Origin of the sequence: Marinagarivorans cellulosilyticus (assembly GCF_021655555.1) — a bacterium.
Classification (GTDB): domain Bacteria; phylum Pseudomonadota; class Gammaproteobacteria; order Pseudomonadales; family Cellvibrionaceae; genus Marinagarivorans; species Marinagarivorans cellulosilyticus.
Genome location: NZ_AP023086.1, coordinates 4,603,786 through 5,065,158, shown reverse-complemented (window position 1 = coordinate 5,065,158; position 461,373 = coordinate 4,603,786). Strand labels below are relative to the sequence as shown.

The following is a 461,373-nucleotide window of genomic DNA, read 5'->3' as shown; positions in this document are numbered from 1 at the left end:
GTAGCCTTGAGCGCGGCAACAAGTGTGCTGAACTGTGCATCATTTTCGAGTATTTCTAAAACCGTGTAATTCACCGCTTGTGATTGATAGGCTCTTTGTAATGCTTGGTCTTTGTCTTCGCCGCCACAGCCTAAAAGCCCCAAGGTCAGTAAACAGAGCAGAAAATACTTGAAGTGAATTGGAATAGTCATTGCAACTAGCCTTATAAATAATGATTTAAAAGTCTGTTGCAGTTACGTCGACATTGAATATTTAGATGTATGAATGTCAGAAAAGTGTGAGGCAGGTCGTTTTATAATGCGGTTTGAATGGTTATACCGGCCTGGCTGAGCGCCAGAGCTGTTGTTGCGGGGTAGGACGTTGTGAAAATGGGCACTTTAATAAATGCATTTTAAAGTGCGTCACTTAAGGTGCGGTACCTAAACTTCGGTAACTGTCATGCCAGAAATTAATAGCTTCCCGCTTTTTGCTTTGATCAGTGATATCTCTACAAAGCTTTTTGTTTCTATTATTTCATCGTCTAACGACATATTTTCGCTTGCATCATAAGATGCAAATGCTCTATTCAAGCCTTTTTCTGTCGTAATAGTCAAATTGCTAATTGTATAAGTGTGACCGCTGGCTTTCGCGGCAACGCTTTCAATTAAGGCTTTGTATTTTTCCTTTGAGAACTTTAATGAAATATTGGTTTTGACACCTTTAATGGATGTTTCTCGCGTCATATTGGCAACCACTATTATGTCGTCGGTATAGTGGTCCATCATCGCGTCGACGTTACCGGTAAGGTACAGCTCTTTAATTTCCGAAAAAAGCTTTAGTACCGTGCTTTTTTTAATCGTGTTTTTATCTTCTTGGCAGCCCGCAAGGAAAAAGAGAATCAATGCGCTTAAGGTAACTCTAAAAAACATACTCACTACTACTTTGGTGTGGTTGTGCAATTGATACACTGGATGGTGAAGCCTAATTCGGGGAGATCACCAGCTAATCGCCATTCATAGGATTGGCCAGCATCAAGCTATTGAACCCCTGTTGGCTATTAAAACCGGATTATCGGCACTGCAGGGTGATAGCGTGCATTCGCGGCTATTGGTTAATGAAAGGCGGGCTTTATGTCATAAAATGAGCTTTTAGTCTATTCATCTTCCCAATTGTGTAGAACATTCGTTGCGCTAATAGCAAAAGTGGCGACTCTGTGAACTGGCATGGTAAAACGAGTAAAACCCACACCTATAAACGCAACTTATGCTATCGTTTTGCGGTTGCTTACTCTCATTTTTTGAGGAGCTGTTCATTTTTGGTGCGGCATCGTATGCGCTGTTGGTTTTACTTTAAGTGATTTTTTGCATGATTACTCGTTATTCTTGGGCTGTATTAGTGATGTGTTTTTTGCTTACCTCTTGTGTGGGCGATGCGCCAGATAACTCCCCTTATAGCGATATCTTTTTTGTTAATAATACCCATCAAACACTAAATGTTCAGGTACAACAAAGTGGTGATGCATTATTGCAGCAAAGCCAACAATATACCGTGCAGGAAAAAAGCATTCCACCTTATAGTACGCAGCTTATTCTTCGCATTAATCGCCAAGATTACTCCGTAGCGGGGCAAGAGTTCTTGTTTTCGACACACGTCGAAGGCGAGCATATTAATGTTGAATTGCAGCAAAAAATTATATCTTTACAGACTGGCTCCTCGTTAAGTTTTAGCGCTTTGGTTGATAGTGCTCCGCTACCTTTACAAACCGATCAAAACATTTATCGCATCGAACTTAAACAAGCTAATGGATTAACGGCTGAGCTTGCTTTTAAAGCTAAAAACAAAGGCCTTTACGAGGATATTCATTACGTTTATACCCAGGCTTATTCGCCAGCAAAGCTGGATCCATCAGCAGATAAGCTTTCGGTGCTTAGTTATAATATATGGGCCCTTCCTTTTATATCTGACGAAATTAAAGTGCGTTTGCAGGCTATGCCGCCGTATTTACAGCAATACGATGTTTTATTATTGCAGGAGGCTTTTTCCAACGAATACGAAAATTTGGTCAATACATTAGAGGAGGAGTTCGGTTATACCTATGTTTCCAACATGTTGAATAGCCCAAACCCTAATCTATTTAATGGCGGTGTCATTTTGTTAAGCCGTTACCCTATTGTGCGGCAGGCACAGGCATATTTTCCAGATTGTGCCGGTAACGATTGCCTAGCAGACAAAGGCATTAATTACATGGAGGTGATAAAAAATGGCCGCTCTTACCATATTTTTTCTGCTCATACGGCTTCTTTTGATAGTGATATTGCACGCTTATATCGGCAGAATCAGTTCCAGCAAATGCGTGATTTTACCGAAGCTATGGAAATACCTAAAAACGAGACGGTAATTTATGGTGGTGATTTTAATGTCAATAAATGGCTATTCCCTGAGGATTACCAGCAAATGCTAGCAACCTTAGAGGCCGCCGAGCCAGAATATACTGGGTATTCTAAAGCTACTTTTGACCCGTTTATTAATGTGCATGGCTCTGCATTTGGGTCTGGCGGGGACCATATTGAATACCTCGATTATGTGTTAGTCAGTGAGCAGTATGGTGCATCAAGTTCGTTAGTTAATAATGTGCGCATTCCGCGCAGTACCTCACCTGCGCTATGGAATTTATGGGATTTATCGGATCACTTTCCCGTAGAAGCTTTTATTGAATGATGCAAAAAAAGCCCGTTATATTTAGCCTACTGATAATCACCGCTTGTGCGGGTATTGTTTTTTTCTATACGATTCAAAAGAAAAATATTAGCCCAGTCGCGATTACTTCGGCCCCAGTGGTAGAGCATATGCCGGCCCTAAACGTACCAGCATTCGCAAGTTCCAGTGTAGAGACACCTATTGATAATTTATTAGTAGATATTCATCATATTCCAAATACCAAGATTATTGCTTTTATCGAAGCTTTTTGGAAAAAGTGCCAGATAAAGAATAATTGCCAAGAGCAGCTAAGGCGAATAGAGCCCCAGCTGGAGTCCGAGCGTTACCGCCTAATAAAAGAGTACCCCGCAAAGCGGCAAGCGTTTAATGAAACCCTAGAATACGAGCTGTATGCTTTAGGCCAACCCTTAGAGCAAAAAATTGCGGTGGTGAAATCGGTTTATGACAGTGTTTGGGGTGATTTAGCGAAGGAGATTTTTTTTGAAGAGCTGGCCTTTTACGATAAAAGTTTACAGCTCGATTCGCTAAGGCGTGAAAGCCAGGGACTATCTGTTGCTGGCAAACTTCAAGTTTTCGATGCCTGGCTTGAAGAGCAGCCGGAAAACAATAGCGTAGATGCTTATGGCGCGGCTAAACGTTTTTTTAGCCAAGAGCTGCAATCGAATTCGACTTTAGCAATAAATCTTGCAGAGAAATATTTGGCTGCAGCACCTGCGCAAAAAGAAAAACAGCGTTTAGTTCGCCGCCAGGCGCAGCAAGCGCAGGCGCTAAATTATCAAAGCGCTTTGCAAGCATTTCGACAGACATTAGACATTGAGCGCAACACCAGCTTAAGCCACCTTAGCGATACTGATTGGCTGGAATATCAAGAGCGCAGAATGAAAGAATTCAAAATCAATTTCTTTCAGTAAAAATAAGTTATCTATCTTTTCTTGATTGTATAAATCGCCACGTTTGCTGCGTTGAGCCAGCAAGGAAAGTGAAACCCAGGTAAATACAAAAAGCCAATATCCAAAATTGCACAATCGACCACATGCTTAACTTAACTTCAATAGTGGCGTTGTAAGGATTCCCTGGCTCGTAGTGAATAGTGACAGGAGCGCCGGTTTTATAGCGTGAACGCTCTTTGTAAGCACTCATGTTATCTCGCCAGCTTAGGCTTTGGCCCCTGTAGGGCTCATCGAGGTTATAGCTTTTCCCGTCTACTTCATAGCGAAAGAGTAGCTCGGCTTTATACGGGCGATTAGTGCTGGGTATAGGGTGTTCGAGTACTCTTGAATGCACGACAACCCCTTCGACTGTTGGCCAGCTTTTAGCTTTAATTTGGCCTTCAAACCCCATCATTGCCAGCCCAGGGTGGAAGAATAAACCAAGACCCACGGCAAAAAATACAATAGCAGATATATAGCCTGTCACTGGAAAGTCTGGGTAGTGGCTATGGTCAAACATCGATTCCATGTCTTCGACATCAAATAGATTTGGGCTTTTCACGTTTTCGGGGTCACGCTCGAACGCAAGCTTCTTTCTCTGTGCGCATAAATCCCAAGTACCAACAATAAATGCGCTGCACAGTAGTAACCCTAAAACAATCATGTAGATGTGCAGGCCATAATACATAACGCTTAAAATGATTATTATGCCGATTGGCATAAGGGAAATGTAAATCGCTAGTAGAAGATAAAATTTATTCTTTTCCTGTACTAATTTTTTCTCCACTGGAGTTATCATCGGGTATATATTCCGTACATTGAATAGCCTACAAGGACAGCGCTAAATTAGATAATAGAGGGGGATAAAGATAGAAAATTTCTTATATCTTTGGAATAGAAAACGTTAGTAGAACATTTTGCTATTGGTTCGTCGAGAGTGAAACTGACGGTTTGCTCTATACGCTGGCAAGCGGGCGGTTGATTGCATTAGATGTAGCAATAGATAACAGCGAGATAGGTTGTGAATTAATCGATATTACTAATATCGCTAGAATTAAGCCTAAGCCTTCACCCATTTTAAGTCTACGGGTGAAGGCTACTACTTTTACTGAGCAGAACTTTATTTACTGTTTAATAAAGGCCGATGTGAAGTCCAGCATTGTTGGGCGTTCGCTGGGGGTTTCTGCGTCTTCTCCTCCGGTAAACAGTTGATCACCGTCAATGTAAAAAATATTGTACGAGTATTCGTCGAAAGGTGCGCCATTCGCTTCTGTTAAGTGAACATCCAGTTCTTGCACGGTGATGCCGTCACCGGATGTAAAGCTCGCGCCAATAGAGAAAGTCCCTTGGGCTGTAGGATTTGGCGCTAATGGCATAGGGTTTGTGCAGTCAGAATCTGTGTAAACATGAATATTTGTTGAAACGTTACCGTTGTCGAAGGTTACTTCAACGGTGTCATAAAACGTATCAGGGTCAGATGAGTCTTCCGCAAAGCAGTCTTTAAACCAAACACCATCAAGAGCGGTGCTTATATTGTTGGCGTTGTTTGGAGTGCTTGAGTTATTAGCTGAAGAATCACTATCAGCAGATGTCAGTGATGAGCTACTAGTACTGGCCAGGCTACTATTGGAATACATAGAGGATGAACTCGCCAGGGAATCATCAGTTGAACGGTTATCTGAGCCGCATGCACTTAATGCGAGTAAAATGCTTGATATTGAGAGGGTATTAATTGTCTTGTTCATGTCATTTCCGTTGTCTTTCCTTTGGGTAAATCGTGTCCGAAGATTGGAGGCTATGCACCTCAATTTAACGGTGTCAAAATTTGCTGCTGAGGCGGCGAGAATATAAATGTAAATTAACGACACGTCTATGCACAAACTTGGCTTGTAAGTATAAATTGTTTGATGCTGAATTCTTGGAGCATGAGTATCGTTTAAGACTTATTTTGAGCAGCCAAATACCCCCGCCAGCCGCCAAAATGCGTAACCTCCTGCGCCCCTTCAATCCCATACCCCTCACAAATAAACCCACACACCGATTCGCCGTTTTCCAGCTCCACCTTGCCAATCCCTAAGGGCGCCGGAATGCCTGCGACGAAGCTGCCAAATTCTTGTATGGGCATAGTCCATACTTCAACTTCAATGGCGGCGCCTTTGTCTTTGTCCACAATTAACCCCGGCCTAAAAGGTGGGCCGCCGGCTAGGGCGAACATGCGATAGTGGGGGGCGGTTTGGGTTTTGGCTTTTAGGGTGGCGCCGCGTTCGGTCAGTTGCCAGTTAAGCGGTAAGCCCTGCAGGTGTGCGCCACACACTAAAACATCAATGGTATTAGGGTTAGCGGTTGGCGCTGTGTTACTGGGCTTGGTGGGGTACGGCAGGGTGCCTTTATTCAGTGGGAATAAGGCTTGAATGTGATTGGCAATACTGAGCAGTGCGCGGTCACTAAAAGCTTGCCCCACTAAGGTAATGCCGAAGGGCAAACCGGCGGGGGTGAATTGGGTGGGCACGGCGATGGAGGCTAAGTCGGCCAAGTTCATAAAGTTGGTGTAGTAGCCCAGCTCGCTATTGCGTTTAATCGGTTTGTCGAGCATTTCTTCTATTGTAAATAACCGCCCTGCCGTTGGCGTAAGCAAACAATCCACGCTGGCTATTTGTGCTTGGCAGGCACGCTTTAACCCGTTGAGGCGGTATTCGGCAGTGAATAAATCGGTGGCACGCGGGGCACCGCCGGGGGCAATAATTTCGCGCACTACGGGGAATATGGCTTCGGGGTTATCGTCGATTAAGGGTTGAGTGGCTAAGTAACGCTCGGCGACCCAAGGGCCTTCGTAAAGCAGCTTTGCGGCTTCGGCAAAGGGGGCGTAATCGATCTCGACAAGGTTCACGCCTTCGCTGGCTAAAGCCTCGAGGGTCTCGGCATAGGCTTGTTGGTAATCGTCGTCGCCAAAAAACTGCAGCTGGCTTTGCGGAATAATGCCGATTGTTAGTGGCCCTGCGCGTTTACCGTAGTGGCGGGCTTGGTTACCAAAGGGGTTGGCGCTGCTGTAATCGTCGCTGGGGTCAAAGCCTTCGGCGGCGGCTAAAGCTTGGTTGGCATCGTCGGTATTAAAGGCAAAAATACTGATGCAATCTAGGCTGCGGCACGCGGGCACTAAGCCGCTAGCGCTAAGCAAGCCTCGGCTGGGTTTTAAGCCAATTAAGTTATTGAAGCACGCGGGCACGCGGCCAGAGCCGGCAGTGTCGGTGCCCAAGCTAAAGCTGCATAACCCTAAAGCGAGCGCGACCGCCGAGCCCGAGCTAGAACCACCACTAATGTAGCCAGGGTTAAAGGCGTTATGGCAAGGGCCGATGGTTGAGCGGGTGCCGTTCAGGCCGGTGGCGAATTGGTCCAGTGCGGTTTTACCCACGGGAATAGCGCCGGCGTCAATTAACTGCTGTACAACCTGAGCAGAGGCCTCTGGCGTATAGGCAAACGCCTCGCAACCGGCGGTGGTGGGAATGCCGGCAAGGTCTATATTGTCTTTAATTGCAAAGGGAATGCCCCACAGCGGGTGGGTGGCGGGGTCTTTTTGCGCTAGCGCGTCTAACCACGGTGCTTGCTCGGCTTTGCTCAGTAGGTGCAGCCAAATGTTGTAATCGCTATAGCTATTGGCCCGCTGGCGAATATCGGCCATCACCTGCTCGGGGGTTAATTCGGTATTGGCGTAGGCATTTTTCAGGGCGTCAAAACCCATATCTAGTGTCATTGCTGGTCCTCAATAATTACCAATGCTTGGCCGGCATTCACGCGGCTACCGTTGCTGGGGAGTACTTCTAAAACGACTCCGGCTGTGGGGGCATAAATGGGGATTTCCATTTTCATGGATTCCAAAATCACCAGCGTTTGGCCGGCTTCTACTGTTTGACCCTTTTCTACTTCAAGCTGCCAAACGCTGCCGGATACCGAGCTATCGACCACGATCGCGTCTTCTGGCCATGTAATGTCGTTATCTGTGCTGTCGGCTTCGGGGGCGTCGAAATTGAATTGGCCGGTGGCGTGCCAGTTGCTTAGCTCGTCGGCAAAGGCTTGCTGGCGCATGTGCTTAAAGCCCTCGATGCTGTCGGCTTGGTCGGCCAAAAAGGTGTCGTAATCGGCCAGGGAAAACTCGGCTTCTTCGATGGTGATGGGGTAGCGGCCTTGTGGGAAGTCGCGGCGAATTTTGCTGAGTTCTTCGTTGCTTACTTCGTAAAAACGAATCTGGTCAAAAAAGCGTAATAGCCACGGCTGGCTGAACTCGTGGGTTTGGCGGTAGCGGTTCCACATTTGCAGCGTGCGGCCCACAAACTGATACCCACCGGGGCCTTCCATGCCGTAAACACACATGTATGAGCCACCAATACCCACCGAGTTTTCGGCCGTCCACGTGCGGGCGGGGTTGTATTTGGTTGTGACTAAACGGTGGCGTGGGTCGATAGGGGTGGCAACCGGCGCACCCAGGTAAACATCGCCTAAGCCCATCACCAAATAGCTGGCATCAAAGACAATCTTCTTCACATCATCGATGCTATCTAGCCCATTAATACGGCGAATAAATTCAAGGTTACTGGGGCACCAGGGTGCGTTGGCTCGTACCGATTGGCTGTATTTATTGATGGCCAATTGGCAGGCTTCGTCATCCCAACTGAGCGGAATATTAACGATGCGCGAGGGCACGGCAAGGTTAGCCAACTGCTGGCTTAGCTCGGCCTCGGCTTGCTCTAGGTAATCCAGCAGGCGCGTTATATTCAGTTGTTGGCTGTTGTAGTGAATTTGCAGCGAGCGAATGCCGGGCGTGAGTTCGCGCATACCGGGTAATGGATTTTTTTGCAGCCATTGCATCAAGGCGTGGGCGCGAAAGCGCAGGCGAATATCGAGTACTTGTTCGCCGTACTCCACAAGTAAGAAGTGGTCGCCAGCGGCGCGATAAACAATGCAGTCGCCAAAGCGCTCGGCGGCCAGCGTTTTGAGTATGGGCGAGCCGATGTCTGTAGTGATTAGAGGGGGCTGCTCGCTAGGTGTTTGCAACGTTTGCAGGCTTAACGTTTGCTCGGCTTCTAGCTGCACGGCACTTTTGAGTGTGGTAGGCACAAAGGTAATTTTATCGCCGGCGCGCAGTTGGCCTAGCTTCCATAGATCGGCGGTTATCACTGTTGCAGGGCAAACAAAACCGCCCAGCGATGGGCCATCGGGGCCGAGGATTACCGGCATATCTCCGGTAAAGTCGATGCTGCCAAAGGCGTAAGCGTTGTCGTGAATATTGGAGGGGTGCAAGCCGGCTTCGCCACCATCCTTGCGCGCCCATTGGGGTTTGGGGCCAATTAAGCGCACACCGGTGCGGCTAGAGTTGTAGTGCACCTCCCATTGGGTCGCAAAAAAGGTTTGAATGTCGTCGTCGGTAAAAAAGTCGGGCGCGCCGTGTGGGCCGTAGATCACGTGAATGTGATGGTGGTGCCCCAGTTGTGGTTGCAGGGTTGCCGGTATTGCTTCTTGCGCTGGTTGCGCGCCTTCTACCGGTTGCTGTAAATGCAGTACATCGCCTGTGCGTAAGGCGCGCCCGTTATGGCCACCAAATTGCCCTAACGTGAAGGTAGAGCGCGAGCCTAAATAGGCTGGGCAATCAAAGCCTCCAGCAACGGCAAGGTAGGCCCGTGCGCCAGCTTCTTTGATGCGCCCTAATACCAAGGTTTGGCCGGCGGCTACGGTAATGGGGGTGTAAGGAGCAACGGGGGTGTTATCCAATTGCGCATCAATCGCGGCGCCGGCCAGGGCGATGGTGGTGGCTTGGCTGAAGACTAAGCTCGGCCCTTGTAGGGTAATTTCTAGCGCGGCGGCATCGGCAGGGTTGCCCAGCGCGCGGTTGGCTAGCCTAAAGCTGTAGTTATCAAACGGGCCAGAAGGCGGTACGCCCACATCCCAGTAGCCTTGCCGGGCGGGGTAATCTTGCAGTGTTGTTTGGGTGCCGCCACTCAGTACATCGACCCGCAGCGGGGTAAAGTGAAAGTCGTTAAGGTAGCGGGTATGTACTTGGCCTTGTTGCAATACTGGGTCGGCAACCAATGCGCGCAAATAGCCTAAGTTGGTTTCGGTGCCGTAAATATCGCAATCGGCTAAGGTGTTAGCCAGTGCGTTTAAGGCTTGTGCGCGGTCGGGCTGGTGCACAATGACTTTGGCCAGCATGGGGTCGAAGTAGGGTGGTACTTCAATGCCGGATTCCACCCAGGAGTCTATGCGGATGCCGTCACCTTCAGGCCATTTAACATACGAGAGCAAACCGGGGCTGGGTTGAAAATCGCGGTATGGGTCTTCGGCGTAAACGCGCACTTGAATGGCGTGGCCTTTGGGGGTTAGCTGGGGTTTGATGGCGGTAAGATCAGGGCTTTTACCTGCGGCCAGTTCTATCATCCATTTTACAAGGTCAACACCGTAGACTTCTTCAGTAACGCCGTGCTCTACCTGTAAGCGAGTATTTACTTCTAAAAAGTAAAACTGTTCGCTTTCCATGTCGTAAATGAATTCTACAGTTCCAGCGTTGCGATAGTTAATCGAGGCTAATAGGGTTTCGGCGGTTTGGTGTAGTTGCTGGCGCACGCTATCGCGCAGGTTGGGCGCGGGGCATTCTTCTACCACTTTTTGGTTGCGCCTTTGGCTAGAACAATCGCGCTCGCCTAAGGCCAGCGCTTGGCCTGCACCGTCGGCAAATATTTGTACTTCAATGTGGCGTGCTTTGGCAATAAACTTTTCTAAAAATACGCTATCGTCGGCGAAGTTGTTGGCACCTAGCCGTTTTACCGAATCAAAGCTGGCGCGTAGGGTGGCTTCGTTATGGCACAGTTGCATACCAATACCACCACCACCGGCGGTGCTTTTTAGCATTACGGGGTAGCCAATATTGTTGGCGGCTAGGCAGGCGGATTCTAAATCGTTGAGTAAATCGGAGCCGGGCAGTAGCGGCACACCGGCTTTTTCGGCCAGTTCGCGGGCGCGGTGTTTTAATCCAAAGGCCAACATTTGCTCGGGGGTGGGGCCAATAAAGGCAATGCCTTCCGCCTCGCAGCGGCGCACAAAGTCGGCGTTTTCGCTCAAAAAGCCATAGCCCGGGTGAATAGCTTGCGCGCCGGTTTGCTTAGCGATGGCCAATATTTTATCGATGTTAAGGTAGGTTTCGGCAGCGGCGCCTTCGCCTAGGGGTATGGCGATATCGGCGTGCTTGACGTGCAGGCTGTCGGCATCGGATTCGGCATATACCGCAACAGCCGTAATCTTCATGGCTTTAAGTGTGCGAATGATGCGGGTGGCAATGGCCCCGCGGTTGGCGATTAACACTGTGTTAAACATGTTCAAACCTTCGCTGGGTCGTCCCAGTTGGCGCGCTATTGAAGGTGGCCGTCCACCGCGCGGGGTTGTTCATTTTATTGTGATCAATATTGTTGAGTCAGTTTGCAAGTGTGCTGGACATTGGAGCTGAGCAATGCGGCCTGTAATTTCAGGCACGCTGTGAATACATCCATGTACGCTCTATGTCGGCATCCATGCCTCCAACGTCCTGAAATCACAAGCCGCGTTACTCTATTGAGTTTTTGCTTGCTCAAGCATCCCAAGCCAACCATTCAATCGCAGTAGGGTTGTAGCCGTTGCAGGGGTTGTTCAGTTGAGGGCAGTTGGAGACCAGCATCACAATATCCATTTTGGCTTGCAGCTCTACGTATTTGCCGGGGGCCGAAATGCCATCTTCAAACGTTAAGCCGCCCTCGGGCGTAACGGGCACGTTCATAAAAAAATTAATGTTGTGGCTGATATCGCGCTTGGCTATGCCGTATTCGGGGTGCTCGGCGATGGCTAACATCCAGCTATCGCGGCAGGCGTGCATGCAGCGTTTTTCGAGGTCGTAACGCACGGTGTTTGATTCCGTCGCGCAGGCGCCGCCGATGGTGTCGTGGCGGCCGCAGGTATCGGCCACAATTTCTAGCATCACGTTGTTATCGTTAGAGCGCAGTTGGCTGCCGGCGGTAAGGTATAAATTGCCTTGCTCGCGCAGGGTATCGGTAGCGCTGTAGCGTTCGCTGGGGTTGTTGGCGTTGTAGAACAAGGTATCGGCTGCTTGGTTGCCTTCTAAATCCACGATGCGCACCACTTGCCCAGCTTTAATTAAGTTAAGGCTGTAATCGCCAGCGGCGACGGTTTTGCGTTCGATGGCGTTTTCGGGTTGAAGCTTGCTGGCGATAATCATCGTGACGCCCCCATGCTTAAGCTATCTATGCCCAAGTGATAGAGCGCGTTATTAGCAAAACCGCGTTGGTTTTCGGCGCAGGCATTTTTGCACTCGTCATCTTTAGTGACCGGCGCGGCGGTACTTAATGCAATGCCGATTTCGTGGCGCGGGTAATGGCTTGCCGTGTTTAGTGGGTGAGGGCAGCTGTGAAGTAGTACGAGGGTGTCCATTTCAAAGCGCAGGGTAATTTGGCTGCCGACGGGGCTATTGCCTTCGGCAAGCCGTAAATCACCCTGTTCGTTGCTGGTGACTTTGCTAAAAAAGTTAATGTTGGCGGCCATGTCGGCGCGGCCTAGGCCGTACTTGGCTAGTTCTACCAAAAAGGCATCGTTACCGTTTTGATGCCATTGGTTGCGGTCGTTTTGATAGTCGCGCGCGCCCCACTTTTCGCTAATGTGGCTGGCGTGACTGTTGCCGCATACGGTTTCGTGCCAGCCAACTGTATCGCCAGTAATCGAGGCGAAAATGCGCCCCATATCGGAATATAAGCAATGGCCTTGTGTCAGCTTAAAGGTGTGCTGGCACTTTAACGTGTCGGGGGCGTTGTAACGTTCTAGCAGGTTTTCGGGGTTGTAAAACAGCATACCGAGGTTGCCGTTGCCGGATATGTCGGTGAGTGTCATTTGCAAACCGCGCCGCACGCGCAGCGACCAATGGCCGCCGCTTTGCAGCGTTGTAGTGTAAGGCGTCATGCAGAGGTCTCCGTTGGGGGTTCTTGTTCGTCTTGCCCCACTTTGTCGTTAATTTCTTGGTAAAGATCAGAGGCCATTTCGCCAACCGATAAATCGTAGGTAATGGTGGCGCCGTAGGCGTTGGGGGCTTGTTCGTCGATGCGCAGTTTGTCGAATACCCATAGCCGCGTGCCGAGGTAAAACCCTTCTTTCAGGTCGTGCGTCACCATAAACACGGTGAGTTTGTATTCGCGCCACAGCTTAAGTACTAGCTTGTGCATATCGGCGCGAATACCGGGGTCGAGTGCGCCGAAGGGTTCGTCCAATAACAATATGCGCGGTTTGGCGATAAGCGCTTGGGCTATGGCGAGGCGTTGTTTCATCCCACCAGAAAGTTCGTGCGGGTAGCGCTTAAGGGCGTGGCTTAAGCCAACTTCCTCTAGCATGGTGGTGGCTTCGGCGCGGGCGGCCTTGGCTTCTTTGCCGAATAGGTAGCCGGTGAGCGAGCGCTTTAAAAAGCCTTTGGCGGCAATGACATTATCCAGCACTGTCATGTGTGGGAATACAGAATATTGTTGGAACACAATACCGCGGTCGGCGCCGGGTTCGCTGGGAATGGGTTTGCCATCTAATAATAGGCTGCCCTTACTAATGGATTCGGTACCGAGTAGCATTTTTAAAAAGGTACTTTTACCGCAGCCTGACGTGCCCACTAAGGTTACAAATTCGCCTTCTTGTACGGTGATATTAATGCCTTCTAAAATCACCGCGTCGCCGTAACTTTTCCAAATATTCTTGGCTTCAATCATCACTTATACCTCTTTATGCCAAGGGAACAGTCGGTCGTTAAGTTTGGCTAGCGCAATATCAAATAAAAACGCGAGCAAGGTAATCCAAGCGACGTAGGGCAATATCACATCCATCGACATATAACGCCGAACCAAAAAGATGCGATAACCCAAACCATCGGTAGCAGCGATGGCCTCGGCGGCAATTAAAAACAGCCAGCCAGCCCCCAGCGATAAACGCACCGAATCAATCAATTTCGGCATCACCTGCGGCAGTAAGACACGCACTAAAATTTGGCTGGTATTGGCACCCAAGGTTTGCGCTTTAACTAATTGTTCGTGAGGAATTTCGCGCGTGCGCCGCTCCATATCGCGGGCAATAAACGGCGTAATGCCAATGGCGATTAAGGCCACCTTAGACACTTCGCCAAGGCCAAATACAATAAATAAGATAGGCAGCAAAGCTAACGGCGGCACCAGCGATATCACCGTTAATAATGGCGAAAAACTCGCGCCAATTACTGGCAGCGCACCGGTTAGCACGCCCATTGTTAAACCCAATAATGCGGCGATAGCAACGCCCATACCTAGGCGCGTTAAGCTGCTTAATGTATCGCTCCAAAAAGGGTAATCGCCACTGCGCTTGCTGGGCTCAAACGCTAAGCGGTGCATGGAGTCGGCCATTTGGCTAAAGGCCGGCAGCAATTTGTCGTCAGGGTTTTCGGCCAAGCGCAGTTCAGAATTAATTAAATAAACTGCGAGCAGCAAAACAAATGGAAGCAAGCCCAGCAAAAAACCGTTGCCGCGTTTTGGGGAGTAATTAATAAGTTTTTTCACGGGTAAATCCTACATCGCCGTTTAAAACGGTGCCCCGCACAATGCGTGTGGGGCGGCGTGGTTTACAAGGTGCCGTCAGCAGCCATTTGCATGTACGTAGGATCAAAGCGGAATTTCACATTGCTCTTACTGCCGTAAGTGCCTGCAGGCATTTCAATACCAATAAAGCCAGCATCCGGTGCGCCATCGCCTAGCAACCCCAGGGCCTCCTAGCAATAATTAGACAGACAGTAGAATTTTTGCCCTATAGTCATCATCAATAGCGGAGGCCATGACTCGGTGTTTTAATCTGCGCTTACTCGTATCGTTAACCTTTAGCAAATTCATGCAAAACCTTTTTATAACAGCCATTGCCGCCGCTCCAGATGCGAGCCTACATTCATCCTCTTTGAAGGTAACATCGAGTTGCCAGTGTAAATTATTTTCAACTCCCCAGTGACTTCGAACTGCATCGGCGCCGCGTTGCGCGTCAACCGCCAAAGAGCTTAAATACCAAGAAACTTCTGATGACTCTTTTTCGCCTTTTATTGTATTGCGTTCGACACGAATCAGTGAATTAGCATCACACCATTTTCTCGCTGAATTAACCCAGCCGCTAATTTCTACATGATGCGTTTTTCTTTGCTCAATTCGACCATGACCTTTATCGACTTCTTCATAGGTATCATGGGTTGTGTTGGCAAAGTCTTCGCGTCTTAATTTGTGGTAATACGCTTCTATCTCAGCACGTAACGCCTTTTGGTTGTCTTTTAGTTGAAGTACATAATCGCCTCCCCCACTGCGAATTTTATCGGCTATTTTTACTTGGCAGCCCATTGCATCCGTTGTAACAATGGCACCGTTAATATCGATTAGATCAAGCACCAAAGGAATCGTTTGTATTTCATTTGATTTGTCTTTAGTTTTTAGCGCCGTCAACGTTACCCCTTGTTTTTTTGACCAAGCACTTACCATGTGAATGGTATCTAGAGCGCTATGCCTTGTACCTCTCATAGTCTTGCCGTCAATCGAAATAATATCCCCTTCACCTGCCTCTTGAATGAATGCTTCGAAGCCTTTTATTAACTCCTCTGTATTTATTGAGCAAATGAAAAAACGTAGCGTTTCAACACAAGGTATTGAGTCTAAAGTGACAAAACGCTGGAGCCATTCATGCTTTAGCTTGGCAAATTCAACCATAGCTTCTGGGGTGTCATATCCACTGATGGTTGAGGAAAATATGATCAGCAGGAGGCTCGATAACGCGTATTTCTTGTTTTTATCTTGTCTCGGATCAGTAATATGAGCCGTACATTCGTCTAAGGTCACTCAATTCTCGCTAAAGGTTATAAAAACGAGCAAATCTTAGACAATGCGGTTGATTATTACTAGGGGGCCCTGCTAGCAACCCGTGATCGAACGAAAATTCTGCCACGCTTTTCATGGTATTAAGTAAGGCTTTGCTGTTAGTTAACTCCAGTGCTTGCTCGGGGGTGTAAAACATTTTGGTGCTGGCAAGCTGCGCATCGTAACCGGCTAAGTCGGTGCCAGAAGCTTGTGCCATGTAGGTGCGCGCAGCAATACCACTTTTATCGTCGGCGGCCATTAAGCCCATAATTTCGTACCAAGCACCGACTAAAGCTTTACCCAATTTAGGGTTGGCTTTTAGCGTTTTGGTATTCACCACTAATAAGTCAATAATTTCACCGGGAATTTGTGACGAATCGAAAACCTTAGTGCTTTTAGGCATGCTGGTTATTTCGCTGAGTAGTGGGTTCCAGGTGGATACAGCCGTGACATCTTTGGTGCCGTAAACCGCTACCATATCGGCATCGGAGGTGTTCATCACTTTAATGTCTGCTTCACTCATACCTACAGTATCTAATGCGCGGGCGAGCAAGTAATGGGACACGCTAAGTTCTACCAAATTGACCGTTTGGCCTTTTATTTCCTTAAGTTTGGTTTTACCTTTTAACACGACACCATCGTTGCCGTTGGAAAAGTCGCCAACAACCAGTGCCGTGCTATCCACGCCGCCAGCTGCAGGAATAGTTAGCGCATCCATATTGGTCATGGTGCAGGCATCAAAACCGCCGGTGGTGTATTGGTTAATGGATTCGACGTAGTCATTAATTTGCACCACATCAATTTCGATGTCGTATTTATCGGCCCACTTTTTAACAATGCCAGTCTCGGCGCCATAGGCCCACGGCATCCAGCCTACATAGATGGACCAGCAGATTTTAAATTTATCGGCAGCAAAGGTATTACTCGAAAAAAGTAGAACAAAAAGCAGGAGGGATAATCGTTTCATGGTGGACACCTTTCAGTTTTAGTTTACACTTGGACATGGAGTACCCTGGCAATATCGCCATCTGGTTCTCCCGGGCTTTTATCCCGCCGTGTAACCTTAAACTTCAAGGTTGAGTGCTCTCGGACCAGCGCTGCCATAGCAGCCGGAACCCTAGCGCTCTATTGATTCAAATTGTTGTATTCGACTTTGAGATACAAGGGTACGAATAACAGAACTAAAGCAGTATGCGTACCAGATTCTACTGAATTGCATTAATGCCTTAATAAACAGAAGTTTAATGAACCCCATTACAGAAGGCTAGCGAAATATCACTTTGCTTTACGTTCACAAAGGGTGCAAGGCTTAGGCTATTTATTGATGCCTGCACTATTGTGCTGCTTTTATTTTTTAACCGAGGTGCTTCGGTAGTAGCGGCTTAGCGCACTCCCCACTTTAGCTGGGTGTAACTGGATGTGCGCTATTGCTGTACTTTTTTGGGCTTAGAATTTGTTTAACAGCGCCTTGCCGTCTTCCTTAAGTTCTTCGGCTTTATCTGTTGTATCTTCATAGCCCTCTTGTGTTGCATCGGCTACATCACTTGCGGCCTCTTTTGCGCTTTCGATGCCCGCTTCGGTTTTATTTTTAATATCGCTAGCAACTTTTTTTGTTTTATCTATGCCTTCATCAAGGCTTTCTTTTGCTGCTTCGACAACCTCGGTTGAGCTCTCTTTAATGTTATCTAAAGTTTGCTGTGTTGTTTCGCTCACGTTATCTAACATTCTATTATCTTCTGGTGCTTCTTGTTTGGAGCAGCCGGTACAGATGGTAAATACAGCCGCGATGCTGAGCGAAAGGACAGAATTTTTAACAGTAATATTCATGTTGTGTAATACCTATATTTTAGAAATTAATTTAGCAGCGCACGAATGTGCGCAATGTATGGCACCATAGTGGCACGCTACTGTTGGCTTATTCAATTCTAGAGCATCATATTTAACGTGATTTTACAGTTGCCATTACCGTAGCCGAATATTATCCAAATACAGCTCGCCAGCATCTTTGGGCGCTGGTTTGTAGTAAATGAGTGTTTTAGCGGCTGTTAAATCAACGTTTTTTGCCACAACCTCTAAAGAAATACATACGGTGTTTGCGCCGGGTTTTAGCGCTGCCGTGCTGTCGAATTTGTCGCTTTTATGGGGGAAGTTGGCATCGTGAATATGGATGCCTATTTGGCTGTCGAATAAATAGGGCCAATAGAGTTCTGCGCATAGCTCTTTATAGCCTGCCCAGCTGGCAAAAGCATTTTGTATACCTATGCCAGGATAAGGCGCTGCAGGGTAGTTTAAGAGGCCAAATTCAGAGTTGTTGTTAGGCCACAGTGAATTTTTTGGCATATGGGGTTTGAGTGTTTTGAAGCGCCCTTGGTTAAACCCCAGCGCCCATGGGCAAGGGCCATCAAAGTTACACACTATAGGGAGCTGCTTGTGGAGCAGGTGCGAATGGTAGCTGACCCACAATGGATTAATAAAGGCAAACATCATTAATGCGCAGGCAATGGCGGCTAACGATGCTCGCTTTTGCTGCCAGGCGCAGTACAGTAGTGAGCCAACACCAATGCCGATGCTATCCAAAAAAACATCATACACGCTGGCAGATCGGCCGATAAACGACTGCAGCACCTCAATGCCCACACCGCCGCTTAGTAGTGCGGCCCACAAAAGCTGCCAGCTGCGAGTTGTAATTATGTGTTGGCCGGGCAGCTTATAAAATGCCGCAAAACCTATACACAGCAGTAAAAAAAGCACCGAATGGGCGGTATCGTTTAAAGCTTGCCACGTTGGCGAGTAAGCCGGTAATTTAACCAGTAAGGGAAGCAGAAGCATCGCCAGTAGGCCTAGCAAATACCATGTTTTAGTTCGCACTAGGGTATTCCATTAATTACTTGCTCGAGCGGATAGCGGGGTGCTTATTTGGGTGTGAACCATTACCATAGCCTGCCTTACGTATTGTGCCACTGCCAGCTGTAATTATGACAATAGCCATTCACCACTCCCAAGCCAAAAGTTTTGTTAACCGCGCGTTGGCGTGGTATGCCGTAAATGGCCGCAAGCATTTGCCTTGGCAGCAGGATATATCGCCTTACAAAGTTTGGTTGTCTGAAATAATGTTACAGCAAACGCAGGTTGATACGGTTATCCCTTATTTCGAGCGCTTTATTGGCCACTACCCGAATGTGCAAGCGCTAGCGGCGGCACCTATTGATCACGTATTGCACTTGTGGACTGGCTTGGGCTACTACGCACGGGCGCGCAATTTACACAAAGCCGCTAATGCCGTTTGCCAAAACTTTGCAGGCGAATTCCCCAGCACTGTGGATGAGCTAACAACACTGCCGGGCATTGGTCGCTCTACAGCTGGTGCCATAGTCAGCTTGGCTTTCCAAAAGCCGGCGGCTATTTTGGATGGTAATGTGAAGCGTGTGCTGGCGCGACATTACGCGATTGAAGGCTGGCCGGGGCAAACGGCCACTGCGAATGCATTATGGGCCATAGCCGAAGCGCTGGCGCCAAAAAAGGCGAGCAAGCAAGATAACCGCGCATACACTCAAGTGATGATGGATTTAGGTGCAACCATTTGCACCCGCAGCAAACCTAAATGTACCCAATGCCCACTAGCGACAAGCTGCCAAGCTTATAAAGACAATAGCTGGGCCAGTTACCCTGGTAAAAAGCCCAAAAAGACACTGCCTGTAAAGCATACCTATATGTTGCTGTTGCAAAGCGATAACCTCACGCTACTAGAGGAGCGCCCAAGTTCAGGTATTTGGGGGGGGCTTTGGAGTTTGCCGGAATTCGATGATATCGACACATTGCCCAAACGCATTAAGCAGCGCTGGCCGAAGGCGAAGCTGCAGGGGGCGGCCGTAGTTCACCCCACTGTGCGCCACACCTTTAGCCATTATCATCTGGATATTACCCCTGTTGCACAAAGCCTAAAGCCGCTAAACCTTGTTCAAGAGGCCGCGGCTACTTACACTGCGCCGCTAGAGCAACGCGCCGAGCTTTGGTATAACCCAAGCCAACCGGCCAGTGTTGGCCTTGCCGCACCAGTGAAGAAATTATTGGGTAAGATAAAGGCGTAATTTGTGCCTGTAAAATAGATAAGTGCCCGTTTTAACCAGTGGCAATAATACGAGTGGATAACTCTGTGACGAATACCATTAACTCTACAAAGCCCCTAGCGCCTCCGCTTAATCGTGGGGATAAGAACCTAAATCCAGCAGGCATCTCTTTATTTTCGCTGCTAAAGGAAGATTACAACACTCACGAGCGCAGCCTTATAGAGTTGGGTTTGTGGGCAATTTGGACTCACCGATTTGGCAATTGGCGAATGGGGATTCGTAGTCGAATTTTGCGTATTCCCTTTTCAATTCTTTATAAAGTTTGCTACCACTGGATCAATTGGTTTTGGGGTATAAAGCTAGACTACACGGTAAAAGTTGGGCGCCGTGTGCGTATATGGCACCATGGCGGCATGATTTTAGGGGCTCGCGAGATTGGTAACGATGTTCACTTGCGCCAAAACACCACCATTGGCCTTGCTGATCGCAAAGATCTAAACGCTAAGCCGATCATTGGTAACGCGGTAGAAATAGGTACCGGCGCCGTTATTGTCGGCAATATTACCATTGGCGATGGCGCGATGATTGGGGCAAATGCTGTTGTTACAAAAGATGTTGCACCCTATACCGTAGTAGGGGGCGTACCGGCTAAAGTTATCAAGACCTTGCAGCCGCCCCAGTCTTCTGAATCCGCCGATCAGCACACTCAAAACTAAAGAGTACTCATGACGAACTCAGCCGTAGAATCCGCCATTATTACAGTGACTTACAATTGCGAAGACTTTATCGAAGACTTCCTCGCCTCTGTGAAAGATCAGCTAACGCCAAAGTCACAGGCACATTTAATTATTGTTGATAATTTATCGAGTGATAATACTGTTGGGGCGGTCAAAAAATACATAGAAGATAACAGCTTATCGGCGCAAATTACCCTGTTGCCGCAAACTAAAAATTTAGGTTTTGGCGCTGGGTGTAATGCGGGTGTTGCAGCGGCGAAAAGCCTTAACCCTAAATACTATTGGTTCCTCAACCCAGATACCCTAGTTTTCCCTGAAACGCGGCCTAAGCTTGTTGAATTCCTAGAGCAGAACAGCCGTGCAGGTTTTGTGTGTAGTCAGCTGGAGGATAAATCTGGAAACCCTAGGTCCAGTGGTTTTCGCTTTCCGAGCGCCGTTAGTGAGCTGTGTGCCAGTTTGCGCTTAGGGGTTGTGGATCGCATATTCGCGAATGGAAAAATTGCTATACCCGTCCAAACCGAGCCGCACCAAGCCGATTGGCTGACAGGCGCATCTTTTCTGGTCACGGCGCAGGCATTTGACCGGCTAAATGGTTTTGATGAAACCTTTTTCCTCTACTTCGAGGAGGTGGACTTGTGTTTTCGAGCCAACCAAAACAACATCGAACGTTGGGTTAACCCCGCTAGTAAAATTTATCATATTGCCGGTGCATCTACCGGTATTAGTAGTGGCAAAAAAGCCATTAAGCGTCGACCGCAGTACTGGTTTAATTCAAGGCGGCACTACTACATCAAAAATCATGGCTACCTTTATTTTGCGCTGACAGACCTTATCACTGTTATCGGCCTTTCTATTTTCAAACTAAGGGCTGCCATACAGCGCAAAGAAAGCAACGATCCACCGCACCTGCTGTTGGATTACGCGCGTAACAGCTTGTTTCTTAGCCCCAAAGGCAAACAGTAGTCATATCAGGCGGCAACAGCTTGCTCGCCGCCTTGTCAGCCCCTTATTTGGTATTTCACATGACCCGCACCGTATTCTGCAAAAAGTACCAGCAAGACCTTCCAGGCCTAGATTTGGCCCCGCTACCGGGCGCCAAAGGGCAAGATATCTACGATAATGTATCGGCCCAAGCTTGGCAGGAGTGGCTAGCCCACCAAACGCGGTTAATCAACGAAAAGCACCTAAGCTTGTTCGACGCCAGCAGCCGCAAATACCTTGGCGAGCAAATGGAAAAGTTCTTTACTGGCGCAGAGTTAGATGTCATCGAGGGCTATGTGCCGGAATCTAAGTCGACGGTTACAGATACTCCTAAAAGTAATTAAAAACCCTAAAAAGTTGCTTGACTCCACTAAGAGATACAGGTTTAATACGCGCCTCTTTCGGGGCAACCCCGAAACGCCCGGTTAGCTCAGTCGGTAGAGCAGGGGATTGAAAATCCCCGTGTCCGTGGTTCGATTCCGCGACCGGGCACCATTATTCTAAAAGCCCCAACAGAAGTGTTGGGGCTTTTTTTGTGCCTTTCGTTATCAGCCCATGTAAGCCTTCGCGCAATCCTTAATAACCCAAGAGCGCAACTGAAATAGTTTTTACTTTTGGCTTTAAAGTAAGCTTATGCATCAATAACTTTTAAGGATATATCAAGTGCGTCGTCATACAGTTGTTTTTTTATGCTTTTTATTGTTTTCCTCTTTCGGCTTTTCCGGTGAAGAGGCGGCCGAGAATGCTCGAGTCCTTTTTAAACCGCCGAGTTTTTTAGCTGGTGCAGCATTCGCCAAGGTCGAGAGTGAGTGCTCAATGTTAGAAGAGCTTCAGGCTTCACTCGTTAGCTCTGCAAACGATTTTGGTCTTGAGATTGAGTTTTTAGGTGAAAAAGCAAACACTACTACTGGTCGATTTGTACAGGTTGATCTTGTTGAAGTTAACGGGAATGTGTGGCGGTTTGGTGCGCTTAGGCCGCACTCAAATGCGAAGTACCGAGTTTCTATCTTTGATAATGGTCAATTGGTTCGTTCGGATGAGCGTGCTCTTAATTCGTCGGTTGCAATAGGCACATGTGCACGACTTGAAAAAATATCTAAAGCTTTCGGTCGTCCAATCATGAAATGGGTATTTCTGAATATCAGGGGGGATGATGTAGCTTTCTCCTCTTCAGCAATACTTGAAAGTAATGATGCAATGGCGATAAGAGAAGTTGCGAGAAAGCTCTACAATAATGCTGATTTCAACGAGTCTTTACTGGATGCTGCTGCGCAAAAGATATGGTCTGAAAAAAATACTAAAGATAAGTTGATGACCGATGCTTTAGCGTGGTTATGTAAATATATAGGTGCCAGTAAAAACCCACGCTATCGTTCTTTTCTTGAATCTCTCGAAGCAAGTCTAAAGCGTGGAAAGTTAAAAAAATATGCTAAGTCTGCTTTGAAAAATTTACCTGATGTAACCCCTAGTGTGGAGCCATATGTTGTGAACAACGAAGTGGCTGAAAAGCCAAAGCAGGATTAAGCGCGCTAAACTTATCCATAATAAAGTTATTGGGGCCATAGTTTGGGGCGCGCCCCTCAAAGCGGCTTGCCTTATCCCCCTCAGCTCCTATGAGATAATCCATCTCATAGGCAATATATTCGAATGTAAGAGGTAAAAAACTATAAAATTGCAATTCTTTAGCGGCTTTTAGCTTAGAGGGTAAGCCACGTATCAAAATATATAGGCTAAAAGTCAGTCGTAGAGAGTAGCTCTTATTTACCTAGGCTCTATCTCACTCAAATGCTTACCTACTGCCAACCAAGCAGAAAACAATCCTAAAAATGTGCTCGCGGCCAATAGCGAAAAATTATCCATAAACGTTAAACCTTTTAACACAAAGCCACTTTGATAAGCGGCGGCTAGGCTGGCGACGGAGCCGGCGAGGGATTGATGGCCGAGGGATACTAGTAGCACCGCTAATGTGCCGCCAAAAAAACCGTACCAAGCACCGGTATATAAAAACGGCCGGCGTACAAAGCCGTTAGTGCCGCCTACTAATTTCACAATAATTATTTCGTCGCGGCGGTTTTCGATGGCTAGGCGAATACTGTTGCCTAACGCTAATAAAACCCCCAAACCTAACAAACTGGCAAGAATGGTGACGATTTTTTTGCCCAGTACCATAATTTCGCGCAAGCGGCGTACCCAGTCCATATCCATATCAACGGATTCGACCAAGCTATTTTTGCGAATGGAATCGCCCAGTGCGGCCAATAAAGCGGGCGAGCTGGCGGCGGCCGTGGGGGTTACGACTAATGTTGGTGGTAGCGGGTTTTGTTCTAGCATATCAAGTGCATTACCAAAGCCGGCCATATCTTGGAAGCCGGCCAGTGCTTCGGCTGGTGAAATATATTCAACGCTTTTAATATCGGTGCGCTGCGTCAATTCTTTTTCTAAGCCTTTAATGGCAGCTTCGCGAGCACGCAAATGTAAGTAAACCGAAATTTTAGGGTTGGCATCCCAGCTGTCGCCCAAGGTTTGTACATTGTTAATGGCAATAAATAACGTTGTGGGTAGGGCCAGGGCAATGGCTACCACGAGCGATGTCATAATGGTTTGTAATGGCATGCCGAGCAGGCGCATTAAGCTTGTTTTAGCAGAAATTACATGATGTTGCCGCCACGATTTAAATTTTTGCCCTGCTGAATTTTGGCTGTGTACGGCACCGCGCGAAGGTGCGGCCTCGGGTTTTAGTGTGGCCGATTTATGGTTGGCATTTTTAGTTGCGCTGGGTTTTATTTTACGGCTCACCACACGACTCCATCATGAATTAATTGCCCACCTTCAAGCGTAAGCACGCGGCGATGCATGCGTTTAATTAATTCCACATCGTGGCTTGCAATCATCACGGTTACGCCGACTTCGCTAAACTGGCGAAACAGCTCCATAATTTCGGCGCTTAGTTCGGGGTCCAAATTACCTGTTGGCTCATCGGCCAATAACAGTGGGGGTTTATTCACTACGGCGCGGGCAATGCCTACGCGCTGTTGTTCGCCGCCAGAAAGCGAAACAGGGTAAGCGGTTTCTTTATTTAATAAGCCCACTTTGTCGAGCGATGCCCTTACGCGGCGCGCTACTTCGCGGTGGTGAATGCCGCAAATTTGCAGCGGTAAAGCGACGTTATCAAACACCGTACGATCAAATAATAATTGATGGTTTTGGAAAACGACGCCAACCTGCCGGCGGTGGTAAGGAATGTGGCTTTTGCCTAAGCGCCCCAGGTTACGCCCGCCGATCATCACCTGCCCGCTGGTCGGTTTTTCCATCAACATGATTAGCTTCATCAGGGTGCTTTTACCGGCCCCTGAGTGCCCGGTTAAAAAAACAATTTCTTGTTCTTCTACCGTAAAGCTAACTTTATTGAGCGCCTCTTGCCCTGTGGCGTAGCGCTTACAAACATCGTGAAATTCGATCATACGGAGCGGTGTTCCTTACGGTGTTTACTCTCAAGCAGCAAAAACAGCTACCCCATTAAGCATCGCCCCCAGGGCGATTAAATAGGGCATCGACAAAGGCTTTTGCCCTAAAGGGTTGTAAGTCTTCGATGGCTTCGCCTACACCAATAAAGCGTACTGGTAGGCCAAATTTTTGGCTGAGCGCAAAAATAACGCCGCCCTTAGCGGTGCCGTCTAATTTTGTGAGTGCTAGGCCGGTAACGCCTGCCACCTTTTGAAAGTGCTCGGCTTGGCTCACCGCGTTTTGGCCTGTGCCGGCATCCAGTACGAGTAAAACTTCGTGTGGTGCGGTAGCATCGCTTTTGCCGATAACGCGTTTCACTTTTGCAAGCTCATCCATTAAATGGCCTTTATTGTGAAGGCGCCCAGCGGTATCGCAAATTACAACGTCCAGTTGCTTGGCAGAGGCAGAGGCTACCGCGTCGTATATAACGCTCGCGCTATCGGCGCCGGTATGTTGCGCGACTACGTGAATATCGTTGCGCTCGCCCCACACTTGGAGTTGTTCCACCGCAGCGGCGCGAAAGGTATCGCCGGCCGCTAGCATTACGCTTTTGCCTTCTTGGCGCAGTTGATAGGCCAGCTTGCCGATGGTTGTTGTTTTGCCTACACCATTAACACCGACCACTAAAATCACGTAAGGCTTTTTGGCAGTATCGATCACCAGCGGTTGTTCTACGGGCTTAACCATATCGAGCAGCTTGGCTTGCAGGGCTTCGTATAGGGCTTCGGAGTCGGCCAGCTGATTGCGCTCGACGCTATCGGTGAGTTGGTCAATAATTTCGGTGGTAGCATCAACACCTACATCGGCGACTAGCAGTTGGGTTTCTAGTTCTTCGAGCAGCTCATCATCAATAACCTTTTTACCAAGTAATAGGTTGCCCAAGCCTTCGGCGAATTGGCTGCTGGTACGCGATAGCCCGCTTTTAAAGCGAGCAAACCAGCCTTTAGGTTTGGGTTTGTCTACCGACTGGGCTAGGTTGGCGGGCTTTTCGGGTTCGGCTGTTGCGTTTTCTGGCTCTGTTGACTCGTCTAATGGGGCTTCTTCGGCGGCGCTGCGATTAAAAAAGCCAAAAATGCCTTTTTTCTCGCCGGTGTCTTCTTCTTTGGCGGTATCGGGTTTGTCTTGGTTTTTGTTGCGATTAAAAAACATGGGCTATTAACTTCGAAAGCTGTGTTCAATAGAAAGGGGGCTAACACGCAATCAGGCAAAATCGCTCAAAAGGGCGGTGTCTGCTCAGGCGGTGCGAGCGCGTAAAATTTGGGCGTAATCGTACCACCTCCACCCCAGAATTAAGAGGCTCCCACGCACTTGCTGGCTAAAAAAATCATTCCTGGTGAAAAAAACAGCCAGCCGCTCAAAACTCCTCCTTTTGCTGCTGCATAATCGCTTTGCGTTTGTTAAATGCTGGGCTTCACTGCCTAATGCGGGCAGATGCTTATATACTGCACGGCTTTCCTTGGTTTCATCATTCATCCATACAAGAGTACTTTGTGACCTCGCGCAACCGACCTAAAGCCCACAAGCCGCAAGCCAACAGCCAAGTGGGCGCTACCAACGTTAAAATAATTGCTGGGCAATGGCGTGGCCGTGTATTGCGTTTCCCAGAAGTTGACGGCTTAAGGCCAACCGGTAACCGCATTCGCGAAACGGCGTTTAACTGGCTGATGCCGGTAGTACACGGCAGCCGCTGCCTAGATGCCTTTAGTGGCAGCGGTGCACTGGGGTTCGAGGCGCTATCGCGCGGGGCCGCCAGCGCGGTAATGTTGGAACCCAACCGCACGGCTAATCAGCATTTGCAGGACAATGCCAGTTTGCTGGGGGCCAGCCAGTGCAAAATTTTTGGCACTAAGGCCGAACAATGGCTGGCAATACCGGCTACCGAGCAATTTGATATTGTGTTTATCGACCCTCCATTTGCGCTTGATTTATGGCCCGATGTGCTGAATAAGCTTGAAGAAAATGGTTGGCTAAGTGCGGATGCTTGGATTTATATCGAAACACCTAAAGGTTATGCCCTTGGTACACCGGGCAGCTGGCAGCTACACCGCAGCAAGCAGGCGGGGCAAGTCACATTTGCGCTTTATCGGCGCGGCAATGCAATGCCTGCGAGCTAACAAAGCCTGACTCCCTTGCCTACAACCGTTACAATCCACTTTTTCGGCCGAGCCCTTCGCGCCACCCATCATTAATGGAGCACATCATGGCACAAGGCCGCCCCTCAATTGTTGTTTACCCCGGCACCTTCGACCCTATTACTAACGGCCATATCGACTTGGTGGGCCGCGCCAGTAAATTGTTTGATAAAGTGGTTATAGCCGTTGCGGCTAGCCCGCGCAAAAAGCCCTTATTCACCATGGACGAGCGGGTAGATTTGTGTCGACAAGTGCTGACTAAATACAACAATATTGAAGTGTGTGGTTTTGACTGCCTATTAACACAAGTGGTTAAAGAGCATGGTGCTTGTGGCGTGGTGCGTGGCATTCGCGCGGTATCGGATTTCGAATACGAATTCCAACTCGCCAACATGAACCGCGCCCTAGAACCAGAAATGGAAAGCCTATTTCTAACACCGGCGGAGCACCTATCGTTTATTTCTTCATCGCTAGTAAAAGAAATTGCCTCTTTAGATGGCGATGTGCATAAGTTTGTCGTGCCTGCAGTGGAAGAGGCGTTGCGAGGTAAGTTTAAAAAGTAAAGGCTTGCTGAGAAGTTGGGGTGACGGGCTTTTGTAATTATGCCGCTTAAGTTGTGTGCTGTCTTTTGTATTCAAAGCGATAGTGTGGGCAGTTTTCGCCCGGCATATTAAGCGCCGGGCGAAAGGTTTTATTTAATCAAGATACAAACCAATTAAAGCTCCGCTCCACTCGCGCTCTTTTGCGTTTTCTACGGTGTCTGGTTTTGATTTTGCTGCTTCTAAGAATGCTTTGCTTTGTGCGGTACCGAAGTCTCCAATAGCTTTTAGCGCCATTGCACGGTCTTGCCAAAGTTTACCATCGATTACGATGCCTTTAAGGTAATCAAATTGATCTACAGCTTTCAGAACACCCAGCGAAGAAATTGCAGCTAATCTTACGTATTCGTCTTCGCTTTTGCTGAACTCAACGAGTGCAGGAATGGCTGTTTTATTATTGCCAAAACCTAATGCATAAACTTTTTCGTAATTTGCATTTTGATCGCTGGCTGATTTTATACTGTTAACTAGAGTGGTTACATCGGCATCAGTAATTTTGTGCTGATATAAGTGTTGATTAATTTTGGCAGAAAACTCTTTGACTAAAAGTGATAAAGGTTCGTTGAGTGTGGGCTCAATGATTTCGTCAAAACTCCATACGGGCACTTTGCCGCGCTTAATAAAAACCACAATGCGCTCAGATCCATTATCTGTTTTTAAATCTGCACTGAGGTGCGTCATGGTAACAAAAGGGGAATAAGCGCTAGAGCGGTGATTTTTCATAAATAGTTTGTTAATGCTAACAGCCATTTTCTCGCGGTTATCGTCAAATTTAATACCGCGGCTTTCAAGCTCTGCATAGGTAAATTTTTCTAGGTAGCTCACTGGGTCAATGGGAGTGTCTTCAAACAGTAACCCAGCTTTAAGAATACCGGAACTAAAAATTTTATCTGATTCTGCGCGCTTATCTTCTAAAGCTATACCGGCTTCTTTGCCTTCGTTAAAACTCATATATTGAATTTCAGACGCAGCAGGTGCTGACACTTTATACGTAGAGGGTGCGCAGCACTGTTAGTGCAGCAACACCAAGGCTTGTGAGTAAGAGAGTTCGAATTTGATTTTTTAGTGTATACATTGAGGTTCCTAATTATTAACGATTCGTCCGTACGTGATGCAATTTAAAATAATCACGCGGGCGAATCTTGCACTTCCGAGTTGAATTTGTCACTGCAAAACTCTTTTATTGTTGAGTGTTGCTCATTTTTGATGCATGGGCTTTGGGTACAGGGCGAATATTTACTGCCCCACTAAATCCAAATAAATCGCTTCTACCATTAAGCAGTGGTTAATTAAATCTTGCTGGCTGCCGCCTTCGCTAATGTAGTTCAAACCGTAGGGCCAGAAGTGGGTGCCGTCAGAGTTGATGACGTCTGTATTGTCGCCGGTAATTTCTCGTATTTTGGCAGTGGCGTTTTGGCCTTGGAATATGCCGTCGACAACCAAGTTTCTAAAGGTATTTGAACCACCTGCACCAAAAGTGTGGGCGATTTCATGCATGGCAGTAACCGGGTGCATTGATGCGCGTGAGCCAAAGCGAATATTGCCATTAGTACTGCCATCGGCGGTTTGCACGCTAGGGTTATATTGCACGCTGAGGTGGCGGCTTAAATTGCTATAGCAATTGTAATTTTTAACCGCTTCGTCCATTGCCGCAGTAATTAAGTTGTAGGCTTCTTGTTGGTCTGCGCTGGGGTTGGCCTCGCGGCTTAGTGTATAACTAACGTTACCGGCGGCAATGCAGCCTTCAGCAACCGGGGGTCGTTCGACTGTAGGGGATAATTTAATATTATCGATTTGAATGGTGACGTTTTGCTCTTGGTTAAACCAATCGGGCTGAATCACAAAGGCATGGTTAACTTGGGTAATATCTAAGCCGGTGGCGCGCAATTGGCTAACAGGGTAGCGGTGTGTTTGCCATTCGAAAGACGCGCTATTGGCAATGGGCATTTCGGCGCTGCTACACGGGTGGATGCATTCCATTTTTACAATAAAGCCCGCGGCATTACTGGGTTGTTCGTGGTACACCATGCGCATATCGAATGTGAGCTCACCATTGGCGTAATCAGTTAAATCAGCGCCTTGGGTAGCGGCTATGCCGGGCATTGCTAAACCGAACCAACCTCTAACCGCTTTTGTATTGTCTGGGTCGTTAGCGTTCCAGCTAATTTCTATTGCTTGGTTGTGTTCGGCATCGCCTGTATCCACGGATTGCCATTGCACGTGGTAATCGCCTTGGCCATCTTGGTGGAAAAACGGGCCAGTGGCGGGGCCAGATTCATAAGACACCCAAGCGCCAAAACCCGGCGCTGTGCACTCTTCAAATATCATGTCTTCGCTGATGTTGGCATTGCAGGGCTGAACGCTAATGCTGACTGTATCAACTAGCCCATTAACTGTTGCCTCAAGGGTGAGGGTTTCGGTGGTAGTTATATCTGGGGTGATTAATACGGCTTGTACTCCATTTTGCTGCAGCCAGCTTACACTGGGGCCAGCTACTTGATGCCATTGCACCTCGCTATCTTCATTGGTTTGGGCGGTTAACCGCACAAGCTGGCTATTGCTCGCTGTGATATCAGCGCCAGCGTTTAGAAATGCACTGGGCGCGCTTGAGCTTTGTACTTGTTGGCTGCTTATGCTTGATACCACTGCGCTAGAGGAGCTAGCGGCCATGCTGCTGGACCGTGGTGTATCGCTGCCGGTGCAGGCGGTTAATAGTAGTACGGAGCAGCAAAGCGAAAACAAGGCGGGACGGCGAAAAGGTAGCATGGGGAAGACTCTAAGCAGTTTTCTCTTAGCATACAGGGAGGCTTGCGGTTGGGGGTGTGGGCTTGCAGCAAGAAGTGCGGACAAATTCGCGATTTAGACTAATAGCGCTTGCGGGTTCGGACTCTCATAACTACTGACCCCGCCAGCACATGCCGCTACAATAGCGCCTTTCTCCACTTCCTACGGACTTCTCAATGCTGAATAAAACGCCGCTGGCAGAGCTGCACCCTACGATGGGTGGCAAAATGGTTGATTTTGGGGGCTGGTGGATGCCGGTCAACTATGGATCGCAAATCGAAGAGCACAACGCTGTGCGTACTGATGCCGGCATGTTTGATGTATCACACATGACGGTGGTTGATGTACACGGCGAGCAGGCGCAGGAGTTTTTACGTTACTTATTGGCGAATGATGTCGCGAAGTTAACCGAGCAAGGCAAGGCGCTGTATACCGGTATGCTCAATGAAACCGGCGGCGTGATCGATGATTTAATTGTGTACCTGATGCCCTTGGGCTATCGCTTAGTGGTTAACTGCGCTACCCGTGAAAAAGACCTAGCATGGATTAATCAGCAAGCGCAAAAATACGCTGTGCAAGTGATCGAGCGCCCAGAGCTAGCAATGGTGGCCGTACAAGGGCCGCAAGCGCGGCAAAAAGTGAGTGAAGTGCTGGCGCCAGATGCCGAGGCTTTGCAAGCTTTGGGCGTTTTTTACGGGGTTGCATTAAGTGGCGAGCGCAGCGAATGGTTTGCCGCGCGTACAGGTTATACCGGCGAAGATGGCTTCGAGATTATGGTTCCTGCCGATCAAGTCTGCGATTTTTGGCAGCAGTTAGCCGATGTCGGGGTAAAACCTTGTGGTTTGGGCGCGCGTGATACTTTGCGGTTAGAGGCAGGCATGAACCTTTACGGCCACGAAATGAACGACGATACCTCGCCGCTGGTTGCCAATATGGGCTGGACCATTGCGTGGGAGCCAAGCAGCCGCGACTTTGTTGGCCGCAACGTTATAGAGCAGGAAAAAGCCGAGGGTATAAAATTCAAGCTAGTGGGCTTAGTAATGCGCAGCCGAGGTGTATTGCGCGATGGTTACGAAGTGGTTGTACCGCATTCGGACATAACAGGTGTTATTACCAGCGGAACATTCTCGCCTAGCTTGGGTGTCTCTATTGCTATTGCGCGGGTGCCTGTGGGGGAGCTTACAGCGGCCGAAGTGCTTATCCGCGGTAAAAGCGTACCGGTGGAAGTTGTTAAGCCGAATTTTGTTCGCCACGGTAAAGCATTGGTGTAATGCGTGTTGCGCTGGGCCACTGGTTTAAGCCCGCACTAACACATACAATGTCGCCCAATAATTTTGATCAATTGTGAGGATAACCCCATGAGCGAAGTTCGCGCGGAATTGAAATACCTAGAGAGCCATGAGTGGGCTCGCGTAGAAGCAGACGGCACTGTAACCGTTGGCATTACAGATCACGCGCAAGCCGCGCTGGGCGATGTTGTGTTTGTTGAGGTGCCTGAAGTGGGCGCTGAAGTTACCGCAGGCTCTGAGGCGGGCGTTGTTGAATCTGTGAAGGCCGCAAGCGATATTTATTCACCCATCAGTGGTGAAGTGATTGCTGTTAACGCCGCTTTAGAAGATGCCCCGGAAACTGTTAATGGCTCGCCTTATGACGACGGCTGGTTTTTTAAGGTGCAGCCCACCGAATTAGAAGAGCTAGACAACGCGTTGGATGCCGAAGCTTACCAAGAGGCTATTGGCGAGTAAGACCTGCTTTTTAGCCAGAACCTTTCTACCAGAACCTTTCTAAAAGGAGCGCCCATTGGGCGCTCCTTTTTTTATGCCTGCAGGTTCAAAGGTTTTTTACATTTTGTAAGCTTTACAAAATGCCTGCTGTTTTATTGTAGCTATTGCCGCGCGATTTAATGCTTATACGGTTTTTAGGGCTTTTTAGCCGGTGGCACGGGAAATGCACCAACGCTATGGATAATACGGAATAAATTAATTCAAAGGCATAGCGGTAATACGCATGAATAAACTTTCCCAGCACGACAGCGATAAAGTCATCCTTATAGCGTTAGGGTTAGCCATGCTATTGGCCGTGGTATTGTTAACGGAATGGGTAATGGCTGGCGATAGCTTAGCATTAGATAAAATGCTGTTGTTGGCGATGCGCGATGCTAACGATTTATCGTCCCCGATTGGACCTGTGTGGTTAGAAGAGTGCGCGCGTGATATTACGGCGCTAGGTGGTGTGCCGCTTTTAAGTGTGTTAACGCTTTTTGTATTGTCATATTTATGGATGGGCGGCGATTACCGTGCTATGGCGTTTATTGCGTTAGTGGCTATTGGTGGTTTGTTATTAAGTTTTGGTTTAAAGCATATTATTGCGCGCCCGCGTCCCGATTTAGTATCGCACGGTACACAAGTTTATTCCCTGAGTTTCCCCAGCGCTCACGCCATGATGTCGGCAGCTATTTATTATGCTGTGGCGCTATTGGCCAGAGCCTCTATTGCACTAAAGCGACGCCGTATTAATGCGGTGTTGTCCTTAAGTATCGTTATTATTTTAATTGGATTTAGCCGTGTTTATTTGGGCGTGCATTGGCCTACCGATGTATTGGCTGGTTGGATTCTTGGTGTGCTGTGGGTTCAGGTATCGTTATTGGCTGTAAAGGGCGCCTCTAAAAATGCACTTTTTCCGCGATAGCTGCGTCAGCTCCGTCCTCGAGTCCTCATTTACATTAAGTAAATTGCGGCTCTCTGGGCGGTGCTTCCTTGCTCTCACAAAAAAATTACTATTTTTAGCGAAGCCCTAAAGTATTTGTCGACGCGCGAATTTTTTCATGGAGGAGTGATTGGTGCTCGACCGGTTTGGTTAATAAAAGGTAAGTCATGATAAAAGCAATTGCGAAAAAACACTGGGAAAAGCTTGCTAAATTAGGCTACGGGTCGCGCGGGTTAATGTACTTAATGATTGGTGGCTTGGCATTGATGGCCGCGTTGGGTTTAGGTGGGAAAACGACAAATAGCAAAGGCGCTATAGAAATATTATTGTCGCAACCTTTTGGCCAAATTTATTTGGCTGTATTAATTATAGGTTTAATGGGGTATGTCGGTTGGCGTGCATTTCAAGCTATTGCCGATACGGATAACCACGGAATGAATGTTAAAGCCTTGGCTATTCGAGCGGGGCTATTGGCAAGTGCAATCTCCCATACATTATTGACGATTTGGGCAATTAAGTTAATTTTAGGCGCATCGTCAAACGATAACAACAATCTAGGAGAATGGCTAAGCTCTGAGGAAAGCTTAGTTTTTTTGGCTGGGGTCGGCGTTATTTTATTAGCGGTTGGCACGGCGCATATTTTTAAAGGCTGGAAGGCACGCTTTGATAAGTACATGGATGTGCCCACTGCCCAGCGCATTTGGGTTATCCCTTTGTGCCGTATCGGCTTGCTCGCGAGAGGGGCCGCGTGGATTATTTTAGGCGTGTTATTTTTGCAATCTGCCTTGGCAACACAAAAAAACAATATGAAGGGTATAGACGACGTATTTACATTGCTTTCGCAAAACTATGCCGGCGCATGGCTTTTAAGTGCAATGGCGGTTGGTTTGTGCGCTTTTGGTTGTTATAGCGTATTGGAAGGCTTTTACCGACGAATACATGCTTAATGGTTTTAAATGTATGAGTAACGAATTTAAACACATTCTATTAATTATTAACCCTGCTAGCCGCAGTGGTAACTCGGCGGATATAGCACGTGGTGTTTCGCGCTTAGAGCAAGCCGGTATCAAGGTCACTGAAGTTGTTTCTGTCAGTATGGAAAAAAGCTGTGAAGCTATTTTTTTATACCATACGTCCGTAGATCTAATCATTTTAGCGGGGGGCGATGGTACGGTAAGTTCGGTCGCTAAATGTTTGCTCGAGACTAAATCGGCTTTTGCGATATTGCCTTTGGGTACGGCCAATGATTTGGCGCGCTCGCTGGATATCCCGACAGATATCGATGCGGCTTTTGAAACAATACTAACAGGCCGTTTGAAAGCTATTGATTTAGGTTGGGTAAATGGCAGTTATTTTTTTAATGTCGCCAATATTGGTTTAGGGGTTGATGTTACCCACGAATTAACCCCAGAAGTCAAAAAGAGTTGGGGCGTTTTGGGGTACTTAAAAGCACTTTTTTGTTCAGTTGTAAAAGCAAAGCACTTTCGGTTAAAACTTAAAGTTGATGGCAAAGAGCATAAAATAAAATCGATTCACCTTGGGGTAGGTAATGGCCGCTTTTATGGTGGTGGTAATATTGTTGACGAAGATTGCATGATTGATAATGGCGCGCTGAGTGTGTACAGCTTAAAACCGCAAAGCCTTCTCGATTTACTTTTACATGCGCCCTTACTTCGTTATGGCCAGCACGCCTCTAACCCGCAAACATTTATTTGTCGCGGTAAACGCATTGAGGTGGCAACGCATGGCGCTAAGGAAATACATGCCGATGGTGAATTTGTATCTTACACGCCAGCAACCTTTAAGGTGGTGCCTCAGGCACTATCGGTAATGGTGCCCTCATAAGTCAAGGGGAGGAGGTGACATGAATATTATTCGTAGTGATGCCGATGTTATTTTACATGATGTTTTTGTTGCGCTAGAGGAAAGCGTTGATCAATATTCCGATAGCGCTGAGTTTTTACGTGAGCATGAAGTTGCGAAAATATTTAAAGAATTATCGCTCGAGCGAGTGGCTTTGTTGAAAGCTCTGGCGGAAGCTATTCGTCGTACTGGCAACTTGCCGCCAGCGGCGGACGATGACAAAGAATCATTTCGCTTGGCTTTGCAGCATGTTTTCGCAAACCTTTCGGAAAATGCGGTGGCACAGGTGCTAGAGCAATGCCTACAGCAAGAGCGCGAATTAAAAGCCACTTACAAGCAGCTTTTAACCATTGAAAACGCGCAAAGTGACTCGCGACTTTTTAAGGCAATTTATAAGAGTCACCGCTTTGCACGCTTGTATTTAAGTTTGCTGTGCGAACAATACCGTAAAGTTGAGGTTTAACATTTACTGCTTTGGTTCTATCTATTGTTTTTAACTATGCCTTTAAGTGCTTACCAAGTAAAGCGTAAGCCAATAAGCGGAATGGATTCGCCTGCCTCAATTACATCCTTACCTGTGCGTTCATTAAATTCTGAAGAGCTTGGGTTTTCTGCGCCTAATGCATTAATCACGTCTAAAAAGGCAATCACGTTAAGGCGGCCGAATGCGCGTTGATAATCCACCCGAAAATTCAGTGCATTAAAACTATCGTAGCGTTCGGTATTCGTCGCTGTAATTTCTTTACTGTAGCGGTAGGGGTTGCCGTCGCCGAGTACATTTTCGTGAATAATAAAACTATCGGTAGCTTTACCAGAGGCCCATTTCCATCTTCCTGATAATTTCCAGCGACTATTAATTTCCCACACGCCACCGATACTAGCAGCATGTGGCCGGCTAAAATCGGCATCGTAGAAGTCGGCATCTGCTTGGTCTTTTACTTGTGCATGGTTATAAGAATAGGTAAAGCTGGCGGACCAACCTTTAGAAAAGTGTCGGCTAATGGCTGTATCTACACCGTAAGACTCGCCTTGGCCGGTATTGGCGAGAGTTTGATTCACGCCATCTTGTGTCGTAATAAGCTTGGACAAGTCTTGGTAATAGGTTTCGATAAAAACATCCATGTTTTCGTTAAGGTTGTATTGCAGGCCCAAGCTAACTTGGTCGACAATTTCGTTTTCTAAATGGCTATTGCTAGCATCGCTGGCGCGGTCGCTAAAGCGCGGTGCTTGGTAGTAGCGGCCAGCCGTCATGGTAACCCGTGTTTTCGCACCGGCGTGCCAAGTGCTGGCAAGGCGCGGTGACCATAAGTTTTGGTCTGAAAAGTTATCTTTGTCGAAGCGGGCTCCGGCTCGCCAGTCGACACTCCCCCAGCGCCATTCTTGGTCGGCGTAAAGTGCATATTGTGTTGCTTTGTTTTGGTAGAGGTTGTCGACGGCTTCTGGCGTTAATTCGATGTATTGCTGGTTTGGGTCTGGGCGATAGTCATTTTGATCGAAGCTGTAGCGTATCCAGTTATCGTCCAGCGACAAGCCAAAATCGAGGTCAAGCTGGCTAACGCGGGCACCAGTGGTGAGGCGCCCTAGGGCGTTGTCGGTAGCAAAATCGAGGCGAAAACCAAGTTCGGTTTCGTCACGGTGAGACGTAATGATATTGGCGCGCTGTGGAATCTCGCTAGCGGCAGTGCCTTCGGGTACAAGGTCGGGATAAGCCTCGCCGGAGGTCGAGTTTTCGGCGTAGTTGCGGTAGTAAACTTGGCTAGTCAGTTCAGCAGTGCTGCCCACTAGGCGTGACCAAGTGGCAGCCAGCAGTGTGTTATTGGATTCGCTATCGACAATTTCGACATCTTCGTAATTACCTGGGTCATCTTCGTCTGAGGCTAATACGTTATCGATATCGCGCTGATATTCCTCTGGTGCGTGGATGATTAAAAAATTAAGGCTATCGTCATCGCCGAGCTGGGAATGCGTTTTGACAATAATATCGGTTAGCTTGGGGGTGCCGACATCCTCCATGCCGATGGTTTCAAACAAGCGGCCAAAGTTGAGTTGCCGTGCTGAAAACAAGATCGAGCTGCCATCTATTCCCATTGGCCCGTCGTACCCTACCTCTACCCCTGCAAGGTCTAGGCGAGTGGTGTACGAGGCGGTTTCGGGGTTACCTTGGGCAACTTCCAGTTCAAGTAATGAGCCAGCGCGGCCGCCGTATGCCGAGCTCCAGCCTCCGGGCTGGAATTTAGCGCTGTTAATAATATTAGGGGCAAAAATAGAATAGCGACCACCGCCTTCTATCTCCTCTTGCTCGCCAAAGCTATCGCTAAAATGCACAACATTGGCGAAGGGAATGCCGTCAACGGTAATGAGGTTATCGCGCGGGCCATTGCCGCGCACGCTATAGCTGGAATATTCGCCATCAGAGAATAACCCCGGTAGGCCGTCGAGTGCGCGCAGTACATCGCTACCACTGCCGGCTGCGCTGCGCAGGGCTTCGCGATTCATTTGGCTAGTACCGGCCGACTTAAGGTTGTCGCCGATAATGGCAGTACCCACTACAAGTACTTCTTCGATGCTATTTTTGTTGGCGATTAAGGGCAGCGTGATAGGTGTCGTTTTATTGTGGGTAATACGCACGATCGGCAAGCGCAAGGTTTGATAGCGCGGATCTTGTACTTCTAAAGAGTAAAGGCCCGCAGGCAAGCCTTCAAAGGCAGCTTCGCCGAGCGTGTTGGCAATAGCTATTTGCGGTTGGCCTTCGCGGGGGGCGAGGGTGACTTGGCTATTCTCGATTGGACGCTGAGTGGTGGCATCGCGCAGCTTTAGCAGCAATTTACCCGTTGCGGCCAAACTGGGGGGCGCGGCTAATGCGAGTAAAACCATCGCAAAGAAGTGAGTGCACACTGCGCATTTTAATCGTGTAAAACGGAATAACATGGTGATGTCCTCAACCTATTAATAAAAGGGAATGTTGATGTGGGCGGACTATACGTATTGCTTGGCGAGGATGAATCCTCGATTGTATTAACCCGCTAGATTTTGTATCAAAGGCCTTCATGCCGCGTTGTGGTAGGCCCTTGGCGGCTGGTGCCGTTGATGAAAATTAAGTGCTGTTTATGCAATGGCACTTGGTTTGTTGGGTAAAAAGCGAATAATGGGGCGCACATTTCACAGACGAGGAAAGGACAGTGCTGATTAATGGAACCGTGTTAGGCGTTGCTCCGATTCGCACCAGCTTACTGCTAACGTGCGGGTTATTGGCTGGGCTTTTTACTGTGATGAAGCCGGAAATCTCGGCGGGCTTAAATTGGGCGATGCGCTTCATATTTTGGGGGTTGCATATTGGGGTTGGCTTAGGCGCGATTTTACTGGCGAGTTATTTATTACGCGGTTGGTCCAAAACAGTATTGCCCGTTTTTTGGGGGGTGACATTAACCGGGGTTAACGGCGCGATAATTTCGGCGCCTTTGTATTTAGCGCTGGATGCACTGTTTCCTGCGGTGGCGGATGACGGTTGGTTGGATCAGTGGGCAGCTACAGGCTGGTGGCAAGGAGTATTGGTGGAGTTTATTGAGGTGCTGCCGGTGTTATTGTTGAGCTGGTATGCCGTGAATATTCCCTTATTCTTTAACAAGCCAAGGCTGCTAAATGGCGATGTGCCGCCAGATGACCCGAATGACCCAACAAGCGAGGAAAACGAGGAAAGCGAAAAAGCCGAGCAGCGCCGACAAGTGATTGAGGATTTATATAGCCGCCTGCCTGAAGTTATTGGCAGTGATGTGGTGGCGATATCCTCGGACTTACATTATCTGAATGTGCATACGTTGCTTGGCAAAGCATTAATTTTAGGCAGCCTAAAACATTATGTGGAGGCATTTGCGGAACAGGGCATATTGGTACACCGCTCCCACTGGGTAGCTAAAGCGCATGTAGAAAAAATCCACATAGCTGGTGATACGGCAACTTGTTTGATGGCGACTGGTTTACAGGTACCTATTAGCCGCAGTAAGCGTAAAGAGGTAAAAGAGTGTTTCGGTAGCGCGGCGCGGCAGCTAAAGCAAGAAAGACCTCTAAGTTTAGTGCGGCCCTAAGTGCGGCTTAGGTTTAGGACTGTGTTCCCAAGCCTAGCTCTTGGATATGTTCGATCATGCCTTCGTAGTCATAATCGGATAAGCCAATATGAATCAAAATGGCTTCTTTTACTTGGTCCCACTCATAATCGATGCTGCAGCCGCCGAGCGTTTTATGAAGGCCGCTAATGTGCTCTGCCATTTTTAAAATAGAAAGTAGGGTTTTAAGTTGGCTATTGCTAGAGTTTTCCATGAACTGCTGGGTGACGTGGTGATGCTCGTGGATGGCTTCCGATATATAAGGTGGTAAGTTCCAGCTTCGGCTCACGTAATAGCCGACAACCGCATGGTTTGTGTTGATGAGCTCGTTTTCGGTGTCGGTAATTAAGGTGTCTTCACGGTGATAGGCTTCTTGCAGCACGGTGGGGTAGTTATCGAATTTGCTGGCGAGCAAAGGGATGCCGCAGTTGTGGACTAACCCGAGCGTGTAGGCTTCGTCGGGGCTGTTGTAGCCGACTTGTTTGGCAACAACGGCGGCTGTCATGGCGACTTCCATGGCGGTATCCCAAAAAGCACCCAGCGCGATGATTTCTTCATCGGATAGCGCGCCTTTAATGGATTGCGCATTCACCAAGTTGACCACGCTGTTGATTCCCATCAGCGATACCGCTTGAGTTATTGAGGTGATCTTATTTGTGAGCTTAAAAAAAGGTGAGTTGACGGTTTTAAGTATTGCGCCCGAAAGTCCGACGTCTTGGCTGATCAGCGCAGCAATAGATTCGGCGGTGCATTTGGGTGAGCACTGCTCCATCTGCAAGTCGACCATAACCTGAGGCTGCGGCGGTATCGCAATACCTTGCAAAATGTGTTTAATTTGCTCTGGAGTCAGTTCTTGGCTCATGAAAAATCATCAACATCAGTATAGGGCGTAAAGGGAAACGCTAAGTCGCGCGAGTCCTTTTAAGAGTAGCTCACGGATTCCAACACGTAGTGAAATAGTGGCGCCGGATTACGGTTGTGGACGATTTTCGATGGTTTTTTTAAGTGCCAAAGCCATAGTAGCGAGCTTGGCTTCTATATCGCTGTCCGCTGGGCGCGGCAGGTTTTCGCCGGCTTGGTCTGCATTGGCGTATTGCGCACTCAGAACTTGTTGTAATTGCAAAATGGGTTCTGCGAGGTAGTTGATATCTAGTAGAGCAAGCCAGTGCGCCAATTGTTGCAATTGTGTTTGCCAGCGCTTGTTTCTGCGCTCTAGGTTCCAGGAGGGCTCGTTGTGAGTACCGTCGTTATAGGGGGCGCTTTTTAGCTCGAGCAATTGTTGGGTAAGCAAGTCGAGGGCGGCTTTTACATGTTGACTGTGTTGCTCCTCAATGCTGGCTTGGCTAATAGCATTAATGGCCGAGTTGCGGTCGCGGCGTGCCCAAGCGGCGTGTAGTTGGGTTAAATCTTCAACTAAGAGTTGTGCCTGTAGTTGAATGAGTTGGCGCCGCCGGTTATTGGCAAGCTCGTGGGTAGAGCTGTAGCCCATTCGCAGCTCGCTTTCGTTAAGCGATTGCGATTGCGTGAAATCGGAGCCAACCCTATTGTCGCCCGCTCCCCACAAAATCAAGCCGAGAGGGTATATGCCCAGGCTAGCATCCTGAACGTGGGTTAAGCCGTGTTGATGGCGTAAGTTTTCGGCATTAATAGCGGTATCAATATCGTAAATTAGCCCGGTTTTTCCATGTTGCTCGTTTTCATCGAGGTAGCCCAGTTGAGCGGGCCACACAGAAATAAAGTCGAATGCTTGGTTGATTTCTCGCCATTGCGCGTTGTGCGTCGCTCTACCGAGGGGGCCGATTAAAGCGAGTGCCTCTATGGCGTCGGCGGCCAATAGCCATTGCTGTTGCGAGGCTAGCAAATGCTCAGCGTCGGGCTCTTTGAGGAGTTGCTGTAGCTGTTGTTCCAGTGCTTGGGCTTGGCTAATTGCGTTGCTAATTTGTAATTGCTGGTTTTGCCAGAGCGTAATGGTTTGATTATGCGGTGCAACTAACGGTAAAGGTTGTGATGGTGAAGGGGTATCGGTTGTAGCGGAAGATACCGCAGGGCCGTCGCTGCCGCAGCCGATCAGGGCGCCGCCACACAGTGCTGCAAGCATTAACATTCTAAAGCGTCGGAGCAATGGCATAACAATCCTTGAGGGCGGCGGAGCTGAAGCTGTTTAGCGCAGGCTAATTATTGGCATGGCGTGTTTTTGTGCGTACTCGCTTAAGCGAGGGCAGGGGTCGACCGCAACAGGGTAAGTTACTAACTTTAGCAAAGGTAAGTCGTTTGCGGAGTCGCTGTAAAAATAACTGTCGGCTAATGATTCATTATGTTCACTCAACCATAGGTTTAAGCAACTAATTTTGCCCTCCTGAAAACACGGTGTGCCGGTATGCTTACCGGTATAGCGCCCGTCGATGACTTCTGGCTCGGTAGCGATTAAATGGCTAACCCCTAGGCGGCGAGCAATGGGGCCTGTCACAAAACGGTTTGTTGCAGTGATAATTACAATGGTGTGGCCTTCGCGGCGGTGTTTATTGAGCAGCTCTACACCCTTTGTCAGGATCATGGGTTCGACAATATCGGTCATAAACTCAGCTTGCAGTGCAAAGCGTTTGGCGGCCGAAAGAGTTGTTAATGGGCTAAGAGCGAACTTAATATAAGCGCTAATGTCCAGAGTACCCCGTTGATAATCGAGGTAAAACTGATCGTTGGCACGTTTAAAGTGTTCGCTGTCAACAACGTTTTTTTGGCACAGAAACTCTCCGAAAGCGTGGTCGCTGTCACCTTTTAATAGGGTGTTGTCGAGGTCGAACAGGGCAAGGGTCAAGAGGGCTCCTTAATATTAAGTATCTAGTTGTGTGCTGAACAATAAATGCATTGTTGCAACATTATGCAATAAAGCTGAATATAAGCTGAATCGCAAATTGCTGTATTCAGCTATATTGTGAAACAATAGCTCGATGATTATAACAACACCGTAAGGGGATCGCGTGATTGACGCCGAAGGCTTTCGCCCAAATGTGGGCATAATGCTAATGAATACCCAAGGCAAGCTGCTTTGGGCGCGGCGTATTGGTGGCCAGAATGCATGGCAATTCCCGCAAGGTGGTATTAAGTCGGATGAAACCCCTGAGCAGGCTTTATACCGTGAGCTTAAAGAAGAAGTAGGTTTAAGCCCTGAGCAAGTATCGGTAGTGGATGTTACTAGAGGTTGGTTGCGATACCGCTTGCCTAAGCGGTTTGTGCGACAACAGCAGCCGGTTTGTATTGGCCAAAAACAAAAGTGGTTTTTGCTGGAGTACAACGGTGCTGATAATGCCATAGATTTAAGCGGTGATGGCAATCCCGAGTTTGATACTTGGGAATGGGTGAGTTATTGGTACCCATTGAACCGCGTGGTCAACTTTAAGCGTGATGTATACCGCCGCGCTATGCGTGAGCTAGCGCCTGCCCACGCTAATTATGAAGAAGCTAGTTGGCGTGAGAGGCACGGTTAATGCTCACATCCCTGCGGAGTATTGTGCAAGAAGTTAATTCTGCGAGAGATTTACCCGCGGTATTGAGCATTATCGTCCAGCGTGTGAAAAAGACAATGGCGACGGAGGTGTGTTCTATCTACCTGCGTAACCGGCATGATAAGTATGTGCTTATGGCAACCGAGGGGCTAAACCCTGAAGCGGTTGGGCATGTTATTTTATCGCGCGGCCACGGTTTGGTTGGGCTTGTCGCTTCGCGCGAAGAGCCGGTTAACCTCGATCAAGCCGAAACTCATCCCAAATACGAATACTTTCCCGAAACCGGCGAAGAGCGCTATAGCGCCTTTTTAGGTGTGCCGATTATCCATCACCGCAAAGTGATGGGAGTATTGGTAGTACAGCAAATTAAAGGGCGCACCTTTGATGAAGGCGAAGAAGCCTTCTTGGTGACTATGTCGGCTCAGTTGGCTGGCGTTATTGCTCACGCCGAAGCTACCGGTGCGTTGGTGGATATCCATTCCGACCGCCTACCCACGGAAGCAAAATTCTCCGGCATTGCCGGCGCCCCTGGTGTTGCCATTGGTCGTGCGGTGGTGACTTCGCCACCGGCGGACTTGCGTGCCGTGCCTTATCGTAAGTGTGAAGACCCAGCCTTTGAGGTGACTTTCTTTCTTGAGTCCCTTACGCGGGTACGCGAAAACGTGCGCAAACTGGGTGATGAGCTGGGTAACCGAGTTAACAAAGAAGAGCGCCAGTTATTTGATGCATATGTTGGCATGCTCGATGATGCCTCTATGGGGGGGGAGGTGATGGAGCGCATTCGCGAGGGGGTGAGTGCTCAGTACGCTTGGAGTGAGGTAATCTTAGAGCACATCACTAACTTCCAAAGCATGAGTGACCCCTACCTGCGAGAGCGCGCCAGCGACGTACAAGATTTGGGTTGCCGCGTTTTAGCCGAGCTGCAACAAAGCAATCAAGAAGAGCGCGTTTTCCCCGAAAATACCATCCTAATCGGCGAAGAGCTTACGGCATCTATGCTGGCAGAAGTACCTGAAGGGCGCTTGGCCGGCATTGTTTCTGTGCGCGGCTCTAGCAACTCCCACGTGGCGATATTGGCGCGCTCTATCGGTATACCCACAGTGATGGGGGCGGTTGACCTACCGTTCACCAAGCTTGATGGCCGCGAAATGATTGTCGATGGTTATCACGGCAGCGTTTTTAGTGATCCATCGCGAAACCTGATGCATCACTATCAAGATATCGTCGACGAAGATTTACAAGTCGTGCGAATGCTCGAAAGCCTAAAGGATGAGGTTTGCGAGACGACGGACGGGCACAAACTCGAACTGTGGGTGAATACGGGCCTTGTAGCTGATGCCATGCTGTCTTTGGAGCGTGGTGCAGAGGGGGTGGGGCTGTACCGTACCGAAATCCCGTTTATGTTGCGCGACCGCTTCCCCTCAGAGGAGGAGCAGCGCCAAGTTTACCGCGAGCAACTCGAGGCGTTTTTCCCGCATCCCGTAACCATGCGCACGCTTGATATTGGTGGCGATAAGGCTTTGCCTTACTTTCCCATCGAGGAAGAAAACCCGTTTTTAGGCTGGCGCGGTATTCGCGTGACGCTGGATCATCCAGAAATTTTCTTGGTGCAAGTGCGCGCGATGTTAAAAGCCAGCGAAGGGCTGAATAACCTTCGCATATTATTGCCCATGATTTCCGCAATCCCCGAGTTAGAAATTGCACAAATGTTGATTGTGCGCGCCTACGAAGAGCTTATGGAAGAGGGTTATCTCATCGACATGCCGCCGATTGGCGTGATGATTGAAGTGCCTTCTGCTGTTTATCAGGCAAAAGAGTTAGCGGCTCGTAGCGACTTTTTATCGGTTGGGAGTAACGACTTAACGCAGTACATTTTAGCGGTCGATCGCAACAACACTCGGGTAGCGGATTTGTACCGTTCGCTGCACCCTGCGGTATTGCGGGCGCTAAAAGATGTTGTTGATGCCTCCCATAGCGAAGGCAAGCCGGTCAGTATTTGTGGCGAGCTGGCCGGAGATCCGACGGCAGCCTTGCTGTTAATGGCAATGGGTTTTGATGTGCTTTCGATGAGTGCAACCAACTTGCTGAAAGTGAAGTCGGTGATTCGCAGTATTAGCTTAACCGATGCGCGTGAACTGATGACCACGGTCTTGGCGCTTCCGGATACCGAGTCGGTCTACGCGACTATGGAAGCGGCTTTCAAGGAAGCCGGTTTAAGCCGGATGCTCAAGCCTGCGATTCCTGTTGAGCGCTGAGGGGCGTTCTTAACTCGCGCTTAACTCACTTTTTTCTCAATGTCTTATCCTCTATGATGCCTCATCTTTGTGCGCCTTCTGCAGGTACGATTTTGCACATTCTCGATTAAAACTCGATCCTATAGGGATGCTATATGCTCACTTATCCAGAATTTGATCCAGTAGCCTTTACGGTTTTTGAATCGCTTACTGTTTTTGGTAATACGTTTGGTCCATTGCAGGTGCATTGGTATGGATTGATGTATTTATTTGGTTTTGCTGCTTGCTGGGCCTTGGGGATGTACCGTTCGCGCAAACCGCATTACGTTGTGCACGCCCGTCAAATGGATGATCTTCTGTTTTACGTGGCTATGGGGGTGGTACTGGGCGCTCGCGTTGGTTATGTCATTTTTTACCAGTTTTCTGAATTTATGGCGGACCCAGCGATGATTTTCCGCGTTTGGGATGGCGGCATGTCGTTCCATGGCGGCTTGCTGGGGGTGATCACAGCCACCTTGATGTATTGCCGTAAAGTGAATCAAAACTTTTTCGATGTTATCGACTTCTTCGCGCCTTTTGTGCCAATCGCGCTAGGCCTTGGCCGTTTGGGTAACTTTATTGGTGGAGAGCTTTATGGCCGGGCAACCGATTTGCCTTGGGCTATGGTCTTCCCCAAAGACCCAGAGCAACTGGCTCGGCACCCATCACAGCTTTATCAGATGTTTTTTGAGGGCGCGGTGTTGTTTGCTATTTTGTTTTGGTTCTCAAGAAAGCCTCGTCCGCGCGCGGCTGTCAGTGCGCTCTTTGTACTTTTATACGGCTGCGTACGTTTTGGTGTGGAGTTTGTTCGCCAGCCCGATGCGCATATTACTTTTTTACTGTTTGGCTGGATGACGCGAGGCCAAATACTGTGCATCCCGATGTTGTTGATTGGTGGTGGCGTGTTTATTTGGGCGATGAAGCGACAAAAGTACGGTCCAGGCAAAGAATTAGATAGCGAGCAAGCCTCGGCAGAGAAGGGTTAAGTCATGCAGCAGTATTTAGAGCTAATGCGCCATGTGCGTGATACTGGCGTTGTAAAGTCGGATAGAACCGGTACTGGGACGAAAAGCGTATTTGGCTACCAAATGCGTTTTGACTTGGCTAAAGGTTTCCCGTTGGTAACGACTAAGAAGTGTCATTTAAGGTCGATTATTCATGAATTACTGTGGTTTTTACGCGGCGATACCAATATTGCCTACCTGAAAGAAAATGGCGTGCGAATTTGGGATGAGTGGGCAGATGAGTCTGGCAACTTGGGGCCGGTTTATGGTGCCCAGTGGCGCAGCTGGCCTACGATTGATGGTGGTGCGATAGATCAAATTGCACAGGTCATAGAGCAAATAAAAACAAAGCCTGACTCAAGGCGTTTAATTGTATCCGCTTGGAACCCGACTTTTTTACCGGACGAGGGCCAAAAGCCGAGCGAGAATGCAGCTGAAGGCAAGATGGCCTTGCCGCCTTGCCATACGCTGTTTCAGTTCTATGTACTAGATGGCAAGTTATCGTGCCAGCTGTACCAACGCAGTGCGGATATTCTATTGGGCGTACCTTTTAATATCGCCTCTTACGCTTTGTTAACAATGATGGTAGCGCAGGTAACAAACTTGGTTGTTGGTGATTTTGTCCACACATTCGGTGATGCGCACTTGTATTTAAATCATCTAGAGCAAGTGGATTTACAGTTAAGTCGGGAACCTTTTGCCTTGCCTAACATGAAAATAAATCCCGATGTGCGTGATATTTTTGCTTTTAAGTTTGAAGATTTTGAGCTTCAAAATTACGAGTGCCACCCTGCTATATCTGCCCCTATTGCGGTGTAAAAAAGAGAGACTGTATGGTTCCTATTGCATTGATGGTGGCGATGGCTAGCAATCGCTGCATTGGCCAGAATAATGCCTTACCTTGGCATTTACCTGAAGACTTAAAACACTTTAAAAAGACCACTACGGCTAAGCCCATTATTATGGGGCGAAAAACATTTGAATCCATTGGTCGGCCGCTGCCTGGGCGTAAAAATATTGTCGTAACACGTAGCAACAGTTGGGGTGCTGAGGGCGTTGCGGTGGCAACAGATTTAAACGCTGCTATCGAAATTGCTCAAGATGCCGCTAGCACTATGGCGGCACAAGAGATTGTTTGCATTGGCGGCGCACAAATTTATCAAGCAATGCTGCCTCTTGTATCGCGTATGTATTTAACGCGTGTTGATGCTGTACTTGAGGGCGATGCTTTTTTTCCGCCCTATAACGAAAACGATTGGATGTGTACTTCTAAAACGAAATATAAATCTGATGAACGTAATCCGTATGACTATACTTTCGAATGCTGGGATAAAAAATAAGTTGTCAGTGCGTGCATTGCGGCGGTTTTGGATATTTAAACTTCTGGGTTGTTACCAAAGTGTTACCCTTGGCTTTTAAAGTGTTACGAAAGGTTAACCTATTGCTTGTGCAGGCGAGACAAGCCATAAACCCGTTGAATAAAGCTCTTACCTCCTTTTAAAATGCCCGACGCTTAGTTGTTGCCAAGTCGACTTCACGATTTTCAGCTCAGTGGAAATTTGCCTGTCTTGTTCTTAAAAAGTAAGCAGGCGAACTCTGTAGCAACATTTCAAATCATGCATGCGCCCGATTGGGGGGAATATGAAAAAGCAGCGAATGAAAGCTGTGGCCCTGTCCACAGTGATTTCAGCCGGAGCGCTTCTGGCTGGCGCCGCACAGGCAGATCAAACCTTAAATAGTATTTTGTCAGTAGGACAATCAAAAGTTGATGCCGCTCGTGCATCACAAGTCCGCATTAACAAATTACAAGATCAAACCAGCGACCTGATTGTTCAGTTTAAGCAAGAGAACAAACAAATTGAGGGTTTACGTGTTTATAACAAGCAAATGGAAAAGCAACTCGAAGCGCAGCGTGCTGCACTTGCCGAGTTAGACGACGCCATTGCCAACGTTACTGTGATTCAGCGCGAAGTACCGCCGCTGATTATTCGCATGCTAGATGCGATGGAGCAGTTTGTTGAGCTAGACGCACCCTACAAAAAAGAATTACGTCTAGAACGCATCGCGAAGCAGCGTGCGAATTTAGATAGCGCAAAAATCACTGTTGCTGAGAAATTCCGCCAAGTGGTTGAGCTTTACAACATTGAAGCTGAATACGCGCGTAAAGTGGATAGCTACCCCGATAGTGTGACCATTGAAGGTCAAGAGCTCGACGGCACTATCTTAGCGATTGGTCGCGTTTCCTTGATGTTCCAAACAGCTGACCGTTCGGTGACTGCTGCATGGGACCGTGGTTTGAATAAGTGGGTTACATTATCTGCTGATGAGTATGCCGGCACCGTATACAACGGTATTCGCATGGCTCAGAAGAAAGCATCTAACGGTATCCTTGCCTTGCCTGTTCATGCTCCGGAGGCTGCACAATGAAATCGCTTTACAAACACATAGTGGCCGCTGTGGCCGGTGGTGCTTTTTGTGCAATGAGCACTGTGTCTTTTGCTCAAGACGACAAAGCCACCTCGCTTGATCAACTTTTGCAAATGATGAAAAACAGCAAGGTAGCTGAGACGCGTGAGCACAAGCAGCGCGAATCAGAATTCTTGTCGCAAAAGAACAATCGCTCAAACTTACTAGCGCAAGCTAAAGCAACCCGCGTTGCTGAAGAAAAGCGTTCAGCTGAATTAGAAGCGAAATATGCAGAACAAGACCTCGATATTAAAGCTAAGCGTGAGCAGCTTGATGAGAGCTTGGGTGCGCTTAAAGAGCTTTTCGGTCACTTAAGTTCTGCTGCAGACGATTACCGCGCCGGTTTGGGTAACTCGTTGGTGAGCGTTCAATTCCCCGGTCGCGAGCAGTTTGCGCTTGATTTGATCGAGAAGATGAACAGCGAAACCAAATTGCCAACAGTTGCTGAAATCGAGAAGCTTTTCTACGAAATTCAGTTCGAAACGGTACAAGCGGGTAAAGTTGTTAAATTCACAACAACCGTAGCTGACGCTGGCGGTGCCGCTGGCCAACGCGAAGTTGTACGAATTGGTAACTATGGTGTTTTGTCTAACGGAGAGTACCTATTCTTCGAAAAAGGCGGCATTACCGTTCCTCCTCGTCAGCCTAGTGAATTAGCCGACCCTGTTGCTGTTCAGTCTGCAAGTGGTGGTTTAGTCGCTGCATCTGTAGACCCTACTTTGCCTTTAGGTGGTCAAATCATGCAAATCATGATCGACCGTCCTGACCTTAAGCAGCGTATTGAGCAAGGCGGATTAGTTGGTAAGATCATCCTATTTGGTCTTGGCGGCATTGGCTTTTTGTTAAGTATCTGGAAGCTCATTTCTTTAACCTTAACTGGCGCTAAAGTTAGCGGGCAGCTGAAGGCTAAGAAAGCGAAGACGAATAACCCATTGGGTCGTGTTCTGAAGATTGCTGAAGATAACCCAGGTATCGATGGCGAGTCTCTAGAGCTTAAACTTGAAGAAGCTGTGCTTAAAGAGCGTCCTAGCATTGAAAGCGGCTTAAACATGGTGAAGATTATCTCCATGGTTGCACCGTTGATGGGACTGTTGGGTACTGTTGTAGGTATGATTCAAACCTTCCAGGCTATTACTGATTTTGGTGCTGGCGATCCTAAGCTAATGGCTGGCGGTATTTCTGGTGCCTTGGTAACAACGGTATTAGGCCTTGTGGTTGCAATTCCTACGGTATTCTTCCACACCATTTTGAGTGGTAAAGCTAAGCGCATCATTCATACCCTCGAAGAGCAAAGTGCTGGCTTAATCGCTGAAAAATCAGAGCGCTAAGAGGACGCCATAATGAATGACGTAATAGCAGCATTATCTACCGTCGAGACATTCGTTGATTCGGGTGGTCCAATCTTGATGGTAATTGCGGCAGTTACTTGTGTCATGTGGACGTTAATCTTTGAGCGTTTATGGTTTTACAAAGCGACGCTTCGTAATACTGTAAACGGTACCGTTAAGCGCTGGGATGCGCGGGCCGAGAGAAAATCTTGGAACGCGCATCAAATCCGTATCGCGATGATTTCGCGTGTAACTGAGCAAATTCGACTCAACCTTGATGTTATTGGCACTTTGGTTGCGTTGTGTCCTTTGTTCGGTTTGTTAGGTACGGTAGTGGGTATGATCGAAGTATTTAATGTTCTTGCGACCTCCGGCGGTGCGGATGCTAAATCCATGGCCGGCGGGGTAAAACAAGCAACTATTCCCACTATGGCTGGTATGGTGGCGGCGATTTCTGGTGTATTTGGCAGTACCATTGTTAACCAAATAGCCAACCGCGAAAGCCAGCTGCTTGAAGATCACATGACAATGGATCATTGATCCCGACTGTATTGATCTGAGCCCTGATAGCGGCCGAGGTAACTCGGCCGGTTTAGTAGGCCGATATAAAAGAGAGTAGCCATGAGCAGACAAAATTCCGCTACCGATGAAGAAGCCGGCGCAATTGACTTAACGCCAATGCTCGACGTGGTTTTTATCATGTTGATCTTCTTTATCGTGACGGCAACCTTTATCAAAGAACCGGGTGTTGAAGTAGAGCGCCCAGATGCCACAACATCCGATTACAAGAATTCAAAAATCCTTATTGCCGTCGATAACGACGATAAAATCTGGATCGATAAGAATGAAATTGATGAGGCTTTGGTAAAAGATCAGATCGAATTATTGATTGCTGAAAACCCCAAGAGCCCTGTTGTGATTCAAGCTGATAGTAAATCAACTATTAAAATGCTCAACATCGTGGCGCAAAAGGCCCGCGAAGTCGGCGTGGCTGATATCTCTATAGCAACTAATAAGCAATAAGGACTAAGCCCATGAGTATGGTGAGATTCATATTTTCAGGTGCGTTAGCGGCGGTAGTTACTGCTGCGCTAGTCCTGTTGATGCACGTATTGATTCAAACAAATATCAAAGCGCCTGGTGAAGTAAAAAAGTATAAGGTGCCTGATATTGTGATGCCTGAGCGCGAAATCACAACGGAATACGATACCAGTAAGCCTGAGCGTCCTGATGAAGTTGACGAGCCGCCACCCGAAATGCCAGAAATGGAATTCGACGCGCCAGAAACTTCTAACGAAGGGATCAGTATTAATGGGCCGAAAATTGATAAGCCTAAAGTTGCAGGCCCTGGTGGTTTTGGCGGTGATGGCGAGATGATTCCAATTACTAAAATTGCTGCGCAATATCCGTCTCGTGCTTTGAGCCGAGGTAAAGAGGGTTATTGTACGATTGAATATACCGTGACAGAAATTGGTACTACGGCGGACCACGTTGCTGTTGATTGCCCTGAAAGTATATTCGTGCGTTCATCTATCAAGGCGGCTAGCAAATTTAAATATAAGCCACGCGTTGTAGACGGTAAGGCAATCCGAGTGCCCGGTGTCCAAAACCGTTTCATTTTTGAAATGCAAAAGTAGGGCTAGGTAATTAGGTGAATACTATGCGTTTGAAAAAAAATTTAACCCGCTCGTTATTGTGCAGCACATTGTCTGCTGCATTATTGACCGGCGGTATGACCGTTGTGTCGTCTGTGAGTTTTGCGGAGTCTTTCCCCGGTTGTGGGACTGAGCCTGTAAAGCCTCGTCGTTTACCGGCATTGGGTCAAAAGCTGTTTAAAAAGCTTGCACCTGTGGATGAAATGATTAGTCCAGAGGAAGATCCCAAAACTGGGGTTACACCGGAACCAAACTTCAAAGAAGGCTGGAATCGCTTACAGAAGATTGTAAATCGTTGTGACGACTGTAACCCGTACGAACAAGCTCAATTATATAATCGTGCGGCTTACGTTAATTACTCGTTAGAAAATGTAAAAGGTGCTATCTCTTATTACGAAAAGGTTGCAGCCTTATCACCAGGCATTCCACTGTCGCTTGAGCAGCAAAGCTTGTTTACGACTGCGCAATTAAAGGCTTCGCTCGAAGACTATAAAGGCGCTATGGCGACGTTTAAAAAGTGGGAAAAAACCTGCCCTACCGTTGTGCCTACAGACTATTACTACATGCTGGCGCAAATTTATTATCAAATGGGCGATAAGAAGTCAGCATTAAGCTTTGCTAATAAAGCGGTAAAAAATGTTGAGGCTAAAGGGCAGACTCCAAAAGAAACTTGGTATCGCTTACAAATGGCGCTTTATGTAGATAAAGAAGATTTTAAAACAGCAACAACTGTCGCTGAAAAAATTGCCGTTAATTACCCTAAGCCTAAAAACATCTCTCAGTTGGCAGGCCTTTACGGCTTGACAGGAAAAGAGAAAGAGCAGCGCGGTTTACTGGATGCTTTAAATGTTTTAGGTGCGCTTGAGAAAGAGTCGCAGGTTCGAAACTTAGCATCTTTGTATCAATCTGGGGAAGCTCCTTACCTTGCGGCCAAAGTGCTTAAAACGCATTTGAAAAAAGGCACTTTGCCACGAAATGCTAAAAATCTAGAGTACTTAGGTGCTGCGCTTCGTCAATCGCAAGAGATTAAAGAGTCTATTCCTGTGATGGAGGAGGCTGCTAAAAAGGCTTCTGATGGCAAGTTATACGCTCAATTATCAGCGATTTATCTTGATGCGGAAGAGTACAAAAAGTCTATAGCTGCAGCTAACCAAGCTCTCAAAAAGGGTAAGCTTAAATATCCTGGCGAGCCACACTTTTACAAAGGCAACGCCGAGATGCAGCTTAAGCGCTTTGGTTCAGCCATTGAAAGCTTGAGGAAAGCGCGTAAAGATGAGCGCTTTGGTAAGTATGCTAGTGATCTATTGCGTTATGTAGAGTCTGAGAAAGCACGCGAAGATGGTTTGAAAAAAGCCGCTCGCGAAGCTGAAGAAGAAGCCCAGGCGCTAGATGTGCTCCCTGAAGATGCCGCTTAGTCTATAAAGTATTAAACAAAAACCCAGTAGTTATCTGCTGGGTTTTTTTTTGCATACTATAAAGCTACCGCAGGGCAAGCTAGAGCTTCTTTGATTGGGCTCGTCTGCTAGGTTGCAAGAGCGTGTGAGATGACGGTAACTTTTGAAGGAATGTATAGGGCTGTCGATAAACACTAACAAAAGCATAGCTACTGGGGATATGTGAAATTATGTCGAGGTACTCTAAGTGCCAGCTTCAATATCCAAAATTTGCCATTTGTAGCCAAGCTCTATTAATTGGGCCATATTCTGAACGTTGGCTTTTTTGAAAAGGTTCTCTCGGTGCTTTTCTGCCGTGCGCGGAGATATGCTGAGCTGCTCGGCAATTTGTTTGGTGTTGGCACCTTGTACGAGTAAACGAAATAGCTGAAACTCGCGCTCGGTAAAATGGGACTGCTCGGGAGGTAGTTTATCTTTGATATGCTGCGATATCGCACGCTGCCCATTACTCACCAAGCTTAAGGCGTCTGATAGCTCTTCGGGTGTGATCTCTTTGTGTAGCACGCCGTCGGCTTTGCTCTGTACGAGTTGGTTTAGCACTATGCCAGATTGCGTACCGGTTAAATAAATTAGCTTTAAACTAGGGGTTCTCTGCTTGAGGCGCTGCCCAATGGCAAGCGCATCACCATTGGGCATATGGTAATCCATTAAAACGATATCTGGTTTTAACGCATCCACGTCGGCTTTGACTGAGCTTAGCGAATCGCAGGCTTTTACAACTTGGCAATTCAATGAGTGCTCCAAAAGCATGGATAACGAGCTGCGAAATAGAGCGTGGTCGTCAACTAGCAATATGCGTGTTAAGTAAGTTTTCGTCATCGCTTCTGCTCACTGAATAAGATGTGGTTACAATACTGCATTCTATAGGCAACTGTTATGTTATGGCATATATGAAATCGACATTGCAATGTTGTTTCTTGCTGGCACTGTGCGGCTTGTGCCCGTTGATATCTTGGGCGCAGGTATGGCCGGAAAACGCGATTAATCTAGTGGCCAATAGCGATGGCCGGCCTGTGGTTGCGGACGTTAAGTATTGGCCGGATCCTGATGGGCTTAACCCTGAGCAAGTTATTGAGCGGGGGCGCTTTCGAACGGTGGGTAGTGATAAGTTTTCGTTTTATGCAAAAAAACATTGGTATTCACTGCGCCTTTCAAACCCAAGTGATTCTGCGGTGCATTATTTCTTGGCGACCGGCTTGCCTAGTACTCCCTTATTAAAAGCCTATTGGGTTGATGGTGGCACGGTTGTTGAGCATTTTTCCTCGTTGGCTAGCGACCCATTTGCGGCTCGCCCCTTGGTGTACCCTCTATTATTTATTCCTGTTAAATTACCGGCTTATAGCTCAAAAAAGTTACTCATTGAACATCAAAGTTTAGCGAACTACCCGTTGGCCCTTAGGGTGGTGAGTGCTGAAGTTCTGCAGGAAAAGATGTCCTTTTTTACTCTAGTTCGGGGTATTGTTTTTGGGGCGCTATTTGTATTTTTTATCTTGTTTGTTGCTCAAGCGTGCTCTACACCCAGTTCGGCATTGATTTATTATTGTTGCTATATTGCAGGCCTTATTTTGTTGGTCGGTCAAGTCTTTGGTTATAACTTTACTTATCTGTGGCCTACTTCTGGTAACTTTAATCAGCTATTTACACCGTTAATTACAGGTATTACGTACAGTTTTTATTACCTGTTTAGCGCGCATCTATTCAATTTGCGTGAACAATTTAATACTTTGTATCGTGTGACAATTTTGTTAGCGGTTTTGGCATTTTTACTTGCCGTAGCGAATGTGGCGCTGGATGTTTTTTGGTTGCTAGCTGCGCTTGCGTTGCTGGGGTTGCCGGTACCTATTGTTATTGCCGTGTGGGCGCGTCGCAAACAATTGACGTCGGCAAATCTTTTTTTGGCCGGCTCCATTTTACACTGCAGTTTGAGCTATTTATTAGCGCTAGAGTGTTTAGGTGTTCACTTGGGCTATAGCTATTATTTGTTTAGCCTTTTAAGTGCAGGGCAAATCCTGGATCTCGGCTTGTTTTCAACCGCGTTATTACGGCAGGCAAGTCACTTACGAAAGGCACTGTATGACCAGCTAGAACAGCGTGTCAGTGATGCAGAAACACTAGCGTCAGCAGAAAAAGAGCGCGCTATGATGTTGGCTAGTAGGCAGGCAGAAGCGCTGAGTTTGGCCACTGCGACACACGATCTAAACCAACCGCTAGCGGCTATTCGCTTTGCTTTAGCGCTTGTCGATGATCAAAAAAATACCGGTGCAAAAGAGCATATAGTTAAAACTCTTAATTACACCGAAGAACTGCTAAAAAGCATGACTAAGCACGGCAAGGATGACTATGAGCATGCTCGCCAACAAGTGGCAGCGCAGCAGGTTTTTGTCCAGGTGCAAAAGCGTCAAAGCGAGCTATTTAAGCAAAAGGGGTTGGCGTTTCGCATTCATATGGGCGTTGCAGAGTTTGAGTGTATGCCCGTAATCTTGCAGCGTATTGTCGATAATTTACTTGTCAATGCGGCGCGTTATACCAGCCGTGGTGGTGTGTTGCTGAGCGTTAGGCGCAGGGCTGGCGCCGTTCTTGTACAGGTTTGGGATACCGGGAGCGGGATGACGCCTGCGCAGGTCGAGCGCTTTAAGCAGCCTTTCACACAAGAGAACTCGCAGTCGTTACAGGGCTTTGGATTAGGGCTTTTTATTGTAAAAACCTTGGCAGAGAAGGCCGGCTATAGTTTAAGTATTCGTTCTGAGTTGGGGCGGGGCAGTTGTGTTAGCGTACTGCTGCCGCAGCATGCAGCAAAAAGTTCCCACTTATAGTCATTGAGAATAAATAGTAGAGTTGCTTCACATTTTCGCTGTGTGACCTATCACAGCTTTGGGAGTGTTTTTCGAGGTTTGTAGAGAGTTTGATGCGCAGCAACTTTTTGACGCTTTCTTTTCGATAGCATAAGGTCATTGATTGATGAGGTGCTTTATGTTTAATCGCGGTGTTTTGGTGAGTTCAGGAAAATTGCTTTTTTTAGCTGGCTGGGGCCTTGCTTTAGGTGCTTGTATGAACGATGCAAATGCACAAGAGCTAGCATTAGCCGTGATTGATTTTATGTAATACGAAAAACTATTCTTTCACGTGCGAAAGTACTTTTGCGGTGCTGGCCATCAAAAGGTAATTTACAGACGTGGAATGTTGATAATGACGACCAAAAAGGAGGCTTTATGCCTCCTTTTTGCCTTTTTTGGCTAGCAATTGTTCACCGCTCCGTCATAGTCTATTAAACCCCAAACCCAACTTTACTTATTTTGATTTAGCTTCACTTCGCAAGGTGGTGCCCTAGCTGAGGAACGACTACCTTAAAGGTTTGATCGACTTATCACGTTACAGGCTTGGTGTATGGCTTTAGTGTCCCCATCACGTATTCGTACAGCGGCAATTGTTCTAACTGTTGCGGCAATGGCGTTACATTATGTTTTGCCGCCTAAACATATCGTTATTCACCCCGCTAACGATAATGCAATGACGATATACAGTGATGCACAGTGGGGGGGCGAATCGTCGGTTGAGTGGTTGGATGAGGAGCGCACGCGCTGGCTTTGTAGTCTTAAGCGTAGCCCTGCGCACCCTGTTTGCGGTTTGTCGGTGCATTGGAACGATACGCAGCGCAAATTCATCAATGCATACGGTTTTTCCAACGTTAAAGTGAAGCTTCGCTATAAGGGGCCTGGCAATACGTTGCGCCTTTATATGCGCAATTTTGACGGTCAGCACGGCCTTAAAGAAGATCGTGATACGCACAAATTCATGTATGTGAACATTCCAACCAATGACTTTGGCGATTTTTCGGCGCCCTATACAACTGAAGTTGCGCTATCGGAGTTTCAAGTTGCCGATTGGTGGCGTGATGAATATAAGGTTGATAGGAATAATGCTAAGCCACAATTTGATCATATTACTTCCTTTGGCGTGGATTTTCCGTTTCCCCAAGTTATGGGAGAGCACACCTTAGAGCTTGAACGTGTAGAGCTTATCGGTGTGTGGATAAAAGCAGAAGCCTTATACCTTGGTATTATTCTAGCGTGGTTAAGCGTTCTATTTACTGAAACAACGTGGCGAATGTACCGTTGGCGTAAAGTAGCGAAAGAAAACCTACGGCAAGTAAAAGATCTAACAAACTATGCGCAGCAGCTCCAAGAAAAGTCTGAAAAATACCGTGAGCTTTCGCATATCGATAGCTTAACGGAGGTGTATAACCGCTATGGTTTTATGCAAACGTTAAAAAGCCTATTTGGTAAAGGCGCACTTAATGGTTGTTTATTAATTATTGATATTGACCATTTTAAACGGGTTAACGATGAGTTTGGCCACGTTACAGGGGATAAAGTATTAAGGGAGGTTGCTAGTTTATTTGCAAAGAATATTCGTAAAGGTGATATTTTTGCACGCTGGGGCGGTGAAGAGTTTGTCTTGCTTGTGACAAGTTATAACCTAGAGCAGGCAAAGTCCTTGGCGCAAAAGCTGCGTTTGCTAGTGCAAAATCACGATTTTAATTCGGACGCCGCTGTAGCAATAACGGTGAGCATTGGGCTAACTTCGTTCAGTAAAATCGATTCTTTAAATAGTGCTTTTATTCGTGCCGACGAGGCCCTGTACTCTGCTAAGACGCAAGGGCGTAATCAAGTTGTGGCTTATTGAATATTGAATGGCGGCTCAATAGGCGGTTTCTGCTTTTTCTTTTTTTTATCTTTATTCGCCCTTGCTTCCATTGCTAAGTCGTGTGCGCGATTGCTTTCTTCGTGGCGAGATAAAATGGCTTGCTTTTGTGCATCAGAGGGATGAAGATTTTTGGGGAGTTCCGAGCCGCAGTACATGCAGCGTGTCGACAGACTTTGCAAAACATTTTGTTGGCAGTTTGGGCATTGAGGTTTTGTATCGCTCATAAGTTAATCCCTGAATTCTTCTAGTCTATTAGTCGTGTTCTACCGACAAAAGAATGCAACGGCTCAGTCTTTTCGTTACGGTAAATGAATTATAAGACTTTTTTAAAGGGATAATCTAGGGCTGCGACGAGCAGTAAAAATTAGGGCATAGAATACCGGTACTGGGTACTGGCGCGTGTTAATGTCGGGAGTGCAACACAATGGCGCCGTTTTCATCCCGCTCTACCCGTGTGATACCCGGGTATTTTGCTTCTAACTCGCGCAGCTGCGCGCGATGCCGAGTCATGCTGCCGCTACTTACTCGGGCTTGGTCCGCTAGGCGCTGGGTTTCGCACTGCTGCTCGGCATGGCTGAGTGCTTTTTTGACCAGCAAGCGAAAATCTTCGTTAACCCAAGGTTTGCATACGAATTGATAGATGTGGGCTTGGTTTATAGCCTCTAGGAGTGTGGAGCTATCGCTAAAACCACTGAGTATAATGCCCACACATTGCGGCTGTGCCTCGTTAATTTGTGTGAGTAGTTCAACGCCGTTCATGCAGGGCATGCGCTGGTCGGTAATGACTAAATCGTAAGCTTGATGGCGAGCGCTTTTAAGGGCTTCTTGCGGTGATTGAAAGCAAGTAATCATGTATTCATCAAAAGCCAAGCAGCGCTCAGCAGATTTAAGAATAGATTCTTCGTCATCCACTAACATTATCCGCCTAACGGGTTGACTGTCATAGCATTCGAGGCCGTTTGTTTGTTGCTCGAATTTGAAGCCAGATAAACTCATACATCATGCTCGTTAGCTAATTGGAAATAGGGTTATTGCTGGATTAACGAAAAATGGCTCCCGTTATGATTTAGTGCGCGTTAATGCGTGCGTTGTAAAAAACAATAACTGTCACAAACTATCAATTATTTGTCGGTAATCGTCAATATTATTAAAAGCTTCTTTTATACCGATGTTTTATTGAAAGTAATTCTTGCCTTCTAAATGGTACTTAAAATACCTTTATCGTGGCATTAATGGTTTTTTAAATCGTTTTCGATCTGGCTTTACACTTTGTTATATGAATAGTTCATGTAACATTTACTGACGTTATTCCTGCCTTCACGTACACTGCTTTTTCAGTAATGCTACCGATTTTATTTTACAGAATTTTTTGGTTAAGTATTTGCAGTGCTTATTCTGAATGATAATTCTATCTTGGGTAGCTGTAAGAGTTGCCCACTCTAATAGTGATAATGACAATGATGAATTCATTAAAGGATAAATTGCGTTGTAATTGCACCGCTTTAATTTCGTCTGCAATAGCAGCGTTTTTTTTGGTGTCGTGCGGTAGTGGTGGCGGTGATGATTCTCCTGCTGCAGTAGTAAGCTCTTCGCCTGCGACACTATCCTCTGTTGTGCCGGAATCTTCCTCGGTGACTTCAATGCTTAGTAGCTCTGCTGCTTTTTCTACTTCAAGTGATGTCGCTTCTAGCCTTGTGGCAAGTTCTTCTTCGGTATTATTTTCGTCATCGTCATCGTCATCGTCATCGTCAATGGTGTCATCTAGCGCTACATCGTCTTCGAGTATGCCTGCTGAAAATCTTGCCTTAGAGCAGTACCAAAATACGGTTGAAGGCCCTGTAGTACAAGCGCGCTGTGTTTTGTGCCATGTGAATGGCGGCGCTTCTGGCAATACGCGCTTGGTTTTTACGGCAGGTGATGGGCAAGCGGCAACGAATTATTCGGTTTTACAGAATTTTGTAGCGACCGTAGATGATGGCGATGCCTTGGTATTAAGTAAAACGCAAGGTGGTGCTTTGCATCAAGGTGGCGCTGTTTTTGGAACTACGACTACCGAGTTTATGGCGTTAGAATCTGTTTTACAGCTGCTGACCGGGAACTCCGAAAATAACACTAAAGTCGCTATGTTTGATCAGGTCGAAAATGCTCCGCCAGCCGATACGCTGCGCCGTGCGGCTTTAATTCTAGCTGGCCGTTTACCCACCGCTCAAGAACTGGCAGCCACACAAACAGAAACACAGCTAAAGGCTAGCTTGCGAGGGTTGATGGCTGGGGAGGGGTTTCATCAATTTTTAATACGCGGCGCCAACGACCGCTTATTAACTGATGCTTTTAATCAAGAATTAAACCTCGATGTGATCGAGCCCAATGCAAGCTTTTACCCTACCTTAGCGGCTAAATTTGTGACGGCCAATCAGCAAGGCGAGCGCGAAGATTTTTATGGCAATTATTATCGCCAGCTGCGTTACGGTGTTGCGCAAGCCCCCTTGGAGCTAATTGCTTATGTGGTAGAAAATGACAGGCCCTATACCGAAGTACTTACGGCCGATTACACTCTCGCTAATTCGGCGTTGGCGCAAGTGTATAACGCCGATTGGGATAACCTATTTACCGCCGATGATGACTTTTCCATTTTTAAGGTTGTGCAAAATCGCGGGCAGGTTTTACACGATGGCGAGTTTTCTTCAGAATTTATTGAGGGCGTCGGTTCTGTTATTGATAGTCATGGTGCTTTCGTCGAGTATCCGCACGCCGGTGTTTTGAATGAGCCAGCCTTTTTAAACCGCTACCCCACTACGGATACAAACCGCAATCGTGCCCGTGCCCGCTGGACGTTCTATCACTTTTTAGGGGTGGACATCGAAAAATCCGCCGCCCGCACCAACGACCCAGAAGCCCTTGCCGATACCAACAATCCAACCATGAATAATGCCAACTGCACGGTGTGCCATATTGCAATGGACCCAGTGGCAGGCGCTTTTCAAAATTACGGTGATGAAGGCCTGTACCGCAATAGTTGGGGCGGTTTAGATGCATTGCCGCGGGTTTACAAAGATGGCGATTTGTACGAGCGTGGTGATACTTGGTTTAGAGATGTACGCGCGCCTGGCTTTGGCGTGTTGGCTGCACCGAGTGATGGGGTATACAGCCGCGCTAATAGCCTGCAGTGGCTGGCGCAGCAAATCGTAGCGGATGAGCGTTTCGCCGAAGCGGCCATTAAGTTTTGGTGGCCAGCGGTGATGGCCGAGGAGTTAATCGAAGCGCCAGAAGCCCTAGAAGATGCCAACTACGCCGAGCAGTTAGCTGCTTTTGATGCGCAAAATACCTTTATTCAAACCCTAGCAGATGATTTTCGTGTGGGCATTAATGGCGGCGCGGCTTACAACCTAAAAGACATGCTAGTAGAAATGCTAATGAGCCCATGGTTCCGGGCGCAGCAAAGTACAGCACCGCTAGAGCAAAACCAGCGAGTAATGCTGGCTGGCGTTGGTACTGGCCGCTTGCTAACACCAGAAGAACTAGAGGCAAAAACATCGGCATTGCTAGGTTATGCTTGGGGTGAATCCGAGGCGCCTTGGCTGCTGGATAACCACTACACCCAGTTATTAGACCGCTATTTAATTTACTACGGCGGTATGGATTCGTTCGGTATTACCTCGCGCGCGCGCGAGTTAAATACCTTGATGTCTAACGTGGCGCTAACGCAAGCGGTTTCTGTAGCTTGCGGTGCTGTGGTGTTGGACTTTAATCGCACGCCGGCCCCGTCGTTGTTTTCCATGGTGGATCGTTACGTCACACCGGTAAGCCATGGTTCCGCTTTGGCGGCGGTAACGGGCACTGCTACAGCGGCCAGCAGTGAACATATGCTTAGCGTCGGTATTCCGGCTGGCGAGCAACGCTTGAATTTACGTTTTGCTAATCCGCATTGGGATGGTGATTTGCAAGAGGGTACCAATCTCATTATCACCAGTGTGCAAATCCGCAATAGCAGTGGGGCGGTGGTGCTAGATCTCGCTGGCGATGCACTGAGCGCCGTTGATGGCGTAATTTTTACCACCAACGATCAAGGCAATCCTACCGGTGGCCGGTTTTACGATAATGCCGCGGCAGCCTACACCGGCACCATTTTATGGAGTGGCGGTGTTTCAATACCCGTGGTACTCCCAGCGGATGATAATTACACCGTGAGCGTTGCTGCGTGGCGCCGCAATGTGCCGGGTTACCCCGTGAATATGGTGGTGTCTGTCGATGCGTTAGCGCCCTATAGCCAGAGTGCAGGCGAGCAATTACTGCGTGAGCAATTAGTGCGCTTGCACCAATTGTTCTTAGGTCAAGCATTAAGCACCGATAGTCTAGAAATCGAGGCAAGTTACCAATTGTTGGTCGATACTTGGCAGTGGCGACAGGCCAATATGCCAGAGCGCGCTTACGACTGGGAAACGGAGGGTTGTGATATTCCCATTCCCAATTGGTGGCAGCAGGATTGGACCAGCGAACTCGCCGATACGCGTTACATGCAGGGCACGTGGATATCGATGCTCATTTATTTCATGACCGATTACCACTATTTGCACGAGTAAGAGGAAGGACCATGGCTATTAAGCGTAGAGATTTTCTTGCGAGCATCAATAAAATTGCAGCAACTACAGCCCTAGGCAGCTTGCCAACTGGGCGCTTATTCGCCGCGCCAGAGGATTACAGCGGCCGGCTGTTTGTAACGGTACAAGCCGAAGGCGCGTGGGATGTTGCCAGCTTTTGCGACCCTAAAGCCAACCCCGCGGGCGAAGACATTATTAATACTTGGGCGCAAACGGCAGAAATTCAAAGTGCTGGTAACTTGCGCTATGCCCCGGTGGCAGGCAATGCAGCGTTTTTCGAAAAGCATTATCAAAAAATGTTGGTTATCAACGGGATCGACTCCCAAACTAATTCGCATTCAACAGGTGTATTGCACAACTGGAGTGGCCGCAATTCTGCGGGGTTTCCTTCGTTAACGGCTTTGTTTGCTGCAACCCATGCGCCGGCGTTGCCGTTATCTTATTTAAATTATGGTGGTTATGCCGAAACGGCCCGGTTAATTCGCTATACCCGTTTGAACGATGTGCGCGCATTGCTCAGTGTGCTTACGCCCAATGTGTTGCCATGGGACCGTGAGCAAACGTTTCAGCATCCAGACATGCTAGCGATGGTCAAAGAGCACCAGCAAGCGCGCTTAGAAAGGTTGCGTAGCAACCCTAACAACCTTCCGCGCACGCAATATGCAATGGATGTCTATTACAGCGCTCGCCAAAACGCCGGTGGGCTAGAAGACTTTGCGGCGGTTATTCCGCCGGATGACCAACTGCAAAGCAACCGTTTTATGCAGCAAATGCAAATCACCACCTTGGCGTTTAAGTCGGGTGTGGCTTGCAGTGCTGATGTTGTTTTGGGCGGCTTCGATACCCACGCCGATCACGACCGCGACCAAATGCCACTGCTTGCCGAGCTAACCGCCGGTATTGATTACCTTTGGGATTATGCCGAAGAACAAGGCATTGCCGATCGCTTAACGGTATTAATTGCCAGCGATTTTGCCCGCACACCTTGGTACAACAGTAGTGCCGGCAAAGACCATTGGTCAGTAGGCAGCGCAATAGTGATGGAAAAAAATGCCAGCTGGGGCAATCGTTTAGTAGCTGGCACCGACGAAATGCAACACGCTTTGAAGGTCGATACAGGCAGTTTGCAGGCAAGTGACAGCGGCAGTGTGATTTACCCTAAGCACATCCACCAAGCCATGCGCGATCATTTAGGCATTAGTAGCTCGGCAATAGACGATGCCTACCCACTAAGTGTCGCAGAGCGCTTTAACTTTTTTAGTTAAGCTCTATTGCTTGCCGCTGCTGAACTTACGTAAAGCTGGCAGTTGTCGCTAGAGGCAAAAGGCGATACCTTGCCGGCCTTATTGTGGGGCCGTGAAAGTTTATGAAAGCTGTTGTTATTCTGCAAAATATCGAAAAAAACACCAACTTGGGCCAGCTTATTCGAACCTGTAACGCCCTAGGCGTTGCAGATGTTTGCGTGGTTGGGCGCAAAAAGTATTCTTCTTACGGCAATCAAAATACCCACAGCACTACAAAAATACGTCATTTCTTTGATTTTCCTGCTGCCCATCACTTTTACAAAAGCAGCGGTTACAAGATTGCAGCTGTTGAAATTAGCGAGGCTTCGCAGTCGATAAATACAGTGCGCTTTTCATGTAATACTGCATTTATTTTAGGCAACGAGGGGCAGGGCATTCCGGTAGCGGTGTTGGCCCTTAGCGACTATTGTGTTTATATTCCGCAATACGGTAACGGCGCTTCGGTTAATGTTAACGTTGCTTGCGGGGTAGTGCTCAATACCTTTATGGCGCAAAGTGATAACACGCCCAACACAATAGAGCGCAATAAATTTTTGGCCAGTACTGTATAATTTGCCGCCTTGTTTCGGTGCTGTTTAGCAGCTACCGACTTTGTTACCCTTCAGAGATTTTTGCTGTGTCTTCTTTTGCGAGCCTTGCGCTTAAACCCGAGCTATTAAGTAATCTAGAAAGCTTAAACTACACCGAAATGACGCCCATTCAGGCGCAAAGCCTACCGGCAATATTAGCCGGCGACGATGTTATTGGTGAAGGTAAAACAGGCTCCGGTAAAACGGCGGCCTTTGGCCTTGGCATATTGCAACACTTAGAGGTAAAGCGCTTTCGCATTCAAACGCTAATACTGTGCCCCACGCGCGAGCTGGCCGAGCAAGTCGCTGCCGAGGTGCGCAAATTAGCCCGCGCTATTCACAATATTAAAGTGCTGTGTATTTGTGGCGGCATGCCGTTTGGGCCACAAATTGGCTCCTTAGAACATGGTGCGCATATTATTGTAGGCACGCCAGGGCGTATAGAAGAGCACCTGCGCAAAGGTTCGTTGGTTTTAAATAATGTGAAAAACATTGTGCTCGACGAAGCCGACCGCATGTTGGATATGGGGTTTCAAGAAACGCTAGATACCATATTGGGCTTTGCGCCAAAGCAGCGGCAAACATTACTGTTTAGCGCGACCTTCCCAAAAGAAATTGAAAGCATCGCCAAACGCGTGATGCGCTCGCCAACGCGTATTCGGGTAGAGTCCCAACACACTAGCGAAACAATCACACAGCACTTTTATAAAATCGACGAATTAGACGGCAATGGCGAGCAGCAGCGGCTGCAAGCGATACAGCGTTTACTGTGCGATGCCCGCCCTACAAGCGCGGTAATTTTTTGCAATACCAAGCGCGAAACACAAGCGGTCGCAGACGATTTAAATGCATTGGGTTTTAGTGCAACGGCATTGCACGGCGATTTAGAGCAGCGCGAGCGCGATCAAGCCTTAGTTCGTTTTTCGAATAAAAGTGTTTCTATTTTAGTGGCAACCGATGTTGCAGCGCGAGGGTTGGATATAGAAGCCCTAGATGCTGTTATTAATTACCAAATAGCACGCGATAGCGAAGTGCATACCCATCGCATTGGTCGCACGGGGCGGGCTGGGCAAAAAGGTGTTGCCAGCACACTGTTTAGCGGCAAAGAAAACTTCAAAATCGAGCGTTTAAAAGAAGCGCATAATTTAACGGTAGATATTCAACCGCTACCGCCGGCCAAAGTTTTGGCTGCCGGCACTTATAAGCCCGCAATGAAGACCTTGCAAATTGATGGTGGAAAAAAACAAAAAGTGCGCGCCGGTGATATTTTGGGTGCCCTAACAGGAAAAGACGGCATAGATGGCAAGCAAGTGGGGAAAATTCAAATTATGGATAATTGGGCATTTGTTGCGGTCAGTGCAAAAGTGGCAAAAGATGCATTGAGTAAAATTGCCAACGGTAAATTAAAGGGGCGAACATTTCGAGTGCGCTTATTATAGTTTTTACCTTTACGTTTATAAAAAAGGCCTGTTAAGAACAGGCCTTTTTTATGCATTAATTATTTCTTAAAAAACGTTTCATTTTACGAATTAAGCGGTGCTTATGTGTGTGGTGAATAAAGTGATCACCTTTGTGAATTTTTACATATTTTGCATTGGGTGTGCAGTCGTTATTAGGTAGGTTATAAGCATCTGCAGAGCCAAAACGGTCATTGTCGCCATAAAATACCAAAGCGGGTTGGTGAGCGGTTAAAGAAAAGGTAGGTGCTGGGTTACAGGTTGCCAAAGTTGTTAGTGGCCAATCGAGTGCTTTGTAGTGGTTGTAAATAGCATCAATGCTGGCGCCGTTGTCTTCTAACCAAGTGTCTTCTAGCAATAAACCGGTTGTCCAGTCGAGTGAAGACTTAGCCTTTTCGGTATAAACGTAGTGCTTAAAATGCTCTAGGTTGTTGGCCAATGTGCCTTCACGTGTCCAAGGTGCTACGCCTTCGCGTGCCTGTGGTATGTAAGCGTCGATTAATGCTTTTTGCTCTTCAGATTCATGATAAGCGCGGGCATACATCAATGGGTGAGGGTTAGCGATAACCACTAACTTTTCAACATTATTTGGGAAGGCAATCGCTGCCCGCCATGCTGTCGCGCCGCCCCAGTCGTGGCCTACAACAGTAAATGTTTCATAACCAAATGCGTTGGCTACGGCAAGTGCGTCGGTAGCTAAATTAGTGACTGTATAAGCTTCTACTTCTGTTGGGATGCTCGACGGTGCGTAACCGCGCGAGGTGTAAGCAACGGTGTAGTAATCGTCGCTAAAAGCTTCCATGTAATCTTTCCACACTTCGGCGCGTTCTGGTGCCCCGTGAATAAAAAGCATCAGCGGCTTTTTACCCTGCTTGCCTTGTGCAATGTAGTGTAGCGATTGGCCGTTTTCCAAGCCGACAAAGCCTTCTTCAAACTTAGCGGCGAAAGCTGATGTTGCCATAGCCATTGTGGCTATGGCGCCCATAATCCACGTATTAATCAATTTCATAGTCCTAGTGACTCCCATGTTTTTAAATTCCGGTAGGTTCTGCCCGTTTAGGCATTGCGAGTAATTTTTGGTATTAAGGACAATGCCAAAAACGGCCGGAAGTTAACACATTTAGTGGGTGTCTATAAGTGGCTAAAATCGGAAATAGTTGTAAGATTTTGGTATATTTTTTAGCGATTAGCACTAAAGGCTAGGGGGGTAAAAAAATAAGTAATAATAAGGTGAGCCTAAAACACCCTCCAGCAGACTAAAGTAGGAGGGTGTAATGAATGCATTGCTTGTGGCGTTTCGATTCTGGTATTTACTCAATCGGTTTAATGTTAAATACCCCAGTCCATAATATTTGACCATTGCCCCAATCTTCGGTGAAGGTTCCGCTGGTTAAGGTTTCAAAGGTGTATACAATTTCGTAAACATTGTTAAATGTAGTGTTAAACCCCGTATCGCGAATAACATTTAATGAAAGCTTTTCGGCCGTATAGGTGCCGACCGTATTGGGGGTATTAATTTGAGAGCCGTCGGTACTGAACATTGTGGCGGTATTATAAATGTGGGTGGCAATACCTTCGGTAGGGTACGAGCCTGCAGGCTGGTCAGATACGCTGGTTAAAAATTCGATATCAGCACTCAAGCCCTCAAGTGACGCCGGTGCAAAGCCGGTATAAGGCTCGGCGGTTACAATAAAGCTACCTTCGTAGGTAATTTCACTATCGTTATAATTCTGTACCCAAGTGCCAGTATTAGCTGTAATAAATGTGTATTGCGTAGTAACTACAACATTACTTTCGCCTAATAAGGTGATTTCGTCTTGCGCGGTATTTTCACTGTTAACACTGTAATGGTAGGTAGCTGCATAAGCTGGATTCCAAGGTAAGATGCCTTCGTTTACCAGGGTACCGTTATCGCCATAACGCACAACAAACATGCCAGATGTTGCATGAGAGCCTGTTTGCGCCAGTGACTGAACATCGTCGATTGTCAAATGCATCACCCTATCTGCAAGTGATTGTGGCATTACCTCTACGCCTGCCGAGGAGCTAGCAGCGCTACTTATCGCCTCGCTTGACGGGCTTGTCGAAGATGATGTTGCGGTGATATCGGCACTGCTCGATGACGTGGTACCGGTGCGTTCAGTATTATTACTATCGCTACCGCAGCCAGTTAATACAACGATTGATGGCGCTGCCAACAAGACGGACATTAATTTTTTACTAAACATAATAGCTCCCCAGGTATATCGGTAAATGTAGTTTTATTGTCGGTACTTATATTTGCGATACTTATATTTCCGGTGCTTAAATAATTGTTACTAATGTTGGACGAATGAAGAATTCAAATCGAACCCATTGTAAAAATTAAAATAGAGGTTCGATCTTGGTCGTTCTATTATTGCTAAGTAATTAATGCATGCCGAGGCAGCGTGTCAATGTCATTAACTTAAGGCAAGTAAGCGGTAGGCGGTGACTTTTCAGGACCCTCACGCGCTGGGAGCGCGTGCGGAGCGCCCATGGATTGGCTTGAGCGAGTCCAGAAAAATTGTCGGCTGCCGCTAAGTTAATGGCGTTGGGCAGTGTGTAGGTGGGGGAGTGGGTAATTAATGTCCAAAAAAACCAACAGAAGGAATATTCTAATAAACGCTGAATATTCCTTCTGTTGGTTGTAACTTTAGTGCGGTTTAGTCGTTTTTAATGATTTTGATCTATAAGAGGTCTATTTAGTTGAGTGTCGTTGTCCAATTATTTGTTATAGCGGTAGTTTGTAAGAGCTAATTACTTTTACATCGCCATTAGATTCTGCTGTGTAAATCGCATCGCCATTGTTGCTAACTGCAATATTCATAACGCCAGTAAAGTCTGCATCCGCGAGTTTACCATCTGTGCTTATATTGCTAGGTGTCCCCGCGAAGACTTCGAAATTACCAGAGCCATCTATTTTGAAAATTTGGTTGAAGTTGGAGCTAGGCGCATAAATAAAGCCGCCGTGAAATACTATGTGGTTGGTGTTCGAGGTTGTGCCAGCGCTATTCGTTAGGGTAGTTAAAGTACTGGGTTCATCATTGACTATTTTAGTGATAGTACCTCTGTTCCAGTTAGAGACATAAACAGCACCATTGGAATCGTGGGTGATTCCGGCAATGCAAGAATTGGTTGATTCATTAATAACAATGCTTTTTAGCTGATTGCCGTCTTTGTCGTACTTAACAACATTGTTGCCTGTGAAGTTTATTCCGCACATGGCCACGTAGTAACCATCATCTGTAATGGTTACGCTGTTAGGGTAGTTTGCGTTAGACACCCAATTTTCGACGGTTCCATTGGTGCTTTTTTTGTAAATAGAGCGGTCTCCCCAGTTGGCGATGAAGAGATTGTCATTAGAATCAAAATCCATCCCAAGCCCGCTATATCCGCCTAATGATTCTGACATTTGTTCGCCAGAAAGCGATAGCCGGGTTAATGTATTGCCGCCCAATAGTATGTCTCCGGCGGGTGTTACGCCCATGCCATCAACGGCGCGCCCAACGTTATTCAGGGTTGAAACATAGGAATATTTTTCATCGCTAGGGCTGAGAGAGATATATTCTCCATTATTCTTGGCAACGTATAATTTCTTCGAGTCTGTTGTAATTGCAATTGCGCCGCCAAGGTTATCCAAAGAGCCGCTAGGTAATTCAAGTAGCGATGGTATTATTTCTTCGATTTCGTCATTGATTGTATTGGTGCGGTAGATCCTTCTGGGTGAACCCGCTGTGACATAGACATAGTCCGAAGCATAAGCTAATTGATTAATGCCGTTGTTGACGACACTTGGAATTCTTCCAATAGTGCTAAGCGTATCTTGATTATCAATTTTGTAGATAATACCTGTGTTCCAGCTGCCCGCGTAAAGATTGTCATGCTGGTCAAAAGTAAGGCCAATTACACCATTAGTTTCCGTTTTTGTGGTGACGACTTGTTGCATGCCAGAGTCTTCTGAATACTTTACGATGGATGCATGCGAACTATCATTAAATTGAGAAATATAGATCTCACCAAGGCTATTTATTGCCAACCCTGCAGGGTTGGCAATATTACTGATTAAGACGTGCGTGTCACCTGTATTGCTATACTTAATTATCTGATTGCCTACAAAATCGGCGACGTAAAGGTCCCCGGTAGGATTATAGGCAAAGCCAACAATACCTTCTGAACTATCGAGATCAATTGCCGTTTGTTCAGCACCAGTTTGATAAAGGTAATTTAATCCACCTGAAGATACAATATCGCCACTGGGCGAGATAATGATGTGGTCTGCCCTAGGTTGCCCTGTATCGCCTAAATTCTCGGTTTTACGCCAATACGATAATGCCACATCTTGAGGGTAAAATTCGACGTAATCGATTCCTATTGGCTCCGTTCCCATGTTGCTAACAGTAACCTTGTCGTTTAAGCCTATCGTAATATTAGTTTCTAGAATCGTAGGCGTTATTGATTCGCCAATAGCTAATTCTTTTATTTTGATATCGTTAATAGCAATGCTGATTTCGCCGATGCTATTGCTAGTATAGGAAATCCTTATAGATTTTGATGTTGGTACATTATTAATTTCTATTCCATTATTTTCCCCTGCATCGACAATAGCAATTTTAGAGGCTGACGCCATTTTATCTATTGCAAATGAGGAGCTGCCGAGTAAATCAGAAAACTCTGCTTCGTACCTTGTGCCAATAAGATCTTGAGTTTCATCCGGCTCTGATGAATTTGAAAGGCTAGATCGGCTGGATGCAGAGAGCGTATCAGTGGTTGTTTGCGTGGGCGTTGTTGAATTTGAACTTCCACAGCCACTAATGAGTAATACTGCTGTGGAGAGTAAATATATTGAAGCTTGTCTGAATATCATAAAGTTTTCACTATAGTTGTTAAAGGTGTTTTGTTTAACGTGTATTTCTATAGCGATAAGACGAATGTAATATCTATTTCGAACCGAATTAAAATTCTAAATTAGCATAAATGACGATGGTGCGCGGTGAGGCATAGCTTGATGAAAACCCACTTGGACCGTAGTAGCCTTCGCGTATATATGTTCTTTTGTCGTTGTTGGTAATATTTCGTGCAGATAGCATAAATGAGAGTGGGCCGCGCATAGGTGTCCACTCTATATTTGCGTTTAAATTTACTTGCCCGTCTTGTTTGGATAATGACCTAATTGTGAATTCTTCATGCTCTGGTTGAGTGATGGTTGCATTTTCTCTGTTATAGATGTCTAAATAATAATCATCGTACGCGCTAATTTCTAACGTACTTTCAAAGCGATGCTGTAAATACTCAAATGCATGAATGTGGCGCAAGGTGGCAGTCCATTTGGGCGCATACGGTAGTTGGTTGCCGTCTAGTTGTTTTACGCCTGCGGAGGCTTTATCTGGGTCATTACTTGGCGGATTCCAGTCGTTATTATCTGGGAATATTGAGTCAACTCGTTCAACCGAGCCAATTCTTGTATATAGATAAGCCGCGGACAAATCGAGTTGGCTATTGTCAGATATCATATATGTATTTTGCCATTCAAGGCCGCGGGTAACTGCCGAAATCTCGTCATCATCCCCCCATGGTACAAGCATATTTTTGTGAATATTATTAAACGCGGTTAGTTGGAATGTGAAGGTTTTGCTAAGTAGATCTCCAATTAGGCTTGCTTCAAAATTTTGGCTGCTTTGCCAAGCGTCGCTAATTTGGTGGTCGCTTTCTGGTCTTGCGCCTTTGCTGTAACTCACGTTACTACTAAGCGTAGGTGATAGCGCTAGGTCTATGCCCATTCTATAGCTAATAGGCTTACTTTTTACTTTTATGCCATCAAAAGTAAATGCGCTACAAGGGTTGCCATCAATATTGATAATCTCATCATTTACGTCAATATTGTAAAGCGCTGATGTGTAGTATGGGTTATTGATAGATAGGCTATTCTTTTTGGGGCTGTACAGGTTTTGGTTGCAAAAACCGACTCTTCCCGGGGAAGCACTAATGGTATTAGTTGTAGCGCGTAATTCTGCGAATAATTGAGTCGCGCTCGAAATGTTGCGGCCTAGCAGCATATAGGCATCATATATATCGTTGTCTTTATAGGAGTTGATTAACACAAAACCCGTAGCATTTGCTGGTTGGTTGGGCGGTTGTTGATAGGTGTCGTTACTTGTAATGCTGAAGTGATGGGTAGTTTCAGCTCGAAAGCCTATTAACCAATAGTTTTTTGTTGCACTAGATGCCGGATAAATTTCTAAATTGTGACTGCGTTTAACGGATTCGTATTTTTCTGTTCGAAATTCTTGAAAGGTATCGCCCCTGCCAAAGTCTACATCGAGTGTATAGTGGCGTGAAAACTGTGATTGGTTGTAGCTGTATGAAAACGCAGTTTTGGTATTATTGTACTGAATGTTTATCCCGCTTATTGTGAGCGAGCTGTTATTATCCACATCGGAATCTGTTACGACGGCACGCTCATATTTTTCAATATAAAAGGGATCTAAAAATGCGGTTGGGTCACTGGTATTTTTATGCTTATCGTAAAACGCAGATATAGTCGTAGTATTTGTTGGGTTTAGGCGTGCAGACAAACGCAAGGCGTGTCGTTTAAGGTTGTCTTGGTCTTCGTTATTGGCCGCTTTAATAAAATCGAAGCTATTACGATTTTCTAACGGATAATTCGAAATGTTTCTCGTGTATCCATCGTGTGCATCGTAGGCGCCCGCCAAACGTAACGCGAATGAATCACCATAGGGGATATTGCTTATAAACTGTGCGGAACGAGTATTGTAAGTGCCAGCGCCATATTGAAATGTAGTGGAAGGTATACTGTACTGTGCTTTTTTTGAGATTACGTTGATATTGCCAGCAGCGGAGCCACGCCCTTGGCCAGAAATGTTCGGTGTAGGTTGAATCTCTATTTCATCTAGATCTAACAGAAAAAGTGTGTCGGTTTCGCCTGGCGAAAGATAGGCGCCGTTATAGTGTAGCGTTACCGGCGTGGTAGTTTCCTCTATAGTACCAAAGCTTTTTATGCCGCGGATGCCTAGGTTGGTCATCCCCTCTCCATCGGAAACCGGTGTAAAGTTGGGTGTAATTGCGCCAATCTTTCCCAATGAATTTAATTGGTACTTCTCCAGCATTTTATTATCAAATGTTGTAGCAGCCTTGGTGGGCGTAGATGGCTTTGATGCAAAGGGAAATCCATACACAAAAACTTCATCAATATGGCGTATGGGGGAAGTTATTGTCGGTGTATCACGTGGTGGCTCTGGTGTTGTGATTTTTTCACGTATTACATAGCCGCCATTGTTTTGGGGGATTGCTATAAGTCTATTGTTGCTAAGCATTTGAAGTAAAGCATCGTCTACCTCAAAGTCACCGATAATACTTTTGGATTCTAAATGTTTAATTTTTTCGGGGCGGGCAATAATTATAATATTAGTACGTAAAGAGAATGCAATTAAGGCTTGATCCAGCGATTGCTTTGGGATATTAAAATACAGTGTATTCTCTTTGGCTATAGCGTCAAAGTCTGTAAGTAATGTAAATGCTAAAAGTAATACAATGCTTATTGTTTTTTTCACGGTATATATTTCTTAGGTCTTGCTTTCATGCTTTTCCAAGATAACAATTCGACCATTAGGCTCTAAGTACACATTAATCGGAAGCAGTTGTTCTAGCATTGTTACCATTTCATTAATTTGGTCTGCTCTAAATGTTGCTGTCACTCGCAGCTTGGCCAAGGAGCTATCGCCTAGAATAATTGCTCCGTTATGAAATCGCCGCGCATCACTCATTACCTCGTCCAATGTGGCATCCACATACACTAGTCGCCCTTCGCGCCAGCTAGCAATATTTTTTAACTCTACTTCATTTATTACGAATTTTTTAGCGGGTGATTTTGAACTGATTGAAACGCTTTGGCCGGCTATAATTCTTGTGCTTTTTGCTGAGAATGTATGGGCTTTTACGATACCTTCTGCAACGGTTACTGTGGCTTTATCGCCTTGTTTTTTTACGTCAAAGGCTGTGCCAACAACGGAAATATTAAGTGGGCCAGATATCACCTCAAAGGGGACTTTTCTATTATATTGATCAATAATGGTATTAACGTCAAAGTAAGCTTGGCCGGAATAAAGTGTAACCACACGACGCTTGCCATCAAAAGCATATTGTATGTGTGTTTTTCCACTTAGCTCGATATGGCTTCCGTCAGGTAGCGTTATGCGACTAGTTTCAGATATAGCGGTTTGGTAGTGAACCACATTCTTATTCGGCGCCTGAATGGTAGCAACAGCAAATATTCCGCCGCATGCTGCAGCTGCCCCTAAGAAAAGCGCCATTCTGCGGGAAAGAAAGTGTTTTCTTTTTTGGGGGGCTAAGTTGGGCGTTTCCAGCGGTATTAATGGCGCGGTGCGGGCCTCTTGCTCTGGTAGGCTATGCCATAGTGTAATTAGCTCTTGATAGGCTTTGCGATGGGATTCTTTAACAGAGCACCATTTTTCGAAGGCAAGTATTTCTGCTTTAGAGGGGCTGGCGAGGTATATCAGTGCAAACCAATCACTCGCTTGCTCATTAATATTTTCCCGATGTTGCGATAACTCATCCATTTAATACTCCTCCAATGGTTGATTATCCATGGCGTGTTTAATATCGAGCAGTGCGCGCGAAATATGTTTGCGTACTGCAGCTTCAGAAATGCCAGCACCCTTAGCGATATCAACATTACTCATGTGTTCGAAGCGGCTTAATTGCAAAAAGTGCCTGCGTTTTTCGGGCATAGCTTGCATCGCTTTTTGCATTGTGTGCAGTGCTTGGCGTGCTGTGTGAATGCGCGCGGGGTCGTTAAGCTGGTCGTCGTCACTATCTTCGGCGGCGCTGGTGTGGTTGCATGGGTGTGCGCTGTGTTGTTGCCGGCGCAATAGGTCTAGCGCTTGGTTGCTGGCCATTTTGAATAAATAGGCTCTGGGGTTGCCAATAGCTTGATCACGCGCAATGGATGTATATTTGGCAAAGGCTTGCTGCACGATATCCTCTGCTTGAACGCGCTCTAGGGCGAACTTTAGGCTCACATGGCGCAGAAGCTCTTCCTTGTGCTCAAGGTAGAGTTGGCTCAGTTTGTGGTTTGATATTTCCATTCGCGCGCTTCTTGGTGGTGTGGGTGGCTTGCCGCCTACCTGTGTCCCTATATAACGTATGAACTCGTAAGATCGAACCTTTAGGGTGCATCATACCGTGTATATATCAATATTGAGGTGCTGCAAGAGGCACTTATGCAATTTAGATATTAGTGAATGCTAATTTAGGTATTGCTAATTTATTTACATTAGCTAATACTAATGTAAACGGAAAGAGGAAGCCCTATGGCAGACGAAGACATATCACTCGAGCAACTTGCCGTGCATGCAGGCGAGGCGGTAACGCTGTTAAAAGAGTTAGCAAATACCCATCGCTTAATGATTTGTTGCAGCTTGGTTGCGGGTGAGCTTTCGGTAATGGAAATTAACGAGCGCTTGCCCTTAAGCCAATCGGCACTGTCGCAGCATTTAGCGCGTTTGCGTACGGCAAATATTGTAGTTACCCGTAAAGCATCGCAAACAGTGTTTTACCGCCTAGCCGATGAAAAAGTACTGCAAATTATATCTACCCTAAAAAACATTTATTGCCCCTAATCGAGGTACATATGACACATACAAAAACATCAGCCAGTGAGTTTTCAAAAATAGCGCACAGTGCAACAGTAGTAGATTTACGCACAGCCGCAGAAGTACAAACAGAATACCTAGATAATTGTTTGTGCTTGCCAGTACAAGAGCTTAGCGATGCAAAATTTAATGCAATGCTCGATGATAAAGGCCATAAGAATGAGCCGGTTTATTTGTTGTGCCAAAGCGGTAAACGTGCCGAAATTGCCGTTGAAAAATTACAAGGCAAGACAGGCCGGCCGCTAGTAATTATAGAGGGCGGTTTAAATGCGCTAAAAGCCAGCGGTCTAGCGGTTAAAAGTGGTTCCGGTAAAGCAATCAGTTTAGAGCGGCAAGTTCGGATAGCCGCAGGCGCGTTGGTTGTTGTCGGTGTTATTTTGGGTACTTGGATTACGCCATATGGTTATGGCATCTCGGCCTTTGTAGGCGCGGGGTTAATGTTTGCAGGCATTACCGATACTTGCGGCATGGCAATGTGTTTGGCGCGCATGCCTTGGAATAAAGCACGCGCCTAAAAAATCGGAGTACAGTAATGGCACCCTTTATAGGATTAGTGATTGGTATTGTTTTGGGCTTAACCGGCGCCGGTGGTTCTGTACTGGCAGTGCCGATGCTAATGCTATTCGTGGGTATTAGCGCTACCGATGCCATGGGCTTAGCACTTGGCGCTGTGGCAGCTAGTGCGGCATATGGTGTGATTTTACAGCGCAAAAATGTGCTTTGGTTGCCCGCCTTAGCGCTTGCAGTTGGCGGCATGGTAATGGCGCCACTGGGTAAAGTTGTCGCGTTAATGCTAGATGAGCTTTATTTATTATTGGCGTTTAGCGCTTTAGCGATTTTTATTGCGGTAAAAATGTGGCGTCAAGCTACGCTTTCTCCCGAATATACGCGTTTTGTGCGTGCAGGCCAAGCAGTAGAAGAAAGCTCGCCATTACTATGCCGCTTAAGTGCTACTGGGCAGTTCCAGTTAAAGCCGCGCTGTATTTCTGGTTTATTGGTGGCGGGGTTGGGCATTGGTTTCGCGTCGGGGCTATTAGGTGTTGGCGGTGGATTTTTAATTATCCCAGTATTGTTATTCTTAAGTTCCATATCAATGAGACGTGCTGTAGCGAGTTCTTTATTTGCCATCGCACTTATTAGCAGCTCAGGCTTTATTAGCCATCTACTTTTAAAGGGGTTACCGGCGCAGCTGCCGTTAATTCCTGTTTTGTCAGCTAGCCTTGTGGGCATGTTATTTAGCCAGTGGCTTAGTCGCTATATTGCTGGGCCAGCTTTGCAAAAAACATTTGCTACTGTGCTGGTTGTCGTTTCATTGTTTACTGTTATACAAGCATTGTATTAAGCATTATGCGGTATTGCAGTGGTAAAAAAGGCGGCGTTACTATCGTCTAAAAAATTTCAGAATTAGAAGTGTCCGTTGTATTTTTATAGGAGTCTAAAGCATGTTATTTCGTCAGTTATTTGATCACGCGAGCTATACTTACACCTACTTATTAGCGGATGAATCTTCTGCGCAAGCTGTACTTATAGACCCTGTCGTTGAAAAAACAGATGACTATTTGCGTCTAATTTCAGAATTGGGTTTAAATTTAAAGGCTGTTTTAGATACCCACACCCATGCAGATCACGTATCTGCCATGGGCGCGCTTAGAGAAAAAACGCAATGTTTAACCTTGTTGGGCGAGCAATCCCGTAGCGAATGTGTAAGCCAAATGTTCCACGATGGAGAAGTAGTCAATATCGGGCAGCTAAAAATTACCGCGATACATACGCCAGGGCATACAGATGATTCCTATAGCTTTGTGGTAAAAGACGGCGGCAAAACTTTATTGTTTACCGGCGATACACTATTAATACGCGGCTCCGGCCGCACCGACTTCCAACAAGGCGATGCATTACAGCAATACCACAGCATTTTTAATAAGCTGCTGGCCTACGGGGATGATGCAATTATTTACCCTGGCCACGACTATAAAGGTTGGGCCACAAGCACGGTAGGCGAAGAAAAGCGCAATAACCCTCGATTACAAGTAACTAATGCGCAGCAGTACGCCGATATTATGAATAACCTTAACTTGCCAAACCCTAAGCTAATGGATGTTGCAGTGCCGGCGAATCAGCGGTGTGGGAAATTGGTTTAGCCTAGGCCTCAAGTTGTGTTTAAGGCTTCTAAGGTGGCAGCGGGGACTATAACCAAGTTACCAAAATAGTACAAAGTAGCCGCGCGCTGTAGTCCTCAAAATTACAGCCGAGCATAATGAGCTGCATCACTGCTGATCGTAAGCCTTTGAACAATTTTGTGATACGAGTATGCTCGGCCGATATTTTTTTACTTACTGTCCTTATAGAAATGCGCAATTCGCATTTTCTTTAATGCCGGCTCAATTTCAGGGTCATACCCGCTTACGCCTCGCTGCTCGAGCAAACTGTACCAAGGCAACTCTTTAGTGCTGGCCTCTAGGCGACCAACCAGCTCATCGACTGAGCCAATGATTTTCCCTGGGTTGCCGACAACGATCGAATCGGGTGGAACTGTCTTTGCGACAACAGCGCCAGCACCGATGATAGCATTGGGGCCTATCGTTACCCCTGGTAATATAATTGCACCATGCCCGATATAGACATTATCACGAATATCGATCTTGCCAACGCGGTCTAGTATTTTGTTGTAGGCACGGTTAAGGCAGCTAATTGAGCCATCGTGCCCAAATATACTGCAATTAGATAGTTGAACATTATTGCCAATCCTAACGTATTGGGTGTCTGTGATATTTGTGTAGGTCTTGATTGAACAGTCTGTTCCAATGCTATAGTAGTTGCCCCATTTTCGCAGATAATTTGCATATTCAAACCCATTCGGCTTGCAAACCTTCAAGTACAAGCCTTTAAACTTTCCAGTTTTCCATGCAATTTTTTTAACGATGAGAGAGAGTATGGACATAAGTAGACCCGTTGATGGTGTGAATGTATTTATCTGCGCTTAGTATTGCATAATCCCAGCGACGTTACATATAGTTACCGTGTTTCAGTAGTCCGAGTTTGATTGTATTGTTCATTGCAGTAATCAGTTTGATGTTTGTCAGCTAGGGGGGCTTACTTATCGTGATAATGCGTGCATTTGTCCGATGGCATAGTTCACCACAACCGAGTGTACTGAGTTAAAGTGCTCTGTAATAGCTATAATGCGGGTAGCCCTAGCCGGGCGAGGGTTGTGTGGTGCTGCGAGTGAGTTGTATTCAAGTATTGCGAAAACGCACTAAAAATTTTCACGATCCTGAAATTAAACCATTCTCCTATACGGGGTCATGAATAAATATAGTAGCTGCCCGCTCTAATTTTCTCCAGTTCTTAGCCTTTACGTCCGCCACGCTATCATATGAATACATTTAATGGGTTTTTAAGTAATTGCCATTTTTATTCATAAAATGTGCTGCGTAAAGAGTAGTCTTGATTATTAAGGGGTTAAATATTGGGTTATGCTAACGCTTGCTGCGAACCATTCACGACGCAGTAGGTCACACCGCGACAACTTTTGATTATCGTATAGAAAGGATACTTATGGCCCGCCCAATCAATCGCCGCGTACTGGCAACGGTATGTGTTTTTATGACCCTCGGCGTAATTATTGTCACATCTGTTTTAATGTTCTTTAAGGGCTACAGCAATAAGGTTGCATTGGTGCACACCGTAGTGGGCTTCTCCTTTTTAGCGTTAGCGGTTTGGCATTTGTTTAATAATTTCAAAGCTATCAAAAGCTACTTGTCGCCAAGCTCATTCTTATCTTCGTCAAAGTACGGTTACTCCCCTGTGGTCGCGTTAGCCTTTAGCATTGGCTTGTTGGTATTCTCGATTATTGAAATTCAACCGTTTAAGCGGTTTCACCAGTGGGGGCTTTCAATGAGGCTGTCTGATCAAAGCGAGGCATCCCAAGCGAGCACCTTAAGCTACGACATTATTGATAATTCGACTCCTGGGATGGGGCGTGAAATAAAAATAGATTTCAAAAAGGGGAGTAACTTCCATTGGCCTCAATACGCCATATGGGTGGAAAAGCCTGACGGATCATTTGTTCAGCCCTTATACGTAACCCGCAGCGTGGGTGATAATACCTTTAAAAATACCGTTGCTCTAGCAGACTCAACAACGGTTTTTAAGTCTAACCCCTTTAGCCAAGATGACTTCAAGTTTGAAAGCACTTTTACTGAAAGTTATGATGAAAATGCTAAAAACAATCGATATCGCCCTGAATCGTTGCCGGTTTTTCTACATAAAACAAATCGTAAAAATTTATCTAATTCGGCAGTTAATGGGGAGCAAGTGCAATCACTAGATGGTTATACTGGGGCTACACTGTTTAATAATTATATTGTCTCTCAAAATATTAAAGACACCAAATCACAACGCTATACAATTTTTCTAGAGATCAATCAATCTTTTGATTACAACAAATACTATGCCAGCGATAGCTTTCCCGATGACCCCGTTTACTCGGGTAATGGTTTTAGCGCGCAACCATCTCTTATTTATTCTGTAGAAATAGATTTTTCATCCGCTACTAAAATTTACCCAATGTCACTGGCCGGGCATGGTCATCATTCTGGAAAGACTGGTGAGATTTATTCGGATGTAGGCAATCTAACCACAGCGTTAAATATCGTTGATCGCATTATTGTGGATATCCGTTAGTGGTATGTGATGTCACTTTTCGATGGGAATAAATAATATTCATTGGAAGGTCGTCGATAAGTGAATGCCCTGCAGTGGCCGTGCTGGGCATTCATGGCGCTATTGACTGTGCACAATTAACCAAAGTAATCGGGCTGGTTACCTTCTTTCCATTTTATATTGCAGCCCATCGAGGGGACTTGATTCTCGGGCACGGGCTTACCTTCGGCAATTAAATCCAGTGCTTCACATAAATCTTTTCCTGTGGCGGGTGTTTTATCTGAATCGTAATTGCCCGACGAAATGCGGTGTGGGCGGGTATCGTCGAACTGGCCGCGATAGGCGAGTTTTTTGTCGGCATCGAATACGTAAATGTCGGGTGTACATGCTGCGCTGTAGGCCTTAGCCACCGTTTGGTCTTCATCCCATAAATAAGGAAAACTGTAGCCTTGTTTTTCTTTTTCTACTTTCATCATGTCGAATGAATCGGCGGGGTAGCCTTCGGTGTCGTTGCTGCTAATGGCGACAAAAGCAATGCCTTTGGTTTGATATTCTTTAGCGATTTTTGCCAGTGCGGGGGCAATATGAATTACATAGGGGCAGTGGTTGCAGATGAAGAAAACGGCTAAGCCCTTTGCATCAGAAAAATCATTTAAGCTGACGGAGCCACCATCGGTTGATGGTAGTGTAAAGTCGGGAGCAGCGCTTTGTAACGCCATCATGGTAGATTCAGTTAATGCCATGGGTAAACCTATTTTATGGATTAATGGTGAGTTGATTGTATTAATTAATGGCTAATACGTTGCAGTACATCCCGCATAATATCGAGGCGTGCATTAATATCTTGCGGGGTGTTAATTGTTTCTACAGCGCTAAGTCTGGGTAGTAAGCCGCTATTATTCGCAACTTGAATCGCAAGCCCCGGCCTTGCGTTTAATTCTAAAAGCAGGGGGCCTTTTACTTTATCTAAAACAATATCAACGCCCAAATAGCCAAGCCCCGTCATATCGTAGCAGGCGCAGGCTAGGTGCAACATATCTTGCCATTGCGGAACGACTAAGTCGATTAAGGGCTGCTGGGTATCTGGGTGAATTGTTACCGGTTTACCGTGTTGTACAGCATTGACTGCGCGTCCACTAAGTATGTCAATACCAACGCCTACGGCACCTTGATGCAGGTTGGCTTTGCCTTTGGATTCGTTACACGATAAGCGCATCATGGCCATTACGGGGAAGCCGCGAAAAATAATAATGCGCAAATCAGGTACACCCTGGTGAGTAAATGCCTGAAAAATAGGGTCGACTTGTATTAATTCTTCAACAATGGCGACATCGTTCTTGCCGCCAAGGGAAAATATGCCGGCTAAAATATTAGATAAATGGCGTTCTATTTCTGGGTTGCTTAAGGCTTTGCCGTTAGTGCGCTGCCAGCTACCATCGTCGCCGCGCAATACAACCAGAATGCCTTTTCCACCGGAGCCTTGTGCAGGCTTAATGCAAAAGCCTTGAGCGCCCTCGATCGTTTTAAATATATGCGTAATGTCGTGTTGCTCGCTAACTACGCTCAGTAATTCGGGCACGTTAACGTTGTGTGCAATGGCGAGCTTTTTAGTTTTTAGTTTGTCGTCGACTAAGGGGTACAGCGAACGCTTATTGTGCCGGCTAATAAAGCGAATGTTTCGGCAGTTCATGCCCATAATCCCTTTTTGCTTTAGGGATTTATAGGTGCGGTAAAGCGGCAGTGGGTTAAACATTAGCCCCCCGTAAAACTGCGGAAGCGCTTAAGTTCTAATAAGCGATAGCCGGTATAACTACCACACAACAATACAAGGGCCATAAAAATAAACTGAAGGCCTAAAAAGTGAAAGGTTAAATGCTGAACCCAATCGTTGCTCATTATAAGGTAGCCCAAAATGGCGACAAATAGCGAACCGCCACCTTGGCGCAATACTTCTTTGGCGCCTTCTTCTTCCCATAAAATGGACATGCGCTCTATTGTCCAAGAAAGGATGATCATGGGGAACAGGGTAAGCTTTAAACCTTCAGATAAACCAAAGCGGAAAGATAATACAGAAAATAGCGCCATAATGAGTACGACAGAAATAATCACCAAAGCAATGCGGGCGACCAATAAAAGATTGTGCCGGGATAAGTACGAGCGGATTAGCAAGCCAACCCCTACAATCAGCAAAAAGCCGATAAGCCCAGTGACTAAACTGGTTTGCATAAAGGCCAGGGCGATTAATACAGGCATAAAGGTGCCGCTGGTTTTAAGGCCGATAAGTATGCGCATAAATACTACTAACAATACGCCCATTGGCACTAATAATATGCCTTTGAATAGCGATTGCTCACTTAGCGGTAGGCTGTGGATAGAGGTATTTAATAACCCAGCTTGGTTCTCTGGCTCTTGTAGGCGGGCAATAATCGGCACTTGTTTTTTGAGCATAGAAAAGCCAATGGTTGCACCGTGGCCACCAATAAGCTCAATAACGGCGTCGTCGTTTTGCTCCCAAATAAGCCATTCTATTTGCTCGGGATTGTATTTTCCGGTTGGGTCGAAGTAGGCAATATCGTTGCCATCAAAAACTTGAATCCATGTGCGCAAGGGTTGTTTTCTGCCGCCATCTTTTAAAACTAATACGTCGATTTCGCGGGCGGGCACATCAGCTAGCATTAGTAGTTCTACAATGCGGTCGCTAGCCGTTGATTTTTGCAGCAGCAGCTGCGCTTGTTCGTTGGGTGTTTTAAAGGTTTTTATTAGCTCGCGCGCAAGCGAAAAATTATCAATAGAGGTTTGGTGTGCCGCGGTGAGTATCGCAGTCGCGGTAGTGGCAACAGAGCCTAAAAATCGGGTTTTTTCTATTTCTGGCTTAACGGGGGCTTTAGCGTTTGGGTTATCGGCAACTTTAAGCTCGGTCAGGTAATACAGGGTTTGTTTGCCGCGGGCTTCACGTATGGACCACTCGGCGCGGCGGGTTTGCCCGTCTTCAACAAAGCGCAAGCCAAAACCGGGGCTGGCGGTGCGCTCTTTAACGCGAATGTATTTGGCGCGGTCGCTAGGTAGGGTAAAGGAGGCTTGAATAGGGCCAGCATCGGCTTCGAATTCAATGGTGGCCTCTACGGCCCATATGGTTTGTGTTGCACCGGGTAAAAAAGGAATGCCCGATACCCAGTGCCTAAAGCCAATTAATGCGCAACCAATAATCATTAGAAGCACGACGATATAGGGCAGCTGGGTATTGAGGCGTGCCATGTATTATTCCTTGGCTTTTTTTAAGCGTTTATGAACAAAAACCTGGCTTACATCCACTACAGCAACGTCTTGCATAAATGTGCGCCCCAGTAAAATGGGATACAGCATATTGCCGCGATCGGTTAAGGTAAATTCGGCGTCATCTTCATGGCTGCCAATGCGAACACGCAACTTAATGACGGGGCGTTTTTCTAGCCCCTCGGCAGAGGCTTGCTTGATTTTTACAGTGCGTACAACGGGCACTTCGAACGCCTTAGCTGCTTTACCATTAGTGAGGTTTACGGCTTTATTGCGTGTCTTTTTATGGCTAAAAAGGTTAAAGCGTACCCACTGTTTGCCGTCGCGCTCAAAATATTGAATATCGCTGGCGTGTATTGACGACGACTTGGCGCCAGTATCAATGCGCGCTTTTAAATAGCTTTGTAGCTTGGCAACCCAAACCCACTCTACACGCCCTAACGTCATTTTTTGTGGTGCAGGTACGTCGTTATTGCTTGCTTTGGTTTTTTTGCTTTTTACTGCGGGTTTGTCGGTTTTGGGGATGTTTTGCTGTGGTGTTTTTACGCGCTCTAGAAGCTCGGCCATTTGCATTTGGTTAACTTCGAGTAAATCATTAATACTTTCTTGCTGCTGCTGTAACTGTTCTATACCGGCATAATGGAAGTCCAGCATGGCTTGGTGCTGAGCTAATTGCATGGCTTGCCAGTCCAACTGTTCTTTGTGGTTGTCTTGGTGTTGCTGGTTGGCGCAACCAGCACTGATACAGAATAATGCGAGCAGCGCGGCTGCGTTCAGTTTACCGTTTAATAACATGTTGGCTCTCCTGCAAAAGCGGATGTGGGTGTCCCTTCTCCGTGTTTCTCTTCTCTATATTCTCTGTGAAACAGTCGCTTTGTTTGGGTTGTGTAGTCAGGTGGATTGAAGTCTACGAGTATATCGGATGTCATATCAATCCTGATGCGCGTATAAAGTGCATTTTTAGCGATACCCTACCCTATTGCTGTTTATCATGGTGCTATGGCAATTAGTAGGCGTTGTACAACCCAAGCAATAGCCCGACGAATGGGCCTTAGTTTACGGCGGTGCAGTAGAGAGTAAAGCGGTAATATTTTGGCCTGCAGGCCGGCGCTAAAAGCTTGAGTAGCGATAGGGTTGCGACGGTTTACTTGGGGCAGCTGTAGTTTATGGTTCATGCGAAGGAAATCCTAGGCAGCACACTGTGTTTGGGGGCTACCAGCGCACAATGCGCCCTTCGTCATATACCGCCCCAGAGCGCGCGCGATTTACCTGCACAAAAATATTGGTTTTGGGCATGCGCGAGGCAAAGCTAATGGCTTCTACTGCGGCGTTGATAATTTTTTCTACGCGATCGAGTGCGTAGAAATCTGGCAGCATTATTTCGGCAATAATAGGGTGGGAGTCTTGTGGTTGATATTGTGCTTTAACGCCGGCATAGGCGTAGTGCCCGCCGGGTAATAGCTGCCATGCAACAGAAACATGCTTCAGAGGGATTTCAGTACTGCGGGCAAAGTGCTCGCACACCTGCACTGGCCAAGCAGCGCTATCTTGGTTCTCAAAGGGCAGTGATGTAACTTTGATGATAGGCATAAATACGCTAGCTTGTTGAGGCTGGTCTAAAACCAGATAGTAAAAACCCGCCAAGTAGGCGGGTTTTTAATGTTGGCGCATCCGGAGGGATTCGAACCCCCGACCAAGTGGTTCGAAGCCACCTACTCTATCCAGCTGAGCTACGGATGCAGAAATCTGAGGCAGGATTCTACTGTGCTAATTGTAATTCGTCTACATGGCATCGCAGTTTAACTGCGAACGCGCGCGTAACCGTGGCCGGCATTGGTGATTAAACCTTTTAGCTCCATGGTCAGGAGCGTTGCCATGAGTTCTCCGGCTGGTACTTGTGTGCGTTCGGCAAGGGTATCAAACGGTACAGGGTCGAAGCCCAGCTGTTCGAGTATAAGTACTTCGCTAGCGCTTTCAGCACCCTCTAGCGCGAGCGATGCTTGCTGCGGCGCTTTCGCCACGCCCACTTCCGAGCGCTTAAACGCTAAAATGCCTTGCAGCTCTTCTGTGATGTCTTCCGCGCTTTCTACCAGTTTGGCGCCGTCTTTGATGAGTGCATGGCAGCCACGGCTAAGCGGGTTTTGAATGGAGCCTGGAATAGCAAATACCTCGCGGTTTTGCTGTAGCGCATAGCGCGCAGTAATGAGTGATCCACTTTTAATGGCGGCTTCTACTACTAATACCCCGCACGATAAGCCGCTAATAATACGGTTGCGCTGGGGGAAGTTGCTGGGCAGTGCGCGAGTGCCAAGCGGGAATTCACTAATAACAGCGCCGCCACTGGAGGCAATTTGCTCGGCTGTATGCACGTGGCGTGCGGGGTAAATGTGATCAATGCCTGTGCCCAGTACCGCGAGGGTTTTGCCACCGGCTTTTAAGGCGCCTTGGTGGGCGGCAATATCAACTCCTAACGCTAAACCACTGGTGATGGTAAAACCCGCAGCGGCCAGCCCTTGGCCAAAGTTTTGCGCATTGTTGCGCCCGCCTGCGGTGGGGCTACGGCTGCCGACGATAGCAATTTGTGGCAGGTTGAGTAGGGTAGGGTCGCCCCACACGTACAATAATGGCGGCGCGCGCTTGGTTTCTTTGAGTAATAGCGGGTAATCGTCGCTGTCGATATCTACGATGTGAATATGCCGCTGTTCAAGCCAGTTTTGGTTGGCGCGAATTTGGCGAAGTGCGGGGTGATCTTCACCGCTACTTTGAATCTCGAGCAGCCAGTTTACGGCATCGCTGTGCAATATTTTGCGCAGGTCTTGCGCCGGTGCGGCGAAAGCGTTGGTTAGGTTTGGGTAGTGCTCCAGCAGCCGCCAATGGGCAGCTACGCCTGTGTGCGGTAATTGCTGTAGTAACATCCGTTGTTCTGTGGGGGTTAGGTGCATGCTTCCGTGTGCTCCATACAAAAACAGCGGCAAAAGCCGCTGTTTAAAGCTGCTATAACGCAGCTATGTTTTTAAATGTGGCTTAACTTAGGGGTTTTTAACCTTATCCTTAGTCGAAAGCGGACGCTCTGCTTCCAATACCAAACCCAAGCTTAATTTTTCGAAGGTGCGAAATACCATTAACAGGCCAGCGCGTTCGTCAGGTAGTTGCACCATATCGCCTTTAATGCGGTCGCGAATTTCGCCGCCACGCTTGTAAATTGCCATGACGTTACCAATTTTGATGCCTTCGCGCTGGCCGCGGTTAAGCACCACCACGCTCATTTTGCCCACTTGGTTTACGCCGCCTTCTACCGCAATAATTTCGCCATCAACATCAACGTCGGGTGCCGATGGGTAAAAAGTAGATTCAATCGTGCGCTCTTCGTCTTCTAGCAAGCGGTCGCCAATGCGAACTTCTTGGGTAGAGCGGGTAAGGGCTAAAGTCGCTACGCTTTCGTCGAGTGCGCGCATGCGGCCAGAGCCGATATCGGTAGCCTCAACGCCTAACACTTCACCGGTTTGTGGGTCTTTATAGATTTGACCTTTGCGGTAAATGCCGTAAGCGGCAATGCTGGCGTCGAAATCGCCACGGGCGTAAACGCGATCGCCTTCACCGGTAAGTAAGCGCTTGTTCTCGCCAGATACCACATAAGGTGCGGCTTCAAGCTGGCCATCGTCGACAACGCGGCTGCGCGACAAAAAGTTATTGATGCGGTCGAGCGGAATTGAAGCAATTGCTTCGCGCTCGTCAATAACACGCATTTGCGGCGATAATTTCACAACGCGATCAATCACGATGCGCGGTTTACCGTCGAGGTAAATGAGGCGAACAATATCACCAGGGTAAATTAGGTGGGGGTTTTCAATTTGGGGGTTAACGTGCCAAATCTCCGGCCACATCCAAGGTGTATTCAAGAAGGTATTGGAAATATCCCAAAGGGTATCGCCCTTGACTACCACGTGTTGGTCTGGGTAATCGGCGCGTAATTGGACTTCGTCAGCATTGACCTGAGTCGCTAGTACGATAGCGCCAAGTAATCCCAAGATGCGTTTTTTCATATTATTGTTCCCGTCAGTGTCGGCCCTTGGACGTTTTAACCGTTATAATAGTCTACTGCTTAGGGGTTGACAGCCTGGTGTTACAGGCCCACATTGCCCACAAACTATCCTGTGCGCGCTATGTTAACAGCGCGCTTTACCTTTTTACTAGAGGTTTGTCACAAAGGCCAATGGCACAGTTAGAGATACTTACATTCCCCGATCCGCGTCTGCGCACAATTGCAGCCCCTGTTCAAACCGTTGATGATCGTGTACGTCAAATTGTAGACGATATGTTCGAAACCATGTACGCCGCGCCGGGTGTTGGTTTGGCGGCAACGCAGGTAGATATCCACGAGCAAATTATTGTTATTGATGTTTCCGAAAAGCAAAATGAGCCCCTCGTTTTTATTAATCCTAGCATTGAAGTGCTCGATGGTGAAAAAGAAAACTACGATGAAGGCTGTTTAAGTGTGCCCGGTTTCTACGAAAGTGTCGAGAGGCCGCTCCACGTGCGGGTTACAGCGCTGGATAAAACCGGTAAAGAATTCACTTTAACCCCCGATGGGCTGCTTGGCGTGTGCATTCAACACGAGATGGATCACCTCAACGGTAAGCTTTTTGTGGATTACCTTTCTAGCCTCAAGCGCAACCGCATTAAGGGTAAGCTGCAAAAGCAAGCTAAGCGCGCCTAATTTTACACAGAGGTTCCACTATTACTTTTCGAGACGACGTTATGTCTGCCGATAAACCGTTACGTATTATTTTTGCGGGTACGCCAGACTTTGCCGCCCTGCATTTACAACAATTATTAACCAGCCGCCACACCCTAGTGGCAGTGTATACCCAGCCCGACCGCCCAGCAGGGCGAGGCAAAAAGCTGCAAGCAAGCCCCGTAAAACAGGTGGCAACAGCGGCGGATATTCCTGTTTTTCAGCCGCAAAGCTTAAAGTCGGAAGAGCAACAGCAAATACTGGCTGACCACAATGCCGATGTCATGATTGTTGTGGCTTATGGTTTGCTGCTGCCGCAAGCGGTGCTTGATGCCCCGCGCTATGGCTGTTTGAACGTGCATGGCTCGATTTTACCTCGCTGGCGCGGCGCGGCACCTATTCAACGTGCCATTGAAGCCGGCGATGCCGAAACGGGTATTACGATTATGCAAATGGATATTGGCCTAGATACTGGCGATATGCTGCACAAAGTGTTTTGCCCCATTGCTGCAGACGAAACTGCCGGCAGTTTGCACGATAAATTAGCTGCGCTAGGCCCCAATGCATTGCTGGCAACGCTAGACCAGCTATGTGAGGGCAAGCTGCAGCCCGAAGTACAAGATAACGCGCTAGCCAATTATGCCCACAAGCTGAGTAAAGAAGAGGGCGCGATTGATTGGCAGCAAAGCACGGCGACTATTTTGCGCAAAATACGCGCCTATAACCCGTTCCCTGTGGCTTATACCTTACTGGCTGGCGAGCGCGTGCGCATTTTCTCGGCCGCCCAAAGTAGCAAAACCTCTAGCGCAAGTGCCGGGCAAATTATTAGCCATGCTGAACATAAATTACACATTGCCACTACCGATGGCGCTATTGCCGTAAGCTTGCTGCAAATGCCGGGTAAAAAGGCTATGCCAGCGCGTGATTTACTTAATGGCATGGCCGATAAACTGGCCGTTGGCTTGCAATTTGAAGGGGCGCCGGCCGCTTGAATATGCCCCCTAATAAGCCCATTGCAAAAAAGCCGATGGATACGCGCATAGCCGCTGCAAAAGTGTTGGCGGCTGTCTTGCGAAAGGGGCAATCGCTCACGGCTGCGTTGAATCAATATAGCCCAGAGGTTGTCGAGCGGGATCAAGGTTTACTGCAAGAGCTATGTTTTGGTGTGGCGCGTTACGCACCGCGGTACGAAATAGTCGCCCAGCACCTGTTAAGCACACCCATCAAGGCGAAAGAAGCCGAAATTACCGCGCTGTTGTATTTGGGCTTTTACCAGTTAGAACATACCCGCATACCGGACCACGCCGCGATTAACTCGGTGGTTGAGGCGACTAAAGCCCTCAAGAAAAATTGGGCTACGGGGTTACTCAACGGTGTGTTGCGGCGTTTTAATCGCGAACGGGTAGAGCCCGCCGAATCCGCGGCTCCTGCGCCTTACAGCAAGGAAGACCAGTACATCTACGCGCATCCACAGTGGTTAATTAATATGCTGCGCAAGGCCTGGCCAGAAAGTTGGCCGGCTATTCTTACCGGCAATAATCAGCATCCACCGCTTACCTTGCGCATTAACCAGCAGCATATTAACCGTGCCGATTACGCCGCGCAGTTTGATCTACCACACCATTTGAATGCGCACAGCCAGCAGGCCCTGACGTTAACCAAAGCCGCGGATGTTACAAGCTTTCCCGGTTACAACGAAGGTTGGTTTGCGGTGCAGGACGAAGCCGCCCAGCTGTGTGCAAACCTATTAGATTTAGCGCCAGCGCAGCGCGTGCTAGATGCCTGCTGCGCGCCGGGCGGCAAAACCTGCCATATTCTTGAGCACCAGCCCGCACTAGCAGAGCTAGTAGCCCTTGATGTTGATGGCCAACGCATGGAGCGGGTAGGCCAAAATTTAGCCCGTTTGGGGTTGCATGCGACACTTAAGGTTGCCGATGCGGGCGATACCAGCGCATGGTGGGACGGCACACAATTCGACCGCATATTATTGGATGCACCGTGCTCGGCTACTGGTGTTATTCGCCGCCATCCCGACATCAAGTTACTGCGCCGAGCAGACGATATTGCTAAGCTGGCCGAATTACAGCAACAATTACTGGCCGCGCTATGGCCCACGCTGGCACCGGGTGGGCGTTTACTGTATGCCACTTGCTCGGTATTGCCGCGCGAGAACGAAAAAAGTGTGCAAAAGTTTTTAGCCGCAACCCCCGATGCGCAGCATATTTCTATTACGGATGTGGCTTGGGGTGCCGAACGGCCGGTAGGTCGCCAATTGTTTCCGCAAGAAAACGGGCACGATGGCTTCTACTATTGTATTTTAAGTAAATCAAACGCTGCATAAGCTACGAATGCGTCGACCACGCAGGTTAATTGCGTGACTAAACTGGGCAACAATAAACGCCATGAGCGATAACTCCCAATGAAGATTATCATTTTGGGTGCGGGGCAAGTTGGGGGCACGCTGGCTTCTAACCTTGCTAGCGAAGCCAACGACATTACCATTGTCGATAAAAACGAAAACTACCTGCGCGACTTGCGCGACCACCTCGATATAGGCGTTGTGGTTGGCCATGCCTCTCACCCTGAGGTATTGCAGCGGGCGGGGATTGAAGATGCCGACCTATTAATTGCCGTCACCAGTGATGACGAAATTAACATGGTCGCTTGCCAAATTGCCCATAGCCTTTTTCATACGCCCACCAAAATTGCCCGCGTGCGTTCGCAAGAATATGTTCAGTACCCCGGCTTATTTTGTAACGAGGCCATGCCGGTGGATGTCATTATTTCGCCGGAACAAATTGTATCGCAGCATATTATTCGCCTTGTCGAGCAGCCTGGCGCTTTGCAGGTATTGGATTTTGCTCAAGGTAAAGTGCAGTTAGTGGCGGTGCGGGCGTATTACGGAGGGCCGCTAGTGGGGCAAGAGTTACGCTTTTTACGTAAACACATGCCGAATGTAGATACCCGCGTGGCGGCCATTTACCGCCGTAACCGCGCGATTACTCCTACCGGCTCGACGGTGATAGAAGCCGATGACGAAGTCTTTTTTATTGCCGCACGCGCCGATATACGCGCAGTAATGAGCGAGCTACGAAGGCTAGACCGCCCCTACAAGCGCTTAGTAATTGCTGGCGGTGGTAATATTGGCTTTAGTTTGGCTAAAAACTTAGAGCAGCGCTATTCCATAAAAATTATTGAATACAATCACGAGCGTGCCAAATTCTTATCGGCCGAGCTCAACAAAACCATTGTGCTCGAAGGCAGCGCCTCTGATCGCAATTTATTGGTGGAAGAAAACATAGAGGACTGTGATGTTTTCTTGGCTGTCACCAATTCCGACGAAGCCAACATTATGTCTTCTATGCTGGCTAAACGTTTAGGTGCCGGCAAGGTGCTCACGCTTATTGCCAATGCGGCTTATGTGGATTTAGTACAAGGCGGCGAAATAGACATTGCCATTTCGCCACAGCAAGCCACCATCGGTAGTTTGCTTACGCATGTGCGCCGTGGCGATATTGTGAATGTCCACTCTTTACGGCGCGGCGCGGCCGAGGCTATCGAGGTTATCGCCCATGGCGATAATAAAAGCTCTAAAGTGGTGGGGCGTGCGGTAGAGGATATCGACCTGCCCGAAGGTGCAACCATTGGCGCCATTGTGCGCGAAACGCAAACCGACGACGGTAAAATGAAGCACGATGTCGTTATTGCCCATGACAATACCGTCATTGAGTCTGGCGACCACGTGATTGTATTTTTGGTGGATAAACGCTTTACCCCCGACATTGAACGCTTGTTCCAAGTAGGATTTACTTTCTTTTAACCCTGCAGTTTTTTCGTAAGGGGTTACACCGAATAAGGTAAAGGCGAATGCGCTTTTCGATTATTGCAAAAGTTTTAGGTGTATTGCTGATGTTATTCAGCCTTACGCTGGTGCCACCTACGCTGGTATCGCTGTGGTATCACGACAAAAGCCATCTAAGTTTTTTGATGGCTTTTTTCATTACTTTAATTACTGGCTTGGTATTATGGTTTCCTACTTTCAATATCAAACAAGAATTGCGTACCCGCGATGGCTTTTTAGTAACGGCTTTATTCTGGGCCGTGCTAGCGCTGTTTGGTGCGCTACCCTTTATTTTTTCTGCTGCATCTAGCCTTAGTATTACCGATGCCGTATTCGAGGCGTTATCGGGCTTAACAACCACCGGCGCCACGGTAATAGTAGGTTTAGATTATTTACCGCAATCTATTTTGTATTATCGGCAGCAATTACAGTGGTTAGGCGGCATTGGTATTATTGTTATTGCCGTAGCCATTTTGCCAATGCTTGGTATTGGTGGCATGCAGCTTTATCGTGCAGAAACACCAGGCCCAGTTAAAGATAACAAGCTAACCCCCCGCATTACCGAAACCGCCAAAGCGCTTTTTGTTATTTACCTTACGCTTACCGTAACTTGCGCACTAGCGTATTGGGCAGCGGGTATGAGTTTGTTCGATGCAATTGGCCACGCATATGCAACTGTGGCCATTGGTGGCTTTTCCACGCACGATGCCAGTATTGGTTTTTTTAATAGCGAAGCCATTTATATTATTGCTATTATTTTTATGATTTTATCGGGTATTAACTTTGCCCTGCACTTTACTGTGTGGCGGGACCGCTCCATTAAAAGTTATTGGCGCGACCCCGAATGCCGTTTTTACCTCACCATGATTTTGCTCGGCCTAAGTATTACCATTGGGTATTTGTATTACACCAATACTTATAATCTTTCGAGTAGCTTTTTGGTGGGTAGCTTTGAGTTGGTTTCTATCCTTACCACAACAGGCTTTGGCGTAGCAGACTTTACCGTGTGGCCGACATTCCTCCCCTACCTCATTTTTATGTTTGCCTTTATGGGCGGTTGCGCAAGCTCCGCCGGTGGCGGCATGAAGATGATCCGCATTATGCTTATTTTTAAGCAGGGCATTCGCGAAATTAATCGTTTAATACACCCTAACGCCATTATCCCTATTAAAGTGGGTAGCAAAACGGTGTCCGATCGCGTAGTGGAAGCCGTATGGGGATTCTTTGCGGTGTACGTAATTTGTTATGTCGCGATGATGCTTATTTTATTGGGCACCGGCCTAGACGTGACCACAGCTTTTACCGCCGTTGGCGCTTGCATTAATAATTTAGGCCCGGGCCTTGGTGATGTAGCAGCCAATTACAGTTCGGTAAATACGCCGGCTAAGTGGGTATTATGTTTTGCGATGTTGCTGGGGCGGCTTGAGGTATTTACCTTACTGGTTCTTTTCTCGCCGATGTTCTGGCGCCGCTAATAATGGTGCTTCTCTAAAGCGGCCCTAACAGTCAAGACCAATTTCACTAAGTGGAAGAATATCATCAAGCTTCAGGCTTTTCTTCGTGGTCACTCAAGGTGTCGACAAGATGGAGTCGGAGCACGTAGCCAATCATCTCCTGCACGGGATCGAATCCCAAGCAAATGTCGTGGTCTACGTGACTGAGCTTGATAATACTTCATCCTGATTAACCCATTTTCCAAACTTAACGGTTGGGCACCGCCGTTAAAAAGAGTCAATCATTATGGGAATGCGATAAATGTTTTTTCGTTTTTTCAAAGCTTCCACATCAATATCGCCAATTTACGAGCGATTGCCACTTTTGCTTTCGCGGGCCCCTTTCTTTCTTCTAGGGATTTCCCTCAAGGCTTAAGCGCGCAATCTCGCCCGAGTGTTAAAAGTACGTGTGCACCCTCGACAAGGTGCCACCGCAATAAAACATCACCTTAATTCCATGCGAGCGCAGCGCCCCTTGAATGGACGGCCGAATCATCTTGCTGGTTTTTAGTATCGTTTGCCTTGCTCCCAATATACTTCGTAGCTCCCGCTAAAGCTTTGGCATTTCGTCGATCCGTCTTTTTCATGCTGTTCATTAAATTCTTTGCCGCACTGCTCTCCCCATCACTCCATCACACTAAAAACGACCTCATCCATCTGACCAGCACCATCAATAACACTCACCTTATGCCTTCCATTTTCTAAACCTGATAATGTAAAGCTATCCCCCTCGCCTCGCCACTGGCCATCTAAAAACCAATGCAGCTTGCCATTAAACCCCGTAGTTGTGGCTGTAATTTCTGGCAGGCTTGTGCCGTTATAACTTGGCGTTAAAGTACTGTTAGGATTAATACCGTTAATTTTTAATTTTTGTAGTGCCAATGTTTGTTGGCACTGTCTTGCCCATGGGGGTAATACATTGGTGCGGCGCCATTTTTGCGGTAGCCATAGTTCTAGTGAGCTGGGCCATACAGCAAAGGTTTTTATGCTGTGTACTGGTTGCGCGCACTGGGCGTTGGTTTGTTCGCCGTTAGCATTTAATTGGGCTTTAATTAAATTGCCAGCCCAGTAGCTGTCTAGTGGGTCGGCTAGGGTGTTGGCGGGGGCTTGTTGGTTTATTAACCAAGCGCTTTTTTCGCGCATGCACCAGTTGGGGTCTTGTAATAATTTTAATGTACCTAAAGGCCAGCAAATAGTATTGCGGGTGACGTTTTTGGGTTTAGGGGGAAGGGTTAATTGCTGCGCAGGTAATAATGTGAGTACGCGGCGCAATAATGGTACGGCATTTTGGCGACCGTAATTATCGGTTAATGGCGTGCCATCTGGCCGGCCTACCCAAATGCCAAAGGTTAAATCTTTAGTGCTAGCCAGTACCCATGCGTCTCTAAAGCCATAACTGGTGCCGGTTTTAAAGGGTATTTCAAGGGTATTGGTTGCAATGGCTCGTCTTGTTTCAAAATGTGAAAGCGAAGCGCCCGCCATAATATTGGCCGTAATCCACGCCGCTTCGGGTGATAATATTCTGCGCGCTTGATTGGGGCTTTTATTATTTTTAGTACTGTGGGGTGATGGCGATGCCGCTAAATAGCTGATGGGCTGCGTTAAACCTGCACGGCCAAAAATGGCAAACGCTTGTGTTAAATCCTCTAGGCTAGTGCTTGCGCCGCCTAAAATTAGCGATAAATTTGCCGCTTGGTTATTAACGGTATGTAGCTTAATACCTGCGGAGCGTAAATGGGCATAAAATGCATTTGGCCCTAGCGCATCCAATACTTGCACCGCAGGCACATTTAATGAACGTTGTAAGGCAGCGCGCACCGATACAGGCCCGCTAAAACCTTGATTAAAATTTTGGGGTTTGTATTGGCCAAATTCGCTGGGTACATCTAATAACAGTGATTGTTCGTGAATTAAGCCTTGGTCCAAGGCTATGCCATATAAAAATGGCTTTAAAGTGGAGCCTGGCGAGCGAATTGCGCTAACCATATCGACATGCCCAAAACGAGCGTTATTATTAAAGTCGGCGCTACCCACATAAGCCTGCACCGTTAGATTCTGATTATTTAATACCAGTACAGCAGCCGATGTGCCCTCTGGAAAGGTGTGAATATACTGCTTTACAGTGCGCTCTAAATTGCGTTGCAGTTGTCGGTTAACGGTTGTTTTTATTGTTTGTTGTGTGGGGTATTGCTGAATTAAACGGCGCGCTAATAACGGGGCCATTTTGGGGTGTGAATTAAATTGCGCGATAACCGGTTCGGCAAAAGCCTCTTGAATAAGTTTATTGGGCCATACCTTAAATGCGGCTAACCGGTTTAATACTTTGTTGCGGGCTTTTTCGGCGCGCATTGGGTGGCGGTCTGGCCGCAGGCGCGATGGGGCTTGTGGCAATACGGCCAACATTGCGGCTTCGGCGTGGGTTAACTGCAACGCGGATTTACCAAAATAGGTAAAGCTGGCCGCTTGTACGCCTTCTAGGGTGCCGCCAAAAGGCGCGTAATTTAAATATAATTCTAGAATTTGGTTTTTATCGAATTGCCATTCTAATTGCAAAGCGCGGAACATTTGCCAGCACTTACCGAATAAACTGCGCGAATGCGGCTCCAGTATACGGGCGACTTGCATAGTAATGGTAGAACCACCAGACACCACATCGCCGGTCATTAACCATTGGCCCAAAGCGCGAATTAATGACAAAGGGTTTACCCCTGGGTGTTGGTAAAACCAGCGGTCTTCATAATTAATTAATGCTTGTAAATACAGTGGCGAAACCGCTTGTTGGGTTACCGGGTAGCGCCATACCCCGTTGCCATCGGCAAATACCCGCAAAGGCTCGCCGTGTTGGTCGGTAACCACACGGGCAAAATCGCTTTGGGTATTGGGCATAGGCAGCGGCAATAGCTGGTTGCATAACAAAAACACACCAAACGCTATTGGCCCTGCTGCTATAAAAGCCAGCAGGCACTTTGTTTTTTTAGTTAACGCGTTTAGTCGCATTTATACAATCGCTTTTTTATTTCGCTAATACGTCTACTTGCCCTTCGCTTTTACCCACTGCGCGTAACCACGGGCGGTACATGTCCTCGATTAATGTTGGCGGCACGGTATAGCGGCCTGGGGTAACAGCGCGTGCTAGGTAAAATATTTGGCTGACTTTACGCGATAGGTGAATAGCGGCCACGTAGCGATCGTCGCGGTATTCCTCGTGCACGATGCTTGAGCCCTCCAACCATTGCGCCACTGTTTTCCCTTGAACTTGGATGTCTTGCATTTTTACCGCAGAGGCTAGGTTTTGATTTTCTAGCTCGAAGCCCGCTGGCAGTAAATCCACCACTAGAGCATCGGGGATGCGCAGCTTAGCGGTGCTGATGTCTAAACGCACAAGGATTAAATCGCCGCTGGTAACCTGGTTAATGTTAATCGGCTCGCCTTGAAGATTGTAAAAAACGCGGGTTACGTTAATGCCATCGCTTACCGGTGCGGGTGCCTCCGTGGGGTAGCCGGAATATTGCAAGCTTACAAATAATGGCTGCGCGTTGGAGTTATCGATATTCAGCGTTGCGGGCACTTGTTCGCCCTGCCACATTTGGCTAAAACCTTGGCTAAGAGTTTGCGGTGCGGCGGTTTGGCCATTGGTGCTTAGCCCTAACTGCCATGCTGGCAGGGCGTTGGCCTCTAGGCTGTGACCTAAATTAAACAGTGCCCAACGGTCTTGGGTGGATAACCAACGCGAATCTAATAGTTGATCGCGCAATGGCATTAGGCCTTGCAGGGGGTTGTTAACCAACTTGCTTTGTAAGGCTAGAGTGCTTACCCACGCTAAGTCGCGCACTGGGGTGCCGTAGTCGCCGGCATAACCTTGTGGCCTCGGGCTATTGCTTAGCGCTGCTGCCCAGGCCTCTTTGGCGCGGCGCACATCGCCGGTTAGCTCTAGGGCTAAAGCCAGTTGGGCTAGGGGCAGCGGTGTTTTGGCTTGTTTGGCATAGCCATCGTATAGGGTGCGCAGCTCGCTTAAAGTAACTTGCTGTTTGCGCGCTAGCACCAATGCGGCGTAGGCGCGGTAAGCTAGGTGATAGTGATCTGGCCAGCTGCTATAGCGTTGCGATTCCGACCACAGCTTGCCCTGGGTGGTTACATAAGCGCGCAACCGCTGTAAGGCGCGGTTAAGTAAGGCATCGTCTACGGTGTAGCCTTGTTCTTTGGCGCTTAGCAGGGCGTGGGTAGCGTAGGCGGTTAGCCAATGCTCTTCGTTGGATTGGTTATTCCATAAGCCAAAGCTGCCATCGCCGCGCTCCATGCCGGCAATGCGACCCAAGGCGGCTTTAATAGCCGCCGGCCGTTGGGTGATTAAACTTTGTTGCCGCACAGAGCCACTATTGCCGATGTAACGCTCCAGCTCGGCTTGCGTGCTAACCAGTAATGGCCATAGCCGGCTAGTGGTTTGTTCTAAGCAGCCATAGGGGTATTGCATTAATTGGTTAAGGTGTTCGGCCAAGTTAAGTGGTGGCTGTGGCGATACCGTTACGCGCATTTGTTGTTGCGGTATTTCAAACGGGGGCTTGCTGTAGCGTGGGGCCGTAAAATGGCTATTGGCATTGATAACTTCGTCGGTTTGAATGGCAATGGCTGGGTAGGCTGGGCGCAGGCCAATGCTCCAACTTCGGTTAAGCTCTAGCGCGGGCTGGCCTGCGGTTTGATTGGCTGGGTCTTGTGTAATGGCAATGTTTACCTCGCCGCTACCACTGCTTTGCTTGGCCTGAATCGGTAATTGCAGGGTGTGTTTTTGCTGCGGTTGCAACGTAATGTTTGCAAGTACTTGCTTACTGCCTAGCTCTTTATTCGATTGCACCTTAATAGCAATTGTTTGCCGTATGTCGGTAAGGTTTTGCACATCGAAGGTGGCGTTGGCTTGGTCGTTAAGGGCCAAAAAGCGCGGCGTGCTTACCTCGGCAATTAAGGGCGCGGCGACTTTCATTTTGGCTTCTAGGTGGCCAAAGCGATTGTTGCTCCAAGCTACGGCCATTAAGCGAAGCTCGCCATTAAAGTAGGGTAAATCGAGGGTAATCTCTGCCCTGCCGTTGGCATCTAATTGGGTTTTTCCGGAATACAGTTGCACGACTTGTACGTCTGTTTGTGGGGCTTCGCCGCCGCGCGCGAGTTGGTCGTCGGCATCACCACCAAAGCGTTGGCGGGCGCGTACATCGCTTAGTTGTTCGATAAACGAGGCCCAGGTATCGCGCAGCTCGGTGCCGTAAGCGCGCGGTTCAAAAAACCATTCAAACGGCTTTGGCGTTTTAAAATCGCTAAGGCTGAGCACGCCGCTATCTACCGCGGATAAAGTCAGGTGTACGGGGCCATCATTGGTGTTTAGCGCTGTGTGGTTGGCTATTTGCACAATGGCGCTTACTTGGGTTGCAGGCAATGCTTTGGCCGGGGCTTGCAGGCTTAATTGCAGCTGTTGCGCGTGGCGGGCAAGTGGTAGGTGGATAAGCCCTAATGCACGCTTTGGCATTGCTTGGTTTTGGTTATTATTTTGGCCGGCGCGCAGCAGGTTTACGCTGGCGTAAATATCGTGCCGGTGCCAGTCGGGCGCAACCGGAATGGCAACCGCGTTAGCGCCAGCGCTTACCTGCACGGTTTTGTGCCACAGCAATTGGTTTGCCTCTACGGTGACTAGCGCGGTGCCAGCATAGGGTGCTTCAAAACTGAGGTTGGCTTGGCCGTTAGCGGGGTAAGCATTGGCATCCCAACTTAGCTCGATTTTATCGGGCCGGCCGGTTTCGCCTTTGGTGGGTTTATCCCAGCTCCAGCCGGCATAAAAGCGGTAACTGGCGAGTAAGTCTTGGTGTTTGTTGCGTACTTCCATGCGGTAGTGGCCGTATTCTACCGGTACCGCAATAGGGGTTCGCTCGTTAGCCGGTAGGTTTACCACGCGGTTAAAAACCGGTGTTGCTTGAGTATTTTGGTTGCTGTGCCAGCCGTTGTTCCACTCCCAGTAGTATTGCTGGTTTTCCCGTATTACCAGTACATCGACTTCTTGGGCTGCACTTTGCTGGCCATTTTTATCGACTTGAATTAATTCGACAATAGCCTGTGCATTAGGCGCTGCAACTTGGGTGGCCCAAGTGGGGCGAATGCCAATAAGTTGCTCCCTTGGCCACACATACTGCGTAATGGCGCGGCTAACGGGGCGGCCGCCGCTTTCAAAAAGGCTAACGCGGGTAACCAGTTTTAATGGCTGGGTGGCGCCTTGCCATTCTTTGGGTAATGTAAGGTTAGCGTGGCCATTGGCGTCCAGCGCTGCGGTGGCCAGTTCGGTGGTGCCATTAAAGCCGCGGTAGTCCTCGGCGCCAAAAACAAAGCCGTCCCATTGTTCAAACAACGTGCGGGCGGCACTGGTTTGTACACTGGTTTCTATGCGGTTGCCGGCGGCGGGCGCGCCGTACAGGTAATCGCCTTGAATGGCGATGGTAATGTCGCTTTGCTGGCTAAGGTGTTTACCCGCAGGGGATTGCAGCTGTAGCTTCATGCGTTCGGGCAAAAAGTCCTCTACGTTAAAGGCGTAGTTAAAAATATCGCCGTTACCTAATTTGGCCCGAAATTGCCATTCGCCACGCACAGCATCCTTGGGCAGTGGCAAGCTGTGGCTGTAAAACGCTTGGGCATCGCCTGCCCATTGCACGCTTTGGTATACGCGGCCATCGGGCATTACAAAGCTACCATTAATGGTTGGGTTACCCGCTAGGCGGGCGTCGTTGTCGCGCAATAAGCCGTTGATATGTACGGTTTCGCCGGGCCGGTATAAATTGCGTGGCGAATACAAAAATAGCTCCAGCGGTTTTTGCGCACGCGCAGGCAAGCGGTATTCGGATAAATCCATCGCAGGGGTTTGCAGTTTTAATACACTAAAGTGGTCGCCCTTTTGGGCAATGGCAAAGAGGGGGGCGTTATTGGTGTGGCGGTTAAGGCTGCCAAACGTTGCCAGCCCATCATCAGTGGTGGTGCCTTCGGCCAGTTGTTTAGCTTGCCGGTCAAATACGGTAATGGTTACGCCTGCCGCCGGCTTGGTGGTAATGGCGTGGTGGGTAAATGCCACCATTTGCTGCTCAAACTGGCGCACTTGTAAGCCAATATCGCCCAAGGTGAACCATGTGGTTTGATACTGGTAATCGTACTTGCCGGCTTCGCGCATAACGGCAAAATAAACGCCAGGTTCTTTTAATGGCTTAAGTTGTGTAAGGGGGATAACACTTTTTAGCCGTTTGTTTTTGGCAAAGTTTAAATCAAAGCGCGCGCTGTAGGCCAAGCTGCCATAGTCTTTAATGGATTGTAATTCGTATACGCCATTGCCCATTTCACGTGCTAAAAAGGCCCCTAATTGGCTTGGGCGAATTTTAAAAAAGTCGATATCGACGGCTTCAACATTCACAGCTTCTACGGTTAAACCTTCGGCCAAACTCGGCGATAACTGGGTGCCATAACTGGCAAATTTCACGCTTTGCTGTTTGTTGCGGGTGGTTAGGCTTTTGTTAAACGCCGCCTGTAACTGCCGGCCCGTAATGCTGGTAATGCCGGTATTAACGGCCACCTTGTAATGGGTATTAGGAGTAATAAAAGGGAAGTAAACGGTGGTGAAGGTATCACCCAAAATCCAATCGCCTGGCGGTGGATTTTTACCTGGCTGGGCAATAGTTAGCGCATTGCGCCATTGGCTGGTTGGGTCCAGCGGAGAAGAAAAGGTAATAGCTATTGCCGGGGCGTTATCAAAACTTAGCTCTGCAATGCTTAGCACTTTAAAAGGCGTAACAGCATAATTTTGCTGTAACTGAGCGCGTTGCTCGGCACTGAGTGTTGGGGTGGTGCTAGACCCATTGGGGGTTTTGGGCTGCTGGCCAGTGGCCGCGTCTTTGCAGGCCGCAAAGCTTAAACACAGCAGCGCTATGCCCAATACTTTAACAGGCCAAAGATTCAAAACACGCATAACGTCTTCCTATTCCAATAGGTTAAACAAAGCCATAAGGTTAACGCGAAAATTAAGTGGAAGGGTGATCAATTGTGGCGAATTAGGGCGAGGGCTGGGCCTATTAGTCGACGGGAAAACTGTCGTTAGGCGAGCGACAGGTGGTAGAATTTACTATTAGTTTTTTATCCAAGGAATGATAGTAATGCCTTTATCTATTAGCCGCTTGCCTATCCTTAGGGCAACAGTCGCGGCGCTACTGACCCCGATATTCTCTATAACTTGTCTCAATGCCCAGGCTGCAATCGTCGACCAAGCGGTAGTCGATAATGTCGCTTACCTGTTGTTTTCAGCCCCAAACAAAATCGAGCGCTTTGATCTTGCCACAGCCCAACCGCTTACCGCTGTAGCACTTACCAAAGAGCCAAGCGCAATGATTGTGGACGGTTCTACGGCTTATGTTGCCTATCAGCGCGAGCTACGAACGGTTGACCTTGCTACAGGGGAATCTACCTTTGTGCGCAATTTTAGTTACGCAATTAGTGACCTACACGTTATTGAAGGGGTGCTGTATGTACGTACTACTTCTGGCTATGACGGAGAGTATGTTGCGTTATCGCTGCCAGATTTCACTGTGATTGACCAAATCGCGCCCTCCTATGCCAGTGGCTCTTTTACTCCGGGGGATAAGGCTTTTTTCTATCGTGATTCCGGCCTTTCGCCTTCAGATATCAATAAGCAAACGCTATTAGAAGATGGCTCTTTTGGTGGCGTATTGGAAAGCCCCTATCATGGCGACTATCCCGCGGGGTCTAAAATCTGGGTAAGCCCGGACCAAAATCGCGTATTTGAGAATGCCGGTATTGCGTATTTCACCGAAGACCTCACCTATGCCGGCAGTTTAGGCGGTAGTTTTGAGGCCATGACGTTTGTTAATGGCAACCCCGTTGTTGCACGCGCGACACAGCTGCAATTGTATTCCAGCTATTTGCTGGATGCTGGCGAGCAAAGCTTGTCACGAATACCTAACTTCCTGGCCAGTTATGAACAAACCGTTTTTGCCTTTGCCTTTAGCGATAGCAGCTACGAGGTAGAAAGTGTGGATGTTTCTAGCTTTGAATTACCGGCCCCAGGCACCCCCCTAGATGGCGATAGCGTTGCATACGGCGCCGATTTTCTTTCTACAGACGGCAACGATGTGATCTATTCCACCGATGCCTCACTACTGACGATATTTCGGTGGTCCACGGTCGAGGGCAAGCACTTGGTCAGCTGGCCACTGAGTAACCCGCCCAGCAAGGTGTGGTATTCCAACAGTCATCAACGGCTTTATTTGGGCTACAGCAATGGCAAAATTACCTATTTTGATACCACGGTTGAAAACGCGGTCGAAACACATTTCACGACATTATCTTCGCCAGTACTGGGGTTAACCGACGTAGGGGATTACCTTTTTACGGCGGATAACTCGGGCGCGCGGGGTAGCTTTTTCACCTTTGATGCAGCTGGCACATTGGTGAGTAGCGTCGACTGGAAAAGCCAATCTGGTTATTACATCTGGAGCCAAGCGCTTGGCCGGCTGTTCCACTCAGATTTTAGTGATATAGGCTGGACAGAAATTGATGCTCAAACAGGCGTGATTCAAGATGACGGACTCACCTTTAGAGGCGGAGACTCCAATAGCGCCGTTTTGCGCATTGACCCTACCGGCGAGCTATTAATCAACGCTGCAGGGGACATTATCAGCGCCAACACACTCGCTGTTGTGAATTCTTTATCCAATAGCATTGCCGATGCCATTTGGGTGGGCGGCCAGCTCCTTACGCTCAATGCTACTGGCTCGTTACAAGTGTGGAGTGATGAATATGAATTACTCAACCAAACCCAATTAGGTGGCCTTTCGATTATCGCGATTAAAGCTGTGGCCGGCCAACTGCTTGCCATCGGTTACGAAAATGGCCGGTTGAGTTATCAGCTTATTGCGCTTGATGCCGATACGGATGATGACTCGATAACTGATTTAATCGACAACTGCCGCAACAGCGCCAATACCGACCAGCAGGATACTGATGCCGATGGTGCTGGCGATGCCTGTGATGAAGATGCCGACAATGATGGTTTGAGTAATGCGATAGAAATAGCCGCGGGGCTAGATCCCCTACTTGCTAGCGATGCCCAAGGCGATCTCGATAACGATGGTTATAGCAACCTTGCTGAAGCATTGTCAGGGTCCGATTTAAACAACCCGCAAGACACGCCCGCAGCCATTACCGAATACTTAGAAAACTTTAATGACGGTTGGCCTGCTGGCTTTTTTAGGCAAGGTGCAAGCTACCTTACGCCAAACGGTAAAGATCAATCGCAAGGGTTGCTTATCCCATCAACCGATGGCCAGCAGGTAGTGGCTTTCAGTGGTGTATTTACCGACGGCATATTAACCGGTGAGGTTTTCAGTCTTGCCACCTTTTTTAATGATGAAGATTTATCGATCTATGTGGATGGCGAAGAGGTTCGCACAATTTCTGCCGACTCAGACGGCTGGACAAGATTCAGAATTAATTTGGAAGCCGGCGAACACACTATTGGTTTTGGAGCTCAAAAAAGCCGTTTTAGTAACGGCCTTGGTTATGGCGTTATTTTAGATAACCTAGCCTTTGGTCGCGATAGCGACGACGATGACATTATCGATGCGCAGGATAACTGCCCGCTGCAATACAATTTTTGGCAGGACGATTCTGATGGTGATGGCCAAGGTGATGAATGCGACCCAAGCCCAAATAATGCAGCCCCAGCAGAGGATAGTGACGACGATGGCGTTCTAGATTACCGCGATAATTGCCCGCAAATGGCTAATAGTGACCAAGCCGATGTGGATAACGATAGTATTGGTGATGTGTGTGACGCTACCGATAATCGCCCAGTGGATTCCGATAAAGATGGTTATCTAGATTCGTTTGATAACTGTCCGCAAGTGAGCAACCCCTCCCAAGACGATATTGATTGGGATGGTATTGGTGATGCGTGTGACGTCACTGACAACCGTCCCATAGATAGCGATATTGATGATGTTTATGACATGTACGATAACTGCGTAAACACACCTAATTTCGATCAAGAAGATACCGATGGCGACAGCCAAGGGGATGCCTGCGATAACGACATTGATGGCGATGGCATCGATAACGATACAGAGAATAGCTTTGCATTTTTAAATGCGTACGATGCCAGCGATGCTCTTAAGGATGAAGATAACGACGGCGCTAGCAACTTGTATGAAATCAACCAAGGCAACTCGCCCTCAGAAGCGAATACATACGAAGCATTCAACTTAAGCCCTTATGCAGTAGTAAAAGAAGGTAAGTACGTTTTTAGCCGCGAAGATGGGCGTATAGTCATTGATCAAATTTTTATGCCAGACACCGATACTTATTTGAGGACTGCCGGTGCTTACGCAACTGAAGTGGCTATTACCGAGCAAGGGTTAGAGCTTGTCGCTTCCGGCGAAGATTTTATGAGTGCGCACTATAATGATGTGCTTTTGCCGCAATCAATGACCGAGGGGCAAGCCATTGAGTCTCTCAGCCAAAGAGATTACAACCCTCAATACGATGATTTTACTAACGGCCCTGTTATTAACCGCACCCGAACGCTCTACTTCACATCACGAGGCGAATTTGAACTAAACGGCCAAAAATACCCGAGTGTGACAATTGAGACTTATAACGAGGGAGGTTTTTTGGGGGATGAAACCTATGCTGAGGGCTTAGGCCTTGTGGGCTTTAACGGTTACGTGCTCACCCGCTTTATTCCTTTTAATGCAACCGAAAGTGGCGTTGACCAGCCCCCCCAAAAGAATGAGCAAGCCAGCGACGATTCCGGACAAGAAAGCAGTACAAAATCTGGTGGTAGCGCAGATTGGTTATTGTTCTTATTTTTGAGTAGCCTAGCCTGTATACGATTTAAGTATAAACGTTAACAGCAGCTTTTAGTTCAGGGCCGCCCTTACGCTAGCCCAAGGCTAAAACCGATCAATGCACTGAGATTGTCACCGTTTAGGGATGGCAGCTGCAGTGCATTTTTTTTGCTTTGGAGTAGGGCCTATTCGTTCACCAAGAATCCAATCCTCTTTGGGCGGGGCAATTGCTATCGCACCGCCACGCCCCTTGATGAAAACGGCATGGAAAGAAAATTGTATCTGCTCTGTTACATCCTGAGACAAATCGCAACAGCTATTTATGCGATGGGCTCATAGCATTTAAATGCTCGTTTGAACCTTAAGCTTTCAAGGAATATGTGATGAAACTCTATTTGCTACCCGCAGTGTTTACTACCCACATTATGTTAAGTGGTTGTAATAACGCAAACTCTAACAACCCAGTAACTCACACCTCAACAAGTTCTAGCTCAACCACTCACTCAAGCTCAGCTAGCCAATCAAGCGCGGCTATTTACCAAGGTACTTGGCAGGCCGATGCCTATGGTAGGGTATATGATGCCATTTGGAATGGTGACGCCTACGATATCACCACCTACCTTTTTACTCAGCAGTATTGCTTAATCTCGGAGACACAAAGCAATACCACAGCAGAAGAAATTGCCGCGGTTGCAGATATTGCAAACGACGCTTCATACATAGAGGTTCGAACATCCACGCTGCTACCTGGGCCTGTTTTTACTCGGCAAAGCGAAATCCCCAGCGTTTGCCAAACGGTATTACCGGCAAGCTACGGTAACGATGGTTATCAATTTAACCCCGAAGACGACTTTAATTTATTTTGGGGGTATTTTAATGAATACTATTTTGACTTTGAGCTAAGCGGTACAAACTGGGCCACGGTTTATGAGCAGTACTATCCTCTTGCCATGATGGCAGAAAATGAAGCCGAACTATTTTCGGTATTCGCCGAGATGATTGCGCCGCTACAAGACCCCCACGTATACGTAAGCTTAAACCCCAACGGCGAAGGCCTTAACAACGCTCAAGATATTTATAATGTAAGCGCTAAATCCACTATTGGGGATAAACTTACACAAGAATATTTAGCCAAAGAAGTACTAGCACTGCCTCTATCGGCGCAGCAGGAAGCCGCGTTAGCGCAATACCAGCAGCAGCGTATTGACGGCCTAATCACAACACTTTTATTGCCCGCAGACGAAGAGACTATCGAGTCAGCCTTAGACAATTTTTTGTGGTACATCACTGACGATAACATCGGCTATTTACTCATTACTAGCATGTCCGAATACAGCGAAGAAGGACAGGATGAGCAAATCGACTACGCGCTTGCGACGCAATTAATGGAGGTTATTATGGTCGATCTTATAAACGTGGATGGCCTGATTATTGACATTCGCGTAAACACCGGGGGTTATGATTTAGTTAGCCATGCCATTGCAAAGCATTTTTTCACCGATGAGACACTGGTCTATCGAAAGCAGGCTCGATTACACGATAGCCGTACACCGCTTCGCGATGTAACTATTAAGCCGGCAGATAAACTTATTTTTACAGGACCTGTTGCCTTGCTTACAAGCAATAACACGGTGAGTGCCGCCGAAATATTAACCCTGATTATGCGTGAGCGCTCCAATACGACGTTAATAGGCGAAGCCACAGCCGGCGCTCTCTCTGATATGTTAGAGGGACGCGTGACCAGCCCCATTTACTTTGGGCTATCTAACGAATGGTATTTTACGCCTGATGGAAGTTGGTTCGAGCGACAAGGCATTCCCGTTGATCACCACGTGCCCTTTCCCTCAATAGAAGGCCAAGACGAAGCCTTAGCAATAGCGCTAGAGCTGTTGAGGCAATAATTTAAGAGGCTCCAAATATCCAGCGAGAATCTAAGTATTACCCTAAGGGTTGTGGCGCCCTAGCTTGCCTTCGCTAAGGTGCCCTGTGTGATGGCTGGCTGAGGCTTGCACTTGTAAAACATTGTTGCTTAGCTCTTGTTACTCTTTTTGGCAATAAAACTATTATGGATACACCTTGTTACAGATTAATACTACATTGTTACGCTTTAATGCCTTTGAACTTGTTGTAATGATTACACCAGTTCACAGGAGAGATCACATGATTAAAATATATAGCGCTGTATTTGCTGGAATTGCAATGTTTGCAGGCACGGTTTGTTTCGCTAGCGATATCGCAAGGGAAGTGAGTGGTGATGGTGGCGATAACTTTTTTGAAGTATCCATTGGGCTTGGTGCTGGCCAAAATAATCGCGTTAAAAAGGAAGATGAACACAACGATAGCTATGGAGTTGGCATTGGCTTGGGATGGGAATACCGTTGGAAAGGCTTTTTTTCTGAAGCTATTCAAGATTCGTACAGCGGCTTAAATTTAGGCTACGAGCTTTGGCAGAATGACAATTGGCGATTAGACCTTATCGGAATGAACTTGCATGGCAGTGTGAGTAATGACGATGAAATTTTGCCGGGCATGACTGAAGAAGAGCGAAATGATCGCCTTGTAAGGCGCGATACTATTACCTTGAATGGCGGCGTTCGTGCGACCTACTACTGGAAAGACAATATTATTCAGTTCCGCTTAGAGTCCGATTACAGCCAAAATTATGCTGGGGCGCAAAGCTCACTTCTTGTTGGCAGGGCATGGCAAATCCGCAATTGGAATATCCATGGTTTAACGGGTTTACAATGGAATTCACGTAAGCGTAATGAATATTTATGGAATGTATCGCCCTTAGAGGCCACAGAAAAATTCCCTGAATACCAAGCGTCCTCTTCGCTTAACTATTCTTTTGAAGTCGGTGCGACCTACCCTATCAGTGAACATTGGCTTTCACGTTCTAAAATTGTAGCTTTTACTATTGATGATAGTGTGTCTGAAAGCCCGTTGACGAATAATGATAATGTCGGTGGCGTAATCAGTACATCTATAGTTTATGTTTTTTAGGCGGCTAATATAATGAAAGCCCCCTTTACTCATTTTGTTGCCCTTGCTGCACTAACTTGCCCATGGGGATACACCATGGCCGACGAAGCTTTTAGCGTAAAACCCAAAAAGTGTGTAACGCTACACAAAGGGCAAACGTGTTATCAAAATCTCGATTTTAAGTGGCAAGCCGATAATAAAATATTGTGCTTATATGCTGTTAATACTGAGGCTCCTCTGCACTGTAATCGACAAAGCGGCCCCGTCGTTTTTCGTTACGAATTTGCGTCGGACAAAAAACAGGTATTTACGCTTCGTGACGAAAGTGGTAATAACATAGCAACCGTTAAAGTAGAGGTAGCATCCGTGTATAAAGGAAAGAGACGTGCGACCACCGGCTGGAGGATATTTTAGTTAAGGGCATGTCTAAAAATGCACTTTTCCCGCGATAGCGGCTTACAGTTTTTTGCTCCTGCAAAACCTGTATTCAGTCCATCCATGGACATTAGCTCCGTCCTCGAGTCCTCACAAATTGGAGGATCAATTTGCACAGCTTGCTGCCCGCAGGGTGAAGCGCATGGATGCGCTGAGTGCTTTGCACCACGTAAACTGCGGCTCTCGGCTTTGGCTTCCTGCGTCGCTCTACCTCCTGAATCCATTCAGTTGTCCGGGCGGTGCTTGACCTCCATGGATGGAGGAAATGCAGAAAGTTGTCAGGAGCAACTTCTGTCCTTGCTCTCACACAAAAATTACTATTTTTAGAGGTGCCCTTAAATGAATACACATGATGCTTCTCATTTATTGATCGTTGAGGATGATCCCTCTTTGGCCCAATGGGTTAAGGACTATTTAGAAAGCCATCATTACCAGGTCACGCTTTTACTGAGCGGGGCGGGTGCTATTGATATGATTCGGGATTTAAAACCCGATTTAGTAATTCTTGATATTATGCTGCCGGGCAAAAACGGATTTGATATTTGCAAGGAAGCCCGCCAATTCTACCAGTGCCCAATTTTAATGATGACAGCCTGCAATGACGAAGTAGACGAGGTGCTGTGCTTAGAGTTAGGCGCCGACGATTATCTTATAAAGCCCGTGCGCCCACGCGCAATGTTGGCCCGAATTCAATCGTTACTTCGGCGCGCCAAGCCAATGGGCGCGGGAACCGAATTAAATTGTGGCTCGTTATTGCTTGATAGCACTCAGAAAGTGGTTTTGAAAGGCGGTACAAAGTTGCCTGTTTCAAATAACGAATTTGATGTGCTGTGGTCGCTTATTTTACACGCTGGCCAGGTTGTTAGCCGGGCCGATTTAGTTAGCGAGCTGAGGGGGTTTGACTATGATGGTTTTGACCGCTCTATTGATATTCGAATTTCGCGTTTGCGAAAAAAACTAGCAGATGCAAAAGCCGAAGTTTCCATAACTACAATATGGGGCAAAGGTTATTTACTGAAACCGGAGTAATAATGCGCACCCTCACACTCACATTAGTGGCCACGGTAATTACGGCGACCATTGGCCTGGGGTATATTATTAGCTGGGTGTATAGCGAGTTTTACGCTAAATCGGAATTTTCTGAAGAGCATAAAGCGTATCAAAATATTAGCCAGCAGCTTTCAACAATTGTGCAATACAGTGAAGCCCCAAACGCAATACTGGAGCAATGGAATATGTCTGGCAATATCCATGCGCAGCTAGAAGACCGAGACACCTTGCTCCTGCCGCAGCAGTTAGAAGAAAATTTTAAAAACGGTGAAGTTATTGCTCTTGAGTTTGATGATAGCGTGAAATTTTATAGCCTTATTAACCATAGCGATGAGATCTTAACACTCACTCCACCGGCCTTGATCCAAGAAAGCACCCCTGTCGAAAATTTAGCCTTTACATTTATATTTTATACCGGCGTTATCTTTGCCATTACCCTCTGGTTGCTCCCGTTATTTACGCGCCTAAGATTGTTAGATAACACGGCTAAAAATTTTGGCGATGGAAACTTAGCTGCTCGGTTGCCAGAGTGTAAAATTTCATATATCAAGAATATTGAATTAGCATTCAATACAATGGCCGAGCGGATTCAGCGGTTAATTGAAGATAACAAAATGCTTAGCCGTGCCGTATCGCATGATTTGAAAACCCCGCTTGCGCGTTTACGTTTCGGCCTGGAAACGCTACAAGAAGAGGAGCGTGAAGATAAGCGAAAAGCCTATCACGCGCGCATTCATGATGACCTTGATACGATGGAATCACTGGTTCACACGCTACTGGATTACGCAAAGTTAGACGATACCCATATTGCGCTCGACAAAAAACCAATTAATCTATGCGACTTTATCACTGCAGAGGCATCTCAACTAAATGTTGTTCATAGCACAGCTATCACTATCACCTTAGCCATCGCGCCTGCTGGTATCGTAATGGTATGCTTTGACGAGCACTACCTACGAATGATTTTTCAAAACCTTGTAATTAATGCAATTAATCACGCCAATAACCGTGTTCAATTGTCGGTTTATGAAAAATCGGGGTACGCGTACTTCGCTGTTGAGGATGATGGCAGTGGGGTAAGCTTGGAAGATAAGGCACGTATTTTTAAACCTTTTGAACGCGGTGAAAAACCTAGCACGAAACTAGGCGGGACCAAAGGCCATGGCATGGGGTTGGCAATTTGTGAGCGCGTAGGCCAGTGGTTTAGCGCCGAAATATTGTTGGATCGGTCGGCCGAACTCAAAGGTGCAAGCTTTATCCTTAAGGTGCCTCTGCTTCCATCGTGTTAAGTGTTAGACTCCTCTTGAAAATCGAATTCAGGAAACCATTCAACAGGAGCCTACCGTGCACAGTTATCGATGCAAAGCCCTCGCTGCATTATTTGTCACAACAAGCCTTGCCGGGGCTTGTAGCACACAGAATAATACCGCTACCAAACCGGCAGATAGTACGCACAGCACGGCTAACCAAAACGACACCCAGGCTTTAGCCCTATTCGACGCCATTTATGAAGAGCGAGTAGCGCTTAGCCCTATTTCGCAAACCTATTTAGGTCGTAAAACCAATCAAGATAAATGGAACGACCTTTCGCCGGAACAAGACGAACGTTATTTAGCGCTGAACAAAGCGCACTTAAAACAACTTAACGCGATAGACCCTCAGCAGTTGAGCCCGCAGGTGGCTTTAAGTTATACGCTGCAAAAAACCGAAATTAAGCACTGGCTAGATGATTATAAGTGGCGTTATTACGGTTACCCCATCAACCAAATGTTTGGTACCCATAGCCATGTTCCGTCATTGCTAATTAACCAACATCGCATTACTAGCGTTAAAGATGCCGAAAACTATATTGCGCGTTTACAGGGCGTGCCTAAGCTATTCGAGCAATTAATTACCGATTTAAAAACGCGTGCGAGCTTAGGCATAATACCGCCGCACTTTGTGTTTGAGCATGTAATTCGCGACTGCAATAATTTATTGGTTGGGCAGCCGTTCACGGAATCCCCTGATAAAAGCACTTTGCTAGCAGACTTTACCCGTAAGGTTAACGAGGCTGATATTAGCCAAGCCAATAGGGCCGTTTTATTAAAAGACGCGAGTGATGCCCTGCAAAACAGTGTTAAACCAGCCTATAAAGATTTGATTGCCTATTTACAGCAGTTAGAGCAACAAGCACCTACAGAAGGTGGCGCTTGGCAAATGCCCGACGGCGAAGCCTATTACAACCTGCTACTGCGGCGCACCACAACCACAACGCTAACGGCCGAGCAAATACATACCATTGGCTTAGAAGAAGTTGCACGTATTCACAAAGAAATGACCAGCATCAAAGATGCCGTTAAATTTGATGGCGACTTGCAGGCCTTTTTTAGCTTTATGCGTACAAGCCCGCAATTTACCTACGAAGAAAGCGAAGCAGGAAAGGCGCAGTACTTAAGCGAAACACAAGCGCATATTGCCAACATGGAAGCGGCATTACCGACCATGTTTAATACCCTGCCTAAAGCGGCATTAAAAGTAAAAGCCGTGGAGCCCTTTAGGGAAAAGTCTGCCGGTAAAGCCTTTTACCAATCGCCAGCGCCCGACGGTTCGCGCCCGGGTATTTATTACGTTAATTTATACAGCATGGCAAATATGCCGTGGTACCAAATGGAGGCCTTGGCCTACCACGAGGCCGTGCCGGGTCACCATATGCAAATTGCCATCGCGCAAGAGTTGCAAGATATGCCTAAATTTAGGAAATTTGGTGGCTACACCGCTTACAGCGAAGGCTGGGGTTTATATGCAGAATATCTTGCAAAAGAAATGGGAGGTTATCAAAACCCTTATTCTGACTTTGGCCGCCTTAGTTGGGAGTTATGGCGAGCCTGCCGCTTAGTAGTAGATACCGGCCTGCACGCTAAACGTTGGACGCGCCAGCAAGCGATTGATTATTTGCACCACAATACCCCCAACCCGCTTAACGATATAGAGCGCGCGGTAGAGCGCTACCTTGTTATGCCATCACAAGCCACCGCTTATAAAGTGGGTATGTTAAAAATATTAGAGCTGCGCGAACAGGCAAAACAACAACTAGGTGCTAACTTTGATATTCGTGAATTCCACGATGCGGTACTTAAAAACGGGGGTTTGCCGTTGGATGTATTGGAGCAACAGATTAATGTGTGGATAACGGAAAATAAGTAACTGATGAGTGTATATAAAGAACTCTTTTATTGTGGGCTGCTTATTGCGGCCTCGCTTTTTAGCTGGCCCGCGTTAGCACAAAAATCACAGGCTACGCCTCAAGTTGTGCTCGCTAAAGTTGAAGGCGAACGCATAGCGCTAAATTCGAAAGCACTCGGGTTTACCCTTAATGTGGAGGTAGTACTCCCAGAAGGTTATAACAAAGATAATGCAGTCAAATACCCTGTCATTTTCTTGATGGACTCGCAATGGAAGCTAATGCCCTTTATGTACACTTACGGGGTGCTCGCTTATGAAAAAGTAGTACCGCAAAGCATTGTTGTTGGCATTAGCGCAAATGCCGACAATGGCCCTTGGGCCAATAATATTAGTCAATTTCGCAGCGCGCTCTATACCCCCGCTAAATATCAACCCAGTGATGCCAATAGCACAGGCGGCGGGGCCGATAAGTTACTCAATTTTTTCAAGCAAACTTTAATCCCTTATTTGGATAAAGATTATAATACCGCGCCCGATCGCACTTTAATCGGAAGTTCACTTGGCGGGTTATTTGGCCTTTATGCCTTACTCCAAGAAGAACCACTCTTTCAGCGCTATGTACTAAGCAGCCCCTCACTCTATTGGGGTGACGGTTACATCAAACAGCATGAAGCACATTATTTTAAGCCCCATAAATCCCTTAAGGCGCAGGTATTTATGGGCGTGGGCGAAGAAGAGTTAACGCAGGAGGTTACTGATTTTTCTGAGCGTTTAATAAAGCGAAAATACAAAGATTTAGATTACCAGTTTCATCATTCCTCGTTAGGGCATGTGAGTAACGATATCGAAATTAATGCACGGGGCTTAAATTTTGTGTTTGATGCAATGCAGCGCTAAAGCCCAAGATCGGTTAATGTGGGGTGGTCGTCGGGTCTTCTGCCTTGGGGCCAATGAAAAAGGCGCTCTTCAGGCGTAATTTCAAGATCGTTAATGCTCGCAATACGCCTAGCCATGTAACCTTGCTCGTCGAACTCCCAGTTTTCGTTACCGTAAGAGCGGTACCACTGACCACTGTCGGCTTGCCATTCATAGGCGAAACGCACAGCGATGCGGTTGTCGGTAAACGCCCATAATTCTTTAATCAGGCGATAGTCGTTTTCCTTTTGCCATTTTTGAGTAAGAAACGCCTCGATCTGTGCGCGACCTTGCAGAAATTCCGAGCGATTGCGCCAAATGCTGTCGGGAGTATAAGCAAGCGCAACTTTAGCGGGAACGCGGCCGTTCCAACCATCTTCTGCGGCGCGGACTTTTAATGCAGCGGTTTCGGCGGTGAAGGGCGGTATGGGTGCTCTTGTCATGGCGTACTCCAGTTATGGCTGTTGTGGCTTTTAGTCGCATTCGATAAGTTCAACCGAGAAAACGCAGTTGAACCACCAACGTCTACGCATCTTTTTGGCTCTCAACTACGGTTTCTAGGTTCAATATGATAACCGTCAGGGTTGTTAATGAAAGCAGCAATTACGCATTGCTTCGCGCAGCGGTATAACAACACTACCAATTTCTAATGCAAAACGCTCGCGCCCGCCCCACATAGTTAGCAGGCTGGCCATTTATTTAGACTAGAAACCGCAGTTAAATCACGGGGGTCTCCGCATTTTGTTGACTCCCAACTGCGATTTTTAGGTTGAATAGCACCGATCGCGGTGCCTTATTTTTATAACAGATTACAGCAAAGGGCGAGCCTTTTGGCTCGCCCTTTGTGTTGGGTATTTATTGCAATGGGGATTATCGTCCGCATTCATCACTTAACACTTTAATTTCTACTCGCCTGTTATTTGCGCGACCTTGCTGGGTATTGTTATCGTCGATTGGGCGGGTTTCGCCAAAGCCTTGTGATTGCACATTGCTTATACCGCGCTGTTGTAAGTATGAGCGCACGCTCGCCGCACGGTCCTGCGATAATTGCATGTTGTATGCATCAGCGCCTCGGTCGTCTGTATGTGCTGTTATTCCGATTTCAATTTTGGGGAATGGCAATAGCTGCGCAATTACACCATCGAGCACCCCCTTACTTTGCGTTGTTAACCTTACGGACCCTGTAACAAAGTAAATACCTTCAAGTACGCCATGCGGGGCATTACACAGTATTTCTGGTGCGGCGGGCTTAGGCTCTGGTTTAGGTTTGACTGGAACAACAGCAACCACGGGTTTCGCGCGTGTTTTGCCACCATCGCGACCAAAACGTTTTAGCAGGCTAAGGGTGATTTGATTGCTGTCTTTATCGACTGATAGCGCTTCTAAACGCAGGCCCCACATCGAGCGGGCCATATATTCTATGCCCGCGCCTAGGTGCAATTGTGTGCTTTTTAATTGTTCGTAATTAAACGTACCACCATCATCACGGCCTTGCGCTAACGAGGTTTCTAGTTGGCTAACACCCAGCTTCCCGTAAGCATGCCAGCCGAGTAAATGCGTGCCTAGGTGGTAAAGCACGCTGGCGCCCATGTGGCTGTAATCTATTGCAGCGCCGGATTCAAACGTGGCTTGGCCTTGATCGCTGTAATGCGCTTCAAGGGACCATTGCGCGTTTAAGTCGTAACCTAAAAATAACGTCGGTAAGACTGTATCTGTTGTTTGGTCGAGTGCTTCGGGCAAGTCCACAATACGTGGCTCAAGCTTGGAAACCCCCAGCCCAATACCCGCATACCAACCGCTGCAGTTGTATAGCGCGGTGTCTGCAGGTAGCTGGTCTACATAGGCGTTTTGCTCGCAATACCGGGGTGTTGCATTCGCTTGCGCGGTAACGCCCAACAAGATCACAGCGGTACTCAATATTTTGCCTATGGTTAGGCGTTTCGTTTTACGCATGTTTTTAGCATCCGTTATGGTGAATTTAATTATTAACAAGCTTAGCAACATCAGCACACCTAACCACTCGAAAGCGCCACCACCGCGCAAGCCGGTTTCTACGCGACCGGTATTAGCCGAGGCGGTTATTGGGGTACCTATTGCAATCGGGTCTTTGATTAAGCCATTCACATCACCTTGGCCATCCTCAATACTGCCATCATCATTTTCACCGTCGTTCATACCGCCATCTGTTATTGCTAACTGCAAACAAGAATCGCCGATATTCAACCCTGGGCGATATGCATCGCTACCGGGTTCTGGGCAAAGACCTTCCTCGCCATTTAACCAACCGGCAGTTGCTTGGCTATCGGTGGTATCGGAGACAAAATCTTGCCAGCCTGTTGCCGGTGCGTATTTACGTAAAATGGCATTGGCTGGCACAGGGGTATTTAGCGGTATAACAATACGTGCACTCGCGCCTACATAAGGCAGGTTAATCACTTCGTAATCGTAGATATGTTCGTAACTAAAGGCTGTATCTCGCGAGTCTTTAGCGGTATAGCCACGGGCAACCAAACTATTAACGGCGGTATCCAATTCGGTTTGCGATAACGCTATACCATCAGCACGGTTTGCTTGTGCTAATTGGCCTGCGCGTAAACGCACGGCTTTATCGCTGAACGGTTGGCCTTCGACCACTACGGGGCTATCGGCATTCAGGTAACGCCCAGACGTGGTTTGTACTGTGCGTAAATAACCCGTATCGGCATTGCGGTCATCAACATCATCGGCATGCCTATCGCCGTCGCTATCGCGCAAGGCGCCTGTTGCTACCACTTCTAGAATTTGTTCGGTAATCGATTCGTGCTCGGCTAGCGTTACGCTGAGTACAACGGTGTACAAACCTGGGGCCAACATGCTGGGATCTACTGTTAGGGCAGCGGTATTGGTTGTGCTAATAACCGCGTCGGCTAGCGAGGCCACGTCGCTGCTCCAACGGTATACCGGTACTGTAGCGGCATCACGCGGGTCGCCAAAGACGTGGTAATTGCCAATGCGCCCGGTCAAGGTTACAGGGCCGTTATCGGCGGCAACGTTGATGGCTTTGCTGCCAGCTTGCGCGATATCCACCCAAATAACGGGTTTCACCGAGCGGCCTTCGTAGCGGTTCTGGCTAAAGAGATAATCGTTGGCGGCATCAAATAACGCTTGGGTCTCGTCTGCGACCAATAAATCGGTGCCGATGACCAGTTCCAGTAAGTCGTTAAAGCCATCATTGTCGCTATCATTGCTGCCATCGCCGTCGATATCGGTGTTTTCTACCCAATCTGGAATGCCATCTGCGTCGCTATCGTCTTCGGCGCCATTAAGTGGGTCGCCACCAAAACGCACCTCGATGGCATCGGGGTAGCCGTCCCGGTCAAAATCGGCTTGGTCTGGATCTACCAGTCCCGTAACGGGGTTAACCGGCTGAGCGGGCGGCTCGACTAAAATGCTTTCGAGGTATTCCTCGGCAACATCGGGCACGCCATCGCCGTCGTCATCAACACGCGAGCGCGCTTCCACATTGTTTTCGGAGCCTTCTAATTCATCGGCAATGCCATTGTCATTGTTATCGGTTAGCACAACACCTTCCCCGCCCACCTTGCCATCGCCGTCTGGGTCTATGGCTTGGGCGACAGAGTTACCAGCCGCTTCAATTAGGTCACTAATGCCATCGCCATCACTGTCGAGCGAAATAGTATCGGGGTTGCCGTCGAAGTCGCGATCAATAAACTCTGCGCGAACCCCGTCTTCACGGGGGTCGGCTAAATCGCCTAAACCATTGCCGTTGTTGTCGGCAAACACGCCTGTCCCCACAATGCCATCTCCATCCGGGTCTACGGCTGTTAGGCCTGCTTCGCTAAGGTCTGTTAGGCCATCACCATCAGAATCTAAATCGAGGTTATCAGGTCGGCCATCGCCATCGGTATCTACGGGCAACAATAATAACTCGCCAAAGTTTTCATCCACCGAGTCGATCAAACCATTGCCGTCGGCATCTTCACCGTTAATGCGGCCATCGCCATCGGTATCGCGGGCAAAGCCGCCCACCTCGTCTAAGTCGGGCAAACCATCGTTGTCGCTATCAATATCGATAATATCGGGCGTGCCGTCGCCATCGGTATCACTCAGGTAGGCGGTATCAACAATGCCGTTGCCGTCAAGGTCAGCGCGTAGGTTACCATTCACATCGGCATCGACAATGTCGCTAATACCGTCGCTATCGTCGTCCATCTTGCCGCTATCAATCAAGCCATCGCCATCGGCATCAGCATCAAAGCGGTCTGGAATTGTGTCGCTATCGGCATCGCGATTAACAATAGCGGCGACTTCGTTAAGGTCGGTAATGCCGTCGTTGTCGGTATCCCAATCTCGGTGATTCGGCACGGTATCGCCGTCGCTATCAATTATTGCACCCACACTGGATTCAACACTGTCCAGCAGGTGGTCGTTATCGCTGTCCAAATCGATAAAGTCTGGCTGGCTATCGCCATCACTGTTGCGTGGCATTGCCGGGTTGTTACCCGCCTCAAGGGTATCGCTAAGCGAGTCTCCATCGCTGTCTAAGTCGCGATAGTTACCTTGGCCATCGGCATCAATATCAGCGTCGCCCTCAACGGCATCTGGTAATGTATCGTTATCACTGTCGATATCTTGGAAGTCGGCAATGCCGTCACTATCAGTATCCGTCGCTTCAAAGGCATCATCTATACCGTTGCTGTTTGCATCTTCCCCGAGCGTTAGCAATACATCTAAGCCATCAGGTAAACCGTTGCGGTTAGTATCTTCAAATGGACCATCGAATACGCTTTGATTTTCCAGTGCATCGCTAATGGCGTCGCCGTCGGCATCGGTATCGCGGTAATCTGGGACATCGTTGGCATCAGTATCGAGCGGCTCAAAGCGGTCGTCTACGCCATTGCTGTCGGCATCATCACCACCGGTTATTGCAACATCAATGGAGTCGTCTAGGCCATTACCGTTGGTATCCATATTCAGAGGTGCCGGTAGATTCAAGCTTTCCAGTGTATCCACAAGGCCGTCGTTATCGCTGTCTGTGTCTATGAAGTCGGCTAGGCCGTCGTCGTCGGTATCGGGCGGCAATAGTGGGTTACCATCAACCTCTACGCTATCGGCTAAGCGGTCGCCATCGCTATCAAGGTCACGATAATCTTCGGTGCCGTCGCCATCGGTATCGGCAGGGTTGCTTGGGTCTTCACCCACTTCGATGGCATCGGGTATGCCGTCGTTATCGCTATCTAAATCAAGGAAGTCAGGCACGTTATCGCCGTCGGTATCCAGTGGTAAAACACCGTCTGCTAGGCCATCGCCGTCACCATCCATTGCCACCAGAATATCGGCGTCAAAGGCATCGTCTATCCCATTGCCGTTGCTATCGCTGTTGGCAATGCCGGCTTCTAAACCATCGCGGATGCTGTCGTTGTCGCTATCAGGGTCTAGGTAATTGGGTACGCCATCATTATCGCTATCGCCCTGGCCATCGAGTACGTTAGGCACGCCATCAGCATCGTCATCGGCACTTGCATCAAAGGTACTGTGCGCCACTACGCGTGCTGCTTGCACAGCCGCATCGCCGGCAGCATTGCTCACATCCGCCGTTACGGTTTCAGTGGCGCCTAAGGCTTGGGCGTCGGCCGCGGGCAAGGTCGTAGACCACGTATTGGCGGTTACGGTGGCGGTATAGATTTGACCATTTAGCGCAACGGTAACGGTTTGGCCATCTTCTACATGGCTGGATGTGCCGCTAAGGGTTACGGCGCTGTTGTCTTCTGTTGCACTGATCACGTCATCACCAGCGATGACATCAATGGCAATAGTGGGTAAATCAATGGTGTGCGCTATAACATGGGTGGCTTGGGGCGCATCGTCGCCTGCCGCATTCGCGACATCGGCGGTGAGGGTTTCGGTCGCATCCAACGCTTGTACGTCCGCGGCGGGCAGGGTCACAGCCCAGCCATTATTGCTGACCGCGGTGGTATAAGTTTCGCCATTTAACGTCACCGTAACAGTTTGACCATCTTCCACATTGGTCGTGGTGCCGCTGACGGTAACATCGCTATCGTCTTCGGTGGTGTTAATCACATCATCCATTGCAATGGTATTGATGGTAATTAAAGGCGTGGTCACCGTATGAGCAACCGGCCGTTGCGCTTGCACCGCCGCATCGCCGGCGGCGTTCATTACGTCCGCTGTAATGGTTTCGCTGGCCCCTAAGGCCTGCGCATCAGCGGCAGGTAGAATGGTGGACCAAGCATTGGCCGCCACGGTGGCAGTGTAAGTTTTACCGTTCACTGCAACCGTGACGGTTTGGCCGTCCTCTACATGGCTGGTGGTGCCACTGAGGCTCACGGCGCTGTTGTCTTCCACCGCGCTGATCACGTCATCACCGGCGACTACCCCAATAGTGATAGTCGGTAAAGTGATGGTATGCGCTAGCACGTGGGTAGCTTGGGGCGCATCGTCGCCTGCCGCGTTTGCGACGTCGGCCGTGACCGTTTCACTGGCATCCAGCGCTTGTGCATCAACAGCTGGCACGGTGATGGTCCACGCATTGCTATTGACCGTGGCGGTGTAGGTTTTGCCATTCAGGGTGACGGTCACGGTTTGGCCGTCTTCGACATTGGCCGTGGTGCCACTGATGGTGACATCGCTATCGTCTTCGGTGGTATTAATCACATCATCCATTGCAATGGTATTGATGGTAATTAAAGGCGTGGTCACCGTATGGGCAACCGGCCGTTGCGCTTGCACCGCCGCATCGCCGGCGGCGTTCATTACGTCCGCTGTAATGGTTTCGCTGGCCCCTAAGGCTTGCGCATCAGCCGCAGGCAGAATAGTAGACCAGGAGTTCGCAGCCACTATCGCCGTATACGTTTGACCATTCACTACCACCGTGACCACTTGGCCGTCTTCGACATTGGCCGTGGTGCCACTGATGGTGATATCGCTATCGTCTTCAATGGCGTTAATTGCATCATCGGTAGCAACAAGGTCAATACTGATCATTGGTGCTAAAACTGTATGAGCAATAGAGCGCTCGCCCTGCGTGGCCTCATCACCTGCCGCGTTTGCGACATCGGCTGTGACCGTTTCAGTAGGGTTCAGCGCTTGCGCATCGGCGGCCGTTACAACCACAGACCAAACATTGTTATTCACTAGCGCGGTGTAGGTTTCACCGTTCAAGGTCACGGTCACGGTTTGGCCGTCTTCGACATTAGTAGTGTTGCCTGTAATAGTCACATCACTATTGTCTTCGGTTTGATTTATCACATCATCCAGTGCAACAACATCAATACTGATTATAGGCGCCGCTACGGTATGTTCGATGGGGCGTTCAGCTTGAGTGGCCGCGTCACCAGCGGCATTGCTAACATTCGCAGTGATGGTCTCAGACGCATCCAACGCTTGGGCATCAGCCGCCGGTAGGGTCACCGTCCAAGTATTGTTGCTCACAAGCGTCCCATAGCTTTCGCCATTTAAGGTGACGGTAACTTGTTGACCATCTTCTACATTGGTGGTCGTGCCGCTAATCGACACATCGCTATTAGCTTCTTCAAGGTTAATAACATCATCACCGGCCACAACCTCAATGCTAATGGTGGGCCCCGTGACGGTATGTTCAATGGTGCGTGTGGCTTGCACTGCCATATCGCCGGCGGCATTAAAAACATCGGCGGTTAAGGTGTTTGTAGCAGCCAGCGCCTGAGCATCGGCGGCGGGTATAACGGTTGACCAACGATTACTGGCCACTGTTGCGCTATAAGTTTCCCCATTAATGGCGACAGACACGACTTGGCCGTCTTCTACAAAGCTAGTGGTCCCACTCAGCGATACGTCATTGTCATCCTCTGTGGCATTGATTACATCATCCATCGCCACTGCGTCGACTGTAATAGCGGGCAGATTCACCGTGTGCGCTAAGGTACGCGTTGCTTGCGGGGCGTTATCTCCAGCCGCGTTAGCCACATCGGCGGTTAGGGTGTTACTTGCGTTTAAGGCTTGTGCATCCAACGCTGGCAGCGTTACTGCCCAGGCATTATTGCTAACGGTGGTTGTGTAGGTTTCGCTATTTAACGTCACAGTCACTGTTTGGCCATTTTCCACGTTGGCCGTAGTACCTGCGATGGTCACATCGGCATCATCTTCGGTCGCGTTAATAACATCATCAATGGCAATAACATTGACCGTGATTAAAGGCGTAGTCACAGTGTGGCTAATGGTGTGTTGCGCTTGCACCGCGGCGTCCCCTGTTATATTCGATACGTCAGCGGTTATAACCTCGGTTGCGCCAAGCGCTTGCGCATCGGCCGCTGGCATCGTGGCGGCCCACGTATTATTGGTAACAGTAGCGGTATAAGAATACCCGTTCACCATTACCGTCACGCTTTGGCCATCCTGAACATTGGCTGTGGTTCCGCTAATGGCAATGTCGCTATCATCCTCGGCGGCGCTGATCACATCATCACCAGCCACAGTACTGATCGCAATGGTGGGTGCTGCTACGGTATGCGTAATAGCAAGGCTACCCTGAGTTGCGACATCGCCGGCGGCATTGCTCACATCGGCTGTTACCGTTTCGCTGGCATCCAACGCTTGGGCATCAGCCGCCGGTACGGTCACGCTCCAGGCATTACTGCTGACGGTCGTAGTATAGGTTTCGCCATTTAAGGTCACGGTGACCATGCGGCCATCTTCGACATTGGCGGTGGTGCCGCTGATGGTTACGTCGCTATTATCTTCAGTTTGGTTAATGGCATTATCGCCCGCCACGGTGCTGATAGCGATTGTCGGTGCCGCGATGGTATGGGAAATGGCCTGTGAAGCTTGGCTAGCGGCATCGCCGGCGGTATTCGAGACATCTGCCGTGACGGTTTCGCTGGCATCCAAGGCTTGGGCATCAGCCGCCGGTACGGTGACCGACCAAGCATTGCTACTGACCGTGGTGGTATAGGTTTCGCCGTTTAAGGTGACGGTAACATTACGGCCATCTTCAACATTCGCCGTGGTGCCGCCGATGGTTACATCGCTATTGTCTTCAGTCTGGTTAATCGCGTTATCGCCGGCCACGGTGCTGATGCTGATGGTGGGTGCAGCGACGGTATGGGTAATGGCCTGGGTAGCTTGCGTGGCGGCATCGCCGGCGGTATTCGAGACATCCGCCGTGACGGTTTCGCTGGCATCCAACGCTTGCGTATCGGCGGCGGGTACGGTGACCGACCAAGCATTGCTGCTGACCGTGGTGGTGTAAGTCTCGCCGTTTAAGGTGACGGTGACGGTACGGCCATCTTCGACATTCGCGGTGGTACCGCTGATGGTTACATCGCTATTGTCTTCAGTCTGGTTAATCGCGTTATCGCCCGCCACGGTGCTTATGCTGATGGTGGGTGCAGCGACGGTATGGGTAATGGCTTGTGAAGCTTGGCTTGCGGCATCGCCGGCGGCATTGCTTACATCGGCTGTTACCGTTTCGCTGGCATCCAAGGCTTGGGCATCGGCGGCGGGTACGGTGACCGACCAAGCATTGCTACTGACCGTGGTGGTATAGGTTTCGCCATTTAAGGTCACGGTCACCGTGCGGCCGTCTTCCACATTCGCCGTGGTACCGCTGATAGTCACATCGCTGTTATCTTCAGTTTGGTTAATGGCGTTATCGCCGGCCACGGTGCTAATGCTGATGGTGGGTGCAGCCACGGTATGGGTAATGGCTTGGGTAGCTTGCGTGGCGGCATCGCCGGCGGTATTCGAGACATCTGCCGTGACGGTTTCGCTGGCATCCAAGGCTTGGGCATCGGCGGCGGGTACGGTCACGCTCCACGCATTACTGCTCACCGTAGTGGTATAGGTTTCGCCGTTTAAGGTCACGGTCACCGTGCGGCCATCTTCAACATTGGCGGTGGTACCGCTGATGGTTACATCACTATTGTCTTCAGTCTGGTTAATGGCGTTATCGCCGGCCACGGTGCTTATGCTGATGGTGGGCGCGGCGACGGTATGGGTAATGGCTTGGGTAGCTTGCGTGGCGGCATCGCCGGCGGTATTCGAGACATCCGCCGTGACGGTTTCGCTGGCATCCAACGCTTGGGCATCGGCGGCGGGTACGGTGACCGACCAAGCATTGCTGCTGACCGTGGTGGTGTAGGTTTCGCCGTTTAAGGTCACGGTGACCGTGCGGCCATCTTCGACATTGGTGGTGGTGCCGCTGATGGTTACATCGCTGTTATCTTCGGTTTGGTTAATGGCGTTATCACCCGCCACGGTGCTGATGCTAATGGTGGGAGCAGCGACGGTATGGGTGATGGCTTGGGTAGCTTGGCTTGCGGCATCGCCGGCGGCATTGCTCACGTCGGCTGTTACCGTTTCGCTGGCATCCAAGGCTTGCGCATCAGCCGCCGGTACGGTCACGCTCCAGGCATTACTGCTGACGGTCGTAGTATAGGTTTCGCCATTTAAGGTCACGGTGACCGTGCGGCCGTCTTCGACATTCGCCGTGGTGCCGCTGATGGTTACGTCGCTATTATCTTCAGCCTGGTTAATGGCGTTATCGCCGGCCACGGTGCTGATGCTAATGGTGGGCGCGGCCACAGTATGGGTAATGGCTTGTGAAGCTTGGCTTGCGACATCGCCGGCGGCATTGCTTACATCGGCTGTTACCGTTTCGCTGGCATCCAAGGCTTGGGTATCGGCGGCGGGTACGGTGACCGACCAAGCATTGCTGCTGACGGTCGTAGTATAGGTTTCGCCATTTAAAGTCACGGTGACCGTGCGGCCGTCTTCCACATTCGCTGTGGTGCCGCCGATGGTTACATCGCTATTGTCTTCAGTCTGGTTAATGGCGTTATCGCCGGCCACGGTGCTGATGCTAATGGTGGGTGCGGCCACAGTGTGCGTAATAGCAAGGCTACCCTGAGTTGCGACATCGCCGGCGGCATTGCTCACATCCGCGGTAATGGTTTCTGATGCATCCAACGCTTGCGCATCAGCCGCCGGTACGGTCACGCTCCAGGCATTGCTGCTGACGGTCGTAGTATAGGTTTCGCCATTTAAGGTGACGGTGACGGTACGGCCGTCTTCGACATTCGCGGTGGTACCGCTGATAGTTACGTCGCTATTGTCTTCGGTCTGGTTAATGGCGTTATCGCCGGCCACGGTGCTAATGCTGATGGTGGGTGCAGCGACGGTATGGGTAATGGCTTGGGTAGCTTGCGTGGCGGCATCGCCGGCGGTATTCGAGACATCTGCCGTGACGGTTTCGCTGGCATCCAAGGCTTGGGCATCGGCGGCGGGTACGGTGACCGACCAAGCATTACTGCTGACCGTGGTGGTGTAGGTTTCGCCGTTTAAGGTCACGGTCACCGTGCGGCCATCTTCAACATTGGCGGTGGTACCGCTGATGGTTACATCACTATTGTCTTCAGTCTGGTTAATCGCGTTATCGCCGGCCACGGTGCTGATGCTGATGGTGGGTGCAGCGACGGTATGGGTAATGGCTTGGGTAGCTTGCGTGGCGGCATCGCCGGCGGTATTGCTCACATCGGCTGTTACTGTTTCGCTGGCATCCAAGGCTTGGGCATCAGCCGCCGGTACGGTCACGCTCCACGCATTACTGCTCACCGTAGTGGTATAGGTTTCGCCATTTAAGGTCACGGTCACCGTGCGGCCGTCTTCAACATTGGCGGTGGTGCCACTGATCGTCACATCGCTATTGTCTTCGGTTTGGTTAATGGCGTTATCGCCGGCCACGGTGCTGATATTGATGGTCGGCGCGGCCACGGTATGGGTAATGGCTTGGCTTGCTTGTGTCGCGGCATCGCCCGCCGCATTGCTCACATCCGCCGTGACGGTTTCGCTGGCGCCTAAGGCTTGCGCATCAGCCGCTGGGACGGTCACGCTCCACGCATTACTGCTCACCGTAGTGGTATAGGTTTCGCCATTTAAGGTCACGGTAACCGTGCGGCCATCTTCAACATTCGCCGTGGTACCGCTGATGGTCACATCGCTATTGTCTTCGGTCTGGTTAATGGCGTTATCGCCGGCCACAGTGCTAATGCTGATGGTGGGCGCGGCCACAGTATGGGTAATGGCTTGTGAAGCTTGGCTTGCGACATCGCCGGCGGCATTGCTTACATCGGCTGTTACCGTTTCGCTGGCATCCAAGGCTTGGGCATCGGCGGCGGGTACGGTGACCGACCAAGCATTACTGCTGACCGTGGTGGTGTAGGTTTCGCCATTTAAGGTCACGGTCACCGTGCGGCCATCTTCAACATTCGCGGTGGTACCGCTGATGGTTACATCGCTATTGTCTTCAGTCTGGTTAATCGCGTTATCGCCCGCCACGGTGCTTATGCTGATGGTGGGTGCAGCGACGGTATGGGTAATGGCTTGTGAAGCTTGGCTTGCGGCATCGCCGGCGGCATTGCTTACATCGGCTGTTACCGTTTCGCTGGCATCCAACGCTTGGGCATCAGCCGCCGGTACGGTCACGCTCCACGCATTACTGCTCACCGTAGTGGTATAGGTTTCGCCATTTAAGGTCACGGTCACGGTGCGGCCGTCTTCAACATTGGCGGTGGTGCCACTGATCGTCACATCGCTATTGTCTTCGGTTTGGTTAATGGCGTTATCGCCGGCCACGGTGCTGATATTGATGGTGGGCGCGGCCACGGTATGGGTGATCGCTTGGGTGGCTTGCGTGGCAGCGTATGCCGATGCGTTTGATACATCGGCGGTGAGGGTTTCTGAAGCATCCAACGCTTGCGCATCAGCCGCCGGCACGGTCACGGACCACGCATTACTGCTGACGGTAGTGGTATAGGTTTCGCCGTTCAACGTGACCGTTACTGTAGCGCCATCTTCTACGCCAAGCGAAGTACCACTCACGGTAACGTCAGAGTTATCCTCGGTGGTATTAATAGCATTATCGCCGGCAACTGTACTTATAGTGATACTGGGGCTACAGGTGTTGGACGCGGCAGCATTGGTGTATTGCGAAGATGGCGTGGTATATCCAGTGGCTTGTCCAGTGACTACACCATTGGCATCCACAGAAATTGCCCCGGCACCCAAATAGCCGTCGCGGTTAGTATCGGCAAAGCCTGCCTCGGTGGTATCTAGGCAGCTATCGCCATCGGAATCATCACTTTGGAAGTTGTAGACCGAACCGCCATCGGTATTAGTGATGGAGTAATTGAGGTTGGCAGCCAAAGTATCGGCGTCTTCTAGCGCATTGTGTAAGCCATTATCTCCAGCGGTTACGCTATCGATAACACCATCAGCATTGGCATCAGTGACGCCGTGGCCTGCTTCTACAAGGTCAAAAATACCATCGTTATCGCTATCGAGGTCGTAGGCATCTTCAATACCATCGAAGTCGGTATCTTTGAGGGTGAGCCCTGAGCCGGCCTCGATGCTATCGGGAATACCGTCATTATCACTATCCAAATCTGCAACATCAGGCACCGTATCGCTATCAGTATCACAGGTCATGGGGGTGAGCGTAATATCGTCGATGGCTACATCGTTACCAGAGCCACTAGAGGAATTATTTTTTATAACAATTTGAATTTCTGTGCGATTACCCGTATTAAAACTTAACCGCGTGGGGTACCAAGAAAACTCCCTAGCGGTATTTCTGTATATATCACCAGAATCAAAAGTCGCTAGAACATTATTAGACGTGTCCAAGATTTGCATGGTGACATTAATAGGGATTTCTGCCGTTGGGTAGGGGCCTGTTAGGGGGTCTATACCCAGAATATTGGCAAAAAAGGCACTGTAATTATAGTAAGTGTTGGTCGTTAACCCGCTAACGGTTCTTTGGTAAAAAACGCCGGGCACCGCACCGCCGTTTACGGCCAGCATTCGTCCATTAACATCGCCAGGGGTATGGTCTTCACCTGCGATCCACTGCGTGTTCGGCACCCACTGATAGTTCCAGTAATCGGCAAGTGTAAGCACTTCACTGGCAACGGCGTACTCGCCATCGTTAACATCTTGAGTATCGCCATAATGGGGGCTGGGGTCGGGGCAGCTTGGCGTTCCATCTTCGTAGCAATAGGTATTGCTTACATAAGGCCAGCTTGTTCTTGCACCGGTGCCAAAATCTTCGGTGAATACTGCGCTGTCGAGTCCGCAAGAATTTTCATACACATCGGCAACGCCATCGCTATCGGTATCGGTTAACGCACCCAGCGCACTCTCGTTGTCATCGTTATCTACCGTTATTACTTTATCAGCGACGGCATCGTAGCTGTCATCCGATAAGCCATCATCAATACTCAAGGTAACATTAGTTTGGGTGGTGTTGTCGGTGTCGCTATCGTTCTGCCCGGTAAGCGTTATCACTTGCCCAACAGACCAATTGGCTGCGGTAAAGGTGAGTGTGGCGGCTGATACCGTTACTTCGGTTATATCTGCAGAAACTATATTCACAACCACATCGGTTGCAGGGGCTTGCGAAAGCTGCACTAGGAACTGGTCAGTTGCGCCACTTTCATCAACGCGGCTATAGCTACCGGACTGGTAAACAAGTATGTCCTCGCCGGCACTCCAAGCGTGTTCAATACTGCAAAATAACAAGGGCAAAACTGTAGCTAACGCAGTGCGAGTAAAACCTTTAAACCAAGCCCGGAACATACTAACCTCTATAAATTTATAATGTTCATTAATAAAGAGAAGCAAGCTTTATTCCTATTTCAAATAAAATAGTTTTTTAAATAAATTGTGTTGTTAATTAATAACAGGGTTGTTTTTATAATCTTTTTCGCGAGAAATGCTTATGTTAGATACTCGTTATTTCTAAACATATGGAAATTAAGGTTTTTAAGAACATTAATGCATTTTATTATTCGCATTTTAAAAATCCTGTTTTTGCATAATGCAAAGATAATTACATTATGCAAAAAATTTGAGCGCCGCTAAAAATAGTATTTTTTGTAAAAGTAAGGGCACGCAAATGCTTTCCCTAGGGGATAACGGCTCATTACCCAAGTGGAGCTGGGCGTTGCCATTCGTGAAGAAGGAAAGGCCCCGTTGGTAGAAAAACAAGGCATGCCCGAAGGAGCTATTGATTCACTTTACTGCCCAACAATAGCTCGCACATATAGGTAGCCGATTAGGTATGTAGCCGACAGCATAAAAGCACGTCGTTTAAGGCTCGACTAAGAGCATTGGGTTTTTGTGCAAATAGGCAAGGTCGGCCCACAGGATTTGTCCATCGACCACTTGGTTTATTAGAATATCTGGCAAGCCATTTTGGTTAATATCCTGAATCTGAACAGGTCGGGATACATTAAAGGGCTGCCCTGTAGTAACCGGCTGGTAAAAAAAGTACTTTGCTCCGTAGGGGGCAATCTCCACTGCAAACTCTTCGGTGGTGGTATTTTCGTAATACAAATACCACCCGTATTTGCTGCCAACAATAATATCTTTATCCCCATCGCTATCAATATCCACCGCTTTCGCGCTTCCATCGTGAGGATGAGCGGCAACGCCTTGATCGATGAGTGGGTATTGAAAAGATAATATTTCCATCGACGTATTGAAAAAGCTATTTTCAGCTGAGTTTCGTATTATCAGATCAGACCCCAGAGCAACATCGATAATACCGTCTTGGTTAATATCATCAAAATGCGCGGCACAGTAGCCAAAATCCATCGGTAGGATTTGCCTGCGTGAAAAATCCATAGTGCCATCTTCGTTGTTAGGTATAACAGTTAACTCATTGACTGCCCGCAGGCTATAGGTTAAATCAAGGTAACCATCTTGGTTAACGTCTTGCGGTTCTAAGTTTGCAACAAAGGCACCATTGAATTGAATAGCCCCTGCGCTGCGGTATTGCATGTTCGCAATATCGTCAAACAAGTACCTTAAGCAATCTTGGCCGGTGCAAAGCAGAATATCTTGAATGCCATTCTGGTCCATATCGAAAATAGCAATTTCACAAAACTCATAACAATTAAATGAAGATGTAGTAATGACTTTTTCTTCAAATATAGGGCTAGCATTACTGCCCGCGGTATTAAGGAAAAGCATTAACACGGTTTGATCTTGCACTGCGACAATATCGGCATCGCCATCTTGATCAAAATCAACCACATCAATGTCGTAAGCTTCATTCATATTCTCGGCAATAAGGTGCTCGCGAAATTCGCCACCATCCAATTGTTCGTACCAATACATGGCTTCACCGGTTGTACCCACACTAATAATATCGAGGTCGCCATCACCATCGATATCGTAGGCTTCTATTGCCGAGGCTATCGTTAAAGAGGTATCAATAGCCTGTATTTTGTCAGCGGGGCTAGCGTGCGATGAAGAGCTTTGAGTTTGATGCTCGCCCCCGGTGCACCCTGCCATCACAAGTAATATTGAAAGTGGGCCGGTTAAATTCAACAAACGTCTAAGCATTATCACGTGAAGTCCCTTAGTCTCGAGTGGCGGCCGATAAGCCGTGTATTGGTTGGTGGTAGTTTAAAGGCGCTGCCCAATGCGGCCAAGCCAGTAATGTGAGCTACACCTTATTTAACCTAGAAACCGCAGTTGAGAGTCAAAAAGATGCGTATTCCGTTGGTGTGCATGGCGTGTAGTAAAAATATGTAGTCACCTTATTGGTGATGAATCATTTTTATCACGCGTCAGGTGCACCAAGGGGATGCGTAGACTTTGATGGTTCAACTGCGGTTTTTAGGTTTAACAAAGATATAGGACGCGAGTGTATTTGAGGTATAGGATAGCGCAGCCTTTCCATAGCTTTAGGCACGAAAATTGATGCCTCTATTAATAAGCCAAACTTTTATCGCCTTGCTCAGTATACTTGCGGCGCTATTTACCCATTCACACACAGCGTTAACAAACTATGAAAACCTTTAACTGCAGCTGCCCCGGACAACCTTCGTTATTCTTCGAAAGCCATACTTGCAATGCCTGCGGCCGTGTTGTGGGTATTACAGATGAATTTGAGAGCGTGCAACCGTTCGATTTAAATGAGGAAGCCAACTACTTTGTAATTGAGGGGGTAAGCGATAGAGCCTTTAAAAAATGTAAGAATTTTGCGCAATACAATGCTTGCAATGGCATGGTGGATGTAAAGCTTACAAAAGAAGAGGCCGCCACCGAAGCGGAAGCTAAAAACACCGAAGATAACGAATACTGTTTTGCCTGCCGCTTTAACGAGGTAGTACCTAATTTAAACGTAGAAGCGCATGTACCGCTTTGGCAAAAAATGGAAAACGCCAAAAGGCGCGCACTTTACACCTTAAAAGCTTTGCCGCTGCCGCTGAACAATAACGAAGAAGATGCCGAAACCGGCTTAACCTTTGAGTTTACGGTGGATCGCAATGTGAAAGACCATTTTGTGAGTAAGCTGCCGCACCACCCAGATGTAATGACGGGCCACAATAACGGTAATATCACTATTAATTTAGCCGAGGCCGACGATGTTGCGCGCTCTAAAACTAAGGCTGCCATGGGGGAAAATTATCGAACACTGCTGGGGCATTTTCGTCACGAGTTAGGGCATTATTATTTTGATCGCTTAATAGCCAACAACCCCTATAAGCACGAACGCTGTAAAGCCTATTTTGGTGATGACGAACTCGATTACCAAGAGGCGCTAGATCAGTACTACAGCAATGGCGGCGCACCGGCAAACTGGCCAGAAAATTTTATTAGCGAATATGCCATCATGCACCCATGGGAAGACTGGGCCGAAACCTGGGCGCACTACATGCACATTATTGATACCTTAGAAACGGCCCAAAGCTACGGCTTATTGTTTGATAAAAATAGGGGTACCAACCAAACGTTAAGCGATTTAAACCTGCCACAAGACGATGCCGACGATGATATTTCGGCATCGTTTAACCGCATACTAAATTCTTGGATGGAATTTTCGGTGGTGCTTAACGCGCTAAACCGCAGTATGGGGCTGCAAGATGCCTACCCCTTTGTGCTGACCGAGCCGGTACGTAAAAAGCTCTCGTTTATTCACCATGCGGTACACAATAAAACCCTGCTATTAAGTGAAACCCCTTTCGAGTAAGCACTAAAATTTTATTTTAGTGCTTCGTCCACAATGGCTTGGGCCTCTTTTAATATGGCTTGTAGGTGTTCTTGCCCACTAAAGCTTTCGCCGTATATTTTGTAAATATCTTCTGTGCCCGATGGCCTGGCTGCAAACCAACCATTTTCTGTAACAACCTTTAGGCCGCCAATAGCCGCGTTGTTACCTGGGGCTTTTGTCATTACCGCCGTAATGGCCTCGCCCGCTAAAGTGGTAGAGCTAACTTGCTCTGGCGATAACTTAGACAGTTTGGCTTTTTGTTCTGGGTTGGCTACCGCTTGAATGCGGTCGGCGGTTGGCTCGCCATATTTTGCGATTAATGCTTGGTAGTTTTCGCCAGGGTCGCGGCCGGTTTTAGCGGTAATTTCGGCCGATAACAGCGCTGGCGCTAGGCCGTCTTTGTCGGTGGTCCATACACGGCCATCGCGGCGCAAAAACGAGGCGCCGGCGCTTTCTTCGCCACCAAAACCTAAAGAGCCATCCACCAAACCGGCGGCAAACCATTTAAAGCCCACCGGTACTTCAACAACTTTACGGCCTATGCCCGCGCTTACGCGGTCGATCATTTGGCTACTGACCAGCGTTTTGCCTACGGCGGCAGTAGCGCTCCACTGGGGCCTGTTTTGAAATAGGTAATCAATAGCCACAGATAAGTAATGGTTAGGGGGAATTAAGCCCGCGCTAGCACATACAATACCGTGCCGGTCGTGGTCGGTATCGCAAGCAAAGGCGACGTCGTAGCTTTCTTTTAAGCCTATTAGGCCTTGCATGGCATAAGGCGAGGAAGGGTCCATGCGGATTTTGCCATCCCAGTCGACCGACATAAAACGGAAGCTGGTATCAACAACGGTGTTCAATACCGTAAGGTCTAAATTGTATTTTGCGGCAATGGCTGGCCAATAATTCACGCCAGCACCACCGAGTGGATCTACCGCCATGCGCACACCAGCGGCGCGAATGGCGTCCATGTCTATTACATTGCCAATGTCATCAACATAATGGCGTAAAAAGTCGTGCTGGTGTGTTGTGCTGGCCGCCATGGCTTGCTCAAAGGGCATGCGCTTAACCGCCTTCAAGTCATCGGTTAAATAGGCATTGGCTTGGCGTTCTACCCAGCCGGTAATGTCGGTATCGGCTGGGCCACCGTTGGTGGGGTTGTATTTAAAACCGCCACCGTCGGGTGGGTTGTGCGAGGGGGTAATGACAATACCGTCGGCCAAGCCACCCGTGCGGCCGTGGTTGTAGGTAAGAATGGCATGCGAAATGGCCGGCGTTGGCACATATTCGCCACCGGCAGAAACATGCGCCTCTACGCCGTTAGCCGCTAGTACCTCCATGGCACTTACAAAGGCAGGCTCCGATAGCGCGTGGGTATCTATACCGATAAACAACGGGCCATCAATACCATTGGCTTTGCGGTAGTCACAAATTGCCTGTGTCATGGCCAATACATGGTATTCGTTAAAGGAGCGTTTAAAAGAAGAACCCCGATGCCCCGATGTGCCAAAGGCCACGCGGTGCGATGGCTCGCTGGGGTCGGGCCTTTCGCTATAGTAAGCCGTGACCAGCTTGGCCACATTAATTAGGATTTCCGCTGGGGCTACGCTGCCTGCCAAAGGGTGAATCTTCATTGTGGGTTGGCTCAAGTGACTCTCCTAAACAATTAATAGTGCGCTGGCGCCTAGTATAGGCACAAGGCCAACTATTATGAGGCAATGAAAATTGAATCAAAAGGCTTAAGGACGCTAGTGAATACCGATCTTAATAAACCCGTAAGTACAAACCGCCATTTGCTGCAATTCGGTGCTTAGTTTGCACACTTGGTGCATGATGAAACACCATGAAAGCAGCGCTCGCTAAACTGGATGTGACGATGAATAACATGGCTCCTTTAATCAACGTATTGTGGCGCTATTTAGCCTTAGAGCAGCCACTTAAAAAAGCCGATTATTTACTGGTGCTGGGCAGTAACGATATTCGCGTTGCCGAAACTGCCGCCAGCCTATTTTTACAGGGTTGGGCTAAACGCGTAATATTCAGCGGCGGTTTTGGTCGCTTAAGCCAAGGCGTATTTACCCAACCCGAGGCGCAAGTGTTTGCCGACATTGCGATGCAAAAAGGCGTGCCCCAAAGCGCTATTATTATCGAGCCGCGCGCCAGCAACACCGGCGACAACATTCAATTTTGCCAGCAGCTATTACACAGCAAAGGTTTACCCGCCCACAGCGCATTATTGCTCACCAAACCTTACCTACAACGCCGCGCCTACGCGACCTGTAAAAAACAATGGCCCACCTTGGCTGTAACGTCAGCGCCCCATTCCTTTAATGCTAATAATTACCCCAATCGCGTTATCACTGGGCAAGCAATGCACGAGGCTATGCTTGGCGAAATACAGCGGATTATGGAATACCCGAGTAAAGGCTTTATGGCCGAGCAAGCCATACCCGAATCGGTAATATCCGCGTATAGAGAGTTGGCGGGTTTAGGTGGTGGATAGGGAAAAGTGAGTGGGCGTAATATTGGGTAATGTTTTATTTTTTGGGCGTGGGATAGGGTTGGGGTGTTTTGCTTCTGCCAGCTCGGTGCCGGCAGTAACCTATGGGGCGCGCTGTGGATATGCTGTCAATGTCATTAACTTCGCGGTAGCCTACAATTTTTCTGGACTCGCTCAAGCCAATCCATGGGCGCTCCGCACGCGCTCCCGGCGCGTGAGGGTCCTGAAAAATCACCGCCTACCGCTTAACTTGCCTTAAGTTTATGACATTGGAAATGTTCTTATAGGCTCTGCACAAACCTCCTGTTTGTGACGGCCCCAGAGGTTACTGCCAGCCCCCGCTTCTGGGTGTCTAGTTATTACCTGTAGTTAGTAGTTGGTAGTAAGAGTGAGTAGAGTAAAGGCAGTCTGGGGCGCATAACCAAGAGAGCCTAATTTGCCTCAAAATAACTGTATATGAATACAGTTATGGTCTGGTTCTGTATTCTGGCGAAATAGGTGCAGAAAATTTCTGCATTTTAATGCGCCAACTTGATGCATTCCTGCAGGCCAGTTGCAGTAAGGGCTTCAGGGGTGCTAATGTTGGCTCTTAATGAGATAGACGGAATGTCTGTCTGAAATAGACGGAATAATTCGGTCTAATAAACTGTTCTGTGTGTGTCCTCAGAATGAAGAGTGTAAAACTTAGGACTTTATGGGATTTTTAAATGGGCGAATGCATCAACTTATGACCTCTTTCAGGTATATTTGTCTGGTGAAGAAACACTAAACATGTCGGTAAAATAACGATAAACAGCGGCAGTTTAAAAATGGGTGAAATAACATGAAAACGAAGATGCCAAAGGAATGCACCGTGCCCAGCTTTGTTACCAAATACAAACGCACCTTTTCTCATAGTAATAGTAAATCAATATCATGCTGAAAATAACAAACATACAGGCAAATTGTGGAGATAGCTTCTTAATTGAAGATACCGATGATTCAAGAAAATTATTACTGGACTGTGGTTTCAAAATCACCTACCAACATAAAATTAAGCAGCTGACTTCGAGTGTTGATTTTCTAGTTTTGACACACTCAGATGAAGATCACATTCATGGTGCGATTCCTCTAATTGAAGACACTCCTCACAGATTTACTGTTGGGAAGGTCTTCGTAAATGTACCGAGCTCGTATGAAGTCTTGTCTGATAGTGGCGACATATCTATTCATCAAGCAATCACACTGGAAAGCTTGCTAAAAGAAAAAGAGCTACCTCATCAAAGCCTCCTAGCTGGTGAGACAATTAAAATTTCCGAGAATATTAGCTTAGAAATAATCTCGCCCACCAAGGAAGATTTGAAATACTTCATTGGGAAATATAAGGACGTTAGAAGATCTTCTAGTCCAGACCCAATATCAAAGATCGGCACTATCATTCCGCTTGAGACTCTTGCAAATAATAACGATGCGTATAAGTCCAAGAAATCTGACTTCACTAATGCTGCATCAATAGCCTTCATACTCAAGTACAAGGATAGAAATCTGCTTTTTCTAGGAGATGCTCACCCTACAGTTGTTACCGACTACTTAGAAGCCAAAGGCTTCTCAAAAGAGAAAAAATATACTTTTGATTATATTAAACTTTCACATCATGGAAGCATCACAAGCATATCTAATAAGTTTGTCTCAATGGTTAGTTGTTCTAACTATATATTGAGCACCAATGGCGGGAAAGCTCGAAGTCTTCACCCTAGCAGAGAAACACTAGCAAAATTAGCATTAAGTGTTGACAGAAGCGATAGTGACGACATTCATTTTTTCTTCAACTATCCAATTGAAGAAATTACTGCTAGAAACGGCTTATTAATTAGCTCAGAAGAAAAGATTAAACACAATATAAAACTAATTGAACAATGTAGCTTCGATATAATATGAACGAATTAGATGTACTACCAAAAACTAGCGTACAGATCTATCAGTCCGATAATTATCATGGATCAGGTGTATTGGTTGAAACAGATGGCGTATTCTATGTTTTTAGTGCTGCTCATGTTATATGCCAAGATATAAATAAACCTTTAAAACTGGATGGGTTTTATGGAGTATCAGAAGAATATGGAAAGATTGAATTTGATAATTTAATAGGGGAACACAAAGCGATTCAGGAGTATGATATCGCTATTATAGCCATAGACCAGAAGCACAATTTCCTAGGCTTTCCTAAAATATGCTTTTGTGAAGACATTAGCTTTCCTGAAAACTCCTATACTTTCAGAGGAACCCAAAAGTCATCAGCCTTAAAACCTCATACTGTAACCCCTTGCCATCTAGACACCCTTATCAATGAAGAAAGTTCGTTTTGCCTCAAGGTTCCACTGGATGCTTACACCGACATGAAAGGGAGCGTTGGGGCAGAAGTTCTGGGAGGGTATTCAGGCAGCGGGATTTTCATAAAAGAAGCCGACAACAATTATTTGGTTGGCATAGCCCAAAATATAGATAAGGATGACTTTACGGGCGTAAATTGCCGATCCATTAAAGTCATTAAAGATTCGTTTCTACCGAACATTAATATCGCAGATTTTCATGGTGGTAATGCTCAATTAAAGTTGAATATTGCTGAGATTCGAAGAAATGTTACTCAAGGCATGATAGATGAAAGAAAAAAATCTAATGATTATGGAGATGTTGAAAACCTCACTAGGAAGATGAATTCGTTTATGAAAGATTGGACACCTGAAGACCTAGATGGATTTATAAACGACATTTTAGTGTGGGAAGATATTGAACATTCAAAGATCAGAAATCACAGTTCATACCGCGACCTCATTGAGAATGCTAAAGCAATATGGGCATCTGGAAACAAAAAATACCAGGTGAGTAGTATTCAGCAAGGTAACGAGCGCTTCCATAAAATTCTAGATGAACTTACTGACCTCCTAAAAGGAGAGCTAGAGGGAACCTCAATTAAGTCTAGTAGCACTGTTATAGCTGCTGGAGAAATTGCCCGACTATTAGCAAATTGCACTTTGGATTTTAAAAAATGAGTATAGAAATCCAGCTGAAACCGCAATTCCTCGATAGCGCACCTGATAATAGCACGTTAACTCATCTTGCTATTATATGCGGCGCACTGAAACATTGTCTTGGGAGCGCTACGACAATGTCATTCATCAAGCTAGCCTACATATTTGATAAAACCATAAATTTAGAAGCTAATGCATTTTCTTCAAAGATAACTTTATCTTCTTGGAATATTGATAACGACTTTAAAAAATCACTCATTATGGCTGAATCTAATGAGTTTATAGAATTACTAATAGATAAAACATCTAAGGAAATGAAAATTTCACTGACCGACAAAGGCGATATATACCTTATCTCAGTTGAAAAGCATCAAGCGTTTACGAACTATTTAGAATATTTGAAGGATATTAAAATTCCTGAAAATAGATTCAATAACCCGATTATTAGAAGTTAATAAAATGCACATCAACTCAGTATCAGCGAAAATTCTTGCAGGAACAGAAGATGGGCTAAAGCCATTTGGTTTTGAGTATGGTTTTAATCCCGGACTCAACATTCTGACTGGTGACAACTCCAGCGGTAAGTCCACCATTCTTAGCTGCATATATTACTGCCTAGGAATGGAGCAACTAATGGGGAGCAAGGGAATTAATGCGCTAAGTCCTGCTTTGCATCAAGTGCTTAATTTTGAAGGTCATCCTTGCCATGTTTATGAATCCAGCTGCTCACTTATCATCACTGCAAACAACGGTAAGCAATACACACTTACACGTCGTATAGCCTCATCCGATGAGATCACTATCAATGAAATACTAATATTTGATGGTACCACAACTACGCCTAAGTTTGTCCATTCAGCAAGAGATCACGGTGATCAAGGGTTCTATCAATGGCTGGCAGAAGTAAATGATTTAGAAATCTTTAATGTCGAATCATTTAACGGTGAGTCGACCAAGCCCCTATATATGCAGAATGTATTTTCGCTGGCTTTCATTGAGCAGACAAAAGGATGGTCAGATATATTCTCAATGATGCCTAGCTTCGGTATTAAAGACCCTAGACAAAAGGTTGTTGAGTATTCTCTAGGGCTTAATTCTTTAGAGTTAAATATGAAGCTTGATCAAATTAAAGCTGATAAAAATAAGATTAAGGGTGAATGGAAGCGAATTGATAACGATCTGATATATCGAGCTCAAGCAACTCAACTCTACCTGTCGATTTTTGATAAGAACAAGCCAATTACAGATAACAAAATCGAAGCAATATATGCAGCTGAACTAAACAATGAAGAAAATGAAATTAAGACTAGTCAGGTAATTAAAATTATACAAAAGGAAATTGACGCTTCTAATAAGCGAATTGAACTCACGAACACTTCTCAAGATATTTCCAAAGACTTAATTAGCACGAGGGAAAAGATAAAAGAATCGCTATCCTCATATATATCTGAAAGGAATGATGCTTCAGGGTTATATGCCGAGGAAAAGATAAAGTTAACCAGCTTCAAGAGCTCATTAACTTCTACGATAAACGACATTCAGGGCTTTCAAGATGTTAAGAAGTTATCTATTAACAGAAATTGGGCGAGCCTATCAACATCTAAGTGCCCTGTTTGTGAAAATAGTGTTGAGAACAAAAAAGATGCTGAGCTCTCGAAAGAGACTATTGAAAAGAGCATTGCTTTTCTTAAATCTCAAAAATCCACTTATGAAAAGTACATTGAAGCTTCTGAGTCTTTACTAGAGCGGTATGTATCAGTTTTAGCTTATTATGATAAGAGTATCGCATTAAAACGAACGCAGCTTGATAGTATTCATAAAGACTTAAATTCACCTAGTTCTCAATCAGTTCGAGGTGAACTTGAGATTCAAGCAGAGTTAAAAAATCGTCTTAACGATATCAAACAGTTTAATTCATACCTTGAATCCACTAAAGACAGGATGAAAGAATTAAGTAAGCAATACTTCATTCTAGATGTGGAAGAAAAGAGACTTAAAGGTTTAGTTTCTAGTGATGAAGGAAAAATATTCAAATTCAAACGATCATTTATCACCCTATTAGACTCCTTCGGTTATAAAAGTAATGGCGTAGGAAATATAACCATTAAAGATAAGCACCCTCACAGGCTTATGCCAATTGTCTTTATGGAAGGGCAAGAGCCTCAATATATTCGATATGTTTCCTCCGCCAGTGACTTCGTAAGATCAATTTGGTCTTATTATCTTTGCCTTTTGGAAATGGGATCTTTGCATCCTGGCTTCTTACTAATGGATGAGCCCGGGCAGCATCAGATGCGAGTAGACAGCATGAAAGAGTTGTTGTCACACAGTTCTAAACTCGGAAAGCAAGTAATTCTAGCGATATCACAGGATAGAGACTACGACGAAAAAGACGTTAATATATCAAAATTAATCGAGGGTATTGATTCTAAAAAAATTCACATGCTTCACATCGACGACAAAACATATTGTATATCCCCAATTGAAATCCCTACTAATGATGCTGGGTTGTAGGTCTTTCGCATGGTCAGTATTTCTGCCAAGATTCCGTTTTATTGTTAGGGCACGAGCCCAGTGTACTTTCGGCTCAAAAATGTGTTGGAGTAAAAGATAGGACATCCAAAACCCGATAAACGGTAAGAAAAAAGATAGGACATCCAAAACCCGATAAACGGTAATGCAAAAACCTCGGTGATTGACTATACCTAAATGACTAGGTAGTGTTTATCACTGAGGTTTTTTATGACTCAAGCGCGTAGAACATTGATCTCTTTAGATCAGACCAGCTGGTTCCATATTTGCTCACGCTGTATTAAACGCTCATTTCTCATGGGCGAAGATAAATACAGCGGTAAAAACTATGAGCATCGTCGTGAATGGATATCGGATAAACTTGCTGAACTTGGGGATATATTTGCGCTAGACATCGCAGCATACGCAGTATTGTCAAATCACTATCATTTGGTACTGCATATTGATGCGGAAAAAGCAGAAGGGTGGAGTGATAAAACGGTTATTCGACGTTGGATGATGTTATTCAAAGGAAACAAGAGATAGGACATCCAAAACCCGATAAACGGTAATGCAAAAATCTCGGTGATTGGCTATACCTAAATGACTAGGTAGTGTTTATCACTGAGGTTTTTTATGACTCAAGCGCGTAGAACATTGATCTCTTTAGATCAGACCAGCTGGTTCCATATTTGCTCACGTTGTATTAAACGCTCATTTCTCATGGGCGAAGATAAATACAGCGGTAAAAACTATGAGCATCGTCGCGAATGGATATCGGATAAACTTGCTGAACTTGGGGATATATTTGCGTTAGACATCGCAGCATACGCAGTATTGTCAAATCACTATCATTTGGTACTGCATATTGATGCGGAAAAAGCAGCAGGGTGGAGTGATAAAACGGTTATTCGACGTTGGATGATGTTATTCAAAGGGAATGAATTAGCCCTTAAAGTGTTAAAAAATCAGGCTATCAATGAAGCGGAGCAATATCTTGTCGATGACCTTGTTGCTGAGTGGCGTAAACGTTTGAGTAGCATTAGCTGGTTTATGCGTTGTTTAAATGAACATATCGCACGACTCGCAAACGCGGAAGATAAATGCACTGGCCGTTTTTGGGAGGGCCGCTTTAAAAGCCAGGCTTTACTCGACGAGCAGGCGATTATTACCTGCATGGCATATGTCGATTTAAATCCTGTGCGCGCCGGCATGGCGGAGCTACCAGAAACCAGTGATTTTACGGCTATTCAGCAGCGCATTCAGTCTTTGAATAAACCCGCTAAAAAAGCTAAAGATAAAAAGCCCATTAGGCTGGCCAATTTCTGTAAACCGCCTAAAAAGAATCACCTTCCCACTGCCGATTCCGTAGACCAAGGGCAGCGTTCTACAGGTGTTATTCCCTTTTACTGGCGCGATTACCTTGAACTCATCGACTGGACGGGGCGAGCTATTCTGCCCAATAAGAGCGGCGCCATCGCACTTGCATCACCTAAAATACTCAGGCGTTTGGAAATTAATTGCGATGACTGGCTAGAAAATATGCCCCGCATTGAAACCGATTTTCACCACTGTATCGGCCGTGGCGATGCGATACGCCCCTGCGCCGAAAAGCTTGATCAATGCTGGGTTAAAGGATTAGGTGCCGCTCGGCGATTGTTTGGTTGTTAGAAACTACTCCGTTGTACCGATACCACAGCCCATTATGTTGGTGGGTTTATATTTGATGCCTAATAGGCATCACCTCAAGTAAAACCATCTCTTTTTCGAAAAAATTGTATTATTACTCAATCGTGATATCTACAGTTTGATGGTTTTCGTCGGTGGGTATTAGGCTTAAAGTAAATTAGTTTTGGATGTCCTGTAAATATTCTTGGCCGCTGTGATTCCATAAAACCCTGTGCAGAAAAGCTTGATCAATGCTGGGTTAAAGGATTAGGTGCCGCTCGGCGATTGTTTGGTTGTTAGATACCACTTCATTGAACTGATGACACAGCCCCATTATGTTGGTGGGCTTGTATTTGATGTCTAATAGGCATCACCCCATGCAAAACCTTCTGTTTTTCGAAAAAATTGTATAATTACTCATTCCTGATACCTACAGTTTGATGGTTTTCGTCGGTGGGTATTAGGCTTAAAATAAATTAGTTTTGGATGTCCTGTAAATATTATTTTACGGCTATTCAGCAGCGCATTCAGTCTTTGAATAAACCCGCTAAAAAAGCTAAAGATAAAAAACCTATTAGGCTGGCCAATTTCTGTAAACCACCTAAAAAGAATCACCTTCCCACTGCCGATTCTGTAGACCAAGGGCAGCGCTCTACAGGTGTTATTCCCTTTTACTGGCGCGATTATCTTGAGCTCATCGACTGGACGGGGCGAGCAATTCTACCCAATAAGAGCGGCGCCATCGCACTTGCATCACCTAAAATACTCAGGCGTTTGGAAATTAATTGCGATGACTGGCTAGAAAATATGCCCCGTATTGAAACCGATTTTCATCACTGTATTGGCCGCTGTGATTCCATAAAGCCCTGCGCAGAAAAACTCGATCAATGCTGGGTTAAAGGATTGGGTGCCGCTCGGCGATTGTTTGGTTGTTAGATACCACTTTATTGAACCCATGATGCAGCCCCCATTATGTTGGTGGGTTTATATTTGATGCCTAATAGGCATCACCTCAAGTAAAACCATCTCTTTTTCGAAAAAATTGTATTATTACTCAATCGTGGCATCTACAGTTTGAGGGCTTTCGTAGGTGAGGATTACTCTTAAAACAAATTATTTTTGGATGTCCTGTAAATATTTAGTTAGGCTTAAAATAAATTAGTTTTGGATGTCCTGTAAATATTCTGTTCTGTAAACACTCATAGGGATTAGCAAGTGAAGTATAAGAAATATCTAATGTGGGCAGGGCTAATCCTAACCATGTGCCTTGTTGGGTTAGTAACTACACAGCCTTTACTGATAAAAGCCATTTACGCTAAGTATAAGTCGACAGATCAATTTTTAACGTTTGAAGGTGACGCGCGTATAAAATACGAACAAGGAGCGGAGCAATATGCAGTTACCCTGAATAACAGCTTGGATGAAAGTCAAAAAGCCGTTGAAGTAGCTCTTGGGGCGAAATTTAAAAAGCCAATCAGTATCTATATATGCTCATCTCAAGATGTTTTTAATGAGTATGTTTATCTTTCTAAAAACGTTAGGGGAGCAGTTTACTGGGGCAAGCTATTTCTTTCCCCCGGGGCGTTTAACAGGGGCTCTCTTGCTAAATTAACTAAACATGAGTTAACTCACTATTTATTTTATACGCATCTAGGTGAAAGAGCGCATATTGAGGGCATTCCTCTTTGGTTTAGAGAGGGGATTGCCGAGTTCGTTGCTAATGGCGGTCCTAAGTTCACGCAAGGTCGAAGCATTCAACGTTTTCTGAGTGTTAAAGAAAGGGAGTCGTATTTGTCAGGGAGCCTAGACTTTTGGTTCACTACCGAAGATCCAAGTGATGCGGTTAGCAATGGTACGGTAAACTGGGTTTTATATAAAGTTGGAGCATTACTTGTGCACTACCTGCATGACTTAAGTCCTCAGCAGTTTGAAGAGCTAATAAAAAAGTTATTGGCAGGGCAGAGGTTTGAGAAAGCCGTTTATTCTGAATACGGGCGAGATATTCAAACATTAAGGTCTGAATTTACAAAATATATACAAAATGCACATTAAATGTAATAGCCATCATGAGATCTAGGTGGCTATTAAAGTAAAATAAAAAATAGAACACCCAGCACCCAATAACCGGTAATGTCTTACCTTACCCATCAGCTACACTTTTACAAAGTAAAAAAATGGTTGAGGGGTGTTTATATGGCGTATGCAAGCAGAGCGTTAAGTTTCTTTTGGTCAAACCAGCTGGTTTCATGTTTGCTCGCGTTGCATCAAGTAATCGTTTTAATCGGGGAAGATAAATGCAGCGGGAAAAATCATTTCACTATTCAGCTGCGTGCGAAATGATGGTCAGTAACGCTGGAGATCGCATTGGGGCAGCGGGAGCTGCCCCTTTAAAACGCAATTATGCAATACCCTAGCGCCGATGCTGATCAAGTGGTAGCTGCGCTTCGCCAATGCCATCGGCTACCATGCGGCTCATAATGCGTGCTCCGTTTTCTTGGAAGTGTGTACCATCAACGGTGCCGTTGCCGCGTAACAAAAAGAAATCCTCTGGGGTTGGCGCCGGGCAGATGGCCATTAAATAATCCACCGACTTTCTATTTAAATCTACCAATGGTGTGCCTGTGCTGGCGGCCAGTTCGCGCATGCCTTGGGCATGGCCACCGGTACCATTGCCGCCGGTACAATAAGCCGAGTTGCGCGGTGGTGGTGTGACAAACACTAGCTTGATATCACGACTGCGGGCACCATCGACATAGCGCTGTAGCCAGGTTTTAAAGCTTGTGGCTGGGTCGAGGTAATAAGGAATTTGCTGGCCATTGATTTGGTAGGTTGCCGACCTATGCCCATCATTCGTGCCGAACTGTACCAGTAGGTAGTCTCCAGCTCTGGCTTCGTCCCAGATTCTATCCAGGCGCCCTTCATCAATAAAGCGCCGCGCCGTTCGCCCGCCAACGGCATGGTTGAATACGGTGACTTGATCGTTGTAGCTCTCGTGTAACATTTGCCCCCAACCGGCCTGATCATTGGGGCTGGAGGTATCGTTATAGGTCGATACGGTCGAGTCGCCGGCGATAAATATCCGTACCGGGCCTAGTGAGTCGGTTACACGCACGGGCCGTTTAACCTGTGTTTGATCACCGTGAATATCGGTGACAGTTAGCGTGACAATATATTCACCAGCATCGTTAAATGTATGGTTAACGCTTTCGCCACTGCCTTGCGAGCCGTCGCCAAAATCCCAATCGTAGCCGCTGACTTCGCTTGCACCGGCATCGAAGGTGGCGGCTCGAATGGTGGTTGGAACCTGCGGCATTGCGGCTCCGCCGTCGATAATAATATCGGCAGAGGCACAGTTGCCTTGCTCAATGCCGTAGCCCTCAATTGTGAGTGAGTCGATATTCGCTAAGCCACCGGCGCCGGTCGCAGCATAACGGATAGTATTGCCACCGTAGGCTAAGTCGAGGTTAATCGTTTGTTCCTGCCAATTGTCCCACGCTTGTGTTGATGGCAGGCTGAGTGTTTCCATGGCTTGTCCGTTCACGCTAATTTCGCCATCGCGGGCACCAGCACCGCCATAGGCGTAGCGCAGTGTGAAGGTGTGTTGGCCTGGGGTTAGTACACGCACATGCCAAACAACTGCAGCGCCTATTTCGTTGTTGGCATTGGCATAACCTGCGCCGACAAAACCATCATGGTCGGCCTCTACTATGCCCTCTATTAAACACATGCCTTTTGACTGTTCTTGCAGGGTAACCTGCGTATTAAGCATGGCCATGGACGAGCTACTTGAGCTTAACGCGCTGCTCGAATTCGGCAGGCTACTACTGTGAGCCGTTTGGCTGGCCACAGGTGCCGAGCTGGAGGAATCCTGAGTAACGGATTGGCCATCGCACCCTGCCATTCCAACAAGTAAATTGAGTGTGATGGCGCCAAGCCAGAAGCCTCGGCGTGGGGTTTTTGTGGTGATGTTGCTTGCGGTGATGTTGCCAAAGTATTGCATTGAAATTTCCTTTGAACTTAATTGTTAGGAAGCAGGTAGTCAGCTAAAGACAAGCCCTGTGCGCCCAGTGCATTGGTTATTATTGCGGCGATGTCGCGAGCGCCCGGGGTATCAAAATGGGTGTGATCGTTGCAAAAATATGCCCCAACCTCGCCGCCTGTACTGGCCGACACATCGCCGCCTTCTACTGGGCAGAAGCCAAGCTGGTTGTAACGGTCGATGCCGAGCTGGTGCAGGTCAATTACCGGCAAATTCAGTTGTTCGCCAACACTTTTAACCGCATCAATAAAGCCACGGTTGGCAACAGCAGTGCTGCCACTGCAGCGGATCATCGGTGCTGGCGTTACCAGCACTGGGTTTGCTCCGCGGGCAATAGCTTCGTTTGCCATATAGGAGTAGGCATCACGGAAGGCGGTTTGCCCAACGTGACGCGGGCAGGTGCGCGAGCCATCATTAATGCCAAATTGTATGAATAGCCAATCACCCGCTTTCATCTCATTGAGCATTGAAGTCCAGCGCTGTTGCAAAACGGGGCTGCCGTTGGCGTAGCTAATGGCGCACTCACCGTCACTAGCCATTCGATCACTAACATCGTAAAGCCAGGTGCGCACACTGCGCCCGCCTACAGCTCGGTTGTGTACCGTCACTTTGTCGTTGAAGTATTCGGGGAGTGTTTTACCCCAACCTACAGGGCAGGGTGTTTGGCCATTGGCTACCGTCGAGTCGCCGGCAAGCCAAACAGCAATGGGCGCTTGAGCGGGGCACATGCCTGGCTGGGCTATGGAAGGCCCTTTGATGCTAAGGGAGTCTATATTGGCAAGCCCGGCCGATGTTTGGGGGGTAAGCGTTAGCAGGTGATTGCCTGCGTTTAGTGAGACGTTAAGCGTTTGCGTTTGCCAATCGGTCCAACCGCTGCCCGCCGGAAAAGCTAGGCTTTGGCTTTTTCCGCTGGCGGTAAACGTTGCCGTGCGATCTGTCGCGCCGCCGTTGGCAAAACGAATGTCTAAACTATAGTTGCCCGGCTCATCAAGTTGAATAGACCACGTCAGCGCCGCGTTTAGCGCGTTACTGGCATTGGCGTAACCATCCCCAGTGAAGCCTGTGTGATCGATTTCAATTGCACCATTGAATGTACAAAAGGCTTGGTCTGACTCCTCGATAAAGGTGATTGGTTGTGGCGCTTCGCTGCTTGAAGTTGACGAAATCGACGACGAACTGGAGAGCGATGCTACCGAAGAGCTAGCCGCTAAAACGGAGGACGAAGCATTAATTGCCGATGTTGCTTCGTGCTGTGCCCCAGTGCAAGCGCAAAGCGCCAATATAAAAGGCGTTAGCGTAAGGTATTTCATTATTGCCGCGTCCTAAATTCTATAATTGTTATGTACTAATGATTGGGTTCTTAGTTATTTACCCCGCTGATGTAACCTAATCAATCTATTCGCGCGCAATTAAAGTCGAGTGCGTCATATTTTTTCGGGTGAAAAATTACCGTGGCCATATGTGTAATTAAATGCGCATATTTGGCGGCCGAAAATGAGAATGATGCGATCAAAAATAGCTGATCCAATAAAAATAAAAGTACCGTTATGCCTAATAGTTTGAACGGACCTTGTTTAGAAGAATAATTGCAGAAGTTTCGCCAGGGCGACGTAGGCCGTTGGTGCAGGTTAATTATTTGGCGCGTTCTATTGTCGCGAGGTGATATTGGCGTTTGCAGTGAAATTGTAATTAGTTCAGGCCGAACCCGTCTGTTGCGTCAATCGCATACGACTACTAATTGTTTAAAAGTTTAAAAGTTTAAAAGTTTAAAAGATTAAAAGATTAAAAGATTAAAAGTTAAAGGGTATAGGACGTGGTAAATATTGTGATGAGGCGTTTAGCGCTTTTAAACTGGACGGATTTATTCCTGAAGGGCATAGCCGTTGTTGAAACTACGCCTTTAGCGTACACAGGGTAATAATTGCCCTGTATTGCGCCCCAGTCCTTCAAAATACACTCCCCGCTTTAACCCGCGCCATAATCCAGCTAAAAATAAACATGGCGCTAATTGATAACTAGCCCCGCTAGATAAACCCTAACGCTGCATTAACTTTTGGCTCAGAGTCGCTTCGCTGCTTCTATAGCGGCATTAGCAGCTTTTCTAGCGTCGTACTCAATTTTTCTGGATCTCACCTAGTGTTACTAGCATCAATCCGAAAAATACCCGTTCAAAGCTATAAATAACACTCTAAAAGCATCTGGGCAGAAAAGCTAATGCAGCGTTAGGATAGAGCCTGTAACTTGTCCTCACCATAAACATGGTATTGCAAAATATCTTTCCAGCTTAGAATGCCATCAATTTTCATATCGCCTTTAATTACGGGTAAACAGCTGATGTTGTTTTCGAGCAATAATATAGATGCCGAATCGATGAGTGTTTCTGGGTCTACAGTAATTAGCCGGGTAGACATAATATCGCTTACTTTTAGATTTAGTTGATTGCGATCTTCTTTGCGCTCTAGTTGCTGGCCTATAAACGGGCTTAGGTGTTTTAGTGTATCGCGGTCAGATATTACGCCTACCAGTCGCCCATGTTTTTCAACTAATAAATGCCGATAGGTTACATTTAAAAAAATATCATTTAATGTCGATAGGCAATCTTCAGGGGCAACAGTATGTACTTTTTTGGTCATAATATTGGCAACGTGCATAATTTATCCTTTATGTAGTAAGCACTAGGTGAGTGGGCTTATCTGCAATGTATGTTGAAACAAGTTAATTTTAAATCGGCGTTTTTCTTCGGTGCATTTCCAGCTTGCACCATCAATAACGACTTGCACATTTAGGTAGGCAATATTGTCGACAATAACTTGTAACGGCAGGTTATTGAGCTGTTCCGATGAATGTATTTTTAAATGACTCTCAAGGGTTGTAATTTGTTGTTGAATTAGCAGTAATGTATCTTCTATTTTTCGAGCCTTATCCAGGGTAACTTGGCCTACTCTAGTGGGGGCATTCTGGTTTTGTATTTTATTTAGAATACTGCGGAGCTGTTTTTGTTCATCATAGCGGCGCTTAATTTTTGTTTTTAGTTGCTGCGCTTCGGGGTTGGGGTGTTCTTGTGCGCCAATAATAATGTGTGTAGCTAGATAGGCATCGTTCCCCAGTATTTTTGCATGCACTCGCTGACCTGCGCGGCAAGTGCCGCCAATAATTGCGCCTTTTCCGCCATCTTGGCCCGCATTAATGCTATTTGCGGCTTGTATTTGGCATTGCATAATATATTCACGGGCGTGTACATTGGCTTGGCTGTGCACTTGGCATTGGTGGAAAAATTTGGCTTGAATGTCGCCTTTTGCCGTTAATGTGCAGTTGGCGTTATCCCCGTTAATTTTGGCATGTACGCCACCGCCGGCAATTATATTACCGCCGGCTTCGATGCAGGCTTGGTATATGCTGCCCTTAACAATAACATCGCCGGTTACGGCTATTTTGTAACCGCTATTAATATCTTGCTGAACATAAAGACTGCCATCGTAGTGGATATTACCACTGTGAATATCAACGGCTTTAATCGTCATTACTGGGTCAACGCGTACGCCGGTAGAGCTTATAACTGGGTGGCCTTTAATAGCGGCTTGTAATATGTTGGCATCATCAGGGCTTGGCTCTACCCCAATAAAAGGCTTTGTAAAAGTTTTGTTTTTACCGGGGTTAGCTTTAATGGTCCTGCCGGTAACCGTAATACCGGCTGTACCTTCGGTTGCGGGTATGCGCTGCATTAAGGCTTGACCTTGTTCTACAACGACAAATTCAAATATCTCGTGTTGGTCAATATTGGTGGCTTTGTTGGTGTCTTTTACCACGCTTAAGGCGCTTTTAACTAGGGGGACAAGCTTGGCATCTTGCCCGTGCTGTGGCGGTATTGCGTTAGCAAATATTATGTCTGCGTCCTTAGTACTATTTACGAGCTTAGCTATTTGGGTTTTATCGATGCAGTGACTGGTAATTTGTACTGCTTTAATTGCTTGAAGAATTTGTTCAAGGCTTAATGGGGCGCCGCCATAGGCGATAGTCGTTTGTGCGCGGGCAGACAGTTTATCGGCTGATACGCTAACGTGAATACTGGCATCGCGTTTTTCGGCTAGGGTGTAGTGGCCGATCTCGCCTTTTTTAAGTTTTTGCAGAAATCGTTCTATGCCGTGCTCAATAAAATAAAATTGCTCGCAACCTAGGGCTTTAATTTTCGGCTTTAAATGTTCGTGCGAAACAAACGTGCTGGCTTTTGCATGCACTACACCAATAAGTGCTTTTGCGCTCTGGTCATAGTGCAGGCGGTAGCTGGGCGCTGGTCTATTTGCGCTGGTTTCTGGCGGAGTATCGGTCATAACTCAATGTATAGTACATAAAGCTAAAACCTGCTGTTAAATCCCATGGCTTCTGCAATTGCTCAGCCTTAAGCTGGGTTTATCCGCCGTGTGGGCAGCTTACAGAGATACCTTTAACCCTAAAGGGTTGTTTGAGGTGGAAAGTAGCGCTTGTTGGTTTGTAAAAGCGGCGCCAAAAGCGTAATATTCGCAGCCTTTTTCTGCTTACTAGACCACTTGATGATGCTTAGCGACTTTTACCAACTCAATAATAATACTTTGTCTTTTACCCGCGAACAGGCTAGCCGGTTTGCAAAAGAGATCGCAGGGGATTACAACCCACTGCACAACGCCGACGCTAAGCGCTTTTGTGTACCTGGCGACCTATTATTTGCGGTTGTTTTATTAAGGTACGGCATATCACAAAATATGCAGTTCTCGTTCGATAATATGATTACAGAAAAATCGGTAATCACTTTGCCAGAGCCATCAGCCACACTGGCGTTTTCTGATGAGAGCAAAACGTATGTAACGGTGTCGCGCTCTGGCGAAAACAATACCGACCCTAGTACTATCGAAAGTATTATTAAGCAGTATGTGGCTTTTTCTGGCGAAGCTTTTCCTCATATTTTGGTACCTACTATGTCGGCTCAGGATGTGATGATAAATCCTAAGCGGCCGATGGTGATGTACCAGAGCATGTCGGTACACTTCGACCGCACCGACATTAAAAACCCTATTTTAGAGTCACTCGCTCCGATTTTTACTTCCGAAGGCAAGCGCGGCAGCTTCACATTACCCTTCACTTGGAAAGATGGCGATGAGGTTGTCGGAAAAGGTGAAAAGATTATGCTTGTTTCCGGTATTGTCGATTACGATAAAGCCGCAATGGATGAGCTTATCGAGCGCTATAATAGTCGGGTGTTGTAGGTTTTTGGCATAGGCTTAGTGCTATCGGGTGCGGGCCGAGCTATTCATCGCAGTTGCAGTTATAGCGCAGCTAATTTGCGCTGTTTTTCTGCATGCTTCGGGCGTTAACAGATCGTTTATTGCCGAATGGGAAGGTTAGCCCTTTTTTGGCCAAATACTTTTTTTCTGCAACATTTAGTGCTTTATGAAAGCGTAATATGCGTTCTTGTAGGTCTTTGTTGTCGCTGCCTGTCAGTTGGTTGAGTACCTGTATGCATTGGCCAGTATCTATAATCCAGTTAAGACGCTGCTTAAATAAAATTTCATAGTGTATGGCTATGCTGATTAATTCGCTTTCAGCTTTTTGGTTAACACCCAGTGCATTCAAAATAATTTCTCCACTATCCATGATTTTTATTCACCTATATATTGGCCTGTAACGGCGATTCTAGGTTGATGGCATTTCTAATACCATCGTTAACACGAATGTTTTACGAGCTTTTACAATTCGATTATGGTGGCTTGTAGTAATAAAGCTGAAGCTGAGTTGCACTGCGCAGGGGGCTGTAGATGATGTGCCCTTCGCCATATAAAACTATAGGGGTTAGGCATGAAACTACATGAAATGCATCGCTCGCATCGTGTTGGTTGGTTGCGGGCAGCGGTATTGGGCGCTAATGATGGCATTGTATCGACGGCCAGCCTTATTGTTGGTGTGGCAGCGGCGGGTGCTACACAGGAGGGTATTCTTCTGGCCGGGGTTGCCGGTTTAGTGGCGGGGGCTATGTCTATGGCGGCTGGTGAATATGTATCTGTAAGCTCACAATTGGACACAGAAAAAGCCGATATCGCCATTGAAAAACGCTCACTAGAGAATAATTTTGAACTCGAAAAACAAGAGTTAGCGGAAATTTACCAAGGCAGGGGATTGGGCCCTACGCTTGCCGGCCGAGTAGCAGAAAAGCTAATGGCGCACGATGCCCTAGGTGCGCACATTCGCGATGATATTGGCATTTCTGAAAGCGCGAGTGCGCGCCCCGTATTGGCGGCGCTGTCTTCGGCGGTCACCTTTATTATTGGTGCTGCACTTCCTTTGTTGGTAGCTTGGCTTGTACCAACGGTTGTATTAATAGCGGCTGTTTGTGGTGCTTCGCTCGTGTTTTTAGCGGTATTAGGTGCATTGGCTGCACGCGCTGGTGGCGCCGCTATGTCTGTTGGTGCAATGCGCGTCACTTTTTGGGGCGCGCTTGCTATGGTGCTGACTGCGGTTGTTGGCCACATTTTTGGTGTAGCTACTTAATGTGTGGCCGCAATTTGTTAAGGTGCTGTACGTGTTAGCCCTTTTTTAAAACTGCCCTTTAAGCACAAGTGCAATACGGCGATCGGCAACAAACCAGGATCGTCCCGTTGTTAATAATTCGTCATTTAAAACCATGCTTGTTTTGGCGACTTCGTTGGTTATATTTTTTGCTTGCACGCCCACTGTAAAATGGTTATTTATGGAGTAAAAAATAGAGCCGTTTAGCTCCCCTAGTGCGTCGAGCCAAATAGGCGCTTTGGTGGTGACATCACGCGTAGTTAATAAATACTCCGAGCGCCAGTTATACGATAAGTTTGCGCTCCAGGCTTCGTTTTCGTACATAGCTGTAATATTGACGATTTTATCTGATTGCCCTTCCAGCGGAAGCTTGTCGTAATTAACGCGAATGCCGGTATCCTCGTAGAGGGATAAATACCAAGATTCATTTTCAATTCTTTGCACGTTATTCGGTACGCTATTGGCATCGACGTAAGTAAAGGCAGACTGTACGCCAAAACCTTCAAGCATGCCGCTAAAAAAGTGCTGGTAGGTAAGCTCTAGGCCATCGAGCTTAGCATCGCCGCCGTTGCGTTTACTGGTAATGGCTGCGACTTGTGTAGCTTGGCTTTCTGGTTGGGTGAATTCACGGTAAATAATGCCAGGCGCAAAATAATTACTTAGGTTTTTATGGAAAATAGCGGCGCTTAGTTGGCCAGCATCAGAAAAGTACCATTCCAGCGAAAAGTCATATTGTAATGATTCCATCGGTTCCATAAAGGGATTGCCACCCTCGCCAACCCAGGCTGCGCCATTGGCATCTTCTGGCAGGCTCACGCTTTCGAGCAACTTGATATTATTGCCTTCGGATTCAACCGTGCGATAGGTATTGATAAATTCCCAGCTTTTAGGGTTTTCAAATACTGTTCTGTTGCGTACGTCGCCCATATCTGGAAATGCTACGGCTTTTGCAAATGCAAAGCGTCCAACCAGGTCGGGCGTTAAGTCCACTTTAATATTAAAGCTTGGTAGCCAAATGTTGTAGCGGGTTTTGGTATCTACTGGGCGAATAACTTGCTCGTACTTCCCTGTGGTTTTATTTTTTACAGAGCCAAAACTTCGTTGATCATCGGATAAATAGTAGTAAGGGTTTCTAACCCAGTAATTTTTTAATGCTTCTGTTGCTTGGTAGTAATTTTGATACTCACCGCTTGCTACTTGTTGGTTAAAATAAGCATCTACTGATTCTGGCGTTAAAGGTAGGCTTAAATTATCTGGCAGCGGGTATGTTTCACCTTGCCCGCCGGGATCTAACAGCGGGAATACAACTTCGCCTTGTGCTCGTCTTTGCATGGTTACGTAACGCAAACCAACATTACCGGAATAATTTAAGTGGTTGTTACCGCCAAAATCTAGCCGCGCAAATAAAGCGTGGCGGGTTTCTGTTGTGGTGTTTATTTCGTCGGGCGTAAACATGCCGTATTTGGCCTCTAGCCCTTCCCGTGCGGTAAGGGGCTGCCAATTATCGGGCGATACTCTGGATTGGCGTAAGTAACGCTCGGGGTTAACGCTAGATACAGAGCTAATTAAGGCTTCGCTGGCATGAATAGTTTGGTCGCCGGGAATATGCACAACATTGCCACCCATAAAGTTAGACCAATCTACCAGTTCTAGGCCATCTTGCTGAGATTCGATATCTGATAGCCAGCCAATGCCTTGGCCGAGCAAACCGACAAACCTTTTTTCCCAATTTGTTAAGGGTTCGCCGCGTTTAATTTCTTCTGCTGTAATTTCGGCTGCAACTTCGTCTGGTGTTTTTGGGGTCCAATCACCCGTATTACTGCCTTGCCATGATGGCGCTATTGCACCCCAGTTCCAGCCTGTGGAGCGCACAACTTGCTGCCGCTCGGCAAAGCGAATGCCTGCGCTGATTTTTTTAATGGCATTGTTGGCGTCATTAAATTCATATTCGCTATCTAAACGCAAGGCGATGGATTCACCATTTGAGCGCTCGTAGTGATCCATGCTCGATTGCCATAGCGATGAATTTAAATCTTGAAAATAATTGCGGTCACCGGCTGGGTCGCCGCCAAAGCCTGGGAAGCTAGGATTACCCTTTTCGTCAATGGCGTCCCAAATATTATTGTCTAGCCCGCCTTCTTGTGCATCGTCTTCCCGGGTAGCATCGCGTATGCCTTGCCAAGGGTCTAGGTAGTGTACGCTGGGTAAATTGCCCCTCGCGTCGAATTGCGTATTTAACCAAGTGGAAATATGAACAGATACATCGTCGTTAGCGGTTTTTGCGGTGACGTATTGTATATCGCTAATAAGTTTAAAATTTTCGCTGGGCTTCCACTCGGCTTTAAAAGAGGTATCTTGAACGTGTGATGATAAATCGTTTACGCGGCTATCCATAACATGGCTTGGGCCCCACTGTGGCATAACAAGGTGGCTTGGAACCCTAGAGTTGCCCGAGCGGCCAGTGCGAAAACCTGTTTTATCGGTGGTGAGAGTGCCGGCTAAAAATAGGCCGTCATCGTCAAGCGTAAGATAGGTGCCATCTAGCGGGCGTGTTTGTCGGCTGCCCAAGCGAAAAAATCCGCCGCTGTATTTTATGGCTTTTTCCACCCAGGTTAGTTGGGAGTCAGAGCTAATATATTCGAGGGTAGCATTAAAGCTATTATCTGGGTTTTTATACTGTAAAACGGCAGTCATGCCAGTACGTTGGTGTTCATCGGATTTGATAATAGCATTCGCCGAGCTGGGTACCCACACCGTGCCTTGTTCGTCGTCAGCAATAAAATCTGCAACGCGCTGGCCTTCGGCCCCTGGGTCAAACTGGGCATTAGCTGGGTCGCGCGGTAGTAAGTTCTTCGCTAAGGTTTCTAAATAGGTTGCGCTTTGTACGCCGTGCGATTCGCTATAGAGCTCTGATTTTACATAATTAATTAACAGGCCAAACTCGCCTTTACGGGTTGCAAAAGTATCGCTGTATAAACCGGAAAACGTCGGGCCGTATTGCCGCGCGAGATCCCCGTAAGAAACGTTGGTACTAAACGATAATATGCGTTCGTCTGAATCAAAAGGTTTGCGAGTATTTAAGCTAACTGTGCCGCCTAAGCCTCCCTCTATCATGTCGGCAGTTTGGTTTTTATAGACTTCAATACTACCCATAAGCTCGGGCGGCACATCTTGGTACGAGAGTGCCCGGCCCTGGTTGGCGGTGAAGGTGTCTCTGCCATTAAATTCTGAGCGCGATTGCTTCATTCCCCTTACAGTAACCCCCGACGATTGTGCGCTAAAGTGGTCTGGGTCGTTGCTGGCGGCAAAGCGTTCCATGGCAATGCCAGGTATGCGTTGCATGGAGTCTAAAACACTGTAATCGGGCAATACGCCGATATCTTCAGCAGATATTGCATCTACTAGGGTATCTGATTCCCTTTTAATTGCTTGCGCGCTAATAATGTTATTTTTTGCACCGATTACCACTGTTTCTTCTAATCGCTGATTTTTTTTGCCGGCTTTTTGTATTGTTGTGGGGGCATCGCCGGCGACGGTTTGTGCACCGTTGCTCGGGGCAGCGGGTTGCCCTTGTGCTGATAATGCAGGGCTGTATAACGCGGCGATAAAAATGGCTACCGAAGGGCGTAGGTAAAATCCCATTTTGAAGTTCAATGGGTTGTTATTAGGCATATCAAATTCTCTAACTTGGCATGTGCGGGCGTGGAGCGACAGCATAGTGGTATATTTAATAAAAGCTAAAATTTAAAACATTTAAAACTATAAGCGGGTTGTCTTTTGAGCTTAGAATTGCGGTCTTATACAAATAAAGGATACTGGCAGTCGCAAGCGGCTAGTTTTATGCCTGTTATAAACGTTAGGGGCAGCTAGCTCTGTTGAGGTGTAATGATAATGTACTAAGCCTGCGGTATCGTTGTTGGTCCATAGGCGTTGTAACTGGTGATGGTGTTTGTGGTGCAGTTGTTGCTGGTATGGGGTATTTCGGCAACTTATTAACTTAAGGGCACCTCTAAAAATAGTAATTTTTTTGTGAGAGTAAAGAAGCACCGCCCGGAGAGCCACAGTTTACGTGCTGTAAATGAGGACTCGAGGACGGAGCTGATGCCGCTATCGCGGAAAAAGTGCATTTTTAGAGATGCCCTTAAATAGGTTAAGCGCGAGGGCAATGATGATGAAATGGTTTAACCATAGTGGTGATGAGGCTTTACAGCAGTTAAATAGCAATACCGATGCAGGGTTAACGGTTGACGCTGCCGAGCAGCGTTTAGTGCAATACGGCACCAATGAATTAAGCGAAGCGCAGAGTATATCTGCCATGATGCTATTTTTAATTCAATTTAAAAACCCTATGTTAATTGTGTTGGCCATTGGCGGCGTGCTTTCTGGTGCTGGTGGGCACATGATCGATGCCATTGCGATTTTGGTGATTGTATTGGCGAATGCACTGATCACGTTTATTCAGGAAATGAGTGCTAAGAAATCTCTTGACGCGCTGCGAGAGATGGGTGCCCCTAACGCCTTGGTTTTACGCGATGGTGAATGGCAAAAAATACCGGTTAAAAGCTTAGTACCTGGTGATATTACAAAGCTTAATGCGGGTGATGTGGTGGGGGCTGATTTACGTTTATTGAGTACCAACCAGCTAAGCATTGATGAATCTGCATTGACGGGGGAGTCTGAACCTTCAGAAAAACACAGCGATACCCTCCATGCGCCGGAGCTGGGTATTGGTGATCGTGTGAATATGGCGTTTATGAGTACGATAGTCAGTGGCGGCAATGGTATTGGGGTTGTTGTTGGGACTGGAATGGACACCGAAGTAGGCCATATTGCGCATTTGATGCAGTCGGCCGAAACGGTCGATACACCCATGCAGCGGCGATTACATGCACTTTCGCGCGCATTAATTGCGATTGCGGTGGCTTCTGTGGCGTGTGTTATTGGTATTGGAATTTCCAATGGTGCAGATTGGATCGAAATGCTGCGTACCGGTATATCGCTTTGTGTTGCGGCAATCCCTGAAGGTTTACCGACAGTAGTAACTGTTGTACTAACGATGGGCGCTAACCAAATGGCAAAAGGCCGGGCGCAGGTTAGGCAGTTATCTTCTGTTGAAACCTTAGGCTCCACTACAGTTATTTGTTCGGATAAAACAGGTACGCTTACTCAGAACCAAATGCAGGTTGTTGCCTATTGGAGCGGTGGCCGAAGTTTTGATGTAACAGGCCAAGGCTTTGAGCCCAAAGGTCGATTTTTAGATGAAGAGAAAAACGAGCTTGATTTAGAAAAAACCGATGAGTTGAAGTACGGTTTAATTATTTCCGCAATTTGCAACGATGCTCAGCTTACGCACAAAGGTCAGCAGTACAGTATTGAGGGCAATCCCACCGAAGGAGCTTTGGTTGTTGCGGCCGCTAAGGCGGGTATTTATCAGAAAGCACTAATGGAGGAAGGTTTTAGTGTATTAAAAAGTTTTCCTTTCGATTCCAAGCGAAAAATGGCAAGCACAATTGTACGTGGCCCGCATGGGCGGTATTGGCTTGTTGCGAAAGGCGCCCCGGATGTGTTGCTTAAACGCAGTAATGCAATCTATTGGGGTGGTGAAGCGCAAGCGCTAACACCAGAGTTACAACAAGAGGTGGCCAGCGGTATTGCTAAATTTGGTGACCGCGCATTAAGGACATTGGCGCTGGCTTTTGTCGAAATAGATAAGGCCGATCTTGAAAAAGCGCAATCGGAGCATGAGCAAGGCCTGTGTTTTTTAGCGATGCATGGCATTATTGACCCGCCCCGTCCAGAGGTCGTCGATGCTGTTGCGCAGTGTGCAGATGCTGGGGTGCGCACAGTAATGATAACTGGCGATCACGCCGCGACAGCAAAAGCCATTGCCGAGGACTTGGGGATTCGCCGCAGTGCCGATGAACTTGTATTAACCGGCCCAGAGCTCGAAGAAATTAGCGATCGTGAACTTCAAACATTAGCGCCTAAGACGACTGTTTTTGCACGGGTATCCCCAGAGCATAAACAGCGCATAGTAAAAGCCTTGCAAGCGAACGATGAAGTCGTTGCTATGACTGGCGACGGCGTAAATGATGCGCCAGCATTACGTAATGCCGATATTGGTGTCGCCATGGGAATTGCCGGTACTCAAGTTGCCAAAGATTCTGCCGACTTGGTTTTACTTGATGACAATTTTTCTACTATCGTAACTGCTGTACGGCAGGGGCGAAGAATTTACGATAATTTACGTAAGTATTTACGCGCGGCGCTAACAGCTAATGTCTCTGAAGTGAGTTGTGTGATGTTTGCATTCTTACTTTTAGGTGATAACCCCTTGGTGCCATTAACTGCCGTTATGATTCTGTGGATAAACCTGTTTAACGATGCCTTGCCTAGCTTGTGTTTAGGTTGGGAAAAGCAGGAGCAAGACATAATGCGGCGTAAACCACGCAAGCGAAACGAAAGTTTCTTTGCCGGTGGCTTAGGTGCCAGAATATTAGTGCGTGGATTAGTACATGGCGGTATCGTGTATGCTTTATTTGCCTTTGCGCTAAGTTTGGGTGCTAGTACTGCCTATGCTCAAACTTTGGCGTTTATTACATTAATGTTTATTCTTAGCATTCACCTATTGGATTCGCGAAGCTTTACAAGTATGTTTAGAATAAATCCTTTTTCTAATAGGTTATTGCTGGCTGTTATGTTAGCGACTACCAGTGTTACTTTACTTATTATTTATTCACCTTTAGGTGCAGTTTTATTTAATACCGTTCCTGTTTCCGGTAAGCATTTACTGATGAGTTTGATGATTGCAGCACTACCTACTTTTGTAATGTCGGGTATAAAAGAGCTCTTTTCCGTTAAATGGTTATAACGCTAATCACCAAACATTCACAGGGGGCCGCATGGTATTCTTGGCGCTATGCAAAAAGCGTTAAAAATACCATGCAAGCTGCATAAATACCGAGCCTGAAGTGCTGAGGGATTGTGTGTTGTTACCACTTAAACTAATGCGGAGTGTTGGGGGGGACAAATTATTTTTGTGGTATCGGTACAACGGAGTAGTTTCTAACAACCAAACAATCGCCGAGCGGCGCCTAATCCTTTAACCCAGCATTGATCAAGCTTTTCGGCGCAGGGGCGTATCGCATCGCCACGGCCGATACAGTGGTGAAAATCGGTTTCGATGCGGGGCATATTTTCTAGCCAGTCATCGCAATTAATTTCCAAACGCTTGAGTATTTTAGGTGATGCAAGTGCGATGGCGCCGCTCTTATTGGGTAGAATAGCTCGCCCCGTCCAGTCGATGAGCTCAAGATAATCGCGCCAGTAAAAGGGAATAACACCTTTAGAGCGCTGCCCTTGGTCTACGGAATCGGCAGTGGGAAGGTGATTCTTTTTAGGTGGTTTACAGAAATTGGCCAGCCTAATGGGCTTTTTGTCTTTAGCTTTTTTAGCGGGTTTATTCAAAGACTGAATGCGCTGCTGAATAGCCGTAAAATCACTGGTTTCTGGTAGCTCCGCCATGCCGGCGCGCACAGGATTTAAATCGACATATGCCATGCAGGTAATAATCGCCTGCTCGTCGAGTAAAGCCTGGCTTTTAAAACGCCCCTCCCAAAAACGGCCAGTGCATTTATCTTCCGCGTTTGCGAGTCGTGCGATATGCTCATTTAAACAACGCATAAACCAGCTAATGCTGCTCAAACGTTTACGCCACTCAGCAACAAGGTCATCGACAAGATATTGCTCCGCTTCATTGATAGGCTGATTTCTTAACACTTTAAGGGCTAATTCATTCCCTTTGAATAACATCATCCAACGTCGAATAACCGTTTTATCACTCCACCCTGCTGCTTTTTCCGCATCAATATGCAGTACCAAATGATAGTGATTTGACAATACTGCGTATGCTGCGATGTCTAACGCAAATATATCCCCAAGTTCAGCAAGTTTATCCGATATCCATTCGCGACGATGCTCATAGTTTTTACCGCTGTATTTATCTTCGCCCATGAGAAATGAGCGTTTAATACAACGTGAGCAAATATGGAACCAGCTGGTCTGATCTAAAGAGATCAATGTTCTACGCGCTTGAGTCATAAAAAACCTCAGTGATAAACACTACCTAGTCATTTAGGTATAGCCAATCACCGAGATTTTTGCATTACCGTTTATCGGGTTTTGGATGTCCTATCTCTTGTTTCCTTTGAATAACATCATCCAACGTCGAATAACCGTTTTATCACTCCACCCTTCTGCTTTTTCCGCATCAATATGCAGTACCAAATGATAGTGATTTGACAATACTGCGTATGCTGCGATGTCTAGCGCAAATATATCCCCAAGTTCAGCAAGTTTATCCGATATCCATTCACGACGATGCTCATAGTTTTTACCGCTGTATTTATCTTCGCCCATGAGAAATGAGCGTTTAATACAGCGTGAGCAAATATGGAACCAGCTGGTCTGATCTAAAGAGATCAATGTTCTACGCGCTTGAGTCATAAAAAACCTCAGTGATAAACACTACCTAGTCATTTAGGTATAGTCAATCACCGAGGTTTTTGCATTACCGTTTATCGGGTTTTGGATGTCCTATCTCTTCAGTACCAAATGATAGTGATTTGACAATACTGCGTATGCTGCGATGTCTAGCGCAAATATATCCCCAAGTTCAGCAAGTTTATCCGATATCCATTCACGACGATGCTCATAGTTTTTACCGCTGTATTTATCTTCGCCCATGAGAAATGAGCGTTTAATACGGCGTGAGCAAATATGGAACCAGCTGGTCTGATCTAAAGAGATCAATGTTCTACGCGCTTGAGTCATAAAAAACCTCAGTGATAAACACTACCTAGTCATTTAGGTATAGCCAATCACCGAGGTTTTTGCATTACCGCTTATCGGGTTTTGGATGTCCTATCTCTTCGACTGTTTTTGCACGGGTGTCCCCAGAGCATAAGCAGCGCATAGTAAAAGCCTTACAAGCGAATGACGAAGTCGTTGCAATGACTGGCGATGGTGTAAATGATGCGCCCGCCTTACGTAATGCGGATATTGGTGTGGCCATGGGCATTGCCGGTACTCAAGTTGCCAAAGATTCTGCCGACTTGGTTTTACTTGATGACAATTTTTCTACTATCGTAACTGCTGTACGGCAGGGGCGAAGAATTTACGATAATTTACGTAAGTATTTACGCGCGGCGTTAACAGCTAATGTCTCTGAAGTGAGTTGTGTGATGTTTGCATTCTTACTTTTAGGCGATAACCCTTTGGTGCCATTAACTGCGGTTATGATTCTGTGGATAAACCTGTTTAACGATGCCTTGCCTAGCTTGTGTTTAGGTTGGGAAAAGCAGGAGCAAGACATAATGCGGCGTAAACCACGCAAGCGAAACGAGAGTTTCTTTGCTGGTGGCTTAGGTGCCAGAATATTAGTGCGTGGATTAGTGCATGGCGGTATCGTGTATGCTTTATTTGCCTTTGCGCTAAGTTTGGGTGCTAGTACTGCCTATGCTCAAACTTTGGCCTTTATTACATTAATGTTTATCCTTAGCATTCACCTATTGGATTCGCGAAGCTTTACAAGTATTTTTAGAATAAATCCTTTTTCTAATAGGTTATTGCTGGCTGTTATGTTAGCGACTACCAGTGTCACTTTACTTATTATTTATTCACCTTTAGGTGCAGTTTTATTTAATACCGTTCCTGTTTCCGGTAAGCATTTACTGATGAGTTTGATGATTGCAGCACTACCTACTTTTGTAATGTCGGGTATAAAAGAACTCTTTTCTGTTAAATGGTTATAACGCTAATCACCAAACATTCACAGGGGGGGCATGGTATTCTTAGCGCTATGCAAAAATAGTTAAAATACCATGCAAGCTGCATAAATACCGAGCCTGAAGTGCTGAGGGATTGTGTGTTGTTATCACTTAAACTAATGCGGAGTGTTTGAGGTGTCCCAGATTATTTTTGTGGTATCGGTACAACGGAGTAGTTTCTAACAACCAAATAATCGCCGAGCGGCGCCTAATCCTTTAACCCAGCATTGATCGAGTTTTTCTGCGCAGGGCTTTATGGAATCACAGCGGCCGATACAGTAATGAAAGTCTTTTTCAATACGGGGCATATGTTCTAGCCAGTCATCCACGCCAATTTCTAGACGCTGTAATATTTTAGGTGATGCAAGTGCGATGGCGCCGCTCTTATTGGGTAGAATAGCTCGCCCCGTCCAGTCGATGAGCTCAAGATAATCGCGCCAGTAAAAGGGAATAACACCTGTAGAACGCTGCCCTTGGTCTACGGAATCGGCAGTGGGAAGGTGATTCTTTTTAGGTGGTTTACAGAAATTGGCCAGCCTAATAAGTTTTTTATCTTTAGCTTTTTTAGCGGGTTTATTCAAAGACTGAATGCGCTGTTGAATAGCCGTAAAATCACTGGTTTCTGGCAGCTCCGCCATGCCGGCGCGCACAGGATTTAAATCGACATATGCCATGCAGGTAATAATTGCCTGCTCGTCGAGTAAAGCCTGGCTTTTAAAGCGGCCCTCCCAAAAACGGCCAGTGCATTTATCTTCCGCGTTTGCGAGTCGTGCGATATGTTCATTTAAACAGCGCATAAACCAGCTAATGCTGCTCAAACGTTTACGCCACTCAGCGACAAGGTCATCGACAAGATATTGCTCCGCTTCATTGATAGGCTGATTTTTTAACACTTTAAGGGCTAATTTATTGCCTTTGAATAACATCATCCAACGCCGAATAACCGTTTTATCACTCCACCCTGCTGCTTTTTCCGCATCAATATGCAGTACCAAATGATAGTGATTTGACAATACTGCGTATGCTGCGATGTCTAACGCAAATATATCCCCAAGTTCAGCAAGTTTATCCGATATCCATTCGCGACGATGTTCATAGTTTTTACCGCTATATTTATCTTCGCCCATGAGAAATGAGCGTTTAATACAGCGTGAGCAAATATGGAACCAGCTGGTCTGATCTAAAGAGATCAATGCTCTACGCGCTTGAGTCATAAAAAACCTCAGTGATAAACACTACCTAGTCATTTAGGTATAGCCAATCACCGAGGTTTTTGCATTACCGTTTATCGGGTTTTGGATGTCCTATCTCTTGCTTTGGATGTCCTATCTCTTGCTGTAGCTTGGTTATGCATTCTTGTCTCTTATTAGTTTTGCTAACACTGACAGCTCATCATCATTTGCTCGCTTGCAGTCATGCGAGGATAAATACCCCTCGTATTTTTCTATGAACGGACCAAACGTTGGCTCAATATGCTTAAACTCAGAAGACTCTCCTGTTCCGTGCATTGGTGAGAGTTTACTGTGCAAGTGATCTATTTCGTAACCCTCCAAAAACATCCCGGTTCTCCCAACACCCTCTAATGCATTGTCGAGCATAAGCGCTACATTTTTTGTAGCAACAATCAAGTCCATCAGTACTTCATCTGTTTGTGTAAAAGCGTAGCTTGAAACGTGCTTTTTAGGAATAACAACCGTAAATCCTTTTGTGTTTGGATAAATAGAGAGAAAAGCCAAGTGCTTTTCATCTTCCCATATTTTATGGCATGGTTCTTCACCACTAACGATTTTGCAAAAAATACAATCCATTGCTATTCCTCTTTGCATAACGCCCGCAGCTGCGGACGACGTGTAGTGACGAAGGAACGAAAAGGCGTTCCGGCAGACTGCGATTGTTAGATTCCATAGCTCTGAGCAATTAAATCCAAATTCGAGCGCCCCATTTCCGCCCGTAATCCATAGCGTCCTTTCAAGCTTAAGATTAGACTACAAAACCACTCTGGAGCTTCAGGACATACCCTAACTTCTTCGATAAATTCAGTCCCAACTAATTTAATCGGTGTGCCATATGCGCTAGTGGCGCGCCTTTCCAAAGGGTTTTGTTTTCGAGGATAAACAATGATGCGCGCTTCATTCTCATATTTGTACGCTAGATGTTTATGAATAAATGGGTTCAGACAATGAGAGGTTTGAAAATAGTGATTTTCATGATCAATATAGTTCACCTTAACAGCAGCTACTGCTTTATCGAGCGGAAGATTCAGGGCATCTAGAATTTTACCTAAAGTGGTCGTAATGCAGATAGATTGACTACTTTGACCGTATATTTTCCACATTGCCATATTGTCTTGAGAGCTTTCCGGAACATGCCAACAACTTACATCTAGCCAACTCTTTTGTGCTTTAACAACGTCCCTATAAGTTAGGTTGTCGTCAAGCTTGACCTCACCAAACACTGTTTTTACACTTCGGTTTTCACTCTCTTTAACATACTCTTCGGATCTTTTTTTTGCTGCCTCGATCTCCTCGGGCGGGTTTAAGTTTTTTCCAAAGGAGGAGACAAGCGTATTGTTAGCAAAATTACTGAGTGCAGAAGCTGCGCCACTCGAGAAGAATTCATTCAACGGAGTACTCGCCCCCTCTAGCTTATCTTCGAAACAATTAATATTACAGAAGAATAGCTGTTGGTTCTCGAGTATATCCATGAACTTTCCGAGGTCCATGTATCTTTGAATTTTTGTTTCCGATTTCAATCCACCAATATACTCGATCATACAATCCTCAAGAAACTAACGCCCGCAGCTGCGGGCGACTTGTAGCGACGAAGGAGCGAAAAGGCGCTCCGACAGACTGCGTTTGTTATGCATGGATGCCTCGTAGATACTCTATGGCTTCCTGGTAAACCGACAAAAGCTCACTTTTTGATACCGATACAAGATTAACAACTCCGCCAATATCAAAGCTAAGTTTTGCGACACCGTTGGCTAATGTAATATTTCCGACAACATCATCTGTAGTTGGCCCATGATTAAAGAACATATACTCGCGAGCTATATTATCGGAATTAATGTCATTACTTTCGTTTTCCAGAGAGGCAACAAATTGGGGTAAATAGGCCATATTATCCACTGGGGTCAGCAATGTATTATTTGCCCATATATCCACTTGTTGAAGGCCACCCTCATTGTTATCACCAACAACAAAACAGAATACATTTTTATTTCCGATTTCTTTCATACGATTTTTGCATGACATTATATTCACCCTCATGGTCACATATAGGAATATGCCTACATATAGACCTTTATGTCTACAACTATACCTAAATGTCTATATATAGCCATATCCCAACATCAAACTAGCATCCACATATAGGCATTTACCAACACCGCTTTCATAATGGCCCCTTTAACCCGCAGCAGCATCTCGCTGTTTGGTTCTACGTGAACCTCCACCTAACGCCCCCTCTTAATTACAGGTAATAAGCAAGCGCTCAATGCCAGTGTCGGCATGAATCTGTGAGGCCGTCACAAACAGGACGTTTGTGCAGAGCTTACAGGGAGGTATTCACAGCGTGCCTCAGAGATTCATGCCGGCACTGAATAGTACGGCTAGCATAAACCTTTGGCGCCAAAACAGGATATTTCCACGCGCCCCAGACGTTCTAGCTAGTGCCGTGCCAGACCCTAACGTTGCATTAACTTTTGGCCCAAGATCGCTTCGCTGCTTCTATAGCAGTATTTCTAACGTCGTACTCAATTTTTCTGGATCTCACCTAGAGTGACTAGTATCAATCCAAAAAAATCTCCGTTCAACGCTATAAATACCACTCTAAAAGCTCCTGAACTCAAAATCTAATGCAACGTTAGGGTAGAGGCTAAATTCCCTTAACGCTAACCCATTCCCAGTAATTAAACCATTACCCAATATTACACCCTGCCCAAGCTAAACAAACTGCGCCGCACAATACCCACTTGCCCAGGCCCACTGAAAATTAAACCCGCCTAACCATCCAGTTACATCTAAAACCTCGCCTACAAAAAATAACCCCGGTACTTTTTTCGCTTCAAAGGTTTTTGATGAAACATCGTCGGTATTTACGCCGCCTAATGTCACCTCGGCGGTTTTGTAGCCTTCGGTGCCAGCGGGGATGCATTGCCATTTTTGCAAGTGGCTGACGAGTTGTTCGATATTAATATTACTTAGCTGCGCCACGGTTTTATCGGCTAGTTCTTTTGTGGCTGAATTAATTGTTAACCATTCAGTAACAAAACGTTTTGGCAGTATGCGACTTAATAAATTTTTAAGCTCGGCTTTATGCCCTTCTTGTTGCCAGGTAGCAATTTGCTGCGCAAGGTCTGCGTTGGGTAAAAAGTTGATGGTGATGGTTTGCTCGGGCAACCAATAATTGGAAATTTGTAAAACGGCTGGGCCGCTAATGCCTTTGTGGGTAAACAGCAGGGCTTCACTAAAGGTTTGGTTTTGGCTTTCGATATTTACGGGCAATGCCACACCGGCTAAATTTTGCGCGGTAGCGAGTAAGTCACCTTTAAAAGTAAAGGGCACCAGTGAGGCAAGCCTTGGGGTAATACGTAAACCAAATTGTTTGGCAAGGTCGTAACCAAAACCAGTGGCGCCCATGGTCGGAATAGACAGCCCGCCGCTGGCAACCACCAGTGAATGGCATTGAATATCGCCTTGGCTTGTTTCTAGCGTGTAGCGCGGGGTGTTTGTTGTTGGGGTTTCGGCCGGTAGCGCTTTAACCTTGTGAATACTGCACTCGGTGGCAATGCGTACGCCGGCGTTATCGCATTCGGCGAGTAGAATATTCAGAATGTCTTTGGCTTTGTTATCGCAAAAAAGCTGGCCCAGTGTTTTTTCGTGGTAAGCCAAACCGTGGCGATTAACCAGCTCTAAAAAGTCGTATTGGGTGTAGCGGCTTAGGGCCGATTTGCAAAAGTGAGGGTTGTTGCTGAGGTAATTGCTGGGCTCTACATAATAATTCGTAAAGTTACAGCGGCCACCGCCGGACATTAGAATCTTTTTACCCACTTTATTGGCGTGGTCTAGCACGGTTACGCTTCTACCGCGCAAGCCCGCTTGGGCGGCACACATTAGGCCGGCGGCACCGCCACCAATTACTACACAATCAAAATACGTCATAGGGATGCAAAAATAGGATCAGAAAGGGAAAAGTACTGTCATACAGAATCAGCCGTGCATGCTACCATGCCGCGGTTATTTGGGGCGTAAACGAGAGGTCGCTTTGGGCGTAAAAATTATTGGCTGGATGGTGTGCTGTTATGTGTGCGCAGTGGTTGCGCCAGTAGCGTTTGCTGCGGCAGGTACGCCCACCATCGCGGGCAATACGCTGTTGGGCGTGGGGGTTAAGCACCCGTTTGTTATTTTTGTGGCGAACAACCCTGCATTGCAAAAGTCGGTGGAAGCTATGTTGGCCGAACAGCGCGCTACCGATGGCAAGTACCAGCGTGCTTCTACGCTGCGCACCTCGTCCAAATACGACCAAGACGTGATTCGCACCTATTTACGTAGCCAAGGTTATTACGCGGCACAAATTGAAAGCACGCTTAATGAAGGCCAAATAGGGCATCAAATATACAGTGGTGAGCGCTTCAATATTGCGCAGCTACATTTTGACTGGCCAAACGAAATTAGCCAGCCGCCGGCTAGTATTGTGAAGTTATCCTCAGGCGACCCACTTGTAGCCGAGCGCGTACTGGACAGCCTATCGGCTATTAAAAGGTGGGTGGCCGATGAGCATTGCTTACGCACAATTGATGTGACCTACGAAGCGATTGTGAATTACCCGACTAACACGGCTAAGCTGACGTTTCGTTTAAAGCCTTCGCCGCAGGTAGTATTTGGCCAGATAAGTTACGAGGGGCATAGCTCGATAGAAAATAGCTACTTAGATGGTTACCTTAACTTTAAAGAAGGGGAGTGCTTTAAGCCCCGTTTATTAGACAGTACCCGCTTAAGCTTGCTGCAAACTAACTTACTGGCTAATGCCGACCCCATGCCGGGTGATATTGTTGAGGGCGCGGTGCCCGTGCGTTTTCGTTTAACCGAGCGTAAGCAACGCAGTATTTCTGGCTCGGTAGGGTACGATGCCGATGTCAAAACAAAATTTTCGCTAGGTTGGGAGCACCGAAATATGTTTGGCCGCGGCGAGCAGCTAAGCACCGAATTAACCTATAGCAGTATTTCGCAAGGCCTAGAGGCAACGCTGACGGTGCCGCACTTTTACAGCACGCAGCAGCGCCTAACCTTAACGGGCAATATTGCCCAAGAAACCACCGACGCTTACGATGTTTATATTGGCGAGGCGGGCGCAAACCTTAAACGCGATTTAACCGATAAACTTTCGGTTAATGGTGGTGCAAACCTTAAATTTAGCCGCGTGAAAGAGTTCGAAAGCCCAGAAGACTACGCCTTGCTGAGCTTCCCGGTAAGTATTGATTACAGCGACCGCAACGACCCGCTCAACCCTACCCGCGGTTGGGCAACAGGCTTGCAGGTTGAACCCTTTGTGGATTTATACCAAACCAGCCGGCGCTTTACGCGCTCGACTATTGCCGCTAGCACCTATTACACTTGGGAAAAGTTAAGTATTAAACCTACCTTTGCAGTGCGTATGGCCACAGGGGTTATTGATGACAGCCCATTGGCTGATGTGCCGGCTGATGAGCGCTTTTATGTTGGCGGCGGTGGCTCGGTGCGCGGTTATCGTTACCAGAGTATTGGCGAGACTAACAGCGAAGGGAACCCTGCTGGTGGTTTGTCTTTTTCAGAGGTGTCGTTTGAATTGCGCTCGCGTTTTACCAATAGTATAGGGGTAACGCTGTTTATGGATGGTGGTTATGCTTACCCAACCAAAACGCCAAAAATAGGGGATGAGTTTTTGTGGGGGGCGGGTATTGGTTTGCGCTACCACACCTCGTTTGCGCCGTTTCGGTTTGATATTGCCACCCCGCTGGATAAGCGCGAAGGCGATAGAGACATTCAACTTTATATCGCCATTGGGCAATCGTTCTAATGGCCGATACAACACCTCATTCACAACCCCCTAATACCGGTGCGCCGAATAAGCCTGCTGCCCCGCGCGCGTCTATTGGCCGCCGGTTAATGTTGTTGCTGCGCTTTTGCTGGCGGGTAGTGTTGTTGTTTTTTATTGTGGTGGTGTGCGCGCTGGCGTTAATTGTTGGCAGTTTAGTTACCGAAGGTGGTCGCTTATTTTGGTTAGAGCGCGCGCTGCCTTTTGTGCAGACGCCGGCGCTAACAGTGGTGGTAGGTGATGTGCGTTGGCCGCACTTAAACCAGCTACATATTGGCTATGCCTTGGTTGCGCAAAACAGCAAGCCATTGGTTGAGCTAACCGGCGCCGCACTGCATATATCGCTAAGCGAGCTGTGGCAAAAGCAATTGCTCGTGCACGAATTAAAAGCCGCTAAGGTGGCGGTTTATCAGCCGCCAAGTAAAGATAAGCCCGCCCGCACCGAACCGCTAGGGTTTACGTTTAGTATTCCAAAAATTCCCCCGATAAAAGTCGAAGCCCTAGTCGTTAAAAGCCTGCAACTGCGCGATTTTAAATGGCCACCTTGCCGTAGCTGCAGGCCGGGCGCTTTGCCTGTGGGGCCGGGCGCATTAACTGTAGAAGGCTCGGCAGCGTTGCATTGGCCTAATCCGCTGGAGCTAGAAGTGACCATCACAGAAAAGGGCCATAAAGCGCCGTTATTGTGGCTGGAAGGTTTTAGCGAATCGCCAGAAAGCTTGGCGATTAACGGGCGTATTCAACAGCGCGCAGGCGGTTGGCTAGGGCAGTGGTTGCAGTTACCGGCAGAGCAAATGGTGGAAGTGGCGATTAGCGCCAAAGGCGAGCAAAAAAGTGATGGGATTGATATAGCACTAGAGCAACTTAGCGCGCCTTTATTTAAGCAAAAGCTCAGTTTGCAGGGCCAATTAAAGCTTAGGCCTGAGCTGGAGCGCATCGATTTGCACGAACTGCTTATTAACCTTAACCAGCAGCGCCATACATTGCGCGGTTCTGTTTCGCCGGCGCTGGTTGCGTTGGGCGTGGATATTCAACGTTTTAACTTGGCCCTTTTGCGGCCATGGCTGCCCGATTTAGAAGGCGGCATTGTTAGCGCCAATGGGCAACTGCAGTGGGATTGGAATACTCAGCACCTCCCGGCCGGCCAGCTGGATGTAAATAGCAGCGTGCGCTACAAGCAAAAGACACTCAGTTTAAAGAGTAAGTTGGCGCTTACCTCTACGCAGGTAGAAGTTAAACGTTTAAAAGCCAACTTGGGCGAAATGCAGCTAAGTGCCAAGGGCCGAATACAAACCAATGGCAAGCCGCTGGCGCTAACTTACACCCTTACCCACGTGCGTGATGGCCCCATTCGCGAGCTATTGCCCGAGGCCATTGCGGTGCAAATCCCGCAAGAGTTTTCTGTACATGTGCAGCATTTAGGAGGGCTGTTGCGCGGTACGTTGCAGGCGCCGCATGTGATTACGGATGCTAATATTTTGGGCCGCTATGATGAGCTGCCATTCGCTATTTATGGCAATGCGAATGCCTCTTTGGCGCATGCGGATATTAACCAGCTAACGGTTGAAGTCGATGATGCATCGTTAAAATTGGATGGTTTAATTGATTGGAAAGGCAATCAAACGGCGTTGTCGGGCCGGGTGCGGCACTTGTCGCCAGCATTGGCTTACCGTTATGGCCTTAACTTTCCGCCGGGTTTGGTTGGTTTTTTGAATGCGCGTTGGGAGCTAAGCGGCGCATTGGCTAAACCTGCGGTGGTGATTGATGCGTTGTACCAAGGTGGTTACGAGCACCAAACGGAAGTGCTGCCTTTTAACTTGGCTTTGGATGCTTCGGCACAGTTAGGCACGCTGGACGAAATTGCACTGGATGTGAACCTTCTTAATTTAGCGGTCTTTAAGCGCCCGCTGGTTACCATGAAGGGGCGCGTGAATGCGCGCGACAATGACTTTCGCGTGGTGGTTTCTCGCTTGCCAGTAAAATTATTAGAGGCTTTAGGCTACCCCGTAGGTGAGGGGCGAGCAGAGGCGCGGTTGCGTTTTGGCGGCAGTTTTACCGAGCCCACATTGGGCGGTTATTTATCGTATGCCGAAACTCTGGCGGTGCGTTCGGCCACCGACGAGCGCACAGAAGTGCCGCTGATTTGGCATGCGAATGTAAGCTCAGAAGAAAAAGACCTAGTGATCGATTCCAGCTTTACATTGGATAAAACATCGGCTGGTTTATTGTCGTTAAGTTTGCCTTGGCACAATTATTTAAATTATGCCTTAACGCAATCGGGTGGCAATTTACCAACAGACGGCTCTATTAAGGCCAACCTGGATACCAGTGCGCTGCAGTTGTTTATGGACACAGACCAAATGACACTGCAAGGCGGTTTAGAGGCCGACCTCACCCTGGCGGGCACAGCGCAAGACCCAGTATTAACCGGAGAGCTATTACTTAAAAATGGCTATTTTAAACAAGCGACGACTGGCACGGTGCTTAGCGATATTCAAGTTTACGCCTTGGCGGAAAAACAAAAAATTCAATTAGTTACAGGTTTTGCACGCGATGCTGAGGGCGGTACTTTGCGCTTAAGTGGCCATGTGGATTGGCACGATGTGAACAGTGATTCTGCCGTGAATGTCGCCCTAGAATTAAAAGACGCTAACCTTGTGGATATGCCCAATGTAAAAGGGGCTGTTAGTGGTAAAGCGGCTTTAGTGGGTGGCAAGCAGGGTATGAATTTGACGGGTAAATTAAATGTATTACCACTGCATATTAATATCGATATGGCGCCGGCTGTGGCCATCCCCGAAATAAAAGTACAAGAGGTTTATAGCAGCGATGATTCGGAAATAGACGCGCGCAACAAGCTTTTGCCTACAGTAGCACTAGATGTTGAAGTAGATATTGAAAACCAGGCTTTTATTCGTGGGCGCGGTTTAGAAACCGAATTAGAAGGTAAAGTGATTATTTCGGGTACCGCGGTTAAACCGAATGTTTCCGGCAGTTTTAAAACTGTGCGCGGCGAAATCAAATTGCTGCAAAAACCCATTAAGTTAAACGAAGGCCGAGCGCAATTTAGTAACGAGGCGTTTAATTTTCATATTCCCGCTAGTTACCATACGGGGGATACTGAAATTAACATTGTCGTTTCTGGGAACGAAGAAGAAATTGAACTGGATTTAAGTTCGGTGCCAACACTACCTCAAGAAGAAATCTTGTCGCGCTTATTGTTCGGTGACTCAGTTCAAAATATATCGGCATGGCAGGCGATGAGTTTGGCCAGCGCGGTAAATCGACTAAGCAACGGCAGCAGTTTTGATCCTTTAAATGCCACACGTGACAAATTAGGTTTTGATAGCTTAAGTGTGGGCCAAGAAAGCGAAGACGAAGGTGGTGGTGTGAATGTAGGTGTAGGTAAATACCTTAACGAGCGTGTTTACCTTGAACTGGAGCGCTCCTCTAACCCTGCCCAGCCATGGCAGGGTAACCTTAAAATTGATATTACTGACGAGCTGCGGCTTAACAGCACAACCGCCAGTACTGGAAAATCGTCGGCGGCATTAGAGTGGCGAAGGGATTATTAATATTGCTTTACCAGGCCATAATATTTTTTATGACTGGAGTTAAATCGTTAGCAATGGCGCTATGTTGCTCGGCATTGGGGTGAAACTCACAGCTATCGCCGGGGTAGGTATTGGCGGCAATAAAATGCACATTGCTGTTTTGCGATTCAACTTTTTGTAAATACCCTTGCAATAACGATTTTGTTTGGCCGTTGAGTAATGGACCGTCAGTAATAACAACCGGTATGTTGCCGTGGTCTTTTTGAATCTTTTGAATAAATGAATTATAGCGCTCGACGTATAGCGATTCGGCCGGTGGTGTGCCCGCCGAGGCAGAAAAATCGTTAGTCCCTAATGCAATAATCGCAAGGTCTGGGTAATATTGGCTTTGATCCCAAGGCAATAATTGGCCATCTTTCGGTACCGCGTAGTCGTAAAATTCTGGAGCATTTACGCCGTCGCTTACGCCCTGCCAGGTGCGCACTAAGCCTTTTCCGCCATAGCAAACTAATTGTACTTGTGTGTTTAGCTTATCGGCTAACAGCATGCCGTAGCTTTGCCTTGCTCCCCACCAATGGTTGCCGGTTTGACAAGCATCTTTATCGAGGTTGGCTTGGCGGTCGGCGGCTTGGCCGCAAGTGATTGAGTCGCCGATGATTAATAATTTACGTTTCGCCAATGTGGGAGGCGTTAACAATTCGCCGTGGTGTAACGTGAAGTCGTAAAGGGTTGATATACCGTGCCATGTTTCGGAGCGGTGAAGTAAAGTAATTGTATGCTCTTTGTGGTTGGTATTACCTTCTAGCAATACGATATCTTCGGCTTTTGCCGGCAGCTTAATGAGGCGTTCGGGTTGGTCGTCGATTTGTACCGAAAAATAGCTATTGCCGTACTCACTTTTGCCAAAAAGGGTGACGCGCTCGGCATTGCTTCGTAGCTGAAATGTCACGCCTGGGTAACCTACAATTCGAGCGTTATCGTCGCTAACGGCACTGCGCCCCATGACTTGAATACGTGGGTCGGCGGCCGTTACTGTGAGTGCGTTTTTGCGTGCTTGCTGTATCCAAGGGGTAATAATTGGCGCAACGCTTTTAGCAATAATTTCTAAGCCTGCAGCGGTGGGGTGAATATAGTCGGCCATGAGTGTTGCGGGTATTTCGCCATTATCATCGAGAAAATCGGCATTCACATTAACGTGAAAAATATGAGTGTTATCGGCTAATTGTGCCACTGCTCGGTTAACTTCTATAACTTGTTGGCGGCTTGGATTATCGGCATTTTTAAAAAAGGGTAATACGCCAATCACTAATATTTTGGCGTTGGGGTAATTGTGTTGCAGTTGCGTAAGGTTTGCCTTAATGCCGCTAATAACATCTTCTGGTGCATGTTGTTCGTGTAAAAAATTATTGACGCCAATCATCATAACAATAGCGGTCGGTTGTAGCTGCCCCTTGGTATTGTGTTGTAGCCGCCACAATAAATTTTGTGTCATATCACCACCAACCGCAAAATTGGCCGCATTAAAATCGCCAAAATACTGCTGGTATACCTCACTTCGGCCTTCACCCCAGCCCCAGCTTTCGGTAATTGAATCGCCAACAAACAGTAGCTCCACGCTTTTTTGTTGGGCCGCAGCAACATCTTCAGAGTGCATTTGGTACCAGCGCGATACACTCATCCAGCTGAACTCTTTGGTGCGTGGCACGGGCTTTATGGCCGCGGGAGTGATTTGTGTGGGAGGGTTAGATACCGGTTTGGCGGGGGTGGTTTGACAAGCCATAAGGGCGGCCGCTAAACCAAGCAGGCAGAAAAAGCGAAAAGCGAGGGCCATGTTAGGGTCCTTTAGCAGAATATAATTTATGAGGGTGTCGTACACTTTTAGTTGTAAAAGCAAGAAAAAGCAATGCTTATCTTACGGACGTAATACCTGCAATAGCCTTTATTTATAGAGTTGTTCCATTAGCGTCGAAAGCAGTAGGTCTTCGTTAATGGGCTTGCCGATATGCTCGTTCATGCCGGCCTCTTTACAGGCTTGAATATCTTGCGATGCAACGTTGGCGGTCATGGCAATTATGGGCAGCGTTGCGTTTTCTGGAGCTTCACGAATAATGCGCGTTGCTTGGTAGCCATCCATAATGGGCATTTGAATATCCATTAATACCGCATCAACGCGTTGTGTATTGAGAATGTTAACGGCTTCTAGGCCATTATTGGCAAGCACAACCTGGGCGCCATAGTCTTCTAAAATTTGTTGAGCGAGGATTTGGTTCATTTCTATATCTTCGACTAAAAGCAGTGTTTTCCCTTCTAAACATTCATCGTTTACTGGTGGAATACTCGTGGCTGGCGTTAGGGGTGTATCGAATGTTGCAGTGTTGGCTTGATGGTTCTGTGGCTTATCCCATTGCGCTTCAATAGCTTTGAGTTGCATTTGTGGTGAAATATGGCTTTTACTTTCTGCGTCTTTGGCGGAGGGCGGTCGGTGGCTTGCGGAGACTTTGTCGCAGGTGAGTAATACGCTAAATTCACAGCCTTGGCCTTCTTCACTTTCTAGCTTTAATTCGCCACCCATTAATGTGATGAGCTTATAAGTAATGGCTAAGCCCAAGCCGGTGCCACCGTGGCGCCGGCTCATGGAGTTGTCGGCTTGTTGAAACGCTTGAAATACGGAGGCTTGTTTTTCGTGGGCAATACCTATGCCTGTATCGCTAACGGTAATCACTAAATCGATTTGATCGTGCGTTTGGCGGCTAATGCTGGAGCGAACAGTGATGCCACCTGCGTCGGTAAATTTAATTGCATTGCTGCATAAATTTAGCAAAATTTGTTCGAGGAATAAGGCATCGCCCCAAATGTAATCGGGGTGCTGTTCGTCGTGCTCGATGGTAAAGGTAATATTTTTTTGTTTTGCCTGAATTGAAAATATGGCTTCTATTTTGTTGTAAATGTGAAAAAGGCTAAGTGGTTTTCTTTCTAGCTCCACCGTATTGGATTCTATTTTAGAATAATCCAGCGTGTGGTTAATCAGTGCTAATAATGTTTCTGATGCTAATTGTACACGGGTTAAAAAACCTTGCTGGCGTTCGTTAAGTGTGGTTTTTAAGCATAAATTAGTAAAGCCAATAATGGCGTTTAGCGGGGTGCGAAATTCGTGGCTAATATTCGCAAGGAAATTGGTTTTGGCGGTACTTGCGGCTTCGGCGTCTTGTTTGGCTTGCCGGTATTCATCTGTTTTTTGCGTTACCTCGCGGTTAATGCGCTCGTTAATCCCAGTAAGTACCAAAAGTAATGCTTGCAACATGGCGGTGAGTAAAAAACCTACTGTGAGAATTGTCCAGCTGGTCCAGTCTTTGGTGGCAACTTTGTAATGAGTGTTGGCGTAAAACTCGAGTGTTAGCTTGCGCTGGCCAAAATTGATATTGCTAGAAATGCCATCGAAATTGGCGAGTGCGGGGGTATCGCTTTTTATCAGCAGGGCAGGCTCGTGCGGGGGAGTTGTATCGTGAATACTGAGGCTAATATGCTTTGCTTTGGCATTTTTTAAGAGATCGCCCAGTACTTTTTGAATATCAAAAACACCGCTAATGTAGCCGCGAAGGTGCTCTTGGGCATAACTCTCTGAATGAAATTGTTGGCGGTATTTAAGACCAAATATGGGCAGGTACATAATAAAGGAGCGCGAGTGATCTTCTGCCTGCGCGAGCACGATGGGTGCGGTATTGACTGTTTTACCGGTGCGCATCGCGAGATCTAGCGCGGCATAACGTTCGGGGTTAGCGCCCAAGTCTAACCCGAAGGCTGCTAAGTTGGTGGGTAGCGGGTAAATTATGAGCACCGGGTAGTAACGCTCGCGCCGTGCCGCGGGGGTTAGCTGGCCGTTGGCATTTAATTCGGTAAAGTGAAAGTTAGGGTAGCCTTCTGCGCGTACGCGTGCCTCGACACTATCGCGCTGCGAGTGTGGGACTATTTCGGTCCAGCCAATGGCGCGCAGTGCGTTGTTTTCACGGATCAGTACTTCGGTAATGCGGTTAAATTGCTGCCGAGAAATATGCTCGGCCGTGCTGTAGAGCGCAGTATAGGCAAGCAGCTTTTGCTCTGATAGCGAAAAGCGTTCGTGAATTTTACTTTCTAGGTCAGCAGCGTCGCGTTTGATTTGCTGCATGATGGCGTTTTTTTGCGCCTCAAGTGACAGATAAAATAAAACCAGTACGCCGCTAAAGATAATAAATGTTGGCCCTATTATGGTTATGCGATAACGCAGGTTATGCGTTTTGCGTATCGAGGTAAGGATGAGCGGGGTGAATAAAATTACCCCAATGGTATCGCCGACCCACCATGTAAGCGCCGTAAAAAGGACGTTGTCGGCTGCGATAACACCAAATAGTGTGAGCGTGGTTGTGCCTACAGTTGCGGATGCTAGGCAGCTTAATGGGGCAATAATTAATAAAAAGCGATAGATCTGCGAGGGGGAATCCAGCGTGGGGTGCTTGGGCAGTAACCTATGCCAAAAAGCGAGGGCTAGCCCTGCCTGAGTGATTGCGCCCATACAGATACAAAAGGCGAGCACGAGCATATGAGCGTCAATGGTAGTGAAGTTGTTACTGACAACCCCGAGGTTGAGCAAAAAAGAACCGCAGGCCACACCCAGCAAAACCGGTACTGGGCGAAAGATAATCGCGCAGGCCAGAGCGACGCCCGCTGCCGGCCATACGGCAGAGGCAAACCCCGGCGGGATTGCAAGCATCAACCCGCATCGGCCAGCGATGTAGTAGCCCAGACACGCGATGACCCAATGTAAAACGGTGGATTTCATGTTTCACGTCAATTTAAGGTCTCTTAAATTGAGTGTAGTTGAGCAAATCGGGGAGCGGTAATTTCTGACATTAGGCATGCTCAGCCGAGCTGGTAGCGCCTAATGTCTCGGGAGGGGTTACAGAAGGAAAGCGGCGCCACCAAGGCCTATGGCAGCCAAAGAGATAGCCGCTAGTAGCCACTTTTGGTAAGGCTGTAATCCAGGGCTGTTTGCTGTCTGCTCTTGCGCATCGCGTTTTACGTCGGTGCGAAAAAGCGCATCGACCCGGCCGAGTTGGATCTTGTCGCCGTGACGCAAGATAGCGCTGGCCGATTGGAGCTCGCCATTAATAAATAGCTCGTTCGAGGCGTGGCTGGAATCAATATGAAATTGCAGACCTGAATAGGTTACGGTGGCGTGGTGGCGTGATACAGAGGCTTCGGCTATGCACAGGTCGCAGTCTTTATCGCGCCCAACGGTAAGCGAGCTACCGGCTTCGGGTAGCCCAATATTGCAGACTTGACCGCGCAGTGGCGCAGTAAGAATAACAAGGCGAGGGCCGCTGCCAACATCTAAGTCGTTAAGATGGTTAAGGTTGCGCTGTGCCATCGACATAATTTGGTCGGGGGCATATAGGCGTGTAGAAGATTCTTCGCGTCCTGCGTCGGGCTGTGGTTCTGGCGCAAAGGCTGCTGGCTCAACCGCTGGAGAAGGAGGGGCTGGAGCAGCGGCTTCAGCGGGAACCCCAGATGGCTGAAAAATAGAGCCGCCGGTCGTGTTTGTGGGGATAACACTGGAGGGGCTGAATAGCTGCGTCGCTTCGCTATGACCTGCGTTGTCTGAGGTCATTCGGTAGCGCTGGTCGCCAAAGGTGATCTCATCGCCAATGGACAGCTGTGTGCGCGTTAGTATGCGCTTGCCATTAATGTAGGTGCCATTACTGGATTGTAAATCTTCAATATGCAGGCTGTTGCCAGCGATAATAAATTTAGCGTGGTAGCGCGAAACTTTGGCGAATTGAAGGCTCACTGCACAGTCGAGCTCACGGCCAACGACAGCGTCATTGGTTATGGTGTAGCTTTCGTCGTGCTCAAACGAGCGCAGTACAAATGGTCCTTTTGTGTCTGGGCGCTCGACTACGGTCGGAGCGCACTCACGAATGCTCAATGCTTTACACCTCAGAATGAAGACGTGATTACTTGGCACGGATTAAACCATAATCTGTGACTGTCGTCACTTCGGCCTCATTAAAATGCGCGCAACGAATATACTTTTTAGGCCTTTTTGACTATCAACCCTGCTGTAAGTCCTGCCTGTTATTAAATTGGGCGTAGCTTATTACTTCCTGCCTTAAGATTGGCGAGGTTGATGGTTAATGATGCAAGCTTGTGGGAGTGTTTTTGGGGGTAATTCCCCCTCTCTGAGGTAAATGTTTATGCCGGCGGTTAATCTTTTATGCCTAAGTCTCTGCGAGACATTAAACTGTCCAGCTAAGCCAAGTGAAACATTATTATCGCTTAATGCTGTTTTTGTGCATGCATTGGCATGTGGCGTAAATGCACTGCAGAACCCTTTGTCGGCCATGGTTGGTCAATTGGCATTTTATGTTATACCTTTAATTCAGCTGTTTTTGCTGCACCGGCTAGGGTCGTTGTGGCGCTAGCTTTGAAACCCTCTTGGCAATAATCCTTGGCATAACATGAAGCAATTAAGTGACCTTAGCGATAAATTGACCTACGTGCTTTATGATGGCGATTGCCCTGTATGTTCGCGCTACACTCGTTTTGTTCGCTTTCGTGAAACCGTGGGGGATGTTGTTTTGTTGGATTGCCGTCAGCACCCTGAATTACTCGTCGACTTAAAAGCACAAGGCATTAATTTGAATGATGGCATGTTGCTGAGCTATCGCGGCCAATTATTTTATGGTGATAAAGCGGTCCATATGATGGCATTGTTGTCGAGCCGCAATAATCTTTTTAACCGTTTTAATGCTGCTTTTTTTCGCAGCCCCACTACGGTTAAGTACACTTACCCCGTTATGGTGTGTGGGCGTAAATTGCTGCTTAGGCTATTAGGTAAACAGCCGCTATAAGCTTTAGGGCATCTTCATTGCTTTGAATATTCTATTCCGTGTGATTGGTTTAATTGTGCTCGTGCCTTAGGGTGCAGATTTGAGGCTTTTGATGTCATTTATTTGGCGTGGGCTGCTAGTTTTCCAAGTTATCCAAAATGAGCGTATATCGGTATTTTTCGACCATGAGTAAATAGGTTAATTGGTTGTTGAAAAATAATCTCATTAAAAAGACTCTTTTCTTGCCAAAATTCGTAAATAGCTGCCACTACCTTCCTTGACCTAATCGTTTTCAGTGACTATAAAAACTGGGCCGTGTGGCTGTGTAACTGTTATTGGTGAGCATGCTGTCTTTCGTGCCTAGTGATAATTCGTTGACCATAATGTTAACTGGTTTATTATAGGTGCAAAGCAAATAGCACTTTCATTACTGGTGATGTTTATCGCGCTACATATTTTGAAAGTAACTACTGTGCTACAAGGCAGAGGATGGGTTATGGATAATCAGCATGTTCGGGAATTTATTAATCGTATGCCTAAGTGCGAGCGTAATGTCGTAACTTTGGCGGGTACTGGCCCCAATGGCACTTCGCAATTCCCTATTTTGCGGCAACTAGGTCGCAAGCGCTTGGCTGCATTAGCAGAAGTTAATTTAATATCTGCCAGTAGCGTGTCGTACTTTATGTATATCGCGGCTACAGAGGGCGGCTTTAATGCTGAGGGCTACAGTAATTACGAATCGCAAGTTCGGGAAATACATCAAGGAGGCCTTGTTCGATTTTTTAAACATATATTTTTAAGAAGGCATAAAGAGCGAGCTTTTTTTTGTAACGAATTGTTAACGCAAACGTTGTCTATTTTCTTTGAAGAAAAATTTTTGGCGCTTACGCTGGGTGATTTTGATAAGAACTTGCGCTGCCATTCTTTTTGCAAGGTCAAGAATCGTTTTGTTGTGCTGTCGCCAGAAACTCACCCCGATATGACTATCGAGGAAGTTTGCCGAGCTTGTTGCTCTGTTCCCTTTTTACATGGCCAATTTAATTATAGGGGGGCTCGTTATATTGACCCTATGTTTAGTTCGCACTTTAATTACTTACGTAAAAAAATGACCAGTGTTGATGCTAATCATTTGTATGCGAATATTAAGTATGATGGCGAGTATCAAAATATCTTATTTGTTAAGAACCGGTCTCAGCGCTTCCCTGTGCTATTTACCTTAATGGAGTTTTTCTATTTGTGCGCAGGTATTCCTAATCGCGCAATAGAATCTACCCATAAATATAATTTAAGGCACCTTTGATTTGGCGCCTTAGGCTGGCTTTAGCTAAAAAGTCTATAGAACTTTCTGTTTTTCGATAGCTATTGTTAAATCTTGATAAGATTCTAATCGTCGTTGAATAAAATCTTTAACGCTAATTAAGTGGTCAATTTTGTAGACCGGATCGGGAACAACCTTGGCATTTGGATTGGCCCCTAGCGTTAGTAAATAGTTAAAAAAATGAATGTCTGGGACAACGGCTGCATTGTATAGGCAGGAAAATCCATTGGCTGACATTGTATTGATATTAACCCCTGCTTTTACTAATAATTCTATTGCTTCTTTATTTTTTACATTAACGTTACAGGCAGCTGCCAATGCGTTGGCTCCGTGGGATGCAACTAATGTTGCGTCGGCTGCAACTAGCGCTTTAAAGATTTCGGTATTATTCAGAATTAACGCTAAATCAAGCGAGCTTAACGCACTTTCTGTGGGTGGCTTAACATCGCATTTCTTTTCGATATATTGCGTCACAAACGGAAGGTCATGCGCTTGTATTGCGCTAATTAGTTCTGAGTATTGGCACTGTGCTGCGGCATAGCTAGAGCCGGTAATGCTCAAAGCCGCTATTAATATTCTAAGCATTGTAATCACTATGATAGGTGGTTGAATGTAAGGGCGAGTTTGAATGACTTCAATGTAAGTTGCTAGCAATGCGGCCGCTTCGAATAGCCAAAAAGTAGGCGGCTTCCAATAAAAGGCCTAGCGAAATTAAGGCTATAGCCATTATGCTCATGCCATAACCAAAGTGATCAATAGTTGCGATTGCTATAAGCGACAAAATTAAAGCGGTAGCTGTTGCCAGTACGGCTGGTAGTGTTTTTATGATGATAGTTTGCTTACAGTAAGTACAGCGAATGCGGGCTGGGTTAAGCGCTGAAAGCACGGCTATGAATGTCGGTGGTTTTTGGCAGTTGGGGCAAGATTTCATGATGGTAATTACTCGTTGATAACCTGTTTCTATGGCTGTCTTTGTCATACCCTTGCCGTAGTGTGGAAGGGTAATCAATGACTGCTGTGTTACTTTTAATTGTTATAGTTTTATCTGCATATAAGCGTGCTTTATGCGTTGGGGCAGTCTAAGCGAAAAAGTGCCCTTATTGGTAGTCGCATTTACTACTGCTTTGCAGTGCAGCTAAAAATGCACTTTTTTCGCGATAGCAGCTTACAGGTTTTCGCTCCTGCAAAACCTGTATTCAGTCCATCCATGGGCATTAGCTCCGTCCTCGAGTCCTCATTTACACCGCGTAAACTGCGGCTCTCCGGGCGGTGCTTCCTTGCTCTCACACAAAAATTACTATTTTTAGAGATGCCCTAGTGATGTGTAAACGAAAACTCTAAATACGGGAGACTAATATGACAGCAAATTTACGGCACGGTTTAAGTTTGGGGATCGAGCGAACAGGGCAGCAGTTTTACGTCACTCTTAAGGCTGTAGGCAAGCTCACTCATGATGACTACAGCAAGATGACTCCTATGCTGGATGCAGCCTTAGGAGCGGTTAGTTCCCCTAGCGTTAATATGCTTATTGATGCTGCTGAACTTGATGGTTGGGAGCTTCGAGCCGCTTGGGATGATTTTAAGCTGGGTTTAAAGCACGGAAATCATTTTGAAAAGGTGGCGATTGTGGGTAATAAGCGTTGGCAGGATCTTGTGGCCAAGCTTGGTTCTTGGTTTATTGCCGGCGAGGCTAGGGCGTTTACCAATATGACTGATGCTCTAGCCTGGCTTGCCGATAGCGAGGCGCGCGGCTGAGCTTAGTGGCTACTCCTTTATAGGTACGGCCAAGGGTGATGATGGTGGGTATTCCATCAGTAGGGCGTTAGCCAGTTGTGCCGGCTGGCGCCTTCCCTTGGTGTTACGCTTGTGGCGTTCACATAGCAAGGTGTGCTGGGTAAGCGTTACCTGCGCGTTTGGTGTGTGCACAGTATAAGTAAAAGCGTGCGCTATAAGATTGCTAAAAGCTAACAGTGACCCGCTTGTTAGCAATAATATGCTTACAATAGTTCTTTTGTTGGCATATTATGCTTTTGGTGTGTGATGCTTTTCGCTTAGAGGTAGTTCTATGGATTTAGATAGTTATGATCGGCAAATTCTGCTGGCACTGCAGCGCAATGGCCGGATGACAAACCAAGAGCTAGCCGACCAGATTAACCTGTCGCCTTCCCCGTGCTTAAGGCGGGTGCGCCAGCTGGAAGACAGTGGCCTAATTGAGGGGTATCGAGCGCAGTTGAATGCCCGCAAGCTAGGTTTAACTTTAATGGCGTTTATTCAAATTAGTATGGATAAGCACACGCCCGAGCGTTTCAATGCATTTGAAGAGTGCGTGGTTGCTTTTCCCGAAGTGCTTGAATGCCATTTAATTGCGGGTCAGTCGGCGGATTATTTACTCAAAGTGATCGTGAAAGATATGGACGACTATCAGCAATTCTTGCTGCAAAAATTGACGACCATTGAAGGCGTGAGCGGCGTGCACTCGTCGTTTGTATTAAAGTCACCGCAGCAGCATTCAATTTACACTGTTTAGTGGTAACCAAATAACTAGGAGTCTATTGATGGAGAACGCCTTAATTTATCGGCTGGGGGACATTGCTGCTTTAGCGCAAAAACAATTCCAAGAACAATACCGTAATATCGACCCAATTATTGGCATTAATCGGCAATTGCGCAAACAGGGTTTTGCTGTCGATCTAATGACGATCGATTGCCATACTTCCCAAAAGCGGGTAACCCTATTAATTGAAGATGCAAAACCCGATAGCGCCGGCTATCAGTTTGGCATGATCAATAAAGATCCAAGCAATCACTTCGAAAGCATCGCGATGGCCGAACTGAATCAGCAAGGCTTTTACGATTTAATGTATCGAGGGTTAGTATTGTGAGGTGGCTTTTAGGGGCGAGCGTTTTAGTATTGTGCGGCTGTGCGAACCAACAGGTTTCACAAATGGTGTATTCGCAGCCGGTGGCTATTAAGGCTTGGACACAGGCGCAAAAGCAGCAGCCTATAGCGTTGCAGCATTTATCGCGTAGCGCCCACAGTAGTAGCCATTATATTTTGTTAAATGGCGCAGAGCAGCCGCACTACCATGATAACCACGATTTATCAGTCACCCTGATTAAGGGCGAAAGCGTTATTCATTTTGAAGACCGTGCAGTTACTGTGAAGGCTGGAGATGTAGTGTTTATTCCTAAAGGCACCTACCACTGGGCGGAAAATACCAGTGAGGAGGGGTGTGAAATACATGCGGTTTTTTCTCCTGCCTTTGATGGTAAAGACAAGCGCCTAGCGTTGCCTGCGCGTTAAATTATTTTTTGCGTGATCACTTATATTTTGTTGAGCTAATACATATGCCTGGTGTTATTCAAAACCCAATTTTAAAAGGCTTTAACCCGGACCCTTCTATTTGTAGGGTGGGTGATGATTTTTACATTGCAACCTCTACGTTTGAGTGGTTTCCCGGTGTGCAAATTCATCACTCCAAAAACCTTGCTGATTGGTCGTTAATTACCCATCCATTAAATCGCGTTTCTCAATTAGATATGAAAGGGCACCCGGATTCTTGCGGGGTTTGGGCGCCTTGCTTGAGCTATAGCGATGGTATGTTTTATTTAATTTATACAGATACTCGAGCTTACCAGAATGATTTTCAGGTTCGACATAATTATTTAGTGACTGCGCCGGATATTCGCGGCCCTTGGTCCGAACCCATTTTTATGAACTCGAGTGGTTTCGACCCTTCGTTGTTTCACGATGATGACGGCCGTAAGTGGTTCTTAAATGTATTGTGGGATCATCGCCCCGAAGCTAGCTTAAATCACCATCGTCAGGCAAAAAGCTTTGCTGGCATCTTACTGCAAGAATACGACACGGTAAAAAAATGCTTAGTGGGGCCAGTTAAAAATATTTTTAAAGGTTCTGATTTGGGTTTAGTCGAAGGCCCGCATCTTTATAAACGCAATGGTTATTACTATTTGTTAACCGCTGAAGGTGGCACGTTTGCACACCATGCAGCATTATTTGCACGCAGTAAAAATATTGATGGACCTTACGAGTGTGATCCCGAGGGGCATTTTTTAAACAGTGCTAGCTCGCCAACCAGTACCTTAAGGCGAAGCGGGCATGGCGATATGGTCGAGTTAGAAAACGGTGATTGTTACATCGCCCATTTGGCGGGCCGGCCATTACCTTATCGCGGGCGTTGTGTTTTGGGGCGCGAAACGGCGCTGCAAAAACTGCACTGGAGCCAAGATGGTTGGCCTCGGTTGGCGCAAGGCCATAAAGGCCCAGAGTTACAAGTCGCTGCGCCGCAATCCTTAAGCCAGCCTATCGCTAGTGACGGGGTGCGCACCGGTGCTTTGCTGACGCGTGAAAAATTTGATTTCTCGCAAGATCAGCTAACATTGCATTATCAAAGCCCGCGGGTTCCGTTGGCCGAGCCTGAGCTTAGTTATCAGGCGCGCCCAGGTTATTTACGTTTATTAGGTCGCGAAGCCCCTGTCAGTTTATACGAGCAAACACTCATTACGCGGCGCCAACAAGCATTTTGTTTTAGCGCACAAACGCAGCTTGATTTTACCCCTCAGAGCTTCCAGCAAATGGCGGGGTTAATTAGTTATTACAATACGCAAAAGTTTATTTATTTAGTCATTACCCACGATGAAACCCTAGGACGCGTACTTGAGGTGATGCTGGCGTGTAATAACGGCACTATTCAATACCCGTTAGGTCAACGAATAGCGATGCCAGAAACGGGTGAAATTAAGTTAAAGGTTGATGTTAATTATGACCAGTGGCGAGCGTATTGGGCGACTAAGGATGATTACGAATGGAAGCCTATAGGCGGCTATTTTGATTACAGTATATTGGCCGATGAAGTTGGTGGCGAACATTTTACCGGTGCATTTGTGGGAATGGCTTGTCACGATTTATCGGGCCAGCGTTGCGCTGCAGACTTTAGTCAATTTTCCTATTGCGAGCAAAACGATTAAAGAGCGCTTATAAAGTTATTCTTTATTGCATTGCTATGTGAAATCAACCCTTCGGTGTAGTTCGTTTGCTTACACCGAAGGGTTGAGCATATTATTTAAGCTTTAATGCAATCGTGTGTATTGTCACATCCACCTCCATAAAGGCGGTGTCGCCATTATGATCTCTGCCCTCGCTCAATTCTGCGACAAACTGCAATTTATCGGGAGTGCTATTGCCAATTAAGTGCGCGGGAATAGTAACGCGAATCCAGTGATCTAAATGCGAATCTGGGTCGATTTCAATAAGAAGCACTCGGTTGCTGGCATTTCCGGTATCAATGCTCAGTGTTGCAAAACCATTGTGGCGATCAAAACGATTAGGAATAAATGTGCGGTTCCCTAATTTGAGATCAATAATCACGCTATCAACGCTATTCCAAGCAGGGAATAAGCCATCATTGCTAATGCCTAAGCCATTTTCGTGTTGGTGGGTGCTGTCGTGATATTTATGAACGAATGTACGGCGTAAGGTGAGATCGCCATCGCACTCATTATTTATAGCTTTTTGGTTGTTGACGGCTAAATCATAAGTACCGAGGTTGGACGATTTTAAATCGGCGTTATTAATGCCGCCTTGCCCATCGGGATAATTAATAAAATCCCAGCCCCAATAATGAGTACTGTTTGGCCCAAAGGCAATAAAATGATCGCCGTTAATGGCGGCGCCGCAGTTAAGGGCATCGAAAAACATACCGTTGCGCTGGGTTGAGGCAACAGCTGGTGGCTCGCCTTTTTCGCCATCTACTGAGGTAATTAATATTGCTGAGGCGGTAGCGTTATCGGTACTGGCATTAAAGCTGAGCGATAAACTATTGTCCTCGACAAATATGTGGCTTTCACTAAGGCTGTGGGCAACGTTTTTTCCGCTGGTGGCATAAAGGTCTAAATCGTTGGCTAAATGCACACCTTCTGCGCTGATATTCATTAAGCGTTGCCCGCTGGTATCGAAGTAATCTTCGACGGTATACACGGTAACGTTATAGTGCCCTGTTGTGACTGGCAATTCCATTGTCCACTTTCCCCAGCGGTTAGTTAGGAACAGTGGGGCGTCTTGCGTACCGGTGATATTTCCGGCGTTAGCCTGTGTGGTTTGGCCTGCGCTAGCGCGCACAAATTTTTCGGGGGTAAATGTTTGGCCGTTGGTATCGGTGTAGTCCTCGTTCGCGCCAAAATTGTATGCATAAATTGTTTTGGCTGTAGTTGTTGCACTTGAAGAGCTTGCCTGCATAGATTGCATACTCGAAGACGAAAGCGCTTCGCTGGATGATGCGGTTTGCACAACAAAAGTAGCTAGGTAAGCAGCAATATCCTCGGCGCAACTACCTGCACATTCTGCAGGGCTAAATGGTTGGTCTGGCATATAAACTTCAATGTAATTATCCAGCGCTTGCAGTGTTGTGTGCTGCAAATTATTCACGTCTATTTTGGCTTCGCCTGCACCAAAAATACCATTCCCCATATTGGCGTGGCAGGCGCTACATTTTTTGGTGTTATAAAGGGCTTCCCCTTCAGATGCATTGCCTAAGAATACAGGCGCACTGGAGGCCGAGCTATTCACGCTGCTCGCTGAGGAAATAATGGCTGCGCTGGATAAGCTGCTTGCCTGACTAGAACTTTCTGCACTGCTGGTTTCAGAGCTTGTTGTGCTGCTTATCGCAGAACTTACTGTGCTAGTACTTGTTGATGTGGATGTAGATGTGGATGAAGAGTTGGGCGTAGGTGTAATTGGTGGAGTGTTGCCTACACAAGCTGTGAGTGCCAGTGGCGCAAGCAAGAGGCCAAAGAATTTGTACATGGGTATATCGCCTTGAATTACGGCAAATAAACGCAGAGCAATTGCTGGTTTGTATTGCGCGTAAAAACGTTAATGTATTGGCGCAGCTCCTACCCCAGAGACCTGCGAATTTAATCGTTCCATCGATATTTATTCTTTTGGGCATCTCTAAAAATGCACTTTTTCCGCGATAGCGGCATCAGCTCCGTCCTCGAGTCCTCATTTACACCACGTAAACTGCGGCTCTCCGGGCGGTGCTTCTTTGCTCTCACAAAAAAATCACTATTTTTAGGGGTGCCCTTATGTCTCCGTATTTTCGGAGTTCTTATTTATCGCTCAATTTTATGAGATAAACGCCGGTTGAACAATCAATACCCTATGGTTTGCTAAATGGGTATTGGTATAGGATCAAAAGCGGATATTAAAAGTATTTATTTTTTGCTCCTTTTATCAGCTTACGGCTAATAGTGAGAAAGACGCATAACAGGCGATAACCGTTCTACTTACGACTCAGAATACAAGGATGGTAGTCAGTGTGAACGGTTATATATTGGGGGATTTTTGAAGTGTATATCACAAAAGCGGCGCCTTTATTAGCGCCATTCTAGTGGGGTCTTTTTTAAATTAGTGGCGATATTCAATTGGCCACTTTCTAGTTGCTGCAGCAGATGCTCTTCGTAAGCGAGGTCGACAACTTCGCCTTTGCGGCACTGCATGTTTTTGGAGGAAATGCCAATCCAGCCATTTTTACCGGAGCGCTTAGTACAGTATAAGGCGCGGTCTGCAATGCCAATAACTTGCTCCCAGCTAAGCGCATCGATGTACATCGGGTGAAAGGGGTATGCAGCAAAACCAATAGAAGCTGTTTTGTAGAGCGGCTCGGCACGGCCAATATCAAAAGGCGTTTCGGCAATGGCGGTTCGCAATCGCTCGACAGATAATTCGACATCTTCGCGTTTTAGGTGGCGCATCACTATCACAAATTCTTCCCCGCCCCAGCGTACGATGTAATCCGATTGGCGTAGCACAGTGCGCAGCACATCGGCAAATTGCACAAGTATCTTATCGCCAGCATCGTGGCCGTAGGTATCGTTTACCGACTTGAAGTCGTCGAGGTCAAGAATCACGAACACCAACCCCGAGGTGTTTTCTGTAGGAATACCTTGTGCAAATTGGCGCTGGACTAATGCAATATCTTCATGAATAAACTGGTCGAGATAGCGGCGGTTATTGAGGCCGGTGAGCTGGTCGGTTACCGTCATGGATTCGAGTTTTTCGTTTAAAGCCGCAAGCTGTTCGTGGGCTTCAAGTAGCAGTTCTTTTTCGCGGTTTAATTCTAAGGTTCGCTGGGCTACTTTTTGGTCCAGCTCGCGATTAATGTTGTCTTTCATGCGCTCGACTTCACGCAGTTTAGTAACAAGCTCGCGCTCGCTTTTTAATTTTAGGCGAGCGCTTTCTAAGCGGGCGCGTTGTTCAAAATAAAAACGCAGCAATAACCCAATCAAAGATATAACGTAAAAAACCTTGGCCCAAGGCGTTAACCAAATAGGCGGGGTTACGGTTATGTGCAGTTTTTTGGATTCGTTGTTCCAAATGCCGGCGCTGTTGGCGGCTTTAATTTCTAGCTCGTATTCCCCTGCGTCGAGGTTGGTGTAGGTCGCGCCGCGTTGTGTATCAACCCAGTTCCATTCTTTTTCAAAGCCAAGTAAACGGTAGGCGTAGCTATTATCTTCTGGCGAGCGATAATCGAGCGCCGCAAAGCTAACAGAAAAGACAGATTGATCATGTGTTAGCGTGATGTGTGATGTGTGGTTGATGTCTTTGGTCAAAATACCCGTTTCGTCGCCGGCTTCAATTGAGCGGTTAAAAACGCGAAAATCACTGAGTACTAGTGCAGGCGGCAGCCAGTTGGAAATGAGTTGCGACGGCCGGAAAATCACCAAGCCCTCGGAGCTGCCAAAGGCAAGCTCGCCGGTTTTTAAGCGTGAGCCCGAATTGCGGTTAAAAAGGTTACCCGGCAGACCATGGCCGCGCGTGTAATGGTTGGTGATCCCGCGGGTGGGGTCTAATACCGCAAGCCCCTGATAGGTGGCCAGCCAAATTTGCCCCGACGGGTCTTCCAGAATACTGCTGACGGATAGGTCGGGTAGGCCATCGGCTTCACCAAAGCGGATAAAGCGGCCGGTTTGGCGATCAAAAAGGTTAACGCCTGCACCATCGGTGCCGACCCAAAGTCGCCCATGTGAGTCCTCAAATAAGCAAGACACCATGTTAGAGCTAATGCTTTCGGGGTTATCGGTATCGTGTAGATAGGGGGTAAAGTCCCCTGTTTCTGGGTCTAGCTGAAAAAGACCACCAAAAGAGGCGACCCAAAGCTTGCCTTGTTTGTCCTCGTAAAGGCCGCGGGTGTAAAGCGAAGTGGTTTTAACGCCGTTAATGTCGTTAGGCAGGTAGTGCTGGAAATCGTCGGTTTCTGGGCGGTAGCGATTGACGCCTTTTTCGGTGGCAATCCACAAGCGGTTTTGACTATCAAACAGTAATGCCCAAGGTTCGCGGCCCAGCAAAGAGTTGGGGTTGTTGGGTTCTGGTAAGTAGTGTCGAAATTCTCCGGTTTTGGGGTCGCGCCGATTTAACCCGCGATCCCATATGCCTAGCCAGATTTCACCATCTTGCCCATAGACCATGTCCAATATAGTGCTTCCAGACAAACTAGTAGGGTCGTTTGGATCGTGTGCATAATGGCTAAAGGTATTGTGTGCTCGGTTGAGGTAGCCCAAGCCAAAACCGGCACCTACCCACAAATTGCCTTTTTTATCTTCAAGGGTGGTTAATACACCGCCGTCGGGCAGTGAGCTATTGTCACGTGGGTCGTGACGGTAAGTCACAAATTGCGAGCCTTGTTCGTCGACAAGGTCGATGCCGCTGGGGAAGTAGCCTATCCAAATCCCGCCATTTTTATCTTCAAATAAGCTGCGAACCACAAAGTTGCCCGGCGAGAGGGGTTTACCCTCTTGGTAATGATGGCTTTCGACGGATAGGTCGATGGGCGATACCACGTGCACGCCGGTGCCATCGCCAATCCAAATCAGGCCGCGGCGGTCTTGAAGTATGTCCCAAACCGAGTCCGACTTTTCTGATGCGTTATGTATAAACGGGCGGGCGGTTTTAGTGTTGATATCAAATAAGGCGATGCCTGCGCCTTGGGTGCCGACCCACAAACGTTCGTGATTATCGAGGGTTAAGGTGCGCACTTTGTTGCTGGTTAGACCTGCTTCTCCTTGTTGCCAGTTAAGGCCTTCGCCTGTTGTTGGGTTGTACCGGCTTAGCCCTGCGTCCCTATGCCCTAGCCACAAACGGCCTTGAGTATCCTCGACTATGGCAGTGACTACGTGGTCGCCATTGTGACTATGTGCTTTTAGCCAAGGGTCTTCTACGCGTTTTGGCTCTAGGGTGGTGCGATCGATAATAAACAAGCCTTCGCTACTGCTTAGCCAAAGTTGTTGCTTGCTATCTTCGAATAAGTAATCGTAGCTGGGGTTTTCGTTAAGGGTCGTGATGGTGATTTTGCTGCAATCGAATTGCTCCATCGGTGTGTCGTAGCGACAATAGCCTTCGCGGGTGGTTAGCCATAGCTGGCCGTTTTGAGTAATTAAAAGGCGCTCTACCCAGTTAGAAGGCAAGCCTGGTTGCCCAGAGCGGTGCCGAAAGGGCTGTAATTCGTAGCCGTTGTAGCGGGCTAAACCCTTGGCGGCAGCAAACCAGATATAACCTTCGGCATCTTGGGCAATGTCGTTAATGTGGCCCATGCTTTCTAGCTCGTTCTGCGCAATATGCGAGAACTTAAGCTGCGGCAGAATATTCTGTTTAGCATGTGCACCAGGGCAGTAGAGCGCGGTAAATAACGTGCAGCTCAAAAGCAGGCGAAAAAAGCAGTGTATGAATGGTAAGGGCTTCATACTTTGTTACTCCATAAACCGGGAGTAAGTGGTGAATCTGTGGTGAGCAAAGTGCAATTCCATGGGGTGCAGCAGCACCGGCCAGCCAATCAATTTATTCAAGATGCCCTTAAGCTTTAATCTGTGAATGCAGGGCGAGCTCCTTACCACTAGCTCTAAAGTATGGCAATTATGCTCCCCATTTATTCTTATGGCTAGTTCATCTCCTGCGACAAAAGTAGGGCTAAGTGCGATTTTCGGCGGTTTTTTAGGCAAATTTTAACGCTGGGGGAATTCCTATTAGGTCTATTTGCCCATAAATACGATCCGAAGAAGTACTTTTTAATGCTGTAAATGCGGTGGTTTTTGCTGGGCTAAAAAAGCGTTATTAGAAGGGTAATTTATACTAGTATTTGGGCATAAATAGAATACTCGCGCTTTATTTATGAGCATTTACAAGTGCGCTTAGCGAGTGGCCCAGTAATGAATGCAGTAAATCGGTAAAACGGCGAGCAAGGTTGATAGCATGTCTGGCCAAGAATGGTATTGCTGGTAGCGCATAAGTGCGAGGTAGGCAATTAGAGAAAGCGGCCAAAATACATACACGGCTTTGTGCTGGAATAGTCCGCCCAAGGTTCGCCGCCCTTTGTGAAGCCAAAATAAATACCATACGCATGCCGCTGCGGTAGCGGTATGGGTGCTGTAATCCCAACCGCGTTGCGACCAAAGGCTTTGCGCGCTATCGGCAAACATCATCCCGTAAGCAATGCCTGCCAATAATAAAATGCTGCAAAATTCTTTAAGCGCAACCGTGGGTTGCTTAAGTTTGCTCGCAACACTTATAAGCATTAACAAAAATAAAAGCGGTACGTAAAGGTCTGCAAGGGTGTCTAGTGTTTGGTAGCTCATGGTGTTTTTGTCGGCTTAGGGGCTTCTCTTCGGTGTAAAGGTAAGTGAAGCTTGGCTGCTTAATAGTACGTGAGGCGGGTATTGTGCGCTTTCTTGCGTGAAAGCGGTACTTGAGGATATTCGTCGCTTAGTCGTGGCCTATTGTGAGGGCTTAAGGTAAGCTGCGCGCAATTCTCCCGAGCAATCCGTTGTATTGTTACAGCGCGATGCTAAACCCTGCAGGGTTGGCGCTGCGAGTTCCAGCTTATCTGTTTTGCTCTCCCGGCCGTTAGGCTCTTTATAAAGGCTGTGCGTATACCGCATGGTTATTTATCGTTTTATACGTGACACATTTTATGCAATTTGAAGACTTAGGTTTAGACGCAGCCATTTTACAGGCTGTTACTGAGCAAGGTTATACAACGCCGTCGCCGATTCAGGCGCAGGCAATCCCCCCAATTTTAGAAGGCCGCGATGTAATGGCGGCAGCACAAACCGGCACCGGTAAGACAGCGGGCTTTACGCTTCCTATTTTACATCGCCTGTCTTTGGGGCAAAAAGCGAGCGCGAATCAAGTGCGTGCGCTTATCTTAACGCCAACGCGTGAGCTCGCTGCGCAAGTGGCCGATAACGTCCAAGCTTATTCGACGCACTTGCCATTAAGTTCTGCTGTTGTTTTTGGTGGCGTAAAGGTAAACCCGCAAATGATGCGCTTGCGTCGCGGGGCAGATGTTTTGGTGGCAACGCCTGGGCGCTTGTTAGATTTGTACCAGCAAAATGCGGTGAAATTTAGCCAACTAGAAGTGCTGGTATTCGATGAAGCTGATCGCATGCTGGATATGGGGTTTATTCACGATATTCGTAAAATTCTGCGTTTTTTACCCACCGAGCGCCAAACGCTAATGTTCTCGGCAACGTTTTCGGATGAGATTCGTGAGCTCGCGAAAAGCTTGGTGAAAAACCCTGTACAAGTTTCTGTAACGCCAAAAAATTCTACCGCTGCGGCTGTAACGCAATTGATTCACCCTGTGGATAAGGCCAAAAAAGCGGCGTTGCTGACTTACTTAATTAAAGACGGCGATTGGCAGCAAGCGCTAGTTTTTAGCCGTACAAAACACGGTGCCAATAAGCTAACCAAGCAGCTAGATGCCGCAGGTATTACAGCGGCGGCCATTCACGGCAATAAAAGCCAGGGGGCGCGTACGCGTGCTTTGGCAGAATTTAAGCAGGGGAAAATTCGCATTCTTGTGGCTACCGATATTGCCGCACGGGGCTTGGATATTGACCAGTTGCCGCAAGTGGTTAACTTTGATTTGCCGAATGTGCCGGAAGATTATGTCCACCGTATTGGGCGCACCGGGCGGGCGGGTGCTTCGGGCAAGGCGGTATCGCTTGTGAGCGCAGATGAAATTACCCAACTGGTGGATATTGAGCGGGTTATTGGCAAGATTATCGAGCGTGATTACGTGGGTGGTTTTGAGCCGGTTCACGAAGTGCCGCCATCGCCAACCCCGCGTGCGCACAAGCCGAAAAAGCCAAAAAAGCCCAAGCAGCATGTGGATGGGCAGCGCGCCCCAGGAGGCAAACCGCCTGCCCGTAGCCGTAGTGGCGGTAACCCAGGTGGCGCACGCAGTGGGCGCCCAGGCGGAGCTCGGCCTGCCAGAGGCAATTCAGCAGGGCGCTCCGGCGGCGGTAATCGCGCATAGTTTTTAGCAATGCATTATTAAAAAGCCAGCTTAATAGCTGGCTTTTTTTTGCTTTAAATTTACCCAGGATTTTATTGTTCAAAATATAAATACATGCTGTATTTATATTTAATTTGGATTTTTGTATTAACTTTTATATTTTTTTTGTAATTATTTTTGATGTTATTTCGGTTTTTTTATAAGCCGTTAGTTTGTTTTTTGGTGTTGTTATTTAAGTGTAAGAATGAGTTCTTGCGCTTTTCTTTAAGTGTTTTTAATTTTTTATAATTTAATAATTATAAATGTCTTTTTATGTCACCGGTGACATTCTGGTGTTTTTTTATGACGGACGGTAAATTTTTATTCATGAGCGAATAAGTATTTTTAATGCTCAACAATTTTTTGTTAAAAAATAAAAGTGTGTAGCGGGGTATTTTTTAGGTGTGCCATTTTTTTGGCGTTAATTAATTGTGTGCTTGTTGGCAAAAAAAGTGTTGTGGAAATATTTTCGCTGAGGAATGTGATCGCGTTAACGCGTATTTAAAGGTGGCACTTTACAATTGTTGGAGATAGTTAATTTGGTTTGTTGGCAGTTTGCTAGCGCGACCTGAGTCATCCCCAATGAGCAATGTGAGATTGCTTGCGTTATAGAGGCATGGACCTTATGAAAAAAGCACTGACCCGGCATTACTGCCGGAATGTTACAGAAGCCTACACGGCGAATTCGCTACGGAGTAAAGTCAAATATCTAGGACTTTCTTCTGTGTTGGCATTTGCTGTTGCCGGTTGTGGCGGCGGCACAGATCCCGTTGATGGCGATTCTGGCTCTGACGTGGTGATTTCCAGTGCGAGTAGTATTGCTACAACTCCTACCAGTAGCGCACCGGTGCAAAGCTCCAGTTCTGTGGCTGCTGCTCCGCAATTGCAATACGCCTTTAACGTGGCGGGCGAGCGCTACGAGGGTGTAGATGGCACAGTGTACGAAGCAGAGCCTGCAGGTTACATGACAACATCGGGCCAAACTAACGGCGTGGCTAATAGCCCAGTGGCCATTGCCGAAACGGATGACGACACTATTTACCAGTCTCACCGTTACGGCATGTTTACCTTTGATTTGCCCGTACCGACGGGAACCTATTCGGTTGTTGCGCTATTCGCCGAGCACTGGGCCGATGGCCAGCAGAATGTTCGCGTACTTAATGTGGATATCGAAAACCAAACCGTTGCTACTGGCGTGAACCTATTTCAGGTGATTGGCCGCGAAAAAGCATACGACATGGTTTTTGACGATATTGCCGTTAACGACGGTAAGTTAACCATTGAATTTGGCGCTTCTGAAAACTTCGCAACCTTGTCGGGTTTGCGTGTTTATAAAACCTCTGGTGGCAACAACCCTGTTTCTAGCTCTTCTATGGCGCCGGTAAGCAGTAGCTCTGTTGTGAGTTCAAGCTCTGTTGCGGCCTCAAGTTCGAGCCCTGCTGGCCCTACTTTTGGCAATGTTAGTGATGGCCGCACCTTGTGGAATAACAACTGTGCGCTTTGTCATGGCGAGTTTGATGAGACTACGGCGCAGGCGCCAGGTGCATTCCACCCACGTATTATCAATGCCAATGCTTATTACGGTTCACCGCAAACTGCGCTGGCAAACTACATCTTCACTGATATGCCGCCGAATAATAGCGAAACTGCGTGTGATCAAACCTGTTCAGACAATATATCGGCTTATTTCTTTGATATGGCCAGCAAGCTGGATAACGGCGGCGGCAACTCCGATATCGAATACGACGGTCAGCAGGCTTATAAAGATTTTGGTTGCTTGGCCTGTCACGGTAACGATGGCCTGCAAGAGTCGCAGCCAATTGTGTTTGAAAACTACTCTTTAGAGACCCTAACCAAGAAAATTAACGACACTATGCCTTTGTCTGAGGTTAACCCGAATGCTTGGCAGCAGTGTGTTGGTAATTGTGCCACTGCGGTCGCTGAGTACTTGTGGTCTATTCGCCCGAAAGTGTCATGTGATGATGGCGAGGCAGTTTTGCCACGTCGCGTACGGGGGTTAACCAAGTTCGAGTATGTTAATACGATTAACGATCTGTTTGGCCGCAACGATGCGGAAACCTTGGCCCGTACTATTGGTTCTGATACCGAAGTAAAAGGGTTTGATAATAACGCTTATGCGAGTGCTGTGACTTCAACGCGCCTAGATGGTTATTGGGCCGCTGCGCAAGCGATTGCTGAAGTTGCCAATGTTACGCCTTGGTTATCGACGAATAACTGTAATCAGCAAAATATGGGTGCTTGTTTTGTTAGCAAGTTTGGCCGTATGGCTTTCCGCCGCCCACTGATTAACGACGAAATGGACGACTACACAGCCATTTTTGAGGCGGGCGCTAATGATGAAGACGGTGCGCGCAATGTTGTGCAAGCCATGTTGATCTCGCCTAACTTTTTATACCGCTCTGAAATTGGGTCGAATGGTCGTTTAACGCAATATGAAGTCGCTGCTTTGTTGGCGTATACCTTCTGGGGCTCTACCCCTGATGCTGCGTTACTGGATAAAGCCGCGAGCAATTCACTGGGCAATACTGCGCAAATTCGTCAAGCGGTAGATAGCTTGGTTGCCGACGAGCGCGCCAAGAAGCAGTTTGTTCACTTTGGTCGCCAGTGGTTGCATATTGCCCCGGTTGCAGATATTGATCGCGATCCACAGTTATTCCCTACGTTTAATGGGCAAGTTGCGCAAGCAATGGACCAAGAGCTAGAAATGTTCTTGCAGGAAATGTTGCTAGCCGACGGCTACAATATTAGTGACTTCCTCAATTGGGATCAGGTGTTTGCAAACAATACATTGGCGAGCTTCTACGGCTTGAATGGCGCGGGCAACCAAATGACTAAAATTGCTGCCGGTAGCCAGCGCGGTGGTGTTTTGCGCTTAGGTGCGGTATTAGCGCGAAACTCTAAATTTGACGAGTCTCATCCGATTAAGCGCGGTTTATTGGTTCGCAACAACTTGTTGTGCCAAGAGTTCGGTGTACCACCGGCTAATGTGGGCGAGGTTGAGCCTTTTGACCCTTCTAAACCAACGCGTGAGCGTTTTACCGCGCACTCAGAAAACGAGACCTGTGCTTCGTGTCACCAGTTTATTGATGAAGTTGGCTTTGCCTTTGAGAATTACGATGCCGTGGGTGCATACCGTACCTCAGAAGCCAACGGCGCGGCTGTTGATGCCTCCGGTTCTATCTCTGGTTTGTATCGTATGACAGACCCTGATACGCACGTGTTTAGCAACCTTCAAGATTTGTCCGACATTTTATCGACAGGTGCTATGCAGTCGGCATCTTCTTGTGTGGCTGAACAGTTCCAGCGCATGATGGACGGCGAAGCTAAGCCTGATAGTTGCACCATTGCAAATACGGTAGCGCGCTGGAATCCAGCGGAAAAATCTTTAAAAGACTTGTGGGTCGAAATTGTCGCTTCACAAAACTTTATGCAGCGCCAATAGGAGAATACGGTAATGAAACGACGTAGTTTATTTAAAGCAATTGCCGCCGGCTCGCTTACAGCTGCTAACCCATTAGCTTGTTTGTTAGCTAGAAATGCCATGGCGCAAAATGGTACTGCACCCGTGCGTACGATCTTTTTGTTTCACCCCAATGGGGCCGATGGCGACTCGTTCTTCCCTAACGCGGGTAGTAGCTCGCTGCCGGGTATGACGGCACCGTTGCAAAGCGTGTATAACAACCTTGTATTTATCGATGGTATTGCATACGCCGGTGCGGCTAATACGCACGAAGGTGGCTGTGCTAAGTGTTTAACAGGGCGCTTAGGTGCAAACGACCCGCATTCGTCTATTGATGTTTTAATGGGCAAAGAAGACTGGGCCAATCGTGCTAGCAACGGTATTACCGTGCCTTCTGTTCAAATGGGGGTGGGCACCATGTGGGGCAACGATGCCAACAAGCGCATTAGCCACGATGGCGGCACCACGCTCGATTCTGCTTGTGACCCGCGCATTGTTTACCCTCGCTTATTTGGTGCTGCAGGTGCAGTGCCTGGCGGCCCTAACGCAGGCGCAGGTACTGGCGGTGTTGAAACGCAAATGTTATCGGCTGCGAAAAACGACTTGGCGCGTATTCAAAGCCAAATTGGTAACCTCGATGGCCAGCGCGAACGCTTGCAGCAACACGCTGAAGCTTTGTCTGTACTTGAGGCCAGCTTCGCCGATGGCGGTTCAGACATGATGGCGCAAGCATGTAATATTATTCCTGATATTAGCGATGCGCCTACCTTTAACAGTAACGATACTGACGAGGCATGGTCGCAAACTGACATCCTGCCGATGGCCTCGCAGCTACAGCAAGATATTGCCGTTGCCGCTTTATCGTGTGGCATTACTAAGACAATGGCCTTTAGTTATGGTGTTTCTGTTTCACCAGTTAAAGTGCCTGGCTCTGGTGTGGGCGATCACGATGCATCGCATGGCTCGCCAGCGCTGCACACATCGTCTAAAAAATGGTGGATGGCTGAAGTTGCTAACTTTATTAAAAAGCTCGCGAATACGCCGGATGTAAACGGCAGCTTGCTGGATAACACTGTTATTGTGGCTGTTTCTGACTTGGGACATGGCAATGCGCACGACCATTGGCGCATACCGATGTTCCTAGCCAGTGGTGTGAATAATAACGTGGGCTTGGTGACGGGTCGTTCGCTAGACTGGAAAAATTCACCGCATGGTACGGTAAAAGTGATTGGTGATGGCTTCCAGCACCCGAGTATCAACCACACCGATGTGCTGGATACTATTCGCCAAGTGGCTGGCTATAACAGCTTTGAAATGCCTAACAAAGAAGGTGATATTTTTGCCGGTTGGCGTGGTGGCGCGCAGCCGCGCTAAGCATTTAAGTTCACTCGAAAAACCCGGCCATGCGCTGGGTTTTTTTTGCACCAATTTATGGTGGTGTAGGGTATGGAGTTTTAAAATCGAACGCTTGCGCAGTTGGGCCTTCGTGTGTGATTTTTGCGATACGCTTTGCGATCATCTCTTCGGTTGGGCACTGACTGGGCGGTAGCCAAAATAATACGTATTTAGCGCCTTCTTGCGGTAAAAACCACTGCTTGCGTGCCTGCATTACGGTAGCGTGGTCGCTTCGGTAGGTAAAGTTTTTAAGTGCATCAATAGACTGCCAGCGCGTTACATTTAATAAGTGGGGTTCGTTGAACCTAAAAACCGCAGTTCAGCGCGGAAAAGATTCGTGAGCGATTGCCGTGACTGGGTTTCGCTCAATTGACGTAGTCACCTTATTGGTCATGAGCTCGATTGAGCGGAGGTCAGGTGCGGTAAGCGATTGTGAATACTTTCGTGATTTAACTGCGGTTTTTAGGTTGAAGCAGCTGCCTTTATCAATTAATTCGGGTTCGTCGACAAAGCCTTTAGTGTCGTAGCCAATTTGGTTAATACGCGCGACCTGCTCAAAGAAGCTCGCCATTTGTTGGCTGTCAAAAGGGAATTTAGCTAAAGCAATATTGGCATGTACTAGGCAGTGACTTGACACAAGAAAGCTCCATTTTTTGTAAAAATAATGGCTGCGGCGCTAAGCAAGAAATATTTATACGTTAACGAGTAATACTGTACATAGGTTGACGCATAAGTGCATAAAGTATGCGGGCCAAAAACTATTGCCCCTGTAGCAAATATAGCCCCACACCAAGCCCGACAAAATACATGATAACGTTTCTATATCGGGTTTGCCTAGATGCAATAATGTAAACGGAATCAGTTGAAGTAGTATTGCGCCCTCTTTAAACTTTTCTTTAAGGCCCGCCAATAAAAAACCTCTAAAAAAGTATTCCCAGCCCAATAAATAGATGCAGGTTGTATAGACGTGAGCGGTAAAATCGAAACCCTCCTTCTGGTAGTAATGATTTATGCTAGCGCTTTGTGTACCGATAATAACCAGCGGTATAGCAATAGCTAGATAAAGTAAGCTGGCGGGTAGCCAGAAACGCCAATGGCCAATACTTAAGGCTAGTGAATGTGGCGTGCGATATCCTAAGCTAATCAACAGTGCTAAGGGTATTAGGCCATACAAAATTAATGATTCGTAATGTGTGCTGGGAAACCAGCTAATTGAAGAGGATCTCTCGGTAACAACCATAACCGTTGCCACGCAAATAATGATAATGGCGCGGTAGTACTTTTGACAAAACTGTTTGAAGTATGTCAACTCTTGCCCAAAGCTGGTTAACGAATGACTTTGCATGGGGAAGCTCTTATCAAAAAAAGCAGTGTAACGATGGCTTTGCAAAGGAGGAATGGGTAGAACTACGTAATTAAGGGCACCTCTAAAAATAGTAATTTTTGTGTGAGAGCAAGGAAGCACCGCCCGGAGAGCCGCAGTTTACGTGGTGTAAATGAGGACTCGAGGACGGAGCTGACGCCGCTATCGCGGAAAAAGTGCATTTTTAGAGATGCCCTTAATACGCACTACTGACATAAGGTGTCAGTAGTGCGTATTAAGCTGTGGGCTCAAACCATTCAGTATTAAGGAGTTAGTATGTCGAATAACATCGTTAAAACTTATCACTTCAAAACCAAGCCCGAAGTAGGAAAAGATGCTTTTTTAGTGGTTAGCGCGCAAATAGATGCGTATATGCTTGCCACAGAGGGCTTTGTATATCGTTCGGTAGCACAAGTGGCAGACGGTGAGTGGCTCGATTGTGTCTATTGGTCTTGCGCTGAAGCCGCTAGGGCTGCTGATAATGTGATGGACCAGCCTTTTATGACGGCATTTATGGCCTGTATTGAACCTTCTAGTGTTGTGTGTATGCAGGCGGACATTGCCACGCAAGTGTATCCAGAAATGCACCAAACCCCGCCGCAATAGCGCCTCACTGAAAAATTGATTAAGTTGATATGAAGCAAACGGAACGCCTTTTACAGTTAGTTAATTTATTACGCAACCGCCGTACAGTATTAACAGCGCAACAATTAGCGGATGAATTTGGCGTTTCGTTGCGAACTATTTATCGCGATATTCAAAAATTAGAATCCTCTGGCATTCCTATTGAAGGTGAGGCCGGTGTGGGTTACCGCATTCACCGTTCCGTTAATTTACCGCCTCTTATGTTCGATGCCGATGAGGTCGAGGCGCTAATGCTGGGCGTTAAGATGGTAAAAGCTTGGAGTGATAGCCAGTTATCCCTAGCGGCACAAAGTGCGCTGCATAAAATTGTAGGTGCATTACCGTCAGAGCTAAAACACATTGGCGATACGTTGCCTTTTAAGGTTCCGGTATTCCCTGATTTTATTGATAGCAAAAACCCCAGCGCTTTACTGAGAGAAGCCATTAAAAAGAAAATAACAACCGATATAAAGTATACCGATGCAAAAGGCGCGGTTAGCCAGCGTTTGGTATACCCGTTAGGGTTATTATTTTGGGGGAATGTTTGGACGTTAGCTGCGTGGTGCTGTCTACGCCAAGCCTACCGCGCCTTTCGGTTGGACCGTATTGAGACTGCGAATTTGCAAGATCAGTATTTTGAGCATAGTAAAGAATGCTCGTTAGAGCATTATATGGCTAGCTGTGAACATTCATAAATTTAGTATTTGATATTCAATGCGCTACCGCTGGGTGAGCTTATAATTTCTACCTGCAACGCCATTTGGGCTTTTAGTTCTGTCACGTGCGAAATAATACCAATCATTTTCCCGCTACTTTGCAGCTCCATTAAAGTATCAATTGCTAGATCAAGTGCTTCTTGATCTAGGCTACCAAAGCCTTCATCAATAAATAGTGCGTCTAGTTTTATGCCGCCGGCATAGGCTTGTACAACATCGCTTAACCCCAAGGCGAGTGCTAGTGCGGCTAAAAATGATTCCCCTCCCGATAGTGTCGCAGCGCTGCGAGTAATGCCGGTATAGTTATCTTCAATTAATAATTCTAAGCCTGATGCGCGATTGCCTTTGGCGCGGTCGTTATTGCGTAAAAGGCGATAGCGACCTTTACTCATTTTAATTAACCGATGGCTGGCTTCAATGAGTACATCATCCAATAGTACGCCAAGTACAAAGCGTTGCAGGCTAATTTTTTGTGGGTTTTTGCCATTGGCAACATGGGCTAGAGTGCCCAGTAATTCAAATTCTTTGTCAGTTTTTTTCCGTTGTTTTGCAATAGCCTGTAGCTTTTTATCCGCGCGTACTAAATTTTCTAGATTTGATTGATGTTGCTGCCATTGATGTTGCTGAACTTTATAACGTTGCTCGCTAACTTTAAAATCTTCGGTAAGCTTTTCGATATCGGGAGTTGATTTTCCTTCAAGTAAAGATTCTTGGTTTTTTAGTAGCGTTGCTAACTGATGTGTTTTTTGATTGTACGTATCAATGCGCTCTGTTAGCTGTTTTTGCTGCACTTCACTGCGTTGCGCTTGCTTGAATACTTCTTCATCAGTAAAGCTATTTTGCTCTAGCGCAGCGTGCCAGCTGTGAGTCTCTTGCGTTACTCGTTGGCGTAGTGATTGAAAGCCTTTTTCTTGTTCTTGCAGTGTAGTGGTAAGTGTGTTGAGTTGTAGTTGTGCTAGCTCCAATGCTTTTTTACAGCTCGCTTCGTGAGCCTTGGTATCTTCGAGTATTTTTTGATGCTGATTAATGCGCTGCTGTAAAGTAGCGGTATCTCGCAGGTCTTCTGGAATCGCTTGCTCCAGCTGTTCTTTTTTTTCTGTGGCGCGAACGAGTTCAGTGTTTAGGCTGTGGCATTGTGCTTGCGCAGTATTGAAGGAGGTTTCAGCATCAGCAATTTTTTGCTGTAGTAAATTTATCTGCTGTTGAAGCTTGGGGATGTCATTAATCTGATGATTCATTCCTTGAATATCATAAAGTTGTGCTGCGTATTGCTCTTGCTCTTCTTCTAGAGGGTGCTCAGGTATTCCTATTAGATCGTCTAAAGCTGATTTTTCTTTTAGGGTTTGTTGTTGCTGTGCATTCAGCTGGGCGAGTGTGTTTTGTTGCTGAGCATAATTAGCTCGTAGCTTTTCGAGCTGTTCGCGTTGGGTGTTAATGGTATCGGTATTAATAAGGTCTTTTGATTCATGTTGCGCAGGGATTGGGTGCTCTAAACTACCGCATACTGGGCAGGGATGGTTTTTATTGAGGGTTGCGGCAAGCACCGCTGCTTGTTGCGTATGCCAACGATATTCTATTTGGTTGAGCTGCTCTTTTAGCTGTAGGCCTTGCGCTTTTAATTCGCTAAGTTTACCTTCATGTTGGGTTATAACGACTTGATTTGATTCAATTTTTTTGCTCAGCGCTAAGCATTGAGAGCGTTGCTGAATACGTACTTTTTGTTTTTCACTGTGTGCTATAAGCGCAGGTAGCTGATAGCTAACTTTTTCCCATTCTTTTAGTGTTTTCTCTGTTTCATCGAGTGACTCCTTGTGGCTGGAAATATTTAACGTTTCGTTTTTTAAGCGATCATTTGCATTGTTATATTTTTGCAGTAATAAATGGTATTGCTCTGTTGCGCTATGCAGGTTGGCAACGTTGGGTTGCAGCTGTTGTAGGCGAAAAATTTCAGCGCTAATGGGTTCGGATTTAGTTACAGCTTGCTGAGCATTTTTTAGCTCAGCTGTGGCACTAGCAACGTCAGTATACTGGTTTGTAATACTGCTATTTAGGTTGGCAATGTTTTGTTCTGCCTGCTGTTGTTGTTGAATTAGTGCATTAAGGGTTTCTTTGATGTGGCTGATTTTACTGGCCGATAAACTGCGCTTAAGCTGCTGTTCAAGTGTTTCTATTTCAGGTTGCTGGCTTAACAGCTCAGCATATTCTGTTTGATATTTTTTTAGTGTCGTAAGTTGTGTATTCAGTGTGCCCGCTTGCTGTAGTGCGTTGTTGCTTGCATCGCGTAGGGCTTTATTTTTTTCTAGTGTATCAAGTGCTGTTTGAGTGATTTCTTTTTGCTGGGTTAATCGTATTGTTAATGCATCGCTATCTTCGGCTTCAACGTTTTCTAATACTAGCTTGTGTTCTAGCTTGAGTTTTTCGTATTGAGCTTCAGTATGGCGTGCATTTTTAGTGAGCTGGTCTTGCAGTTGAGTGTAAATTTCTGTTTGGAAAAGTGTGGTAAATATGTCTTCACGCTGTTTAGAATCTGCAAGTAAAAACTCGCGAAATTTACCTTGCGGTAGAATCATCACCTGTCGAAATTGCTCAACATTTAAACCCAGTAATTCGATCACTTTCTGGTTCACTTGCTGTGCACTTTTGCTGATAATTAATGTGCCTTCAATATCGGACGTATTATCAATAGGCTTGTGCGTGGCACCGATGTGCCATAGTGAAGCTTCTGTTTGTTGCGTTGTAGTGCCTTCCCCCCGTGCTTTGGCGCGCTCTTGCATTGGCATGCGGTACACACGATAGATCTCTGTTCCTATTGAAAATATAAAATCGACTTCGGTTATGGTGTTTTGATCGGCATGGTCGCAGCGCATTTGTGTAGCGTCGCGCTCTTTTCCATTGGTTTGGCCATAAAGCGCAAAGCACATCGCGTCCAGTAGGGTGCTTTTACCGGCACCAGTAGCACCGTTAATCAAAAATAACGGGTAGTCTCCAAGTTGTGAAAAGTCTAAGGTTTGTTGTTGTGCAAAAGGGCCAAAAGCTTGCAGTGAAAGTTGTAGCGGCTTCATGCTATTGGTCTCCTTGAGATATCTGTTTGTTCAAATCTGTTAGAACTTGCTCTAGGTATTGTTCTTGCTCTTGCGTCAATGCCGTTCCTTGTAGCTCTTGATAAAAATCTTGAAACATTGCTAAGGTATTTTTTTGTAGGCGTTGCCCACTTTGTGGTAGTTGCTGTTCGCGTTGTAAAAACGTTTTTTCAAGGAGTAATACATTCGGGTAAACGCAGCGAAGCTTAGCCATAGCATCCAATATGGCGTGCTGATCGGTAAGTGTAATTGCGAGGTAGTCTTCACTGTGAGGGTCGTCTTTTGCATTAGTGATTAAAGCGTCGATGCTACCTTCTAACGTGCGCATATTGCGTAGCGGTTTGATGGCAAGCTGTTGGCTATTGGCAGGCTGCCCCTTTTGGAGTTCGACAAGGGTGACCGCTTTATGGTGGTTTTCTTCAGAAAAACTGTATTTTAATGGCGAGCCGCTGTAGCGAATATGTTCCGCACCGCGTTGTTGCTGGCCGTGCAAGTGGCCGAGCGCAACATAATCAAAATGGGCCATTGGGCTAGCTGAGACGCGGTCTGCGCCACCAATGGATAGCGGCCTTTCGGAATCACAAGCATCGGCGCCATCAACAAAGCAGTGGCTCATCAAAATTTGAAAATCAGCTGTTGTCGGCTGAGATTGAATGCGTTCCACCATAAACCGTTGGGCTTGATCAAATGTGGAGCAAGGTTGCTGAAAGTCACTGCGTATTTGCTCGGGTGTATGGTAGGGAATACCGTAAATAGCTGCCGATTCTCCGAGCTTACTTTTGACTGTGACGGGGTTTTGGCTGTCTTTTAATTGGTGCAGGATATGCACATTTTGGCTGGCTAATTGGCGCGCGCCAAAAGCGAGACGTTCTGCACTATCGTGATTGCCACTAATCAATATGACAGGGATGTTATGCACACTACTGAGGGTATGCAGCGCTTCATCCAAGAGGGCTATGGCGCCTGCGGGCGGTACGGCGCGATCGTAGATATCGCCGGCAACTAAAACGGCATCTACATTGTGCTCTACGGCCAGCCCAATAATTTGCGAAAGGGCATGGGCTTGGTCTTCGAGTAGCGAAACATTGTGAAAAAGCCGGCCTAGATGCCAGTCTGATGTGTGCAAAAACTTCATAGCAGTGCCAAAAGTGAGGACACTACCTGTTGAGATCGGGCATAGCAAGTGAGTGATTTTGAGTAATTATTATGGTCTAGCGCCCGCAGTTACAAAGTTTTACATCTTTCGGCTTCTAGTCGCGCTAGGATTGTGCGCCCAGTAAAACATTGCATGCGTCACGTGATTGCCTAACCGTGTGTGCGACAAGGTGCAAGCTGTGGTATTTAGTGCTGTTAATAGTGGTTTGAACAGGTTATACCGGTGGTAGCAATGCAGCCCGTATTAATGGGCGATAACAGGATGATTAAGGGAGAGCAAAATATGAAGGCTTTATTGAGTCGATGGTGCAGCCTAAGCGCTGTAAAGACGAGCGCTGTAGCGCTTGCGGCATTGGGGTTGGCTGGTTGTGATGGTGCGACGGTTACCATCGAACCCCACCAATCGTCGAGCGTCACCGAGCAGCTGTCTAGCAGCATACATCCTACCGTTTCTAGTACCTCTAGCAGTGAAGTTGTTGTGACCTCTTCAGCAAGCCCTACCTCTAGTGGTATTGAAGTTGTACGCACTTATTACCCTAGCTGGCACTTCAATATTACGGATATGGCTGTCGATGCCGTTGCTGGTCACGCTTATATTGTTGACAAAGATTTAGATTTTATTTTTAAAGTGGATGTTGTAACCGGTGATTTACTGGCCGAGCTGCCCTTGCCTTTCACCGCTGGCGCGGTGGCGTTTTCTGGGCCGGCGGCCACCATCGTTGCCACCAGTAATGATGGTACGCACCGGGCAAAAGTTTTTAATGCAAACTTAATGGTCGCGACCAATGAAATAGCATTAGGTTTTGATGCTTTTGATGTCGTGGTCCATGAAACAGGATTTGCTGTCTTTTCGAGTTCGGACGAAAGTCAGCCGTTCCTTTCTTCTGTTTATATTAGTGGAAGTAGTATTTCGAGTATTGAGCTTCCAGTGAATTCTTATTTGGCGGCGTCTCAAGATTATATTTATAGCACTAGCCTTGCAGAGCCCAATACCTACAGGAAGCACGCAATAGTTAAAGGGACGGTGTTAGAGAATGAGGCTCCGTATCGTGAGGGTTCGAACATTGGTGAGTGGTTGACGATGTCACCCGATGGAAATCACTTCCTTACCGCACAAGGCGATTACTTCAATAGACAAGACGACCGCTTGACATCGATGGGACCTGAAGCCGTGGCCTTACGGGACATCGCATTTACACCGAATAGCGATTTGGCGTTAACGATTGGGCAAGATGGTTTAATAAGACTCTATGACATGGAGCCTAATTTCAATATTGAGGGGGACCTTTTAAGCCCGCGAATGCTTTCTGATGTTTCGGTTGTTGGTCAAGCAGAGCACGTATTGAGCCTTAAACAGGGTGAATTTGTGATTCATTCGGTTAAAGGGTTAGCTGTTTCTCAGTTAGATATTTCGCCCTTTAAGGTGGTGAGTTCATCAAGCGCCTCAGTCGTTGCAAGCAGCTCAACGCCAGTTACATCGGCGCAAAGCACTAGCAGCGAGTCGATTGCTGTAAGTTCAGCGGCAACTAATAATTCTTCAGTTGCAGGCAGCTCGGTGGGCGATGCGTCTACAACAAGCCATAGTGTTAGTGTTTCGAGTACTTATGGCAGCAGTTCAATTCCAGTAACATCAGCGCAAAGCACCAGCAGTTTTGCGCCCATTAGCAGCTCAAGTTCTTCCGTAGTGGTATCAAGCAGCAGCTACTCAAGTTTGAATTATTCACCTTACCCAGAAACACCCAATCGCATTAATTTATCGTACAACGTTACCACTAACTGGGATTTTTCAATGGATGACTTTGCATCAGACAGTACCACGGGTATTGCTTTTGCTATTGATAATGAAAAATCGACTTTATATAAATTGGATTTGCTCGATGGGCAATTACTGAATAGTGTGGATGTCCCAGAAGGGCCGATAGCCATATCGTATCTTAAAGGGTATCGCTTAGTTGTTGTTGCATCGCGAGACTTCGCTACGCTGAATATCTATAACACCGAAGATTTATCGTTGGTAGACACTGTTCAGCTTGATGATGTGCCCTATGACTTGGCTGTGACTAACGCTGGCTACGCGGTATTGTCGTTTTCCACGGGTGCTGAAAAAGCGTTGGTTTATGATCTTGCGGCCGGTGCATTGCAAGACGAAATCGCTATGCCGCTGGAAAGTAAGCTAACGATAATCAGCAATAATCAGCTATTTGCCATAAGTAATGATCGATTCAATTTGTGGCGTTTTTCGGTGAATAATCAAGGTATAGCACTGTTAGAAAAGTCGTTGTTCGATGATGATGTTCTTGGCGATTTTGTCAGTGATTCCCGTTCTAGTGATATCTTAATAACGGCGAAAGGCACATTATTTAATAAAGATGCATTCACCATCGCCGACACAATCGACTACGGTCAGTTGTATTTTAAAGATATTCAGTTTTTAAAGAATAGCGATTATGCAATTAGCCTTGATGATAGAAATTATATTCGTCTATTTGATGCGCGCGTAAACTCCCTAGACTACGGCGTTACCAACGACCCTCGTAGAATTGGGTCGAATAGCAGTTTGGGTTCGGCTGAGCGAATAGTACCGATTAAGAACTCTGCTGTAGTTATTCATCGGCAAAGCTTTACTTCAAATGATACTGGGAAGTATTCGATTGTCGCATTGGACCTTCTTCCGTACCTTAATGATGAGGGTATATTGAATAGTTCTTCTAGCTCGGTAGTGGTATCAAGTTCTAGCTCTGTGGGGAATCAAAGTACGAGCAGCGAGGTTGTTGTGATTAGTTCTTCTACAGGAGTAGATTTCTCTTCAAGCTCGTTACCTTATAATGTGTTGACATTAAGCGAACGTCCGGTGTGGGGTGACAGTACACAAGAACTTGGCGACACAATTGTTGATCACCAGCGAGGGCTGATGTACTTATTTGGTCAAGGGATTTCATTTGATGCAATCGACATCCACTCTGGCGAGCGTGTTTGGGGTTGGGCTACTCGCGATAATATACAAGGTCTAGCAATATCGCCTGATGGGAGTGCTTTGTATGCCGCTTATGCTTATAGTGAAACTGTATTTATATTTGACCTAGAAACTCAAGAACTAACTGATCAGCTATATATTGACGAATTAGAGCGAGGTGAGTTCCTGGCTGACATAGTAGTCAATGATGGTTTTATTATTCTATCCATCGAATCATCAAAACCACGATTAATGGTGTATGACCGTAACTCGTTAGACTTTGTTTCTCAATTAGATGTTGCGGCGCCAGTGAAAATAGAGGGTGTTAATTCTCAAGAAGGAATACTTGCATCATATATCGATAATAATATCCAGAAAATTTTGTATTTTTATATCCGAGGTGGTTTTTTATTCGAGGGTGCGCCGTTTTCGGTTGAGGGTTTTTCTGACAAGCTTGAAGTATCCCCTGATGGTGACTTTGTTGTATCGCACAATAATGAAGTAATTTCTCTGTTTTCTGGCGAACCTTATAACCTACCATTGAGTGCTAGTCGTAAAGGATTTTATGATGTTGCATTGGATAAAAATACATCACGCATAGCTGTAATTGACTTGACGGGCAAGGTTGTGGAGTACGCGTCTGCTGCTGTAGATAGTGAGCTTCACCAATACCACTTACCCCATTCGCCAGAACAAATTTTTTATATGGATTCTGAATTGTTCGCGATAGTGGCTCTGCCTGACGGTAGGCGCCACATTATTCAGTTAGCTAATACATTGGCGGGTATTAATTCTCCTGCCAACTTTTACGAAAAATTTAATAATGATAATGGAGCCTATATCTACGTTCCTTTTACCATGAGTAATTACCTAGACGAATGGCCGGCGCTGACTATTTCTTTCGATTTTGTTACCCCAGAAGAAAACTTTGATTACCCTGTAGCCATAGAGCCCGTGTGTGGTAATGGCGAATGCAGTGTACCGGAGGGTTATAAAATTATTGTTGAGCCGGGTATTGAGCGCACGCGAGTAATTTTTCACTTAGCAACGCATTACCCGTCTATTGATCCTTCTGAGATTACAGGTTTGGTCATTCGCACAACTGACCCTGGGCCTTATGAGTTTTCTATAGAAAATGCCGAATGGCGAAACGATATTACTCAAGGATGTGCTGGTTCAAACCGGTTTGCTGGTGATGTTGTGGGCGACGGGATAGATCTTTATATCTCAGGAAATAGTAATGAAATTACTGTAGATGCAAGTTACGGCGCGTCATCATTAAGCTCTAGTACTGCTAGCTCCTCAAGCAGCGTGCAATCATCTAGTTCTGTTGCTCCTGCTCCTAATGATCTTAATGGCACTATAGATATTCATACGGACTACCTTGAAACTATCGAGCAATCTACTTACGGCTATATTTGCGCTTATTAGCTACTAATGTCGCTTAACAAAAAAACACATTTTCTGTTTTTTTTGTTTTCGGGAATAGAAGCGCCATATCAGTAGGTGTTAGTCATGTATGAATTTGTGGTGCTGTGGATAACTGATGGTTTAATCAATTAATCTGAAAATATAAAATAAGGAAAACTAATGAAAGCTACTCAGGTTTTTACAATGCTGTTTATCATCGTGGCTACATTTACTTTAGCTGCATGCGATGGCGCACCGGTTGATGGTAGTGACCAAGTCGCGGAGGACACTGCGACCAGTAGTGAATCGCAATGTGAGCCAGGTGACGTTCTCTTGTTTAACGGCCTTTGTGGTCACTCCATTCCTGAGCCCTGCCATCCAAGCGAACGAGATAATCCCTCCGAAGGGTCTTTTTGCGTGAGCTATACTGATGATGCCTGTCGGATCGATAGTCAGTCACAGTCGTGTAAAAATAACTGCATGCGGGATTCCTCTATTCATGAAGCGTGCGCCGCTTTTGTGCCGCAGCTATCTGAGCAAGCAAGCCTTATGCTACGCACTAAATGGACGCTTAAAGAGTATGGCTATCAAATGAGCGAAAAAACTAGCCCAATTGAAGGTGCAAATGATCACCTTTGGTTTGGTGATGATGCAACATACTCAGCGCTCGACACGCCATTTCCATACTCGCGTAGCATTGACTGCAACACCACCTATGGCGAGTATCAGATAGTAGATAATACTCTGACATTGGGGGCGGGTTGGACAACCTTAATCTTTTGCCCAAACGCGGATAATCAAGATTTACAGGATCAAGTTGATTTTATTTCTGATGTATTAGCAAGCCCAGTCGTTTTTTCTATTGAGGGCAACCTTTTAACATTAACGGCCGGCGATAGTGCGCAGCTGATATATACGGGAAATTAAATTTAGAAAGTCCGGTATTGAGCGCGTGTAACTCAATATCGGATTTTTTATTACCTAGAATAAATCCACAATAACAAGTGTTAAACTGCCGCCAATTTCAGCTAGGCGCAATCATCAATGAAATCCCCCCATACTTTAATGGTACAAGGCACCACCTCCGATGCTGGTAAAAGTTTATTAGTTGCTGCCATTGGGCGAATACTCTATCGGCATGGTGTGAGTGTTGCACCCTTCAAACCCCAAAATATGGCCCTTAATAGCGCGGCTACGGCCGAGGGTGGTGAGATTGGGCGCGCGCAGGCGGTGCAGGCGTTGGCGTGTGGTTTGGCGCCGCATGTGGATATGAACCCGGTATTGCTAAAACCCAATAGCAATACCGGTGCGCAAGTGATTGTGCTGGGTAAAGCACAAGGCAATTTAGAGGCTTGGGGTTACCACCATAAAAAGCCAAGTCTATTACCCATTGTTTTAGAGGCGCACCAGCGCTTAGCGGCGCAATACCGCGCGGTGATTGTAGAAGGCGCTGGTAGCCCTGCTGAAATTAATTTGCGCCAAGGTGATATTGCCAATATGGGCTTTGCCGAGGCGGCCGATTGCCCTGTAGTGATAGTAGCCGATATTGACCGTGGTGGCGTTTATGCGCATTTGTACGGCACTTATGAGTGTTTAAGCGAAACAGAGAAAGCCCGCGTAAAAGGTTTTATCATTAATAAATTTCGAGGTGACGAAACTTTATTAAAACCCGCTAACGATTGGTTACTGGAAAAAACCGGCAAGCCCATTTTGGCGGTAATCCCATATATTCAAGAGCTGTATATAGAGGCCGAAGATTCGATCGACACGCAGCAATTTAATGCCGGCGACAACGCCGTGAATATCTCGGTAATTGTTTATCCGCGAATTTCCAACCATACCGATTTTGATGCGCTGCGCTTACACCCCAATGTGAATTTAACCTATGTGCGTACGCCTGAAGAATTAGGTGCTTGCGATTTGTTAATTTTGCCTGGCAGTAAAAACGTGCAGGATGACTTGGCTTGGCTACGCGATAAAAGTTGGGAGCCTATTATTCAAAAACATTTGCGTTATGGCGGCCGCGTTATGGGTATTTGCGGTGGCTACCAAATGCTGGGCACAGCGTTAAGTGACCCAACTGGGGTAGAGGGCATTGCCGGCGGTAGCAGTAAAGGTTTAGGGTTATTAGATTTAAACACCGCATTACAACCCCAAAAAACACTGCGTAATGTAGCGGGTGTGTGCGCGCACAGTGGCAGTGCAGTTGTGGGTTATGAAATTCATGCCGGTGAAAGTACGGGGGCGGCGCTGAATAAGCCGTTATTTATTTTAGAGGGCAATCAGCCCGAAGGCGCACAAAGTGAAGATGGTGCGATTAAAGGCACATACCTGCACGGTGTTTTTGACAATCAGGCGTTTTTACAGGGCATTCTGAATTGGGCCGGTTCGCCTGATGTTAAAGCATTCGATTATCAGGCACATAAGCTTAAGCAGCTAGACCGCTTAGCGGATGAGGTTGAGGCTGTATGGCCCGCCGAGCAGCTTTTGGCGCTGCTCAATTTATAAGTCTAAGAAGAGAAACGCTAAAGGCGCATATTCTCGATGTAATAAGCCAGCTCCATTGCGCATTCTCCTGTGCAGTGGTTGCTCTTATTGAAGGGCATGGTATTGCTAATAGTGTTGTGTAGTTCGGTAAACGATAAATTTGTGCCAATTTGGAATGGCAGGTTAGTGTCTAAATTGTGGCAACTTGCGCATTGCTCGCTAAATAATTGAGCGCCATCGGGCATAGCGCTTACCGGTTCGGATGAATCTTGGCTGCTGGCAGCTTCTGAGGAGAATGACGCTTGACTGCTGGATGCAGCTTCAGAAGATGCAGTATATTCCCAGGAAGAATTAGCGGCCTCGGAAGACGACATATCGGCAAATGACGAAGATGCGGCCATGCTTGATTGTGAGGCGGTTGATGAGAATGTAGGCATGGAGCTCATGTCGAGTGATTCATTCGACGAGCTAGAGCTGTTAGTTGGCGGTAAGCCTTGGCTAGAGCTTTGGTTGCTGACTGCATCGGGTGGTGTCACCAAGTCTTTTACGTCATCCTTGCTGCATGCGCCACACGCGAGCACAATTGTTGCCAAGCTAATTAACCTGCGCATTACACGGTACTCCTTTGCCAAAAGCCGGGTAGCGGGCCATTGCTAAAGCCGCCTCTGGCCTCAGGAATACCTATGCCGTCGGTATGCAGCCCCATTGCTAATGCAATGGATGTCAGTAGTTGCGTATGGGGTAAGCCTACAAGTTCAGCGGGATGTTCGCGGCTGGATGTCACGTTGGTGTTACTGTGCTGGCGATAATCTAAAGTAAAACCGCCTTGGTGCCCAAAGTGATGGCCGCCGCTCAATATAAACGGCATGCGGTCGTGCATATCGTCCACCAGAATACCGTTGTTGGAATAGGTGAACACATAGGTTTCATCCAACAGTGATGCTGTGTGTTGCCCTGGTAGTGCGCGTAGTTTTATTAGCAGCCTGTGCAAGCGCTCCATATACCACTGAATATAGGGAGTGGCTTCTTCTTTGGTGTAATTGGGAGAGGTGCGACCTTTGCCGTCTAGCGGTGTTACCGGCCAGTTGGCGTGGCCAAGCATAAAGCTGGCGCAATGGCTAAGGCCACAGCTTAATGCCATCGCGATAATATCTTGTTGAATATCCACGACGGTGGCGATATCCGATGGGGCTTCTACATCGGAATAGTTACGGTTTGGGCTTAGGCCGCGCAAATTCAGCGGGGGAATTTTGGCGGCAATGCTCGCAAGGCCATCTAATTGCTGTTCAACCACCTGCTTGGCGTCTGTGCCGATGGTATCTTTTAGGCCGCTTAACGCCAGTGCATCTTCTCGGCTGGGGCCACTGCCAAAACAAACTTTGTAGGCAAGCTCGGGGCTGTCTTCGTGTTGCAGCTGCTGGCCGCCAGCAAAGCTATTGCTGTATTGCGAAAGCTGGTTAGAAAAAGCCCCAAAGCGCAAGCTACCAAAGGCTTTAGAGGATTTGCCCTTTAAGTCGGCAGCCAGGTAGTTGTCTAGCGATGTATCGTCGCCGCCGGTTAGCAGGTGCGCTTGGCTGGCATGAATATCGGCCGCGCCGAACATGCTGATGCCGTCGATCAGCGTGCAGTGCTGGGCAACCGGTTGTAGGGGGGCGCTCATTTCAGGCAGTTGGCTAATGGCCCCAGCCTGTGGGAAAAACAGCTCTGGTGTAATGCCTTCAGGGAAGAAGTTAAACAGGATATTGGGTTGTGCAGGTTGGCTCTCGGCAATAGCACGCTGTGCCAGTTGGGCGTAAAGCGGCACCCCAACAGACGCACCTTGAAGTGCTTGAATAAAACGGCGGCGAGAGATCATAGGTAACCCTTGGTCTTAATGTTTAGCTATTGATGAATGCGTAATGATAACGCTTTGCACTCGAATTGTTGAAACAATTATCACATTCTACAAAGACGTTACAGCACCTAAATGTAAGCAATTGTATAACTGTGTTGCGGGTTGCCTTGTAGGTATTGTTTTAAGTAAATGCTTAATGTAGGGCTCGTTATGGTTATCAATATATAGGGGCGCTTTTGTATCTTTAGGTAAGCTAAAAATAGCTAAGCTGGGTAATAGGCAGGCTATACGGGCATAAAAAAACCGCCCGAAGGCGGCTTTGCTTTAGTTTTTTAGCCCTAGGCTTTTGCTTTGCGGCGGCTTTCAAGGTCGTGTTCGATTTCGCCCATGCGCTTGGTGTTTAGCGGATAGACCACTAACAAACCCAAAGCGACGAATGAAAATAGCGCAGGGATCCAGCTCATTAAGCTGACCATAACGTGCTTGGTATTGGCGATGGTGTCTGGGTCGCTACCGATATAGCCATAGGCGGATAAAACCAGCAACACAAGTGCCGAGGCAAAGCCGTTACCGGTTTTTTGGATGAATGTGCCGGCAGAATAAAACAGCCCTGTGGCGCGGCGGCCGTTTTTCCATTCGGAATAGTCGGCGGCATCGCCGAGCATACTAAAGACTAATACTGGCATAAAGGCGGCAAAAAATTCACAGCAAATGCCCAGTGCAAAAATCAGCGTAACTTGATCGGGTTTAACAAAAAATATTGCGCAAGCAAAGGCGCCGCTGGCGGCTAATGAAATACTGAATAAGGTTTTTTTACCCAGCCAGGTGGTTAGGTAGCCTGCGATAAGGGCGGCGAATATGGAGGTGAGCATGGTAGCGAGAAAGAAACTACCAGTTAAGGTCTTGTCGCCCATGTAGTGGGTAAAGTAATAGGCTGTGGTGGTGTAGCGCACGCCGTTGTAGAGCATGGTAAATAGACCAAGGCCTAAAATCATGATCCAAGGCTTATTGGTGAGTAGGTCTACAAGGTCGCGCTGCGAGGGAGTGATTTCGGATTCAGGCTTTTTGATGAGCTGTTGAATAATGAACCATGCGGCCCCGATAACGACGGCGAAGAAGATGCCCGAAGCCAAATTGCGATAATAAAAGAACAGCGTGATCGCAAGCAGTGGGGTAATGATGAATGGCAGGTTCTTCAGTAGGTCGCCCAGTTCGGTTTTAAGTGAGCCGCTGGGCGTGGGTGGTTCTACGCGCTCTTTGGTAGTGAAAAAGGTAATGCCGCATAAAATAATTAATAACCCTGCAAAAATATACATGGTTTTTTGGTAGCCAATGGCATCGTTACCTTGGCCAAAGTACTCGACCATATCGGGCAGGAAGCTCATCATCAGTACGCCACCACAAAAGGCGCCTGCAAAGCGGTAGCCCGAAAGCACTGTGCGCTCGGTATGGCTTGGCGTCATTACGCCCATTAGTGCGGAGTAGGGCACGTTATTCACGGTGTAGGCCAGCGTTAGGCCGATATAGGTGAAGTAAGCCCAAACAATTTTTGCGACAGGGCTCAGGCCGGGTATTACCGTGAACGATAGCACCATAAACAAGGCTAATACGGGCGCGGACCAAATAATCCAAGGGCGAAACTTGCCGTATTTGGATGTGGTTCGGTCGGCAATCATGCCCATAATAATGTCGGTAATACCATCTGAAATGCGAACAACCAACATCAATATAGCGGCTGCGGCTGCCGAAATACCTAAAGTATCGGTATAAAACACGGCGAGGTAAGCCAGTGCGCCGCGCCAGACTAAATTCGCGGCGGCATCGCCCATGGCATAACCGCTCTTTTCTACAAAAGAAAGCTTATTGGATGACTCCATCGTCATATATATCTCGTTATTATTTGGGAGTGAAATGCAGGCCAGTACTAGCGCCGAGCATTTGAATTATCCCCTTTGTTTTGCCAGCGGGGAGTGACGTGGCAGCACGATAGCATTTCGGATTCATGCAATAAAGCGTTTGCGTTACTGCCGGCGCGGCATTGCACAGTTTTACCGGAAGTTGGCGCATAAAAAAACCGCCCTAAGGCGGTTTTAGTAAGGGACGGTGTGCTTAGCGCTATTTGGCAGCTGCTGCACGGCGCGCTTGAAGTTCGCTTTCGATTTCGCCCATGCGTTGGGTGTTTAGGGGGTAAACAACCAACAATGCTAAGGCACTGAAAGAGAAAATAGCGGGGATCCAGCTCATTAGGTTAACCATGCCTTCTTTGGCTTGGCTGATGGTTTCTGGGTCTGTGCCGACGTAACCGTAGCTGGCCAGTACCAGCAGTACTAAAGCACCGGCGAAGCCACCGCCCATTTTCTGGATGAAAGTACCGGCCGAGTAAAGCAGGCCAGTAGCGCGGCGGCCGTTTTTCCATTCCGAGTAATCGGCGGCGTCGCCCAGCATGCTAAAGACCAGTACCGGCATAAAGGCCGCGAAGAATTCCGCGCAAACACCTAAACCAAATACTAGGGAAACATCTTCGGGCTTGGCAAAATAAATACCGCAAGTGAAAAGCCCGCTAACAATAAGCGAAATGGCAAAAAGTGCTTTTTTGCCCAGCCAGGTGGTTAGGTAGCCAGCAATAATAGCGGCAAACATACTGACGACAGTCGTCGCAAAGAAGAATTTACCGCCCAAGCTGGCATCGCCCATATAGTGCGTGAAGTAGTAGGCCACAGTGCCAAAGCGAATACCGTTATAGAACATGGTGAACAGGCCTAAGCCTAATATCATCAACCAAGGTTTGTTGGTGAGTAGGTCGATAAGGTCGCGCTGTGATTGGGTGGTTTCGCTTTCTGGCTTTTTGATAAATTTACTAAGCACAAAGCCAGTGCCACCAATAATAAGGGTAAAGGCAATACCACTGATAAGGTCGCGCTGAACAAAAAACCAAGACATGGCCAGCAAGGGAATGCACATTAAGCCAATGCTTTTAAACATTTCGCCAAAGCCAGATGGGCCATTAGAGCTTTTGGGCGGTTCTACGCGTTCTTTGGTGGTAAAAAAAGTAATGCCACACAGCAAAACGAGCAAGCCAGCAAAGACATAAAACGTTTGTTGGTAGCCTTTAACATCATCGCCTTGGCCAAAATAAGCCACCATGTCGGGTGTAAAGCTCATTACCAATACCCCGCCGGTAAAGGCGCCTGCAAAGCGGTAGCCCGAAAGCACGGTGCGCTCGGTGTGGCTTGGGGTCATCACACCCATAAGGGCAGAATAAGGTACGTTATTCACGGTGTAGGCTAATGTTAGGCCTATATAAGTAAAGTAAGCCCAAACTAGCTTCATGGCAGGGCTAATATCGGGCGCGGTAAACGCGAGCACCATAAATAATGCCAATACCGGTGCGGACCATAAAATCCAAGGGCGGAAGCGGCCGTGGCGGCTGGTGGTTCGATCGGCGATCATGCCCATTATGATGTCGGTAATACCATCGGATAAACGCACCAATAAAAGTAATGTAGCGGCTGCGGCTGCCGAAATGCCTAAAGTATCGGTATAAAAAACAGCGATATAGGCAAGTGCGCCCCGCCAAACTAGGTTTGCGGCGGCGTCACCCATCGCATAGCCGCTCTTTTCAATAAAAGAGAGCTTGTGAGAAGAAGTTGAAGACATGGTCTACCTCATTGTTATTGTTTGTCTAACTTGCGAGTAATCATGCGGGATATTGGCTGTGCTTATGCCGGTAGTGGGTAACGTGCCCCAATGCCACAATGCCCCAAATGGTCAAAATTTCGACGCGAAACAATAGCATTTACCGCAAACCTTATAAAGCGTCGGCTATCGGGTGTTAGGGATTATTGCGGGGATATCGGCAAGCTGTTCTTTACGGCTTGCTTAAGTGCGCGACTTGCCTTTTGTGCTGTGGCTCGCAAAACCTAGAACTAAAATGGAACGCAGTGATGTTTTTGTTAATTTACACCAAATATGATCTTATCCGACCATATTTGGCCTGATACTATATTGGTAAACAAATTTGAGAATCATTCTCATAACCTTAGTATTGGGGACTTATGAACATTCAGCGTATCTTGCCTCTCGCCGTTACCGCGGCTTTATTGGGTGCTTGCACCGGTAGCCCTAACCCAGGCACATCATCCAGTTCACCTGCGTCGGTTGCATCGAGTAGTGAAAGCGTGGTGGTGAGTTCTAGCAGCGTCGCTCAGAGCAGTGAAGCCTCGAGTAGTCTAGCTGTTAGCAGCCAGGCACAAAGCAGTAGCGGTGGTGTTAGCCAGTTTGTTGATTTGCCGGATGAGTTTCGCATTAGTGAAGATGGCGAACGCTTGGAGCAAGGCGGTTTTTACAGTTCGAAGCTGTATGATGAAAGCGTAATCGAAACCATTTACCTCGATTTTGATCAAGCGGATTTTAAGTCGCAGTTGACGCAAAACTATGCCAGTAAAACCGAAATTCCCGCGACGTTACGCTATAAAGACAAAACTCTAGAGCAAGTAGGGGTGCGTTATCGCGGCAATACCAGCTATTCGCGCGCGGGCGATAAAAAATCTTTTTCCATTGATTTAGAGTGGGCGACAGAAGGCCAAGATATTAATGGCTACAACGAATTAAAATTAAATAACGGCTATGAAGACCCATCGTCAATGCGCGAAGTGGTCTATGCCAATTTGGCCCGTAAAAATATTCCTAGTGCACGCGGAAATTTTGTAAACCTAGTGGTGAATGGTGAGAATTATGGCGTTTATCTCAATATTCAAAAGCTAGAAAAAGACCACGTTAAAGAGTGGTTTTTTGATGGTGATGCAACCCGCTGGCGGGCAGAAAGGTCGACAAGCGGTGGTGGCTTTGGTGGCGGATTTGGCGGCGCCTTTGGTGCCGGTACGTCTACCCTGAATGATTTGGGTGAAAACGGCAGTGATTACGAAGATGCTTACACACTTAAATCGGCTACCGTGGTTGACCCTTGGCAGGACCTCGCTAATGCCGCCCATGCGTTAGGCTCGGTGAGCGATGCAACCTCAATCGAAGAGCTTAACCAATATATGGATGTTGATGCCGCTTTATGGTTTATCGCTACTGAGAATATTTTTACGGATGATGACGGTTATATCAATAAAGGCGGCATGGATTATTACGTCTATTTCGATCTGTTTACGGGGCGCTTAGTGCCTATTGAATACGATGGCAACTCGGCAATGGACGATCGTTTAGCGACGAGCTGGAACCCGTTGTATAAAATGAACGATGCTAATTTTCCGTTAATGAATAAACTGTTCAATATCCCAGAATTGCGTGAACGTTATTTGGCCCATTACCGCACTATAATGGAAGAGTCGCTAAAACCAGAGATAGCGGAAAAATTAATCGATGGCTATAAAGATTTAATTAATACCTATGTTGCAGCGCCTGCGGTTGTGCGTGAATATTCCTACGGGCAATTCGAAAGCGAAGTTGTTGCGCTAAAAGATTACTTTAGCACGCGTTACAATTATTTGATGAATCATGCCGACCTGAGCGGCTCAGCTGTGAGCATTACTAGCGTTGTAGATGCAGTCGCCGGCGTACCTTCTGTGCGGCCAAAAGATACAGAATCAGTAGAAGTATCAACGACCGTTGAGGGTAATGTTAAGGCGGCATACCTCTACTACGGTACTGGGCTTGCTGGGCGCTTTACTAAAGTGCCTATGATGGCCGGTGGAGGGCAATTTACTGCCACTATTCCACCCATGCCTAAAAGCGAATATGTACGTTATTACGTAGAGGCGATTGCCAATAACTCCACCGGTACAGCGACATATTCACCGGTAGGCGCAGAGCATGATGTGTATATTTATCAAGTGCAGGCTGCCGCAGCAGTGCAAAGCCCTGTAGTAATTAATGAATTGGTTGCCGATAACGAAACCATCGTAACAAATGCACTGGATGAATATGCCGATTGGATCGAGCTTTACAATAACAGTGCTCAGGCTGTTGATTTAAGCGGTTGGTATTTAACCGACGAAGATACTCAGTTACAGCGATGGGCATTTCCTAGCGGCACAGTGATTGATGCTGGGGCTACATTGGTTGTGTGGGCAGATGATAACGCCGACGAGCTTGGTGGCTTGCATGCGAACTTTAAATTAAGTGCCGGCGGTGAATATGTTTACTTAGTCAACCCCGCGCTGGAATTTGCTGATCAAGTAGTATTCGAAGATGCTCCTGAAGACCAAAGCTATGCCAGAACCCCGAATGGCTCCGGTGCTTTTGAATGGACAACTTCACCCAGTTTTAATGCTATAAATCCTTAGGGAGTTTTTAGGGGCATTGAGCGAAGCAGCACAAAGGAGCATAGCCCTTTGTGCTGTTTTATTTGTTGAATGGGTATATCTAGCGAAAACAGCTACTGCACTTTACAATCAGGCTATACAAAACGGGTTCTTTAGGCGTTCGGCTCGCTTGGCCGTTAATCTTAAATCTCTATTAATGTGAATCATTACGTTGAAGATATATTGTTATTTTCTGGTTGCCATTGCAGCTTTTTTTACCTCTGCAGCCGCGGCATTTGATGTTGACGGTTATGGCATTGTCGATACTCACTATACGACAGGCGATATTTTTACGGACGAGGAAGATGGGCGTTACGCTTGGGATTTACGGCGTATTAAATTTTCGATAAAAGACGACCTTAAAGATAATTTAAAATATAAGCTGTCGTTTAAAGTTAATGCCGATAAGGGGCTGCTAGAGTTTGATGATGCGTATCTAACGTACGAACCCATAAAACGGTTCGATATAAAACTGGGCCGCTTTAAAGTACCCTTTGGCTTAGAGAACCTGCAAAGCACAAAAACACTGCCCTTATTTGAACGTTCGATAGCCAGCGAGGTTTTTACACTAAGCCGTAGTCCTGGGGTTAGCTTCCAATACAAAAATAGCTTCTTGGGGGTAGAGCTTGGCCGGTTTTTTAGATCTGCGGAAGATAAAGACTACGAGCCAGGCCATGTAACAAGCATTCGCACACGTTTATTTTACGGCGATCACAAAGATGGCCTGCTTCACCTTGGTATGGGGTTTAATAACGAGGTCGTCACCGATAATAAATTGAGGCACGAGGCGGTTATTGTTGGCGGCAGTGTTGAAGACCAAATAAAAGGCACGAAACTTAGCCCTAATGCCATTAATACCAGCAATTTTGAAATTGCTGGACTATTTCATTATTTAACATTACAAGCAGAGTTATTTTCTCAGCGCTGGGTGTTTGAGGATGATAACCCCGATAAGCCAGATTCTACTTATGAACCTGATTATTATGGCAGTTATATGCAGGCTGCAGTTAGTTTTGTTGGCGACGGCAGGCGTTATGAAGATGGCGAGTTAGAACCCGACTTTAAAAATGATCAGTTCTTGGAAGTTGCCTTTAGAGTCAATTACGTCGATTTAGATTATGGCGATAACAGGGATTATGCTAATAGCATCGATTTAGCGATAACCTATTACCCAACTAAGAAAATTAAACTTGCTGCACAATACCAGCGCGGCGATTTGGTGTCGGGAGATGTTGGTGACATAAGGCTGCCGGAAACGGGCAGCGCTTTTAGTTTGCGCATGCAGTTTGTATTCGATTAAAAATTTTTTGATTGCTGCTTAGTATTAGTCTTTTCGTTCAGTGACAATTTTAAGCTGTTTGGATAGTTGCTCGTAAGCTTTTTTTTGACTCCATATTGGCGAAAGAATGTGATTAGTGCTGCTTAATTCTTCCATAATAAAATAAGGGGTTTTATTGAGCTTTCGCCGGTAGCGCGCAAGAGCGGCCTTAAAGAAGGGCAAAATTACTTCTGTATTGCTGCACAAAATATAAACGTGTATTTCGCGTTTTGTTAAGGTAACTAATTCCTTGGCTGCTAAATTGTAACGGCTTAAAGTTCCCCATTTTTTAGGTTGGGCTAGGTCTTTTAATTGCTGCAGTAATTGGAGGCACGCATGTTTAACCAAGCTTAGGCTTGTTCTGCCCCACCGCTTAAGTGTGCTCCAGTTCTTATAGTTTATAAAAAATAGTACGAATGCTAAAAACGAAGTCGTTGCAATTAATTGCTGAACACTATTATGTGTGTTTCTGCCGTCTTCCAGTTTTAGTGGTTTCTGAAAGCGAAGCGGGTTAATCAGTAAAATGCCGTCGATTTTTTGTGATGTTAATGCAAACCTAAGGCTTTGGTAGGCGCCGCCGCACAGGCCTGCTACCACGATTTTTTGTAAGCCTAATGTATTGCGAAGATGTTCGATGTTTACTCGTACTTCTTCGAGTGTGGAGTCTAAATAAAGTGTATTGCGCGCTTGCCCTTTTTGCGGTGGTGTATCGCCTAGCCCGCAAATATCCATTCGGGTCACAGTGTAACCTTGCGCAGCCCAAGCTCTCGCCCACTCGGTATAATTGCGGTTAATGCCTACTCGGTGGTTGGAGCCGCCATTGACAAGGAGTATGCCGGTGTTATTTCCTATTTCTATAGGCGGGTGAGTGATTATGCTAAATAACTTTTCATGATGATCTAGGAATACCACTTCTTCGGAAAATGAGTCAGTAGCGTATTGCTGTTCAAGCGGCATAGGGTCGCTGCTGCTTTGTATGGCGTCAGTACTGCTCTGTTTTTCCTTATCTTGCAACCACGATATTATTTTTTGGTTGATTGCGGTGGGGATTTGCATCTCTGCGGTTATTGCACTGAGATCCTCAACGGCAGTATCTTCAAACGTTAGCTCTGTATTCAACTCGCTGAGTACTTTGGCTAACTTTGCTTCATTGGAGCTTGTGTCACGTGCAAATAAATAGGCTTGTTTGCAGGGCGCTTCAGATATTTTGTTTAAGTTAATCGTGCTAAGTGCTTGTGAAAACTCTTTTGTTAAAAGAAAACCAAATGCTTCGCTATCGCCATCACACCAGTCGGCGGGGCGGATGTTGTCTGTATTGGCGGTGATCACACTGCTTTGAAGCTTAACTGCACGTAAAAAGTTTTTACCGCTAATGTAAGGTGCCCATAATAATAGGGCGTGTATATCTTTGCGCTGGCTGGCGGCATGGGCGGCAAGTGTTGCCCCAAGCAAAATACCGAATAAACTTACCCGCGCAACACCGGATTCGTTGCGTAAAAAATCAACCGCATGGTGAATACTGCGTAGCCAGCTAGCGAGCAATTCAGGGGCGCGCGGCGAGCCTTGGGAATCGCCAGTGCCCGGGTAATCAAAGCGTAAGCAAGGGTAACCTTGTGCGGCTAAATCAATAGCCAGTTGCCGGTAAGCCGGGTGCAGTAGCATGGCTTCAGAGCCAAAAGTATTACAAAGCACAATGGCTTGATTTTGCTTTTCTTGCCCTTGCGCTGGGTGATACCAAGTGAATACTTTTGTGCCTTCTACGTCCATCCAAAATGGAATGGCGCCATCGTCGGCATGTGCGATAGCGGGTATTGTTTGGACCTTGGGTTTAGCGTATTCAGTCAAGCGATATTACTTCTGTTGAATATTAATGGTATGCGTTTTTAAACTATTAAAAACAGCAATTGAGCCGCGTAATGGCTTGGGTTCGGCGGGTGCTTGTAATTCAATGGTACGGCAGCTATTAGGTGCTAAATCAAAGTAATTATCGCTAGGGGTATAGGGGTACGCATTAATGGCGACGGCGCGCGCGAAATTTTTAGCGCTAACCGTTAGTGAATAACCGGTATTATTGGCGACGGCTGTGCTTTCTAACTCGGGCTCGGCCTGCAATTGTAAACCCATATCTGATGGGTAATAAAAGCACTCGTTTAACACCTGGCTAGAGCCTGCATCGGCGTCAGTTTTAGACCATAAGCGCGCATGAATCAGCATGTACTCTTTAGGGCCAAATTTGTAGGCATAGCTAATATCAAAAAACTGTTGGAGCAGGGCTTCGACGTTCCATTGCTGGTGGCCGCGACCCGTTAAATTAACAGGTACTTTTTGGCTTAGTGCAATATGGCCATTGGCTTGGTAGCGAATAATTTCTAGCTCGCTATTTAATGGAATATCTTTTTCGTGGCTAAGGTTGAGTGATACACCATTTAACCCTTCGTCAACAAACCAAAGCCCAAGCGGCGCCCAAGCGCGTTTTAAATAATAGTAAACCGATTTAGCTTTACCTTCAGAGTCGATTAACCCCCAGCCGGCGCCTTTTTGTAAATCCCGCAAAAACCAAATTAACGCGCCGTTACACGCCGAGCTTTCGCGGCGCCATAAACCATAAACCTTGGACATGATTTCGCCGCAGGCTATGCGCGATAGTTGAAAGTAACGCTGTGGATCTTGATAACGCAGTTGCCGGGTATCCACATGAAATAAACGCTCGATGTAGTGATCGCTAATATCGGCGAAATCCCAGCCGGAACTGACATCGCGTGCTACCCCGGCTTTATAGTCTGGGTGAGTTGGAAAGCCAGCTTGGTCGGGTAGGAAGGGTTTTAAGCCGGGGTTTTCTGGCACATTGGAAAAGGCTAAGCATTCGCTCGCAAATTGCGGGCTATTAAGTTGTGCATCTTCTAGCCCGCGCTGATAACCACCCACCCCAAAATAATGGCTAACGCCTTGGGTGACTTTAAACGGTAAGTCGCCACCGGCCGGTGATGATGGCCAGTAGGCAGTAGCCGGTGCAATTTCAGAGCAAAGATCAGCTAGGCTTTTTCGGAAAAAATTATGTAGCTCGCCTTCTAGCGGTAAGCCCAGCATGGCCGTTTGTTGTTCTATTTCGGTATTGCCACAAAGAATGGCAAGGCTTGGCCTAAAGTGCAGGCGCTGTAAAACTTGCGTGGCTTCTGCAATGGCCGAAGCATAAAAAGCTTCATTTTCGAAGGGGTAGGCTAAGCGAGCAAACATAAAGTCTTGCCACACTAAAATTCCTAGCTCGTCGCATAGGCGATAAAAAACATCTTGCTCGTAATAAAATGTACCGCTTATGCGAAGCATGTTAATGCCCGCATCGCGTAGTTGCAGCAGTGCTTCTTTGTATTGCGCTTCGCTAGTGTGAGTGTTGTGTATATTTAAAGGTGTCCAGCAAGCGCCGCGGCAAAATATTTTTTCGCCGTTAAGGGTTAGGCCAAAGTCTTCTTTGAATTGCCCTTTAGTATTTAATGCCGCTGCAAGGTTGCTCCACGCTAATGTTCTAAAACCCAAGGGGTCGCAATCGATAATATGCTGTTGGCCATCGATAGTGACGATAAGCGCAGCGTCGTAGCGCGCAGGTTCACCATGGGTATGTGGCCACCACGTTTGAACATTGCTTAACGTTAATTGCCCAGTATATCGAGGTTGTTTATCGCCATTGGCCTGCGCCTTAATGAGCAGCGCTTTTTGGCTACCTACCTGCAATTGAACGCTATCAATACTTTTTCCGTTTAGTGCGTGCAGTTCGATATTCGCGTTTACGACGCCTTGGTTACCCTCGATCGAACACTGTAGCTGGCAAGCGTTAAGGGTTAGTGTGCGTAGCTGAATAACAGAAACGGGCAACCAAGGCCCAATAATCGCGGGCGGTGGCGACCATGTAGGGATGCGCCCGATTTGAGATGTGCGAAACCACGAAAGATTTTTATGGTTAACAAAAGGCGTGCGCCATTTTGGGCGAGGTTTACGCGCATTGAGCAGTGGTGTTAAGGCCAGAATTCGAATATAGAGTGTGTTTTCTGTTTGGCTAACAGCACTAATACTGAGCTGATGTTGCACAAACATATTATCGCTTTGCAGCAGGCGAATACCGTTCAGCCAGACTTCGGCCACCGTGGCTAAACCTTCAAAGCGTAAGCGAGTTTCGCATTGGCTGATATCATCAAGCGAGAAGCCGCAGCGGTACCAAACGTCGTAATTCTCCCGTTCGGTGGCGCTAATCCCTTGCGCTGCAAATGCATCTAGGCCCGGGCTCCAAGTTTGCGTGATGGTTTCTAGTTGTGCAGGTTCAGTGGCGGTGTTTGGCGCTATGGCTATCGAGGACCAAGCGCTTTGCGCTATAGCGGTAACGCAGGTGCCCGCTGTCGCGACCACATTAAATGGTGTGGCCGCTAGCGCGGCGCTGGCATTTTGTGGGGTATTCACGCAAGTTGCTCTTTGAGTGCGGCCGTTGCGTTATCCCAGTGTTGGGCCATGCTGTCGAAGTCTGCGCTCACATCTTTAATGTTTTTGCGGTTGACCATACGCGCGCCTTTCAATATTAGCGTTTTTGCCGTAACCGATATGTCATCAAACATTGCGGCTATTGGCTCTAGGCGGTTATGGCCTTCGGCTTTTTGTAGCTCGCGTAAAAAATAGGCGGTAAATTCATATCCCGAACCCAATTGGCGAAGCGATCCAAAAGCGTAGTGGTGGTAGGTTTCTAAGCCTTGCTCGCACAGGTAGGCAAGCTCGTCGGCAAAGCCGGTTTTAAAGCGGCCAATGGGGTTACTTTTGGGCAGTAAGCCCATGTAATGAGTTAACAGTGCGCGGGCCTTTTTATGCATTTGCTCGGCGGGTAATTTATGCACATTATCCAGTTTGGCAATTTCGCAATAAGGTGGCAGGTAGCCGTCTATGGTGGGCTTATCGAGATGAAAGATGCTGTTGAAGTCGTCTTCCTCTAACTGGTAGTAGCCGGCGTTGTGAAAATAGTTCATGGTCTTATTTTCGAGGTCAATGGCCTCGATGCCAATCGTGGTTTTCACATGGTTTTGTTGGTAGTCGGTTTCTTGCGTATCTGGCAGGTAAAAGGCATCGGCTTCTAGTAATACCATTTTGTTGTGCTGCAAATGGCGTGCAATTTGTTGATGTAGGCCACCCCATAAATACAGCTCGTGTACGCTAATACCGTAAAGCGCTTGAATATCATCAAAAGACGGTTTGTAGAATGTCCATTGGTCGTGTTCAAAATCGCTAATTAGGGTAAATGCTAGGAATGGGTAAACCTCTAGGCCTGCGGCATGAATCATTTCTACCCAAATATCGATGTAGCAATTGCTTTCTACAAAGTTTCGATCGGGGCCATGTAGGCTATGTGGCGTGTAGCTGGCAACATCGAGCTGCCAAAGCGAAGCCTGTGCAGGAATGCGGGAATTAGTTGGCATAGTATGTCTTCTTAAGGGCTGTTGTCCTCCGGGTGTGTAAAACCAAAGGCGCCGCGGTAAAGGGTGCGGCGCCAAGTTTTTACGACAAGCCCAGCAATGCGGTAACTTCGCTAGGCCATGCGCTAACGTCGTAGCCATGGCGCTGAATTAACGCCAACACTATGCGCTCTAAGCCAAAGCCCATGCAGCCCGAGTGTGCGGTTTCGCCATCGGCTGTTTTGATTTCAAACTGGGTACCAAAGTGGTCTTGGTGATAATTAAGCGACATTACCGCTAGCAATGGGCCGTTTTCGTAAACGCGTACCACTAGCTCGAACTTCAATTTTTGTTCGCGCTGGTTATTAGCCATTACGCGGCCGCCACGACCAAAGAATGGGTCCGAAGCTTCAACGCGCTCGGGCTTAAGGCCCAATTTTTGTAAAAAGTCGATGGCGCGCTCGAACCACGATTCTCGCCAATCCAACACGTTATCGGCGCTATCTACGCGCACTAATTCACGCATGCGGAACGACTGCATGCGGGTAGGGTCCGGCGATGGCTCGTGGCGGAAGCAGGTGGTGCCTAAGTGTACAAGGCGGCCGCCTGCGGGCAGTGTACCGCTAAGGGTGGGGTAAAGCGGGTAGCAGGCGGCAGGCGCGTGGCTTAGGTCTGTCATGGAAAGCATTTGCCCCCAGTCTTCCTTGTTTGCCATTTTTTCTTTTAGTGCTGGCAGTTCGCGCTCGTTGCCGCAAAAGCAATGCACTAAGCCTGCTAGGTGCGGCATGCTATCCATAAAGCCGCTTTTTTCTAAGATTTTTCTCGGCATTACGGGGGGGAAGTAAGTCACTTCCTCTTCACCGGTGGCCGAAACAATTAAGGCTTCTAAACCTTTAATAATGTTTTCGAATTTGGATGTACGGCCAAATAAGCCAGGCTCGCCCATTGGGATAAAAAAGCCGTGCTCTAAAAGGTTATCTAAAAAGACTTTCTGTTCTTGTTCTCTGCTCATTTTAAAATCCTTGTTGTCTGTCGCTGTTGCCGCGAAGGACAAGTTGCATAGAGGCATTGGCTTCAACAATGCGCTGATTGTGAATCATCAAAACCGCCGAGTGGGCATCGCGTAGGTGGCGGCCCAAGCTAAAGGGTGTACCATTTTTGTAAGCCATTACACCGGCTAGCTGCATGGCCTGCGAAACAATATTCAAGACGTGTTGCGAGGCATCGAGTTTTAAATTGTTAATGCGAATACCAAAGGCCATGCCGAGTAATTGTTCGCGATCGCTGTTGAGTAGATCTTGATATTCGCGAATCACGCCAAATAAACCGTCGCGCATGGCTTGATGTTGCGAATAAATGCGGGTGAGTTCGTGCGTTGCTACCGGTATATCGCCGCGTTGCTTGCGTGCACTTTTGCGTACAAGGCTGCGGGTGCGGCTGAGTGCATCGGTAGCTATGCCAAGCCAAAGCGCTGCCCATAAAATATGGGAGTAGGGCACCATGGTCTCGCCGGCAATATCGGCAAAATTTTGCGACATCACCTGCCAGCTAGCGCCCTTAGCGGTAACGTGGCCGCCAGCACTACAAGTACCGCGCATACCAAAGGTATCCCATGTGCCTTGTTCTGTAATGGTGAAGTCGCCATTTAAAGCCAGCACTAACACTTGGTCGTTAGCGGCGGCATCCGCGTTGCGGCGGGCGGTGATGAGAAGATCGTCGGCGTAGGCACCGTAAGAAATGGTGGTAGCCTTTTTAAAGAGTGTAAAACTGTTTTCGTTAGCTTCTACCCCGGCAATGCTTCGGCGCATTTCGCCGCCGACACCTTCTTCAGAGGTAACAGAGGCAATAAGGCGTTGTTCGTTAGCAAGTGTGCGCAGGTAGTCTAGCCATGGCGCTTCGTCGTTGCAGTGTTGGGCAATTGAAGCTACCTGTATGTAATGCATCGCTAGAATCATGGCACTAGCCGAGCAGTGCTGGCCAAGGTTGGCGCACAACGATGCCAGTTGTTCTATATTAAGCCCCGCACCGCCAAGTTCGCTGGCGACACCGGCACTTAAGAATTTTCCTTCTTTAAGCGCGGCCATGCTTTCGCTAGGAAAGCGCGATGCCTGATCAACATCGTCCGCAAATTGGCTGGCAACCTCAGCGCCAATGCGCTGTATTGATTCGAGTAGTGACGCATAGGTCTCCATTGCGATTAACTATCCTCTTCTAAAATTGTCGATATACCATCGCGTATTGAAGATATGCTCTGAAACATATGGCGGTTGAGCATATCGTCTGGAAATTCGATATCAAATTCATCTTCTAGCGCTAGCATTACGTTAACGCTGGCGCGAGAGGTTAAACCTGCTTCGTATAGGTCGTCGTTTTCGCCCACTGTTTCGATGGCAACGCCGAGTGCGCCTACTTCACCTAAAACTTTTTGAGTGCGTTCGGTAATTTCTGAAATGTCCACGTACGTTTTTCTCCGGAAGTCGATAGGGTATCTCTAAAAATAATCGGGGCATTTTCGTCTTTCTGATGCGTGCATTGCAAGTTTAATATCGAAAATACCGAAAAATATTAATGAAATTTTTATGAGTCGCGAAATATTAAATTTTAGATTAATTATTTGAACGTAATTAATGTGCAATAATTTATTATTTGTCGAAAATGCTTACACCTGCGACAGTTGTTTTAGCGCTATCTATGCTGCTATTTAGCTTTATAACTTTTGCTGTAGTAAACACGTCTTGGTAATTCTAATGCGCTCCTCTTGTTATGTTTTTATACGTGCTTATGCGCGGCAGGCGGGAGTGCTGGGCTTCTCAGCGTGTTTCTTGTAAAAAATATTCGCCAACTGAACGCGTTATTCGTGCTCAGCCTTCAAGGTCACCGTATTGGGATATTTGGCACCAGCGATAAGGAGATGATACTTTAAGTAATGTTTTTAAATTGTAAAATTGTATAAAACTTTTTTGTCGGATTTATTTACAGTTTTGGTTTTAGTTTTGAGTTGACGCCGGCAGAATTTACAGCGCTTGCGCGCTAGGCAATGATAGGTGCCCGCAACGATGCTGCGGGCACCTTAGGTGGGTGTTTTTTATTATCGTGTTAAGGGCATCTCTAAAAATGCACTTTTTCCGCGATAGCGGCATCAGCTCCGTCCTCGAGTCCTCATTTACACCACGTAAACTGCGGCTCTCCGGGCGGTGCTTCTTTGCTCTCACACAAAAATTACTATTTTTAGAGGTGCCCTTAATATTAATGTGCTTTAGCTGGCCCAACCATCACCTGATAATTAAGTCTAGCAGCTATCTAGAGGGTCGTTGGCCTTAGTGTGAGCGATGCATTTTAGGTGCTATTTATGTGTGAACTCTCAGTTGCCCCTAGGTTGCAATATAGATAAATCCGGCTGCCCTAAAATGCCTTCGCAGTAGGGCTGGCTTTGTTGAAATGCCAGGTAACGCTGCAACTGTGGAAACTTCGGCAAAAGGTTGTAGGGCAGCTCAAGCTGGCTCATATAATCCAGCATGGGTACAAGTAGGGCATCGCATAGGGTGAACTGCTCAGCCACAAAAAAGTTCTGATCCCCAATGCTATCGCTCACCCACTGGAGCACTCTTTCGGCTTCTGGCAGCGCAGCTTTGGCCACGTCTAGGCGAACCTGCCCATCCCTTCCTTTGGGTATAAAAAATTCCAACATGATATTGCCCATGGTGGGCTTCGATACGTACAGCGCAATAATACTGGCTTGCGCGATTGTTGTTGCTTTGAGTTTGGGGGCTTGCGGGTAAATGGATGGTCCCGCTTTGGCGTCTAGGTAGGCCGCAATGGCCGACGATTCCGGCAATACAAATTCCCCGTCGATGAGTACGGGAAGTTTCTTAAAGGGGTGCAGGTTTGTATGTTGATCGCTAAAGGGCCGTATCGCCTCGCCAAATGGCGCCAGTGTGACCTCGTGTGGCAGCTGTTTAAATTGGCAAATTAACCGCATGCTGCGTAAAAAAGACGAAAAGCTGGGGCCGTAGAGTTTGAGTGTTTCCATGGTTAAATCCTAACTGTGGTTGAGGTGAGGTCCCACAGTAGGCACGGCTTAAAATATGTTCAATAACATATTGTGGATTTTATGGGCGTGGTGGTTATAGGCGCCAGCGCTAGCCGTTGGGCGGCCCAAGTAGGTTTTTTGTTCGGGTAGCCTTTAGCGCTAAAAGGGTAAACAAGCTAATTATTCTGGCACGCAATCCCACAGACTCGCTCATTATTCTGGGGCACACTAAGTTTTTTGACCCTAGTGGTTTGCGTTATGGGTGTTCCCGGTTAGTTCACCAGCCAGTTCATGGGGCTGGGCTTTTAGTGAGGCTAGTGACTTTCAGGCTTAGCGGCAGGGTGTAGCTAGCTGAAACTCGCCGTAAATACTTCCCTGTAGGCTCCGCAGCGCAGTCCCTTGCGCTGAGGGTTTCAGCCAGCTTCGCCCTGCCGCTTTGATAGTTATTGGGGAATGTGTTCCCAGTCGAGGGCAATGCAAAATAGGCAGTGATGAAATGCGAGCAAGTTGACTGTCTGTCCCTGCTATTGTGCGCCCAAGCCTTCACTGAAAGCTGGTCAAAGTTTAACGAACAGCGCATTTTGCAAAAAATATAACGACGCTTGTGGTAATGCAGGATGCCGTCGCTAGACTAACAGTCAATCTGAAGGTGAACACATTGATAGACTACGCCTACACTCAACAACACGTTTACATCACAATGGCAGGACGCTATGAAAGTAACGAAGACCATTCGCAATGATCAAGCAGGTGCACAACGGTTTAAACGCCAATGGGGCGATAAGCTGGTCGCGGTGCGGTATCGGCATGATAGCTCTCACGATGAGATCATCACCACCATTGAAATCGAAGTTGATAGGCGCCCTGCTCCGCAAAAAGATTTCTGCCTGCGAGCCCACTTGGCCACTCAAAGGTCGGAAATCGTTGCGCTAGCCATTAGCTTTCATGAAAACGATTTGAGGCTCAAGGTCAAACAAGCAGGCGCAAAGTGGAGCCAACAGGGAAAACTATGGTTAACGAACCGAAATACTGCCATAAGCCTAGGACTTAAAGATCGGATTGTTGAAGGTGGTGCCGATAAATGTCTAGATATAGACACAAGCTTGGTGCTGGGAGATGGCTATATCTAGCCATTTAGGTATATTTGTAGACATAAAGGTCTATATGTAGACATATTCCTATATATGACCATGACGCAGAATATAATGTTATGTGCTTGAACTAGGCGCGTGATCGTGCTGAACTTGAAAAACCAATAAATGGAGTACTTAATATGAGAAAAATAATACTAATTATGCTTGTCGGGATTTCTATATTCACTCAAGGCTGCACGATGGTGACGACGGAAAGCGTTCCGTCCGAGCGCGTCGTGGAAGTTGATGGCGCAGAAAAGGATACTTTATATGTTAGAGCCAACAACTGGATGGTAGATGCTTTCAACAACGCCGATTCGGTTGTTCAGTTTACAGATAAGGAGTCTGGAACTATTTCAGGCCGATACTTGTTGGGGACAGTATCGAACGCTAGTGAGTACGGTCCCGCACGGCGCGCTTACGCGACTATCAAGGTGCGAGTGAAAGACGGTGCATCAAAAATCACCGTTACACCAGAATCTTTCACTTACGCTAAAGGGAATATTTATACCCTCTACACAGAAGAAGATGCGAAGCGCGATGTTGATGCCTTGCTTTTTTCATTCGAAACCGCCATGAAAAAAAGTGAAGATGATGAGTGGTGATCTAGCACCCCTCACATAACAATAAGCTTCAGGCGATGCGCTAAAGCGCACGCCTGAGCTTGGCGTTAAATTTCTTGTGAGCCCTAAATGCAGAACGTCATAGGTTTTCTGATCATATTTATGCTGGCCTACGTTTTCTCGATGCCATACGTCATTAGGATAACCGATGAAATTTGGAACTGGTCGAATGATGAAGATAGAAAAAAGGTAATTAAAATACTCATTTTGTGGGTTATCCCTTTTGTTGGACCTCTATATTTCGGAATCAAAATGGGAGTTCCTTTATCATCATCTAAACCCTCAAAAAATGGCATTGGGGGTCATGACTCTGGTGTTAGTGGCAGTAGGGGGGGGTGTGATAGTGGCGGCGGAGACTGTTAGAATTTAACAAAGCCAGCAATGGCGAGCTACTTTTCCGTCGTTTAAATTACGGCGAAAAAGACTGCCATAATTTAAACAACTACAAAGCAGCCGCATTCTGGCGGCGTTATGCATAAGGGAAGCTTATGAAGTTATCGATATTTTTTGTATTATTTATATCTGCTTATTCCTATGCAGATGTAAAGGAATATGACGAGCCTAGAATTCGCGGGATTTTGATGGATCGATGCCTATCGTGGGGCGCTGAATGTGAATTACCTGCAGCTACACAATGGTGTTTAGAAAAAGGTTATTCTAAGGCTATTTACTGGGAGATCGAGAGCGGTGCAGGAGAGTCAAAGATGACTCGGATGCTGAAGAGTGATCAGCTTTGTAAAAGCAAGAAGTGCGATGCGTTTAGCACTATTGTATGTTACCGCAGGTAATGCATAACGAACAAGGATAGATTGCGCGAAGCCGCAATCTTATCCAGTTGTTGGACAAGCCCGGCATCGAAGGGGTCTTATTTAGTAGAAAGATAATTCAGGTTACATCTTGTCAAAGAATTTAAAGGCCTAAGTGTGTCGTTTAATATAGCGTGACTTAGGCCTTTGATGTTTTAGGGTGTGGCGTTGCGCCTTTATTGATGCTCTTTAAGCTTCAAATACGGTCTAATTATAGCCATTATTAATTTCCATGCGAGTGGGTACCCCAGCGGCGCCGGTATCGATTAACTTATCTCCCAATTGAATCTCTAGGTTGTTTTCATAAAGCGAAAATTTATAGGTATACGTTTAGGTTGAATATCGATGATTCGGCTGGGCTGCTGGCATTGCCAGCATCGAATCATGGGTTTTATTTTCTCGACTAGCATGGGCAATTTTATACCGAGTAAATATTGGATAAACGTCAGCTTCTTTTTGGCGTTGTGATGTAAAAAACCATAATCTCGCACTCGCCGAAATCGTCTCGGTAGAATATGCGTAAGTAACTTCCAGATAAAATCCTCACCCGCCAGTGTGCGGGTTGCATTTTGATTCGTTTGGCTATCTTTATATCTGAATGTCACGGTCTGCTCGTCAGAATGCGTAATGTTTTTCTGGCTAATCACACCTTTGTAAAGGTAGCGCGAGAGATATTGCAGAGCCGGTAGGCCTTTGCCAACATGTTTGACATTAACCACCCATTTTTCAGGTATGTTATTCGGCAGCTCAAAGCACTCTTCGTGCAGCGCATAGAGAATTTTACCTCGAAACATTTTGGCGATAACATCGCCATGAATAAGATAGTTTGAATCACTACGCTTAAAGGCCTTTCCTCTATTGATTAATGCCGCACCGGGAATAACGACATGCAAATGCGGATGGTATTCAAGCCTTCGCGTGTGCGTATGCAAAACCGCAGTCATGCCAATATCCCCGCCCATGTGCCGCGTATCTAACCCGAGTGTTTTTAGTGTATCCACGGCACACTCGAAGAGCAGGCTATAAAGCCTATGTTGATTGTGAAACGCTAAGTGACGTAACTGATCGGGCAAGGTGAGTGTCACCATGAAATAATCAGCAGGAATTAACTTTTGTTTTTGGCGGTTTAGCCAGTCGGTCGCTGAATTATTTTGGCATTGTGGGCAACTGCGATGGCCGCAGCTAAGCGGATGTTGTTGCCTGCTCTGGCAGTGTGTGCATTCACAGGTAAAGTGCCCGCAATGTTTTTTACAGGCGGTTATCGCATCAAGCGCGCGTAAATGGCTGGGTAGTAATTGATGTCCGTATTTTTCTAAAAAGGGCCGTCGAAATTGTTCGATAATGTTGGCGAGGTTCATTTTTTACCTCGCAAGCTATCAGGGATATTAATTTTATTGGCCATTGTGTTAATGGTTTTGGTGGCGTCTTGCTGAATGGTTTTTGTTAGTTGAATGTAGAGTGCGGTAGTGCGAGGATCCTCGTGGCCCATTAGCCGTTGTACCGTGGTGAGGGGAAGTCCAGCCTCAATTAGGTGGGTGGCATAACAGTGCCGCATAGTGTGCGCAGTGATGCGTTTATGAATACCCGCCGTTTTCGCCGCTTCGCGCACTGCGCGTTGTACGCTGCCGCGATCCATGGGGGAGTTAGGCTTATTTTTCTGTTGGCTAGGAAAAATCCATTTGGGGTGTCGGTGGGTTGCCCAAAATGCGCGCAATACGTGATACGTTGCGTCAGGTAGTTCAACGTATCGATCTTTTTTACCTTTGCCTAGGCGAACATGCACGCGGTTGTGCTCACGATCAATATCAGAAACGCTTAACCCAAGCGCTTCGCTGATGCGCAAGCCCATGGAGTATGCGGTAAAACAAAATACCGCATACTGGGTTTTGTGAAACTCGCCAATCAGCCGGTTAATCTCATTGGTGGATAGAATGTCGGGGAGCGTTTTCACTTTGGGTGGTTTTGTAATCAGCACCCAATCCCATTCTACATCCAGAACTCGTTTCCAGTAATGAGTTAGCGCATTGCGATCGAGTTTAATAGTGCTCCAAGAGTGGGTTTTCAGTAGATCGGCAAAGTACTGCTTGAGGTCATCTTTATCAAGGCGAGCATCGGGACACTGATCAAAATATTCGGCGACACGACGTATGCCTCTGGTGTAGGCGTCAATAGTGACCTCAGAGTAACCTTGTAGCTTTAATTCGCGAAGGAATTTGGTGTATAGTTGATCGAATTTGCGGGTTTCTCGTTTGTTCATAATAGATTCCTTTGTGAGGCCCTTTCAACATGAAAGGGTTAAGTAATCTATCGGCAGCGGCGAGAAGCCCCTTTAATCTGCCGCGTAGCGGCTTGGTTCAACAAACGGCTCCACGCAGACGCCCAAACCTACGCTCTTTTTGTGGTTTTCGCTGCACTCAATTTACCACAAAAAGCTCTCCGGCTTGGGCACTGGTGAGCCGGGCGTTAGGCTCTTTAAAATACATGAATTTAGCTAGAGGTAGTAAATCGTTAATTGTTTTGGCAGTTTTATCTGTCGGTCTGTTTGTATTCATGCTTTATTTTCGTGCTGAAATTTACGGAGAGCTGTATATCGCTCCAGACGAGCCTTATGGCATATCAGATATAATAGAATTTTTACTTGGCTGTGTTTTCATTGTTCTCTCTGCAGTTTCGGGCATTGTAGCTCTTGTGCTATTTTTTCGCGGGGCCAATCAATCAAAAATTTTAGCGAGCGGATTAATAGTTTTGCATGCGTCTATGTATTTGTCATTTGGTCCATTGCACGCATTGGTGGCAAACTGTGACTAAGCCTAACAAGCGTAAGCACTTCGACTCGCAAGCTCGCGCGTGTTACGGGCGTTACGCATAAAGTGAGGTATCGTGGAATATATAGCAATTATTATATTTCAAATTGTGTGAAATTAAACGGACACACACTCTAAATTCTGGACAAAAAGTGATCATTGGCTAGGCTTAAGGTATTACCCTCTGCCGCTAGGTGATTACCATGACAAAGGCTCGCAAAGTCCAGGTTTCGCTAGATACCACGCCCTATTATCACTGTGTCAGTCGATGTGTTAGAAAGGCTTTCTTGTGCGGCCGAGATAACCATACAGGGCAAGACTACGAGCATCGTCGCCAGTGGATTGAAGACCGCTTATTGCTATTGGCTGAGGTCTTCGCCATCGATTTGTGTGCCTATGCCGTGATGTCGAATCATGTACATACCGTCTTGCATATCAATGCTGCCGAGGCCCATCACCTGACGGATTTAGAGGTGTGCGAGCGCTGGCATCGGCTTTATAAGGGTACGGTGCTCACACAAAAATACGCTCGGCAGGACCCGATGAATAAAGCCGAGCAAGTCGCCGTTAAAATGTGCATTGGTCAGTGGCGCCTGAATCTATTTGATATTAGCAAGTTTATGAAGGCGCTGAATGAACCGATTGCTCGCATGGCCAATGCGGAAGATAAATGCACGGGGCGGTTCTGGGAGGGGCGTTTTAAATCGCAAGCGCTGTGTGACGATGCGGCGTTAGCGGCCTGCATGGCTTATGTTGATTTAAATCCCATTCGCGCGAAAATGGCCGAAACCCCTGAAGCTAGCGATCATACCTCGATAAAGCAGCGTATTGCGGCCGCTAAAAATAATGAGACCACAAAAAATATAGCGCAATTTGTGGGGAATCCGCGCGAGCCGATGCCGCAAGGCTTGCCGTTTACATTTAAGGATTATATTGAGTTGGTGGATTGGACGGGCAGGGTAATGCGTGATGACAAGAGGGGGCACATTGCCTCAACTTTACCCCCAATTATTGATCGCTTAGGCATCGAGCCGGATAACTGGTTAGAACTGACCCGCGCCTTCGAAAAGAACACGAAAACCTTTGTTGGATCCGGTGATCATATCGAAAGTGCCGCGTTTACCATGGGTTACCAGCGCACTCCTAATCGGTGGCGCTGCCAGTCCTTATTTGGCTGATCAACCGTTTATTCCCCTTAACCTTCCTCACGCCTCTAGGCTTAACTTAGCTTGGGTATATGGCTTGCTGTTCTAAAAATACATTTTTGATAGCCTGTGGTTATAAGATCACGGGCCTACAGCTTTGCCTGAAAAAGATTGCTGGGCCTGAAGCATCGAGCGGGTAGATTTGATTGTTTTTTAAAGTGAGTGTCCTGCTTTGATTGGACCAGAACAAACTTGAAAAGCGCACTACACAGCACTTATCACTCCATTAAACCTAAACATGCCAAGCGTTACTTGGCCGAATATCAATATCGTTTTAATCGCCGCTATGACTTAGCTCAGCTTATACCTCGGCTGGTTTTTGTATCACTGAGAACCCCGCCTATGCCAGAGCGATTATTGAGGCTAGAGATGGCTTAGGTTTGAACCTAATTAGGAAAATCTTTATCTATCGGGTTGCTGGTTGGCAAAATTAAGCGCGCAGTTAGCGTGAGTAAAGTGGCGACGACAAAGGGTAGTAGAATTCTTTTTGATTTTTTTTTGAGGAAGAGCTTGCCCAAGCCTTCTCTAACTGGGCGCATGGAATAAGCATAAGCATAAGCATAAGCATAAGCATAGCCAGAGATTACCGTAAACAGTGGCATTCTGATGTGGGAGAAAGATTCCGATAGGTAGATGAAAAAAACTTGATTATTTATGGTGTGTACATTCAGTGGCAATCCTTGCAGCGATGAAAAAGCACCACCAGTAAAATAGCGAAACCACGTAGTGACTCAACCTGATTGCCTTTTTCTGTGCCTGAGTGTTCCAAGATCATAATTCAATCCTTAAAAATATAAAGCTTCGTCGCACAAGCGGTGTGCTTAGTTGATATGTATACAAGAGGGTGATAGCTAAGCGTTTAAATTTTCTACTCTACTTTATCTGCTTCCTAGATTGTTCGGCAGCCTGCATCCATGCAGGCGCTTCTGGTTGTTGATGGTTAAACTCAAAAAGAAAACTACAACCCAGCAATCTTCTCTTTCTGCTTAGCTAACTTCTCCAACTGCTCCGTCAAGCCAACCAAGCGATCCTTCTCTTTTTGCACTACCTCAGCTGGGGCTTTATCGACAAAGCCCGGATTACTTAATTTACCGCTGAGCTTTTTAATCTCGATATCCATTTTGTTAGTTTCTTTATCGAGGCGGGCGATTTCGGCGTCTTTATCGATAATGCCGGCTAAGGGTACATGTACTTCTAGCTTGCCCACTAGTGTTGTGGCGCTGGCGGGAATTTGGCTGGCATCGTCTTGCCAAGCTGCGCTTTCTAAGCTGGCAAGGGTGCAAAGGAAAACGGTATTGGCCTCTAGGCGAGCTTTATCTTTAGGTTCGCCTGCGGTGAAAATAGCGGGTACTTTTTTGCCGGGGCTTACATTCATTTCGCCGCGAATATTGCGCACGCCTTCAATTACCGATTGCATCCACTCAAAATCGGCTAAAGCATCGTTGTCGATAAGGGCCTCGTCGGCAACGGGATAGTCCTTAAGCATAATGCTATCGCCTTCGGTGGCGGCTAGGTCTTTTACTTTGTGCCAGATTTCTTCGGTAATGAAGGGCATTAACGGGTGCGCCATGCGCAAAATGGTTTCGAGTACGCGAATAAGCGTGCGGCGGGTACCGCGTTGGGCTTTTTCGTCGCCGTTTTTAAGGGCAGGCTTGGCCAGCTCGATGTACCAGCTGCAGTACTCGTTCCAAATAAAGTCATAGAGTACTTGGCTGGCGATATCTAAACGGAAGGTGTCAAAACCTTCGGCCATGGCTTTTTCCACTTGCTGTAAGCGGCTAATAATCCATTTGTCGGCAATGTTTAGGGTGTAATCATCGCTACCGCTTTGGCCGCAATCTTGGCCTTCGGTATTCATTAAAACAAAGTTAGCCGCGTTCCATAATTTATTACAAAAATTGCGGAAGCCCTCAATGCGGCCGGTATCAAAATTAATATCGCGGCCGGTACTGGCTAAAGAGTAAAAGGTATAACGCAGCGCATCGGTGCCGTAGGCATTTAATCCCTCGGGGAATTCTTTGCGGGTAGCTTTTTCGATTTTTTTCGCTTGCTTAGGGTTCATTAAACCGGTGGTACGTTTTTGCACAAGCGCTTCTAGATCGATGCCGTCGATTAAATCGATAGGGTCTAACACGTTACCCTTGGATTTACTCATTTTTTGGCCTTCGCCATCGCGCACTAAACCGTGAACATAAACGGTTTTAAAGGGTACTTGCGGCGTGCCATCCTCGTTTTTAATAAAGTGCGTGGTCATCATAATCATTCTGGCCACCCAGAAGAATATGATATCGAAGCCTGTTACTAATAAATCGGTGCTGTGAAAGGTTTTAAGCTCGGGTGTTTGTTCTGGCCAACCAAGCGTCGAGAAGGTCCAAAGTGCAGAGCTAAACCACGTATCTAACACGTCGTCGTCTTGGCGGAGGGCAACCTCGGGGCCGATGTTGTGCTTAGCGCGTACCTCGGCTTCGTCGCGGCCTACAAATACTTTGCCGTTATGGTCGTACCACGCAGGAATGCGGTGGCCCCACCAAAGCTGACGCGAAATACACCAATCTTGAATATCGCGCATCCACGAGAAGTACATGTTTTCGTACTGTTTGGGCACAAATTTAACTTGGCCGTCTTCCACTACTTTAATGGCTTGCTCGGCCATGGGTGCAGTATTCACATACCATTGGTCTGTTAGCCATGGCTCGATAACTACACCGCTACGATCACCGCGGGGCACTTTTAAACCGTGAGGTTCGATTTTTAATAACCAGCCTTCGGCTTCGGCTTGAGCGACTAATTTTTTGCGTGCAGCGAAGCGCTCTAGGCCGGCGTAGTCGGCAGGGCAGGGCTCGGTACTTAATTCTTTAAAGGTGCCGTTTTCTAATACCGTAAATTCGCTAAGAATATTGGCATCGCGGTCGAATACGTTAATGACAGGCAGGCTTTGGCGTTTGCCGACGTCGTAATCGTTAAAGTCGTGGGCGGGGGTGATTTTTACGCAACCGGTTCCAAATTCTTTATCCACGTATTCGTCGGCTACGATGGGAATAATACGGCCGGTAGTGGGCAGGGTAATGGTTTTACCTACTAAGGCTTTATAGCGCTCGTCTTCTGGGTCGACGGCAACGGCGGTATCGCCAAGCATGGTTTCTGGCCGGGTGGTGGCAACTGTTAAGTGGCCACTGCCATCGGTAAGTGGGTAGTTGAAGTACCACATGCTGCCTTTTTCTTCTTCATTTAAAACTTCTAAATCAGAAATGGCGGTGTGCAGTTTTGGGTCCCAGTTTACAAGGCGTTTGCCACGGTAAATAAGGCCGTCTTCGTGTAGGCGAACAAACACTTCTTGCACGGCGGTGGATAGGCCTTCGTCCATAGTGAAGCGCTCGCGGCTCCAGTCGACCGAGCTGCCCAAGCGGCGAATTTGCTGGGTGATGGTGCCGCCGCTTTGCTCTTTCCAGTCCCAGACTTTTTCGAGGAAATTGTCGCGGCCTAGGTCGTGGCGCGATACGCCTTCGGCACCGAGTTGACGCTCTACCACCATTTGGGTGGCAATGCCGGCGTGGTCACAACCGCCTTGCCATAAGGTGTTGTTGCCGCTCATGCGCTTGTAGCGAATGTAGGCATCCATAATGGCGTTGTTAAAACCGTGACCCATATGCAGGCTGCCGGTAACATTCGGTGGCGGGATCATAATGCTGTAGGGCGTACCTTCGCCGCTGGGCGCAAAGTAGCCGCGTTCTTCCCACGTTTTGTACCAATTTTGCTCGATATTGGCCGGTTGGTAGGTTTTATTGTCTTGTAGGGTTTTGTCGTCGCTCATTATGTGCCCGTGTATCTGTGGCCCTGCTGTGAGGGCAAAGGTAAATGCAAATGGGCGGGAATTATACAGGGTTAGTTGAGGCTTTTGGGGCTTGCGCGCGGGCTGAAAAGAAGATTGCGGGCAAGGGAGTGCCCGCTTTTTGTGCTGTTGACTACCAGCCAGTATTTTCGGGTTCGGTTTTAATGGCCTGCCCAGGAGCTGTTCGTTCAATTATGCCCGGTGAGCAGCCTTCTGGTGGAGTAGCCGATATAGTGACGTGGCTTAAAAAATCCCAAAACGATGCGAGGTATTTTTCTTCGACTTCTGGGGGGATTTCTTCGTCATCGAACCATGAGTTGCCCACACTGACGCCTGCTGTGATGGCTGTTCTGTAATCCAGCGCAGTGGCGACTGAATAGTCAGGACTATTCATACCGTCTCGTCCTTTTGCAATTGCCCATTCGCGGCTATTAATGTTTTTGGTAAAGCAATCGCTTAATAACACGGGTTTGAAGCCGAGCTCCGCATTACTTTTGGCGAGTTGAGAGTGTACCGCTTGGGTGAGTTGATCGATTTTACGCAGATCGGTAACGCCTTCGATATGTTGAAAACGGCTGACTGTAATACCGAACATACACGAGCCTTTAATTAAAACGAAACCATCGGCATGCACATGGCAGCTCCAGTTATCGCGGCCCAATAACCACATTATTTCTTGGCTCTCTTCGTTCCAGAGTTCTTTAATATTGTTAGGATCAAGGTATTTTGGGCAGGTGGCTAAATCGTTAATATCAAATTGATAATTCGCATAGCGCCAAGGTTGGCTATTACGATCTTGAGCGGTATCGCCTGGGAAGCTAAGTGTCCATTCGCCAAGGTCAAACACATTCAAGGGTTTATGGGCAAAGGTTTCCCAGTGGAATCGATCGGTGTTAATGAGTAAGTCTTTTTCTTGCGCTTGGGTCAGGGTGATAGGTGACATTATATCCAGCCTCCGCTGAGTGATTGTTCCAAGCCTTTTACAATATCGACAAAGTAAATATTGGGTGTACGTTTTGAAAATTGTTCTTTGGCGGCCGTAACAACTTTATCGAGCTGCTGTTGCTTCTCGGGGGCGCGCAAGAAGTTTTGGTAGGTATCCGATGAATCTGCAATCACATGCATTTTGGTAGCAAGGTCGTTGCTTTCCAATTTAACCATGTCGGGCGTGAGCTCTATGCCTACCTGCTGGAGTTGCGATTTTAGCTGGCCAAGCGGTACCTTGGGGTCGATAAATACAAATTCGTGATGCCGGCCCAGTGAGTGCTTTTGCTGAGCATGGTAGTCGCCAAGGGCGGTTAATAATTGCTTGGCGCCATCGCCAAATACATACCAGCAAAAGCGGTGAGTAGTTTGGGACCAAAGGTTGTTTTCGGTATTCAGCATCAGTTGTGCTAATGCTTTGGGTGAGCCTTTTTCTTTGCCGGTTTTTTGCGCTGCACCAATCCATTTGCCGTATTGATCAATGACATAGCTCGGGGTATAGAATAGGGAATATTCGCCGCCTAAGCGTTTCATATCTTTCGCTGCTAGATACCGCCCAAAGGCGACTGCTGTGTTGTCAACGCTGGTTTCGGCTTGGGCGTTAGGCTTTAGAGCCCCTATGGCCCCCAGTGTTGTTGGCATTGTGGTATCGGTGCTAGGGTTAGGCTTCCAGTCGCGACCACGCTGTGCTGAAGAACTTGTATTATAAAGTCCTGGCCCACCCTGCGCCTCGGTTTTTAATGCCCGCTCAAGATCGGTAATGTAAACCGCCGATTTTTTGCTAATGGGGCTGCTTTGTAAGATGGTGTAGGTCACGTAAACGTTTTGGCTGACAAAGTAGTCGCGGTGCTGTGAGGCGTTGCTTAGGTTGCTATCCGATGTGGCTCCACCAGCCACGGCCTTAAGCTTGGTAATAATTTCACCGGCTAAATCACGGCCTAAAGCATCACTAATATCCACGAGCTCCATAAACCGAACAATAAGCTCTGGGTCTATAAATACGGGTCGGCCATTGTCGCCGTTGGCATTGGGGTGAAAGAGAATAAAACGACTGTAGTCAATCTGGTGGGCTTTGAGCGTAGGTATTGGCATAGCGGGTCCTTAGATCCTTAGGTGAATAACATCTCCGTGGCTCGCGGCGTTGTGATAAACGCAGCGAGAATGGGCAGGATTTTAACGGAACTGAAGTGCTGAGGCTAGGTTGATTCGTCGGCTATACCGCCGTCAAGTCATTCAGAATTGTGGATGGTGAGGCACCTGGTGCGCGATTGATAGCGTCGCTCCACACAGCCAAATACGGTTTAGTTTAGGAGAATGGCTTACCCACTTACTGATTTATCAATTACGCTTCACTACCCCCCAGTTTTTTAAGCGCATAAATATCAAACCGTGAAGACTTCCCCTCTAAAGCATAGCTAGGCTTTTTATCGCCTACCGGTGGCGCAATGCGGGGGCGTTTGACGACGATTCGGCATACTTCTTGTGCCAGCGCGTGGGTCAGCAGCTGATCGGCATCACAGTCGTCGCCAATCAATGTGTGAAAAGCCTTCATGCTTTTATTGACTGCAGCGCTTTTTTTGCGGGCAGGGAACATAGGGTCTAGGTAAATAACATCAATGTCCCTTACTGGGCTGCCGATGCTATCGGTATTTAATAATTGCATGCGGGCTAGTACATGTTCTAGATCGGCATTGCCTGTTTGGCTGGCGTGCGCTAAGCCACGCATTAGCCCGTTGCATAGCAGTGCGTGGGCAATAGGCGAGCGCTCTTGCAGTGTTAAGTGGCAGCCCAAGCTGGCCAGTACAAAAGCGTCGCCACCTAAGCCGGCGGTGGCATCCAGTACGCGTGGTTTAAAGCTACCGCTAATGCCTACCGCTTTTGCAATCATTTGCCCTTTACCGCCGCCAAACTTACGGCGGTGGTCTGCTTCGCCTGTGTGAAAACTAACCGTAATGGGGTTTTGCTTGCCTTGGCCATGGCTGTGCAGGCGTACCTCGTGGTTGTCAAACTCTAGGGTGAAGAGGTGGTGTTCTGGTGTTGCATTTAGCTCGATCTTGAGCGTTTGGGCAATGGCTAAGGCTTGATCATAAAGATGATCGCCATTGCAAATAACCTTTAACATATTCATATTTGCCTGCTACTATGGCGTCCAAATCATCTTGGGGTGCCCGTTGCTGGAAGGTGCCCGTAGACCTTTAACATTGCGACACAAGGCTGAAGAAAACGCCACTATCTTCACAATATCGCGATTATTTCATTTTTTTGTCACATAGCCAATTTAGGGTGTGCGCAAATTCTATAGGGGAAGTTTATGCGGCGAACTGTTGCCACGACATCATATCGGCTTTTGTTGAGCGTATGGCTAATGACGCTGAGCGTTATTGGGGTAGCGGCCGACAAAGACGGCGCATTTCCTTTCGCAACCGAGGGCTTGCTGTTTACTATGGCCGGCTCGAATACCGTAGGCGCGCATTTGGCGCCCGCTTGGGCTAAGGCGTACCTAGAATCTAAAGGCTTGCAGGGGGTGTTTATCGAGCCTTTGCCAGCGGCTAACGAATATCGCATTAAGGGCCGCAATGGTACCCGTATGGTGTTTATTGATATACGGGCGCATGGCTCTAGTACTGGCTTCGCTGGCTTAAAGGCCAAAAGCGCAGATGTTGCGTTATCTTCACGTCCTATTAAAACCACCGAGGCTCGATCGTTTGATGTGGCCGGCGGCATGCAAGCTTCTACGGCAGAGCATGTGGTGGCGATTGATGGCTTGGCTGTGGTGGTAAACCCTCGCAACCCTTTATCGACTATGACGGTGGATGATATCGCCAAAGTATTTGCCGGAAAAATCACAAACTGGAAGGCCTTGGGCGGCCCCGATAAGCGTATTAACCTGTATGCGCGCGACGATAAATCGGGCACTTACGATACCTTCAAAAGTTTAGTGTTGCGTAAAAGTGCCACGCTTTCTTCGCGGGCCAAGCGTTTCGAATCGAATGATGAGCTATCGGATGCGGTGGCTGGTGATTTAGGCGGTATAGGTTTTGTAGGCTTAGCTTCCGTGCGCGATGCTAAAGCGCTTGCCGTTAGTGATAACAATACGGCGGCGTTAAAGCCTGAAGTGCTGTTTGTGGCCACGGAAGATTACCCCTTATCGCGCCGCCTTTTTATGTATACGCCGGGTGAGTCCAGTGTGCCGTTTGTAAACGACTTTATTCGTTTTGCGCAGGGGCAAGCAGGGCAAAATATTGTCGAGACTATTGGTTTTGTATCGCAAAACCCTAAGGGCTTGGTTGTTGAGGTGCAAGAGGGGCCCGAGCGTTACCAAGAGTTGGCCAAGGTAATGCAGCGCTTAAGTGTGAATTTTCGTTTTCAACCCAGTAAAGCCGATTTGGATAATAAGGCGTTGCAAGATGTAGAGCGTTTAGCCCGCTATGTGCAAGCGCTGCATACGCAAAGTGGCGAAAACCTTAATATTCAACTGGTGGGTTTTAGCAATGTTGAATCGACAGAAAAACGCGCGCAAGTCCTATCGAGGTTGCGCGCCACAGCGGTGAAAAGTGCTCTTTACCGCTTTAATGTGCAGACAGAGTCTGTTATTGGTTTCGGCGATAGCATGCGTGTGGCCAATGCTTCGGGTACATCGTCTGCCAAAAACGAGCGCGTTGAGGTATGGATATTTACCGATGAATATCTAAGTGCAGTCAATGCGATTAAAGACAAAATTAAATTGGGTGAAATTATTCGCCCTGCCAGCGCTGTGTCGCAGCTATAGATTGTCGCAGTTATAGGTTGTCGCAGTAATAGGTTGTGCAGCTATAGGTTAAAGCAATAACAAAGTGCCAAGGCCTAAGAATGCGACAAAGCCGACGATATCGGTCACGGTTGTGAGTACTACCGCGCCCGATAATGCCGGGTCGAGTTTAAGTTTATCTAAAATCACCGGTATACAAACACCCGCTGCCGCTGCCGCTAAAATATTGGCCAATATTGCCAGCGCAATTACAACGCCAATCATGGCGCTATCAAACCAAATGCTTGCGACAATTGCGATAACAAAAGCCCAAACAATGCCGTTTAAAGCACCGACACTTAGTTCTTTTTTAAGCAAGGCATTTCGGTTGGCTGCGTTAATTTGATTGAGAGCTAAGCCACGAATGATTAGCGTGAGTGTTTGGCTGCCAGCAATGCCGCCCATGCTAGCGACTACCGGCATCAATACGGCCAGTGCTACCACTTGCTGCAAGGTGGCCTCGAATAGACCAATAAACCATGACGCTAAAAATGCGGTAAGTAGGTTGATGCCCAGCCAAATCGCTCGATTTTTAGTACTTTTTACGATGGGCGAAAATAAATCTTCGTCCTCGTTCATACCGGCGCTGGCCATCAATTGGTTTTCGTAGTATTCCTGCGTTAATTCGCAGGCGTTGCCTATATCGAGCCGGCCTAGCAATTTACCGTTTTCGCCAACTACTGGCAGTGCCGAAAACCCCGAACGTTGTACTTTGGTGGCTGCGGCTACGGCATCTTCTTGAGCGTTAATAACGGAAAAATCTTCTTCAGCAAGATCTACCAGCGGCACGTGGTCGGGCGAACCAAAGACGCGACTAATGCGAATTGCCTCGGAAAAGTGGCCCGCGCGGTTGGTAATAAAAATGCAATCGACGTAGTCGGGCAGTTGCCGGCGCAGTAAACGCAAGGCATCGCGCACTTTGGCATTGTTCGGTAGCACCAGCACATCGTGATCGATCCAGCGGCCGGCGACGTCTTCGCTGTACTGCTGGGCATCTTCAAAGTAAGAGCGTTGGAGTGTATCCATCGCGCGAACCGCACGGTCTAGTAAGCGTGCGGGCAGTGTATCGGCAAGCTCGATTAGGTCGCTGGCGGCAATATTATTAAAAAGGCTGTCCAGCTCTGCGATGGGCATGGTATCTAGCAAGCTTTCGCGCGGATCGCTGCGCATCTCGACAAGAATATCCAGCCGCTGATCTTGCGCAACGTTCTTCCAGGCTTCGGTTCGCTGCTCTATTGGTAAAGATTCAAGCGCTAGTGCAATTTCATTCGCTTCCTGGCTATTAAGAATGCGAATTAGCGTGTCTTTGCTGTCTGGTGTGCTGTACTTTGTGGCGTCGGCCACTTCTTCAATAAGTGTTGTTAAGTTGTCTGTCATTGGATTTTTCTCCAAAGCGGGTACGGCATTCGCTAGGATCACGCTAGCGCGAAGCGCAGCGGCGCAAAAACTGTTTTGCTGATTTACTCAGTGCTAAAGCTGATGATAGCGGCTTCTTTAGGGTTGCGGTAAGAAAATAGGGTGGAGATCATCAGCTTCTAGGTTGTTGGCGGTGATCATACCGGTGATATGTTTAATGTATTCGTCGCCAAGCTCAGAGTATTTGCCTAGCCCTTGTGCCAGCGCGATGCCCGTAATGGCCTGCTTGTTTTGCCGAAGCTCGGCGCGGATAAAGCGCAATGTTTTATAGCTACCTAAGCGATTTAAGTTTAGTAAATATTTTTGTACAGACACATTAACGGTTGCAAAAGCTGCGACTTCGTGACTTTTGCCTTCAAGCCTTTTGCTAGGAACAAGGCCGCATCCTGCTTTAACCTAGAAACCGCAGTTGAGAGTCAAAAAGATGCGTATTCCTTTGGTGTGCATGGCGTGTAGTAAAAATGTGTAGTCACCTTATTGGTGATGAATCATTTTTATCTCGCGTCAGGTGCACCAAAGGGATGCGTAGACTTTGATGGTTCAACTGCGGTTTTTAGGTTTAAAACACCACTGGCTAAAAAAATTATTGGCTCTTCTCCGCTTTAGTGCGATGAAAAGAGATGCTAAGACCCGCCATATCCGTTGAAATGTAAGGTTCTCACGCCACTACACTTAAACGAATATATGAGCCTTAACATCTCCAGCAAAATTTTGAGCCTTCCTGGTCAGCGTGTCAAACAAGTTCAGCATGACTTGGCCCTGCAAAGATTGACTATACACTGCAAGCGAGACCGTCGTTATAGAGCGATTGACCCGTCAAGTAATGAGGCGGCCAACATCAACCGATACTTGCGCAGAACGATCCGTGATGTCCCTTTGTGTGGCTTCGAGTGCTATTTGGAAGTTGAGCTCGCTCAAGTTGTGACGACTTGCGGTAGGCGTCTAATGGAGGCTTGCGAATTTGTCGATACAGGCAATCGCTATACTCAAAGATTTTGCCAGTTGGTGAGCGGATTGTGTCGCCATATGAGTATCAGCACGGTCAGTCGGCACCTAAAGCTACGATGGGAAACGGTGAAAAATATGGATAAATTTCACCTAGAGAAAACGTTGCCTGCACTTAATCCTGAAAAATTAATTGACTTAAAATATCTTGGGGTCGATGAAGTCGCTAGAGCCAAAGGCCATGATTATATGACGGTGATTTATGACATGGAATCCGGTCATTTAATTGGCGTTGAGACAGGCCGTAAAGCCGAGGTGTTGACAGCGTTTCTAAAGCGCTTACCAGCACAAACCGCTGAAAACATAGAGGCGGTAGCCATGGATATGGGGCCAGCCTATCAAAAATCGGTACGCGAATGCTTGCCTAATGCTGACATTGTTTTCGATCGGTTTCATGTGATGCAAAACTACAGTAAAGCCATGAGCAATCAGCGTAGGATCGAGTTCAGAAAGGCGGATCGCGCAGGCAAAGAGCAGCTTAAAGGTACCCACTACCTGTTGTTAAAAAATGCCGACAAGTTAAATGATAAACAAGCCAATAAACTCCAGACATTGCTCGAAAATAATTCCAATATCAATACACTTTATATACTCAAAGAGCAGCTCCAAGCTTTGTGGAATGCAGGGAATTATGACGCCATGATGAATGCATTGGAGCAGTGGTGCGACATCGCGGAACAGACGAATATGCTCTATCTCAAGAAATTTGCAAAGTCACTAAGGAAGCATAGCGTAGGCATTTGTAACTACGGAAAACACGGGCTGACTAGCGCCAGAATTGAAGCCGGCAATGTCAGCATTGGCATGATTCGCAAGCGAGCAAGAGGCATCAAGGATACCGAGTACTTCAAGCTAAAAATAAGGCAATCATCGATGCCTGACGAGCAATCCATGTTCTATGGAAGCCACTAGATCACCTCACTAAAGCGGAGAAGAGCCAAATTATTCCCCTCTTTTGCAAAGCGCGACCCACCCCAACCAGATTCTAACGCGGCTTGTGACAACGCGAGCGATGCAGGGATAACATCGACGCGCAATAGCAGCAAGCGCCAATAATCGGCGCTGTTAAAGTCTTTTTTGACCTTGTAGCGTTTAGCAATTTTATCGAGCCGCGCACGCTCTTTCTTAGTGAGTGTGCTTTTATTTGTTAGCTGTTGCTGGCTGTATTCTACAAAATAGCGGTCGTTAAGGATTTGAGTATTCTCGTAAATAACAAGGGGCCGCAGGAAGTCAAAAAATGCTTTTTTCTTATCGGCAACAACAGGGTGTATTGAGAAGTCGGGTACTGTTGAATGTTGTTCTACTGCAGGTAGAGGAAGTTGCTTAATACTGGGTTGCTGCTCGCTGCAGGCGCCAAGCAGCAATACGCTAAGCAGTAATAAGCTTGCGAGGCCTAGCGGTTGAATGAAAAACGTAAACATCCTGGCGACCTTGTTAATTGTGTGCCAGCAAAATGGCAGGGTAATGGGCGCTGTTAAGGCACAGCGGTTACTGTGCCGTATATGTGCTTGTGCGAAGGCATGTTTGCCTACACACAATAGGCGCTTAGTTTAAGGGTAGTTGTATATGGAAGGTTGTGCCGACATCTGTACTTGAAGTAACCGCAATTTGGCCTTTGTGATGGTCGGTAACAATAAAGTGCGAATAGGAGAGGCGCTGCTCTACCGCACAGGCAGGTTTATCGGAGGTGTTTGAAAAGAAGGGTTCAAATACGTCTTGTTGTTCTTCCGGCTCTAAACCTGCGCCGTTGTGTTGGATTTTTATCCAAACCGAATCATAAAAATTGCCGACCTCAACATTAATGACAGGGACAAAACCCGTACCGGCTGCGCGTTCGCACAAAGCATAAAAGGCATGGCGTAGTAAACGCAAAAAAACCTGCTGCATTTCGGATGCAAAGCAGGGGATCTGCGGCACGTTGTCGGCATAGTTGCGGTGTAGTGCTATTTCACTAAAGCGTAAGCCGTTGGGTTGTGAATACAGGCGCCCCGCAAGCGCAATGCTGTAATCCAAGATATCTGCCATGTTAGCTGCTTGTTTGTTATCTTGATGGCTAGAAGAAAACTCTAGCAAGTTGCCCACAATTGCGGTGGCCTGTTCGCCACTGTGCTTTGCTTTGGCGAGCACAGGTGTTATGGCTTGTTTTTGGCTGTCGTCGGCGGTGATTAATTGCTGGCCAATAATATCCACTGCATTAGAAATACTTTGCAAGGGTACGCTGATGTCGTGCGCCATCGCAGAAGCCAGCTCGCCCATTGCCGACATTTTATTGCGTTCTACCAATTGGTTTTCGGCTTTCATTTGCTTGGTTATATCGTCTACCAAAATGACAATGCCGGTTTCTTCTTGCTCGTTAAGTGCGTAAAGGGTGATATCAAAATAGTATTGCCCGCGCTGGCTGTGCTTAATAGTGGTTGTTTTTTTATCTTCCATCACCTTTTCGATTTGCGCGGCACTTAAGGTAATTGTGGGGTAGGCCTCCCACAAATTCATCCCAACAATGGTATCGAAAGGGCGGCCGGTAACGGTTTCGGCGACATGGTTCCACTGGGTAATTTCCATGTCTTTATTGAGGCCTATTAGCATCAGCGGCATAGAATCGACAATGCTTTTGATGTAAGCCTCGCGGCTTGAAAGCTGTGCGGTGGTTTCTTCTAAGCTTGCGGTGCGGCGGGCTACGCGATCTTCTAGGGTTGCTTTAATGTCGGTAAGTTCGCGGTTAGAGCGCGCGGCGCGGCGGTTAGCAAAAAACAAAAATGCAGACACAATCAGCAATGTTAGGATTAGCACGCTGCTGGAAAAGTTAGCAACGTATTGCCATTTTGTTTCGCCGGCCTCGTCTTTAAAAGGGGAAAGTAAGCTGGCATAGGCCGAGGCACTGGCTAGTGCAAGGGTGGAACTGATTAGTATCTTCTTCATAAGCTGGTCACTTCTTCAGCAAAATTACGGCGTTGTTTTAGCCACGACCGCGGATTGTGGCGTAATCTTATCGATTTTAGCAGGGTTGGTACGCAATGGCTGTAGCCTTTGGATAATCCGTTTTTAATCGCGGGTTGCGTCCAAGCACGATTAATTTTTATCCATCGGAAATGTTGGGAGCTTGAGTGTCAAATTCTAGCCATTAAGCTGTGTTAGAGTCGGTAATTCGTATGAAATTTGTGCAGTTTCTAGCTTTAATCATAGCTATTCATTATTAAGGAACACGATGAAAACAAAATTGAGTGTGAAATCTTGTGGCGTAAGGTTGGTGGCATTGGTGTGTTGGCTGATGTTATTGCAAGGCCCTGTAGCTTATGCCGCGCCAGCGAGCGGTGAATTTGTTGCGACGCAACCGTGTGATTTGTACCAATCTAAGCGCAAGGGTACTAACCCTGGGGGCTTACGTACAAAAGTTGCGGAGCGCTACCCCATTATCGAGGTGCTTAGCGAAGAGGGCGTTGCGACTTGGGTGCGGGTAAAGACCGGCATCGCCCCGCAACCTGATCGCTGGGTTGCCGCGCAATGCGGTGAGTTGTTGAATGTAGAGTTGCGCCCCGCGCGAAACGCACAAGCCCCAGCCGGGGCCAGCTGCCAGCTGGCAAACCAGTTTGATGCCAATGTGCTAGCAGTGAGTTGGCAGCCTGCATTTTGTGAGGTGCGTGGCGGTGATAAGCAAGAGTGCATAACTTTAAGCCAAGCGCGCTTTGATGCTTCGCATTTTACTTTGCATGGCTTGTGGCCAAACCGGCAAAGTTGCGGCCGGCGCTATGGCTATTGTGGCGCGGTGAAAGAAAAGCCTTCGAGTTTTTGTGCTTACCCTGCGTTAACCATAGAGCCCGAGTTGCGGCAAGCCCTTGGTATTGTAATGCCGAGTGCCAGCGCCGGTACCTGTTTGCAGCGGCACGAATGGTGGAAGCACGGCACTTGCTCGGGGTTATCTGAAAATGATTATTTCTCACTTTCGTTGGCATTGGTTAAACAGGTGAATCAGTCGGCATTTGTAAGTGATTTTATTGCGCCGAATATTGGCCAGCGAGTGACCCGCGATGCGTTTGAAAAAGCGTTTAATCAAAGTTTTGGTCGCAATACCTACCGGCGTGTTGCCTTACAATGCAGCCAGGGCCTGTTAACAGAATTGCAAATTGCTTTGCCACAAACCCTTGAGCAAGCAAGCCAATTAACCGATTTATTGCAGGTGGGTTCGGTGCCAACTAATGGCTCTGGCAGTTGTGGCGCTAGTTTTGTTATCGATGCGGCGCCGCAATAGTTATACTTGCGCGGCAGGTTTTATTGGGAGCTCTACGCTAAATAGGCTCCCTTTTCCTAGCTCGCTACTCACGTGTACTTTGGCGTGAAGTAAGCGGGCCACATTTTCAACAATCGCCATGCCTAAGCCTGTTCCGTGGCCTATTTTATAGCGCGTTTCGCTATCGAACTGTTCAAACCGCTGAAATAATCGTTTGAGATTTTCTTCGCTTATGCCTATGCCTGTGTCGCGAATATACAGTGTAATGCTTTGTGATTTTGCTGGCGCCTCAATGCTGAGTGTAACGGTGCCTTGCTCGGTGTATTTAAGGCCGTTGGAGATTAAATTCATTAGTATTTGCGATAGTCTAATAGGGTCTGTTGTGATCATTTGCTCAGCATTTTCTGGTGGTGAGTAGATAAGCGCAACACCTTGTTCTTCGCTGTAGGATTGCATTTGATCGGCCACATCCTCACATAAACTGTAAATATCAACAGGTTCGAAGCGTACTTCAAGTTTGTTTGCTTCTATTTTACTAAGATCCAAAATGTCGTTAATCATGGCCAGTAAGTGCTTGCCGTTACGCTCTATTGCGCTAAGGGAGGATACCTGCCGCGGGGTAAATGTTTGCGCATTTTTCAGTAAACGCACGGTATAGCCAATTACCGAATTTAAGGGGGTGCGCAATTCGTGAGACATGTTGGCGAGGAAGTCTGATTTAACAGATAAAGACTTTTCGGCGTGTGCTTTGGCTTCTTCCAGTTCTTTGTTAAGTTTTTGCTGAATGGCGACAGATAGCTTGGCTTGTTGTAGTAACTGATAGGTTTGTTCGTTAGTGGATTTAAAAACATCGGCAGCGCGAGCCAGTAAACCAATTTCATCATTGCGTTCAAGGCCAGGGATTTTATCCACGGCTTTGCTTTCGGATAAATCCTTGAATACTTGGGTAATGCTGTGGATTGGCTTAATAATAAGGCTAAGGAAATACCACGGCGTCATTATTGCCATTAGCAAACTAAGTGCCGATAAAATGAAGAATACAGAGTTTTGAGACTTGATGTCTTGGCTAACTGTATTTCTAATTACGTTTGTATGCTCTTGTGCATGCTGTGTGAGTTTATCCGCAAAATAGAGAATTTCCCGGGCGGAGCCAGCCATAACCACATTAATTAAATATGTATAGTTGCGTTGCACTGTGACAATTTTTAAGAATGATTTTTTGTACTGTACAACATGGTTATAGGGCGCCTCGTTATCTGAGACTTTATTTTCGAGTACGTTGATCGATTCTTTAAAGGCTTGCGCATACTTATGATTACTGGTGATAAAGTAGGATAGCGCATTTTGTTGCGCTGTATTGATGTGCTGTAATAATTTGGTTTCTTGCGTGGCTTGTGTAGCGGCTGAAAGCAGCGATGCATTAATTTTTTGCGATTGTTTATCTATAAAGCTTTCTATCAGCCCTGCTTTTTCGGCTCGGTTTTTCACCACGATATCGAAGCTCGATTTATAGTCGTTAAGGTGTTCTGCCATTCTAATAATTTTGTCACTTTGAATAGCTAAAAGAGGGTTATCTTTTAGTGTGTTTATCGTATGGCTAATTTGGCTGTAAAGTTGTTCCGAATGATTGACCGAGTGCGAGCTGGCTGTATCTTTATAAATAAGCACGTTGCGCTGCAAATCCATAACATCGCGCTGCAAGGCGGCCGTTAGGGATAAAACCTTGTCTTGCTCAATGGTTTGCTGCATTGATTTGCTAAAGGTCTGGTGGGTATTAAAACTGGAATAGCCGAGCAGCAGTAAAGGAATTGCCAGCATGGCGTAGGCAATAAGGATTTGAAGTTTTATTGACGATTTAAATAGCTTCATGTGGGTGACTTATCAGCTGATAAACTCATACCATTTTTGCAAACTATAGTCGTAAGTGGGCATAACCGTGTTCCAAACGGCCACGTTACTAAGACGTTGCTCGTAGGAGCCGCCAGTACGGACTTCGCCTGCGCGTACGGCAATATTACCGTCGGTCCCTTTTAATATTTCTTGGGTGGCGTGGCCGTTGTACCAATATTCCCATTCGTTTTTACTGAGGTATTCTTGCGAGCGCTGCGGGTTGGAAATGTAATAGCCTTGGCGGGCAATAAAGGCTCCCGGCCACCCCGATAGCCACCAATTCATATAGTCATAGGCGGCGTCTTCTTGTCTGTCGGTTGTTGCTGAAGATAAGCACATAACGCCATGCCAACCGCGATAACCCTCTTTTGGGGCGGCGTATATCACGGGAATATTCTGGCCATTGAGTGCTGAAACGGCAGGGGAGAACATGCTTTCTATTATTACGCGCCCGCTTTTCATAAACTCGACAGATTCGGGTACGGAAGTCCAAAAGCCACTAAAGTGCCCTTGTTGTTTTTTCTCATCCAAAATAGCAAAAAGTTGGTCTAGCTCTTCACGTGTAATGTTGCCAATATCCTTAAATTGCATCAGGTTTTTTGCTTGGGCGGCAAGGGCCATATCGAATAAGCCAATAGTGGGCGCGTTAACCACGCCGACCTTACCGCGGTATTCATCGTCTAATAACCAAGCCCAGCTTTCGGTTTCATAGGGCTTACCTGCGGCAATATGGTTTGTGTTGTAGCCAAACGAGTCCACATTGTGCACATAAGGTAAAAAGCTCACTTGATTGCTAGGGGTAGACGATAACTCACCGTTTTTTTGCACATGCAGTAATTTATAGGGCGCATCGCCTGCGCCAAATTTTGCTTGCGGATTGAGCTGCCCTGTTTTGGTGAGGCTGTTAATTTCATCCCAGTGGGCAAGGCGCTGTTTATCAATAGCTTTAATCGAGCCTGAGTGCCACAGCACGTTAATGCTATTAGACCATTGCTCGTACAGGTCGAACGACTCAGGAAACATAGCGGCTTTTTGCATAACGGCGGCGCTGCCTTTGGCCTCGAAAATAATTTCAAAACCGAGGTCACTCATCGCCTTTTGGCGAAGCTCTTCTTGCAGTGTTACGTGGGTGCCCATGACGCGCAAAGTAATAGGCGTTTTCTTGGCAAATACGTATGGTGCGCTTGTAGCCGCCATTAATCCGGCACTGGCGGCGGATGTTTGCTGCAATAGCTTGCGCCGCGATAAAGCTGGTGTTTCCAGTGTGCTCGTGTCGGAGTTTTTATTGCTCGAACTAGCCATGTTTTTTGCCTATGTTATTGGTTACTGCTATAGGAATTAATTGTTTAATATATTTAATTCATGAAAATAATGATTTCGTTATATAACCTTCATTCCTCTCTTATGAGTGTAGCTTTGGTTAATAAATGTGCACAAATTCTGTATTGTTTATGGCAGCTTTAGCGCCTGTGGTTTAACCTTAAGCAATGAGGGGTAGGGTTAATTTATCGTACATTGGAGAGGCATATGGCAGGCGAGGTTAGTGGCAAAGCAATTTTGATGGTGGAGGATAACGCCGATAACGCCGACCTTGCGACTTGGATGTTAGAAGATGCAGACTACGATGTAACGGTTGCGCCCACGGCAGAGGCTGGGTTGGCACTACTCAACGAAAACAGTTATGCCATTATTTTAATGGATATCTCTTTGCCGGGGATGGATGGCAAAGATGCGATTCGGGCAATTCGGGATGATCCACGTATTCAAGAAATGCCTATTATTGCACTCACTGCGCATGCTGTGCTTAATGAGCGCGACGCCATTATGGCTAGCGGTGCAAATTGCATTGTTACCAAGCCCATTGACGAAGACTTACTGCTGTTGAAATTGGAAGAAATGATACCGAGTTAAATCCGCAGTACTTGAAGGAAGGCAGCGCTGCTCGCGCTATTACCTGCTTTGGTTTTAACCTAAAAACCGCAGTTGAAGCATTGTAACTATCCAGTCATAAAAAAATATTACTCACTCGGAGGACTGATTGATTGTTTTCTAGGTATTCACGCGCCGGCTCTTGTAGGGATGACAAGGTGATCGAAAATGCAGGAGATTTTCCAGAGCGCTTGCATAGTGCCCGGCCCCAGCAAGGATGCGTGGGGGTAGACTTTGCAGCACAAAGTCGTAGATGGCCTGAGCGAGCCCAGAAAAATTGTCGGCTTCCGCTAAGTTAATCCTAAAAACCGCAGTTGAACTATCAAAGTCTACGCATCCCCTTGGTGCACCTGACGCGTGATAAAAATGATTCATCACCAATAAGGTGACTACACATTTTTACTACACGCCATGCACACCAACGGAATACGCATCTTTTTGACTCTCAACTGCGGTTTCTAGGTTAATGACATTGTCGAGGTGATGGGTCTTGTTTGACTCTCAATTGGGGTTTCTAGGCTGAATATCATAGCCTGCGGGCTACACGAGTTTGCCAAAGCTAACCTTTTTATTCTCCTTTTTTCGCCTTTTTGGGTTTACTTGTTAAGCCTGTGATCTGTGTATTATTTGCGCGCGTGTGCCTATATAGTAAAGCCCAATCATAATGTTATAACCGTATCGTAAGATTAAATGCGATGTGCTCTAGCACTCCGTTGCATCACTTAAAGAATTCGAATAACAATACGTTAGGGTATTTACTATGAATCAACTTATCCGCTCCTTTCCCTGTAAGCGCTTGGCTTTGGGTTTGCTCGCTGCCACAAGCTTAGGCGGTTGTACGGGGACCGAGGTCCCCACAAGTAGTTCTGCAGTAGCGATATCGTCGGTTAGCTCTGTTACGCCAGTGTCTAGCAGCAGCTCAGTGAGCTTGCCTGCTTCTAGTAGTAGCTCTGTTGCGCCAACACCGTCAAGCGTGGCGTCCAGCTCAAGTGCACCTGCGATCGATTTAGACCTTGTTGTGGCCATTAATGTTGGTGGCGACGATGTCACTATGGATGGTATTCAATACCAAACCGACAAGTACATTAGCGGTGGCAATACCAATACCACCACCGAAGCGATTTCTGGCGCCTCTAATGGTGCGCTTTATCAATCGGAGCGTTATGGCACTTTTACGGCCAATGTGCCTGTGACGGCTGCTGGCATTTATACGCTGGAGCTTCACTTTGCCGAGTTATACGTTACCGGGCCTGGCGAGCGCAGCTTTAGTGTTGCAGTGGAAGGGAATCAGGTGATTAGCAATCTCGACTTATTCGCCACTGCTGGCCAATATGCCGCGCATACCGTAATTGTTGAAGATGTACAGGTCAGCGACGGCTTGGTGACTATAGAGATGGTTGCCGGTGTAGAGAATCCTACCCTTGCGGGCTTTGGTGTTTACTCTAACGACGGCCAGTTAGACCTTAACTATGTGCCGCCCACACCGACTATTCCCGATTTCGGCGGCGAGAAGTTCGTCGGTAACATCACCACTGGTGGCAGTGTTCGTAGCGATTTCATGCAATATTGGAATCAAATTACTCCAGAAAACGAAGGTAAGTGGGGCTCTGTGGAGCAGTCACGAGATCAATACAATTGGGGGCCTGTTGACAGAATTTACGAGTTCGCTCGCGCTAACGGTATTCCCGTTAAAGCTCACACCTTTGTGTGGGGAGCACAGGCTCCAAACTGGATCAACAATTTAAGTCCTGCGGAACAGCGCGGCGAAATTGAAGAGTGGATGAAAGACTATTGCGAGCGCTACCCAGATACTGCCATTATCGACGTAGTGAATGAGGCCGTTGAGGGGCATGCTCCTGCAGGTTACGCTCAAAGTGCATTCGGTAATGACTGGATTCTTGAATCATTTAAGTTGGCGCGTAAACATTGTCCCGACGCCATTCTCGTATACAACGACTTCAATTTTTTGACCTGGAATACTGAAGAAATATTGGCGGTAATTAGGAGCACGCTAGACTATAGAGATGAAAATGGCGAGAGAGTTATCGATGCGCTAGGTTTACAAGCTCATAGCTGGACTACACCAAAAATTTGGACTGCGGCCGAGATTAAAGAAAAACTTGATTACATTCACCAGCAGTCCGGTAACTTGCCGCTGTACATTTCCGAGTATGACATTGAGGATAGTGATCAAGGTGCTGGCGATGCGTTTCAGTTGAGAATTTTCCAAGATCAATTCCCTGCATTTTACGAACACCCTGCTGTTGTGGGCGTGACTTTGTGGGGATATGTTGTCGGCCGGACTTGGCGTGAAGGCACTGGCTTGATTCAAAGCAACGGTCAGCATCGCCCAGCGATGGACTGGTTAATGGAATACCTAGGGCGCGACTAAACAGCTGCCCACCTTGGTTGCGCTGGCTAGCTTTTATCTAGCTAGCGCACTCGTAAATGCCGGTCGACGTAATGTCGATCGGCATTTTTGTTGTTGCGCAGCCGGTTTTTGCTATTACTTTTGAGCATTGGCACGCTTTGCGATAGAATGCCGCGTCTGTTTTTGGGCTGTGTGAGTAGTCTGTCCCAGCCCAGTGATACATTGCGCCGATTTGGGGCGCTTATAGTGAATTATTTAGGCCTGCGCCGCGTATCGAGCGGCGCAGGCTATTTTTTTGACCTCTACTAGGTATTAACTCCATGGCTAATTATTTCAATACTCTGTCTATGGCAGAAAAGCTCGACCAATTGGGTCGTTGTCGTTTTATGGACCGCAGCGAGTTTGCTGACGGCTGTAATGCACTTAAGGGCAAAAAAGTGGTTATCGTGGGCTGTGGCGCCCAAGGCCTAAACCAAGGCTTGAATATGCGCGATTCTGGCTTAGACGTATCGTACGCTCTGCGCGGCGCGGCCATTACTGAGAAACGTCAGTCTTTCTTGAATGCCTCTGAAAACGGCTTTACTGTTGGCACCTACGAAGATCTTATCCCGCAAGCTGATTTAGTGTGTAACCTAACGCCAGACAAGCAGCATACTGCTGTTGTTAACGCGATTATGCCCTTAATGAAGCAAGGCGCTACTTTGGCTTACTCGCACGGCTTCAACATTGTTGAAGAAGGCATGCAAGTACGTGAAGACTTAACCGTAATTATGTGTGCACCTAAGTGCCCAGGTTCTGAAGTGCGCGAAGAGTACAAGCGCGGCTTTGGTGTACCAACCCTTATCGCTGTTCACCCAGAAAACGACCCACAAGAGCACGGCTTCGAGTGGGCTAAAGCTTATGCTTCTGCTACTGGCGGCGATCGCGCGGGTGTGCTTGAGTCTTCTTTTATTGCCGAAGTTAAATCAGACCTTATGGGTGAGCAAACCATCCTTTGTGGCATGCTGCAAACCGGCGCCATCCTCGGTTACGAAAAAATGATCGCCGACGGCGTTGATGCGGGTTATGCCTCTAAGCTTGTGCAATACGGCTGGGAAACCATTACCGAAGCGCTTAAGTACGGTGGCGTTTCTGGCATGATGGATCGCCTATCTAACCCTGCCAAACTCGAAGCTTACAAATTAGCTGAAGAGCTTGCTGGCACTTTGCGTCCTTTATTCCGCAAGCATATGGACGACATCATCACCGGTGAATTCTCGCGCACCATGATGGAAGACTGGGCCAACGACGATGCCAACTTGTTAAAGTGGCGCGCCGAAACGGCTGAAACAGCCTTCGAAAAATCAACCGCACAAGATGCACCTATCGACGAGCAAGAATACTTCGATAACAATATTTTGTTTGTTGCCATGGTTAAAGCTGGCGTAGAGTTAGCGTTCGAATCTATGGTTGAAGTAGGTATTGTTGAAGAGTCGGCTTATTACGAGTCTTTACACGAAACTCCATTAATTGCTAACACCATTGCGCGCAAAAAATTGTACGAAATGAATGTAGTGATTTCGGATACTGCTGAATACGGTTGTTACTTGTTCGCACACGCCGCGGTACCTTTGTTGCGCGATTGGGTTAACGACTTAAACCCTGCTTATATCGGTAAAGGCTTGCCTGCTGGTTCTAATTCAGTAGACAACGCCACTTTGGTTGCCGTAAACCAAGAGCTACGTGACCACCCAGTAGAGTGGGTTGGCCAAGAGCTTCGCGGTTACATGAAAGACATGAAAGCAATTGTGGACTCTAACGAAATTTAATATTTTGTTGGGATTACAGATGTTTTAAAAAAAGAGGCTTCGGCCTCTTTTTTTTGTTTGTAGGCCAGAGTTTTATGGATTCCCAGGTAGAGTGCTTAACGTGATTGAAAAAAATCAGGATGCGACGAAGGTTGCTGTTGTTAACAGGTAAAATTTAGCAATGGATTATTCCAGCGATTGGGGGCAGGGTTGATGATAAAGAAAGCGTCGTTAATCTATAGACAACTCTATGGCTTATTTTACTCGACAGGGATACTCGCCAGCTGGAGAAATCGGGGCTTCAAAATACACCGTAAATCAGACTTGGACTCATGCGGGGGCAACCTCTTGAACAGCTTGAGGGGTGATTGAACCTCGCTCGTTATTTGGTATTTTGTGGTTTAACGTTAGGCAATATGATAGGGGGCTCGTATATTCTGTGTTTTTTAAAAATTGATTCACCTTAATGAATGCGTTAATATTCTGGCCGGAAATAGCTTTTTCGTCTCCTGTGCTAAGGTTTTTTGTTGGGATGGAAGGCTAATATGAAGGCGTGTGGTACTTGCTGCATTTTAACTTTACCCAGAGGTAAGCATGGAAGAACATTACATTAAAAGCTCGGAATCCAATTTGGATGCTTCTGGCACGGAATACGAAAAATTTAGTTATATACATTTTTATTTTTCCTTTCGCGGGCGCATCGGGCGTTTAGAGTTTATTGTTGGGATGTTAACGCTGGGAATGCTCATTGTTACTTTGCTTTTCACTATATTAGTATTAGCTTTAAGTGAAAGTCAGGCGGTTCTCTTTCTGTCTGCGTTTTATTTTCCTTTGATGTGGATTTCGTTAGCGTTACAAGCGAAGCGTTGGCATGATAGGAATCGATCGGCTTGGTGGATATTGATCAACTTTATCCCGCTTGTCGGAATTTGGGCATTCATTGAGACGTGCTTGCTTGCAGGAACTCAAGGTTCGAATAAATACGGTAATATCCAACGTTGAACCTTGGTTGTTTCGTGGCATTCGTCAGGGGGCATCACGGTTGTTGCAACGCTGGTAGCCAGCTTGTTTCGACCTCTTCACTAAACGCCATGCCTGTGAATACCAAACCTGCGCCCTTTAATAGAGCTAATATAAATTAATCAAATCAGCCTTCTGACAAGCAAAAACTCTTCCCAAAGCGACCTGTGCAAAATCTTCCTTGCACTCATGCCGGCGCCTGTATACAAATATGACTCCTATTTAGCTAAACGCTCCTCCGCCTTGCGCGTTCTACCCATAACATATCTGGCGCCGATATCATCAAAATATGCTAGATTGCGACCTGTTGACTACAGGCCAGTATCGTGAGTATTTGTTGTTAGTTTGCTTATCCCAAACGTATATTTGAAAGGGCAATGCGGTACGATGCCAATGCCCTTAAGGCAGGTTAAGTGGTAGACGGTGATTTTTCAGGGCCCTCATGCACCGTGCCTTACAGGATAGTAGGGGGGAGAAAACGCAGGAGCATGTTTTCCAGAGCGCGTGCGGAGCGCCCATGGATTGGCTTGAGCGAGTCCAGAAAAATTGCCGGCTGCCGCTAAGTTAATGACATTGGGTACGATACGGCCCTCCATATTCTGCTTAACGGAGTCCCACTTTTGCAAGCCAAGCTAAAGTTATTTATCGAAAACGCCTTACTGCAAAAAATCATTATCACGTTGATTATTATCAACGCTGTGCTGTTGGGGTTAGAAACATCTGATGCCATTATGGCTAAAGCAGGCACACCAATACTATTGCTGGATAAAGCCATATTGGTGGTGTTTGTTGTAGAGATCGTTTGTCGAATGATTGTGTACCGCTTGGGCTTTTGGAAAGACCCTTGGAGCCTATTTGATTTTGCCGTAGTGGCAATTGCGTTGGTGCCTGCCAGTGGTGCGTTTTCGGTATTGCGTGCGTTGCGGGTATTGCGGGTGTTGCGTTTGCTTACGCTGGTGCCGTCTATGCGAAGGGTAGTAGGGGCTTTACTTGGGGCTGTGCCGGGTCTTATCTCCATCGCCTTTGTTTTATTGATTATTTATTATGTGTTTGCGGTTATAGCCACTAATTTATTTGCCGATCAATACCCCGAATGGTTCGGCAATATCGGTCTTTCGCTTTACACCCTGTTTCAAATAATGACGCTCGAAAGTTGGTCCATGGGCATTGCGCGCCCAGTAATGGAAAACTTCCCTTATGCGTGGGCATTTTTTATTCCGTTTATTCTGGTTGCGACCTTCACCATGCTGAATCTATTTATTGCGATTATTGTGAACGCCATGCAAACCTTTAGTGAGCAAGAAAATAAGGAAGCTATTGAAGCGGTGCATGAACTAGACACAGACTTGCACGGTGAATTGAAAATGCTACGGCAAGAGGTGTATGCCTTAAGGCAGTTGTTAACGAAAGGGCATCTCTAAAAATGCACTTTTTCCGCGATAGCGGCGTCAGCTCCGTCCTCGAGTCCTCATTTACACCACGTAAACTGCGGCTCTCCGGGCGGCGCTTCCTTGCTCTCACGCAAAAATTACTATTTTTAGAGGTGCCCGAAAGATAAGTAGTATTCTAATGCGCCCATAAAAGCAAGGCTGCTGCTGTTATGGGCGCATTCGCGGTATTTAGTTGGCAATTGGGATTAATGCTGCGGGGAGGGATGGGGGAACGGCAATTTCGGCCCAGTTAAGGTTGAAGTGAACACCTTTGCCTTTATCTACAGCTTTAATAGCGACGCCTTCTAAAGCAATTGCGCCTCCTATAATACCTGCAACCGGTGCCAATTCAGGTTGTGCTGCAGCGATAATCCCAGCGATTGCTGAACCGCCCTCAGTGCCTGTAATAATCCCTTGAGTAAAGCTTTCGTTAAATTTAAGCTCAAAGCCCCACCAATGCGCAGACACCGAAACCCCCGAACTAGAAGCGGCTAATGCGTTGCTTGGTTGGGGTGGCGCAAGTAGCTGCGATAGCGAATCTTGAGGAACACCGTGTTTGATAAAAGTATTGTATGGGTCTTTTTGTACCGCATCTTTGTTCTCGGTAGCTATTTGCGTTAAGTCTTGGCCTAGCGTAGTTGTCGCATCCATTTTTTTATTCTCGTGTATGTTGTTGGAAGTGCAGAATTAAGCTGCCAACCCATAGTGTCATTAATTTTCATGAAACAACATTACACGTGATTACACCTCGAACAATGGCTGATATAGAAGGTAATGTGGGATTGAGTACTACGCCAAAGGCAGGTGCCATCTGTTTCTAAATCGCATTTGTCGACATCGTGAATAAAGTTTAGGCATTGGAAAACGCCAGGGTAATCGCGCAAACTTTCCTGGTTGTTAGGTAGCCTTCCCTATAAAGGTAATGCACGCTGTGTTGATATTGGCGTGACTGCCTTGGTGGCGCAGTACTGCACAGCGGCTTTTAGGGATGGCTCCTAATACCTCGCCGTATTCATTTTTTGGTATTTTGGTGTGCGCACCTTCGAGTCGCCGGCGACATTCCAAGTAAAATCTTCGGTTGGCTGCTGATATTGGCTGGTACCTGATTCAAATGGTGCTATTGCTTATTAGGGTTTCCGTGCTGCTTTAGGTGTTGGCTTTGTGTCATTTTTACCGTATGTATTTTTACTTTTTCACAATGACTATTTCTGTGTACTAAAACGCGTTTTCGACGGAGCACTTTACGTTTTGGTGTGATATCGCCCGCATTTTCATGTCCTTATATGCGCCCGTACGCCGATTAGGACGAAGAATTTTCGCAACCCCGTAAATTACCTTCAATGTCAGCCCGCCCGTTTGATGGGTATTGGCAGTCAATAAGGCAAATAAAAAAGGGTATAGCGATGTCCAAAATAAAGCTTTCGCCACACACTGTAGGTTCGGTGTTGGCCATGACGACCGTTTTATCGGCCTGCGCTGGTTCTGATGGCACTTCTTCACAAAACTCATCGAGCGAAGCGCATTCAAGTCACGCAGTGGTATCTTCTAGTACTGGCCAAGCCAGCAGTATTTCGTCTGTTGCTAGTTCTGCAACAAATGGTTCTGCAACAAATAGCTCTGCATCAAGTAGTTCGGCGAGTAGCCAAGCGCCTATTGGCGATGAGGCAAATGGCAAAGCAATATTAGAGGGGGCTAACTGTAATACGTGCCACAAAGATACCGGTATGGTGGCACAAGGCCAATACGGTGGTTTGTTCCCGATTAATGTCAATAGTTGGAGCTACCCAACAAGCACGCGTTACACCGATAAAAATTATACCGGCGATAGCGTAACGGCACTGGCAGCCTTTATTAGCCAAGAAATGCCAACCAATGCGATTGGCTCGTGCGGTTTGAATGACTGTGCTGCTGATGTGGCTGCTTATTTGTGGAGTTTGCGTGGCAACCCTACCGAGCCAGTAATCGACCCACTAGCGTGTACCTCTACTGACCCTGTGTATTATGGTCAGCGCGGCCTTAAGTTGCTGACGTCTTATGAATACCACAATACCTTGCAGCACTTATTCAACGCGCCACTGCCAGAAGACTTCTCGACGACGGCAAGAGCCTCTTCCGATGAAAATATCGCGCGCTTGCCTAACCATAAAAACATTGCCATTCAAGAGCAGCGCCTAGATCTTTACTACAAAAATGCTGCCGACTTAGCGGCTTGGGCGTTAAGCACCAATGGCGCATTGCCATTTCAGTGTGCCGATATTGGCTCGCCGGCATGCGCCGAAGACTTTATCAATGAATTTGCCTTTAAAGCTTACCGCCGGCCGTTAAATGCGCAAGAAAAAAGCGATTACACCGATATGATCGTTAATGGCATAAGTGCGCGCAAGGGCATGGAGTGGGCAATAACAGCGGTTTTAAGCTCGCCTGACTTTTTATACCGCAACGGCTCTTCTCCGCTTTAGTGAGGTGATCTAGTGGCTTCCATAGAACATGGATTGCTCGTCAGGCATCGATGATTGCCTTATTTTTAGCTTGAAGTACTCGGTATCCTTGATGCCTCTTGCTCGCTTGCGAATCATGCCAATGCTGACATTGCCGGCTTCAATTCTGGCGCTAGTCAGCCCGTGTTTTCCGTAGTTACAAATGCCTACGCTATGCTTCCTTAGTGACTTTGCAAATTTCTTGAGATAGAGCATATTCGTCTGTTCCGCGATGTCGCACCACTGCTCCAATGCATTCATCATGGCGTCATAATTCCCTGCATTCCACAAAGCTTGGAGCTGCTCTTTGAGTATATAAAGTGTATTGATATTGGAATTATTTTCGAGCAATGTCTGGAGTTTATTGGCTTGTTTATCATTTAACTTGTCGGCATTTTTTAACAACAGGTAGTGGGTACCTTTAAGCTGCTCTTTGCCTGCGCGATCCGCCTTTCTGAACTCGATCCTACGCTGATTGCTCATGGCTTTACTGTAGTTTTGCATCACATGAAACCGATCGAAAACAATGTCAGCATTAGGCAAGCATTCGCGTACCGATTTTTGATAGGCTGGCCCCATATCCATGGCTACCGCCTCTATGTTTTCAGCGGTTTGTGCTGGTAAGCGCTTTAGAAACGCTGTCAACACCTCGGCTTTACGGCCTGTCTCAACGCCAATTAAATGACCGGATTCCATGTCATAAATCACCGTCATATAATCATGGCCTTTGGCTCTAGCGACTTCATCGACCCCAAGATATTTTAAGTCAATTAATTTTTCAGGATTAAGTGCAGGCAACGTTTTCTCTAGGTGAAATTTATCCATATTTTTCACCGTTTCCCATCGTAGCTTTAGGTGCCGACTGACCGTGCTGATACTCATATGGCGACACAATCCGCTCACCAACTGGCAAAATCTTTGAGTATAGCGATTGCCTGTATCGACAAATTCGCAAGCCTCCATTAGACGCCTACCGCAAGTCGTCACAACTTGAGCGAGCTCAACTTCCAAATAGCACTCGAAGCCACACAAAGGGACATCACGGATCGTTCTGCGCAAGTATCGGTTGATGTTGGCCGCCTCATTACTTGACGGGTCAATCGCTCTATAACGACGGTCTCGCTTGCAGTGTATAGTCAATCTTTGCAGGGCCAAGTCATGCTGAACTTGTTTGACACGCTGACCAGGAAGGCTCAAAATTTTGCTGGAGATGTTAAGGCTCATATATTCGTTTAAGTGTAGTGGCGTGAGAACCTTACATTTCAACGGATATGGCGGGTCTTAGCATCTCTTTTTACCTCACTAAAGCGGAGAAGACCCACCGCAACGAACTCGGTAAGCCCGTAGCGCAAGTGCGCGAAAACGGGTGGCAGCTGCCGGTTGTTGAGTTAGATGGCCATGTTGCGGTAGGTGGTGCTGTGCTCGTGCAAGCCGAGGATTACCAAGCGATGAATGGCGTAATGGTAGAACCCACCGAGGACAGCGGTGGTGGCTCTAACCTAGGTTACATTGACGATGGCGATACCATGGATTACGCCATTAACGTTAATTATGCCGGTAGTTACACCATTCGTTATCGCGTAGCGAGCGAAGCCGGTGGCGGCAGTATTCGCGCTGCGGGCACAACAACGAGCTTACCGAATACTGGCGGTTGGCAGGTATGGCAAACCGTAGAGCAAACCATAACACTTGCTGCTGGTGAGCAAACGTTGCGCCTTAGCGCGGCCAGTGCCGGCTTTAATCTAAATTGGTTTAGTCTTACTTACAACAGCGATTCAACGCCGGTACGCATCCAAGCAGAAGATTACACGGCCATGACTGGCGTAATGACTCAGGCCACTGAGGACCAAGGTGGCGGCCAAAATGTGGGTTACATCGATGCCGGCGATACCTTGGATTACAGCCTCAATTTACCGGAAGCCGGCGTGTACTTGGTTTCGTACCGTGTTGCGAGTGAGCAAGGTGGCGGTGCTTTAAAGTTAGAAGGCATAACACCTAATGCTGTTGCTGTGCCTAGCACGGGAGATTGGCAGGCGTGGACGACAATTAGCCACGAAGCCATCTTGCCCGCTGGCGAGCAATCGCTGCGTTTGGTGGCTACCAGTGCTGGCTTTAATATCAATTGGTTAGAGTTTACCTACTTAGGTGAGGAGCCCACGGTAACCGCGAGCGAGGAATTCGAACAGCTGGCTAAAGCGGATGCCGATGCCTATGTGTTGGATCCTTACGAATACGCATCAGCGCTTTCGTATATGTACACCGCCAGCGCGCCAGATGACGAGCTATTAAAAGCGGCTGCCAATGGTGAGCTGGATAACCCCTTGGTTGCTGAAGCGCATATCGAGCGCATGATGAACTCGGAACTAGGTCACGCACAAGCTCAGCGTTTTATTGCTAAGTGGTTAAAAACCGACGGTGTTAAATCGGTATCGCGAGATAACCCCGATTTTACCAACCAAGTAAAAGCGTCTATGGCTGAAGAAGTACGCCAGTTGTTTGATCATATTTTTTACGATCCTTCGATTCCGTTTTCAGATTTATACGGCGCGGACTACACCTTTTTAGATTCCACTTTGTCGGCTTTTTACGGCATTCCTGGCGGCGGCAACGCGCCAATGGTTTTTAATAAAGTGGCGACCGATAGCCGTGGTGGCGTAATTACATCGGGTGCATTTATGGCCTTTAACGCCAAAGAAGATGGCACCGCGCCTATTATTCGTTCAGTGGTTTTACGCCAAAACATGCTCTGCCAAGAAATTCCACCGCCACCAACACTCGGTGAGCCAGGTTCGGACCGTATGGCCAACCAAGCAGAGGTGGATCGCTTGCGCGAACTTGGCGAGCTTACCACCACAGACAGCTTTGATTTATTAACCAAGGCCGAAGGCTGTGGCGGCTGCCATAAAGAAATTATCAACCCATTATTTGGTATGGATGATTTTGACCATGTAGGCCTGCCGCGCAAACGCGTGAACGGTGAAGTGGTGCAGCAAGGTTTAGGCGAAAATGGTAAAGACGATATCGTAATTGATTGGATTAATAACGGTGTACTTTACGGCGTAAACAGTATTGATGATGTGATTCCAGAAGCCGGCGCTGGTGGCGGTATTCACTTTGCTGGCGCCAAAGACTTATCCGAAAAAATGTCGCTAGAGCCTGCTGTTGCAAGCTGTTTTGCACAACGTGCATTCCGCTTTGCTACAGGGTACCCATTACACGCTAAGGCCGATAGCGAATCAGATCGCGATTATAGCAACGAGCAAAAAGGCCACGCGGCTTGTAATGCGCGCAACTTGAATGCGGTATTTGAAATGAATAACCAAAGTCCTTACGAATTTTATAAGGCCATTGGTACTTCAGATGTTATTCGCTTTAAGAAAAACTAAGGCCGTGTCTGTGCGGGTTCGCCCGCATATCAAGCGTCGTAAAGCATAAATAGGTTTTATTATGAAAATGAATAAAAAAATATTTGGATTAACACCCAGCGAAGCCGTAAGACACGATAGCCGCCTTAAGCATTCAATGGCAGAGGGTATTCGCGATAAGAAAGCATTTTTAGCTAACGAAGAAAAATCCAGCATAGAGCGTAAAAAGTTTGTTGATAAGGATCGTCGTCGCTTTCTGGATTTAATTGGTAAGGCTGGCGTCAGCTTGCAAACATTAAAAGCGTCGAGTTTGGTCGCTGGCGCATTTGCATCGCGTAATGCCTTGGCCGCTGAAGACTTTATGAACAAAAATGTGGTGTTTGTTTATGTTAGCCAAGGTGCACCGGGGGATCAGTGGTTACCCGATGCCCCCAATGCCACACGGGCAGCATCCGATACTTACCGCGATCACGGTGTCAGTGATTTAATGGCGTTTCGGCATGTGAATGTAGAGGTGAATGGCCACGCCAGTGGTCGCCAAGCTTTGGGCGACCCGCAGTTGCAATTTCATTTGCACAAGCCTACCGTCGATATGCGCATTGCCGAAGTGATTGGCGGTACAACCCCCTACGGCATGATGTACTTAGGTGCCAATGCCTTAATGGGGATGAATCAATTTGGTGAGCCAAAAGAACTATTAATGATTAGCGATGCGGGCATTCCGGTTGATGGACCGCAGGCAGCGTTGAATCAATTTTTTAACTCGGCCCCCGCAATAAAAAATGATAATGGCCCCAAGCAATTAATTGCTCTGCAAGAGCGTGCCGTTAACGCTTTAAAAAGTAAACTAGGCGCAGAAGAATACAGCCGTATTCAATCGCATCTGGATGCGTTAACGAGTTTAGAGTCGCGCATTGTATCTAAAGACGAAGAAGAGCCCTTCAATTTAGGGGCTTGTAATCAACAAGGGATTAATTTATTTCAAGAAACGTTAAACCAAGGTTATGGCCAAGCTGATGTTATTGCTTCGGCTTTTGCGTGTGGTTTAACTAAAGTGGCGGTATTGCAAGTAGGCGACAACAAAGCGCACTACACCATGCCTGGGTTTTTCGACCGTGAAGTACACGGCGACGGTTCGCACAGTGGCAACTATCACGATTTTATTTCGTGCTGCCGCGGCCACCAAACGGTGCCTGCGTACATGCTTAAAAAGCTAAAAGACACCATCGGTGCCGATGGCAAACCGTTAATTGATAATACGGTTTTTGTGGTAACAAACTGTATGGGTGATGGCCGCGAGCATACACCTTTTGCTAGCCCGTGGGGCATGGCTACACGTATGCCCGGCTTTCAAAATGGCTTTTCGCGGGGCGATGGCGGTAATTGCCGTGACTTTATTAGTGCTATTCCTGTTGGCATGGGATTGCCAGAGGGGATGTACACGAATTTGGGCGGCGACCCTAGCCGTGCAAATATATTAGCGTAGTTTTTACCCTGTATTACCCTAAGTGCTATCCCAGTAGTGCTTTTTTGTCGCGCCTTCGGGCGCGACCTTTTTATTCAAAACGGCTTAGCGCAATTATGTGCTAGGTAAAGACGACTTTTATAATGCAACGCTAGCGTTACTTATCTTATCCCTCGTTTTTGTTACCTTTACTGTCGCGGGATGCATATTGGCCCAATATCAATAGTGACCGAATCAGGAAAACTTAATGAATTACCGCACCATATTAATAACCGCTTTGTCATGTGCATTAGTGGCATGCCAACAAACACCCACTAAACCCCATGCGCCAAACAACTTAGTGACTCAAGCGCCAGCATTGGGTGCGCCCGTTGCGGTTTACACCACCGCTAAAAATACAGAACAACGCTTATCGCAAGGTACAACTTTAACCTTTGCTAAAAGTGTTCAACCCTCAGAAGGAGAAATTTCTGTTTTTGTTAACCCGCATAAATCTTTTCAAACCTTTATAGGGGTTGGTGGCGCATTTACAGATGCCAGTGCCGAAGTGTTTGCTAAATTGCCACAGGATAAACAACAAGAGTTGTTAACGGCTTATTACGATAAAGAGCAGGGTATTGGCTATAGTTTAGCGCGTACGACTATTCACAGCTCTGACTTTGGCAGCCACAGTTTTACCTACATAGAAGAGGGCGATAAAGAGCTAAAAACCTTTTCTATCGATCACGATCGCGAATTTCGATTGCCGCTAATTAAGCAAGCCATTGATGCTGCCGGCGGCGAACTGTTGGTGTACGCCAGCCCATGGAGCCCGCCGGCTTTCATGAAGAGCAATAACAACATGCTAAAGGGCGGTAAATTATTACCCGAATACTTCGAAAGTTGGGCCATGTATTACACCAAGTTTATTAAGGCTTACGAGGCCGAAGGTATACCGATATGGGGTATTACAATTCAAAACGAGCCGATGGCAGTGCAGCGCTGGGAATCTAACATTTATACCGCAGAAGAAGAGCGCGACTTTTTGAAAAATTACTTGGGCCCTATTATGGAACGTGAGGGTTTAGGGGATAAAAATATTGTAGTTTGGGATCATAACCGCGACTTAATCAGCCAGCGTGCCAATACTATTTTTGAAGACCCCGAGGCTGCAAAATATGCTTGGGGTATTGGCTTTCATTGGTACGAAACGTGGGCTGGTGGCACCACCATGCACGACAACTTATACAATGTTGCACAGTCGTTCCCCGATAAAAAACTATTATTCACCGAAGGCACCAACGAGCGTTTTTCACGGGATAAATACCAGCATTGGCCCAATGCCGAGCGCTATGGCCATTCTATGATTAACGACTTTAATGCCGGTACGGTAGGGTGGACGGATTGGAATATACTATTGGACGAAAACGGCGGCCCGAATCACGTGCAAAACTTTTGTTTTTCGCCGATTCACGCCGATACGCGTACAGGTGAGTTAATTTACACCCCAAGCTATTACTATATTGGCCATTTTTCCAAGTTTATTGCGCCAGGGGCTAAGCGCATTAGTACCACTGTTAGCCGAAGCCATTTACTGGCGACATCTTTTCAAAATGACGATGGCAAAACTGCAACTGTAGTAATGAACCAAAGCGATGATGATATTGCCTATAACTTTATTGTAGAAGATAAAGAAGTAGAGCTAACAATTCCTGCACGAGCCATGCAAACGTTAGTCTATTAGAAAAAATAGCGGCTGATTATTCAGCCGCTAATGCTGCGGAGGAATTTATAGCCGTTTATCAGCGGTTTAAATGCCCGCTAACGGCCCCGATGCTGGGTCGCCATAGCTGGTTAAGTCAAAATCAAACTTATTCAATATAGCCGCATGTAAAGCCGATGTGCGCGCGCCGTTGGCGTTAATCACGCGTCCGGGTTCAAAACCACCTGCGCGACCGGCTAATAATGTGGGCATATCGCGGCGTGAGTGAGAATCGCCATTACCATTTTCCGAGCAATAAAGTGCGAGGCTTTCGTCGTACAGGCTGCCGGTGGGTGTTGGTGTATTACGTAATTTGTCGACCAAGTAGGCAAAGCGGCGCGCTTTAAAGCGCGAGGTCAATACGACGCGTTCATCGGCAATGCGCGCTGCCACATCACGAGGTAAGGCATCTAGATCTTTAGCGCGGTCGTTATCGCCCAATTTATGGGAAATAAAGTGATCGCTGTAGTTGCCAACACCAATGGTGCCCGCTTCGTCGCGACTGCCATCGCCTAAAATGTAATCGGAATAATTCACGCCCCAGCTATTGCTGTATTGCACTGTAGCTACATTGGTAAGATCACAGGCCATTGCTAACACGGCAATATCAATAAAGAATTTAGACTTATCGTGAAAATTATTTGCTGAGCCATTCAGCTGAGCAGAGCCGCACGAGTGAGTAATATTAATCTGTTGCTCCATGGTGCGAATGCTATCTAAAAACTCATCGACTCGCTGCCTATCGGCTTGGCCAAGCTTGGATTGTAGTTGTGCGCAGTCCTCTTTTAGGAAGTCCAGAATACTCGCGTTGCGTTGGGCAATCGCATTGGCAGCGGCGGAGTTTTCGGCTGCGCCAAATAATTTATTGAATAAACGGCGCGGGTCGCGCTCGGTATCGGCGGGCGTGCCGGCACCAACCCAAGACACATAGCCTTGAGATAAGGCTAAATCGGTAGAGGCCGACATCGCAAGGTACGGATAAGGGCCTGCATGTTTTTGCGCAATAAGCATATCGAGGCTGGGTGCAGCCGGTGTTGAAGCGTCGTCACTATTGGCTTTTTTATATGCTTGCAGTGCCATCGAACAGGTGTGAATGTTGGTATTCAAACCCTCGTGGTTAATGCCATTAACCACGGTAATATCTTGATAAATCGCTTCGCACGAAGGCCAAATACCTTCCGCGCCAAAACCGGCTAAATCTTGTAGGGCAGAGGATAAATTGCCGGGTTCGAGCCTTCCTGTGCGTGGTTGCCACCGGCCTGGATCTGTGCCGTTAGGGTAAAAAAAGCCAAAAAATCGTTTGGGTGTGGCATCGGCAGCAGACGCTTTGGCAGGCATCATCGCCTCTAGCATGGGCAAAGATAATGCTGCGCCAGCGCCGCGCAATAAAGTACGGCGCGGTAATCTTTTATTTTTTATCAACATAATATTCTCCGGCTAACTGCCACAGTGCGCATGTAGTAAATTGATCTCGGCAATGGTTAACCATCATTTTTCAGTACCAAAAATTTTCATTTCACGAATAGATGACCATTCGGTGATATTTTCATGGGTGCCTGTAATCGTGATGCGAATATACCTCGCCTCCACGGGGGCAAATAGGTCGCTGATTTTATCGCCGCCTTGGGTATTGTTTCGGCGATCGACCACGCGGGTGTAGTTAGTGCCATCAACGGATACTGATATTTCGTATTGATAGGGTCTATCGAAGTAGGGGTAAACTTCACTTTGTACAACGGTAAATAACCCGCCGAGGTTAACAGTAGCCGTATGTGGGAATTCGAAGGCGGACCAACGTGAATCGCCGGTTAAGTTGTTATCGGTAATGCGTGAACCAGGGTTCTCGGGTTGTTCTGCGGTGGTAGTTACAGGCTTGTTAAGCGCTACATTGCTGACGGTGGGTTCTGGTTCTACTTCTTCTTTGGGCTCAGGCGCTAAGCGCACGCGAAAAGAAGGGTCTTCTACCAGTGAAAGCAATAAAGAGGCAAATTGCCGCCCTGAATTTTGGAACTGCTGGCCAGCGCGGTTAACGGTGCAGTGGTCGGCATCTTGTGGTTCGTGATTGCGAGTGTATAGGAATAGCCTGTCGGCTAAGCACTCGCCAACCTCGGGCATTTCAGACAAGGATTCTGCAATGGATTGAATGCTTTGAATACTGCTGTTGTTCGCGTCTGGAAAGCCTGCTTCAACGGGGAAGTCAAAAAGATTAACTTCGTCATCGAAAAGCCCTTGTCGGTTAAAGGGGGCAAAGGCAACGCCAATTGGGTCTATTTGTGCGTGGCAGCGCTCACAGGCTGGGTCCTCGTTGCGTGCGGCGATAATTTCCATAGGGGTATAGCCTGAAAACTTGCCATTAATAATATCGGCAATACCTGCAGGTAATTTTAGTTCTTGGCATAAAAATGTTCCGCGCAGCCAGTTGCCGCGAATAGCGACAAGGTCACCATCTGTTTTGGCAAACATATTCGCGCCGTGGGTCAGTATGCCGGTATGCGCGCGCGGGTGGCCGGCCGGCAGCACTGCGGCGTTTTGTCCCGCGCTATTTAAACCGTAATAAGTGGCTAGTTGCGGCGTTAGGTAGCTTTTGTTTTCGGTAAAGACACCCATAAAATCTTTATCTTGCCAGACGTATTCGCTTAGTAATTGATTGGTTTCTGAGCGCATGTCGTCAAATATATTCCCGTACCAGTTTGCAGGTTTTTCTACCGGCTCGTTTAAGAGGTTGGTAGCTAGCCACTGTTCGAAAAAGGCGGTTAAATTTGTTTTGGCGCGCGGGTCTTGGAGCATTTCTTGGGCGATGGTTTTTAGGCCTTGTGCGCTATCGAGTTCGCCGTTTTCGGCTTTATTAAGCAGCTCGGCCGAAGGCCCTTGGCCCCACAGCGAAAAGGCTAAGCGAGAAGCTAGTTCATAATGATTGAGTGTCGATAAGCCTTCTGCACTATTGCCTACTTCAACGCGGTAAATAAAATTCGGCGAGCTCAACATGACTTGCATGGCGAGTGTGAATTGCTCGCGCGTGGAGCTGCCTTGCGTAATGGCAAATTGTTGAATGCGATTGCTTTCCTCCGCAGAAAGCGGGCGCCGATACGCGACACGGCCAAAGTTATTAATAAACGTATTTAAGCAGCTTGGATTGTTGTAATCACAACCTAAAACGCGGTTGCGGCGTTCGGTTGAATTCATTAAGGCTTCGGCTTGTTCTAGGGCTACCGCGATATAACCACTTAGGTGGCTAACTTGCACACTTTGTACACTGGCTATAGTTTTGAAGTTGTGAACCGTTGGGTCGTCGGGGATGGCGCTAACATCGGGGGTTTCATCAAGTTGAAACAGCGCTTGTACCGTATTGGCAAATTCTTGCTGCGATAACCGTTTAAATAGGCTGGGGCTAACGTGGGGGCTGCTGTCGTTACATGCATTGCTGTCGGGCGCTTGGTTGAATGTGGTCATCACATAGGCCGCAACGTTGATGGCGCAATCGCCGGCGCATTGCTGGGTTGCCGTTGCATTGCCTGGCGGCATTGCAATGTCGGTAAAGCGGGCAAAGCTTTCGGCGTTGCCACAGACCGAACAGCCCACTAACGAAGGGGCATTAAATTGCTCGACACCTTCGCCATTTTCGGCGTGGCAAAGCTGGCAGTGATCCTCATATTGCTGCTTCCCAGTGGCGACATCGCCAGCAATGCTAGGCGCAGAGCTGGACGAGGCTGCGGTGCTGGCTGGTACGCTAGAACTGCTCGAAAGGCTGCTTATCGTTTGGTCGAGCTGACTACTCGATTGCTCAACTTCTTGTTGTGTCCCTGTACAGGCTGCAAGCCAAAGGCTGCTCGCTAGCACAAGTGAAAGACGTTTCATCACAAAGTGACCTCGCGGATCAATTGTCGGTGGTATGGGGCGAAATTTCGCTGAGTACGTAATTTAATGACCTTACAATATGCCAAAAAAATCGTTTTTCGGGCGGGTTATCTAGCGACTAATTTCGCGAGAAGTGAGCGTGCCATCACAGCTTAAAAAGAAAGCGAAGCAATTGCCGGTTTAGGGGCTTGGCTTGGTTTGCTGAGTTTCTTGGTGCTAGCTAGCTCAAAAAAACAGCAGCTGCTAATGCTAAATACGTACTATTACCCATAGCCGTAAGTGGGTCTTTATTTCACACTGGGTGTATTACGAACGGTGTCAATACCGCTGCAAATGACTTATTTATGGACGATATGCAACGCGCTCCCCATCGATGGTGGCAGTGCTTTTCAATAAAGAATAACGTGAATGCGCTAGTTGGCTTTTCTGATGGTCGGCGAGTCAACCTTGATGTGTGGCGCAGCCTGGCGATGTTTTTGGTGTATGTGTTCCATTGCTTCTTTTATGCTCGCTACACACTGTCTCCTGCTGAGTTTGAATATTTTTACAGCAATACACCGCTGTTACTAAAATGGGTTTGGGCTGGTGATCGCGGAGTTGATATATTTTTTGTTATTAGTGGTTTTTTAATTGGTAACATGCTGTTAACGGAGCTGAAAAACACGGGGGAGGTCGCATTAAAACGCTTTTATTTTCGCCGTTTAATGCGACTTATACCTGTATATTGGCTTGCGATGCTGTTGTATTTTTTAGTTGGGGCGGATAGTTACCACCAACTTTGGGCGAATACCCTGTTTGTTAACAATATGATACCGGTTGCCAATTCCGCAATGGCTTGGTGTTGGTCTTTGGCGGTTGAAGAGCAATTTTATTTAATATTACCGTTGCTTTTGTATTGGCTGCGCGCTAAGCGATTGTTGCTATGGCTGTTAATTATTGGCGTGTTGTCGTTGTTTGTTAGGGCGCTTGTACTGAATGCAGGGCCAGCGGTGGCAGTAGCAAGCAGCAAAAGTGTCATGTTTGATACGGCGATTTTCAATCAATTTTTCGACCTTTTATATAATAATTTATATACCCGCTTTGGCGAGTTAATAGTTGGTGTTGTTGGTGCTTACTTGCGGCTTTACTGTGCTGAAAAAAGTAGAAGCTTCCTGCGAAGTTATGCCGGTAAGGCTGCGCAGGGTATTGCTTGGTGCCTGTTTTTTAGCTTTGTTTTTTATGGCGGTTTCCAGTTTGACGCACAGTCAATTTTTTATATGGATTCGGTATTGATAAAAAATACTTACCTTGTTGTTAATCGCTTGCTATTTGCTTTAAGTGTTGTGGTGATTGTTTTATCCGTAAGTTTGTTTCAAGGTGGGGAGGGTGAGCAACGTTGCCGTCTAACTGTTGGCCGAACTATTAAAAGGGGCGTTAATTTCTGGGGTTTCTTTGCAAAGCTTTCTTATTCCATTTATGTGTTTCACCCTTTTGTGATTTTTGCTTCTAGTCAGTGGGTCTATAAATTTTATACCCCAGAGCTGGCGCAAACTGGCGTATTTTATTATGGCTATATGCCGTTATTCGTAATCATCACGCTACTTCTAAGCACGATAGCTTCGGTAGTGATTTACTTGCTAGTCGAGAAGCCTTTTTTAAATTTACGAGAGATGAATACTCGCGAGTCTACTTTAGCGGTTATGCCGGCGGCAAGGGCCAGTTAATAGGTTGATAAGGAAGCAATATTATGGTGGGTTTAGCGCAAGGTTTGAGTTTGGCGATGCTTGATGCCTTGTTTGGGCACGAGAGCGAAAAGGGTATTTACCTGTCTAGTAAAAAATTTGATTTTGTGCTGTTTTTTGTTGGGGTATTACTGCCTATTGTATTTTTTGTACTCTATTGGAATGCCGGTATTCCGATGGCATCGCTGATGGTACTTTTTATTGTACTGTTGGATACTCCCCATGCTATGCAGACAATTACTCGGGTGTGGATGGATGATCAGGCGCGTACGTTATTTGGCCGGCGGGCTATTCTCTGTTTTGTGGTTATGGCGATTGTATGCTTGACGTTAATTTTCACGGGTAATAGTTTTTATATTTTGATCATACTGCTATTTTATGGCCCATATCATATTATTATGCAACACTTTGGTATGGCCTCGCTTTATCGGGCTAAGGCGGGGAGCACATCTGTTCAAGTTGCCATGCAGGACAAGCATTTATTGTTATCGACTTATTGCTTGTGTGTTAGCTGGGCGAGCCACGATTTATTTAACTTGGGGCCGTTGTGGCTTTGGCCCGAATTCGTACAACCTTTTGAAGCTTTAGGGTTGGCGCTTGTTCCACTCATGTTGTCTGATTTTTGGCTGTCTTTTGTATTGCCTGCATCCTTTGTCTATTTTGTCGTTTCGCTCGCGCGCTGGTTACTGGGTTTGTACCAGGAGCTTGGTCGTGGTATGGGGCTCAATAGGCCTCGCTTGCTGACTCTTTGTTTGGCGGTGCTTAACTTTTTAGTCGTGTTTTTTGTACTTAATGCGGTTGCGGTGTCTTTAAATGAAGGGCTGTTTTTTGTGGTAATCGGTATTACCGCGTGGCATGCAGTGCAGTATAACGGCTTGGTTTGGCATTATAACAATAAGAAATTTTGCGCTCTTAAAGGCATTGGCGGGGCTGGTTCAGCGTTGCTTGCATGGCTGTCGCAGCGGCATCGATTTTTCTATTATATTGGCTTTCTTGCCTTAATTACGTTATGCACGCAGCTGATTGCCATGCTCTTATTGTGGCTGGATAGTCATGCAGTTAAAGCATGGTTAGGCGATACGCACGGCCTTGTCTATGCGGCTTACAGTGTGACGTTTACCCACTATTATTTAGATACGTTAATTTGGAAGGGCAAGCACAATAAGGAGTTAGGCCAAGTCATGTTTGGTTGATGTTGATAAGGGTATTTTGGTTAAGCTTGGAATAAGGGCCTGAAATAACCCAAGGTAATACACTGTGTTTTGTGGCCTTTCAAAATCTATGGCTTAATTCGTGACCAATAAACATTAAATTGGCGTAACTATTCAGCCGTGTTCAAATAGGTCGGCAAACTGATCATTTTTTGGGCCGCTCAAGCCATCCTTGGTCGCTATGCAAGCGTTTTAGGTATCCGGGTGCCCATAAAACAATCAATTCGCCTTTATAGTGACCATTATTTCGCACCCACTTGAATAGTTACAAATTGGCTAGCACTAAGATAGTGGCGCTGCGGGCGCTATAGATATTGAAGGCGGTGCGCCGCTATTGTGAAGCGCAACATCATGCGTTAACGGAGTGGCTAAGTTAATGTCAGCTTTTAGGGCTAAGTGTTGCGTTAATTGATTAATCGAGCGGCGCAGGTCAATTAAGCGCGCGGGCGATTTCGTATGAAAAACCAACCCCCACTTTAAAGCGTGATCGCCAGTTTCGAGTAATACGGCTTTCATTCCGTGATCTGCTTCATAGGGTAGGCGCTGTTCGGTAGCTAAGGCGGCAACGTCGTTAAACAGTTTTTCAACGGCTTCTGCTGGGGTGTCGTAACCGATATTAAAACTTAGGCATTCGCGCAAACCTTTATTAGAGGCAAAGCGCGATAAGTTGCGCAACGTATGATCGCGCAGTGCGGTGTTGCGCACCATAATGCGATTATTGTGTGCGATATCCAGTAGTTCGGTGTGGAACATTTTGGTTTTGAAAACTTCGGCTATCATGCCGTTTGGCAGCTCTAAAATATCGCCTTCTTCGATCATATCGCTATTAAGTAGAATTAATCCGCTAATAATATCTGGCGCCCAAGAGGCCTGTGTTAATGCCAGCATAACGCCAATAACACCAATAACCCCACCGGCTTCGAGTAAATTACTAAACCCCAGTTGCTGAACAATCGCCACCACGGCAAGAATAATAAAAAATAAACTGGTGAGCAGCGATAGGGCGCGGGTTTGATAGGTGGGGATGGTGATGGTTTGTTCGCCGATTGTACGGCTTTTACCGAACCGCTTAAATATAAAGTAGGCGCTAATAAAATTGCTGAGATAACACAAATAAACGCTCGCTGCGATGGCGAGTGCGGTGACTAAACCGTATTGCTTGCTTACTTCGCTGGGAACTTCAACATACATAACGGCAGAAATGGCCGCTAAGCAAACACCGCGTATTAGGGCAACCCGCAGCGAACGCTTGGGTGCTGGTGCCTTGGCGCTAAAGCGCTCGATTATTTTTTTGGCAAATACCATGCAGCCTAGGCATATGATGCAAAAAATGATTTCGGCTAGGGTTAAGGCTTGGCCTAATAACTGAACACCGGGAAGTACTTCGAGTTGGTCAAGCAAGTGCGGGTCCTTGTGCGGTAGTTTGCGTTCGGGCTGGAGCTACCATGTGGCGGTTGCCTTCGGTAGCTCTGTGAGCATTTACTGGGGTAAAACAACGGAGTGAATTACGTGGTCACCTTCGAAATAGACTTTAAACTGCTCGTATTCCCAAGTGTAAATGGCTGGCTCGCCCACTGGGCCTGTGCGTGCAATAGGCTCGCCAAATTGGGCTGCAACTTGGGCTTTTGTAGCGCCGGTACTCGGGCGTTGGATATTCCAATAATCGCCTTGTTTACCTAAAGGGATGGCGACTGTTTCACTGAATGCGACGGGGGTGTATAGCCCTGCACATAGAGTAAGGCTGGCGATAAGGCTGAGAGTACGTTTCATAATGGCTCCTAGTAAGGTTCGAACTAAGCCTGTTGCTGGGCTTTTGTCAGTGCTTTCGCAATTACCTGCTGTTGCGTTGCTTCAAGGCGATAAAATTTAGCCGCTACGTTATAACTATTATCGCGGCTTTCGCAACGAATAATTTGTGCAAAGGTTATCACGGGGGTGAATTGAGGTAAAAAAATGATTCTCAAAACAACAAAGCTGCCTTTATAGAGCATGCGCGGGCTTTTGAAGGCGATGCCATCTTGACTCAAGCTTATGCGCGTTTTAGGTAAGTGTTGGTAGCTACTAAATACAGTATGCCGTGCGAGCAGGTCTATTTTGTCGTTCAGTAGCTTTAAGTAACGCAAAATGGCTGGCTGTTGGCTGGCAATAACGCTAGCGGCTTGTTGCGCCTTGTGGTCGATAATAGCCAGCGCCTCCAACACATGCCAAGAAGGTCCCTCGCTGGCAACATCGACGGCGGCGGTATGCTGGGCCGTTTGGGCATCCACAGGGTGGACATCAAAAATAACATCATCATCAATGCGGAAGAACTCCCGCCGATCTTGTGCTTCTTGGCTCATGCGCTACCTGTGAAAGACTCAGTGATTGGGCTACTGTCTTTAGGATAGACCAGCTTGGCAGCCCGCGAGCATTGCGAGGCTTGTGGTATGGCGCTTTATTGGGTCTAATGCGCCCATGCAAAATACTCTCCCTATTACTATTGGGCTTCGTTATTTACGGGCCAAGCGCAGCAATGCGTTTATTTCTTTTGTCAGCCTATTTGCTTTTTTGGGTATGGCCCTAGGTGTGTTTGCTTTGATTGTGGTCTTGTCGGTCATGAATGGTTTTGATCGCGAGCTTAAAGAGCGCATTTTGCGCACCGTGCCGCATGGTTTTATTCAGCCCGAAGGCGGCCTTAAGGATCACGATGCGCTTATCGCTTCTTTATACGATACCCCACACTTAGCAGGCTTAGCGCCTTATGTGCAAACGAATGGCTTGCTGACATATGCTGGCAATGCGCGCGGGGTAAGCGTAGTGGGTATAGAGCCATCACTCGAGCCCTCGGTATCCGATGTGCAAGATTTTATGTCGCAAGGGCAGATGAATACATTGCGCGCCGGTGAATACCGCATGCTAATGGGTGGCTTGTTAGCGCGTTTTTTAGGCGTTGGGGTTGGCGATAAAATCACTTTAACGTTGCCCGAGGTGGCGGTTACCCCTGCGGGTGTTTTCCCGCGTAGCCGCCGTTTTACTGTGGCCGGTATTTTTGATACTGGCGCACAAAGTGATCAATCGCTGGTGATGATTCACTTGCGCGATGGGCAAAAACTGCTGCGTTTGGGCGATAAAAGCCAAGGCCTGCGGGTGAAAACCGATGATATTTATCGCGCACCACAAGTGCTGGCCGCTATGGCGCAACGCATCGAGCAGAAAGTTGAGGTTAAAGATTGGAGCCAAACCCAAGGCCATTTGTTTCAAGCGGTAAAAATGGAAAAAACCGTAGTGGGTTTTTTGTTGGGCATTATTGTGGCGGTGGCTGCTTTTAATATTGTCACAAGCCTAGTAATGATGATTGCCGAAAAGCGCAGTGATATCGCGGTGCTGCGCACCATGGGCTTAACCTCGCGAGGGGTCGTGGCGATATTTATGGTGCAAGGATTAATGCTTGGGGTAGTGGGTATAGCGCTAGGTGCGCTATGCGGTATTTTGGGCGCGCTTTATATCTCAGATGCCGTCGCTTTCTTAGAGCATGTTTTTAATGTTCAGGTGTTTGACCCTAGTGTGTACTTTGTTACAAGGCTGCCCTCTGAATGGCGCCTGCACGACAGCATTGTTGTGTGCGTTGGTGCGCTGGCGGTCAGCATTGTGGCTAGCGCTTATCCGGCATATAGGGCTAGCCAAATCGCACCGGCAGAAGCTTTGCGGTACAACATTTAATTGCCGCCCAAATAGTGCTAGCGCTGCGCGCTGGTTTGATCAATGAATTAGGTTTAATGCATGACTGCAGTTTTAGAATGCCAAGGTGTCGCCAAAACGTATGGTCAAGGTGCCTTACAGGTAGAGGTATTAAAGGGCTTAGATCTCCAGTTAATGCCATCAACGCAAACAGCCATTGTGGGGGCCTCTGGGGCAGGCAAATCTACACTGCTGAATATCCTTGGCGGCCTAGATCGCCCCAGTGCTGGCGTGGTGCATATTAATGGTCAGCCTTTTTCTGCCCTAAGTGAAAATGCCCGCGGTCGTATACGCAATCGCAGTTTGGGCTTTGTTTATCAGTTTCATCATTTGTTGGGCGAATTTACGGCACTCGAAAACGTAGCTATGCCGCTGCTTATTGCTAAAGCCCCCAAAAAACAGGCTTACCAAAAAGCGGAGAAACTATTGGCGCGCGTGGGTTTATCGGCGCGCTTGCGCCACAAACCCAGTGAATTATCTGGTGGTGAACGCCAGCGCGTAGCGATTGCAAGAGCCTTAGTGTGCGACCCAGCATGTGTATTAATGGACGAGCCCACCGGTAACTTAGATAGCCAAAACGCCGCTGCTATTCGCGAATTGATGTTGGAGTTAAGCCAGCAGTTGGCAACGGCGTTTGTGGTGGTTACCCACGATATGAATATTGCCCGCCAGTTGGATCGCGTGTTGGAGTTAAATAATGGCCATTTAACGCTATTGGATACACCGGCATGAAGCTGCCAATTCCGCGTTTCTCGTTATTTATTGGTTTGCGTTATGTTGGCGCCCGCGAGCGAAACCTATTAGTTGCCTTTTTATCGCGGGTTTCTATGGCTGGGCTTATTGTGGGGGTGGGGCTATTAGTTGTAGTGCTTTCTATTATGAATGGCTTTGATCGCGAGCTGCGGGAGAAAATCCTCAGTTTATTGCCGCAAGCTTCGGTTTATCACCGCGAAGGGATAGACGATTGGCCAAGCTTGCAAAAGCGCTTAGAGGCCTATCCGCATGTTGTTGCGGCATCCCCCTTTGTGGAAGTAAGAGCCTTGGTGGGGGCGGCAAACCGAGCGGAGCCCGTTGCCATTTACGGTATTGCGCCTAAAGCCGAGCGCCATGTGTCGGATATTGCGCAGTACCTTTCGGAGCAAACCCTCGCAGCACTAGAAAGCAGTAGCGATAAAATTATTTTAGGCGCAGGCATTGCCGAAAAGCTGGCAGTTAAAGCGGGCGATAGCGTTATGGTGATTGTGCCTGATAACCAAAATCCACGTGCGCCACCGAGTATTACTTATGTAGATGTCGCCGCTGTGCTGACGACACAAACCGAAGTTGATACCAAGCTGGCATTGATGAACCTGGAAAAAGCACAAGCATTAACGCTCGATGGTCAAGTAACCGGTATGCGTTTAAAGCTCGACAACCTTTTTGATGCGCACGATATCCTTTGGCACGTGATTATGGATCTTGGGCGCGGCTATTATGGCAATAGTTGGTTGAGTACTCACGGCAACCTTTACCATGCTATACACATGTCCAAACGTTTAGTGGGATTATTGATGTCGCTTATTGTGGGGATTGCGGCGTTTAATGTGGTATCGACCTTAATTATGGTGGTTGTCGAAAAGCAGGGCGCTATTGCCATATTAAGAACGCTTGGGGCCAGCACGCGTGAAATTATGGCCGTATTTATTGTGCAAGGTACGGTGATTGGCATTGTGGGCGCGCTGCTTGGCGTGCTATTTGGTGTGGGCTTGTCTTTTGTGGTGAGTGATCTTGTGGGGTTACTCGAGCAGTTGCTGAGTGTGCAATTTTTAAAGTCGGATGTATACCCCTTAACGTACTTGCCCATCGATATTCGCTGGCAGGATATCGCACAAGTGGTAACTACCGCCGTTACCTTATGTCTATTGGCCACGCTTTATCCTGCATGGCGTGCCAGCCGCGTAAACCCTGCAGAAACCCTTCGCTATGAATAGATTGGCCGACCAATCCAAAGCGCAATTGGAAAATTCGAGCGCTTAGCTATACTCAATGGGAATACCTTGCGTGTAATTCCCATGACTTTTTTTTCAGGATTATCCATCAGCCGAAAAATATTTGCGATACCTGTTGTCGCGATTGTATTTTTTGGCATCTATTTATTGCTCTCGTATAACGTTTCGCATAAAAATTTAACCAGTATTGATTCTGTTTACCATATTGATTTTCAAGCCCTAGTAATTGCTAAAGAGCTGCTTTTCGATATGGAACGAATTGATGAAGGCTTAACGCAAGCGGCCATGAGTGGTGAGCAAGATACTTTAGATATAGCCCTGAAACGAAAAGAGCATGTTTTAACCTCGATACAAAATTTGCGAGAACTTCCTGCGCCTGCAGAAGCTGTAGCCATTATAGAAGACGGCTTTATTGCGTATGCCGATGTGGCTTTCCCGTTGAGCCAGAGTTTGATTGATGGCAGCGCCGATTTTAGTTTAATAGGCCAACAAGCCGAAAAAAAAGCTGAGGTATATCAGAATTTAGCCGCCATATTGGCCGGTTTTATTTCGCAACGTAATAAACAGTTCGATACGTCGTTTGATGCCATTGCGCAGTCTGTTAAAAAACAAACAATGACGGGGGTACTATCGGGCGTGTTGATGGCTTTTTTCTTATTGTTAATCGCATTGCCCATTGCATTGGCTATCGACCGGCATTTGCGCGCAGTTGTCAGCTCACTCGAGCGTATTGCCAGCGAAGATAATGGCGACCTTACCCAGCGTATTGAAGCGCGCAGCCAAGATGAAATTGGCCAATTGGTACATTGGTTTAATCAGTTTATTGCGCGTTTACACGATGTAATTACGCGTTTAATTCAAGCTTTTAAGCCGCTCGAAGGTTTAATTGGCAATATTGATGGTGTAGCTGATCGGATGGGCGCCGCGATTCGCGATCAAAAAGTAGATGCGCAATCGGCGAAGGACTCGGTCGATGCCATATCTCATAGCGTAAATAACGTGGAAGCGTTTTCTATTCAAGCGGCAGAAGTTGCCAATCATTCGGCAACAGTGGCGATTGAAAGCAGCACTACACTAACGTTGGCCGCAGAAGGTGTTGCACATTTGGCCGAAGATATAGAGGGCGCGCAGCAGGTTATTTCTCAGTTAGCTGAAGATGTCCAGCAAGTGGGAAGTGTGCTGGAAGTCATTAATTCCATTGCGGAGCAAACTAATTTGTTGGCACTAAATGCAGCCATTGAGGCGGCGCGTGCGGGCGAGCAAGGCCGGGGTTTTGCCGTGGTGGCTGATGAGGTGCGCAATTTAGCGATTAAAACCCAGCAATCGACGCATGAAATAGAAACCACTATTTTGGCTCTGAAGGAGGCCGCCAACCGCGCTGTAGGCGTAATGAAAACGAGCGTTTCAATGGCGCATGAAAAGGGTCAGTTAACGCATTCTGCTGGCGTTGCCATTCGCACAATGACAGAAGAAATTAAAAAAATTAACACCATGAATCAACAAATTTCCGATGTGGCTAAAGGGCAATCCCACGCAGTTGATAAACTCTCAACGGTTGTTTCTTCGATGCATCAGCATACCCATCAAGCGTCTTTGGAATCCGAGCAGCTGTTTACGATTAGTCGCGAGTTAGTTGATGTTACAAGGCAAGCATCCACGCAACTAAAAAGCTTTAAGGTGAGTGGCGCTGGTTGATCTTGATGGTTAACACTTACCGCTAAGCATCTACTTAAAATTGCCTTATGGCTTAGCTTTATTGCAAGCTTGAACCATCAATTCATTGTTGCCTTTATTATTTGGTTTTATTCTAAGGCTTATCTTTTTAATTGTTTATTGTTTTTATAGTTAAACGTTAGTTTTAATTTTTGTTCCCGTTTTAAATAAAATAATTCACGTTAAGTATTTTTTGGTTGATTTCTATTTTATCTACTACGCTTTATAGGGAGTTTAAGAGACCTTCCGATAAGCGGTTGTATGTATTGACTAAAATTTTGGAAGTTTTTCATTGATCTTATCGAGATTACGGAACGAAAATATGAATAAATTAAAATTGCCTGTGATGGTAGCATTGCTTGCTTCGGCGGCAGGTGCTAGCGCGGAAATTAATTTCCGTGGGTTTGGCTCGGTTGTGGGTGGGCAAGCAGTGAGTGTTGATGAAGGGCAGAGTGTATTGGGTTACACCGATACTATAAGCTTTAAGCAAGATTCATTAATGGCTCTGCAAATGGATGCCGACCTTGACGAAGGCTTAAGCGCTACAATGCAGCTGATAAGTCGTGGTAAAGATGAGTTTGATGTTAATGTTGAGTGGGCTTATTTAACTTATGAGCTAACGGATGAGCTGCAGGTGAGTGCGGGTCGTATTCGGGCGCCCTTTTATCGCTATTCAGATTTCTTAGATGTTCGTTATGCTTACAACTGGGTGACGGCGCCTGAGCGAGTTTATGCTTTTGATTTTCCTGGTTTCGATGGTTTGTCGGTTTTATACAATAAAAGTTTAGGGCCTGTTGATAATTCACTTCAATTAATTGCCGGAACACTGGATGGCGTTACGGGTTCTACGCCTCTCTTACTTGAAGATTTTATTGGTGCGAGTTGGGTGGCCTCATGGGAGTGGTTAACGGGGCGTGCTAGTTACTTGCAAGCAACACTGTCCATTGATGATAGTGGTGCCGAGGGTGTCGCTAATGGTTATGAGGACTTAGGCAAAGGAATGTTGGGCGTGGCTCAAGGTTTTGGGGGGTTTGCCGCTTTTGCGCCAACTGACACCATGGCTGCAGATGCAGCTTATTATAGTGAGAAATACACGCTCGTAGGTAATCAGCTGTTAAGCACAGTTGATGAGGCTCGAATTAAAGATGACCACGGTGCCTATATGGCGTTGGGGTTTTCGGTAGATAAAGGCTCTTTTATTGCCGATGCTGAGTGGATTCATTATGCGGTTGATGAAGCTTTGGTCCCTAATACCTCTGCTTATTACCTAACGCTGGGTTGGCGCTTTGGTCCTACAGTAGTATATGGAACCTATAGTCGCGAAGAGCAGGATGCTAGAACACGGGCGACGAATCCGATTCATGATTTGTCATTAGTCGCTGGTGCTATTGAGGACGACGATGAGCTCTCTACTGCTCTGCGAGCCATCCCAGACTTGGCTGGCTTAGATGATACGGCGGTTTATCTGGTTAGAAATACAGAGGCGACAAGAGCGGGTATTAATTCCGGCGCCGTCGATAGGGTTAATACGCACGTAGGCGTACGCTGGGACTTCCACCCATCTGCCGCATTTAAAGTGGCTTATGAGGTTACGGATAATCGTATTACTGATACTCAAGGTGGTGTGTTCCGCACCGCTATTGATTTTGTCTTTTAATCAGGGGCTACCATGAAAAGAATATTATTATCGGCAGTCTTAGGTTTAACTATTGGTATGCCTGCATTGGCAGATGTTGTTGTTATTGTGCATCCGAGTAATGTGGCATCGGTTTCAGAAGACGATATTGGGCGTTTATTTTTGGGTAAAAAAAATAAATTCTCTGATGGCGCCAAGGCAATGCCTATTTATCTTGCGCAAGGGCACGATGCCCGCGAGGAATTTAATAAAAAAGCATTGGGTAAATCGTCTAGCCAATTAAAAGCCTATTGGTCTAAATTAATTTTTACTGGAAAGGGCACCCCACCGGATGCTTTAGGTAGTGTTGAAGATGTTATTGCAAAAGTCTCTGCAGACCCATCAGCTATTGCCTATATAGATGCAGGTTCGGTAACAGATGCGGTGAAAGTGGTTAAAAATTATTAAGCGTTAGCGTTTAGTGTAAAAGGGCTTCTCGTTACGAGAAGTCCTTTTTTTTGCATTTATTTTTATGCTTTCGGGTTCGCCAGCGGCTGATAACTTGCCAGCGCCAAACCCATTGAATAATGCAATAGCTTACTCCCCCCGAGACTAGGCCAAAAGTAAGGGTGCCAATGACAAAAGGTTTCCAAGCTTCAAGGAAAAAGCTTTTAAACCACGCCCAAGAGGCGTGAAAGTGAAAGGTTTCGATGGGAATTTGTAGAATCCAGCAGCCTAAAATATAAGCGGCATAGTAAATAAAGGGAAAGGTCAGCGGATTGCTGATCATCACTAGAGCAAACGCGATGGGTAAATTGCAGCGAAACCAGAGCGAGGCGACAGCGACTAAGGGAATGTGCCCAACGGGAATGGGGAAGAAACAAATAACCAAACCAATAAAAAATGCGCTAGAAACAGAGTGCCGAGTCAGGTGGAAGAGGTTTGGGTCGTGCAATAGTACACCCAAAAAGCGAAGCCGGGAGCTGCTTTTTAAGGCGTTAGGGTCGGGTGACCATCGTTTTAAAAACTTCCGTGGCATTGTATTTTCGCGCTAGTACATCAAGCTTTTAGTATAGATGAGGCGTGCGATAGCCCTCCAGTAGGAGCGCCATTATGCCGCTAAAGCGCAGTACCTACTAGCTTTTAGTTAATGCTAGTCGTTGCTTGTATGGGGTGTTGGTACAACGGAGTGTAGTTTGTGTATAAGGTAATTGCTGGTGCCGCAGGCATGGGGCATGTGGTGTTGTATGCGGAGCCGCTAAGGTATTGGTGGTGGCTAGCCATGTTTTTTTTGGCCGTAGTTGCTGTATTGCATCATTGGCGGCGCAGCCCAAAAGTAGGGGCAGGGCGCGGTTTTTACCTATTAGAGTGGGCGCGCAGCCTAAGTCTGTGGTTGGCGATTTTTACTTGTTGCGCAGCGATAGGGACTTGGCGGCTCGAAAGCTTAGTGGCGGCCCAGTTGCCTACCGCCCTAGACAAAACCAAAATTGCGCTCATTATTCGTATCGATAACCTTCAAGTTGTGTCGCCCTTGCGCACTCAGTTATCGGCTACGGTGGTCAGCAGTGCCGATGCTAACGGCACCGCGACCTTATCTAAACCGTATTCGCTGCTTGGCAAGCATTTGCGCCTAGCTTGGTATTCGCCTCCGCCCGATCTTGCGGTGGGGCAGCAATGGCAGGCCGAAGTGGTGGTGCGTCGCCCTCGCGGCATGATTAACCCCGGTGGTTTTGATTATGGCGCGTGGTTGCTCGGGCAGGGGTATCAGGCCACCGGTTATGTAGCGGCTACCGCCGAGGCTACCTTGTTGGCGCAGGCTGCTCCTTCGTTGCTGCAGTTGCTGCGTACGCACCTTCAAATTTCCATGTCTAGTATTGCAAGTGAACCGGCCCATCGCTTTTTTTTGGCTTTGTTAATGGGGGATAGGCAGGCGCTTACAGCGGATGATTGGCAGGTGCTGCAGGCTACCGGTACCGTGCACTTGATGGCTATTTCAGGTTTGCATGTGGGCTTGGTGGGCCTTTTGGGTTTTGCTTTAGGTGCTGGTGTTGTGCGCACGGCTTTGCGGGCGAGGTGGGTGTGTTCGGCCTGGGTATACCGGATAGGCCCGCCGATAGTAGCCATTGCTTTCGCGCTGGGGTATGCCTTGCTGGCAGGGTTTTCTGTGCCTACCCAGCGCGCGCTCATTGCGGTGATATTGGTGAATGTATTGTGGGCTACGGGGGGGCGCTATTCCCGCTGGGCTTTGCTGGCGTTGGCGCTGTTGCTGGTTTCTATGGGGGAGACGCTGGCTTGGCTGCAGTCCGGTTTTTGGTTGTCGTTTATTGCTGTTGCTTTTTTGTTAGCCAAATACGACGGCTCGGTGGGTTATCGTGAGGTGGGTAAAGGGTATTCGCGCTTTTGGCGGCGGGCCATTGTGGCTTTAAAGGTGCAGTGCTTATTGTCTATTGGGCTTTGCGTGCCTTTGTGGTTGCTTGGATTTCCTGCTAGCGCCTTGTCGCCTGTCGCCAACTTTATTGCTGTGCCATTGGTGGCTTTGTTTTTTGTACCTGTGTTGCTGCTTTGGATCCCCTTAAGTTTTACGCCCGTTAGTGAGCTGGCCTTAGCTGCGCTGGCGTGGACGTTTAATCTTTTGTGGTCTGGTTTGGTGAGCCTGGCCGGTTTGCCGCACGCTCTTTTTTGGCCGGCGACTAACATCCAAGGGATGGGTATTGTTGTGGCCGTATTAGCTTGTGCGATGGTTTTGTCGCCGGCAACTTTAGGGATGCGCTTGGGCGCTTGTGGTTTATTGGCTTTACTGGTGTTGGGTTTGCGTCCAAACCAAACGCCTTTTGAGTTAGTCGCGTTAGATGTGGGGCAGGGGCTGGCGGTGGTTGTTCACCAGCCCTATGGCGCTCTACTTTATGATACAGGCGCTGCTTTTAGTGATCGCTTTAATGCTGGCAGTCATATTGTTGTGCCTTACTTGCGAGGGCGTGGGGCTGCGCCCTTGTCGGTGATGGTGAGCCATGCCGATGCTGATCACCGCGGCGGCGCAGCGGCTATTTTTAAGCAGCTCCCGCCCGATAAGGTGTGGTTTGGTGAGGCGTTTCCCGCTTTGCCGCATGGTGCTATTGCGTGTGTGGCAGGGCAGCGCTGGCAATATGGCGGCGCTGACTTTAGCGTTTTATGGCCGCCTAAGCGAAGTGGTGGCAACGGCGTAGTTACACCGTTTGCTGCGACTAAAAACAGTAATAACCGCTCGTGCGTATTATTGGTTGAATATCGCGGTAAACGCTTTTTGTTGCCGGGCGATATTGATCGCAGTGTTGAGCAGCATTTGTTAAAAGAGCCGTCCTTAAAAGATATCGATGTCCTTATTGCGCCGCACCATGGCAGTAAAACATCGTCATCGCGGGTATTTTTAGAATGGCTGCGCCCGCAGCATATTATTGTTAGTGCCGGTTATAAAAACCGCTATGGGCACCCGCATAAAACGGTATTGGAACGTTATGAAGCGATAGGAGCTGCAGTGTGGACTACTGCGCAACACGGTGCTATTAACGTTACTTTAGAGGGGGAAGGCATTGTCGTTAAGGCTGAGCGTTTAAGTCGGCCCAAGGTGTGGCGCTGAGTATAAAAATACGGCTAGCTTAAGAGCTTTGTGCGGGCGTGTTAATGCATGCGGTAGTGGCGCGATCTTTACAAATGACGACTATACTTCGCTGAGGATTTACGCGCTAAACTGCGCACTAACTTCGCGTGAAAAATCGGGTATGATACGCGACCAATAATGACAAGACCTTCAGGAGATACTGGTGGAAAATATCTTTGCTGCAGGCGGCTGGCTTATGTTCCCGCTGGCGCTGTGTTCCGTAGCTGTTATCGCAATATCAGTTGAGCGTTTTTGGACGCTTAACCCCAATAAAATCGCGCCACGCAACCAATTGGGCGATGTTTGGACTCAAATACAAAATAACAACATGAGTTCTGAGCAGCTAAAAGAGCTTAGAAAATCTTCCCCGCTGGGTCGTGTTTTAGCGGCTGGTTTAACCAATTCGCGGCATGGTCGCGAAGTGATGAAAGACAGCATTCAAGAGGCTGCCAGCCAAGTGATTCATGAGCTGGAACGCTATTTAGCCATATTGGGCACTATTGCAGCAGTAACCCCTTTGTTAGGTTTGCTCGGTACGGTACTGGGTATGATTAAGGTTTTTGCCGCGATTATGCTAGAAGGTACTGGTAACGCAGGCGTATTAGCCGGTGGTATTTCGCAAGCGTTGTTAACAACTGCTGCGGGCTTGGGCGTTGCTATTCCCGCCATGATTAGCCACCGTTTTTTCTTGCGGCGCCTTGATGCATTGGTTATTACCATGGAGCAAGATGCTGTAAAACTCGTAGACGTATTGCATAACGACCGTCGCGTTGACTTAAAGCAAGCGTAATCGAGGCTACATATGCAATTTCGAAGACAGACGAATTCGCAAGAGGATATAAACCTCACGCCGCTGATCGATGTGGTGTTTTTGCTGTTAATCTTTTTTATGGTGTCTACAACCTTTACGAAGGAGACACACTTAAAACTAGATTTACCGCAAGCCGAAGGCGAACCACTGCCAGAACTTGTTGATAAAATTGAAGTGCTTATCAATGCCGATGGCGGTTATGCAATTAACGGCAAACCGTTGGTGAATACCAAATTAGAAACCTTAATGACTGGCTTAGAGGTTGTTGGTAAAGGCTTAGAAAAGGATAAAATTCCTTTTGTGATTACTGCTGATGCCAATGTTTCTTACCAATCGGTTGTTATGGCGATGGATGTTGCTGGGCGCTTGGGTTTTGTGAATATCACCATGACCACCAAAAGGCCTGACGGCACTTAATACCTGCCGCGCACTTTAAAATACGCCACTTTATGTGGCGTATTTTATTTCAGTGTGTGCGATTGAAATCGAGGTATGATTTCCCCTAAATTTCTACCGTCGCGCGAAAATTTCGACGATAACAAGGTGTAGCTTCGCTTTGAGTTTAAAACACAGCATAGAAAAACAATGGTATGGAAAACCGACGTGGCTATTGGCCTTAGCGCCGCTGAGCGCGGTGTTTTCTGTGTTAAGCCTTCGCCGAAAAAAGCAGTTGCAAGCCAAAGCTTACAAGGCCAATTGCCCGGTGATAGTGGTGGGTAATATTGCGGTGGGTGGTACCGGTAAAACGCCTGTGATTCTGGCGTTAATCCAATTGTTAAAAGATTCTGAATTTCGCCCTGGCGTCGTTATGCGCGGCTATGGCGCTAAGTTACCCGATACTATTAAATCCCCCGTATTAGTCCCGCCAGATGCCGATGCCAATACCTTTGGTGATGAGCCTGTGTTAATTGCTTCTCATGCTGAGTGCCCCGTTTGGATCGCCAAAGATCGCGTTGCCGCTGTAAAGGCCGCTGAGCAGTATGGCTGTAATGTGATATTAAGTGATGACGGTTTGCAGCACTACGCGATGGCCCGCAGCTTTGAGTTGGTGGTGCAAGATAGCCAACGCGGAATCGGTAATGGTTGGTGTTTTCCTGTTGGGCCGCTGCGCGAATCGCCCGAGCGATTAAGTTCGGTAGACTTTGTACTCAATAATCATTCTAGCCGTAGCCTTAAAGAGGTTGCCTATGACGATAGCGCAATGGTGCTGCAGCCGGCTGCTTGGGTTAATGTTAAAAAGGGTACGCGAGTGCCGGTAGATGCCCTGCCTTGGCGTGGTGAAACCGGAGCAAATCAGCGGGTGGTTGCGGTGGCTGGCATTGGCAACCCCAAGCGCTTTTTTAATACATTAGAGCAGATGGGTGTCTTTTTTGAAGCGCAAAGCTTTGATGACCACCATCGCTACAGCAGTGAAGATTTTGCCCTAGTTAACGGCCGCCCAGTCGTGATGACGGCGAAAGATGCCGTTAAATGCCGAGCCTTAGCTGAGGCCAATTGGTGGTATTTAGAGGTGGAAGCAATACTGCCCGAAGCCCTAACTGTTCGCATATTGTCGCACTGCATTAACTATTCAGCACAAGCCGAGTAACGGAGCTATTGTGAGTTTTATCGTTGTTATTCCCGCCCGCTATGCGTCAACCCGATTAAAAGGCAAACCGTTAATTGAATTTGCTGGCAAGCCTATGATCGAGCATGTTTACCGTGCGGCTTGCGCAAGCGGTGCCCAAAAAGTTGTTATCGCCACCGATGATGTTGGTATTGAGGCGGCGGTTCAAGCTTTTGGTGGCAATGTGTGTATGACCCGCGCTGACCATGAATCGGGCACCGATCGGTTACAAGAGGTAGCGCAATATTATGGTTGGGCTGACGACCAAATTATTGTCAATGTGCAAGGGGACGAGCCTTTAATCCCGCCGGCGGTTATTGACCAGGTGGCTAATAATTTAGCGCAAAATACAACGGCCAGTGCATCGACTTTGGCGTGGCCAGTACAAAGTGAAGCGCAAATGTTCGACCCTAATGCCGTCAAGGTAGTGGCCGACCAGCAAGGGTTAGCATTGTATTTTTCACGCGCGCCCATCCCCTGGCACCGCGATAGTTTTCAGCAGCAAGCCGATATCACTGCCGCTGGTGCTATGCGCCATATTGGCATTTATGGTTATAAAGTAGGTTTGTTGCATCAATTTGTGCAATGGCCCATGGCCACACTAGAAGGCATAGAAAAGCTTGAGCAATTACGTATTTTGGCGAACGGCCAGCGCATACATGTTGAACTAGCTTGCCAAGAGGTGCCGGCAGGGGTCGATACAGATGAAGACGTAAAGCGAATAAAAGCTTTGCTAGAGCCCAAATAGAAGAGATAAAACTATGGCAATTAAAGTACTTTTTGTGTGTTTGGGCAATATTTGCAGGTCGCCAACGGCGCATGGAATTTTCGAAGCATTAGTTAAAACGCGTGGGTTAAGTGATCGAATTGTTGTAGATTCTGCCGGTACGGCTGCTTGGCATACTGGCAATCCACCAGATAGCCGCAGTATGGCATTTGCGCGTAAGCGTGGTTTTGAAATAAAGCACTTGCGGGCGCGGCAAGCTATTGTTGAAGATTTTGACGAATTCGATGTTATTTTGGCGATGGATAATAGCAACCTGCAAGACTTGCGCGAGTTATGCCCAAGCCATTTTACTGGCCATTTAGGGCTGTTTTTAGACTTTGCTAAGGCAGCAGAATCTGAAGTGCCCGACCCCTACCATGGTGGCGATGCTGGTTTTGAGCATGTGCTGGATTTAGTCGAAGATGCTAGCGAAGGTTTGCTTGAATTTTTATTGCAAAAGAAAATGTAAACCTCTTTATATGCAAAGCTCATTTTACGTATGCCTATAACCGACTGGCAAAGTCATTTAGATATTAGCCATTTAAATACAATGGCTATGCCCTGTGTTGCTGAGCATTATGCAGAGGTCTCGGCTGAAGATGCCTTAGTCTCGGCTATTAAGGCTGCACAAGCTCAACACTTGTCTTTACATGTTCTGGGTGGCGGCAGTAATGTCTTGTGCCCCCCGCTTATACAAGGTTTAGTGCTGCGCCCTTTAATAAAAGGCATATTCAGCGATATTCAGCACAAAAAAGGGCAGGTTTTGTTAACGGTAGGCGCTGGTGAAAATTGGCATCAGCTTGTTGAGTGGACACTGGGGCAAGGTTATTACGGTATAGAGAATCTTGCGCTTATTCCTGGTTGTGTTGGTGCTGCGCCAATTCAAAATATTGGTGCTTACGGTGTAGAGTTAAGTGACGTACTGGATTCAGTAAAATGGTTTGATTTACAAACTCATAGCTTTAAAACCTTTAGCGCTGAAGCGTGTGAATTAGGTTACAGGGAGAGTGTTTTTAAACAGCGTTTAAAAGGGCAGGCCATTATTACTGCGGTAACATTAAAGCTTAGCTTGGAGCCTTCGCCAGTAATCCACTACAAACCCTTAGCCGAGTACTTTGCGAATAGTGCAGGGCCAGTTACACCAAAAGCTGTTTTTGATGCCGTTTGCAAGCAGCGTAACGCTAAGCTACCTAACCCTGGCGCTATTCCCAATAGCGGCAGTTTTTTTAAAAACCCGGTAGTTTCTTTATCGCAATTAACCCGGTTGCAAAAAAAATCTCCTAGTATTCCCTTTTATCCTCAGCCTAACGGTTGTGCCAAAATCCCTGCGGCTTGGTTAATTGACCAGTGCGGTTTAAAAGGTTGCCAAGTTCACGGTCTTGTTGTTCATGCCAAGCAGGCGCTGGTTTTAACTAACCCTAAAAGACTTGAGCTAAGTGCCGTTATCAATGCGAGTGAAGAAATCGCTGCGACTGTGCGGCAGCGTTTTGATGTGCAGCTAGAGCGAGAGCCGCAAATATTGGGTGCATAAATACCTAGCTTGCGCACCGTCAATATTATTTAATATCTTTATTGTCTAAGCCATTGCAATACCAAAGCGTCAAATGTTTGTCCCCATATTGTAGTGCACCTCACATATCGCAATGTTCGCTGGTATTTGCCTACGCCTTATCCATTAGTCTACTGCTGATATTCATCTATACTTTTATGGGAATTAGGTGGTCGGGTTGAATATGGTGTTTCGTTGCCTTAATGCTAAGCTGTTAATCATAGTATATGACTTTTTTTGTGCGTCTCGCTCATTGTCGAGTGGTTTGAAGCCTTATGCTGCTGCCTTTTTGTTGGCTTTTCTTGCTTTTGCGTTGCCTGCGTGGGGCGATACGGTTGCACTAATTAAAACAGACTCGACTGAAAAAACGGCTGTCGGCCCAGGGGTTTCTTTTATCGAAGACCCCGAAGGCGTGCTGACATTCGCTGATGTGCAAAAACCTTCTTTGGGTTGGAAAATTAATACTGAGGGTGTTTTTAATCAGGGGTATAACAAATCTTCTTGGTGGTTACGTTTTACTGTCGTCAATACGCAGTATAAAAGTTCATGGCTGCTAGAAATTGCTTATGCTGTTCTTGATAATATTGATGTGTATGTTGTTTCACCGGATGGCGATGTAAAAGAATATTTTATGGGCGATCAGCTGCCTTTTGGACATAGACCGGTAAATCACCGCCATTTTGTTGTTCCTTTAAAGCTGAAAAAGTTCGAGCAAGCCACTTTTTATATTCGACTGAAAACCAGTAGCTCTGTTCAGCTGCCGATGATGTTAGCATCAGATTCGATGTTTCGAGAAATTGATGTTGCGCATACTTTATTGGAGGGTATATGGGTTGGTGGCTTGCTAATTATTGCCTTATATAATTTTTTGATGTTTCTGGTGTTGCGCAGCCGTGACTACCTTTATTATGTCGCAAACATTTTTAGTGTAATGTTTTTTGTGTTTTGTTTGCACGGTTGGGGCTATCAATATTTATGGCCTGAAGCTATTGCTTGGAATGATAAGTCGGCTCTTATTTTTCTTGCTTTTATTTTAATTTCCTCGTGGATATTTACCGGCAGCTTTCTTAATGTTTATGCTATATCGCCTTTTCTTCGATTTGCACAAATAGCCGGTATTCTTTTAGTTTCGCTAGTGGGTGCATTTATATTATATGTTCCTTATGATGTGGCTATTCGTGTGATTATTCCTGTTGCGGTGGTGTCTTGTTTTTGGGGGTTTTTATGCGCAATAGCTTCTTGGTTACAAGGTAATACATCGGCCCGTTATTATATGTTGGCTTGGTCTGTATTCTTAGCTGGTGGCGTTGTGATGGCATTAAATAAATTTCACTTTTTACCGTTAAATTTATGGACTAGGTTTGCCATTCAAATTGGTTCTTTATTGGATGTGCTGCTATTTTCACTTGCATTGGCCGACCGCTTTAATAAGGAACGGGCTTTGCGCCTTGAAGCCGAACGAGAAGCCTTATTAATTCAAAAGAAAGCCAACGAAACGCTTGAGCGACGAGTAGAACAACGCACCCAAGATTTAGAAGTCGCTAATCAAAAGTTAAAAGAGTTGAGCGACACCGACCAGCTATTGGGTATATATAATCGTCGCTTTCTTGATGGCGCATTAGAAAAAATATTCTTGTCTTCATTGCGTCGCAAACACAACATGGCTGTTTTATTGATCGATGTGGATCACTTCAAAGCTATCAATGATACCCATGGACATTTAGTAGGCGATGAGTGTCTTAAAATGGTGACTAAACGGTTGCAGCAGCATGTGTGTTTACCTGGCGATATCATCGCACGCTATGGTGGCGAGGAGTTCTGCATCATATTGCCAGAGACCACGATGGACGATGCCTTAGATATTGCCGAGCGCATTCGCATTTGTGTGGCGTCTGAGCCAATATTTACCAGTGTTGGCCCCTTAGTTATCACCGTAAGCCTTGGTGTTTCGGCTTCTGTCCCTAGGTCTGGAGAAGCGCCGCTAGGGTATTTAGATTCGGCTGATATGGCTCTTTACCGGGCAAAAAATAGCGGCCGAAATTGTGTAAAAAACTCGGCAGATGTATTGGACCATTAATGGCGTTGGTTAGCAGCACAAAGTCAAGGCAAAACCAAAAAGCAACTTGCAAATGTATTTGAAGGAGAGGGTAATATTTAAAGGTTGCTGCGGTGTACTCTTTCTTTTTTTAACAATGCATGCTTTTGCGTTGGAGGCGCCTGCGTCAGGTTTTTCTGGCCAATGGCTCCTTGATAAAAATAGCAGTGCAGACATTTCTACAGCAGTGGAAAACTGTGTTTCCCATACGTCTTTCTTTATTAGGCCTCTTGCTAGAAAGCGGCTCCTTAAAACCAACACAATGCATCACAAGCTCGTGATTGCGTTAGGTGCATCGGTTGCCAGTATTACTTATGGCTCCAACGGGGCTAAGCCGGTCGAGGCGCCTATCGATGGCAGATCGGTGCCATGGCAGCGTGAAGATGGTGAGAAACTTCAAGTAAGTCATCAGTTTGTATCTGGGAAGTTGGTGGAAACTTTTCAGGGCGAGGACGGCCAAAAAAAAATCACGTTTTCTTTGTCGCACGATGGTGATGAATTAACGATGGCAGTCAAGGTGTCAAGTCCTCGATTGCCAGAGCCGTTAGTTTACCTGCAGGTCTATTTAAGAGCGGATTCAGTAAAACAGGAATGATAACGAGTGACTTATGCCACGCTAGCATTGCCAGGCGGCATAAGTTTCACTTACGGTATATTAATACCCCAAATTAGGCTGTAACCAGCGCTCTGCGGTTTTCATATCCCAACCTTTGCGTTTGGCTATGTCTTCTACTTGGTCTCGTCCGATTTTACCCACACCAAAATACTTTGAGTCTGGGTGGGCGAAATACCAACCCGATACCGCCGCAGCAGGGAACATGGCAAAGTGTTCTGTGAGGGTAACGCCGGTTTCTGCTGTTGCATTTAACAGGCTAAAAAGCTGCGTTTTTTCAGTGTGGTCGGGGCAGGCTGGGTAGCCTGGGGCTGGGCGTATGCCAGTGTATTTTTCTTTGATGAGCGCATCATTATCTAACTGTTCATCTTTAGCGTAACCCCAATGTTCCTTTCGAACCACTTCGTGTAAATGCTCGGCAAAGGCCTCGGCAAGGCGGTCGGCAAGGGCTTTAACCATAATGGCATTGTAATCGTCACCCTTGGCTTCGTATTCTTTGGCCAGCTCTTCTGCGCCGATACCGGCGGTAACCACAAAGCCACCCATATAATCGTCTAGGCCTGTTTCAACCGGTGCAACAAAGTCGGCAAGCGAATACAAAGTATCGGTAGCGGCGTTTTTATCTTGCTGTTGGCGCAAGTGGTGCAGGCGCGAAATTTCGTGGTCGTTTTGGTCTTTAATAATAACGCTGTCGTGCTCTGTGCTATTGGCTTTCCAAAAACCAAAAATGCCGCTCGCTTTTAACAGTTTTTTCTCGACCAATGTTTTAAGTAGTGCTTTGGCATCGTTAAAAAGGTTGGTTGCGGCTTCGCCTACGACTTTATCGGTGAGAATATTGGGGTATTTTCCGGCCAAATCCCAAGTCATAAAAAAGGGCGTCCAGTCGATATAGGGCACTAAGGTTTCTAGCGGGTAATCTGTGAGGGTGCGCGTACCCAAAAAGCTAGGCGCTGGCGGTTGGTAGTTATCCCAATCAGCTTGGAATTTTTGGCGGCAAGCTTGTGGGTAATTAATGAGTGGCCTTGCGCGACGGTTCGCTGTGCGCTCGCGTACTTTTACATATTCGCTTTGGATATCTTCAACAAATTTCGGCCGGTTTTCGTCCGACAATAACGTGCTGGCTACGCCTACCGCGCGTGAGGCATCGGCGACGTAAACGACTTGGTTTAAATCGAATACGGGGTCGATTTTTACCGCTGTATGGGCTTTGGATGTGGTGGCGCCACCGATCATTAATGGCTTGTTAATGCCGCGTGCTTCCATTTCTTTGGCGACGTAAACCATTTCGTCCAGTGATGGTGTAATAAGGCCAGACAAGCCAATAATGTCGCAGTTTTCTTTAACCGCTACATCAAGAATTTTTTCGCAAGGCACCATTACGCCTAGGTCGACAATTTCGAAGTTGTTACATTGCAGCACAACGCCCACGATATTTTTGCCAATATCGTGAACATCGCCTTTAACAGTAGCCATTAATATTTTACCGTTTGGCTTACTGCCTTCGGTTTTTTCTGCTTCGATAAAAGGTTGTAAATAAGCTACTGCCTGTTTCATTACGCGGGCCGATTTAACCACTTGCGGCAAAAACATTTTGCCTTCACCAAACAAGTCGCCCACTACATTCATGCCGTCCATGAGTGGCCCTTCAATAACATCGAGCGGGCGGGTACTTTCTTGGCGGGCGAGCTCGGTATCCTCTTCAATAAAGGCGGTAATACCTTTGACTAGTGCGTATTCCAAGCGTTTTTTAACGGGGTTTTTACGCCATTCTAAATCTTCTTTTTTAGCGGCAGCTTGGCCATCACCACGGTATTTTTCGGCGATGTCTAGCATGTTTTCGGTGGCGGCATCGGTGCGGTTATTAACGGCATCTTCAACCGCTTCGCGCAGCTCTTCAGGTAGGTCATCATAAATGGCGAGCTGGCCGGCATTCACAATGCCCATATTCATACCGGCTTTAATGGCGTGGTATAAAAAGACCGAGTGAATGGCTTCGCGCACGGGGTTATTACCGCGGAACGAAAACGATACGTTACTCACGCCGCCAGAAACCCCTGCGTAGGGCAGGTTTTCGCGAATCCATTGGGTCGCTTCAATAAAATCTACGGCGTAGTTGTTGTGTTCTTCTATGCCGGTGGCAATAGCAAAAATGTTGGGGTCGAAAATAATGTCTTCTGCAGGGAAGCCGTTATCGACCAATGTGTGATAGCTGCGTGCGCAAATTTCTTTTTTGCGCGCTGCGGTATCGGCTTGGCCTTCCTCATCAAAGGCCATAACAATAACGGCGGCACCGTACTTTTGGCACAGCTTGGCTTTTTCTAAAAACTCGGTTTCGCCTTCTTTTAAGCTAATAGAGTTAACAACGGGTTTGCCTTGAATGCATTTTAAGCCTTCTTCGATGACATCCCATTTAGAGGAATCCACCATAATCGGCACGCGGGCAATATCGGGTTCGCCAGCAATCAGGTTTAAAAACCGTTTAATGGCAGCATGGGCGTCGAGCATGCCTTCGTCCATGTTTATGTCGATAATTTGCGCGCCGTCTTCTACTTGCACCAAGGCGACTTCTAGAGCCGTGGTGTAATCCTCGTCGATAATTAAACGCTTAAAGCGCGCGGAACCGGTGACATTGCAGCGCTCGCCTACGTTTACAAAGAGTGAATCTTTGGTGATATTAAAAGGCTCTAAGCCGGCTAGTCGGCAGGCGGGTTCGATGTCTGGAATTACACGCGGGGCTAGCCCCTCAACGGCTTCGGCAATCGCGCGAATGTGCTCTGGCGATGTACCACAACAGCCGCCAATAATATTCACAAAACCACTGGTTGCGAACTCTTCAACAATGGCAGCCATTTCGCGTGGGGTTTGATCGTATTCGCCAAATTCGTTTGGCAAGCCAGCATTGGGGTGGGCCGAAACGTGAGTATTCGCAATGCGCGAAAGTTCTTGCACGTAAGGGCGTAATTCTGTTGCGCCTAACGCACAGTTCAAGCCAATAGAAATAGGTTTGGCGTGGGCGAGCGAGTTGTAAAAGGCTTCGGTGGTTTGGCCTGATAAAGTTCGGCCGGAGGCATCGGTAATAGTGCCTGAAATCATAATGGGGATTTCATAACCGATGGTTTCAAAATAGGTTTGCACGGCAAATACCGCAGCTTTGGCATTTAAGGTATCGAAAATAGTTTCGATCAGCAGCATATCGGCGCCGCCATCGATAAGCCCTTTAGTGGCCAGCGTATAGTTATCGACAAGTTCGTCAAAGGTAACGTTGCGTGCACCAGGGTCGTTAACATCGGGTGAAATAGAGCAAGTGCGGCTGGTTGGCCCAAGCACGCCAGTAACAAAGCGCGGTTTGTTGGGCTGCTTGGCGGTAAATTCATCCGCCACTTCGCGCGCTAGGCGAGCGCTTTCTCGATTTAGCTCGTACACCAACGATTCCATTTCGTAGTCGGCTTGCGAAACTTCGGTACTGTTAAACGTATTGGTTTCGACAATATCCACGCCTACATCGAAGTAGGCGTGGTAAATATCTTTAATAATTTGCGGTTGGGTTAGGGTTAGTAAGTCGTTATTACCGGCAATATCGCGGTGGTAATCGGCAAAGCGCTCGCCGCGGTAATCCTCTTCTTTAAGCTTGTAACCTTGGATCATTGTGCCCATGGCGCCATCTAAAATAAGGATGCGCTCTTTAAGGGCTTGCTGGATAAGAGAGGTGCGCTCGGCATGCGAAGAAGACATGAAATACCTATTTGGAAACGTAAAAGCCTAGTTTGGCTGCCGAGGGTATTGGCGCCATTCACTAGATATAGCAATTGCAGGCGCGCCTAAAGCCGCGCCAGTGTGTACCAATGTAAGCTTGATCTGGTGGTTAAAAAACAACCTATATCAAAACTTTTTGATTTAGGTGCGATTGTAGCAGATTGTGCATTCTGGGGGAGTGGGGCAAAGCGATTGGCGGCCGAAAACGATACGCTTAAAGCGTTGTAAAACCCTTTAGCGCTGCAAAGCTAGGCAGGCGTAGCTTCACGGTTTGTGGCTGGCGCAGCGACAACGCAGTTTTTGCCTTGGTGTTTGGCTTGGTACAAGGCTTTATCGGCGCGGCTAATTAACTGTACCGAGCTACTATTGGCACAATCATTAGTACAGGCAACGCCAGCACTAATGGTGACGTGGGTGGGTGTGCCGTCGAAATTAAGTGTAATGCTTGCAATGTTCTGGCGAATTTCATCGGCCAGTTGCATGGCGCTTTCAATCGAGGTTACAGGCAGCAATACAATAAATTCTTCACCACCAAAGCGGGCAATAAAATCGCTGGGCCTGTCTAGGGTCGCGCTGGCCGATTGCGCGACCTTTTCTAAACAATCATCGCCAGCCTGATGGCCAAAGCTATCGTTGAAGTGTTTAAAATTGTCGACATCGAACAAAATGACCGCTACAGAACTGTGGTTTTGGCTAGCGCGGGACCATTCTAATTCGCAAATTTCGGTAAAGTGGCGCCGGTTAGAAACATGCGTAAGTGGGTCTAGACGCACGAGTTCTTCTAACTTTTTGTTGGCTTCTTCTAGGCGAATTTCCGCTACTTTACGCGCGCTCACATCTTGCATTACGCCTAGCACACCAATAATTTTACCTTTAGGGTCGCGGATAGGGACTTTGCTTGCTTCTGACCAGCAAACCTCGCGGGTATCCTCGTTAATTTGTTCGAGCAGGCGCATGGCTTCTTTGCCTGTGTTAATAACATCCATATCGCTTTTACGGCAGATACTGGCGCCGATTTCATCATCAATACCCCAAGGCATTTCTCGGTCTGTTTTACCGATAACCTCTTCTGTACTTTTAAAGCCTGCAATGCTGGCAAAGCGCTGGTTACAGCCTCGGTAAACGAGGTCGAGATCTTTCCAGAAGTAGGCGAAAGGGTTGTTTTCAGTAATAAGTGTAAACAATTGCGTTACTTCCCTAAGTTGCTCTTCCAGCTCCTCGCGTGTAAGGCTTTCGGAGCGGGAAGTTTTAGTGGTGATTCCTTGAATCATGTACGCCTCTGTTTACGGTGCAAAAGTAAGGGGCGCAATTGTAAACTATTTATGACAGAAAAAAGTACTAACAAAATAACTGGGCGGCATTCGCCTAGCGCAATGCATGCGTTGCACTAATCGGCCTGCTTGCAAGTTAAATCATTACAAAGTCTGTGTTATTGGGCGAGGTTAAGCGGCTGTTATTAGCTGTTTAGTGGTTAGTAAAGCGGCTAAATAAACTAAAGTAGTGTTTCGTTAAGCTCCACGCGCTAATAGGCTTTGGGTTGGTATTAACACCCTTTGGGAGTGGGGTAGAAGACCTAGCTGTAACGATAAAAGGAGGCGCAAGTCTCTTTTTACTAAATAAACTTTGTTTAATTTGTGTTTTTGCGTGATTATAGTCGCAATCTGCCACGCGAGGGCGTGCGACCATAAGGGCTACCATTGTGTTGCCTTAAATAGTCATTAATACATTCATGCGTTGGTTCAGCGGCGCTCTTAGCCTGCGGTATAAATGTTACCGCACTTTAAAGCGCTATTTGCTCGCGGCCAAACTGTACAGGAGAGTTACATGCCTTATCTATTTCAACAGCCCGCGTTATTGCGCCTGGCCCCAAAAGGGGGGCAATGGTTGTTGGCGTCTTCCTTTGTTTTGCTGGCCGCTTGCAGTGGTCAGCCCGAAGTTTCTAACTCTAGTGTGCAAGCAGTTTCTAGCGCCGAAAGCAGCCTTGTAGCGTCCAGTCAGCCGGCAGCTTCGATTTCGAGTGTGCCTGCATCCAGCGCAATGGCGGTATCCAGCGTTGCGGTCAGTTCGAGTGCGCCAATATTAGGCCCATGTGGCCTAGCGGCTAATGGCGCGCCATACTGCGCAATGGGTGATGCTACCGACGCCGATGCAATGGGCATTACCGATGGTTGGGGTTGGGAGAGTGGCACGAGCTGCGTTGTGCCTAATGGTGCGCAAGACCCGGCACCAGGTACGTGTGGTGAAGTGCCTGCTAGTAGCTCTGATGTTGCTTCTAGTGTTGGGGCTGCTTCAAGCGTTGCCGCGGATGGTTGCGGTATAGCCATGGGTGATGTGCCTTACTGTTTATCTGGTGATGTAACAGATGCTAACGAGGCTGGAGAGCTAGACGGCTGGGGCTGGGAAAACAACGCGAGTTGTATTGTGCCTGACGGGCTGGCCGACCCCAATCCAGGGGTCTGTGTATTGGATATTCCAGATACCGGTGGTGGTAATTCTGCCGGGCGCATTATGTATAACGGCCAAGCGGTATATCTCAGTGGCTTTAACATTGCGTGGTTTAGTTTTGCTGGCGACTTTGGCAGCGGCATTAATGAGCAGCAATTGCGCCAAGCGTTGCAGGATGTAAGTGGTACTGGTGGTAATTCTTTGCGTTGGTGGATGCATACCGATGGTAGTTCAACGCCGGGTTGGGGTACGGTAAATGGCCAGCGAATGGTTACTAACCCAGGTGGGACAGCCGTCGCAGATTTACGCCGCGCATTGGATATTGCGGCTGAATATAACGTCTATATTATTCCGGCGTTGTGGTCGTTTGACATGCTGCGCGATAACGCCTTCAGACAGCCGCCTACCCAAGATAACTACCGTTTGCTATCTAATGATGCTGTGTTGCAATCGTACATCGATAACGCGCTAATCCCCATGGTGACCGAGTTAAATAAACATCCGCAATTAATTGCTTGGGAATTATTTAACGAACCTGAAAACATGACCGAAAGCTGGTTTTATCAAGCCGATGATTACTACGGTGGCCCCGTGCCCACACGCGAGCAACTGCAGCGCACGCAAGCTAAAATGGCCGCGGCTATACACCGTACTGCCATCGCTAATGGCGAAGTGGCATTGGTAACGACAGGTTCAAAATCGATGGGCAAATATAATTCGGATGTTGCCGGTGGTTATAATTGGTACCGCGACGATCGCATGATCGCTGCAGCCGATGGTGATGCTATGGCGGTACTCGATTTTTACGAGCCGCATTACTACAACAACGAAGGTCGCAACGGTGCGTGGTCGCCTTTCCATCACGACGCCAATTATTGGGGCGTAAACAAACCGATTGTGATTGGCGAATTTTATGTCGATAAACCTTTAGATGTATTAGGTAAGCGCGTAGAAGGTGTAGATATGTGCAATGCCTTGGAGGCCAATGGTTATGCTGGCGGCTGGCCTTGGCAGTGGAATGAATATGCCAGCGAGCTTAAGGCATGTATAGAACGTGTTGATGCCAATTAGTTTTTCCATTTGATGTAATGCTAGCTCCCCTTTATTGCCCCAGCTTGCTGGGGCTTTTTTATGGTTGTTTTTTTGTTTGGTGTCCGTGCTAGTTTGCTGGGGTAAAATATGCGGCACCATGCTAATCAGTCACCTCCAAGTGGCAGTATGTTGGTCTAATGCGAGGCTCCTGAATCCATTTGGTGGCCCGGCGGTACTTTATGCCTTGGGTGGTGTGTATGCAGGTAAAATAGTCGCGTTTGCCCGTCCTTGCGCTCACAAAGAATTACTATTTTTAAAAACGCATTTAAGGCTGCCTATGTTTTACAAAAGCAGTGAATTCCCCATTTCTTCAACAGGTAAACATAAAACGAGATAATGGCAAAAAAACAATTGAACAAAGGTTCTTCCGGGCAAAACCGTAAGGCCAGCGAAGACTTTATGGATAAATACCGCCAAAAACAGGGAGTGCAACAAACTTCTAGTGGCTTATTGTATCGCGTGGTTGAGCAAGGTGACGGCCTAACGCCTGTTCCTACCGATAGTATTCAGGTGAACCAGCGCATTCAGTTGGTGGGCGGAAAAATTATTGGTGATACTTATAAAGAGGGGTTGCCCGACGAGTTCTCCATGAAAGAGGCCATCCCCGGTATTCGTGAAGGTTTGCAGTTAATGCAAGAGGGCGCTCGCTTTGAATTTGTAGTTCCGCCTGAATTGGCTTGGGGCAAAAAAGGCGTAGGCGATAAAATTGGGCCTAATGCGGTGTTGATATTTGATGTGCGGTTGTTGAAGGTTTTGGTTTAAGTGCCTCCAAGCTTGAATAGTTGTAACTAATCAGCCGCCTGTGAAATTTAGTGTTAATTTATCATTTTCTACGCCGCTCAAGCTACCTGCGGCTTTGTGCAAAGTCTACCCCCGCACTCTCGGCACGTGAATGCCTAGAAAACCATCGATCAGCCCTCTAGGTGAGCAATATTTCTTAATGGCTGAATAGTTTTTCTCTGGGCGTGGCTTTTTTCACGCTTAATTTGGTGGGTGAACTGGTTGCAGGTATGGGCGCCCCCAGCTAATTCAAAATCATGCCCCCAAATGTACCCCTAGTGTTCATAGTGTTCAATGGGATGGATTTGGACGGCAGTGGACGGAGAGCCTAGATTTCTAAGGGGTTGGAGGGGGATTTTGGATGCGATGGGACAGGCTTGGAGGTAAAAATGGTGCCCGGGGCCGGACTTGAACCGGCACGACCGCGAGGTCGGGAGATTTTAAGTCTCCTGTGTCTACCAATTCCACCACCCGGGCATATCGGGGATTTTTAGAGTAGGTGTGGATTCCTACTAAGCCATTGCTGGCTTTAACTTTTCTTGCAAAAAGTTGGAGGCGCGACCCGGAGTCGAACCGGGCTACGTGGATTTGCAATCCAGTGCATAACCGCTTTGCTATCGCGCCTCATGCTTTAACCGCTTGCTGGGTAGCCCTGCTAAGTTGCTAAAACCACCTTAAGATTCAAACGCTTAACGCTTTTGTCTGCGTCTTAAGAGGGGGCGCATTGTAGCTAAAAAGTTTTTTAAAGCCTAGCCCTATTTTCAGTTTTTTTTATTCGCTGCTCGAGTTGTCGGCGCCTTGTTTAAAGCTTGGCCAAGCTGCACGTAAATAAACAATCATTGACCATAAGGTAAGCACGGCTGCGACATACAGCGCAATTAAGCCCAGCTTCTCCATCAGGTCGTACTTGGCGGGGTCGAAGGCAAGTAGGACGACGATTGCAACAATTTGAAGTGTCGTTTTGATTTTGCCAACCATGGATACTGCAACGGTGCCGCGCGCGCCGATTTCGGCCATCCATTCTCGTAGCGCCGAAATAACAATTTCGCGGCAAATAATAACGGTTGCCGGTAGCGTAAACCAAATAGAGCCGTGTAGTTCGATAAGTAAGCCTAAGGCGACGGCTACCATAAGCTTATCGGCTACTGGGTCTAAGAAGGCGCCAAAAGGGGTGCTGAGCTGATATTTGCGGGCAATATAGCCATCGGCCCAATCGGTAATGCCGGCAATGGTGAACAGAGTCGCGCAAACAGGGAAGCGCCAATCAAAGGGCAGGTAGAAAATAATAACCAGTAGTGGAATAAGAATAATGCGAAATAGGGTGAGCTGGTTGGCCAAGTTATACATAGGACTGGTGCGCTAGTTTAAACGGATCGCGGCACGTTAATCCCTAAGTGCTGGGCTGTAAACCCTTAATCGGTAAATAACGGATGCATTTGGTAGCGGCTTTGGTTTTAAGTGGCCGAATAAATTTGTGTTTGATTGCGGCCGGCTCGTTTGGCGCGGTAAAGGCCGCGGTCGGAGGCATCGATCCATTCAACCGGGGTAGTGATTTGATCGTGTATTTCCGCAACTCCTAAGCTAATGGTGAAGTTGATGACGTGTTCATCGTAATAAACTGTGTTTGCTTCTATGGATTTGCGCAAACGCTCGGCCACAATAGTGGCGCCTTCGGCATTGGTGTCCACTAGTATGATGGTGAATTCCTCGCCGCCATAGCGCCCGCAAATGTCGATATCACGCACGCAGTCTTTGACTACGGCGGCGGTTTGTCGAATCACTTCGTCGCCTGCCGGGTGACCGTAGGTGTCGTTGATGCGCTTGAAATGGTCGATATCGAACATTAATAAGCTGCAGGTGTGTTTGTAGCGCTGGTAGCGTTTGAATTCGTGAAGCAGGCCTTCTTCCCAATGTTTGCGGTTAAGTAAGCCAGTAAGGCCATCGGTTTGGCTAATAATATGCAGCTTGCTATTGGCGCGCTGCAATTGTAGCCGGTTTGCCGCTACCTCGGTCACATCGTAAATAATGAGGCAAATATGCGTGATTTCGCTGCGCGCATTGGTTATGGGCATAATGGTGCAGTTTTGGTACATGAACTCTGTCATGCCGGTAACAGGGCGGTAATTTCTAAACTTAAACAGGTAGGGGCGTTGCTCCCAGGTTGTAAACGCTGAATTGTGCAGCACGCGAACAGATTCAACTTTACGCTTGAACCACTCCATGGGGAGTTCAGGGAAGCTTGTAAACAGGTTACAGCCGAGCACGTCGGTGGGCTGCCTTGCGCTGTGGTTTTGCATAAAGCTGTTCCACAGTTCTACGTTGTAGTCTTCATCGAGAATCACCAAACCAACATCGATGTGTTGCAGCACATCCATTAGCCAGTGAAAATCTTGCATGAATTCTTCGTTGCTCATGGGTTACTCGAGAAGGTAGTCAATTTTATACATCAGGCGTGCGATAGATTCGTCTGTCATTAAAATGAGAAGGTCGCAATTCACGTTGTAGCCTTCTAATTTGTAATTGATTTCGGTGACTAAAGCGTGGCGCCAAACGCTGGTGTTTGGGTCGAACATTTCGCTGATTTTTTGATGTTGCCCTAAAACTGTTGGCGGGCCAAAGCTAAAGTCCATGTCTATTTGTTCTGCAAGGCCTTTGATGCAGGCGCCAAATAAAACATTGGTGGTGTCCATTAGGAGTTCGCGTTCGGCTTGCTCGTCCAGCTCGTCGTCGTACTGTAGCAGTCGAGCGAGGTCGATAAAGCTGGTGTCGTTGTACAGTAAAATGGCCTCACCAGCGATGCCGCCACCGATAAAGCCTTGGCATACCCCAGAGATGGTATCGGTAGTGTCAATGGATTGTAGTGTCATCGCGATGTCTTGTGGTTCCATAATCTCAATATGGGGGATCGATAACACAACAAATGTATCGAGCAGGCGCGCGAGCCGGTCGCCGGCCTGACCCATTGCGACGTTGGTAAGCTCTTGCAAGGCATCGCGTTGATCCTCGCTCATGTTCAATATGGCGCTCATGCGCAGCTAACCCCAAAACCAGTGCTATTAATATCTATTCTAGACAGCTCACGTTAGAATGCCGCGTTATTTTCAGCAAATTATGATGCGGCTTGCAGTGTTTTGCATAAAAGTGGCCGTATTTCGGCGTGTTGCTGGCGTCGCAGCGATGGTTTAAATTTTAAGTTATGAAGTTCAAAATTGTTCCTGTTACCCATTATCAGCAAAATTGCAGCATTATTTGGTGCGAGCAAACTAAAAAGGCAGCCGTGGTTGACCCCGGTGGCGATATTCCACGTGTGTTGGCTGAGCTAGAGCAATTAGGTGTGACGCTCGAAAAAATCATTTTGACGCACGGCCATATGGATCATGTTGGCGGTACCGCCGCGTTGGTGCAGGCAACTGGTGTACCCGTTGAGGGGCCGCACCGCGAAGATGCTTTTTGGTTGCACATGCTGGACCAGCAAGCGGCCATGATGGGTTTTGAACCCCAGCCGACATTTGTGCCTGGGCGTTGGCTGGAGCATGGCGATACGGTCAGCGTAGGGCACGCGAAATTGCAGGTTATACATTGCCCAGGCCATACGCCTGGTCATGTGGTGTTGTTTAGTGAGCCCGATCGCTTGGCTTGGGTGGGGGATGTATTGTTTAAAGGCTCGGTCGGGCGTACGGACTTCCCTAAGGGGAATCAGCAACACTTGGTAAATTCCATTATTCAACGCCTGTGGCCACTGGGTGATGATGTGCGCTTTATACCCGGCCATGGCGATATGTCGACTTTTGGCGATGAGCGCTTAAACAACCCCTTCGTTGCTGATAAAAATTTTGGTTAATTATGTTGCCGGCACTGCGGCTCGAGACTATTTGGGAGTGTTAAATGACAGATGTAACCTTATCGAAAGATCTCGATGAAAACTTTGACCGTTTTATGGTGGAAGCAGAAGAAACGGGGTGTGTGTGGGCTTTAGAGGGGGATGAGGGGTTTGCTTTGTGCCCATCAAATGTTAGCGAAACCGTTGATGTGATGCCGCTGTGGTCGCAACCAGAGTTTGCAAAAGTGCACTGCGTGGATGAGTGGGCTAGCTACAAGCCTGTTCCTATCGCATTGGAAGAGCTGCTTGATGAGTGGTTGCCGGGTATGCATGACGATTTATTGCTGGTAGGTGTAAATTGGAATGCTGATATGGAAGGTGATGAAGTCGAGCCTTTGGATTTGCTGGAGGATTTTGAGTCGGAGTAAGCCTGCTTATTTTGCGCTAAGCAATGCTTATGGCTAAGTTGTTTAGTTTGCGGTGTGAGCGTTGGCGGTTAATAGTGCATTAATTTCTTTTTTGATGTCGTTGATTTCGCCGGCTTGCTGGCTAAGTAAAATTTCACGGTTGGGGCCAACTACAATAAGGCTTGGGGTGCCACCAACGCCATAGCGCTGAGCAACAGATTCTGCCTTGGTAAGGAGGGGAAGTGTCACGCCGAGTGACTCAAGATGTTCGGCAGGGTCTTTGTCTTCCCAAATATTGAGTGTATAAAAAGCTGCATTTTGGGGTGTGGTTGAGTTAGCCAAGCTTTGTAATTCGGGCAGCAGTTCGCTGCATTTTTGACACCAAGTGGCCCAAAAAAACATCACCGTCACGGCTGTTTTATCGACTTCTTCGTAAAGTAAGACCGGATCCCCGTTAGTATCTCTGAGCATCCAGTTGGGTGCCGTATCGCCTGTGTTAAGTATTTCTGGTCGCGAATATGCTTGGCCGCTCAAAAACAATAGTAGGCCGCATGCGCTAATTACTAGGCGCGTTAGTGGCATTTTGGCGTGTGCTTGGCGCATGCAATAAATCCTTGGTGGCTCTTATGGGAAGTTTAGTTGCATGGCATTGATTTTGGTTCCGCGCTTTTTTGCGGTTTGTTAGCCGGCAATGGATATTTCACTGCAATGGTTATCGTGATCGCCGTAAAAGTGCGAGTGCAGTATTTCTACCGAGTATTCACGGGCGTGGCTTTCGAGCTGTGAAACAGCACTGAACGCTGGCGTTAAGTAAACTAGGCCGCGAATGGTGTGTACGCCATTGTGGCACTGGGTCTCATGGGCCAAAAGAAAAGTTCTTTCTCCGCAGGTAGATAGCGGCTCTATGCACTGGATGATTTTGAGTGAAAAGCTTTTGTGCAGTTGCCACAGCGAAGGGAGTTTTTCTTGCCATTCGCTGGTGATTGGGAATTCCCTTTGCCAATGAGCCTGCTGATTATAGATCGTCATCTCATGCCCCAGAATGTTGTTTTTGATTATTCTTTTGAAGCCATTCTATCGTTGGGGCTGAAGTGGTGTTGTGACTGGTTTAACAGCTGGGAAGGGTGGATATAGTTGGCGCCTCGAGGATGATGGAGGCGCCATGTATTTAATGTGACGGCTCTACCATTTTTTGTTGTGCGGCGAGTTGCTGTTGTAGCGATGTGTTTAGGCGTTGGCGCAAGTCTGCCTCAATAAGAGGTAAATACTTTGCAACTAAGGTGTCTACTAATACTTGGTGGTCCATAGGGGCTGCGGCTTGTGTAGGGTGCGACTTGCCTGGTTCGCCACTAAAATTGCGCAACAATGCTGTTGAAGCATCAAGGGATTCGCTTGATCGTGCAATTTCTTCCAGTAGTGAGCTTTTACTTTTATCTAACCGCTCGCGTAAATGCTGAGGTAAAAAAGGGTTTTCGTCCGAGCCAGTGGGAGTCGCCATGGGATGTGCGTATGCCTTTAAGTGAGAGGATAGTAAGGTTTCTGCCGCTTGTTTTGCTGTTGCAAAAACAGCGGTTGGGTTGTCTTTTTCGGCCGCTATGATCTGCTGCGTTGTGGCTGCTGCAGGAGCTGTTTCGGCTGTTGTGTTGTTAGTAGCTGTTGTTTGTGCGTAAGGTCGATTGTCGCTGGCGGCATCGTTGGCCGGCTCGCCGATAGTTTGTTCGGCGTTATCGAGCTCGCGAAGCTCTGCATCGAGCTTTGCCATTGCCTCTCTGTGTGCTGCAATAGCTTCGTTGCGGTCAGCAGGTACGGCATCGCCCAGTAGCGGGATGTTGTCGACTTCAAGCGTAGGGATTGCGGCCAAAGTGGGTATGCTTTCAGCGTTATCGCTGCCATAGGCTTCAATTTCAGCCAGTTGGTGGCGTAATGCTTCTAAATCACTCAGTAAGCGTTCTTTGGTATTACTACTCATTAATATCACAGCTCTGTTTTTGACGCCTGATAAATATAGCTTATTTTTTAACCTGTGTGACAATTTAGTGGCGATAAACGACGGTTTTGAGACATTGCCATTGTGGATCGTGTGAATAATTGCCAAATCGTATGTGATCTAGTTATAGCAGGTTTATAAAAAGCTACAAATTATGCATAAATATTTCGTGCCCTTGCGCCTTGTAGTGTTTGTAATTAGCGCGCGTTTGCTCTAGCACCTCGGGTGTTTGTATTACGATCTCGGCGATTCGCTGAAATTCGTCATAGTTGGGGTGCGGTTGGGGGTGCAGGTTAATGACAAGCTGCCTGTAATTGGGTTGATCTTGATTTACGGCCAGCAAAATAGGCGGCGCAGGCTCGGGTGATGGAACTAAAGCATGCGGCAGGTAAGATTCTGGTTGATTCTTCCATAGCTTGGTGTCCAGCGTGCTGGCAGCGTTGTGGTCGTCTAGCCAAATGAGAATGCTAAGTTGATGGTGAAGCGCCTTTTGGCTGAGCTTTACCGCGAAGTCCTGCCTCGCATCTGAGCTGTTGCTTTGTAAAACGTAAAAATCAATGCGGGCCATAGTGTGGTGTCAAATTGATTGTGTTTGAATGCCTGCGAGCTACGCCTATCCCTAGCTCCTAGCCAATTGGCCGGATTTGTTCGCAGTAGTGCGCGCTTAGAGTTAGCTGAGCGCGCACTTTGAGGTGCTATTAAGTGCTTTTTAAGCGTTGTTAACTAAGTAGTTTACCAACAAGGAGACGGGGCGGCCCGTTGCACCTTTATTGGCGCCGCTGTGCCACGCCGTGCCGGCGATGTCTAGGTGGGCCCAAGGGTAGCTTTCGGTAAAATACGATAAGAAGCAGGCTGCAGTAATGCTGCCGCCTTCGCGCCCGCCAATGTTGGCAAGATCGGCAAAATTGCTCTTAAGTGATTTTTTGTATTCGTCCCATAGTGGCATTTGCCATGCGCGGTCTTGGGTGCTTTGGCCTGCGAGTAATAGCTTATCGGCAAGCTCTTGGTTGTTGGCAAATAAACCTGTTGCGTGATTACCCAAAGCAATTACGCAAGCGCCGGTTAGTGTGGCAATATCGACAACGCTCTTAGGTTTGAATCGCTCGACATACGTTAGCGCATCGCACAGGACTAAGCGGCCTTCGGCATCGGTATTAAGTACTTCTATAGTGCGTCCCGACATAGAAGTAACCACATCGCCAGGCTTGGTGGCGCCACCGCTAGGCATGTTCTCGGCTGCTGCAATAACACCAATTACGTGGACATTCGCTTTGAGTGCAACAAGCGCATGCATTGTGCCCAGCACGCTTGCGGCGCCGCACATATCGAACTTCATTTCGTCCATGCCTACGCCTGGCTTTAGGCTGATTCCGCCGGTATCGAAAGTAATGCCTTTGCCTACGATCACATTGGGGCTTTTGCTGACCTTGCCTTTGTACTCCATAACAATAAGTTTAGGGGGTTGATCACTACCGGCCGATACAGAAAGCAGCGAGCCCATGCCGAGCTTTTTCATTTCGGCGGCTTCTACAATTTTTGTCGTAAATTTGGCGTTATTTTTGGCGAGCAGTTTTGCTTGCTCGGCTAAATAGGTTGGGGTGCAAATATTGCCTGGTAAATTGCCGAGTTCTTTCGCAACGTTTATACCAAGGCCTAGACCATGGCCCTGTAAGCAACCTTTTTTGAGGGCGCTAACGCTAGTGCTTTGGCCGTGCGCTAAGGTGACTTTTTGCAGTTCGGGCAATGCATCGTGCCCAGGTTTTGTGTGGGTATAGCGATAGAGCTCGGTTGTGAATTCTTGGCTTACAATGTGGCCAATTGTGGAGTGCTCGGCATGGCCTAGTGTTAAATCATCGCAATGTACAAATGCTTGTTTAATCCCTTTTTTTGCAAGGCACTTGGCCGCTGTGGCAGCTAGCTTTTTTACGGCATCGTCTTTTGCTGGCTCTTTTGCTGTGGCTGTTGTAGCTATGGCCAGCACGCGAGGCGTTTTGCTGCTGGATGGGTAAATCCATGCCGTGTTTGTGGTGTCTGTATTTAAGTCGCCGGTTTTTATTAAGCGAGATAAGCCACCATCGCATACGGCGTCTACGGCTTTTGCAAGCGCAGAAAGGCTCTTACTTAAATTGATGAAGACCACGGCGCAGTCGGATTTGTATTGATTAAACGAAGCGGTTTTACAAAGAAATTCCATGCTTTACCTAAACGAAAGAGGTGGGTTTGATGCGGATTTATCGTGGACTTGAATGCTGCTAACGCCCATAATTAGGCCGCAGTTTAAGGTAAGTCTAGCTGGGCGTCATGTTTTGTGTCTAACTATTGTGCCATTCCAATTGTTCTAGGGTGAAGTACGCCCCCTGATCCCGCCATGATTCAGAGTTTCAGTCGCTTTAAGGTTAATTGTGATTATTTTTCGGTATCTCGCTAAAGAAGTTTTAACCAGTATGGCGGCGGTGTGCTCTGTACTGCTGTTAATTATTTTGAGTGGGCGTTTTGTGCGTTACTTAGCCGAGGCCGCAGCCGGTAAGTTAGAGGCTTCTGTACTGTTCACATTGATGGGCTTTCGCCTGCCGTCTTATCTAGAGCTGATTATTCCTTTGGCGTTATTTATTGGTATTTTGTTGGCTTATGGCCGTTTGTATGTAGACAGTGAAATGACTGTCTTAAAGGCTTGCGGTATGAGCGAGCGTCAGTTAGTGGCGTATACCGTAGTTATAGCGCTTAGCGTTGCCTGCTTGGTGGGCTTTTTTAGTTTGTACCTTGGCCCAGTTGGCGCTAAAGCATCTTCTGTTTTAATCGAAGAGCAGCGTAGCCGAACCGAATTTGAAACGCTTAAACCCGCTTACTTTCATCGCCTAAGTGGCGGCGGTGTTTCGTATGCCGAGCAAGTCAGTGAAGATAAAAAAAGACTGCAAAATGTTTTTTTGGCAAGCCCTGGCGACCAAGAGCGCCGAGTCTCTTTAATGACAGCCAAAACGGGCGAAACCATTGTCGATCAATTATCGGGGCGTCGCTATTTAGTGCTTAGTGATGGCTACCAATATCATGGTACGCCTGGGCAATCCAACTATGAAGTTGTGAGCTTTCGCTCTTACGCACAATTTTTGCCGGATAGCGACTACCAAGCAAAGCAGCGCGACATTATTGATGCCATGTCCACGCGAGAACTATGGGAAGCCAACACTTTGCAAGCCAGCTCGGCATTGCAGTGGCGCTTATCAATGCCGGCCCTGGTTATGATTGTGGCATTGCTTGCTGTCCCGTTAAGCCGCACGCAGCCTAGGCGCGGCCGCTACGCCAAAATGATCCCTGCTATTTTATTGTATGTCATTTACTTGGTTGCTTGTAATGCTGCCAGAGGGCTTTTGGATGAAGGCAAGGCGCCAACGCCTTGGTTATTATGGGTTGTGCATTTAGGTTTTCTAAACCTGGCCTTGGTTATGCTGGTTTGGCCTGCGTTGCGCTTGCCGCGCAGGAAGCAAGCCAAGGGCCCCTCGGCGACTGTAAGCGAGGGTAAAACCCATGCGTAGGATTAATCATTACATTGGCATTTCTGTTGCCGGCGCCATTTTGGTTGTGCTGTTAGTTGTGGTTGCATTGGATGTTATTGCAATGCTTATCGATCAGCTCGATAACATTAGCGCGGATTATACATTTCTAGAAGCGGTCATTTTCACGCTATTGTCTGTGCCTTCTAGCGTTTATGAATTTTTGCCCTTGGCTTCTTTAGTGGGTTGCCTTATTGGTTTGGGGTTGCTTGCGAATACAAGTGAGTTAACCGTTATTCGTGCGGCTGGCGTATCGGTTAAGCGCATTATTTGGGCTGTTATGCGCCCAGTGCTGGGGTTTATTATTGTTGCCGTTGTGTTGGGTGAATATGTTACGCCGACTTTAGACCAGTACGCCCAAAGTCGGCGAGCCATTGCGCTAGGGCACGCTACAGCGTTAACTGGTCAGCGGGGTGTGTGGAACCGCGAAGGCCGAGAATATATGCACTTTAGTGCCGTGTTACCCAATGGGAAATTGCTGGGTATGACACGCATGTTGTTCGACGCGAAAGGGCGCTTGCAAACAATGACTTATGTGGAGTCGGCAATTTATCAAGGTAGCCACTGGTTTGAACAAGAAGGTGTTGTCACAACGCTAACGCCACAAGGTGTGGCCACAGAGCATTTTGATTCTCGCCGTTGGGAATCCGAAATATCACCGCGGTTGTTGTCTGTTATCGCTTTGCAGCCAAGTGGTTTGCCGATGCAAAAACTTTTACCTTATGCCGGTTATTTAGAGAAGCAAGGGCAAAGTGGGTTGGAGTACCGTTTAGCTTTTTGGCAGAAGTTATTTCAACCACTGGCAACGCTTAGCTTGGTTATGATTGCCATTTCTTTTGTGTTTGGCCCTCTGCGCCAAGTGACAATGGGCTTTCGTGTGTTTGCGGGTGTAATAGTTGGTATTGTGTTTCAAACAACGCAAGATTTGCTTGGCCCGAGTAGCTTATTGTTTGGTTTTTCCCCGTTAATTGCGGTGCTCGCACCAATAGGGGTTAGCTTTCTGATAGGTCTCATCCTGTTAAGGCGTTCTGTGTAGTTAAAGCGCTCATTTTTATAGCTGTATAAAAAATGAGCGCCCCGTCTCAAAAATTAAGTCTCCTTGCATCTTGTCGTCGTTAGAGTGCATTTTACCGATGCGCCGTTAGGTTTGGTCATTTTTTCATCACTTTTGGGGTATTATGCGCACAGCCTATTAAGGCTTTAGTGCTAGGTGTCCAATAGCATTTAGAATACGAATTCTGTAATCTTTTTTTGATGTCTTTGTTGTCAAAAAAACGTCAATATGTCACGTTTTTCCTAAGTTTGTGCTTGAGAAATACATGCAGAAAGGACTATGTTGCACTGCAAGAATGCGTTAAATATATTTTGGTGTTTTAATTGCCAAATACAAGGTGTGGGTTTTTAGGTTTATGAAATCATACAAAGGTGTGACATTAATTGAGATGATGATAGCTATTGCTATCGCTTCAATTTTGTTAGCTGTCGCGGCGCCTTCGTTTCGGACAATGATTATTCGATACAACATCGATGCGCTGGTCGATGACTTTACTGTTGCTGTCACAACGGCGCGCTCAGAAGCCGCAAGTCGAGGGTTAGAGGTACGCGTTTGTGCGAATGAAGATTGCGATGCTACGACTTGGGTGGATGGTTGGTTTGTTATTGATGCTAACGATAGCGTGATTCAAGTCTTCAATAATGATGGTAGGTACCCAATTACCGTAACCACCGAAACAGCGGCAACCGTAACGGCGATTACGTTTAATGCTGCGGGTTACAACCGTGACGAGGAACGTTATGTTTTCTCGGCTTGTGAGCCTGGCGGAGGTGCTGGCGATAGAATGATGCGTGGCGTCACTGTTGAATTTAGTGGTCGAGCCTATCAAACAGATTTTGCCGGGACGCTGCAAAAGGCGCGATTCGATAAAGGTGAAGGCGGAACGACCGGAAACGACCGGTCAGAAGAAGTTAACTTAAATTGTAATTAGCGGTAAATTCGATGAAAAAGCATACTCAAAATGGTGCGTCGTTACTGGAGGTAATGATAGCGTTGTTTGTATTAGCTGTTGGGCTGTTGGGTGTATTTGCGATGCAGGCCGAATCCATGAAGCTTAATCAGCAGGCTTATAGTTCATCTCAGGCGATGTTTTTGGCTAATGACGCTATAGAACGGATGCGGGTGAATATGGCGGCGCTAACTGATGAGCAGCAGTTGGAGCCTACTGTTGCGCTGGTTTTTCCAGATTTTGCTAATTGGAAGGATGAGGTTTTTGTGGAGAGGAAGCAATTGCCCGGTGGCGATAGCACCATAGAGGCGATTGAAACCGATGTCGATGAAGGCGAAGCAAAAGATATTGTTTTTAAAGTGACTATTACTTACCCCCAGCAAAATTTAGCGAATCAGCAGCTAGATCCAAGTGAGGATAGTGAAATGATTGAATACGTACTTTTTGCGAGGTTATAGTTTGTGAATACCATAAAAAGGGCGGCTTCATCGGGTTTTTCGTTAATCGAATTAATGATTGCCATGTTAATCGGCCTAATAATACTGAATGGCGTTATACAGGTGGTTATTAGCGGCAAACGCACCTACTTAGATAACCAAGCAATATCGCAAATTCAGGAAAATGCTCGTTATGCAATAGAAACACTGTCGCGCGAAATACGTGTAGCAGGGTATATCGGTTGTATGACTACTGCGAATGGGGAGCTTGACTCCGCGGGAGTAGCAACTGCGCAGCCGGGTTTCCTTGTTGACGGCAGTAATGAATTTTCGGCTTTGCAGGCTTTCAATAACGTCAATGCAGGTAATACGGGTTTACCCGATCAAATTAGAGGTTCTGTGCGCGAAGGCACGGATGTATTTATTGTGCGGCACACAGATACCAGTAGCGAGTGGGTGCTTAATAATAATCTGGCAAGCTTGGGCGGATCTATTCAGGTGGGTGCAGGCGTAGAGCCTAAAGCTGGCCAACCTATGGCGCTAGTTTCTCACGATTGTGCGACAGCCAGCCTGTTTACTGCCGGTGCCGTAGCCGACGTCGATGGTGGTTATTCAGTAACGGCAACTAATGCCAATGGCTCCTTTGGGGTGAGTGAATTTCAGAAAGGGTCGCGGTTAACGCCGCTTGTTGTTTATGCCTATTACATCGGCATATCGAGCGTAGTCGAGGATATGCCCGCGTTAATGCGAGAGGTCATTATTATGGATGGCACCACGGTATCTTCGCGCTCTGAAGAGCTGGCCGTGGGCGTGGAGGATATGCAAATCACACTTGGCAATGATGCCGCAGTATTTAGTGAGCCAGTGGGTAACGAAGTTAGCCCAATAGCTGTACGTCTAGAGCTTACGTTGCGCTCCCATAGCCGAGTGAACGGGGTAGCAGAGGGCGACGGCGAGGGTAATGGTGCTGACGACGGTTATATTCGAAAAGTTGCAACAGCAACTGTTCGCGTTAGGAATCAGGGGTAAATTATGAGGCGCTATCAGTCGGGGGCAACCTTAATTGTTGCTTTAGTTTTATTAGCCGTTGCGACTTTATTGGGGGCAGCAGGCATGCGTGGCACCAATTTAGAAATGAAAATGATCGCCAGTGCACGCGATAGAGCCATGGCTTTTGAGGCGGCCGAATCTACCCTGCGTGCAATTGAATTAAGGCTTATTAACAACCCGCCAACGCTGAACGAAATTCCTACAAGTTTTACTGCCGAGTGCGCGAATGGCAATTGTTTTAATGGTGAGTATGAAGTTGACGACCCTTATAGAACCTGCCGTATTTTTAAAGAGGATGATGTGACCGTTGCTGAGTTTTGGACCGATCCCACTAACTACGTGACCATGGCCAACGTGAAAGTGGCTGCTGGGGCCGATGAAAATGCCGATGACAAAACTATCGATACGCAATACCTCGTTGAGTTTCGATGTTTTATTCCAAAAGAACGCGGCTTAACAAGCACAATTGATGATAAAGAAGTGGGTGATGACGAATTAATTTATATGCCTCTTTATCGAATAACAGCAATAGCCAAAGGGCTGGGCGACCGTTCCGAAGTAATGACTCAAGCAATGGTTAAGGTGGACTTACAATGATCGATTCCATGCAAACAAAACTTCGTTTTATTAACGCGATCAAACATAGCGTTGTAGGGTGTTTGTTTTCCGTTTTTGTTGCGTCACTAAGCTATGCCCAAACGATGGCCCAGTACAGCACATTGCCGCGCTCGCTGGATCAAGGCGTTGCACCGCTATTAATGCTGGCAATGTCGAATGACCATCAGCTGTATTTTAAGGCTTACACCGACTACGACGATCTGGATAAGTCTGGTGGCTTAGATCTAGAAGAAACCACGTACGACAATACGCAAGATTATGCGGGCTACTTTAGCAACAAGCATTGTTACAGTTACAGCGGTGTCGATAATGCGTTTTCTATTGCGGCCTCAGCTAATAACCATTTATGTAACGGCAGTACTTGGAGCGGTAATTTCCTAAACTGGGCGACCATGACGCGCATCGATATTTTGCGCTCTATCCTTTATGGCGGCTATCGCGACCCAGCCACAGAAACGGCAAGCAATACAATATTGGAGCGTTCTTATTTACCGAACGATGCACACAGTTTTGCTAAATATTATAACAAGGCGGATATTAACCAACTTACGCCTTATACCGGCGAAATTACAATTTGTAATACCACTAAACATACGCTAGGGCAGCTCAGTGTTAATAATACAAACAAACCTTTAATGCGTATTGCCAGCGGTAACTATTCATTTTGGGCATCCGGTGAACGACACCAGTGCTTGTTGCAGGGCGAGATAACACGAGGCGACGACGGGGCCGTCGATTACACTAGCGAAACCTTGGTAGCTTATAGAAATGACCAAGGCATTGATGTTGATGCTGTACTTCAAGCTTTAAATTTTAATGCAGAGGCAAATTCTCCAACAGCTGTTATTGCCGACCTTCAGGTGCGAGTAGAAGTTTGCGCAGATAACCTATTTATCGAACAGCAAAAAAACTGTACCGCCTACAATAATGGTTATAAACCCGAGGGTCTGCTGCAAAAATACGGTATGACTGGCGATGTTGAGTGGGCATTAATGACCGGAGGCTATAGCAATAATAAAACTGGGGGGGTGTTACGTAAAAACTTTGACGATATTGCCGATCAAATTAATGACAACGGCATATTTGAAGACGGCGACACCATTTTTAAAATTTTAGATTCCTTTCGTATTAGTCATTGGAAATTTGCTCCCAATGTTGATGATACGTCTTACAACCTTAATTGCGAATGGGGGAGTTCAAGATTTTTAGATAATGCTGAAGGTGCGCTTGCCGCTACGGATCGATGCTCCGATTGGGGCAACCCTATAGGGGAAATACTAGCCGAAAGTTACCGCTATTTTGCGGGTGCAGCAGCGCCTACAGTTGATGCGACACTTGATAACGGCCACGAAGCCTTCGGGCCTGCCGGCGTTACTGTAGCCCCTTGGGTGCCAGTAACACAGCCCGAATACGCTTGCGCCAATATGAATGTATTGGGCTTAAATTCTGGTGCGCAAACATTCGATAGCGACATTGGTGATTTTCGAGAGGGTATTAAAGGTAACCCAACCTTGGCAGATATTACCAGCCGTACCAACACTGTGGGTACAGAGCAAGGCGTAGGCGGACGTTATTTTGTGGGTAACAGCGATGTTACCAATAATGATGCTTGTAGCGTAAAAGAGCTTAATGATTTGTCGGGTGCCCAAGGTGCCTGTCCCGATGCCCCGCGTAAAGAAGGCTCTTGGAATATTGCCGGCTTAGCCCGTTTTGTGTCTAAGCTAGAGGCTGACGATAATGATATTAACGCTACCCTAGAGGGCAACCAAACCATTCGCACCCACGGGGTTCAATTGTCGGCCGCGTTGCCGCAAGTGAGTTTGGGTGATGGTATTGTGATATCCCCCTATTGCGAAAACCGAGGGCGTTACGGTAGCGGCGATCACTCCGTGAAAAACATTTGCGCCCTAGTGGATTTTCGGGTCATTAGTATGGCCGCAGACAGAAGTAGTGGTACCTTTTATGTTAACTGGGAAGATAGCGAACAGGGTGGCGATTTTGACCAAGATATGCACGGCTTGATTACTTATGGCTTAGCCGCTAACAATCTAGGCCAAACAATATTAGAGATTAAAACGGAAGTCATTGGCCAGTCGACGGCTGACCGCTTAGGTTTTGGTTATGTTGTTTCCGGAGCGGGTGCAGATGGCATTTATATCCAATCTGGTATCAATGGTTTTAACAGTTATGGGTGTATTGGCCGGACTGGTGCAAGGGTTTATGAGGGGAACCAAGACCGAGGGGATCATTATACCGGCTGTGGTATTAATAATGATGATGGTAACCCTAGTGAGTATCCGATTGGTGTTATACCGCCGACGACCAAGGCTTTAGCGTCGCCTATTGAATATGCCGCCAAAGCCTCGTGCGGCAAATTTGTTAACAATAATGACCCTGGCCAGTTGGAGCAAGATCTAGAGCGCGTTATTAGCACCATTGGTCCCACTACCCCTAGTGGTGGTGGCGAGGCCGCCGCTACCGATGGCGCCGGCGGTTTGTATTTGCATACGGTGTATTACGCCAAGCGCGAATCCTCCGCCGCGGCAGAGTGTGGCGCCACCGTGACCTGGGTAGGCCAAATAGGCGCATTGTTTTTCGATGGTCAAAAGCGCTTAAGGGAAGACACTAACCTAAACAAAGTGCTAGATGGCGATGACCTTATCGTAAAAATCACATCCGATACCGATGCCGATGGTAACCCTATAGTGCTGCGGTATGGTATTGATGAAGATGAGGAGCAGGCTGTAAACGCAACGGTTGATGATATTAATTATATTTGGTCCACAACCGATACGCTAAATGCCAAGCTGCCAAGTGAGCGTAATATTTACACCAGTCAACTAAAGGCACTACCTGCCGATGGCAATACCGACCTAGTATCGTCAACAACCGCCGATACGGTGCGTTTTGAGGAGCAGGCCTTTACGGGGGACCTGAGTAAACTGTTGACGGATGAAGCCCCCGATAAGTTAATTAGCTATATTCAGGGAAAGGAGTATCCTGACCACCCTAAGGAGAATCCCGATGATCCTGTCTACCGCTCGCGAACCTTGGTGGAAAAAACTTACTTGCTGGGTGACATTTTAACCAGCCCAGTAATTCAGGGAGTGCCAGATTACACCTACTGGTCCGAGTTTAATGACGGCACATACCGAGACTATCAAGATTTTTATAAAAACAAGCGTAAGGTGGTTTATGTTGCTAGCAACAATGGCATGATTCACGCGCTAAATGCGGGCGCCCCGTCGGGCAATGGTTTTACTGCTGGTGCAGAAGGAAGCTTTTTAGGGGAAGAGCTTTGGAGCTATATCCCTTTTAACCTTTTGCCCCATTTAAAATGGTTGGCCGATACTAATTATCAGCATGTGCCTTATTTTGATGGTTATATGCGCACCTTCGACATTAAGGCTTTTACTCCTGATGCGGTCCATGTTGGGGGTTGGGGTACAGTGTTAGTGGTAGGTACTGGTATGGGCGGCGGTAAATACCCAGTAGACCTTGATGGCGACGACGTAGTGGATATCACCACCCGCCCAGCCTACGTGGTGTTAGATATTACCGACCGTTATGCGTCCGAGCCTAAAGTCATTGCCGAAATATCTCACGAACAGCTAGGTTTTACCACCGGCGAGCCAGATGTGATTAGGGTAGAAGAGGGCGGTGAAAGTGGCTGGTATTTGGTATTTGGCTCTGGCCCGCGCGGTTACGACCAATTAACCGATCGCACGGCGCAGTTAAATTACCAAATCGAAGATTTGCCGGCTAATAACCCTTTAGTTGTGGCGGATGCCACCATAGAAAAACCCCGATTATTTACTATGAAGTTCAATGCCGGTATTGCCGCAGGGGCCGCGTTTGCACCGCCAACCTTGCAAACGCCTACGCGTATTACCATTTTGGACGATAACGCTTTTATCGGCGCCATCAACGGCATGGATTGGGACAGAGACTTTAGAGATGATGCAATTTACTTTGGCACCGTCGCCGGTACACAAGCTAACCCCACTGGCGAGTTGGTACGTGCGGCCGTCACTTTTACCGGCGGCGAGCTAAGCCTTACATCTTCAGTAATGTTTGCTGCAGGTAAGCCCATAGTCTCCCGCCCAACAACGGTGATTAACAATAAGGTGTATTGGGTTTTTGCTGGTACAGGCCGCTACTTTGCACGTAGCGATGCCGATGAGGTGAATAGTGATAATATTTATATCGGTCTAAAAGAGGATGAAAACGTCGTTGTTCCCAATGCGGCCTTACCCACGTTTACCGAGGCTACCCTTGTGCCTACCACAGGTATAAGGGTGAGTACGCAAGGGGATATTGCTAACGCGCCAACTGTGAATAACCAAGCCCTAACCCATATTGACGGTTTAAGAGCCTATATTCGTGAGGACGAGAACATTAATGGCTGGATTAGAACCTTTAGGCCCAATGAGCGCCAGCACACTATTACGGGCTATTTGGCCTCAACACTTTATGTTTCAACAACTATTCCCTCGGCGGCGGAAACCAGCTGTGATGTCAATGGTGATTTAGGTTACGTGTACCTATTTGATATGCGCTCTGGCGTGTATTCCCCTTACGTCAGCAAAGCGCATACTGCGAGCACCGACTTTTCGCTGAACAATAATACTAAAACGGTAGATGAAGTTATCCTACCTATTGTAATCGAAGGTGGTGGGGTGGATATTAACGACCCCGCAAATCTAATTGCCGTGGGTTCTAAGTCTGAAACAATAGAGCTTCCGAAGTTGGACTTTAATATTCCATCACAAAGACATTCCTGGCGTGAGGTAACAATTCCGTGGTAGTAGGCATAAACAATAAAGTAAGGGCTGGCTATAATTTCGGTAGTCGCGGTTTTACGCTAATAGAGGTGATGATCGTTGTGGTGATTATCGCCATATTGGCAGCCATAGCGCTACCTTCGTACCAGGACTATATAGAACGTAGCCGCCGGGTGGATGCCAGAGAAACTTTAACGCGAATAGCCACACTGCAGGAGCGGCATTTTTTTCAAGACTCTACCTATTCGGCAACGCTTGATGGAATGGGTGGCGCAGCGTCCCCTGAAGGTTGGTACAACATCACCCTTGAGGATTGCGATGCAGAGCCTTGTAGTACGTTTACCATTACTGCAACGGCAGTTGGCGCCCAGTTACGCGACGAGGACTGCCGCACTTTTTCGATTGATCAAACTCTGCGGCAAACTGCCGAAAGTGAGGGCGGGGCCGATACCACCGATATATGCTGGTAGCCCAAAAAAGCCGCGCTATTGCGCGGCTTTTTTGTATTACTATTGTGCAGCCTGAAAAGCTATTTATATGGTGCGCGCTTTTTATACTGTTAACAGGTATACATTTTGGTTAAACTGCAGCCCATTTATTAAAAAGTCTTCATGACTATTCGCCAAGTAACACTTTAATAGGGTTGGTAAATGTATAGCTTCTGTAAAGGTATTCTACCCCGTTTGTTGTCAATTTTTGTGGGGCTAGTCGTTGCCAGCACCTGCTTAGCCGCGCCTACAGCCAACCCCGATAATGTGGTGGCCTTAAAGAACGAAGTGGTTACTCTTAACGTACTCGCGAATGATACTGGTGAGGGGGTGTTATTACTTGGCGCCTTGGGTTCTTCATCAAATATTTTTATTGATTTTAGTGTTGATGGAATGCTTGAAATAAAACCCTTCGAAGACTTTGTTGGTAGGGTCACATTTGTCTATTCTGTCGTTGATGATTCTTTGGAGTTGGATCGAGGTCTGGTTACCATCGATTTTATCGACCCCGAATCCGAATCCGCGTTGGATAGCTCCAGTCTTGATGATGTAGCGCCCATTAACCAGTTAATGTATTCAGCCGCCGCTGCCCTTGATGGCCATAGCCGTTCTATTAGTCAATTCCTTAAACTGCGCCAAGCGGGCAGTACTATTGGTGGCGATTTAGCCTATTGGACTGCGCCGCAAGGTGGCGCAGCCGGTGACGATACCTTGCCTTTAGGCGGCGTGTTTGTCAGTTTAAATCGCCAAAGTATAGATTCTAAATTGGGTGGCGAAGTAGGCGCCGATGTTGCAGGGGCAACCCTAGGTGCCGATTTTAATATCAATAGCCAGTGGTTAGTCGGCGGCGCTTTGGGCTACAGCGATGGGGAGCAAGCATCCACGGCTAATAGCGCTGGCGATGCGTGGAATATGGACGAAAAATCCTTATTGGCCTTCACAAGCTTGCGCGCTGGCCGTTGGTTAGGTGAAATGCAAATGGGCTACAGCACGGCAGAGTTCGATACCGCCAAGGCACTGGCGGTAGATGCCGATGCGCAGTTTGCTTTAATTAAAGGCGAGTATGCATTGACCGGGCAGGCTTGGCAGATAATGCCCGGTGCCAGCCTAAAATATCGCCGCAATACCGTGGATAGCTTTAGCGCGAGCAACGAAAGCGGTGCCATCTACTATGACGACCACAGCAAAAGCCACCTGAGTGGCGTACTCAGCCTTTACGGTAACTACGCGTTTAACTTTAATTGGGGCGTATTAATGCCGCAGTTAACTTTGGCATCGGATTACTGTATCGATAGCAAGCAAAGCGGGCAGGGCGTGAATTTTGATGGCCAGTGGTCATTGCTAATCCCCGCTACCGAGGATAAACACCAGCTAAGCATCGATATTGGCTTGGGCGCCATGTTTATGCATGGATTTTCGGGCTTTATTAACTACCACCAAATAAGCCAATACGATGCGTACGATCAAAGTGGCTGGAGCCTAGGCGGGCGCTGGGAGTTTTAACCAGCCGGCAAGCATCATATTTTTAAAAAGCGCAGCACCTCAGGAGCTGCGCTTTTTTTATCCTAGAAACCGCAGTTGAGAGCCAAAATAGACTTTGATGGTTCAACTGCGGTTTTTAGGTTTATGGGCTAAAGCCAGCGAGTTTAACGGCGCTGGCCATCAGTAACATCCAACGCTAAAATGCCCATCGTATTATTCAATCGCTTCTCATTAGCCAGAAGCATCCCATCGAAAAGGAGATTCACCATGCTGGACACCAGTAGCCCCAAAACCATCCGCCGCGAAATCATTATTGCAGGTAAAAGCGCCGGCAAGCCCGTTAGCATTACCCCAACAGCCGAGCCTGTATACCATGAAATGGTCAAGCTTGCCCGCCGAGGTAACTATTGGGCGGGTCTGTGTGTTAACGGTGTTCATTCTTTGGTCAATGGCCGCTTGCATCAAAACAATATTTTTGTAAAACCCGGCCCCGCATTGCGCAATGGGCATGAAGAATTTGTGATGATACTGCCGGGCTGTAAGGTCACCGTAGAAAAGCTGGCTAATGATGGTTTTAAGGTTTTGGACTTTAAAGCGGACCTAGATTATTTTGAGTTGCAAAAACGTGGCGATGCGCCAGGGCTTTATCGGGCAGATAAAAGAGGGGTGAGTTGGGACGCTGATTTTGTAAAGTCTGGTCTAACTCTTGCCAAAGAAAATAGGCTTGTGGCAATCGGTGATGCCAATCACGATGAGCCAAAAACTGCTGCGGGCGAAATTGCACCGCGTTTAGCTAACTCGCCTATATCTGGCGGCGCGACTTATGTCGATTCCGGAGGTTTTGATTTCCACTACACCCCTAACCTCGGCAGTTTAGGTGGCCTTAAAAATTATCAGCAAGCAATTAAGCCAAATAACAATAAGGATCTTTATGGTTCGGCATTGTTGTTAGCTAAAACTATGCATGACGCCCGTAAGGTGAATGGCGTGCGCTGGATTAGTGAATTTGGTGGTTCGGCGGTGTTAACTCAGGCAATGACGATTTTAGCCGCGCAAGGCGTAAAGCTTGATAATCATTATGTGTTTTTATATCGCCCCACAAGCGCGCCCCATAAAGCGTTGGAGGCTGCGCATGCGGTGGGTTTAAAGCTTGACCGTAAATTCAGTAGTGCCCATATGTTTGATGTTGTGGCAAATCAAGGACAATTACGTGTGATTTTAGATCGTTTAAAGCATGAAAGCGACTACAGCGCGTTTAAAGCTGGAGCGGATATTATTGCTCAAGGTAAGAGTATTCAGGGCTTAGGAGCAACTTTGGCGACTGTTGCTGGTGGAGTGGGTGTAAGTATGGTGGCCCCTGCTGCTGCATTACCGTTTTTAACCGCATTAGGTGCCGCGGCTGCCGCAGCCGGAAAAGTATTAGGTGGTGCGGCGGTCGGGGCAAAAGTCGTCGAGGCTAAAATGCCCGCTTTTTATGACCGAGTGAAGAGTAAGTTTTAATGCGAAATTATTTAAAGTACTCCAGCCTAAAATTACGCTCCCGCAAAGGCCCGTGCGATATGCAAGGGCCAAACTTTGCTTGGGCGCAAAACCTAACGTTAACCTTAGGTGATAATACTATCGCGTTCAAGGCACCGAGACACTCTCCCAAGAATGCGTATAGTGGGCAAGTTCGACATATAGATAAGAATAATGATTTAGTTTGCAGGTCAGTATCTGAAAGTCGAATGCCTAACCAAAACTGGTTGGAATTACTGACTCTTGCAAGAGAGTGGGCTTTTTATGGTCCGTGGTTTATTGGTGGGGTTTCTCAATTACAATGTGCCGCAGTAGTAATTACACGCAATTATGAAAAAGCCGACGCTAAAAATGTACCTGAGTCGTTATTTCACCCGCGCGCTTTTGAGTATGAGTTGTGTAAATACCTAACCGATTATTACGGGCACAAACACGATAACAATAAAGCCGATTGGTTAGCACCTGCTAATTGGAAGTCTCTAAAAAGTTTATCGGTTTTCGGCGCCCGCTTTGATGTTGCGCCATTTCATATGCCTAACACGCGTGACCATCATATTGTCGTACCTATTACCGATAAACATATGTTGCGTTTTTCTTTTACGTTTGGTTCATGGGTTCAAGCGACTAACATTAGAAACGGTCAATGCGAGTTTGCGCACGTTGGACAAGAGCGTTTTCGCATTGATAACACTCCAGTATTAGAACTTATGGAAAGCATTATTCAATCTATTACCATCACACTCTCTGATAAAAACCAACAAGCCTACGATAAAGTTAAAGCCGAAAACCCCGACTTGAAAATGGCAGTCAGTGAAACCTTGGCACCGTTGCAGTGGCCGGCAGAAAGTTAAATGCGAGTTTTAAATGGAGGGGTACAGCTTGCCTTTCATGATTCAAACGATTCATCAATAAGGATTGTTAGGTGAAAATATTCAGTGGTTACCTTTTAATACAAGTAATGGCGTTTTTTATTCTGCTGTTGACGGCGCGGAATGTGCTGGCCGCACCTACAACCAACCCCGACAATGTGGTGGCCTTAAAGAACGAAGTGGTTACTCTTAACGTGCTCGCGAATGATACGGGTGAGGGGGTGCTATTACTCGGTGCTTTGGGACCGTCGTCTAATGTTTTTAGAGATTTTAGTGTGAATGGGGATCTCGAAATAAAGCCGCATGAGGACTTTGTTGGCACGGTTTCATTTTACTACCTAGTGGTCGATGATTCGCGGGAATCCTCCCGCGGTGATGTCACCATTGAGTTTATCGACCCCGAGTCCGATGCGGCGTTGGATAGCCCTAGCCTTGATAATGTCGCGCCCATTAAGCAGTTTATGTATTCAACCGCCGCTGCCCTTGATGGCCATAGTTACTCGATTAGTCAATTCTTAACCTTACGTAATTCGGAGCATCGCATATTGCGCAATATGGCTTATTGGCGCCCAAGGCAGGGCGGTGCTGCGGGAGACAGTCGTGGGGTGAAGGCGGGTGTTTTTGTTAGCCTAAAACGGCAAGGCTTGGAATCTAAAAAAGTACCAGGCTTGGAAGCTGATATTACTGGTGCAACACTCGGTTTTGATTATACAGTTAATGAGTATTGGTTTATGGGTAGTGCGCTTGGCTATAGTGATGGTGAGCAGCGCGCCGGTGGTGAGAATACTGCGCGCCCAGATTATGATATGGCAAAAAAAACATTTATTGCATTTGTGGGGTTTAACTCGGATGCTTGGCAGGCAGACGCGCAAATCGGTTACAGTGCAGCGAAGTTTGATGACAATAACTGTGCAAGTGCGAAAAGCTGCCAGCAAGCCATATTGGAATTTGATAGTCAGTATGCACTACTTAATGGTTATTATTTATGGCAGACCAATGGTTGGCGAGTAACGCCCGGGCTTGCGCTTAAATATCAATCACAACAACTCGACCAGCAAAGCGCGCAATCGCTCGTAACCCTTGATGCAACTATTCGCCAACGAGAAACGAAAATGCTGTTTTCTCTTGCTGTAGATAAAAGCTTTAACTTTGATTGGGGTATTGTACTACCGCGTATTATGGCAACGTACAATCAGCAATTAAGTAGTAATGATAAGCTTGCGAACCTATCCGCCACGACAGAAAAGCAAAGTGCCAATATTGATATCGGCAGCTCTATTATTTGGCCGAATGGCCTAGCAGGCTTTATTAATGCGCGTACCTTAGTCGCGAGTGATCAATATCGATCTGTGAGTTGGGAGCTTGGGCTGCGCAAGGCGTTTTGATTGCTGTTTGGGGGTGTGAATGTTAGTCATATTTTACTACAGGGCGCCTCTAAATAACGGGTACAATTTGGTTGCTCAGCAAATTGCTGCCCCGCCCAAAAAAATGCATGAATCACTTAGTGCTACAGTGGGGCTGTTGTAGCGCTTTTGAGTCAGTACTTTTGTGAGGAAAAGCACTTTTTGGTGGAGCTTTGGCATTGCCGGGATCTAGCCAATAAGTATAAAGTGCGCACTCAAAATCTATAATTGCCTGCGCTAATCGGTTAAGAGGTTCCTAAACTAAGCCCGTCACGACAATAATTGTGCCTGAACTTAGTATTACAGACGGTGGTTTCTTCGAAATTATCGCTCGGGTTATGGTAAACCTAAAGATTTAAGATTTTTATTCTTTATGCTTTTTTAGAGACGGTATCTATGCTGTCAGCTCTCTCGTTTTTACGTTGTTATTAAATGGACGTTTTTATGTTATTGCTCAATAGGGCGCGTTTTGCGCTTGCTTCAACTGCATTTTTACTTACAACCCCTGCCTTTGCGGCCATCAATGCCGCAGATGATTATCGCCAAGTGCCGCAAGACACGGCCGTGGTAATAGATGTGCTTTTTAACGATTCCACCGACCAAGATGGTTTAACCATTGTTGGGAATACGGCGGCCACCCATGGTGCTGTAACGCAGGCAGAGGGCGGTGGTTTACGCTACCAGCCAAACGATGGCTTTTATGGCGCCGATAGTTTTACCTACACCATCGAAAATAGTGCCGGCGAGCGCGATACGGCGCAGGTAATTATTACAGTGGTTGCCGAGGAAGGTGTTGTCGAGGCTGCCAGTATTGCGCAAGCGGCGCCCAAGGCTGCAAACAATGTCATGCGCAGCCACCGCGATGCGGTTTCGTTATTTTTAGATGGCGGCAGTTATGCATCACTTAATGAAAAAGAAGTCGCGCGATTAAACGGCACATTGGGCGGTGCGGCAGGGGATGGCGATTTTGCTTTCGGCGGGATCTTCGCTAGCGTAAATATGCGCAGCGGCGAGCAGGATGCTGGCGATATGAATAACGGCGAATTGCAAAGCGGTTACAAAGATAACTTAAATGGCGCCACCATCGGCGCCGATGTTTTATGGCGCGAAAACTGGGTGGCCGGTGCCGCCCTAGGTTTTTCGAACAGCTCGGTTGAATTTGCGGGTACCGGCAGCGACGGTAAAGGCAATGGCGACTTTGATATGTCTGATGTGAGTATTTTGGGTTTTGCCAGCTACCGCGACGATGCCTTTAATGTGCAAGCGCAGTTGGGCTACTCCAGTTTAGATTACAGCTTTGAATACGCCGATAGCGCGGGTAATAACCGCTTTGCCTTTGTTAAAGGGCAATACACCTTCCGTAAAGGCGGTTGGCAATTTATTCCGGGTTTATCGCTTAATTACCAAAGCCAGTTTGTTGAGGCTTATATCGAAGAAAAGTCCAGCGCTAACCCCACACCTAGCAGCTTCAGTAGCCAAAAAACACGCTTATTACAAAGCGGTTTAAGTTTACACATAGACCGAGCCATTAATTTTAATTGGGGCGTATTTTTACCACGTTTTGCCATTACTGCAGAGCAAGTCATTAATTCTGGCCAACGCGGTATTAACGGCTATTCCGGCGGGCAAGCGTTTGAATTAACTGCGAGTGAAATCGATAAAAACCACATGCTAGTGGATGCCGGCGCATCGTTAGTATTACCGCGTGGTTGGGCGGTATTTTTTAACGTACAAAGTTTATTGCAGCAAGAAAACTACAGCAGCAATACCGTGCAATTAGGCTTTAGGAAGGAGCTATAAAATGGGCGCATTAATCAAAAATATATTACCTTTAGCGGCTGCGCTTTTTCTTTTAAGCGCTTGTAATGATAATCAAACAGCGCAAAAAGTGGGCTGCTCAAGCAGTGATGGAGAATATTTACAGGTGGGCTTCGAGGGAACTTCCGATACATGCGATGCCCGTATTTATGTAAAGAAACAAGAGTACGCCGATAGCGGTGTGATGGCGCGTTTGGATGCGTACACTCTGGATGATCGAGAAATATCAATTACTTGGACGCAGGTTGATGGACCTGAAGCTTTAATCATCGATCGCCAAGCATTGAATGCACAGGTGGTGGTGCCATATGTGGATGAGGTTCAGACGCTTACTTTTGAGGTTTCCATTAGTGATGGTTTGTTAACCTCAACGGGAGGCCAAGTGGTTACCGTTTTGCCGCTAACTCAGGTGTTTCGGCCAGTCTCTACGCTGCTAAACACGGGGAGCACGAGTATTCAATTGACGGTGAAAGGTCTTACTAATGGTACGGCAGTGTCGGTTAGGCCTTTAGGCGGTACTGCGGTTGCGGGTGTTGATTATCGTTTAAATGAACAAATAGCGCTTGAGGTGAATGACAATCTGTTGAATGTCCCAATTACGGTGCTTCAATCTGGAGAGGATCTAAGTCGTTATTTACATTTAGAGTTTTCTTCAAACGGTAAAACTGAAACCTTAACGTTTGTTATTGCGAGTGAAGTATTAGCTGGGGCTTCTAGCGCAGTTTCCGTGAGCTCCTCATCTGTTGGGGTTAACATTCCGTCATCTTTAGCGATATCGTCTTCGTCATCATCTTCGGTGACATCCTCAAGCGAGCAAAGTGCTATTCCATTGCGTTTTGAGGATGCCTGTAATGGTGTTTTCCCGAGTGATGGTGTTTTCCCTGCGCGTGTTGATAACCCTTATGTTGGGGCTGATTTATATGTGGACCCGAATTTTGAAAGTCGTGTTGAATCGACGCGGGTAGATATTGGTGATCCTCAGTTAGCTGCAGCCATGGAGCTTGTGAAAACGCAATCGACATCAATTTGGGTAGCAGATGTTGAGAAGCCCTGCGGCGTAGAAGGCGGTGGCCAATTTAACTTGGTTGATCATATTGTTAGTGCTTTAGGGGTAACGCATGAAGCGCCGATGACCATGACTTTGACGATCTATAACATCCCAGGTCGTGAATTTGGTAGTCGCGCAGGCGGGGCCGGTGATTTTGATTTGAGCGCGCAGGGAGAGTTAGGTTACAGGAAATTTATTGATACCGTCGCGGCACTGATGGCGTCGGCACCAGAGATTCGATTTGTTGTGCTGTTAGAACCACATACCTTGGCCAAACTTGCTGATCAAGCAGTAAGTCGCAATCCGGCTTCAGATAGCGCGCCCGCCGTATTTGAGCAGTATTATAAGGATAATCTGGCCTACGCCATTGGACGGCTTTCGCAAGGCTCAAATATTTATACTTATTTAGATGTTTCAACGCCAGAGTGGGTTGATTCTATAAGTAAAAAAGCTGCTTTGATGAATGTAGCTAATGAAGTCTTAGAGCTTGCTGGTCAATTCGGTGGAGCAGTTGAACCACAGGTTGAGGGTTTTGTTGCTAATACGCTAAATTATATTGCGTATGAAGAACCATTTATTGATGATGTCTACCGGAGCGAAGTTTCTAGGCTTTCTATAGTTGGCTATATTGATTCCTTAAGGAATGAGGCGGCCGTTTTCCCTTCCTTACCGACATCTTTTATTGTCGACTCTTCTAGAAACGGTTGGGGTCGGCCTGATCGACCTAGCGAAATTGGTTATGGCAAAGAATACTTATTAGATAATCGCGGTTCGCAGAACTCTTGGTGTAATCTAAAAATGGCGGGTATGGGACAATTCCCCACTGCAAGTCCTGATATGGATCGAAGTTATATTCAGGCATTTTACTGGTTTAAACCACCAGGCGAATCTGACGGTGACGAAATGGAGGATGAGTATTATGGCTGCGCTTCCGAAGCTGCAATGCCAGCTCCCCCTTCTGGCGGGCAGTGGTTTGAAGCACACTTTATACAGTTGATTAATTATGCGTGGCCTCGTTTGCTTAGCCCAATTAATGATGAGACTTAAGGGTGTCTCTAAAAATACACTTTGTCCGCGATAGCGGCTTACAGGTTTTGGCTCCTCGATATTTTGCAAAACCTGTTCTGGTCAACAAATCCGGACACATTTCATTCATAAAGTATCGGTGTCCGGTCGATACGGCTAAAGCGCTGTTAAAACTGTACTTGAGCCGCAGGCTGCTGTTCGCTAACTCAGAAAACGCTTAGAGATCGATATTTTAATGGGATTTTATTACGCATTATATAATGCGCATGTGACCACCCAAAATTAACTGAGAAACGGCTTTAAAGTGTAACGCTTAAGCCAAATAGTTTAGAAAAAACCATGAAACCACTTAACATTGTCGCCAGCCGGGGCCGGAAATCTTTATTTTTCAACCCTGACGAGAATGTCATAACCATGATTCAACGCCGCGCCGATTCAGTAACCGAAACCCTCACCGATAATACTGTTATGAGTGACCTCTTCGGCCCCATTAAAAATGCATTAGCCAAAGTCCGCTTTTCCGATAATATTTTTCAGTCGCTGTCGATGGAAAGTTTTATGCTCTTTGGCGCAATAAGGCAATTCACACAAAGTGCCACGGTCAGGGACCACATTCAACAATTATGGAATCGCGACCCGTCAGCGTCGCGCGTGCCTCTAGCGCGCTCAACGTGGTCTGCAGCGCGAAGATATTGAGCACGAAAATGAGGAGTGCGACGATGATGCATGGGATATTGAATTCGGTGAAAAAAATATCAGTGATTATATTTACCCGGATGCATACCGCGCTTTTTATACGCAGCTCTCACGTATTACACGCCTTTAAAATACAGCTTTCGCCATAAACCTAAAAACCGCAGTTAGCCCCACCAAAGTATGCATTTAGTGTCCAAGAGAGTAGTCGCGGATTCTTAAAGTTTATACAGGCAGAAGTGGTGGGCTAGTTGTGTTGCCCGCACCGTTTTGAGCAAGAATTTTTTCCATAATAATCGCAATAATCTGTGCCCATCGTTTTTTGGCGGTCAACTGCGGCGTAGTTAATTTAAGGCTTTGAATAATCGCCCTTAACCCATGATAAATACCAACCAGCTTGGCAGAGTGCCCGTGCAGACTGGTGAGCTTTAATTAATCATTAGGTAAACCCCCAGCTCTGCTGGGGTGACTCCCATAGGTTCTACCTATACCGCGGTACAGGTAGTCTCTGATCTCGACCAAAAGATAAGAGATAAACCTATGCGAGACCCGAAGAGTTTGGCCCATACGAGATGGGATTGTAAGTACCATGTTGTGTTTATTCTGAAGAAGAGGCGCAAGCTGTTATTTGGATCGTTACGACACCACTTGGGAGATATTTTTCATGAATTGGCGCGCCAGAAGGGTGTGGTTATCGAGGAGGGTCATGTGATGCCTGACCATGTCCACATGTGCTTGAGTATTCCGCCGAAAATGTCAGTATCAAGTGCCGTTGGTTTTATAAAAGGAAAAAGCGCAATTTCAATAGCGAGGCGCTTTAAGGGTAAGCAGCGTAACTTTAATGGAGAGGCATTTTGGGCTAGAGGCTATTATGTGTCGACGGTAGGTCTTGATGAAATGATGGTGCGGGAATACATAAGAAACCAAGAGAAAAATGATATCCATCGGGATCAGTTGAATCTCGAGGTATAGCGCCTTGGGCGCTTAATTTGAGCCCTTCGAGGGCGTCATCCAATAAGCCTCCGGCTTTGCCGGAGGTCAGTTAACTTTTTTTGGCCTGCACTCGAGACCAGCCTGCCTATGCTACTTAATAATAAAGGCCTGCTTGTGATGGCTTCATGATGCTTGTCTGGAAAGGCGAGCCGACTATAGAGATTCCACCAGTTATAGATGAACGCTACCATTTGAGCCATTGTCGTGCTGCTGTGAATATCTTTGGTCGAGTATCCATACCAGCCCCATTAATTTTTTAATTCATCAAAATTATTTTCACAATCAGCACGGTCGCGGTAATGATAAAAAACTGCCGTTAAGTCATATTCTGTATCGGTCACTAAAACTGAATATTCATAGGCCTTCATGTTTTCTGGGCCATCAATGAATGCGAGTTGCTGCTGGCCACTTTAGTCATTCGACTCAAAACCAATCAAAGCATTCTCATTTTGGCTAAGCTGCCTGCGGACGATAATCACACGCCGCTCTTCATTCCAGCCTTGTAACTTTAAATGGTCTTCTTTAGCTTCTGTTCGGCGTCAACTATCTTGGCCGGTCGGCGACAATTATGATGGCCGGTTAAGCATGTTGTGATTTACGGGTTGTTCGCTGTTTTAATTGCTGTCGTTTTCTATAGCTTTCTCCTTCTAGTTCGATAATTGTCGCGTGGTGTATTAGCCTGTCGATGGCGGCTACCGTCATCATGCTATCGGGGAAGATGTTGTCCCATGAGCCAAACGGTTGGTTGGCGGTGATGATCAGGCTGCCGCTTTCGTATCGATGGGCGATAAATTCAAACAGGACCTGTGTTTCGGCATCGGTTTTTTTCACGTAACCAATATCATCAATGACGATGACACGGTATTTATCCAGTCGTGTCATGGCTGTCATCAAGTCTAAGTCGCGCTTGGCCTGTTGCAGTAGTTGCACCAATGCGATGGCGGGAAACAATTTACAGCGCACGCCTTGCTCAATGAGCTGGTAGGTTAGAGCGCTGGCGATATGGGTTTTGCCGGTACCGCTCGGGCCGATGAGTAACACATTGTCGGCATGCTCAACCCAAGTGGTATCTTGCTTGAGCCGAGCCAGTTGCGCTTTTATTTCTCGGCTTAATTTATCGTCATTAAACTCAGTAAAGGTTTTACCACCCGCAAGCTGCGCTTCACGTATCCATTTTTGAGTGCGCCGTTGATAGCGATCTGAGATTTCATATTCACACAATGCCGCTAAGTATTCCGTGTGTGACCAGCCTTTTTCGGTCGCGGTTTGCCAAAGTGATTGGTAATGTCGCACGAACGCTGGCAGGCGTAATTCTTTGAGCAATAAGGCGGTTGAGTCGTTCAAAAGGGTGCCTCCTGTGCTCGGGTTTTCTGCTCGTTCAAGGATGACAAGAGTGCGTCGTAACTTTGCAGGTCATGCTGTTTGGCTTGCAGTTCGGGAACTACCTGAGAGGGGCAGAAGAAGCGATCTTGAAGGGTTTTAATTGACGCGAACTTGCCGACTTTGGCCTCTGACAGCAGCTCTTCCCCCAGTTGTTTCTCGGCGTCATATTCACAGGCAAGGCGCAGGACAGTCACCATCCACTTACAGGCTTCGCGGCTCTCCAGTGCTTCGTCCGCGTATTGCCAGAGTTGTTTGTAATTGTCGTCGGGCAATATGTCATCGCGAATCTGAGAGTAGCGGAAGGCTTGGGGTTTGGCCGCTAATGAGTGGATGAGGTGCTTGTAATCAATTCGCTTGGCGCGCGCATCTTTGTGACCAGGGTAAACGCGCGTCAATGTGATCGCGCACTGCTGCCCCACATAGATAGCGAGCTTGTCATGATAAAGCCGAACCTGAACACGCTCCCCAATTAATCGTGACGGCACGCTATAAACCACGCGGCGCACTTCAATGGTTGATGAACGAGTCACTTTTAGGCTCAGCGTTTGGTAGTTGGCGGTTTGCTGCTTGGGCAAGCCTTGCAAGGTTGGCTTTTCTTCTTGAAAACGACTGTGTGAGCGGCGATTCAAGCGCTCATATATTTTATCGATAAAGCGTTGATAAGACTCAATGCTATCGAAATCGTGGCTGCCACGCAGTTTTAGCTGCTGTGAGATACGACGTTTTAGCGAGCCGTTCGCGCACTCAACAATGCCATTTTCATGGGACTCCCCCAAATTATTGCGCGTTGGCGTCATGTTGTAATGCGCGCACAAATCATCATAGGCACCCGTCCACTGGTTTTGTTGATTGTTGCGGGCCGCGCTTAAACTATCCGTGCGATGCTCAATGGGACAGCCACCTGCTTGCTGTAGAGCGCGCTGCAAACCCGTGGATAAAGCCGCAAAACTTTCACCACCTTGTATAACGGTCACTGACCGCCAGCCACTGTAGGCTAAGCGAAATTGGTAGAGCAAGTGTTTAAAGGGCTCCCCAGCAATTGTGATCGCACTGTCGGGGTGAGTGAAATCCGAAAAACCTTGCCGACCAGCTTCGGCTTGTTGGCGAAATATAACTGTCTTGTCCGGCCCATGCAGTGCTTTCCATTGTTTAACGCGGCGCTGCAATGTACGCAGTACGCGCTGATCATAATGGGTTGGGTAATGCTCTTCGAGATATTCAAGGAGCGTGGTGCCCGTTAGCGCCGGCTCAGCCCGCAGTAACGGCTCCAGCTCAGTTTCCCAAACGGCTTCCAATGGATCTTCTCGGGTTCGCCAATCCCTGTCGTTTTTGGGGCGCGGTGTTGTTAAAGCGCTCTCAATTCTTCGTCCGCTGCGCGCCGAAATACCGGCTTTGGCCGCGGCCGCTTCTTGGTTTGTACCTTGTTGACGATGCTGCATATACAGCTCCTCTTGTCGGTGGGTGATGTGTTGACCTGGCACCTTGCTCTCCACATTGGAAACAAGACACCGATTGTCACACCCAACCGGCCAAGATAGTTGTCGTCAACCGGCCATCCTAATTGTCGCCGAACAAGCTTCCCATCCTGCATTAACGGTTTGCCACTCACCCTTACCATGGTGCTTATATATTAGCTTAATAACGTTTTGTGATTTTTTGAGTTTAAATAAATACGGTTGTTTAAGGTGCTCCAATTCGCGCATCACCTTATAGCTACCCCAAGCAATATCGCACGAACAAAAGCCGGCTTTTGTTCGTGCGATAACCGCGCAAGCAAAGCCATTAAACCGGGCAAACCATGGCTAGAATGAGATTGACTACCGGCTTTTACCTCAACATCTAAAATTAAGCGAAGATTGGCTATCATGCAGGTGTGGTAAGTGTGTGAAGGACGCCCAGGTTTTTGAGGGTTATAACCTTTATCGGCTAATTCTTGATGACCATAAAGCGGCTTAATCGTGGTGTCGACATCCAATATCCAGGGGGCGGAGAGTAAAGGTTCGCAACAACTCAACAAATGATTTTGCATCCATTGCTCGCTGTCACGTGGATTCATTCTTTTCATCGCCTTGCGCGCTGAATCTTCACTCACGACTTTATTCATCCCTAATAAACCAGGGTTAACACCATCGGCGCGTAAAGCCGTTAAGTGTGCGTATCGTTTATGCCCTGACAATATTGATAGAAATAATGAGCCTAGGACATCAATTTTTTGAGGAGCATTGTTGCTTTGATAGTGCAAAGGACAATCATCTATCCAGTCATCAAAACGACCGCCCAGTTTCAAGAATTCGATAAAAAACGCGAGCTGGCCAATATTGGTCACTGAAGCCTCTGAGTCCCACTCGACATGCACTTTACCGTCAAAAGTATCCACTGACATCGGTGCGGGCGTGGGAAGGGTATCGTCAGGATTGCGCTCACCCTTTCGGTGAGTCGATTTAGGTCTAGTGGTCATCTGTAGCCCCCGCACTGTAAGGGCTTGCAGTTTACATCATATTTTCAACTGCGGTTTTTAGGATAAAAGCTCCCAAACACTGTATGAGAGGCAACTTAAGCCTTTATTAATGAAGTACCTCTGATTATCGACCGGACATCGATACCCTTTCGGTGAGTCGATTTAGGTCTAGTGGTCATCTGTAGCCCCCGCACTGTAAGAGCTTGCAGTTTACATCATATTTTCAACTGCGGTTTTTAGGGTTAAGCGAAATGTCTGGTTTTGGTTGATCTGAACAGTTCGCCTTTTTTAAAAGGTAGTCGTTAATAAAGGGGATAGGAAGTCTAAAGCGTGGTTGGCTAGGTACTTGTGATAAATGCAGCATTTGAGGCGGGAGGCGTTGTTTGGCGACAGTCGTCGGTATTTGACACTGTCGCCTTTATTTAACACGCTTGACGGTCAACCTATCGGAATTTCGGGTCTTTAAAAAAGTAATATTTCTTTATTAATTCATCGTCATTTCTTATATCCACTCCAAATCTAGAGCCTTTGACATTAAAGTAACCCTCAAATTTTTGTTCCACTAAGGCATCTAGGTCGGCTTGGCTGACTTCGCGTAGCGGGTTGTCGCGTAAGTCCATCTCTTTTAGCGAGGTTAAGTACCTTAAACCATCTAATTTTTTTATCTTATTTGATCTTAAGTTGATTTTTTCTAGATTTTTCCAGGTTTGGATGTGGTCAATTTTTTCTATTTCGTGGCCTATTAGGATTAAGTTGTCCAAATTTGGTAGCTTCGTGAGGTTGGGGGGGGCGGTAAGGTTACCAGAGAAAACTCTTAGTTCTATTAGCGCGGGAAACCTATCGAGGCCATCGAGGCTGTTGATTTCGTTGTCTCCCAACTCAAGTCTTGTGAGTTTTTCAAGTTTGGGAAGGTCTTCCAGAGAGTTTATTAATGTATTTCCCAAAGAAAGATCTTCTAGGTTATTTAAATGGGATAAAAAACTTAGATTATCATTTCGATCTGTTCCGTCTATACGTAGCTTTTTAATGCTTTCGGGTAGTTTTATGCTTTCCAGTTTGACTGGTCTTAGTCTCGCCTCAACTAGATTGCTGCAGTTTTTTAGTGATATATCAATTATAGGTTCTTTCGCGGAAATATACAGACTGTGCAAATTTTTTAAATTTGAAAAGTCGGGCAGCCTAATTTCGGTTGTTGCCTCTAAATATAGACGCTTTAAGTTTGTATTGTGCTCAAGCTGTGTGTAATCCGACAATGAGGAAGGGAATACGGTTAGGTACTCTAAATTTTCTAAATATTTGATATTGGCTAAAGTTTTTATTTTGCCATTGTTCATAATTAATATTGCTGAAAGGGGTGAAGCGTTTGTTCCGAAGTCCAGTTTTTCGGTATAGCCAAGATCGTATTGCAGCTCTTTTAATGCAGCAAGATTTGCGAGTGATACGTGTTTAAGGTCGTCGCTGTAAGACCGCAGGCGCAAGTGGTTTAATTTTTTAAAGCGAGATAAGAAGTCTATATCCTCTTGCGATTGTGGGCGGTACCTCAGGTGGCGGATGCTTCCGTCGTTGTCAACCATGACGCCGTCATAACCGAGCCGGCGCTCGCTAACAATAGCCGCTATATAATCAGAAAACCCATACTCATCTTTAGCGGTCGGTATTATTGCGGTGTCAATCTTATTCACGTCGATTTCTAGGTCGTTTGTGAATTTCCGGTCAATCAATAAGTATTGATATAACGCCTGTAACTCCTCAGATTGATTGATTAAGGCTTTGCCTTCTTTTGTAAGGAATTTGTTTTGTAACGCGGACGCTAGCTCAGGCGACATGGCGGCATGGCTGTGTGTGATGGTGGCCAAAGATAAGCAAACAATAATAAACGTGTGTCTGAATAGGGCGGTAAGTGTTTTCATAAAAGTCTCTGGGTTATGTGCTATGCATCGCGGCCGGTTATTTGGCCGTTGGCGCTGCAGGCAGCGTGTATACCAAATCTGCCCATGCTTGCCATTTGTATAGGGTGCATTGTTTTTGGTAATTAGATTGGTAGTTTTTAGCGGTTTTTTCGGCTGCTGCTAAGTCTTTATAATCACTTATAGCCTGGCCGCTTTGTTTGGCCTTTTGGTAGTCTGCTAAACGTTGATTGTGAGCATCTGCTTGCGCCTTCCTTTTGAGGTACATACCTTTCGATTTTCTGATGTTTACACCGTTCTCCTGGGATCGTTGATTGCGGTAATCATTTGGATTCGGAGCAATTTTGGCGTGCAGGCTTTGGTCGGCGTCAAAAGCGCGCTGATAATCTTTTGTAACTTCGGCCTTTTGTGTTGAGTCGAGGTGACCCAAAATAACCTGCTCTGGCGCCGTAAAGTCGCCCGTTTCTAGAGCGAGAATGATGCTGGTTTGGCTTTCGCCGAGGTAAAACTGGTCGCGTATTTGTTGTTGAATCAAAGCTTTATCGGCTTGAGTTAGCTCCTTTTCTTTCACTAATTGGTCTTGAAGCTTAAACAGCTCGGCGCGGGCACTTTCGTAATAGTCAATTATGTCTTGTGCGCAGGTATTTAACGGTTGGCGTAAACTGATTAAGCCTGGGGCGTTTTGTAGCGATTTAATCTTTACAAATACATCGATCTGCTCAGCGCTGAAGCCTAATTTGTAAAGCGGTATTACTGCACGCCAGCTGAGCTTGCCAAGCTCGACGGAGTCCAGTTCAAGAAAACTATGTTCGTGTAGGTCGTCAATATTTTTAGTCGGCTTAACGGTTATCGCTTGCGAGTCCGCATCGCTTGGCCATTTGGCACCGTCGTATTTATCACTGTAAAGTGCATAGGGGTCTCTATCAAAAAACGTTGCTTTGTCGCCAAGCGTTTCCCGCGAGTAATAGTGCCGATCATCGACATAGTAAATAGTCCTTAATTCGGCTACTTGCTCCTTCGATAACTCCTTTTTAAACTCTTTCCAGGCGGATTCCAAAAAGACTTCTGCTGGGGTGGTCCTGAGGTCTGATATCATTGAGAGTATGTCCCAGATAGCGAGGCAGACATTAACAACAGTGCCAACAACCAATATGAAGGGAGCGAAGATAACGCCTACGCCAGTGGCGGCCGTCAAACCAGTTACTGCAAGGGTACGGGCAAATCTCAAGGCTGTGCGAGTGGCCAACTTTAACCCCATGTTGCGGCCGCGTTTGCTTAAGTATTGGGTCATAAACCCAACGGTGACTAAGCCGCTGGCAATGGTGTCTAGCGAGGCTCTAGCGGCTTTTTCGTAGTCTTTATCTTTGAAATGTTCAATGGCCTCATATCCAGAGGTTATAGTAGTGATTAAGCCGACTAAAATTGATGCCCTATCGAGTATGCCGTTAATAGCCTTTTTGCCTACTTCACTTGGATAGAGTATGCCCTCTAGCCTTGTGGTGTTTTTGTCGAAGCGGGCAATCCAATTGGATACTGACAGGACGGCCGTTGTGCTTGTGCAGCCTAGATTGATTATTTCGGTACTGGTTTTGACATACTCTTTTAGTGTTTTTTCCCGGCGTGTGTCTTTTTCTAATTCGGTTTGTACGTTGTTGACTTGTAAGGCAAAGTTATACCATTGGTAGACAACTTTAGCTGTCCCCCCCAGTTTGTTATCAAATTTGCCATAAAACCACGCATTGGTACCGCGGTTGCTGCTGTCGGTAGCGGTGCCGCTAAAATCCACGTTTCTCACGCGCGACGTGACAGACCGGGCGAGTTGCTTGTCGGCTTGTGCGGTAGCTGTTTTTGCAGCTGCGGCCTGCGCTGCTTTTGCCTTAGCCTTTCTTTCAGTAATTGCTTTATCGTGTTCTAATTTGGCTTTTCGGTATTCTTCCAGCTTTGCTTCGGCTCTATCGGCTCTGCGCGTGTGCTCCTTTATGTTGCCTTTGGTTTTGGCGTTTTTGGCCCTCTTGCGATACTCCTTTAGGCGTTCCTTAATCTCTTCCTCGGTCCAGCCCCCAAGTTTGAAGGGGGGTTCTGGGCTATTGGTTTGCTTGGGGAGTTGTGCGGCAATGGCGTTAATACGGTTTCTTAAGCCGGTCTTGGCGGTTTTAATACGCTTTACGGCCGCCTCTTTATTTTTAGAGACAACGAGTGATTTGGCGACTTGCCTTGTTAGGTCCTCATCGGCCAATTCCATTTTATTTGCCGCTGCCAGTTTGTTTTGCGCTCGCTCTAAGCTGCGCTTGGCTTTGGCTTTGCGTTTACCACTTTTAGCGCGTTGGAGTTTGCCTTCCCAGCGTTTAACCCTTTCCTGTAATTTGGCTTTTTCCTCGCATCCCAACATGATTTTAATGACGTTGTTACAGAAGCGCGTTGGGCGCGACCTGTCTTTAGGTGCGCTTGGGTCTTTGCCCGAACTTGTGTCTTTAGACAGCTCTTCTACGATTTCGTCGTCAAACAGGGCTAGGATGACTTGTAAGCTGCAGGGCGCGCCAATACCGGGGATAACATGGCTTAATATGGGTTTAAGGCCGTCTTTTAATAAAGTCGCGAAAATGGAATTAGACTTATGTGTCTTACCTTCTTTAATTACTGCTTGAATCGTCTTGGCTAAAGGACGTTGGTAGGCCGGAATGTCAGATCTAGCTTCATCGTGGGCACTATCGTGTGAAAGCCTGTTGTCTGGGTTAAAATCGCTAATCTGCTCAACCATCGCTTGGTCGAGTGCATCGTCTGGGTCGAGCTGGCAAAGCCACTCGATGCCGCTTTTTATGTCTTTTTCCCAGAGTATTTCGCGATATTTTTCTGTATTGCTTAGGGCGGCGTAGCACTCGGCTATAGTGATGAATATATCGTCCCAACCCTGCTCCAAGTCTTGCATGTATGGCCCGGCAGGAATGTCGTCGACTAGCGCGTCTTCGTCTAGTGTATTGACGTATTCCAGGTAGTGACTTAGTTCGTCTTTAAAGGCTGGCGAACTGAATAGCGACCATAGCTTGTCGCTGGCAACAACGATATGCTGTTGCTCCATATGGTAGGGTTTGGTGATGGGGTTTTCGGCGGTTGGCGAGCTAACCATATGTGTAATGCCGCTGTCTAAGTCGGCGATATTTTGTAATAGCTTGTGCCGGTTTTCTTCTTGGTTTTTACTCCTGCTTTTTTTGATGATGCTGTTGATTTGTTCTTGGCTGTGCGGGTTGTCGTCAGCATTTTTAACCAAATCGTCAAAATCAATATATTCGTGTTGGCAATGTAGCTCCACGATTTCTGACATGGACTGCAGCAGTCTTTTCTTTTGTTCATGCGGGGCGATAATTGTGCTGTATTGCAGGACCTGCTTGTTCAGCTCAACCACGGCTTTTTGTAGGCGTTTATTCCACTGCGGTAAAGTACAGTGTAAACGTACCTCGGCAGGCGCGCTTTGGGAGTTATCGGTAAATACCACTTGCGCCCCTGATGGCGTCTTCATGGTAATTAGCTCTGATAGTGGCTTGCTAATAAACTCACCGCCATCAGCGGGGTAGAGCATAAAGGCGAAGTTATCGGCCTTGCTCGATTTAGCGGAAAACCCTTTTTTACTGGCTAAAGGGGTCGAATCCTCAAATGGCGTGTACGTTGATTGGTGGTAGCGCACATGATTTGGGTTTTCTTCAAATAGCGGGGCAAGGTCTGGGTCCTCTTTTGCGCGCTCAGCATTTAATGTTTCTAAGCCTGGATGCCCTTTTTCTACGAGTAGGCCATCGGGTGACGTTAAACCTTGGCTTAGTCTGTAGGCTTGGTGTCTATTGGTTTCATTCGATTCTTTGGTGTAGTCGTAGGTGCTGTTGTACGTCCAGAATAATATGCCGCCGCCGTCGATAGGAGATCCATCATCCGCGTAGACAAATTTTGTTTTTGAGTAATCGTAACCTACCGTGCAGGCAATACGTTGTGGTGTGTTTGGTGTGGCTGCGGCACAAACGGTGGCATAGCGCTTAATGGGGGGTAATTTTAATGGGTCTAATTGCAGGTTTTCGTCATCCAAATAGACTTGGTTGTAGTCTTTGAACTCACCATTGCTTTCTTTTTCACCCGTTAATTCTATTGTTTTATATTGTGCGGTGACATATTCAAAGTAATCATCATGGGCTTCATGGATTAGAGGTAAAACATCGCTGAAACCATCGTAGGGGGTGTAGCCTACCCAATCAATAGTTTCCCCATTTTGAATTTTTTCGACACTTTTAAGCAGGGTACCTGTAATTGGCACGAGCGGCGACATTTGACGGACAATTTCTGCCGTCTTTGCCGATCTATACCTTTTGTCCAACGCGACAAATTCACCGTCTGGTGACCAATATTTCATGATTTCTTTGTGAAGTGCCTCATGGAGCCTTGAGAAACGCGCCAAAGCTTTTACCTCGGCGGCATAATTTGGGAGAAATTTCTGGTGAGAGCTAGACATCGACAACTCCTTTCACGGTAAAGTTTTCCATCTGTCTTTGGTGTAAATTCATATTTATTGTTCCCTAATTTATATTCCAGACACTTCTTCAAGTTTTATCATGGTTTCTTCGTCTAGCAGGCCCGTTGGCTCTAAATTGTGGAGCACTTGAAAGTCATAAATAGCAGCCTGCGTGGTTTCGGCTACGTTTCCGTCGATAGGCCCGGTGGTAAAGTCGAGGTTTTCAAGGCGTTGTTGGGCCCCTTTGGCGGTATCTGCGGGCTCTAATTGTTTTACAGCAATCACGTATTCGACTTTGAATTCTGGGTCATCGGGGTCGGGGGCGAACTCTACAAATACCTCTTTTGCGTTAGGGCTTGGTTTTTGTTCCACTAAGCCTGCTGCATCGGTTTGTGCTTCTATTTCGGTTTGGCGCTTTGGCATGGGTGCAGGGTTATACTCGTCTTCATTGTTTGAGGCGTTCTGATCGTCAGGCGCTTCTATAAGGTCTCCATATTTAAAAACATATGGCCAATTAGCATAAGGCTCGCCGAATTGGTTTTCCAAAATGAACTTTATGGGTTCGCCGTCTATGACCAGCACATTGATGACATTCAGGGCGATGGGCGCCGCCTGCGGTGCGGGGGCGCTATTTGCGGGCGTTGTGCCGCTGGCGGGCGCGGTGCTTGCGTTGCCTGGTAAGCTCGCTGCAGTATTGCCTGCTTCATCGTTCGAACTTACAGTTGCCGACGCGGAGGGTGAGGCCTCGGAGAGCTTATTAGCTGGCGCTTCATTTGGACTGTTTTTCTTATCGCTACTGAAAGCGTTTTGTTGGCTAAGGAGGTCGCTCGTTTTTGCAGATGCGGCTTCATCTAAGCCTTCTTTGACAGCTTGGCCCGCAGTGCCGCCAAATTTATCGGCAATATCATCGGCGATGTTTTGCGTAGCTTCACTCACCTTGCGCTGAGCGGCGGCTTCCGCACGCTGTTTGGCGGCCTGCTGCTGGGCTTTAACAAACTGCGATGTGGCATTATTGCGTGCGGCAGTGTAGGCGCCAGCGGCCGCAGCGCCCGCTGTGTCGCCGAGCTTTTCGCTAGCGCGCTCTTCTATGTTGCTGGCGATCTCACTATCGGCTTTGTCTTTCAGTTGTTGCTCAATATTGCTCGGGTCACTGATTGCGTCACCAACACGCTTGGAGGTATAGGTGATCTCCATATCATCGAGCAGTTCTCGCTTTTCTTCGACGGTTTGCGCGACTTTGTCTTTAACGATATTACCGGCCTCATCGATATCACCTAGGCGATTGGAGGTGTAAGTGGTTTCCATCTCGTCGAGGAGTTCTCGCTTTTCTTCAACGGTGCTAGCTACTTGCTCTTTCACAATATTGCCAGCTTCATCGACGTCACCAATGCGCTTCGATGCGTAGCTGATTTCCATATCTTTAAGCAGCTCGCGTTTTTCGTCGATGCTCATGGGTTTGCCGCTGTTGTTATCTTGATCACTCATTATTTAGCATCCATACACTTCTTTTAGCTTGGCTTTAGTCATTGGGCCGGGTACAGCATCGACATCCAAACCGTATTGAGCTTGAAATGACTTGACGCCAGCGCGGGTTTTGCTGCCCATGATGCCATCGGCAACACCGCAATCGTGACCCAATGCATTGCAGCGGGCCTGAACGCCGCTCAGGGTTTCTACTGGATCTAAGACTGCCAGCTCAAGTTCAAAAGATTGGGCCGGTGTATCAGAGTCTGGGTCGGTGTATATATCGAGCGTCCCGCCACTTTCATCACCATTGACGAGTGGAACCTCTACCATGCCAGAATCATCAATGATCTGATCAATTTTGGCTGAGCCTACGTCCATCACAACTCGGCAGCCTGTGAGCGGGTTGCCAGAGCGGTCTTGCATTTTTATCTTTACGACTTCAATTTCTCTTTTGAGGCAAAAGATATGAGTATTGCCCGATCGAGCCGACGTTTTCTTGGGGGTAATGTCGGGTATTGTGATTTCATCACCTGGGTAAATAACATTAGGGTCATCCCTTAAGGCGCGAAAGGCTTCGTTGTCGGGGTGATCGTAAAGAGCGCTCGCCGAGCTGTACTTGTATTGGCGCGCTATGCGAGTCAGTGTTTCGCCTTGGGCTACTGTGTGGGTGGTTGGCATGGGAATCCTTTTGGTTTTAACTCTTCGCAATCATTAGGGCTGATCCTAAAATGATATTACGTTTTACGCTCCGTTGTAAGGTGGATAGCCCCTTAGGTGCGGCTATCTTAGTTTAAACTGCTCTGTATAGCGATATTAACGTTTGGCTTAAGATGTTTTCCCTTGTGTAAGTGCTATTAAGTCAAACACATTTCAGCGCTGTTTTCTTCTGTTAAGTCGCTTTCTTTTCTGGCTTCTAAGATTCTACCGTGCTCAATTTTGGTGGGTTAATTTTAATGGCTTATTAATAGTTGGAAGCAATCTCCACCTATTAGGAAATCGACTTACATTCAAGTGAGTCCAGCTTAATCAAATGCTTTCTATAGTTTCGAATTTATATGGAGGATTAACTAAACTCAAAATGTCATCTTGCCAAAATTTTTCATTTTTGTTTAAGCGTAATTCAGACCCTATTCGCAAAAGAATCACTGATTCACCGTTAAATAGCAATACTGTATCTCCGGTCTCTTTTCGAAGTAGAGAGTCCACCACGGTTATTACTCTCTTCTGAAGGAGTGCCAAGTCACTAAACTTATTTAGCATGAATGTTATTTGAATCTTCGGGTAGAAACCAAATTCATCCTCTATTATTTGAGCGGATAGACCTTGCGCGTCTTGTACAAATATTTTTATCCCCTCTTTTGATAGAAAGGTGCCATGATCCTCATATTCTTCACTTGAAGTTAGATGGTCAATAATGCTAGCAACCTCTATATCCCCGTGAAGTGAAAGTGTGTATTCAATGCCCAAGGGAAAATTATCCTTTACTATTTATAATTAAGGCCCAATTTAGTTTCGATATTCCTTTTGGATCCGTTTATTTATTCGTACACGGGCGATCCAATAATTGATTCAAAGCCAATAGCCTTTACCAGGTCCTCTTTTTTTATCTTCGCTCCAGTAAAGTTTGCCTGGGTAATATCAGCGCCTTCGAATATGCAGTCATTAAAATTGGAGCCGTAGAGGAAGGCACCTTTAAAGTTTGCGTTTTTGAAATTACATTTTGCAAGGTTTGATTCAGCAAGGCTTGTGCGGCACGCTATCGCATTCTCAAAGTTAACGTTGTGAAATACCGCCTCGTCGATTTCTGCCTTAGTTAGTTTTGCATTCGTGAAATCGGTATTGTTAAAGCTTGACCCTGATAATCTAGCGTTCCTTAAGTCAGCACTTTTAAAACTGCAGTTATCAAATTCCATATCCGTGAAAATAGACTCGACGATGACTCGCTTATCAGCATTTAATTGATAAAATGATGATTCATCTACTATAAGTTTTTTGCCGTCTTTTCCAGAGCTTTCGTACCAAAGCTCGTGAAGATCTATCAATTTATTCAAATCAGAAGTCTTCATTGTGAGTCTCGAGTTTAGTTCTGGTGGCCACCAGCGAATCTGATCTTGTAGGCCTTCATCGTCTTTTGTTTCTATGGACGTCATACTTTTTCGCTAAAAATTAAAGTAGGGCTAGTACTCAAATTTTGACGCCATTATTAATGGTTTTTATACGCTTACCTCATTTTCCACCGTAGCCAATAAAAATCATAAGGTTTTCATCATGTCCAATACTTCCAATTCCTCCTGCGTATACCCGCCTCTAAGCGCAACTTTGAACTTCACATATTGTTTTTCATAATCCGGATGCTCAGAAAGCACTCCTTCTTGCATTTGATAGTTTCCCGGAATGCTGTCTTCATCAATAGGGGTGTCGATAGCTCCGTTCTTTGCTGATTCAATGTATGGTTGCAGCGAGTCTTGGAGGTCTCGTAACTGTTGGGATGGTTTCGAAATTTCAGAGAAAATTTGTTCTAGCTCGAATGCCGCTGTTTTTAATTTTTGAGTATCCATAATGCTAATTATCTTCCAGTTGGCCTATTTTGATTGGTGATCCAAATTCACTGCGGTTGGTGACGAGTACTTGCACACCCCCGCCTTCTGTTGTGATAGCCCCTCCCAATTCAGATGTTGGAGCGATATCCGACTCAAAGGCTTTGATGTTGGATTTTTTGGGTTTCATTACAAAAATGTCATATTTTGCGGCATCGCTTGATGCAGGAAGCCCAAAATAGTCTGAAATAGTCCTTCCGCTAGCCTTCGCTTTATATATTTCACTCTTGGTTGTAAAGAACGGAGAGTATGGCGTTACATTTGTACCTTCTGGGACAAGCTTGTAAAGGGGGCTGTTTATTAGGATGGATTTGGGTGGAGTACTACCAGTTTTTAATAGGCCGATAGCGCGGTCTAGTATTACGGCGTCATCCGCACTTGGATCAGCTGCCTTCAATGACTTTATCATTTCTTTGCCACTATCCGTTTTCAAATGCTCTAGAGCAGAAGCTTTACTGATACCTTGCGGCTTAAACGTTGAGACGTTTCTGATTTTCTCTTTGTCCGCCTCATTTAGCGTCTCGATGATATCTCTACTTTTGCGTTGAGGAGAACGGGGGGCTTCGGGAGGGATCTCAACTTCTCGCCTGGGTGATACACTCCCTTTAAGTGTTTCTGGCTTATCCAGTTGTGTTTGAATTGTATTACCAACCTTACCCTTAGCCTTTTTAAAGCTCGCTTTTTTGCGTAGCGTCTCAGCAAGTTCTTTAAATAGTTTACCTAGCCCTTTAAGTTTATCTAAATGCTTGAGTTTGCTCGCCGCGACGACTGTAGCGCCAGCACCTAACGTTAAGGCGGTAATTAGCACATCAAAGACGAGTTCCATGGCCATTTCGCTGCCGAACTCAGTCACTTCAATCGAATGCTGGGCTAATGCAAAGTCTTTGGCGAAGCTCATTAGTACGCTACGCGTTTCGGCATCATCCCATATGAAGTTAGCGAATGCTTGAGCTTGAGCGAGGTCTTGTTTTGTTATGGTTCGCGGATCTATTCCAATGACGTCAGCAAGGTCTTTAAATTGCTTATCAGTAAAACTTTTCGAAAAAGCTTCTAGGTAATTTTGGTTGTTGGTATTTTGCCAGGCATCCCAAGCCGAGCCTACGGCCTTGTTAAACATTTGAAGTGGTGAGAAGTCGCTCACTTCTTTTACAAAAGTGGCTAAACCGACGGTGAAGTTCGCTACACCCCGGAATTCAGCCTTTTTGTATTCCCAGTAGCGCTCGATAATACCCATTTCTTGAAGCCGTGCTTCAATGTCTTTGGTTTCTTTGCGCTCATTAACCAGTATTTGCTCAAGAACGCTTTTTACTTCTGTGCGTAGCTGCGTGATTTCGGTGTCGCTTGACTCTTCACCGTAGATAACGGTGACCTCACCGGCTGGCTTCTCGGTTAATTCTGCGGTGCCTGTTTTACTGAGTTTTCCAGAGCTTATGCTACCGTCTGAGAATGTTGCTTTGTAAGGTAGCTCACTTGCGGGATCGCCATTGGCCTCTAAGCAGCACAACTCGACAGATTCTTTGGGCTGTTCGCTGGTGCCAGCCACAGGGTTTGGCGGCTGATCATTGGTATTGGTTGACGCTGAAGTGTTATTTTCTTCATCGCTCTCTTGTGTTGCAGAGGCGGTAGTTTGTTCGGTTGTACTTTCCGTTTCATCTGATTCAGTCCCTTGCGAGGCGCAATCATCTTCTGCTGGCGTACAGCAATCATCGCCCGCGCGGCATTGCTGAATGCCGCTCCCGTCTATATCTGGGAATGCTACTAAGCAATTGCCCGATTTAATACTATCAACCCGCGCCTTGCCGCTGCCATCGGTGCTGCCGGTGTGTTCGTTGCCTTCGGTATCGCGAATCCAATAGGCTTCGCCTGCGACGGGTTCGCCTTTGTCGTCCAGTAATTGAATTTCGATAAAGGTGAGTGGGGTGTTGCGTTCGCGTGCGGGGGCTTCTTCTGCGACTAAGTCGCTATAGCTGGCGCTGCCTGCGGTGGTTTGGCGCTCGGCGGCGATGGTTCTGCTGGCGTCGGCGGTTTCCCATAAATTGCGGCCGGCCTGTTTAAAGCGTGGGAATAATTCTATTTGGCGCGCGCTGGGTGAGCTTAGTGCGTGTGGTTCTTGGTTGTGGCTAAGTAGCAGTGTTAGTGCGAGCTCAAAATGTGTGACTTCGCTAACCGCGGTGGCACTGCCTTTAGGGGTGCCACTGGGTTGCGCGCCGGCATTAGGCTCGTGTGCAGTGGCGTAGGTGTTGGAAAATTGGCTGAGCGTTTTGTAAAGCCCTTTATCCCGCCAAATGGCCGACATTAATTGCAGTGCGTGTTGCAACTGGCCGGTGCTGACTTTCGTTGTACTAAAGCCAAGGGCTTTGATGATTTCTTTGGATTGTATTTCGCTATTGCCGGTGGGGGCGCTAACGATGCCGGCGCCATCGGCTTTAATGACTTGCGGCAAGCTGGCTATAAAGCGGCGGTAGTGTTGCCCAATAGTTAACGCTTTAGGGGTATTTTGGCTGGCTGCGTGTTGGCTGCTGGCGCCCCATTGCGCTATGGGCTGTTTGGCATTGTTGCTTTTTTTGGCCGCGGCGCGCTCGTTAATGGCGATGGCGTTTAATTCAGACAACAACCGCGAGCGCGATAGGTTAAGGGCTTTTTCGGCCTTGGCTATGTCAAAAGCTTGCGCGATGTAGGTTTGTTCTAGCTGTAATTCGCCATTAGCAATGGCTTCGAACAATTGTTGTTCGCGGCTAAAGCGTTGTGCGCTAGCGCGCTGGGCGGTAGGCAGGCCGCTTGTATTATTGTCAAAAATTCGGGTTTCAAAAACGAGTGTTTGGTCGTTGTTACTGTCGCTAGCTTTGGGGGCTAAGGGTTTGATACTGGCTTTTTGGCCGGCAAAAAAGTGGCTATAAGCGCGTAAAAGCGTGACAGTATCGCAGTGGCGTAGTAGGCGTTTTACTTGGAGTGGGCTGCCAGCATGGATAAGTGATTTGCTGGTCTTGGGTGCGCCGCGGCTTAGTGCAAAGCGGTTGCCTTTTGAATCCTGAAGTTCAAACACTGTGAGTCCTTTTACCTTCAATGGTAGTGCCAGCGTAGTTGCTGCACACTTGAGTGTAACTTTACCTGCTAAGCAACTTATCCATTAGCGTTTTAGCGGTATGCATTGTTTGGTGCATTGTTTAGGTCTTGAGCCTAAGTGCAAGCAAACGGATTCTATCGCGATGGAGCGATAGAGGGAAGACCCACAGCGTGATTCAAAGGGCATGGTTTGTGAGCGGCGCCATACCCTTTGAATTTATCGTGCTAAAGCGTGCTTTTTTGTGGCAAGAAGTAAAAGGTGCCGCCTTCGTGCCCAGCTTCGCGGATTGGGCGCATTTCGGGTGTTTGCGGCATTTTGAGCTTCGCGCTTACATCGCTTACGTTAATGGCTAAGTGTGAAAATAAGTCGCTGTCTTTTAGGAGTGTGTCGTTACCTTCAAGTGCATCGATTAAAGCCTTGGTAAAAATGGAATTGTGTTGGCTGGTGCCATCGAGTACTGGCTTGTTACCGCCGGATGATATTACAACGCGGGCGCGCTTGGATAAGCCCGATTTAATGACTGCTTCGTTAAAGTTGCTGCCGCCTAAGCCAAACAGTAGCGAGCTTTGCTCTGCACCTAAACCGCCGGCATAACAGGAGTCGGCCAGCACTAAGATAGAACGCGCTTTTATGCGGTCGAGGTGGTCACTAATGACGGCGTTGTTAATCCAGCTGCTAATGTTTTGGTCTTGCGCGTCGATGGGTAGCCAATAACCGCGTTGTTTTTGGCTGGTGCTGGCGGTAGAGGTTTCGCCGTGGCCGGCATAAAAAATCAGCAGGTTGTCGTCTTTGGTGATTTGGCTGTAGAAATTATTAATGGTGTTCAAGATCGCTTTTTCGCTAGCATCTTGGAGTAATAGGGTGGTGAAGCCGTATTTGTTTTCGAGTACGCTTTTTAGACGTTCAGCATCGCGAATCGGCGAGCGAAGGTCGTCTAGGTAAAGGTAGTCCTGATTACCAATAATGAGTGCATAGTAACGACCGAAATCCATGTTTTTAACTTTACGGCTTTCGGCGGCGGTGAGGGTGGACTCTGATACGGTTTGATCGGTTTTTTCAAAGCCGCGGTACACCAGTTTTAGTGAATCTAGTTCGGCTTCCAGGTTTGCCTTTTCGGCTAGCGTATTTTTGTGGAGCTCTTGCAGGGCTTCCATTTGCTCTGGGTCGGGCAGTTGTTCGCGCTCTTCTTTAAGCTGCTTTATTTGTGTCGCTAATAGTTGGCTTTGAATTTTGGACTGCTGCAGCGCTTTGGTTAGCGCTTTTTTGGTTTTGTCGAGTTCGGCTTTGGCTTGCGAGCTTAAAACTAGGTTGTCGTCACTAATGCCCGAAGCTTGGCGATAGTAATTTAAGGCAAGTGGCATATTGGCTTCTACGCCCAAGCCTTTTTCGTAAAAGTAGCCTAAATTCAGCTGCGCGCGGCTATTGCCTTGGTCGGCGGCTTTTTTGTACCACTGGGCAGCTTGCTGGTAATCGGGTGAGCCGCCAATGCCTTTTTCGTAAATCTCGCCGACGTAGTTTTGTGCTTCGGCGTCGCCTTCTTGCGCGGGTGGTAGCCAAACACCTAGAGCAGAGCGGTAATCGGCGCGGTCGTATTCTACGTATTCGCCACCGCGAATACGGCAATCAACCGCGGTGGTGCGCGTTGCACGGCGTGGTGCCAAATACTGCATGTTACCTAGGCGCATCATTTGCCCAGGTAGTTTGCAGTCGACAACGTAAAGGTCTTCCTTATTTTTAAAGCCTTCGGTGGCCGTGGTATTAATGTCTTTTACATTGCCGCTGCCACAGGCACAAAGTGCTGCTGTTAGGCTGCCGGCTAGCATTAATTTTAGCGTTGTCATTATTGGCTATCCTCGCGGTTTAAACGCTGCTTGAGTTGTGCAATGGTTTGCGCAACTTGTTCTTTATCTTCGGTAAGCTCGTCATTGTATAGGTACTCAAGGGCGAGTTGAATTTCTTTAAGTTGAAAGCGTGAGAGGGTTTTGTCGTCTAGGCGCAGTTGTAGTGCAGCAATCACATCGCTTTGGCGTTCACGCAATACGTAAAGTGCGGCTTGAAGGTCTTTGGGGTTGATGTTATCGGTTTTGTCGAGTGCATTTTTACCTTGGGCATATAAGCGGTGCGCCATGCCTATTTCACCGGTGGCTAATAGATCGTCGGCCTCTGTAATAAAGGCACGTGTTTTTTCCAGTGTGGCGGGTAGGTCGGCCAGTGTCGGCGGTGGTGGCTCGTGGGTTTGCAAAAACACGGCGGCAGCAATCGATATTATGGCGAGCGCTAGGCTGGCAAAAAGTGCACCCTTGAGCTTACTAGGTGGATGCATCGCTTTAATCAGTTCACCTGCATCTTGATGGCGATGCTTGCCTTCAAAAGCCAGTGATTGAATTAATGCCTGATTGGCGCGGCGCGAAATACTTTTGAGTGGCGCGAGCGTTAAACCTTGTTCAGCGGCTTTATCCGCAGGTATGGCTTTGCCGTCGGCATCCAAAAAAGGGTGGCTGCCGGTGAGTAGCTCGTGCAGTACGATGCCAAGGCCGTAGATATCGTCGTTGGTGTGCAGGTCTTGGTGGGCAATCATTTCTGGGCTGGCGTAAGAGGGTGTAAGTGCATACTTGGTCCAAGATTCGCCAGCAGACAGCTCTTCTTCGTTGGTTGAGCGCACCGCTTGCGCGATACCAAAGTCCAATATTTTTACGCCGCCATCTTTGGTTAAGAATATGTTGGCCGGTTTAATGTCGGCGTGTACGTAGCCTTTTTTATGGGCGTAAGCAAGGCCTTCGGCAGCGAGCTCGATGGTTTTAAGGGCTTGTTCTGGCGGCATGCAGCTATTATTGCTGAGGTAATCCTCCAGCGATTCGCCTTCTAAGTACTCCATGGTGATAAAGACTAAGTCGTTATCTCGGTCAAAGTCGTATACCGTCACAATATTCGGGTGTGAAAGCAGCTGTGCTTTTTTGGCTTCGCGCTGTAAGGCTTGGGCGGCCTCGCGCATGGCGCTGAAGTTGCCTTTAAGTACTTTAATGGCAACCAGTGGTTGGTTGTCGTCCATTTCTACGCGTACTAAGTCGCGAGCGAGAAAAACATCTCCCATGCCGCCAGAGCCGATGCTTTTTACCAGTTCGAACCGGCCTTTAATAATACCGAGCCCTGATGGCGTTGCTGTTGGCGTGTTGAGAGAAGCTTTATCCTCCACGGGGGAGATAACTGTATTCGCTGGTGCGCCTTTGCTTGCGGCCTGCTGAGATGACAATGGCTGGATAATTGTGCTGTTATCCAGCTCGGTCTCGGCGCTTGTGGGCGGCTTAAGCGGGGCAATTCGTGTTTCGTTGTTATCCATAGGGGGTAATGCTGTGTGGTTGCTGCTTTGTGCGTAGTCTAACCTAAAAAGAAGGGCTTTCTGCGTGCGCTTGCCTTTGCTGTTTTATCGACCAGGCTGGCGGCTTTGTAATCTAAAAGGCTTGCGGTGTTTTCATGTGGTGCAATTTAGGTTTTTTGTGTTTTTAAGTGGTGCGTTTTTGGTGGTGATTTTGATGTTTTCACGTTTTTTAGGCACTTTTTTCAGGCATGTTGCCCCCACTTTTGTGCGTCGGTGATATAGTCACTTTTCGTTGATATTCGTTTTGCAGCGTTAGTGAGTTGGTGAATAACTAGCGATCTAATTTGGCTGATGTTGGTAAGGGTGCTGCGGGCGTAATGCTTGAGTGCTGATAACATTTATTCATGGTGGTGTACAAAATGACCGATTCTAAAAGTTCTGATTATGGTGAAATCTTCTTAGATTTATGTGATAGCGACTTGCGTCGTAATGTTGTGGGGACCTTGGTTGCAGCAAGAAAGGAGGAGGCCGCAATTAATCAGGACCAGTTGAATGAGATTGCCGCCTACCTTAACCGTTTAGAAGATGCCTTGGTGCGCCATCATACTGGTGAACTTAAGACAGCCAATGTTCTAGAGCATTTATTGAAATGCACGGGCCTTGATGTAAGTGGCTTGGCATTTAGTATGGAATCTATGTATGCCGAAGATGCATAAGTAGATCTAATCACCTATAAAAAAGCCGGTTAAAGTTGACTTTAACCGGCTTTTTTATAGGTGGGTATTTAAGTGGTGATTTAGGTGCTGGCCGGGTAGCGCTACCAGTATTCCACGGCTTGTGAATTACCCGCATCGTCGACAACTAATACTTCGTCGATCCTTTGCCCTTCAAAAAACTCCTTTATATGTGCAATGCTCAAAAACTTTAATGGCTTGCCTTGTGGGCTAGTAATGTAATTGGGTACATCTGCACTGTTTGTTGCAACACTGGCTAATAAATAGTTATTTGCGGCTTTTTCAATGCGTAGTTGTGATTTCATAATGCTTAGCGCCTGTCCTTAATCATTAACGAAGCGTGGCTTCGATGCTAGGGGGTTATCTTTCGTCTGTACTTAGCGGTGTTTGTTGCTGCGTGGTTACAATGTAAGGCGGTGATGGCTAAATTCTTTATCGTAATTTGAGTGGGTGATACCTTCTTATTTTGCTTCCTGTATCACTCAATCAGCCCTAATACTCGCTATACATTTGCCACGTTTAAGGCGCAATTGCGCCTTATTAGGGGTTAGATTAGCGCAGTTTTTGCCGGATATCTCGGCTGTTTGCGAAGTTGGCGTATAATGCTGCGCTTTTGTCTTTTAGTGTTTCTTTATGACGTCACAAGCAGCTATTTTACTTACCGATAGAGCCTCTTTTTGGGCACAACTCGAGACATGTTCACAGGCCGATAAGCGCCGTTTGCGCAATGCTTGGTATCGCATTGAAAAACTCGAAAAACAAGGTAAACCGAGTGAGCAAGGACGGGTGAAACTCATACAGCAAATTGCTGCATCGCAAGCTCAGCTTATTGAGCGCGCCGCTGCCGTGCCGGCGATTAGCTTTGATGATCAATTGCCGGTATCGCTGCGGCGCGATGAAATAGCCGAAGCGATTAGCCAGCATCAAGTGGTGGTGATTGCGGGCGAAACTGGCTCGGGGAAAACAACGCAAATCCCTAAAATTTGCTTAACGCTAGGGCGGGGTGTGAAGGGTTTGATCGGCCATACTCAGCCGCGCCGTATTGCTGCGCGCACAGTCGCTAGCCGCATTGCCGAGGAGTTAAAAACGGAATTGGGCACGGCGGTGGGGTATCAGGTTCGATTCAATGATACTAGCTCGCCGCTAAGTTTAATAAAGCTGATGACCGACGGCATTTTGTTGGCGGAAATTCAGCACGATCCCTTATTAGAAAAATACGATACGCTGATTATTGATGAGGCGCACGAGCGCAGTTTAAATATTGATTTTCTGCTGGGTTATATTCGGCAAATTCTACCGAAACGGCCTGATCTCAAAGTGATTATCACTTCTGCCACTATTGATGTAGAGCGCTTTTCGCAGCATTTTAATGGCGCGCCTATTATTTCGGTTTCTGGCCGCACATACCCGGTCGATATTATTTATCGCCCTTGGCACGGTGAACTGGAAGACCAAGCGCAAGGCATTGTTGAGGCCTTAGAGGAAATATTAACGTTGCCTAAAGGGCCGGTGGGCGATGTGCTGGTTTTTTTACCGGGTGAAAGAGAAATCCGAGAAACCGCGCTCGCCATCCGGCGCGCTAACTTCCCTATGCTGGAGGTTCTGCCTTTTTATGCCCGCTTAAGCCTTGCCGAGCAAAATAAAGCTTTTCAGCCTCACAAAGGGCGGCGCGTCGTCTTAGCGACAAACGTTGCAGAAACATCCATCACGGTGCCAGGTATTGGTTATGTGATTGACCCTGGTACTGCACGTATTAGCCGCTACAGCGCCAAAAGCCGAATTCAACGCTTGCCCATAGAAGCTGTTTCGCAGGCGTCTGCGAATCAGCGTGCGGGGCGTTGTGGGCGAATTAGTCACGGCACTTGTATTCGTTTGTATAGCGAAGAAGACTTTCTTGCGCGCCCAGCATTTACCGACCCAGAAATCCTGCGTACGAGTTTGGCTGCAGTGGTATTGCAAATGCAGCAATTAAATGTGGGGGATATTCGAGACTTTCCGTTTATCGAGCCACCAGAAAAAAGGGCTATTAGCGACGCCTTTAAAGAGCTGGTGCAGTTGCAAGCGCTTGATGATAAGCGACGTTTGTTGCCTGCTGGACGAAAAATGCTGGCTTTGCCGCTGGAGCCTCGTTTTTCTCGTATTTTAATTGCGGCGTCTGAATTAGGGTGCTTGCAAGAGTTATTGATTATTGTTGCCGGTATTACGATTCAGGACCCAAGAGAGCGCCCACACGATAAACAGCAAGCTGCCGACGAAAAGCATCGGCGTTTTAAAGATGCCGATTCTGATTTTGTCGCCTACCTTAATTTATGGAATTACGCAGAGGAACAACGACAAGCGCTTTCTCAAAACCACTGGCGAAAGTTGTGTAGTAAAGAATTTTTATCTTATTTGCGCTTGCGCGAGTGGCGGGAGCTGCATCACCAGTTATTAAACGCCTGTAAACAAGCTGGTTTACCCCTTAAAGCAAAGGCTAGTAGTGCGGAGCCAGAGCCTATAGCTAGTGAGGTCTTGCCGGAAAACAAAGATGTTCATGCAACGCAGGCTAAAGTTTGCCTAAATTATGAGGCGGTTCACCAAGCGCTGTTGTTTGGCTTGTTTGATAATATAGCGATTAAAAATGAAGAAAGTCGTGAGCGTGAATATATTGTCGCGCGTAACCGAAAAGCGACGGTTTTCCCTGGTTCTTCGCAGTATAAAAAAATGCCGCGTTGGATGGTTAGCGGGAATTACCTAGAGACGACAAAAGTTTTTGCACACACCAACGCCAAAATTGACCCCAATTGGCTGCGCAAAAGTTTGCCGCATTTATTGAATCATCATTATTACCAACCCCATTATTCGCTAAAAAGCGGGCAGGTTCTCGCGTACGATAAAGTCACGTTATTTGGTTTAACGGTGGCCGATAAATTACGCACGGACTACAGCAAAATTGATGCTAACGATGCGCGCCGCATTTTTATTCGCGAAGCGCTAGTAGAGGGTAAGTACGGCCAGCACCGAAGGCGCGATTTAGGAAAGTTTTTTGCCCTCAATCAAAAAACCATTAAAAATATTTGTGAGCTAGAGGCTAAGTCTCGCCGCCGCGATATTCTAGTTGATGACGAGGTTTTGTTTACTTTTTACGATGAAAGAGTTCCCGAAGAGATCTCGACGCTAAATAGCTTTGAGCACTGGCGTAAAACTGCCGAGCGAGACAATGCCAGCTTGCTGCATATACCCAAGAGCTTGTTGATGCAGCATGGGGCTGAGCATGTCTCTGAAAATGCCTTTCCTAATAGTTTTGCAGTTAACGGCGCAACCTACCCACTGTTTTATCATTTCGACCCCGGTCAACAAGATGATGGTGTAAGTATTGGTGTGCCTGCCAGTGTTTTGCATAGCCTGTCTGAAGAGCCGCTTGAGTGGCTGGTGCTGGGGCTATTGCGCGAAAAATGCATCGCGTTAGTTAAAGGGTTGCCTAAGCAGTGGCGTAAACAGTTTGTTCCTGTTCCCGAGTATGTCGATAAAGCGCTGGCAAGGATGAAGCCTGGTAACGGCGGACTAATGGATGCGCTTGCCACAGCTTTACTGCATTTGTCGGGGGTAGAAATTCCCAAAGCGGTATACGGTGAAGTGGTATTGGATGACTTTTATCGAATGAATATTCGCGTTCTAGATGATAAAGGGAGTGTTATTGACAGGCACCGTCATCTGAGTGTCTTAAGGGAGCGTTATCGTGACCATGTGCAACAAAGTTTGCAGCAAGCCGGTAGCGACTTTGAGCGTGAGCAATTAACGGCTTGGGATTTTGGTGGCTTTCCTGAAGAGTGTGCCTTGCAAAAAGGGGCTATTAAAGTGCAGGCGTTTCCGGCGCTATGTGATGTGGGTGGCGCCGTTGACTTGCGGGTATTGGATAACCCCGTGGATGCCCACGAACTAAGTCGTTATGGCGTTGCGCGACTGTTGCTGTTGGCGATGCCTAAAACGGTTAAGTACTTGCGCAAAGAGTTGCTCAAAAATAAAGATATTGGTCTGTCGGTGTTATCACTTGGAAGCCGAGCCGATGTTGTTGATGACTTACTGATGGCGGCGGTATTGGATGTGTGTGCTGTGAACGAAAGCCTGCCGCGAACACAAAAGGCCTTTAGCGATGCTGTAGCAGGCGGTGAAAATGGCCTGACTGCGCGAGCACAAACACTGGAAAAGCAATTGTTGGGCTGGTTGGCGCAACTGGTGTCTATTAATAAATCGATGAAGGCGAATAAAAACGCGCTTTTGCTTGCCTTTGCCTTTTCGGATATTAAAGAGCAGCTTAATGGCTTGTTTTTTAAAGGTTTTTTCATGGCGACGCCACTAAAGTGGTTGGATTACTATAGCCGTTATCTCAATGCCATTGAGGTGCGGCTACAAAAAGCACCCCAAAACCCGCAAAAAGATAAAGTGGCCATGCAAGATGTAAAAAGCGCCTGGCAAAAGCACGAAGATCTATTAGTTAAGCAGGGCAAAAATGCCTATGCACAAAGCCTGCTGTGGCAAGAGTACCGGTATATGATCGAGGAATTCAGGGTTTCGCTATTTGCGCAAACCCTTAAAACATCAGCGCCGGTATCGGGCAAGCGTTTAAATGCGCTTTGGGCAGAGGTTATTTCCCAGTAGAGTTAAAAATTAGAGCTTTGTAATTAAAGTGTCATATTTCAGACATATAGTTGCCACAAATTTGAAATGTATGCATTGGGCAACGTTTTTAATATGTTAGTTAAGTGTGCTGTGATCTATACTGCAGCGCGTTTTTAGCAATTTTTAATTTTAAAAACCATCTTCCTTTTAGGAGAAAACCGTGAAAAAACAACTTTCTGCTGCTATTGCATTAGCTTTGTGTACTCCCGTTGCGGCTACCGCGGCACCAACGCTATACGGTAAAGCGAATGTTTCTTATGCCAGCACGAATTTCGAAGATGAATCGATTGAACGTGATGAGTCGAAATTGGATGTTGCGAGTAACGCATCGCGCATTGGCATTAAGGGCAGCGAAACGATTAGCGACAACTTAGAAGCCATTTACAAGGCTGAGTTTGAAGTGGCCTTTGATGATGGTGACGCCAAAGACGGTAAAGTCTTTAGTCAGCGCAATATCTATGTCGGCGTTAAGGGTAACTTCGGTACAGTGATTGCCGGCCATTTCGATACTCCCTTAAAAACTGCGCAAAAGAAGGTCGATTTGTTTAATGACCTTTATGGTGATATCAAAAATAGCTTTACCGTTAATGATAATCGTAAAAGCAATAGCTTGATGTACGTTACCCCTGATTTATCTGGCTTTACGCTTTATGCCGATATTATTGCGAGCGAGCAAGATAACGATGGCCTTGAAGAGGCTAGCAAGCGTTCGAATGCAACGTCTATTGCTGCAACTTATGAGCGCAACGGGTTTTATGGTGCCTTGGCTTACGATTTAGATGTAGAAAAGGAAAGCACAAGTACTGTGCGTGCGGTATTTCAGTACAATGTTTCTAGTTTTCAGTTTGGTTTAATGGCTGAAGAGTACGAAAACCAAGATAAAGAAAAACTTGATGGTGTTTTTGGTTCTGTGCAATACAAAATCAACGACTGGGCATTAAAAGCGCAATTCGGACAGTCAGACATTCAAGATCAGGACGGTACGACTTTCAGCCTTGGTGCCGATTACAAAATGAGCAAAAACTCTAAAGTCTATGGTTTTTACACCAATAATGCGTACTTGGCTAATACCACCGAAGCGGGTGTAGAGCAGGATTACGATGAGAGCTTTTTAGGGTTGGGTATAGAAGTTAAGTTCTAACCTATTGGCTTTTAGTCTTCGAGTGATACAAAAAGCCCCGCATTTTAGCGGGGCTTTTTTTGTTCAATTATCGCCTTAATTAACGGCTCATTTCAGCCAGTATATAAACAAGCCCTGCATTCCAGTTAATGGCTATTTCGTTGGTGGCATAGCTGCACCAGTGGTCTTTATATGCTTTTGCAGGAATACTTGGGTCGTAAGGCGCGTTGTAGCGCTCGCACTCGGCCTGGTCTTGGTATCCGCTATGCGGGCCGCCTACTAGCATTCCTGGTACTGGTGCTTCAACGCCATCGGCAGCTGATATGCGATGGTGCGGTGCTTTTACGGCTCGTTCTCCATACCCCGTCAAATACGATACGTTGTTGGGGTTTCTGCCAAACAGGTAGTCGATCAATGCATGTGCTGATTTTATATAGTCGGGGTTGGGTGATATTCGGTTGATATCGAATAATGCCATTGCTTTATTGGCTGCAAAGCCATTACTGCCCCAGCGAAAATCTGCTCCGAATAGCGGTACGCCATAACCGGATTGCTGTGTTTGCGCGATCCAAGCATCGGCTGTTGTTTTGAGTTGTTCACTAATACTGAGCTTGAGCTTTTTAGGGGTTTTGGGGTTTTCGGCCAAGCTGATTAAAGCCAGTAGTTCTACGCCTCCCCACTCGGGGGCGCGAACCTTTTCTGGTTGCTCAAAGCTTTTTAGGTATTTCTTTTTGCCGGTAAGCTGAAACATTTCTGCTGCGGCCCAAGCCCATTCATCGTTGAGGTTTTCGGGTTTTGAGCCGTACATGCCGGTTTGAAAACCTTCTGGTTGAACGTATGTTGTTTTGGGGTTTTGTTTAGCCCACGCCCATGCTTTTAATGCGGCTTGTTCGTAGCGCTTGGCGCGCCCCGGTAATTGCTGGCTGTAATTGGCGGCAATCCGGCTGGCGCGAGCAAATACAGCGGCAAAGCCGAGTGTTGCGGCTGTTGTTTTTTGTACAACAAAGCGGGGTTTATATTCTTCGTGGGGCATGGCTAAATCTTCAAAACGCTTGGCTGTAAGCTTATGGTAAAGCCCGCCATCAGTGTCTTGCATGGTTTCCATCCAATCTAAATTCCATAGAATCTCGTTGAGTAAGTCGGGCAGTGCATCGCCAGACTCTGGAATATTTAGCTCAAGCTGTGCAAACAGTTCCGGGTTGTTTTCAAGCGCGCGAAGCAGGGTGTAGGTTGTGATGTTGGAATTGACGATATATTTGCCGTAATCACCGGCATCGAACCAGCCTTTAGGGGAGCTGATAATAGTGCCCTCTGGGCGCTCTTGGGTTGCCGCCGCCGCTTCGACATAAACGATGGTGTCTGGGTGTGAGGCTGGTCGCTCAAATACCCCTGCATGGCGCTCTTCTAAAGCTAAGCTATTGCGGTTGAAGTAGTAGGACTTAATGGCGCCGGCCAATGCATCTTGGTAGATATTGGCTTGAATGGAAACGTCGAAGGGTGCATTAACGCCGTCGACGGTTAATTGGTATTCGCCGGGGTAATTGAATCCACTGAAGTCGGCGATTTTTACGGTTTCTTGCGCCTCAGTCCATACTTTAGGCTCGGATAAAACCCCGTTGTAAACAATTTTCCCAGAGCTGCTATCGGTTAGCTTAAATTCTTTGGTGGCCACATTGGGTACTACAGCAGCTTTGAATTGTGTGGGTAAAAAGCCAACTTGGTTAGCGAGTATTCCTACCGCTGTGTTTTTATCAATGCTTGCGGTATCTGCAGCGTGGGCCGGTAATATGGTGGTTGATAGTGCTGCTGTCGCCATCATTACAGCTAATGGTTTTAAGCGCATGGGGTACCCTCTATGTTCTTGGTTTTAGAAGGCGTATTAAAGCCTCGTATTACTCGAGAGCCTAACAAAGCCAATATGGCCTGTATATAGGCTGGCGAGCAGCGGCCTTAAAGCGATATTTGGCCGGATACGAGTAAGTATAGATTGACTGACCAACTTAGCATGCCAAATATGACCCATGCATGATTGATTGGTGTGATGGTGCTGTTTGCATGGCCAAATGGGTCGTGGCAAACACGGTTGGCGACTAGTTGAATTTTGTAGAGGTAGTAGTAATTACCAAAGAATAGAGGGAGCAATAGCATCAACCAGCTTTGACCGATTGCCTTTTCAATAACCGCATTCCTTATGATGAATGAGATGATATTTATTGCTATAAATCCAAGTGCCACGGCTTGCGGGTTCCAGCGGTAGTTCTGGCCTTGTTTTTTTTCTTCTTCGGCAATTTCTTTGCAAAGGAAAGTAATAAAAAATATGTCAAATATGGCGCGTAAAAACGGCAGTGTGTTTCGTTCTTGTGCTGCCCCGAGTAATTGCCAGTGTTTGTAAAACCAATAGAGCTGGTAGAGTCCCATCGTGCTAATAAAGAGTGCAGAAAATTTGCCCATGGAAACTACATAGAAAGGAGCTTTGGCGCTTGCTTGATCCATAGAAGAGTTGTCGATGTGGGCAAAAGGAGAAGGCAATCCATGCCGATATGTCGGCATGGATATCGGTTTTAAATGTGGTGTACGGCGTCGATTTCGTACTCTATGTCGCCGCCGGGGGCTTTAACCAGAGCTACATCGCCGACTTCTTTACCGATTAAGGCTCTAGCGATAGGGGAGCCGACAGAGATTTTGCCGCTTTTAATATCAGCTTCGTCCTCGCCAACAATATGGTAGGTTAGCTGCTGATCTGTTTCTACATTGATGATATCAACGGTGGTGCCAAAAATAACTTTACCGGTTTCAGGTAAGGCCTTCACATCAATAATTTGGGCGTGCGACAGTTTGCCCTCGATATCTTGAATGCGACCTTCGCAAAACCCTTGTTGTTCGCGAGCGGCATGGTATTCGGCATTTTCTTTTAAATCACCGTGCTCGCGCGCTTCGGCAATAGCGGCCACAATGCGCGGGCGCACCACTTTTTTAAGGTTGTCGAGCTCGTCTTGCAAGGCTTTGGCACCTTGCACTGTCATGGGGACTTTATTAAGTGACATTAGACAATTTCCTTGTGTAGGTCTTGTAAGCGGCGCACTTGCTGTTCTTTACCAAAGCGCAGGGCCATGCAAAGGGCGTTAGCGGCTGCTAGCGTTGTAGTGTAGTAAACGCGGTTATTTTCGGCGCTGCGGCGTATGGCGGCGGAATCTTTAATGGCGCGTTCACCTTCGGTGGTATTAATCACTAAGGCGATATCGCGGTTTTTAATCATATCGACAATGTGTGGGCGACCTTCGGTAACTTTGTTGACGACCGATACGCTAATGCCGGCGTCTGACAATTTTGCTGCGGTACCACGAGTAGCAACCAGTTCAAAACCAAGATCGACAAGCTCTTTACCGACAATGACAACATCTTCTTTGTCGAAGTCACGTACGCTCACAAAGGCTTTACCTGATGTTGGTATCTTGGAACCAGCACCGGATTGCGCTTTGGCAAAAGCTTCGGCAAAGGTGTCGCCAACGCCCATGACTTCGCCTGTGGATTTCATTTCAGGCCCAAGTATTGGGTCTACAGCAGGGAATTTGTTAAAGGGGAAAACCGCTTCTTTCACGCTGTAATATTTGGGGATAATTTCTTTGGTGAAGCCTTGTTCTTTAAGTGATATGCCACATTGTACGCGCGCTGCAATTTTAGCCAGCGATACGCCAATGCATTTAGACACAAAAGGAACGGTGCGAGAGCCGCGCGGGTTAACTTCGATGATATAAATTTCACCATCTTGGTAGGCGAGTTGAGCATTCATTAGGCCAACAACGCCTAGCTCTAGCGCCATTTTACGTACTTGCTCGCGCATTTCGTCTTGTACGTCTTCAGCTAAAGAGTAGGGCGGTAAAGAACATGCTGAGTCGCCGGAGTGAACGCCGCATTGCTCGATATGCTGCATGATGCCGCCAATTACCACATCTGTGCCGTCGGATACAGCATCGATATCAACTTCGATTGCTGCATTTAGGAAGTGATCAAGAAGAACCGGTGCGTCATCACTGGCTTGCACAGCTTCGCGCATGTAGCGCTTAAGTTCTTGTTCGTTGTGTACAATTTCCATTGCGCGGCCGCCTAACACATAAGATGGGCGAACAACTAATGGGTAGCCAACACCGGCAGCGCAGCGAATGGCTTCTTCGGTGGATCGTACAATGGCATTGGAGGGCTGTTTTAAGCCCAAGCGTTCGATCATTTGCTGAAAGCGCTCGCGGTCTTCTGCGCGGTCAATGGCCTCTGGGCTAGTGCCAATAATGGGTACGCCTTCGGCTTCGAGTGCACGTGCAATTTTAAGAGGCGTTTGGCCACCAAATTGTACGATAACGCCTTTGGGTTTTTCTTTGTGTACGATCTCGAGCACATCTTCAAGGGTTACAGGCTCGAAGTACAAGCGATCAGATGTGTCGTAATCGGTAGATACGGTTTCTGGGTTGCAGTTAACCATGATGGTTTCAAAGCCATCATCGCGCGCAGCTAAGGCGGCGTGTACGCAGCAGTAGTCAAATTCAATGCCTTGACCAATGCGGTTGGGGCCGCCACCGAGTACCATAATTTTGTCGTTGCTTGAGGGCGAAGCTTCGCATTCTTCGTCGTACGTCGAGTACATGTAGGCTGTTGAGGTCGAGAATTCTGCCGCACAGGTATCAACGCGCTTGTATACCGGGTGAATGGCAAGCTTGTGGCGGTGATCGCGCACCATTTTTTCGCTAACGGCAAGCAATTGACCCAAGCGCTTGTCCGAGAAACCTTTGCGCTTAAGCTGGAACATGGCTGTTGCATCGATTTCGCTGAGCGGTTTGGAGCTTAGCCCTTGTTCAAGCTTGATAATGTCTTCTAATTGGACCAAAAACCAAGGGTCGATTTTAGAGGTATTAAAAACTTCTTCTACGCTCATGCCCGCACGGAAGGCATCGCCAACGTACCAAATGCGGTGGGCGCCTGGTGTGGCTAAGTCTTGACGGATTTCTTGCATGGCGTCTTCGTCGTTTAGGTTAACGCGTGGCTCTAAGCCGCAAACGCCAACTTCTAAACCGCGAAGGGCTTTTTGTAGTGACTCTTGGAAGTTGCGGCCGATAGCCATAACTTCACCGACCGACTTCATTTGTGTGGTTAGGCGGGCATCGGCGTCGCCAAACTTTTCAAAGGTGAAGCGTGGAATTTTGGTAACAACGTAGTCGATACTTGGCTCGAACGATGCCGGCGTAGCGCCGCCGGTAATATCGTTTTGCAGTTCGTCTAAGGTAAAACCAACGGCTAATTTAGCCGCGATTTTGGCAATAGGGAAACCGGTTGCTTTTGAGGCTAGTGCAGAGGAGCGAGAGACGCGAGGGTTCATCTCAATCACGACCATGCGTCCGTTTTCAGGGTTTACCGAAAACTGTACGTTGGAGCCACCGGTTTCTACGCCAATTTCACGCAGTACTGCCAAAGAGGCATTACGCATGATTTGGTATTCTTTGTCTGTCAGGGTTTGGGCGGGGGCAACGGTAATAGAGTCGCCTGTGTGAACGCCCATAGGATCGAAGTTTTCGATGGAGCAGACAATAATGCAGTTGTCGTTTTTATCGCGAACAACTTCCATTTCGTACTCTTTCCAGCCCAATAAGCTTTCGTCGATTAGAAGCTCGTTCGTTGGCGATAGGTCTAATCCGCGAGTACAGATTTCTTCGAATTCTTCCCAGTTGTATGCAATGCCGCCGCCGGAACCGCCCATGGTAAATGAGGGGCGAATAATAACCGGAAAGCCGAATTCCTTGGGAACATCTAAGGCTTCTTCCATGGTATGAACAATACGTGCGCGGGCAGTGTCAAGGCCGATTTTCTTCATGGCCTTGTCGAAGCGCTGACGATCTTCGGCTTTGTCGATGGCGTCTTGGGTTGCGCCTATAAGCTCAACATTATATTTATCGAGAACGCCATGTTCATGCAGGGCCAGTGCACAGTTAAGTGCTGTTTGGCCGCCCATGGTGGGCAAAATGGCATCGGGGCGCTCTTTTTCGATAATTTTTTCTACCGTTTCCCAAGTGATGGGTTCGATGTAGGTCGCATCGGCCATGGAAGGGTCGGTCATGATGGTGGCTGGGTTAGAGTTCACCAAAATGACGCGGTAGCCTTCTTCGCGAAGTGCTTTACAGGCCTGTGCGCCTGAATAGTCAAATTCGCAGGCTTGGCCAATTACAATGGGGCCTGCGCCAATGATTAATATGCTTTTGAGGTCGGTACGTTTTGGCATGGTTGTATCTTCGTTCCGGCGGTAATTGTTGAGGCTGGCGCCTGCTAAATAAAAATTAAGTGCTACGCATTTTAATGCTAAGGCTTTTATCTTTAAAACGGCCATATCGTTCTGTTAATGGCGCTCACTGGCTTGGCTGCCGGTGGTTATTTACGGTAAAGGCCTAAGCGTTTTTAGCTTCGTTCATTAAATCAATAAAGTGGTCAAATAGCGCAGCGGCGTCGTGCGGCCCAGGGCTGGCTTCTGGGTGCCCTTGGAAGCTAAATGCGGGCTTGTCGGTGCGCTCAATACCCTGCAAAGAGCCGTCAAACAGTGATTTGTGTGTGGCTTTTAGGTTAGCTGGCAAGCTGGCTTCATCTGCAGCGAAACCGTGGTTTTGACTGGTGATCATGACTTCGCCAGTTGCAAGCACTTGAACAGGATGGTTAGCGCCGTGGTGACCAAACTTCATTTTTTGCGTTTTTGCGCCACTGGCCAAAGCAAGTAGTTGGTGACCCAAGCAAATGCCAAAAATGGGGAGGTTGGCATCCAAAAGAGTTTTGATTGCTTCGATGGCGTAGGTGCAAGGCTCTGGATCGCCAGGGCCGTTGGATAAAAATACGCCGTCTGGGTTCATTGCAAGTACTTCGCTGGCCGGTGTTTGCGCGGGCACAACCGTGAGCTCGCAGCCCCTATCTACTAGCATGCGCAAGATATTGGCTTTGGCGCCAAAATCGTAGGCGACAACTTTAAAACGCTTGCCTTCGGGTAGGCCGCTAAAGCCTTCACCGAGTTGCCAGCTGCCGAAGTCCCATGTGTGGGCTTCTTGGCAGGTGACTTCTTTAGCTAAATCCATTCCCTTTAGGCCAGCAAATTTTTGCGCAGCTTCAAGTGCGGTAGCTTCATCAATGTTACCGGTCATTATGCAGCCATTTTGCGCGCCTTTATCGCGCAAAATGCGGGTAAGGCGCCGGGTGTCGATATCGGCTATGCCTAAAATGTTGTGCTTTTTAAGGTAGCTATCAAGATCGGCTTGGTTGCGGAAGTTGCTAGCAATTAAAGGTAGATCGCGAATAACTAAGCCTTTGGCCCAGATTTTTCCGCATTCTTCATCTTCATTGTTAGTGCCAACGTTGCCGATGTGGGGGTAGGTTAGGGTGACTATCTGCTCTGCATAGGAGGGGTCGGTTAATATTTCTTGGTAGCCAGTAATTGCAGTATTGAATACTACTTCACCAACGGAAATGCCTTCAGCACCAAATGCGGTACCGCGGAAAACACTGCCGTCTGCTAAGACGAGAATGGCAGGGGTTAAGGCCCGGGTTGTCAACGTGAGATCCTCCAGGTGTGGCTATTGCTAGCCGCTATAAATTAAAACGAAAGCGTGTGTGCAGCCTTGATTTTGCTAATACGCTGGTGCCAGCAAAAAATTAGGGCTGCAAAAAAGCGAGGTGCAACTTGCGCTCCACCTCGCTTTTATCGGATTTGGTTATCAGCGTACAGTATTTGTTTGTTAGCTTGTAATTAAGTACTAACCAGCAGTAACAGCTTAGACGGTACGCAACGGCTCAATAGTGCCTGATTTGGCGCGGGATTTTACGTGAGATGTGGTGAATTGTCCACGAGCAATTCGGGATATATTACTGGGTAGCGTTGAGCCATTAATGCGCCTTGATAGGTCTTGTTTGATATGGTGACTCATTAGCTGAAGATTGGTGTATGAAATATAAATCGCATTGAGGTGATGGTGTTTATTGATGTCTTAGGAGTATTGCTTATACCTGCTTTACTAGCAGGGGTTGTGGCTGGGATGTTTGGTTTGGGCGGCGGCGTTGTTATGGTGCCGGCAATTTATTTTGTCTTAACCCACATGGGGGTGGGGGCAGAGCTGGCCATGAGCATGTCTGTGGCGACCTCTTTGTTGGCGATTGTGGTGACGGGGCTGTCTTCTGCGTTGGCGCATGCCCGCCTTGAAAATATAGATTTTGTTCTGTTAAAGCGTTGGCTGTTGCCGCTGTTGTGCGGTGCAGTGGTCGGTAGTGCCCTAGTGGCGCGTTACAGGACACCGGCATTAATTACTTTTTTCGGTGTTTTTTTGTGGTTGGTTGCGTTGATGAATGTATTGGTCCAGCGTCGAGCCAAGCCGAGCGGTAATGTGCACAGTCATAACCCGTTTTTAAACCGGTTGACGCTGCCATTGGTATTTGGGATCGGATGTGTTGCCGCTTTGGCTGGAGTCGGTGGTGGCACGCTAAGTGTTCCGCTGCTTAAGTCTTTAGGGCGCGACACGCATAAAGCTATTGGAACTTCTGCTGCTATGGGGTTGGCTTTGGCTTTTGCGGCATCTTTGAATGTGCTGGTGTTTTCTGCTGAGGATGAAGGTATACCGAGGGGCGCGTTGGGGTTGTTCTATTTGCCTGCGTTAATTGTGATACTGCCTTGCACGGTGTTGCTGGCTCCAGTGGGGGCATATCTAGGCAAGCGGATGCCAGCGGCAGTATTGGATAAGTTGTTTGTCGCGCTTTTACTGTTGGTTGGTACGCGAATGGTGCTGAGTAGCTTTCAGGTTGTAGGTTAGTTGGCGCTGTCGAGCAGCGCCTTTGATAAAACGGCTTGAGTCTAATTTTTAAAAGAGTTGAGTAGCTTAGATGCGCCCTCTTTTGTTTCTTTCGCTGCATCCTCAGTGGCTTTGGCAGCTTCTTTGGCTTTTTGCTCGGCAGCATTTGCAGCAGTCTTAGCTTGTTCTTTTGCTTTGGCAGCGGCTTGTTTGGCATCTTCAGCTGAAATGTTATCTGTAGTCTCTGCTGTTTTTTCTGTGGTCGATTTTGTTAGCTCTGCGGTTGTATCTTTTTCCCCGCAACCATAAAGGGCAGTAAAGATACCGGCTGCAATAATGCTCAAGACAATTTTTTTCATGATGGCTCCTAATGTGGGTTGGTGTTTGATGTTTGCGGGATTATCGCTCAAATATATTACCGTTGGGAGTGGAGGATTAGGTAAGAAGGGGCTTGTGCGAAAGGAGATTGGTTGAGCTGGAGGCTGTTTGTAGTCAATGTCTTACAAAGTGTGCGCAATATTTCGCCTTTTACCTTTTACTGGCATTGCTAAACTGTGCGCCATGGATGACAAGGATGATTGACCAAAGGGATGGGTCAAGCCTACGAAATAGGTTCTGTGAGTTTGGGCCGCTACATTTAATGTAGCGGCTTTTTTTTGCCTTGAAGTTTTGTTTTTATGGAAGAGGCGGGGTTAGCTACTGGCTGGTTAGGCTGTGGCGCCCTTGCGGGCTTTGTGCGATCATGCGGGCCTTTAAATAGCCGGTGTTCAGTTGTTCTGGCTTGTATCTATCGGTGCTGTCGCGCACCATTAATGAGAGTGGAGTCTTATGAGTCAAGTTGAAGTTGCCCTTAAAATTAAAGCCAGTTTAGGTGAGTGTCCCCGTTGGGATGAAAAAGAGCAGGTTTTATATTGGTTAGATATTAATGCTGGACAACTCCATCGCTTGGACCCCAAAACAGGCGAAGATACTTTTTTGCAGTTTGATGAGGAGATTGGTTGTTTTTCGCTGCGCGAGAAGGGTGGTTTTGTTTTGGCTATGAGAACAGGGCTTTACACCATTGACGGCTGGAATACCGAGCGTACTTTCATATCGGACCCAGAAGAGGGGATGGATAAAAACCGATTTAATGATGGTCGTTGTGATGAGCGGGGGCGATTGTTCACTGGTAGTGTTTATCCGCCGAAAGATTATGGCGGGGCAAGTATTTATTCGTTAAGCCCTAACGGCGATGTTAAAAAGTGGATTAAGGACTTGCTAACGGCAAATGGTATTGCTTTTAGTCCAGACAATAAAACTTTTTATTATGCAGATACCCCAAGCCATGCCATTAGCCGCTGTGACTTTGATCTTGAATCTGGTGAAGTGAGCAACTGCTCGGTGTTTCATCAGTTTCCCCATGGTAATGGGCGCCCTGACGGTGCCTCGGTAGATAGCGAAGGCTATTACTGGAGCGCTTTGTACGAGGGCGGCCGAGTGGTACGTGTAAGCCCGCAAGGTGAGGTTGTGCAGGAAATCGCCATTCCAGCTAAGTGCCCGACAATGGTAGCTTTTGGTGGTGCTGACCTTAAAACCTTGTATATCACGACTGTTGGCGGACGCCCCGACGAAGAGTTGGCGCAATACCCAGATTCGGGTTCTGTTTTTTCTGTGCGGGTCGACGTGCCGGGGCGTGCTGAGAACCGTTTTGCTGGTTAATCTATTGCTGTGATCGAAGAGGAGGCTTTAGGCCTCCTTTTTTGTGTTTCTCAATTGAATATTGTCCACGAGCATTAATAAATTGTCTAAGTGTTAACTTGTGCCTTGCGAAGTGTGCAGCTTTGGTGACAAATAACGCCCTTGTTATTTTTCGTTGTGTTGATGTATCGAGTTGTTGCTATGAAGAAAATCATGATTGTTTTATGTGCATTGTCGCTTGTTGGTTGCGCTAAGGTGGGGAGTGAGCGCTGGTGTGAGAGCCTAGCCGAAAAGCCCAAGGGCGACTGGAGTATGAATGAGGCGTCGGATTACGCTAAACACTGCATATTAAAATAAAAGTTTTTAGCTTTCTTTGTTGGATCCTGGTTGAGGAATGTTGTGAATTCGCTGATTAAAGAATTGTTGTCTGCAGGTACCTTTGCACTAACGAGTTGTTTTCTTGCGTTTGGGTTGTCGTGGTTGGTGTTGTATCAGCTCGACTTTTCTTACGGGCGGTGGCATGACGTCGGTGGGATAGGTAATGCTATCGAGAAGTTTGGCCCGCAAAACTATTACCGCAGTGGTTTTGCTGATACGACTAAAGAGCAGCGCGAGCAACTGTTCCAGCAAATTAGCTACTCGGTTCACCATGATGGGAACGGCTTGGAGTCCATCGTGTATAAGGTGCCAGGGCACCCAACTCAGACATTGCTGACCGAGGATGAGGTAATACACCTGAATGACGTTGCGCACCTGATCAATAAAGTTGAATGGATGCTCGTAATCTCGGCCGTTATTTGGCTTTTGGTGATGTTTTATTATTACAAGGCGCGATTAAAACCGCCATCGGTGCTTTACCAGTGCATGGCTTTGCTGATATTGATGGCGTTGTTTGTTGTTGTGTTGATTGTTGTGGGGCCGACTAAGGCTTTTAGCCAGATGCATGAGTGGGTTTTCCCGCCTGGAAACCCGTGGTTCTTTTATTATCAGCAATCGTTGATGTCTACGATGATGTGGGCGCCAGTACTCTTTGGTTGGATTGCGGCGCAGTGGGCGGTGTTTACTTTGGTATTCTTCGCTTGCATTCAATACCTATCTTCCCGTTTTTTGCGGTATATCAATCAATCTGTGACTAAGGCTGTTGATTAGTCTGCGTTGTGGAGTTTTTCTTGTTAAGGATTGCTGTTTTTGATAGGCGGTAACCCTCCTTACTTGGTGTGACACCGCTGCCAGTTTGTCGGTATGTGGGGTAATTTTTGCCATAAGTCTAACTGCTTGCCAACTTCGTCACGGATGCGACATAGCATTATTGTTATTATCTGGGAGTAAATTCTAATAGCGCATTGACGCTTGTCATTGTCGTTAGGTAATCATTCTGGGAGCTCTAAGATGAGGAAGCACTATGAATAAAATTGTAACTGTGGGATTGCTGTCAGCAGCTTTGTCTGCGTGCGTCGGCCCTGTTGGTACGGGCTCCAGTAGCTCTGATACGGTGTCATCTGATAATGTTCAGCCAAGCTCTAGTAGTGTAACGACTGTTTCAAGCAGTTCTGCACCTGTTTCTAGTTCTAGCAGCTCTACTGCATCATCACAGCCTTCGTTTAACGGTAATGCGATAGCAGGAAAGGCCACTTTTGGCACTAACTGCGCAGTTTGTCATAGTGATACCGATAATGACGGGTATTTTGGTGGTTCTGGCGACAGCGCAAAGATCGGTTCTGTTGACCCCGACGATTTGGGCTCGCCGGCCATGTCTGCTGCATATGATGGCGGTTCTATTAATGCCCTAGCAGCGTTTATTGGTGCCGAAATGGCGCCTTCAAACTGTGGTGAGCAATGCATAAATGATACTGCAGCTTACATTTGGTCTTTACGTGATGGTAAAGAAGGCGAGAGTGCAGTTGCAGTCTCTTGCGCTAATCCTGGCGCTATCCATTACGGCAAGCGTACGTTGCATGTATTAACTTCATACGAATATGGCAACTCGCTGCAGCAGTTATTTGGCGCTCCATTACCTGCCGATTACTCATCTATCGGTAAAGTAGGTCTGGACGTTGAGGTTGCACGCTTACCCAACCATTCATCTACGGCTTTAGCCGAGACTCGTCTTAACTCTTATTACGATAACGCCACTGAAATTACCGACTGGGCAATGTCTACGCCAGGCGCGTTACCCTTTGCGTGTGATGATGCCGTATCGTGTGCAACAGATTTTATTACTGAATTTGCTTATGTTGCATACCGCCGTGCGTTAACAGATGAAGAGCAAGCTGAAATTACAGATATTTTCACTGGCGCTGCAGATGTCGATTCAGGACTGAAGTGGGCGTTGACGACTGTGCTTATGTCGCCTAACTTCCTTTATCGCTCAGAGCTGGGAACTCAAGTATCTGAATTATTAGCTAACCCAGTAGTTGCTCCGGGTACTGATTTTGACTTTGCTGGCACGCCTCAGATTGAAACTGATGTGGAGATCCAAGCTTATCAGAATACACACCTCAGAGGGTACTCTTGGACTGGAGACGACCTAATTGCCATCACAGCCATCGCCACTGCGCGTAGTGATGGTGGGGCACCGGTGTTGAGTATTGGCCGAGGTTATAACGCTCCAGAAAACCCCATCGCCGTTATTGACGTGCGGGTCGGCGTTGAGCGGACCTATTACGTTCCGATTACCGAGGCTTATTCAAATGAACCTCCGGTTGGAATATTCAACGATGTGACAAGGGCCGGAGGGCATTCTGAAGGTGGATCTGTCACTATTACCCGTTTGGCTTATGGAAAACTGGGTGTAGCCGAAGCAGTAGAAGACGATGTTGAAAAGCTAATGGCTGCTGATCAGTCTGCATATGCTTTGGATCCTTACGAGTATGCTTCGGCATTGTCTTTTGCTTTAACAGGTTCTGGGCCATCAAAAAGCTTGCTAGATGCGGCAGTGGCTGGAGAGCTAGTTGATGAGTCGGATCGCGAGCAGCACATTGACGCGTTAATTGATTCTGATATGGGTAAGGCGCATGTTGAGCGTTTAGCCGGCAAGTGGTTCCGTACTGACGGTTTGATGAGTAAAACACGTAACGACTCTGAATTTACCAACGATGTTCGTCGCTCAATGATGCAAGAAATTCGCGAGATCTATAAGCATGTATTCTACAACGGTGATTTCCCAAGTATGTACGAAGGGGACTTTACGTTCTTAGATAGCACGCTGGCGAGTTTTTATGGCATCACTGGTGGTGGTTCATCTAACGGTGATTTTAGGTATGTGGATACAACCGGTCAGTTGCGCGGTGGCGTGATTGCTTCGGGTGCTTACATGGCCTATAACGCACATATGGACTACACCTCACCAATACAGCGTTCGGCGCATTTCCGTCAAGATGTACTATGTCAGGCCATTCCGTTGCCCGTTAACTTAGAAGACTCAGCGGAGCGTGAGGCTGCAGCGCAAACGGTTCAAGCACGCGTAGAGGCGGGTGATATTACTACTGCTGATTATTATGATATCCAAACCAATATTCCGGGTTCTTCTTGCGCCTCTTGCCATAACGCAATTATTAATCCGCTATTTGGTATGGATGACTTTGACAATGTTGGCCGCTTACGGTCGCGCGTGAATGGCGATACTGTGCAAAGCGGTTTGAAGTTTAATGACAACAACATTGCTTTGCCGGAAGGCGATAGCAACCTTCCTATTTCTCAGGTTAATCAAGGCAGCTACTTATACTCTTATAATGTAGTAGGTACATTATCGGGTGCCCAAGCTGATGCCGCTAAAGAGAGTGGTGATGGTTTACGCTTCTTTGGTGCTAAAGACTTGGGGCGTGTCATTGTCGAGAATGACGTACCAGGTATTGGTGCGTGTTTGATCGAGAAATCTACACGTTTCGCACTAGGCTGGACCCTAGGCAAAGAGTTTTTGGAGGAATCTGAAAATGGCTACTACGGTATTAGTGATGCACAAGAGGCAGAGCTTGCATGTATTCAAGATGAGCTAGAGTCAGCTTATGCAGGCTCTAAGAGTCCTAGAGATGTGTTAAAAGCGTTAGTTATGTCTGATGCTTTCCGCTTCCGTAAATAATATGTTTTACAGCGCAGTGATGCACTGCGCTGTAATAGCCAAAAAAAGGTTATTTTTATGAAATTTACTAAAAAAACTCAGGTCAGCGAGAAAGCCGTTGAGTCTCAAGCGCGCAGTGCTCAAAAAGAGCGCCGCAGTTTTTTAGATCTGGTTGCAAAGTCAGGTGTTGCGTCCAGCACGTTGCGCTATTCCAGCCTTTTAGGTGGTGTAATGACGGCGCGTTATGCGCAGGCACAAGATAGCCCCAAGCGTGTTGTTTATTGTTACATTCATAGTGGCTCGCCCGGTGACTGGCGTCCATCTAGTGCTAGCAACATGAGCTCATCATCAGCTCCGTATGCGCCTGTTGCGGACATTTGTAACTTCCGTGGTGTAGATACGGAAGTTGCTGGTCACGGCGGGGCGCGCCAAGCATTGGGTGGTAATTATAGCCCAGGTACTACGGCGGACGGTAAGCTAGGGCCTATCTTAGGGCCAAGCAGTTATTACACAACAATGTTCTTAGGCTCTAATGCGGCAGACGGTGGCGCTGGTGCTGGTAATATTATTGGTGAAGGCTTACCTATTGAAGATCCACAGCAGGCGTTAGGTAAGTTTTTTGGTGCGTTGCCAGAAGTAGGCTCTGATGATACTTACAAAAAATCATTTGAAGCACAAAAGCGTGCGGTAGAAAGTATCAAGAAAAAGCTAAGCTCTACCGAGCTTGATCGATTAGATGCACACTTTTCAGCTATTGAGAAAATCGAGCAGCGTATTACCGATCAATCTACCGCTGCTGCGCCTGATTTAAACGCGTGTAAGCCAAATATTCCTGGCGGTTATGACGACTCTTCGAACGATGGCATGGTTGAACACGCTAAACTGCAGGCTGATATTATTGTGGCTGCATTTAAGTGTGATTTGACGCGTGTGGGTGTTCTGCAAATTGGTAACCACCAGGGTGGTGGTTGGACTTATCGCGGTTATGATGGCCACAGCGCTGCGCACTCTGGTGGTGCCGGTGTTTGGAATGCCATGATGACTGAAAAATTCCAAGTGCCAGCCTATTTTATTGACCAGCTAAGAAAGACTCGGGACTCTAACGGAAACGCCCTTATCGATAGCACAGTGTTCTGTCAGGTAAGTTGTTTTGGTAATGGTTTATCTCACGCATCTACCAATGCACCATTTTTGGTGGCGACTGGAATGTCTGGCTTCAGAAATAGCTTTTCGTCTAAGTCAACTGGTGCAACGACGCGCGACTTCCACTTTGAAGTGGCTAAAGGTTTGGGTGCTGATGTTGACTTTGACGGCGCTACCGGTGGAGATGTTGACCTGTTAGGTTAATAGAGCCCTAGCGGCTGTAACAAAGGGTTACATTTGAAAACCTCGCTGCGTACTGCAGCGAGGTTTTTTTTGTTAAGCTGAAAGCCAATTTACAGCTATTTCTTTTAGATTAAATAATTAGGTAAGTCATGACCGAAAACAACGCGTTTATTTTTCCGCAGGGAATGCTGATTTGCCCTGTTTGTGCCAGCGATATAGAGGGAATGCATTGCCCTAAATGCCATAGTGAGTTCTTTGCGTTAGGTAATATCCCTTGCGTTTTTACTGCGGGCATACAGCAAAAAAAGCTTTGGCAGCATCAAATGGCCATGATGGAGGCGCAGGGCGGGGAAGCGCTGGCCAACCTTGAATATGCATTGCAGGGGTATGATTTATCTGATTTGACGCGGGCACGTTTAGAGCAAGCCTTTGAGTCTATGGAGCAAAGCCTTGATGTGATTTTGGCTCAGTTTAGCGGTGCCGGTTTGGTGGCCCAGCTCGACCCCATGTATGACCAAACGACTGTGGATAATCCGACTGAGTATTACCACCACATCTTGCGCGATTGGGCGTGGGATAACGAGCCAAGTAAGTATTTTGAAACGCACGCAAATGACGCTAATTTGAAGCGCGTAATGAATGTTTGGGCCGATCCTGCACCCGGAAAAATGTTGGTGCTAGGCGCTGGAGCTGGCCGCCTGAGTTGGGATTTACACGAGAAGCTTGAGCCGGAATTTACCATTGCTTCGGATATCAATCCATTTTTACTTACCTGCGCGCAGGATCTAATTAAAGAGCGAAAAGCGATTACTCTGCCAGAGCTTTATACCTACCCCCAAATAGGCTATCCGTTTTCTAAATCGTGGACAATGCAACCCCCAGAAGATGCCGGCAATTTGCGTGAGCGTTGGTTTGCATTGGGCTCAGATGTTTGGAACATGCCACTGAGGGAAAATAGCGTCGATACAATCGTGACATCGTGGCTGCTGGATGTGACCGGCGGTGATGTTAAAGATTTAATCGGTGTCATTACGTATCTGCTCAAGCCCGGTGGGCGCTGGATTAATACTGGGCCTTTGCTGTATTCGCGTAATATGTCTTTTGATAAAAAATATTCGGCAGAGGAGATTTTTGATTTTGCCCAGATGGCTGGATTTGATCTAGAGAGGCAAGAAGTGGACGAGGTTGAGCATATGGTGTCGCCACTGAATGCGCGTTATCACTACGAGCAAATATTGTCTTTTTGCGCTCAAAAATCATTAACGCCTAAGCCCTTGCCTAAGCCCGGCAGTACTAGTGATTGGTTAACGCCGCCTTGGTTAGTTATGCATCACTTGCCGGTCCCTAATATTGATTTTCAATGCGAGAGAGGGCATGAATTTATCGCCAAAGTACTAGAGCTAGTCGATGGCGAAAAGAGTATTTACTTGATGGCTCAGCTGCTGCAGCCAGACATGCCGGAAGGTGTTTCTGCAAAAGATGCTGTAACAGCATTGTTTGGACAGATATTGGAGCAAATGGCGCGAGCTGCTTCGAATTAGTCATACTGAAAGACCGTAACCTCCTACAGAAGGGATTATGGTCTTTCGATAAATAGTACCCTGAGATTAATCCGGCAATTCAGCGTTGTGATAAACCTCTTGAACGTCATCGCAATCGTTTAGCATATCTAAAAATTTATCAAAGACTTCAACATCTTCGGCTGTGAGCTCTGTATGCAGTTGCGGAATGAAGGTGATTTCTTCAACGTCGATGGTCAGGTCTGGGAATGCTTCGGCCAGTGCAGTTTTCGCTTTAAAGAAGTCTGTTTGTGGGGTAAATACTGTAATAGTGCCGTCTTCATTTTCGATATCGGCAACATCAACATCGTGCTCCATTAAAGCTTCTAAAACAGCATCTTCGTCGTCATGTTTAAAGCCAAATATGGCGCGGTGATCGAACATGTGAGCAACAGAGCCCTGGCCGCCTAGCTTGGCTTTGGCTTTGTTGAAGCAGGTTCGTACATCGCCGAAAGTGCGATTGTTATTGTCGGTTAAGCAATCGACAATAACCATGCAGTTGCCAGGTCCAAAGCCTTCAAAGCGAACAGTCACGTAATCCTCGCCGCCACCGCCTTTGGCTTTATCGATCGCCTTATCGATGACGTGGCTGGGAACTTGTTCTTTTTTTGCTTTTTCTATTAGGCGGCGCAAGCTGAGGTTAGCGCTGGGGTCAAAGCCGCCATTTTTGGCGCAAACATAAATCTCTTTACCATATTTAGAATATAGCTTGGTTTTCATGGCGCCGGTTTTCGCCATCGAGGCTTTGCGGTTCTCGTACGTTCTTCCCATGGGTGCTCTCTTGTTCTACGTGTTGCGAGCGAAGGCTACGCTCTTTTACTAGTACTATGATTAACAGGATGCTCGGTATTATGCCGTGTTGTTGCTCGTGTGATAAGTCTTGTATCCGGCTAAGCTATAGATTAATAGGCTTTAGGAGGTAGTTATGCGAATTGGTATTCCTAGTGAGGTTAAAAACCATGAGTATCGCGTGGGTATGTTGCCGGCCGGTGCCTCTGTTTGCATTGCAGCCGGGCACGAGGTTTGGGTGCAAAGTGGTGCGGGGCTGGCGGTGGGGTGTGACGATGCGGCTTATACGAGTGTAGGTGTGCATATAGAGCCTTCTGCAGAAACCCTATACGGCCAGTGTGACCTTATTGTTAAGGTCAAAGAGCCACAAGCAAAAGAGTGTGAGTGGCTTCGCCGAGGGCAGTTATTGTTCGGCTATTTGCATTTAGCGGCAGATAGTAAGTTAACTGCGGCGCTGTGCGACAGGGGTGTAACCGCAATAGCTTACGAAACCATTACTGATCGCCATGGCCGCTTACCTTTACTTCAGCCGATGTCAGAGGTGGCGGGGCGCTTAGCGATTCAGGCTGCCGCCATGGCGTTGACAAAACCGGTGGGTGGTAAGGGCGTGTTGATGGCTGGAGTACCCGGTACAGCGCCAGCGAATGTTGTTGTGTTAGGTGGCGGTGTAGTGGGGGCCAACGCGGTTGAAATGGCGTTGGGGTTAGGGGCGCAGGTAACGGTATTAGATACCTCGGTCGAGCGATTGCGCGAGCTAGCAGCGCTATTTGGGCCTAGGTTGCAAACGCGTGTGGCCAATAAGCAAACCTTGCTTGGGCTTTTACCCCGTGCCGATGTTGTAGTGGGGGCGGTGCTTATCCCTGGTGCCGCAGCACCGAAATTACTGGGTTATGACGACTTAAAAAAAATGCAGCCCGGCACCGTGTTAGTTGATGTCGCGATTGATCAAGGTGGCTGTTTCGAAAGCTCCCATGCAACAACACACGAGCATCCCACTTATATTCGCGAGGGTATCGTGCATTATTGTGTGGCCAATATGCCTGGCGCCGTGCCTCTAACATCAACACACGCGTTAACTAATGTGACATTACCTTATATTCTACGTTTAGCGAACGAAGGTTTGCCTGCCGCGCGTAATGATGCCCTGTTTGCCAAGGGGATCAATGTACACGACGGGCAAATCGTAAATGACGTTGTTGCAAAGGCTTTGGCTTTGTAGCGAACGCGTTCTTTTAGATAAGCTTCGGCTGGTGAGGTTGGCTAAGTATAGCGTGGTCGCCAAGCTGAACGGAGCCATCGCGAATAACCTTGCAACATACGCCGGCAGTAAAAGCCGGTTTCAGTCGCTGTTGTAACCCATCAACTTGCTCGTCCATTCGGTAGCAAGGGTCGCATTCTTTTGTTATTTCAAGTACGGCTTGGCCAATTGTGAGCGTATTGCCGATGCTTTCGCGGCTGAAGGTTATACCTGCTACCAACAAGTTGGCTCTACGAATAAGCCAATCCAAAGGGCCGCCGTGTTCTTTTTCAACGGTTTTCCAGCTATCTTCACTCAGTATCGTTACTTGTCGCTTAGAGGGTTTTCCTCGAAAATCGCCCAGCACGCCAGTAGCTCGTGAGATAGTGGTGTGGGTTAGAGCCTCCATCGGTGCGCGTTTGGTCGCCCGCCGAGCGATCCCCTTGAGAATGAATGTCATAAAAATGTGAAACCTTTTATATTGCGAATAGCTTAGGATAGGCACCGGCTCCCTGATTCTTAACATGGGAATATTTAATGGCGGCGTTTTAGCTGCATATTAGCAAAGCGACTCAAGTACAGGAATTGTTTATGTTGAATACGGTAAATATCAAAACATTGATGAGCGCTGCTCAGTGTTTATTCTTAAGTGTTATTTGCGTGATGGGGTTGGCTGCATTGGCGCATGCAAAAGAGGTTGAAGTCCCTACCAGTGATGACGATGTTCGTCCTATTCTTATTGGCCAAAAGATCCCTAAAGTTAAACTAAAAAACCCAGCTGGAGAGGTAGTAAAACTCAATTCTTTATTAAAAGAGAAACCTACTTTACTTGTTTTTTATCGCGGTGGTTGGTGCCCCTATTGTAACTTGCACTTGGCAGAGTTACGTAAGGTCGAAGCACCTTTGAAAGATTTGGGTTTCCAAATTATCGCGGTGAGCCCAGACAAACCCGAAGAGCTGCAAAAAACGGGCGAGAAAAACGAGCTAGGTTACACCTTGTTGTCAGATAGCGATGCCGAAGCAATTAAAGCGCTTGGCCTTGCGTATAAAGTTGGGGCGACTATGCGCGTGGCTATGAAAACTTTTGGCGTGAACCTAGAAAAAAGTTCTGGTCAGGATCATCACTTGTTACCAGTACCCGCGGCTTTATTAGTTGATACTAAGGGCATGGTGACATTCACTTTCGTTTCCCCTAACTACAAAGTTCGGGTAGATAATGATGTCATTATGGCTGCGGCGAAAGCACAGCTAAAAGCAAAGAAATAAGATACTGCAACAGCATAAACAAAACTCTCAGAGAGAAGGTTGTTTATGCTGATTTTTACAATGTTATATTTAGAGCCCTTTAGTATGAAAGCTTTCTTCGGTTGGGTAACTAGTGGGCATCTCTAAATATGCACTTTTTCCGCGATAGCGGCTTACAGGTTTTTGCTCCTCGACATTCTGCTGCAATGTCTAATAAGGTGCTTCCTGCACCGATGCGTCGCTCTACCTCCTGAATCCATTCAGTCGTCCGGGCGGTGCTTGACCTCCACAGACGGCGGAAATGCAGAAAGTTGCCGGGAGCAACTTCTGTCCTAGTTCTCACACAAAATTCACTATTTTTAGAGGTGCTCTAGTGTTAATTAGTGGGTGAAATTTAGCCTTACTGATTGTATGCGGTTCAGCGAGGTGGCTATTAGCGTTTTGTTCTGCGTGATAGGATTCCTTTGCTCGTTTAATTTTTTTTGAAATCAATATAAGTGAAGCTCAATGAAAACAACCATTAATTACCTCTCTGGCGGCAGTAACATTGCTGCAGATTTATATTTGCCATCTGATTTAACAAAGCCCGTACCATTGATTGTGATGTGTCATGGTTTTTGTGGTGTAAAAGAACTATTGTTACCAGGCTTTGCTGAGCAATTTCAGCAGGCCGGTTTTGCGGTGATTACCTTTGATTATCGCGGTTTTGGTGCCAGTGAAGGCGAGGCGGGTCGTTTACAGCCTGCGTTGCAAATTGAAGATATCAAAGCAACCATCGACTTTGCTGTGCAAATGTCCATTATTGATGTTGATAAAATAGCCTTGTGGGGCACATCATTTGGAGGGGCAAATGCCATTGTTGCCGCCGTGGAGGATGCTCGTGTTAAATGCCTTGCAGTGCAAGTCACTTTTGGTAATGGCGAGCGCGTTATTACTGGGGATTTAAATGAAGCAGAAACCACAAAACTGCTAGGCTCGCTTGAAAAAATGCAAGCTCGCAAAGCGCAAGGCGGTAAAGAAATGTGGGTGCCTATTGCTAAAGTCTTAAGTGATGAGCAATCTAAAGCATTTTATAGTCGTTATGCCGAAGAATTCCCAGCGTTAAAAACGAAAATTCCGTTTTTAACAACGGCGGAAACTCTAGCGCACAAACCAGAAAATTACTTGAGTGATTTAAATGCACCTTTGCATATTACGGTTGCAGAACAAGACGGCGTAAACCCTCCAGCGGAGTCTTATTCGCTATTTGATAAAGCAAAAGAGCCAAAGCAGTTGCTGAGTATTGCCGGTGCTACGCATTATGATATTTATGAGGGCGAATATTTAGCGCAAGTGTCAGCTGCCCAGATTGCTTGGTTTAAGCAGTATTTGCAGGTGTAGCTTTTACTTCGGGCGCTCTTGTGTTTTACAGCAAGCGGTATTAGGCGTGGTATGTGGCAAGTACTGCCTTTAATGCCGTGCTTGCTCTTTTTTTTGGTGTCTTTTGTCGGCAATAGATATTGCCTAAAAAATTTCAATAAGCATCTGAATAATAAGCTTTTCGTTTTCTTTACTTTCCTTGCACCTCTATTTGTGTGAGGCCTCTCTCGGTATGCAAAAAAATGCGGATAACTCCTTGCTGAATGCTGATACTTTTGCGGCTTAAAACGTGTGCTTAATTAGCATTTTTAAGCGTATATGGTAGAGGGCTGCGGAGAAAGTAATGAGCATTGCAGAAAAACTCAATAGTGCTAAAGGCGGTGATTTAACCAGTATTTTAGGCTTATTGTTGGCGGTATTGTTAACGGTTGCACTCACAGGGTGTAGCGGTGATCAGGTTGCTGTTAGTAGTCACAGTACGGCACAGAGCAGCCAAAGAGCGCTGAAGTAGTTGCTAGTGAATCAAGTGCAGAGAGCTCAAGCAGCAGTGCAGCGGTGAGCAGCCAAAGCAGTAGCGTTGATATGTCTGGTGGTCAAGCCTATCAAGCCGCCGACGGCATTGTGGGTGGGCAGCTATATTCTAAATTTTGGGCGAATGAAACAGGGTTCGAGCTGAATAATTCTAACCTCGATAGCCAAGCTCAATTGGATAGCATCGAGACCAATGCAGATTTCTTTCGCTGCAAGCAATGCCACGGCTGGGATAGGTTAGGGCGTGAAGGCGGGTACAGTAACCGCGCGCCCTCGACAACAAGGCCCAGAGTTGCTGATGTGAATTTGGCAAGGGTCAGTGAAATTGCCAGCCCGCAGGCGCTGTTTAACAGCATTAAAGGCGGCGATAATTATCGTTCGGTTAACGATAGGCTCGATAATTACGATCCTGTAAGTAATGCTTCCGTTGGCGATAAAATGCCTAATTACGCCGAAATTCTTACCGATGCGCAAATCTGGGATATTGTTAAATATTTAAAAGAGGAAGCGCTCGATACCACGGCACTTTATGACTTAATTTTATTGAGTGGGGAGTACCCAAGCCGTGGCCGCGGTTTCCTTAATATGGGCGTGGATGGCAGCCCGATTGCGGGTGATACGGTATACGCAAATAACTGTGCAATTTGTCATGGTGTGGATGGGACCAAGATATTGATAGACGGCGATGCCTACACTGTTGGCCGCCATATGCGTTTTAAACCTTATGAAGACCAGCATAAGATTAAGTTTGGCCATCTTGGTAGCATTATGGGGCCGGTGTTAAAAGATGCAGATCTTGGTGCAATTCAAGACCTTTTCGCGGCAATGCGCGATAAAGAAAAGTACCCTGATGTCAAACCAGAACCAGAACCAGAACCAGAACCAGAACCAGAACCAGAACCAGAACCAGAACCAGAACCAGAACCAGAACCAGAACCAGAACCGCAGCCTATTGATGGTCAGTTTCAATTTTTAAAGCATTGCTCAAGTTGCCATTCGGGTAATGGTGAAGGCGCTTCACCGCGCTATGGTGATGTGACAGGTGCAAGCGCAAGCTTTATCAGCGCGAAAATACAAAGCGTTCCAAAAATGGCGCACCTAAAACCAGATGATCCCGCTCAGGCGGTATCGCTAGAAGAGGTGGGTGCAATAGCGGAGTTTCTTATGCGTTAAACGCAGCAATGTGGCTTGCTTGTAGCCATTACTCAGCCCAGTTGAAGTGTCTTCAACTGGGCTTTTTTGTGGAGCACATGCAGAGTCCTCCGAGTAGCCCTAGCTTTTGTCTGGTTATGCTGTCAAGCGTAGAGGGTGTGGACTCTGGTAGAATGGCCGCCTGATTTACCTACACAGCCTTATTCTATGTCTAACGCCAAGCTTGCCTCACCTCCTGCCATTAAAACAGCGCCGCATTTGTGCTCGTTCCCTAAATATTGGGCCGAGTGTTTTGGTGCAGCACCGTTTTTACCCATGTCGCGTAAAGAGATGGACGATTTAGGCTGGGATAGCTGCGACATCATTATTGTGAATGGCGATGCGTATGTTGACCACCCAAGCTTTGGTGGGGCCGTTATTGGCCGCTTGCTGGAGTTTCAGGGCTTTAGGGTCGGCATGATTGCCCAACCCGATTGGCAAAGCTGCGACCCGTTTAAAGTATTGGGTAAGCCAAACCTCTTTTTTGGTGTTAGTGCGGGCAATATGGATTCTATGATTAACCGCTACACGGCCGATTTAAAAGTGCGCAGTGATGATGCCTATACGCCAAGCAACGAAGGTGGGAAACGGCCAGATCGCGCGGTGACAGTTTATGCACAGCGCTGCCGCGAAGCTTACAAAGATGTTCCTATTGTTATTGGTGGTATAGAGGCAAGCTTACGGCGCATAGCGCAATACGATTACTGGAGCGATGCGGTGCGTCGTTCGGTACTGGTCGATTCAGGCGCGGATATTTTGCTGTACGGCAACGCCGAGCGCGCCATTATTGAGGTGGCGACTGAGCTTGCCGGTGGCAAGACAATTGATCAACTTACCAGTATTCGCGGTACAACCGTGGTGCGAAAAGCCGTACCCGACGGCTGGACTGTGATTGATTCCTCGCGGGTTGATTGGGCTAAAAATATCGATGCCATTCCAAACCCTTATGCAATGGAGGATACCGGCACTAGCGATTGTAAAACCAACGCCAACAGCGGTGGTGGGGCGCCCTCGATGCCGGGCATAGATAGTGATTTGTACGGCGATGCCGCCCAGCAAGAGCCGCAATCGCAAGAGCAAAACGTGGAAGAAGAGGTTGTGCGTATCATTCCTATGCCGGTGCATCGCCAACATGCGCTAGATAATGAAAAAACCGCAATCCGGTTACCCTCGTTTGAAAAAGTACGCAGCGATCGTGTGCTTTACTCCCATGCTTCACGCGTTTTGCACTTGGAATCAAACCCCCAAAATGCACGTACGTTAGTGCAAAAGCATGGCAATCGCGAAGTGTGGATTAACCCACCGCCAATTCCGCTAGAAACCGACGAGATGGATTCGGTATTTGCGCTGCCTTTTGCGCGTATCCCACACCCAAGTTATGGCGGCGCCACTATTCCTGCTTACGAGATGATAAAAACATCGGTAAACATTATGCGTGGTTGTTTTGGTGGTTGTTCATTTTGTTCAATTACAGAGCACGAAGGGCGAGTGATTCAGTCGCGATCTGAAGAATCGATTTTGCGTGAAATAGAAGATATCCGCGATAAAACGCCCGGCTTTACCGGCACTATTTCTGATTTAGGAGGGCCAACAGCCAACATGTATATGTTGAATTGTAAGGACCCTAAAATTCACGCTAATTGCCGCCGTTTAAGTTGTGTTTTCCCCACGATTTGCAAAAACTTAGTCACCGACCATTCATCAACAACCCAGCTTTATCGCAAGGCGCGGGCTATCCCTGGTGTTAAAAAAGTGGCTATTGCGTCTGGCTTGCGCTACGACTTAGCCATTGAAGATCCTGAATACGTCAAAGAATTAGTGACTCATCATGTAGGCGGCTATTTAAAAATTGCGCCAGAGCATACCGAAGAAGGGCCACTGAATAAAATGATGAAACCCGGCATTGGTACTTTCCATGCTTTTAAAAAGCTCTTTGATAAGTACTCTAAAGAAGCCGGGAAGAAACAGTATTTAATCCCTTACTTTATTGCTGCGCACCCAGGTAGTGATGACGAAGATATGATTAACCTTGCGTTTTGGTTAAAGAAAAACAAATACCGCTTGGATCAAGTTCAAACCTTTTACCCATCGCCCATGTCCTTAGCAACGGCGATGTATTATTCCGAGAAAGATCCGCTGGGTAAGGTTAATTACAAAAGTGGCAAGGTGCACACCCCGCGCAATTTAAAACAGCGCCGTTTTCAAAAGGCATTATTGCGTTTTCACGATGAAAAAACGTGGCCAATGCTGCGCGATTCGTTTAAAGAAATGGGCCGCGAAGATTTAATTGGAACTGGCGAACACTCGTTAGTGCCGCCAGAAGCTTTACAGCGTAGCCGCCCGCGAAAGCAAATTGCAGGGAAATTAACGGCTGCTGTACGCGCTAATAAAGGGAATGCTGGGCGCCCCAGTAAAACCACTAAAAAAGCAGGCCCTAAAAAGCGCCGTTAATAGTATTGGCGAATTATTATGCTACCACCGCTGAATATACCTGCTAATTGCAAGCGCCTTATTGTTGGGCTTAGCGGTGGTGTGGACTCTGTAGTATTGCTTCATTGGGCAAAGCAGCAATGCCCCAATTTTGTAACCCTTAGCGCTATTCATATTAATCATCAGTTATCGCCCAACGCTGGGCAGTGGCAGCAACAAGTCGAAGGCTTGTGTGCGAGCCTGAATATCCCATTAAACACTGTAAATGTAGCCGTTAACATCGCTGGTCAAGGGCTAGAACAGGCCGCTCGGCAGGCGCGTTATCAAGCTTTTGAACAGCTGCTACAAGCTGGTGATGTACTAGCGGTGGGGCACCATCAAAATGATCAGGCCGAAACCTTATTGCTGCGCTTAATGCGTGGCGCGGGCGTGCAAGGGTTGGCGGCTATGCCGGTAGAGCGTCCTTTAGGGCAGGGGCGCTTATGGCGGCCATTATTGCAGTGCCCTAAGACGAGTATTCTGAATTACGCTAAACAGCAGGCTTTGCAGTGGGTAGAGGACGAAAGTAACGCCGATACTCGCTTTAGCCGCAACTTTGTACGCCATCAAATATTCCCTGTTATTACGCAGCACTGGCCGAACGCTGTTGAGCAAATTACCGTTGCTGCAGAGCATGCCCGCGAAGCTCAGCATTTATTGGACGAATATGCCGCGCTTGATTTTGCCTCGGTGGGCTTTCGCCAAGAACGCTGTGGGTCTTCTATTGATATTTCTGCGTTGCGGGTATTGTCGTGGTCGCGGCAAAAGCAGTTGGTGCGCTTTTGGTTAAAGCAAGAGGGTGAGTTAGCGCCGCAAAGCGGCCATTTCGAAGAATTACAAAAACTGCTGCAAGCGCAAGCCGATGCACAGCCCGCCTTGCTTTTGGGGAGCTATGGTTTTAGCCGTTTTAAGCAGCGGCTATACCTTTTGCCTGTCAGTATTTTGCAATCAGTGGCTGCTCAAGCCGTTTCATTCAAAGAGCACTGCGTATTGAGTGATGGCAGCGAGCTGCGTGTAGCCGGCTTTACTGGCGAGCTGCAAGTGCGCTACCGGCAAGGCGGTGAGCGCGCCCATCCCGCCGGGCGTGCGCACTCGCAAGCACTTAAAAAACTATTGCAAGAATACCGTTTAGAGCCTTGGCTTCGTCACCGTATTCCGCTTATTTATTGCAACAATAGCTTAATTGCAGTGGGTGATTTATGGCTGCAGTGCAACGCCGCCAGCCTGTGTGGTTTGCCCGAAGGGGCGCCTTTGTCTGTGACCTGGCACTTTCCGCAAGGCGCGTTTTAGCACGAGAAAACTCTTCAAAATAATCTTCAAGTTTTTGCGATCTGGGCCGACAAATAGGGTGTAGCCATAGATACTTGAGAGATTCCCCATGCCATTAGTCTGTTCGTCTTTAGTTGATGTTATTCGTACCCGCAAAGCCATGCAGACAGCCTTTGAAGTGGGCGATTGGGACGGGGTTAAAGCGTGTGATGAGCGTTTAGGCCGCATGCTAGATGCTGCATTTTCGGATGACAATCGCGATAACACCGCTTTGGTTGCTGAGCTTGAAAAAGTGCTGGCCATGTATGCTCGGGTGGTGACTTATCTGCCAGAGGCCACTGCGCAGCGCTGGTTATGTGCAACGCAAACGCCCTAAAAATTGGCGAAAATCGGTTTCTGTTTCTACAGTCATTGGTGTCGATAGTGGATACGCTAATGTACTAGTTACTTAAGTTGGCCACTCTTTGTTTAACGTGATGTGCTTAATGAGTGGAAGCCTATGCTAGTGATGTAGCGCAGGCTTCCTGCAATGGATGCTTGCCATGAACCAAGAAAATATTGAATTTAGATCGCCAGATGGCGCGCCCAATGTGCGCTTTATCTCGCCTAAGGTCCAAGCTGAAGCTGCATTGGCTGAATACAGCAAGGCCTTGTCACTGTTGTTTAACCAAAGTGTGCAAATGCTGTTACTGGCTAAAAATGCCGCGCTTACCCAATGTGCAGACAAACAGCTGACGGTAATACTGCTGGAAACACAGCATGTCTGCGAGCGCTTATGTAGCTACTCAAAGGCGGCGAAAGGTGTACATACTAGTGGTAACTTATTTCGCTACCTTACCTACTTGCTGACCAAAGCCGAAACCGACCCTAGCGTAGATACTTTCTACGAGATCGCCTCGGTTGCTGAGGTTTTATCAGAAGGCTTCGATGCTGCGCGGGTAAGCTAGTGCGCCCGCGCTTTCAGTTCCATAGCAGTAAATAAAGTCGTTGGCCCCGCGCTACGGCTTTTTAAGGCTTGCTGCCGTTAGGCTACCTCAATGCCCGATAAGAAAAGGGTGATTGGCAACGCGTTGCCGCCCAGTTTGAGTATAATGCGCGCTTTTGTATTCATGAGGCGCATGTGGAAAGTCTTTATCTGCTGATTCCCATTGCTATTTTAATTGTTGCCGTCGCCGTTGCCGTGTTTTTTTGGGCCGTCAAATCTGGTCAATACGATGATCTTGATACAGAAGGGCATCGCATTTTGTTTGATGACGACGACATTGAGTCTAATCGCGCGCGCGCGGCTAAGTCTGCACTGGACACAAAAGGTGAGCCGCGGCTGTGATTGAAGCTGTAATATCAGCCTTACTTCTCGGGGTGCTTGGCGCCGGACACTGCTTAGGAATGTGTGGCGGTTTTGCTGCAGCATTGGCCTATGCTATTCCCGCAGAAAAACTCGCTCGCCGTTTTGCATTGTTGCTGGCGTATAACATTGGCCGTATCGGCAGTTATGCCTTGTTAGGGGCTTTGGCGGCGTTAGGGCAGAATGCAATTTTTGATAGCGGTTACCCGTTAGCGCGAACTATCGCGGGTTTGTTGTTAATTGCAACCGGGCTTTACCAAGCAGAGCTTTGGACCGGTATAACGGTGCTTGAGCGCGGTGGGCAAAAAGTATGGCGTTATATTCAGCCACTAAGTCAGCGTTTATTGCCCGTTTATACTGTGCCTAAGGCATTGTTGCTGGGGGCGTTTTGGGGTTGGTTGCCCTGTGGTTTGGTGTACTCGGTTTTAGTGTTGGCGGCAACCCAGCCTGGGGTGACAGAGGGCGCGCTAACAATGGCAGCGTTTGGTGCAGGCACTTTGCCAGCGGTATTTGCCGGCGGCTTGGCGGCATCGTGGGTGCGCAAATGGTTGGCGCGGCGGTGGTTTAAAATGGGGTTGGCTGGGTGCTTTATTCTTTTTGGCATTTGGACAATCGCTGTCGCTTGGTATCACCATTCTCACCACGCTGGGGGGCATTCACACCACAGTACTTTGCATCAGAGCACTTCTCATCAGGGGGCTTCACATCACGATACATCGCATCATATCGAGCACAATGACCACTCCAGCGTTGACGATAGTGAAGCGAATGGTCTAGATCACGCAATGCCTCATCACCCAAATCATCATTAGTTTATTTAAGGAATTATTATGCGTTTACTACATACCATGCTGCGAGTGGGGGATCTCGATAAGTCGCTCGCGTTTTACGTGGATGTATTGGGCATGCGCCTGTTGCGTAAACAAGATTTCCCGGATGGGCGCTTTACACTGGCGTTTATTGGTTATGATGATGAAGCTAGCAGTACGGTATTGGAATTAACCCATAATTGGGATACCAAAAATTACGAACTTGGTGATGGCTATGGCCATATTGCAATCGGCGTAAAAGATGTTTATGCCGCGGCGGCGGCCATTAAAGCCGCCGGCGGTAAAATCGTGCGCGAAGCGGGGCCCATGATGCATGGCTCGGCGGTATTAGCCTTTGCTGAAGATCCAGACGGTTATAAAATTGAACTACTTTCCCTTGATCACTACAACGCATGATTAAATTAACGCAAGCGAGCCTACAGCGCGGCCATAAAATTCTGTTAGAAAAAGCATCGCTTACGGTCCATATTGGTGAGAAGCTAGGTGTTATTGGCGCGAATGGCAGCGGTAAATCCAGCCTGTTTAAATTATTAATAGGCGAGCTGGCGGTTGATGCAGGCGACTTACATGTGCCTAGCGCGTGGAAAACCGCACATATGGCGCAGGAAGTTGGGGCCGGAGAACGCACGGCCTTAGACTATGTGCAAGATGGCGATACCGAGCTTAGAGCTATCGAGCAAGCAATAGCCAAAGTGGGCGATGACGGCGAAAAGCTCGCCAACCTCTATGCGCAATATGAGCACATTGACGGTTACACCGCAGCGGCTAGGGCGATGCAATTAATTGCCGGGCTGGGCTTTTGCGCAGCCGATGGTGCCCGTCCAGTATCCGACTTTTCCGGTGGTTGGCGAATTCGCTTAAATTTGGCACAAGCATTAATGTGTCGCTCCGATTTATTGTTACTCGATGAGCCGACAAACCACTTAGATCTAGATGCAACACTTTGGCTTGAGCAGCGATTAAAGCAATATCAAGGCACGTTATTAATTATTTCTCACGATCGAGATTTTTTAGATAACGTGGTTACGGGCATTGCTAACTTTGAAAATACACAGTTAATCAGTTATAGCGGTAATTACAGCGCTTACGAGCGGCAAAAAGCTGAGCGTTTAGCGCAGCAGCAAGCAGCGTTTGAAAAACAACAAGAGCGCATTACTGAAATTGAAAGTTTTGTTCGCCGTTTTAGAGCCAAAGCTACTAAAGCCAAGCAGGCGCAAAGCCGGCTTAAAGAGTTAGAGCGCATGGAGCAGCTTTCTCCCGCCCATATTGACTCGCCATTTAATTTCCGTTTTCCGACGCCAGAGCGCATTCCTCAGCAGCTAATTACCCTAAGCGATGCCGACTTGGGTTATGGCAATAAAGTGCTGCTAAAAAAAGTACAGCTGAGTATTCATGGCAATTCGCGCTTGGGCTTGTTGGGTGCCAATGGCGCGGGTAAATCTACCTTAATGAAAACGCTAGTTGGTGAGGGTGGCGCTAAATCAACATTGTTAGCTGGGGATAGGGTTGAAGGTGCACACTTACGTATTGGTTATTTTAATCAACACCAATTAGAAGCGTTAGATATGAATGCATCCTGCGCTTTGCATTTACAGCGTTTAAGCCCTAAAGCCTCTGAGCAAGAAGTCCGTAATTTTTTAGGCAGTTTTGATTTTCAAGGCGATAGAGCCTTCGAAACCATTCAGCACTTTTCTGGTGGTGAAAAAGCGCGTTTAGCGATGGCGATTGTAGCCTGGCAAAAGCCTAACTTGTTATTGCTGGATGAACCGACGAACCACTTGGATTTGGAAGTTCGCCACGCGTTAACTTTAGCGTTACAAGGTTTTGATGGCGCGGTTGTTTTAGTGTCGCACGATAGGCATTTACTACGTAATTCAGTAGAAGAGTTTTTGCTGGTTGATGACGGTAAGGTGAGTTTGTTTGATGGCGATCTTCACGATTACGAAACCTGGTTAACCACTAAAAGTGCCAGCGCCACAGGGGGGCAAAGCCCCACTGAAACAACCGCGGTACAAGATAAAAACACCAAGAAAACCGAGCGTCAAAATAACGCAGCGATGCGCGCACAATTAAAGCCGCTAACCAATGCCGTAAAAAAACTTGAAAAAGAAATCGATAAACTACAGCAAAGCTTAACCGCGGTGGAGCAGGAGCTGTCAGACCCTGATATTTATACCACAGGTGGCGAGACATTAACAAAAACACTAAAACGCCAAGCTGAAATTAGTGAAAAGTTGGAGATGTGTGAAGAGGAATGGATGCTCAAAAGTGAAGAGTTAGAAACGCTAACTCAGGGTTAACGTTGTGCTATTCAAACGTTGATTAGTGCAGCCGCTGCTTATCTATTCATGATTAATCACACACCGTAGGGGGTATTTCCTCGTTTTAGGGTGTAAAGGAAAGAATATGGCCAATAGCGAAACAGTCGATAAAATTTTACATGCCGCAACGGTGCTATTTGCAGAACGCGGTTTTGCCGAAACATCGTTGCGGACGATTACCTGTATGGCTGACGTTAATTTGGCGGCCGTTAATTATCACTTCGGTTCAAAAAAAGCGTTAATTCAAGCTGTTTTCACACGCTTTTTAGACCCGTTTTGTAAAGCGTTAGAAAACAACTTGGATAAGCTAGATCGCGAGTCCCCAAGTGTACGCGATGTGTTGTTGGCTGCCGGCGGTGCCTTTGTCGCTACGCAACGCGAAGTGAATGAGCGTCCAGAGCGCTTCGCCCGTTTAATGACGTTGGCTTACACCCAATCACAAGAGCACTTGCGGCAGCATTGTTCCGAGCGTTTTGGTGGTACGTTGGCTCGTTTAACTAAACTGTTGCAGGTGGCCGCTCCCAATACCGATTACATGCAGTTTTATTGGCGCATGAATTTTATGCTGGGGGCGTCTTTATTTACCCTTTCAAGTTTTGAATCGATTGTAGCGATGCTTGGGAAAAACCCAGAGGATATCCCTATTGATGAAATGCTTAAGTATTTAGTGCCGGCAATGACTGGTATGTTACAAAGCGATCAAATCGTGGATGCTGCTGCGCCTGTCGCTGAGATACAAAATCCGTAAGTGTAAAAAATAATCGTTGAAAGTTAGGGTGGTAGGTTATGGCTTTAGGTTCCGTTATGTTGGATGTTGCCGGTATGACGCTAACGCTAGAAGAGCGCGAAGTTTTAGCGCACCCTCAAGTAGGCGGGGTGATTTTATTTTCGCGCAACTACGATAACCCTTTACAATTGATAGAGCTAAACAAGCAAATTAGAGAATGTAAAAACGAAATTCTTATTGCTGTTGACCATGAAGGCGGCAGGGTTCAGCGCTTTCGCAATGGTGTTACCCGCATCCCCTCTATGCATGAACTCGCGCAAAGCGCACCAGGTTTAATATCAGCCTCGGCAACATTAATGGCACAGGAATTAATGGCGTTGGGTTTGGACTTTACATTTGCGCCTGTACTTGATCGCTTTAATCCGCAAAGCAATGTTATTGGCGATCGCGCATTTTCGGAGTGCCCTAAAGAAGTGGCGCAGCATGCGAATCACTTTATTGCTGGCTTGGCCATAGCCGGTATGGCAGCAGTGGGAAAACATTTTCCTGGGCATGGTGGTGTTGTTGGCGATACCCACCTAGAGATTGCCGTTGATGAGCGCGACTTTGATGAAATTAAAGCAACAGATTTATACCCGTTTATCGACTTAGCGCCTAAATTACAGGGCATGATGCCGGCGCATGTGGTATTTCCTTGTGTGAGTGATAGCCCTGTGGGTTTTTCGGCCGACTGGTTGCACGGTATTTTGCGAGATGCGTTACAGTTTAGCGGTGCTATTTTTAGCGACGACCTATCGATGGAGGCGGCAAAGGTTGCCGGTGGTCCAATCGAGCGAGGAATTGCTGCAATGGACGCGGGTTGTTCGATGGTATTGTTATGCAATCAACCTGATGATGCGATTGAGTTGATCGAAGGTTTTGAAAGCGCCAATATTCGTGCGCAAGAGCCGTTAATTCGTAAACTCAGCGCAGTGAAAGCAAGGGCGCAGCAAGGCTTTAATTGGCAAACGTTGCAGCGTTCACAGCAGTGGCTGGCCACACATCAGGCACTGCAAGAAATTAACGAGCGCCATTAATGATGCTGGCGGATACTAGTGATTAAGTTTATTTGAGGAGCAAAACAATGGACGAGGATGCAGTAAAGTCGTGGTTGGCACAATTTGTAGCCCATGATTATTTATGGATTATCGAAGTTTTTTTAGTGGTAACAGTGACGTTGATTGTTGCGTTTGTGGTGTCGCGTGCACTCACTAAGCTGGTTTCGCGCAGCGTTGCAACAAAAAGCCTCTGGGATGATGCGTTATTTGAATCGCTCTTGCGTCCTGCTAAATGGATGGTGTGGGTGTTGGGCTTATCTTACGCTGCAGGCATAGCGGCTGCGCAAACGGAAGTCAGTTTACTCAGTATGATCGCGCCTGCACGTACAGTGGGTTCGATAGTGATTATTGTATGGTTCGTGGTTGGTTTTATTAAACGGGCTGAGCGCAACTTGGTCGACCCTGAGTATTCGCGTAAGCCAATGGATCAAACCACTGCCATGGCGATTGGTAAATTGTTGCGTGTCTCAACCATTATTACCTCGGCACTGGTTATGCTTCAGTCTTTGGGGTATAGCATTTCAGGGGTATTAGCCTTTGGTGGTATTGGCGGTATAGCGGTTGGTTTCGCAGCAAAAGATTTATTGGCTAATTTTTTTGGTGGTCTAATGATTTATTTGGATCGCCCCTTTGCTGTCGGCGATTGGGTGCGTTCACCGGATAAAAATATCGAGGGTACCGTCGAGGATATCGGCTGGCGTTTAACCCGTATCCGAACTTTTGATAAGCGGCCACTTTACGTGCCCAATGCGACGTTTACTCAAATATCTGTTGAAAACCCATCTCGTATGCTCAATCGCCGCATAAAAGAAACCATTGGGATTCGTTACGATGATGCCGACAAAATGCCGGTGATTGTCGAAGATGTTAAAAAAATGCTGCGCTCGCATAAAGATATCGCGCAAGATCAAACGTTGATCGTGAACTTCAATGCATTTAATGCGTGTTCGCTCGACTTCTTTATTTACACCTTTACCAAAACAACGGCGTGGGTGGAGTTTCACGAAATTAAACAGGATGTGATGCTGAAAATTATTAATATTATCGAAGGGCACGGCGCTGAGTGCGCATTCCCGACATCAACCTTGCATATCCCTAATGGCGTAACAGTAAATTCAATGCCAGATGAGGCCTCTAAAGGAGATGCTGCTAATGGGGCATAACATTGCATGGCCGGAATCGAAGCAATTGTATACCGAGCAGCAAGTTTCTGATGCTGTTGCCATACAAGCTGAGGAAATAAATCGTACCTTAGCTAAAACGCCATTGGTCGCTTTGTGTGTGTTACATGGTGGCATGGTGTATTCGGGCTTGTTATTACCTAAACTAACTATGCCAGTATCGTTAGATGCCATTCGGGTAACGCGTTATCGCAACACCACGCAAGGCGGTGACGAGTTACATTGGATCACACGCCCTGAACTATCGCTAAAAAACAAAACCGTCTTGTTAATGGATGATATTTTCGATGAGGGTAAAACACTCGAATACCTTGCCGCTTGGGCTATGGAACAAGGCGCAGAGCGAGTTTACTCTGCGGTGATGGTCGATAAACAGCACAACCGAAAACCTCAAAAATATAAAGTTGACTCAGCCGCAATGGCAGTGCCTGATGAATACGTGTTCGGTATGGGGATGGACTACAAAGGCGCCTGGCGTAATGCCAGTGGTATTTGGCATATCGTGTAAAGTTTCAAGTTTTATCGGTTAAATTAGGTGCTATCGCTAATCCGTTAGTCGTTAAAATATGTTGGGCAGCGAATTTTCGCATGGCCGGATTCCGGTCTTTTTTGATGAATTTCCAGCGCGTAGTAGGTGTGATGAGTGTGCATTGGCTAAGGGCTTTTTATTCAGAAATAGGCCGATGATATGGATATATTTATAAATCGTAACTATTCAGGTGGGTGCGAAATGATGGTCACCCCATATCCAAACAGCGCGTGCAGCGCAATGGGTAATAACAGATTTTTCTACATGTAAAATCTGAATGCCTAGTCCCCGTACTTACGTTAAGCCGAAAGAGCCTTTTCAATATCGGCTTTTAACGCCTCAGGCTTAGTCGCCGAAGCGTAGCGTTTTAATACTTCGCCTTCTTTGTTAATTAAAAACTTGGTGAAATTCCATTTGATGGCTTTGCTACCTAAAATGCCGCGCTCTTTTTCTTTAAGGTAGGTAAATAGCGGCGCAGTATTGGGGCCGTTAACGTCTATTTTCTCGCTGATAGGGAAGCTCACGCCGTAATTTTTTAAGCAAAACTGCCCAATGTCTTCGGCGCTACCGGGTTCTTGGCTGCCAAATTGGTTGCAGGGGAAACCAATAATCGCTAAGCCTTGCTCTGCGTATTGTTTGTGCAGTGTCTCTAAGCCTTCGTACTGTGGCGTAAAACCGCATTTACTGGCGGTGTTAACAATAAGGATGGCTTTGCCTTTTAGCTCGGCTAGTTTCAAAACCTGGCCATCGAGAAGCGTGATGTCAAAATCGTAGACGGTATTTGGCATTCGAATATTCCTGTCTTTGAGCGTGTTGGCGTTAAGTGGGCGAAAAAAAGCCCGCGTCGGCGGGCTTTTAGTTAGCTACGTATTTCATCCGCTATTGGATTGTATCGCATGTTCAATTATTCGGTAGGGCGTGGCGCGTCAGTTTTTTCGAGTTGGCTTTTATCTTTGTACATACTGTTGTAAATGTCGCGGGTATCAAAGCCAATTTCTAGCTGCTTGTTAAATAGCCCAAGGGTTAGGTAGCTAATCCAGTTTTTCTTGTCTAGCTGGCCTGCATAGTTGTAGTTAAAGCTGCCGTCTTCGTTAAGGGCTGGGTACTCGGGGTAGTTCTCACGCAAGACTTTAATAGCGTTTACGCCAAGCTCGTCTTGCCCCAGCATGTGATAAGCCTGAATTAAAGAGGCTAAACCGTCGGGTACGGCGGGCGAGCCTTGGTAGTTTTCGACAACGGCGCGGCCCCGTGCGGCAGCGGCAAGGTACGCTTTGCGGCTAAAGTAATAGTTGGCAATGTGAATTTCGCCGCGAGCAAGAAGGTTGCGTAAATAAACCATGCGAAGCTGGGCATCGACAGCGTAATCGGAGCTTGGATAGCGGGTTACAAACTCAGATAACATGTTGAATGCATTAATCGCTGCGCCTGGGTCGCGGCTGGTGTTATCCATGCCAAAAATTGAACCCACTAACGAGCTTTCTTTGTTAAAGCTGGCCAACCCGCGCATATAGTAGGCGTAATCGGCATGGCGATGTTGTGGGTGTAAGCGAATAAAGCGATCGGCATTGGCAATGGAAAGCTCATAATCACCCGATTGGTAGTGAGCATAAATCAGCTCGAGTTGTGCTTGTTCGCCAAAGGTGCCAAAGGGGAAGTTTTCTTCGAGCAGCTCTAAGGCTGATACAGCCGCCTGCCAATTCTTACCGTCCAATGAGCGCTGGGCACGCTCGTACAGCTGTTGTTCGGTGCTTTTGTCTTTTTCCTCGTTAGAGGCGCAGCCGGTCAATGTTGCCCCAAGCGCTAGGGCGCTAACCAGTATAAATATAAGGTGTGCTCGCATTCAGTCGTGCTCTGTATCATTATGTGCGTTTTTTTGCGCCCAGCCTCGGGCGGCGAGGGCGCAGTTTAGCCAGTAGCAGGTAATAACTCAATGATGCAAGAAATTTCCCAGCAAGCCAAAGTCTCGATGGAGTCCAAAGGGCAGCGGTTGGACGCGATTGCCGCGCAGTTGTTCCCTGATTATTCACGGGGGCAATTACAAGGCTGGATTAAATCCGGCGAGTTGACGGTCAATGGCAGTGTAAGGAAGTCGAATGCCAAATTAGCCGGCGGGGAACAACTGGCTTTGGAGGCGACCTTGGCCGATGTTAACGACTGGCAGCCTGAAGATATCGCAATTGATGTGGTATTTGAAGATGACCACTTATTGATTATCAATAAGCCGGCCGGCTTGGTGGTACACCCAGCGGCAGGTAATTATACCGGCACTTTGTTAAATGGGCTTTTGTACCGTTATCCAGATTCCAAGCATATTCCGCGTGCGGGTATTGTGCACCGGCTAGATAAAGACACAACCGGTTTAATGGTGGTGGCTAAAACGTTACAAGCGCAAAACCACTTAGTGCAGCAATTGCAGGCGCGTACGGTATCGCGGCGCTACGCGGCAGTATTATCGGGGACTTTGCTCAGCGGTGGCACAGTAGACGCGCCCATAGGGCGCGACTCTAAACACCGAACGCGCATGGCGGTGGTGGATTCCGAAAGCGATGCCGGCAAAGAAGCCATCACCCATTACGAAATCGTCAAGCGCTTTAAACATTTTACATGGGTGGAATTAAAGCTTGAAACGGGCCGCACCCACCAAATTCGCGTCCACATGACGCATATTGGTTTGGGGCTGGTAGGTGATGCCACATACCGCGGGCGCGGTTTGAAGACTTCTGAAATTGATGATTCGGTATTAGAGTGTGTGCGCTCGTTCGGCCGGCAAGCCTTGCATGCTAAGGCGCTAGGCTTAATTCACCCTGCTACCGGTGAGCAATGCCAATGGGAAATTCCCTTGCCGGATGATTTTACTCATCTACTTGAGGTGTTAAAACAAGGCAATGTCTAACAATAAGGCGGCGGGTGTTGGAAGCGAAATGCCTTTGCTTTTCCCGCAATGGACGGCGCCTGCCAATGTGCGTACGGCGATAACACTGGCGGTACCCGATGCTACTGCCTATGGCGCTTACAATATGGCGATGCATGTTGGTGATGATGCTGTTCGGGTGCAGGCCCATCGCGATGCATTAGCCCAGCAGCTAAAGGTTCCTTATTGGCAATGGTTAGAGCAAGTGCACGGGGTTGATGTTGTGCAAGCCAGTGCCGAAACCTGCGCATTGCCTGCGCCGCAAGCCGATGCATGTACTACTTCGCAGGTTAATTTAGCGTGTGCAGTGCTTACCGCCGATTGTTTACCGGTGCTGCTATGTAATCAGCAGGGTACTCGCGTAGCGGCAGTTCACGCAGGCTGGCGTGGCTTGGCGGCAGGAGTATTGCTCAAGACTCATCAGCACTTTGACGCTAGCGATACCGTGATGGCCTATTTAGGGCCTGCAATTGGGCCGGCGGCTTTTGAGGTGGGGGCTGAAGTTAAAAAGGCTTTTGTGCAAGCGCTGGGAGCTTGCGCGGCTGAATCTTTCGTGCCTAACCCACACAAGCCTACGCATTATTTTGCCAACTTATATGCGCTTGCCCGCTTGCAGCTAGCGTTATTAGGGGTAACCGCTATTAGTGGCGGGCAGGCTTGTACAGTGAATGATTCCCAGTTTTATTCTTATAGGCGGCAGCCCGTAACGGGCCGCTTTGCTAGTGCTATTTGGTTGGCGGATTAAATCTTGTAGGGGTCGTCGGCCAGCAAGTAAGCAATGACTTCGGCTTTATTATCGAATGTGTCTAGTTGTGCTTTAAACGCTTTAATGGCGGGGTAGTGCTCACCAAAGGTTTTGTCGTACAGGCCCTCTAGCGTTTCTTGCGTTTTGGCTTGGCGAATCTTTTTCTGCCAGCTATCGGTGAATATAGCGTTAAGCTCGAAAGCTAGGCCTTCTTGCTTTAGTAGCTCCCACTCGCCTTTGTCTAACCAAATGGCATTGATGGCTGGGCTGAGATCCAGTTTATGCTCAAGCTTATGACTGATACGGTATTTAAGCATCAGGGTTTTTGTTTGTGGGCACAGCATGGCTTTTTCGGTTTCGGTAGCAGCGACTTCAATGTCGCTGACAACCGGTGCGCTAGGCTCGCTATTCACCCAGCGAAGGTAGTCAGATAGAAACACCAAGTTACCACCGCAGTGGTTGCATGTTTGGCAAGGGAAGAGCGCATCGAGGTAGGCCGGCTGGAGAGTGCCTTGGTTGCAGCTGGTGCAGTTCATCGTGATTCCTTTTTATTGTCTATGATAATGAAGGCAGTTTACGACTAATTAGCGTGTTGCTCAAAACATTGGATGCTTAGGTTGCGCTGCTTAGTTGGCGGCACAATAAACATATTGGTGTATAATTGGTCGCTTTTACACATATTGTGAGTTTTTAGGGCTAATGGAAATGAATAAAACAGCCATCGTGGTTGATTCGGCGTGTACTTTACCGCCACGGTTACTTGAAAAATACAATATTAAGCGCGTTCCCATTTCCGTCGCTATAAATGGTGATGAGTTTCCAGACCCTTGCGATCAGGCGTTATCGCTGGAGTTTTTTCGCTCGGGGCAGCTCAAACGCAAAAATACCGTAACGACGGAGCCGCCCAGCGCAGAGACCTTTGCTGCAGTCATTAATGAGGCCATTGCTGAGGGTGCAGAGCAAGTGTTTGTGCAAACGGTCAACCGCATGCAAGGCGAGACATACAACAAGGCCAACGAGGCTGTTTCTAAGGTGCGCGCGCAATTGCCTGAAGGTAGCAAGGTTACGGTTAGGGTAATGGATAGCCGAACGATTTTTTCGGGCCAAGCCTTAATGGTGGCAGAAACGCTACGGCGTTTATTGAAGTCGCAAGAGGCTAATATAGTGCGCCGCCAAATGGATACCTTATCCAGCAAAATACACACCTATATGCTGCCTAAATCGCCATTAACAGCCTTGGAACGTGCGCAAAAGCGTGGCGAAAAAGCCGTTGGTTGGACGCAAGCCGCAATAGCGAATGTTATTGGTGTGCATCCAATATTATGTATTGTGAATGACAGCAGTTACCGAGCAGCAACGGTAAAAGGTTTTGATAAATCTGCCGCGCAATTGTTTGCGCATGCGCGCTCTCAGTTGGTACGTGGCTTGTTGTCGCCCATTATTGTTATTAATTATGCTGGCCCGCTTGAGGCGCTAAAAGCCATGAATGGCTTTGCCGAATTAGAAGCTTCTGCACGCGACTGCAAGGTGCAGTTAGTGGTAAGCGTAATGAGTTTAGCGGGTGGTATTTATGCCAGCCCAGGCTCTTTAAGTTTGGCGTTAATGGCCGAGCCGCACGAATGGCAGGGCGCCTAATTTACGGCTCGCCGGGTTATTGTTGCAACTAGCACCTGCTGCGCCTTGCCTAATAAAAAATAATATTCGTTTTACTCAAAAAACCATTGCTAAATTCATGGGAAGGGCGTAAATAGCAAGTTGCAAAACGCCCTTAACAGTTGGGCATTCTCAGCACTGTGTTGCTGTTATTGAGTAGACCTTAGTTGAACAAAAAGAACGCTGTACCTGCAAGCATTCCCCCTCTAAAAGCATTGAACCTCCTCCTGCAGTGGTGATTATTTGCCTTGCGGAACCCGCTGATTTAGATGCCTTAATCGCCATCGAAAATACTTGCTTCAAACACGACCGTTTAAGCCGTCGCCGAATTAAACATTGGCTGGGTGCAAGTAATGGCATTTTTTGTGTTGCCAAGTTAAATGGTGAGGTTGCCGGTTACGGCTTGGTATTACTGCATAAAGGCACGCGCCATGCACGGTTATATTCCTTGGCGTTATTGCCCGCATGCCGTGGCAAAGGCGTTGCCAAACGGTTAGTAATGGCGCTGGAAGTGGGCGCCGCCGATAAAGGGCGGTTATTTATGCGCCTTGAAGTAGCCAAGCATAATGATGCCGCTATTGGTTTGTATCAGCAGTTGGGTTACCGCACGTTTGGTGAATACAGCGAATATTACGAAGATGCCGAAGATGCGCTGCGAATGCAAAAGCGCATTCGCCACCCGCGCGAATCTCACCAAGTATTGCCTGCCCCTTGGTATCGCCAAACGACAGAGTTCACTTGTGGGCCAGCATCTTTAATGATGGCAATGGCAGGTCTTGATGTCGCCATATTACCTAGCCGCAGCACCGAGCTTGATATTTGGCGCGAGGCGACCACTATTTTTATGACGTCCGGTCACGGGGGTTGCCACCCTATAGGCCTTGCTTTGGCAGCACATAAACGCGGTTTTGCTACAGCGTGCTACATCAGTACTGACGAACCCTTATTTGTTGGTGGTGTTCGGGTAGAGCATAAAAAAGCGTTAATTGCCGATGTGGATGCAGACTTTAAAAGCAAAGCACTTAAGGCGGGTTTAAATATTCATTACTCGGCGTTGGATGCTTGCGCGCTTAAAAAATTTGTAGCGCAAGGGTATGCGGTATTAGTACTTATTAGTACTTATCGTTTGGATAATAAAAAAACACCGCACTGGGTTTTAATTACGGCTGTTGATGAACGTTGTTTATATGTTCACGACCCGGATTTAGACGAAGAAGAACAATCCGCCCTAGACTGCCAACACGTGCCTATTGCCTTGGATGATTTTGAAAAAATGTCGAGCTACGGCCGCGATAAATTGCGCGCAGCTGTAGTGGTGCATAGGCCTGTAAAACATAAATCTACAGAGCGATAACTGTAAACCATCAGACGTTGGCCATTATGGCAATGTTACCCATTGTTTTTATATTTTAAGAGGATAGCCCCGCGTGGCCGAGATCGAATTTCAGCATGACCGTATTGAGTTGTGGGTATTAGGGCGTGAGTTTAAGCAGCCAGAAACCCAGCAGCAGCTTTTAGAACAATACAAAAGTTGCCGTTATAAAGACGCTATGCAAATCAGTTTACCCTTAGGTGAGGTCTGGCTGTTTGATTATGGCGTCGCGGTTTTTTGGGGTGTACCCGAACATGATGGTTTGCAGCTACGCATGCAATTAAACCAAATGGTTGACGAGCCGGTTAATGATGTTAAGCCAGAGCAATACCAATTTACGCTCGACAGTGAAGCAACTTTTCGCATTCATGCCGATCGCTTAGCGTTAAATACACACGAAGTATTGGCGCGCTTAGCGGTAAGCCATGCGTTTGCGCAATCGGTAAAATTAAACGGTTTAGAGGAAGAGGCACAGCGCGTTATTTTAGAAAACCGAGCACTTTCACGTACCTTGGCTGCATCGGGTCGAATTCCGTTGTCTCGCCAACAGCTGGCCCGCCGGCGCGGTCTATTATTTGAAACCCGCAGTGATATTTTATTGCATTTTGGTTTGCTAGATACGCCAGAGTTTTTTTGGGATTACCCCGAGCTAGAAGCTAACTATTTGCAGGTGGCAAAGTATTTAGAACTTGTGCCTAGAACAGAGCTATTAAATCGAAAGCTAGAAGCCATTCACGAATTGCTCGAAATATTAGCGAGCGAGCAAAACCATAAGCACTCGTCATTTTTAGAATGGATTATTATTATCTTGATTGCGGTTGAGATTGTCTTGTTTTTTATGCACTAACATTCAGGCTACTGCCGCAGTAGCCGTTGTTACATAGCTGTTACTTATCGGCCGCGTTGTTCTAACCGGCGGCTAAATTCTGCCATTACCTGCATGTAAAGCTCGTTGCCTAAAAAGGCATCTTCAACTTTATGGTCAATGCTGGGGTTATCGTTCACCTCAATAACATAGACGTGTCTGCCTTGTTGTTTAATATCTACACCGTATAAGCCATTGCCAATCATATTGGCCGCTTTTAGCGCGGCGCTTAATACGGCTTTTGGGACTTCAAATGTAGGCAGTGTTTCAAACCCGCCAGAGATATTACGCTGGCCTGCACCGTGGTTGTATATTTGCCAGTGCCCGCGCGCCATTAAATATTTGCAGGCGTAAATTGCGCGGCCATTTAGCACACCAATGCGCCAGTCGTATTCGGTATATAAATATTCCTGTACCAAGACTAGGGCGCTTTCTTTAAGTAGCGATTCGACTTGGCGTTTTAATTCGCTGCGATCTTTTACTTTGTAAACGCCAATCGAAAACGACCCTTCAGGCATTTTTAATACCATCGGGTAGCCGTAAAGTGCTTCAATTTCGTCTAGCTGCGCATCATTAGCCGAGGCAATAATACGGGTGCGCGGCGCCGGTATGTTGTTATAGCTAAAAGCATCGTGCAGATACACTTTATTGCAGCAGCGCAGGATGGATGTTGGGTCGTCGATAACAACAACGCCTTCGCGCTCGGCACGCGTTGCAATGCGGTAGGTATGGTGGTCAATGGCTGTTGTTTCACGAATAAATAAAGCATCAAATTGGCCTACTTGCTCTGCCTGTGCTGCGGTAATGGTTTGCGCGTGAATCCCTTGTTTGGCTGCAGCTTTAATAAAGCGTTTTATGGCCTCTTTATCGCTTGGTGGGTGGGCTTCGTCTGGGTTAACTAATATGCCCATTTCCCAGCGCAAGGTGCGCGTAGCTGGCGAGCGTAACCAAGAGCCTTCCATATAGCGAATGAGTTCCTCGCGAAAGCGTGTTTTTTCTTGATCGTTAAGCTGGTTAATGGCAAGCCGTTCTACCGATGCAGTAATACCGTCGGCTTCTTGGCTAAGGCTTAAGCGCAAAATGGGGGTTGGGTATTGTTGGAATAAGCGCTTGCTAACAGCGCTTAATTGCGGGTGTGCACTGCGGCCAAAAAAAACTAATTGCGGCTGCGAAAACAAAGCCGCATCGGTATTATGCAGGCCATACTTTTTAAGTGGAGCAAAGGTGGCGCGTGCGCCATTACCAAATTCGCGCAATTCGTTAATTGTTTTAACGCTGGGCAGCACCGCGTGTTGGCGCGCTTCTGCCAGCAAAGAGCAATAATAGCCCTGGCTTAAATACAAGCCTGTATCGCAAAGGTTAATAACGCGGGTTTTGCGCTCGTTAACTTTAGGGTAGTCGGCAAGGTATTGCTCGAAGCTAATAGCGCATACTTCAGGGACATTGGTGAGTAGGTCCCATTCGTCGGTAACAATTAAAGTTTTGTTCATTGGTAGACAAGCCGTGATGAATAGCTAAAAGAAACTGAGAGCGTAAGTCGTTGTGCTTGCGACACTCGCGGGGCAATTGCTGCTGAGATGGCTTGGGCACCCAGTGCTTAGTGGCTGAAGGCTCAGTCGTGCTGGGGTTTTCACGCTTTTTATCATTCAATCCACGCGCGTGCAATACATTATTTAAGCTTTATTGCATGCTGGGTTGGAGGGGGTTTACGCTTACATTTTTGACCCGTTTTTGGGGCATGGCTTGCCGAGTTTAATACCTTAGAGTGACGGCCTTTTAAGCAATCGTGATACACTCGGCAGCTTTATCACGTTATCAGTAGGTTTTTCTTTGAGCACAGATTCAACCCCCTCTCAACAAGATACGCAAATGGCTGCCCAAGATGCCGCCACTGCAAACACTGCATCCGTTGAAACCGCAGCAGTTGAGCCAGCTGTAGCGGCCGAGCCTGCCCCAGCGGTAAAAAGGCGTTTTGCCGAATTTGGCCTTGAGCCGCAATTGTTGCGCGCTATTGATGATTTAGGGTTTGAGCACTGCTCGCCAATTCAAGCGCAATCGCTACCGCTAAGCCTAGCCGGTTACGATGTACTGGGCAAAGCCCAAACAGGGACGGGGAAAACAGCCGCTTTTTTGATTCGCGTTATTGATGATCTGCTCAAAACACCGCCGCCAGAAGAGCGTTATGCTGGTGAGGCTAGGGCTTTAATTGTGGCCCCTACCCGTGAGTTGGTGATTCAAATTGCCGAAGACGCCAAGCTACTTAGCAAATACACAGACTTAAAAATTCACACGCTTGTTGGTGGTATGGATTACCAAAAGCAGCGCGATCATTTGCATAACGAATTTGTCGATATCCTCGTAGCGACACCCGGGCGCATGCTGGATTTTCGTGAGCGTCAGGATGTCCATCTCGATACTGTCGAATTGTTGGTGATAGACGAAGCCGATCGCATGCTCGACATGGGCTTTATTCCACAAATGCGCCAAATCGTGCGTTACACACCGCGCAAAACCCACCGCCAAACGCTGATGTTTTCGGCCACATTTACCGATGAGGTTGTACGCCTGTCGGAGCAATGGATGCACGAGGCCAAAAATGTAGAGATTGCGCCAGAATCTGTCGCGACCGATAACGTCGAGCAGCACGTGTATATGGTCGCAGGGGACGAGAAGTTCACGCTGCTATACAACTTGCTGAATTCAACGGGGTTTGATTCGACCATGGTGTTTGCAAATCGCCGTGACGAGTGCCGTAAACTTTACGATTACCTGAATGCGTACGGTGTGAAGGTTGGCTTGCTCAGTGGTGAAATCGACCAAAACAAGCGTGTCAAAACCTTAGATGCCTTTAAAAATGGCAAGCTAAATGTAATGGTTGCCACCGATGTAGCCGGCCGTGGGATTCATATTAATGATGTAACCCACGTTGTTAACTATACCCTGCCAGAAGAACCCGAAGATTACGTGCACCGTATTGGCCGCACCGGGCGCGCTGGCAGCAGTGGTAGCTCGGTGAGCTTTGCTTGCGAAGACGACTCTTTTCGTTTGCCGGCTATCGAGGAGTTACTGGGCAAAAAGATTACCAGCGAAGTCCCCCCGGAGGCTTTATTAGCTACACTGCCCGAGCCGCAGAGCCCCTTGCCGGTGCAGCAAAAGCGCCGCCCACAAGGAGGCGGTGGGCGCGGTGGCAATGGTCGTGGTCGCAGTCAGTCTCGCGGCCGCCGTTAAGCTTTATGATTACGTGCACTAATGCGGTACTCTGATTAGTGCTGGTCTACACTCAAAAGATGAATGTTTTTGGGTGTAGATCATGAAGAAAGTATTGATCGTAGAAGATAGCAGCATGGTTATGCGCGTTATCAAACATGTGGTCAAACAAACATCGCTATTCCAGCCGTTGTATGCCGAAACCTTAGCAGAGGCTAAAGCGGTGATAGCTGAGCATGGCAGCGACATTTTCGCCGCCATGGTGGACTTATCCCTTCCTGACGCTCCTAACGGCGAAATTGTCGATTACACACTCTCCCTTAAAATTCCTACCATCGTACTGACCGGCTCCTTCGATTCCGCCCGCCGAGAATCCCTGTTAGCGAAAGGCATTGTGGATTACGTGACCAAAGAGGGGCGCTTTTCTTATTTATACGCTTGCAACCTTGTACACCGCTTAATTAAAAACGAGAGCGTTCAGGTTCTGGTGGTAGACGATTCGCTGACTAGTCGCAAAATTATTGTGGGCATGATGAAGCTGCATCGCTATCAAGTACTAGAGGCAAAAGATGGAGTCGAGGCTATTAAAGTATTGCTCGACAACCCAAGCATTAAAATGCTGATAACCGATTACAATATGCCGCGTATGGATGGCTTTGAATTAGTGCAAAATTTGCGTGTTAAGTATGTAAAATCGGAATTGGTGATCGTGGGTATATCTTCGGAAGGTGACGGCCATTTAACCGCGCGCTTCATTAAAGCGGGCGCTAACGATTTTATTAAAAAGCCCTTTAATCACGAAGAATTCTTCTGCCGTATTACGCACAATGTTGAGCAGGTAGAAATGATCGAGCAAATTCGCGATGCCGCGCGGCGCGATTATTATACCGGTGTATACAACCGCTACTACTTTTTCGAAAAGGGTCTGCAAGACTGGTTGGCCGCACAAGAGAAAAATACCCCTGCTGCATTGGCCGTTATCGATTTGGATAATTTCAAATATGTTAATGAAACCTTCGGCAACGAGGCGGGCGATGCTGTAATGCAGCAAGTAGCCCAGCGGTTAGATCACACGCTAGACCGCTTTTTGGTGGCGCGGGCCGACGGCCAAGAGTTTTATGTTTTGCTCGTAGGCTTGAGTAACGAAAAAGCCTGCGCGTTAATTGAGCGCATGGGGCAGCTGATCTCTAGCGAGCCCGCAGTGTGGGATGGCCATAAAATAGCGGTACGCTTTAGTGCTGGGGTGGCGAGCCGCGTAGAAAAAACAGGCGAAGACGGCTTTGATGAGTTGGTTAATAACGCCTACCAATGCCTGCACCGCGCTAAAGATGCCGGTGGCGACATGATTATTGGCGACGAAGACCCAGCAGATGAAGAGTAAGTCGCAGCGTTAGGGCTGCATCGCATTTGTGTTAGTGCTTGTTATAATGGCCGCCTAATTTTCTAGCGGTAAAAGCCTGTGACTGACGCAAACTCCCCCAGCTCTCTAAGTCCCTCAGCCCCATACTCTAACTCTGAAGGCATTACCGCCGTTATTGGCGGCTCTGGCTTTTATCATCTGAATAATTTAGCAGATGTGGAAATGCTTACCCTTAACACGCCCTACGGCAATGTAGCCGGCTTACAAAAAGGACAGGTTGCTGGCAAGCCCGTTATTTTTATGATGCGCCACGGCGATGGGCATAAAGTGCCGCCACATAAAATTAATTACCGTGCGAATATTTGGGCGCTTAAATCATTAGGTGTTGACCGTATTATTGCCGTTAACGCTGTTGGTGGTATTGGCGATGATTGTGGCCCCGGTGCGATTGTTATTCCCAATCAAATTATCGATTACAGCTATGGTCGCGAACACACATTTGCCGATGTGCTCACCGACGAGATTAACCATGTCGAATTTGCCGAGCCTTACAGCCCTGATCTTATTCAACTATTACTACAGGCCGCCAAGTCCATTGCTTTACCCGTACTTGGTGAGGGTTGTTATGCCTGTACGCAAGGCCCAAGGCTAGAAACAGCAGCTGAAATTGCCCGATTAAAACGCGATGGCAATACCCTTGTGGGAATGACAGCCATGCCCGAGGCCGCATTAGCCCGCGAGTTAGGTATTGCTTACGGCTCTGTATGTATTGTGGCCAACTGGGGGGCAGGGTTGAGCGAGCAAGCCATTACGCTTGCGGATATTCACGCGATATTGGCCCAGGCGGCGGATAAAGTGCAGGGGTTGGTGGGGGAGGCTTTGGGGTAGGGGGTGTGAGAACGCACATGTAAGCTTCGACTTTACTGTCAAATCACTAGACTCTTGCAATTATTGTTAAGGAATGCATTTTGAAAACACCCTTATTTCTTTTGTTGTTATTTATGTTACCTGTCGGTGCTCTTGCTGAAGGAATACAAATTTTTATTGATGATAGCCGTGTGACTCAAGATACATATTATCCGGGATGTTTTTGGAAGCACTGCAAAGAGAAAGGGAAGAGATTAAAGAAGCACTATCTTAAGCAAGAAATATATTCAAATTTTGTTGAGGAGGGTTTAACTTTTTCAAGGGCTACTGGTCGCCAAATTAAAGATGGGGTAAATGTCATAATACGGATGGGGCTGTCAGGTTCTGGTCGAGGGTATGCTGAGTTTGCCGTGGAGACGCTAACTCTTGGTACAGCCCCTATGAAAATGCAGGCTTCGTTTTTTGTTAATTATGAGATTTATGCTGATGGGAAGTTGGTTGTGAGTGAGAAGGTTGAGTTTAACGAAAAAAGAAATATCTCAATACTGTCGGATACTCAAAAATATAAGAGAAAGGCGGCTCGTAAGATTTCGACTTATGTGATTAATGCTTTGGGCGGTAGCTGAATCGTTAGCTTGTCAAGGAATGGCCTTGTAAGTTTCCAAAAGAAATCTGGTTAGTTGAACGTTGAATAGCTCAAAAAATTGAATCGCGAGAAAGGTTGGGGCGGTGTTCAACCGCATTTTTCTACAGTCTCGTTAGTATCCGGAGTGGTTGTGTAGAGATTGTCAGGCCATCCTTCTCTAATATATACCTACAGGATGATTTAACCCCCTGTTTTGAGATTACCCAGTTTATAGCGGACAGCGCCTTCGGTGCTCATAGAGTCTGAGGCTGCAATGGTGAAGACTAAGGGGCGTGCCCGCTCGTGGGGGTGTGCTTTATCTCTGTTTAATACCTGCGTATACTGCGCACCTCTAAAATTCTGTACGCCTCGTATTTTGCGGGGCGTTTTTACTTTCACGTGGCCTTTAGTAGGGGCCACCACTGAACTAGGATACTGTACATGCCTGCGATTACGCTTCCAGACGGCTCCGTTCGTCAATTTGATCACCCTGTTTCTACGCTTGATGTTGCTGCCGATATTGGCCCTGGTTTGGCGAAAGCTACCATTGCTGGCAATGTAAATGGTCAGCGTGTTGATGCCTGCGATTTGATCACCGAAGATGCTGAATTAACCATTTATACGGCGCGCGATGCCGATGGCTTGGAAATTATTCGCCACTCGTGCGCGCACTTGTTAGGCCATGCTATTAAGCAGTTGTGGCCTGATGTGAAAATGGCTATTGGGCCAACCATCGAAAACGGCTTTTATTACGACATCGATTTGGAGCACATGCTGACCGATGAGGATGTTCTTAAGTTAGAAGCGCGCATGCTCGAGTTAGCTAAAACCGGTTATGCCGTTGAGAAGAAAGTTGTTAGCTGGCAAAAGGCTCGTGATACCTTTGAGGATCGTGGTGAGCCATACAAACTGGAAATTCTGGACCGCGATATTCCGCAGGATGCCCAGCCAGGCCTATACCACCACGAAGAATATGTGGATATGTGTCGTGGCCCACATGTGCCGCACATGGGCTTTTGTCATCACTTTAAGTTAACGCGCGTATCGGGCGCCTATTGGCGTGGCGACTCAGATAACAAAATGTTACAGCGTGTATATGGCACGGCGTTTGGTGATAAAAAAGCGCTAAAAGCCCATATGAAGCTGATGGAAGAGGCCGCCAAGCGTGACCACCGAAAAATCGGGAAAAAAATGGACTTGTTCCATTTGCAAGAAGAAGCGCCGGGCATGGTTTTTTGGCACCCGCGCGGCTGGGCTATTTATAGCGAGCTAGAAAAGTACATGCGCGAAGTACAGCGCTTGAATGGCTATCAAGAAATCAAAACCCCGCAAATTGTCGATCGCACCTTGTGGGAAAAGTCTGGCCATTGGGATAAATTCCGCGATGGCATGTTCACCGTTGAGTCGGAAGGTCGTGATTTGGCGGTTAAGCCGATGAACTGCCCATGCCACGTGCAGGTGTTTAACCAGGGCTTAAAAAGCTACCGCGACCTGCCCTTGCGTTTGGCTGAGTTTGGCTCTTGTCACCGCAACGAAGCCTCGGGCTCTTTGCAGGGGATTATGCGGGTACGTGGCTTTGTTCAGGATGATGCCCATATCTTCTGCGCTGAAGAGGCTATCCAGGACGAAGTGGCAACATTTACCGACTTGCTCTATAAAGTGTATGCCGACTTTGGTTTCACTGACGTTATCATTCGTTTGTCTACGCGCCCAGAGCAGCGTGTAGGTAGTGATGAGGTATGGGATAAAGCCGAAAAGGCATTGGCTGATGCTTTGGATGCCAAAGGCTTAGCTTTTGAGTACTTGCCGGGTGAAGGCGCATTTTATGGCCCTAAAATTGAGTTTTCTTTGAAAGATTGCATTGGCCGAGTATGGCAGTGCGGTACGATTCAGGTGGATTTCTCGATGCCGGGGCGCTTGAGTGCGCAGTATGTGGCGGAGGATGGTTCTCGCCAAGTACCTGTCATGTTACACCGTGCAATACTGGGTTCGTTTGAGCGTTTTATCGGTATTTTGATCGAAAACTACGAGGGTGCTTTCCCTCCGTGGTTGGCGCCAGAGCAGGTCGTAATCATGAATATTACTGATCGACAGGCCGAATATGCGACAAATATTGAAAAAACGTTGCAAAACAAGGGTTATCGTGCGATTGCTGACTTGAGAAATGAAAAGATCGGCTTTAAAATCCGCGAGCACACAATTTCGCGCATTCCTTATCTTTTGGTCGTTGGTGATCAAGAGGTAACCGACGGTACCGTCGCAGTGCGATCATGGCAAGGTGAAGATCTTGGTACGCTGTCTTTAGCTGCGTTTGAACAAACTCTCGCAGCAGCAGTGGCCCGAAGAGGGCGTATTGAAGAAGTATCAGATTCTTAATACGCGCTTTGGCTGAAAACACCTTTATTTTTTAATTATTTGGAGAGAACTACTATTAACAATCGCGCAGGCAACGGAAAAAGTCGTCAAAAGAAAGCTGCTATCAACGATCAGATTGAAGCATCAGAAGTAAGATTGGTTGGGGCGGACGGCGAACAGGTAGGTGTCGTTTCTCTAGAAGAAGCACTTGAAGCCGCAAAAGCCGCCACACTTGACCTTGTGGCAATTGCTCCAGACGCAGAGCCCGTTGTGTGCAAGATCATGGATTATGGTAAGCACCTCTTCGAATTGAAGAAACAAAAAGCGGCTGCGAAGAAAAAGCAGAAGCAGCAACAGATTAAAGAAATGAAGTTCCGTCCAGGAACAGAGGATGGCGACTACCAAGTGAAGTTGCGCAACCTTACTCGTTTCTTAGAGCAGGGGGATAAAGCCAAGGTATCTTTACGTTACCGTGGCCGAGAGCTCGCCCACCAAGAATTAGGTATGGAAATGATGCATCGCATCGCCAAAGACTTGGATGAAATAGGCACCGTAGAGCAGCACGCTAAAATGGAAGGGCGTCAGTTGATTATGGTTATTGCCCCCAAAAAGAAAAAGTAATAGGGCTTTTTAGCTGCCTTATTTCTTTAAAAAGAGAACCGTAAAATCGGCACAAGCCGACCGGAGATTTATTATGTCAAAAGCTAAAGTACACAGTGGCGCTGCCAAGCGCTTCAAAAAGACGGCTGCTGGTTACAAACACAAGCACGCTAACAAAAGCCACATCCTTACAAAAATGACTACAAAGCGTAAGCGTCAGTTGCGCGGTACTAGCGTACTGAATGCTGCAGATGCTCCATTAGTAGATCGTATGTTTAGGTCTTGCTAAGCCCTAGCGCTTCCACAATCATTTTTTAGAGGAATTATTTATGGCGCGTGTAAAACGTGGTGTTCAGGCCAATCGTCGACACAAAAAAGTATTAAAAGCAGCTAAAGGTTATTATGGTGCGCGTTCACGCGTATTCCGCGTTGCTAAGCAAGCTGTTATCAAAGCAGGCCAATATGCCTATCGTGACCGTCGTGTAAACAAGCGTAACTTCCGTGCGCTTTGGATTACACGTATCAATGCCCAGTCTCGTGCTGAAGGCTTGAGCTACAGTCGTTTAATCGCAGGCTTGAAAAAGGCTGAGATTGCACTGGATCGTCGCGTATTAGCAGACCTTGCTGTTCACGACAAATCTGCTTTTGCTGCAATTGTTGCAAAAGCCAAGGAAGCATTAACGGCTTAAGGCCATTTTGCTGACTTGATTGTTGTAAAAAAGGGGAACCGCTTCGGCTGTTCCCCTTTTTTTATGCCAACAAACCGCTAACTCCCCATCAAATGCAGAGTTGATCCTTATATAGCCCCCACAGCCGGGTTATTTACGGGTAAAATCTCGCTCTCGTTTATCTTTCATTTCCTACGATTTTTGGAAAACTATATGGAAAACCTCGCTGAGCTGACGGTAGCAGCTCTCAAATTGGTCGCTGATGCGAATGACTTAGCTGCGCTGGATGAAATCCGCGTTGATTACTTAGGTAAAAAAGGGCAAATCACAGCGCAGTTAAAATCTTTGGGCAAGTTATCGGCTGAGGAACGCCCAGCAGCAGGTGCACAAATTAACGAAGCCAAAGTGCAAGTGCAAAACGCTATTAACGAGCGCAAAGCCGACCTCGAAAAGGCGGCTATTAATGCCAAACTTGCAGCTGAAACACTCGATGTTACTTTGCCTGGCCGCCATGCCGAGCGCGGCAGCTTGCATCCAGTTACCCATACGTTAAATCGCATCGAAGATATTTTTGTATGCGCCGGTTATAGCGTAGAGCAGGGGCCAGAGGTCGAAGACGACTTCCATAATTTCGAAGCGTTGAATATTCCCTCGCACCATCCTGCGCGCGCAATGCACGATACGTTTTATGTTGATGAGCGCCACGTACTGCGTACGCATACGTCACCGGTGCAAATTCGCACCATGCTAAACCGCAGTGGGCCACTTAAAGTGATTTGTCCTGGCCGTGTGTATCGCTGCGATTCCGACCTTACCCATACGCCGATGTTTCATCAGGTAGAAGGTTTAGTTGTTGATGAAAATGTCAGCTTTGCTGACCTAAAAGGCGTGGTTGCTCAATTCTTGCGCACGTTCTTCGAGGCTGATGTTCCTGTACGTTTTCGGCCATCTTATTTTCCTTTTACAGAGCCATCTGCCGAAATGGATATTCAGTGTACGCACTGCAGTGGCGAAGGTTGCCGCGTGTGTAAACAAACGGGCTGGCTCGAAGTGGGCGGTTGCGGCATGGTCCATCCTAACGTTTTTAGGGCCTGTGATTTAGACCCTGAAAAAGTGTCCGGCTTTGCTTTTGGTATGGGAGTAGAGCGCTTGGCGATGCTGCGTTACGGCATAAAAGATTTACGCATGTTCTTTGAAAATGACTTGGATTTTCTCCAGCAGTTTTAATTGTAAAGTCGCCTTTTAAAGAATATTAGAATTGGATAGAAATTATGAAAATCAGTGAATCCTGGTTGCGAGAGTGGGTTAACCCCGAAATAGATACCGCAGCATTGGTGGCGCAGGTCACTATGGCGGGTTTAGAAGTTGATGCTGTAGAGCCAGTAGCCGGAGAGTTTAGCGGTGTAGTCGTAGGCAAAATTGTTGCTGTTGCGCCACACCCCGATGCAGAAAAATTGCGCGTTTGTCAGGTAGAAGGCCATGCCGAGGGTATTAAACAAGTTGTGTGTGGCGCGCCTAATGCCCGCGAAGGTTTAGTTATTCCGTTTGCGACAATTGGCGCTAAATTGCCGGGTGATTTTAAAATCAAAAAAGCCAAGTTACGCGGCGTAGAGTCGTTTGGCATGTTGTGCGGCCAAACGGAGCTTGCCTGTGGTGATGACGATAGCGGCTTATGGGAATTGGCCAGTGATGCTCCTGTTGGTACCGATTTGCGGGATTATTTGCAGCTAAATGATAATATTCTGGAATTAGATTTAACGCCTAATCGCAGCGATTGTTTAAGCTTGCGCGGTATAGCGCGTGAGGTAGCGGTACTAAATAACTGTGCATACAACGCACTAACAATTGCCGAGGTTGCCAGCGAGCATTCAGAAAAGCGCGGTGTTTCTTTAGCGGCAGGCACAGCTTGCCCGCGATATGTTGGCCGTATTATTAAGGGCGTCAATAGCACGGCTCAAAGCCCTTTGTGGTTAGTGGAAAAGCTTCGCCGCGCAGGCATTGCAAGCTTGGGCCCTATTGTTGATGTGACCAATTATGTTTTGCTGGAATTAGGTCAGCCAATGCATGCCTTTGATGCCGCAAAAGTGCAGGGTGGCATTACTGTTCGCTGGGCGAATGAAGGTGAAAGGCTCGAGTTATTAAATGATCAAACGGTAGCGCTTAAAAGCGATGCGTTGGTTATCGCTGATGAAGTGGGCGCTTTAGCTTTTGCGGGCGTAATGGGCGGGAAAGCCTCTGCGGTTAGTGATGCTACTACCGATATATTACTAGAGTCGGCATTTTTTGAGCCCATTGCTATTGCTGGCCGTGCGCGCAACGCCGGTTTGCACACAGATTCTTCCCATCGCTTTGAACGCGGTGTTGATTACAATTTGCAAAATACCGCCATAGAGCGTGCCACGGCATTAATTGTTGAAATTTGCGGCGGCTCAGTGGGTGAGGTTTTTGGCGCGCTCAACGCAGACGATTTGCCCAAGACTGCCTCTATTGCACTGAATAAAAACCGTTTAGAAGCAACATTAGGTTTGCGTTTAGATGATGCGGAAGTGGTGCGAATGTTAACCGGCCTAGGCTTAGAGTTAACCGATGAAACCGATGATGCATGGCACTTTATTGCGCCAAGTTACCGCTTTGATATCGCGATTGATGCCGACCTAGTTGAAGAGCTAGCGCGTTTATATGGCTACGATAAATTACCGACGCGCACCCCAGTATTTGCTAATGAGCTACCCGCCACACCTGAAGACGGCGTATCGCTACGCGCCTTGAGCGCGGCTTTGGTTGCCCGAGGTTACCGTGAAGCGATTACCTATAGCTTTGTAGACCCTAAAGTCCACGAGCAGTTTTCGCAGGGTAAATCTGTTGTTGCGCTAAAAAACCCAATTAGCGCCGATATGGCAGAAATGCGCACCAGCTTGCTGCCAGGCTTAGTGCAAACCTTGCGTTATAACCTTAACCGCCAGCAAACGCGGGTAAGCGTTTTTGAAAGCGGCTTGGTTTTTGAAAAGGGTGAAGGTGAGCAGGCCTACCCACAAGAGCGCCGCATTGCCGGCTTGATGTACGGTGCGCGCGAAGCTTCAGCTTGGTGTCACGGTAAAGAGAAGGTCGATTTCTACGACCTTAAAGGTGATGTAGAAGCACTGCTTGGTGTTACTCGTAATCAAGCAGCTTTTTCGTTTGTGCCTAGCGCGCAGCCAGCACCGTATATGCACCCAGGCCAATGTGCCGAAGTTATGTTGGGTGATGCTCGAGTCGGGGTTGTTGGTGTATTGCATCCTTCTACGGCAAAAGCTTTGGATTGCAACGGCAGTGTCTATGTTTTTGAGCTAACACTAGAAGCCTTGTTAACCGGTAAGGTGCCAGCCTTTCAGGCGTTATCACGCTTTCCTGCGGTAAGCCGAGATTTAGCCTTGGTTGTAGCAGATTCCGTCAGTGCTGCATCGTTAGAAGTGGCAATACAGCACGCTGCTGGCGAGTACTTTAAATCGGTAGCGTTGTTTGATGTGTATGTTGGGCAGGGTGTAGAGGATGGCCACAAAAGCCTAGCTTACAGCCTTACTTTTCAGCATAACGAACGTACGCTAAAAGACGAAGAAATTCAGCAAGCTGTTGATAATGTTGTAAAAACGCTGGCTGCAGATTATGGTGCATGTCTACGTTAATTTTTTTAGTCTTTGGCGCTATCGGTAGTCATCACTAGGAGGCAATATGGGGCACTCGTTAACCAAATTGGAAATGGCAGAAAAACTCCAACAGGACCTCGGCTTTAGCCGTAAAGAGTCAAAGGAGTTAGTGGACTGCTTTTTTGAAGAGATTATCAGTGCCCTAGAAAATGGCGAGCCGGTTAAAATCTCTGGTTTTGGCAATTTCGAACTTCGTGATAAAAGCTCTCGCCCGGGGCGCAACCCTAAAACGGGTGAAGAGTTTGCTATCGAAGCGCGCCGTGTTGTGACCTTTAAAGCGGGGCGAAAGCTTCGCGATAGAATTGATGCCCATGGACGATCATCCCCCGCTGAATGATTTTGAACTACCTACTAAACGTTATTTTACGATTAGTGAGGTTAGTGAATTGTGCCAAGTAAAGGCGCACGTACTGCGTTACTGGGAGCAGGAATTCTCTGTGCTCAACCCGCAAAAGCGGCGAGGCAATCGCCGTTATTACACCTATGAAGATATTATGCTGGTGCGTAAAATTCGCCATCTGCTCTATGACGAGGGTTTTAGTATTGTGGGTGCGCGTAAGCAGCTCACACAGGGCGTAAATGATTCGGCGGTTAAGGGCGATAGCGAGCAAAGTTTGCGTTGGGCGATTGAAGAGCTCGAATCGATTATCGGTGATATTGGCGATAGTGCAGAATAAAGTAGCGGTAAACCCTTGGAATGTTCAAAAGATTTACCGCCATGTGGGTTTTAGTCTTCTACCCAAAATCGCGCTTTTAACAAGTCACTATCTTTTGAAGATGTACCCACCATCACTTCAAACTCGCCAGGTTCTACCACTTTTTCCAGTGCGCGATTTATTAGCGCTAAATCCCAGTAGGCTACTTCTAAAATAACTTCTGTCGATTCGCCGGCAGCTAAAGTTACACGTTTGAATGCTCGCAAGTTTTTAATAGGGGTGACAACCGAGCTGTAAAGGTCGCGAATATAAAGTTGAACAATTTCGCAGCCTTCGCGTGCGCCGGTGTTACTTAATTGCACGGATACACGCAGTGTTTGTTCTGCTATTAATTTAGGGGTAAGTATTTGTAAGTCAGCGTAGTTAAATTGAGTATACGAAAGCCCTTCGCCAAAGCTGAAAACAGGCTCTTTGGGAGCATCGAAATAGCGCTCTACGCCGTCGAGTCGGTCGGATAATACCGAGTGCCAACCTGGGTAGCTGTTGTAATAAACGGGTAGTTGGCCAACGCTGTAAGGAAATGAGATAGTTAATTTCCCCGATGGGTTGAACTCGCCAAATAGCGCTTCGGCAATGGCCGTACCGCCTTTGGCGCCAGGATTAAAGGCGCACAGTATCGCATCGGCGTTGTCTTTTACCCAGCTAATGGCGAGTGGTTTTGATGCGATGTAAACAATAATTAATGGCTTGCCTGTTGCTTTTAATGCTTCGAGCAGAGCTTGTTGTTTTCCGCCTAGATTTAAATCGGAGCGGTCGTGAAACTCCCCTTGTTGTGACAGCGTATCGCCTATGCAGGCAATAAGGACATCGCTTTGCTGCGCTTGAGTGACGGCTTCGCTGATGCTGTCGATATCGTCATCGGCGCAGTGCGCTCCTTGTACGTACGGGGTATCAATGTTATGGCTGCTAAGCAGTGTTTTAATGCCTTGTAAAACCGTGACAGTACTGCTTTTGTGCATTTTGTCGTCTGTTGCACCTGCTTGATAAGATCCAAAGGACCAATCGCCCAGCTGAGCTTTTACGTTGTCGGCATTGGGGCCGACAACTAATATTTTATTAAGCTGCTCGGCATTTAGTGGCAGCGCATTGTTTTTATTTTTAAGTAGAGTAAGGCTTTTGCGGCTAGCTTCGAGGGCATGCTGCCAGTGGGCGGGTTGGCCGACGATTTCTTTTTTCGCACTAAGGTCACAGTAGCGGCGCTCATCAAAAAGGCCTAATTTGAATTTATAGCGCAATATACGTGCAACGGCGTCATCAACCCAATGGCTTTCTAACTGCCCATTTTTAAGTTGCTCTAGTGCGGCATCGTAAAATGCCAGTGTTGTCATAATCATATCGTTGCCTGCTTTGACACCGATATTTGCAGCTTCAGCATAAGAGGCAGCAACAAATTGTTTTTCGTGTAGTGCGCCGACGTTGTCCCAATCTGTCACCACAAAGCCATCCATACCCCATTGCGTTTTGGGAATATCGCGCATTAGCCAAGGGTCGGCAGAGCAGGGCGTGCCATCGATGGATTGATAGCTGGCCATTAGTGTCGCTACGCCGCCTTCTTTGACGGCTTTTTCAAACGGCGGCAGAAAGTGAGTAAGCAGGGTGCGCTGTGAAATGCTGGATTCATAAGCATCGCGCCCGCCTAAAGTTTCGCCGTAACCCACGTAATGCTTCGCGCAGGCCATTACGGTGTCGTCGGCATTTAGGCTGTCGCCTTGGTAGCCTTTAATTATTGCAGTGGCCATTTCGCCAATAAGCCAAGGGTCTTCGCCGAAGGTTTCGTTAATTCGGCCCCAGCGTGTATCGCGACCCACACATAACACCGGTGAAAAAGTCCAGTGAATGCCGCAGCCACGTACTTCGGTAGCTGTTACCCGGCCCATGTTGTACATCACATCGTGATCCCAAGAGCACGACGCAGCAAGTTGGGTAGGAAATACCGTGGCGTTATTTTCGAAGCAGTGACCGTGGACTGCATCTATCGCAAAAATAATGGGAATGCCTAAACGAGTATTCTCCGCGCGACGTTGCAATTCTTGTGTTTTGTCGCCGGCGCAATGGAAGTAACTGCCGACACCCCATTGCTCAATTTTGTCGATATTGCCTTCGACTTTAGAGGGGAGCACCATCATTTGGCCGATTTTTTCTTCAGGCGTCATTTGTGTGAGTAGGTTTTTAACGCGTTCTTCAATGGGGGCGGTCGCATCGCGATAATCAAACATAGGCTTAGTCCGAAGGCAAAGCCGAGATTATAGAAGCAAGTTGGCGGGCATGTTAGTGCTCGGTGAATATTGTGTGTAGATGTAAAATACACATAAAAAGAGCGGTAACTATTCAGCCATGCTCAAATAGGTCGGCAAACTGATTATTTTGTGGGCCGCTCAAGCCATCTACCACTTTGTGCTGCAAAGTCTACCCCCACGCATCCTTGCTGAGGCTGGTCGCTATGCGAACGTTCCAGACGCTTGAATGCCCAGAAAACAATCAATACGCCCTTTGGGGCGACATTATTTCGCACCCACCTGGATAGTTACAAAACGAGTGTTCATATTTAGCGGGCAATAAAAAGCCCCTTTAACTTGCGTTAAAGGGGCTTTAAATTTATCCATCCTCTGGGCTACGGCTCCTGATACTGCTTTCCCTTACATCCTGTTTTTGTTGGCATCCAGCCGCACAATCCTCGTGCTTTATACATCCTAATCCTATTTTTCCTTAGTCCTCACCATCCGTTGAATCATCCTGCTGCCCGCTGCATCATGCATTCCCTAGGCTTTATCCATCCCTATTCCTGAGAGCTCCTGCTCTTTTAATCTGATCAGTGTCCTGTTGATCGTCATTCTGTGTGCGCATTATCCGTGTGTGGCCTACATTCGCAAAGATGTGATTACTCATGTGTTGTGTAGGATATATCCTACAACTCCTTGCCCACTGCGTTGTAACTTCAGTGTAGGGGCTAGTTTATGGGTGGTGTTGATTTTGGTGCCACAGCAGCACCAATGGTGCTATAAATGGACTGGTGGTCAAACTCTTTTAATGTATGCGCCAATGTTGCGATAAAAGGCGCTTTTGACTCTCTCGCCCGCAAGTCTCGTTGTTTCAAGCCTCTTATACTTAAAACAGTAATAAATAGGGAGCACGGATAGAGCGCCCTGCAATAAGCCCTGCGGGGATTGTTTTAGGAGGAGATGTAATGGCTGGCTTATACGGAGCGCACATAAGTAGTCAACGGTGCGCCACGACTGTTTTGTTGTGGCTGCTTAGTTGTTGTTTGTTAGCGTGCAGTGGGGGCGGTGGTGAAGGTGCGGCTTTGCAGCAAGATTCGGCGGCATTGGCGGCACCGGGTAATACGCCTGCTGTTACACCTTCTAGTATTGCTTACTCTGCGCCTGCATCTTCTTCTGGATCTGTAATGTCGAGTGAGCCTGTGGTGCAATCTTCCTTCGCAGAGAATGCGTCGGTCAGTGTTTCGAGTACTGCTGTTATTGCTGTTTCAACTAGCAGCGGTTCTGTGTCGTCAAGTAATGGCGCCGATGTTCAATCTCCACCGGTGGCCACCTGGCCGCAAGCGTGGCAGTTTTTTGATCAAACATTGGTGTCGTCGTTAGTGAATACAGATTGCTCTATTTGCCATGTTGCGCAAGGCATGGCAGGTGCAACGCCTTTACAGTTTGCCGTAAATAATAACTATCAAAATGCACAAATATTAGAGCGTTATGTTCTGGAGGCAGACAATGCCAATCGCCTATTGCGAAAAATTACGGGGTTTGATGGGCATGGTGGCGGCGCTATTGTTAATCGGCAGCAGCAAGCCTACAAGGATGTAGAAGCGTGGCTTGCATTAATACTGCCAGAGACCCAGCAGGTAACTAAACCTGCATTTACAGCAATTCAAATAGAGCCAAGGCAAAAAACTTTACGGCGCGCGGCGTTAATTTTAACGGGCCGCTTGCCTACGCGCGATGAAAATGATCGCGTGATACGCAGTGATGCCGAGTTGGCAAAAGTATTAAAAGAATTGATGCAAACGGAAGGCTTTGAGCAATTTTTAATACGTGGTGCGAATGATCAGTTTTTAACAGATAGCTTTTTAAATGGCCAATTTTTTGAGTTGAGTAATGGTTTTGCGCCTTATTACCCGGTAGGTTCAAATAGGCGTTATTTCGCTTATGAAAGCGGGGATGTTTGGCCGTTCGAGCGCTGGAATCACGATATTTATCATGGCATGGTGCGCGGGCCTTTGGCTTTAATTGCCCATACGGTGATGAACGATAGGCCCTACACCGATATTGTAACTGCCGATTACACGATGGGTAATCAAAGCATGGCTGACTACATGCGCCAAGATGCCATTTTTGAATATGGAGATAAGTTTGATCTGCAGCCTATAAAAAACAATGGCCAGATATTAATGCAATCTGGGCATGAGCAATACCTTGACCCTTCTATTGGCTTACGCATTGATCAGCATGGCGAGTGGGTGGAGTATCCTCACGCGGGTATTTTAAATGAGCCCGCCTTTTTGGCGCGTTACCCCAGTAGTGATACCAACAGAAACCGCTTGCGTGCCAAGATGGTTTATCGCTTATTTTTAGGGGTCGAGGTAGAGGATATTGCCGCCAGAACTATAGCCGGTGATGCCCTTGTCGATACGCAAAACCCTACATTAAATAATGATGCATGTGCGGTATGCCACGAAACATTAGACCCTGTAGCCGGTGCTTTTCAAAATTTTGGTGTTGATGGCTGGTATCGATCTAGCTGGGAGGGAATGGATTCGTTACCCAGTAGCTATAAACACGAAGCCAATAGCCCTTATGTAGAAGGCGACCTCTGGTATCGAGATATGCGCAGCCCTGGCTTTGAAGGAAAGGCTATTGGCGATAGTGCCCGGTCTTTAGCTGAACTTGGGCGCTATATTGCACAAGATGATCGCTTTGCTGAGGCCGCTGTTAAATTTTGGTGGCCGGCTATTATGAGCGATGCGTTATTAACTTCAGCTGCAGGCGAAACACCGTTATATCAGCAACAGCAGCAGTTTATTCGCGCTTTAGCGCAGCAATTTCGTGAGGGTTTTAATGGCCAAGCACCGTATAACTTAAAAGATTTAATCGTTGCAATGGTTATGAGTGATTGGTTTCGCGCAGAGCAAATAGCATTTGATGATAGCGCCTCAGAACCTGTCAATAGCCAGGGCACGCTTGCGTTATCGGGTGTGCGTTTATTAACGCCAGAAGAACTTGAAAATAAAGTGAAAGCGCTTGTTGGTTTTGCTTGGGGCGAGCGAGAGGACTTTTGGGCGAATAACGGTTTTTGGAGTTACATGGATGATCAGTTCCGTATTTATTATGGTGGTATTGATAGTTTAGGCGTAACTGAGCGCGCCAAAGTGCAAAATAGTTTAATGGCCAATGTGGCCGAAAGCCAAGCTGTTAATTTAGCGTGTGCTGCCGTGTTATTGGATGTTAACCGCGATACTGTAAGCCAGCGGTTATTGCGTAATCAGGCGCGCTATGTATCGCCATTTTCGCACAATTGGCAATGGCTTGAATTGGCACAACCGCAAAGCGTTACCCTTAGTTTAACGCTTCTGCCAGGGCAAAATAGATTGCGTATTAGCCATTTAAATGCCGAGCGAATCGGCCCTGTAGTGTTCGATCAATTGCAGGTGGTAGCTACGGATGGCACGCTTTTATTCAGTGCGGTACACGCTAGCGATAATATTGTTTTGAGCCATGAGGCACAAAAAGTTACCGGCTTGCAGGCTGGAAGTATGATTGTATTGGAAAAAGGTTATGCCGATATTACCTTTGAGGGGCAAGGCTATACCGAAGTGCAATTGCGAGCAGATGTTCTAACGCCCATTGAATGGGTGGAGCCTGCGCAAGTGAGTGTGGATGTGCTTGATTTAGCTGGGCGAGGGGGGCAAGTGCTTCGCCAGCAGATGGTCGAGCTTTTTACCTTAACTCAAGGGAGTGATTACGCGGTTGATAGCCCCGAAATTACAGAGGCCATGGATACTTTTATTGCGGTATGGCAAACGCTAGAAATGCAGGCAACCCCCATGACGTTGGCGCAGCACGCTAATAACTACTGCGAATTAGGTGCCCAAGGTTTGCCCAAAATCCGTGATTTAAATACTAGCGACCCCCAGCGTTTATTGTCTGCGTGGTCGCATATGATGGTGTATTTTTTCACTGACTTTTATTTTTTACATGAATAAAAATGGCGCCACAATAACTAGGCAGTGGTGGCTTCATGTTTTTTTAGCATGGCAAATAGAGCATCTTTACTGTGCAGGCGTTGTTTTTTTAAATACTCTAAATATTCATCTGTTGTGTTTTCGATACCTTGCTCAATGCGGTGAATTTCTTTGTCGGTATTGTGGTATTGCTCAAAAATTTTGGCAAAGTGATGATTGCTCATTTTGAGTGTATGGATGGCTTCTTTAAACTCCGGTAGCTCGTTGGCTAAACTATGGTTTTCTATCATTACTCTGTCACTCGTCTTAGGGGTTGTGTTTTAATGGCTTAAAGTGAGCACAAAAAACATTAGATGAGTAAATACTAGAGTAACCGACCTAAACACACTTGATGTGCATCAAGTGTGTTTAGGTTTTGCGTTAATTGCTTCGTAAAGTGCAACACACAAGATAATACTGCCGCCAATAAGGGTTTCTAGGGTGGGTACTTCTGCGATAATTAACCAGCTTAGGCCTATTGCAATTGGCGGTTGTAGGCAGCTAATAAGGCTGACAGACTTTGCGTTAATCACGCGTAGCGCTATGGCAAAAAGTGTATGTCCAAAAGCTGTACTTACAACGCCGAGCAGTAATAAAGTAATCCAAGTTGTATTGCTTGCTTGGCTTAGTGCGCCGAAGTCACATAGTAATGTGGTAAAAAGTGCGACCAATAACAACTGGTAAGTCATAATACTTTGGCCTGATTCATTGGCAAGCCAGCGACCTTGCAGCACATTGCGCGTCGACCAGGCAGCAGCCGATAGCAAGCCAAAACCAACCCCTATCAATACTTGGCTGTCTAGGTTAAACGATGGAACCATAATAGCGACTCCAACCAAAACAATTAGTCCAGAAATAACATCTTTAATCGCTGGGCGTTGTTTGTTGAGCAGCGATTCCAGTAATACGGTCATAATGGGGAAGCTGTAGTGTGCCAAAATACCTATCGCAACAGTCGATGTCTGCATGGCGTGGAAAAAACTACTCCAGTGAACAGACATGAGTGCACCAATGGCGACTATCTTTAGGTAGCTACTTTTATTGTGTAGGCGAAAAAGGCTTTGGGTGTTTTGAAGTTGCAAGATGATGCACATGGCGATAAACGCAATAACGCAGCGCGTAAACGTAATGGTTATTGCATCTAAGGGGATAACTTTTGAAAAGACACCGTTAATGGCAATGATGACTGATGCGCTATAAAGGGCTAGCATGCCGCGTTGGTGGCTTAGCGACAAAGGTGGGTTATTCATTATATGCCGTTGTTGTAGTTTAACGGGTCACCACAAGGCGACCTGTTAAAAATGCGGAAGGGGATGCATTGTGCCTTACGGTTGCGATAAGCACTCTGCACATAATGCATATATTTTTGGTTGCGAGACGTTTTTGCTTTGGTCTGCAAGCAGCTGAGTTAGCGGATCTTGGTTTAATTGCCTAGCCATATTGTTAAACAATGTATTAACCACGTTATTGGTATTCGAGGCGGGGAAAGTAGCTTGAGTATTTAGGCTAATATTTTTAAGTAGCTCCTCGAAGGGGGTAAGGTCGCGTTCAACGAGTGTAATCACTGGGCGGCTAATATTGGCATGTTGTGCCACAGCGGCGATGGCATCTTCTAGCGAGCCTAAATGGTCAACTAAGTTATGTTCTAGTGCTTGCTCGCCTAGCCAAACTCGCCCTTCGGCAACTTTGCGTATGTCATCTACTGAGCTATTGCGCGCATCGGCAACAATGCCCAAAAACTTACTGTAAACCGATTCTACCCCCATTTGAAATACAGTTTTGGCTTGCTCGCTCATTGGGCGGTCTAGGTGAAATAGGCCGGCTAATTCGCTAGTCGCTACGCCGTCGGATGTAACTCCTATTTTATCGATGGTGCTTTCGAAGGTTGGCACAATACTGAATACGCCGATTGATCCGGTCAATGTGGTGGGGGTTGACCAAATTTGGTCGGCCCCTGCAGATAACCAATATCCTCCAGAGGCGGCCATGCTGCCCATAGAAATAAACACCGGCTTGCCTGCTGCGCGGGTTTCGGTAATTTCTTGCCGAATTAGCTCCGAGGCAAATGCACTGCCGCCGCCGCTATCCACGCGAAGCACAAGTGCTTGTAAGTTTTTATCATTGCGTGCCTTGCGAATGAGTTGGGATAAGGTATCACCACCGATGCTACCTTCTGGTTGTTCGCCATCCATAATATTGCCGGCGGCCACAATTAAGCCGATGTTGCCTTGCTGCTGAAATTTCTCAAGCGCGATCTCGTGTTGGTAGCTAAGGGGGTTTATGTAATTAAACATATTGCTATCGTCTTTACTTTGGCCAAACTGCTCGATTAAGTAGTTAATTAATGCTTGCTTTGAACCTATCTCGTCAACCAGTTTGTAGTCCTGCGCTAATTTAGCGCTATTGCCATCGGCGTCGCTTAGTAGTTGCGGTAGCTTTTTAATGTAGTTGTCGAGTTGGCCGCTGGCTAAATCACGGCGCTGCTCTACGTCGTTGCTATAGGTTTGCCATAGTGATGTTATCCAAGCTTCGTTGTGTGCACGCGAGGGCTCAGACATATCTGTGCGAATGTACGGCTCGACAAAGTCTTTAAATGTTCCCGATTTAAAAACGTGTACATTAATGCCGAGTTTATCGATTAAGCCTTTAAAATAGTTGCGGTATAAGCCAAAGCCGGTAATAGCAACGCCGCCCATGTCGTGGATAAAAATAGTGTCGGCATAGCTGGCTAAATAATATTGTTGCTGATCCAGAAAATTACCGTAAGCGATTACAGGTTTTTGGCTTTGCTTGAAGGCGGTGATGGCTTGGCCTAGCTCTTGAATTTTGCTGATGCCACCGCCGTTTAAATCATTTAATTTAATAATAAGTCCAGTGACGCGATTGTCAGTGGTGGCTCGCTGGATGCTTTCAATTAAACTGCGCAAATGGGTTTCAGGTGGCGTATCGCCAGTAAGGGCAGCCAGCGGAGGCTCGTAACTGAGTTGATCCACCAATATGCCCGATGGTGCAATAAATAAGGGGCCAGGTTGTTCTATCGGTTTGGGCGCCGATTCCATAACGGTAGAAAACACAATAAATAGCACAACTAAGAAAATGACGTTGAGCATAGCAATGCGCAGCCAACTAACGGCACCCCATAAGAAGCGCCATATGCGTACGAAAATGTTTTTACTTGGAGTTGAGTTACTCATGAGTGTCCTTAATTAAAAATATGTTACAAGGCGCCACTACCTGCGGCGTTATTGAATGGCTGCCCGGCTTGGGCGCCGATGTTTATTGTGGTGTTGATATTTCTGTAATGTCATCACTGTTACCAGTTGTGTTTTGGCGCAATAAATACAGTTCTTTTTCTTTGAGTAATAGCCAGCGCGCCGCCATAGTGCTGGTGATAAAAAGCGATGTACTAAATATGAGTAAACACCAATCGAATAGGGTTGGCGTAAAGCCCATTACACCTTCTACGCCTTTTATAAAGTATAAAAAGAGCACAAAGCCTAGCCACGAATAAGTGCGCCGCTTGCGAATGCGTAAACCAAACCAAAACATCAATAGCGGTAAGCACTGTACAGACCACTGGAATAGGCTAATACCTTCGGGCCTAAACCATTGGTGCAAGCTAAACAGTGCTAATAAAGCGCAATAGAAAAACAATGTTGCCCAGTGGGCATATAATGCGCGGCGTTCGAATACTGTAATCCGCTGCTGCGCGGTATTTGCGTCGGTTAATGGTGGTGTTGAAAGAGGGGGTGTGGACACGGAGTCATCCTAAATTAATCGGTATGGGGTAGCGGTGCAGCAAGCTTGCTGGCAAGCATTGCAATACGTTTGCCCAGAGCAAAACAAGCGGCTTGCTCTTCGGGGGTCAGTTGCACACTCGTGTTTGTGCTGTTGGCGCTATGGCTGTGGTGGCTGGCACCGTATGGCCCGCCACCAGAATGTGTTGTGTGGATGCACGGTTCACTATAAGGAATACCAGCAATCACCATGCCGTGGTGCAGAAGGGGTAAGTACATACTCAGTAGTGTAGATTCTTGGCCACCGTGCAAACTGCTCGATGAAGTAAAGACGCCTGCGGGTTTGTTTATCAGGCAGCCATTTAGCCATTGTGTGGCAGTGGTGTCCCAAAAGTATTTTAAGGGGGCAGCCATATTGCCAAAGCGAGTAGGGCTTCCCATGATAAGCCCTGCGCAACTGCTGAGGTCTTCGTGGCTGCAATAAGGCGCGCCAGTACTTGGAACGGCATTTTCGGGTTGCTCAATAACAGGCTGCACACGCGGTACTGTGCGTATTACGGCTTCGGTATGGGCAACACTATTGACGCCGCGCGCAACATGTTTTGCTAAAGCTGCGGTAGCTCCTTGGCTACTGTAATACAGTACCAATACTTTGGTGGCTGTCGTTGTCATTATGCTCTCTGCTTTCGCCGACTACAGTAAACTGAGTATGTTTTCAGGGGGGCGACCTAAAACTGCACGATTGCCGTGTATAACGATGGGGCGTTCGATAAGTTTTGGGTTCTCTATCATTGCTGTAAGTAAAGCGTCGTCGTCTAATTGTGTGTCGCTAAGGTTCAATGCTTTGTATTGTGCTTCTTTGGTGCGTAATAAATCTCGAGTATTAATGCCGAGTTTTTTGATAATGGTTTTGAGCTCGAAGGCTGTGAGCGGCTCATTCAAATACAGAATAACAGTGGGCGCGATGCCATTTTCTTCAAGTAAGGCCAGAGTTTGGCGGGACTTTGAGCATCGAGGGTTGTGATAAATCGTATAATCGGCCATAACTACAAAATGTGGGTCAATGAGAATGAGTTGGCTATTTTAGCGCATATTAGTGCGCCATATGCGTTGAATCCGTGATTGCTGAGGGTTTAGTCATGCGGTGGCTTTGCATTATTAGGAGTAAAGGGTGTTGAAACTACAGTTGAAACTACAAAAGCAACATTGGCAAAACTTGGGTATGGGCGGCAAGATTTTCGCTCTAAGTTTAGTGCGCGACTTTCAGGCAGCGGGATGCCAAAAAAGCGCAGCAGCTTTAACGTACATGACGCTGTTTGCGTTAGTGCCGTTATTAATGGTGTTTTATTCGGTATTTAGCTTGGTTCCGGCCTTTGAGGGGGTCTCCGAACAGCTGCAAAATGCTTTGTTTGCCAACTTGTTGCCCGAATCGAATCAGTCGGTGAAAACATATCTACAGAGCTTTTCGTCACAAGCGCGCAACTTAACCCTGCCTGGGGTAGGCATGTTATTTGTGACGGCTTTTTTAATGCTAACCAATATCGAAAAGAACTTTAATACGATTTGGGGGGTTACCCAAGCAAGGCGTGGCTTGCTGAAGTATTTAAGGTACTGGGCTGTGTTGAGTATAGGGCCTATTTTACTTGGTATGACAATGGCGATGAGCACATATGTTTTGTCACTTAAGTTAGTGTTTGATGCTTATGACCCTTTTGGGCTTGTGCCGCTGCTATTCAAATTCTTACCTATTTTGATTATGACATTCGTATTTACGCTGTTATTCGCTGCAGTACCCAATTGCCGCGTACCGATGAAATATGCCTTGATCGGTGGTTTGGTGACGGCAATGTGCTTTGAGTTTGTGAAAGGCATGTTTGGTCGTTTTGTGGCTAATACAAGCTTTGAATTAATTTATGGTGCTTTTGCCGTTGTGCCGTTATTTCTTATTTGGATTAACTTGCTGTGGACGATTGTGTTGTCCGGTGCGATTTTGGTACGTACGCTCGCTGAGCGCAATTATGTACATCTTCGCGGCCGTAAAACGGACCTTGTGCAGGCCGTTGAGTGCCTGGCGCTGTTCTATAAGCATCACCAAAAGGGGGTAGTGGTAACCGATAAGCACTGTTATCGCCTAGGTATTGGCGTTGTGCATTGGCAAACGCTAAGACATGCCCTGATATCGGCAAACTGGATTCTAGAAACCAATAATGGTGATTACGCCTTGTGTCGTAGTTTTAGCGAGCTAACACTGTGGGATTTAGTGGTGTTGCTGGATATTAAAGTGGCTGACTTAGCTAAACCATTGCCTACTGAGCCAGTCGGGCAGTGGGGTAAAGAGTTTAGCGCTTTGCGCCAGCGTGTGGCGGAGTCTGCGCAAGCGCAGTTGGGTATTACGATGCAGGCACTGCTTGAGTTCTCGACAAAAGATAACACCGATAAAGCTGTAAGTAGGGCCTAATTCGGTGGCTAAGAGCCTGTGTTTTTACAATCTCCGAATTAATGCTTACTTGAAGGGTTGGAATTTCCAATGTGCCGCCTATACTCAAAGTGTTAATTGATAAAGGTTAGCCCGTATGGCAATCCCGCTACTAATTTGTGATGACTCTAATATGGCCCGAAAGCAGGTGGCTAAATCGCTGCCAAGTGGTTGGGATGTGGATATCACGTTTGCAAAAAATGGTGTGGAGGGGGTGCAGGCCATACGCGAAGGCAAGGGTGAGATGGTATTTTTGGATCTCACAATGCCGGAGATGGACGGTTTTGGTGTGCTCGAAACCATTCGCGCCGAGGACCTTAACGCAGTGGTTATTGTAATCTCTGGTGACATCCAGCCCCAGGCCAAAGAGCGAGTGATGAGCCTAGGCGCTTTAGATTTTATCCATAAGCCAATAAACGCCGATAAATTGAGCGATACGCTTGAACGATTTGGCTTGCTATAAAGTGCACCAGTTGTCGCGCACTGTGTGGCGTACAAGCCAATAAGCCCATTGGCGTTACCGATTTTTTCTTGTTCGTATAATCGCCTTGTATTTGCCTGCCAAGGCGGGTGATAATTACCTGCTTTATTAATATTCAGCCGTTGTAAATGGTTGAAATTACTCATTTTTTTGTAAATATTCACGGGCCATTTTTGGCTGAGCATTTTGTGATCCTACTCCTCAAGTGGGGCGAAGCTCAGAGATATTAGCGCTGCTTTAATAGAAGTGAGCGTGTTTGCCGTAGAGTATTAGCTTTTTTGTAACGAGTGACCTCATGTTCGACTCTTTGCAGGCCCTGCCTGCGGATCCTATTCTTGGGCTAATGCAGCTCTACCGTAACGATGCCCACCCTCAAAAGGTTGATTTGGGGGTAGGTGTTTATAAAAATGACGCTGGCCAAACGCCAGTAATGGCGGCGGTAAAGGCTGCCGAAGTGCAATTGCTGGCGCAGCAAAATAGTAAAACCTATGTTGGCCCGGCAGGTAATGAGGCTTTTGTGGCCTTGATGAAACAGCTGACATTTGGTGAGTGCTTATCTTCGGTGGATGATCGTTTAGCCGCAGTGCAAACGCCTGGCGGATGTGGCGCTTTAAAAGTTGCGGCAGAGCTTATTAAAACGGCATCGCCTACTGCGGCCATCTGGGTGAGTAGCCCAACATGGGGGAATCATATTCCTTTATTGGGGAATGCTGGCTTACAGCTGAGGGAATACCCCTATTTAAGCCAGTGCCAAACGCAGCTCGATTGGCCAGCGATGCAGGCGGCGATGGATCAGGTAAAGGCTGGTGATGTTGTGTTGCTGCACGGTAGTTGCCATAACCCAACCGGAGTGGATTTAACACTCGCACAATGGCAGTGGCTAGCCGATAAGGCGCTGGAGAAGGGCTTTATCCCTTTTGTCGACATGGCTTATCAAGGCTTTGGTGATGGCATTGAAGAGGATGCTGCAGGTTTGCGCTATATGGCTAGTGTATTGCCAGAGCTGCTCTTGGCTGTATCGTGCTCCAAAAATTTTGGTTTATACCGCGAGCGCGTTGGCATGGTTGTGGCCATGTGTCCAAGTGGCGGTGCATCGGTAGCGGCAACAACGCATATGCTGAGTATTGTGCGAGGTATTTACTCGATGCCTCCGGATCATGGCGCAGCAATTGTTGCGCACTTGTTAGCAAATGGTGCATTAGCCAACGAGTGGCGTGCGGAGCTTGATTCCATGCGGTTGCGCATCCAGCAACTGCGCTGTCAATTTGCCGATACGATGGCGGCTTTAGGTTATCCAGAGTTTCAATTTGTGGCAAACCAAAAAGGCATGTTTTCCTATTTGGGAATATCGCAACCACAGGTGACATGGTTGGCAGAGCAGAAAAGTATTTATCTTTTGAGTAGTTCTAGGGCTAGTATTGCCGGTTTGAGTCGCGATAACCTCGATTATGTTTGTCATTCACTAGCACAATCTATTACTGTAGCCGGCTGAGTTTTGTTCAAAGTGTGAGTTAGGAGTGGTGAGGAGGTCTCACTTTTTGCTGGTGTTAGCATCGTTGAGTGCTTGCTTTGGTCTCCAGATCCACTAAAGTGGAGTTATACATGGAAGTTGTTGAAAGAAATGCATTGCTAATATATGCATCAATACGTTCGCCCAAGGTGCTGAATGTCTGATACCACAGTTAAAGTACATGTTTCTGAGCTACGCGTTGGCATGTACATTTCTAGGCTTGATCGTGAATGGCTTGATACGCCGTTTTTGATGCAGGGCTTTTACATCGAGTCTGTCGATGATGTGAATACTGTGTGCCAGTACTGTGAAAACGTATGGGTGGATGTTACTCGCAAAGCAAAAGCCAGTGATAGCAGCTCTAATGCGCCAACGGCCTTTGCTAATGGTAATGCTAAATATCCCCATCAAGCCGATGTGTACCAAGAGCATCGCCGCAGTACTGGCTTCTTTGGTCAAGCTCGTACGCTGACTAAATCTTTACTCGACGATATTCAGCTTGGCGGCGCAATTAATACCGACGCCGCTAAGGCAACGGTGAATGAATGCGTGCAATCGGTTATTCGCCACCCTGACGCATTAATGTGGATGACGCGCCTGCGCAATGAGAGCGAATATACGGCAGAGCATTGTTTAAATGTGTGCATTCTCGCTGTGGCATTTGGTCGTCATCTAGGGCTCACCGAAGAAGAGCTGCAGCAAATAGGTTTGTGTGGTTTATTGCACGATGTCGGCAAAATGCGTGTGCCGCCCCAGGTGCTTAACAAGCCTGAGCGCCTCACCCCTAAAGAAATGCGCATGATGATGGCGCATACCATCCATGGTCGCAATTTATTGTTGAGTGCTGGTAATATCTATACGGGCGCTATTGATGTTGCCTATAGCCACCACGAGCGCGTTGATGGCACCGGGTACCCGCGAAAGCTTCCGGGCGAGGGTATTTCGCTTTTCTCGAAAATAATCGCAATTGTCGATGCCTACGATGCGATGACAGCCGATCGTTGTTATCAGCGAGCCAGAACCTCAACCGATGCCCTAAAAGTTATTTACCAAGAGCGCGGCAAGCAATTTGACGAGAAATTAGCCTTAGCTTTTCTTGAAACCGTGGGCCTATACCCGCCGGGTAGTATTGTGGAGCTTGTCTCTGGCCAAATTGGCATAGTCATAGAAGCAAGCCAAAAATATCGTCATTTGCCCTGCGTATCGGTTATTTTAAATGCTAGCCATAAGCATTTGGAAAAACCTGAAATGCATAACCTCTCCCTAATTGAAACCGAAGAATTGAGTAAAGATTACTTAATTCGCCGTGTTCACCCCGACGGTTCCTTTGGAATATCACTGCGCGATTTTCAAGAGCAAGGTCTTTTAAAATATACGGGCAGTTAGTCTCACTTCTTTTGCTGCTACTTTGTATTTTGTAATTATTCAGCCATAAAAAAACATTGCTCACTCGGAGGGCTGATTGATTGTTTTCTAAGCATTCGCGCGCCGGGCCTTACAGGGATTGTAAGGGGGAGAAAGCGCAGGAGCACGCTTTCCAGAGCGAGTGCATAGCGGCCATGGATGGCTTGAGTGGCCTAGAGAATGATCAATCTAGTGCTCAATTTCGTAGGTGGCTGAATAGTTACTGTATTTTTTGCGTTAAGTCAGTTTTTGTATAAAGCTCTCGAAGTCGGATGCATGGCTGACGTGCATGGGCTCTGCCGTTATTGGGTGGTCAAAGACAATTTTGGTTGCGTGCAGCAATAGTCGGGGTGCGCGCAGGTGCGAGCCTTCTATATTGTAGAGGTTGTCCCCGAGTATTGGGTGGCCAAGCTCTAAACAGTGGACGCGCAGTTGATGAGAGCGGCCAGTAATTGGCGATAGCTCGACAAGTGATGCGTTGACTTGCTCAAAGTAAGTTTTAACGGCGTACAGGGTTGTTGCTGGTTTGCCCTCGTCAAAGCACACTTTTTGTTTTGGCCGGTTTGGCCAGTCGCAAATAAGTGGAAGCTCCACTTGGCCTTCATCCTTTATGGGCTTGCCGTGAATAATGGCGTGGTAAGTTTTATGGACTTTGCGCTGTTCAAATAAGTGCCCCATAGCCTTTTGGCTAGCATGGCTTTTCGCAAAAATCATAATGCCAGATGTCGCCATATCCAGCCTGTGTACAACGCGCGCATTGGCATTGTAGCTTAGCGCTTGTGCGTGAAGACAGTTGGGCTCTGTTCTTCCGGGTACGCTTAATAGGCCTTCTGGTTTGTTGAGTATTAGCAGGTGTTCGTCTTCAAAAATAATATCTAATGCAGGCATAGGGTTGATGGTCTTTTGAATATAGAGGAGCATTCTAGCGTAGGCCGTGTAATAAACCTTGCGCTTGGCATTATCGCAAGAAAGCAGCGGCGCTGGTATGCTGCCCCTTATTATTGATTGCGGCACTGTTGCGGCATTTTAGGCGCTGTTAAGGTTGAGTTTTTATGAGTTCCCCATCTGCTGTGGTTTTTGCCCAGCCGCCATACCCTTGGTTTTATGATTATTGGCAGCAATTTGTTGCGCAGGTGAATAGCCAACGCTTACCGCATGCGGTATTGCTAAAAAGTATTGATGGTATGGGAACGCGAGCTTTGGCGATGGCTATGGCCCAGTTTTTATTGTGCCGCGCGCCAGCAGAGGCGCAATCGTGCGGGCGCTGCCGTGGCTGTGAACTAGTGGCCGCAGGTTCGCACCCAGACTTTGCCTTTTTAGAACCCGAAGAGGGCAGCCATGTTATTAAAATAGCCCAAGTGCGTGAGCTTTCACGAGTTGTTGCGAATACTGCGCAGCAAGGTGGCCGAAAAGTTATTTTGGTTGCACCGGCCGAAGTCATGAATGTTGAGGCGGCTAACGCGATTTTAAAAAACCTCGAGGAGCCTTCTGGCGATACGGTATTTTTATTGGTTGGTTATCAGGCCGCGCGCATATTACCCACCATTCGCTCGCGTACATCGCAAGTGGCGTTAGCTACACCAAGTTGGAGCGATGCCTTAAGTTGGCTTTCGCGCAACCAAGTAAACCAGCCAGAGGTTATTTTAAAAGCGGCTGGCGGGGCCCCAGTGAAAGCGTTGGAATGGCTTGATGGCAATCAGCTGGATATTCACAACGATATTGCCCAAGCGTTAGCCAAAGGGCTGAATGGCAGCTTATCGCCTATCGATGCGAGTAAAAAGCTGGCCGCGTTTGATCTGCCTGTTGTGTTTGGGGTGGTGTTACAGTGGCTGCAGCGTGCTATTAGGGTAAGTTGCGCTAATGTGCACGATGATTTAGAGGTTGTGGGAATCTTGGCCCAGTTGCTGCCAGTGCATCTATACTCATTACTGGACACGGTGCAAGGGCGAATGGGGCAGTTAAACGCAGGCAGTAACCCTAACAAAGTTTTAGCGTGTGAAGAGCTAATGTTAATTTTGCTAGGTTTTAAAGCCGAGCAGCAGCGCTTGGCGCGCCAAGCCTAGACACTGGCGCCTTAAGCGATTATTGTTCGCAGCAAAATAGGTAAAGGCTTCGTTTGGCGAAGGCTTTACTCGCTGGAATTAACTAAGCCAAACTTCACTACGCAGCAATGCTACCGAATACAGATGTGAAGCGAAATAATAAAAAAGAGGCAAAATTATGCAGGGTATTGGCGGCGCTCGTAACGGCATACTGTCGTTAACCATTCGCGATAAGGCAGTGCTTTACGCGGCTTACATGCCGTTTATTAAGCACGGCGGTTTGTTCATACCGACTAACAAATCCTACAGCTTAGGCGACGAGGTTTTCATGTTGCTTAACCTAATGGACGAGCCCGAGAAAATTCCGGTTGCTGGTAAGGTTATTTGGATCACCCCTAAAGGCGCGCAAGGTAACCGTGCTGCCGGCATTGGTGTTCAGTTCGATGGCGACGATGATACCGCAAACCGCAAAATAGAAACTTACCTAGCGGGCACTTTAGAATCTGATCGCCCCACGCATACGATGTAACAATACATAATCTCGTTTAGAATATATTCCTTTAGTGGCTGTGGTCTTGTTGCTGCAGTTGCTACGTTTCGAAAGGCCGCTTGCGGCCTTTTTTATGTTTTTAGATTCCATTACCAACTTGAGGTGCTCCATGCTTACCGATTCACACTGCCATTTAGACCGGCTAGATCTTTCTAAAAGCGACAAAAGTGTTGAGGTGGCATTGGACCAAGCGCAAGCTCGGGGGGTGAGTCGTTTTTTGTGTGTGTGTATTAGCGACGAAAACCGCAAGGCCGTGCTGGATATTGCCGCTAAACGCGATAATGTTTTTGCCTCGGTAGGTATTCACCCGTGTGATGTGGGTGAGCAAGTGGTTAGCGACGCCACTTTAACCGAGTGGTCTTCAGCACCTAAGGTAGTGGCGCTGGGGGAGTCGGGCTTAGATTATTTCCACAGTACTGATTTTGTGGCTCAGCAAAAGCAGAGTTTTGCCAATCATTTAATCGCGGGCAAAGCGCAAAAATTACCTGTTATTGTGCATACCCGCAACGCTAAAGAAGATACGCTTGCGCTAATTGAAGAGCATGGCTGCCGTGAGGCATCGGGTGTTATGCATTGTTTTACTGAAGATTGGGACATGGCCAAGCGAGCGATGGATCTTAATTTTTATATCTCAATATCGGGTATTGTTACCTTTAAAAATGCCGAAAGCCTACGCGATGTTGTACGCAAAACACCGTTAAATTATTTGTTAGTCGAGACAGACTCGCCCTATTTAGCGCCTATCCCTTATCGCGGAAAGCCCAATATGCCTGCGTATGTGCGTGAAGTGGCTGAATATGTTGCCGATTTAAAGGGGGTTAGTTACGACGCCCTCGCGGAAGTGACAACCGCGAATTTTTTACGTTTATTTAATCGCGCGCAATGAGCCGCTCTGCTTATATTACCCGTGCCGGTTATGAAGCGTTAAATGCCGAGCTTAAGCAGCTATGGAAGGTGGAGCGCCCCGCGGTTACTCAACAAGTGCACGATGCGGCTGCATTAGGAGACCGCAGTGAAAATGCGGATTACATTTATGGCAAAAGGCGCTTGCGCGAAATTGATCGGCGAGTGCGCTATTTAGCGAAACGCTTAGATGTAATTACCGTAGTGGATTACTCCCCCCGGCAAGAAGGTAAGGTATATTTTGGTGCCTATGTTGCGCTGGAAAACGAACGGGGCGAAGTCGCACATTACCGTATCGTCGGCAGTGACGAAATTGATGCGCACTCTATTTGTATCTCTGTTGACTCACCAATGGCCAAAGCGCTTATCGGCAAAGCGGTAGATGACGAGATAAGCGTGCGTACACCCACGGGTCTAGCTGAGTGGTGGATTACGGCGATTCAGTATCAGCCGTTCTAGCGTAGGTGCGCCGCGAAAGATTGTGTAGGGTGCACGCAGAGGCTATAAACCTGCCTGTACACCTAAGCTATAACACCCAATATGCACGCTAGTGCAGCTGATACACAATTTTTCCTGCCAATAATTGCTCGCAACTTACTGTTATAAAAGACTTTTAATCTTAGTGTTGAAAAGGGCGCCATGTTTTTTGGGGCGGCTGGTTGCGCATCTGAGTTATGGTGATATAGTTGCATATAACACCGGTTGACGGCAACGCCAGAAGCGGTAGCTATTTAAACAATTATTTACACCTCAAAGGGGAAGACTATGAAATTTATGCCAGTAGTTATCGGAGTGTTGTTAGCGTGGGTAATGGTGATTTGTACGCAAACGGCATTAGCAGAAGATGTTATAGAGCGTACGGTTGCCATCAGTGATGTTACTCAGTTGCAAATTGAAGGGGATGGCTCCTTAGTGTTGCGCATAGGTGAAGCGCCGCAACTGAAAATGACAGCGGCAAAATCGCAGCTCGATAAAATCAAGGTGGATGCAAAAGGTAATACTTTGCGCATTCGCAAAAATAATCGCTGGGGGTGGTTTTCTGAAAACTCGAATATCGCCTACGACGTGACATTAACGCAACTGCAATGGTTAGAAGTGTCGGGTGGAATGTCGGTGGATGTCCTCTCAGCAGTAACGGCAGATAACTTCGAATTAAAAGTGAATGGTGGCAGCACAATTAACTTTGCCGAGCTTACGGTTAAAAATAAAGTGCATTTTAAGTTAAATGGTGGTTGTGAATTTAACGTGGCCCAGTTAACTGCAAAGGAGTTGGATGTTAAAGGAAACGGCGCATCAGATATTACAGTGGCGGGTAGGGTTCGAAAGCAAATACTGAAATTTAATGGCGCTTCAGACTATAAAGCTTACGCGTTGGAAAGCCATGTGGCCGATGTTCATAATTCGGGCGCAAGTGATGTTAAATTGTGGGTAAAAGAAAAACTAGATTTACATCTTAATGGCGCAGGTGCGGTTTATTACTACGGTAACCCAGAAGTTTATTCACAAATATCGGGTGTTAGTGATGTTGTTCGTCAAGGTGATGTGCCACCTAAATAAGGTTGTATTTTTACATGCAGCTAAGTGTTGTTACTCATTAATATTGAGGTATGCCTATGCAAGATCAGTGGAATGATGATCAGCCCATTTATCGCCAATTGCGCGACCGTATGGTGGGCTTAATTTTAGAAGGGGCGTTTCAGGAAGGGGAATCAATTCCTTCTGTGCGCGCAGTTTCAGCCGATTACCAAATCAACCATTTAACGGTATCTAAAGCTTACCAAGCATTGGTTGATGAAGGGCTAGTAGAAAAACGAAGAGGTTTGGGTATGTTTGTTGTTCCTGGGGCGCAAGAAAAAATATTACACGCTGAAAAAACACAGTTTTTAACCGTAGAATTACCAAAGCTAATACAGCGTATAGAGCAGCTGGGTATATCCAAGCAAGAATTGTTGGGTTATTTACCAATTGATAACTCATCGCAAGATAGTCAGGAGGCGTAAGGTGATTACCAATAACGAATATGTTGTAAATGCCAATAATGTTAATAAGCGGTATGGCGATCACCAGGCGCTAAAAAATATAAATTTTTCAATAGAATCAGGCCGCATTGTAGGGTTAATTGGCCCTAATGGTGCGGGTAAAACAACGCTGCTAAAGGGCTTGCTGGGTTTGGCTTCGGTTGAGGGAGAGCTAAGTGTGCTGGGTTTTAACCCCGCAAAGCAGCGCACACAGTTAATAGAGCAGGTAAGTTTTATTGCTGATACTGCCATTATGCCGCGTTGGTTAAAGGTGAGCCAAGCTGTAGATTATGTTGCGGGCGTACACCCGCGTTTTAATCGTGAAAAGGCGCAGCATTTCTTGGCCAAAACAAATATTAAATCCAATAGCCGCGTTAGTGCTCTATCGAAAGGTATGATTACCCAACTGCACTTGGCGCTGGTGATGGCTATTGATAGTCGTTTGCTGGTGTTAGATGAGCCAACATTAGGCTTGGATATTGTCTACCGTAAACAATTTTACAACGCCTTGCTAAGTGATTACTTCGACGAACAAAAAACAATTGTGATCACGACACATCAAGTTGAGGAAATTGAAAATATACTAACCGACTTAATGTTTATTAATCGCGGTGAGCTAGTGCTGGATCTGCCGATGGAGTCTGTTGCTGAACGTTTTACCGAGTTAAGTGTTAGCAATGCGCAAAAAGCTGCCGTAGAGAAGGCGGGGTATCACGCTATTAGTGAGCAACAGCGTTTGGGTGGGGTAAGTATGTTGTTTGAAAATATAGCAAGCGAGTTGTTGACGCCGTTTGGCCAGGTTCGCACGCCAACGATCGCTGATTTGTTTGTGGCGAAAGTTAATCCAACGCAGGTAGGAGCATAATATGGAACGTTATATTATTCCGGTTAAACGTGAAATGTGGGAGCACAATGGCGCTTTTGTGAAGGTTCCTGCTGTGATATTTGTTGTGCTGTGCATATCCATTCTGGCGGCAATTGCGCTAGGGCGTGCGGCAGATTTTGGCCAAAGTTATCACTACCAAGTTCAAATGGAAACTGAGCACGAAGGCGATATTCGCGAATTCGAGTACAGCGATATTGTATTGGGTGAAACAGATTCAGTCACGAGTAATCACCATTCTGCCGGTGCTTTGCCATTTCCTGAAAAAGAAATTAATGAAGGTGCCGGCATTATTAACAGTATCTCCTATATTGCTTTTTCCGGCATTTTATTCTTGATTTCTATTTCGTATTTATTGGGGGCTTTATCTGCAGATCGACGCGACGGCAGTATTTTATTTTGGAAATCGATGCCTGTAAGCGAAACACAAAACGTGCTCACAAAAGTGGTTGTGGCATCGTGTGTTTTATCCGCGATAGCTTGGGTGTGCGCGCTTGCTTTTAGCTTGGTACTTTTAATTGTTGCTACTGTGCTGGCGTTAATGTCCGGCTATGATGGTGCTTTGAGCATTGTTTGGCAGGAGCAAGCTTTAATAGGCACTGCTTGGCAGCATATAGGCTCATTCTTGGCGGCAGCGTTATGGCGTTTACCATTAGTGGCTTGGCTTTTATTGGCCTCGGCTTATGCGAAAAAAACACCCTTCTTACTCGCAGTAGCGCCTTTGTTGGGCCTTATTGTTGTAGAGAAAATCATCTTAGGTTCTACGGGCATGTTTTCTTTGTTTCTAGATTACATCGCATTTAATGTTTTCTTGTCGTCACATGCGGCCTCGGGCTGGGGGAGCTTGTGGGTGGTGTTAACTTCGATGCAGTTTTGGCTGGGCACTTTGCTTGCTTGCGGCATGTTATACGGCGTAGTGTGGCTGCGAGAGAATCGTTACGAAAGCTAACTCTAAGGCATCTCTAATATATTCAGCTTTCTAGATGTAGGTGGATTTTAGAGATTCCCTCAAGTTAGTTGCAATATAAAAAAGCCCCATCAGAATATTTTGGTGAGGCTTTTTTGTGTCTGATTGTTTTAATCAAGCCTCGAGGTTGTTAGCTCAATTCTACTCTAGCTGGCATTAAAACGCGGTAGGAGTCTCGATTGTTATTTTCGTGTGTGTGAATGGGTGGTTAAAGCACAGTGTTGTAGCGTGCAGGCATAAGCGATCTTTTTGCGATTTTGCTGCGTTATGACCGTAGAAAGGGTCTCCTAGAATGGGGTGACCGATTGCATCGAGGTGAACGCGTAATTGATGGGTACGCCCTGTTAGTGGGCGAAGTTCTAATAGCGCGATATTTTGCTCGTTATTACTTTCTAGTAAGGTGTAGTGCGTTATGGCTTCCTTTCCTTGAGTGCAGACTTTTTGTAGCGGAATATCATCGGGATTGGCAGCTAGCGCTAAATCAATAGTCCCTTTTTTATTTTCGGGTATTCCCCATACTAATGCGTTATAGGTTTTTTTAACCTTTCGTTCTTGTAACTGCTTTTTTAGCGCGCCTTCGGCCTTTTTTTGTTTAGCGAAAATGAGTACGCCTGAAGTGTCGCAGTCTAAACGATGGATCAAATAAATTTCGCTAAACGCTGCTTGCAAGCGCGTTAGTGCGCAATCGTGCGTATGTGGCGCGCGCCCAGGGTTACTGAGTAAGCCGCTGGGCTTGTTAATGGCGATGTAGTAGTCGTCTTGATAAATAACCGGCGGTAACCCTTCCGGCGGTTGGTAGCTGAAAATACGCATACGTGAGTTTTCCAGTTTAAGGCTCGTTGGGAGTTGGCAGCGATGTGCCGGCACTGTGCAATAAACCTTGCTGGAATAGGGCGTTACTGTTTTGGTGCTCGCCTAAGTTCCCTAGTAGCCGAGCGAGTTCTGCATAGGCTTCTGGGCTGGGTTTAAGTTTTAAGCTTTTTTCAAAATACTCTCGCGCTTTACCCCAAAGCTCACACCGCAGGGCAATGCGGCCAAGTGCGAGTAGCAGTGCTGGATTATTGCCTTTGTGATCAAGCCAGCGCTCGGCATACTGTAGCTGTACAGCGGCGTCGTCTGTTTTTGTGTGGGCAAAAAGATTAATCAAGTCATCGTCATAATGTTTTTTGAGTAACTTGCGCAAAATGGGCTCAGCGGTTTTGTCGTCTCCTAGGTTCAGCAGCTGCTGAATATAGCGGTATTCTAATATGCGGTCTTGTTTGTTGGCTTTAGGTACTACTTGCCAAAGCGAATCGAGCGCCTGTGTATTTGTAGTTGCTGCGATAAGCCCTTGGTATATATCGCGTTCTAATACGGCTTGTTCGTCGGCCGATAAAATGCGAGCTTTTTTAAATCGGGGAATTAGGGTGTGCAGTGCTTGCCAGTCTTGCTGATCGCGGTGCAAATTTAATAGCATATTTAATAAGCCATGGTGAAGAGGGTGTTGGCTCAGTGCGGTATTAATTAAGCGTAAAGCCGCATCGGTTTGGCCTTGTTTTTGATGATAGCGCGCGCGGCTCATTATTAAGGTCACGGCATGGGCTTTGTCATCTAAGCGTTCGGCTTGGGATAAGAAATGATCGGCTTCATTAAAGTGGCTTAAATCGGCGGCGGTATTAGCGGCATTAATTAGGCTTAAGGTGTCGTTTTCTTGGCCTTTGGTTTTGGCTATTTTTACAAAGTTGCGATGGGCTTCGTGAATATTACCTTCCCATAGTGCAGCCATCGCGCGCTCTTGGCGTTTCCATAGCAAGCTTTGTGATTTAGCTGGCCACCAAGTGAAAGTTTTAATGGTCGCTTTCCAGGTGCCTTTAATGAGTGCTTTGGACCACCAAATGCTGGTTAAAAGTAGAATAAAAATTAATGTTGCCATCCAAAAACGCATTTCAATTATGTGCCCGCCTACGGCAATTAACACGTAGCCTGGGTCGCGCTGCATCATGGGGATCAAAAACATGGCGGCGCCACCGATCACAACAAACGGAATAAATACCCACAGTAAAAACTTACGCATTACTGTGCTCCTTTGGTAAGGTCGCTATTTTGGCCTGCATTAGGTGCATTTAGCCGATGTTGCGTAGCAATATAGCTATGCAATAGTTTTAATGAGTGAGAGATGTCGGGTAAGGTCGGGGCAATATCTTTTTGTGCGAGGCTAATAAGTTCTTCGGCAAAAGCGGCGCGCTTTGGCGATTCAAAATAATATTGAGTAACCAGCTCGCTGGCGGCTTTAAGGCTTTCTTGATAGCTTACGGTATCTTCTTTTAACAGCGATATTTGCGCCTGTTCTAAAAGCAGCCGTGTATTTAGTTGCATTAACTGTAAACGTTGCTGCGACACAATAGGGTTGGCTAGCTCGTCTGCCGAGCGCATGCTGAATGAGTTGCGCAAAAATGAAAAGACATTATCCATTTCACGCTTAAAGGCTGCCCAAGTGGTTTCGCGCATGGGTTCTGTGGCTTTGCTGTTGCTAAAGCGTTCTTCCTTGGCGGGTAGGGTGGGCAGCTGATCAATAGCGCTGGCGAGTGAGCCGAGCTTTAAATAAATGCCTTGCGTGTCCACAGGTTCAATTAATCGCAACGCTGTTATTTCGCTGGCCAGTAGTTTACGAATTGCAAATAACTCGCGGTCGCCTAAACCGGCGCTTACCCGTTCCATAATGGCGTCGGCCCTGGCCAATAGTGCTACGGCATTTGCTGGGGTGCGCTCCATAAGAACTCGCTGATTGGCGAGTTTTAACAAGTACTCCGCTTCGGCCAGCAGCCAGTCTTCGCGGGAGGTTGTCGAAAGGCTTGTTAGGCGCTCTTGTTGGCCGTTAAGTCGCGCTTCGTGCTCTTTTAATTGCAGCTGTAGTTTTTGTCGCTGTGTTGTGGCTTCGCGATTTATGGCTTTAAATTCACCATCGACACTCTGTTTAAAAGTTTGCAGTTGGCCCGCTTGCGCTTTTTCGCCGCGCGTTAGTTGGTTGTCTAATTCGTTTTTGAGCGTGGTTAAGGCGCTTTGGATATCGATATTCTGACTTTGGTATTGCAGTGCTTGCTGGTAGCCCCAGTAGCCAGCGGCGGCTGTTGCGCCCCAACCAACAATAATGAGTGAGCCAAGCAACCAAAAACCTTTTTTTGTGGCTTTTTTTTCGGTTGCCTGCGGCGTTTCGGTAGGCGTGGGCGGCGCTTCAACTTCTACCACTTCAATGGTTTCGTTAACGGGCGCGGGCTCGGTTACAATAACGGTTTCGGCTTTGTTATCGTCTTGCTCGCTCAGGGCATCTGCTTGTTCATCGTTGGTAGGGCTATCGGTTTTGTTGTCTGTTGGGGTTTCGTCTTCATTACTGTCGAGTGCCGGCGTGTTGTTTTCTGAGGCGCTGGGTTGAGTATTTGCCTCGGTGTTCTCGTCGGTTGCATCGCTGGGTTTATTGTTGGGCTTATCGTTCATCGATAATCCTTATAGTGTACGTGAGTGAGTAAGGCATTGGTGCGTAGCCGCTAGCATGGCGTCTTGGCTGGCGTTGGCAGCCACGGTAACGTGCTTGAAGCCTGCTTGTTGTGCTATATCGGCAACCCTTTGTGCGGGCACTATCAATGCGGTGTCATCTTTATTCATGTTTGAGGGTAGCGCTAAAATCAGGTTCTGTAGTGTCTCGCCACTAAAGAGAGGAATAATATGCTGCCTGTCCAATGGTAATGCAGCGCATTGTGCCTTGGCTTGATTAGGCAATGCGCGCTGGTAAAGTTCACAATAGCTGACTTTCGCCCCGCGCAGCTCCAGTACCTCGGCCAAGGTTGGACGGCCGCCCTGACCACGGCAGATTAAGACTTTCTCTTGCGCTACCTGCTGCAAGCTGGGTAGCGCAAGTAGCGCCTCGCTATTCATGGCTTCACCGCATTCGATCACGTCGGCGTGATGGCTGCGCACGACTTGGGCTGTTTTACTGCCAACGGCATAAAATTGAATGCCCACCGGTAACTGAGGCCAGTATTGATCAAACCAGTCAAAGCCATGCTTAACGGCATTTTGGCTAACAAAAAGGACATGTTGGAACTGATCTAAATCGAGTACTAAGCTCTTAACCGCTTGCATCGCCTCGTCGCTACTGACGGGGATTATCTCCAGCAGAGGCAGCGCCACTGTTTCCCCTAGCGCCGTCAGCTGCTGCTGCCACGATGCGTTCTGGTGGGCGGGGCGAGTAGCCCAAAAAAGAGGAGTTTTCATGACGCAGGTAAGCCTTGTACATTAAGGCATGAGTTTACTGCAAGTAATGCCACAATCCCACAGGGTATGTGTGGCTTGCTGTTTTTGGCGGACGCACTATGCACGTCGGTAAGGCAATGCCTTGAGAGTATGAGTATTTGAGTTGGAGATGGAGTGAGGCACAAGTTGCTCTCTATGGGTTGGAATGGCTCTGTTTTTGAGGCGATTTTACGAGAGTTTAAGGTAATGAGAGCTCGATTGACTTTAAATTAAAGTGGCTAGCCAATAGGCATCGGCAATCAATTGAGCACCTTTCCAACAACTCTAATTAGGCTTGCTTTCTCGTAAGGTTTTAGTATCCAGGCCATGACTCCGGCTTCTTTGGCTTGTGCTTTTAAGTCGGGGCGGGATTGGGTGGTTAGCATGAATATGGATGCCTTTTTGTCTGGGTTGTGCTGTTGGATCATTTGGCACATTGAAAGGCCATCCATTTGCGGCATGTTGTAATCGGTAATAATTAAATCTACGGCGGAATTTAAGGCAATGTCGAGGCCTTCTTCACCGTTGCTGGCTTCGAGGGTATTGTAGCCGGCTTCTTTTAAGTCTGTGCTTAATTGTAATCGAATCGTTTCAGAGTCGTCTACTACTAATACCGTATACATAGTTACTTAGTCTCGAATGAATGGGTTTCAGCAATGACTGTATTTTTGCCTGCATCTTTTGCTTGGTAAAGGAAGGTATCTACTCGCTCAATGAGCGCTTCAATGCTTTCATCTTTGCGGCAGCTAATTACGCCGGCGCTAAGAGTCAGTTGCATTGTGGTGCCTGAAGGCGCGCTGGCCCCCATGTTTTCCACTTTTTGCCGTACTGTATCGGCAAAGCTGTAACCTATTTTGTTTTGTCCATGTTCTTCTGGCAGCATGACTAAAAATTCATCACCACCGTAACGCACTGCTACGGCGCCGGCGTTGCTGTGTTCTAAAATCACTTGTCCTACCGATGAAATAGCTTTATCGCCGGCGGCATGGCCGTATGTATCGTTAATTTTTTTGAAGTTATCGATATCAAAAATAATCAGCTCTATTGCGCTAATGTGGCCGTATTTATAGCCGTTAAGCAATGTGTTAAATCCATCATTCATGTATAGGCGTGTATACAGGCCAGTAAGGGGGTCGCGTACCGCGCACTCGTAAAGCTCTCGGCTTTGGCGCTCTAAGTCGTCTATGCGCTTGCGCTCGTTTGCCATTTTAACGGAGTTGGTATCATCTTGAAGGATGACTAAAAATTTTTGAATCGCGTTGTTCGAAGGGATAGCTTGGTACGATGCTTTAATCCACTTTTGGTCAAAGGTATTACGGCGCTTTATGGCAAAGGATTTTAAATAGTAAGGGTCCAGTGCTGCAAAATCGCTCATGGGTTTACCGGCGCAGCCAATCATGCGTTTAAAAGTCATTGCGAGGTCTTCGGCATCTTTATCGCTTGCTAAATCTATGGCCTCGTGCAAGCGCTTTCCTATTAGTGCATTATTTTCCAGTAGTACTTCTGAATACCGCGATAAAACTTCGTCGATATAACCATCGGTATTAATCATTAATATGGCCAGTGGTAGGCTTTCAAATATTCCGCTGAGTTTAGCTTCCGATGCGTAGATGCTGCTGCAATCTTTACCGACGAGCACATACAGTTGGCCCTCTGCTGGGCTGCAAGTTTGTAACGGTGCAATAGACCATAAATATTGTTGGGTATTTTGGCTGTGCGGTGGCGTAATATCTGCTCGAAACTCTACCTCTTTTGCATCGCTGTTATCTTCTTTATTGAGTGCAGCTAAATGATGCTCGACGACGTTTTGGTTTTCGCTATCGAACATTTCTACAAAGCTTTGATGCAAAATTTCATCCATTGATAATTGCAGTAAATCGCAAAAAGCGGCATTGGCTCGAATAACAAAATGTTTGTTATTAATGATGGCAAATACACTTGGGAAACCGTCCAAAATTTGCTCGACATTGCTATTGGCTTGCTCTAACAGAGCAAGCATTTTTTGCGAGGCAATAAGTTCGTTGCTACTAGTCATATTAGAAAAAGTCTATGTCTTGGGCGGGGGCGTCTTCGGTTGGGTTAATCGCCAATATTTTTGGAATAACCTGTGGGTTGCTAAGTTCGCTATAGCAGCTGAAATATAAGGTGCCAAAATCGCCCTCTAGCCCCCAGCCTTCGCCAAATTTAATAAAAGGTGAGGTTTTGTGGGTGTAGTCGGCATAAATCTCGTAATAGCCGCGGGTGCTTAGCGGAATGCTAAGGCCTGCCATAATGTCTTGGCTTGCGAGTTTTCGGCAAATGGCGCCGCAAAATTGATTGCCAAGTTCTTTGATGAAGTCGACGTCTTGCCGGCTTAAGGGCGCTGAAGCATGACTTACGCGGCTGCGAAAGCGTGAGCGAATTTGTTGGTAATTAAAGTGGATTTTGACTAGCAGTTGCAGCTCGGGCCCAGAAATTGTCAATAGCACCAGCTCGTTTGCGAGTACTTGGCCTGGTGTGTAGTAGTCGATATCTACGGCGCTAGAGGTTGCGCCGCCAACAAATTGTTCGATCTGTTCGATAGAGGTTGTCCGCAACACCTGCGACATGTGCTGCTGCGCATCTAGAATATGCGTTTCAGTTTCGCACTTAACATTGTTACTGTCGGCACTCACGGCGTTTACCTTTAGTTGGTCGTATTCCATGAGTATTGCACAGCGAAGGGCATGCGCCAGTCTCAAGCTTGCAATATAGCCAGACATTATTAAAGGGGTAAAGTTAGAAGGTAAACGTCATTTCAGGAAGGTTAGAAGCCCAAAGATATTAAGCATTTGGTGCGCTATTTGGGTGATGCGCTTTGCATTGCCCAAAAAGCTTCTAGTTGTACTTGGCTGCCATTAAAGTGCTCTCGATCGCATGGCCCAATACCATCGACGGTGTGGGGTTGTGGTCCGTGGTTGCCATCGGTGTACTGCCAAAGTGTCCAGGTGGGCCAGATTTTGGGCAGTATGGGGGTATCTGCATACTCTGCAAGCCACAACCAGCATTGCGATAGGATGGTTTGCTTGGCTTGGCTGATGCCTGCTTTAGTAAGTGTGCATTTCTAAAAATGCACTTTTTTCGCGATAGCGGCGTCAGCTCCGTCCTCGAGTCCTCATTTACACCACGTAAACTGCGGCTCTCCGGGCGGTGCTTCCTTGCTCTCACAAAAAAATTACTATTTTTAGAGGAGCCCAGGTGTGCTTTGTATAAAAGCACTGCCGGTATAAAGACCGGGGTAGCGGCCTGTCGCCTTGTGTATTTTCGCGACAGATGTTTCTGCTTGCGCTAGGCTCATTGGGTTATCGGCATAAGCCTCGAAATCCAGCGCTAATAATGTGTTGTTACCTGCCACCGCAAGAAAGTGGTCAGCTTGTGTGCTGGCATCATCGCCGTTGCCAAAGTGATATGCGCCGACGCAAAGACCCGCCTTCTGAGCGCTTAAGGTATTATTGGCAAACGTTGGGTCTGTGTAGTGGTGGCCTTGGGTTGCTTTGTGAATAATGCCAAAAATACCGCTTTGCTTAACCTTCGAGAAGTCGTGGATAGAGTTACGGTGGGAAACATCAATAATGTTATTCAGCATGGATTTGTTTCTTTGGCTTGTGGCTTAAGCTTTAAAGTATAGGCCAACTCAGCACTTGTTAACAAAATAGCGGCTAGCCGCCAAAGGGGCATTGCCAGGGCCTCCTAGCAATAATTAGACAGACAGTAGAATTTTTGCCCTATAGTCATCATCAATAGCGGAGGCCATGACTCGGTGTTTTAATCTGCGCTTACTCGTATCGTTAACCTTTAGCAAATTCATGCAAAACCTTTTTATAACAGCCATTGCCGCCGCTCCAGATGCGAGCCTACATTCATCCTCTTTGAAGGTAACATCGAGTTGCCAGTGTAAATTATTTTCAACTCCCCAGTGACTTCGAACTGCATCGGCGCCGCGTTGCGCGTCAACCGCCAAAGAGCTTAAATACCAAGAAACTTCTGATGACTCTTTTTCGCCTTTTATTGTATTGCGTTCGACACGAATCAGTGAATTAGCATCACACCATTTTCTCGCTGAATTAACCCAGCCGCTAATTTCTACATGATGCGTTTTTCTTTGCTCAATTCGACCATGACCTTTATCGACTTCTTCATAGGTATCATGGGTTGTGTTGGCAAAGTCTTCGCGTCTTAATTTGTGGTAATACGCTTCTATCTCAGCACGTAACGCCTTTTGGTTGTCTTTTAGTTGAAGTACATAATCGCCTCCCCCACTGCGAATTTTATCGGCTATTTTTACTTGGCAGCCCATTGCATCCGTTGTAACAATGGCACCGTTAATATCGATTAGATCAAGCACCAAAGGAATCGTTTGTATTTCATTTGATTTGTCTTTAGTTTTTAGCGCCGTCAACGTTACCCCTTGTTTTTTTGACCAAGCACTTACCATGTGAATGGTATCTAGAGCGCTATGCCTTGTACCTCTCATAGTCTTGCCGTCAATCGAAATAATATCCCCTTCACCTGCCTCTTGAATGAATGCTTCGAAGCCTTTTATTAACTCCTCTGTATTTATTGAGCAAATGAAAAAACGTAGCGTTTCAACACAAGGTATTGAGTCTAAAGTGACAAAACGCTGGAGCCATTCATGCTTTAGCTTGGCAAATTCAACCATAGCTTCTGGGGTGTCATATCCACTGATGGTTGAGGAAAATATGATCAGCAGGAGGCTCGATAACGCGTATTTCTTGTTTTTATCTTGTCTCGGATCAGTAATATGAGCCGTACATTCGTCTAAGGTCACTCAATTCTCGCTAAAGGTTATAAAAACGAGCAAATCTTAGACAATGCGGTTGATTATTACTAGGGGGCCCTGGGGGCATTGCTTCCCACGCATAAACAATAACCTTGCTATGAGCGGAGTAGCCGTTAAGGCTCTCTGTCAGTTATTCAGTAAGCCTAATGCCATCACCTTCAAGTAATAACTCTTTCTTTTTATATAAGTTACCGATGGCTTTTTTAAAAGCGCCTTTGCTCATGCCTAGCTCAGCAGAAATAACCGCGGGTTCGGTTTTGTCGTGAAGTGGAGCGTAGCCGTTGTTTTTCTTAAGGTAGGCCAGTATTTTTTGAGTGTTTTTGTCGTGCGAGCGGCTACCGCCATTTAAAGTTAAGTCTATTTTGCCGTCGTCGCGAATTTGCCGGATAAACCCTTTAATACTTTGGCCAAAGCTTAGGCGTTCAAAAACGTCGGCTTTATACAGTACGCCCCAATGGCTGTGGTTAATAATTGCTTTGAAGCCAAGTTCAGTGGAGTTAGCGATGATTAAATCTACAGCCTGCCCGTTTGTAAGGTTTTCAGGTGAGTCTTCACGTACAAATTTATCGATTTTAGAAGAAGCGACAATGCGTTCATCGCGAGGGTCGACATAAAGCCGTACAAGATAAGAGCGGCCAACTTCCATTTTTTTATGCTGTTCTGCAAACGGGACGAACAGATCTTTGTCTAGCCCCCAATCCAAAAAGGCGCCGTAAGTGTTGGTATCGACGACCCGTAAATAAGCAAATTCCCCCGTTTGTGCGTGCGGTTTGCGGGTAGTAGCTATTGGCCGATCTTCTGAATCGAGGTAAATGAACGCTTCTAGCGTGCTGCCAAGCTTGGTGTCTTTAGGAGCTACGCGGTTGGGGAGTAATACTTCCCCTAAGTTTTTGCCATCTAAGTAAAAGCCGAAGGTGACTTGTTTTACCACTTCAAGGGTGTGGGTGCGGCCCAATTCCAACATGCTGACTACCTAATTAATGAAAAAGGGTAAGTATACACTGCTAAAGTGGCGAAATAATGCTGTTGGCGGAGCTTTGGGGAGGGGCGGTGACGAGCTCCAGCGCCACCAAGACGGTGGCGCTGGGTAGCTATAGCGTGAATATTCCGCGCTATAGGTAAAGCGCTAGGCGGCTTTCTTTAAAGACTTCTTCAGCTTTTTCAGTTTGCTTTCTTGCTTGCTGATTTTAGCTTTACGGGCTTTGATTTCTTTTTTGATTGATTTAACTTTCTTAGACATAGGGTTTCTCCTGTGTGCTTTTTAGAATAAGCGGGTTAAGTTTCACCATTTCAATTTATAAAGTGCACAGATGGCGGAGTTTAATTGCCGCCGTGCTCTTTTTGAAAAGTGCGAATGAAGCGTCGTATTTCCCGTGCGGCACTGGTATCCAGTGATTCGCAAAGGGCGACAAATTCATCGCGCTCTTTCGTATTTATCCGAATAATTAATTGGCTGTCTTTTTTAGCTTGTTTCTTGCCGGTAGTACTGGCCATATCCGATAAGTCCAAAATTGAGATGGTGCAGTCTAACATTACAAAAAGTAAATGCCATACAATGCATATGCAATGTATATACATAAGATATACCTTCCGCCAAAGTCTGTCAAATCTATCTGTCGTGCTTTAATTCGTACTCAAAGGGAGCGTACTCCCGGCGTTATTAATGCTATTCGCTATTGGGCACCTCTAAAAATAGTAATTTTTGTGTGAGAGCAAGGAAGCACCGCCCGGAGAGCCGCAGTTTACGTGGTGTAAATGAGGACTCGAGGACGGAGCTAATGTGCATGGATGGACCGAATACAGGTTTTGCAGGAGCGAAAACCTGTAAGCCGCTATCGCGGAAAAAGTGCATTTTTAGAGATGCCCTATTGCTAGAGCCAGCTTATAGCGCTTGGCATTAATGCTGTTTACCGTTAGACGGCCTGCGAATATAAGCTCTAAATATGCACCATGGCTGCGCAAATACTGGGCTGATGGCTAGACTGTTTAAAGAGCACTTGTTAATTGAGTTGTAAGCGGGCGGGCGCTATGTGGCGATATAACGGCGCCTTGGCGGCTATTGCAGACCGCACGTATTAATAAATGGCAGGCCTCTATCAAAGGAGAGGATATGTCCCTTGGATTAAGCGGCTGGAGGCTGTATGTGGGGTTTTTCGTCGTGTGCGTTGCGGCACAGGCTGCTGTGGTTCAGGAACTGAATGCCAGTAAAAACCATCACACGCAAGCCGACGAAGTGGGTAAGCAGGATATCGAAGCGGCTTATATTCCGTTAGCAGATCACTATGCGGCGATCATTGCTTACGAGAATTACGCTGCTAGCTTTAAGCACGCTAACTTTACCCTGACTCGCATGCCAAGCTGGGATTTGCTGCGCGCTTATTTTAAAGAGGGGCGCGCAGATATGGCATATACAATGGCGCCTTTGGCGCTAGATATGTACCGCGAGCAACCTTCATTTCGTTGGGTGGGGCTAATGCATCGCGACGGCAACGCCCTAGCCATTAATGAGGTGCTGGCAAAGCAAGTCCACTTGCCTCTTGAGCGCGCGTCGCGCAAACCCGACGCGCAAATTGCCAAAGCCATGGCGCAGTATTTTACGCGCACTCGCGAGCGAGTAAGAGTAGGAGTGCCGCATAAATTTTCGACTCACAATGTGGTGCTGTACCATTATTTGAAAAAACATGGCGTTTCGCTAGGCTTTGATCATAACAGCCATGCTCAGGTTGAATCTTTACCCATTGCGCCTGCTAAAGCGCCCCTATTTATTAAATCTGAAGGCCAGAGGGCAACCCCTGCTGCTTTTGAACAATCGCTCCCATGGGCTGATATTGTTGAGACCCAAGGCTTTGGTCGCGTCGCGTGGTATTCCAAGGATGTGTTACCCACTCAGTATGGCCATGTTGAATGCATTGCGATTGCTAGTGATGCAGCTTTAGCGACTAAATACTTGGCGGTGCAAGAAGTTATGGCTGCAATAAAACAGGCTGGGCGCGATATAGAACGGGCGCGCACGGAGGGCGGGGCACTGCTCGATGATTTGGTAGTTAAAATTCAGCGCCATATACCAGAGCATACGCGCGCAGCCATTGTTGCTAGTTTGGACCCCAATTTACGCGTGATAAATTATCAAAATCTAGCGGTTGATGTGCCTGGCTTAGCCAGCATTATGGACGCTGCGCTTGAAAGCGGTTTGCTGGCGCAAAGTGTTGATTTGCAAGTTTTTGCCGATGCGCGATTTTTACCTGATGCCGGCTCCGCAGTAGAGCATAGCCCGAGCGAAAGTGCTGTGGAGTCGCAATAATGGAGCGGCGATTTGTACCGCAAAAACTGCGTAATAAGCTAACGCAGTGGTTTTTGGTGGTTGCAATACCGCCGGTTTTACTGGTGTCCTTGTTGGGTTATATTAATGTTAAGTCGAGTTTGCAAGCGGCGATACGATCAGAGCTAGAAACTACGGCGTCAAATAATAAGGCGTTTATTGAAAACTGGTTTTTTTATCGTGATAAAGATATTGAGTCATTAGCGCAAAGCTATGAGGTGGCTCAATTACTGCAAAATTTGAGTTTAGATTTTAAGGCTTCACAAAAAGCCTTGAATGACTATACCCAGAGCTTTTCGTGGCAACAGGTGACGTTTGAACACGCGACCAACATTCATCAATTCTTAGCGAATTATGATTATATTTACGACATTTTTTTGATTGATAAGCACGCGAATATTTTGTACTCCCTAGCGCATGAAAGCGATTTAGGAACCAATTTGCGTACAGGCCCATACGCCAATACGCGTTTTGCAAAAGCAGTTGATCGCACCTTACAAAGTGGGGAGACGCTGTATTCTGATCTCGAGCGCTATGCGCCATCTAACCATCTTATATCGAGCTTTTTTACTGCAGCTATTGTGGACGAGCGGGGTAATAGGGCTGGGGTTTTTGCTGTGCAAGTGCGCATAGATCGAATTCTTGATGTGTTATCTAATGGCGGCAAACAACATTATTTAGTCGGTACGGACGGCTTGTTGCGCTCTGCCGTGCCCAATCTTTCCAACCCAAGAGCAAAAGCAGGAAAAAATAAAAACCAAAAATCCAAGGTCGAGTATGCCTCCTTACAAGATATGGTGCTGAATAAGAAAATTAAATTACAGGTTATTAATGAAAATAGTACTGAGAGCAAAGATGATGCCGTAGATGCTAGCGTTTATCGTGGTCCGTTTGGCTATGATGTGGTTGGTATTCAAAATACCGTTCAAGCGCTGAATGTTAGTTGGGTACTGGTAAGTGAGATCGACGAAAGATTAGCTTTTAGCGCTGTTTATTGGCTTCGCAATAGCTTAGTAGTGATATTGTTGCTAAGCGTTGCAGGTATAGCAATATTTACCTTCTCTATTACACGAAAAATTACAACGCCGATTCGCCGTTTGTCGGAGGCAGCAAAACTTGCTGCGAAGGGTAACCTTGAGCAAAGCTTTCAGGTAGATTCAGATGACGAGATAGCGGATTTGGCAAGCGCTTTACACACAATGCTCGATGCGCGTCGTAATTATGAAACACAGCTGAAAAACCATAACAAAACGCTAGAGCAAGCCATGTTCGAGCTGGAGGAACAGCGCATCGCTCTTGCGCATCATGCCATAGTAGCGATTACCGATCTTGATGGGACTATTACCTATGGCAATCAAAAGCTCGCTGATATTAGCGGTTATGCTCTTGAAGACATAGTGGGGGAAAACCATTGGGTATTAATATCGGGTAATCACTCAAAAGAATTTTTTGATGAGCTTTATCAATGCATAGAAAATGGCCAAATTTGGCAGGGAGTGATGTGCAATAAAGATAGGGAAGGTTCTGTCTATTGGGTTTCGGGAACGGTAGTACCGGTTAAAAATATTGATGGTAGCATTAAGCATTACATCTCTATTTTTACTGATATTACCGAGCAAAAAAATACGCAGTTAGCCTTAGAGCATGAAAGCGAGCGCGCAGAAGCGGCAAATCAAGCGAAAAGTGATTTTTTAGCCTGCATGAGCCACGAAATAAGAACACCAATGAACGGCGTGCTAGGAATGTTAGGGCTTTTGCGGCGCACGAGACTAACACCGGAGCAAGCTCGCAAGGTAGAAATAGCGGATACTAGTGCAAAATCTTTATTGACCATTATTAATGATATTTTGGACTTTTCTAAAATTGATGCCGGTAAGCTGAGCCTAGAAAATATTGACTTTGAATTGACGCCACTTTTTAGTGAAATAGCCGACACCTATGCGTTTAAAGCCGAAGAAAAAGGCTTAGAGTTGATATTAGATACTCATAAAATTGACTGCACTCGAGTTGTTGGCGACCCTACAAGGGTACGGCAAATTGTCACTAATTTACTGGGCAATGCGCTGAAGTTTACTGAAAAAGGTGAGGTGATTGTTCGAGTCGTTTCGCAACCTATAGCCGGGGAGCAGCCTGAAACAGACCAGGTTCGCATTGTTATTGAAGTTGAAGATAGCGGCATTGGTATACCTGACCATAAAAAATCTGACCTTTTTTCTGCTTTCACCCAAGCGGATACTTCAACCACCCGGCAGTATGGTGGCACTGGGCTTGGGCTGAGCATTGTTCGGCAATTGTGTGATTTAATGAATGGGCGTGTCAGCGTTACCAGTACGTTAGGCTCGGGAAGTTGCTTTCGCTGTGAGATTGTTTTGAATAAAGGCTGTATGCAAGCCCCGCTGATGCCTGTGGTTGATTTGTCTGGTCGGCGTGTGCTGATTGTTGATGATAACGCTGTTAATTTATCTATTTTTGCTGAGCAGCTAAAAATTAAAGATATACAGGTTGTGTGCGCTTCTAGTGCTGAAGAAGCTATTCACTATTTACAGCAAGCTTCAAGTACGGAAAATAATACGACTAATGAGGCATTATTTGATGCCGCCATTATTGACTTTCAAATGCCAAATACCAATGGCGCCATGTTAGGCATGGCTTTAAAAAAGGATGAGCGCTGGAGGGATATTCCCCTTGTTATGATGACGTCGCAGGGAAACCCCGGCGATGCCGCGCAAATGGCTAGCTATGGCTTTAGTGGATTCTTTTCTAAGCCTACGCCGAGTACCGTATTGTATAACGCTTTGGCTATTATTTTTGAAAATGGACCTGTGCTTGCTAGTGCTACCCCGTTATTAACACACGATTTTGTTACATCGTTAACGCATAAACAGCTTGAGGCTTCGGAGATAGACCGCAACGACGGTGCAATTGATGTTTCTAATTTAAATATATTGCTTGTAGAGGATAACCCTGTAAACCAAGAGCTTGTTTCACTTTTATTGGCCGATACGCAGGCAAACCTTATTATTGCTAACCATGGGCAAGAAGCACTTGATTTATTAAATGCAGACAATACGGAATTCAATATTATTTTAATGGATTGCCAAATGCCGGTGCTCGACGGATTTGCGGCCTCACAAGCGATTCGCAGTGGGCAGGCGGGCGAACGTTATAGGGCTATTCCTATTGTTGCTATGACGGCTAACGCGATGAAAGAAGATAGGGAGCGCTGCATTAATGCCGGCATGGACGATTATATGAGCAAGCCTATCAACGAAGACTTGCTGATTAAAATGCTGAAGCATTGGGGGCGTAACGCAGTAAAACCGTCTAGTAGTGAGCAAAAAGTAGACATAACGCCTTCAAACAGTGTGGCACTTAAGGCATGGGATTACGAGGCTATGCTGAAGCGTGTAGGTAATAAGCCCGAGCGGTTAGTGAGGTTAATAGGCCTGTACCTTGATAATGAAAAAAGCATTATGGATGATTTAGAAAAATGTATTAGCCAGCAAGCTTATGATAAAGCGCGTGAATGCTGCCATACTTTGCGAGGGGTGGCGGGTAATATGGGCGGCGTTGCTTTGGCGAAGTGCAGCCAAAAACTTGAAAACGCATGTGAAGACGGCAATAAGGCTGTGATAGCTGGGCATTACAAAGAAGTGCTAGCAGCAAAGAAAATATTAGAACAACAATTAATTGAATACCAATCAAAAAGATGAGGCTAATTGTCGATAGATATCTTTATTAAAGGGCATCTGTGAAAGTAGCAATTTTGTAACTATTCAGCCATAAAAAACATTGCTCACTCGGAGGGCCGATTGATTGTTTT

The 461,373-nt window shown here is 47.1% G+C and carries 359 protein-coding genes, 4 tRNA genes, 4 pseudogenes and 1 riboswitch (1 of these 368 only partly in view); of the genes and pseudogenes, 200 read left to right on the top strand and 167 right to left on the bottom strand.

Annotated features, from left to right (window positions below; translation table 11 throughout):
• Both MARGE09_RS20635 and MARGE09_RS20630 read right to left on the bottom strand, forming a co-directional pair.
• Positions 1 to 191: the 5' portion of a fasciclin domain-containing protein gene (locus tag MARGE09_RS20635; protein ID WP_236985045.1), read on the bottom strand. Its footprint begins 997 nt before the window's first position; only the first 191 of its 1,188 coding nucleotides appear in the window; the start codon lies at positions 189 to 191; the stop codon falls past the left edge of the window.
• 228 nt (positions 192 to 419) lie between these two features.
• Entirely contained in the window at positions 420 to 908 is a 489-nt protein-coding gene (locus MARGE09_RS20630) for a Cif family virulence factor (RefSeq protein WP_236985043.1), read from the bottom strand.
• 436 nt (positions 909 to 1,344) lie between these two features.
• Here MARGE09_RS20630 and MARGE09_RS20625 point away from each other — a divergent pair, with 436 nt between their 5' ends.
• Both MARGE09_RS20625 and MARGE09_RS20620 read left to right on the top strand, forming a co-directional pair.
• Complete coding sequence (locus MARGE09_RS20625) at positions 1,345 to 2,697, top strand: sphingomyelin phosphodiesterase (protein ID WP_236985041.1); 1,353 nt, start codon at positions 1,345 to 1,347, stop codon at positions 2,695 to 2,697.
• The gene (locus MARGE09_RS20620; RefSeq protein ID WP_236985039.1) at positions 2,694 to 3,608 is read left to right on the top strand and encodes a hypothetical protein; all 915 of its coding nucleotides are present in this window, start codon (positions 2,694 to 2,696) and stop codon (positions 3,606 to 3,608) included. The genes MARGE09_RS20625 and MARGE09_RS20620 overlap by 4 nt, the downstream gene beginning before the upstream one ends.
• A 7-nt stretch (positions 3,609 to 3,615) precedes the next feature.
• Here the strand turns inward: MARGE09_RS20620 and MARGE09_RS20615 are convergent, their stop codons facing one another.
• From MARGE09_RS20615 to MARGE09_RS20555, 13 genes and pseudogenes are all read right to left on the bottom strand, one after another.
• Positions 3,616 to 4,347, bottom strand: a complete 732-nt coding sequence (locus tag MARGE09_RS20615; RefSeq protein ID WP_236985038.1) for a DUF3592 domain-containing protein — start codon at positions 4,345 to 4,347, stop codon at positions 3,616 to 3,618.
• A 403-nt stretch (positions 4,348 to 4,750) separates the two neighbouring features.
• Positions 4,751 to 5,371 carry a hypothetical protein gene (locus MARGE09_RS20610; RefSeq protein ID WP_236985036.1) on the bottom strand — a complete coding sequence of 207 codons (621 nt, stop codon included), beginning with the start codon at positions 5,369 to 5,371 and terminating at the stop codon, positions 4,751 to 4,753.
• 191 nt (positions 5,372 to 5,562) lie between these two features.
• Positions 5,563 to 7,374 (bottom strand): allophanate hydrolase, encoded by a 1,812-nt coding sequence (gene atzF, locus MARGE09_RS20605; protein ID WP_236985035.1) that lies wholly within the window; start codon positions 7,372 to 7,374, stop codon positions 5,563 to 5,565.
• Positions 7,371 to 10,982, bottom strand: coding sequence for an urea carboxylase (gene uca, locus MARGE09_RS20600; protein ID WP_236985034.1), 3,612 nt, complete (start codon positions 10,980 to 10,982; stop codon positions 7,371 to 7,373). The genes atzF and uca overlap by 4 nt, the downstream gene beginning before the upstream one ends.
• Before the next feature lie 250 nt (positions 10,983 to 11,232).
• Positions 11,233 to 11,874 carry an urea amidolyase associated protein UAAP2 gene (locus MARGE09_RS20595; protein WP_236985032.1) on the bottom strand — a complete coding sequence of 214 codons (642 nt, stop codon included), beginning with the start codon at positions 11,872 to 11,874 and terminating at the stop codon, positions 11,233 to 11,235.
• Positions 11,871 to 12,608, bottom strand: a complete 738-nt coding sequence (locus tag MARGE09_RS20590) for an urea amidolyase associated protein UAAP1 (RefSeq protein ID WP_236985031.1) — start codon at positions 12,606 to 12,608, stop codon at positions 11,871 to 11,873. The genes MARGE09_RS20595 and MARGE09_RS20590 overlap by 4 nt, the downstream gene beginning before the upstream one ends.
• Positions 12,605 to 13,396: an ABC transporter ATP-binding protein gene (locus MARGE09_RS20585; protein WP_236985029.1), complete on the bottom strand. Its 792-nt coding sequence runs from the start codon at positions 13,394 to 13,396 to the stop codon at positions 12,605 to 12,607. Before MARGE09_RS20585 ends, MARGE09_RS20590 begins: the two co-directional genes overlap by 4 nt.
• A gap of 3 nt (positions 13,397 to 13,399) precedes the next feature.
• Positions 13,400 to 14,212 carry an ABC transporter permease gene (locus MARGE09_RS20580; protein WP_236985027.1) on the bottom strand — a complete coding sequence of 271 codons (813 nt, stop codon included), beginning with the start codon at positions 14,210 to 14,212 and terminating at the stop codon, positions 13,400 to 13,402.
• A gap of 62 nt (positions 14,213 to 14,274) precedes the next feature.
• Positions 14,275 to 14,412, bottom strand: a pseudogene (locus MARGE09_RS20575) (putative urea ABC transporter substrate-binding protein); the annotation flags it as partial.
• 19 nt (positions 14,413 to 14,431) lie between these two features.
• Positions 14,432 to 15,520 (bottom strand): ISAs1 family transposase, encoded by a 1,089-nt coding sequence (locus MARGE09_RS20570; RefSeq protein WP_236984682.1) that lies wholly within the window; start codon positions 15,518 to 15,520, stop codon positions 14,432 to 14,434.
• A gap of 10 nt (positions 15,521 to 15,530) precedes the next feature.
• The gene (locus MARGE09_RS20565) at positions 15,531 to 16,505 is read right to left on the bottom strand and encodes a putative urea ABC transporter substrate-binding protein (RefSeq protein ID WP_236985026.1); all 975 of its coding nucleotides are present in this window, start codon (positions 16,503 to 16,505) and stop codon (positions 15,531 to 15,533) included.
• A gap of 65 nt (positions 16,506 to 16,570) precedes the next feature.
• A riboswitch (guanidine-I (ykkC/yxkD leader) is annotated at positions 16,571 to 16,670 on the bottom strand.
• A gap of 314 nt (positions 16,671 to 16,984) precedes the next feature.
• Positions 16,985 to 17,365 carry a hypothetical protein gene (locus MARGE09_RS20560; protein WP_236985024.1) on the bottom strand — a complete coding sequence of 127 codons (381 nt, stop codon included), beginning with the start codon at positions 17,363 to 17,365 and terminating at the stop codon, positions 16,985 to 16,987.
• Positions 17,366 to 17,500: 135 nt separating this feature from the next.
• Positions 17,501 to 18,406 (bottom strand): VanZ family protein, encoded by a 906-nt coding sequence (locus MARGE09_RS20555; RefSeq protein ID WP_236985023.1) that lies wholly within the window; start codon positions 18,404 to 18,406, stop codon positions 17,501 to 17,503.
• A gap of 107 nt (positions 18,407 to 18,513) precedes the next feature.
• On the opposite strand from MARGE09_RS20555, the gene mutY reads away from it, so the two are divergent.
• The 6 genes and pseudogenes from mutY (at position 18,514) to MARGE09_RS20525 (ending at position 22,847) form a co-directional block, all read left to right on the top strand.
• Positions 18,514 to 19,626: an A/G-specific adenine glycosylase gene (gene mutY, locus MARGE09_RS20550; RefSeq protein WP_236985021.1), complete on the top strand. Its 1,113-nt coding sequence runs from the start codon at positions 18,514 to 18,516 to the stop codon at positions 19,624 to 19,626.
• Between the two features lie 488 nt (positions 19,627 to 20,114).
• A pseudogene (locus tag MARGE09_RS21780) lies at positions 20,115 to 20,267 on the top strand (LbetaH domain-containing protein); the annotation flags it as partial.
• A gap of 63 nt (positions 20,268 to 20,330) precedes the next feature.
• On the top strand, positions 20,331 to 21,305 hold the full coding sequence (locus tag MARGE09_RS20540) for a glycosyltransferase family 2 protein (RefSeq protein ID WP_236985020.1): 975 nt from the start codon (positions 20,331 to 20,333) through the stop codon (positions 21,303 to 21,305).
• A 59-nt stretch (positions 21,306 to 21,364) separates the two neighbouring features.
• Positions 21,365 to 21,667 (top strand): oxidative damage protection protein, encoded by a 303-nt coding sequence (locus tag MARGE09_RS20535; protein ID WP_236985019.1) that lies wholly within the window; start codon positions 21,365 to 21,367, stop codon positions 21,665 to 21,667.
• Between the two features lie 75 nt (positions 21,668 to 21,742).
• A tRNA-Phe gene (locus tag MARGE09_RS20530) sits at positions 21,743 to 21,818 on the top strand.
• Between the two features lie 168 nt (positions 21,819 to 21,986).
• Complete coding sequence (locus tag MARGE09_RS20525; RefSeq protein WP_236985017.1) at positions 21,987 to 22,847, top strand: hypothetical protein; 861 nt, start codon at positions 21,987 to 21,989, stop codon at positions 22,845 to 22,847.
• A gap of 237 nt (positions 22,848 to 23,084) precedes the next feature.
• Here the strand turns inward: MARGE09_RS20525 and ftsX are convergent, their stop codons facing one another.
• From ftsX to ftsY, 3 genes are read right to left on the bottom strand one after another with little or no spacing between them, the layout of a single operon-like run.
• On the bottom strand, positions 23,085 to 24,119 hold the full coding sequence (gene ftsX / locus MARGE09_RS20520) for a permease-like cell division protein FtsX (protein ID WP_236985015.1): 1,035 nt from the start codon (positions 24,117 to 24,119) through the stop codon (positions 23,085 to 23,087).
• Positions 24,116 to 24,784: a cell division ATP-binding protein FtsE gene (gene ftsE, locus MARGE09_RS20515; RefSeq protein WP_236985014.1), complete on the bottom strand. Its 669-nt coding sequence runs from the start codon at positions 24,782 to 24,784 to the stop codon at positions 24,116 to 24,118. Before ftsE ends, ftsX begins: the two co-directional genes overlap by 4 nt.
• 55 nt (positions 24,785 to 24,839) lie before the next feature.
• The gene (gene ftsY, locus MARGE09_RS20510) at positions 24,840 to 25,976 is read right to left on the bottom strand and encodes a signal recognition particle-docking protein FtsY (RefSeq protein WP_236985012.1); all 1,137 of its coding nucleotides are present in this window, start codon (positions 25,974 to 25,976) and stop codon (positions 24,840 to 24,842) included.
• A gap of 272 nt (positions 25,977 to 26,248) precedes the next feature.
• Between ftsY and rsmD the strand changes: the two genes are divergently transcribed.
• Both rsmD and coaD read left to right on the top strand, forming a co-directional pair.
• Entirely contained in the window at positions 26,249 to 26,941 is a 693-nt protein-coding gene (gene rsmD, locus MARGE09_RS20505) for a 16S rRNA (guanine(966)-N(2))-methyltransferase RsmD (protein WP_236985010.1), read from the top strand.
• Positions 26,942 to 27,027: 86 nt separating this feature from the next.
• Positions 27,028 to 27,522, top strand: a complete 495-nt coding sequence (coaD, locus tag MARGE09_RS20500) for a pantetheine-phosphate adenylyltransferase (RefSeq protein ID WP_236985008.1) — start codon at positions 27,028 to 27,030, stop codon at positions 27,520 to 27,522.
• A gap of 132 nt (positions 27,523 to 27,654) precedes the next feature.
• On the opposite strand, the gene MARGE09_RS20495 is transcribed toward coaD, so the two are convergent.
• Both MARGE09_RS20495 and MARGE09_RS20490 read right to left on the bottom strand, forming a co-directional pair.
• A complete protein-coding gene (locus MARGE09_RS20495; protein ID WP_236985006.1) occupies positions 27,655 to 28,509 on the bottom strand; it encodes a HEAT repeat domain-containing protein in 855 nt (284 codons plus the stop codon).
• Between the two features lie 285 nt (positions 28,510 to 28,794).
• On the bottom strand, positions 28,795 to 30,228 hold the full coding sequence (locus MARGE09_RS20490; protein WP_236985004.1) for a putative glycoside hydrolase: 1,434 nt from the start codon (positions 30,226 to 30,228) through the stop codon (positions 28,795 to 28,797).
• Positions 30,229 to 30,518: 290 nt separating this feature from the next.
• Between MARGE09_RS20490 and gcvT the strand changes: the two genes are divergently transcribed.
• From gcvT to MARGE09_RS20460, 6 genes are all read left to right on the top strand, one after another.
• Positions 30,519 to 31,613: a glycine cleavage system aminomethyltransferase GcvT gene (gene gcvT / locus MARGE09_RS20485; RefSeq protein WP_236985003.1), complete on the top strand. Its 1,095-nt coding sequence runs from the start codon at positions 30,519 to 30,521 to the stop codon at positions 31,611 to 31,613.
• 87 nt (positions 31,614 to 31,700) lie between these two features.
• Entirely contained in the window at positions 31,701 to 32,087 is a 387-nt protein-coding gene (gene gcvH, locus MARGE09_RS20480) for a glycine cleavage system protein GcvH (RefSeq protein WP_236985002.1), read from the top strand.
• 262 nt (positions 32,088 to 32,349) lie between these two features.
• On the top strand, positions 32,350 to 33,030 hold the full coding sequence (locus MARGE09_RS20475; RefSeq protein WP_236985000.1) for a phosphatase PAP2 family protein: 681 nt from the start codon (positions 32,350 to 32,352) through the stop codon (positions 33,028 to 33,030).
• A gap of 185 nt (positions 33,031 to 33,215) precedes the next feature.
• Entirely contained in the window at positions 33,216 to 33,995 is a 780-nt protein-coding gene (locus MARGE09_RS20470) for a DUF1206 domain-containing protein (protein ID WP_236984999.1), read from the top strand.
• Positions 33,996 to 34,008: 13 nt separating this feature from the next.
• Positions 34,009 to 34,893 (top strand): lipid kinase, encoded by an 885-nt coding sequence (locus MARGE09_RS20465; RefSeq protein WP_236984997.1) that lies wholly within the window; start codon positions 34,009 to 34,011, stop codon positions 34,891 to 34,893.
• A 19-nt stretch (positions 34,894 to 34,912) separates the two neighbouring features.
• Positions 34,913 to 35,374 carry a hypothetical protein gene (locus MARGE09_RS20460; protein WP_236984995.1) on the top strand — a complete coding sequence of 154 codons (462 nt, stop codon included), beginning with the start codon at positions 34,913 to 34,915 and terminating at the stop codon, positions 35,372 to 35,374.
• Between the two features lie 50 nt (positions 35,375 to 35,424).
• On the opposite strand, the gene MARGE09_RS20455 is transcribed toward MARGE09_RS20460, so the two are convergent.
• Positions 35,425 to 37,839, bottom strand: coding sequence for a TonB-dependent receptor (locus MARGE09_RS20455; RefSeq protein WP_236984994.1), 2,415 nt, complete (start codon positions 37,837 to 37,839; stop codon positions 35,425 to 35,427).
• A 251-nt stretch (positions 37,840 to 38,090) separates the two neighbouring features.
• Here MARGE09_RS20455 and MARGE09_RS20450 point away from each other — a divergent pair, with 251 nt between their 5' ends.
• A complete protein-coding gene (locus tag MARGE09_RS20450; protein ID WP_236984992.1) occupies positions 38,091 to 38,993 on the top strand; it encodes a LytTR family DNA-binding domain-containing protein in 903 nt (300 codons plus the stop codon).
• Positions 38,994 to 39,006: 13 nt separating this feature from the next.
• Here the strand turns inward: MARGE09_RS20450 and MARGE09_RS20445 are convergent, their stop codons facing one another.
• The 3 genes from MARGE09_RS20445 to MARGE09_RS20435 form a co-directional block, all read right to left on the bottom strand.
• Complete coding sequence (locus MARGE09_RS20445; RefSeq protein WP_236984991.1) at positions 39,007 to 39,873, bottom strand: HDOD domain-containing protein; 867 nt, start codon at positions 39,871 to 39,873, stop codon at positions 39,007 to 39,009.
• Positions 39,874 to 39,981: 108 nt separating this feature from the next.
• The gene (locus MARGE09_RS20440; protein ID WP_236984989.1) at positions 39,982 to 41,139 is read right to left on the bottom strand and encodes an imelysin family protein; all 1,158 of its coding nucleotides are present in this window, start codon (positions 41,137 to 41,139) and stop codon (positions 39,982 to 39,984) included.
• 33 nt (positions 41,140 to 41,172) lie between these two features.
• Positions 41,173 to 41,826, bottom strand: a complete 654-nt coding sequence (locus MARGE09_RS20435; RefSeq protein ID WP_236984988.1) for a histidinol-phosphatase — start codon at positions 41,824 to 41,826, stop codon at positions 41,173 to 41,175.
• Between the two features lie 163 nt (positions 41,827 to 41,989).
• Between MARGE09_RS20435 and MARGE09_RS20430 the strand changes: the two genes are divergently transcribed.
• The 11 genes from MARGE09_RS20430 (at position 41,990) to MARGE09_RS20380 (ending at position 52,655) form a co-directional block, all read left to right on the top strand.
• Positions 41,990 to 42,496 carry an RNA pyrophosphohydrolase gene (locus tag MARGE09_RS20430; RefSeq protein WP_236984987.1) on the top strand — a complete coding sequence of 169 codons (507 nt, stop codon included), beginning with the start codon at positions 41,990 to 41,992 and terminating at the stop codon, positions 42,494 to 42,496.
• Positions 42,496 to 44,769, top strand: coding sequence for a phosphoenolpyruvate--protein phosphotransferase (ptsP, locus tag MARGE09_RS20425; RefSeq protein ID WP_236984986.1), 2,274 nt, complete (start codon positions 42,496 to 42,498; stop codon positions 44,767 to 44,769). Before MARGE09_RS20430 ends, ptsP begins: the two co-directional genes overlap by 1 nt.
• Positions 44,770 to 44,903: 134 nt before the next feature.
• The gene (gene lgt / locus MARGE09_RS20420; RefSeq protein WP_236984984.1) at positions 44,904 to 45,773 is read left to right on the top strand and encodes a prolipoprotein diacylglyceryl transferase; all 870 of its coding nucleotides are present in this window, start codon (positions 44,904 to 44,906) and stop codon (positions 45,771 to 45,773) included.
• Between the two features lie 3 nt (positions 45,774 to 45,776).
• Complete coding sequence (locus MARGE09_RS20415; RefSeq protein ID WP_236984982.1) at positions 45,777 to 46,610, top strand: thymidylate synthase; 834 nt, start codon at positions 45,777 to 45,779, stop codon at positions 46,608 to 46,610.
• Between the two features lie 14 nt (positions 46,611 to 46,624).
• Positions 46,625 to 47,131: a dihydrofolate reductase gene (locus MARGE09_RS20410; protein WP_236984981.1), complete on the top strand. Its 507-nt coding sequence runs from the start codon at positions 46,625 to 46,627 to the stop codon at positions 47,129 to 47,131.
• Positions 47,132 to 47,432: 301 nt separating this feature from the next.
• On the top strand, positions 47,433 to 48,218 hold the full coding sequence (locus MARGE09_RS20405; protein ID WP_236984980.1) for a DUF3450 domain-containing protein: 786 nt from the start codon (positions 47,433 to 47,435) through the stop codon (positions 48,216 to 48,218).
• Positions 48,215 to 49,585 (top strand): MotA/TolQ/ExbB proton channel family protein, encoded by a 1,371-nt coding sequence (locus MARGE09_RS20400; RefSeq protein ID WP_236984978.1) that lies wholly within the window; start codon positions 48,215 to 48,217, stop codon positions 49,583 to 49,585. The genes MARGE09_RS20405 and MARGE09_RS20400 overlap by 4 nt, the downstream gene beginning before the upstream one ends.
• Before the next feature lie 12 nt (positions 49,586 to 49,597).
• Entirely contained in the window at positions 49,598 to 50,125 is a 528-nt protein-coding gene (locus MARGE09_RS20395) for a MotA/TolQ/ExbB proton channel family protein (RefSeq protein ID WP_236984977.1), read from the top strand.
• A gap of 81 nt (positions 50,126 to 50,206) precedes the next feature.
• The gene (locus MARGE09_RS20390) at positions 50,207 to 50,608 is read left to right on the top strand and encodes an ExbD/TolR family protein (protein ID WP_236984976.1); all 402 of its coding nucleotides are present in this window, start codon (positions 50,207 to 50,209) and stop codon (positions 50,606 to 50,608) included.
• An 11-nt stretch (positions 50,609 to 50,619) separates the two neighbouring features.
• Positions 50,620 to 51,222, top strand: coding sequence for an energy transducer TonB (locus MARGE09_RS20385; protein ID WP_236984974.1), 603 nt, complete (start codon positions 50,620 to 50,622; stop codon positions 51,220 to 51,222).
• Between the two features lie 23 nt (positions 51,223 to 51,245).
• Complete coding sequence (locus tag MARGE09_RS20380) at positions 51,246 to 52,655, top strand: tetratricopeptide repeat protein (protein WP_236984973.1); 1,410 nt, start codon at positions 51,246 to 51,248, stop codon at positions 52,653 to 52,655.
• A 222-nt stretch (positions 52,656 to 52,877) separates the two neighbouring features.
• On the opposite strand, the gene MARGE09_RS20375 is transcribed toward MARGE09_RS20380, so the two are convergent.
• Positions 52,878 to 53,513, bottom strand: coding sequence for a response regulator transcription factor (locus tag MARGE09_RS20375; RefSeq protein ID WP_236984972.1), 636 nt, complete (start codon positions 53,511 to 53,513; stop codon positions 52,878 to 52,880).
• Between the two features lie 71 nt (positions 53,514 to 53,584).
• Between MARGE09_RS20375 and MARGE09_RS20370 the strand changes: the two genes are divergently transcribed.
• The 3 genes from MARGE09_RS20370 (at position 53,585) to MARGE09_RS20365 (ending at position 57,377) form a co-directional block, all read left to right on the top strand.
• Complete coding sequence (locus MARGE09_RS20370; protein ID WP_236984971.1) at positions 53,585 to 55,507, top strand: sensor histidine kinase; 1,923 nt, start codon at positions 53,585 to 53,587, stop codon at positions 55,505 to 55,507.
• A gap of 157 nt (positions 55,508 to 55,664) precedes the next feature.
• Positions 55,665 to 55,796 (top strand): hypothetical protein, encoded by a 132-nt coding sequence (locus MARGE09_RS21600; RefSeq protein ID WP_255711763.1) that lies wholly within the window; start codon positions 55,665 to 55,667, stop codon positions 55,794 to 55,796.
• A 282-nt stretch (positions 55,797 to 56,078) separates the two neighbouring features.
• Positions 56,079 to 57,377 (top strand): GGDEF domain-containing protein, encoded by a 1,299-nt coding sequence (locus MARGE09_RS20365; RefSeq protein ID WP_236984970.1) that lies wholly within the window; start codon positions 56,079 to 56,081, stop codon positions 57,375 to 57,377.
• Here MARGE09_RS20365 and MARGE09_RS20360 read toward each other — a convergent pair.
• The 3 genes from MARGE09_RS20360 to MARGE09_RS20350 all read right to left on the bottom strand — a co-directional run bounded on the left by MARGE09_RS20360 (position 57,371) and on the right by MARGE09_RS20350 (position 59,289).
• Positions 57,371 to 57,622: a hypothetical protein gene (locus MARGE09_RS20360; protein WP_236984969.1), complete on the bottom strand. Its 252-nt coding sequence runs from the start codon at positions 57,620 to 57,622 to the stop codon at positions 57,371 to 57,373. The two genes, MARGE09_RS20365 and MARGE09_RS20360, sit on opposite strands and share 7 nt — an antisense overlap.
• 178 nt (positions 57,623 to 57,800) lie before the next feature.
• Positions 57,801 to 58,394, bottom strand: coding sequence for a response regulator (locus tag MARGE09_RS20355; protein WP_236984968.1), 594 nt, complete (start codon positions 58,392 to 58,394; stop codon positions 57,801 to 57,803).
• A 412-nt stretch (positions 58,395 to 58,806) separates the two neighbouring features.
• Positions 58,807 to 59,289 (bottom strand): hypothetical protein, encoded by a 483-nt coding sequence (locus tag MARGE09_RS20350; RefSeq protein WP_236984967.1) that lies wholly within the window; start codon positions 59,287 to 59,289, stop codon positions 58,807 to 58,809.
• Between MARGE09_RS20350 and MARGE09_RS20345 the strand changes: the two genes are divergently transcribed.
• From MARGE09_RS20345 to dbpA, 4 genes are all read left to right on the top strand, one after another.
• Positions 59,267 to 61,978, top strand: a complete 2,712-nt coding sequence (locus MARGE09_RS20345) for a DUF1588 domain-containing protein (protein ID WP_236987425.1) — start codon at positions 59,267 to 59,269, stop codon at positions 61,976 to 61,978. The genes MARGE09_RS20350 and MARGE09_RS20345 overlap by 23 nt on opposite strands.
• 11 nt (positions 61,979 to 61,989) lie before the next feature.
• Positions 61,990 to 63,261, top strand: a complete 1,272-nt coding sequence (locus MARGE09_RS20340) for a DUF1501 domain-containing protein (protein WP_236984966.1) — start codon at positions 61,990 to 61,992, stop codon at positions 63,259 to 63,261.
• 101 nt (positions 63,262 to 63,362) lie between these two features.
• Complete coding sequence (locus MARGE09_RS20335) at positions 63,363 to 63,851, top strand: TrmH family RNA methyltransferase (RefSeq protein ID WP_236984965.1); 489 nt, start codon at positions 63,363 to 63,365, stop codon at positions 63,849 to 63,851.
• A gap of 56 nt (positions 63,852 to 63,907) precedes the next feature.
• Positions 63,908 to 65,308, top strand: a complete 1,401-nt coding sequence (dbpA, locus tag MARGE09_RS20330) for an ATP-dependent RNA helicase DbpA (RefSeq protein ID WP_236987424.1) — start codon at positions 63,908 to 63,910, stop codon at positions 65,306 to 65,308.
• A 55-nt stretch (positions 65,309 to 65,363) separates the two neighbouring features.
• Here dbpA and MARGE09_RS20325 read toward each other — a convergent pair whose 3' ends face one another.
• From MARGE09_RS20325 to MARGE09_RS20300, 6 genes are all read right to left on the bottom strand, one after another.
• Entirely contained in the window at positions 65,364 to 66,335 is a 972-nt protein-coding gene (locus tag MARGE09_RS20325) for an alpha/beta fold hydrolase (protein ID WP_236984964.1), read from the bottom strand.
• 301 nt (positions 66,336 to 66,636) lie between these two features.
• The gene (locus tag MARGE09_RS20320; protein ID WP_236984963.1) at positions 66,637 to 67,554 is read right to left on the bottom strand and encodes a hypothetical protein; all 918 of its coding nucleotides are present in this window, start codon (positions 67,552 to 67,554) and stop codon (positions 66,637 to 66,639) included.
• A 524-nt stretch (positions 67,555 to 68,078) separates the two neighbouring features.
• Positions 68,079 to 70,211 (bottom strand): NHL repeat-containing protein, encoded by a 2,133-nt coding sequence (locus MARGE09_RS20315; protein ID WP_236984962.1) that lies wholly within the window; start codon positions 70,209 to 70,211, stop codon positions 68,079 to 68,081.
• An 88-nt stretch (positions 70,212 to 70,299) separates the two neighbouring features.
• Complete coding sequence (locus MARGE09_RS20310) at positions 70,300 to 72,915, bottom strand: TonB-dependent receptor (protein ID WP_236984961.1); 2,616 nt, start codon at positions 72,913 to 72,915, stop codon at positions 70,300 to 70,302.
• Between the two features lie 12 nt (positions 72,916 to 72,927).
• Entirely contained in the window at positions 72,928 to 73,941 is a 1,014-nt protein-coding gene (locus MARGE09_RS20305; protein WP_236984960.1) for a FecR family protein, read from the bottom strand.
• Complete coding sequence (locus tag MARGE09_RS20300; RefSeq protein ID WP_236984959.1) at positions 73,942 to 74,469, bottom strand: RNA polymerase sigma factor; 528 nt, start codon at positions 74,467 to 74,469, stop codon at positions 73,942 to 73,944. It abuts the gene before it with no gap.
• A gap of 225 nt (positions 74,470 to 74,694) precedes the next feature.
• Here MARGE09_RS20300 and MARGE09_RS20295 point away from each other — a divergent pair, with 225 nt between their 5' ends.
• The 4 genes from MARGE09_RS20295 to MARGE09_RS20280 all read left to right on the top strand — a co-directional run bounded on the left by MARGE09_RS20295 (position 74,695) and on the right by MARGE09_RS20280 (position 77,177).
• A complete protein-coding gene (locus MARGE09_RS20295; protein ID WP_236984958.1) occupies positions 74,695 to 75,003 on the top strand; it encodes an ArsR/SmtB family transcription factor in 309 nt (102 codons plus the stop codon).
• A gap of 11 nt (positions 75,004 to 75,014) precedes the next feature.
• Positions 75,015 to 75,551 carry a rhodanese-like domain-containing protein gene (locus MARGE09_RS20290; protein ID WP_236984957.1) on the top strand — a complete coding sequence of 179 codons (537 nt, stop codon included), beginning with the start codon at positions 75,015 to 75,017 and terminating at the stop codon, positions 75,549 to 75,551.
• Between the two features lie 17 nt (positions 75,552 to 75,568).
• Positions 75,569 to 76,378 carry a sulfite exporter TauE/SafE family protein gene (locus MARGE09_RS20285; RefSeq protein ID WP_236984956.1) on the top strand — a complete coding sequence of 270 codons (810 nt, stop codon included), beginning with the start codon at positions 75,569 to 75,571 and terminating at the stop codon, positions 76,376 to 76,378.
• Between the two features lie 100 nt (positions 76,379 to 76,478).
• Positions 76,479 to 77,177: an MBL fold metallo-hydrolase gene (locus MARGE09_RS20280; protein WP_236984955.1), complete on the top strand. Its 699-nt coding sequence runs from the start codon at positions 76,479 to 76,481 to the stop codon at positions 77,175 to 77,177.
• 188 nt (positions 77,178 to 77,365) lie between these two features.
• On the opposite strand, the gene MARGE09_RS21665 is transcribed toward MARGE09_RS20280, so the two are convergent.
• Positions 77,366 to 77,977 carry an acyltransferase gene (locus tag MARGE09_RS21665; protein ID WP_275068737.1) on the bottom strand — a complete coding sequence of 204 codons (612 nt, stop codon included), beginning with the start codon at positions 77,975 to 77,977 and terminating at the stop codon, positions 77,366 to 77,368.
• Between the two features lie 617 nt (positions 77,978 to 78,594).
• Between MARGE09_RS21665 and MARGE09_RS20270 the strand changes: the two genes are divergently transcribed.
• Positions 78,595 to 79,722, top strand: a complete 1,128-nt coding sequence (locus MARGE09_RS20270; RefSeq protein ID WP_236984954.1) for a phosphoethanolamine transferase CptA — start codon at positions 78,595 to 78,597, stop codon at positions 79,720 to 79,722.
• 116 nt (positions 79,723 to 79,838) lie between these two features.
• Here MARGE09_RS20270 and MARGE09_RS20265 read toward each other — a convergent pair whose 3' ends face one another.
• From MARGE09_RS20265 to MARGE09_RS20225, 9 genes are all read right to left on the bottom strand, one after another.
• The gene (locus MARGE09_RS20265) at positions 79,839 to 80,444 is read right to left on the bottom strand and encodes a thioredoxin family protein (protein ID WP_236984953.1); all 606 of its coding nucleotides are present in this window, start codon (positions 80,442 to 80,444) and stop codon (positions 79,839 to 79,841) included.
• Between the two features lie 44 nt (positions 80,445 to 80,488).
• On the bottom strand, positions 80,489 to 81,454 hold the full coding sequence (locus MARGE09_RS20260; RefSeq protein WP_236984952.1) for an alpha-L-glutamate ligase-like protein: 966 nt from the start codon (positions 81,452 to 81,454) through the stop codon (positions 80,489 to 80,491).
• Positions 81,454 to 82,956, bottom strand: a complete 1,503-nt coding sequence (locus MARGE09_RS20255; RefSeq protein WP_236984951.1) for an inactive transglutaminase family protein — start codon at positions 82,954 to 82,956, stop codon at positions 81,454 to 81,456. The genes MARGE09_RS20260 and MARGE09_RS20255 overlap by 1 nt, the downstream gene beginning before the upstream one ends.
• A 3-nt stretch (positions 82,957 to 82,959) precedes the next feature.
• A complete protein-coding gene (locus MARGE09_RS20250; RefSeq protein ID WP_236984950.1) occupies positions 82,960 to 83,769 on the bottom strand; it encodes an ATP-dependent zinc protease family protein in 810 nt (269 codons plus the stop codon).
• A 194-nt stretch (positions 83,770 to 83,963) separates the two neighbouring features.
• Positions 83,964 to 84,149, bottom strand: coding sequence for a hypothetical protein (locus MARGE09_RS20245; RefSeq protein WP_236984949.1), 186 nt, complete (start codon positions 84,147 to 84,149; stop codon positions 83,964 to 83,966).
• Between the two features lie 37 nt (positions 84,150 to 84,186).
• Positions 84,187 to 84,564, bottom strand: a complete 378-nt coding sequence (locus tag MARGE09_RS20240) for a hypothetical protein (protein ID WP_236984948.1) — start codon at positions 84,562 to 84,564, stop codon at positions 84,187 to 84,189.
• 73 nt (positions 84,565 to 84,637) lie between these two features.
• A tRNA-Arg gene (locus MARGE09_RS20235) sits at positions 84,638 to 84,714 on the bottom strand.
• Between the two features lie 59 nt (positions 84,715 to 84,773).
• On the bottom strand, positions 84,774 to 85,916 hold the full coding sequence (gene dprA / locus MARGE09_RS20230) for a DNA-processing protein DprA (RefSeq protein ID WP_236984947.1): 1,143 nt from the start codon (positions 85,914 to 85,916) through the stop codon (positions 84,774 to 84,776).
• Between the two features lie 87 nt (positions 85,917 to 86,003).
• The gene (locus MARGE09_RS20225) at positions 86,004 to 87,017 is read right to left on the bottom strand and encodes a LysM peptidoglycan-binding domain-containing protein (protein WP_236984946.1); all 1,014 of its coding nucleotides are present in this window, start codon (positions 87,015 to 87,017) and stop codon (positions 86,004 to 86,006) included.
• A 170-nt stretch (positions 87,018 to 87,187) separates the two neighbouring features.
• Between MARGE09_RS20225 and def the strand changes: the two genes are divergently transcribed.
• From def to MARGE09_RS20200, 5 genes are all read left to right on the top strand, one after another.
• The gene (gene def / locus MARGE09_RS20220; RefSeq protein ID WP_236984945.1) at positions 87,188 to 87,691 is read left to right on the top strand and encodes a peptide deformylase; all 504 of its coding nucleotides are present in this window, start codon (positions 87,188 to 87,190) and stop codon (positions 87,689 to 87,691) included.
• Between the two features lie 41 nt (positions 87,692 to 87,732).
• Entirely contained in the window at positions 87,733 to 88,701 is a 969-nt protein-coding gene (gene fmt / locus MARGE09_RS20215) for a methionyl-tRNA formyltransferase (RefSeq protein WP_236984944.1), read from the top strand.
• Between the two features lie 2 nt (positions 88,702 to 88,703).
• Positions 88,704 to 90,050 (top strand): 16S rRNA (cytosine(967)-C(5))-methyltransferase RsmB, encoded by a 1,347-nt coding sequence (gene rsmB, locus MARGE09_RS20210; protein ID WP_236987423.1) that lies wholly within the window; start codon positions 88,704 to 88,706, stop codon positions 90,048 to 90,050.
• A 78-nt stretch (positions 90,051 to 90,128) separates the two neighbouring features.
• Entirely contained in the window at positions 90,129 to 91,529 is a 1,401-nt protein-coding gene (gene trkA, locus MARGE09_RS20205) for a Trk system potassium transporter TrkA (RefSeq protein WP_236984943.1), read from the top strand.
• A gap of 47 nt (positions 91,530 to 91,576) precedes the next feature.
• Entirely contained in the window at positions 91,577 to 93,025 is a 1,449-nt protein-coding gene (locus tag MARGE09_RS20200) for a TrkH family potassium uptake protein (RefSeq protein WP_236984942.1), read from the top strand.
• Positions 93,026 to 93,667: 642 nt separating this feature from the next.
• Here MARGE09_RS20200 and pbpC read toward each other — a convergent pair.
• Together pbpC and MARGE09_RS20190 are read right to left on the bottom strand one after the other, a co-directional pair.
• Positions 93,668 to 95,929, bottom strand: coding sequence for a penicillin-binding protein 1C (pbpC, locus tag MARGE09_RS20195; RefSeq protein WP_236984941.1), 2,262 nt, complete (start codon positions 95,927 to 95,929; stop codon positions 93,668 to 93,670).
• Between the two features lie 127 nt (positions 95,930 to 96,056).
• Positions 96,057 to 101,024, bottom strand: a complete 4,968-nt coding sequence (locus MARGE09_RS20190; protein ID WP_236984940.1) for an alpha-2-macroglobulin family protein — start codon at positions 101,022 to 101,024, stop codon at positions 96,057 to 96,059.
• 184 nt (positions 101,025 to 101,208) lie between these two features.
• Here MARGE09_RS20190 and MARGE09_RS20185 point away from each other — a divergent pair, with 184 nt between their 5' ends.
• The 8 genes from MARGE09_RS20185 (at position 101,209) to MARGE09_RS20150 (ending at position 113,445) form a co-directional block, all read left to right on the top strand.
• Complete coding sequence (locus MARGE09_RS20185; RefSeq protein WP_236984939.1) at positions 101,209 to 104,979, top strand: thrombospondin type 3 repeat-containing protein; 3,771 nt, start codon at positions 101,209 to 101,211, stop codon at positions 104,977 to 104,979.
• Positions 104,980 to 105,299: 320 nt separating this feature from the next.
• On the top strand, positions 105,300 to 106,817 hold the full coding sequence (locus MARGE09_RS20180; RefSeq protein WP_236984938.1) for a S41 family peptidase: 1,518 nt from the start codon (positions 105,300 to 105,302) through the stop codon (positions 106,815 to 106,817).
• A 259-nt stretch (positions 106,818 to 107,076) separates the two neighbouring features.
• A complete protein-coding gene (locus tag MARGE09_RS20175; RefSeq protein WP_236984937.1) occupies positions 107,077 to 107,919 on the top strand; it encodes a MipA/OmpV family protein in 843 nt (280 codons plus the stop codon).
• Between the two features lie 12 nt (positions 107,920 to 107,931).
• Entirely contained in the window at positions 107,932 to 108,312 is a 381-nt protein-coding gene (locus MARGE09_RS20170; RefSeq protein ID WP_236984936.1) for a DUF3019 domain-containing protein, read from the top strand.
• A gap of 360 nt (positions 108,313 to 108,672) precedes the next feature.
• Positions 108,673 to 109,362, top strand: a complete 690-nt coding sequence (locus tag MARGE09_RS20165) for a response regulator transcription factor (protein ID WP_236984935.1) — start codon at positions 108,673 to 108,675, stop codon at positions 109,360 to 109,362.
• 2 nt (positions 109,363 to 109,364) lie between these two features.
• Positions 109,365 to 110,672, top strand: coding sequence for an ATP-binding protein (locus MARGE09_RS20160; RefSeq protein ID WP_236984934.1), 1,308 nt, complete (start codon positions 109,365 to 109,367; stop codon positions 110,670 to 110,672).
• A 55-nt stretch (positions 110,673 to 110,727) separates the two neighbouring features.
• Positions 110,728 to 112,569, top strand: coding sequence for a DUF885 domain-containing protein (locus MARGE09_RS20155; protein ID WP_236984933.1), 1,842 nt, complete (start codon positions 110,728 to 110,730; stop codon positions 112,567 to 112,569).
• A 3-nt stretch (positions 112,570 to 112,572) separates the two neighbouring features.
• Entirely contained in the window at positions 112,573 to 113,445 is an 873-nt protein-coding gene (locus tag MARGE09_RS20150; RefSeq protein WP_236984932.1) for an alpha/beta hydrolase, read from the top strand.
• Here the strand turns inward: MARGE09_RS20150 and MARGE09_RS20145 are convergent.
• The 3 genes from MARGE09_RS20145 to MARGE09_RS20135 form a co-directional block, all read right to left on the bottom strand.
• The gene (locus MARGE09_RS20145; RefSeq protein WP_236984931.1) at positions 113,442 to 113,906 is read right to left on the bottom strand and encodes a nuclear transport factor 2 family protein; all 465 of its coding nucleotides are present in this window, start codon (positions 113,904 to 113,906) and stop codon (positions 113,442 to 113,444) included. The genes MARGE09_RS20150 and MARGE09_RS20145 overlap by 4 nt on opposite strands.
• Positions 113,907 to 114,333: 427 nt before the next feature.
• Positions 114,334 to 128,094, bottom strand: a complete 13,761-nt coding sequence (locus MARGE09_RS20140) for an Ig-like domain-containing protein (protein ID WP_236984930.1) — start codon at positions 128,092 to 128,094, stop codon at positions 114,334 to 114,336.
• A 513-nt stretch (positions 128,095 to 128,607) separates the two neighbouring features.
• Positions 128,608 to 129,867, bottom strand: coding sequence for an FG-GAP repeat domain-containing protein (locus MARGE09_RS20135; RefSeq protein ID WP_236987422.1), 1,260 nt, complete (start codon positions 129,865 to 129,867; stop codon positions 128,608 to 128,610).
• Between the two features lie 448 nt (positions 129,868 to 130,315).
• Between MARGE09_RS20135 and MARGE09_RS20130 the strand changes: the two genes are divergently transcribed.
• Positions 130,316 to 131,500: a zinc-binding metallopeptidase family protein gene (locus MARGE09_RS20130; protein WP_236984929.1), complete on the top strand. Its 1,185-nt coding sequence runs from the start codon at positions 130,316 to 130,318 to the stop codon at positions 131,498 to 131,500.
• An 11-nt stretch (positions 131,501 to 131,511) separates the two neighbouring features.
• Here the strand turns inward: MARGE09_RS20130 and pgm are convergent, their stop codons facing one another.
• Positions 131,512 to 133,167, bottom strand: coding sequence for a phosphoglucomutase (alpha-D-glucose-1,6-bisphosphate-dependent) (pgm, locus tag MARGE09_RS20125; protein WP_236984928.1), 1,656 nt, complete (start codon positions 133,165 to 133,167; stop codon positions 131,512 to 131,514).
• A gap of 194 nt (positions 133,168 to 133,361) precedes the next feature.
• Between pgm and MARGE09_RS20120 the strand changes: the two genes are divergently transcribed.
• The 9 genes from MARGE09_RS20120 (at position 133,362) to MARGE09_RS20080 (ending at position 143,257) form a co-directional block, all read left to right on the top strand.
• Positions 133,362 to 134,021, top strand: a complete 660-nt coding sequence (locus tag MARGE09_RS20120) for a YdcF family protein (RefSeq protein WP_236984927.1) — start codon at positions 133,362 to 133,364, stop codon at positions 134,019 to 134,021.
• A 912-nt stretch (positions 134,022 to 134,933) separates the two neighbouring features.
• Positions 134,934 to 135,935 carry a ComEC/Rec2 family competence protein gene (locus MARGE09_RS20115; RefSeq protein ID WP_236984926.1) on the top strand — a complete coding sequence of 334 codons (1,002 nt, stop codon included), beginning with the start codon at positions 134,934 to 134,936 and terminating at the stop codon, positions 135,933 to 135,935.
• The gene (locus MARGE09_RS20110) at positions 135,932 to 137,047 is read left to right on the top strand and encodes a hypothetical protein (RefSeq protein WP_236984925.1); all 1,116 of its coding nucleotides are present in this window, start codon (positions 135,932 to 135,934) and stop codon (positions 137,045 to 137,047) included. Before MARGE09_RS20115 ends, MARGE09_RS20110 begins: the two co-directional genes overlap by 4 nt.
• On the top strand, positions 137,044 to 137,481 hold the full coding sequence (locus MARGE09_RS20105) for a hypothetical protein (protein WP_236984924.1): 438 nt from the start codon (positions 137,044 to 137,046) through the stop codon (positions 137,479 to 137,481). Before MARGE09_RS20110 ends, MARGE09_RS20105 begins: the two co-directional genes overlap by 4 nt.
• Positions 137,482 to 137,485: 4 nt before the next feature.
• Positions 137,486 to 139,540 (top strand): SMC family protein, encoded by a 2,055-nt coding sequence (locus MARGE09_RS20100; RefSeq protein WP_236984923.1) that lies wholly within the window; start codon positions 137,486 to 137,488, stop codon positions 139,538 to 139,540.
• 228 nt (positions 139,541 to 139,768) lie between these two features.
• On the top strand, positions 139,769 to 140,083 hold the full coding sequence (locus MARGE09_RS20095; protein ID WP_236984910.1) for a hypothetical protein: 315 nt from the start codon (positions 139,769 to 139,771) through the stop codon (positions 140,081 to 140,083).
• Between the two features lie 90 nt (positions 140,084 to 140,173).
• Positions 140,174 to 141,208 (top strand): transposase, encoded by a 1,035-nt coding sequence (locus tag MARGE09_RS20090; protein WP_236984922.1) that lies wholly within the window; start codon positions 140,174 to 140,176, stop codon positions 141,206 to 141,208.
• 483 nt (positions 141,209 to 141,691) lie between these two features.
• Complete coding sequence (locus MARGE09_RS20085; RefSeq protein WP_236984921.1) at positions 141,692 to 142,141, top strand: hypothetical protein; 450 nt, start codon at positions 141,692 to 141,694, stop codon at positions 142,139 to 142,141.
• Positions 142,142 to 142,420: 279 nt separating this feature from the next.
• On the top strand, positions 142,421 to 143,257 hold the full coding sequence (locus MARGE09_RS20080) for a peptidase MA family metallohydrolase (protein ID WP_236984920.1): 837 nt from the start codon (positions 142,421 to 142,423) through the stop codon (positions 143,255 to 143,257).
• 358 nt (positions 143,258 to 143,615) lie between these two features.
• On the opposite strand, the gene MARGE09_RS20075 is transcribed toward MARGE09_RS20080, so the two are convergent.
• From MARGE09_RS20075 to MARGE09_RS20060, 4 genes are all read right to left on the bottom strand, one after another.
• Complete coding sequence (locus MARGE09_RS20075) at positions 143,616 to 145,205, bottom strand: PKD domain-containing protein (RefSeq protein WP_236984919.1); 1,590 nt, start codon at positions 145,203 to 145,205, stop codon at positions 143,616 to 143,618.
• Between the two features lie 17 nt (positions 145,206 to 145,222).
• Positions 145,223 to 146,554: a GDSL-type esterase/lipase family protein gene (locus MARGE09_RS20070; protein WP_236984918.1), complete on the bottom strand. Its 1,332-nt coding sequence runs from the start codon at positions 146,552 to 146,554 to the stop codon at positions 145,223 to 145,225.
• A 912-nt stretch (positions 146,555 to 147,466) separates the two neighbouring features.
• Positions 147,467 to 147,895 carry a CBS domain-containing protein gene (locus MARGE09_RS20065; RefSeq protein ID WP_236984917.1) on the bottom strand — a complete coding sequence of 143 codons (429 nt, stop codon included), beginning with the start codon at positions 147,893 to 147,895 and terminating at the stop codon, positions 147,467 to 147,469.
• A gap of 24 nt (positions 147,896 to 147,919) precedes the next feature.
• The gene (locus tag MARGE09_RS20060; protein ID WP_236984916.1) at positions 147,920 to 149,572 is read right to left on the bottom strand and encodes a DUF342 domain-containing protein; all 1,653 of its coding nucleotides are present in this window, start codon (positions 149,570 to 149,572) and stop codon (positions 147,920 to 147,922) included.
• Between the two features lie 150 nt (positions 149,573 to 149,722).
• Here MARGE09_RS20060 and MARGE09_RS20055 point away from each other — a divergent pair, with 150 nt between their 5' ends.
• Positions 149,723 to 150,481: a DUF3581 family protein gene (locus MARGE09_RS20055; RefSeq protein ID WP_236984915.1), complete on the top strand. Its 759-nt coding sequence runs from the start codon at positions 149,723 to 149,725 to the stop codon at positions 150,479 to 150,481.
• A gap of 70 nt (positions 150,482 to 150,551) precedes the next feature.
• On the opposite strand, the gene MARGE09_RS20050 is transcribed toward MARGE09_RS20055, so the two are convergent.
• Positions 150,552 to 150,869: a hypothetical protein gene (locus MARGE09_RS20050; RefSeq protein ID WP_236984914.1), complete on the bottom strand. Its 318-nt coding sequence runs from the start codon at positions 150,867 to 150,869 to the stop codon at positions 150,552 to 150,554.
• A 201-nt stretch (positions 150,870 to 151,070) separates the two neighbouring features.
• On the opposite strand from MARGE09_RS20050, the gene MARGE09_RS20045 reads away from it, so the two are divergent.
• Positions 151,071 to 151,760, top strand: a complete 690-nt coding sequence (locus MARGE09_RS20045) for a VIT1/CCC1 transporter family protein (RefSeq protein ID WP_236984913.1) — start codon at positions 151,071 to 151,073, stop codon at positions 151,758 to 151,760.
• 45 nt (positions 151,761 to 151,805) lie between these two features.
• Here the strand turns inward: MARGE09_RS20045 and MARGE09_RS20040 are convergent, their stop codons facing one another.
• The gene (locus MARGE09_RS20040; protein WP_236984912.1) at positions 151,806 to 155,450 is read right to left on the bottom strand and encodes a TonB-dependent receptor; all 3,645 of its coding nucleotides are present in this window, start codon (positions 155,448 to 155,450) and stop codon (positions 151,806 to 151,808) included.
• Positions 155,451 to 155,943: 493 nt separating this feature from the next.
• Here MARGE09_RS20040 and MARGE09_RS21595 point away from each other — a divergent pair, with 493 nt between their 5' ends.
• The gene (locus MARGE09_RS21595; RefSeq protein ID WP_275068736.1) at positions 155,944 to 158,649 is read left to right on the top strand and encodes a cation-translocating P-type ATPase; all 2,706 of its coding nucleotides are present in this window, start codon (positions 155,944 to 155,946) and stop codon (positions 158,647 to 158,649) included.
• A 194-nt stretch (positions 158,650 to 158,843) separates the two neighbouring features.
• On the opposite strand, the gene MARGE09_RS20025 is transcribed toward MARGE09_RS21595, so the two are convergent.
• The 3 genes from MARGE09_RS20025 to MARGE09_RS20015 all read right to left on the bottom strand — a co-directional run bounded on the left by MARGE09_RS20025 (position 158,844) and on the right by MARGE09_RS20015 (position 160,610).
• Positions 158,844 to 159,878, bottom strand: coding sequence for a transposase (locus MARGE09_RS20025; RefSeq protein ID WP_236984911.1), 1,035 nt, complete (start codon positions 159,876 to 159,878; stop codon positions 158,844 to 158,846).
• 90 nt (positions 159,879 to 159,968) lie between these two features.
• Entirely contained in the window at positions 159,969 to 160,283 is a 315-nt protein-coding gene (locus MARGE09_RS20020; RefSeq protein ID WP_236984910.1) for a hypothetical protein, read from the bottom strand.
• 90 nt (positions 160,284 to 160,373) lie between these two features.
• Complete coding sequence (locus MARGE09_RS20015) at positions 160,374 to 160,610, bottom strand: hypothetical protein (RefSeq protein ID WP_236984909.1); 237 nt, start codon at positions 160,608 to 160,610, stop codon at positions 160,374 to 160,376.
• Positions 160,611 to 160,669: 59 nt separating this feature from the next.
• On the opposite strand from MARGE09_RS20015, the gene MARGE09_RS21660 reads away from it, so the two are divergent.
• Positions 160,670 to 161,590, top strand: a complete 921-nt coding sequence (locus MARGE09_RS21660; RefSeq protein ID WP_275068735.1) for an HAD-IC family P-type ATPase — start codon at positions 160,670 to 160,672, stop codon at positions 161,588 to 161,590.
• Between the two features lie 194 nt (positions 161,591 to 161,784).
• Here the strand turns inward: MARGE09_RS21660 and MARGE09_RS20000 are convergent, their stop codons facing one another.
• The 5 genes from MARGE09_RS20000 to MARGE09_RS19980 form a co-directional block, all read right to left on the bottom strand.
• Positions 161,785 to 162,819, bottom strand: a complete 1,035-nt coding sequence (locus MARGE09_RS20000; RefSeq protein WP_236984908.1) for a transposase — start codon at positions 162,817 to 162,819, stop codon at positions 161,785 to 161,787.
• 132 nt (positions 162,820 to 162,951) lie between these two features.
• A complete protein-coding gene (locus tag MARGE09_RS19995; protein ID WP_236984907.1) occupies positions 162,952 to 163,413 on the bottom strand; it encodes an HIT family protein in 462 nt (153 codons plus the stop codon).
• An 86-nt stretch (positions 163,414 to 163,499) separates the two neighbouring features.
• Positions 163,500 to 164,378, bottom strand: coding sequence for a DUF2971 domain-containing protein (locus MARGE09_RS19990; RefSeq protein WP_236984906.1), 879 nt, complete (start codon positions 164,376 to 164,378; stop codon positions 163,500 to 163,502).
• A gap of 85 nt (positions 164,379 to 164,463) precedes the next feature.
• The gene (locus tag MARGE09_RS19985; protein WP_236984905.1) at positions 164,464 to 164,841 is read right to left on the bottom strand and encodes a hypothetical protein; all 378 of its coding nucleotides are present in this window, start codon (positions 164,839 to 164,841) and stop codon (positions 164,464 to 164,466) included.
• A gap of 708 nt (positions 164,842 to 165,549) precedes the next feature.
• Entirely contained in the window at positions 165,550 to 166,767 is a 1,218-nt protein-coding gene (locus MARGE09_RS19980) for a BaiN/RdsA family NAD(P)/FAD-dependent oxidoreductase (RefSeq protein ID WP_236984904.1), read from the bottom strand.
• A 79-nt stretch (positions 166,768 to 166,846) separates the two neighbouring features.
• Here MARGE09_RS19980 and MARGE09_RS19975 point away from each other — a divergent pair, with 79 nt between their 5' ends.
• Together MARGE09_RS19975 and MARGE09_RS19970 are read left to right on the top strand one after the other, a co-directional pair.
• Entirely contained in the window at positions 166,847 to 168,661 is a 1,815-nt protein-coding gene (locus tag MARGE09_RS19975; RefSeq protein WP_236984903.1) for an autotransporter assembly complex protein TamA, read from the top strand.
• Complete coding sequence (locus MARGE09_RS19970; RefSeq protein ID WP_236984902.1) at positions 168,661 to 172,251, top strand: translocation/assembly module TamB domain-containing protein; 3,591 nt, start codon at positions 168,661 to 168,663, stop codon at positions 172,249 to 172,251. Before MARGE09_RS19975 ends, MARGE09_RS19970 begins: the two co-directional genes overlap by 1 nt.
• Positions 172,252 to 172,258: 7 nt before the next feature.
• Here MARGE09_RS19970 and MARGE09_RS19965 read toward each other — a convergent pair whose 3' ends face one another.
• The 3 genes from MARGE09_RS19965 to MARGE09_RS19955 form a co-directional block, all read right to left on the bottom strand.
• Complete coding sequence (locus tag MARGE09_RS19965) at positions 172,259 to 174,061, bottom strand: GDSL-type esterase/lipase family protein (RefSeq protein ID WP_236984901.1); 1,803 nt, start codon at positions 174,059 to 174,061, stop codon at positions 172,259 to 172,261.
• A 108-nt stretch (positions 174,062 to 174,169) separates the two neighbouring features.
• Complete coding sequence (locus MARGE09_RS19960; protein WP_236984900.1) at positions 174,170 to 177,043, bottom strand: CHASE domain-containing protein; 2,874 nt, start codon at positions 177,041 to 177,043, stop codon at positions 174,170 to 174,172.
• Positions 177,044 to 177,160: 117 nt separating this feature from the next.
• Positions 177,161 to 178,189 (bottom strand): FHA domain-containing protein, encoded by a 1,029-nt coding sequence (locus MARGE09_RS19955; RefSeq protein ID WP_236984899.1) that lies wholly within the window; start codon positions 178,187 to 178,189, stop codon positions 177,161 to 177,163.
• 532 nt (positions 178,190 to 178,721) lie between these two features.
• Between MARGE09_RS19955 and MARGE09_RS19950 the strand changes: the two genes are divergently transcribed.
• Positions 178,722 to 179,114, top strand: a complete 393-nt coding sequence (locus MARGE09_RS19950) for a DCC1-like thiol-disulfide oxidoreductase family protein (protein WP_236984898.1) — start codon at positions 178,722 to 178,724, stop codon at positions 179,112 to 179,114.
• A gap of 475 nt (positions 179,115 to 179,589) precedes the next feature.
• Positions 179,590 to 180,393, top strand: coding sequence for a patatin-like phospholipase domain-containing protein (locus MARGE09_RS19945; protein ID WP_236984897.1), 804 nt, complete (start codon positions 179,590 to 179,592; stop codon positions 180,391 to 180,393).
• 33 nt (positions 180,394 to 180,426) lie between these two features.
• On the opposite strand, the gene MARGE09_RS19940 is transcribed toward MARGE09_RS19945, so the two are convergent.
• Positions 180,427 to 180,996, bottom strand: coding sequence for an ankyrin repeat domain-containing protein (locus MARGE09_RS19940; RefSeq protein WP_236984896.1), 570 nt, complete (start codon positions 180,994 to 180,996; stop codon positions 180,427 to 180,429).
• Positions 180,997 to 181,045: 49 nt separating this feature from the next.
• Positions 181,046 to 181,390 carry a hypothetical protein gene (locus tag MARGE09_RS19935; protein ID WP_236984895.1) on the bottom strand — a complete coding sequence of 115 codons (345 nt, stop codon included), beginning with the start codon at positions 181,388 to 181,390 and terminating at the stop codon, positions 181,046 to 181,048.
• A gap of 377 nt (positions 181,391 to 181,767) precedes the next feature.
• On the opposite strand from MARGE09_RS19935, the gene MARGE09_RS19930 reads away from it, so the two are divergent.
• From MARGE09_RS19930 to MARGE09_RS19910, 5 genes are all read left to right on the top strand, one after another.
• Positions 181,768 to 182,166 (top strand): SpoIIAA family protein, encoded by a 399-nt coding sequence (locus tag MARGE09_RS19930; RefSeq protein WP_236984894.1) that lies wholly within the window; start codon positions 181,768 to 181,770, stop codon positions 182,164 to 182,166.
• Positions 182,167 to 182,476: 310 nt separating this feature from the next.
• Positions 182,477 to 182,938 carry an Lrp/AsnC family transcriptional regulator gene (locus MARGE09_RS19925; RefSeq protein WP_236984893.1) on the top strand — a complete coding sequence of 154 codons (462 nt, stop codon included), beginning with the start codon at positions 182,477 to 182,479 and terminating at the stop codon, positions 182,936 to 182,938.
• 28 nt (positions 182,939 to 182,966) lie between these two features.
• A complete protein-coding gene (locus tag MARGE09_RS19920; protein WP_236984892.1) occupies positions 182,967 to 183,293 on the top strand; it encodes a hypothetical protein in 327 nt (108 codons plus the stop codon).
• Between the two features lie 62 nt (positions 183,294 to 183,355).
• Positions 183,356 to 183,715, top strand: a complete 360-nt coding sequence (locus MARGE09_RS19915) for a cupin domain-containing protein (RefSeq protein ID WP_236984891.1) — start codon at positions 183,356 to 183,358, stop codon at positions 183,713 to 183,715.
• A 44-nt stretch (positions 183,716 to 183,759) separates the two neighbouring features.
• Positions 183,760 to 185,400: a glycoside hydrolase family 43 protein gene (locus MARGE09_RS19910; protein WP_236984890.1), complete on the top strand. Its 1,641-nt coding sequence runs from the start codon at positions 183,760 to 183,762 to the stop codon at positions 185,398 to 185,400.
• A gap of 91 nt (positions 185,401 to 185,491) precedes the next feature.
• On the opposite strand, the gene MARGE09_RS19905 is transcribed toward MARGE09_RS19910, so the two are convergent.
• The 3 genes from MARGE09_RS19905 to MARGE09_RS19895 all read right to left on the bottom strand — a co-directional run bounded on the left by MARGE09_RS19905 (position 185,492) and on the right by MARGE09_RS19895 (position 192,057).
• Positions 185,492 to 187,234, bottom strand: coding sequence for a malectin domain-containing carbohydrate-binding protein (locus MARGE09_RS19905; RefSeq protein WP_236984889.1), 1,743 nt, complete (start codon positions 187,232 to 187,234; stop codon positions 185,492 to 185,494).
• Between the two features lie 572 nt (positions 187,235 to 187,806).
• A complete protein-coding gene (locus MARGE09_RS19900; protein WP_236984888.1) occupies positions 187,807 to 191,169 on the bottom strand; it encodes a ligand-binding sensor domain-containing diguanylate cyclase in 3,363 nt (1,120 codons plus the stop codon).
• A gap of 444 nt (positions 191,170 to 191,613) precedes the next feature.
• Entirely contained in the window at positions 191,614 to 192,057 is a 444-nt protein-coding gene (locus MARGE09_RS19895) for a hypothetical protein (protein WP_236984887.1), read from the bottom strand.
• 335 nt (positions 192,058 to 192,392) lie between these two features.
• Here MARGE09_RS19895 and MARGE09_RS19890 point away from each other — a divergent pair, with 335 nt between their 5' ends.
• From MARGE09_RS19890 to MARGE09_RS19880, 3 genes are all read left to right on the top strand, one after another.
• Positions 192,393 to 193,742, top strand: coding sequence for a DEAD/DEAH box helicase (locus tag MARGE09_RS19890; protein WP_236984886.1), 1,350 nt, complete (start codon positions 192,393 to 192,395; stop codon positions 193,740 to 193,742).
• 643 nt (positions 193,743 to 194,385) lie between these two features.
• The gene (locus MARGE09_RS19885; protein WP_236984885.1) at positions 194,386 to 197,223 is read left to right on the top strand and encodes a DUF1592 domain-containing protein; all 2,838 of its coding nucleotides are present in this window, start codon (positions 194,386 to 194,388) and stop codon (positions 197,221 to 197,223) included.
• Between the two features lie 12 nt (positions 197,224 to 197,235).
• Positions 197,236 to 198,615, top strand: a complete 1,380-nt coding sequence (locus tag MARGE09_RS19880) for a DUF1552 domain-containing protein (RefSeq protein WP_236984884.1) — start codon at positions 197,236 to 197,238, stop codon at positions 198,613 to 198,615.
• Between the two features lie 55 nt (positions 198,616 to 198,670).
• On the opposite strand, the pseudogene MARGE09_RS19875 reads toward MARGE09_RS19880, so the two are convergent.
• The 3 genes and pseudogenes from MARGE09_RS19875 to MARGE09_RS19865 form a co-directional block, all read right to left on the bottom strand.
• Positions 198,671 to 198,928 (bottom strand): annotated as a pseudogene (locus tag MARGE09_RS19875) (DUF3291 domain-containing protein); the annotation flags it as partial.
• A 27-nt stretch (positions 198,929 to 198,955) separates the two neighbouring features.
• Positions 198,956 to 199,273, bottom strand: a complete 318-nt coding sequence (locus tag MARGE09_RS19870; protein WP_236984883.1) for a DUF3291 domain-containing protein — start codon at positions 199,271 to 199,273, stop codon at positions 198,956 to 198,958.
• A gap of 54 nt (positions 199,274 to 199,327) precedes the next feature.
• Positions 199,328 to 199,981 carry a CPBP family intramembrane glutamic endopeptidase gene (locus tag MARGE09_RS19865; RefSeq protein WP_236984882.1) on the bottom strand — a complete coding sequence of 218 codons (654 nt, stop codon included), beginning with the start codon at positions 199,979 to 199,981 and terminating at the stop codon, positions 199,328 to 199,330.
• Positions 199,982 to 200,275: 294 nt separating this feature from the next.
• Here MARGE09_RS19865 and MARGE09_RS19860 point away from each other — a divergent pair, with 294 nt between their 5' ends.
• Together MARGE09_RS19860 and MARGE09_RS19855 are read left to right on the top strand one after the other, a co-directional pair.
• On the top strand, positions 200,276 to 200,605 hold the full coding sequence (locus tag MARGE09_RS19860) for a hypothetical protein (RefSeq protein WP_236984881.1): 330 nt from the start codon (positions 200,276 to 200,278) through the stop codon (positions 200,603 to 200,605).
• Between the two features lie 29 nt (positions 200,606 to 200,634).
• Positions 200,635 to 201,318, top strand: coding sequence for a helix-turn-helix transcriptional regulator (locus MARGE09_RS19855; protein WP_236984880.1), 684 nt, complete (start codon positions 200,635 to 200,637; stop codon positions 201,316 to 201,318).
• A 2-nt stretch (positions 201,319 to 201,320) separates the two neighbouring features.
• Here the strand turns inward: MARGE09_RS19855 and MARGE09_RS19850 are convergent, their stop codons facing one another.
• Both MARGE09_RS19850 and MARGE09_RS19845 read right to left on the bottom strand, forming a co-directional pair.
• Positions 201,321 to 204,401 (bottom strand): AAA family ATPase, encoded by a 3,081-nt coding sequence (locus MARGE09_RS19850; protein ID WP_236984879.1) that lies wholly within the window; start codon positions 204,399 to 204,401, stop codon positions 201,321 to 201,323.
• Position 204,402: 1 nt separating this feature from the next.
• Positions 204,403 to 205,554: an exonuclease SbcCD subunit D gene (locus MARGE09_RS19845; protein WP_236984878.1), complete on the bottom strand. Its 1,152-nt coding sequence runs from the start codon at positions 205,552 to 205,554 to the stop codon at positions 204,403 to 204,405.
• Positions 205,555 to 205,806: 252 nt separating this feature from the next.
• Between MARGE09_RS19845 and MARGE09_RS19840 the strand changes: the two genes are divergently transcribed.
• From MARGE09_RS19840 to MARGE09_RS19830, 3 genes are all read left to right on the top strand, one after another.
• Complete coding sequence (locus MARGE09_RS19840; protein WP_236984877.1) at positions 205,807 to 209,958, top strand: YncE family protein; 4,152 nt, start codon at positions 205,807 to 205,809, stop codon at positions 209,956 to 209,958.
• A 159-nt stretch (positions 209,959 to 210,117) separates the two neighbouring features.
• Complete coding sequence (locus tag MARGE09_RS19835; protein WP_236984876.1) at positions 210,118 to 210,864, top strand: META domain-containing protein; 747 nt, start codon at positions 210,118 to 210,120, stop codon at positions 210,862 to 210,864.
• Positions 210,865 to 210,981: 117 nt separating this feature from the next.
• Entirely contained in the window at positions 210,982 to 212,445 is a 1,464-nt protein-coding gene (locus MARGE09_RS19830; protein ID WP_236984875.1) for a cobyric acid synthase, read from the top strand.
• Positions 212,446 to 212,462: 17 nt separating this feature from the next.
• Here MARGE09_RS19830 and MARGE09_RS19825 read toward each other — a convergent pair whose 3' ends face one another.
• The 4 genes from MARGE09_RS19825 to MARGE09_RS19810 all read right to left on the bottom strand — a co-directional run bounded on the left by MARGE09_RS19825 (position 212,463) and on the right by MARGE09_RS19810 (position 217,915).
• Positions 212,463 to 213,035: a c-type cytochrome gene (locus MARGE09_RS19825; RefSeq protein WP_236984874.1), complete on the bottom strand. Its 573-nt coding sequence runs from the start codon at positions 213,033 to 213,035 to the stop codon at positions 212,463 to 212,465.
• Positions 213,035 to 214,279 carry a DUF1552 domain-containing protein gene (locus MARGE09_RS19820; RefSeq protein ID WP_236984873.1) on the bottom strand — a complete coding sequence of 415 codons (1,245 nt, stop codon included), beginning with the start codon at positions 214,277 to 214,279 and terminating at the stop codon, positions 213,035 to 213,037. Before MARGE09_RS19820 ends, MARGE09_RS19825 begins: the two co-directional genes overlap by 1 nt.
• Before the next feature lie 317 nt (positions 214,280 to 214,596).
• Positions 214,597 to 216,141, bottom strand: coding sequence for an MFS transporter (locus MARGE09_RS19815; RefSeq protein WP_236984872.1), 1,545 nt, complete (start codon positions 216,139 to 216,141; stop codon positions 214,597 to 214,599).
• A gap of 232 nt (positions 216,142 to 216,373) precedes the next feature.
• Positions 216,374 to 217,915: an MFS transporter gene (locus MARGE09_RS19810; protein WP_236984871.1), complete on the bottom strand. Its 1,542-nt coding sequence runs from the start codon at positions 217,913 to 217,915 to the stop codon at positions 216,374 to 216,376.
• Positions 217,916 to 218,313: 398 nt separating this feature from the next.
• On the opposite strand from MARGE09_RS19810, the gene MARGE09_RS19805 reads away from it, so the two are divergent.
• Positions 218,314 to 220,548 carry a CotH kinase family protein gene (locus MARGE09_RS19805; RefSeq protein ID WP_236984870.1) on the top strand — a complete coding sequence of 745 codons (2,235 nt, stop codon included), beginning with the start codon at positions 218,314 to 218,316 and terminating at the stop codon, positions 220,546 to 220,548.
• Between the two features lie 190 nt (positions 220,549 to 220,738).
• A complete protein-coding gene (locus MARGE09_RS19800) occupies positions 220,739 to 221,866 on the top strand; it encodes a porin (protein WP_236984869.1) in 1,128 nt (375 codons plus the stop codon).
• A 24-nt stretch (positions 221,867 to 221,890) separates the two neighbouring features.
• On the opposite strand, the gene MARGE09_RS19795 is transcribed toward MARGE09_RS19800, so the two are convergent.
• From MARGE09_RS19795 to MARGE09_RS19765, 7 genes are all read right to left on the bottom strand, one after another.
• The gene (locus tag MARGE09_RS19795) at positions 221,891 to 223,729 is read right to left on the bottom strand and encodes an alpha/beta fold hydrolase (protein WP_236984868.1); all 1,839 of its coding nucleotides are present in this window, start codon (positions 223,727 to 223,729) and stop codon (positions 221,891 to 221,893) included.
• Between the two features lie 6 nt (positions 223,730 to 223,735).
• Positions 223,736 to 226,330, bottom strand: a complete 2,595-nt coding sequence (locus tag MARGE09_RS19790) for a glycoside hydrolase family 2 protein (RefSeq protein ID WP_236984867.1) — start codon at positions 226,328 to 226,330, stop codon at positions 223,736 to 223,738.
• The gene (locus MARGE09_RS19785) at positions 226,327 to 227,331 is read right to left on the bottom strand and encodes a DUF1839 family protein (RefSeq protein WP_236984866.1); all 1,005 of its coding nucleotides are present in this window, start codon (positions 227,329 to 227,331) and stop codon (positions 226,327 to 226,329) included. The genes MARGE09_RS19790 and MARGE09_RS19785 overlap by 4 nt, the downstream gene beginning before the upstream one ends.
• Positions 227,332 to 227,410: 79 nt before the next feature.
• Complete coding sequence (locus tag MARGE09_RS19780) at positions 227,411 to 228,319, bottom strand: amino acid--[acyl-carrier-protein] ligase (protein WP_236984865.1); 909 nt, start codon at positions 228,317 to 228,319, stop codon at positions 227,411 to 227,413.
• Position 228,320: 1 nt separating this feature from the next.
• On the bottom strand, positions 228,321 to 229,499 hold the full coding sequence (locus MARGE09_RS19775) for an acyl-CoA dehydrogenase family protein (RefSeq protein WP_236984864.1): 1,179 nt from the start codon (positions 229,497 to 229,499) through the stop codon (positions 228,321 to 228,323).
• A 5-nt stretch (positions 229,500 to 229,504) separates the two neighbouring features.
• A complete protein-coding gene (locus MARGE09_RS19770) occupies positions 229,505 to 229,765 on the bottom strand; it encodes an acyl carrier protein (RefSeq protein WP_236984863.1) in 261 nt (86 codons plus the stop codon).
• Between the two features lie 903 nt (positions 229,766 to 230,668).
• On the bottom strand, positions 230,669 to 231,337 hold the full coding sequence (locus MARGE09_RS19765) for a glutathione S-transferase family protein (protein ID WP_236984862.1): 669 nt from the start codon (positions 231,335 to 231,337) through the stop codon (positions 230,669 to 230,671).
• Positions 231,338 to 232,050: 713 nt separating this feature from the next.
• On the opposite strand from MARGE09_RS19765, the gene MARGE09_RS19760 reads away from it, so the two are divergent.
• From MARGE09_RS19760 to MARGE09_RS19750, 3 genes are all read left to right on the top strand, one after another.
• Positions 232,051 to 232,467: a hypothetical protein gene (locus MARGE09_RS19760; protein ID WP_236984861.1), complete on the top strand. Its 417-nt coding sequence runs from the start codon at positions 232,051 to 232,053 to the stop codon at positions 232,465 to 232,467.
• Positions 232,468 to 232,670: 203 nt separating this feature from the next.
• On the top strand, positions 232,671 to 233,075 hold the full coding sequence (locus MARGE09_RS19755) for a DUF4468 domain-containing protein (RefSeq protein WP_236984860.1): 405 nt from the start codon (positions 232,671 to 232,673) through the stop codon (positions 233,073 to 233,075).
• A 506-nt stretch (positions 233,076 to 233,581) separates the two neighbouring features.
• Positions 233,582 to 233,881 (top strand): hypothetical protein, encoded by a 300-nt coding sequence (locus tag MARGE09_RS19750; RefSeq protein WP_236984859.1) that lies wholly within the window; start codon positions 233,582 to 233,584, stop codon positions 233,879 to 233,881.
• Between the two features lie 308 nt (positions 233,882 to 234,189).
• Here the strand turns inward: MARGE09_RS19750 and MARGE09_RS19745 are convergent, their stop codons facing one another.
• Both MARGE09_RS19745 and MARGE09_RS19740 read right to left on the bottom strand, forming a co-directional pair.
• Entirely contained in the window at positions 234,190 to 235,257 is a 1,068-nt protein-coding gene (locus MARGE09_RS19745; RefSeq protein ID WP_236984858.1) for an IS91 family transposase, read from the bottom strand.
• Positions 235,254 to 236,156: a tyrosine-type recombinase/integrase gene (locus tag MARGE09_RS19740; protein ID WP_236984857.1), complete on the bottom strand. Its 903-nt coding sequence runs from the start codon at positions 236,154 to 236,156 to the stop codon at positions 235,254 to 235,256. The genes MARGE09_RS19745 and MARGE09_RS19740 overlap by 4 nt, the downstream gene beginning before the upstream one ends.
• Positions 236,157 to 236,185: 29 nt before the next feature.
• Here MARGE09_RS19740 and MARGE09_RS19735 point away from each other — a divergent pair, with 29 nt between their 5' ends.
• The 3 genes and pseudogenes from MARGE09_RS19735 to MARGE09_RS19725 all read left to right on the top strand — a co-directional run.
• Positions 236,186 to 236,707 (top strand): hypothetical protein, encoded by a 522-nt coding sequence (locus MARGE09_RS19735; protein ID WP_236984856.1) that lies wholly within the window; start codon positions 236,186 to 236,188, stop codon positions 236,705 to 236,707.
• 199 nt (positions 236,708 to 236,906) lie between these two features.
• Positions 236,907 to 237,881 carry a transposase gene (locus MARGE09_RS19730; protein WP_236984855.1) on the top strand — a complete coding sequence of 325 codons (975 nt, stop codon included), beginning with the start codon at positions 236,907 to 236,909 and terminating at the stop codon, positions 237,879 to 237,881.
• A 198-nt stretch (positions 237,882 to 238,079) separates the two neighbouring features.
• Positions 238,080 to 238,286: pseudogene (locus tag MARGE09_RS19725) on the top strand (transposase); the annotation flags it as partial.
• An 8-nt stretch (positions 238,287 to 238,294) separates the two neighbouring features.
• Here MARGE09_RS19725 and MARGE09_RS21775 read toward each other — a convergent pair.
• The 5 genes from MARGE09_RS21775 to MARGE09_RS19705 form a co-directional block, all read right to left on the bottom strand.
• Positions 238,295 to 238,585: an acyltransferase family protein gene (locus MARGE09_RS21775; protein WP_420828076.1), complete on the bottom strand. Its 291-nt coding sequence runs from the start codon at positions 238,583 to 238,585 to the stop codon at positions 238,295 to 238,297.
• A 281-nt stretch (positions 238,586 to 238,866) separates the two neighbouring features.
• The gene (locus MARGE09_RS19720) at positions 238,867 to 241,719 is read right to left on the bottom strand and encodes a valine--tRNA ligase (RefSeq protein ID WP_236984854.1); all 2,853 of its coding nucleotides are present in this window, start codon (positions 241,717 to 241,719) and stop codon (positions 238,867 to 238,869) included.
• A 151-nt stretch (positions 241,720 to 241,870) separates the two neighbouring features.
• Positions 241,871 to 242,680 carry a hypothetical protein gene (locus MARGE09_RS19715; RefSeq protein WP_236984853.1) on the bottom strand — a complete coding sequence of 270 codons (810 nt, stop codon included), beginning with the start codon at positions 242,678 to 242,680 and terminating at the stop codon, positions 241,871 to 241,873.
• The gene (locus tag MARGE09_RS19710; RefSeq protein WP_236984852.1) at positions 242,680 to 243,813 is read right to left on the bottom strand and encodes a hypothetical protein; all 1,134 of its coding nucleotides are present in this window, start codon (positions 243,811 to 243,813) and stop codon (positions 242,680 to 242,682) included. Before MARGE09_RS19710 ends, MARGE09_RS19715 begins: the two co-directional genes overlap by 1 nt.
• Positions 243,814 to 244,063: 250 nt before the next feature.
• On the bottom strand, positions 244,064 to 244,849 hold the full coding sequence (locus MARGE09_RS19705) for a class I SAM-dependent methyltransferase (RefSeq protein ID WP_236984851.1): 786 nt from the start codon (positions 244,847 to 244,849) through the stop codon (positions 244,064 to 244,066).
• Between the two features lie 183 nt (positions 244,850 to 245,032).
• Here MARGE09_RS19705 and MARGE09_RS19700 point away from each other — a divergent pair, with 183 nt between their 5' ends.
• Positions 245,033 to 246,490 carry a substrate-binding domain-containing protein gene (locus MARGE09_RS19700; protein ID WP_236984850.1) on the top strand — a complete coding sequence of 486 codons (1,458 nt, stop codon included), beginning with the start codon at positions 245,033 to 245,035 and terminating at the stop codon, positions 246,488 to 246,490.
• 48 nt (positions 246,491 to 246,538) lie between these two features.
• Here MARGE09_RS19700 and MARGE09_RS19695 read toward each other — a convergent pair whose 3' ends face one another.
• On the bottom strand, positions 246,539 to 247,885 hold the full coding sequence (locus MARGE09_RS19695; protein WP_236984849.1) for a magnesium transporter: 1,347 nt from the start codon (positions 247,883 to 247,885) through the stop codon (positions 246,539 to 246,541).
• A 117-nt stretch (positions 247,886 to 248,002) separates the two neighbouring features.
• The gene (locus tag MARGE09_RS19690) at positions 248,003 to 248,239 is read right to left on the bottom strand and encodes a glucosaminidase domain-containing protein (protein WP_236984848.1); all 237 of its coding nucleotides are present in this window, start codon (positions 248,237 to 248,239) and stop codon (positions 248,003 to 248,005) included.
• A gap of 369 nt (positions 248,240 to 248,608) precedes the next feature.
• Between MARGE09_RS19690 and MARGE09_RS19685 the strand changes: the two genes are divergently transcribed.
• The gene (locus tag MARGE09_RS19685) at positions 248,609 to 249,841 is read left to right on the top strand and encodes an ISL3 family transposase (RefSeq protein WP_236981837.1); all 1,233 of its coding nucleotides are present in this window, start codon (positions 248,609 to 248,611) and stop codon (positions 249,839 to 249,841) included.
• On the opposite strand, the gene MARGE09_RS19680 is transcribed toward MARGE09_RS19685, so the two are convergent.
• Both MARGE09_RS19680 and MARGE09_RS19675 read right to left on the bottom strand, forming a co-directional pair.
• Positions 249,838 to 250,350 carry a glucosaminidase domain-containing protein gene (locus MARGE09_RS19680; RefSeq protein ID WP_236984847.1) on the bottom strand — a complete coding sequence of 171 codons (513 nt, stop codon included), beginning with the start codon at positions 250,348 to 250,350 and terminating at the stop codon, positions 249,838 to 249,840. The genes MARGE09_RS19685 and MARGE09_RS19680 overlap by 4 nt on opposite strands.
• A 124-nt stretch (positions 250,351 to 250,474) precedes the next feature.
• Complete coding sequence (locus MARGE09_RS19675) at positions 250,475 to 251,848, bottom strand: two-component system sensor histidine kinase NtrB (protein ID WP_236984846.1); 1,374 nt, start codon at positions 251,846 to 251,848, stop codon at positions 250,475 to 250,477.
• A 286-nt stretch (positions 251,849 to 252,134) separates the two neighbouring features.
• On the opposite strand from MARGE09_RS19675, the gene MARGE09_RS19670 reads away from it, so the two are divergent.
• Positions 252,135 to 253,175, top strand: coding sequence for a ribonuclease T2 family protein (locus MARGE09_RS19670; RefSeq protein ID WP_236984845.1), 1,041 nt, complete (start codon positions 252,135 to 252,137; stop codon positions 253,173 to 253,175).
• Here MARGE09_RS19670 and MARGE09_RS19665 read toward each other — a convergent pair whose 3' ends face one another.
• Together MARGE09_RS19665 and MARGE09_RS19660 are read right to left on the bottom strand one after the other, a co-directional pair.
• Positions 253,176 to 255,023 (bottom strand): ATP-binding protein, encoded by a 1,848-nt coding sequence (locus tag MARGE09_RS19665; RefSeq protein ID WP_236984844.1) that lies wholly within the window; start codon positions 255,021 to 255,023, stop codon positions 253,176 to 253,178.
• 12 nt (positions 255,024 to 255,035) lie between these two features.
• Positions 255,036 to 256,346, bottom strand: coding sequence for an ABC transporter substrate-binding protein (locus MARGE09_RS19660; RefSeq protein WP_236984843.1), 1,311 nt, complete (start codon positions 256,344 to 256,346; stop codon positions 255,036 to 255,038).
• 225 nt (positions 256,347 to 256,571) lie between these two features.
• On the opposite strand from MARGE09_RS19660, the gene MARGE09_RS19655 reads away from it, so the two are divergent.
• From MARGE09_RS19655 to MARGE09_RS19635, 5 genes are all read left to right on the top strand, one after another.
• Positions 256,572 to 256,955, top strand: coding sequence for a response regulator (locus tag MARGE09_RS19655; protein ID WP_236984842.1), 384 nt, complete (start codon positions 256,572 to 256,574; stop codon positions 256,953 to 256,955).
• Between the two features lie 778 nt (positions 256,956 to 257,733).
• The gene (locus tag MARGE09_RS19650) at positions 257,734 to 259,365 is read left to right on the top strand and encodes an endo-1,4-beta-xylanase (RefSeq protein WP_236984841.1); all 1,632 of its coding nucleotides are present in this window, start codon (positions 257,734 to 257,736) and stop codon (positions 259,363 to 259,365) included.
• Between the two features lie 299 nt (positions 259,366 to 259,664).
• The gene (gene ilvC, locus MARGE09_RS19645; protein ID WP_236984840.1) at positions 259,665 to 261,152 is read left to right on the top strand and encodes a ketol-acid reductoisomerase; all 1,488 of its coding nucleotides are present in this window, start codon (positions 259,665 to 259,667) and stop codon (positions 261,150 to 261,152) included.
• A 573-nt stretch (positions 261,153 to 261,725) separates the two neighbouring features.
• Complete coding sequence (locus MARGE09_RS19640) at positions 261,726 to 262,133, top strand: DUF805 domain-containing protein (RefSeq protein WP_236984839.1); 408 nt, start codon at positions 261,726 to 261,728, stop codon at positions 262,131 to 262,133.
• Positions 262,134 to 262,771: 638 nt separating this feature from the next.
• Positions 262,772 to 263,572, top strand: coding sequence for an ion transporter (locus MARGE09_RS19635; RefSeq protein ID WP_236984838.1), 801 nt, complete (start codon positions 262,772 to 262,774; stop codon positions 263,570 to 263,572).
• Positions 263,573 to 263,770: 198 nt separating this feature from the next.
• Here MARGE09_RS19635 and MARGE09_RS19630 read toward each other — a convergent pair whose 3' ends face one another.
• Entirely contained in the window at positions 263,771 to 264,232 is a 462-nt protein-coding gene (locus tag MARGE09_RS19630; protein WP_236984837.1) for a hypothetical protein, read from the bottom strand.
• A gap of 752 nt (positions 264,233 to 264,984) precedes the next feature.
• Between MARGE09_RS19630 and MARGE09_RS19625 the strand changes: the two genes are divergently transcribed.
• The gene (locus tag MARGE09_RS19625; RefSeq protein WP_236984836.1) at positions 264,985 to 266,040 is read left to right on the top strand and encodes a DUF1595 domain-containing protein; all 1,056 of its coding nucleotides are present in this window, start codon (positions 264,985 to 264,987) and stop codon (positions 266,038 to 266,040) included.
• 9 nt (positions 266,041 to 266,049) lie between these two features.
• Here the strand turns inward: MARGE09_RS19625 and MARGE09_RS19620 are convergent, their stop codons facing one another.
• Positions 266,050 to 267,282: an ISL3 family transposase gene (locus tag MARGE09_RS19620; protein ID WP_236981837.1), complete on the bottom strand. Its 1,233-nt coding sequence runs from the start codon at positions 267,280 to 267,282 to the stop codon at positions 266,050 to 266,052.
• A 47-nt stretch (positions 267,283 to 267,329) separates the two neighbouring features.
• Between MARGE09_RS19620 and MARGE09_RS19615 the strand changes: the two genes are divergently transcribed.
• The 3 genes from MARGE09_RS19615 (at position 267,330) to MARGE09_RS19605 (ending at position 272,611) form a co-directional block, all read left to right on the top strand.
• A complete protein-coding gene (locus MARGE09_RS19615; RefSeq protein ID WP_236984835.1) occupies positions 267,330 to 269,444 on the top strand; it encodes a carbohydrate-binding protein in 2,115 nt (704 codons plus the stop codon).
• A gap of 61 nt (positions 269,445 to 269,505) precedes the next feature.
• A complete protein-coding gene (locus MARGE09_RS19610) occupies positions 269,506 to 270,909 on the top strand; it encodes a DUF1552 domain-containing protein (protein WP_236984834.1) in 1,404 nt (467 codons plus the stop codon).
• A 226-nt stretch (positions 270,910 to 271,135) separates the two neighbouring features.
• On the top strand, positions 271,136 to 272,611 hold the full coding sequence (locus MARGE09_RS19605; RefSeq protein ID WP_236984833.1) for a glycoside hydrolase family 30 protein: 1,476 nt from the start codon (positions 271,136 to 271,138) through the stop codon (positions 272,609 to 272,611).
• Between the two features lie 66 nt (positions 272,612 to 272,677).
• On the opposite strand, the gene MARGE09_RS19600 is transcribed toward MARGE09_RS19605, so the two are convergent.
• The gene (locus tag MARGE09_RS19600) at positions 272,678 to 274,054 is read right to left on the bottom strand and encodes a DUF1552 domain-containing protein (RefSeq protein WP_236984832.1); all 1,377 of its coding nucleotides are present in this window, start codon (positions 274,052 to 274,054) and stop codon (positions 272,678 to 272,680) included.
• A gap of 63 nt (positions 274,055 to 274,117) precedes the next feature.
• Positions 274,118 to 276,484, bottom strand: coding sequence for a DUF1592 domain-containing protein (locus tag MARGE09_RS19595; protein ID WP_236984831.1), 2,367 nt, complete (start codon positions 276,482 to 276,484; stop codon positions 274,118 to 274,120).
• A 344-nt stretch (positions 276,485 to 276,828) separates the two neighbouring features.
• Here MARGE09_RS19595 and MARGE09_RS19590 point away from each other — a divergent pair, with 344 nt between their 5' ends.
• Both MARGE09_RS19590 and MARGE09_RS19585 read left to right on the top strand, forming a co-directional pair.
• A complete protein-coding gene (locus MARGE09_RS19590; protein ID WP_236984830.1) occupies positions 276,829 to 278,187 on the top strand; it encodes an acyltransferase family protein in 1,359 nt (452 codons plus the stop codon).
• 23 nt (positions 278,188 to 278,210) lie between these two features.
• Positions 278,211 to 279,398 (top strand): hypothetical protein, encoded by a 1,188-nt coding sequence (locus tag MARGE09_RS19585; RefSeq protein ID WP_236984829.1) that lies wholly within the window; start codon positions 278,211 to 278,213, stop codon positions 279,396 to 279,398.
• 300 nt (positions 279,399 to 279,698) lie between these two features.
• On the opposite strand, the gene MARGE09_RS19580 is transcribed toward MARGE09_RS19585, so the two are convergent.
• The 3 genes from MARGE09_RS19580 to MARGE09_RS19570 all read right to left on the bottom strand — a co-directional run bounded on the left by MARGE09_RS19580 (position 279,699) and on the right by MARGE09_RS19570 (position 281,755).
• Entirely contained in the window at positions 279,699 to 280,817 is a 1,119-nt protein-coding gene (locus tag MARGE09_RS19580) for a mechanosensitive ion channel family protein (protein WP_236984828.1), read from the bottom strand.
• Positions 280,818 to 280,895: 78 nt separating this feature from the next.
• Entirely contained in the window at positions 280,896 to 281,186 is a 291-nt protein-coding gene (locus MARGE09_RS19575; protein ID WP_236984827.1) for a hypothetical protein, read from the bottom strand.
• A 23-nt stretch (positions 281,187 to 281,209) separates the two neighbouring features.
• Complete coding sequence (locus MARGE09_RS19570) at positions 281,210 to 281,755, bottom strand: PilZ domain-containing protein (protein WP_236984826.1); 546 nt, start codon at positions 281,753 to 281,755, stop codon at positions 281,210 to 281,212.
• A gap of 115 nt (positions 281,756 to 281,870) precedes the next feature.
• On the opposite strand from MARGE09_RS19570, the gene MARGE09_RS19565 reads away from it, so the two are divergent.
• The 6 genes from MARGE09_RS19565 to MARGE09_RS19540 all read left to right on the top strand — a co-directional run bounded on the left by MARGE09_RS19565 (position 281,871) and on the right by MARGE09_RS19540 (position 288,917).
• Positions 281,871 to 283,115, top strand: a complete 1,245-nt coding sequence (locus tag MARGE09_RS19565) for a lipoprotein-releasing ABC transporter permease subunit (RefSeq protein WP_236984825.1) — start codon at positions 281,871 to 281,873, stop codon at positions 283,113 to 283,115.
• A gap of 60 nt (positions 283,116 to 283,175) precedes the next feature.
• Positions 283,176 to 283,865: a lipoprotein-releasing ABC transporter ATP-binding protein LolD gene (gene lolD / locus MARGE09_RS19560; RefSeq protein WP_236984824.1), complete on the top strand. Its 690-nt coding sequence runs from the start codon at positions 283,176 to 283,178 to the stop codon at positions 283,863 to 283,865.
• Positions 283,862 to 285,103 (top strand): lipoprotein-releasing ABC transporter permease subunit, encoded by a 1,242-nt coding sequence (locus MARGE09_RS19555; RefSeq protein WP_236984823.1) that lies wholly within the window; start codon positions 283,862 to 283,864, stop codon positions 285,101 to 285,103. The genes lolD and MARGE09_RS19555 overlap by 4 nt, the downstream gene beginning before the upstream one ends.
• Positions 285,104 to 285,184: 81 nt before the next feature.
• Complete coding sequence (locus tag MARGE09_RS19550; protein WP_236984822.1) at positions 285,185 to 286,816, top strand: methyl-accepting chemotaxis protein; 1,632 nt, start codon at positions 285,185 to 285,187, stop codon at positions 286,814 to 286,816.
• 340 nt (positions 286,817 to 287,156) lie between these two features.
• Positions 287,157 to 288,491, top strand: a complete 1,335-nt coding sequence (locus MARGE09_RS19545; protein ID WP_236984821.1) for a putative porin — start codon at positions 287,157 to 287,159, stop codon at positions 288,489 to 288,491.
• 12 nt (positions 288,492 to 288,503) lie between these two features.
• Complete coding sequence (locus tag MARGE09_RS19540) at positions 288,504 to 288,917, top strand: type 2 periplasmic-binding domain-containing protein (protein WP_236984820.1); 414 nt, start codon at positions 288,504 to 288,506, stop codon at positions 288,915 to 288,917.
• 31 nt (positions 288,918 to 288,948) lie between these two features.
• On the opposite strand, the gene MARGE09_RS19535 is transcribed toward MARGE09_RS19540, so the two are convergent.
• Complete coding sequence (locus tag MARGE09_RS19535; RefSeq protein ID WP_236984819.1) at positions 288,949 to 289,488, bottom strand: DUF2062 domain-containing protein; 540 nt, start codon at positions 289,486 to 289,488, stop codon at positions 288,949 to 288,951.
• A gap of 159 nt (positions 289,489 to 289,647) precedes the next feature.
• Here MARGE09_RS19535 and MARGE09_RS19530 point away from each other — a divergent pair, with 159 nt between their 5' ends.
• From MARGE09_RS19530 to MARGE09_RS19490, 9 genes are all read left to right on the top strand, one after another.
• Positions 289,648 to 292,062: a DNA internalization-related competence protein ComEC/Rec2 gene (locus MARGE09_RS19530; RefSeq protein WP_236984818.1), complete on the top strand. Its 2,415-nt coding sequence runs from the start codon at positions 289,648 to 289,650 to the stop codon at positions 292,060 to 292,062.
• A 217-nt stretch (positions 292,063 to 292,279) separates the two neighbouring features.
• Positions 292,280 to 292,873 carry a MotA/TolQ/ExbB proton channel family protein gene (locus MARGE09_RS19525; protein ID WP_420828107.1) on the top strand — a complete coding sequence of 198 codons (594 nt, stop codon included), beginning with the start codon at positions 292,280 to 292,282 and terminating at the stop codon, positions 292,871 to 292,873.
• Between the two features lie 12 nt (positions 292,874 to 292,885).
• The gene (locus MARGE09_RS19520; protein WP_236984816.1) at positions 292,886 to 293,311 is read left to right on the top strand and encodes an ExbD/TolR family protein; all 426 of its coding nucleotides are present in this window, start codon (positions 292,886 to 292,888) and stop codon (positions 293,309 to 293,311) included.
• A gap of 139 nt (positions 293,312 to 293,450) precedes the next feature.
• On the top strand, positions 293,451 to 294,482 hold the full coding sequence (gene lpxK, locus MARGE09_RS19515) for a tetraacyldisaccharide 4'-kinase (RefSeq protein ID WP_236984815.1): 1,032 nt from the start codon (positions 293,451 to 293,453) through the stop codon (positions 294,480 to 294,482).
• 10 nt (positions 294,483 to 294,492) lie between these two features.
• The gene (kdsB, locus tag MARGE09_RS19510) at positions 294,493 to 295,248 is read left to right on the top strand and encodes a 3-deoxy-manno-octulosonate cytidylyltransferase (RefSeq protein ID WP_236984814.1); all 756 of its coding nucleotides are present in this window, start codon (positions 294,493 to 294,495) and stop codon (positions 295,246 to 295,248) included.
• A gap of 13 nt (positions 295,249 to 295,261) precedes the next feature.
• The gene (locus MARGE09_RS19505; protein WP_236984813.1) at positions 295,262 to 295,735 is read left to right on the top strand and encodes a low molecular weight protein-tyrosine-phosphatase; all 474 of its coding nucleotides are present in this window, start codon (positions 295,262 to 295,264) and stop codon (positions 295,733 to 295,735) included.
• Positions 295,736 to 295,765: 30 nt separating this feature from the next.
• On the top strand, positions 295,766 to 296,797 hold the full coding sequence (gene murB / locus MARGE09_RS19500; RefSeq protein WP_236984812.1) for a UDP-N-acetylmuramate dehydrogenase: 1,032 nt from the start codon (positions 295,766 to 295,768) through the stop codon (positions 296,795 to 296,797).
• Between the two features lie 283 nt (positions 296,798 to 297,080).
• Positions 297,081 to 298,892 (top strand): sensor domain-containing diguanylate cyclase, encoded by a 1,812-nt coding sequence (locus tag MARGE09_RS19495; RefSeq protein WP_236984811.1) that lies wholly within the window; start codon positions 297,081 to 297,083, stop codon positions 298,890 to 298,892.
• Between the two features lie 52 nt (positions 298,893 to 298,944).
• The gene (locus MARGE09_RS19490; protein ID WP_236984810.1) at positions 298,945 to 299,505 is read left to right on the top strand and encodes a hypothetical protein; all 561 of its coding nucleotides are present in this window, start codon (positions 298,945 to 298,947) and stop codon (positions 299,503 to 299,505) included.
• Between the two features lie 60 nt (positions 299,506 to 299,565).
• Here the strand turns inward: MARGE09_RS19490 and metH are convergent, their stop codons facing one another.
• Positions 299,566 to 303,255 carry a methionine synthase gene (gene metH / locus MARGE09_RS19485; RefSeq protein ID WP_236984809.1) on the bottom strand — a complete coding sequence of 1,230 codons (3,690 nt, stop codon included), beginning with the start codon at positions 303,253 to 303,255 and terminating at the stop codon, positions 299,566 to 299,568.
• Between the two features lie 269 nt (positions 303,256 to 303,524).
• Entirely contained in the window at positions 303,525 to 304,547 is a 1,023-nt protein-coding gene (locus tag MARGE09_RS19480) for a sensor domain-containing diguanylate cyclase (RefSeq protein WP_236984808.1), read from the bottom strand.
• Positions 304,548 to 305,100: 553 nt separating this feature from the next.
• On the opposite strand from MARGE09_RS19480, the gene MARGE09_RS19475 reads away from it, so the two are divergent.
• The gene (locus tag MARGE09_RS19475) at positions 305,101 to 306,792 is read left to right on the top strand and encodes a cellulase family glycosylhydrolase (protein WP_236984807.1); all 1,692 of its coding nucleotides are present in this window, start codon (positions 305,101 to 305,103) and stop codon (positions 306,790 to 306,792) included.
• A gap of 357 nt (positions 306,793 to 307,149) precedes the next feature.
• Positions 307,150 to 307,575, top strand: coding sequence for an FKBP-type peptidyl-prolyl cis-trans isomerase (locus tag MARGE09_RS19470; RefSeq protein WP_236984806.1), 426 nt, complete (start codon positions 307,150 to 307,152; stop codon positions 307,573 to 307,575).
• A gap of 408 nt (positions 307,576 to 307,983) precedes the next feature.
• Here MARGE09_RS19470 and MARGE09_RS19465 read toward each other — a convergent pair.
• From MARGE09_RS19465 to MARGE09_RS19445, 5 genes are all read right to left on the bottom strand, one after another.
• A tRNA-Leu gene (locus MARGE09_RS19465) sits at positions 307,984 to 308,070 on the bottom strand.
• A 73-nt stretch (positions 308,071 to 308,143) separates the two neighbouring features.
• A tRNA-Cys gene (locus MARGE09_RS19460) sits at positions 308,144 to 308,217 on the bottom strand.
• 147 nt (positions 308,218 to 308,364) lie between these two features.
• Positions 308,365 to 308,940 (bottom strand): CDP-diacylglycerol--glycerol-3-phosphate 3-phosphatidyltransferase, encoded by a 576-nt coding sequence (gene pgsA / locus MARGE09_RS19455; RefSeq protein WP_236984805.1) that lies wholly within the window; start codon positions 308,938 to 308,940, stop codon positions 308,365 to 308,367.
• A gap of 107 nt (positions 308,941 to 309,047) precedes the next feature.
• A complete protein-coding gene (locus MARGE09_RS19450; protein ID WP_236984804.1) occupies positions 309,048 to 310,007 on the bottom strand; it encodes a sensor domain-containing diguanylate cyclase in 960 nt (319 codons plus the stop codon).
• A gap of 3 nt (positions 310,008 to 310,010) precedes the next feature.
• A complete protein-coding gene (locus tag MARGE09_RS19445; RefSeq protein WP_236984803.1) occupies positions 310,011 to 310,622 on the bottom strand; it encodes a histidine kinase in 612 nt (203 codons plus the stop codon).
• A 167-nt stretch (positions 310,623 to 310,789) separates the two neighbouring features.
• Here MARGE09_RS19445 and MARGE09_RS19440 point away from each other — a divergent pair, with 167 nt between their 5' ends.
• Together MARGE09_RS19440 and MARGE09_RS19435 are read left to right on the top strand one after the other, a co-directional pair.
• Positions 310,790 to 311,434, top strand: a complete 645-nt coding sequence (locus tag MARGE09_RS19440; protein WP_236984802.1) for an MBL fold metallo-hydrolase — start codon at positions 310,790 to 310,792, stop codon at positions 311,432 to 311,434.
• 44 nt (positions 311,435 to 311,478) lie between these two features.
• Complete coding sequence (locus MARGE09_RS19435; RefSeq protein ID WP_236984801.1) at positions 311,479 to 311,841, top strand: DUF2750 domain-containing protein; 363 nt, start codon at positions 311,479 to 311,481, stop codon at positions 311,839 to 311,841.
• Between the two features lie 42 nt (positions 311,842 to 311,883).
• Here the strand turns inward: MARGE09_RS19435 and MARGE09_RS19430 are convergent, their stop codons facing one another.
• From MARGE09_RS19430 to MARGE09_RS19410, 5 genes are all read right to left on the bottom strand, one after another.
• Complete coding sequence (locus MARGE09_RS19430; RefSeq protein ID WP_236984800.1) at positions 311,884 to 312,423, bottom strand: TlpA family protein disulfide reductase; 540 nt, start codon at positions 312,421 to 312,423, stop codon at positions 311,884 to 311,886.
• Between the two features lie 78 nt (positions 312,424 to 312,501).
• The gene (locus MARGE09_RS19425; RefSeq protein WP_236984799.1) at positions 312,502 to 312,849 is read right to left on the bottom strand and encodes a hypothetical protein; all 348 of its coding nucleotides are present in this window, start codon (positions 312,847 to 312,849) and stop codon (positions 312,502 to 312,504) included.
• A 139-nt stretch (positions 312,850 to 312,988) separates the two neighbouring features.
• Positions 312,989 to 313,789 (bottom strand): hypothetical protein, encoded by an 801-nt coding sequence (locus MARGE09_RS19420; RefSeq protein ID WP_236984798.1) that lies wholly within the window; start codon positions 313,787 to 313,789, stop codon positions 312,989 to 312,991.
• A 163-nt stretch (positions 313,790 to 313,952) separates the two neighbouring features.
• Positions 313,953 to 314,375 (bottom strand): DNA polymerase III subunit chi, encoded by a 423-nt coding sequence (locus MARGE09_RS19415; RefSeq protein WP_236984797.1) that lies wholly within the window; start codon positions 314,373 to 314,375, stop codon positions 313,953 to 313,955.
• A gap of 141 nt (positions 314,376 to 314,516) precedes the next feature.
• Positions 314,517 to 316,001 (bottom strand): leucyl aminopeptidase, encoded by a 1,485-nt coding sequence (locus MARGE09_RS19410; RefSeq protein ID WP_236984796.1) that lies wholly within the window; start codon positions 315,999 to 316,001, stop codon positions 314,517 to 314,519.
• Positions 316,002 to 316,209: 208 nt separating this feature from the next.
• On the opposite strand from MARGE09_RS19410, the gene lptF reads away from it, so the two are divergent.
• The 16 genes from lptF (at position 316,210) to tnpA (ending at position 337,564) form a co-directional block, all read left to right on the top strand.
• Positions 316,210 to 317,337: an LPS export ABC transporter permease LptF gene (gene lptF, locus MARGE09_RS19405; protein ID WP_236984795.1), complete on the top strand. Its 1,128-nt coding sequence runs from the start codon at positions 316,210 to 316,212 to the stop codon at positions 317,335 to 317,337.
• Positions 317,330 to 318,391 carry an LPS export ABC transporter permease LptG gene (lptG, locus tag MARGE09_RS19400; RefSeq protein WP_236984794.1) on the top strand — a complete coding sequence of 354 codons (1,062 nt, stop codon included), beginning with the start codon at positions 317,330 to 317,332 and terminating at the stop codon, positions 318,389 to 318,391. The genes lptF and lptG overlap by 8 nt, the downstream gene beginning before the upstream one ends.
• Positions 318,392 to 318,764: 373 nt before the next feature.
• Positions 318,765 to 319,340, top strand: a complete 576-nt coding sequence (locus MARGE09_RS19395) for a GspH/FimT family pseudopilin (protein WP_236984793.1) — start codon at positions 318,765 to 318,767, stop codon at positions 319,338 to 319,340.
• An 11-nt stretch (positions 319,341 to 319,351) separates the two neighbouring features.
• Positions 319,352 to 319,816, top strand: coding sequence for a type IV pilus modification protein PilV (gene pilV, locus MARGE09_RS19390; protein WP_236984792.1), 465 nt, complete (start codon positions 319,352 to 319,354; stop codon positions 319,814 to 319,816).
• A gap of 3 nt (positions 319,817 to 319,819) precedes the next feature.
• Positions 319,820 to 320,824: a PilW family protein gene (locus MARGE09_RS19385; protein WP_236984791.1), complete on the top strand. Its 1,005-nt coding sequence runs from the start codon at positions 319,820 to 319,822 to the stop codon at positions 320,822 to 320,824.
• A 3-nt stretch (positions 320,825 to 320,827) separates the two neighbouring features.
• Positions 320,828 to 321,442, top strand: a complete 615-nt coding sequence (locus tag MARGE09_RS19380; RefSeq protein ID WP_236984790.1) for a pilus assembly PilX family protein — start codon at positions 320,828 to 320,830, stop codon at positions 321,440 to 321,442.
• Positions 321,439 to 326,271, top strand: a complete 4,833-nt coding sequence (locus MARGE09_RS19375; protein WP_236984789.1) for a pilus assembly protein — start codon at positions 321,439 to 321,441, stop codon at positions 326,269 to 326,271. Before MARGE09_RS19380 ends, MARGE09_RS19375 begins: the two co-directional genes overlap by 4 nt.
• Entirely contained in the window at positions 326,265 to 326,717 is a 453-nt protein-coding gene (locus tag MARGE09_RS19365) for a type IV pilin protein (RefSeq protein WP_275068734.1), read from the top strand. Before MARGE09_RS19375 ends, MARGE09_RS19365 begins: the two co-directional genes overlap by 7 nt.
• A 180-nt stretch (positions 326,718 to 326,897) precedes the next feature.
• The gene (locus tag MARGE09_RS19360) at positions 326,898 to 328,238 is read left to right on the top strand and encodes an autotransporter domain-containing protein (protein WP_236984788.1); all 1,341 of its coding nucleotides are present in this window, start codon (positions 326,898 to 326,900) and stop codon (positions 328,236 to 328,238) included.
• Between the two features lie 246 nt (positions 328,239 to 328,484).
• A complete protein-coding gene (locus MARGE09_RS19355) occupies positions 328,485 to 329,717 on the top strand; it encodes a hypothetical protein (protein WP_236984787.1) in 1,233 nt (410 codons plus the stop codon).
• A gap of 227 nt (positions 329,718 to 329,944) precedes the next feature.
• Positions 329,945 to 330,586, top strand: coding sequence for a hypothetical protein (locus MARGE09_RS19350; RefSeq protein ID WP_236984786.1), 642 nt, complete (start codon positions 329,945 to 329,947; stop codon positions 330,584 to 330,586).
• A 71-nt stretch (positions 330,587 to 330,657) separates the two neighbouring features.
• Positions 330,658 to 331,989, top strand: a complete 1,332-nt coding sequence (locus tag MARGE09_RS19345) for an autotransporter domain-containing protein (RefSeq protein WP_236984785.1) — start codon at positions 330,658 to 330,660, stop codon at positions 331,987 to 331,989.
• A gap of 462 nt (positions 331,990 to 332,451) precedes the next feature.
• Positions 332,452 to 333,807: an autotransporter domain-containing protein gene (locus tag MARGE09_RS19340; protein ID WP_236984784.1), complete on the top strand. Its 1,356-nt coding sequence runs from the start codon at positions 332,452 to 332,454 to the stop codon at positions 333,805 to 333,807.
• A gap of 1 nt (position 333,808) precedes the next feature.
• Complete coding sequence (locus MARGE09_RS19335; RefSeq protein ID WP_236984783.1) at positions 333,809 to 335,920, top strand: glycoside hydrolase family 6 protein; 2,112 nt, start codon at positions 333,809 to 333,811, stop codon at positions 335,918 to 335,920.
• Positions 335,921 to 336,238: 318 nt separating this feature from the next.
• Positions 336,239 to 336,595, top strand: coding sequence for a hypothetical protein (locus MARGE09_RS19330; protein ID WP_236984782.1), 357 nt, complete (start codon positions 336,239 to 336,241; stop codon positions 336,593 to 336,595).
• Positions 336,596 to 337,132: 537 nt separating this feature from the next.
• Complete coding sequence (tnpA, locus tag MARGE09_RS19325; RefSeq protein WP_236984781.1) at positions 337,133 to 337,564, top strand: IS200/IS605 family transposase; 432 nt, start codon at positions 337,133 to 337,135, stop codon at positions 337,562 to 337,564.
• Positions 337,565 to 338,164: 600 nt separating this feature from the next.
• Here the strand turns inward: tnpA and istB are convergent.
• From istB to MARGE09_RS19260, 13 genes are all read right to left on the bottom strand, one after another.
• Positions 338,165 to 338,929: an IS21-like element helper ATPase IstB gene (gene istB, locus MARGE09_RS19320; protein ID WP_236984780.1), complete on the bottom strand. Its 765-nt coding sequence runs from the start codon at positions 338,927 to 338,929 to the stop codon at positions 338,165 to 338,167.
• Complete coding sequence (gene istA, locus MARGE09_RS19315; RefSeq protein ID WP_236984779.1) at positions 338,926 to 340,407, bottom strand: IS21 family transposase; 1,482 nt, start codon at positions 340,405 to 340,407, stop codon at positions 338,926 to 338,928. Before istA ends, istB begins: the two co-directional genes overlap by 4 nt.
• A 263-nt stretch (positions 340,408 to 340,670) precedes the next feature.
• Positions 340,671 to 341,426 carry a hypothetical protein gene (locus tag MARGE09_RS19310; protein WP_236984778.1) on the bottom strand — a complete coding sequence of 252 codons (756 nt, stop codon included), beginning with the start codon at positions 341,424 to 341,426 and terminating at the stop codon, positions 340,671 to 340,673.
• Positions 341,427 to 341,869: 443 nt separating this feature from the next.
• Positions 341,870 to 343,336, bottom strand: coding sequence for a leucine-rich repeat domain-containing protein (locus tag MARGE09_RS19305; RefSeq protein ID WP_236984777.1), 1,467 nt, complete (start codon positions 343,334 to 343,336; stop codon positions 341,870 to 341,872).
• 37 nt (positions 343,337 to 343,373) lie between these two features.
• The gene (locus tag MARGE09_RS19300) at positions 343,374 to 347,822 is read right to left on the bottom strand and encodes a hypothetical protein (RefSeq protein WP_236984776.1); all 4,449 of its coding nucleotides are present in this window, start codon (positions 347,820 to 347,822) and stop codon (positions 343,374 to 343,376) included.
• A 69-nt stretch (positions 347,823 to 347,891) separates the two neighbouring features.
• Positions 347,892 to 349,307 carry a peptidoglycan-binding domain-containing protein gene (locus MARGE09_RS19295; protein WP_236984775.1) on the bottom strand — a complete coding sequence of 472 codons (1,416 nt, stop codon included), beginning with the start codon at positions 349,305 to 349,307 and terminating at the stop codon, positions 347,892 to 347,894.
• 3 nt (positions 349,308 to 349,310) lie between these two features.
• Entirely contained in the window at positions 349,311 to 349,967 is a 657-nt protein-coding gene (locus MARGE09_RS19290) for a PGRP and LysM peptidoglycan-binding domain-containing protein (RefSeq protein ID WP_236984774.1), read from the bottom strand.
• 348 nt (positions 349,968 to 350,315) lie between these two features.
• The gene (locus MARGE09_RS19285) at positions 350,316 to 350,756 is read right to left on the bottom strand and encodes a SitI3 family protein (RefSeq protein ID WP_236984773.1); all 441 of its coding nucleotides are present in this window, start codon (positions 350,754 to 350,756) and stop codon (positions 350,316 to 350,318) included.
• 71 nt (positions 350,757 to 350,827) lie between these two features.
• Complete coding sequence (locus MARGE09_RS19280) at positions 350,828 to 351,439, bottom strand: pentapeptide repeat-containing protein (protein WP_236984772.1); 612 nt, start codon at positions 351,437 to 351,439, stop codon at positions 350,828 to 350,830.
• 102 nt (positions 351,440 to 351,541) lie between these two features.
• Positions 351,542 to 351,847 (bottom strand): hypothetical protein, encoded by a 306-nt coding sequence (locus MARGE09_RS19275; RefSeq protein WP_236984771.1) that lies wholly within the window; start codon positions 351,845 to 351,847, stop codon positions 351,542 to 351,544.
• A 4-nt stretch (positions 351,848 to 351,851) separates the two neighbouring features.
• Positions 351,852 to 354,929 (bottom strand): hypothetical protein, encoded by a 3,078-nt coding sequence (locus tag MARGE09_RS19270; protein ID WP_236984770.1) that lies wholly within the window; start codon positions 354,927 to 354,929, stop codon positions 351,852 to 351,854.
• A 245-nt stretch (positions 354,930 to 355,174) separates the two neighbouring features.
• Positions 355,175 to 356,791, bottom strand: a complete 1,617-nt coding sequence (locus tag MARGE09_RS19265; protein WP_236984769.1) for a caspase family protein — start codon at positions 356,789 to 356,791, stop codon at positions 355,175 to 355,177.
• Positions 356,791 to 358,287 carry a serine/threonine-protein kinase gene (locus MARGE09_RS19260; RefSeq protein ID WP_236984768.1) on the bottom strand — a complete coding sequence of 499 codons (1,497 nt, stop codon included), beginning with the start codon at positions 358,285 to 358,287 and terminating at the stop codon, positions 356,791 to 356,793. The genes MARGE09_RS19265 and MARGE09_RS19260 overlap by 1 nt, the downstream gene beginning before the upstream one ends.
• Before the next feature lie 398 nt (positions 358,288 to 358,685).
• On the opposite strand from MARGE09_RS19260, the gene MARGE09_RS19255 reads away from it, so the two are divergent.
• Complete coding sequence (locus MARGE09_RS19255; protein WP_236984767.1) at positions 358,686 to 358,982, top strand: hypothetical protein; 297 nt, start codon at positions 358,686 to 358,688, stop codon at positions 358,980 to 358,982.
• A 101-nt stretch (positions 358,983 to 359,083) separates the two neighbouring features.
• Here MARGE09_RS19255 and MARGE09_RS19250 read toward each other — a convergent pair whose 3' ends face one another.
• The gene (locus tag MARGE09_RS19250; RefSeq protein WP_236984766.1) at positions 359,084 to 359,305 is read right to left on the bottom strand and encodes a hypothetical protein; all 222 of its coding nucleotides are present in this window, start codon (positions 359,303 to 359,305) and stop codon (positions 359,084 to 359,086) included.
• Between the two features lie 328 nt (positions 359,306 to 359,633).
• Between MARGE09_RS19250 and hrpA the strand changes: the two genes are divergently transcribed.
• Positions 359,634 to 363,638 carry an ATP-dependent RNA helicase HrpA gene (gene hrpA / locus MARGE09_RS19245; RefSeq protein WP_236984765.1) on the top strand — a complete coding sequence of 1,335 codons (4,005 nt, stop codon included), beginning with the start codon at positions 359,634 to 359,636 and terminating at the stop codon, positions 363,636 to 363,638.
• A gap of 181 nt (positions 363,639 to 363,819) precedes the next feature.
• Complete coding sequence (locus MARGE09_RS19240) at positions 363,820 to 364,800, top strand: porin (protein ID WP_236984764.1); 981 nt, start codon at positions 363,820 to 363,822, stop codon at positions 364,798 to 364,800.
• 79 nt (positions 364,801 to 364,879) lie between these two features.
• On the opposite strand, the gene MARGE09_RS19235 is transcribed toward MARGE09_RS19240, so the two are convergent.
• The 5 genes from MARGE09_RS19235 to carA all read right to left on the bottom strand — a co-directional run bounded on the left by MARGE09_RS19235 (position 364,880) and on the right by carA (position 372,350).
• Positions 364,880 to 366,622 (bottom strand): glycoside hydrolase family 9 protein, encoded by a 1,743-nt coding sequence (locus MARGE09_RS19235; RefSeq protein ID WP_236984763.1) that lies wholly within the window; start codon positions 366,620 to 366,622, stop codon positions 364,880 to 364,882.
• 107 nt (positions 366,623 to 366,729) lie between these two features.
• Complete coding sequence (locus MARGE09_RS19230) at positions 366,730 to 367,329, bottom strand: hypothetical protein (RefSeq protein ID WP_236984762.1); 600 nt, start codon at positions 367,327 to 367,329, stop codon at positions 366,730 to 366,732.
• A gap of 11 nt (positions 367,330 to 367,340) precedes the next feature.
• Positions 367,341 to 367,823 (bottom strand): transcription elongation factor GreA, encoded by a 483-nt coding sequence (greA, locus tag MARGE09_RS19225; protein WP_236984761.1) that lies wholly within the window; start codon positions 367,821 to 367,823, stop codon positions 367,341 to 367,343.
• Positions 367,823 to 371,041 (bottom strand): carbamoyl-phosphate synthase large subunit, encoded by a 3,219-nt coding sequence (carB, locus tag MARGE09_RS19220; protein WP_236984760.1) that lies wholly within the window; start codon positions 371,039 to 371,041, stop codon positions 367,823 to 367,825. Before carB ends, greA begins: the two co-directional genes overlap by 1 nt.
• A gap of 163 nt (positions 371,042 to 371,204) precedes the next feature.
• Entirely contained in the window at positions 371,205 to 372,350 is a 1,146-nt protein-coding gene (gene carA / locus MARGE09_RS19215) for a glutamine-hydrolyzing carbamoyl-phosphate synthase small subunit (RefSeq protein WP_236984759.1), read from the bottom strand.
• A 414-nt stretch (positions 372,351 to 372,764) separates the two neighbouring features.
• Between carA and MARGE09_RS19210 the strand changes: the two genes are divergently transcribed.
• Complete coding sequence (locus MARGE09_RS19210) at positions 372,765 to 373,598, top strand: sulfite exporter TauE/SafE family protein (protein ID WP_255711739.1); 834 nt, start codon at positions 372,765 to 372,767, stop codon at positions 373,596 to 373,598.
• 41 nt (positions 373,599 to 373,639) lie between these two features.
• On the opposite strand, the gene MARGE09_RS19205 is transcribed toward MARGE09_RS19210, so the two are convergent.
• Complete coding sequence (locus tag MARGE09_RS19205) at positions 373,640 to 373,936, bottom strand: hypothetical protein (RefSeq protein WP_236984758.1); 297 nt, start codon at positions 373,934 to 373,936, stop codon at positions 373,640 to 373,642.
• 469 nt (positions 373,937 to 374,405) lie between these two features.
• On the opposite strand from MARGE09_RS19205, the gene MARGE09_RS19200 reads away from it, so the two are divergent.
• The 6 genes from MARGE09_RS19200 (at position 374,406) to MARGE09_RS19175 (ending at position 382,178) form a co-directional block, all read left to right on the top strand.
• Positions 374,406 to 375,275 carry an SMP-30/gluconolactonase/LRE family protein gene (locus MARGE09_RS19200; protein ID WP_236984757.1) on the top strand — a complete coding sequence of 290 codons (870 nt, stop codon included), beginning with the start codon at positions 374,406 to 374,408 and terminating at the stop codon, positions 375,273 to 375,275.
• Between the two features lie 192 nt (positions 375,276 to 375,467).
• Positions 375,468 to 375,611 (top strand): DUF3012 domain-containing protein, encoded by a 144-nt coding sequence (locus MARGE09_RS19195; RefSeq protein WP_236984756.1) that lies wholly within the window; start codon positions 375,468 to 375,470, stop codon positions 375,609 to 375,611.
• A gap of 42 nt (positions 375,612 to 375,653) precedes the next feature.
• On the top strand, positions 375,654 to 376,403 hold the full coding sequence (locus MARGE09_RS19190) for a lipoprotein intramolecular transacylase Lit (RefSeq protein ID WP_236984755.1): 750 nt from the start codon (positions 375,654 to 375,656) through the stop codon (positions 376,401 to 376,403).
• Between the two features lie 253 nt (positions 376,404 to 376,656).
• The gene (locus MARGE09_RS19185) at positions 376,657 to 379,332 is read left to right on the top strand and encodes a DUF1592 domain-containing protein (protein ID WP_236984754.1); all 2,676 of its coding nucleotides are present in this window, start codon (positions 376,657 to 376,659) and stop codon (positions 379,330 to 379,332) included.
• 57 nt (positions 379,333 to 379,389) lie between these two features.
• A complete protein-coding gene (locus tag MARGE09_RS19180; RefSeq protein ID WP_236984753.1) occupies positions 379,390 to 380,658 on the top strand; it encodes a DUF1552 domain-containing protein in 1,269 nt (422 codons plus the stop codon).
• Positions 380,659 to 380,786: 128 nt separating this feature from the next.
• Complete coding sequence (locus tag MARGE09_RS19175) at positions 380,787 to 382,178, top strand: carnosine N-methyltransferase family protein (RefSeq protein ID WP_236984752.1); 1,392 nt, start codon at positions 380,787 to 380,789, stop codon at positions 382,176 to 382,178.
• Between the two features lie 66 nt (positions 382,179 to 382,244).
• On the opposite strand, the gene MARGE09_RS19170 is transcribed toward MARGE09_RS19175, so the two are convergent.
• On the bottom strand, positions 382,245 to 382,967 hold the full coding sequence (locus MARGE09_RS19170; RefSeq protein ID WP_236984751.1) for a YebC/PmpR family DNA-binding transcriptional regulator: 723 nt from the start codon (positions 382,965 to 382,967) through the stop codon (positions 382,245 to 382,247).
• Between the two features lie 154 nt (positions 382,968 to 383,121).
• On the opposite strand from MARGE09_RS19170, the gene ald reads away from it, so the two are divergent.
• Complete coding sequence (ald, locus tag MARGE09_RS19165) at positions 383,122 to 384,204, top strand: alanine dehydrogenase (RefSeq protein WP_236984750.1); 1,083 nt, start codon at positions 383,122 to 383,124, stop codon at positions 384,202 to 384,204.
• A gap of 13 nt (positions 384,205 to 384,217) precedes the next feature.
• On the opposite strand, the gene MARGE09_RS19160 is transcribed toward ald, so the two are convergent.
• On the bottom strand, positions 384,218 to 384,682 hold the full coding sequence (locus tag MARGE09_RS19160; protein ID WP_236984749.1) for an MOSC domain-containing protein: 465 nt from the start codon (positions 384,680 to 384,682) through the stop codon (positions 384,218 to 384,220).
• Between the two features lie 131 nt (positions 384,683 to 384,813).
• Between MARGE09_RS19160 and MARGE09_RS19155 the strand changes: the two genes are divergently transcribed.
• The 16 genes from MARGE09_RS19155 (at position 384,814) to MARGE09_RS19080 (ending at position 400,295) form a co-directional block, all read left to right on the top strand.
• Entirely contained in the window at positions 384,814 to 385,488 is a 675-nt protein-coding gene (locus MARGE09_RS19155; protein WP_236984748.1) for a peroxiredoxin-like family protein, read from the top strand.
• 486 nt (positions 385,489 to 385,974) lie between these two features.
• Entirely contained in the window at positions 385,975 to 386,847 is an 873-nt protein-coding gene (locus tag MARGE09_RS19150) for an alpha/beta hydrolase (RefSeq protein ID WP_236984747.1), read from the top strand.
• A 322-nt stretch (positions 386,848 to 387,169) separates the two neighbouring features.
• Positions 387,170 to 387,337: a hypothetical protein gene (locus MARGE09_RS19145; protein ID WP_236984746.1), complete on the top strand. Its 168-nt coding sequence runs from the start codon at positions 387,170 to 387,172 to the stop codon at positions 387,335 to 387,337.
• A 44-nt stretch (positions 387,338 to 387,381) separates the two neighbouring features.
• The gene (locus MARGE09_RS19140) at positions 387,382 to 388,530 is read left to right on the top strand and encodes a c-type cytochrome (RefSeq protein ID WP_236984745.1); all 1,149 of its coding nucleotides are present in this window, start codon (positions 387,382 to 387,384) and stop codon (positions 388,528 to 388,530) included.
• A gap of 186 nt (positions 388,531 to 388,716) precedes the next feature.
• Complete coding sequence (locus tag MARGE09_RS19135) at positions 388,717 to 390,999, top strand: YgiQ family radical SAM protein (protein WP_236984744.1); 2,283 nt, start codon at positions 388,717 to 388,719, stop codon at positions 390,997 to 390,999.
• 18 nt (positions 391,000 to 391,017) lie between these two features.
• Positions 391,018 to 392,307: a tRNA lysidine(34) synthetase TilS gene (gene tilS / locus MARGE09_RS19130; protein WP_236984743.1), complete on the top strand. Its 1,290-nt coding sequence runs from the start codon at positions 391,018 to 391,020 to the stop codon at positions 392,305 to 392,307.
• A gap of 88 nt (positions 392,308 to 392,395) precedes the next feature.
• Complete coding sequence (locus MARGE09_RS19125) at positions 392,396 to 392,662, top strand: hypothetical protein (protein ID WP_236984742.1); 267 nt, start codon at positions 392,396 to 392,398, stop codon at positions 392,660 to 392,662.
• 166 nt (positions 392,663 to 392,828) lie between these two features.
• Positions 392,829 to 393,233, top strand: a complete 405-nt coding sequence (locus tag MARGE09_RS19120) for a hypothetical protein (RefSeq protein ID WP_236984741.1) — start codon at positions 392,829 to 392,831, stop codon at positions 393,231 to 393,233.
• A gap of 173 nt (positions 393,234 to 393,406) precedes the next feature.
• Positions 393,407 to 393,613 (top strand): cbb3-type cytochrome oxidase assembly protein CcoS, encoded by a 207-nt coding sequence (gene ccoS / locus MARGE09_RS19115; RefSeq protein ID WP_236984740.1) that lies wholly within the window; start codon positions 393,407 to 393,409, stop codon positions 393,611 to 393,613.
• Entirely contained in the window at positions 393,610 to 394,443 is an 834-nt protein-coding gene (locus MARGE09_RS19110) for a sulfite exporter TauE/SafE family protein (protein ID WP_236984739.1), read from the top strand. The genes ccoS and MARGE09_RS19110 overlap by 4 nt, the downstream gene beginning before the upstream one ends.
• A gap of 18 nt (positions 394,444 to 394,461) precedes the next feature.
• A complete protein-coding gene (gloA, locus tag MARGE09_RS19105) occupies positions 394,462 to 394,857 on the top strand; it encodes a lactoylglutathione lyase (protein WP_236984738.1) in 396 nt (131 codons plus the stop codon).
• Positions 394,854 to 396,761, top strand: a complete 1,908-nt coding sequence (locus MARGE09_RS19100; RefSeq protein ID WP_236984737.1) for an ABC-F family ATP-binding cassette domain-containing protein — start codon at positions 394,854 to 394,856, stop codon at positions 396,759 to 396,761. Before gloA ends, MARGE09_RS19100 begins: the two co-directional genes overlap by 4 nt.
• Before the next feature lie 106 nt (positions 396,762 to 396,867).
• A complete protein-coding gene (locus MARGE09_RS19095; protein ID WP_236984736.1) occupies positions 396,868 to 397,530 on the top strand; it encodes a TetR/AcrR family transcriptional regulator in 663 nt (220 codons plus the stop codon).
• Positions 397,531 to 397,568: 38 nt separating this feature from the next.
• The gene (gene nagZ, locus MARGE09_RS19090; protein WP_236984735.1) at positions 397,569 to 398,585 is read left to right on the top strand and encodes a beta-N-acetylhexosaminidase; all 1,017 of its coding nucleotides are present in this window, start codon (positions 397,569 to 397,571) and stop codon (positions 398,583 to 398,585) included.
• Between the two features lie 47 nt (positions 398,586 to 398,632).
• The gene (locus MARGE09_RS19085; protein WP_236984734.1) at positions 398,633 to 399,769 is read left to right on the top strand and encodes a mechanosensitive ion channel family protein; all 1,137 of its coding nucleotides are present in this window, start codon (positions 398,633 to 398,635) and stop codon (positions 399,767 to 399,769) included.
• A complete protein-coding gene (locus MARGE09_RS19080; RefSeq protein ID WP_236984733.1) occupies positions 399,759 to 400,295 on the top strand; it encodes a hypoxanthine-guanine phosphoribosyltransferase in 537 nt (178 codons plus the stop codon). Before MARGE09_RS19085 ends, MARGE09_RS19080 begins: the two co-directional genes overlap by 11 nt.
• A gap of 320 nt (positions 400,296 to 400,615) precedes the next feature.
• On the opposite strand, the gene MARGE09_RS19075 is transcribed toward MARGE09_RS19080, so the two are convergent.
• Complete coding sequence (locus tag MARGE09_RS19075; protein WP_236984732.1) at positions 400,616 to 401,104, bottom strand: glutathione peroxidase; 489 nt, start codon at positions 401,102 to 401,104, stop codon at positions 400,616 to 400,618.
• Positions 401,105 to 401,220: 116 nt separating this feature from the next.
• Entirely contained in the window at positions 401,221 to 402,156 is a 936-nt protein-coding gene (locus MARGE09_RS19070) for an outer membrane protein assembly factor BamD (protein WP_236984731.1), read from the bottom strand.
• Positions 402,157 to 402,246: 90 nt separating this feature from the next.
• Between MARGE09_RS19070 and rluD the strand changes: the two genes are divergently transcribed.
• Positions 402,247 to 403,209 (top strand): 23S rRNA pseudouridine(1911/1915/1917) synthase RluD, encoded by a 963-nt coding sequence (rluD, locus tag MARGE09_RS19065; RefSeq protein ID WP_236984730.1) that lies wholly within the window; start codon positions 402,247 to 402,249, stop codon positions 403,207 to 403,209.
• A complete protein-coding gene (gene pgeF / locus MARGE09_RS19060; protein WP_236984729.1) occupies positions 403,202 to 403,972 on the top strand; it encodes a peptidoglycan editing factor PgeF in 771 nt (256 codons plus the stop codon). Before rluD ends, pgeF begins: the two co-directional genes overlap by 8 nt.
• Here the strand turns inward: pgeF and MARGE09_RS19055 are convergent.
• A complete protein-coding gene (locus MARGE09_RS19055) occupies positions 403,969 to 404,508 on the bottom strand; it encodes a zf-TFIIB domain-containing protein (RefSeq protein WP_236984728.1) in 540 nt (179 codons plus the stop codon). The two genes, pgeF and MARGE09_RS19055, sit on opposite strands and share 4 nt — an antisense overlap.
• A 169-nt stretch (positions 404,509 to 404,677) precedes the next feature.
• Between MARGE09_RS19055 and MARGE09_RS19050 the strand changes: the two genes are divergently transcribed.
• The 3 genes from MARGE09_RS19050 to MARGE09_RS19040 all read left to right on the top strand — a co-directional run bounded on the left by MARGE09_RS19050 (position 404,678) and on the right by MARGE09_RS19040 (position 407,844).
• Positions 404,678 to 405,607 (top strand): DegV family protein, encoded by a 930-nt coding sequence (locus MARGE09_RS19050; protein WP_236984727.1) that lies wholly within the window; start codon positions 404,678 to 404,680, stop codon positions 405,605 to 405,607.
• Between the two features lie 250 nt (positions 405,608 to 405,857).
• Complete coding sequence (locus MARGE09_RS19045; protein WP_236984726.1) at positions 405,858 to 406,979, top strand: GNAT family N-acetyltransferase/peptidase C39 family protein; 1,122 nt, start codon at positions 405,858 to 405,860, stop codon at positions 406,977 to 406,979.
• 73 nt (positions 406,980 to 407,052) lie between these two features.
• Positions 407,053 to 407,844, top strand: a complete 792-nt coding sequence (locus MARGE09_RS19040; protein ID WP_236984725.1) for an RMD1 family protein — start codon at positions 407,053 to 407,055, stop codon at positions 407,842 to 407,844.
• Positions 407,845 to 407,888: 44 nt separating this feature from the next.
• Here MARGE09_RS19040 and MARGE09_RS19035 read toward each other — a convergent pair whose 3' ends face one another.
• On the bottom strand, positions 407,889 to 409,352 hold the full coding sequence (locus MARGE09_RS19035) for a RimK family protein (protein ID WP_236984724.1): 1,464 nt from the start codon (positions 409,350 to 409,352) through the stop codon (positions 407,889 to 407,891).
• A gap of 379 nt (positions 409,353 to 409,731) precedes the next feature.
• Here MARGE09_RS19035 and rhlB point away from each other — a divergent pair, with 379 nt between their 5' ends.
• The 12 genes from rhlB (at position 409,732) to MARGE09_RS18975 (ending at position 421,904) form a co-directional block, all read left to right on the top strand.
• A complete protein-coding gene (gene rhlB, locus MARGE09_RS19030) occupies positions 409,732 to 411,090 on the top strand; it encodes an ATP-dependent RNA helicase RhlB (RefSeq protein WP_420828106.1) in 1,359 nt (452 codons plus the stop codon).
• Between the two features lie 82 nt (positions 411,091 to 411,172).
• Entirely contained in the window at positions 411,173 to 412,450 is a 1,278-nt protein-coding gene (locus MARGE09_RS19025) for a response regulator (protein ID WP_236984722.1), read from the top strand.
• Positions 412,451 to 412,528: 78 nt separating this feature from the next.
• The gene (locus tag MARGE09_RS19020; protein ID WP_236984721.1) at positions 412,529 to 413,317 is read left to right on the top strand and encodes an S-methyl-5'-thioinosine phosphorylase; all 789 of its coding nucleotides are present in this window, start codon (positions 412,529 to 412,531) and stop codon (positions 413,315 to 413,317) included.
• Positions 413,318 to 413,397: 80 nt separating this feature from the next.
• Positions 413,398 to 413,922 carry a hypothetical protein gene (locus MARGE09_RS19015; RefSeq protein WP_236984720.1) on the top strand — a complete coding sequence of 175 codons (525 nt, stop codon included), beginning with the start codon at positions 413,398 to 413,400 and terminating at the stop codon, positions 413,920 to 413,922.
• 440 nt (positions 413,923 to 414,362) lie between these two features.
• Entirely contained in the window at positions 414,363 to 416,297 is a 1,935-nt protein-coding gene (gene thrS / locus MARGE09_RS19010) for a threonine--tRNA ligase (protein WP_236984719.1), read from the top strand.
• 39 nt (positions 416,298 to 416,336) lie between these two features.
• Positions 416,337 to 416,897 carry a translation initiation factor IF-3 gene (gene infC / locus MARGE09_RS19005; RefSeq protein ID WP_255711738.1) on the top strand — a complete coding sequence of 187 codons (561 nt, stop codon included), beginning with the start codon at positions 416,337 to 416,339 and terminating at the stop codon, positions 416,895 to 416,897.
• A 73-nt stretch (positions 416,898 to 416,970) separates the two neighbouring features.
• Positions 416,971 to 417,165 carry a 50S ribosomal protein L35 gene (gene rpmI / locus MARGE09_RS19000; RefSeq protein ID WP_236984718.1) on the top strand — a complete coding sequence of 65 codons (195 nt, stop codon included), beginning with the start codon at positions 416,971 to 416,973 and terminating at the stop codon, positions 417,163 to 417,165.
• Between the two features lie 40 nt (positions 417,166 to 417,205).
• Positions 417,206 to 417,565 carry a 50S ribosomal protein L20 gene (gene rplT / locus MARGE09_RS18995; protein ID WP_236984717.1) on the top strand — a complete coding sequence of 120 codons (360 nt, stop codon included), beginning with the start codon at positions 417,206 to 417,208 and terminating at the stop codon, positions 417,563 to 417,565.
• A gap of 192 nt (positions 417,566 to 417,757) precedes the next feature.
• Positions 417,758 to 418,771, top strand: a complete 1,014-nt coding sequence (gene pheS / locus MARGE09_RS18990; protein WP_236984716.1) for a phenylalanine--tRNA ligase subunit alpha — start codon at positions 417,758 to 417,760, stop codon at positions 418,769 to 418,771.
• A gap of 44 nt (positions 418,772 to 418,815) precedes the next feature.
• On the top strand, positions 418,816 to 421,206 hold the full coding sequence (gene pheT / locus MARGE09_RS18985; RefSeq protein WP_236984715.1) for a phenylalanine--tRNA ligase subunit beta: 2,391 nt from the start codon (positions 418,816 to 418,818) through the stop codon (positions 421,204 to 421,206).
• A 46-nt stretch (positions 421,207 to 421,252) separates the two neighbouring features.
• The gene (locus tag MARGE09_RS18980; RefSeq protein ID WP_236984714.1) at positions 421,253 to 421,564 is read left to right on the top strand and encodes an integration host factor subunit alpha; all 312 of its coding nucleotides are present in this window, start codon (positions 421,253 to 421,255) and stop codon (positions 421,562 to 421,564) included.
• Positions 421,539 to 421,904 (top strand): MerR family transcriptional regulator, encoded by a 366-nt coding sequence (locus MARGE09_RS18975; RefSeq protein WP_236984713.1) that lies wholly within the window; start codon positions 421,539 to 421,541, stop codon positions 421,902 to 421,904. Before MARGE09_RS18980 ends, MARGE09_RS18975 begins: the two co-directional genes overlap by 26 nt.
• Before the next feature lie 50 nt (positions 421,905 to 421,954).
• Here the strand turns inward: MARGE09_RS18975 and MARGE09_RS18970 are convergent, their stop codons facing one another.
• Positions 421,955 to 424,159: a glycoside hydrolase family 3 N-terminal domain-containing protein gene (locus tag MARGE09_RS18970; protein ID WP_236984712.1), complete on the bottom strand. Its 2,205-nt coding sequence runs from the start codon at positions 424,157 to 424,159 to the stop codon at positions 421,955 to 421,957.
• A 968-nt stretch (positions 424,160 to 425,127) separates the two neighbouring features.
• Here MARGE09_RS18970 and MARGE09_RS18965 point away from each other — a divergent pair.
• Complete coding sequence (locus MARGE09_RS18965; protein WP_236984711.1) at positions 425,128 to 428,157, top strand: DUF1588 domain-containing protein; 3,030 nt, start codon at positions 425,128 to 425,130, stop codon at positions 428,155 to 428,157.
• A gap of 17 nt (positions 428,158 to 428,174) precedes the next feature.
• On the opposite strand, the gene MARGE09_RS18960 is transcribed toward MARGE09_RS18965, so the two are convergent.
• The 6 genes from MARGE09_RS18960 to arsC all read right to left on the bottom strand — a co-directional run bounded on the left by MARGE09_RS18960 (position 428,175) and on the right by arsC (position 432,956).
• On the bottom strand, positions 428,175 to 428,426 hold the full coding sequence (locus MARGE09_RS18960) for an HP1242/YdcH family protein (protein ID WP_236984710.1): 252 nt from the start codon (positions 428,424 to 428,426) through the stop codon (positions 428,175 to 428,177).
• A 108-nt stretch (positions 428,427 to 428,534) separates the two neighbouring features.
• The gene (locus MARGE09_RS18955) at positions 428,535 to 429,425 is read right to left on the bottom strand and encodes a DMT family transporter (protein ID WP_236984709.1); all 891 of its coding nucleotides are present in this window, start codon (positions 429,423 to 429,425) and stop codon (positions 428,535 to 428,537) included.
• Positions 429,426 to 429,500: 75 nt separating this feature from the next.
• On the bottom strand, positions 429,501 to 431,369 hold the full coding sequence (gene sppA, locus MARGE09_RS18950) for a signal peptide peptidase SppA (protein WP_236984708.1): 1,869 nt from the start codon (positions 431,367 to 431,369) through the stop codon (positions 429,501 to 429,503).
• Positions 431,370 to 431,451: 82 nt separating this feature from the next.
• Positions 431,452 to 431,934, bottom strand: a complete 483-nt coding sequence (locus MARGE09_RS18945) for a DUF2069 domain-containing protein (protein ID WP_236984707.1) — start codon at positions 431,932 to 431,934, stop codon at positions 431,452 to 431,454.
• Positions 431,935 to 431,948: 14 nt separating this feature from the next.
• Entirely contained in the window at positions 431,949 to 432,584 is a 636-nt protein-coding gene (gene wrbA, locus MARGE09_RS18940) for an NAD(P)H:quinone oxidoreductase (RefSeq protein ID WP_236984706.1), read from the bottom strand.
• Between the two features lie 21 nt (positions 432,585 to 432,605).
• Positions 432,606 to 432,956: an arsenate reductase (glutaredoxin) gene (arsC, locus tag MARGE09_RS18935; protein ID WP_236984705.1), complete on the bottom strand. Its 351-nt coding sequence runs from the start codon at positions 432,954 to 432,956 to the stop codon at positions 432,606 to 432,608.
• Between the two features lie 127 nt (positions 432,957 to 433,083).
• On the opposite strand from arsC, the gene MARGE09_RS18930 reads away from it, so the two are divergent.
• From MARGE09_RS18930 to MARGE09_RS18915, 4 genes are all read left to right on the top strand, one after another.
• On the top strand, positions 433,084 to 434,370 hold the full coding sequence (locus MARGE09_RS18930; protein ID WP_236984704.1) for a YihY family inner membrane protein: 1,287 nt from the start codon (positions 433,084 to 433,086) through the stop codon (positions 434,368 to 434,370).
• A 115-nt stretch (positions 434,371 to 434,485) separates the two neighbouring features.
• Complete coding sequence (locus MARGE09_RS18925; RefSeq protein ID WP_236984703.1) at positions 434,486 to 434,851, top strand: response regulator; 366 nt, start codon at positions 434,486 to 434,488, stop codon at positions 434,849 to 434,851.
• 313 nt (positions 434,852 to 435,164) lie between these two features.
• On the top strand, positions 435,165 to 436,361 hold the full coding sequence (locus MARGE09_RS18920; protein WP_236984702.1) for an amino acid aminotransferase: 1,197 nt from the start codon (positions 435,165 to 435,167) through the stop codon (positions 436,359 to 436,361).
• A gap of 174 nt (positions 436,362 to 436,535) precedes the next feature.
• Positions 436,536 to 437,765, top strand: coding sequence for a cyclic di-GMP phosphodiesterase (locus MARGE09_RS18915; RefSeq protein WP_236984701.1), 1,230 nt, complete (start codon positions 436,536 to 436,538; stop codon positions 437,763 to 437,765).
• 255 nt (positions 437,766 to 438,020) lie between these two features.
• Here MARGE09_RS18915 and MARGE09_RS18910 read toward each other — a convergent pair whose 3' ends face one another.
• A complete protein-coding gene (locus MARGE09_RS18910) occupies positions 438,021 to 438,704 on the bottom strand; it encodes an RluA family pseudouridine synthase (protein ID WP_236984700.1) in 684 nt (227 codons plus the stop codon).
• A 131-nt stretch (positions 438,705 to 438,835) separates the two neighbouring features.
• Here MARGE09_RS18910 and MARGE09_RS18905 point away from each other — a divergent pair, with 131 nt between their 5' ends.
• The 8 genes from MARGE09_RS18905 (at position 438,836) to MARGE09_RS18870 (ending at position 445,128) form a co-directional block, all read left to right on the top strand.
• Positions 438,836 to 439,846 carry a DNA polymerase III subunit delta' gene (locus MARGE09_RS18905; protein ID WP_236984699.1) on the top strand — a complete coding sequence of 337 codons (1,011 nt, stop codon included), beginning with the start codon at positions 438,836 to 438,838 and terminating at the stop codon, positions 439,844 to 439,846.
• A 157-nt stretch (positions 439,847 to 440,003) separates the two neighbouring features.
• Positions 440,004 to 440,354: a PilZ domain-containing protein gene (locus MARGE09_RS18900; RefSeq protein ID WP_236984698.1), complete on the top strand. Its 351-nt coding sequence runs from the start codon at positions 440,004 to 440,006 to the stop codon at positions 440,352 to 440,354.
• Between the two features lie 130 nt (positions 440,355 to 440,484).
• Positions 440,485 to 441,261 (top strand): TatD family hydrolase, encoded by a 777-nt coding sequence (locus MARGE09_RS18895; RefSeq protein WP_236984697.1) that lies wholly within the window; start codon positions 440,485 to 440,487, stop codon positions 441,259 to 441,261.
• The gene (greB, locus tag MARGE09_RS18890; protein WP_236984696.1) at positions 441,258 to 441,737 is read left to right on the top strand and encodes a transcription elongation factor GreB; all 480 of its coding nucleotides are present in this window, start codon (positions 441,258 to 441,260) and stop codon (positions 441,735 to 441,737) included. The genes MARGE09_RS18895 and greB overlap by 4 nt, the downstream gene beginning before the upstream one ends.
• Before the next feature lie 306 nt (positions 441,738 to 442,043).
• Positions 442,044 to 442,835 (top strand): head GIN domain-containing protein, encoded by a 792-nt coding sequence (locus MARGE09_RS18885; RefSeq protein ID WP_236984695.1) that lies wholly within the window; start codon positions 442,044 to 442,046, stop codon positions 442,833 to 442,835.
• A 56-nt stretch (positions 442,836 to 442,891) separates the two neighbouring features.
• A complete protein-coding gene (locus MARGE09_RS18880; protein ID WP_236984694.1) occupies positions 442,892 to 443,278 on the top strand; it encodes a GntR family transcriptional regulator in 387 nt (128 codons plus the stop codon).
• 1 nt (position 443,279) lies between these two features.
• Positions 443,280 to 444,161 carry an ABC transporter ATP-binding protein gene (locus MARGE09_RS18875; protein WP_236984693.1) on the top strand — a complete coding sequence of 294 codons (882 nt, stop codon included), beginning with the start codon at positions 443,280 to 443,282 and terminating at the stop codon, positions 444,159 to 444,161.
• 1 nt (position 444,162) lies between these two features.
• Positions 444,163 to 445,128, top strand: coding sequence for a hypothetical protein (locus MARGE09_RS18870; protein WP_236984692.1), 966 nt, complete (start codon positions 444,163 to 444,165; stop codon positions 445,126 to 445,128).
• A 174-nt stretch (positions 445,129 to 445,302) separates the two neighbouring features.
• Here the strand turns inward: MARGE09_RS18870 and MARGE09_RS18865 are convergent, their stop codons facing one another.
• The 12 genes from MARGE09_RS18865 to MARGE09_RS18810 form a co-directional block, all read right to left on the bottom strand.
• On the bottom strand, positions 445,303 to 445,959 hold the full coding sequence (locus tag MARGE09_RS18865) for an RluA family pseudouridine synthase (protein ID WP_236984691.1): 657 nt from the start codon (positions 445,957 to 445,959) through the stop codon (positions 445,303 to 445,305).
• A gap of 16 nt (positions 445,960 to 445,975) precedes the next feature.
• Positions 445,976 to 447,199, bottom strand: coding sequence for a heme biosynthesis HemY N-terminal domain-containing protein (locus MARGE09_RS18860; protein ID WP_236984690.1), 1,224 nt, complete (start codon positions 447,197 to 447,199; stop codon positions 445,976 to 445,978).
• Positions 447,199 to 448,617 carry a uroporphyrinogen-III C-methyltransferase gene (locus MARGE09_RS18855; RefSeq protein WP_236984689.1) on the bottom strand — a complete coding sequence of 473 codons (1,419 nt, stop codon included), beginning with the start codon at positions 448,615 to 448,617 and terminating at the stop codon, positions 447,199 to 447,201. The genes MARGE09_RS18860 and MARGE09_RS18855 overlap by 1 nt, the downstream gene beginning before the upstream one ends.
• 9 nt (positions 448,618 to 448,626) lie before the next feature.
• The gene (locus MARGE09_RS18850; RefSeq protein WP_236984688.1) at positions 448,627 to 449,394 is read right to left on the bottom strand and encodes a uroporphyrinogen-III synthase; all 768 of its coding nucleotides are present in this window, start codon (positions 449,392 to 449,394) and stop codon (positions 448,627 to 448,629) included.
• 278 nt (positions 449,395 to 449,672) lie between these two features.
• Positions 449,673 to 450,035, bottom strand: a complete 363-nt coding sequence (locus tag MARGE09_RS18845) for a response regulator (RefSeq protein ID WP_236984687.1) — start codon at positions 450,033 to 450,035, stop codon at positions 449,673 to 449,675.
• A 2-nt stretch (positions 450,036 to 450,037) separates the two neighbouring features.
• Entirely contained in the window at positions 450,038 to 451,447 is a 1,410-nt protein-coding gene (locus MARGE09_RS18840; RefSeq protein WP_236984686.1) for a sensor domain-containing diguanylate cyclase, read from the bottom strand.
• 1 nt (position 451,448) lies between these two features.
• Positions 451,449 to 452,096 (bottom strand): hypothetical protein, encoded by a 648-nt coding sequence (locus MARGE09_RS18835; protein WP_236984685.1) that lies wholly within the window; start codon positions 452,094 to 452,096, stop codon positions 451,449 to 451,451.
• Between the two features lie 134 nt (positions 452,097 to 452,230).
• Positions 452,231 to 452,431: a glycoside hydrolase family 25 domain-containing protein gene (locus MARGE09_RS18830; protein ID WP_236984684.1), complete on the bottom strand. Its 201-nt coding sequence runs from the start codon at positions 452,429 to 452,431 to the stop codon at positions 452,231 to 452,233.
• A 183-nt stretch (positions 452,432 to 452,614) separates the two neighbouring features.
• On the bottom strand, positions 452,615 to 453,016 hold the full coding sequence (locus MARGE09_RS18825) for a glycoside hydrolase family 25 protein (RefSeq protein WP_236984683.1): 402 nt from the start codon (positions 453,014 to 453,016) through the stop codon (positions 452,615 to 452,617).
• A gap of 114 nt (positions 453,017 to 453,130) precedes the next feature.
• Entirely contained in the window at positions 453,131 to 454,219 is a 1,089-nt protein-coding gene (locus tag MARGE09_RS18820; protein ID WP_236984682.1) for an ISAs1 family transposase, read from the bottom strand.
• Positions 454,220 to 454,361: 142 nt separating this feature from the next.
• Positions 454,362 to 455,195: a CvfB family protein gene (locus MARGE09_RS18815; RefSeq protein ID WP_236984681.1), complete on the bottom strand. Its 834-nt coding sequence runs from the start codon at positions 455,193 to 455,195 to the stop codon at positions 454,362 to 454,364.
• A 356-nt stretch (positions 455,196 to 455,551) separates the two neighbouring features.
• Positions 455,552 to 455,809 (bottom strand): hypothetical protein, encoded by a 258-nt coding sequence (locus MARGE09_RS18810; protein WP_236984680.1) that lies wholly within the window; start codon positions 455,807 to 455,809, stop codon positions 455,552 to 455,554.
• 532 nt (positions 455,810 to 456,341) lie between these two features.
• On the opposite strand from MARGE09_RS18810, the gene MARGE09_RS18805 reads away from it, so the two are divergent.
• Positions 456,342 to 457,532 (top strand): ABC transporter substrate-binding protein, encoded by a 1,191-nt coding sequence (locus tag MARGE09_RS18805; protein WP_236984679.1) that lies wholly within the window; start codon positions 456,342 to 456,344, stop codon positions 457,530 to 457,532.
• On the top strand, positions 457,532 to 461,263 hold the full coding sequence (locus tag MARGE09_RS18800) for a response regulator (RefSeq protein ID WP_236984678.1): 3,732 nt from the start codon (positions 457,532 to 457,534) through the stop codon (positions 461,261 to 461,263). Before MARGE09_RS18805 ends, MARGE09_RS18800 begins: the two co-directional genes overlap by 1 nt.
• The last annotated feature ends 110 nt before the right edge of the window (positions 461,264 to 461,373 follow it).

Coding starts and splice junctions, on each gene's coding strand:
- MARGE09_RS19960 (WP_236984900.1), bottom strand. CDS start 177,043: ATGAAATCCACCGTTTTACATTGGGTCATCGCGTGTCTGGGCTACTAC.
- MARGE09_RS19970 (WP_236984902.1), top strand. CDS start 168,661: ATGGCCGATACAACACCTCATTCACAACCCCCTAATACCGGTGCGCCG.
- MARGE09_RS19100 (WP_236984737.1), top strand. CDS start 394,854: ATGATTAAATTAACGCAAGCGAGCCTACAGCGCGGCCATAAAATTCTG.
- MARGE09_RS19350 (WP_236984786.1), top strand. CDS start 329,945: ATGCCTAACCAAAACTGGTTGGAATTACTGACTCTTGCAAGAGAGTGG.
- MARGE09_RS20385 (WP_236984974.1), top strand. CDS start 50,620: ATGAGTATGGTGAGATTCATATTTTCAGGTGCGTTAGCGGCGGTAGTT.
- MARGE09_RS20380 (WP_236984973.1), top strand. CDS start 51,246: ATGCGTTTGAAAAAAAATTTAACCCGCTCGTTATTGTGCAGCACATTG.
- MARGE09_RS19470 (WP_236984806.1), top strand. CDS start 307,150: ATGGCAAAAAAACAATTGAACAAAGGTTCTTCCGGGCAAAACCGTAAG.
- MARGE09_RS19935 (WP_236984895.1), bottom strand. CDS start 181,390: ATGACAAAGACAGCCATAGAAACAGGTTATCAACGAGTAATTACCATC.
- MARGE09_RS19810 (WP_236984871.1), bottom strand. CDS start 217,915: ATGTCTTCAACTTCTTCTCACAAGCTCTCTTTTATTGAAAAGAGCGGC.
- MARGE09_RS19705 (WP_236984851.1), bottom strand. CDS start 244,849: ATGAATATGTTAAAGGTTATTTGCAATGGCGATCATCTTTATGATCAA.
- MARGE09_RS18965 (WP_236984711.1), top strand. CDS start 425,128: ATGGCTGGCTTATACGGAGCGCACATAAGTAGTCAACGGTGCGCCACG.
- MARGE09_RS19430 (WP_236984800.1), bottom strand. CDS start 312,423: ATGCGCCAAGCACACGCCAAAATGCCACTAACGCGCCTAGTAATTAGC.
- MARGE09_RS18970 (WP_236984712.1), bottom strand. CDS start 424,159: ATGTTTGATTATCGCGATGCGACCGCCCCCATTGAAGAACGCGTTAAA.
- rplT (WP_236984717.1), top strand. CDS start 417,206: ATGGCGCGTGTAAAACGTGGTGTTCAGGCCAATCGTCGACACAAAAAA.
- MARGE09_RS19555 (WP_236984823.1), top strand. CDS start 283,862: ATGAAGCTGCCAATTCCGCGTTTCTCGTTATTTATTGGTTTGCGTTAT.
- MARGE09_RS19575 (WP_236984827.1), bottom strand. CDS start 281,186: ATGAAACGTACTCTCAGCCTTATCGCCAGCCTTACTCTATGTGCAGGG.
- MARGE09_RS20105 (WP_236984924.1), top strand. CDS start 137,044: ATGAGTATAGAAATCCAGCTGAAACCGCAATTCCTCGATAGCGCACCT.
- MARGE09_RS19095 (WP_236984736.1), top strand. CDS start 396,868: ATGGCCAATAGCGAAACAGTCGATAAAATTTTACATGCCGCAACGGTG.
- MARGE09_RS19540 (WP_236984820.1), top strand. CDS start 288,504: ATGAAAAGAATATTATTATCGGCAGTCTTAGGTTTAACTATTGGTATG.
- ftsE (WP_236985014.1), bottom strand. CDS start 24,784: ATGATCGAATTTCACGATGTTTGTAAGCGCTACGCCACAGGGCAAGAG.
- MARGE09_RS20040 (WP_236984912.1), bottom strand. CDS start 155,450: ATGCCTAATAACAACCCATTGAACTTCAAAATGGGATTTTACCTACGC.
- MARGE09_RS20190 (WP_236984940.1), bottom strand. CDS start 101,024: ATGCGTGTTTTGAATCTTTGGCCTGTTAAAGTATTGGGCATAGCGCTG.
- MARGE09_RS19170 (WP_236984751.1), bottom strand. CDS start 382,967: ATGGGAAGAACGTACGAGAACCGCAAAGCCTCGATGGCGAAAACCGGC.
- ald (WP_236984750.1), top strand. CDS start 383,122: ATGCGAATTGGTATTCCTAGTGAGGTTAAAAACCATGAGTATCGCGTG.
- MARGE09_RS18860 (WP_236984690.1), bottom strand. CDS start 447,199: ATGCGTAAGTTTTTACTGTGGGTATTTATTCCGTTTGTTGTGATCGGT.
- MARGE09_RS20085 (WP_236984921.1), top strand. CDS start 141,692: ATGTCCTGTAAATATTATTTTACGGCTATTCAGCAGCGCATTCAGTCT.
- MARGE09_RS20490 (WP_236985004.1), bottom strand. CDS start 30,228: ATGGCCGCTAGCTCCTCTAGCGCAGTGGTATCAAGCATAAGCAGCCAA.
- MARGE09_RS19490 (WP_236984810.1), top strand. CDS start 298,945: ATGTATTTGAAGGAGAGGGTAATATTTAAAGGTTGCTGCGGTGTACTC.
- MARGE09_RS19640 (WP_236984839.1), top strand. CDS start 261,726: ATGGAAGAACATTACATTAAAAGCTCGGAATCCAATTTGGATGCTTCT.
- MARGE09_RS19050 (WP_236984727.1), top strand. CDS start 404,678: ATGAATAAAACAGCCATCGTGGTTGATTCGGCGTGTACTTTACCGCCA.
- gcvT (WP_236985003.1), top strand. CDS start 30,519: ATGCTGAATAAAACGCCGCTGGCAGAGCTGCACCCTACGATGGGTGGC.
- MARGE09_RS19450 (WP_236984804.1), bottom strand. CDS start 310,007: ATGAGCAACGAAGAATTCATGCAAGATTTTCACTGGCTAATGGATGTG.
- MARGE09_RS20395 (WP_236984977.1), top strand. CDS start 49,598: ATGAATGACGTAATAGCAGCATTATCTACCGTCGAGACATTCGTTGAT.
- greA (WP_236984761.1), bottom strand. CDS start 367,823: ATGTCACTTAATAAAGTCCCCATGACAGTGCAAGGTGCCAAAGCCTTG.
- MARGE09_RS20225 (WP_236984946.1), bottom strand. CDS start 87,017: ATGAAAAAACGCATCTTGGGATTACTTGGCGCTATCGTACTAGCGACT.
- MARGE09_RS20300 (WP_236984959.1), bottom strand. CDS start 74,469: ATGGAAATATCAAACCACAAACTGAGCCAACTCTACCTTGAGCACAAG.
- MARGE09_RS19735 (WP_236984856.1), top strand. CDS start 236,186: ATGAAAGGGTTAAGTAATCTATCGGCAGCGGCGAGAAGCCCCTTTAAT.
- pgeF (WP_236984729.1), top strand. CDS start 403,202: ATGTCTAACAATAAGGCGGCGGGTGTTGGAAGCGAAATGCCTTTGCTT.
- MARGE09_RS19815 (WP_236984872.1), bottom strand. CDS start 216,141: ATGACGATGGAGTCATCCAATAAGCTTTCTTTTGTAGAAAAGAGCGGT.
- trkA (WP_236984943.1), top strand. CDS start 90,129: ATGAAGATTATCATTTTGGGTGCGGGGCAAGTTGGGGGCACGCTGGCT.
- MARGE09_RS19585 (WP_236984829.1), top strand. CDS start 278,211: ATGGTGGGTTTAGCGCAAGGTTTGAGTTTGGCGATGCTTGATGCCTTG.
- MARGE09_RS18960 (WP_236984710.1), bottom strand. CDS start 428,426: ATGATAGAAAACCATAGTTTAGCCAACGAGCTACCGGAGTTTAAAGAA.
- MARGE09_RS20090 (WP_236984922.1), top strand. CDS start 140,174: ATGACTCAAGCGCGTAGAACATTGATCTCTTTAGATCAGACCAGCTGG.
- MARGE09_RS20095 (WP_236984910.1), top strand. CDS start 139,769: ATGACTCAAGCGCGTAGAACATTGATCTCTTTAGATCAGACCAGCTGG.
- MARGE09_RS19900 (WP_236984888.1), bottom strand. CDS start 191,169: ATGAAGCCCTTACCATTCATACACTGCTTTTTTCGCCTGCTTTTGAGC.
- MARGE09_RS20400 (WP_236984978.1), top strand. CDS start 48,215: ATGAAATCGCTTTACAAACACATAGTGGCCGCTGTGGCCGGTGGTGCT.
- MARGE09_RS20110 (WP_236984925.1), top strand. CDS start 135,932: ATGAACGAATTAGATGTACTACCAAAAACTAGCGTACAGATCTATCAG.
- MARGE09_RS19085 (WP_236984734.1), top strand. CDS start 398,633: ATGGACGAGGATGCAGTAAAGTCGTGGTTGGCACAATTTGTAGCCCAT.
- MARGE09_RS19865 (WP_236984882.1), bottom strand. CDS start 199,981: ATGCAAAGTCATTCGTTAACCAGCTTTGGGCAAGAGTTGACATACTTC.
- MARGE09_RS19420 (WP_236984798.1), bottom strand. CDS start 313,789: ATGAGTAGTAATACCAAAGAACGCTTACTGAGTGATTTAGAAGCATTA.
- MARGE09_RS19670 (WP_236984845.1), top strand. CDS start 252,135: ATGAAAACAAAATTGAGTGTGAAATCTTGTGGCGTAAGGTTGGTGGCA.
- MARGE09_RS19200 (WP_236984757.1), top strand. CDS start 374,406: ATGAGTCAAGTTGAAGTTGCCCTTAAAATTAAAGCCAGTTTAGGTGAG.
- MARGE09_RS19070 (WP_236984731.1), bottom strand. CDS start 402,156: ATGCGAGCACACCTTATATTTATACTGGTTAGCGCCCTAGCGCTTGGG.
- MARGE09_RS19330 (WP_236984782.1), top strand. CDS start 336,239: ATGAAACCACTTAACATTGTCGCCAGCCGGGGCCGGAAATCTTTATTT.
- MARGE09_RS19940 (WP_236984896.1), bottom strand. CDS start 180,996: ATGCTTAGAATATTAATAGCGGCTTTGAGCATTACCGGCTCTAGCTAT.
- MARGE09_RS18800 (WP_236984678.1), top strand. CDS start 457,532: ATGGAGCGGCGATTTGTACCGCAAAAACTGCGTAATAAGCTAACGCAG.
- MARGE09_RS20305 (WP_236984960.1), bottom strand. CDS start 73,941: ATGGATGAGTTATCGCAACATCGGGAAAATATTAATGAGCAAGCGAGT.
- MARGE09_RS19120 (WP_236984741.1), top strand. CDS start 392,829: ATGAACCAAGAAAATATTGAATTTAGATCGCCAGATGGCGCGCCCAAT.
- MARGE09_RS19535 (WP_236984819.1), bottom strand. CDS start 289,488: ATGCCACGGAAGTTTTTAAAACGATGGTCACCCGACCCTAACGCCTTA.
- coaD (WP_236985008.1), top strand. CDS start 27,028: ATGGCACAAGGCCGCCCCTCAATTGTTGTTTACCCCGGCACCTTCGAC.
- MARGE09_RS19860 (WP_236984881.1), top strand. CDS start 200,276: ATGTCGAATAACATCGTTAAAACTTATCACTTCAAAACCAAGCCCGAA.
- MARGE09_RS18920 (WP_236984702.1), top strand. CDS start 435,165: ATGTTCGACTCTTTGCAGGCCCTGCCTGCGGATCCTATTCTTGGGCTA.
- MARGE09_RS19525 (WP_420828107.1), top strand. CDS start 292,280: ATGTTCCCGCTGGCGCTGTGTTCCGTAGCTGTTATCGCAATATCAGTT.
- MARGE09_RS20405 (WP_236984980.1), top strand. CDS start 47,433: ATGAAAAAGCAGCGAATGAAAGCTGTGGCCCTGTCCACAGTGATTTCA.
- MARGE09_RS19565 (WP_236984825.1), top strand. CDS start 281,871: ATGCAAAATACTCTCCCTATTACTATTGGGCTTCGTTATTTACGGGCC.
- MARGE09_RS19950 (WP_236984898.1), top strand. CDS start 178,722: ATGAAGCAATTAAGTGACCTTAGCGATAAATTGACCTACGTGCTTTAT.
- MARGE09_RS19660 (WP_236984843.1), bottom strand. CDS start 256,346: ATGGCTAGTTCGAGCAATAAAAACTCCGACACGAGCACACTGGAAACA.
- MARGE09_RS19360 (WP_236984788.1), top strand. CDS start 326,898: ATGTATAGCTTCTGTAAAGGTATTCTACCCCGTTTGTTGTCAATTTTT.
- MARGE09_RS19255 (WP_236984767.1), top strand. CDS start 358,686: ATGACCGATTCTAAAAGTTCTGATTATGGTGAAATCTTCTTAGATTTA.
- metH (WP_236984809.1), bottom strand. CDS start 303,255: ATGTCTTCTTCGCATGCCGAGCGCACCTCTCTTATCCAGCAAGCCCTT.
- MARGE09_RS20270 (WP_236984954.1), top strand. CDS start 78,595: ATGGCCCGCCCAATCAATCGCCGCGTACTGGCAACGGTATGTGTTTTT.
- MARGE09_RS20370 (WP_236984971.1), top strand. CDS start 53,585: ATGAAATCGACATTGCAATGTTGTTTCTTGCTGGCACTGTGCGGCTTG.
- ilvC (WP_236984840.1), top strand. CDS start 259,665: ATGGCTAATTATTTCAATACTCTGTCTATGGCAGAAAAGCTCGACCAA.
- MARGE09_RS19305 (WP_236984777.1), bottom strand. CDS start 343,336: ATGAAAACACTTACCGCCCTATTCAGACACACGTTTATTATTGTTTGC.
- MARGE09_RS20470 (WP_236984999.1), top strand. CDS start 33,216: ATGATAAAAGCAATTGCGAAAAAACACTGGGAAAAGCTTGCTAAATTA.
- MARGE09_RS19545 (WP_236984821.1), top strand. CDS start 287,157: ATGAATAAATTAAAATTGCCTGTGATGGTAGCATTGCTTGCTTCGGCG.
- MARGE09_RS20245 (WP_236984949.1), bottom strand. CDS start 84,149: ATGAACCATAAACTACAGCTGCCCCAAGTAAACCGTCGCAACCCTATC.
- MARGE09_RS19435 (WP_236984801.1), top strand. CDS start 311,479: ATGACAGATGTAACCTTATCGAAAGATCTCGATGAAAACTTTGACCGT.
- MARGE09_RS19655 (WP_236984842.1), top strand. CDS start 256,572: ATGGCAGGCGAGGTTAGTGGCAAAGCAATTTTGATGGTGGAGGATAAC.
- MARGE09_RS20280 (WP_236984955.1), top strand. CDS start 76,479: ATGTTATTTCGTCAGTTATTTGATCACGCGAGCTATACTTACACCTAC.
- MARGE09_RS19740 (WP_236984857.1), bottom strand. CDS start 236,156: ATGAACAAACGAGAAACCCGCAAATTCGATCAACTATACACCAAATTC.
- MARGE09_RS19595 (WP_236984831.1), bottom strand. CDS start 276,484: ATGAAACGTCTTTCACTTGTGCTAGCGAGCAGCCTTTGGCTTGCAGCC.
- MARGE09_RS20000 (WP_236984908.1), bottom strand. CDS start 162,819: ATGACTCAAGCGCGTAGAGCATTGATCTCTTTAGATCAGACCAGCTGG.
- tilS (WP_236984743.1), top strand. CDS start 391,018: ATGCTACCACCGCTGAATATACCTGCTAATTGCAAGCGCCTTATTGTT.
- MARGE09_RS20070 (WP_236984918.1), bottom strand. CDS start 146,554: ATGAAATACCTTACGCTAACGCCTTTTATATTGGCGCTTTGCGCTTGC.
- MARGE09_RS20410 (WP_236984981.1), top strand. CDS start 46,625: ATGGTTCCTATTGCATTGATGGTGGCGATGGCTAGCAATCGCTGCATT.
- MARGE09_RS20535 (WP_236985019.1), top strand. CDS start 21,365: ATGACCCGCACCGTATTCTGCAAAAAGTACCAGCAAGACCTTCCAGGC.
- MARGE09_RS19945 (WP_236984897.1), top strand. CDS start 179,590: ATGGATAATCAGCATGTTCGGGAATTTATTAATCGTATGCCTAAGTGC.
- MARGE09_RS19665 (WP_236984844.1), bottom strand. CDS start 255,023: ATGAAGCTATTTAAATCGTCAATAAAACTTCAAATCCTTATTGCCTAC.
- MARGE09_RS19710 (WP_236984852.1), bottom strand. CDS start 243,813: ATGCCAATACCTACGCTCAAAGCCCACCAGATTGACTACAGTCGTTTT.
- hrpA (WP_236984765.1), top strand. CDS start 359,634: ATGACGTCACAAGCAGCTATTTTACTTACCGATAGAGCCTCTTTTTGG.
- MARGE09_RS19780 (WP_236984865.1), bottom strand. CDS start 228,319: ATGAGCAGAGAACAAGAACAGAAAGTCTTTTTAGATAACCTTTTAGAG.
- MARGE09_RS20415 (WP_236984982.1), top strand. CDS start 45,777: ATGCAGCAGTATTTAGAGCTAATGCGCCATGTGCGTGATACTGGCGTT.
- MARGE09_RS20045 (WP_236984913.1), top strand. CDS start 151,071: ATGAAACTACATGAAATGCATCGCTCGCATCGTGTTGGTTGGTTGCGG.
- MARGE09_RS19920 (WP_236984892.1), top strand. CDS start 182,967: ATGGAGAACGCCTTAATTTATCGGCTGGGGGACATTGCTGCTTTAGCG.
- MARGE09_RS18840 (WP_236984686.1), bottom strand. CDS start 451,447: ATGACTAGTAGCAACGAACTTATTGCCTCGCAAAAAATGCTTGCTCTG.
- MARGE09_RS19680 (WP_236984847.1), bottom strand. CDS start 250,350: ATGTTTACGTTTTTCATTCAACCGCTAGGCCTCGCAAGCTTATTACTG.
- MARGE09_RS20265 (WP_236984953.1), bottom strand. CDS start 80,444: ATGGCATTAACTGAATCTACCATGATGGCGTTACAAAGCGCTGCTCCC.
- MARGE09_RS21600 (WP_255711763.1), top strand. CDS start 55,665: ATGTTTAATCGCGGTGTTTTGGTGAGTTCAGGAAAATTGCTTTTTTTA.
- MARGE09_RS18885 (WP_236984695.1), top strand. CDS start 442,044: ATGAAATTTATGCCAGTAGTTATCGGAGTGTTGTTAGCGTGGGTAATG.
- MARGE09_RS19895 (WP_236984887.1), bottom strand. CDS start 192,057: ATGAGCTACCAAACACTAGACACCCTTGCAGACCTTTACGTACCGCTT.
- MARGE09_RS19605 (WP_236984833.1), top strand. CDS start 271,136: ATGAATTACCGCACCATATTAATAACCGCTTTGTCATGTGCATTAGTG.
- MARGE09_RS19685 (WP_236981837.1), top strand. CDS start 248,609: ATGAGCCTTAACATCTCCAGCAAAATTTTGAGCCTTCCTGGTCAGCGT.
- MARGE09_RS19260 (WP_236984768.1), bottom strand. CDS start 358,287: ATGGATAACAACGAAACACGAATTGCCCCGCTTAAGCCGCCCACAAGC.
- MARGE09_RS20165 (WP_236984935.1), top strand. CDS start 108,673: ATGAATACACATGATGCTTCTCATTTATTGATCGTTGAGGATGATCCC.
- MARGE09_RS19785 (WP_236984866.1), bottom strand. CDS start 227,331: ATGCCAACTAATTCCCGCATTCCTGCACAGGCTTCGCTTTGGCAGCTC.
- wrbA (WP_236984706.1), bottom strand. CDS start 432,584: ATGACAACGACAGCCACCAAAGTATTGGTACTGTATTACAGTAGCCAA.
- MARGE09_RS19025 (WP_236984722.1), top strand. CDS start 411,173: ATGAAGAAAGTATTGATCGTAGAAGATAGCAGCATGGTTATGCGCGTT.
- MARGE09_RS18955 (WP_236984709.1), bottom strand. CDS start 429,425: ATGAATAACCCACCTTTGTCGCTAAGCCACCAACGCGGCATGCTAGCC.
- MARGE09_RS19440 (WP_236984802.1), top strand. CDS start 310,790: ATGAAGTTCAAAATTGTTCCTGTTACCCATTATCAGCAAAATTGCAGC.
- nagZ (WP_236984735.1), top strand. CDS start 397,569: ATGGCTTTAGGTTCCGTTATGTTGGATGTTGCCGGTATGACGCTAACG.
- MARGE09_RS19135 (WP_236984744.1), top strand. CDS start 388,717: ATGTCTAACGCCAAGCTTGCCTCACCTCCTGCCATTAAAACAGCGCCG.
- rpmI (WP_236984718.1), top strand. CDS start 416,971: ATGTCAAAAGCTAAAGTACACAGTGGCGCTGCCAAGCGCTTCAAAAAG.
- murB (WP_236984812.1), top strand. CDS start 295,766: ATGCCTATAACCGACTGGCAAAGTCATTTAGATATTAGCCATTTAAAT.
- MARGE09_RS19825 (WP_236984874.1), bottom strand. CDS start 213,035: ATGCGCAGGTTAATTAGCTTGGCAACAATTGTGCTCGCGTGTGGCGCA.
- MARGE09_RS19755 (WP_236984860.1), top strand. CDS start 232,671: ATGGTGACGACGGAAAGCGTTCCGTCCGAGCGCGTCGTGGAAGTTGAT.
- greB (WP_236984696.1), top strand. CDS start 441,258: ATGAGCCGCTCTGCTTATATTACCCGTGCCGGTTATGAAGCGTTAAAT.
- MARGE09_RS18925 (WP_236984703.1), top strand. CDS start 434,486: ATGGCAATCCCGCTACTAATTTGTGATGACTCTAATATGGCCCGAAAG.
- MARGE09_RS19590 (WP_236984830.1), top strand. CDS start 276,829: ATGGACGATATGCAACGCGCTCCCCATCGATGGTGGCAGTGCTTTTCA.
- MARGE09_RS19205 (WP_236984758.1), bottom strand. CDS start 373,936: ATGAAAAAAATTGTCTTGAGCATTATTGCAGCCGGTATCTTTACTGCC.
- MARGE09_RS19885 (WP_236984885.1), top strand. CDS start 194,386: ATGAAAAAAGCACTGACCCGGCATTACTGCCGGAATGTTACAGAAGCC.
- MARGE09_RS19375 (WP_236984789.1), top strand. CDS start 321,439: ATGATCGATTCCATGCAAACAAAACTTCGTTTTATTAACGCGATCAAA.
- MARGE09_RS20495 (WP_236985006.1), bottom strand. CDS start 28,509: ATGAGTTTTAACGAAGGCAAAGAAGCCGGTATAGCTTTAGAAGATAAG.
- dprA (WP_236984947.1), bottom strand. CDS start 85,916: ATGCACCTAACCCCCACAGAACAACGGATGTTACTACAGCAATTACCG.
- MARGE09_RS19380 (WP_236984790.1), top strand. CDS start 320,828: ATGAGGCGCTATCAGTCGGGGGCAACCTTAATTGTTGCTTTAGTTTTA.
- MARGE09_RS19650 (WP_236984841.1), top strand. CDS start 257,734: ATGAATCAACTTATCCGCTCCTTTCCCTGTAAGCGCTTGGCTTTGGGT.
- MARGE09_RS20445 (WP_236984991.1), bottom strand. CDS start 39,873: ATGAGCCAAGAACTGACTCCAGAGCAAATTAAACACATTTTGCAAGGT.
- MARGE09_RS19235 (WP_236984763.1), bottom strand. CDS start 366,622: ATGCGCTTAAAACCATTAGCTGTAATGATGGCGACAGCAGCACTATCA.
- MARGE09_RS19715 (WP_236984853.1), bottom strand. CDS start 242,680: ATGTCACCTATCACCCTGACCCAAGCGCAAGAAAAAGACTTACTCATT.
- MARGE09_RS19610 (WP_236984834.1), top strand. CDS start 269,506: ATGAAAATGAATAAAAAAATATTTGGATTAACACCCAGCGAAGCCGTA.
- MARGE09_RS21665 (WP_275068737.1), bottom strand. CDS start 77,977: ATGTCCATACTCTCTCTCATCGTTAAAAAAATTGCATGGAAAACTGGA.
- MARGE09_RS19195 (WP_236984756.1), top strand. CDS start 375,468: ATGATTGTTTTATGTGCATTGTCGCTTGTTGGTTGCGCTAAGGTGGGG.
- MARGE09_RS19990 (WP_236984906.1), bottom strand. CDS start 164,378: ATGATCGAGTATATTGGTGGATTGAAATCGGAAACAAAAATTCAAAGA.
- MARGE09_RS19995 (WP_236984907.1), bottom strand. CDS start 163,413: ATGGATTGTATTTTTTGCAAAATCGTTAGTGGTGAAGAACCATGCCAT.
- MARGE09_RS19915 (WP_236984891.1), top strand. CDS start 183,356: ATGGTGTATTCGCAGCCGGTGGCTATTAAGGCTTGGACACAGGCGCAA.
- MARGE09_RS20175 (WP_236984937.1), top strand. CDS start 107,077: ATGATTAAAATATATAGCGCTGTATTTGCTGGAATTGCAATGTTTGCA.
- MARGE09_RS20115 (WP_236984926.1), top strand. CDS start 134,934: ATGCTGAAAATAACAAACATACAGGCAAATTGTGGAGATAGCTTCTTA.
- MARGE09_RS19695 (WP_236984849.1), bottom strand. CDS start 247,885: ATGACAGACAACTTAACAACACTTATTGAAGAAGTGGCCGACGCCACA.
- arsC (WP_236984705.1), bottom strand. CDS start 432,956: ATGGCCGATTATACGATTTATCACAACCCTCGATGCTCAAAGTCCCGC.
- MARGE09_RS19280 (WP_236984772.1), bottom strand. CDS start 351,439: ATGACGTCCATAGAAACAAAAGACGATGAAGGCCTACAAGATCAGATT.
- MARGE09_RS19520 (WP_236984816.1), top strand. CDS start 292,886: ATGCAATTTCGAAGACAGACGAATTCGCAAGAGGATATAAACCTCACG.
- MARGE09_RS19035 (WP_236984724.1), bottom strand. CDS start 409,352: ATGAACAAAACTTTAATTGTTACCGACGAATGGGACCTACTCACCAAT.
- MARGE09_RS20560 (WP_236985024.1), bottom strand. CDS start 17,365: ATGAATATTACTGTTAAAAATTCTGTCCTTTCGCTCAGCATCGCGGCT.
- MARGE09_RS20170 (WP_236984936.1), top strand. CDS start 107,932: ATGAAAGCCCCCTTTACTCATTTTGTTGCCCTTGCTGCACTAACTTGC.
- MARGE09_RS19850 (WP_236984879.1), bottom strand. CDS start 204,401: ATGAAGCCGCTACAACTTTCACTGCAAGCTTTTGGCCCTTTTGCACAA.
- MARGE09_RS19905 (WP_236984889.1), bottom strand. CDS start 187,234: ATGTACAAATTCTTTGGCCTCTTGCTTGCGCCACTGGCACTCACAGCT.
- atzF (WP_236985035.1), bottom strand. CDS start 7,374: ATGACACTAGATATGGGTTTTGACGCCCTGAAAAATGCCTACGCCAAT.
- MARGE09_RS18910 (WP_236984700.1), bottom strand. CDS start 438,704: ATGCTCCTCTATATTCAAAAGACCATCAACCCTATGCCTGCATTAGAT.
- pheS (WP_236984716.1), top strand. CDS start 417,758: ATGGAAAACCTCGCTGAGCTGACGGTAGCAGCTCTCAAATTGGTCGCT.
- carB (WP_236984760.1), bottom strand. CDS start 371,041: ATGCCAAAACGTACCGACCTCAAAAGCATATTAATCATTGGCGCAGGC.
- MARGE09_RS19355 (WP_236984787.1), top strand. CDS start 328,485: ATGCTGGACACCAGTAGCCCCAAAACCATCCGCCGCGAAATCATTATT.
- MARGE09_RS18880 (WP_236984694.1), top strand. CDS start 442,892: ATGCAAGATCAGTGGAATGATGATCAGCCCATTTATCGCCAATTGCGC.
- MARGE09_RS20250 (WP_236984950.1), bottom strand. CDS start 83,769: ATGTTATTAAACGGTAAACTGAACGCAGCCGCGCTGCTCGCATTATTC.
- pilV (WP_236984792.1), top strand. CDS start 319,352: ATGAAAAAGCATACTCAAAATGGTGCGTCGTTACTGGAGGTAATGATA.
- MARGE09_RS20355 (WP_236984968.1), bottom strand. CDS start 58,394: ATGAGTTTATCTGGCTTCAAATTCGAGCAACAAACAAACGGCCTCGAA.
- MARGE09_RS20630 (WP_236985043.1), bottom strand. CDS start 908: ATGTTTTTTAGAGTTACCTTAAGCGCATTGATTCTCTTTTTCCTTGCG.
- MARGE09_RS20625 (WP_236985041.1), top strand. CDS start 1,345: ATGATTACTCGTTATTCTTGGGCTGTATTAGTGATGTGTTTTTTGCTT.
- MARGE09_RS19230 (WP_236984762.1), bottom strand. CDS start 367,329: ATGCCGACATATCGGCATGGATTGCCTTCTCCTTTTGCCCACATCGAC.
- MARGE09_RS20315 (WP_236984962.1), bottom strand. CDS start 70,211: ATGATATTCAGACAAGCTTCAATATATTTACTCTCCACAGCAGTATTA.
- MARGE09_RS19965 (WP_236984901.1), bottom strand. CDS start 174,061: ATGGCCCTCGCTTTTCGCTTTTTCTGCCTGCTTGGTTTAGCGGCCGCC.
- MARGE09_RS19175 (WP_236984752.1), top strand. CDS start 380,787: ATGACCGAAAACAACGCGTTTATTTTTCCGCAGGGAATGCTGATTTGC.
- MARGE09_RS18850 (WP_236984688.1), bottom strand. CDS start 449,394: ATGAAAACTCCTCTTTTTTGGGCTACTCGCCCCGCCCACCAGAACGCA.
- rsmD (WP_236985010.1), top strand. CDS start 26,249: ATGCGGGCAGATGCTTATATACTGCACGGCTTTCCTTGGTTTCATCAT.
- MARGE09_RS19125 (WP_236984742.1), top strand. CDS start 392,396: ATGCCATTAGTCTGTTCGTCTTTAGTTGATGTTATTCGTACCCGCAAA.
- MARGE09_RS20375 (WP_236984972.1), bottom strand. CDS start 53,513: ATGACGAAAACTTACTTAACACGCATATTGCTAGTTGACGACCACGCT.
- MARGE09_RS19295 (WP_236984775.1), bottom strand. CDS start 349,307: ATGAGTGATCAAGATAACAACAGCGGCAAACCCATGAGCATCGACGAA.
- MARGE09_RS19675 (WP_236984846.1), bottom strand. CDS start 251,848: ATGAAGAAGATACTAATCAGTTCCACCCTTGCACTAGCCAGTGCCTCG.
- MARGE09_RS20140 (WP_236984930.1), bottom strand. CDS start 128,094: ATGTTCCGGGCTTGGTTTAAAGGTTTTACTCGCACTGCGTTAGCTACA.
- MARGE09_RS20585 (WP_236985029.1), bottom strand. CDS start 13,396: ATGATTGAAGCCAAGAATATTTGGAAAAGTTACGGCGACGCGGTGATT.
- uca (WP_236985034.1), bottom strand. CDS start 10,982: ATGTTTAACACAGTGTTAATCGCCAACCGCGGGGCCATTGCCACCCGC.
- rhlB (WP_420828106.1), top strand. CDS start 409,732: ATGGCTGCCCAAGATGCCGCCACTGCAAACACTGCATCCGTTGAAACC.
- MARGE09_RS19980 (WP_236984904.1), bottom strand. CDS start 166,767: ATGACGTATTTTGATTGTGTAGTAATTGGTGGCGGTGCCGCCGGCCTA.
- MARGE09_RS19075 (WP_236984732.1), bottom strand. CDS start 401,104: ATGCCAAATACCGTCTACGATTTTGACATCACGCTTCTCGATGGCCAG.
- MARGE09_RS20025 (WP_236984911.1), bottom strand. CDS start 159,878: ATGACTCAAGCGCGTAGAACATTGATCTCTTTAGATCAGACCAGCTGG.
- MARGE09_RS18895 (WP_236984697.1), top strand. CDS start 440,485: ATGCTTACCGATTCACACTGCCATTTAGACCGGCTAGATCTTTCTAAA.
- MARGE09_RS20020 (WP_236984910.1), bottom strand. CDS start 160,283: ATGACTCAAGCGCGTAGAACATTGATCTCTTTAGATCAGACCAGCTGG.
- MARGE09_RS19395 (WP_236984793.1), top strand. CDS start 318,765: ATGAAATCATACAAAGGTGTGACATTAATTGAGATGATGATAGCTATT.
- MARGE09_RS19340 (WP_236984784.1), top strand. CDS start 332,452: ATGTTATTGCTCAATAGGGCGCGTTTTGCGCTTGCTTCAACTGCATTT.
- MARGE09_RS19820 (WP_236984873.1), bottom strand. CDS start 214,279: ATGATCTCTCGCCGCCGTTTTATTCAAGCACTTCAAGGTGCGTCTGTT.
- MARGE09_RS19620 (WP_236981837.1), bottom strand. CDS start 267,282: ATGAGCCTTAACATCTCCAGCAAAATTTTGAGCCTTCCTGGTCAGCGT.
- MARGE09_RS19925 (WP_236984893.1), top strand. CDS start 182,477: ATGGATTTAGATAGTTATGATCGGCAAATTCTGCTGGCACTGCAGCGC.
- MARGE09_RS20015 (WP_236984909.1), bottom strand. CDS start 160,610: ATGACTCAAGCGCGTAGAACATTGATCTCTTTAGATCAGACCAGCTGG.
- ptsP (WP_236984986.1), top strand. CDS start 42,496: ATGCTCACATCCCTGCGGAGTATTGTGCAAGAAGTTAATTCTGCGAGA.
- MARGE09_RS19930 (WP_236984894.1), top strand. CDS start 181,768: ATGACAGCAAATTTACGGCACGGTTTAAGTTTGGGGATCGAGCGAACA.
- rluD (WP_236984730.1), top strand. CDS start 402,247: ATGATGCAAGAAATTTCCCAGCAAGCCAAAGTCTCGATGGAGTCCAAA.
- MARGE09_RS19775 (WP_236984864.1), bottom strand. CDS start 229,499: ATGGAGACCTATGCGTCACTACTCGAATCAATACAGCGCATTGGCGCT.
- MARGE09_RS20365 (WP_236984970.1), top strand. CDS start 56,079: ATGGCTTTAGTGTCCCCATCACGTATTCGTACAGCGGCAATTGTTCTA.
- MARGE09_RS19425 (WP_236984799.1), bottom strand. CDS start 312,849: ATGACGATCTATAATCAGCAGGCTCATTGGCAAAGGGAATTCCCAATC.
- MARGE09_RS18905 (WP_236984699.1), top strand. CDS start 438,836: ATGAGTTCCCCATCTGCTGTGGTTTTTGCCCAGCCGCCATACCCTTGG.
- MARGE09_RS20440 (WP_236984989.1), bottom strand. CDS start 41,139: ATGCCATTGCTCCGACGCTTTAGAATGTTAATGCTTGCAGCACTGTGT.
- pgsA (WP_236984805.1), bottom strand. CDS start 308,940: ATGTATAACTTGGCCAACCAGCTCACCCTATTTCGCATTATTCTTATT.
- MARGE09_RS19630 (WP_236984837.1), bottom strand. CDS start 264,232: ATGGATGCGACAACTACGCTAGGCCAAGACTTAACGCAAATAGCTACC.
- MARGE09_RS19335 (WP_236984783.1), top strand. CDS start 333,809: ATGGGCGCATTAATCAAAAATATATTACCTTTAGCGGCTGCGCTTTTT.
- MARGE09_RS19745 (WP_236984858.1), bottom strand. CDS start 235,257: ATGAACCTCGCCAACATTATCGAACAATTTCGACGGCCCTTTTTAGAA.
- ftsY (WP_236985012.1), bottom strand. CDS start 25,976: ATGTTTTTTAATCGCAACAAAAACCAAGACAAACCCGATACCGCCAAA.
- MARGE09_RS19290 (WP_236984774.1), bottom strand. CDS start 349,967: ATGCCAACCACCCACACAGTAGCCCAAGGCGAAACACTGACTCGCATA.
- MARGE09_RS19760 (WP_236984861.1), top strand. CDS start 232,051: ATGAAAGTAACGAAGACCATTCGCAATGATCAAGCAGGTGCACAACGG.
- pheT (WP_236984715.1), top strand. CDS start 418,816: ATGAAAATCAGTGAATCCTGGTTGCGAGAGTGGGTTAACCCCGAAATA.
- MARGE09_RS20185 (WP_236984939.1), top strand. CDS start 101,209: ATGCCTTTATCTATTAGCCGCTTGCCTATCCTTAGGGCAACAGTCGCG.
- MARGE09_RS20590 (WP_236985031.1), bottom strand. CDS start 12,608: ATGACGCCTTACACTACAACGCTGCAAAGCGGCGGCCATTGGTCGCTG.
- MARGE09_RS19845 (WP_236984878.1), bottom strand. CDS start 205,554: ATGAAGTTTTTGCACACATCAGACTGGCATCTAGGCCGGCTTTTTCAC.
- MARGE09_RS20295 (WP_236984958.1), top strand. CDS start 74,695: ATGGCAGACGAAGACATATCACTCGAGCAACTTGCCGTGCATGCAGGC.
- lolD (WP_236984824.1), top strand. CDS start 283,176: ATGACTGCAGTTTTAGAATGCCAAGGTGTCGCCAAAACGTATGGTCAA.
- MARGE09_RS19615 (WP_236984835.1), top strand. CDS start 267,330: ATGGCGGGTCTTAGCATCTCTTTTTACCTCACTAAAGCGGAGAAGACC.
- MARGE09_RS20320 (WP_236984963.1), bottom strand. CDS start 67,554: ATGTTTAGTAAAAAATTAATGTCCGTCTTGTTGGCAGCGCCATCAATC.
- MARGE09_RS18835 (WP_236984685.1), bottom strand. CDS start 452,096: ATGGAATACGACCAACTAAAGGTAAACGCCGTGAGTGCCGACAGTAAC.
- MARGE09_RS19445 (WP_236984803.1), bottom strand. CDS start 310,622: ATGAGCGCCATATTGAACATGAGCGAGGATCAACGCGATGCCTTGCAA.
- MARGE09_RS20595 (WP_236985032.1), bottom strand. CDS start 11,874: ATGATTATCGCCAGCAAGCTTCAACCCGAAAACGCCATCGAACGCAAA.
- MARGE09_RS20200 (WP_236984942.1), top strand. CDS start 91,577: ATGCGCTTTTCGATTATTGCAAAAGTTTTAGGTGTATTGCTGATGTTA.
- MARGE09_RS21595 (WP_275068736.1), top strand. CDS start 155,944: ATGATGATGAAATGGTTTAACCATAGTGGTGATGAGGCTTTACAGCAG.
- MARGE09_RS18870 (WP_236984692.1), top strand. CDS start 444,163: ATGGAACGTTATATTATTCCGGTTAAACGTGAAATGTGGGAGCACAAT.
- MARGE09_RS19150 (WP_236984747.1), top strand. CDS start 385,975: ATGAAAACAACCATTAATTACCTCTCTGGCGGCAGTAACATTGCTGCA.
- MARGE09_RS19265 (WP_236984769.1), bottom strand. CDS start 356,791: ATGACAACGCTAAAATTAATGCTAGCCGGCAGCCTAACAGCAGCACTT.
- MARGE09_RS20240 (WP_236984948.1), bottom strand. CDS start 84,564: ATGCCTATCATCAAAGTTACATCACTGCCCTTTGAGAACCAAGATAGC.
- mutY (WP_236985021.1), top strand. CDS start 18,514: ATGACAATAGCCATTCACCACTCCCAAGCCAAAAGTTTTGTTAACCGC.
- sppA (WP_236984708.1), bottom strand. CDS start 431,369: ATGAGTAACTCAACTCCAAGTAAAAACATTTTCGTACGCATATGGCGC.
- MARGE09_RS19415 (WP_236984797.1), bottom strand. CDS start 314,375: ATGGCCCGCATTGATTTTTACGTTTTACAAAGCAACAGCTCAGATGCG.
- def (WP_236984945.1), top strand. CDS start 87,188: ATGGCACAGTTAGAGATACTTACATTCCCCGATCCGCGTCTGCGCACA.
- MARGE09_RS19185 (WP_236984754.1), top strand. CDS start 376,657: ATGAATAAAATTGTAACTGTGGGATTGCTGTCAGCAGCTTTGTCTGCG.
- MARGE09_RS20360 (WP_236984969.1), bottom strand. CDS start 57,622: ATGAGCGATACAAAACCTCAATGCCCAAACTGCCAACAAAATGTTTTG.
- MARGE09_RS18805 (WP_236984679.1), top strand. CDS start 456,342: ATGTCCCTTGGATTAAGCGGCTGGAGGCTGTATGTGGGGTTTTTCGTC.
- MARGE09_RS20065 (WP_236984917.1), bottom strand. CDS start 147,895: ATGCACGTTGCCAATATTATGACCAAAAAAGTACATACTGTTGCCCCT.
- MARGE09_RS19570 (WP_236984826.1), bottom strand. CDS start 281,755: ATGAGCCAAGAAGCACAAGATCGGCGGGAGTTCTTCCGCATTGATGAT.
- MARGE09_RS18865 (WP_236984691.1), bottom strand. CDS start 445,959: ATGCGTATTTTCAGCTACCAACCGCCGGAAGGGTTACCGCCGGTTATT.
- MARGE09_RS20465 (WP_236984997.1), top strand. CDS start 34,009: ATGAGTAACGAATTTAAACACATTCTATTAATTATTAACCCTGCTAGC.
- MARGE09_RS20455 (WP_236984994.1), bottom strand. CDS start 37,839: ATGTTATTCCGTTTTACACGATTAAAATGCGCAGTGTGCACTCACTTC.
- MARGE09_RS19750 (WP_236984859.1), top strand. CDS start 233,582: ATGAAGTTATCGATATTTTTTGTATTATTTATATCTGCTTATTCCTAT.
- MARGE09_RS18845 (WP_236984687.1), bottom strand. CDS start 450,035: ATGTATACGGTATTAGTAGTAGACGACTCTGAAACGATTCGATTACAA.
- fmt (WP_236984944.1), top strand. CDS start 87,733: ATGTCTGCCGATAAACCGTTACGTATTATTTTTGCGGGTACGCCAGAC.
- MARGE09_RS20475 (WP_236985000.1), top strand. CDS start 32,350: ATGAATAAACTTTCCCAGCACGACAGCGATAAAGTCATCCTTATAGCG.
- MARGE09_RS19840 (WP_236984877.1), top strand. CDS start 205,807: ATGCAGCCCGTATTAATGGGCGATAACAGGATGATTAAGGGAGAGCAA.
- rsmB (WP_236987423.1), top strand. CDS start 88,704: ATGCCCCCTAATAAGCCCATTGCAAAAAAGCCGATGGATACGCGCATA.
- MARGE09_RS20255 (WP_236984951.1), bottom strand. CDS start 82,956: ATGGCACGCCTCAATACCCAGCTGCCCTATATCGTCGTGCTTCTAATG.
- MARGE09_RS20390 (WP_236984976.1), top strand. CDS start 50,207: ATGAGCAGACAAAATTCCGCTACCGATGAAGAAGCCGGCGCAATTGAC.
- MARGE09_RS18915 (WP_236984701.1), top strand. CDS start 436,536: ATGTCTGATACCACAGTTAAAGTACATGTTTCTGAGCTACGCGTTGGC.
- MARGE09_RS20180 (WP_236984938.1), top strand. CDS start 105,300: ATGAAACTCTATTTGCTACCCGCAGTGTTTACTACCCACATTATGTTA.
- MARGE09_RS19080 (WP_236984733.1), top strand. CDS start 399,759: ATGGGGCATAACATTGCATGGCCGGAATCGAAGCAATTGTATACCGAG.
- MARGE09_RS19145 (WP_236984746.1), top strand. CDS start 387,170: ATGAGCATTGCAGAAAAACTCAATAGTGCTAAAGGCGGTGATTTAACC.
- MARGE09_RS20100 (WP_236984923.1), top strand. CDS start 137,486: ATGCACATCAACTCAGTATCAGCGAAAATTCTTGCAGGAACAGAAGAT.
- MARGE09_RS19505 (WP_236984813.1), top strand. CDS start 295,262: ATGGCAATTAAAGTACTTTTTGTGTGTTTGGGCAATATTTGCAGGTCG.
- MARGE09_RS20460 (WP_236984995.1), top strand. CDS start 34,913: ATGAATATTATTCGTAGTGATGCCGATGTTATTTTACATGATGTTTTT.
- MARGE09_RS19765 (WP_236984862.1), bottom strand. CDS start 231,337: ATGGAAACACTCAAACTCTACGGCCCCAGCTTTTCGTCTTTTTTACGC.
- MARGE09_RS20610 (WP_236985036.1), bottom strand. CDS start 5,371: ATGAACAAGACAATTAATACCCTCTCAATATCAAGCATTTTACTCGCA.
- MARGE09_RS19600 (WP_236984832.1), bottom strand. CDS start 274,054: ATGTTGATAAAAAATAAAAGATTACCGCGCCGTACTTTATTGCGCGGC.
- MARGE09_RS19300 (WP_236984776.1), bottom strand. CDS start 347,822: ATGTCTAGCTCTCACCAGAAATTTCTCCCAAATTATGCCGCCGAGGTA.
- MARGE09_RS19210 (WP_255711739.1), top strand. CDS start 372,765: ATGGTGTTTATTGATGTCTTAGGAGTATTGCTTATACCTGCTTTACTA.
- MARGE09_RS20135 (WP_236987422.1), bottom strand. CDS start 129,867: ATGCTTAGACGTTTGTTGAATTTAACCGGCCCACTTTCAATATTACTT.
- MARGE09_RS19550 (WP_236984822.1), top strand. CDS start 285,185: ATGACTTTTTTTTCAGGATTATCCATCAGCCGAAAAATATTTGCGATA.
- MARGE09_RS18810 (WP_236984680.1), bottom strand. CDS start 455,809: ATGTATATACATTGCATATGCATTGTATGGCATTTACTTTTTGTAATG.
- MARGE09_RS18900 (WP_236984698.1), top strand. CDS start 440,004: ATGCAGGGTATTGGCGGCGCTCGTAACGGCATACTGTCGTTAACCATT.
- MARGE09_RS19310 (WP_236984778.1), bottom strand. CDS start 341,426: ATGACCACTAGACCTAAATCGACTCACCGAAAGGGTGAGCGCAATCCT.
- MARGE09_RS19835 (WP_236984876.1), top strand. CDS start 210,118: ATGAAAGCTACTCAGGTTTTTACAATGCTGTTTATCATCGTGGCTACA.
- MARGE09_RS20120 (WP_236984927.1), top strand. CDS start 133,362: ATGAAAGCAGCGCTCGCTAAACTGGATGTGACGATGAATAACATGGCT.
- istA (WP_236984779.1), bottom strand. CDS start 340,407: ATGCAGCATCGTCAACAAGGTACAAACCAAGAAGCGGCCGCGGCCAAA.
- MARGE09_RS20075 (WP_236984919.1), bottom strand. CDS start 145,205: ATGCAATACTTTGGCAACATCACCGCAAGCAACATCACCACAAAAACC.
- MARGE09_RS19250 (WP_236984766.1), bottom strand. CDS start 359,305: ATGAAATCACAACTACGCATTGAAAAAGCCGCAAATAACTATTTATTA.
- MARGE09_RS20615 (WP_236985038.1), bottom strand. CDS start 4,347: ATGCCAATCGGCATAATAATCATTTTAAGCGTTATGTATTATGGCCTG.
- MARGE09_RS20060 (WP_236984916.1), bottom strand. CDS start 149,572: ATGACCGATACTCCGCCAGAAACCAGCGCAAATAGACCAGCGCCCAGC.
- MARGE09_RS19890 (WP_236984886.1), top strand. CDS start 192,393: ATGCAATTTGAAGACTTAGGTTTAGACGCAGCCATTTTACAGGCTGTT.
- MARGE09_RS20150 (WP_236984932.1), top strand. CDS start 112,573: ATGAGTGTATATAAAGAACTCTTTTATTGTGGGCTGCTTATTGCGGCC.
- MARGE09_RS19830 (WP_236984875.1), top strand. CDS start 210,982: ATGAAATCCCCCCATACTTTAATGGTACAAGGCACCACCTCCGATGCT.
- tnpA (WP_236984781.1), top strand. CDS start 337,133: ATGCGAGACCCGAAGAGTTTGGCCCATACGAGATGGGATTGTAAGTAC.
- gcvH (WP_236985002.1), top strand. CDS start 31,701: ATGAGCGAAGTTCGCGCGGAATTGAAATACCTAGAGAGCCATGAGTGG.
- MARGE09_RS18825 (WP_236984683.1), bottom strand. CDS start 453,016: ATGCTGAATAACATTATTGATGTTTCCCACCGTAACTCTATCCACGAC.
- MARGE09_RS19985 (WP_236984905.1), bottom strand. CDS start 164,841: ATGAAAGAAATCGGAAATAAAAATGTATTCTGTTTTGTTGTTGGTGAT.
- MARGE09_RS20290 (WP_236984957.1), top strand. CDS start 75,015: ATGACACATACAAAAACATCAGCCAGTGAGTTTTCAAAAATAGCGCAC.
- MARGE09_RS19625 (WP_236984836.1), top strand. CDS start 264,985: ATGTCCAAAATAAAGCTTTCGCCACACACTGTAGGTTCGGTGTTGGCC.
- MARGE09_RS18980 (WP_236984714.1), top strand. CDS start 421,253: ATGGGGCACTCGTTAACCAAATTGGAAATGGCAGAAAAACTCCAACAG.
- MARGE09_RS18815 (WP_236984681.1), bottom strand. CDS start 455,195: ATGTTGGAATTGGGCCGCACCCACACCCTTGAAGTGGTAAAACAAGTC.
- MARGE09_RS20285 (WP_236984956.1), top strand. CDS start 75,569: ATGGCACCCTTTATAGGATTAGTGATTGGTATTGTTTTGGGCTTAACC.
- MARGE09_RS20260 (WP_236984952.1), bottom strand. CDS start 81,454: ATGTTTAACCCACTGCCGCTTTACCGCACCTATAAATCCCTAAAGCAA.
- MARGE09_RS20145 (WP_236984931.1), bottom strand. CDS start 113,906: ATGACAAGAGCACCCATACCGCCCTTCACCGCCGAAACCGCTGCATTA.
- gloA (WP_236984738.1), top strand. CDS start 394,462: ATGCGTTTACTACATACCATGCTGCGAGTGGGGGATCTCGATAAGTCG.
- MARGE09_RS19700 (WP_236984850.1), top strand. CDS start 245,033: ATGCGGCGAACTGTTGCCACGACATCATATCGGCTTTTGTTGAGCGTA.
- MARGE09_RS20160 (WP_236984934.1), top strand. CDS start 109,365: ATGCGCACCCTCACACTCACATTAGTGGCCACGGTAATTACGGCGACC.
- pbpC (WP_236984941.1), bottom strand. CDS start 95,929: ATGCCCAATACCCAAAGCGATTTTGCCCGTGTGGTTACCGACCAACAC.
- MARGE09_RS20620 (WP_236985039.1), top strand. CDS start 2,694: ATGATGCAAAAAAAGCCCGTTATATTTAGCCTACTGATAATCACCGCT.
- MARGE09_RS20050 (WP_236984914.1), bottom strand. CDS start 150,869: ATGGATAGTGGAGAAATTATTTTGAATGCACTGGGTGTTAACCAAAAA.
- MARGE09_RS20340 (WP_236984966.1), top strand. CDS start 61,990: ATGGCTATTAAGCGTAGAGATTTTCTTGCGAGCATCAATAAAATTGCA.
- MARGE09_RS19180 (WP_236984753.1), top strand. CDS start 379,390: ATGAAATTTACTAAAAAAACTCAGGTCAGCGAGAAAGCCGTTGAGTCT.
- lptG (WP_236984794.1), top strand. CDS start 317,330: ATGCGTAGGATTAATCATTACATTGGCATTTCTGTTGCCGGCGCCATT.
- MARGE09_RS20130 (WP_236984929.1), top strand. CDS start 130,316: ATGAAAACCTTTAACTGCAGCTGCCCCGGACAACCTTCGTTATTCTTC.
- MARGE09_RS20335 (WP_236984965.1), top strand. CDS start 63,363: ATGAAAGCTGTTGTTATTCTGCAAAATATCGAAAAAAACACCAACTTG.
- MARGE09_RS19805 (WP_236984870.1), top strand. CDS start 218,314: ATGAACATTCAGCGTATCTTGCCTCTCGCCGTTACCGCGGCTTTATTG.
- MARGE09_RS19880 (WP_236984884.1), top strand. CDS start 197,236: ATGAAACGACGTAGTTTATTTAAAGCAATTGCCGCCGGCTCGCTTACA.
- MARGE09_RS19160 (WP_236984749.1), bottom strand. CDS start 384,682: ATGACATTCATTCTCAAGGGGATCGCTCGGCGGGCGACCAAACGCGCA.
- MARGE09_RS19720 (WP_236984854.1), bottom strand. CDS start 241,719: ATGAGCGACGACAAAACCCTACAAGACAATAAAACCTACCAACCGGCC.
- MARGE09_RS19480 (WP_236984808.1), bottom strand. CDS start 304,547: ATGATTCAAGGAATCACCACTAAAACTTCCCGCTCCGAAAGCCTTACA.
- MARGE09_RS20565 (WP_236985026.1), bottom strand. CDS start 16,505: ATGAAACGATTATCCCTCCTGCTTTTTGTTCTACTTTTTTCGAGTAAT.
- MARGE09_RS19475 (WP_236984807.1), top strand. CDS start 305,101: ATGCCTTATCTATTTCAACAGCCCGCGTTATTGCGCCTGGCCCCAAAA.
- lgt (WP_236984984.1), top strand. CDS start 44,904: ATGCTCACTTATCCAGAATTTGATCCAGTAGCCTTTACGGTTTTTGAA.
- MARGE09_RS19410 (WP_236984796.1), bottom strand. CDS start 316,001: ATGGAATTTCTTTGTAAAACCGCTTCGTTTAATCAATACAAATCCGAC.
- MARGE09_RS18855 (WP_236984689.1), bottom strand. CDS start 448,617: ATGAACGATAAGCCCAACAATAAACCCAGCGATGCAACCGACGAGAAC.
- MARGE09_RS19855 (WP_236984880.1), top strand. CDS start 200,635: ATGAAGCAAACGGAACGCCTTTTACAGTTAGTTAATTTATTACGCAAC.
- MARGE09_RS19730 (WP_236984855.1), top strand. CDS start 236,907: ATGACAAAGGCTCGCAAAGTCCAGGTTTCGCTAGATACCACGCCCTAT.
- MARGE09_RS19155 (WP_236984748.1), top strand. CDS start 384,814: ATGTTGAATACGGTAAATATCAAAACATTGATGAGCGCTGCTCAGTGT.
- MARGE09_RS19275 (WP_236984771.1), bottom strand. CDS start 351,847: ATGGATACTCAAAAATTAAAAACAGCGGCATTCGAGCTAGAACAAATT.
- MARGE09_RS19910 (WP_236984890.1), top strand. CDS start 183,760: ATGCCTGGTGTTATTCAAAACCCAATTTTAAAAGGCTTTAACCCGGAC.
- thrS (WP_236984719.1), top strand. CDS start 414,363: ATGCCTGCGATTACGCTTCCAGACGGCTCCGTTCGTCAATTTGATCAC.
- MARGE09_RS20325 (WP_236984964.1), bottom strand. CDS start 66,335: ATGAAATTGATTAATACGTGGATTATGGGCGCCATAGCCACAATGGCT.
- MARGE09_RS19055 (WP_236984728.1), bottom strand. CDS start 404,508: ATGAACTGCACCAGCTGCAACCAAGGCACTCTCCAGCCGGCCTACCTC.
- MARGE09_RS20540 (WP_236985020.1), top strand. CDS start 20,331: ATGACGAACTCAGCCGTAGAATCCGCCATTATTACAGTGACTTACAAT.
- MARGE09_RS18975 (WP_236984713.1), top strand. CDS start 421,539: ATGGACGATCATCCCCCGCTGAATGATTTTGAACTACCTACTAAACGT.